The sequence below is a fragment of the Sorangium sp. So ce327 genome, from assembly GCF_051530205.1.
In the GTDB taxonomy this organism is placed as follows: Bacteria; Myxococcota_A; Polyangia; order Polyangiales; family Polyangiaceae; genus Sorangium; species Sorangium cellulosum_B.
This window is the reverse complement of the sequence record NZ_CP150330.1, coordinates 2823064-3284436: the sequence shown is the minus strand read 5'-3', so window position 1 is coordinate 3284436 and position 461373 is coordinate 2823064. Positions and strand designations below refer to the sequence as shown.

Annotated in this window: 352 protein-coding genes, 2 tRNA genes and 10 pseudogenes (2 of these 364 cut by a window edge); 198 read left to right on the top strand and 166 right to left on the bottom strand. The window is 71.2% G+C overall.

Translation table 11 applies throughout. The annotated features are described in order from the left end of the window. Positions 1–877 carry the 5' portion of a M12 family metallopeptidase gene (locus WME95_RS12545; protein ID WP_437908606.1) on the bottom strand. Its footprint begins 677 nt before the window's first position, so 877 of the gene's 1554 nt are visible here — the first part of the coding sequence; its start codon is at positions 875–877; its stop codon lies off the left edge, out of view. Between the two features lie 427 nt (positions 878–1304). Beyond that, positions 1305–2219 carry a helix-turn-helix domain-containing protein gene (locus WME95_RS12540; protein ID WP_437908605.1) on the bottom strand — a complete coding sequence of 305 codons (915 nt, stop codon included), beginning with the start codon at positions 2217–2219 and terminating at the stop codon, positions 1305–1307. A gap of 123 nt (positions 2220–2342) precedes the next feature. On the opposite strand from WME95_RS12540, the gene WME95_RS12535 reads away from it, so the two are divergent. Beyond that, a complete protein-coding gene (locus WME95_RS12535) occupies positions 2343–2948 on the top strand; it encodes an ATP-dependent Clp protease proteolytic subunit (protein ID WP_437908604.1) in 606 nt (201 codons plus the stop codon). A gap of 53 nt (positions 2949–3001) precedes the next feature. Here the strand turns inward: WME95_RS12535 and WME95_RS12530 are convergent, their stop codons facing one another. The 3 genes from WME95_RS12530 to WME95_RS12520 form a co-directional block, all read right to left on the bottom strand. After that, positions 3002–3424: a hypothetical protein gene (locus WME95_RS12530; protein ID WP_437908603.1), complete on the bottom strand. Its 423-nt coding sequence runs from the start codon at positions 3422–3424 to the stop codon at positions 3002–3004. A 406-nt stretch (positions 3425–3830) separates the two neighbouring features. Continuing rightward, entirely contained in the window at positions 3831–7229 is a 3399-nt protein-coding gene (locus tag WME95_RS12525) for a DUF7452 domain-containing protein (protein ID WP_437908602.1), read from the bottom strand. Between the two features lie 11 nt (positions 7230–7240). Beyond that, entirely contained in the window at positions 7241–8680 is a 1440-nt protein-coding gene (locus WME95_RS12520; RefSeq protein WP_437908601.1) for a DUF1501 domain-containing protein, read from the bottom strand. 642 nt (positions 8681–9322) lie between these two features. Between WME95_RS12520 and WME95_RS12515 the strand changes: the two genes are divergently transcribed. After that, positions 9323–10237 carry a nuclear transport factor 2 family protein gene (locus WME95_RS12515; RefSeq protein WP_437908600.1) on the top strand — a complete coding sequence of 305 codons (915 nt, stop codon included), beginning with the start codon at positions 9323–9325 and terminating at the stop codon, positions 10235–10237. A gap of 159 nt (positions 10238–10396) precedes the next feature. On the opposite strand, the gene WME95_RS12510 is transcribed toward WME95_RS12515, so the two are convergent. Together WME95_RS12510 and WME95_RS12505 are read right to left on the bottom strand one after the other, a co-directional pair. Further along, positions 10397–12430: a bifunctional serine/threonine-protein kinase/formylglycine-generating enzyme family protein gene (locus tag WME95_RS12510; RefSeq protein ID WP_437908599.1), complete on the bottom strand. Its 2034-nt coding sequence runs from the start codon at positions 12428–12430 to the stop codon at positions 10397–10399. Between the two features lie 75 nt (positions 12431–12505). After that, the gene (locus WME95_RS12505; RefSeq protein WP_437908598.1) at positions 12506–14878 is read right to left on the bottom strand and encodes a glycoside hydrolase family 9 protein; all 2373 of its coding nucleotides are present in this window, start codon (positions 14876–14878) and stop codon (positions 12506–12508) included. A 314-nt stretch (positions 14879–15192) separates the two neighbouring features. Between WME95_RS12505 and WME95_RS12500 the strand changes: the two genes are divergently transcribed. The 3 genes from WME95_RS12500 (at position 15193) to WME95_RS12490 (ending at position 23401) form a co-directional block, all read left to right on the top strand. Next, positions 15193–15459, top strand: a complete 267-nt coding sequence (locus WME95_RS12500; RefSeq protein ID WP_437552019.1) for a hypothetical protein — start codon at positions 15193–15195, stop codon at positions 15457–15459. Positions 15460–15678: 219 nt separating this feature from the next. Next, positions 15679–21552 (top strand): AAA family ATPase, encoded by a 5874-nt coding sequence (locus tag WME95_RS12495; protein WP_437908597.1) that lies wholly within the window; start codon positions 15679–15681, stop codon positions 21550–21552. Between the two features lie 7 nt (positions 21553–21559). Beyond that, positions 21560–23401, top strand: coding sequence for an ATP-binding protein (locus WME95_RS12490; protein ID WP_437908596.1), 1842 nt, complete (start codon positions 21560–21562; stop codon positions 23399–23401). A gap of 34 nt (positions 23402–23435) precedes the next feature. Here the strand turns inward: WME95_RS12490 and WME95_RS12485 are convergent, their stop codons facing one another. Beyond that, complete coding sequence (locus WME95_RS12485; RefSeq protein WP_437908595.1) at positions 23436–24650, bottom strand: metallophosphoesterase; 1215 nt, start codon at positions 24648–24650, stop codon at positions 23436–23438. Positions 24651–24928: 278 nt separating this feature from the next. Here WME95_RS12485 and WME95_RS12480 point away from each other — a divergent pair, with 278 nt between their 5' ends. The 3 genes from WME95_RS12480 to galK all read left to right on the top strand — a co-directional run bounded on the left by WME95_RS12480 (position 24929) and on the right by galK (position 28029). After that, entirely contained in the window at positions 24929–25831 is a 903-nt protein-coding gene (locus WME95_RS12480; protein WP_437908594.1) for a bestrophin family protein, read from the top strand. A 131-nt stretch (positions 25832–25962) separates the two neighbouring features. Beyond that, entirely contained in the window at positions 25963–26787 is an 825-nt protein-coding gene (aroE, locus tag WME95_RS12475) for a shikimate dehydrogenase (RefSeq protein ID WP_437552014.1), read from the top strand. Positions 26788–26916: 129 nt separating this feature from the next. Then, a complete protein-coding gene (gene galK / locus WME95_RS12470) occupies positions 26917–28029 on the top strand; it encodes a galactokinase (protein WP_437908593.1) in 1113 nt (370 codons plus the stop codon). A 70-nt stretch (positions 28030–28099) separates the two neighbouring features. Here galK and WME95_RS12465 read toward each other — a convergent pair whose 3' ends face one another. From WME95_RS12465 to WME95_RS12445, 5 genes are all read right to left on the bottom strand, one after another. Then, entirely contained in the window at positions 28100–29092 is a 993-nt protein-coding gene (locus tag WME95_RS12465) for an NAD-dependent epimerase/dehydratase family protein (RefSeq protein WP_437552012.1), read from the bottom strand. Between the two features lie 24 nt (positions 29093–29116). Then, complete coding sequence (locus WME95_RS12460; RefSeq protein WP_437908592.1) at positions 29117–30121, bottom strand: ABC transporter permease subunit; 1005 nt, start codon at positions 30119–30121, stop codon at positions 29117–29119. Between the two features lie 2 nt (positions 30122–30123). Further along, complete coding sequence (locus WME95_RS12455) at positions 30124–31206, bottom strand: ABC transporter permease (RefSeq protein ID WP_437552010.1); 1083 nt, start codon at positions 31204–31206, stop codon at positions 30124–30126. After that, the gene (locus WME95_RS12450) at positions 31199–32737 is read right to left on the bottom strand and encodes a sugar ABC transporter ATP-binding protein (RefSeq protein WP_437908591.1); all 1539 of its coding nucleotides are present in this window, start codon (positions 32735–32737) and stop codon (positions 31199–31201) included. The genes WME95_RS12455 and WME95_RS12450 overlap by 8 nt, the downstream gene beginning before the upstream one ends. A 97-nt stretch (positions 32738–32834) precedes the next feature. Beyond that, positions 32835–33863, bottom strand: coding sequence for an ABC transporter substrate-binding protein (locus WME95_RS12445; RefSeq protein ID WP_437552008.1), 1029 nt, complete (start codon positions 33861–33863; stop codon positions 32835–32837). A gap of 1237 nt (positions 33864–35100) precedes the next feature. On the opposite strand from WME95_RS12445, the gene WME95_RS12440 reads away from it, so the two are divergent. Next, complete coding sequence (locus WME95_RS12440) at positions 35101–36306, top strand: vWA domain-containing protein (RefSeq protein ID WP_437908590.1); 1206 nt, start codon at positions 35101–35103, stop codon at positions 36304–36306. 44 nt (positions 36307–36350) lie between these two features. On the opposite strand, the gene WME95_RS12435 is transcribed toward WME95_RS12440, so the two are convergent. Continuing rightward, entirely contained in the window at positions 36351–38876 is a 2526-nt protein-coding gene (locus WME95_RS12435; RefSeq protein WP_437908589.1) for a DUF3656 domain-containing U32 family peptidase, read from the bottom strand. Between the two features lie 322 nt (positions 38877–39198). Between WME95_RS12435 and WME95_RS12430 the strand changes: the two genes are divergently transcribed. Together WME95_RS12430 and WME95_RS12425 are read left to right on the top strand one after the other, a co-directional pair. Beyond that, positions 39199–41976, top strand: a complete 2778-nt coding sequence (locus tag WME95_RS12430) for an MXAN_6577-like cysteine-rich protein (protein ID WP_437908588.1) — start codon at positions 39199–39201, stop codon at positions 41974–41976. A 72-nt stretch (positions 41977–42048) separates the two neighbouring features. Then, positions 42049–42927: an alpha/beta fold hydrolase gene (locus tag WME95_RS12425; protein WP_437908587.1), complete on the top strand. Its 879-nt coding sequence runs from the start codon at positions 42049–42051 to the stop codon at positions 42925–42927. Between the two features lie 81 nt (positions 42928–43008). Here WME95_RS12425 and WME95_RS12420 read toward each other — a convergent pair whose 3' ends face one another. Then, positions 43009–46920 carry a thrombospondin type 3 repeat-containing protein gene (locus WME95_RS12420; protein ID WP_437908586.1) on the bottom strand — a complete coding sequence of 1304 codons (3912 nt, stop codon included), beginning with the start codon at positions 46918–46920 and terminating at the stop codon, positions 43009–43011. A gap of 499 nt (positions 46921–47419) precedes the next feature. Here WME95_RS12420 and WME95_RS12415 point away from each other — a divergent pair, with 499 nt between their 5' ends. Beyond that, the gene (locus WME95_RS12415) at positions 47420–48232 is read left to right on the top strand and encodes a CPBP family intramembrane glutamic endopeptidase (RefSeq protein WP_437908585.1); all 813 of its coding nucleotides are present in this window, start codon (positions 47420–47422) and stop codon (positions 48230–48232) included. Here WME95_RS12415 and WME95_RS12410 read toward each other — a convergent pair. From WME95_RS12410 to WME95_RS12400, 3 genes are all read right to left on the bottom strand, one after another. Continuing rightward, positions 48208–49701, bottom strand: coding sequence for a vWA domain-containing protein (locus WME95_RS12410; RefSeq protein ID WP_437908584.1), 1494 nt, complete (start codon positions 49699–49701; stop codon positions 48208–48210). The two genes, WME95_RS12415 and WME95_RS12410, sit on opposite strands and share 25 nt — an antisense overlap. 376 nt (positions 49702–50077) lie before the next feature. Further along, positions 50078–50782, bottom strand: a complete 705-nt coding sequence (locus tag WME95_RS12405; protein WP_437908583.1) for a glutathione S-transferase family protein — start codon at positions 50780–50782, stop codon at positions 50078–50080. Further along, complete coding sequence (locus WME95_RS12400; protein ID WP_437908582.1) at positions 50779–52296, bottom strand: isochorismatase family protein; 1518 nt, start codon at positions 52294–52296, stop codon at positions 50779–50781. Before WME95_RS12400 ends, WME95_RS12405 begins: the two co-directional genes overlap by 4 nt. A 394-nt stretch (positions 52297–52690) precedes the next feature. On the opposite strand from WME95_RS12400, the gene WME95_RS12395 reads away from it, so the two are divergent. The 9 genes from WME95_RS12395 (at position 52691) to WME95_RS12355 (ending at position 62355) form a co-directional block, all read left to right on the top strand. After that, positions 52691–54280: an IS1182 family transposase gene (locus tag WME95_RS12395; protein WP_437905279.1), complete on the top strand. Its 1590-nt coding sequence runs from the start codon at positions 52691–52693 to the stop codon at positions 54278–54280. 528 nt (positions 54281–54808) lie between these two features. Continuing rightward, positions 54809–55477, top strand: coding sequence for a hypothetical protein (locus WME95_RS12390; RefSeq protein WP_437908581.1), 669 nt, complete (start codon positions 54809–54811; stop codon positions 55475–55477). Next, positions 55474–56958: a hypothetical protein gene (locus WME95_RS12385; protein WP_437908580.1), complete on the top strand. Its 1485-nt coding sequence runs from the start codon at positions 55474–55476 to the stop codon at positions 56956–56958. Before WME95_RS12390 ends, WME95_RS12385 begins: the two co-directional genes overlap by 4 nt. After that, the gene (locus WME95_RS12380) at positions 56955–58958 is read left to right on the top strand and encodes a hypothetical protein (protein WP_437908579.1); all 2004 of its coding nucleotides are present in this window, start codon (positions 56955–56957) and stop codon (positions 58956–58958) included. Before WME95_RS12385 ends, WME95_RS12380 begins: the two co-directional genes overlap by 4 nt. 610 nt (positions 58959–59568) lie before the next feature. Then, positions 59569–59937, top strand: coding sequence for a response regulator (locus tag WME95_RS12375; RefSeq protein WP_437299247.1), 369 nt, complete (start codon positions 59569–59571; stop codon positions 59935–59937). An 85-nt stretch (positions 59938–60022) separates the two neighbouring features. Beyond that, the gene (locus tag WME95_RS12370; RefSeq protein ID WP_437908578.1) at positions 60023–60700 is read left to right on the top strand and encodes a GAF domain-containing protein; all 678 of its coding nucleotides are present in this window, start codon (positions 60023–60025) and stop codon (positions 60698–60700) included. Further along, complete coding sequence (locus WME95_RS12365; protein WP_437908577.1) at positions 60697–61221, top strand: chemotaxis protein CheD; 525 nt, start codon at positions 60697–60699, stop codon at positions 61219–61221. The genes WME95_RS12370 and WME95_RS12365 overlap by 4 nt, the downstream gene beginning before the upstream one ends. A 160-nt stretch (positions 61222–61381) precedes the next feature. Beyond that, complete coding sequence (locus tag WME95_RS12360; protein WP_437908576.1) at positions 61382–62221, top strand: methyl-accepting chemotaxis protein; 840 nt, start codon at positions 61382–61384, stop codon at positions 62219–62221. Continuing rightward, the gene (locus tag WME95_RS12355; protein ID WP_437908575.1) at positions 62218–62355 is read left to right on the top strand and encodes a hypothetical protein; all 138 of its coding nucleotides are present in this window, start codon (positions 62218–62220) and stop codon (positions 62353–62355) included. Before WME95_RS12360 ends, WME95_RS12355 begins: the two co-directional genes overlap by 4 nt. 92 nt (positions 62356–62447) lie before the next feature. Here the strand turns inward: WME95_RS12355 and WME95_RS12350 are convergent, their stop codons facing one another. From WME95_RS12350 to WME95_RS12325, 6 genes are all read right to left on the bottom strand, one after another. Further along, entirely contained in the window at positions 62448–63002 is a 555-nt protein-coding gene (locus WME95_RS12350) for a hypothetical protein (RefSeq protein ID WP_437908574.1), read from the bottom strand. 115 nt (positions 63003–63117) lie between these two features. Continuing rightward, a complete protein-coding gene (locus WME95_RS12345) occupies positions 63118–63699 on the bottom strand; it encodes a hypothetical protein (RefSeq protein WP_437908573.1) in 582 nt (193 codons plus the stop codon). An 81-nt stretch (positions 63700–63780) separates the two neighbouring features. Then, the gene (locus tag WME95_RS12340; protein ID WP_437908572.1) at positions 63781–64158 is read right to left on the bottom strand and encodes a hypothetical protein; all 378 of its coding nucleotides are present in this window, start codon (positions 64156–64158) and stop codon (positions 63781–63783) included. 301 nt (positions 64159–64459) lie between these two features. Then, positions 64460–64819, bottom strand: coding sequence for an immunity 8 family protein (locus tag WME95_RS12335; protein ID WP_012234832.1), 360 nt, complete (start codon positions 64817–64819; stop codon positions 64460–64462). 127 nt (positions 64820–64946) lie between these two features. After that, entirely contained in the window at positions 64947–65297 is a 351-nt protein-coding gene (locus WME95_RS12330) for a hypothetical protein (RefSeq protein ID WP_437908571.1), read from the bottom strand. Positions 65298–65649: 352 nt separating this feature from the next. Beyond that, positions 65650–66159 carry a hypothetical protein gene (locus WME95_RS12325; protein WP_437908570.1) on the bottom strand — a complete coding sequence of 170 codons (510 nt, stop codon included), beginning with the start codon at positions 66157–66159 and terminating at the stop codon, positions 65650–65652. A gap of 574 nt (positions 66160–66733) precedes the next feature. On the opposite strand from WME95_RS12325, the gene WME95_RS12320 reads away from it, so the two are divergent. The 4 genes from WME95_RS12320 (at position 66734) to WME95_RS12305 (ending at position 73255) form a co-directional block, all read left to right on the top strand. Then, the gene (locus WME95_RS12320) at positions 66734–67354 is read left to right on the top strand and encodes a glutathione S-transferase family protein (protein WP_437908569.1); all 621 of its coding nucleotides are present in this window, start codon (positions 66734–66736) and stop codon (positions 67352–67354) included. A 65-nt stretch (positions 67355–67419) separates the two neighbouring features. Continuing rightward, positions 67420–70767 carry a DNA methyltransferase gene (locus WME95_RS12315; RefSeq protein ID WP_437908568.1) on the top strand — a complete coding sequence of 1116 codons (3348 nt, stop codon included), beginning with the start codon at positions 67420–67422 and terminating at the stop codon, positions 70765–70767. Then, the gene (locus WME95_RS12310; RefSeq protein WP_437908567.1) at positions 70764–71426 is read left to right on the top strand and encodes a hypothetical protein; all 663 of its coding nucleotides are present in this window, start codon (positions 70764–70766) and stop codon (positions 71424–71426) included. Before WME95_RS12315 ends, WME95_RS12310 begins: the two co-directional genes overlap by 4 nt. A gap of 704 nt (positions 71427–72130) precedes the next feature. Next, entirely contained in the window at positions 72131–73255 is a 1125-nt protein-coding gene (locus tag WME95_RS12305; RefSeq protein ID WP_437908566.1) for a hypothetical protein, read from the top strand. A gap of 197 nt (positions 73256–73452) precedes the next feature. Here the strand turns inward: WME95_RS12305 and WME95_RS12300 are convergent, their stop codons facing one another. Continuing rightward, positions 73453–74151: an alpha/beta hydrolase family protein gene (locus WME95_RS12300; protein WP_437908565.1), complete on the bottom strand. Its 699-nt coding sequence runs from the start codon at positions 74149–74151 to the stop codon at positions 73453–73455. Between the two features lie 222 nt (positions 74152–74373). On the opposite strand from WME95_RS12300, the gene WME95_RS12295 reads away from it, so the two are divergent. Next, positions 74374–75510: an L-type lectin-domain containing protein gene (locus tag WME95_RS12295; protein ID WP_437908564.1), complete on the top strand. Its 1137-nt coding sequence runs from the start codon at positions 74374–74376 to the stop codon at positions 75508–75510. A gap of 380 nt (positions 75511–75890) precedes the next feature. Beyond that, a complete protein-coding gene (locus WME95_RS12290) occupies positions 75891–77234 on the top strand; it encodes an endo-1,4-beta-xylanase (protein ID WP_437908563.1) in 1344 nt (447 codons plus the stop codon). Between the two features lie 164 nt (positions 77235–77398). Here the strand turns inward: WME95_RS12290 and WME95_RS12285 are convergent, their stop codons facing one another. Further along, on the bottom strand, positions 77399–77929 hold the full coding sequence (locus tag WME95_RS12285; protein WP_437908562.1) for a YkgB family protein: 531 nt from the start codon (positions 77927–77929) through the stop codon (positions 77399–77401). 126 nt (positions 77930–78055) lie between these two features. Here WME95_RS12285 and WME95_RS12280 point away from each other — a divergent pair, with 126 nt between their 5' ends. Continuing rightward, the gene (locus tag WME95_RS12280) at positions 78056–78697 is read left to right on the top strand and encodes a sigma-70 family RNA polymerase sigma factor (protein WP_437908561.1); all 642 of its coding nucleotides are present in this window, start codon (positions 78056–78058) and stop codon (positions 78695–78697) included. After that, positions 78694–78927 carry a hypothetical protein gene (locus WME95_RS12275; protein ID WP_437908560.1) on the top strand — a complete coding sequence of 78 codons (234 nt, stop codon included), beginning with the start codon at positions 78694–78696 and terminating at the stop codon, positions 78925–78927. Before WME95_RS12280 ends, WME95_RS12275 begins: the two co-directional genes overlap by 4 nt. A 150-nt stretch (positions 78928–79077) precedes the next feature. On the opposite strand, the gene WME95_RS12270 is transcribed toward WME95_RS12275, so the two are convergent. The 11 genes from WME95_RS12270 to WME95_RS12220 all read right to left on the bottom strand — a co-directional run bounded on the left by WME95_RS12270 (position 79078) and on the right by WME95_RS12220 (position 91798). Next, the gene (locus WME95_RS12270) at positions 79078–80232 is read right to left on the bottom strand and encodes a hypothetical protein (RefSeq protein WP_437908559.1); all 1155 of its coding nucleotides are present in this window, start codon (positions 80230–80232) and stop codon (positions 79078–79080) included. Between the two features lie 156 nt (positions 80233–80388). Further along, positions 80389–81630 carry a FecR domain-containing protein gene (locus WME95_RS12265; RefSeq protein WP_437908558.1) on the bottom strand — a complete coding sequence of 414 codons (1242 nt, stop codon included), beginning with the start codon at positions 81628–81630 and terminating at the stop codon, positions 80389–80391. Then, positions 81627–82319, bottom strand: a complete 693-nt coding sequence (locus WME95_RS12260) for an RNA polymerase sigma factor (protein ID WP_437908557.1) — start codon at positions 82317–82319, stop codon at positions 81627–81629. Before WME95_RS12260 ends, WME95_RS12265 begins: the two co-directional genes overlap by 4 nt. An 88-nt stretch (positions 82320–82407) precedes the next feature. Continuing rightward, positions 82408–83529: a hypothetical protein gene (locus tag WME95_RS12255; RefSeq protein WP_437908556.1), complete on the bottom strand. Its 1122-nt coding sequence runs from the start codon at positions 83527–83529 to the stop codon at positions 82408–82410. A 52-nt stretch (positions 83530–83581) separates the two neighbouring features. Beyond that, complete coding sequence (locus WME95_RS12250) at positions 83582–85150, bottom strand: serine/threonine-protein kinase (RefSeq protein WP_437908555.1); 1569 nt, start codon at positions 85148–85150, stop codon at positions 83582–83584. A 111-nt stretch (positions 85151–85261) separates the two neighbouring features. After that, positions 85262–86623, bottom strand: coding sequence for a formylglycine-generating enzyme family protein (locus tag WME95_RS12245; protein ID WP_437908554.1), 1362 nt, complete (start codon positions 86621–86623; stop codon positions 85262–85264). A gap of 210 nt (positions 86624–86833) precedes the next feature. Then, complete coding sequence (locus WME95_RS12240; RefSeq protein WP_437908553.1) at positions 86834–87997, bottom strand: NAD(P)/FAD-dependent oxidoreductase; 1164 nt, start codon at positions 87995–87997, stop codon at positions 86834–86836. Then, positions 87994–88728 (bottom strand): methyltransferase domain-containing protein, encoded by a 735-nt coding sequence (locus tag WME95_RS12235; RefSeq protein WP_437908552.1) that lies wholly within the window; start codon positions 88726–88728, stop codon positions 87994–87996. The genes WME95_RS12240 and WME95_RS12235 overlap by 4 nt, the downstream gene beginning before the upstream one ends. Positions 88729–88732: 4 nt before the next feature. Next, entirely contained in the window at positions 88733–89848 is a 1116-nt protein-coding gene (locus tag WME95_RS12230; protein ID WP_437908551.1) for a type III polyketide synthase, read from the bottom strand. A gap of 217 nt (positions 89849–90065) precedes the next feature. Continuing rightward, positions 90066–90458, bottom strand: coding sequence for a hypothetical protein (locus WME95_RS12225; protein WP_437908550.1), 393 nt, complete (start codon positions 90456–90458; stop codon positions 90066–90068). Between the two features lie 158 nt (positions 90459–90616). Then, positions 90617–91798 (bottom strand): hypothetical protein, encoded by a 1182-nt coding sequence (locus tag WME95_RS12220; protein WP_437908549.1) that lies wholly within the window; start codon positions 91796–91798, stop codon positions 90617–90619. 683 nt (positions 91799–92481) lie between these two features. On the opposite strand from WME95_RS12220, the gene WME95_RS12215 reads away from it, so the two are divergent. The 4 genes from WME95_RS12215 (at position 92482) to WME95_RS12200 (ending at position 95861) form a co-directional block, all read left to right on the top strand. Then, positions 92482–93957, top strand: coding sequence for a basic secretory protein-like protein (locus WME95_RS12215; protein ID WP_437908548.1), 1476 nt, complete (start codon positions 92482–92484; stop codon positions 93955–93957). Positions 93958–94294: 337 nt separating this feature from the next. Continuing rightward, positions 94295–94489, top strand: a complete 195-nt coding sequence (locus WME95_RS12210; protein WP_437908547.1) for a hypothetical protein — start codon at positions 94295–94297, stop codon at positions 94487–94489. 581 nt (positions 94490–95070) lie between these two features. Next, positions 95071–95373 carry an RNA recognition motif domain-containing protein gene (locus tag WME95_RS12205; protein ID WP_437908546.1) on the top strand — a complete coding sequence of 101 codons (303 nt, stop codon included), beginning with the start codon at positions 95071–95073 and terminating at the stop codon, positions 95371–95373. 305 nt (positions 95374–95678) lie between these two features. Further along, entirely contained in the window at positions 95679–95861 is a 183-nt protein-coding gene (locus tag WME95_RS12200; RefSeq protein WP_437908545.1) for a hypothetical protein, read from the top strand. A gap of 148 nt (positions 95862–96009) precedes the next feature. On the opposite strand, the gene WME95_RS12195 is transcribed toward WME95_RS12200, so the two are convergent. Then, the gene (locus WME95_RS12195) at positions 96010–96669 is read right to left on the bottom strand and encodes a glutathione S-transferase family protein (protein ID WP_437908544.1); all 660 of its coding nucleotides are present in this window, start codon (positions 96667–96669) and stop codon (positions 96010–96012) included. 313 nt (positions 96670–96982) lie between these two features. After that, a pseudogene (locus WME95_RS12190) lies at positions 96983–99012 on the bottom strand (penicillin acylase family protein). Between the two features lie 599 nt (positions 99013–99611). Here WME95_RS12190 and WME95_RS12185 point away from each other — a divergent pair. Next, a complete protein-coding gene (locus WME95_RS12185; RefSeq protein WP_437908543.1) occupies positions 99612–101108 on the top strand; it encodes a hypothetical protein in 1497 nt (498 codons plus the stop codon). A gap of 120 nt (positions 101109–101228) precedes the next feature. Here WME95_RS12185 and WME95_RS12180 read toward each other — a convergent pair whose 3' ends face one another. Both WME95_RS12180 and WME95_RS12175 read right to left on the bottom strand, forming a co-directional pair. Continuing rightward, positions 101229–102089: a hypothetical protein gene (locus tag WME95_RS12180; protein WP_437908542.1), complete on the bottom strand. Its 861-nt coding sequence runs from the start codon at positions 102087–102089 to the stop codon at positions 101229–101231. A 302-nt stretch (positions 102090–102391) separates the two neighbouring features. Further along, positions 102392–103114, bottom strand: a complete 723-nt coding sequence (locus WME95_RS12175) for an SAM-dependent methyltransferase (RefSeq protein WP_437908541.1) — start codon at positions 103112–103114, stop codon at positions 102392–102394. Positions 103115–103313: 199 nt separating this feature from the next. Here WME95_RS12175 and WME95_RS12170 point away from each other — a divergent pair, with 199 nt between their 5' ends. Both WME95_RS12170 and WME95_RS12165 read left to right on the top strand, forming a co-directional pair. Beyond that, complete coding sequence (locus tag WME95_RS12170; RefSeq protein WP_437908540.1) at positions 103314–103994, top strand: hypothetical protein; 681 nt, start codon at positions 103314–103316, stop codon at positions 103992–103994. Positions 103995–104118: 124 nt separating this feature from the next. Further along, positions 104119–105438 (top strand): hypothetical protein, encoded by a 1320-nt coding sequence (locus tag WME95_RS12165; RefSeq protein WP_437908539.1) that lies wholly within the window; start codon positions 104119–104121, stop codon positions 105436–105438. Positions 105439–105527: 89 nt separating this feature from the next. Here WME95_RS12165 and WME95_RS12160 read toward each other — a convergent pair whose 3' ends face one another. After that, on the bottom strand, positions 105528–106619 hold the full coding sequence (locus WME95_RS12160; RefSeq protein ID WP_437908538.1) for an SDR family oxidoreductase: 1092 nt from the start codon (positions 106617–106619) through the stop codon (positions 105528–105530). A gap of 41 nt (positions 106620–106660) precedes the next feature. Between WME95_RS12160 and WME95_RS12155 the strand changes: the two genes are divergently transcribed. After that, positions 106661–107632, top strand: coding sequence for a LysR family transcriptional regulator (locus WME95_RS12155; protein ID WP_437908537.1), 972 nt, complete (start codon positions 106661–106663; stop codon positions 107630–107632). An 88-nt stretch (positions 107633–107720) separates the two neighbouring features. On the opposite strand, the gene WME95_RS12150 is transcribed toward WME95_RS12155, so the two are convergent. Beyond that, positions 107721–108305, bottom strand: coding sequence for a malonic semialdehyde reductase (locus WME95_RS12150; RefSeq protein WP_437551946.1), 585 nt, complete (start codon positions 108303–108305; stop codon positions 107721–107723). Positions 108306–108511: 206 nt separating this feature from the next. Here WME95_RS12150 and WME95_RS12145 point away from each other — a divergent pair, with 206 nt between their 5' ends. Then, the gene (locus tag WME95_RS12145) at positions 108512–109498 is read left to right on the top strand and encodes a LysR family transcriptional regulator (protein ID WP_437908536.1); all 987 of its coding nucleotides are present in this window, start codon (positions 108512–108514) and stop codon (positions 109496–109498) included. A 96-nt stretch (positions 109499–109594) separates the two neighbouring features. On the opposite strand, the gene WME95_RS12140 is transcribed toward WME95_RS12145, so the two are convergent. Both WME95_RS12140 and WME95_RS12135 read right to left on the bottom strand, forming a co-directional pair. Continuing rightward, on the bottom strand, positions 109595–111127 hold the full coding sequence (locus WME95_RS12140) for a hypothetical protein (protein ID WP_437908535.1): 1533 nt from the start codon (positions 111125–111127) through the stop codon (positions 109595–109597). A 102-nt stretch (positions 111128–111229) separates the two neighbouring features. After that, positions 111230–111397, bottom strand: coding sequence for a hypothetical protein (locus WME95_RS12135; RefSeq protein ID WP_437908534.1), 168 nt, complete (start codon positions 111395–111397; stop codon positions 111230–111232). A 205-nt stretch (positions 111398–111602) separates the two neighbouring features. Here WME95_RS12135 and WME95_RS12130 point away from each other — a divergent pair, with 205 nt between their 5' ends. From WME95_RS12130 to WME95_RS12120, 3 genes are read left to right on the top strand one after another with little or no spacing between them, the layout of a single operon-like run. Continuing rightward, entirely contained in the window at positions 111603–112433 is an 831-nt protein-coding gene (locus WME95_RS12130) for an HlyD family efflux transporter periplasmic adaptor subunit (RefSeq protein ID WP_437908533.1), read from the top strand. Then, entirely contained in the window at positions 112430–113374 is a 945-nt protein-coding gene (locus WME95_RS12125; RefSeq protein WP_437908532.1) for an efflux RND transporter periplasmic adaptor subunit, read from the top strand. Before WME95_RS12130 ends, WME95_RS12125 begins: the two co-directional genes overlap by 4 nt. Beyond that, the gene (locus WME95_RS12120) at positions 113371–115587 is read left to right on the top strand and encodes a peptidase domain-containing ABC transporter (protein WP_437908531.1); all 2217 of its coding nucleotides are present in this window, start codon (positions 113371–113373) and stop codon (positions 115585–115587) included. Before WME95_RS12125 ends, WME95_RS12120 begins: the two co-directional genes overlap by 4 nt. A 217-nt stretch (positions 115588–115804) precedes the next feature. Here the strand turns inward: WME95_RS12120 and WME95_RS12115 are convergent, their stop codons facing one another. Both WME95_RS12115 and WME95_RS12110 read right to left on the bottom strand, forming a co-directional pair. Then, a complete protein-coding gene (locus WME95_RS12115) occupies positions 115805–116206 on the bottom strand; it encodes a TIGR03067 domain-containing protein (protein ID WP_437908530.1) in 402 nt (133 codons plus the stop codon). 447 nt (positions 116207–116653) lie between these two features. Continuing rightward, complete coding sequence (locus tag WME95_RS12110) at positions 116654–117595, bottom strand: hypothetical protein (RefSeq protein ID WP_437908529.1); 942 nt, start codon at positions 117593–117595, stop codon at positions 116654–116656. A gap of 527 nt (positions 117596–118122) precedes the next feature. Here WME95_RS12110 and hflX point away from each other — a divergent pair. From hflX to WME95_RS12095, 3 genes are all read left to right on the top strand, one after another. After that, positions 118123–119460 (top strand): GTPase HflX, encoded by a 1338-nt coding sequence (gene hflX, locus WME95_RS12105; protein WP_437908528.1) that lies wholly within the window; start codon positions 118123–118125, stop codon positions 119458–119460. 356 nt (positions 119461–119816) lie between these two features. After that, on the top strand, positions 119817–120185 hold the full coding sequence (locus WME95_RS12100) for a DUF705 domain-containing protein (RefSeq protein ID WP_437908527.1): 369 nt from the start codon (positions 119817–119819) through the stop codon (positions 120183–120185). A 188-nt stretch (positions 120186–120373) separates the two neighbouring features. Then, positions 120374–120994 (top strand): Uma2 family endonuclease, encoded by a 621-nt coding sequence (locus WME95_RS12095; RefSeq protein WP_437908526.1) that lies wholly within the window; start codon positions 120374–120376, stop codon positions 120992–120994. 116 nt (positions 120995–121110) lie between these two features. On the opposite strand, the gene WME95_RS12090 is transcribed toward WME95_RS12095, so the two are convergent. The 11 genes from WME95_RS12090 to WME95_RS12040 form a co-directional block, all read right to left on the bottom strand. After that, on the bottom strand, positions 121111–121662 hold the full coding sequence (locus tag WME95_RS12090) for a Uma2 family endonuclease (protein ID WP_437908525.1): 552 nt from the start codon (positions 121660–121662) through the stop codon (positions 121111–121113). Positions 121663–121861: 199 nt separating this feature from the next. Next, positions 121862–123628 (bottom strand): cytochrome c/ABC transporter substrate-binding protein, encoded by a 1767-nt coding sequence (locus tag WME95_RS12085; RefSeq protein WP_437908524.1) that lies wholly within the window; start codon positions 123626–123628, stop codon positions 121862–121864. Beyond that, positions 123621–124343, bottom strand: coding sequence for an SCO family protein (locus WME95_RS12080; RefSeq protein WP_437908523.1), 723 nt, complete (start codon positions 124341–124343; stop codon positions 123621–123623). Before WME95_RS12080 ends, WME95_RS12085 begins: the two co-directional genes overlap by 8 nt. A 7-nt stretch (positions 124344–124350) precedes the next feature. Beyond that, positions 124351–124968 carry an SCO family protein gene (locus tag WME95_RS12075; RefSeq protein WP_437908522.1) on the bottom strand — a complete coding sequence of 206 codons (618 nt, stop codon included), beginning with the start codon at positions 124966–124968 and terminating at the stop codon, positions 124351–124353. After that, a complete protein-coding gene (locus WME95_RS12070; RefSeq protein WP_437908521.1) occupies positions 124965–127154 on the bottom strand; it encodes a YncE family protein in 2190 nt (729 codons plus the stop codon). The genes WME95_RS12075 and WME95_RS12070 overlap by 4 nt, the downstream gene beginning before the upstream one ends. A 19-nt stretch (positions 127155–127173) precedes the next feature. After that, positions 127174–131916 (bottom strand): copper oxidase, encoded by a 4743-nt coding sequence (locus WME95_RS12065; protein ID WP_437910976.1) that lies wholly within the window; start codon positions 131914–131916, stop codon positions 127174–127176. 302 nt (positions 131917–132218) lie between these two features. Next, positions 132219–132677, bottom strand: coding sequence for a DUF3574 domain-containing protein (locus tag WME95_RS12060; RefSeq protein WP_437908520.1), 459 nt, complete (start codon positions 132675–132677; stop codon positions 132219–132221). A 133-nt stretch (positions 132678–132810) separates the two neighbouring features. Continuing rightward, positions 132811–133182, bottom strand: a complete 372-nt coding sequence (locus WME95_RS12055; RefSeq protein ID WP_437908519.1) for a DMT family transporter — start codon at positions 133180–133182, stop codon at positions 132811–132813. Positions 133183–133328: 146 nt separating this feature from the next. Further along, the gene (locus WME95_RS12050; RefSeq protein ID WP_437745550.1) at positions 133329–133763 is read right to left on the bottom strand and encodes a nuclear transport factor 2 family protein; all 435 of its coding nucleotides are present in this window, start codon (positions 133761–133763) and stop codon (positions 133329–133331) included. Then, on the bottom strand, positions 133760–134722 hold the full coding sequence (locus WME95_RS12045) for an aldo/keto reductase (protein WP_437908518.1): 963 nt from the start codon (positions 134720–134722) through the stop codon (positions 133760–133762). Before WME95_RS12045 ends, WME95_RS12050 begins: the two co-directional genes overlap by 4 nt. 56 nt (positions 134723–134778) lie before the next feature. Further along, positions 134779–135870 (bottom strand): type III polyketide synthase, encoded by a 1092-nt coding sequence (locus WME95_RS12040; protein WP_437908517.1) that lies wholly within the window; start codon positions 135868–135870, stop codon positions 134779–134781. Positions 135871–136683: 813 nt separating this feature from the next. On the opposite strand from WME95_RS12040, the gene WME95_RS12035 reads away from it, so the two are divergent. Next, the gene (locus WME95_RS12035; RefSeq protein WP_437908516.1) at positions 136684–137094 is read left to right on the top strand and encodes a hypothetical protein; all 411 of its coding nucleotides are present in this window, start codon (positions 136684–136686) and stop codon (positions 137092–137094) included. A 241-nt stretch (positions 137095–137335) separates the two neighbouring features. After that, positions 137336–138325, top strand: a complete 990-nt coding sequence (locus tag WME95_RS12030; RefSeq protein WP_437908515.1) for an OmpA/MotB family protein — start codon at positions 137336–137338, stop codon at positions 138323–138325. A 45-nt stretch (positions 138326–138370) separates the two neighbouring features. Here the strand turns inward: WME95_RS12030 and WME95_RS12025 are convergent, their stop codons facing one another. The 4 genes from WME95_RS12025 to WME95_RS12010 all read right to left on the bottom strand — a co-directional run bounded on the left by WME95_RS12025 (position 138371) and on the right by WME95_RS12010 (position 144509). Beyond that, positions 138371–140986, bottom strand: a complete 2616-nt coding sequence (locus tag WME95_RS12025; protein ID WP_437908514.1) for a VIT domain-containing protein — start codon at positions 140984–140986, stop codon at positions 138371–138373. Then, a complete protein-coding gene (locus tag WME95_RS12020) occupies positions 140983–141447 on the bottom strand; it encodes a helix-turn-helix domain-containing protein (protein ID WP_437908513.1) in 465 nt (154 codons plus the stop codon). Before WME95_RS12020 ends, WME95_RS12025 begins: the two co-directional genes overlap by 4 nt. Positions 141448–141637: 190 nt before the next feature. After that, positions 141638–143620: a hypothetical protein gene (locus WME95_RS12015; protein ID WP_437908512.1), complete on the bottom strand. Its 1983-nt coding sequence runs from the start codon at positions 143618–143620 to the stop codon at positions 141638–141640. Between the two features lie 4 nt (positions 143621–143624). Then, positions 143625–144509: a LysR family transcriptional regulator gene (locus tag WME95_RS12010; protein ID WP_437908511.1), complete on the bottom strand. Its 885-nt coding sequence runs from the start codon at positions 144507–144509 to the stop codon at positions 143625–143627. Positions 144510–144607: 98 nt separating this feature from the next. Here WME95_RS12010 and WME95_RS12005 point away from each other — a divergent pair, with 98 nt between their 5' ends. Then, positions 144608–146563: a multicopper oxidase family protein gene (locus WME95_RS12005; RefSeq protein ID WP_437908510.1), complete on the top strand. Its 1956-nt coding sequence runs from the start codon at positions 144608–144610 to the stop codon at positions 146561–146563. A gap of 38 nt (positions 146564–146601) precedes the next feature. On the opposite strand, the gene WME95_RS12000 is transcribed toward WME95_RS12005, so the two are convergent. After that, complete coding sequence (locus WME95_RS12000) at positions 146602–149121, bottom strand: catalase (RefSeq protein WP_437908509.1); 2520 nt, start codon at positions 149119–149121, stop codon at positions 146602–146604. Between the two features lie 276 nt (positions 149122–149397). On the opposite strand from WME95_RS12000, the gene WME95_RS11995 reads away from it, so the two are divergent. Both WME95_RS11995 and WME95_RS11990 read left to right on the top strand, forming a co-directional pair. Next, positions 149398–149835 (top strand): hypothetical protein, encoded by a 438-nt coding sequence (locus WME95_RS11995; RefSeq protein ID WP_437908508.1) that lies wholly within the window; start codon positions 149398–149400, stop codon positions 149833–149835. 10 nt (positions 149836–149845) lie between these two features. Next, entirely contained in the window at positions 149846–150121 is a 276-nt protein-coding gene (locus WME95_RS11990; RefSeq protein WP_437908507.1) for a hypothetical protein, read from the top strand. Positions 150122–150176: 55 nt separating this feature from the next. Here the strand turns inward: WME95_RS11990 and WME95_RS11985 are convergent, their stop codons facing one another. Next, positions 150177–150974, bottom strand: coding sequence for a hypothetical protein (locus WME95_RS11985; protein ID WP_437908506.1), 798 nt, complete (start codon positions 150972–150974; stop codon positions 150177–150179). A 226-nt stretch (positions 150975–151200) separates the two neighbouring features. After that, the gene (locus WME95_RS11980) at positions 151201–151476 is read right to left on the bottom strand and encodes a hypothetical protein (protein WP_437908505.1); all 276 of its coding nucleotides are present in this window, start codon (positions 151474–151476) and stop codon (positions 151201–151203) included. A gap of 72 nt (positions 151477–151548) precedes the next feature. Here WME95_RS11980 and WME95_RS11975 point away from each other — a divergent pair. The 4 genes and pseudogenes from WME95_RS11975 to WME95_RS11960 form a co-directional block, all read left to right on the top strand. Then, positions 151549–152094: pseudogene (locus WME95_RS11975) on the top strand (IS66 family transposase); the annotation flags it as partial. Positions 152095–152159: 65 nt separating this feature from the next. After that, positions 152160–152450, top strand: a complete 291-nt coding sequence (locus WME95_RS11970) for an IS66 family transposase (protein WP_437908504.1) — start codon at positions 152160–152162, stop codon at positions 152448–152450. A gap of 615 nt (positions 152451–153065) precedes the next feature. Then, a complete protein-coding gene (locus WME95_RS11965) occupies positions 153066–153467 on the top strand; it encodes a DUF6968 family protein (RefSeq protein WP_437908503.1) in 402 nt (133 codons plus the stop codon). A gap of 560 nt (positions 153468–154027) precedes the next feature. Further along, positions 154028–155617 carry an IS1182 family transposase gene (locus WME95_RS11960; protein WP_437905279.1) on the top strand — a complete coding sequence of 530 codons (1590 nt, stop codon included), beginning with the start codon at positions 154028–154030 and terminating at the stop codon, positions 155615–155617. A 42-nt stretch (positions 155618–155659) separates the two neighbouring features. Here WME95_RS11960 and WME95_RS11955 read toward each other — a convergent pair. The 3 genes from WME95_RS11955 to WME95_RS11945 all read right to left on the bottom strand — a co-directional run bounded on the left by WME95_RS11955 (position 155660) and on the right by WME95_RS11945 (position 157488). Beyond that, positions 155660–155732 (bottom strand) — tRNA-Arg (locus WME95_RS11955). Between the two features lie 177 nt (positions 155733–155909). Then, entirely contained in the window at positions 155910–156923 is a 1014-nt protein-coding gene (locus tag WME95_RS11950) for a hypothetical protein (RefSeq protein WP_437908502.1), read from the bottom strand. Between the two features lie 157 nt (positions 156924–157080). Further along, positions 157081–157488 carry a VOC family protein gene (locus tag WME95_RS11945; RefSeq protein WP_437908501.1) on the bottom strand — a complete coding sequence of 136 codons (408 nt, stop codon included), beginning with the start codon at positions 157486–157488 and terminating at the stop codon, positions 157081–157083. Between the two features lie 197 nt (positions 157489–157685). Between WME95_RS11945 and WME95_RS11940 the strand changes: the two genes are divergently transcribed. Continuing rightward, positions 157686–157759: transfer RNA gene (locus WME95_RS11940), tRNA-Pro, on the top strand. A gap of 166 nt (positions 157760–157925) precedes the next feature. Further along, positions 157926–158516 carry a serine protease gene (locus WME95_RS11935; protein ID WP_437908500.1) on the top strand — a complete coding sequence of 197 codons (591 nt, stop codon included), beginning with the start codon at positions 157926–157928 and terminating at the stop codon, positions 158514–158516. Between the two features lie 49 nt (positions 158517–158565). On the opposite strand, the gene WME95_RS11930 is transcribed toward WME95_RS11935, so the two are convergent. Genes WME95_RS11930 through WME95_RS11920 form a run of 3 tightly spaced genes read right to left on the bottom strand, consistent with a single transcriptional unit; the run spans position 158566 to position 160856 of the window. Next, a complete protein-coding gene (locus WME95_RS11930) occupies positions 158566–159360 on the bottom strand; it encodes an MXAN_2562 family outer membrane beta-barrel protein (protein ID WP_437908499.1) in 795 nt (264 codons plus the stop codon). After that, the gene (locus WME95_RS11925) at positions 159357–160574 is read right to left on the bottom strand and encodes a hypothetical protein (protein WP_437908498.1); all 1218 of its coding nucleotides are present in this window, start codon (positions 160572–160574) and stop codon (positions 159357–159359) included. Before WME95_RS11925 ends, WME95_RS11930 begins: the two co-directional genes overlap by 4 nt. A gap of 12 nt (positions 160575–160586) precedes the next feature. After that, entirely contained in the window at positions 160587–160856 is a 270-nt protein-coding gene (locus WME95_RS11920) for a hypothetical protein (RefSeq protein ID WP_437908497.1), read from the bottom strand. 68 nt (positions 160857–160924) lie between these two features. On the opposite strand from WME95_RS11920, the gene WME95_RS11915 reads away from it, so the two are divergent. The 5 genes from WME95_RS11915 (at position 160925) to WME95_RS11895 (ending at position 169380) form a co-directional block, all read left to right on the top strand. Continuing rightward, positions 160925–164455, top strand: a complete 3531-nt coding sequence (locus tag WME95_RS11915; protein ID WP_437908496.1) for a HEAT repeat domain-containing protein — start codon at positions 160925–160927, stop codon at positions 164453–164455. Between the two features lie 200 nt (positions 164456–164655). Continuing rightward, complete coding sequence (locus WME95_RS11910; RefSeq protein WP_437908495.1) at positions 164656–166176, top strand: DUF6600 domain-containing protein; 1521 nt, start codon at positions 164656–164658, stop codon at positions 166174–166176. Positions 166177–166221: 45 nt separating this feature from the next. Next, positions 166222–166857, top strand: a complete 636-nt coding sequence (locus WME95_RS11905; RefSeq protein ID WP_437908494.1) for a hypothetical protein — start codon at positions 166222–166224, stop codon at positions 166855–166857. A 431-nt stretch (positions 166858–167288) separates the two neighbouring features. Then, entirely contained in the window at positions 167289–168707 is a 1419-nt protein-coding gene (locus WME95_RS11900) for a DUF6600 domain-containing protein (RefSeq protein WP_437908493.1), read from the top strand. A 67-nt stretch (positions 168708–168774) separates the two neighbouring features. Continuing rightward, entirely contained in the window at positions 168775–169380 is a 606-nt protein-coding gene (locus WME95_RS11895; protein ID WP_437908492.1) for a hypothetical protein, read from the top strand. Between the two features lie 73 nt (positions 169381–169453). Here WME95_RS11895 and WME95_RS11890 read toward each other — a convergent pair whose 3' ends face one another. Continuing rightward, positions 169454–170992 carry a M16 family metallopeptidase gene (locus tag WME95_RS11890; protein WP_437908491.1) on the bottom strand — a complete coding sequence of 513 codons (1539 nt, stop codon included), beginning with the start codon at positions 170990–170992 and terminating at the stop codon, positions 169454–169456. Continuing rightward, positions 170989–172533, bottom strand: coding sequence for a M16 family metallopeptidase (locus tag WME95_RS11885; RefSeq protein ID WP_437908490.1), 1545 nt, complete (start codon positions 172531–172533; stop codon positions 170989–170991). Before WME95_RS11885 ends, WME95_RS11890 begins: the two co-directional genes overlap by 4 nt. 197 nt (positions 172534–172730) lie before the next feature. Here WME95_RS11885 and WME95_RS11880 point away from each other — a divergent pair, with 197 nt between their 5' ends. The 3 genes from WME95_RS11880 (at position 172731) to WME95_RS11870 (ending at position 175610) form a co-directional block, all read left to right on the top strand. Continuing rightward, positions 172731–172889, top strand: coding sequence for a hypothetical protein (locus WME95_RS11880; protein ID WP_437908489.1), 159 nt, complete (start codon positions 172731–172733; stop codon positions 172887–172889). 475 nt (positions 172890–173364) lie between these two features. Further along, on the top strand, positions 173365–174576 hold the full coding sequence (locus WME95_RS11875) for a hypothetical protein (protein WP_437908488.1): 1212 nt from the start codon (positions 173365–173367) through the stop codon (positions 174574–174576). Then, positions 174573–175610, top strand: coding sequence for a hypothetical protein (locus WME95_RS11870; protein WP_437908487.1), 1038 nt, complete (start codon positions 174573–174575; stop codon positions 175608–175610). Before WME95_RS11875 ends, WME95_RS11870 begins: the two co-directional genes overlap by 4 nt. A gap of 103 nt (positions 175611–175713) precedes the next feature. On the opposite strand, the gene WME95_RS11865 is transcribed toward WME95_RS11870, so the two are convergent. Continuing rightward, positions 175714–176289, bottom strand: coding sequence for a hypothetical protein (locus WME95_RS11865; protein ID WP_437908486.1), 576 nt, complete (start codon positions 176287–176289; stop codon positions 175714–175716). A 292-nt stretch (positions 176290–176581) separates the two neighbouring features. Between WME95_RS11865 and WME95_RS11860 the strand changes: the two genes are divergently transcribed. Further along, a complete protein-coding gene (locus tag WME95_RS11860; RefSeq protein WP_437908485.1) occupies positions 176582–180052 on the top strand; it encodes an RHS repeat-associated core domain-containing protein in 3471 nt (1156 codons plus the stop codon). Positions 180053–180609: 557 nt separating this feature from the next. Here WME95_RS11860 and WME95_RS11855 read toward each other — a convergent pair. Beyond that, complete coding sequence (locus WME95_RS11855) at positions 180610–180921, bottom strand: hypothetical protein (RefSeq protein ID WP_437908484.1); 312 nt, start codon at positions 180919–180921, stop codon at positions 180610–180612. 288 nt (positions 180922–181209) lie between these two features. On the opposite strand from WME95_RS11855, the gene WME95_RS11850 reads away from it, so the two are divergent. The 7 genes from WME95_RS11850 to WME95_RS11820 all read left to right on the top strand — a co-directional run bounded on the left by WME95_RS11850 (position 181210) and on the right by WME95_RS11820 (position 190704). Next, entirely contained in the window at positions 181210–182655 is a 1446-nt protein-coding gene (locus WME95_RS11850; RefSeq protein WP_437908483.1) for a hypothetical protein, read from the top strand. A 329-nt stretch (positions 182656–182984) separates the two neighbouring features. Further along, entirely contained in the window at positions 182985–183203 is a 219-nt protein-coding gene (locus WME95_RS11845) for a hypothetical protein (protein ID WP_437908482.1), read from the top strand. 118 nt (positions 183204–183321) lie between these two features. Next, on the top strand, positions 183322–183942 hold the full coding sequence (locus WME95_RS11840; protein WP_437908481.1) for a LysE family transporter: 621 nt from the start codon (positions 183322–183324) through the stop codon (positions 183940–183942). A gap of 89 nt (positions 183943–184031) precedes the next feature. Then, positions 184032–186311 carry an iron-containing redox enzyme family protein gene (locus tag WME95_RS11835; protein WP_437908480.1) on the top strand — a complete coding sequence of 760 codons (2280 nt, stop codon included), beginning with the start codon at positions 184032–184034 and terminating at the stop codon, positions 186309–186311. Positions 186312–186320: 9 nt separating this feature from the next. Continuing rightward, positions 186321–188327, top strand: coding sequence for an asparagine synthase (glutamine-hydrolyzing) (gene asnB, locus WME95_RS11830; RefSeq protein WP_437908479.1), 2007 nt, complete (start codon positions 186321–186323; stop codon positions 188325–188327). Then, positions 188324–189289, top strand: a complete 966-nt coding sequence (locus WME95_RS11825; RefSeq protein ID WP_437908478.1) for a diiron oxygenase — start codon at positions 188324–188326, stop codon at positions 189287–189289. The genes asnB and WME95_RS11825 overlap by 4 nt, the downstream gene beginning before the upstream one ends. Beyond that, positions 189286–190704 (top strand): phospholipase D-like domain-containing protein, encoded by a 1419-nt coding sequence (locus WME95_RS11820; protein ID WP_437908477.1) that lies wholly within the window; start codon positions 189286–189288, stop codon positions 190702–190704. Before WME95_RS11825 ends, WME95_RS11820 begins: the two co-directional genes overlap by 4 nt. A 5-nt stretch (positions 190705–190709) precedes the next feature. Here WME95_RS11820 and WME95_RS11815 read toward each other — a convergent pair whose 3' ends face one another. Both WME95_RS11815 and WME95_RS11810 read right to left on the bottom strand, forming a co-directional pair. Further along, positions 190710–191498: a CPBP family glutamic-type intramembrane protease gene (locus WME95_RS11815; protein ID WP_437908476.1), complete on the bottom strand. Its 789-nt coding sequence runs from the start codon at positions 191496–191498 to the stop codon at positions 190710–190712. A gap of 207 nt (positions 191499–191705) precedes the next feature. Then, entirely contained in the window at positions 191706–193031 is a 1326-nt protein-coding gene (locus WME95_RS11810; protein WP_437908475.1) for an MFS transporter, read from the bottom strand. Positions 193032–193395: 364 nt separating this feature from the next. Between WME95_RS11810 and WME95_RS11805 the strand changes: the two genes are divergently transcribed. The 6 genes from WME95_RS11805 (at position 193396) to WME95_RS11780 (ending at position 202536) form a co-directional block, all read left to right on the top strand. Further along, the gene (locus WME95_RS11805) at positions 193396–194679 is read left to right on the top strand and encodes a hypothetical protein (RefSeq protein ID WP_437551883.1); all 1284 of its coding nucleotides are present in this window, start codon (positions 193396–193398) and stop codon (positions 194677–194679) included. A 157-nt stretch (positions 194680–194836) separates the two neighbouring features. Next, positions 194837–196057, top strand: a complete 1221-nt coding sequence (locus tag WME95_RS11800; protein WP_437908474.1) for a hypothetical protein — start codon at positions 194837–194839, stop codon at positions 196055–196057. Continuing rightward, positions 196058–197089 (top strand): diacylglycerol/lipid kinase family protein, encoded by a 1032-nt coding sequence (locus WME95_RS11795; protein WP_437908473.1) that lies wholly within the window; start codon positions 196058–196060, stop codon positions 197087–197089. 140 nt (positions 197090–197229) lie between these two features. Next, positions 197230–198900, top strand: coding sequence for a protein kinase domain-containing protein (locus tag WME95_RS11790; protein WP_437908472.1), 1671 nt, complete (start codon positions 197230–197232; stop codon positions 198898–198900). Between the two features lie 7 nt (positions 198901–198907). Next, positions 198908–201526: a Kelch repeat-containing protein gene (locus WME95_RS11785; RefSeq protein ID WP_437908471.1), complete on the top strand. Its 2619-nt coding sequence runs from the start codon at positions 198908–198910 to the stop codon at positions 201524–201526. Continuing rightward, positions 201523–202536 (top strand): hypothetical protein, encoded by a 1014-nt coding sequence (locus tag WME95_RS11780; protein ID WP_437908470.1) that lies wholly within the window; start codon positions 201523–201525, stop codon positions 202534–202536. The genes WME95_RS11785 and WME95_RS11780 overlap by 4 nt, the downstream gene beginning before the upstream one ends. Positions 202537–202551: 15 nt before the next feature. Here the strand turns inward: WME95_RS11780 and WME95_RS11775 are convergent, their stop codons facing one another. The 8 genes from WME95_RS11775 to WME95_RS11740 all read right to left on the bottom strand — a co-directional run bounded on the left by WME95_RS11775 (position 202552) and on the right by WME95_RS11740 (position 209921). Continuing rightward, a complete protein-coding gene (locus tag WME95_RS11775) occupies positions 202552–203028 on the bottom strand; it encodes a hypothetical protein (RefSeq protein WP_437716943.1) in 477 nt (158 codons plus the stop codon). A 369-nt stretch (positions 203029–203397) separates the two neighbouring features. Further along, the gene (locus WME95_RS11770; RefSeq protein ID WP_437908469.1) at positions 203398–204540 is read right to left on the bottom strand and encodes a hypothetical protein; all 1143 of its coding nucleotides are present in this window, start codon (positions 204538–204540) and stop codon (positions 203398–203400) included. A gap of 115 nt (positions 204541–204655) precedes the next feature. Next, on the bottom strand, positions 204656–205030 hold the full coding sequence (locus tag WME95_RS11765; protein ID WP_437908468.1) for a response regulator: 375 nt from the start codon (positions 205028–205030) through the stop codon (positions 204656–204658). A gap of 55 nt (positions 205031–205085) precedes the next feature. After that, positions 205086–206531 (bottom strand): ATP-binding protein, encoded by a 1446-nt coding sequence (locus WME95_RS11760; protein WP_437908467.1) that lies wholly within the window; start codon positions 206529–206531, stop codon positions 205086–205088. Next, positions 206528–207214 (bottom strand): response regulator, encoded by a 687-nt coding sequence (locus WME95_RS11755; protein WP_437551874.1) that lies wholly within the window; start codon positions 207212–207214, stop codon positions 206528–206530. Before WME95_RS11755 ends, WME95_RS11760 begins: the two co-directional genes overlap by 4 nt. 58 nt (positions 207215–207272) lie before the next feature. Further along, on the bottom strand, positions 207273–207509 hold the full coding sequence (locus WME95_RS11750; protein ID WP_437908466.1) for a hypothetical protein: 237 nt from the start codon (positions 207507–207509) through the stop codon (positions 207273–207275). A gap of 16 nt (positions 207510–207525) precedes the next feature. After that, complete coding sequence (locus WME95_RS11745) at positions 207526–208023, bottom strand: Spy/CpxP family protein refolding chaperone (protein ID WP_437908465.1); 498 nt, start codon at positions 208021–208023, stop codon at positions 207526–207528. A 320-nt stretch (positions 208024–208343) separates the two neighbouring features. Beyond that, positions 208344–209921 carry a hypothetical protein gene (locus WME95_RS11740; protein WP_437908464.1) on the bottom strand — a complete coding sequence of 526 codons (1578 nt, stop codon included), beginning with the start codon at positions 209919–209921 and terminating at the stop codon, positions 208344–208346. Positions 209922–210200: 279 nt separating this feature from the next. Between WME95_RS11740 and WME95_RS11735 the strand changes: the two genes are divergently transcribed. From WME95_RS11735 to WME95_RS11720, 4 genes are read left to right on the top strand one after another with little or no spacing between them, the layout of a single operon-like run. Further along, entirely contained in the window at positions 210201–210722 is a 522-nt protein-coding gene (locus tag WME95_RS11735) for a hypothetical protein (RefSeq protein WP_437908463.1), read from the top strand. Beyond that, entirely contained in the window at positions 210719–212293 is a 1575-nt protein-coding gene (locus WME95_RS11730) for a GMC family oxidoreductase N-terminal domain-containing protein (RefSeq protein ID WP_437908462.1), read from the top strand. Before WME95_RS11735 ends, WME95_RS11730 begins: the two co-directional genes overlap by 4 nt. A 59-nt stretch (positions 212294–212352) precedes the next feature. After that, positions 212353–213456 carry a low-specificity L-threonine aldolase gene (ltaE, locus tag WME95_RS11725; protein ID WP_437908461.1) on the top strand — a complete coding sequence of 368 codons (1104 nt, stop codon included), beginning with the start codon at positions 212353–212355 and terminating at the stop codon, positions 213454–213456. Continuing rightward, entirely contained in the window at positions 213453–214568 is a 1116-nt protein-coding gene (locus WME95_RS11720) for a tetratricopeptide repeat protein (RefSeq protein WP_437908460.1), read from the top strand. Before ltaE ends, WME95_RS11720 begins: the two co-directional genes overlap by 4 nt. 48 nt (positions 214569–214616) lie before the next feature. On the opposite strand, the gene WME95_RS11715 is transcribed toward WME95_RS11720, so the two are convergent. Then, positions 214617–215150 carry a hypothetical protein gene (locus WME95_RS11715; RefSeq protein WP_437908459.1) on the bottom strand — a complete coding sequence of 178 codons (534 nt, stop codon included), beginning with the start codon at positions 215148–215150 and terminating at the stop codon, positions 214617–214619. A gap of 128 nt (positions 215151–215278) precedes the next feature. Here WME95_RS11715 and WME95_RS11710 point away from each other — a divergent pair, with 128 nt between their 5' ends. The 8 genes from WME95_RS11710 to trxA all read left to right on the top strand — a co-directional run bounded on the left by WME95_RS11710 (position 215279) and on the right by trxA (position 226025). Further along, positions 215279–216121, top strand: a complete 843-nt coding sequence (locus tag WME95_RS11710; RefSeq protein ID WP_437908458.1) for a hypothetical protein — start codon at positions 215279–215281, stop codon at positions 216119–216121. A 38-nt stretch (positions 216122–216159) separates the two neighbouring features. Further along, a complete protein-coding gene (locus WME95_RS11705; protein WP_437908457.1) occupies positions 216160–218157 on the top strand; it encodes an FHA domain-containing protein in 1998 nt (665 codons plus the stop codon). After that, entirely contained in the window at positions 218154–219956 is a 1803-nt protein-coding gene (locus tag WME95_RS11700; RefSeq protein ID WP_437908456.1) for a Stp1/IreP family PP2C-type Ser/Thr phosphatase, read from the top strand. The genes WME95_RS11705 and WME95_RS11700 overlap by 4 nt, the downstream gene beginning before the upstream one ends. 16 nt (positions 219957–219972) lie before the next feature. Beyond that, a complete protein-coding gene (locus tag WME95_RS11695) occupies positions 219973–221067 on the top strand; it encodes a S1 family peptidase (RefSeq protein WP_437908455.1) in 1095 nt (364 codons plus the stop codon). Between the two features lie 41 nt (positions 221068–221108). Next, a complete protein-coding gene (locus tag WME95_RS11690; protein WP_437908454.1) occupies positions 221109–222686 on the top strand; it encodes an FHA domain-containing protein in 1578 nt (525 codons plus the stop codon). A 16-nt stretch (positions 222687–222702) separates the two neighbouring features. After that, a complete protein-coding gene (locus WME95_RS11685) occupies positions 222703–224232 on the top strand; it encodes an ABC transporter permease subunit (RefSeq protein WP_437908453.1) in 1530 nt (509 codons plus the stop codon). Further along, the gene (locus tag WME95_RS11680) at positions 224229–225221 is read left to right on the top strand and encodes an ABC transporter permease (RefSeq protein ID WP_437551859.1); all 993 of its coding nucleotides are present in this window, start codon (positions 224229–224231) and stop codon (positions 225219–225221) included. Before WME95_RS11685 ends, WME95_RS11680 begins: the two co-directional genes overlap by 4 nt. Before the next feature lie 162 nt (positions 225222–225383). Beyond that, a complete protein-coding gene (gene trxA, locus WME95_RS11675; RefSeq protein WP_044964524.1) occupies positions 225384–226025 on the top strand; it encodes a thioredoxin in 642 nt (213 codons plus the stop codon). A gap of 73 nt (positions 226026–226098) precedes the next feature. On the opposite strand, the gene larC is transcribed toward trxA, so the two are convergent. Both larC and larB read right to left on the bottom strand, forming a co-directional pair. After that, a complete protein-coding gene (larC, locus tag WME95_RS11670; protein ID WP_437908452.1) occupies positions 226099–227517 on the bottom strand; it encodes a nickel pincer cofactor biosynthesis protein LarC in 1419 nt (472 codons plus the stop codon). Positions 227518–227584: 67 nt separating this feature from the next. Further along, positions 227585–228337, bottom strand: coding sequence for a nickel pincer cofactor biosynthesis protein LarB (larB, locus tag WME95_RS11665; protein ID WP_437551855.1), 753 nt, complete (start codon positions 228335–228337; stop codon positions 227585–227587). A 165-nt stretch (positions 228338–228502) separates the two neighbouring features. Here larB and WME95_RS11660 point away from each other — a divergent pair, with 165 nt between their 5' ends. Both WME95_RS11660 and WME95_RS11655 read left to right on the top strand, forming a co-directional pair. Continuing rightward, entirely contained in the window at positions 228503–229255 is a 753-nt protein-coding gene (locus WME95_RS11660) for a hypothetical protein (protein ID WP_437551853.1), read from the top strand. Positions 229256–229361: 106 nt separating this feature from the next. Continuing rightward, positions 229362–230744, top strand: coding sequence for a TldD/PmbA family protein (locus WME95_RS11655; RefSeq protein WP_437908451.1), 1383 nt, complete (start codon positions 229362–229364; stop codon positions 230742–230744). 241 nt (positions 230745–230985) lie between these two features. Here the strand turns inward: WME95_RS11655 and WME95_RS11650 are convergent, their stop codons facing one another. Further along, positions 230986–231615, bottom strand: a complete 630-nt coding sequence (locus WME95_RS11650) for a helix-turn-helix domain-containing protein (protein ID WP_437551849.1) — start codon at positions 231613–231615, stop codon at positions 230986–230988. Positions 231616–231814: 199 nt separating this feature from the next. Beyond that, complete coding sequence (locus WME95_RS11645; RefSeq protein WP_437908450.1) at positions 231815–233425, bottom strand: lamin tail domain-containing protein; 1611 nt, start codon at positions 233423–233425, stop codon at positions 231815–231817. 78 nt (positions 233426–233503) lie between these two features. Between WME95_RS11645 and WME95_RS11640 the strand changes: the two genes are divergently transcribed. Next, positions 233504–233848 carry a helix-turn-helix domain-containing protein gene (locus WME95_RS11640; RefSeq protein WP_437908449.1) on the top strand — a complete coding sequence of 115 codons (345 nt, stop codon included), beginning with the start codon at positions 233504–233506 and terminating at the stop codon, positions 233846–233848. 42 nt (positions 233849–233890) lie between these two features. Here the strand turns inward: WME95_RS11640 and scpB are convergent, their stop codons facing one another. Both scpB and WME95_RS11630 read right to left on the bottom strand, forming a co-directional pair. Beyond that, entirely contained in the window at positions 233891–234913 is a 1023-nt protein-coding gene (gene scpB, locus WME95_RS11635) for an SMC-Scp complex subunit ScpB (protein WP_437910975.1), read from the bottom strand. A gap of 547 nt (positions 234914–235460) precedes the next feature. Further along, a complete protein-coding gene (locus WME95_RS11630; RefSeq protein WP_437908448.1) occupies positions 235461–237479 on the bottom strand; it encodes a segregation/condensation protein A in 2019 nt (672 codons plus the stop codon). A gap of 125 nt (positions 237480–237604) precedes the next feature. On the opposite strand from WME95_RS11630, the gene WME95_RS11625 reads away from it, so the two are divergent. From WME95_RS11625 to WME95_RS11610, 4 genes are all read left to right on the top strand, one after another. Continuing rightward, positions 237605–239968 (top strand): serine/threonine-protein kinase, encoded by a 2364-nt coding sequence (locus WME95_RS11625; protein ID WP_437908447.1) that lies wholly within the window; start codon positions 237605–237607, stop codon positions 239966–239968. 10 nt (positions 239969–239978) lie between these two features. Next, the gene (locus WME95_RS11620; protein ID WP_437908446.1) at positions 239979–240821 is read left to right on the top strand and encodes a hypothetical protein; all 843 of its coding nucleotides are present in this window, start codon (positions 239979–239981) and stop codon (positions 240819–240821) included. 129 nt (positions 240822–240950) lie between these two features. After that, on the top strand, positions 240951–241799 hold the full coding sequence (locus WME95_RS11615) for a MaoC/PaaZ C-terminal domain-containing protein (protein ID WP_437908445.1): 849 nt from the start codon (positions 240951–240953) through the stop codon (positions 241797–241799). A 51-nt stretch (positions 241800–241850) separates the two neighbouring features. Continuing rightward, positions 241851–242573 carry a peptidylprolyl isomerase gene (locus tag WME95_RS11610; RefSeq protein WP_437908444.1) on the top strand — a complete coding sequence of 241 codons (723 nt, stop codon included), beginning with the start codon at positions 241851–241853 and terminating at the stop codon, positions 242571–242573. A 71-nt stretch (positions 242574–242644) separates the two neighbouring features. Here WME95_RS11610 and WME95_RS11605 read toward each other — a convergent pair whose 3' ends face one another. Beyond that, entirely contained in the window at positions 242645–243751 is a 1107-nt protein-coding gene (locus tag WME95_RS11605; RefSeq protein WP_437908443.1) for a DUF6599 family protein, read from the bottom strand. Positions 243752–243816: 65 nt separating this feature from the next. On the opposite strand from WME95_RS11605, the gene WME95_RS11600 reads away from it, so the two are divergent. From WME95_RS11600 to WME95_RS11550, 11 genes are all read left to right on the top strand, one after another. Then, positions 243817–244653 carry a pilus assembly FimT family protein gene (locus WME95_RS11600; RefSeq protein ID WP_437908442.1) on the top strand — a complete coding sequence of 279 codons (837 nt, stop codon included), beginning with the start codon at positions 243817–243819 and terminating at the stop codon, positions 244651–244653. Then, positions 244650–245255, top strand: coding sequence for a type IV pilus modification PilV family protein (locus WME95_RS11595; protein ID WP_437908441.1), 606 nt, complete (start codon positions 244650–244652; stop codon positions 245253–245255). Before WME95_RS11600 ends, WME95_RS11595 begins: the two co-directional genes overlap by 4 nt. Next, positions 245252–246592, top strand: a complete 1341-nt coding sequence (locus WME95_RS11590; protein ID WP_437908440.1) for a PilW family protein — start codon at positions 245252–245254, stop codon at positions 246590–246592. Before WME95_RS11595 ends, WME95_RS11590 begins: the two co-directional genes overlap by 4 nt. Further along, complete coding sequence (locus WME95_RS11585) at positions 246586–247185, top strand: hypothetical protein (protein ID WP_437908439.1); 600 nt, start codon at positions 246586–246588, stop codon at positions 247183–247185. The genes WME95_RS11590 and WME95_RS11585 overlap by 7 nt, the downstream gene beginning before the upstream one ends. Before the next feature lie 16 nt (positions 247186–247201). Next, positions 247202–250831 (top strand): hypothetical protein, encoded by a 3630-nt coding sequence (locus WME95_RS11580; RefSeq protein ID WP_437908438.1) that lies wholly within the window; start codon positions 247202–247204, stop codon positions 250829–250831. Further along, positions 250828–251370 carry a hypothetical protein gene (locus WME95_RS11575; RefSeq protein WP_437908437.1) on the top strand — a complete coding sequence of 181 codons (543 nt, stop codon included), beginning with the start codon at positions 250828–250830 and terminating at the stop codon, positions 251368–251370. The genes WME95_RS11580 and WME95_RS11575 overlap by 4 nt, the downstream gene beginning before the upstream one ends. Before the next feature lie 116 nt (positions 251371–251486). Next, entirely contained in the window at positions 251487–252608 is a 1122-nt protein-coding gene (gcvT, locus tag WME95_RS11570; RefSeq protein ID WP_437908436.1) for a glycine cleavage system aminomethyltransferase GcvT, read from the top strand. A gap of 88 nt (positions 252609–252696) precedes the next feature. Continuing rightward, positions 252697–253098: a glycine cleavage system protein GcvH gene (gene gcvH, locus WME95_RS11565; RefSeq protein WP_437551815.1), complete on the top strand. Its 402-nt coding sequence runs from the start codon at positions 252697–252699 to the stop codon at positions 253096–253098. A gap of 56 nt (positions 253099–253154) precedes the next feature. Beyond that, positions 253155–254519, top strand: coding sequence for an aminomethyl-transferring glycine dehydrogenase subunit GcvPA (gcvPA, locus tag WME95_RS11560; RefSeq protein WP_437551813.1), 1365 nt, complete (start codon positions 253155–253157; stop codon positions 254517–254519). Between the two features lie 98 nt (positions 254520–254617). Further along, the gene (locus tag WME95_RS11555; protein WP_437908435.1) at positions 254618–258577 is read left to right on the top strand and encodes a protein kinase domain-containing protein; all 3960 of its coding nucleotides are present in this window, start codon (positions 254618–254620) and stop codon (positions 258575–258577) included. Positions 258578–258591: 14 nt separating this feature from the next. Next, positions 258592–258816 (top strand): hypothetical protein, encoded by a 225-nt coding sequence (locus tag WME95_RS11550; RefSeq protein ID WP_437908434.1) that lies wholly within the window; start codon positions 258592–258594, stop codon positions 258814–258816. A 773-nt stretch (positions 258817–259589) separates the two neighbouring features. Here the strand turns inward: WME95_RS11550 and WME95_RS11545 are convergent. Further along, positions 259590–259759: pseudogene (locus WME95_RS11545) on the bottom strand (adenylosuccinate synthase); the annotation flags it as partial. 364 nt (positions 259760–260123) lie between these two features. Here WME95_RS11545 and WME95_RS11540 point away from each other — a divergent pair. Both WME95_RS11540 and WME95_RS11535 read left to right on the top strand, forming a co-directional pair. Further along, entirely contained in the window at positions 260124–266864 is a 6741-nt protein-coding gene (locus tag WME95_RS11540; RefSeq protein WP_437908433.1) for a DNRLRE domain-containing protein, read from the top strand. A gap of 16 nt (positions 266865–266880) precedes the next feature. Continuing rightward, a complete protein-coding gene (locus WME95_RS11535) occupies positions 266881–267288 on the top strand; it encodes a hypothetical protein (RefSeq protein WP_437908432.1) in 408 nt (135 codons plus the stop codon). Positions 267289–267439: 151 nt separating this feature from the next. Here the strand turns inward: WME95_RS11535 and WME95_RS11530 are convergent. From WME95_RS11530 to WME95_RS11515, 4 genes and pseudogenes are all read right to left on the bottom strand, one after another. After that, positions 267440–267634: pseudogene (locus WME95_RS11530) on the bottom strand (adenylosuccinate synthetase); the annotation flags it as partial. A gap of 233 nt (positions 267635–267867) precedes the next feature. Further along, a complete protein-coding gene (locus WME95_RS11525; protein WP_437908431.1) occupies positions 267868–268434 on the bottom strand; it encodes a hypothetical protein in 567 nt (188 codons plus the stop codon). Positions 268435–268471: 37 nt separating this feature from the next. Continuing rightward, complete coding sequence (locus tag WME95_RS11520) at positions 268472–269245, bottom strand: esterase/lipase family protein (RefSeq protein WP_437551807.1); 774 nt, start codon at positions 269243–269245, stop codon at positions 268472–268474. A 107-nt stretch (positions 269246–269352) separates the two neighbouring features. Further along, complete coding sequence (locus WME95_RS11515) at positions 269353–271392, bottom strand: hypothetical protein (RefSeq protein ID WP_437908430.1); 2040 nt, start codon at positions 271390–271392, stop codon at positions 269353–269355. 92 nt (positions 271393–271484) lie between these two features. Here WME95_RS11515 and WME95_RS11510 point away from each other — a divergent pair, with 92 nt between their 5' ends. The 3 genes from WME95_RS11510 to WME95_RS11500 all read left to right on the top strand — a co-directional run bounded on the left by WME95_RS11510 (position 271485) and on the right by WME95_RS11500 (position 274266). Further along, positions 271485–272012, top strand: coding sequence for a tetratricopeptide repeat protein (locus WME95_RS11510; RefSeq protein ID WP_437551803.1), 528 nt, complete (start codon positions 271485–271487; stop codon positions 272010–272012). 50 nt (positions 272013–272062) lie between these two features. After that, positions 272063–273460: a Si-specific NAD(P)(+) transhydrogenase gene (gene sthA / locus WME95_RS11505; protein WP_437551801.1), complete on the top strand. Its 1398-nt coding sequence runs from the start codon at positions 272063–272065 to the stop codon at positions 273458–273460. 161 nt (positions 273461–273621) lie between these two features. Then, positions 273622–274266 carry a Uma2 family endonuclease gene (locus WME95_RS11500; protein WP_437908429.1) on the top strand — a complete coding sequence of 215 codons (645 nt, stop codon included), beginning with the start codon at positions 273622–273624 and terminating at the stop codon, positions 274264–274266. Positions 274267–274322: 56 nt separating this feature from the next. Here the strand turns inward: WME95_RS11500 and WME95_RS11495 are convergent, their stop codons facing one another. Continuing rightward, positions 274323–275111 carry a hypothetical protein gene (locus tag WME95_RS11495; protein WP_437908428.1) on the bottom strand — a complete coding sequence of 263 codons (789 nt, stop codon included), beginning with the start codon at positions 275109–275111 and terminating at the stop codon, positions 274323–274325. 530 nt (positions 275112–275641) lie between these two features. Between WME95_RS11495 and WME95_RS11490 the strand changes: the two genes are divergently transcribed. The 13 genes and pseudogenes from WME95_RS11490 to WME95_RS11430 all read left to right on the top strand — a co-directional run bounded on the left by WME95_RS11490 (position 275642) and on the right by WME95_RS11430 (position 295027). Further along, positions 275642–276403, top strand: coding sequence for an SDR family NAD(P)-dependent oxidoreductase (locus tag WME95_RS11490; RefSeq protein ID WP_437908427.1), 762 nt, complete (start codon positions 275642–275644; stop codon positions 276401–276403). Next, complete coding sequence (locus tag WME95_RS11485) at positions 276400–276831, top strand: RidA family protein (RefSeq protein WP_437908426.1); 432 nt, start codon at positions 276400–276402, stop codon at positions 276829–276831. Before WME95_RS11490 ends, WME95_RS11485 begins: the two co-directional genes overlap by 4 nt. A gap of 32 nt (positions 276832–276863) precedes the next feature. Continuing rightward, positions 276864–277406, top strand: a complete 543-nt coding sequence (locus WME95_RS11480; RefSeq protein WP_012234634.1) for a MarR family winged helix-turn-helix transcriptional regulator — start codon at positions 276864–276866, stop codon at positions 277404–277406. Next, positions 277360–278334 (top strand): annotated as a pseudogene (locus WME95_RS11475) (enoyl-CoA hydratase family protein); the annotation flags it as partial. The gene WME95_RS11480 and the pseudogene WME95_RS11475, both read left to right, overlap by 47 nt. Then, the gene (locus WME95_RS11470) at positions 278331–279608 is read left to right on the top strand and encodes an acyl-CoA dehydrogenase family protein (RefSeq protein WP_437908425.1); all 1278 of its coding nucleotides are present in this window, start codon (positions 278331–278333) and stop codon (positions 279606–279608) included. The pseudogene WME95_RS11475 and the gene WME95_RS11470, both read left to right, overlap by 4 nt. Positions 279609–279610: 2 nt before the next feature. Continuing rightward, positions 279611–281110 carry an NADH:flavin oxidoreductase gene (locus WME95_RS11465; protein WP_437908424.1) on the top strand — a complete coding sequence of 500 codons (1500 nt, stop codon included), beginning with the start codon at positions 279611–279613 and terminating at the stop codon, positions 281108–281110. Beyond that, positions 281088–282791 (top strand): benzoate-CoA ligase family protein, encoded by a 1704-nt coding sequence (locus tag WME95_RS11460; protein WP_437908423.1) that lies wholly within the window; start codon positions 281088–281090, stop codon positions 282789–282791. The genes WME95_RS11465 and WME95_RS11460 overlap by 23 nt, the downstream gene beginning before the upstream one ends. Before the next feature lie 3 nt (positions 282792–282794). Next, positions 282795–283589 carry a creatininase family protein gene (locus WME95_RS11455; protein WP_437908422.1) on the top strand — a complete coding sequence of 265 codons (795 nt, stop codon included), beginning with the start codon at positions 282795–282797 and terminating at the stop codon, positions 283587–283589. Between the two features lie 572 nt (positions 283590–284161). Beyond that, positions 284162–286036 (top strand): DNRLRE domain-containing protein, encoded by a 1875-nt coding sequence (locus tag WME95_RS11450; protein ID WP_437908421.1) that lies wholly within the window; start codon positions 284162–284164, stop codon positions 286034–286036. A 216-nt stretch (positions 286037–286252) separates the two neighbouring features. Continuing rightward, entirely contained in the window at positions 286253–288202 is a 1950-nt protein-coding gene (locus WME95_RS11445) for a L,D-transpeptidase family protein (RefSeq protein ID WP_437908420.1), read from the top strand. Positions 288203–288264: 62 nt separating this feature from the next. Then, the gene (locus WME95_RS11440) at positions 288265–289449 is read left to right on the top strand and encodes an acyl-CoA dehydrogenase family protein (RefSeq protein WP_437908419.1); all 1185 of its coding nucleotides are present in this window, start codon (positions 288265–288267) and stop codon (positions 289447–289449) included. A 132-nt stretch (positions 289450–289581) separates the two neighbouring features. After that, positions 289582–294090 (top strand): HipA N-terminal domain-containing protein, encoded by a 4509-nt coding sequence (locus WME95_RS11435; RefSeq protein ID WP_437908418.1) that lies wholly within the window; start codon positions 289582–289584, stop codon positions 294088–294090. Between the two features lie 4 nt (positions 294091–294094). Then, positions 294095–295027 carry a type II toxin-antitoxin system HipA family toxin gene (locus tag WME95_RS11430; RefSeq protein WP_437908417.1) on the top strand — a complete coding sequence of 311 codons (933 nt, stop codon included), beginning with the start codon at positions 294095–294097 and terminating at the stop codon, positions 295025–295027. 48 nt (positions 295028–295075) lie between these two features. Here WME95_RS11430 and WME95_RS11425 read toward each other — a convergent pair whose 3' ends face one another. Both WME95_RS11425 and rplC read right to left on the bottom strand, forming a co-directional pair. Beyond that, entirely contained in the window at positions 295076–295693 is a 618-nt protein-coding gene (locus tag WME95_RS11425) for an SAM-dependent methyltransferase (protein ID WP_437908416.1), read from the bottom strand. Between the two features lie 69 nt (positions 295694–295762). Beyond that, the gene (gene rplC / locus WME95_RS11420) at positions 295763–296461 is read right to left on the bottom strand and encodes a 50S ribosomal protein L3 (RefSeq protein WP_437908415.1); all 699 of its coding nucleotides are present in this window, start codon (positions 296459–296461) and stop codon (positions 295763–295765) included. Between the two features lie 337 nt (positions 296462–296798). Here rplC and WME95_RS11415 point away from each other — a divergent pair, with 337 nt between their 5' ends. Then, complete coding sequence (locus tag WME95_RS11415; RefSeq protein ID WP_437908414.1) at positions 296799–297308, top strand: hypothetical protein; 510 nt, start codon at positions 296799–296801, stop codon at positions 297306–297308. Positions 297309–297345: 37 nt separating this feature from the next. Here the strand turns inward: WME95_RS11415 and WME95_RS11410 are convergent, their stop codons facing one another. Together WME95_RS11410 and WME95_RS11405 are read right to left on the bottom strand one after the other, a co-directional pair. Next, entirely contained in the window at positions 297346–297741 is a 396-nt protein-coding gene (locus WME95_RS11410; protein ID WP_437908413.1) for a cupredoxin domain-containing protein, read from the bottom strand. A gap of 130 nt (positions 297742–297871) precedes the next feature. Next, positions 297872–298618, bottom strand: a complete 747-nt coding sequence (locus WME95_RS11405; protein WP_437908412.1) for a Bax inhibitor-1/YccA family protein — start codon at positions 298616–298618, stop codon at positions 297872–297874. A 640-nt stretch (positions 298619–299258) separates the two neighbouring features. On the opposite strand from WME95_RS11405, the gene WME95_RS11400 reads away from it, so the two are divergent. The 7 genes from WME95_RS11400 (at position 299259) to WME95_RS11370 (ending at position 308928) form a co-directional block, all read left to right on the top strand. After that, positions 299259–300380, top strand: coding sequence for a DUF4419 domain-containing protein (locus WME95_RS11400; protein WP_437551773.1), 1122 nt, complete (start codon positions 299259–299261; stop codon positions 300378–300380). A 144-nt stretch (positions 300381–300524) separates the two neighbouring features. Beyond that, positions 300525–301778: a hypothetical protein gene (locus WME95_RS11395; RefSeq protein ID WP_437908411.1), complete on the top strand. Its 1254-nt coding sequence runs from the start codon at positions 300525–300527 to the stop codon at positions 301776–301778. Positions 301779–301823: 45 nt separating this feature from the next. Beyond that, positions 301824–302942: a hypothetical protein gene (locus WME95_RS11390; protein WP_437908410.1), complete on the top strand. Its 1119-nt coding sequence runs from the start codon at positions 301824–301826 to the stop codon at positions 302940–302942. Between the two features lie 25 nt (positions 302943–302967). After that, complete coding sequence (locus WME95_RS11385; RefSeq protein WP_437908409.1) at positions 302968–305403, top strand: DUF2169 family type VI secretion system accessory protein; 2436 nt, start codon at positions 302968–302970, stop codon at positions 305401–305403. Then, positions 305400–307139 carry a pentapeptide repeat-containing protein gene (locus tag WME95_RS11380; RefSeq protein WP_437908408.1) on the top strand — a complete coding sequence of 580 codons (1740 nt, stop codon included), beginning with the start codon at positions 305400–305402 and terminating at the stop codon, positions 307137–307139. Before WME95_RS11385 ends, WME95_RS11380 begins: the two co-directional genes overlap by 4 nt. 10 nt (positions 307140–307149) lie before the next feature. Next, entirely contained in the window at positions 307150–307848 is a 699-nt protein-coding gene (locus WME95_RS11375) for a DUF3540 domain-containing protein (RefSeq protein WP_437908407.1), read from the top strand. A gap of 12 nt (positions 307849–307860) precedes the next feature. Beyond that, complete coding sequence (locus WME95_RS11370; protein ID WP_437908406.1) at positions 307861–308928, top strand: S41 family peptidase; 1068 nt, start codon at positions 307861–307863, stop codon at positions 308926–308928. 19 nt (positions 308929–308947) lie between these two features. Here WME95_RS11370 and WME95_RS11365 read toward each other — a convergent pair whose 3' ends face one another. Further along, positions 308948–310969 carry a hypothetical protein gene (locus WME95_RS11365; protein WP_437908405.1) on the bottom strand — a complete coding sequence of 674 codons (2022 nt, stop codon included), beginning with the start codon at positions 310967–310969 and terminating at the stop codon, positions 308948–308950. Between the two features lie 480 nt (positions 310970–311449). Between WME95_RS11365 and WME95_RS11360 the strand changes: the two genes are divergently transcribed. Next, a complete protein-coding gene (locus tag WME95_RS11360) occupies positions 311450–311878 on the top strand; it encodes a hypothetical protein (RefSeq protein WP_437908404.1) in 429 nt (142 codons plus the stop codon). A 118-nt stretch (positions 311879–311996) separates the two neighbouring features. Here the strand turns inward: WME95_RS11360 and WME95_RS11355 are convergent, their stop codons facing one another. Next, positions 311997–314060: a hypothetical protein gene (locus tag WME95_RS11355; RefSeq protein ID WP_437908403.1), complete on the bottom strand. Its 2064-nt coding sequence runs from the start codon at positions 314058–314060 to the stop codon at positions 311997–311999. A 141-nt stretch (positions 314061–314201) separates the two neighbouring features. On the opposite strand from WME95_RS11355, the gene WME95_RS11350 reads away from it, so the two are divergent. Beyond that, positions 314202–314996 (top strand): sulfite exporter TauE/SafE family protein, encoded by a 795-nt coding sequence (locus WME95_RS11350; protein ID WP_437908402.1) that lies wholly within the window; start codon positions 314202–314204, stop codon positions 314994–314996. A gap of 33 nt (positions 314997–315029) precedes the next feature. On the opposite strand, the gene WME95_RS11345 is transcribed toward WME95_RS11350, so the two are convergent. Further along, on the bottom strand, positions 315030–315650 hold the full coding sequence (locus WME95_RS11345) for an SAM-dependent methyltransferase (protein WP_437908401.1): 621 nt from the start codon (positions 315648–315650) through the stop codon (positions 315030–315032). A gap of 15 nt (positions 315651–315665) precedes the next feature. Continuing rightward, complete coding sequence (locus WME95_RS11340; RefSeq protein ID WP_437908400.1) at positions 315666–316799, bottom strand: lysylphosphatidylglycerol synthase transmembrane domain-containing protein; 1134 nt, start codon at positions 316797–316799, stop codon at positions 315666–315668. A gap of 113 nt (positions 316800–316912) precedes the next feature. Here WME95_RS11340 and rfbF point away from each other — a divergent pair, with 113 nt between their 5' ends. The 4 genes from rfbF to WME95_RS11320 are packed head-to-tail and all read left to right on the top strand — an operon-like array spanning position 316913 to position 320749. Then, entirely contained in the window at positions 316913–317683 is a 771-nt protein-coding gene (gene rfbF / locus WME95_RS11335) for a glucose-1-phosphate cytidylyltransferase (protein ID WP_437719520.1), read from the top strand. Then, on the top strand, positions 317680–318756 hold the full coding sequence (gene rfbG, locus WME95_RS11330; protein WP_437908399.1) for a CDP-glucose 4,6-dehydratase: 1077 nt from the start codon (positions 317680–317682) through the stop codon (positions 318754–318756). The genes rfbF and rfbG overlap by 4 nt, the downstream gene beginning before the upstream one ends. Continuing rightward, positions 318753–319715, top strand: a complete 963-nt coding sequence (locus tag WME95_RS11325; RefSeq protein WP_437908398.1) for an NAD-dependent epimerase/dehydratase family protein — start codon at positions 318753–318755, stop codon at positions 319713–319715. Before rfbG ends, WME95_RS11325 begins: the two co-directional genes overlap by 4 nt. Next, positions 319712–320749, top strand: a complete 1038-nt coding sequence (locus WME95_RS11320; RefSeq protein ID WP_437908397.1) for a glycosyltransferase family 2 protein — start codon at positions 319712–319714, stop codon at positions 320747–320749. The genes WME95_RS11325 and WME95_RS11320 overlap by 4 nt, the downstream gene beginning before the upstream one ends. Here the strand turns inward: WME95_RS11320 and WME95_RS11315 are convergent. Next, entirely contained in the window at positions 320707–322440 is a 1734-nt protein-coding gene (locus WME95_RS11315; protein WP_437908396.1) for a DUF6798 domain-containing protein, read from the bottom strand. The genes WME95_RS11320 and WME95_RS11315 overlap by 43 nt on opposite strands. On the opposite strand from WME95_RS11315, the gene WME95_RS11310 reads away from it, so the two are divergent. Next, positions 322439–322600, top strand: a complete 162-nt coding sequence (locus WME95_RS11310) for a hypothetical protein (protein WP_437908395.1) — start codon at positions 322439–322441, stop codon at positions 322598–322600. The two genes, WME95_RS11315 and WME95_RS11310, sit on opposite strands and share 2 nt — an antisense overlap. Here the strand turns inward: WME95_RS11310 and aqpZ are convergent. From aqpZ to WME95_RS11295, 3 genes are all read right to left on the bottom strand, one after another. Continuing rightward, the gene (gene aqpZ, locus WME95_RS11305; protein WP_437908394.1) at positions 322578–323309 is read right to left on the bottom strand and encodes an aquaporin Z; all 732 of its coding nucleotides are present in this window, start codon (positions 323307–323309) and stop codon (positions 322578–322580) included. The two genes, WME95_RS11310 and aqpZ, sit on opposite strands and share 23 nt — an antisense overlap. 350 nt (positions 323310–323659) lie before the next feature. After that, positions 323660–324049: a DUF4156 domain-containing protein gene (locus WME95_RS11300; protein WP_437908393.1), complete on the bottom strand. Its 390-nt coding sequence runs from the start codon at positions 324047–324049 to the stop codon at positions 323660–323662. A 143-nt stretch (positions 324050–324192) separates the two neighbouring features. Further along, entirely contained in the window at positions 324193–326118 is a 1926-nt protein-coding gene (locus WME95_RS11295; RefSeq protein ID WP_437908392.1) for a GNAT family N-acetyltransferase, read from the bottom strand. Positions 326119–326409: 291 nt separating this feature from the next. Here WME95_RS11295 and WME95_RS11290 point away from each other — a divergent pair. Next, a pseudogene (locus tag WME95_RS11290) lies at positions 326410–326511 on the top strand (DUF433 domain-containing protein); the annotation flags it as partial. Between the two features lie 29 nt (positions 326512–326540). Here the strand turns inward: WME95_RS11290 and WME95_RS11285 are convergent. After that, on the bottom strand, positions 326541–327344 hold the full coding sequence (locus WME95_RS11285; RefSeq protein ID WP_437908391.1) for a class I SAM-dependent methyltransferase: 804 nt from the start codon (positions 327342–327344) through the stop codon (positions 326541–326543). Between the two features lie 287 nt (positions 327345–327631). On the opposite strand from WME95_RS11285, the gene WME95_RS11280 reads away from it, so the two are divergent. Further along, positions 327632–328174: a DinB family protein gene (locus WME95_RS11280; protein ID WP_437908390.1), complete on the top strand. Its 543-nt coding sequence runs from the start codon at positions 327632–327634 to the stop codon at positions 328172–328174. Between the two features lie 88 nt (positions 328175–328262). On the opposite strand, the gene WME95_RS11275 is transcribed toward WME95_RS11280, so the two are convergent. After that, entirely contained in the window at positions 328263–329780 is a 1518-nt protein-coding gene (locus tag WME95_RS11275; protein ID WP_437908389.1) for a hypothetical protein, read from the bottom strand. 598 nt (positions 329781–330378) lie between these two features. On the opposite strand from WME95_RS11275, the gene WME95_RS11270 reads away from it, so the two are divergent. Then, entirely contained in the window at positions 330379–330720 is a 342-nt protein-coding gene (locus tag WME95_RS11270; protein ID WP_437908388.1) for a hypothetical protein, read from the top strand. A 69-nt stretch (positions 330721–330789) separates the two neighbouring features. Here the strand turns inward: WME95_RS11270 and WME95_RS11265 are convergent, their stop codons facing one another. Continuing rightward, positions 330790–331746 carry a LysR family transcriptional regulator gene (locus WME95_RS11265; protein ID WP_437908387.1) on the bottom strand — a complete coding sequence of 319 codons (957 nt, stop codon included), beginning with the start codon at positions 331744–331746 and terminating at the stop codon, positions 330790–330792. A 209-nt stretch (positions 331747–331955) separates the two neighbouring features. On the opposite strand from WME95_RS11265, the gene WME95_RS11260 reads away from it, so the two are divergent. Further along, positions 331956–332579, top strand: coding sequence for an RNA 2'-phosphotransferase (locus WME95_RS11260; protein WP_437908386.1), 624 nt, complete (start codon positions 331956–331958; stop codon positions 332577–332579). Positions 332580–332813: 234 nt separating this feature from the next. On the opposite strand, the gene WME95_RS11255 is transcribed toward WME95_RS11260, so the two are convergent. The 3 genes from WME95_RS11255 to WME95_RS11245 all read right to left on the bottom strand — a co-directional run bounded on the left by WME95_RS11255 (position 332814) and on the right by WME95_RS11245 (position 335433). Next, positions 332814–333866 (bottom strand): LacI family DNA-binding transcriptional regulator, encoded by a 1053-nt coding sequence (locus WME95_RS11255; protein WP_437908385.1) that lies wholly within the window; start codon positions 333864–333866, stop codon positions 332814–332816. Positions 333867–334185: 319 nt separating this feature from the next. Beyond that, on the bottom strand, positions 334186–334563 hold the full coding sequence (locus WME95_RS11250) for a hypothetical protein (protein ID WP_437908384.1): 378 nt from the start codon (positions 334561–334563) through the stop codon (positions 334186–334188). A gap of 450 nt (positions 334564–335013) precedes the next feature. After that, positions 335014–335433 carry a hypothetical protein gene (locus WME95_RS11245; protein WP_437908383.1) on the bottom strand — a complete coding sequence of 140 codons (420 nt, stop codon included), beginning with the start codon at positions 335431–335433 and terminating at the stop codon, positions 335014–335016. A 582-nt stretch (positions 335434–336015) separates the two neighbouring features. On the opposite strand from WME95_RS11245, the gene WME95_RS11240 reads away from it, so the two are divergent. The 6 genes from WME95_RS11240 to WME95_RS11215 all read left to right on the top strand — a co-directional run bounded on the left by WME95_RS11240 (position 336016) and on the right by WME95_RS11215 (position 342829). After that, positions 336016–337677 (top strand): glycoside hydrolase family 43 protein, encoded by a 1662-nt coding sequence (locus WME95_RS11240; RefSeq protein WP_437551714.1) that lies wholly within the window; start codon positions 336016–336018, stop codon positions 337675–337677. Positions 337678–338089: 412 nt separating this feature from the next. Next, positions 338090–338992: a haloalkane dehalogenase gene (locus WME95_RS11235; protein ID WP_437908382.1), complete on the top strand. Its 903-nt coding sequence runs from the start codon at positions 338090–338092 to the stop codon at positions 338990–338992. Beyond that, a complete protein-coding gene (locus tag WME95_RS11230) occupies positions 338989–339828 on the top strand; it encodes an RNA polymerase sigma factor (RefSeq protein ID WP_437908381.1) in 840 nt (279 codons plus the stop codon). Before WME95_RS11235 ends, WME95_RS11230 begins: the two co-directional genes overlap by 4 nt. 173 nt (positions 339829–340001) lie before the next feature. After that, positions 340002–341057, top strand: a complete 1056-nt coding sequence (locus WME95_RS11225; protein ID WP_437908380.1) for an AraC family transcriptional regulator — start codon at positions 340002–340004, stop codon at positions 341055–341057. Positions 341058–341132: 75 nt separating this feature from the next. After that, the gene (locus tag WME95_RS11220) at positions 341133–342116 is read left to right on the top strand and encodes an alpha/beta fold hydrolase (protein WP_437908379.1); all 984 of its coding nucleotides are present in this window, start codon (positions 341133–341135) and stop codon (positions 342114–342116) included. Positions 342117–342214: 98 nt separating this feature from the next. Next, on the top strand, positions 342215–342829 hold the full coding sequence (locus WME95_RS11215; RefSeq protein WP_437908378.1) for a hypothetical protein: 615 nt from the start codon (positions 342215–342217) through the stop codon (positions 342827–342829). Positions 342830–342897: 68 nt separating this feature from the next. On the opposite strand, the gene WME95_RS11210 is transcribed toward WME95_RS11215, so the two are convergent. From WME95_RS11210 to WME95_RS11195, 4 genes are all read right to left on the bottom strand, one after another. Then, positions 342898–344310, bottom strand: coding sequence for a c-type cytochrome (locus WME95_RS11210; protein ID WP_437908377.1), 1413 nt, complete (start codon positions 344308–344310; stop codon positions 342898–342900). Then, positions 344307–346661 carry a PKD domain-containing protein gene (locus WME95_RS11205; protein WP_437908376.1) on the bottom strand — a complete coding sequence of 785 codons (2355 nt, stop codon included), beginning with the start codon at positions 346659–346661 and terminating at the stop codon, positions 344307–344309. The genes WME95_RS11210 and WME95_RS11205 overlap by 4 nt, the downstream gene beginning before the upstream one ends. 2 nt (positions 346662–346663) lie before the next feature. Then, the gene (locus tag WME95_RS11200) at positions 346664–348361 is read right to left on the bottom strand and encodes an Ig-like domain-containing protein (RefSeq protein WP_437908375.1); all 1698 of its coding nucleotides are present in this window, start codon (positions 348359–348361) and stop codon (positions 346664–346666) included. 704 nt (positions 348362–349065) lie between these two features. Further along, positions 349066–349284 carry a hypothetical protein gene (locus WME95_RS11195; protein WP_437911137.1) on the bottom strand — a complete coding sequence of 73 codons (219 nt, stop codon included), beginning with the start codon at positions 349282–349284 and terminating at the stop codon, positions 349066–349068. A gap of 106 nt (positions 349285–349390) precedes the next feature. Here WME95_RS11195 and WME95_RS11190 point away from each other — a divergent pair, with 106 nt between their 5' ends. Next, positions 349391–350473, top strand: coding sequence for a transaldolase family protein (locus WME95_RS11190; protein WP_437908374.1), 1083 nt, complete (start codon positions 349391–349393; stop codon positions 350471–350473). Between the two features lie 125 nt (positions 350474–350598). Here WME95_RS11190 and WME95_RS11185 read toward each other — a convergent pair whose 3' ends face one another. The 11 genes from WME95_RS11185 to WME95_RS11135 all read right to left on the bottom strand — a co-directional run bounded on the left by WME95_RS11185 (position 350599) and on the right by WME95_RS11135 (position 360767). After that, positions 350599–351483, bottom strand: a complete 885-nt coding sequence (locus WME95_RS11185) for a MurR/RpiR family transcriptional regulator (RefSeq protein ID WP_437908373.1) — start codon at positions 351481–351483, stop codon at positions 350599–350601. Beyond that, positions 351484–352983, bottom strand: a complete 1500-nt coding sequence (locus WME95_RS11180) for a CoA-acylating methylmalonate-semialdehyde dehydrogenase (protein WP_437908372.1) — start codon at positions 352981–352983, stop codon at positions 351484–351486. It abuts the gene before it with no gap. A gap of 31 nt (positions 352984–353014) precedes the next feature. Beyond that, positions 353015–353731, bottom strand: coding sequence for an SDR family NAD(P)-dependent oxidoreductase (locus WME95_RS11175; RefSeq protein ID WP_437908371.1), 717 nt, complete (start codon positions 353729–353731; stop codon positions 353015–353017). A 79-nt stretch (positions 353732–353810) separates the two neighbouring features. Beyond that, entirely contained in the window at positions 353811–354584 is a 774-nt protein-coding gene (locus WME95_RS11170; protein WP_437716847.1) for an SDR family NAD(P)-dependent oxidoreductase, read from the bottom strand. Positions 354585–354593: 9 nt separating this feature from the next. After that, on the bottom strand, positions 354594–355211 hold the full coding sequence (locus tag WME95_RS11165; protein WP_437908370.1) for an ATP-binding cassette domain-containing protein: 618 nt from the start codon (positions 355209–355211) through the stop codon (positions 354594–354596). After that, a complete protein-coding gene (locus WME95_RS11160) occupies positions 355208–355897 on the bottom strand; it encodes an ABC transporter ATP-binding protein (RefSeq protein WP_437551688.1) in 690 nt (229 codons plus the stop codon). Before WME95_RS11160 ends, WME95_RS11165 begins: the two co-directional genes overlap by 4 nt. Further along, positions 355890–356639: an ABC transporter ATP-binding protein gene (locus tag WME95_RS11155; RefSeq protein WP_437551686.1), complete on the bottom strand. Its 750-nt coding sequence runs from the start codon at positions 356637–356639 to the stop codon at positions 355890–355892. Before WME95_RS11155 ends, WME95_RS11160 begins: the two co-directional genes overlap by 8 nt. Further along, complete coding sequence (locus WME95_RS11150; protein WP_437908369.1) at positions 356626–357603, bottom strand: branched-chain amino acid ABC transporter permease; 978 nt, start codon at positions 357601–357603, stop codon at positions 356626–356628. The genes WME95_RS11155 and WME95_RS11150 overlap by 14 nt, the downstream gene beginning before the upstream one ends. Positions 357604–357675: 72 nt before the next feature. Continuing rightward, positions 357676–358581: a branched-chain amino acid ABC transporter permease gene (locus tag WME95_RS11145; RefSeq protein ID WP_437908368.1), complete on the bottom strand. Its 906-nt coding sequence runs from the start codon at positions 358579–358581 to the stop codon at positions 357676–357678. Between the two features lie 3 nt (positions 358582–358584). Further along, complete coding sequence (locus WME95_RS11140) at positions 358585–359871, bottom strand: ABC transporter substrate-binding protein (RefSeq protein ID WP_437908367.1); 1287 nt, start codon at positions 359869–359871, stop codon at positions 358585–358587. Further along, a complete protein-coding gene (locus WME95_RS11135) occupies positions 359868–360767 on the bottom strand; it encodes an NAD(P)-dependent oxidoreductase (protein ID WP_437716843.1) in 900 nt (299 codons plus the stop codon). Before WME95_RS11135 ends, WME95_RS11140 begins: the two co-directional genes overlap by 4 nt. A gap of 607 nt (positions 360768–361374) precedes the next feature. On the opposite strand from WME95_RS11135, the gene WME95_RS11130 reads away from it, so the two are divergent. Next, on the top strand, positions 361375–362751 hold the full coding sequence (locus tag WME95_RS11130) for a porin (RefSeq protein WP_437908366.1): 1377 nt from the start codon (positions 361375–361377) through the stop codon (positions 362749–362751). Positions 362752–362911: 160 nt separating this feature from the next. Here the strand turns inward: WME95_RS11130 and WME95_RS11125 are convergent, their stop codons facing one another. The 6 genes from WME95_RS11125 to WME95_RS11100 all read right to left on the bottom strand — a co-directional run bounded on the left by WME95_RS11125 (position 362912) and on the right by WME95_RS11100 (position 370021). Then, the gene (locus WME95_RS11125; protein WP_437908365.1) at positions 362912–364474 is read right to left on the bottom strand and encodes an RtcB family protein; all 1563 of its coding nucleotides are present in this window, start codon (positions 364472–364474) and stop codon (positions 362912–362914) included. 364 nt (positions 364475–364838) lie between these two features. After that, positions 364839–364976 carry a hypothetical protein gene (locus WME95_RS11120; protein WP_437908364.1) on the bottom strand — a complete coding sequence of 46 codons (138 nt, stop codon included), beginning with the start codon at positions 364974–364976 and terminating at the stop codon, positions 364839–364841. Between the two features lie 302 nt (positions 364977–365278). Beyond that, on the bottom strand, positions 365279–365464 hold the full coding sequence (locus tag WME95_RS11115; RefSeq protein WP_437908363.1) for a hypothetical protein: 186 nt from the start codon (positions 365462–365464) through the stop codon (positions 365279–365281). A 67-nt stretch (positions 365465–365531) separates the two neighbouring features. Further along, on the bottom strand, positions 365532–366110 hold the full coding sequence (locus tag WME95_RS11110; protein WP_437908362.1) for a protein kinase domain-containing protein: 579 nt from the start codon (positions 366108–366110) through the stop codon (positions 365532–365534). A 33-nt stretch (positions 366111–366143) separates the two neighbouring features. Then, the gene (locus WME95_RS11105) at positions 366144–367484 is read right to left on the bottom strand and encodes a sigma 54-interacting transcriptional regulator (RefSeq protein WP_437908361.1); all 1341 of its coding nucleotides are present in this window, start codon (positions 367482–367484) and stop codon (positions 366144–366146) included. 206 nt (positions 367485–367690) lie between these two features. Continuing rightward, positions 367691–370021, bottom strand: coding sequence for a 2OG-Fe(II) oxygenase (locus WME95_RS11100; RefSeq protein ID WP_437908360.1), 2331 nt, complete (start codon positions 370019–370021; stop codon positions 367691–367693). Positions 370022–370562: 541 nt separating this feature from the next. Here WME95_RS11100 and WME95_RS11095 point away from each other — a divergent pair. The 4 genes from WME95_RS11095 (at position 370563) to WME95_RS11080 (ending at position 374354) form a co-directional block, all read left to right on the top strand. Next, complete coding sequence (locus WME95_RS11095; RefSeq protein WP_437908359.1) at positions 370563–371819, top strand: hypothetical protein; 1257 nt, start codon at positions 370563–370565, stop codon at positions 371817–371819. 118 nt (positions 371820–371937) lie between these two features. Continuing rightward, positions 371938–372969 (top strand): AraC family transcriptional regulator, encoded by a 1032-nt coding sequence (locus WME95_RS11090; RefSeq protein ID WP_437908358.1) that lies wholly within the window; start codon positions 371938–371940, stop codon positions 372967–372969. A gap of 757 nt (positions 372970–373726) precedes the next feature. Continuing rightward, positions 373727–373987: an AbrB/MazE/SpoVT family DNA-binding domain-containing protein gene (locus WME95_RS11085; protein ID WP_437908357.1), complete on the top strand. Its 261-nt coding sequence runs from the start codon at positions 373727–373729 to the stop codon at positions 373985–373987. Further along, entirely contained in the window at positions 373974–374354 is a 381-nt protein-coding gene (locus WME95_RS11080; RefSeq protein ID WP_437908356.1) for a PIN domain-containing protein, read from the top strand. The genes WME95_RS11085 and WME95_RS11080 overlap by 14 nt, the downstream gene beginning before the upstream one ends. 126 nt (positions 374355–374480) lie before the next feature. Here WME95_RS11080 and WME95_RS11075 read toward each other — a convergent pair whose 3' ends face one another. After that, positions 374481–375920 (bottom strand): DUF2252 domain-containing protein, encoded by a 1440-nt coding sequence (locus WME95_RS11075; protein WP_437908355.1) that lies wholly within the window; start codon positions 375918–375920, stop codon positions 374481–374483. 97 nt (positions 375921–376017) lie between these two features. Next, complete coding sequence (locus WME95_RS11070; protein WP_437908354.1) at positions 376018–376797, bottom strand: hypothetical protein; 780 nt, start codon at positions 376795–376797, stop codon at positions 376018–376020. Between the two features lie 341 nt (positions 376798–377138). Here WME95_RS11070 and WME95_RS11065 point away from each other — a divergent pair, with 341 nt between their 5' ends. Next, positions 377139–378290, top strand: a complete 1152-nt coding sequence (locus WME95_RS11065) for a hypothetical protein (protein WP_437908353.1) — start codon at positions 377139–377141, stop codon at positions 378288–378290. A 43-nt stretch (positions 378291–378333) separates the two neighbouring features. Further along, positions 378334–378900, top strand: a complete 567-nt coding sequence (locus WME95_RS11060) for a hypothetical protein (RefSeq protein ID WP_437908352.1) — start codon at positions 378334–378336, stop codon at positions 378898–378900. Between the two features lie 98 nt (positions 378901–378998). Here WME95_RS11060 and WME95_RS11055 read toward each other — a convergent pair whose 3' ends face one another. After that, complete coding sequence (locus WME95_RS11055; RefSeq protein WP_437908351.1) at positions 378999–381803, bottom strand: hypothetical protein; 2805 nt, start codon at positions 381801–381803, stop codon at positions 378999–379001. Positions 381804–382247: 444 nt separating this feature from the next. On the opposite strand from WME95_RS11055, the gene WME95_RS11050 reads away from it, so the two are divergent. The 3 genes from WME95_RS11050 to WME95_RS11040 all read left to right on the top strand — a co-directional run bounded on the left by WME95_RS11050 (position 382248) and on the right by WME95_RS11040 (position 387892). Next, on the top strand, positions 382248–383264 hold the full coding sequence (locus WME95_RS11050) for an ABC transporter substrate-binding protein (RefSeq protein ID WP_437908350.1): 1017 nt from the start codon (positions 382248–382250) through the stop codon (positions 383262–383264). Positions 383265–383320: 56 nt separating this feature from the next. Further along, positions 383321–386140, top strand: a complete 2820-nt coding sequence (locus WME95_RS11045) for an ATP-binding protein (RefSeq protein ID WP_437908349.1) — start codon at positions 383321–383323, stop codon at positions 386138–386140. Positions 386141–386206: 66 nt separating this feature from the next. Further along, positions 386207–387892 carry a response regulator gene (locus WME95_RS11040; RefSeq protein ID WP_437908348.1) on the top strand — a complete coding sequence of 562 codons (1686 nt, stop codon included), beginning with the start codon at positions 386207–386209 and terminating at the stop codon, positions 387890–387892. 3 nt (positions 387893–387895) lie between these two features. Here the strand turns inward: WME95_RS11040 and WME95_RS11035 are convergent, their stop codons facing one another. After that, positions 387896–389659, bottom strand: coding sequence for a hypothetical protein (locus WME95_RS11035; protein WP_437908347.1), 1764 nt, complete (start codon positions 389657–389659; stop codon positions 387896–387898). 211 nt (positions 389660–389870) lie between these two features. Here WME95_RS11035 and WME95_RS11030 point away from each other — a divergent pair, with 211 nt between their 5' ends. From WME95_RS11030 to WME95_RS10970, 13 genes are all read left to right on the top strand, one after another. Beyond that, on the top strand, positions 389871–392159 hold the full coding sequence (locus WME95_RS11030; protein WP_437908346.1) for a putative monovalent cation/H+ antiporter subunit A: 2289 nt from the start codon (positions 389871–389873) through the stop codon (positions 392157–392159). A 3-nt stretch (positions 392160–392162) separates the two neighbouring features. Further along, the gene (locus WME95_RS11025) at positions 392163–392582 is read left to right on the top strand and encodes a Na+/H+ antiporter subunit B (RefSeq protein ID WP_437908345.1); all 420 of its coding nucleotides are present in this window, start codon (positions 392163–392165) and stop codon (positions 392580–392582) included. Next, positions 392579–392926 (top strand): Na+/H+ antiporter subunit C, encoded by a 348-nt coding sequence (locus WME95_RS11020; protein WP_272101619.1) that lies wholly within the window; start codon positions 392579–392581, stop codon positions 392924–392926. The genes WME95_RS11025 and WME95_RS11020 overlap by 4 nt, the downstream gene beginning before the upstream one ends. Then, positions 392923–394434: a proton-conducting transporter transmembrane domain-containing protein gene (locus WME95_RS11015; RefSeq protein WP_437908344.1), complete on the top strand. Its 1512-nt coding sequence runs from the start codon at positions 392923–392925 to the stop codon at positions 394432–394434. Before WME95_RS11020 ends, WME95_RS11015 begins: the two co-directional genes overlap by 4 nt. Further along, the gene (locus WME95_RS11010; RefSeq protein ID WP_437551647.1) at positions 394431–394904 is read left to right on the top strand and encodes a Na+/H+ antiporter subunit E; all 474 of its coding nucleotides are present in this window, start codon (positions 394431–394433) and stop codon (positions 394902–394904) included. The genes WME95_RS11015 and WME95_RS11010 overlap by 4 nt, the downstream gene beginning before the upstream one ends. After that, the gene (locus WME95_RS11005; RefSeq protein ID WP_437551645.1) at positions 394901–395167 is read left to right on the top strand and encodes a monovalent cation/H+ antiporter complex subunit F; all 267 of its coding nucleotides are present in this window, start codon (positions 394901–394903) and stop codon (positions 395165–395167) included. Before WME95_RS11010 ends, WME95_RS11005 begins: the two co-directional genes overlap by 4 nt. Next, the gene (gene mnhG, locus WME95_RS11000) at positions 395164–395739 is read left to right on the top strand and encodes a monovalent cation/H(+) antiporter subunit G (RefSeq protein ID WP_437908343.1); all 576 of its coding nucleotides are present in this window, start codon (positions 395164–395166) and stop codon (positions 395737–395739) included. Before WME95_RS11005 ends, mnhG begins: the two co-directional genes overlap by 4 nt. A 476-nt stretch (positions 395740–396215) precedes the next feature. Continuing rightward, positions 396216–396866 carry a superoxide dismutase family protein gene (locus WME95_RS10995; RefSeq protein WP_437908342.1) on the top strand — a complete coding sequence of 217 codons (651 nt, stop codon included), beginning with the start codon at positions 396216–396218 and terminating at the stop codon, positions 396864–396866. Positions 396867–396985: 119 nt separating this feature from the next. Beyond that, positions 396986–397249, top strand: coding sequence for a monovalent cation/H(+) antiporter subunit G (locus WME95_RS10990; RefSeq protein WP_437908341.1), 264 nt, complete (start codon positions 396986–396988; stop codon positions 397247–397249). Between the two features lie 136 nt (positions 397250–397385). Beyond that, the gene (locus WME95_RS10985) at positions 397386–398642 is read left to right on the top strand and encodes a trypsin-like serine peptidase (RefSeq protein WP_437908340.1); all 1257 of its coding nucleotides are present in this window, start codon (positions 397386–397388) and stop codon (positions 398640–398642) included. Positions 398643–398786: 144 nt separating this feature from the next. After that, positions 398787–401228 carry a hypothetical protein gene (locus WME95_RS10980; RefSeq protein ID WP_437908339.1) on the top strand — a complete coding sequence of 814 codons (2442 nt, stop codon included), beginning with the start codon at positions 398787–398789 and terminating at the stop codon, positions 401226–401228. A gap of 26 nt (positions 401229–401254) precedes the next feature. Then, the gene (locus tag WME95_RS10975; protein WP_437908338.1) at positions 401255–401800 is read left to right on the top strand and encodes a hypothetical protein; all 546 of its coding nucleotides are present in this window, start codon (positions 401255–401257) and stop codon (positions 401798–401800) included. Beyond that, the gene (locus tag WME95_RS10970) at positions 401797–402708 is read left to right on the top strand and encodes an HTTM domain-containing protein (RefSeq protein WP_437908337.1); all 912 of its coding nucleotides are present in this window, start codon (positions 401797–401799) and stop codon (positions 402706–402708) included. Before WME95_RS10975 ends, WME95_RS10970 begins: the two co-directional genes overlap by 4 nt. Positions 402709–402762: 54 nt before the next feature. Here WME95_RS10970 and WME95_RS10965 read toward each other — a convergent pair whose 3' ends face one another. Then, positions 402763–402984 carry a hypothetical protein gene (locus WME95_RS10965; RefSeq protein WP_437745380.1) on the bottom strand — a complete coding sequence of 74 codons (222 nt, stop codon included), beginning with the start codon at positions 402982–402984 and terminating at the stop codon, positions 402763–402765. A gap of 371 nt (positions 402985–403355) precedes the next feature. On the opposite strand from WME95_RS10965, the gene WME95_RS10960 reads away from it, so the two are divergent. Both WME95_RS10960 and WME95_RS10955 read left to right on the top strand, forming a co-directional pair. Then, complete coding sequence (locus WME95_RS10960) at positions 403356–403721, top strand: hypothetical protein (protein ID WP_437908336.1); 366 nt, start codon at positions 403356–403358, stop codon at positions 403719–403721. 127 nt (positions 403722–403848) lie between these two features. Next, a complete protein-coding gene (locus WME95_RS10955) occupies positions 403849–404262 on the top strand; it encodes a hypothetical protein (RefSeq protein ID WP_437908335.1) in 414 nt (137 codons plus the stop codon). A 108-nt stretch (positions 404263–404370) separates the two neighbouring features. On the opposite strand, the gene fbaA is transcribed toward WME95_RS10955, so the two are convergent. Beyond that, on the bottom strand, positions 404371–405444 hold the full coding sequence (fbaA, locus tag WME95_RS10950) for a class II fructose-bisphosphate aldolase (RefSeq protein ID WP_437551623.1): 1074 nt from the start codon (positions 405442–405444) through the stop codon (positions 404371–404373). 209 nt (positions 405445–405653) lie between these two features. Between fbaA and WME95_RS10945 the strand changes: the two genes are divergently transcribed. Next, positions 405654–406064 carry a nuclease A inhibitor family protein gene (locus WME95_RS10945; RefSeq protein WP_437908334.1) on the top strand — a complete coding sequence of 137 codons (411 nt, stop codon included), beginning with the start codon at positions 405654–405656 and terminating at the stop codon, positions 406062–406064. A 9-nt stretch (positions 406065–406073) separates the two neighbouring features. On the opposite strand, the gene WME95_RS10940 is transcribed toward WME95_RS10945, so the two are convergent. Further along, positions 406074–407096: a DNA/RNA non-specific endonuclease gene (locus WME95_RS10940; RefSeq protein WP_437908333.1), complete on the bottom strand. Its 1023-nt coding sequence runs from the start codon at positions 407094–407096 to the stop codon at positions 406074–406076. A gap of 145 nt (positions 407097–407241) precedes the next feature. Between WME95_RS10940 and WME95_RS10935 the strand changes: the two genes are divergently transcribed. The 8 genes from WME95_RS10935 to WME95_RS10900 all read left to right on the top strand — a co-directional run bounded on the left by WME95_RS10935 (position 407242) and on the right by WME95_RS10900 (position 426396). Continuing rightward, positions 407242–409713: a TonB-dependent receptor plug domain-containing protein gene (locus WME95_RS10935; protein WP_437908332.1), complete on the top strand. Its 2472-nt coding sequence runs from the start codon at positions 407242–407244 to the stop codon at positions 409711–409713. A 622-nt stretch (positions 409714–410335) separates the two neighbouring features. Further along, a complete protein-coding gene (locus WME95_RS10930; protein WP_437908331.1) occupies positions 410336–411337 on the top strand; it encodes an alpha/beta hydrolase in 1002 nt (333 codons plus the stop codon). A 125-nt stretch (positions 411338–411462) separates the two neighbouring features. Continuing rightward, complete coding sequence (locus WME95_RS10925; RefSeq protein ID WP_437908330.1) at positions 411463–411759, top strand: DUF2288 domain-containing protein; 297 nt, start codon at positions 411463–411465, stop codon at positions 411757–411759. A 36-nt stretch (positions 411760–411795) separates the two neighbouring features. Further along, entirely contained in the window at positions 411796–412698 is a 903-nt protein-coding gene (locus tag WME95_RS10920) for a WGR domain-containing protein (RefSeq protein ID WP_437908329.1), read from the top strand. Between the two features lie 237 nt (positions 412699–412935). Continuing rightward, a complete protein-coding gene (locus tag WME95_RS10915) occupies positions 412936–415761 on the top strand; it encodes a hypothetical protein (protein ID WP_437908328.1) in 2826 nt (941 codons plus the stop codon). After that, on the top strand, positions 415758–422621 hold the full coding sequence (locus tag WME95_RS10910) for a HEAT repeat domain-containing protein (protein ID WP_437908327.1): 6864 nt from the start codon (positions 415758–415760) through the stop codon (positions 422619–422621). The genes WME95_RS10915 and WME95_RS10910 overlap by 4 nt, the downstream gene beginning before the upstream one ends. After that, positions 422618–424507 carry an SWIM zinc finger family protein gene (locus WME95_RS10905; RefSeq protein ID WP_437716797.1) on the top strand — a complete coding sequence of 630 codons (1890 nt, stop codon included), beginning with the start codon at positions 422618–422620 and terminating at the stop codon, positions 424505–424507. The genes WME95_RS10910 and WME95_RS10905 overlap by 4 nt, the downstream gene beginning before the upstream one ends. Before the next feature lie 386 nt (positions 424508–424893). Further along, complete coding sequence (locus WME95_RS10900) at positions 424894–426396, top strand: reverse transcriptase family protein (protein WP_437908326.1); 1503 nt, start codon at positions 424894–424896, stop codon at positions 426394–426396. A gap of 6 nt (positions 426397–426402) precedes the next feature. On the opposite strand, the gene WME95_RS10895 is transcribed toward WME95_RS10900, so the two are convergent. Next, complete coding sequence (locus tag WME95_RS10895; protein WP_437908325.1) at positions 426403–427053, bottom strand: helix-turn-helix transcriptional regulator; 651 nt, start codon at positions 427051–427053, stop codon at positions 426403–426405. Between the two features lie 135 nt (positions 427054–427188). Here WME95_RS10895 and WME95_RS10890 point away from each other — a divergent pair, with 135 nt between their 5' ends. Next, positions 427189–427749 (top strand): MBL fold metallo-hydrolase, encoded by a 561-nt coding sequence (locus tag WME95_RS10890; RefSeq protein ID WP_437908324.1) that lies wholly within the window; start codon positions 427189–427191, stop codon positions 427747–427749. A 77-nt stretch (positions 427750–427826) separates the two neighbouring features. Then, entirely contained in the window at positions 427827–428564 is a 738-nt protein-coding gene (locus tag WME95_RS10885; protein ID WP_437908323.1) for a hypothetical protein, read from the top strand. A gap of 13 nt (positions 428565–428577) precedes the next feature. On the opposite strand, the pseudogene WME95_RS10880 reads toward WME95_RS10885, so the two are convergent. Next, positions 428578–428838 (bottom strand): annotated as a pseudogene (locus tag WME95_RS10880) (STAS domain-containing protein); the annotation flags it as partial. 12 nt (positions 428839–428850) lie between these two features. Between WME95_RS10880 and WME95_RS10875 the strand changes: the two are divergent. After that, positions 428851–429111: a hypothetical protein gene (locus tag WME95_RS10875; RefSeq protein WP_437908322.1), complete on the top strand. Its 261-nt coding sequence runs from the start codon at positions 428851–428853 to the stop codon at positions 429109–429111. Here the strand turns inward: WME95_RS10875 and WME95_RS10870 are convergent, their stop codons facing one another. Further along, positions 429112–430605 carry a hypothetical protein gene (locus WME95_RS10870; RefSeq protein ID WP_437908321.1) on the bottom strand — a complete coding sequence of 498 codons (1494 nt, stop codon included), beginning with the start codon at positions 430603–430605 and terminating at the stop codon, positions 429112–429114. Between the two features lie 57 nt (positions 430606–430662). Further along, a complete protein-coding gene (locus WME95_RS10865; protein ID WP_437908320.1) occupies positions 430663–432219 on the bottom strand; it encodes a hypothetical protein in 1557 nt (518 codons plus the stop codon). Positions 432220–432863: 644 nt separating this feature from the next. Between WME95_RS10865 and WME95_RS10860 the strand changes: the two genes are divergently transcribed. After that, complete coding sequence (locus WME95_RS10860; protein ID WP_437908319.1) at positions 432864–433187, top strand: H-type lectin domain-containing protein; 324 nt, start codon at positions 432864–432866, stop codon at positions 433185–433187. Between the two features lie 213 nt (positions 433188–433400). On the opposite strand, the pseudogene WME95_RS10855 reads toward WME95_RS10860, so the two are convergent. Together WME95_RS10855 and WME95_RS10850 are read right to left on the bottom strand one after the other, a co-directional pair. Next, positions 433401–435641, bottom strand: a pseudogene (locus WME95_RS10855) (WD40 repeat domain-containing protein); the annotation flags it as partial. A 542-nt stretch (positions 435642–436183) separates the two neighbouring features. Then, positions 436184–436579 (bottom strand): annotated as a pseudogene (locus WME95_RS10850) (helix-turn-helix domain-containing protein); the annotation flags it as partial. A gap of 73 nt (positions 436580–436652) precedes the next feature. On the opposite strand from WME95_RS10850, the gene WME95_RS10845 reads away from it, so the two are divergent. After that, positions 436653–437498 (top strand): class I SAM-dependent methyltransferase, encoded by an 846-nt coding sequence (locus WME95_RS10845; protein WP_437908318.1) that lies wholly within the window; start codon positions 436653–436655, stop codon positions 437496–437498. Between the two features lie 109 nt (positions 437499–437607). On the opposite strand, the gene WME95_RS10840 is transcribed toward WME95_RS10845, so the two are convergent. From WME95_RS10840 to WME95_RS10820, 5 genes are all read right to left on the bottom strand, one after another. Then, the gene (locus tag WME95_RS10840) at positions 437608–438147 is read right to left on the bottom strand and encodes a hypothetical protein (RefSeq protein WP_437908317.1); all 540 of its coding nucleotides are present in this window, start codon (positions 438145–438147) and stop codon (positions 437608–437610) included. A 138-nt stretch (positions 438148–438285) separates the two neighbouring features. Continuing rightward, positions 438286–439548: a kynureninase gene (gene kynU, locus WME95_RS10835; protein WP_437910974.1), complete on the bottom strand. Its 1263-nt coding sequence runs from the start codon at positions 439546–439548 to the stop codon at positions 438286–438288. A 150-nt stretch (positions 439549–439698) separates the two neighbouring features. Next, a complete protein-coding gene (locus WME95_RS10830) occupies positions 439699–440883 on the bottom strand; it encodes an ARPP-2 domain-containing protein (protein WP_437908316.1) in 1185 nt (394 codons plus the stop codon). Beyond that, positions 440883–442514: a hypothetical protein gene (locus WME95_RS10825; RefSeq protein ID WP_437908315.1), complete on the bottom strand. Its 1632-nt coding sequence runs from the start codon at positions 442512–442514 to the stop codon at positions 440883–440885. The genes WME95_RS10830 and WME95_RS10825 overlap by 1 nt, the downstream gene beginning before the upstream one ends. Positions 442515–442546: 32 nt before the next feature. Continuing rightward, a complete protein-coding gene (locus WME95_RS10820) occupies positions 442547–442762 on the bottom strand; it encodes a hypothetical protein (protein ID WP_437908314.1) in 216 nt (71 codons plus the stop codon). 416 nt (positions 442763–443178) lie between these two features. Between WME95_RS10820 and WME95_RS10815 the strand changes: the two genes are divergently transcribed. The 3 genes from WME95_RS10815 (at position 443179) to WME95_RS10805 (ending at position 445356) form a co-directional block, all read left to right on the top strand. Then, positions 443179–443442: a hypothetical protein gene (locus WME95_RS10815; protein ID WP_157906582.1), complete on the top strand. Its 264-nt coding sequence runs from the start codon at positions 443179–443181 to the stop codon at positions 443440–443442. 454 nt (positions 443443–443896) lie between these two features. Beyond that, positions 443897–444115, top strand: coding sequence for a hypothetical protein (locus WME95_RS10810; protein WP_437908313.1), 219 nt, complete (start codon positions 443897–443899; stop codon positions 444113–444115). Next, positions 444115–445356, top strand: a complete 1242-nt coding sequence (locus WME95_RS10805) for a DDE-type integrase/transposase/recombinase (protein ID WP_437908312.1) — start codon at positions 444115–444117, stop codon at positions 445354–445356. The genes WME95_RS10810 and WME95_RS10805 overlap by 1 nt, the downstream gene beginning before the upstream one ends. Positions 445357–446289: 933 nt before the next feature. Here WME95_RS10805 and WME95_RS10800 read toward each other — a convergent pair. Continuing rightward, complete coding sequence (locus WME95_RS10800) at positions 446290–446445, bottom strand: recombinase family protein (RefSeq protein WP_437637178.1); 156 nt, start codon at positions 446443–446445, stop codon at positions 446290–446292. A gap of 118 nt (positions 446446–446563) precedes the next feature. Here WME95_RS10800 and WME95_RS10795 point away from each other — a divergent pair, with 118 nt between their 5' ends. Further along, entirely contained in the window at positions 446564–447778 is a 1215-nt protein-coding gene (locus WME95_RS10795) for an alpha/beta hydrolase family esterase (RefSeq protein WP_437908311.1), read from the top strand. 523 nt (positions 447779–448301) lie between these two features. Here WME95_RS10795 and WME95_RS10790 read toward each other — a convergent pair. Continuing rightward, on the bottom strand, positions 448302–448850 hold the full coding sequence (locus WME95_RS10790; RefSeq protein WP_437910973.1) for a JAB domain-containing protein: 549 nt from the start codon (positions 448848–448850) through the stop codon (positions 448302–448304). A 178-nt stretch (positions 448851–449028) separates the two neighbouring features. Here WME95_RS10790 and WME95_RS10785 point away from each other — a divergent pair, with 178 nt between their 5' ends. Continuing rightward, positions 449029–449583 (top strand): hypothetical protein, encoded by a 555-nt coding sequence (locus WME95_RS10785; RefSeq protein ID WP_437908310.1) that lies wholly within the window; start codon positions 449029–449031, stop codon positions 449581–449583. A 233-nt stretch (positions 449584–449816) separates the two neighbouring features. Here the strand turns inward: WME95_RS10785 and WME95_RS10780 are convergent, their stop codons facing one another. The 7 genes and pseudogenes from WME95_RS10780 to WME95_RS10750 all read right to left on the bottom strand — a co-directional run bounded on the left by WME95_RS10780 (position 449817) and on the right by WME95_RS10750 (position 457198). After that, positions 449817–450428, bottom strand: coding sequence for a hypothetical protein (locus tag WME95_RS10780; protein ID WP_437908309.1), 612 nt, complete (start codon positions 450426–450428; stop codon positions 449817–449819). Between the two features lie 112 nt (positions 450429–450540). Next, entirely contained in the window at positions 450541–451002 is a 462-nt protein-coding gene (locus WME95_RS10775) for a DUF6036 family nucleotidyltransferase (protein ID WP_437908308.1), read from the bottom strand. A 365-nt stretch (positions 451003–451367) separates the two neighbouring features. Beyond that, positions 451368–452390 carry a TauD/TfdA family dioxygenase gene (locus tag WME95_RS10770; protein ID WP_437908307.1) on the bottom strand — a complete coding sequence of 341 codons (1023 nt, stop codon included), beginning with the start codon at positions 452388–452390 and terminating at the stop codon, positions 451368–451370. Positions 452391–452477: 87 nt separating this feature from the next. After that, complete coding sequence (locus WME95_RS10765; protein WP_437908306.1) at positions 452478–453974, bottom strand: hypothetical protein; 1497 nt, start codon at positions 453972–453974, stop codon at positions 452478–452480. Further along, positions 453913–454953: a hypothetical protein gene (locus WME95_RS10760; RefSeq protein ID WP_437908305.1), complete on the bottom strand. Its 1041-nt coding sequence runs from the start codon at positions 454951–454953 to the stop codon at positions 453913–453915. Before WME95_RS10760 ends, WME95_RS10765 begins: the two co-directional genes overlap by 62 nt. Positions 454954–455461: 508 nt before the next feature. Beyond that, positions 455462–455698 (bottom strand): annotated as a pseudogene (locus tag WME95_RS10755) (nucleotidyltransferase domain-containing protein); the annotation flags it as partial. 3 nt (positions 455699–455701) lie between these two features. Further along, positions 455702–457198 (bottom strand): DUF692 domain-containing protein, encoded by a 1497-nt coding sequence (locus WME95_RS10750; RefSeq protein WP_437908304.1) that lies wholly within the window; start codon positions 457196–457198, stop codon positions 455702–455704. A 318-nt stretch (positions 457199–457516) separates the two neighbouring features. Here WME95_RS10750 and WME95_RS10745 point away from each other — a divergent pair, with 318 nt between their 5' ends. Together WME95_RS10745 and WME95_RS10740 are read left to right on the top strand one after the other, a co-directional pair. Further along, positions 457517–459127 carry an SAM-dependent methyltransferase gene (locus WME95_RS10745; RefSeq protein WP_437908303.1) on the top strand — a complete coding sequence of 537 codons (1611 nt, stop codon included), beginning with the start codon at positions 457517–457519 and terminating at the stop codon, positions 459125–459127. Beyond that, positions 459124–460158 (top strand): hypothetical protein, encoded by a 1035-nt coding sequence (locus tag WME95_RS10740; RefSeq protein ID WP_437908302.1) that lies wholly within the window; start codon positions 459124–459126, stop codon positions 460156–460158. Before WME95_RS10745 ends, WME95_RS10740 begins: the two co-directional genes overlap by 4 nt. A gap of 124 nt (positions 460159–460282) precedes the next feature. Here WME95_RS10740 and WME95_RS10735 read toward each other — a convergent pair whose 3' ends face one another. Then, positions 460283–460516: a multinuclear nonheme iron-dependent oxidase gene (locus WME95_RS10735; protein ID WP_437908301.1), complete on the bottom strand. Its 234-nt coding sequence runs from the start codon at positions 460514–460516 to the stop codon at positions 460283–460285. Between the two features lie 101 nt (positions 460517–460617). Between WME95_RS10735 and WME95_RS10730 the strand changes: the two genes are divergently transcribed. Then, positions 460618–461373, top strand: the 5' portion of a protein-coding gene (locus tag WME95_RS10730; RefSeq protein ID WP_437908300.1) for a D-2-hydroxyacid dehydrogenase family protein. The gene runs 222 nt beyond the window's last position; 756 of the gene's 978 nt are visible here — the first part of the coding sequence; its start codon is at positions 460618–460620; its stop codon lies beyond the right edge, outside the window.

Here is a 461373-nt window from a genome sequence, read left to right as displayed (position 1 = left end):
GCTTCGACCAGGTGTCGTTGGGGGCGTCCATGCACTGCCACGCGACGATGTCCTTGCCCCACTCGGTCGTGCCACCATCGATGTTCAGACAGCGGCCTCCGAGCCCCACGATCGAGCCGCCGTGCTTGCGCCCATAGACGTTCTGTGCGCCGATGACGTCCCAGGGAGACAGCGTGCGATTCGTGTCGGCCAGGTTGCTGCAGTAAGTGGCCGCCATGATCGAGTCGGTGTCGGCCACCGGCGTCGCGTCGCTGGCCCCCGGGTGGGCCACGCCGCAGTAGCCGCTCGGCAGGCAGACCTTGCCGTCTCCGCTCGCGCACTGGGCATTGGACGTGCATTTCATGCATTGCCCCGTCCAGTCGTCGCGGTCGAACTCGTGCGAGAACCCGAGCGCGTGCCCGAACTCGTGCATGGCGACGACCTCGACGCGGCCGTCGGTGGTGTCGAGCGTCATGTGCTGCGCGCCGCTGGGCCCCGGATAGCCGAACCCGCTGTGGCTGCCGCCTCCCGCGGTGAGGTGGACGATGAGATAGCCGTTCGTGTTCGAGCCGCAGGGGCCCCAGTCTTCGAGCTTGATGTCTGCCGCGCGCTGCCACGAGTTGTCGACAGCGTCGCGGGCCCGGGCGAAGTACTCGAAGCGCCGCTGCCGCTCGGCGCTGGATACCGGATCGTCGATGCGATAACACACCGGCATCCAGCCGCCGGGCCAGGGGGTGCCGACCAGCTGGAGCGCGTCGTGGGTCGACGCGATCAGCTCCTCGTTCGCGGCCGCTTCGTCGCCCGGCTCGCTCGTCCCGCAGCCGGCTATGGCGGCGGAGACCACGGCGATGGAGACAGCGGAGTGGCGCAGGACGAGCGATGAGAGTCTTCGTTTCATCGAATAGGCTCCTTCGTTCCAGGTCGAGTTGAATCGCACGGACCAGCGAGCGCCCGGATGCGCTGCGCGCCGCGAGCGCCTCGCCGTCGTCGAGAGAGGCTTATGCGCGCCGCCCGCCGCGGCTGACATCACGTGTCGTCTCGCGCATCGCTCGCTCCCCGGCGGCCGCGCCGCCGCAGGCCCGAGGCGCCCCGTCCGAAGAGGGGTATCCCCGGTGGGGTTGCGCTCGCAGGTCCCCTCACGGCCCCCGGACGCGCGGCTGCCGCAGGCCCCCGGCTCGCGGGTCGCAGCCAGCGCGCTCCGCGCTCCGCCGCCGCGTGGATTCGTGCCGCCGGCTCAGCGATCCCTGGCGGGACGGTTCAGCGGCGTAAGTAAGGCGGCCTTCCCTGCACAGCCCGCGGGCTCCCGCTCCGTCCAGGCGAAACGCTCACGCCGCGGCGCGGACCGGCGGCAGGCGGAACGCGGCGCCCTCGGAGCGGCTGCGCCTGCGGAACGCGCCCGGCGCCTCGCCCGTGTGCCGCTTGAACGCGCGGCTGAACGCGAACTCCGAGTCGTACCCGACCTCGGCCGCCACGGCGGCCAGCGAGCCGTCGCCCTCGGCGAGCAGCTCGGCCGCCCGCTGCATGCGGAGCTCGGCGAGGTAGCGGAGCGGCGGGACCCCCAGCTCGGCGAGGAACCGCCGCGCCAGCGCGGCGCGGGACAGGCCCGCCGCCTTCGCGAGCGCCTCGACGCTCCAGCGCTCGGCCGGCTTCTCCTGCATGAGCCGGAGCACGCGCGCGACCCGACGGTCGAAGGCGCGCGCCCCTCGCCGGTCGAGCGCGCGCGACGCGCGCCCCTCGCGCGCATGCTCGTGGCAGTGCAGCGCGTAGGCGAGCAGCGGCTCGAGCAGCGAGCGCGCCAGCTGGGCCTGCCCCGGGGAAGCCTCCGCGAGCGCGGCGCGCAGCAGGCCCACGACCGCAGAGAGCCCCGGCGCGCGCCGCACCTCGCCCGCAGGCAGGTGGACCACCGGCGCGAGCGCGGCGAGCCCCCCGCCGGGCGCGGCGGCGTAGGTCGCCGAGATCAGCTCCGCCTCGGCGGGAGCGCGCCCGGGCGGCGGCGCGACGCAGCGGAGGCTCTGCTCGCGGGGCCCCGCGCCGCGCGGGCCGAACCCGAGGAGCACGACGTCGCCGGCGTCGAGCTCCAGCGCGCACACGCCGTCCTGCGAGAGGCGAAAGGCGCCCTGCACGACGACGTGGAGGCTCGGCGGATCACCCGCGCCCGCGCGCCAGGGCGCGCCTGGGTGGCCGAGATGCCGGGAGACCACCACGCCGCGGGGAAGCCGCCCCTCCGTCTCGTCCGCCATGCCCCATGGTTGCCCCCGCCGAGGCCGCTCGTCCAGCGCTCGTTCGCGGATCGAGACGCGCGAGCATGACTCCGCGCCTCGCGGTCATGGCGCGCGGGCGAGGGCCGCCGGAAGCTCGGGGCCATGACGCGCCTCGATTCCACGCCGGATTCCACGCCGAACGAAGAAGCGCTCCCCCGCGCGCTGCCCGACAAGATCCAGAGCAGCCTGCTGAGGAGCCGGACCGTCCTGATCTTCGGGGAGATCACCAGCGAGCTGGCGCAGGCGACCACCGCGCAGCTCCTCGCCCTCGCGAGCGATGACGGCGAAAAGCCCATCCGGATCCTGATCCACTCCCCGGGCGGGCACGTGGAGTCGGGGGACACGATCCACGACGTGATTCGCTTCATCCGGCCCGAGGTCAAGGTGATCGGCACCGGCTGGGTCGCCAGCGCGGGCGCGCTGATCTTCGTCGCCGCGCGGCGGGAGAACCGGTTCGCGCTCCCGAACACGCGCTTCCTCCTGCACCAGCCGCTCGGCGGCGTGCGCGGCCCCGCGTCGGACATCGAGATCGAGGCGGCCCAGATCCTGGCCGCGCGCGAGCGGCTCAACCGCATCTTCGCGGCGGCGACGGGGCAGGCGCCCGCCAAGATCGCGCAGGAGACCGAGCGCAACCTGTGGATGACGGCGCGCGAGGCCCAGGAGTACGGCCTCGTGCATCGCATCGTCGAGAGCGCGCTGGAGGTCTGAGCGCGCCGGGGCGGCCCGCGCCGGCGCGATGACGCCGGGTCGCGCGACGTCCCCTACAGAGGGGCGAACGTGCACGCACCGGCGGCGCAGACGGGCCTGGACGCGAGGCACGCAGGCGTGCCGTAGGGGCAGCCCATCCTCCGATGCTCGCGACATACGGTCGCGTCGAGGTGGACGATGAGGCGCCTCATCTGGTGGACGCCCGCCCGGTTGACCACCTCACCACAGGTGCCGCCGCACTCGGTGCTCGTATCGACCATGACGCAATCGTTGTCGGAAGCGCATGCCCGGTAAGCGGCCCGGACACGCTCCACCTGGCCGGAGGCGCGGGCATGCAGCTGCTGGCAGGCCCTCCAGTCCACGTCTCTCTCGTCCTCCGTGCGTTCCGTCGTGTCGGTGAAGCCCGCGATCGCGAGCCCGAATGAAGCCATGGCAAAGAGCGCAGAGATCCCCAGGCGAGTCCGGTTCGTTTTCATGCTGCCTCCATCGCGCGTGCTCGTGCTCGCCGGCGACGCGGGCGCACCGCGCGGCGACTCGCCTGTCATGAGGCTCCCCCCGCGGGAACGGAAGGTGCTCGACGGCGCGTGCCACGGCGCGACCTGGGCGGTACGGAACGCAACGGTTCGCCTGCGCCGCGGCGCAAGGGCGAAGCGAGCCAGCACCGGTGCGAGCTCCGCCGCTTGCTGGACGAGGAGATCCGGGATCGGAGCGATGGCGTTGCTATGAAACGGCCCCATGCGCTCGCCCGGCGTGAGCGTGCCGGCGGGGCGCCCTCAGGTGGTCGGCCCACAGCAGCGGCACCGACTCGGCCTGCTGCAGGGCGCATGGAGGTGCCCTGCAGCAGGCCCTCTTCGCCGCGGAAAGGACCTACGGGAAGGGCCGTCAGTAGCCGCGGTGCACGTGGAAGACCAGGTTGTTCGCGACGGTGGTGCCGTCGCGGTTGATGATCGTCCACTTCTGGAGCGTCGTGTCGTAGCGCAGCGCGCTCCGCTTCGTGTGCAGGGTGCCCGTGCCGCTGAAGCTGTGCGTGAAGAAGAGGCGAGCGTCGGGCACACCGTTGATGTTCGGCTCGTCGATGACGAGGGCGTTACCGACCCGTGTCGCCGGGCTCGATGTCACCTTGAAGTCGCCGCCCAGCTTGACCGCGAACAACGCTCCGGGCGGAAGCGTGCCCTGGTCCTCGTTGTAGACGACCCACTTCTGCACGCTCGTATCATACCGGACACCCACAGGATGGTTGTTGTAAAGGCCCGGTGATCCCGGCAGGTTCCAGAGGCGGCTCACCTGCACGGCGATGGACGAGCGCCCGTTGAGCGCTGGATGATCGATGGTCGAGCTCGAGCCCGTGGGCTTGTTGGCAACCGTGACCTCATGGATGAAGACGCTGTCGCTGGGCGACATCGCGCGGACCGAGAAGCGCACGCCCAGCGGCATCGCGGCGAGGTCCTCGTTGTAGACGGCCCACCGCTGCAACAGTGTGTCGTACCAGACGCCCACGTGGTGGTCGTTGCTGACGGTGCCGGCGACGGGTGCCACGAGGAGGATGAGATTCGGCTTCCCGTTGAGCGCCGGATGGTCGATGTGGCTCATGCTACCCGTCGTGGACGTCACGTCGTGGAACAACGAGACGGACCCCGCCTCCTCGTTGCGCGCCGCCTGGCGCATCGCCTCCTTGATGGTGCTCGCCGTGTTCATGTCGACGGTCGTCGGCGTCATCTCCGTGGGATCGGGCAGGCCGTTCGGGCCGGTGGCCATGAACAGATAGGTCTGCGCGCTCTGATTGGCGGGCATGCCTCCCGTGGGGTTCTCGAATACCTGCCCGTTGGGCGCCACGACCTTGAATTTATCTCCTGCCCACAGCTCCAGGCTGTCGCCGAGCTGGAGCACCATGCCCGGCGCAGCCGGCGTGCTCTGCCCCTGCGCGTAGACGAACCGCGCCTGTCCGCTCACTTGCACGATGGTCGCCCCCTCGGCCCAGGCCAGGAAGACGCCGCCGCGCGCCGGCGTCATCGGCATCGGCAGGTCAGTCACCACACGCGGATCCACCGGCGGCGGGAGCGTCGTGAACCAGTCCGAGTCGAACGAGCAGCTGAGGCAGGGCCACGGCCGCGGCAGATCGGGCAGGACCGCTTCTCGGTAGACGCACCCCCCGGAGGGGCAGATCTTCGACCAGTCGATGTTCTGAGGGAACGACTCGTCCGCGCAGTTGACCGAGATGCCATCGAACGCCGTCTGCGGATCGACCCAGCTCTCGCAGGCATCGGAGGGCGTGTCATCGGCGAGCGTGCCGTCGTTCTGCATGTCTCCCACCTGGAGCTGCGGGGGCGAATCGAAGTCGGTCTCGGAGACCCCGACGCCGTGGGGGACGCCCTCCAGCATGAACTGCGGCGTCTTGACGAACACCTCGCAGAGATCTCTCAGGGCGGCATTCCCCAGCGCCGCCGTGGTGTACGCGCTCGCAAACGTCGCGGTCATCGATTTCCCGAGGAACGTGCTGAGGGCCGTCGCCTCGCCGGAACCGGCCGAGAGGCCGCGCCCGAGGAGGCGGAAGCGCAGCGCCTCGACGGCGCCGCGCACGGTGACCCCTCCGGTCATGGCGCGGTCGGTGAGCGCGTCGATCCAGTCGCGCGAGATCGCCGCCGGTCGATCGCAGCGGCCCGCGGAGGCCTCCCACCCGAGCATGGAGTGTTGCGATGACGTCGGGTTCGCCGTGCTCAGGCGCGAGAGATGAAGGCCCATCGCCTCTGCCTGGGAGGGCGTCGGGTACGTGGTCGATTGGGGGAAGTGAGTGACCCAGAGCTTGCCGCCGACCTTCCACTGGAGCGCCGACGCCTTCATCCGAAAGAGCAGATCCGCGGAGCGTCGATGAACGGCGTCGCCCACGTAGTCCTGGGCCGGCGTATCGATGAACGGCTCGAAGACCTTGGGCATCGTCCCCGAGGATTCAGGCAAGCGGTTGAAGTAGGGCGACGTGACGATCTCGGTGAGCAACCCCTTGAGCGACCAGCCCCGCCCGGCGACGTGGTTCTCGGCGAGGTTCCAGAGCAGTTTGTGCTCGTCCGTAGTGCGGGAGGTGAAGTTCGGGATGGTCAGCGGAGCGCCGAAGAACTCCCTCCAGACGTCGTTGGCGAAGGCGGCCGCGAGCCAGAAAGCGCCGAGCGTCCGGCCTTGATTCGCATGGTTCGCCCCCGTGTCGAGATCACCGGAGTCGTACGATTTACGAAGCGCGAGGAACCCCTCCTTCAGCCGATCATCGAGCGCCCACACCGTCGTGCTGCTCGCGTCAGGGAGCAGGAGGCCGGTCCCGCTCGGTGTCTGGGTCGACGTGTCGTTCGAGAAGCTGCCGCAGCTCGCCCCGTCCCAGCCGGCGAAGGGGACGTTCGTCCCCTGGGACCGACGGAAGGAACCTACCCAGTCGGCGTCCGTCGGCGTCTGGAACGAACCGGCGGTCGCCCATGCCGAGAGGCCCGAGAAGACGCGCCCCTCCTGCCCCATCGCCCAGTCGGAACCGGGAGTGAAATAGGACGCCGACGACGACGACACCGAGCTGAAGTGCGTGCGATGGCACTGCAGGCACTCCATCGATTTGTTCGCATAGACCTGCGTGAAATGCTCCGCGATCTGGCGCTGCTTGACGTACGTCTCTGCATCATCGGTTCCATACTGGCGTACCAGCGCGAAGACGAACCCGCGGTAGGCCGGAAAGACGTTGTCCATGAGGAGCGACCCGCGCACGACATCGGCCATGTTGTACGTGCCCGGGGACGCCGGAACAGGAGGCTCGTCCACGGCATCCGACAGGGAGGTGGCGTTCCCGAGGCGCCGCGTGTAGAGGACGACCTTCGCCGCCCTGATCTTGTCGTTATCGCTCGACAGCAGCGGCTGGGAGAAGCAGTCCGACTGGCTGCGCGCTCCCTCCCGATCCACGCGCATGCGGTCGAGCAGCACGCCGGTCCAGCGATCGACGAAGGCCGGATGCTCCATGAGCGCCTCGGCCATGCGGGCGCGGCCGACGCGCGCGGTCATGACGGTGAGGAACTTGAGCTCGCCGAAGCTGCGCACAGGCCTGCCGAGCAGCGCCGGTACGACCTGCTCGACCCAGGCCGCGTTGCCCGCGTCCACTCCACCAGGAGACGTAGGCTCCGGCGCGAGCGCCGCTTGGCTCACGCCGGGAGGGGCTTCTTGCGGCTGCGGCTCGGTCGTGCTGCAGCCCGCCAGCAAACCACCGGCGAGCAGCACGGCGAGCGCTCCCCGCACCGACTCCAACCTCTTGAATTTCATACGATCTCCTCTCACGCCTGGAAGAACGGCTGCTCGTACGACGACGGCATCCCCGGCGGCAGCTCTTGGAACGCAAAGTTGTCCGTGACGTGCGGATCGATACCGGCCGCGGTCAGCGCCACGCACGCGAGGTTGGCCGGCGTATACCTGCCGGCCGGAGAACCCGCCGTCCAGTCGATGGAGCCGATCAGCTTCGGCTCCCCCGAGGCCGTGGGCTGGATGGGACCACCGATGAGCACGACCACGTAGCCTCGACCGTAGTGGTTGCGGCCAGTGGTTCCTTGCGGGTCCGGGGTGCGGCCGAACTCCGTGTTGAGGATGATCAGCGTGTCGTCGATGCTGACGCGGCTTGCCGCCGGCGTGGCCGTGCTCGTCACCCGAGACAGCTCCTTGAGGAGAAGAAACAGGTTGCCGAACGTCACGCCGGCGGTATGCCCGTGGCCGTCGTACGCCGCAGCGGTGTCAGTTCCGATGCCGACATCGACCATGCCCACGTAACGCGTGCCCTTCGTGTTGAAGAGCCAGGCCGCCATATCGAGGCATGCCGCCGTGGTGTTGCGCGGCGTTCCAGCGGAGCTCACGTTCGTCGAGCAATGCGCGAGCGACGCGCCCTCGCCGCGGAGGCTCGAGTTGAATACGCCCGTGAGGCTCGGGCTCCCGGGCAGGCTGTCGAGCGCGGCCCTGTAAGCGTCGTACCCGCGAGATCGAGATCCGTCGAGGTTGGTCTCATAGAGGTCGGCGTAGTAGCTCGTCAGCGCATCGGCTCCCGCGTTGACGCCGGTCCGCGAGGCCCAGTCGGCCATCTCGCTCACGCCGGAGCTCATGGGGACGAGCACGGGCCGCGCCGCGGAGCCGTGCCCGCCGACCGAGAGCCACGCGGAGAACGCGTCGTCGTCTCCGGGGAAGAAGCGCCCGTTATCGGGCATCAGGACGTAGGACGTGTGCTGTTCCGGGTAGCGGCGCTTGATCGCGGCGCCGAGGCTCGCCGCGCGCCCATCGCCCAGACGACGTCCCGTGAGCGCGAGCGGGATCGCCACAGGATGCGCGTTGAACTCGTGCGTCATCGTGACGACGCGCGTACGGGCCAGGAGGTCGGGCCGGCTCCACAGGGGGGACGTCGCGACGCTCCATTTCATCCCCCCGAGCGTCTGCACGGTCGCTCCAGTTTGGGTACTTCCGCAGTGCGTCAGCAGCGCCGTCGAATTGAATGCGCTGAGCAGGTTGGCTTTGAACAGGGTATCTCGCAGATCGACATGGAACGACTCCCACGCGGAGAGCCCCCCGTAGAGGAAGATCTCGAGGATCTTCTTCGGCCCACCCCACGTGGCCACGCTCGGATACGGGGCCCAGGACTCCCCCACCGGGCCATCTGCCCAGGCGGGCCGGCCGGGCAACGCCGCTGCGGCGGCGAGCGCGCCGGCGCCCGTCAACAGTTTTCGTCGAGAAATCATGCTCTTCTCCTGCGTCTCAACACGGGACTGAAAGAAGCGCCGCGCCCGGCCGCAATCGCGATCGACGTGCCGGGCTGCGCAGCGGACAACGCGCTCGCGGAGTTGCGAGCGCAGCGAGGCCCAGAGCAAGTTCCATTCCTGGTGGGTGAGCTCGGGACGCGGGGTGGCGATCGCTCAACGAGGGCGCGCGAGCGTGGCTCGTGCTTCGACGACGCCGCGGACGCGAGGGCACGTGCGCACGCGCACGCCGGACGAGAGATGAAGACGGGAGGAGGAGGCGTGATATGTCACGGATCGAGCGTGACATGTCACGGGGCGAGCGTGACATGTCACGGAGCGAGCGTGACATGTCACGGAGCGAGCGTGCCCCCATGGGGACGAGCGGAGCCCTGGTAACACTTCAGACCGGGAGCCCCGCCGGATGCGGCGGGGAGGACGGCGCAGGCGGCAGTGCGGCGGGGGCGGATCGATGCATTGGCGGTCGCGCTGCCGCCTCTGGCCCACAGGCGAGCGAGGGCGCAGCAAAACAGCGCGCGACGCGCCGCGGAGGCCGCCCGTGGGCTGGCGCGGCGAGGGCGAGATCGATTCGAGGTCCGCGCGCCGCGGATTGCCTCCCGGCGCGCGATGCGATACGCGGTATCAATGCATTTCGCTCCTTGGCTCGGACTGGCAGCAATCTGCTTCTTCGTGGCGTGCTCCGGGGAGCGGGACGACCCTCCGGACGGACGCGGCGGCGCCGCCAGTGACACGATGATGGCGGGGAGCGGCGGCGCGGGCGGCGGCAGCCCAGCCGGCGTCGGTGGGGGCGGTGCGGGGGGAAGCGGCTGTGATCCGGAGCTCGCGCGCGCGAACAAGGCCCTCGTCGGGCAGGCCCTCGACGAGCTGCTCGTCGACAAGGATGTCACGGCGGTCGATCGCTACTGGGCCGACCCGTACCTCCGGCACCATCCGGGGGCGCCGAGCGACCTCGCGGCGTTCAGGACCCTGATGAGCTATGAAGTCGCGTCGCTGGGGTTCGGCTACGAGCGCCTGCGCACGCTGGCCGAGTGCGACCTGGTGGTCGTGCATGGCCGCTACTCGGACGCCGGCGTGATCTTCGACATGTACCGTGTCAAAGACGATAAGATCGTGGAGCACTGGGACTCCAACACGGCCGAGGCTTCGGATGCCGCCGGCCCGACGGAGATCGAGGACGAGGCGCTCACGGCGCAGAACAGAGAGCTCGCGCTGAGCTTCATCGACGCCGTGCTCGTCGACGGGGAGCACGCGCGCGTCTCCGAGTTCCTTGACGCGAGCTACGTCGAGCACCGCTATGCCACGGCGACCGGCCCCGCCGCGCTCATCGAGTACGTGGAGAGGGACTACCTCACCTACTACAAGGTGCATCACGTCGTCGCCGATGGAAACTTCGTATTCACCCTCTCCGAAGTGTCGCGCGGCGGAGGCGCCTACGGTATATATGACCTGTTCCGCGTCGACGACGGCGCCATCGTCGAGCACTGGGACTCACGGCGCATCGTGCCCGCCTCGACCGACAGCGAACTCCCGATCTTCTAGAGCGCTTTTCAGCCGAGCCCAGTACGAGCGTCGCAGAGCGGCGGTCACCCGCACAGGAGACGGGTCCAGATCGGCGTTTTCGGCGCGGAAGCGCACTCCGGTGCGCTGAGCACCGAAAACGTCGAGATGGGCCCGTATCCGAAGCGGGTGACCGCCGCTCTAGGGGTCCTTGGCGCAGCGGAAGCCGATGCTCCAGCCGCGCGCCGTCGAAGCGCTCGGGCGGCGGTGCGCGGAGCGCACATACTGGCTCTCGACCGTATCCCACCCGCCGCCGCGGAGCACACGGCGGGAGTCGTCGCAATCGTCCCTGTCGTAAGGGCAATAATGGCTCTCGGTCCACTCCCAGACGTTGCCGGCCAGGTCCAGGGCGCCGGCGGGCGATCTCCCGGCCGGCGATCGTCCGACGGGGGCGGTCGCCGGGGCCGCGTCGCCGTCGTTGTACATGCGAGGCCACGGCCCCTTCCCTACCTTCTCCAGCCGCTCCGTCAGCATCCGGCTGCACTCGGGCCCGCAGGCGTTGAGGCGCTCGCCCGAGGGCGGCGCGTGGCCCCAGGGGTAGGTCCGGGCGTCCTCGCCGCGCGCCGCGAGCTCCCACTCCGCCTCGGTGGGCAGCCGCTTGCCGGAGGCGGCGCAATACGCCTTCGCCTGGTACCAGTCGACGCAGTTGATGGGGTGGTCCAGCGCCTCGGGGCCGTTGCAGAACTGGCTCCAGAAGGAGCGGCCGCTGGGCGTCAGCCCCTCCGACTCGACGGTCTTCTGCGGGCGAGCGCAGGCCTCGCAGTCCGAGTAGGCCTTCACCGTCACCTCGGTGACGTCGAGGCAGAACCGACCCACGGTCACGCCATGTCGCGGCGTCTCGTCGCTGGGCGTCTCCGCGTCCGCGTCGGAGCCCATCTGGAACTCGGTGCCTTCGACGAGCACCATGCCGGCCGGGCAGCCGCCCGATCCGGCCGACGGCTCGCGCAGGAAGAGGTACCCCCCCGCGCACGCGGCGCACGCGGCGGCGGCGAGCGGCGCGGCGCGGCGGAGGCGCCTCTCGCGCGCGCGCTCGCCGCCTCCGCGGCCCCGCGCCGCGGGCCGCGGGGGCGGCTCGCGCGCGCGCTGGTGGAGCACGGTGTGGCCAGCCGCGGTGTCAGGGACAGGGGCCGCCGTCACAGGGTCGCCCGCGAGCGCGCCTGAGCTCGCGAGCGTGCCCGAGGTGACAGGCTCTCTCGCGAGCTCGTCGGCGCCGTGGGGCGCGCCCAGAAGAGCGACCGGCGCGGCCACGGTCGTGGCGAACGCGGCCGGGTGATGGCGGCCCGCGGGCGCGTCGACCTCCGCCGTCCGGACCTCCAGGCTCGGAAACGCATCGACCATCTCGCGCGCCGACTGGAATCGGCAGGTCGGATCGACGGAGAGCGCCTTGGAGAACCAGTCGTCGATCGACGCCGGCAGGCCCGGCCTCTGCTCGCTTGCGGGGCGGAATCTCCCCTTCAGGACCGCCGCGCCGACGGAGACGAACGAGCTGCCCTGGAACGGCTGCGCGCCGGTCAGCGCCTCGTAGAGGATGACGCCGAGCGACCAGAGATCGGAGCGGAGATCGACGTCCTTGCTCCCCTCGAGCTGCTCGGGGCTCATGTACGGGGCCGATCCGATCACCATCCCGGTCTCGGTGAGCGCGGGGTTCGCCGCCGGCGCCGCCGCGTCGCCCGCCACCTTCGCGACGCCGAAGTCGAGCACCTTGACGAAGAGCGGGTATCCCTGGCCCCCCTCCGTGATGAAGACGTTGTGGGGCTTGATGTCGCGGTGCACGATGCCGAGCTCGTGGGCGCTCTCGAGCGCGCTCCCCACCTGCCGCGCGAGCGACCTCGCGGTGGCGAAGCTGAGGCGGCCGCCGCGCTCGAGGAGCTCGGCCAGCGAGAAGCCGCGCAGGAGCTCCATCACGAGGTACGGCACGGCGCCGTCGACGACGCCGTAGTCCATGACCTGCACCACGTGCGGGTGCGCGATCCGCGCCGTGGCCCTCGCCTCGCGCTGGAAGCGCGCGACGAGGGCAGGACGCTCCGCCGCCCGCTCGGGGCGGATGAACTTCACCGCGACGTCGGTGTCGAGGGCGAGGTGCCGCGCCGCCCACACGACGCCCATCCCGCCCTGCCCGAGAGGCCTCAGCAGGTGCAGCTTGTCCGCGATGACGGCGTCGGGTCGGAGCTCCACGAGGACGAGGCGGATGGTACCACCGGCGCGCCGGCGGCCGCACCGTGGCCGGCGGGAGCCCTCAGGCCAACGTGGCTACGGCTTCGCCTTCTCGTCGAGGAAGCCGGTCACCCACGCGAGCGGCGCGTTCCAGTTGATCGTGATCTCGTTCACGCTCCAGGCCTCGATGTTGTCCACGAAGCACCGCTGCGCGACGCACCCCTTGAGGCCGGCGCTCTGGACGTAAGGATCCTGGAGCGAGGAGTTCGGGCCGCCGGAGACCGCGCCGGGCGGCGCCTTCGGGTACTTGCTGTTCGCCTGGTGCGCCCAGAACCGGTGGTGCGGGTTCTCGAGCGGCTTGTCGCCGTAGCCGGTCACGTACGACTGCCCGAGCGGGTTGCGCCCGAGGATGTAGTCCATGCCCAGCACCACGCCGTCGAGGTACTTCGGCTGCTTGGTGAAGTCGTGGGCGAGCGCCACCACGAGCATGTTGTTCAGCACGGCCGAGTTCGAGCCCCAGTCGTACTTGCCTTCAGGCGTCCGAGCGACGAGCGTCCGGTACCCCTCCTTGTCCGCGATGGCGAGGTACTGGTCGGCCGCCTTCGCGATGCGGCCGCGGATCTGCTGCTGCCACGCCGCGTCCACGTGGCCGGGCACGATCGCCATCGAGATCTGGCCGAGCCCGTCCGTGACCCCCCAGTAGATCTCCATCGGGAACCGCGCGTTGAGCGGCGAGGCCTGCAGGAACTGCTTATATTCCGGCTTCCCCGTCGTGACGAAGAGCTCCGCCGCGGCCCAGTAGAACTCGTCCTTGGCGTCCTTGTCGTCGTAGGGCCCGCCGCCCTTGTCGCCGCCGGGCGGCGCGTAGAGGGCCGGGTTCTGCTTCGCCGCCGCCCAGGCGCGCTCGGCGGCCTTCAGGCACTTGGCCGAGAACGCCGCGTCCACCGTCTTCCAGATGCGCGCGCACTGCGCCCCCGTGGCCGCGACGTTGAGCGTCGCCGCGGTGCTCGGCTTGTGGAGGAAGCGCGCCTGCTTGTCCTCGTGCGGCGCGAGGCCGAGGCCCGTCCACGACTCGTCGTGCATCTTGTGGTGGACCATGCCGGCGAGCGGCTTGCCTTCCGGCACCTGCATGCCCAGCAGGAACTCGAGCTCCCAGCGCGCCTCGTCGAGGATGTCGGGCACACCGTTCTTGCCCTCGGGGATGTTGAGCTTGCCGTCCGCGAAGTCGGCGCTCGAGGCGCCGATGTGCTTCGTGCGCTCGTACCAGTTGAGCAGCGTCCACACCGAGATGCCGCCGTTGACGACGTACTTGCCGTGGTCGCCGGCGTCGTACCAGCCGCGGGACGCGTCGAGCGAATAGTCGCAGCCGCTGTCCTTCAGGCAGGGCGTGCTCTTGTCGTGGAGGTGCCCCGCCGGGCGCGCCAGCTCGGGCTTGCCGGCGAACGGCATCTTGATCTCGATGCCGCTCCGGTTGTGGTAGAAGTACGCGAGCGCGTCGTACTTGAGCTTCTGGTAAAGGCCAGTTCCGATGTCGAATGGAAAGCTCTTGTCCTCACCCACCTTGAGCACGTAGCCCTGGCCAGGCGCCTTGACGGCCGTGAAGTCGACGAGGTGGACGTGATCGCCGGAGGCGCCGTCCTTTCCGAAGACCTTGGTCTGGCCGTGGGCGACCGACTTGCCGGAGGCGTCGAGCAGCTCCCACGCGACCGGCGCGGTCGCCGCGCTGTTCACGGTGGCGATCTTGATGGCGCCGGGCAGATACCCGACCTGGTTCACGGCGACCTTCGGCGCCGCCGCCTCGGCCACGGGCGCGGCGGCCTTGAACTGGGGGTCGTCCAGGCGGATGTCGTCGATGCAGACCTCGAACGGCTCCTTGGCCGACGCCATGGCGCCGCCGATGTGGAACGCGAGCTCCGCCGTGGCGTCATCGGCCTTCCCCATCGTGAACTTGCCGGAGAAGGTCTTCGGCTCGGTCCCGAGGATCACGGTGTCCGACCAGTACTCCTCGTAAGGCGGCCCCGACATGCCGACCTTCGGCCGCGCCTTCGTGGGCGAGGACGCCCAGGCCTTGTACTCGAGGGTGTAGCTGTGCCCCTTCTGGATCACCATCTCCCGGTGGCGGAACTGGGCGTCCCAGTTGTTTGACCCCTTGTTCGTCACCGTGACGCAATAGGCCCCCTTCTTCACCTCGGCGCTGCCCGCGCCTGGCGCGGTGAACGAGGTGGTCCAGGGCAGGCTCTTGTTGTCGTCGAAGTTGGATGCCTTGAGCAGGTTGGTCTGCGCGGGCGTGGAGCCGCCCGCGGCGCTCGCGTCACCGCCCGCGCCGGGGCCCGCGCCGCCAGGAGGGGCGGCCCCCGCGCCGGGGCCCTGCGTGACCACGCATCCAGCGCTCAGCCCGAGCGCGAGCGCGAGCGCGGACACCCGCCCCGCTCGGCGGAGGATCGACTGCTTGAGAAAAAGGTCCTTCATAAGTCCTCGGTTCACGACTGGGAGCAATCGGCGCATAGAAAGCGGCGATTCCGCCCGTCTTGTCAAGCGCAATCCTTCCCGACGCGCGGGTTCGAGGCGTCGCGGCGGCCGTCCCGTCGACCTTCGCCAGCCGGCGGCGCGCGGCCTGCCATCACCCGCCATCCCGCGCGGCCCTGCGGCGCGCAGCGATCCCGCGCGATCTGCTGCGCGCGGAAGGCCCAGCAAGTTCGCGCTGGTACCCGTGGCGAGGCCGCACTAACCTCCGCCGCACTCGCGCCGTACCAGGATGGCGATCGAGCACCCCAGGAGACGACATGGCAAAGCACAGCTTCTCAGTCCCCTTCAGCGGATCCTCTCAAGACATCGTCGCGAAGGCCAAGACGGCGATCGAGAAGGCCGGCGGCAAGTTCACGGGCAACGAGGGCAAGGGCGACTTCTCGGTGCCGACGCCGGCGGGGACGGTGAAGGGGACGTATGCCGTCTCGGCTCAGAGCTTCTCCGTGGATATCACGGACAAGCCCTTCATCGTGCCCGGCAGCGCGATCGAGTCCCAGGTGCGCAAGTTCCTCGAGACGGCCTGAGCCCTCTCGGAGCGCCCGGCGTCCTTGGCGCGCCTGGCGGCTCATCATCCCGGCAGGGTGGGGGATTTCCTTCACCCCCCCTGCTGATGGACTCGCTGGCCGGCACAACTCTCTTGTGCGGCGCGGCCATTCCCGACCAGACCCTCGACACCAGCGCGTGCGATCGAGCTCATTCACGATAACGAGTGACAAGCGCCCTCGCGTCGTCGAGAATTCGACATGGACTACGTTACGGGGGAGGTCCTGCACACGGATACGTGCGTCGCGCGAGCGGCCGAGTCCAAGAGCGGCGCGCCAGCGATGCCGAAAGCTCCCTGCGGCGAGCCGCCGATTCCGCGCTCGCTCGCGAAGCCGGTCCCCGTGCTGGAGCCCTGGGTCGATGCCTCGCTGGCGCGCGTGCTCGACCAGGGCCCGCTGCCGGTGGGGGGCGCGCTGCGCCTGGGCGCCGCGGTTGCGCGCAGCCTGGGCGAGGTGCACCGGCGCGGCGTCCTCCACCGCGACATCAAGCCGGACAACATCCTGGTCGACGCCGAGCGGACGCGCGCCTGCTTGATCGGCTTCGGGCTCGCGACCTGGTGGACGCCCCAGCTCGCCGCGCAGAGGTCGCCGGAGGCGGTCTCCGGAACGCTGGCGTACATGGCGCCCGAGCAGACGGGCCGAATGAACCGAGCGCCGGACGCCCGGGCGGACCTGTACGCGCTGGGCGCCACGCTCTACCAGCTGCTGACCGGCGCGCTGCCCTTCGACGCGACCGACGCGCTGGAGCTGATCCACGCGCACATCGCCCGGGCGCCGGTGCCCCCGCACGAGCGGGCGCAGGAGCGGAGCATCCCCGAGGCCGTGAGCGCGATCGTGCTCAAGCTGATGGCCAAGAGGCCCGAGGACCGCTACCAGACGGCGAGCGGCGCGGCCTGGGATCTGGAGCGGGCCGCGCGGGCCTGGGTCGAGACGGGGACCGTGGCGCCGTTTCCGCTGGCGAAGCGCGACTGGGACGATCGGGTCCGAGCCCCCTCGCGCCTGTTCGGCCGGGAGCGCGAGAGCGCCGCGCTCGCGGCGCTGTTCGACCAGGCGTGCGGCGGCGCGACGGTCCTGGCGCTGGTGGCAGGGCCGTCGGGCGTGGGCAAGTCGGCGCTCGTGCAGGCGCTGCAGGGCCAGGTGCGCGCGCGGCGGGGGATCTTCGCCGCCGGCAAGTTCGACCAGCTGCAGCGCAGCACGCCGTACGCGGCGCTGGCGCAGGCGCTGCGGTCGGTGGTGCGGCGGCGGCTGGCGGACCCGGCCGAGGTGCTGGAGCGCTGGAGGCAAGCCTTTCAGGAAGCCGCAGGGCCGAACGGGCAGATCCTCGTCGAGCTCATGCCCGAGCTCGTGCACATCCTGGGCGAGCCGAAGCCGCTGGTCGAGCTCGGGCCGATGGAGGCCAAGCTCCGCTTCCAGACGACGGTGCTGCGCTTCGTGCGGACGCTGGCCACGGCCGAGCACCCGCTGGCGCTGTTCATCGATGACCTGCAGTGGGCGGATGATGCGTCGCTGGCGCTCCTCAGCGAGCTGCTGAAGGAGCCCGCGGGCCAGCACCTGCTCGTGGTGGGGGCCTACCGGGACGAGGCGGTGAGCCCGGAGCACCCGTTGAAGGCGCTGCTCTCGGCCTCCGCGGCCCCGGGCGCCGTGACCGGACGGATCGCGCTTTCGCCGCTCGGCGCGGAAGCGGTCGCGGCGATGGTGGCGGACATGCTCGATCGGCCCGAGGCCGAGGTGGAGGAGCTCTCGCGGCTGGTCAAGGACAAGACGGACGGCAGCCCGTTCTTCGTCGGGCAGTCTCTGCAGCTCTTGCACGAGCGGAAGCTGCTCTCGCGCGACGCGGAGACGGGGCGGTGGCACTGGCAGCGAGAGGCGATCGAGCGGGCGGGGATCACGGACAACGTCGTCGCGCTGCTGACCCGCAGGCTGGAGCGGCTGTCGCCCGAGCTGCAGCGGGCGCTGCAGACGGCGGCGTGCGCCGGCGACCGGTTCGACGCGGAGCTCCTGGCGCACCTTTTGGGGCAAGAGGCGGAGGCGGTCAGCGCCCTCCTGGCGGAGGCGGCGCGCGAGGGGCTCCTGGTGCACGAGGCCGATCGGGGGCACGAGGCCTACGCCTTCGTGCACGACCGGGTCCAGCAGGCCGCCTACGAGGCGCTCACGGCAGAGCAGCGGCTGTCGCTGCACCTGTGGATCGGCCGAGCGCTGCGGGCTCGGTACGGCGTCGCGTGCGCCGATGGGGAGCTGTTCGCGACGCTCTACCACCGCAACCGGGCCGCCGAGCGGCTGACGGACGCCCAGGAGAAGCGCGATCTTTCGGAGCAGAACCTGCGCGCGGGGCAGCGGGCCAAGGCCAGCGCGGCCCACGCGCAGGCCGTGGCGTTCCTCGGGACAGCCGCGTCGCAGCTGGGCGAGGAGGGGTGGACGGAGGCCCCGGAGACGACCTTCGAGGTGCACCTGGCCATGGCCGAGGCGCTCTGGCTCGCGGAGCGGGTCGACGAAGCGGAGCGGCTCTTTCAGCGCTGCCTGGAGCGATCGCGGGACGCGCTCGAGCGCGCGCGCGTGGCCAGCGTCCTGATCGTGTTTCTCCATGTCACCGGCCGCTTCGCGCAGGGCATCGAGCTCGGCCTCTCGGCGATGGCGTGGCTCGGGCGGCCGCTGCCGAGGACCCCGGAGGAGCATCAGGCGCTGTTCGACGCGCTCATCACCGAGATCGAGCCCGCCCTGCAGCGCATGACCGTCGAGGACTGGAAGGCGCTGCCGATGAGCACCGACCGCGCCCACGCGCTGCGGTGCAGGATCCTGGAGGTGCTGGGGCCCTGCGCCGCCTTCTGGATGCCCTCGCTGAGCCGGTGCTGCTCGCCGATGCTCGCGCTGGAGACGCTGCGGTACGGGCTGACGAAGAGCTCGTTCGCGGGCTGCGTGTGCACGGCGTTGCTCCTGGCCTACCTCCTGGGGAAGCTGCCTTTGGGGCGCCGGCTGAGCGAGCCCATGCTCGCGCTCGTCGATCGGTACGACGTCGCGCGCGCCACGGCGCGCTTCAACGCCACGGTGGCCGCCATGTACTGGACGCCGCCTCCGGAGATGAGGGAGCTGTACGCGCGCGCGGCGCGCACCGCCGCCGAGGAGCGCGACCTCGTCGCCGAGGCCTTCAGCGAGATCCAGGGGGCGATGTTCGAGCTGATCGCCGGAGATGACCTCGATCGCGTCACGCGCGACCTCGACCGCATGGCCTACCGCGACCCGATGGCCATGGACTTCCGGAACGTCCTTGCCCGCTCGGTCGGCACGCTCACGCAGGCCCAGGCCGCGCGCGCCTTGGAGCAGGCGCTCGAGGAGATCGCGCGACCCGCGCGGGACGCGAAATCGATGGCGCTCCTGACCGCCTCGATGGCCATCGCGGGGTGGACCGGGGTCCATTTCGGCGCTGACGCGTGGGCGGTCGAGGCGGTCCTCGTCGTCGAGCCGGAGTGGCAGGTCTCGTGGGGCACTCCCATGCTCATCGCCCTGACGTTCGCGCTCTGCGTCGCCGGAGCGCACGCCCTCCCCACCGCCAGCGCCGAGCGGCGCGCGCTGCTCGAGGATCGGCTGGCCTTTCACGGCGCGCGCCTCGCCCTCTGGGCCCAGGGCTGCCCCGAGAGCTTCGAGGCCGTGCGCCTGCTGATGGAGGCGGGCCGCGCTCGCGCCCGGGAAGAGCACGAGGAGGCCGGGCGGCTGTACGACCAGGCCATCGAGCAGGCCCGCGACCAGGATCGGGTCAACACGGAGGCGCTCGGCCTGCGCCTGGCCGGCGAGCACCGCCTCGCCCGCGGGCACCGCGCCCTGGCCCGCGCCTATCTCTCGGCCGCGCACGACGCCTACCTGCGCTGGGGGGCGCGCGCGGCGGCCGCGCGGCTCGCCCAGCGCTACCCGGACAGCATCGCGGCCTCGGGCCACCCGGCGCTCGCGGGGGACGAGCCGCCGGACGGGGCGCCCGTGCCGACGAGCACGACCATCACCGACCGCACGCTCCACGCGTACCTGGAGATCGCCTCGGCGCTGCGCGCCGCGCAGGCGCTCTCCGGCGACCGCAACCTCGGCTCGCTCGTCAGCCACATGCTCCGCCTGCTCGCCGAGTACTCCGGCGCCGAGCGCGCCGTGCTCGCCCTCACGCGGGGCGGCGAGCTCGTCATCGCGGCGCTGCTCACCGTCAATCCCCAGCAGGTCGAGCTGGCGCTCGACGAGCCCGTCGCCGGCTCGACGCGGCTGCCGGCGACGCTCGTGCAGTACGTCGCGCGCGGCAAGGAGCCGGTGGTGCTCGGGCAGGCCGCGTGCGACAGCCGCTTCGACGAGGACCCTTACCTGCTCGCCCGCCGGCCCGGCTCGGTGCTCGCCGTGCCGCTCGTGCACCAGGGGCGCCTCTCCGGGGTGATGTACCTGGAGCACCCGAGCGTGGAGGACGCCTTCCCCCAGGCCCGCGTCGAGCTGGTGACGCTCCTCGGCGCGCTGGCGGCGACGGCGGTGGAGAACGCCACGTTCTCTACCGAGCTCTCGGCCTACAGCGAGCGGCTGGCGCGCGAGGTGGAGCAGCGCACCGCCGAGCTGGAAGCCGCGAAGCAGGCGGCAGACCTCGCCAGCCGCGCCAAGAGCGAGTTCCTGTCCAGCATGAGCCACGAGCTGCGCACGCCGCTCAACAGCGTCCTCGGCTATGCGCAGGTGCTCGGCCGGCTGCCCGACCTGCCCCCCAAAGCCGCCGACGCGGCCCGCGTCATCCACACCGCCGGCACGCACCTGCTCGGCCTCATCAATGACGTGCTCGATCTGGCCAAGATCGAGGCCGGCAAGATGGACGTGCGCCCGACCGCGGTGGACCTGCCCACGCTCGTCCGGACCGTGGCCAACCTCTGCCGGGTGCGCGCCGTGGAGAAGGGTCTCTCGTTCGCTTACGAGCGTGTCGGCCCCGAGCGGCTGGGGGTGCGCGCCGACGAGAAGCGGCTGACGCAGGTGCTGCTCAACCTGCTGGGCAATGCCATCAAGTTCACCGAGCAGGGCGGGGTGACATTGCGCGTCGAGGTGCTGGAGCCGCCGGAGGACCGATGGCGCACGGTGCGCTTCCAGATCGAGGACACCGGCCCCGGCATCGCCCCCGAGCACCTCGGGCGCATCTTCGAGGCCTTCGAGCAGGTCGGCGACGAGGAGCGGCGCGCCGAGGGCACAGGGCTGGGGCTGGCGATCACGAAGAAGCTCATCGAGCGACTGGGCGGCAGCATCGAGGTCGACAGCCAGCCCGGCCGAGGCACGGTCTTCACGGCGACGCTCCGGCTGCTCGAGGCGACCGCGCCCGAGGGGCGCGCGGGGCTGTCGTGGGAGGCGATCACCGGGTACGAGGGCGAGCGCCGCACGATCCTCGTGGTGGACGACAACGCCGAGAACCGCGCGCTGCTGCGCGACTTGCTGGAGCCGCTCGGCTTCGAGCTGCTGGAGGCCGACGGCGGCGAGCGCGCGCTCGCGCTGGCCCTCGACCGGACGCCGGACGTCATCGTGATGGACCTGGCCATGCCGGGCATGGACGGATACGAGGCGACACGGCGCTTGCGGCAAAGGCCCGAGCTCGCCCGAACGGCGATCATCGCCTCGTCTGCCAGCATTTCGGAGGTCGAGCGGCACAAGAGCCTGAGCGCGGGATGTGACGACTTTCTGTCCAAGCCGGTACAGGCCGGCGCGTTTCTGGAGCTGCTCCGAGGCACGCTCCAGCTCGAGTGGCGGCGCCGAGCGGGGCAGGGCGCGGCCGTGCTCACGCCCGCCATGGCCGATGCGGAGCTCTGCGCGCTCCCCGCCCCACCGGCCCAGGAGCTGGCTCGGCTCGTCGAGCTGGCCGACAGAGGGCTCGTCACCCAGGTGCTGAACGAGCTCGATCGGCTCGAGGAGGCCGACCCGCAGCTCGGAGCGTGGAGCGGGCAGGTGCGCGCGGTGGCGCGAAGCTTCCAGATCAAGCGGCTCCGCGGTATGCTCCAGGCGCAGCTCCGGTACGGCATCACGACAGCTCCCCCGACCGCGCAGCCCGAACGACGGCCATGGCGGGCGCGCCCAGGCGAAGAGCCCTAGCGGGCGGATGTGTCAGAAGGTTGTCGCGACCGGTTCACGCTGGCGCTACGTTGCCATCGTCTCCAATGAACACAACCTCAGAGCCTGGTGCCCCGTGCATACCATCCTGATGGTCGACGATGTGCCGGAGAGCATGGCCGCGACAGCCGCTCAGCTCGAGGAGCGAGGCTTTCGGGTGGCGGTCGCTCAAGATGGTGAAGATGCGCTGGAGCGGGCCGCGCTCCTTTCTCCCGATTTGATCCTGCTCGATGTGTTGATGCCGGGAATGGACGGCTTCGAGACGTGCCGGCGCCTGAAAGCGTCTGAAAGCACCAGGGGCATTCCGGTGATCTTCATGACCGCGCTGGAAGAGACGGCCCACAAGGTGGCCGGGTTCGAGGCCGGCGGCGTCGATTACGTCATCAAGCCTCTGGAGCTCGACGAGGTCCTGGTGCGGATCAAGACACACCTGGAGCTGTATACGATGCGCGCGGAGCTCGAGGCGCAGAACGTGCAGTTGCGGCGGGAAATCGAGGAGCGCCAGCGATTGGAGGCCGCGCTGCGAGGCGCCCACGACAAGCTGGAGCGGAGAGTGGAGGAGCGCACGGCCGAGCTTGCGGCGGCCAACGATCTCCTGAAACAGGAGAACTGCGAGCGAAAGCGGGCCGAGGAGACATTGCGCGAAAGCCAGGCCATGCTGCAGGCCATCATCGACAATTCGGCGGCCATGGTCTACGTGAAGGACCTGCAGGGCCGATACCTGCTGAGCAACCGCCGTTTCAGGCAGCTGTTCCACGCGGCGCTGGGGTCGAACGAGTCGGTCAAGTCGATCGTCGGCATGACCGACCACGATCTCTTCCCCCCGGAGCAGGCCGAGCTATTCCGCTCTTTCGACAGGCGGGTGCTGGAGGCCCAGGAGCCCCTGGAGACCGAGGAGGTGGTGCCGCAGGGCGACGGGATGCACACCTATATCTCGGTCAAGTGCCCCCTGTTCGACGCGGAAGGCAAGCCCTATGCGGTGTGCGCCATCTCCACGGACATCACCGAACGCAAGCGGGCGGAGGAAGAGCGGGAGAAGCTGCTGGCCAGCGAGCAGGCGGCGCGTTCCAGGGCCGAGGCCGCCGACCGGATGAAGGACGAGTTCCTCTGCACGCTCGGCCATGAGCTGCGAACGCCTTTGACCTCTATCCTCGGCTGGGCGCATATTCTTCTCCGCACGGACAAGCCCGACGCAGCCAGGGTGCAGCGCGGCCTCGAGGTGATCGAGCGCAACGGCATGGCCGAGCTGAAGCTCGTCGAGACGCTGCTCGACGTCTCCGCCATCCTCTGCGGCAAGGTGGAGCTGAAGCGGCAGCCGGTCAGCATGGCCGAGGTCGTCCAGGCGATCATCGACTCTGTAACTCCAGCCTCGGAGGCGAAGGACGTCTGCATTTCGCTGTCGCTCCGCTCGACGACCGGCCGGGTCTGGGGCGATCGCGGTCGCCTGGAGCAGATCGTGAGCAATCTGCTGAGCAACGCCGTCAAATTCACGCCCGCTGGCGGGCGCGTGACCGTGTCGCTGGAGGAGATGGGAGCGAAGACCCAACTCCGCATCAGCGATACCGGCGAGGGGATAAGCGCGAATTTTCTCCCCCATGTGTTCGACAAATTTCGCCGTGCAAACAGCTCGACCACCCGGTGGCACAGCGGGCTCGGCCTGGGGCTCTCGATCGTGCAGGATCTGGTGAGAATGCACGGCGGAGAGGTTCGCGCCGAGAGCGCCGGTGAGGGTCGGGGCGCGATGTTCATCGTGGACTTGCCCCTGATGCCGGTGGTCGACGAGGCCGCCGCTCCGGCTCCGGCCGACGCAGGGGAAGCGCGCTCGGTCTAGCGCTGCTGCGGGGAGGCGGACGGCGCCTGGCCCGTCAGACGCCGTCGCCGGCGAGGTGGACCTTGAGGACGCTCTCTTCCGCCGGCACGCCGAGCCGAAGGGGAAACCCGTAGTGTCCTGTCCCCCGGTGGACGTAGAGCCGATCGGGGCCGCGGGCCCACAGGCCATGATCCGGCATCTTCACGAAGAGCTGGAGGGCGGTCCAGGAGCCTCCGAGGCTGACCAGGCCGAGCTGCCCGCCGTGGGTGTGGCCCGAGAGCACGAGATCGCCCTCCCCCTCGCCGAGGTGGCGGAACGCGCCCGGATCGTGGAGCAGGACGAGCCGGAGCGCGCCCTTCCTGCGCGGGTGGCGGGCGCAGACCGCCGCCATGCGCTCGGCGCGATCGCGGTAATGGAAGTCCATCCCCAGGACCTGGACCGGCCCGGCGGCGGTCTCGACGAGCGCCGCGTCGTCCACGAGCAGGCGCGCCCCAGCGCGCTCCAGCGCGGTCGCGACGTGGCGGGGCGACTCGTGATCATGGTTGCCGTGGCACGCGAACACACGCCCCTCCAGGGCGCGGAGCGGGGAAAGGGCCTCGGCGAGGTGATCCGCGGTGTCCTGCGATTCCATCGTCAGGTAATCGCCGGTGAGCACGACGAGATCGGGATCGCGCTCCACCGCGCGCTCGCAGATGCCGCGGAGCCGAGCGACCGACATGAACGGACCGAGGTGAGGATCGGTGATCTGGACGATGCGGAGGGCCCGGCGCGCGCCGGGCGCCCCGTCGCGCGGCAGCGGGTGGCGGCGCAGCCCGTCGACCGGGGCGCGGTCGACGACGAGCTCGATCTCCTCGCGGCGGGCGGTGAGCGACTGGAGGATACCGACGACGGCGAGCGCGAAGGGCACCCAGAGGCCGTACGGCGTGGCCCCGAGCCCGCTCGCGATGGCCCACGGGAACGACAGGAAGATGGCCGCCACGAAGTAGGACGCGGGGATGCTCACGAGCGCGCGGTAGGCGAGCGGCCGCATCCGGGGGCGCGAGAGCAGGAGGAAGTGCAGGTACACCGCGCCCTGGAGGTACGCGAACCCCGGCGCGAGCGGGCCGACATGGCGGAAGAGCGCGCACGAGATCAGGGTGTGGATGCCGAGCAGCACGCCGACGAACCGCGCGTAGAGCCCGCCCCGGCGGCGCCTCGCCGCTGCTACGACGACGAGCCAGGCCAGGGCGGAGGCCGCCCAGAACAGGACGATGGGGGACGGGAAACTCAAGCGGCAGCTCCAGGCGACTCAGGCGTGCAGAGCCACCGCGGTCTGCCTGCCTGGTCGGACGTCGAGTCTCCCGCGTCCCGCGCGTCCGCGCCAGACGGCAGCGGACCGCTCGATGCACGGATGAGCCGGCTGGAACGGGGCGGCCGCGCGGTCCGGCCGGCGTTGCGGGACAGGCACCTTGCTGATACGGAGGAGGCGCTCGCTGGGGTCGCCGCCCGTGGACGGTACGGCGATGCGGCCTCTCTCCACCATGGCTCCTGCCACGAGGGTCGCGCCCGATGATCCCCTACGCGAGACGCGATTGGCTCCACCTGCTGGTCTCCCCGCGCGGCTCCCTCTCGCCGGGCGTGATGCGGCGCGTGCTGATCTTCGGGGCCATCGCGACGGCGCTGTGGCTCACGGACAGGTATATCCCTCGCGTGGGCCTCTCGATCGGCCTGTACGAGGTCGCGGGCGCGGTGATCGCGCTCATCCTCGCGTTCCGCACGAACACGTCCTATAACCGCTTCTGGGAGGGCCGGACGCTCTGGGGCTCGATCGTGAACGCGAGCCGCAACGTCACGCGCATCGTGAACGCGCATGCGGCGGTGGCCCCGTCGGCGGCGCGCGAGCTCGCCGTCTGGGTGGTGGTCTTCGCCCACGCCACGCGGCGGTCGCTGCGCGGGCAAGCCGAGCGCCCGGAAATCCAGCGGCTCCTGTCCGCGGAGCAAGCCGAGGCGATGGCGGCGCACGTCCACCCGCCGCTCTACGCCGCGCAGCAGGTCTCGGATCGGATCGCGGCGTTCGCGCGGGCCGGGAGCCTCGAGCGCAACATGGCGGTGTGCGCCGAGGAGGAGCTGAACATCCTGGTCAACTGCCTCGGGGGCTGCGAGCGCATCCTCAAGACGCCGACGCCCCTCGGCTACGTGCTGCTCTTGCAGCGCGGCGTGGTGCTCTACCTGGCCACGCTGCCCCTCGCGCTCATCGACGCGATCGGCGCCATGACGCCCATCGTGACGATGATGGTCGCCTACCCCGTCCTGATGATCGAGGCGATCGGCGGCGAGCTCGACGACCCGTTCGGCCACGAACCGAACGACCTGCCCCTCACGCGCATCTGCGACACCATCGAGCGCAACCTCCTCGGGTCGTCGCCGCTCAATCTGGTGATGGCGTCGAAGCCCGAGAGCCACCAGGACTGAGCGCAGCGCGGCGATGGGGGCGCCTTTGGATCCGCGGAGGCGCCGCGCGCTCTTGGCAAGTCGCTGGACAGTATCGTAGATCTGCGGCGCTCGCGGGCGTGGCCCCGCGTCGCTCAGGCCTGGACGCACCCATGACCGACCGCTACGCCATCATCGGCAATCCCATCTCCCAGACCAAGTCGCCGGCGCTGCAGACCGCCTTTGCCAGGCAGTGCGGGCAGGACATGGTGTACGGCGCGATCCTCGGCGAGCTGGATGGCTTCGCCGCCGCCGTGCGCGAGTTCCACGAGAGCGGCGGCAAGGGCATGAACATCACCATGCCCTTCAAGCTCGAGGCCTTTGCGCTGGCCGACGAGCTGACGCCGCGCGGCCGCGCCGCCGGGGCGATCAACATGTTCACCTTGCGCGCGGACGGCACCATCCTCGGCGACAACACCGACGGCTTCGGCATCCTGCGCGACATCACCCACAACCTCGGCCGCGAGCTCAAGGGCGCGCGCGTGCTGCTCCTCGGCGCGGGCGGCGCGGTGCGCGGCACCTTGCTGCCGCTCTTCGATGAGCAGCCGGCCGAGATCTTCATCGCCAACCGCACCGCCAGCAAGGCCGTGGCGCTCGCCGCCGAGCTCGGCCCGCATGCCGGCGCCATCCAGCTCGCCGGCGGCGGCTTCGCCGACATCGCCGGGCGCTTCGACGTGATCATCAACGGCTCCGCCTCCTCCATGACCAACGAGGTGCCGCCCCTGCCCGCCGGCGTGTGGAGCGAGCGATCGCTGGCCTACGACATGGCCTACAAGAAGGAGCCGACCGCGTTCGTGCAGGCCGCACGCGCGGCCGGCGTGGGTCAGACAGCCGACGGCCTCGGCATGGTGGTCGAGCAGGGCGCCGAGTGCTTCACGCTGTGGCGCGGCATGCGGCCCGACACAGCGCCTGTGATCGCTGCGCTGCGGGGAGCCTGAGCGGCGCGCCCGGCATGGAAGAGCGATGAGCGATCGAGCGCAACCCAGGACGGCGTCCTCCCGCAGTTGTGGCTTGACGTCTACGAAGCAATTGGGTTCCCTGCTCCCCGTGAACATGGGTGAGCCGCGATGACGGTGAAGGGCAATGGCTTCGAGGTCGTCTTCGGCCGTCCGGCGAAGGTCCTGGCAGAGGCGCCGGGGCGCGTGAACCTGATCGGCGAACACACCGATTATAGCGGCGGGTACGTGCTGCCGACGGCGATCCCGCAGAAGACGCGCGTCGAGCTCGCGCCCCGGGAAGACAGGCTCATCCAGGTCGCGACGACGAACGTGCACGGCGGCGCCCAGCTCTCGTTCCGCGCCGGCGAGGAGGCGCGCCGCGGGCTGTGGCTCGACTACATTCAGGGCATCACCGCGGTCCTCCGCGGCCGGGGCGCATCGATCCCCGGCTTCGACGCGAGGATCGAGTCGACAGTACCGCTCGGAAGCGGCCTGTCGTCGAGCGCCTCGCTGCTCGTAGCGCTCGCCCGCGCCCTGCGGTCGATGCTCGGCCTCGCCATCGACGACGTGGAGATCGCCCAGATCGCGCACGCCGCGGAGCACGACTTCGTGGGCGCGCCGGTCGGGACGATGGATCAGATGGCCGCGAGCCTCGCCGACGAGAGCACGGCGCTCTTCATCGACACGAGGACGCTCGCGTTCGAGCGCATCCCGCTGCCCGCGGAGGCCGAGCTGCTCGTCGTCGACTCCGGGGTAACTCACCAGCACGCCAGCGGCGACTACAAGACGCGGCGCGCGGAGTGCGAGCGCGCGGCCGCGGCGCTCGGCGTCCCGGAGCTCCGGGACGTCGACGCGATCGTGGAGCCGCGCATCGCCTCGCTGCCGGCGCCGCTCGATCGGCGCGCGCGCCACGTCGTGACCGAGAACGCCCGGGTGCTCGCCGCCGTGGCCGCGCTCCGCGCCGGGGATCTGGGCCGCCTTGGCGAGCTCTTCGACGCGTCTCACCGGTCGATGCGCGACGATTTCGAGGTGTCCGTGCCGGCGGTCGACGAGCTGGTGGAGAGCGCTCGGGCGCAGCCGGACGTCTTCGGCGCCCGGCTGACCGGCGGCGGCTTCGGCGGCGCGATCGTGGCCCTTGTGAAGCGCGGGCGCGCGGCGAGCGTTGGGCGGGCCGTCGTGGAGGCCTACGCGCGCACGCCGGGCCGCCGGGCGAAGGTGCTTGTAGGCGGGCCCGTCCCCTAGCGGCGAAGCTCGGTGTCGGCGTGAGGCTCGTCCACCACGGGGAGGGGCCTCCGCGGGGAGGCAGGGCCCATCAACCGGGGTACCACGTGACGCGCGGGTCATCGGGCGCGCGCACGTGGTCGAAGGCGGCGTCCGTGAGCCGCGCCAGGTCGTACTGCGGCCGCCAGCCGAGCAGAAATTTCGCCTTCGAGTTGTCCAGCCAAGTCGAATGGAAGGGCGTCTTCACCCTCACGCTCGGCAGGCCCCGCGTCGCCTCCAGGTAACGCGCCAGCTCCCCGTAGTCCACCGGCTCGTCCATGCAGATGTTGAAGGTCTGCTGGCGAGCCTTCTCATGATTGATGGCCTTGAGGATCGCGGCGACCAGATCGTCCACATGCACGAAGTTACGCTTCACCGGCTCGCCGCGGCGGTCGAGCATCACCGGCACGGCGCCCGAGCGGACGTACCCCTCCGCCGCCTCGGCGCCGACCAGATCGCGCCACCTCGGCCCTCCGAACACGTCGTCACCGAAGGATAGCTGCGCCTTGAAGTCGTCCTTCTCCATGATCCACGGCGCGCGCAGGCAGCATCCGTTGAGCTCATATTGAATATAGTACTGCTCGAGCATGACCTCCTCGAGCACCTTGGACAGCGCGTAACAGCCCGGGTAGGCGCTGTGCCGCTGCGCCTCCGTGACGGGGACGGGGTGCGGATAGAAGAAGTGGCCCATCCCGGCGTCGCCCCCGACCAGGATGAATTGCTCGAACGCAGGGCTGACGCGGCAGGCCTCCAGCAGCCAGAACATGCCTTTGACGGCCACGTCCATGATGCTCTCGGGGGTCTCCTTGCTGGTCGCCAGGTGCAGCACGTGGCTCACCCCCTCGGTCGCCTCGTTGACGACGGTCCTGTCCTCGATGGCCCCACGCAGCACCTCCACGCGCGCCGACCGCTCCAGCATGCGGTTATGGCACAGCGCACGGACCTTCCACCCCTCGAACGCGGGGTTCGACAGGAACTTGCGGATGAACGCCTGGCCGACCTTGCCCGCCGCCCCGGTGACCAGAATTCGCTTGGCCTCGATCATTCTATCGCTCCTCGTTCTCGAGCATCATCCACGACGACCGTACTCTACCCCCCTGGCTGCGGGGGCCGAGCGGATCAGGACCTCTTGCATGACGATGAAGACGAGCAACAGCAGCCCGATGCTGATGTGGTGCCAGGGCGACGGCAGCCGTCCATCCAGGTTGATCACCGCCCGCACCATGCCCGTGATCATCACGCCCATCACGGTGCCGACGACGCTGCCAGCCCCCCCGGTCAGCAGCGTTCCGCCGATCACCACCGAGGCGATGGCCTCGAGCTCCAGGCCGGCGCCGATGTTCGGCTTTCCGGCGCTGTCGATCAGCGCCGTCGTGACCCCGCCGAGGCCCGCGCACAGGCCGCACAGCGCGTACAGACACACCGTCGTGGCGCCCAGCGGCACCCCCATGAGCAGCGCCGCGTGCCTGTCCCCGCCGATGGCCAGGACGTTCCGGCCGAAGCTCGTGCTGCGGCCGACAACCACGCCGAGCGCGAGGACGACCAGGAACAGGAGCGCCGTCGCCGGGACCCAGGTCCGGTCCAGGCCCGGGATCGCCAGCGCGAAGCCGAGCTCATCGACGATCCAGTCCAGCGCAGGGTGATCGATGCCGATGGGCTGCATGCTGACGAGGAACGCCGCGCCGCGGGCGAAGAACATGCCCGCGAGCGTCACGAGGAACGGGGGCAGGGAGAAACGATGGATGAGGTGCCCCGTCATCGCGCCGAACGCGACCGACACCGCGAGGGCGATACAGAACGCCAGCAGCGGGTGGCAACCACCGGCCACCAGCGTGCCGACGAGGACCGTCGTGAGCGCGACGACGGAGCCGACCGAGAGGTCGATCCCCCCCGACAGGATGACGAAGGTCATGCCCACCGCGCAGAGGCCCATCGCCGCGTTCCCCTTGATCAGGTCGACAAGGAAACGCAGGCTCCGCGCCGCGTCGTAACAGACCAGCACCCCCGCGTAGAGCGCGATCAGGAGGACCGCGGTCACCACGAGCGGCAGATCCCGCCGATCCCAGCTGAGCATCGCTACTGCCCCCGCTTGAGCCCGAGCAGCTCGACGAGCCGCCGGCGCGACTCCTCCGAGACCAGCAGGCAGCTGAGCAGCATCACGCCGGCCTTGGGCATCGGCTCGATCTCGGAGGGGACATGCTGGATGTACATCGTTGTGGAGAGCGTTTGTATCAACAACGCGCCTATCAGGGTGCCACCCAGATAGAAGCGCCCGCCGGTGAGCGCCGTACCGCCGATCACCGCGGCGAAGATGGCATCCAGCTCCCGCAGGCGCCCCACGCGATCGGGATCGGCCGTGGAGATGTAGGAGGCGGCCACGAGCCCGGCGATGCCGGCGCACAGGCCGGAGAAGCCGTACAACCAGAGCTTGATGCGGCGGTCGCCGACGCCAGCGAGCCGGCTCGCCCGCTCGTTGTCGCCGATCGCTTCCATGAACAGACCGAGCGCCGTCCTCCGGCAGAGCAGCGCGGCGACGACGAACACGGCGGCCACCAGCACCATGGAGAACGGCAAGCCGCCGACATGACCGTTGCCGATGAACGCAAACGTCGCGTCCGTGTGCGTCACGGGCTCGGCGCGGGTGATGAGCATGGCGACGCCGCGGACACCGACCATGCTGATCAAGGTCACGATGATGGGCTGGATGTTCAGCCCCGTCACCAGCGCGCCGTTGAACAGACCGACGCCGGCGGCGACGGCCAGGGACAGGAACGCAGCCAGGAGCGGCCCGAAGTGGGCCTCCTTCATCAGGATCACGCAGGTGGCGCCGGACAGCGCCATGACCGAGCCGACCGACAGGTCGATGCCCCTGACGGCGATCACCAGGGTCAGGCCGATCGCGAGGAGCATCACCTCCGAGCCCTGGTTGAGCAGGTTGATGGGCGTCCCGTAATAAGCCCCGTCGCGCTCGACGATGGAGAAGAAGTTCTTGGACAGGACGGAGTTGAACAGAAGGAGCGCCAGGAGGCCGAGCAAAGGCCAGGCCTCGCGGCGCCTGCGCAGGAGCAGCAGGGCGCCCGCGCACGCGGTGAAGAGGAGGATCCCGATGCCCGTGGGGTTGGCGTTGGTGGGCGCCGCTTCCGTGATCTTCTCAAGCATCGGGCGGCGCCTCCTTCTGATGGGCGATGGCCTGGATGATGGACGAAGGCGTCACGGACTCTCCCACGAGCTCGCCCTGCTGCTTGCGGTCTCTCAGGACCACCACCCTGTAGCAGTTGCGCGCGACCTCCTCGAGCTCCGACGAGATCAAGACCGTGGCGACCCCCTTCTCGCTGAGCGACTTCACCAGCGCCTCGATCTCCAGCTTGGCGCCGATGTCCACGCCGCGCGTGGGCTCGTCGAGCAGCAGGATCCGCGGCTGCATGGCCATCCAACGCGCGAGCAGCACCTTCTGCTGGTTGCCGCCCGAGAGCAGCTTGACGGGCGTCTCCGGGGACGGCGTCTTGATGCTCAGGGTCTTGATGTAGTGCTGGACCAGACGCTCCCGCTCGTGGCGCGGGAGCACCCGCAGCGCCCCCTGGGAGGCCTGCAAGGCGAGCAGGAGGTTCTCTCGCACGGAGAGGTTCGGGATGATGCCATCCACCTTGCGGTCTTCCGGGCAGTATGCGAGGCCGGCCCGGATCGCGTGCCGTGGCGTCTTGATCTCGGTCGCACGCCCGTTCACCGCGAGCTCGCCGCGATCGGCGGGCTCGATCCCGAAGAGCATCCTGGCGGTCTCGCTTCGACCAGAGCCGAGCAGCCCCGCCAGCCCCACCACCTCGCCGGGCCGCAGCGCGAGCTCGATGGGTCCGATGACCCCCTTTCTCTCGAGGCCGCGCGCGGCGAGCGCCGGCTCCGCGGCGCTCGCCCCCCCTCCCGGACCGGCAGGGCCGGCCGGCGCGGCCCTGTCTTTCGCGCCGAGCTTGACGCCCAGCATCGCCTGGACGAGCTCCAGGCGAGGCAGCGCGCTGCTCGCGTACTGCCCCACCAGGCAGCCATTCCTGAGCACCGTGATCGTATCGCTGACCGCGTAGACCTGATCCAGGAAGTGAGTCACGAAGAGGATCGCCAACCCCTGCGCCTTCAGCCCCCGCATGACGTCGAAGAGCCGCAGCGTCTCCGCTTCATCCAGGCTGGAGGTGGGCTCATCCAGGATCAGGATCCGCGCGTCCACGGCGAGCGCACGGGCGATCGCGACCATCTGCTGCAGCGCGGTGGGCAGCGCCGCCACCGATCGTGACACGTCGAGGTCCAGCGAGAGGCGCGCGAGGGCCTCACGCGCCTTCGCGCGGACGGCGCGCCCGTCGATCAGGCCGAAGCGCCGAGGCTGCCGGCCCAGCATGATGTTGTCCGCGATGGAGAGGTGCGGGATCAGGCTGATTTCCTGGTGCACCGCGCTGATCCCCAGCGATTCTGCGTGGCGGGGAGAGGTCGGCCGGATCACCGTACCGCCGAGGCGCAAGGTCCCGGCGTCGGGAGAATAGACGCCGGTGAGCAGCTTGATCAGCGTCGACTTGCCGGCCCCGTTCTCCCCCATCAACGCCTGGATCTCGCCGGCGCGCGCCTCGACGTGCACGTCGTGCAGAGCGCGAACTCCGGGGAAGGATTTGCTGAGGCCCTCGACAGAGAGCAAGGCTTTCGAGACAGGCATGCGGCTGCTGCTCCGTACGTGAGCGCCGCGGACGAGCGAGCTCACGAGCGTGATGGCGCCCGCGCCGCCCCAGCGGGGCGCCGGCGCCGATCTCTCCTCAGTAGGGCCGCGAGCCGATGGCCGCCGCCGCCTGCTCGCGTTCGAAGATCTGGCCAGGGACGATCGTGCGCTTCGGCACCTTCTCGCCACGCACGATCTTGTCGATCGTGTCGAAGAGCAGGGGGCCGTGCAGGGGGTTGCACTCGACCGTCGCGTTGAGCTTCCCCTCCATCATGGCCTCGAATGCCGGCTTCACAGCGTCGATCGATATCACCTGGATATCCTGCCCGGGCTTCAACCCTGCCGCCTGGATCGCCTGGATCGCCCCGAGCGCCATGTCGTCGTTGTGAGCGTAGACGGCGTTGATCTCGCCCTTGTGGGCCGAGAGCAGCGTCTCCATCACGGCCTTTCCCTTGGTGCGCGTGAAGTCACCGCTCTGGCTCGCGATGATCTTCATGTCCGGATGCTTCGCGATGGCCTCGGCGAAGCCGGTCTTGCGCATCACCGCCACGTCCGCCGCCGGCGTGCCCACGAGCTCGATGATCCGCGCCTTGCCGTTCGTCTGCTTTGCGAGCCACTCCCCTGCCCGCCGCCCCTCCCAGACGAAATCCGCGACCATCACCGTCTCGTACAGATCTTCCTCGGCGTCCACGCCCCGGCTCGTGAGCACCACCGGGATCCCGGCGCGCTTGGCCTCCTTCAACGTCGGCTTCCAGCCCACGGATTCTTGCGGCGCGATGACGATGACGTCGACGCCCTTGGTGATGAACCCGTTGACGGCGTTCACCTGGTTGTTGTGCACGTTCTGACCGTCTGCGAAGAGGAGCTGCACGTGGCGCTTCTCCGCTTCCCCCTGGATCGACTTGCTGTGCGCGATCCTCCAGGAGCTCTCGGCGCCCGTCTGCGAGAAGCCGACGACGATCTCGGTCAGCGCCTTCGGCTTCCGCCGCGCGGTCTCGGCGCCCGGCGCCGGCGTCTGGCCGGCGCGCGCGGCGTCGCTCTCCTCGCGGGAGCAGCCGGCGGCGACGGACGCCGAGCCCAGGATGGCCAGGAACATCCTCCGTGACACGTGGTTCTGTGGGTTCATGTTCTTCAACATAGATCACGCCGCCCCAACGGTTGTCCACCGGCAGCGTCGCCAGCGCCGCCGGATCTTTGAAGGAATCATCTCCGGTGAACAGCACTCGAGATGTCACGACAGCCGCCGAACAAGCGCGGATGCGGTGTTCTCTGGTGGAGCACCCTCGGCTCGATGCCAATCCCCACCGTTCGGCGATCGCCTCCGCGACGACCGACCCAACGGAGTTGGTGCAAAAATCGATCAGACGACGAATGCCTCGGTACGCGTGGAAGCCCGAGCAAGGCACAGCAACAAGGATGCTCCTCGGCAGCAATGTGAACGATCACATGGGCAGCGTCAATTCCAATCGACCGGTCTGCAACGAGCCCGAGCCCGAGGGAGCGCGAGGCTGGCGGGGCTCCTCCGGAGCGCCGCGGCGAGAGGCGCGGGCGCGTTACCGCCGGCCCGATCGAGGAGCGCGAAACCGATCAGCGCATCGGCGGCGGGCGCGCGACGCGGGGTGTGGCGTCCGCATCGCCAGCTCGACGTCGCCGCGCGCCGGAGGTGGCGCTCCAGCGCCTGTGTGACCGAGGCCCGATGCCCGCCCCTCTTGACGCGGCGCTCCGGAGGAGACCTGTCTGCCATCGGGGCGCGAGGACGGTCGCTGGCGGTCGTTTCAAGTTGACATCGAGAATGTGAACGTTCACATGCCGTCTCCGGCGCCCCGCCTCGACCCGCTCGGCCACGGGCCGGACGACAAGGCGAGAGGAGGAGAGTACTCCACACGCCAAACGATCGGCGCCTCCGAAGAGCTGAACGCTGAACCCCGAGGTCGGCCCCGAGCGTGGTGTTCTCCAAGGCGTTGTTCGATCTGCAGCTCTCGTTCGCGGAGAAGGTGCGAGCCCTGTCGGGGATGTCCCTGGCAAACGCCCTCTTCGAGTACACGAACCTCTATGTCCGGTTCGGCCTCGGGCGCGAGCTCGACGCGCAAGACGAGGCGTGGCAGACCCATGTAGCCGGCCTGCCCGGCGCAGGAGGCGGGGAAGCGGGCCGCGATTACCCACAACCTCGGCGGCGATCCCAGGGGCACGCGCCTGCTGCTCCTCGGCGCGCTCCGGCGCGCCTTGGCACAGAACGCACCACGCGCAGCCACGTAAGCACATGAAATCACTCGTCTCTAGCCCCGGTACGCGCCGTGCATCGCGGCATCCCCGGCCGCGTCCGACGTCGGCGCGTGACGACCCTGGCGGCCGAGGAGATCCACATGCACACCCGTTTCCGCTTCGCTTTCATGGTGGGAGGCCTTCTCGCGCTGGGAGCGTGCTCGGGCGGATCGAGCTCAGCAGAAGGCGGTGACGGGGAGATCCCCGGGAGGGGCACCGGCGCCGACCCCGACGCCGGTCCCGATACGGGCTTCGGCACAGGCGCCGCGGTCGGCTCAGCCGCTTCGGGAGGTGTGTCGGATGGAAGCGGTCCTCCGAGCGAAGGCTCCCCCGGCGGAAGCCTGGGCACAGGAGGAGGCGGCGGCGCAGGCGGCGCAGGCGGCGCAGGCGGCGCAGGCGGCGGAGCCAGCATCGAGCCTGGCACGCTCACCGCCGGCGTCTGGGACGACAATCGCAACTTCGACTTCTTCCTCTCGTACCGGAGCACGCTCTATTCGCAGCAGCTCCCGGGCCTCTTGCCCTTCACGGAGGCCGATCACCAGGCCGCGCACAGCCTCTTCGCGGCGCCTCCAGGAAAAAAGGAGACGCTCGACGTCTCGCTCGTCATCGACACGACCGGCAGCATGAGCGACGAGATCACGTATCTCCAGACGGAGTTCATCGCGCTCTCCGACTCCATCTTCGCCAGGTACCCGAACGCCCAGCAGCGCTGGTCGCTCGTCCTGTACAAGGACACCGAGGACGACTACATCGTCCGGTGGTTCGACTTCCGCTCCGATCCCGACGAGTTCCAGGAGAAGCTCGCCGAGCAGGCAGCCGGCGGCGGCGGCGACTTCCCGGAGGCGCCGGACATGGCGCTCTCCAAGGCGGCCGACCTCTCCTGGCGCACGGGCGGCGACACCGCGCGGCTCGCCTTCTGGGTCGCGGACGCGCCCCACCACGAGGAGAACGCCGCGGCGATGGCGAGCGGGATACGAGCCCTGAAGGACCTCGGGGTGGCTGTCTATCCCGTCGCGTCGAGCGGCGTGGATGAGCTCACCGAGCTCAGCATGCGCTCTGCCGCGCAGGTCACGGGCGGCCGATACCTCTTCCTGACGGACGACTCGGGGGTTGGCGGGGCGCACAAGGAGCCGACGATCCCCTGCTATTTCGTCACCAAGCTCGATCGCGCGATCCTGCGCATGGTCGACATCGCGCTCTCGGGCGTGTACCGCGAGCCGGAGCCGTCCGAGATCCTCCGCACCGGCGGTGATCCCCAGGACGGCGCGTGCCAGCTCGCGTCAGGCGGCGAGGTGCTCGTGTTCTGATCGGACCGCCGCTCGTCGCCCCCGCTGGCCCATGGCCGTTCCTCTCACGCCTGCAGCACGCGCAGCGACCCGCGCACCACCCCGTAGCTGCCCTCGGCCCGCAGCCCGCGCGCGACCTCGGCCGGCGCCACCTCCCCGGCGAGCAGCCGCCGGTACGCCTCCACCACCCGCCGCGCCCCCTCGGCGTCCTCCCGCACCAGCTCGATCCGGAACCGCCGCACGCCGCAGCTCGCGAGCCTCGGCACGAGGTGCGCCGCGCTCTGCGGCGCCGCGTGGAACACCGTGTTCCGACACCCCACGTCCGCCTCGAGCGGGTGATCCATGCCCGCCCGGTCCCGCAGCGACAGCGCGTGATGGTCGCACGGGCGGCCGCAGGTGCGGTGATCCTTGCCCTCGGACAGCGTCGCCGCGATCACGCAGTGCTCCATGTGGAAGAGCGGCATCGGGTGGTGCACAACCACCTCGGCGAACGGCCCGAACGGCGAGTCCAGCAGCGACTCGAGCTGGGCGGCGTCGAGGTCGAACGACGGCGTGAACGCGGCGAGCCCCCGCGAGAGCACCTCGCGCGCGGCCAGCTTGTTCGTGACGTTCAGCGAGAAATCGCCGATCCGGGGCACGCCCGGCGTCTCGTCGAGCAGCGCGCCGAGGCCGCGGACCAGGATCGCCGCCGGCCCGAGCGAGAGCAGGTAGCGGTCGATCTTCTCCTCGCCCGGCTTGCGGATCCGCGGGGGCGCCACCCCGACGGAGGCCCCGGCCGCCATCAGCTCGCGCGCCGCGGCGCCGAGGCCGACCATCTCCAGGAAATCGAGGTAGACGCCGCTCGCGCCGGCGTCGAGCGCCGCCCGCGCCTGCGCCACGTTGCGGCACAGCACGAAGAGGCCCGGCGCCGGCGGCGGCGCGTCCGGCGGAGCGACGCCCGCGACGAGCGCCTCGGCCGAGAGCGGCGCCGACGGATGGGGGCGGTGCGACGCCTCGATCAGCGCCGCGACGAGCGCCCGGCGGGCGCGGTTGAGCGCCGACGGCGGCACGAGCGCGGGCCCGTCGAGCGACAGGCCGACGCCGCGCAGGGAAAACGGCGTGTCGCCCAGCCGATCCAGCTGCTTCCGCAGCGTGGCCTCGTCGAGCGGCGTTCGATCGGCGCGGCCGAGCGGGGTGTCGACCTCGACCGACGCCGACGCCCCGCCCTCCGTCGCCGCCGAGAGCCGCGGGCGCTCGCCGAGGCGGCCCTCGAGGCGGACGTCGATCGCCACCCGGCGCTGGGCGCGGTCGAGGGCATCGCGGACCGCGCGCGTGGCGACGGGGTCGCTCGTGCGAAAGACCCGGCGCCCGTGCAGCCCCCGCGCGCCGCTCAGCACGTCCTCCGGCAGCGGCCGGTCCGGGCCGAGCCAGACCTCGACGTCGCCCCCCGCGGGCGCGCGCTCGACCTCGCGGCCATCCGCCCACAGGCCCCAGATGCGGCCGCCGATCTCGCCCTCGCCGGCGAACCCGCCCTCCACGAGGATCCCCTCGCCGCGCGCGAGCGGCCTGGCGGCGCGGACGACCAGCACCTCGTGGCCGCGCCGGCGCGCGGCGCCGCGCGCCTCGCCGACCTCGATGCCGCGGTGATCGCAGGTGCGGCCATCGACGAGGCGCTGGTGGTCGACGCCGCGCAGGAAGCCGGGGCCCGAGCCCCGCGAGAACGCCTGGAGCGCCGCCTCGCGCTCCGCGGGCCCCGGACCCGCCCCCTCGCCCAGCGCCGCGTCGATCGCGGCGCGGTAGAGCCGCGCGGTGGCGCCGACGTACTCCGGGCCCTTGAGGCGCCCCTCGATCTTCACCGAGGCGACGCCCAGCGCGACGAGGTCGGGGATGACGTCGGTGGCGTCGAGATCCTCCGGCGACAGGAGGTAGGCCGCGTCGCCGAGGTCGCGCAGCGCGCCGTCGACGACGAGGCGGTACGGCAGGCGGCAGGCCTGGGCGCAGGCGCCGCGGTTGGCGCTGCGGCCGCCGATGGCCTCGCTCGTCAGGCACTGCCCCGAGTAGGCGATGCAGAGCGCGCCGTGGACGAAGACCTCGAGCTCGACGTCGGTCGCCCGGCGGATGGCGGCGATGTCGTCGAGCGAGAGCTCCCGGGCGAGGATGACGCGCGCGGCGCCGAGCGATCGCGCGAGCTCGACGCCGGCCGCGTCGGTGCAGGTCATCTGCGTGGAGGCGTGGATCGGGAGCCCGGGCGCGATCGCCCGCGCGAGGCGCATCACCCCGAGGTCCTGGACGATGACCGCGTCGACGCCGGCCGCGGCGCACGCCTCGATCGCGCCGCGGACCGCCGGGAGCTCGTCGTCGAACACCAGCGTGTTCAGGGTGACGTAGCCCTTCACGCCGTGGGCGTGGAGGAAGCGCACCGCCTCCTCGAGCTCCGCCGCGTCGAAGTTCGCGGCCCGCGCGCGGGCGTTGAAGGGCGACGCCGCGCCGCCGCCCGCGGCGCCCCCCCGGAGGCCGAAGTAGACGGCATCGGCCCCGCCGCGCACGGCGGCTTCCATGGCGGCGCGATCACCGGCGGGAGCGAGGACTTCAGGGCGCGCGGGCCGCGACATGCGGGCGGTTCTAGCAAGGGGTGGCGCGGTTGTCGCTCTTGTCGCTCCCTGGCGCGGGCCAGCCCTACCGAAGAGCCCGCCGGACGGCGCGCCTTGACCTCGCTTCGCGACGTGAGGCACGATCGTGAAGCGGCCTACCCGGCCGAGGTGCCGTCGGGTCGCCGGCCGGCGCAGCGAGGCCTCGACGACAGGGTCGGATGAGCGGAGCGGCCACGTCAGCCATCAACCACCAGCGCGGAGCCCGGGAGCCGAACGTCGGAGAGGCGCGCGCGTTCTCCGCCGGCTCGCGCGCGTCGACGGCGCGTGCCGCAGGGGGATCTCGATGAACAGACACGGATTTCGCTTCGGACGCGCGCTCTCGAGGGCCGCGCTCTGGCTGCCTGCCGCGATCCTCGCGGCGGCGTCCGCGTGCGGCGGCGACGACGCCCCGGCGCCGCGCTGCGAGGCTCCCTACTCGGTCTGCGGCGGGGCCTGCGTGGCGCTGCACGCCGATCCGGAGCACTGCGGCGCGTGCGGCCAGGAATGTCGGGCCGGGGAGGCGTGCGTGAAGGGCGCCTGCGAGCCGCTGGGGACCGGCGGCGGCGGCGGCGGCGGCGACGGAGGTGGCGGAGGTGGCGGAGGTGGCGGTGGCGGCGGTGGCGGCGGCGGGCCATCCGAGTGCCGCGAAGGCCGCTACGTGAAGCTCTGCGGCGACGAGTGCGTCGACACGCGCACCGACCCGGACCATTGCGGCAAGTGCGGCGCGGCGTGCGCGCCGGGGCGCGCGTGCTCCGGATCCGTCTGCCGGCAGACCTGCCTCCCGGGCCTCACCGACTGCGCTGGCAGCTGCGTGGACCTCGCCGCAGATCCGCAGCACTGCGGCCGGTGCGATCGCGCCTGCGACCCCGGGCGCCCCTGCGAGGGCGGCACCTGCGCGTGCAGCGCGGAGCCCTCCCAGGACATCGGCTCCGCCGTCCCGCAGCGGGTGAGCGGCACGACGATCGGCGCCGACGACGGCCGCTGGCTGACCTGCTCGGGGCCTGGCGCGGCCGATCAGGCGTTCCTGTTCACGGCGCCTCACGCGGGGACGTACCTGTTCGACACCTTCGAGGCCCCGTACGACACGGCGCTCGGCGCGCTGCGGGCGGACACGTGCGAGGAGCTGGCCTGCAACGACAACGCGGGGAGCGTCCAGTCGCAGATCGCCGTCGATCTCGCCGAGGGCGAGCGCATCCTCGTGGTGGTGAGCGGCGCGCGCGACGCGCAGGGCGACTTCACGCTCCGCGTGGCCGAGCTCGGGCCGGTCCAGTGCGCGCCGACCGCCCTCGATCCCGTCGTCCCGCAGACGGTGACGGGCACGACCGTCCTGCGCGAGGACACGGTGGTCGCCGAATGCGACATCAGCGCGACCCCGGACGCCACGTACACGTTCACGGCCCCGTCGGACGGCACGTACGTGTTCAGCGGGCGCGCCCCGTCGGACCTGATCGTCGAGGTCCGCGAGGGCGGCACGTGCACGGGCCGCTCGCTCCGCTGCCGCTACGGCTCCGGCGTGTCGAACGCGTCCGCGACGCTCGAGGCCGGTCAGACGGTGCTCGTCGCGGTGGCGGATCCGGCCGGCCCGCTGGCGAGCTTCACGCTGGAGATCGTCGAGGGCCCTCCGTGCCCGGCCGTCCAGATCGGCGCCACCCTGCCGCAGACGGTGACCGGGAACAACGAGCACCTCCGCGACGTGATCTCGGCCTGCGCGACCTTCTCGACCGGGGGCGAGGCGACCCACGGCTTCACCGCGCCGCGCGAGGGCATCTACACGTTCGACGCGAGCGGCTCGAGCTTCCCCGTCCTCATGGAGGCGCGCCGCGCCTCGTGCGACGGCGATCTCATCGCGTGCGCCGACGGCCTGTTCGAGCCGGCGCGCATCACGCTCTCGCTCGCGGCCGGCGAGACGGTCATCCTCGTGGTGGACACCGCGGGCCCGACGGGCGACTACCGGCTCGAGGTCGACGAGGTGCCGTGCCCGCTCATCGATCTCGGCCGGATGGTGCCGCAGACGGTCACGGGCACGACCGCGGATCTCGCCGATCACCTCGCGCCGGACTGCGCCTCTCGCGGGGCCCCCGAGGCGACCTATCGCTTCACCGCCCCGGCCGACGCGCTGTACATCTTCGACACGGAGGGCTCGGCGCTCGATACGGTCCTGGACGTGCTGAAGGGCTCGTGCTCTGGCCCCTCGCTCAGGTGCAATGACAACGTGGACCCCGCGGGGGTCGTCACCCACTCGCGGGCGAGCCTGTTCCTCTCCGCCGGCCAGACGGTGATCGTCTCCGTGGACAGCGTGTCGGCGAGCGGCGATTACACGCTCAACATCACCCAGCGGGAGGCGCCGCCGTGCCCTCTCTTCGCGCTCGACGCCGTGGTCCCGCAGACGGTCACGGGCAGCACCGAGGGCTATCCCGATCTCCTGGCGCCCTCCTGCGCCACCGTGCCCGGCGGCGAGGCGACGTACAGCTTCACCGCGCCTGTAGATGGCTTCTACCGCATGAACACCGTGGGTTCCACGGTCGATACAATCCTGTCCGTGCGCGACGGCGGGTGCAAAGGCGACGAGATGGCCTGCGTCAACGACAGCAGGGACTCGAGCAAGCTCGTGTGGCTCGACGCCGGCCAGACCGCCCTGATCAGCGTCGACAGCCACGGCGCGGAGGGCGACTACATGCTCAACGTGGACCTCTTCGACGGCACCGGCACGTGCGATAAGCCCATCGAGCTCGCGCCCCTCGCCTCCCAGACCGCGACGGGGACGACCAAGGGGAGCCTCGCCAAGGTGGACGCGAGCTGCGGCGGCATCGACGCGCCTGAGGTGGTCTATCTGTTCACCGCGCCGGAGGCGGGGACGTACACGATCGACACGGCCGGCTCCGACTACGACACCGTGCTCGCCGTCTTCAACGGGAACTGCTACGGCGAGGAGATCGCGTGCAGCGACGACGTGCACGGGGAGGACCTGCACCTGTTCACGTCGGAGGTCACGGTGTCGCTCGACGCAGGGCAGACCATCGTCATCGCGGTCGACGGCGCGTTCGAGGCATCCGGCGTTTACGAGCTCAACATCCATCCGTGACTGCGCACCGCCGCCGTCGAGCGGCGCGGAGCGCCTGGCATCCTCGGTGCAGGTCAACTACCTTGGGGCCCTATGATCAACGGCGTGGTGGAGCCCGTCCGGCTCGGGAAGACGGCGCTTCCAGACGGCCGGCGGCTGGGCTGGGCGGAGTGGGGACCGGAGGACGGCATCCCCGTGCTGCTCTGCCCCGGCGGCGCCACGGGCCGGTCGATGGGGTTCGGGGGTGACGTCGTCGATGGGCTCGGCGTGCGGCTGATCTCCGTGGATCGCCCGGGGCTCGGGGCGTCGGACCAGGCCCCGGGCCGCACGCTCGGCGACTGGGCGCAGGACATACGGCGCTTCCTCGAGGCGCGGCAGCTGTCCGGCGTGGCGGCCGTCGGGTTCTCGGCGGGCGCGCCGTTCGCCCTGGCCTGCGCCGCGGCCGGCGTCGTGGATGGCGTGGCCGTGGTCGCGGGGACCGATGAGCTGGCGAATCCGGTGTTCGCCGATGCGCTGGCGCCGGACGTGCGGCGGCTCGTGGAGCTGGTGGCGACCGACGCTGGGCGCGCGGAGGCGTTCTTCGGCGGGTTCAGCGCCGAGGCGATGTGGAGCTTCGTCATCTCGACGCTCCCGGACGTCGACCGCGCGGTGTACACCGCCCCGGTGTTCGAGCGCGCCTACCGGCGCGCGATGGATGAGGCGTTCTCGCAGGGGCCGGCCGGCTACGCGCGCGACACGGTGCTCACGATGAGCCCGTGGCCGTTCGATCCGGCGAGCATCCGCGCGCCGGTCGATCTGTGGTACGGCGCGCGGGACACGAGCGCTGTGCACTCGCCGGACTTCGGGGCGTCGCTCGCGGGGCGGCTGCGCGCGGCAGAGCGGCGCGTGCTCCCGGAGGCGGGAGGGTCGCTGCTGTGGACGCATGCGGAGGAGATCCTGCGTTCGCTGCTCGGGCGCACGCGCGGGCGGTGAGCCCCTGGCGACGATCGGAGATGACCCTGGCCGCCGTGGCGGTCGCTGCCGGCGGCGGAAGCGGCCAGGGTCAGAGGGCGGTCAGTAGAAGCACACCTCGAGCGAGGGGCGGTTGGTGAGAATGCCGTGCTCGCTCGAACGGTAGCTGGTGAGCGCCGTCAGGTCCTCCTCCAGGAGCAGACCGTGGTTCGGGTGCACGCCGTCGACCCACGCCTGGACGAGCGCTGTCAGGTCGACGGTCGCGACGCCCGACGACGCCCCGACGAACGTCGCCTCGACGGCCGGCTCGAAGCCGTCGGCGAAGCTGCTCCAGGTGACCGTGGACTCCTCCCAGGCGCTGCTGATGCGGTGCACCCGGATCTCGCCCGTGCCGGAGCTGTAGAGCGTCGTGCTGAACGTGGCCGACTCGACCGTGGCGCCGTACGGGATGGAGTCGAGCGCGAAGCGATACAGCGCGTTCTTCTCCGCGCCGCTGCTCAGCCCCGTGTGGAGGTAGGGTGAGCTGCCCTCGTTGTAGCTCGGGTACAGCGCCCAGATCGTCGAGTCCGCCACCTGGCCGTGGACGCCCCGCCGGATCGTCACGCAGGTGACGTCGCAATAGCCGTCGCCGTCCGCGTCGGGGCAGCCGACGGTGCAGTCGGCGTCGCAGCCGTCGCCGCCGTCGGTGTTGCCGTCGTCGCACTCCTCGCCGTCGTCGACGATGCCGTCGCCGCAGACAGGCGCGTCGGCGACGCTCGCATAAGCGAAGACGAACGTGTTCGGCTCCCCGAGCTCCGGTCCGCCGGCGGTGTTCGGCTGGCCGAACGAGTAGGCCTCGGCCGCGACGGCGGCCAGGGCGCTCCGGGCGTCGTCCTCGGTGCCGGCGGCGCCGTAGAACGTCTTGAAGACCTTGCTCTCGCCGGGCGCGAGCTCGCCGAAGTCAAAGTCGAAGAGCGCGCCGTGATCGGTCGGGCCCGCGTCGGTCACCGGGCCAGGCTGAAAGCTGCTGAACGAGAACGGGTTGGCGCTGTTGAATCCATTGGTGTCCGTGCGGAACAGCTCCGGGGCCGTCCCCATATCGATGGTCACGTACTCGTCGAACGGCGTGGGATAGGTGTCCCAGTCCATGACGCGCCGGTAACGCAGATCCACCGGATCCGGGCTGATGTTGTCGATGGTCACGACCACCTCGTAGAGCCAGGGGGTCAGCGCCGACGGGCGGTAGTCGTGGGTGACGATGAACGTCGAGCCCACCTGGACCGTGGAGACCGCGGTGCTCCCCGTGGACGAGAAGCTCAGGACCGTCATGTTCACGGCGCCGCCGTCCTGGGACACGTTCGCGTAACCGGTCACCCCGGAGGTGGCGTCGCCGACGCCCCACCCTTCGGCCTGCGCGCCCGGCTCGACCGACGGGTTGGTCGTGGGCAGGTAACGCAGCCCCAGGTACCCGAGGCCCAGAGGATCCCCGGGGAACGGGTGGTTCAGGTGGCCCTCGCAGTTGACGCCGAGCTGGACGTTGCCGTTGTCGATGATCGCGCCGCAGGGATCGCAGGCGTCGCCGTGGCCGTCACCGTCGCGGTCCGCCTGGTCGGGGTTGTAGCTGAACGGGCAGCTGTCATTCCCGTCGCAGAGCCCATCTCCATCGCTGTCGTACGCCCCCGATCCTGCGCAGGAGTCGCAGGCGTCGCCCACGCCGTCGCCGTCGCTGTCCGCCTGGTCGGGGTTGGTGTTGTCCACGCAGTTGTCCGCCGAGTCGCAGGTCCCGTCGGAGTCCCAGTCGGATTCCCCGGCGGCGTAGCAGGCGTCGCACGCGTCGCCTCGGCCGTTCCAGTCGCTGTCTTCCTGGCCGGGGTTCGGCGTCTCCGCGCAGTTGTCGCAGACGTCGCCCACGCCGTCCTCGTCGGCGTCGCTCTGATCCGGGTTGAAGAAGTAATAGCAGTTGTCCGCGCCGTCGCAGAGCCCATCGCCGTCGCTGTCGTACAATCCCGATCCTGCGCAGTAGTCGCAGACGTCGCCGATGCCATCGCTGTCCGCGTCGCTCTGGTCCGGGTTGTAATAGTAGTGGCAGTTGTCTGTCCCATCGCAGGAGCCATCACCGTCGCTGTCGTACGACCCCGATCCTGCGCAGGAGTCGCAGACGTCGCCGCGCCCGTCGCCGTCGCTGTCCGCCTGGTCGGGGTTGGTGTAGCCCGCGCAGTTGTCCACCGTGTCGCAGACCCCGTCGGCATCCCAGTCGGGATCTCCGGAGGCGTAGCAGGCGTCGCACGCGTCGCCTCGGCCGTTCCAGTCGCTGTCTTCCTGGCCGGGGTTCGGCGTCGCCGCGCAGTTGTCGCAGGCGTCGCCCAGGCCGTCGCCGTCGGCGTCGCTCTGGTCAGGGTTGGCGGCATAGTAGCAGTTGTCCGCCGAGTCGCAGGCCCCATCGCCGTCCGAGTCGGTGCTCCCGGCGGCGTAGCAGGCGTCGCACGCGTCGCCTCGGCCGTTCCAGTCGCTGTCTTCCTGGCGGGGGTTCGGCGTCTCCGCGCAGTTGTCGCAGGCGTCGCCCAGGCCGTCGCCGTCGGCGTCGCTCTGGTCGGGGTTGGAGACGTAATAGCAGTTGTCCGCCTCTTCGCAGAGCCCATCGCCGTCGCTGTCGTACACCCCCGGGCCCGCACAGTAGTCGCAGGCGTCCCCGATCCCGTCGCCGTCCGCGTCGCTCTGGTCAGGGTTGTAATAATAACAGTTGTCTGCCCCATCGCAGGACCCATCGCCGTCGCTGTCGTACGACCCCGATCCTGCGCAGTAGTCGCAGGCGTCCCCGATCCCGTCGCCGTCCGCGTCGCTCTGGTCAGGGTTGTAATAATAGCAGTTGTCCGCACCATCGCAGGCGCCATCGCCGTCGCTGTCGTACGCCCCTGATCCTGCGCAGTAATCGCAGACGTCGCCGATGCCATCGCTGTCCGTGTCGCTCTGGTCAGGGTTGTAATAGGTGAAGCAGTTGTCTGCGCCATCGCAGGCGCCATCACCATCGCTGTCGAACCACCCCGATCCCGCGCAGGAATCGCAGACGTCGCCGGCCCCGTCGCCGTCGCTGTCCGCCTGGTCGGGGTTGAAGTTGAAATAGCAATTGTCCACCGTGTCGCAGGCCCCGTCGCCATCCGAGTCGAAAACCCGGGAGGCGTAGCAGGCGTCGCACGCGTCGCCTCGGCCGTTCCAGTCGCTGTCTTCCTGGCCGGGGTTCGGCGCCTCCGCGCAGTTGTCGCAGACGTCGCCCACCTGGTCGCCGTCGCCGTCGCGCTGGTCCGGGTTGTAGGCGTAGTAGCAGTTGTCCGCGCCATCGCAGAGCCCATCGCCGTCGCTGTCAGACACCCCCGACCCCGCGCAGGCGTCGCAGACATCGCCGACGCCATCGCCGTCGGCGTCGCTCTGGTCCGGGTTGTAGTCGTAGTAGCAGTTGTCGCTCCCATTGCAGAGCCCATCGCCGTCGCTGTCAGACACCCCCGGCCCCGCGCAGTCGTCGCAGGCGTCGCCGAACCCGTCGCCATCCACATCGCCCTGATCCGGGTTGGCGGTCGCGCCGCAGTTGTCGCATCCCTGGCCCGCGCCCACCGCGAGGCCGTCGCCATCCACGTCCGCGCTCCCCACGGAGCCGACGTCGAACGTGTAGCTGCCGCAGAGCTCCCGATCGGCGCAGCTCGGGCGGGTGTTGGCCGGGTCGCCGTCGAACAGGCACGCTGACGCCGCCCCCTCGTCCGACGCGACGTCGACGCGCACGTGGCCCCACGCAACGGCATCGTCACCGACCGTCTCGACCTGGAAGTCGTTACAGCTCGCGGGGTTGTAGAGCTCGAGCAACGCCGGATCGGTGATGCTCACCTGGAGCGGCGTGCTGTTGCAGAAGCAGTCGTTCGAGCTGGGTACGGTGTCGAGCAGCGCGCCGTTCATGTACAGCGCGAAGCTGTTCACGCCGCAGTCCGCGTGGCCAATGGTGTACGTGATCGCGGTGGTGGCCGCGTGCGCCGCATCGGGCAGCAGCACGCAGCCGAGTAACAAGCCAAGCGTACGGAATAACAAGAAGCCAATTTTGCCGCGACGGCGCATGGTTCCTCCTGGGTCTCGGGGCGCTCGCACCGGAGCGCACGGGGGCAAGGTGCAGATCCGATCGCCCGGCAAACACGCCTATCACAGGTGCCGTCACAGCGACGATGACAAACGATTACAGCCGTCGACGACGCCAGCGGGTCGCAAAGGCGCCTTGACGGCCGTCCCGCACATTCGTGACCACGGCGCACCCTGGGCACCGCGGCCGGCGCATCACCTCCTCCAGGGACCTACGCAGACACGGGCGATATCGACTTCGTGCTGCGGGATTGACAGCGGACTACACATGCGGCGGCGCGAGGCCCGCGCTCGGGACGGGAGCTCCGAGCGGAGCCCGGCCCCCGACCCGATCCCGGCCTTCGTGTCGAGCGGGGCGACTTTCTCCGTCGCGAGTCTCGCGCGGAACATCCTGCGCGCGCCGCTGTCCCGCCGGTCCATGCCTCGTTCCGTGGCCCGGTTCTTCGTCCTCACGTACGCCATCACATGGCTCTGCCAGCTGCCCCTGCTGCTCCAGCAGTGGGGCGCCGGCATCCCTCCCGGCGTCGCCATGGCGCCGCTCGTGCTCGGCGCTGTCGGCCCCTCGCTCGCGGCCATGGTGTGCGCCTGGAAGGAGGGAGGTCGAGCGGGGCTCTCGGGGCTCCTGTCACCCCACCCCGCCCCGGCGGGCTGGGGCTACGCGCCGCTCGCGCTGTGCATGCCGGCGGCGCTGCACCTCCTCGGCCTCGCGCTGCTGGCGCTCGCCGGCGGGAGCCTTCCGGCGACGCTCCTATATACGCCTGTCACACCGGAACACCGCGGTATCGCCGTGCTCGCCCCGCTGGGGGAGGAGCTGGGATGGCGCGGCTATGCCCTCCGGCGGCTCCTTCCGGCGCAGGGACCCGTGCGCGCCAGCCTCGTCCTCGGCGTCGCGTGGACCTTCTGGCACCTGCCCGCCCTGTGCCTGCCGGGCGTCCCCTGGTGGTCGTGGGCGCTCAGCCTCGTGTTCATCACGTCGCTCAGCGTGCTGATGACGGCGCTGCACCTCCGATCCGGCGGCAGCGTGCTCGTCGCGTGGGCGGCGCACCTCGGCATCCACCTCGACAACGTCTCTCGCGCGCACATGTCCGGCGACGGCGCCGCGCCGCTCCTGGTCACGACGATCGCCGCGCTCGTGGCCGCGGTCATCACCGCTCGGTGGATGCAGATGCAGGCACGAGGCGCCGTATCGCGAGCCGACGGAGAGCGTCAGTTGTCGCTGAAATCACCATAAAGATCTCCTCGAGGGGCGTCCGCCTTCATGAGGTCCAGGAGCGCGGGCCAGAACGCCGCCTCCGCGTCGATGCCGGCGTCTCCGATCGCCGCCGCGTCGGCCGCGAAGCGCTCGAGCGCGGGCTCCAGGGTGGCAATCGCCGCGGCGGGGTCCGAGCCGTACGCTTGCGCCGCGTCGTGCATCGCTTGCACGAGGAGCGCGAGCGCCACCGTCTTGTCGACGCTCGCCTGCGGCATCACCACGCCGCGCTCGTCGAGCGCCTCGCCGTCATAACGCGCCGAGAGGGAGCTCGTGACCGGCTCTCCCGAGCGGTCGACGTAACTGAGCGCGACCTCCACCTCCGACCCGGCGATCTCCTCTGGCGACGCCGGCGTGAGGGACAGGAGCAGCGCCCCCTTGCGCTTGCTGAGGAACACGCTCGCCACGTCGAGCGAGGCGATCGACGTCGCGCCGGCCTCCCCTGTGGGGAAGCCATACGCGTGAGAGAGAGAGAGGCCCGGCGAAGGGGTCGCGACGAGGCTGAGATCATGGGCGATCGGCGTCGCCATCCACGGCCAGTTGTCTTCCATGAAGGGCCCTACCTCGTCGGCGTCCATCAGGCTGAAGGCGTTGGCTCCGCGCAGGTGCGACATCCGGTTCATGACCTCGACGCCCAGCCCCAGGCCCAGGCCGAAGACGGTGATCCCGATGCCGTCTTCCGCGCCCTCCGCGACCAGGCGCTCGAACTCGCTGCCGTCGATGGCTCCCACGTTCGGCTGAACGTCGGTGAAGAGCATGACGCGGACCTCGTCGGCCGTGCCCTTCGCCTCGCGCGCGAGCTCGTACGCCTGAATGAGGCCTGCCTCCATGTTGGTGGAGCCGTTCTCCGAGAGCTCGTCGATGGTCTCCTTGATCTCGGGGTCGTCCCCTTGCGTCCAGTCGAGCGGCGTGCTCACCGACGAGCCATACGTGACGAGCGCGAAGCGGTCGTCCGCGTCGAGGCTGCTCGCCACATTCCCGAGGAGCGAGCGGGCGATCGCCGCGGGCATCCCGCCTTCGCCATCGCCGTAGCCCCACGACATCGAGCCGGATACGTCGACCGTCGCGACGATCGCCATCGACGGCCGCTTGAACGTCTCGGGATCGATCGTCGACGACATGCCGACCTGCACCCACGCGGCGCTCTCGCCCTGCGCGTCCGGGGCAATCCCCATCGCCGCGCGCACGCAGAGGAGCGTCGCGCACGGCGCGCCCTCGAGCGGCAAATCGTGCTCCGAGAACATCGCCTCGACGACGAACGCCTCGGCCGGCGGCACCCTGCCGTTCTCGACGAGGCCCCGTGCGAGGCCCATATCCTTCACACCCCCCGGCGTCGCGCCGAACTCGCCGGAGCCGCCGAAAGAGGCCATGTCGCTCCCGCCGATTTCTGCGCAGCCGACCATCACGATGCCCGACGCGACCGTCATGATGAAGCCAAAGAATCGGTTCATGCCATCCCTCCTTCGAACGCCGGGCGCTCAGGTTCGCGCAGGATCGCGACACGTCCTCGCCCCGCGTCCTGCCGCGCGGCGTGCAGCTTCAGTGCCAACGCCGCGACGCACGCTTCGTCTGGTTCGGGCGCCCATCGACGCGCCATTCCGGCACGATGCATGACAGCGGCGTCAGAGCGCAGGCGCGCTCCGGTGAGCCACCCCTCGCGACGACCGCGCCGGCTCAAGCACCCTGAATCCATCGGACTCACGCGTTTGCGGAGCCGGGCGCCGCCCAGGTCGGGCTGTGGGTGACTTCAGATTATCTGAGGCTATCGCCGACCTGCCCGCGCATCGAGCGGGCCGCCTTCAGCCGACGATCAGCGGGGCGGCCGCGCTACGTCGCGGCGGCGAGCGCCCGCGCCTGGGCGAACAGGTCGGGGCGCGCCCGGTCGTGGGACCAGCCCTCGGGGTACGAGGCAACCGCCGAGGGGCGATCCCGCACGCGGCGCTCGTAGGCGTCGAGCGCCGGATGACCGGCGAGCGACAGCCCGCGCCGCTGCATGTAGGCGAGCACCGGGTAGAACGCGCAGTCGGCGAGCGTGAAGGCGTCCGACGCGATGAACCGTGTCTTCTGGGCCCGCGCGTCCCACAGCGCGAGCTCCCGCTCCACCCCCGAGAGCGCGCCCAGGATGGCTGCTCGCCGGTCCGGCGACACGGCCTCCGGGCCAGCCTCGAAGAGGCCCTCCAGCGGGTCGTAGACACACGCCGTGGCCTCGGACTCCTGAGCGAAGGCGAGCGCGCGGGCGAGCGCCCCGGGCTCGGCGAGCGGCGGGAGGAGCGGCGGGTCGGGATACCGCAGCTCGAGGTACGTCAGGATCGCCAGCGACTCGTTCATGGCGGTGCCGTCGGGCTCCACGAGCACCGGGGCCTGGCCCCGCGGGTTGAGGGCCAGGAACTCCGGGGTGCGCGTCTCGCGGGGCTCCCGCATCACGCGGAGGCGGCGCGCCTCGAAGGCGAGGCCCTTCTCGTGAGCCGCCATCAGGACGCGCCAGCTCGAGATCGAGCCGTTCACGAAGTACACCGTGCGCTGAGCGCTCATCGGTCGCCCCCGGGCTCGTGCGACGCGCGGAGCGTGCGAAAATTGAGCGCCTCGAAGCCCGGGCGGTACGCGGCGACATCGAAGGTGGGGTCGACGTTCTCGGCGCGGAAGAGCTGCAACATCCGCTCTGCCTCGCCGCGCTCCGCCGCCTCGCGCTCCGGCTCGGGGACCGCGGCTCGGGCTCGGGCGCGCGCCTCGGCCTCGGGGCGATCGGACGCGGGCGCGCCGACGCCCCAGACAGCGCCGGTCGCCGGATCGTGAAACGTGCCGATGTGCCGGAACGTGAGCGAGATGCGCGATGGCGACACATGGCCGTCGCCCTCACCCTCCGTGTCCCCCTCCTGGCGAATGGCGTGATAGAAACGGCGGTTCGTCCCCAGGTCCATGACGAGCAGCGAGCCGTGCGGCAGAGGGACCTTCTGGACAGCATTCCCGTCCTCGGCGCGCTTGGGCCGGAGCACCATGGTGCGCTGTCGTCCGAGCGAGACATTGACGATGAACGACGGGCGCACGAGGTCGAGCGTCTTGTCGGAGTGCTCGCTGATCCAGTCGCGTCCCGTGCGGTAGAGCTGGAGCAGGCAATGGTTGAGCGGGTGTCCGACGCGGCGCTCGACCTCCCTGCGAATGCGGTCGACGGCGGGGGTGAAGGGGCAGAGCTCGGGCTGCTCGTCGACCGGGTGGCGATAGAGCGGCATGGCGCCGTCGGGCGAGCGCTCGCCCTGGATCGCGACCAGGCGGGGCACCTCCCCTCCGCGGTGGCGCATCGTCGTCCAGGCGACCTCGCGCTCGACAGCGGCGAAGGCGCCGGCGTCCCCGGCGAGGCGCTCGTCGAGGGCGCCGCACCACAGCGCCGTCTCGCCCGCGCCGATGCCGGCGATGTGCACCGGCCCGGGTCCGTCGGAGAGCAGGTCGGCCCAGCTGCGGCGCCGGCCGCCGAGGCCCTCGATCTCGCGCAGCGCGACGGCGTGTTTGCCCGCGGTCCCCGCCGCGGTCGCGTCCCCGAGGATGTCGACGTCATAGCCGAGCCGGCGCGCGTCGCGGGCGGCGGCGAGGACACACACGTTGGTCGCGACGCCGCACAGGACCACGCCGGTCACGCCCGCCTCCGCCAGCCGGGCGTGCAGCTCGGTCTCACGGAACGCCGAATACCAGCGCTTCTCGACGTGCCATTCCGCGGTCCCCGCGGGGCGCTCGGCGCGCACCGGGACGAGCGCCGGGAACAGCTCGGCGCCCCACGTGCCGCGGGCGCAGCACGCGCTGCCGGTGTGCGTCTGCCCGCGGAGCGCGTCCGGCGCCGCGTCGATCTCGCCGTAGACCGACGTCACCCACACCACGACCCGCCCCTGCGCGCGCGCCGCGCGCGCGAGCCAGGCCACGGTCTGCGCGAGCTGGTGCGGATCGCAGTGGCGCTTCGAGAACGCGCCTCCCTCCGCGAGGAAGTCGTTCTGCATGTCGATGATCAGCAGCGCCGTGCGCGCAGGATCCTGGGAGGGCGCCCCAGCTCTCACGTCCATCGTGTCCTGGTACCACCGGCCGGCTGCTCGGCCAAGCTCCGCGGCCGCGACGCGGGGCACACAGCAGAGAGCGCCAGGCCGAGCTCACCCAGGATCAACGAGGCTCCAGCGTCGAACACGGTAGCGTGGGCCTCCATGACGATCGAAGAGGTCGAAGCTGGGACTCGACAGCTCGTCGAGAGGGCCAACGACACGGATGTCGTGGTCTTCGCGAGGCACGCGGCGGGTTTTGCAGCAGATGCAGCGGATACGACGCTGGCTTGGCCCTTGCTTCAGCTCGCGCCCGAGCTCTAGAGGACCGATCAGTTTGATTTTGTGATAATCCCGAGCGTTTCGATGGAAGGCTCGACGGTCTCGCCGAGCCATGATCTCGTCCGCGCCCGGAGGTGCACGGATGGAACGATGGTCGCCGCCGGTGGAGCTGTCGCGGCAGGAACAGGCGCTCATGAAACGGTTGACCCGGGTGCGAGCCCTGTTCGGCTTTCTCAGGCTGCACCGGCACGAGCTATTCGACGAGACGTTCCAGGAGCAGCTGGAGAGCATGTACCGGACCACGGGAGCAGGTGAGCCGCCGCATCCGCCGGCGCTGATGTGCATGGTCACGCTGCTCCAGGGATACGTCGGCGCATCGGATGCCGAGGCGGTGGAGCTGTCGATCGTCGACCTTCGCTGGCAGATGGTGCTCGGCTGCCTGGGGGCGGCCACGCCCGCGTTTTCGCAGGGCGCGCTGCAGGCGTTCCGAGAGCGGATGGTCGAGCATGAGATGGACCGGGTGCTGCTGGAGCGGACCGTGGCGCTCGTTCGGTCGGGCGCGATGACGGAGAGCGAGAGGCGTGCGGTGTCCAAAGCGCTGCGCGTGGCCATCGATAGCCGCCCTTTAGCGGGAGCCGGGCGGGTTGAGGACACGATCAACCTGCTCGGCCATGCAGCACGCACCATCGTCCGCGTCGTGTCGAAGATCACGGAGCGCCCGCCCGAGGAGATCTGTCGCAAGGCGGGCATCCCGCTACTTCTGGCTCCCAGCATCAAGGCCGGGCTCGACCTCGATTGGAGCGACCCGAAACAGAAGGCGGCGGCGATTCAGATCCTGGAACGGCAGGTCTCGTCCCTGCAGCAGTGGGTGGACCGCCATCTGGACGACGTCGTCGAGCAGCCGCTCCGCTTCTATATGGATGCGGTCACACAGGTTCGGGACCAAGACCTGGAAACGGCTGAGGATGGGACCGTTCGCATCCGTCAAGGTGTTGCACCTGACCGCCGTGTCTCCATTGAGGACGCTGAGATGCGCCACGGAAGAAAGAGCCGCTCGAAGAGGTTTGATGGCTACAAGGAACACATCGCACGCGACCTGGACCTTCCCGTCATCGTCGCCTGTGCGGTCACGCCAGCGAATCGCCCCGAAGAAGAGGGGGCCGCACCGATCGCCAAGGACATCCAACGTCAACGGCTGCGCCTCGGCGAGCTCCACATCGATCGCGCCTATGTGAACAGTCCCGTCGTTGACGACGTGATCCGCGACGGTGGCCAGGTGTTCTCGAAGCCTTGGGGACAGCGTGCTCGCAGCCCCAACCTGTTCAGCAAGCGCGACTTCAAGATCGACCTGCGCGCCAAGACGATCACCTGTCCGGCAGGACAGGTCGAGGTATTCGAGCCCGGCGACACGGTCGAGTTTGATCCTGAGGATTGCGGCGCGTGCCCCCTCCGAGCCAGGTGCACCCAAGCCGCCTCGGGACGGGGGCGGACCGTGTCCATTGCGGAGGACGAGGCTCTGCAGCGCAAATTCCGGAAGCTGCAGCAGACGGGGGCAGGTCGCGCCGTGCTCCGCCAGCGGGTGGCTGTAGAGCATGCGCTCGCCCACATCGCGGCACGGAAGGGCCACACTGCACGCTACATCGGCGCCAGGAGAAATCTGTTCGACCTCCGGCGCGCAGCAGCGATCCAGAATCTCGAGGCAGCCCAACGCCTGCTGCAGCAGGCAGCGTAAGCTGCCGGAATTAAATGGTTTTCAATATGTTTGTCACTCTAGGATGAGGAGGTGGTGAAAACCCGACGGCGGCGCACCTCGCGAAGGGGGGTCTTCTGGCACGTGCAGTGCCTCGGCTTGATCATGAGCGCGCGGGCATTCGCTCAGGCGCCCGACTCGAGCGCCTTTGAGCCCGCCCCCGCGCCCCCTGCACCGACACAGCCAGCGCCGGCTCCGCCTCCTCCGCCACAGCTCGCGCCCGTGGAAGCTCCGCCGCCCGCCCCTGCACAGCCTGAACCGGAGCAGCCCGCGCCGCCTCCTCCGAGCGCCGCCCAGCCGTATCCATACCCGTATCCGTATCCATACCCGTATCCGTATCCGTATCGAACCCCGTATCCGTATACCTATCCATCGCAGCCTTACCCGCCTGGGCCTCCACCGTTCATGCCCCCGCCGGCCCCTGAGCCTCCACCGTCCATTCCCCCGCCGGCCCCCACCGCTGACGCGCCGTCGAAGCCAGCGCCTCCGGCCAAGAGGAAGCCGCGGAGCGTGCCCTTGTCCGTGTTTCGCTTCGGCTACGGCGCCTACGCGAGCGGCACGCTGAATTTTCAGGGCCAGTGCGCCGGCAGCTGCCCGCTGTCCTTGCGCTCCGGGAGGGAGGACGTCGACGATCACACGCCGGTGCTGCTCGGCTTCGATCTGATGTTCGGGCCCGAGCCCGTGAGCCTCGGGTTTGGCTTCTGGTTCACCACGGGCACGACCCTCGAAGGACGAGAGCCCAGCGTGCCGGAGCGGGGCATCGGCTGGGAGTTCGCGACCCCCTTCATGCTCGGCGTCGCGGTCCCCGCGACGGAGTCCCTCGCGCTCCGACTGGGCGCCTTCGCCGGTCCGGAGTTCCTGTTCGCGCACGACGGCAGCGCGCAAGGCAGGGACGGCGAGGCCTACGAGAGCTTGTGTGACGACTTGCGGGCCCGCGGGCAAGTCAGCGAGTGCGACGTGACCTATCCGACCCGCTTCAGCTGGATCTACGGGTTCCAGGTCGGCCCTGTCTTCCGCACGTCGCGCCTCAACACCATCGGCGCCGAGCTCCTCGTCCAGCACGTCGATTATCGCCTGTTCGGGGTCGACGCGGAGGGACCGAGCTGGCGAGCCAAGCAGACGTACGACTACAGCGCGTGGAGGTTCTGGCTCATGGTCACCGTCGGGATAGGGAAATGACGTTGCGCTACGGGCTCTCGGCGATGGCCCTTTCGCTGGTCGTCGGGTGTGCAGACGACGGCGACAAGGCCCCGCCGCCCGACTGCGGCGAAGGCCGCGTCTGCACCTGCGCGCCGGGAGACGACCGGCCTGGATGCAATCCGTGCCGGGAGGGATACCGGCCCGCGCTGATCGGGTCCGACTGTGTCCCGACCTGCAACGCCCCCGACGTCGACTGCGGCGAGGCGGGAGTCTGCGAGGAGACGGCGAGCGGGGCCGCGTGTCGCTGCGATCCGGGGCACGCGGGCGAAAGCTGCGAGCGCTGCGAGTCAGGGCTCACGCAGAACGACGCCGGCCAGTGCGTGGCCGCGCTCTCGGCACCATCGCTGCTGACGCTGTCCATCGTCGGCTCCGAGCGCGTCCTCGGCGCGCTCGTCCCGCCCGGCTGGTCGTTCCGCCCTCTGGCGAGCGTGCCGAGCACCGTGACCGACGTCGCCTATGACGCGGGCTCCGGTCGCGTGTTCGCGCTGAACGGCGGGCGCCTGGCGACCCTCGATCTCGCTTCCGGTGCGGTCATGGATCTCACGAGCGCCGACGTCGATCTCGGGAGCGCGCTGTCGCTGGATCCAGCCGGAAACAGGGCGCTCTCCGCCTCGGCGGACGCCATTTACGAGATCGATCTCGACACGTTCCAGGCCGAGGAGCTCTCCGCTGTGGGCGCTCGCGCGCTCGAGTACGACCCGGGCCGCGCGAGGATCCTCGGGCTGGACGAGGCGGGCGCGACCTTCGAGCTCGCTGATTCCACGCCGGAGCTCGTCGGCCAGGCGCAGGGCTCCGACTGGCTCGCCATGGCCTTCGATCCCGGAAGCGCGCGCGCCTATTTGCTCCGCAGCGACGCGGAGAGCCGTGAGGACCGACTCCTGCGTTATTGCGCCGGGGCCCTCGCGCGCTTCGGCGCCGTCCCGGCGTGGCATGCGAACCGCGTCGTCGACGCCGGCGGCGGGAGCACGGCGCCGCTCACGCTGGCGTACGAGGGCGCGGATCCGGCGCTGATCGTGGCCGATCTGGGCACCCAGCCGATCGACGCGGTGACCATCGCGGTCGACCACCCCGACGCGGCCGTGTGTGTCGTCGACGACGGCGGCGGCGGGGCGGCCGAGCTCGAGATCGCGCTGTCCCCGAGCCTCCGGGCCGGCTTCCTCCTGGTCGCCGCGCCGGGCCGAGCGGTGAGCGTCGACGCGACGGCGCGCCCCGCCGACGCCAGCTACAGCTTCATCGTCCACACCAATGAGGGCCTCAGCGTCTCGGGGCCGCTCGAAGGCATCACCGGGCACGACACGGCCTCGTGGGAAGCGCTGGCCCTCGACAGCATCACGAACTTCCCCGAACGGCGCGCCGCCACCCTCGCGCTGATGGACTGGGCGTCTCAGGCCACCCTCGAGGTTCGCCTCGCGCACGAGCCTGCGGGCAACGCGCTTGCGTGGGTAGCGGAGGTGCCATGAGGGTCCTGCGCGTCTCCTGGCCGCTCCTGCTGCTCTCCCTTCCGGGGTGCGAGGACTCGGTCTCTGGCTTTCTGAGCTGCGGCGTCGAGATGTGCAGCGCCCGGCAGGAGTGCGTCAGCGCGGCGCTGGGCCCGACCTGCGTGTGCACCGAGGGGTTCGTCGGCACCGAGTGCGCGACGTGCGCGTCCGGTTACAAGCTGGTCGACAACCGCTGCGCGCTCATCCCGCTCGACTGCGCTGTCAACCCGGAGCGGTGCGGTCCGCACGGCACGTGCGTCGCGACGGCCGGCGCGGACGAATGCGCGTGCGAGGCGCTGTACGAAGGTCGGCTGTGCGATCAATGCCAGAGCGGCTACCAGGACAACGACGCGAACGGCGACTGCCGCCCCACCTGCGCGGAGGCCCAGCTCGACTGCAAGGCGCCGAGCCGCTGCTCGGACGCGGGCGGCGCGGCGCTGTGCGAATGTCCGACGGGGTACACCGGCGACGACTGCTCGCGCTGCGCGCTCGGCTATCGGGACAGCGGGACGGGCTGCGTGCCCACGTGCGCCGCCTCCGGCTTCACCTGCAGCACGAACCAGATCTGCGTCGACACGGACACGGGCGCCCGCTGCGGGTGCGCCGAGGGGTACGGCGGGATCGGCTGCGCGAGCTGCGCCGAAGGCTACCAGCAGGATTCGACGACGGGCGCTTGCCTGCCCTCCTGCGACGGGGCCGGCGTCCGCTGCGGCGAGCACGGCAGCTGCGACGATTCGATCGGCTTCGCGCGCTGCGTCTGCGTCCTCGGATACACGGGGGAGCGCTGTGACCTCTGCGCCGCGAACTTCGAGCAGGGCGCCGGCGGGACGTGCGGCCGTACGCCCACGGCGAGCGAAACGCTGGTGATGGCGGGCTCCTTCGAGGGGCGTCCGGTCCTCGCCACGCTCGATCCGGGCTCGGGCAGCGCGCTGCCGCTGGCGGAGCTCGAGGTCACGGGGCTGTCGGGCGGCGCGACCCCGCGGGCGCTCTTCGTCAACCGCGCCGGGTCGATCTCGTCCTACTCGCTCGCGACCGGCGCCGTCGAGGACGCCGTGGATGGCAGCGGCGCCGTGGGTCCGCTCACCTGGGATGAGGCGACGAACCGGCTCTACGCGCTCGGTGGACCGAGGTCGTTCTCCCTGCTCAGCATCGATCCCGCCGCGAAGACGGTGGTGCCGCTATTCGACACGGAGCTGGCCGGGGCGGTGGATCTCGCGTTCGACGCCGCCAACCAGCGGGTGCTCGTGCTGCGCGACACGTTGTTCGCGGTGAGCCTCGCCGACGGCGCGGTGACCGAGCTCGCGCCGCTGCCCCCGGCCACGCTGGGCATCGAGATCGGCGCCGACGGCGCGCTCCTCGCGCTGTCGGCGACCGACGCGGACGAGGCCGCCGCCCGCGTGCAGGCCTGTCGCTCGACCGCGGCCGCGCTCGGTCTCGACGGCTACGCGGGCGCGACCGGCCGCTTCGTACAGCCGGACTCCGACGTGGACCAGGTGACCCTCGCGGCCGCGACGCCGGACAAGCTGGAGGTGCAAAGCTATCTGGGCCGAGGCGGCGACAGCGCCCCGCGGACCGTGCAGATCACCGCGGACAACCCCGACGCGTTCCTCTGCCTGGCCCTCGAGGAGGCGACCCTGGTCGGCGTGGCGGCCGGGGCGCGCTTTCGAGCGCTCGTCATCTACGCGGCGGACGACCCGATCGAGCTGCAGATCGAGGACGGATTCGCGGGCGGCGCGGCGCCCCTGATCCATCTGGGCGGCTACGCTCCCGCCTTCACGCGCCCGGATCGAGACGACATCGTTGTCTACACACCAGCGGAGTGGGCCGCGCGCGGGCTGGCCGTCGATCCGCGCTTCCACCGCCCGGGGCCCGGCGTCCTTCACACGCTGGACGGCGCGTTCGCCGTGAGATCGAGCGTGCCCCTCTCGGGAGGCGTCATTCCCGGAGGGCCGCTGGCCCGCTGGGAGCCGGTCGCGCCATGAAGCGGGCTCATTCATGACGATCGAAGACGTCGGCGCTGCGACTCGACATCTCGTCGAGAGAGCCAACGCTGCCAGGCCACTGCCCTGAGGCGACGCAAGGCGCGCCTGCTCCATCACCTCCGCCCCTGACGGCTCGCAGCGCTTCGATCTGACCACGGCGCACGTGCGCCGCGCGGGCACGTCCACGTCGAACGCTTCAACTGAGCGCCTGCGCTCACCAGAGAACACCGTCTCCCGACCCAGGGGAGCCCGGAGCTCTGCCCTGTCCGCCCACATCGTGAGCGGCCGTACAACACGATGGCTTTGTTGCGTCCTCTTCCAAAGGGTCTTTGCGCCTCCGCCAGACACCGACGCTCTCGCGGTGGCGTCCGGCCCTCGCACCCGCGCTGTCGAGGAGGTCGGGGCCGGCGCGCCGACCCGCCGGCCCGCCAGCCCGTCAGCTCAATAGAAAGATGCTGTATGTCCGAGTGTTCTTGCCTCGATTGATGTTTACTTGAGGCGTGACCCGATCGTACCTTGGGCAAAGGCGACGCCCCTTGGGGAGAGGGGGCGTGCGAGCCGCGCGGGCGAGCGCTCGAGTGGCCTTCGTTGCCTGCGAGGGGAGGCGGTGGTGTCTCGAAAGAAAATCCTGCTGGTGGACGACTCGGAGACCGTCCTGATGATGGAGCAGATGATCCTCCGGAAGAGCTATGACGTGGTCACTGCCAAGGACGGCAGCGCGGCGGTGGCCAGGGCGCTCGCCGAGCGACCTGATCTGATCCTGCTCGACGTGATCATGCCGGCCATGGATGGATTCGAGGCCTGCCGGAGGCTGCGATCGGAGGAGGCGACGCGGGAGACGCCCATTGTCCTCGTCACGAGCCGAGGCGAGGTCTCGCACAGGGAAGAGGGGTTTCGCTGTGGCTGCTCCGACTACATCACGAAGCCCATCGACTCCCTCGAGCTCCTCGAGAAGGTCAAGAGCTGTCTAGGCGAATGAGGTGAAGACCGACATGTCGCGTGATGGACAAGCGGAACGCGGGGTGGAGCAGGCGGTGCGCCGCGAGCGATCGTCACGAGCGCACGTGAGCGCGCTCGAAGGGCAGAAGAAGCGGCTCGCGCGGCGCGCCCGCGCGCTCGGCCGGCTGCTCGGCCGGGTCCGGAGGGCCCGCGGGCGCCTCGAGGCCCGCGCCGTCCGCGCCGAGGCGGCGCTCGCGCTCGCCGCCGATCGATGCGCCGAGGAGGAACAGCAGCGCTCGCAGCTCGCGAACCTCTATGTCGCGAGCCGCCGGCTCCTGCCGCTCCGGACCCGGGAGGAGGCGTGCCGCGCCCTCCAGGACATCATCGCGAACCTCGTCGGCTCCGAGGAGATCGCCGTCTTCGAGATCGACAACAGCGGGGCGGCGAGGGTCGTCGCGGCCTACGGCGTCGCGCCGTCGTCCGCCGTCCTGATAGCGCCGGAAGAGGGCATCGTGGGGCGCGTGGCGCGGCGGATCGAGCCGTATTTCCGGCAGGGCGCCGCGCTCGGCACCGACCCGGCCGCCCCCCAGGCCCCCTGCGCGCGCGGCGAGGGCGACGTCATGGCCTGTGTCCCGCTCACGGTGGACGAGCGCGTGGTCGGCGTCATCGCCGTCTTCCGCCTGCTCTCGCAGAAACCCGAGCTCGGGCCGATCGACAAGGGTCTCCTCGAAGCGCTCGGCACGCTGGCGGCCGGGCCGTTCTGCGCGGGGCGGGAGCGCTGCGGCGCCCTGGAGATGCGATGACGATGCTCAAGCCCCCGTCGCAGCGGTACGGCGCTGGACGAGCGCGGCTGAGCGCGCCCCCCCCGAGCAGCCCGCAGCCCCACTACCTCACGCCGGGCAACGTCTTCGCGTCGGGCGAGCCGACGATCATCACCACGATCGTCGGCTCGTGCGTCGCGATCTGCCTCTGGGAGCCGGCGCTCGGCGTGGGCGGCATGAACCACTACGTGCTCCCCAGCTGCCCCAACCTCACGCTGCCGCTCGGGCGCTTCGGAGACACCGCCTTTCAGCAGCTCCTCGATCGTCTGGCGGCCCTCGGCGCCACGCCCCGCTCGCTCCAGGCCCGGATCGTCGGCGGCGCCTGCATGATCTCCGCCTTCCGGGAGCGGGACTCGCACCTCGGACACCAGAACGTGGCGGTCGGGGTCATGGTGCTGCGCGCCGCCGGGATCCGGGTCGTCCAGCAGGACACGGGCGGCAGCCAGGGCCGGAAGCTGATCTTCCGCACGGACGACGGCAGCGCGGCCATCCAGCCCCTGTGATCGCGATGGATGCCGAGCGGGCCGCGCTCATGCAGATGTTCGCCGCGGCCTGCGCCGGCCCGCGAGAGCGTGGTCGTGGTGGCCCACGAGGGGGGGCCAGGCCGGCCTCGTCGTCGACTCGCTCGACGGCGAGGGCAGGGCGGTCATCAAGCCGCTCGAGGTGAGCGGCTCGATCCAGAAGAACGCCAAGAGCAGCCAGCAGACCGGCGAGCTCGCCACCGGCGCCGCGGCCGCCGCGGAGCAGAGCCTCGCCGCGGTCCAGCGCACCGTGGCCGCGATGCGCGACATCGCCGAGAAGGTCTCGATCGTGCAGGAGATCGCGTACCAGACCAACCTGCTCGCGCTGAACGCGTCGATCGAGGCGGCCCGGGCCGGCGAGCACGGCCGCGGCTTCGCCGTGGTCGCGAGCGAGGTCCGCCGCCTCGCGGAGCGGAGCCAGGCCGCCGCCAAGGAGATCGGCGCGCTCGCGTCGGCGAGCGTGCAGGTCGCCGATCGCTCGGGGCAGCTGATCGAGGAGATGGCGCCCTCGATCCGGCGGACCTCGGCGCTCACGCAGGAGGTAGCGATCGCTTCGCTCAACCAGGCCGACGCGGTCGGCCAGGTGAACAGCACCATGCGCCGCGTCGACGAGGTGACGCAGCGCAACGCCGCGATCAGCGAGGAGCTCGCCAGCACGGCCGAGGAGCTCGCGGCGCAGGCGGACGCGCTCTCGGGCATGCTGCGCTTCTTCCAGGTGGGCGACGAGCTCGCGTTCCCCGAGCGCCCCCGCGTGCCGCGCGCCCCCGGCGCGGGCGCGCGGCGCCTCCCGCCGCCTTCCCGGGAGGGCTCCGCGGCCTCGCCGGGCGCCTCGAACGGCGCCGCCGTGCTCGCGACGCTCGCCCGGGCCAGGACGAACGGGGCCCTGCGCTCCCCCGCGGCGCTGCACGAGGACGCCGAGCTCGAGCGCTCTCGGCCGCGGGGCGCGGATCGGGCCGCCTCCGCGCGCGCGGAGGTCCCGTGAGCGCCGCGCCGGAGCCTCGATCGTCGCAGTACATCTCGTTCTTCGTGGGCGGCGACGAGCTCGCGTCGCAGGGCGAGCCCGCGGGGGCCGGCGCGCTCGGCGCCGGCGAGGGCAGGCCGCGGCCTTCCCCGTAGCCGTCCGCGGCCAGGGGGGAGAGCAGCCGCAGCTGCTCACTTCACGACGCGGTGGCACGCGCGCCGCTCATCGCGAGCGACAACGTTCGCGCTCAGCGGCGAGGGCGGTGCAGAGCCCCGGCCTCGTCCGCCGCAGCGGGTTGTCCGGCCACGCCGGCCGCCGCGGCGCGCAGCTCGGACATCGCTTCGTTGTAGGCGGGGCTACCTGGGGCGCAGGGCGCTACATTCCGCGGCCCCGACAACGGATTGCTCTCCAGCGCGCGGATGGCGCTGTCGATCGTCTCGAAGTGAGCGAACCACCGCCGTGCGGCTGCCACGACCCGAGGGGCGAGCAGCCGAAGGACCTCGACCTGCTCCGATTCCGACAGGCGAAACGACCAGGGGATCTCCTCCCAGTTGAACGAATGCCCCGGCTGCGCGCGGAACTGGCAATGCCACGGAGCCGGATTGTTCCGGACGGCTTTGCGCAGCCCACAGCCAAACTCGACCTGGAAGATGCCGGCGCGAGGGCAATGAAACCAGACGACGTCGACGAAGTACGGGCGAAGCCGCCACATGGCACGGCCCGGGTTGTGGAACCCGAGATCGACCAGCCGCGGGCCGACGATCTGCGAGATCAGCCGCTTCACTTCAGCCCAAGAAAGCATCGCCTCCCCTTCCCTGCCGAACGGGGCCTCTGCCGCGAGCGGGGACGCGCGCTCACCCTCTCATCGGCAGCAGGCCCAGGTCGGCCAGCGTCGGCGACACCGAGAGCCACCGCGATCACGGGTCGTCTCCGGGCTGGAGCGGAAACTCGAGCCAATCGAAGCGATCGAGCAGCGCTGCCTCCGCGTCGTCATACTCGAGATTGAAGCAGTGATGGTGCGGGACAGGGATCTCGATCGCGCGCCGCGCCAGGCCGCGCGCCTCAGCATGGCCGACAAACTGCTCGAGCGGGCCGTACGCGTAGACAAGGTTGTGGTTGTCGTAAACGATCGTGCTCTGCGAGGGCAACGACGTGACCCAGACGTGATGGCGGCCATCGCGCTCGAAGAACTCTTCGAATTCGCGAAGAAAGCCGGCCACGTCTCGCAACTGCATCGGGGCTGGTTCCTGCCGCCGCGCAGCCGCGTTGCCGCAGCGGGACACCACGAGCACGTGGAGAACACCGAACGGCGCCGGCAACGGTCGCAGGAGATCGAGGATGAGGTCGATCTGGCGTTCGGCCGGCGCGAGCACCAGGCGATCGGGGCCCGTGGTGCGCTGGAGATCCCACGCGTCCGGGTATCGATGCTCGACCCAGCGGTCATCGGGTGCCAGCGAACCGAGCTTGTAGGGTTGTACCTTCATGGCGAACGGCCTCAATCGAGCACCGCCGGGGCGCTCACGTGGACGTGCTCGACCGGGATCCCGCCGACAGCATGCCGTCGTCAGGCGCTCGACCCGTCAAGTCTGTGGCTTCTGGCATCGCGGATCCCATCTTCGATCCTCTCTCCCGTCGAGGTCCGCTCTGACCTCTCCGGACTCGTCGAATTGCCAGGCTGAATATCCATAGAAGAACCACTTCTTGATCGGGATCGGTCGCATCCCGCGGAGCTCCTCCGGCGTGTGATGCCAGTGGGGTGGAATGGCCGAGAAGAAGAGGTCGTTCGCGATTCGCCTCGCTCGAAGGGACATCGACAAGAAACAGTGCTTGAACGTCCCTCGCGGCGCGACCTCATCACAGTCCGGATGAGAGTAGAAGTACCGGACGCCCTGCATCACTTGCCCGATGTTGAGCGCCGTGTGCTTCGCGTACTCCTCCAGAAAGATTGTCAGCCTCATTTCTCTGCCCTCGGACAAGCGGCGCAAAGGTCAGCAGATTCGACCGAAGCCGCGGCACCAGCGCTGTCCAGTTCGTCACCTCTTGGGACCTCGCTCACACAAAATCTCACAGACCGGCTCTGCGCCGCAAGGCGCAAATGGTGTCCAGCGCGGTGGCGTAGGTGCGCCTGACACGGGCGGCGATCGCTGCCTCTCCGGGGGCCGCGAGCGCCGGCAGGGCGGCCGGGCCGGAGGAGCCGCCGCGCGCCGAGCGCCGGCGCTGCGGCGCGCAGCGGGGGCGAACAGGGGAGCGCGCGCCGTGTCAGGGCTCCCGGTAGCTCTCGTACTCCCAGGCGAAGTAGCGCCGGAGGTTCTCGACGCAGGCGGGCCAGGTCTCGGCCTCGCAGGACGCGACGGTCTGCTCGAGCCAGCGCCAGAGATCGTCGAAGTCGTACCGGCGCATCACGAGCAGGGGGCGGGTGGCCAGGATGCCATCGCGAGCCTCCAGCCGATCCAGCCCGGCGGGCGTGGCCACCCTGAGGGTGAAGGAGTCCGCGCCCGCCCCCTTTCTGGGCCCGATGTCCAGCATCACGAGCTCGGCGAACGCGTCGGGATCGTCGGGCGCCCATGTCCGGAGATTGGGATGCCCCCAGACGCCAGCGGAGCGGATGACGAGCTTCATGGTCGGGGAAAACGAAGAGCAAACCGGTTCTCTGGTCAAGGGCGTCAAGGGCGTCACGCGTGTTTCGCCGGTGAGGCGCTCGGCTCGACCCGCGCGCGAGGCGTGGAGCGCGGCGCCACTCCGGGCGTCAGCCAGCATCGATCCACCCGCGCGCGTCGCACTCGTTGCAGGGGAGCTCGATTCCGAATCCGGGGGCCGGTTCAGCGATGCGTTTGCCGTCGCACGTCGAGCAGACCGACGACCCCGGAGGTGGCTGCGGGATCAGCTCGAGGAGCTCGACGATGCCCGTCTTCCGGGCGCCGGCGATCAGCGCGGAATGTGCGTGCAAACCGCCGACCTCGACGATCTCATCGCCGTCCCAGCCACGGAGGTCCTCGAGGACGCGGCCGTCGGAGGTCAGGTAGGTCATCGGTCCCATGCCGGGGTCGAGCAGGAACGCGTCGTACTTGTCTTCAACCTCGTCCTGCCAAGAGTTCATGGCCGCGACGTACCGTCCGGCCGCCTGATCGACGGAAGAAGCTCCGGAGAAGAGGCGTCGAATGGAATCGATGAAGTTGCCGCCCGCCTGCGCGCGCGGCGCGCCGGCAGCACTGCGGGTCGCCCGCAGCTGACGTTGCTCAAGACGTCGAGCGCGCAGGCGTTCGAGCAGGGGCGGAGGGATTTCGAAGGGCATGCGGGGACCTCCTGCGGGGTTGCCGTGTCTGCCTGGCGACTGGCGTTCTTCTGCGTGGTCCCGAGCGGAGCGAGGGCCACATCAGCAGCAACGACCTGGTCAGCCGGCTTCTCGCCGTCCGACTTCGCGCGTCGGCTGCAGCGCGTTGTTTGGTCGATCAGCGGCTGCCCAACCATTCCATGAACTCGTTTGCCGTTTCCGGGGACAGTTCGAGCACCGCTTCCGCGACGGCCGGCTGGTTCTTCGAAGCGGCGAGGGCGCTCAATGCACACAAAAGGAAGTTAGCGTCCCAAGGTCTTGATGCCGCCGCCGCGACAAGAGATGGCAACTGTGACAACGCGTCGAAGTAAGCCGGGGCAAGATCCTCTGGAACTGCGATACTCTTCTTAGCTCGACAGATCTCCACCCAAGCCGGAAACTGAAAGTACGTGAAATCGGCAGAGGCCGGAGCGGACGCCAGCGCTTTCACCACGTAGGGGACTGCAGCAAAAGAAGCCGAGTAAACGTCCCCTTGGTGCGCCAGGGAGCTCCAGAGTGAGAACCAGGGTTCTTGCTCTCCCTCCGCAGCGGGCAAGCCATCGAGTTTGCGCAACAACTCTGGAACATCTGAAGCAGCACCGTATGCGTGCTCCAGCTCTGACCATCGAGCACTCGTGAGACTCAGCATCTTCGCTCTCGAACGGTCAAAAGGAGCATTCCGGTGGAGATGGTCATGTTGCTCTGGCGCGGCCGTCTTGCCTGCCCAACTATCCGTCGATCGGTCAACCGAAGCCGCGGAACCAGGTCTGTCTAGCGCGTCGCCTTTTGAGGCGTCCCCCACGAAAAATCTCACAGACCGGCTCTGCGCCGCAAGGCCCAAATGCTGTGCGGCGCCGCAGGGTAGATCCGTCTGACACCGGGCGCAGTCGCCGCCTTTCCGGCGGGCCGGGGGCGCCCGGAGGGCGCCCGGCGGGCGCGCAGCCGGAGGCATCGCGCCAGGCTGATACCGCAGCCGCCTCATCAGGAGTTTCCGGACACCTGGTCCTGGGCGTCGGCGAGGGCCACCCAGACGGCGCCAGCCGCGACATCGGCGGCGTGCTGGGCGCGCACGGCGCCTCGCTCGCGCGAGTTCGTTCGGGTGAAATCGACGTGCTGCGCGCGGACCGTTCAGCCCTCGCTTGACCTTCGCGGGTCACCCGGGGAGCATCCCCGCAGCACCCGGGACGGGTGCCGGGGGCCCCGCGGATGGGAGGGAGTACCAGATGATCGACCTGTACACGTGGACCACGCCGAACGGCTACAAGCCCGTCATCCTCCTCGAGGAGCTCGGGCTCGCTTACCAGATCAAGCCCATCGACATCGGGTCCGGCGCGCAGAAAACGCCGGAGTACCTGCGCATCAACCCCAACGGGAAGATCCCCGCGCTGCAGGATCACGACCACCCGAACGGGCCAGTCACCGTCTTCGAGTCGGGCGCGATCCTCATCTACCTCGCCGAGAAGACGGGCAAGCTCTTGCCCGCGAGCGAGCCGGGCCGGTCGCGCGTCATCGAGTGGCTGATGTTCCAGATGGGCGCGGTAGGGCCGATGCTCGGCCAGCTCGGCCATTTTCGCAGCGCCGCGCCAGAGAAGATCCCTTACGCGATCGAGCGCTATCAGAACGAGCAGGACCGCATCTACAAGGTGCTCGACGGCCGTCTCGCCGAGTCCGAGTACCTCGCTGACGAGTACTCGATCGCGGACATCGCCACGTTTCCGTGGATCTCCGGGGCCGCGCGCATGGGGGTCGCGCTCGAGCCCTATCCGAACCTCGCGCGCTGGGAGCAGGCGATCAAGGCGAGGCCGGCGGTCGCACGAGCGCTCGCGGCGAAGATCAAGCCCTGAAGGCCGCGCGCAGGTAGAACCTGCAGCAAAGCGCCCGGCGCTCGCGTACACTCCGGGCGCTCGGCATGGATCAGCCCGTCCCCGGGGACAGCAGGGCGCAGCAGGCAGACGTCGCGGGCGCGCTCGCGGAGCGGGCCTTCGACGCGCTCGGCGTCCTGCTCCGCGGCTTCGAGGACGCGGCCGAGCGCGACGGGGCGGGTGCGATCGAGGACGCGCTCGCCCGCGGCCCGGAGCACCTCCACGGCGGCCTGCTCACCGCGATCCTCCGGCTCGTGTTCGTGCTGCACGCGGAGGACCGCGGGCTCCTGCCGGCCTCGGACCCGTACTACGCGGCGCACCTCGGCGTGCGCCCGCTGTTCCAGCAGCTCGCGGCGGAGCGCGGCGCGCGCCAGGGCGCGCTGCGGCGGCGCTTCGGGGCGTGGCCACGGCTCGTCGCGCTGTTCCGCGCCATCTTCCACGGGCTCCGCCGCCCCGAGCTGACCCTGCCGGCGCGGGGAGGCCAGCTCTTCGACCCCGAGCGATACCCGTTCCTGGAGCACGCGGCCCTGGACGACGCCGCGGCGCCACGCGCGCCGCGCGCGCCGTCGGTGGACGACGGCACGGTGCACGCGGTGCTCGAGCGGCTCCTCGTGCTGGACGGGCGCCCGCTGTCGTACCGGGCGATCGACGTCGAGCAGCTCGGCGGCCTCTACGAGGCGCTCATGGGCTACCGGGTCGAGCGCGCGGCCGGGCCGACGGTGTGCCTCCGGCCCGACAGGGTCTGGGTGGGCGCGGCCGAGGCGCTCGCGCAGCCGACGGCGCGGCGGGCGGCGTGGCTCGCGGAGCGGGCGGGCATCTCGCGGCGGGAGGCGGCGAGGCTCGGGGGGGCGCTCGTCGCCGCCGAGACCGCGGCCAGCGTCCTCGAGGCGCTCGGACCGCTGCGCGCCAGGGAGACCGACGTGCTCGGGGCGGGGCGGCTGTTCCTCCAGCCGATCGCCGAGCGGCGGCGGACGAGCTCGCATTACACCCCGAGGAGCCTGTCCGCGCCGATCGTCGCGCGGACGCTCGAGCCGCTGCTCCGGCAGCTGGGCGAGGAGCCCGCGTCCGAGGCGCTCCTCCGGCTCGCGATCTGCGATCCGGCGATGGGCTCCGGCGCGTTCCTCATGGAGGCGTGCCGGTACCTGGCCGACCAGGTGGTGGCCGCCTGGACGCGCGAGGCCGCGCGCGGCGACGGGGCGGCGGCGGCGCGGCTCGCCCTGCCGGGCGAGGGCGCCGTGAGCCACGCGCGGCGGCTCGTGGCGCGGCGCTGCCTCTACGGCGCCGACAAGAACCCCTTCGCGGTGAGCCTGGCGAGGCTGTCGCTCTGGCTCGTGACGCGCGCGCAGGACGAGCCGTTCACGTTCGTCGATCACGCCCTCCGGCACGGCGACTCGCTCGTCGGCCTCGACCTCGCCCAGCTGCGCGGCTTCCACTGGAAGCCCGCGGCGCCGGCGCCGCCGTTGTGCGAGGCGATCGACGCCGCGGTGGCGCGGGCGCTCGAGCTGCGGCGGCGGCTCGCCGAGGAGGCAGAGCATCCGGCGAGCCTGCGAGACCCGGGAGGGAGGGACGTCCCGGAAGGCGGCGGCGCGCAGCTCCCGGCGAGCCTGCGAAACCCCGGTGGGCCGGGCGTCCCGGAAGGCTACGACAGCGACGCTGCGCGCCGGCGAGCGCGGCTCGCCGAGGCGGCGGACGAGGCGATCGCCCGGGCGCGGCTGCTCGGCGACCTCGTCGTGGGGGCGTTCTTCGCGCACGAGAAGGACCGTGACCGGCTGAAGGAGCGCGACCGGCGGGCCGAGCTCGCGATCGCGTGGCTCCGAGGCGGCGGTCCGCCTTCGGAAGAGCTCCTGTCGATGCAGCGGGCGCTCCGCGAGGGGGCGCCCGGGGGGCCGCCGCCATTGCCTGCGTTCCACTGGCCGCTGGAGCTCCCGGAGGTGTTCCAGGGGCCGCGTCCGGACGAGCCCGGCAGCACCCGCAATCCGCGGCCGGCGCGGCTCGGCGCGTTCGTCGGGAACCCGCCGTTCCTGGGCGGGAAGCGGATCTCGACGGATCACGGCGAGCTCTACGCCGCGTGGCTCGAGCAGCTGCACGGCGCCACGAAGAACACCGATCTGGCGGCCCACTTCTTCCGCCGCGCGGCCGCGCTGCTCGGGCGCCGCGGGACGGTGGGGCTCATCGCCACGAACACGATAGCTCAGGGCGACACCCGGCGTTCGGGCCTCAGGCCGCTCGTCGAGGCGGGGGGCGCGGTCATCTACCACGCCGTGCGCAGCGTCCCGTGGCCAGGAGACGCCGCGGTCCACGTCGCCGTCGTCCACCTCGCGCTGGGCATGTCGCCGGGCGACGGCCTGCCGCCGCCGCGGCTCGACGGCGTGCCCGTGAGCCACATCAACTCGCACCTGCGCGCGATGCCCGAGCGCCCCGACCCGCGCCCGCTCGGGGCCAGCCGGGATCTGTGCTTCATCGGCTGCTTCCTCCGGGGCGACGGCTTCGTCCTGACCGACGGCGAGGCGCGGGCGCTCCTCGCGGGCGATCCTGCGGCCGGCGAGGTGCTCCGCCCGTTCCTCGGCGGCGAGGAGGTCAACTCGTCCCCTTCGCACAGCCCGCACCGTCACGTGATCGACTTCGGCGAGCGCGGGCTCGAGGAGGCCGGCCGGTGGCCCGCGCTGCTCTCGATCGTGCGGACCCGGGTGAAGCCGGCGCGGGATCGCCTGAAGGGCACCGGCATCGACGCGGGCCACCGGGCGCGCTGGTGGCAGTTCGCCAACACGCGGCCCGAGCTCCGGCGCAAGATCGCGCCGCTCGAGCGGTGCCTCGTCGCGGCGCGGGTGACGAAGCACCTGTGCTTCGCCTTCCAGCCCGCGGGCCGGACGTTCTCGGACCAGCTGTGTGTGTTCGCGATCGACGACCATGCGCGCTTCGCCGTCCTCCAGTCGCGCGCGCACGAGACGTGGGCGCGGCTGCTCTCCTCGACGATGGGAGAGGGCCTCCGGTACGCGCCGTCGGACTGCGTGGAGACGTTCCCCTTCCCTCGCCCCGACCACCTCGCCGAGGGCGGCCGCGTCGAGGCCGCCGGCGAGCGCCTCTATGAGGCCCGCGCGCGGTGGATGCTGGCGTCGTGGCTGGGGCTGACGGAGACGTACAACCTCATCAAGGACCCAAGATGCAAGGAGCCGAGCATCGTCGAGCTGCGCGCCCTCCACGAGGAGATGGACCGGGCCGTCCTGGCGGCCTACGGCTTCGACGACGTGGAGGTCCCCCCGTGCGCGGAGCCCGCGACCCCGGGAGAGCGGCAGGCGCGGAGCGCGTTCGAGGACGCATTGATCGACCGGCTGTTCGCGCTGAATGAGGCGCGCGCCATGGAGGAGAAGCAGGCTGGAGCAGAGGGCCGGTCGTGACGGAGAACGCCAAGAAAACGGGGAATGCCATTCGTGTTCTCGGAGCGACGCTCCTGCTCGTCCCTGCCTTTGGCGCTGGCGTACTGGTCGGCAGGTCCCTCCTGGACGGGAAGCCGCCATCGAAGGAGAAGGGAGCGGATCCTGCTTCGGATCCCGGGCTGCGGAGAGACCGGAGAGAGCTCGCTGCATGTCGAGAAGAACTGGCAGCCCGTTCGGAGCCGCGAGCGACCGCCTCGGCGGCCGAGGCTCCTCCGGGGGAAGAGAGACGGGACACTCCCGAACGAGCGGCCACCGTGGATGAGCTCGAGGTGGAGCTGAAACGGTGCAGAAAAAGCGAAATCCTTGTCGACGCTGAGCTTTGCATCGCCGCGGCTCGCCAGTTCAAAGCGCTGATGGCTTTACCCAAGGATGGATTGATGTGCGGGCCGGAGTCCAGGTCTGCCGATCTCATCGAGAAGAACTTCGAGAGCTGCGCCGCGCTTTCGGACGTTCCCGCGGATTATCGCTCGAACGATCTCACCAAGGAAGAATCGAGCCTCATCGCGGACGCGATCCGGGTTCGTGAGACGCTCACCGAAGATGATCTGCTCCGCAGCCTGAAAGAGTTCGTCTGGACGCCATCAGACGCCCAAAGACGCCATAAGACGCCAAAAATTTAATAATCTTGGCGTCTTTTGGCGTCTGATGGCGTCTTTGGGCGGCTCCATCATTCCGGCAGCCTGGGGTAAGTACTCCACCACCACGCTCTCGGCAGCGCCGCCCTACTCGCAGCCTGTGAAGCGCAGACGGGGGTTGAGCATCACAGCCGCTCGTCTCAGAAATTTCGCCCAGATGGAATCCTGCATTGCGCATTCCGGTGTATCCGGCCGCCCGTTCCGACCTGGCCCGGCCACCCCCTCGTCGACCCCCTCCAGATCGAAGTTCAACTCTCCGGCAAGGAGTCGACCCCCTCCGGGGAGAGCTTCAATCCTCCCGCCAGACCCGGCGCGTCGAAGTCTGACGCTGTGTGCCAAATGCAAGCCCTTCGAGAGCTCACGAAACCGCGTAGCACGCTTCCGGCGCCCGCACTCCCGACCGTTCCGCTATCACCTCCTTCTTTCGCCCACACCACACGCACCCGCAGCCACACGTGCGCATGGCTGCGCCCAAGACACCGCGAGGGTCGATCACCACGCTCGTAGCTCGTATCGTTGCTCGCGCCTGTCCGGCCGGTTGAGCATGGGGCGACGCTCACGCCGGAGCTGTCGCGCAGGGAGGTCGCGCGGGTGGCGCTGGAAATCAAGCAGCCTGTAGCGCTTCGGGTGGAGAGCCTCCCCCATTTTGGCTCTCCGGCCAGGCGCGGGGAGTGGTAGTCTCAGGGATCATGACAAGACTTCATTTCGCGACGCGTTGCTGCGCTGTGCTCGCAGCGCTCTGGCTGCCCGTCATCGCCTGTTCATCGGGCGGCAACGGCAACACCACGGGGAATGGCGCGGTCGCCCAGGGCGGCGGCGGCGCCGGCAGCGTCAGCAGCGTCATCAGCACCAGCACCGGCGACGATATCGGCGGCGAGATCGGGCTGACGAGCACGGGGCCGGGCGGCGACCCGCCGCCCGACGCCGGTCACCAGACGACCTGCGACGACGCCGGCAACTGCACCTGCATCAACATCGCGTCGATCGGCCGCGAAGGCGTCTGGGGCCCGTGCAGCAGCGACAGCACCACGGCGCTCCAGGATTGGCTCAACACGCAGAGCACGGCCCAGGTCGACAACTACAACCGGGAGAAGCCCACGCTCACGGCGGAGTTTCTCGCCAAGTACGACGTGATCCTCCTCCAGTGGATGGTGACGAAGGGCGCCCAGAACGACGACGGGGAACCGTGGCAGTTCTCGCCGGACGAGGTGAACGCGCTCAAGGACTGGGTCAACAACGGCGGCGGCCTCATCGCGCTGAGCGGTTATCAGTGCAATGGACAGGGATGCACCATCCACGACATCACGGCGACCAACCAGCTCCTCTCGTTCACCGACATCCAGTTCAATGCCGACGGTCTGATCGACCCTGCGCAGAGCGGCTGCGCGAACTGCAACTGCTGGGGCGGCTCGCTGCCGCTCGGAGGCGATCTCCCCGTAGCCGTGGGCACCTGGAACCAGGACACGCCGCTCGGCAGGAACATCCAGAGCGTGGGCGCCTACATCGCGCGCTCGATCAAATCGACGACCGCGACCGTCGACAGCACCGATGGCAGGAACAACTTCGCGGTGCACGAGGAGATCGGCAAGGGCCATGTCGTCGCGTTCGGCGACGAGTGGGTGACCTACTCGGGCCAGTGGCGCGGGACGGCCGCGTGCCTCAATCCGCAGATGTACACGGACCCGAACAGCCCCTGCTACGAGAGATCCGCGGCGCAGGTCTTCCAGATCTCGCAGTTCTGGTACAACGCGATCAAGTACGCGGCGTCGTCGGTCGAGTGCTTCACGATCGAGGACCCGGCGATCATCAATTGACGCCGCGCCGCGCGCGCGACGACGGCGGCTCATCGAGCGCGCCGCTCGTCGCGGACGGCCCGATCACACGGCGTGGAGCGTCCTCTTGAGCCCACGGCGCGGCCACCATAGGCGTTCACCACGCTTCTGGCCGCGTTCTCCTGCATCCGAACGTTTACGTGGTCGTGGCCGGCGCGCCGTGCGACGGGCCCTCGCCGTCACGGCGCCTTCGGGCGCGCGGCGAGGACCCGCGCCTTCAGCCAACCGTCGATCGCCAGGTCGATCTCCTCGAGCACGCTCTCCCTGGTCCGCCCCGCGGACTTGAGGAGATCGAGCGAGTGGTCGCCGCCCTCGATGACGTGCAGGCTGGCCCGCTGCCCGAGGCGCTTCAGGACAGGCCGGAGGAGCGCGAGATCACACAGCGGGTCGCGCGTGCCCTGAAGGAACAGGAGCGGCGCGGGGATCGCGGGCAGGTGCGCGTCCCGGAGCGGGGAGCGCTTGCCCGCGGGGTGGAGCGGATAGCCGAGGAACAGCAGCCCGTCCGCGCGGACGCCGCGGGCCGCGAGGAGCGACGCGATCCGCCCGCCCATCGATTTGCCGCCGATCACGAGGCGCTCCGGCCCGTCCTCGAGCACCCTCTCGATCGCCGCCTCGAACGCCTTCTCGAGGAGCGGCTGCCGATCGGGCGCCTTCCGGCCGAGCTCCTTGTAGACGAAATTGAAGCGGAGCACGGTGTGCCCGCGCGCCAGAAGCCGCCCGGCGACGTCGATGACGAGCGGCGCGTTCATGTCGTTGCCGGCGCCGTGGCCAAGGACGACGGCCACGCCGGAGCGCTTCGCCCGCGTCCTCGGGACGTGGATCACGCCCGAGACAGGGCTGCTATCGACGATCGGGATCGAGATGGAGCGCTCGGCCATGAGGCCCATCCATGCCATGGACCGGCACCGCTCGTCGAGGTGCACGCCGGTCGGACGCCGGGAGAGGGCGCGGCCGCGCCGTGTTCGGCAAGATCCCGACCTTCACCCCCGGGTTCCTGGAGGTGCGCTCGCCTCGATCTGGTAGGCTGCCGCGCAGGCGTGCTGGCGCGCGGGTGTTGCATCATCCACGCGCTCCGTGGCCGCGCCGAGGATCGAGAGCACATGCAATCTTCACAGCCACTCCGCGCTTCACACGCGGCGGCAGGCGCAGGCCGGCGAGCGCGCGCAAAGGCCCTCTTCCTGCTCCCGGCGCTCGCCGCCGCCGTGTCCATGTGCGGCGGCCGGAGCGACATCCTCCTGGAGCCCGGCCCCGACGAGCCAGGCCCGGAAGCGCCAGGCCCGGAAGCGCCAGGCCCGGACGAGCCTGGCCCGGGGTGCGTCCCGGCGCCGGAGGTGTGCGACGGCCTCGACAACGACTGCGATCGGATCGTCGATGAAGGCTGCCTTTGCGCGGAGGGGGAAGCACGGAGCTGCTACTCGGGCCCTTCGGGCACCCAGGGCGTCGGGGCATGCAAGGCTGGCGTTCAGGTCTGCTCCGGCAATGCCTGGGGTCCGTGCACCGGCGAGGTCGTGCCGGTGCACGAGGGCGCGTGCGACTTCGCCGACAACGATTGTGATGGGCAGACCGACGAGCACGCGTGCCCCGCTGGAACCGCCTGCGGCGTGAGCCTCGCAGCGGACATGGCCTCGCCGCCGGAGGGGTGGTCCTTCAATGGAGACGCCTTCTGGGATGCCGACACACTGGCTGGCGTGCTGACCGAGGACAGGCACGGGCAGGCCGGCACCATCATCTACCGGAATCCCATCGCCGCCGACGCCTTCACCGCAACGTTCGAGTTCCGCCTCGGCGAGGGCGACGGCATGGGGTTCATGCTCCAGACGACAGGAGAGACGGCCGTGGGTGAGCCCGGCGGCGGCCTTGGTATGGCCCGGCTCGCCGGCTACGGCGTCGAGCTCGACACCTACTACAACCTCAATTGCACAGATGCCTACAGGAACCACGTGGCCGTGGACAATCTCGCGGAGCCTTGCAGCGATGGCGTCCTCGGCTCGGTATCCCAGGCAGCGAGCAGCATCGCGCTCGGCGACGCCGCGTTCCATACGGCGCAGATCGAGCTCGACGAGGGCGTGGTGAGCGTGAGCATCGACGGCGTGCGGCTGATCCAGGGGTTCGAGATCCGCCGTTTCCCTGTCGGTTCGAAGTTCTTTTATGGCTTCGCCGCGGGCACGGGAGACGCCACCGCGCGCCAGGAGATCCGGAATGTGAAGATCACGTTCCCCTCTCCCCGCTGCCTCTGAACGCCGGCGCCAGAGGACGTTTCGCCGCGCGATCGTCGAGGTCTGCGGCGACCTCCTGCTCGTTCCGGGGAGCAGGTGCGCCCCAGCAGCAGGTGCACCCCAGGAGCACGGCGAGCCGCGTGTGGGGCGCCCTACCGACTCGGTCTCGGGCGCACATTATCCCCATGTCAAAATTCTGGAACGGCTCTGGAATTCCCTTCCGGAGCCCCTTATCCTTCGGGTCCGCCTCGTGAAGCTGTATGCTTGGGAGACAGCGGCCCGATATACTGCCGGTTCGGCACCACCTCGGGTGCCGCCCGCGCGCGACCGTGGACCCGCGGATGATCAAGGCACCAGGTCGCGTGAGTTAGTAAATACATTTTACTTTGGAGCATGCGAGCATGAGATCAGCACCCTTTACACTTCTCCTCTCGGCGTTCCTGTGTGCAGCCGGCTGCTCGGACAGCGGTGAGGGCAATGGAGACGAGACGAGCGGCAGCGGCGGCGCGACCGGCGCCACCAGCGGCGGCACGACGAGCGGCACCCCCAGCGGCGCGACGACCGGCACCGGCGAGACGACGAGCGCCAGCAGCGGCGCGACGACCGGCAGCGGCGACACGACGAGCGCCAGCAACGGCGCGACGAGCGGCACCGGCGGCGGCGCGACAACCGGCGGCGGCGCCGGCGGCGAGGGCACGGGCGGCAGCGATGGTACGGGCGGCGGCGCCAGCGCCAGAGTCCCCGCGGCGAGCGCCAGCACGCTGAGGGAGGCCGGTGAGAAGGCGAACCCCCCGCTGCTGATCGGAGCGGCCATCTCCGGCGGTGGTCTCGGTAACAACGACTACAAGCGCGTCGCCGCCGCCGAGCACAACTACGTGACGGCGGAGAACGAGATGAAGTGGGACGCGCTCGAGCCCAGCGCGGGGAATTTCAGCTGGGGCTCCGCGGACAACATCGTGAACTGGGCGCGCCAGAACAACATGAAGGTCAAGGGCCACACCCTGGTGTGGCACAGCCAGCTGCCTGGCTGGATGAGCTCGATGACCGGGAAGGCCAACGTCGAGGCTGCCATGCGCAGGCACATCGTCCAGGTGATGGGGCACTTCAAGGACCGGCTCGACCACTGGGACGTCGTCAACGAGGCCGTCCAGACCGACAGCGACACCGGGGTCGGCAATCCTCGCATGAGGCCCACGGTGTTCTACAACCAGATCGGGGCGGACTACATCGACCTCGCCTTCCGGATCGCGAGAGAGCAGGATCCGAAGGCCAAGCTCTATTACAACGATTACAGCATCGACGCGCGCAACGACAAGGTCGAGTTCGTCTACAACATGATCAAGGGCATGGTCGATCGGGGGGTCCCGATCGATGGCGTCGGGTTCCAGATGCACATCGGTCCGCCGAACAACGAGGCCACTGGCGCGGATGTGGCGGCGAACTTTAAGCGCTTCACCGACCTGGGCCTGGAGGTGCTGATCTCCGAGATGGACATCAACCGCTGCGGCGGCGTGGTCACGGCGGAGGAGCAGCTCACGTACTACCACGACATCGTCGCGGTCTGCTTCAAGGAGCCCAAGTGCACCGCCGTCACCTTCTGGGGGATCAACGACGGCAGGTCGTGGCTCAACAGCTGGAGCGGGGCGCTGTGCAACGGGCAAAGCTCGCAGTCGCTGCTCTTCAACGACCAGTACGGGAAGAAGGAGACCTACAACAGGGTGATGAACGCCCTGCTGGGCAAGTAGCGTCCTCCGCGAGCGCGGCGGCCACGGCGCCGGGGGGCCACCAGGTCACATTGTCAGAGAAAAATTGAACAGGGAGGCGGGGAGACGGGGAGATTGATGGGATTTTACTCCCCGTCTCCCCGCCTCCCTGTGAATCTCCCCGAACAACTCGGGGGGATCGAGCCCTACGCCTCGCGACCTGCAGCGCGCAGCGCCTCCCCGAGGGACCAGACCGAGATCGCCAGCAAGGCCACGTCCTTGATCAGGAACTGACCGAGCGCGCCGATCGCGGGGAACCCGCCGAGCTCATCCGCCCACACCCCGGGCGTCGTGATCAGGAAGCTCAGCGTGCTCAGGAACGTGAGCACACCCAGCAGGCTGCCGGCGGCCGCGATCCGGGCGAACCACGGCCGGGACAGGATCGCGAGCCCGATCGCGATCTCCGTGACGCCGAGCAGGTTGGACATCCCCTGGACACCCAGCACAGGATACGTCCACGAGAACAGCGGGCTGTTCTCGATGAACGGGCGGATCGCCTGCGCCTCGATCCCCGTGAACTTCATGCCCCCGATCCACAGCAGCGTGAGCGCCAGACCCGCGCGGAGCAGGCGGCCGCCGACGGCCTCGATCCGGACGCCCCACTCGGCTAGGCTGGGCTCGGTGCGGTTCGTAACCTGGATGTCGGCGAGCTGGACGGTACGATCGGTGGTCGACATGGTGGCCTCTCCCTCGTGGATTCGGTCGCTCGGGGCTGCCTCGTCGGCGGCCCCGTCTCCGTCCCTGAGACGCCACGGGGGCTCCGGCTCTTACCTCCGGAGGGAGAACCTTCTCGAGGCGGCCGGATGAACGAGCGGGAGAACGAGGAGTGGTTGCGGCTCCTCCGCGAACCTGGCGCGCAGGCGAGCGCCGCCATCGCCGATCTGCGACACGTCGTGCGGGGAGGCCTGCAGCGGGCGCTGGCTGGACGCGCCGGCGTGGGGGACGCCCAGATCGACGACCTGACCCAGGACGCCACGCTGAAGGTGCTCGCCACGCTCGATTCCTTCCGCGGCGCCAGCCGCTTCACCACGTGGGCGATCACCATCTCGATCCGCGTGGCGCTCACCGACCTGCGGCGAGCTCGCTGGAAGGACGTGTCGCTGGATCAGCTCACCGAGAGCGCGGGCGAGCCGAGCGCTGCCGCGACGCCCGACGCGAACGCCCATGTGGCCAGGGAACGGATGATCGCCGCCCTGTACCAGGTGCTCGATACCGAGCTGACCGAGCGGCAGCGCCGGGCGTTGATCGCCGAGCTCAAGGGCATGCCCCAGACCGAGGTCGCCGCGCAGCTCGGGATGAACCGGAATGCCCTGTACAAGTTGACCCACGACGCTCGCCGCAAGCTGCGACAAGGCCTCGCCGCGGGCGGCTTCAGCGAGGACGACGTGAGAGAAGCGTTCGAACTCCCCTCCCAGGAAGGGATGCCCCCGAGAGGAGCGCCATGAAGCGCCTGTCCCAGGAAGAGATCCGCGATCTGGCCTCGGCCGTCCTCGCGACGAAGCCCGACGAGCTGACCTGCGACGAATGGCTGGAACACGCGCCGCGCTACGCCGAGCTCGTCGCGGAGGGCGCGCCGGTGCCGGAGGCGCTGCGCAAGGCCGCGCAGCACCTCGACCTGTGCCCCGAGTGCGCCGAGGAGCTGCGCGCCTGCCTGCTCGCGCTGGCCGCGCGCTGACCTGGAGCGCCTCACGCCTCAACCCGTCACGGGAGCAGCCCGAGCCTCTCGTGCTGCGGGCTCCCCTCCGGCGGGCGGAACCGAGGACCATGGCCTCGCTCGTCAGCACCTCCCTGGCGCCGGCGCGCCGGCGCCAGGGACATCACCGGCTCACTGCGGGATAAAGATCGGCTTGCACACCCCGCTATCGCAGACGTCGCTGTCCGAGCAGCAATCCGTGTTGGCCTTGCACGCCGCACCCGACTCCTTGCATTCCTCGCCTCCACCCGGATCCTCACCTGCATCGCTGCCCCCGCCGCCGGCGGGCGGGTCGTCTCCCTCACACGTCGTGTCGCACGGCCCCCGCGTCACGGTGACCGTGTCCGACGGGTACTTGCTCGGAGAGGCGTGCACGTAGCTGATGGTCGCGTCGCCGAAGCCCGCCGCGCCGAACGCCGAGGCGCTCACCCACACGTCGTAGACAACGCGGTAATCCCAGTTCGGCGTCTCCGAATTGGGGGTGTAGTTCTCGTCCGTCTCCGGGGAGTCTTCAAGGTACGCGCCGTACCCGCACGCGTTGAGATCGCGGTCGAGCGAGGTGGTCGCCGCGACGACGGCGCCGGCGTCTCCGAGGAGCATCTTGCCCTCTCCGCCGACCACGCCGAGCGACGCATAACCGGAGGGGCTCGCCTCGTCGACCGAGATGTAGTCGACGTAGAAGTCGAGCACGAGCTCTCCCTCCCCGTTCGTCAGCTGGAACTGGGCCTTGTCGCTGCCCACGAGATCCTTGAACGTGTGGCCCCCGTGCCCCTTCGGCTTCGGCGCGTCACCGGGCTTCGGCGCGTCACCGGGCTTCGGGCCGCCAGGCTGCGCGCCGCCGGGCTCCTCGCCGTCGCCCCACCCGATGGCCGTCTCGCCATACGTGTTGTCGACGAACGCGGGGTTGAGCGTCAGCCGCACGTGCACGAGCTCCTCGCTCTCGGCGATCTCGACGACCCGCTCGACGAAGGCAATCGGGGTCGTCGGGTTGTTGTTCGTGTAATAACAGTCGACCTGGGCGGTCCCGTCCACGGGGACGCCCCGCGCGCTCGCGCCGCACGACAGCGGATCGAGGTCCGCGGTGATGGAATCGCCGGCGCCCGACATGCCGGATCCCGGGAAGCTCGGCGCCGGCGCGCTGCCCTCGCCGTCCGAAGGGACGCAGTCTTCCCCGGAGATGATGCGGCCGTCCGCGTCTCCTGTGCCCGATAGGGAACAGCCCGCGCCGAAGGCCGCGAGCGACAACAGCCCACCACAGAACCACCCTGTCAACGCGAATGAACGCATCGGGATCCTCCCAATTGGAAAGAAAGCACGACCTGGAGCGCAGCCGGCGAACCCGATCGCCGGCGCGATGATCTCCTCGATGAAGTGAAGGTCGCCGGAGGCGCCGGGAGCAGGCAGGGTTTCGTCAAAAATCGACACCGCCCCGCGCGCGGGCGCTCAGGGGCGAGCGCCGCCGGGGCGGGAGGAGGACGTGGCCTCCTCGCGCCCGAAGCCCTGCGGGTAGTCCTTGAGGTACCGGCGCGCCTCGGCCGCCGTCCGGTCCTTGTCGCCGAGCATCTCGATCGCGCGCAGGCGTTCCACGCGGGCGATCTCGGCCAGCGGCGAGTCCGGGTAGCGGCCGAGGAGGAGATCGAGCCGCTCGATCGCCCGCCTCGGCTGCCCGCGCCGCCGCGCCGCCATCGCGCCCTGGAGCAGCTCGTTCTCGGCCGTGAGCGAGGCGCGCGACGGGGCCTGGCGCGCGTCGCGCGGCGCGCGCGGCTCCCCCGCGCCGCCCTCGCCTGCCCCGTCGCCCCTGCCGCCCTCGCCGGCGGCGCTGTCCTGTCCGGGGTCGCGAGGCGGCGCCGGCGCGTCGCCCGGGCGTCCCTCGGCGGCCCGGTCCGACCGGCGCTGCTCGTCGCGGGACGACCACGTCTCGCCTGGGCTCAGGAAGCGCTCGACCTCGCCGCGGTGCACGGCGACCCGCCCTTCCACGACCGACACGCGCGTCTCGGCCGGCTCTCCCGCGGTATCGGGCCGCCGCTCGACGGAGAAGCGCGTCCCGTGCACCGTGACCACGGCGTCCGACGTGCGCACCGACAGGCTCGTGCCTGCCGGGAGCGGCGGGACGTCGACGGCGATCCTGCCCTGCTCGAGGGCGACGACGTCACCTGCGCGGTCGCGCCCGGCGCCCACCGGCGCGAACCTCACGCGCGTCGAGGGCCCGACCTCGACGGTGGCGCCCGTCGCGAGCGACGCCTTCGCCCGCGCGCCCTCGCCGGTCCGGAGCTCCTCGTCGCTCGCGAGCGGCACGAGGGCGAGCGACGGCGGCGAGCGGGTCGCGCCCCCGGCCGCGATCTCGACCGAGCCCTGGAGCGCCGTCACCTGCGCCGCGGCGGGCGGGGCGTCGCGCGGCCGGACCACGACGAAGACGCCGGCGGCCGCCGCGGTCAGGGCGGCCGCCAGCGCCGCCGCGCCCAGGGCGGCCCGCTTCCGCCGGGCGGCGCGGGCGCGCTGCTCCGCCGCGTCGGCGACGAGCTGGTCGATGCGGCCGGCGATCCGCTGCTGGAGGTACCTCGCCTGGATCCTGGGCAGCGGCGGCACCGGCTGCTCGACCAGCGCCCGCAGCGAGGCCTCCACGCCGTCCACGCCAGCCGCCGCGGCGCGATCCTCCGGGGTGGTGTCAACGTCGTCCTGCTTCATCGTGGCTCCTCGGGTCCAGCGGGGTCGCGTCGCGCCGCCGCCTCGGGTTCAAAGCGCGCCTGGAGCTCCCGCCGCCCCCGCGACAGCCGCGACTGGGCCGCGGCCACGGAAACACCGGTCAAGTCAGCGATTTCCTTGAGAGAATAGCCCATGGCGTGGAGCAGCAGCGCGGTCGCGCGGTCGCCGTCCATCGCGGCGAGGTGCCGGCGCAGGGCCTCGAGATCGCGCTGCGCGCTCACCTCGCGCTCGGGATCGGCGCCCTGCGAGGGCGGCTCGGGCCCGGCGCCAGGCTCCGGCGACCCCGGCGTGCGATCGATGACCTTCCGCTCGCGCCGGCGGGCGCGCAGCGCGCTCAGCCCGACGTGGCAGGCGATGACGGACGCCCAGCCCGCCAGGCTGCACTCCCCCGCGAACCGCTGTTTGGTAAGTGTGCTCACGATCTGCTCGAACGCGCCCTGCACGAGGTCGGCGTGGTCCTGCTCGCGGCAACCCAGGATCCGGTACAGGGTCCGGTCGACGGCCGGCAGCAGGTGCTCGTAGAGCCGCAGGCCGATCCCTCGTTCCCCGCGCTGGAAGGCGAGCAGGATCTCCTCGTCGCTGGCGGGCGCGGGCGAGGGCTCGCCCCCGGCGCCCTGGCTGGAGACGAGCCTGAGCCGGCGGCTGGGGGGGTGGGGCTCGGCGGTTCCCATGCTCAAGGACAGTAGCCGGTCCGCCCGAAAGCAGGCTGAACGGCGGAGGATCTTCCTCGATCCCGCCGCGGAGGCGCTGCGGCCAGCGTCAGAAGCCCCCTCTCGCGCCGAGGACTGCCCCCGCCGGCCCTGCCTCCAGCACCCCTGCGCTGACCCACGTCCGGCGCCCGCTGGACGCCGCGCCGGTGTGCTTCGGCTCGGTCAAGTACAGCACCGCCGCCGCCCCGAGCCCGGCCAGCCCCACCCCGAAGGCGACGGTGCTGACCTGGGCCATCGTGATCGCGCTGTTCCCGGCGTCGACCCCTGCCGCGTCGCAGTCGCCCGGGTCCTTGAACCCGATTTTGCTGCCACAGTGCTCGGCGATCACACCTTTCTCGCCGAACACGAGCGCGCCCATGACGCCGCCGAGCACGAGCCCCGCCGCCCCGAGCCCGCCCGCCACGTAGACGGCCGTCCGGCGGGCTGCCGGGGCCGCCGGCACGTCCGGCCCGACCGGGGCAGGCGCCGGCGCGATCCTGGCCATGGCAGGCGCCGGCGCGGCTCGGGGCGCGGCCGGCGGCGGGGCGGCCGTCGGCGGCGCGGGGGCGCCGGGAGCCGGCGTTCCGTTCAGCTCCAGCGTCAGCTTCCTTGTCTCGCCCTCGGCGATCGTGATGCGTCGTTCCCGGGCGGGCCCTCCCGGGGCCTCGATCGACAGCACATGCTCTCCCGGGTCCACGGGCAAGGGAATGCCGAGCGCGGCCTCGCCAAGCACGAGGCCGTCGCGCCTCACCACGGTCCCGGCCGGTGCTCCCGGCGGCAGCGAGAGCGCGAGCCGCGGGACGCGCGGCGACAGCTGGTCGCGCCGCCGTCTGGCGAGCTTCGGCCGCTCGCCCTGACGGGCCCCCTGCGCGGGCGTCATCCGCTCGAACAGCGCGAGGTACTCCCCGAAGCGCGTCACCGCGGTGGCGATGCGGCCCCAGTCGGCCTCGCACGCCGCCAGCGTGAAGAGCGTGCCTGGCTGAGGATCGAGGCGCTCGCTCTCGGCCAGGGCCCCGCAGCCCGTCTCGTAGCGGCCTGCCTGCATGTCGGCCAGCCCTCGATTGAAGAGCTCCTCGGCGGCCGCGATGTCCCGCGCCGCTGCGGAGATGTCCTGCGCCGTCGCGGGAACAGAGAGGGAGAGCAGGCCGATGACGGCGAGGAGATGCGTTGAGCGGCGGAACCAACGGGACATGCTCTGACACTCGGCAGGTAAGGAGACCTAGAGGTGCGGGCGGAGATGCAGGTCAATACCGCCCGTAGGGGGAAGTCGATGCCGGCTTCGACGGGGGCTGCTTCTTGTCGCTCGGAGATGGCCTGGCTCCGGTCGGCGCCTTCGGGCGGAGCGCGGTGGGAGCGGGGGTCGTGGAGGCCGGCACAACCGCCGGAGGCGGCACACGCGGGGCAGCGGCGCTCGGTGCCGCCGCCGCGGAGGGCGGCGCCGGTGCCGTGGCGCTCGACGCCGGCACGGCGGCGCTCGGGTCCGGCGCGGCAGCGCTGGATGCCGGCGTGGCGGGGGTCGGCGCTGCTGATGCCTTCTTTTCCGGCGTCGCCCGTCCTGGCTCAGGCGCTGCCGCGTTCGCGCTCGCGGAGGCGGCGTCCGTCGCCGCCGCCGGCTCGTCCCCGCGGCCGGCGCGCAGCGCGAGCCCGGCGCCCAGCACGCCGAGCCCCAGCACGCCGAGCCCCAGCACGGTGAGCGGCCCGCGGCCGGGTCGTTGCGGTCGTGCCGGCGCGGCGGCCACCGCGGCGCCGGTCGACGTCCCCGCGAGCCCCAGGCCGGAGGAGCGCGCGTCAGGCTCCTGGCCCGGGCTCCTCGCCGGCGCAGGCTCGGTCGTCATCAGGGCGGCGATGGGAGGCATCGGCACGGTGGTGGCGGGGTAGACACCCGGCGAGGACGGCGCGCTCGGGAAGGTCCCCCGGTTCCCGGCCGCCGGAACGCCGAGCACCTCGCCGAGGGCCTGCACCGCCTCCATGGCCCGGCCGAACCGGGCCGCCGGATCGGGCGCCGTGGCGCGGGCGAACCACGCGTCGAAGCCCGGCGGCAACACAACGCCTTGCGAGCGCGCCCGCTGCACCGCCGGCTCCTGCGGGCCGCGGGCGGCCACCATCGCGAACGCGAACACGCCGTCGGCGCTGCTCGCCTCCGGCGTCCAGTACGGGGTGCCCACGAGCAGCGTGTAGGCGATCATGCCGAGCGCAAAGATGTCCGCGGCGGCGGTGAGCTTCGTATCGCCGTGGAACTGCTCGGGAGCCATGTAGATCGGCGTGCCGATGCTGCCGGTGGCGCCGGCCCTTGTCGCGCCGTCGGCGACGAGCTTGGCGATGCCGAAGTCGAGGATCTTCACGCGGACCGAGCCGTCCTCCCGCTGCGTCAGGAAGAGGTTCGCGGGCTTGAGGTCGCGGTGCACGATGGACGCGGCGTGCGTGCGCTCGAGGGCCAGCGCCGTCTGGTAGACGTAGGTCATCACCTCGGCGGGCGGCAGGCGACCGGCGCGCGTGAGGCGCTCACCGAGCTCTTCGCCGCGGAGCAGCTCCATGACCAGGAACGGCATCCCGGTCGCCTCGTCGACGCCCGCGTCGAAGACGTCGACGATGTACTCGCTCTCGACCTTCGCCGTGATGCGCGCCTCGCGCTTGAAGCGCTCGCGCATCTCCTCGCTCTGGAAGAGGTGCGGGTGCATGACCTTGAGCGCCCGGTGGCGATCGGTCTCGAGGTGAATCACCTCGTGGACGGCCCCCATTCCGCCGGCGGCGATGAGTCGCACGACGCGGTAGCGGCGCGCGAAGACGGTCCCCTCCGCAAGTATGACCGACACGGCGGGAGGCTCTCGCGCCGGCCGGGCGGCGTCAAGGAGCCAGGCGGCGCGGGCGCCTCCGCCAGCGAGCCGCCATGCTCGCTGTCAAGGCAGGCGTGGAGGAGGCGATCGCTACCGCGTCTTCACGCACCGGGCCCCGACTACGTAGTGGCGTTCGGACGGGTACCCGCGGATGCGGCTCCAAGAGGGCAGGAACGTCGCCTCATCGAAATAGCCCCCGCCCCGGACCGCACGGGTCGAGGCGTCGGCCAAACTGGCACAATCATCGCATGGGTTGGGATAAGGTGCGTGCGAGTCCAGTACCCACTCCCACAGGTTTCCGCTCAGGTCCGCCTGCCCCCACTTCCCATCTCCCGCCGGCGACCGCGACCCGGCCGGCTGGATATCGCCGGGCTTACAATCGCCGGGCGCTGACCCGTCCCCAGTGCAGTGATACACCGCATGGCTCGGATCGGGCAGCGTCGAGCTTGCCGGCGTCGACCACGGGTACAGCCGCTGCTCGATCCCTCCGGCCGCCGCGTAGTTCCACTCCGCCTCTGTCGGCAGCCGGCCCCCATCCCACGCGCAGAACGCGAACGCCTCGTACCAGCTCAGGCAGTTCATCGGCAGGTGCTCGTTCCCGCCGGGCTCATCCGTCCAGGTCTGGTCGGACGACTTGCACCCCGCGACGGCGGCCTTCAACGCCGTCGCATCTGCAGGCAGATTGCTGTCCCAACCCGCATCCCAGCCGGTCCCCTCGATAAGCGGGTGCACCCCCTCTCCCGCCACAGGACGGCTCCCGGGATACGCCTCCACGAACCTCCGGAAACGCCCCACCGTCACCTCGAACCGATCCAGCGAGAACCCGCTCACCGTCGCTCGATACGCCGGATTGTTGTCCCGGTTGAAGGTGCCACCAGGCACCGCCTCGCTCGCGCAGCAGTCCTCGTCGCCCGCTGGCCCGCACGTCGTCGCCATCCCGACACAGCTCGGCGGTGTCGTCCTGCACGTCCCTCTGCTGCAAAGGGGCGCTGCCTCTTGGCACGGCGCCGCGTCCTCCCACTGCCCGCGCACATCGCACCGCTGCGGCCGGTTCCCCCAGCAGCGAACGACCTCCGGGCGGCACTCCCCGACGCACGTCCCCTCCACGCATGCCTGCCCATCGCACTCCGTCCCGCCCGGCGTGCACGCTGCGCCGCCTCCGTCTCCCCCGCGCCCGCCGGCGCCCGCGCCGCTGCCGGTCCCGCCGCCCCCCTCCCCGCCGGTCCCGCCGCCCGCGCCGCTGCCGGTCCCGCCGCCCGCGCCGCTGCCGGTCGTGCCGCCCCCCTCCCCGCCGGTTCCGCCGCCCGCCGCCCCGCCGGTCCCGCTCCCACCACTACCTCCTTCCGGCACACGATAGCTGTCCTCCAGCCCCGCCAACGTGGCACACCCGCCCGCCGTGAGCGCCCACGCCGCCCACAGCCATCTCGCGCGCTCGCTCTTCCTCTTCTCCATATCTTCCCCTAAGCCGCCGCGCAGCCGCTGTCCACCGCCGCGCGTGATCGGCTTTGCCCTGCTCCGCGAGCCGGCCTGCATGCGCTTCGCAGCGTGCGCGCTCCCCGCGCAGCGTCGATTGATCGAATGCACTGCTCGCGGAGCGCTCATGTCACTCGCGCCCGACCCCGACGTCGCCGCCTGGTGCGCAGCGCGATCGAGACCGGCTTCCTAGCGTGTCGCGCAGAGCGGCCCGAGCCCGCCCTGCAACGCGGCGACCGGCAGCCCTCCGCGCACGAGCGCCGCCTCGGACACGCGCGTGCACCCGGCCACGGCCGCCATGAGGGCCGGGCAGAGGCGCGCCGCCGCGCCGAGCGCCGCCTGGCCGGGCCGCCGCACGAGGCCGTGAGAGAGGCCGGTCGCGAGCAGCACCTGCGCGAGCACGTCGCGCGAGAGCCGGCGCTGGAACGCCTCCGCGCTCGCCCCTTCGAGGTACGCCGTGGCCGCGAGCCGCGCGCTGTGCAGCGCGATCGACATGCCGTCTCCAGAGAAGGAGGGGATGACCGCCGCCTGATCGCCGAGGCGCCAACTCCCGTCCGCGCGGCGCTGGACATGGCCGTACGGGATCGCCGAGAGCGCGAGCGGCCGCTCCCGGCACGGCTCCGCGCCCGCGAGCCGCGCGTCGAGGTGCGGCGACCCCTCGCGCATCGCGCGAAGGAGGCGGTCCCAGCGCCGCCCGAGCGCGGCGAAGCGGCTCTTGCGGACGAGGAGACAGAGGTTCGCCCGGCCCCCCTCGACCGGCTGCAGACCGGCATAACCGCCTTCGAACAGCACGAGCTCCACGTGCCTGTCGAGCTCCGCCGCCTGCCGCGGCGACAGCCGCCAGTGCAGCTTGAAGGCGACGAGATCGTCCTGCAGCCCGGAAGGCCGCCTCAGGCCCCGGACGTCGTGCTTGCCGGTCGCGAGGAACGCGGCGCGCGCCTCGATCGCGCTGCCGTCCTCGAGCCGCGCGCCCCAGCCCGCGCCCGCCCGCGTGAGCGCCTGGACCCGGACGCCCCGCCGGATCGACGCGCCCGCCGCCGCGGCGCGCGCGAGCAGCGCCTCGTCGAGCACGCGGCGCGACAGGCTGAGCGCGGAGAACGGCAGCGCGGCGGCCGCGACCCGATCGCGCTCGACCAGGCGCACGGCCTCGATAGGCACCGCGCCGAGCGCCCGCAGATCGAGCCCGAACGAGGCAAGGTAGAGCGCGGCCTCGCGCGACAGGAACTCGCCGCAGACCTTGTCCGCCGGGCTGGCCTCGCGCTCGATCAGCGCGACCTCGCGCCCCGCCTGCGAGAGGAGCAGCGCGACCGCCGCCCCGGCCAGGCCTCCTCCGACGACGACAGCGTCGTTCACGGAACCTTGAGCCTCCCGACGGTGAGCCGGAACGGCATCCACCATCGAACCTCGACGGCGCGCGGATCGAGCCCGGCCTCGGCGATGAGACGCCGCCAGTCGCTCGCCGAGAAGGCGCGGGCGATCGACACAGGGCCATCGTGCTGCACGAAGCGGTGCCAGCCCGCGAGGCGCGAGAGGTGGCGGAAGAAATGATACGGCAGCGGGTGGCGGTGCAGATCGTTGACGAACCAGCCGAGCCGCGCCTTTGCCTCCATCCAGGCGAGGAAACGGACGACCCCCGGATCGGGGAGATGATGCGTGAAGAGCGAGCTCAACACGACATCGATGCCGCCGGGCGGCTCGTACGCGAAGGCGTCGGCGGTGACCCAGGTGATCGGGCGGCCCGGCGGAGTCGCCTCGGCGGCCGACCGCCGCGACCACGGGTTGAGGTCGACGCCGGTGAGCGAGACGGCGATGCCGCGCTCTCTGGCCCACGCGTCGATCCGCCGCAGCATGTCGCCGTGGCCGCTGCCGACGTCGATCACCTCCAGCGGCCGGTTCTCGGGCAGACCGCGCAGGCCGCGCGCGACGAGGCGCTCGAGGAACGCAAACGTCGGCCGGTAAGCGAGCGTCAGCCGGTTGACCTGCGCCAGATCGACGAGGCAAGCGCGGAATTCCTCGAAGCCCACGGCCTGGGTATCCATCAGCTCGTCGAGCGTGGATCGACGCGAGAAGTCGAGGGCGCTCATCGGTCTAGGCCGTATGGAACAGCATCGTCTCGGCGGTCAAACCCGGACCGAACGACATGGCGCATCCGCGCATGCCCGGCCGCGCGTGAGCGACGATCGACTGGAGCACGAACATGAGGGTCGCCGAGGACATGTTGCCGAAGCGCGCGAGCACGTCGCGCGACGCCGCGAGCGCGACCGGCCCGAGCTCGAGCGCGTGCTCGACCGCGTCGAGCACCGACCGCCCGCCGGGGTGCACCGCCCAGAGGTCGATCTCGCCCGGCGCGGCGCCGTCGAGGATCGCACCCGCGGCGGCCTTGAGCCCCCGGTCGATCGCGCCCGGCACGCGGCCGGACAGGAACATCTCGAAGCCGAGGTCGCGGATGTTCCACGTGATGAGCTCGCGCGTCCCGGGCACCACGACGGCGTGGAGCCGGTCGAGCGCGAGCCCTGTAGGCTCGGCGCTGACCACGGCCGCGGCGCAGCCATCGCCGAACAGGAGGAACGACAGCACCTGATCCATGGCGATGGCCTCCTGCAGGTGCAGCGTGCACAGCTCGACGTTCACCACGAGCACGCGCGCCTCGGGCGCCGACCGCACGATATGCCGCGCGAGCTTCAGCGCGTTGATCGCCGCATAACACCCCATGAAGCCGATCATCGTGCGCTCGACCGATGGATCGAGGCCGAAGCGCTCGACGAGATCGAGGTCGATGCCCGGCGCGGAAAAGCCGGTGCACGACGTCACGATGACATGGGTGATCCGGCGCGCCGTGCTCCCGAGGTCGAGTCCGGAGACGGCCTGCGCGGCGAGCTCCGGCGCGTGCTTCTCGTACAAACGCATGCGGTCCGCGGTCGTCGGGAAGCTGCCGCGCAGGTAGAACCGCCCCGCGTCGATCGAGGCGCCGCCCACCTCGACGCTCGGGGCCAGCACGGAGAACCGGTGTGAAATCTGCGCCTTGTCCGCCATCCGCCCGAACAGCACGCGGCTGCGCTCGTCGCTGAACAGCGTGCTCGCGAAGCGGACAAAAGAGGAGTGCACGTCATGCGGCGGCACGGCCGTGGCAATGCGGTTGATGTAGGCGGTTGCCGGCGACCGTCCCTTTGCGGCCGAGCCTCGGCCGGCATCCTCGCCGTGCACCAGGCCTCCTCGTGAGTCGTTAAAATTGGTCACGCTCGCAAGGAGCAGGCATCGAGTATGCCACCTGCGGTGTTGCGCTGCCGACCGACGGAGGGGGAACGTGGCGTCCGCGACGTCGACCCTGCGTGGCCGACGGAGACGTCGGCCGCTGTCATGGCGGCGCCGTCGTGAGCCGGTCTGCCGCCGTTCACGACGCCATGGTGCGCCCCGCTGCCTGTCAGCTCCCGAAGGCCGCGAACCGCCCCGTCCGCGCCTGGATCACCTCGTCGAGCCAGCGCAGCAGACCCGCCAGCGGCGGCTGCTCCTGCGCCTCCCGGTGCCATCGTTGGATCTCGCGGCGCCCGGAAGGCGTCTCGATGTCGAAACCAACCTGCGTCTCCCCGGGGACGCCCATTCGCTTCGGCGCCGCGTCCACCGTCGCGGCAGAGGCCAGCAATCCATCGAGCGCCGCCAGCTCCGACTCCGACAGGGGCTCCGGTCCCCGGTGGATCTCCTCCCCGAGCGCCTGGCCCGCGAGCGTCACGCTCCCCCCGGCGTCGACGCTCACCACCCACGCGCCGAACCGCCCGTTCGGGCCGTACGCCGCGCCGCCTCGGAAGACCATCCTCATGACGAGCATTGTGCCCCGTCGAGCCGAAGCTGAACAGCGTGGAGTCGACGGCGTCCCGGCGCCCCACGGCCAGTACCGGAGAGCACGTCGGCCTGATGGATCCGAGTCCTGCGTCCGCTCTCCCGGAGGCGGCCGCGGGACGGCCGCCTCCGGGCAGGTCAGCAGGCGTGGAACAGGTTCGCGAAGTAGGTCTGCGTGAACTGCGTGTCCACGAGAGACCCGCTCGCGTTGAAGCACCGGACACCGACGTCGAGCAGGTCCGGATCCGAGGCGGGAGTGCTCCAGCCGGTCACGTTGCAGTATTCGGGACCCGTGCCGTACGCGGTGGCCAGGGCCGCCCCGCTCGGGACCGCCGTGCCGCTGCCCATCTCCGGATACTTGATCAAGTAGCGCCCGGTCGAGAGCCGCTGCGCGGTGAGGATCTCCGTGATGTCGTTGCACTCGGACGTGATGCGGTGGTGCTGGAACGTGAGCGAGGGTGTGTAGCTCGCCGCGGTCGGGTCGTGCGCCCACACGAAGCCGCCGCTCTCGGTCGCTGCGTCACGCACGTCGCGGATGTACCTGAGCGAGAAGCGCGAGTCCGCCGGCGCGCCGCCCGGACCGAAGCAGCGCACCTCGACGTCCGTGTCCGTCCCCACCCGCTGCCATTCCGCCGTCTTGCAGTACTCGGCCCCGGTCCCATACGCCGTCACGAGCATGGAGCCGCCGTCCGACGCCTGCCCGGCGAGCGTGACGATGTAGCGGCCCGTGCGGGTCCGGTTGACGGTCGACGGCGCGCCCCACTGATACGTCGGCGAGGGGGTGAACACATCGGTGCTGGGCCGGTCTACCCACACATAGGCTCCGTCGCTTGAGACCGCCGTGCCCCCCGCGAAGCGAGCATACGAGACGATGAAGGGAGAGTTCGCCGCCTGGCCAGCCGCCGCGTGGCAACGGATGTTGACCTGGAGCGCCGCCCCGGCGGTCCCCCACGAGGCCACCTTGCACCGCTGGCCGTCTCCCCCCGCCGCGTTCACCTGGACGTTGCCGCCGCTTCCGCTCAGGCCATCGAACGTGGCCGTGTACACCCCGACGCCGGAGCTCACGACACGCGTCGCGCCCCCGGACGAGTTGAACGATCGCACCGGGACGAGCCCGGATCCGTTGTAGAAAGCCCAGCCGGCGGCGTCGCCCGAGCGCAGCGCTTCTTCGCTCGCATCAACGCTCTCGTCCGCGGGATCTTCCACCATGGGCTCCTCCGCCGGCGCGGCGGCGCACGCCGGCACGGCCGCCACGAGGAGCAGCGCGAGAACGGACCGGGGACCACGGCGGAGCGACTCGATCTTGAGATTCGTCTTCATGTGTTTCTCCATGGCTGCCATCGCGGCCTTCTCTGGCCGCACGACCCGAGGGCGGAGCTCCGCTGTCCAGACGACAGCTGCTCTGCCCTCCTCTACGTCGGGCGCCGTCCCCACCATTAGCAACGGGTGTACCAGCGCGATCGGGCCGAAAAGCCGGGGCATCGCGCCAGCCGTGAAGCGCCGTTGCGCGCGCCGCTGCGCAATTGCGCGGGCGCTCGCTCAACGCGCTCCATGTCGTTGCTCTCCCCGCCGCCCTGGCTGCCTGCAGCTACGTCGAGATCCCCCGCACGACCCTGCAGACGTCACGTTCGTAGGATGCTTTCCCCCCTTCGAGCCGCTTCCCGCGTTCTGCCCAGAACGAGCAACTCTTGCAGCCCGCCTCCCACGCCGCTGCGGTTCGTGATTTCGTGCTGAGCCATGGGTGCCTTCCTTTCGCCGAGCCTCGGGCTCGCCGGGAACGTAGGCTTCGTCGCAGCGCCGCGGGAGTAACAAAGCTGTCGCGATTCGCGATGCGCGCGATGTGAAGTAATGTAAAGGGTGCTTGAATCGATGGACCCCGGAAGCATTGATGGGCTGGCGGGAGCCTATCGCGATGGCTCCCGTCCTGGCGTGCTCGCGGCGAGCGCATGAATCCGACGACTCGCTCGCGTGGGTACGCCCTCTAGACGCGCACAACGAGGAACATGACACGATCGATTCATCACAGTACACGCAAGCTGCTGAGCCGAGCGAGTCTGCTGCTGACGTGCTGGGCGCTGAGCGCCTGCGCCGTCGCCGGGGAGCCCCATGAAGAGGCCCCGGTCGAGACAGCCGAGCTCGCGCTGACGCAGCAGGACTCGGTCTTCGGGTTCGAGAACGTGGCCGACTGGACGGCCTCGGACGGGATCCTAGAATCCTCGACGCACCACACGGAGGGCGCGGCCGCGCTCGGGCTGCGCGACTTCTCGTACGCGGAGCTGACCTCTTCGGCGCTCTCCACCCTGTCGGGCGTCACGGACGAGCTCGCGCTCGACATCCGGGTCCCCGTGAGCTCGGTCTGGGGTCAGGTGCACATGTACGTGAGCAGCCCGACGCTCGGCTTGAACAGGGCCTGGGTGGGCCTGGCCTCGCTGGAGAACGTGCCGGTAAACACGTGGAGCACGCTCTCGTTTGCGGTGCCGGCTCACCTCGAGAGCGCGTTTCAGCAGCAAGTTTCGGATCTCCGGATCACGCTGGCGCTGAACGTGCCGCGCTCCAGCACGGCCACCGTGCTCGACAACCTCCGCTTCGAGGGGGGCACGCCAACTCCGGCTTGCGGCGACGGCAGCCCCTACACCCTCAACGTCACCACCGTCCCAAACTTCAATGACGTCATCCTCGAGGACATGATTTGCACGTTCTACACCGTGTACCCGCAGCTCGTGCAACGCTTCAACCCGGCCGCGGCCACCACGGTGGGGCTGCACATCACCGACCAGCCCGGCATCGCCTGGGCGAGCGGCACCAACACCTTCTACAACAGGCAGTTCATGCTCGACAACCCGCTGGGCGCGGACGTGGTCGTGCACGAGACGATGCACGTCGTCCAGCTCGGGTACTGGGGCGAGGTCCCCGGCTGGATCATCGAGGGGGGCGCCGACTATGTGCGTGACGCCTACGGCCTCAAGAACGAGGAGGCCGGCTGGTCCATCCCGAGCGGGTGGACGTACGGGTCGCATTACCTCTTCGGCTACGGTGATGCGGCCGCCTTCTTCAAATGGATGGACGCGACGTACCGCGTGGGCCTGCCGCCAGTGGTCGACGCGCTCGACGACATCCTGCGTCAAGGGGAGTACTCGAGCGAGACGTGGGTCGACTTGACGGGCTACGATCTGGAGACCCTGTGGCAACAGTACTCGAACTACAACGCCCCGCCGCCTGCCACCTCGGGAATCACCGTGTACGAGCACGACGCCTTCGGCGGCAGGGCGGTCGTGCTCGACCGCGGGCAGTACGACGTTCTCGACATCCGCGCTCGCGCGATCGCAAACGACTGGATCTCCTCGATCCAGGTGCCCCCCGGCTACACGGTCACGGCGTACTACGACGCAGGGTATACCGGCACCTCGGTGCAGTACACCTCCGATGCCCCAACCCTGGGCGCCATGAACGACAAGATCTCCTCCATCGTCGTCGAGTGATGGCCTCGGGCGTTATCGCCGAAGCGCTCTCCTGAGGCTCCCCCCAGGGCTACCCCTCCACCTCGGCCGCCGCCCCCGAGCGCGCCTCGGAGCATCGAGGACGCGCGGCTCGGGGGAGTCGGCGATCCGGATCTGAAGGCCACCGCACGCGGCGAGCTGGAAATAGGGCTTGATGGAGTAGCCCGAGCGGACACGCTGCGCCTCTCCTTCGTCACCGCTTCGGTGGAGCAGAACGACGCTGGGATCGCGGCGTTCGCCGCTAACATCCGCGAGAACCTCGCGAGGACCACGCCATGCTCAAGATCGGGGCCGCACCTCCTCTATCAACGCGCGTAAGGTGGTGTTCACCGCGCAGCCGCTGCATCTGCCCTTCGAATGCATCGACGCCGGCGCAACCTTCAGGATCACGAGGACGCCGGAGTACCTGGCGCGCAACCCGAACGCGCTGGTGCCCACGCTGGAGGACGACTACTTCCGTTTCCAGCAGGTCGACTTCTTCACCGAAGTGCCCGGGCCTACACGCGCTTCTTGATTGACATGATGGCGCGGCCTGCGCGGAATGACGCCCGCGCCCGAGTGCGCCTCGTCGAGGGGTGCGCGCATTTCTTCGAGCCTACGCACCCAGCCGCCCAGGCCAGCCTCGACCCCTCGCGTAGCGCATGATCGTGAGCTCACCGGTTCATGGCAGCGCACCGGACACCTTGACGAGGTCTTGGCTGGGTACAGGGGAGTACTTCTGGAGCCCGGCCACGGCGGCGGGCTCATCACTGGCGGCTCGGCGCCGACTTCTGCAAGAGCTGTCCGCGCCTTTGCCTTGACTTCTCGCAGATCGTCCGGGACGCGCCGCGCATCGAAGAAGCCAGCACGGTACCGCTTGCGCACCACGCCGTGTTGGAGTACCCTGCCCTCCTCACGACGTCACTGGCTCTCTACACGATGCTTTCTCTCCCTCTTCGCGGGGAGACGTTGCTCGCGCGGATGACTGGACGACGCACCGTGTGCCTGCGCGAGATTCGTCGCGCGGCACGTCATCGTTCGATCCGCAACGGCTTCATCGAATGACGGGCGAAGAGCGCTCACGAGCGCAACTGCAGGCCGTGAAAGCAACGTTCCATGGGTAATCGTCTTTACGTCGGCAATCTCTCGTACAACACCACGCGCGAGTCCCTCGAGAGCGCGTTCGCCGGCAGCGGCGAGGTCCGCGAGATCTCGATGCCGACCGATCGCGAGACCGGCCAGCTGCGCGGGTTTGCGTTCGTCACGATGGGCTCGGCCCAGGATGTGAACAGCGCGATCTCGCAGCTCAACGGCTTGATGCTCGACGGGCGCGCGCTCAAGGTCAACGAGGCGCAGGAGCGCCCGGCCGGCGGCGGCGGGCGCGGCGGCTTCGGCGGCGGCGGGCGCGGTCGTTACTGATCGCGCGGCTCGTCCAGTCGAAACAGGGCGGCGGACCCGAAGGTCCGCCGCTTTTTTTGCCACCCCGGGAACCTGCACGCGAGCCAGCCGAGCTCGAGCGGGCCAGCGAGCCGCGGGAGAGGGCCTCTCCGCGTGCTCGTCTCGTCGAACTTGCCAGAGAAACCAGGCTGCTCGTATAAAGTGTGGGCACACGCTCCGGCACGACCGCAACCACATGTCGGTCTGTCCGGGCGTGCGCCCACAGATCTCACCGAGAAGCCTATTTCAGGACGCTCGATCAAGGGCGTCCTGAGGCTGGAGTCATCATGCAACGACAGACCGCGTTGAAGCGCCAGAAAGAGCGCGCCCGTATCGAGAAGCAGCGCGAGAAGACGGCGAGCCGCCTCCAGCGCCGCAATGACAAGGGATCGAGCGGCGGCCTGGCGCCGGGTGAAGATCCGGATATCGCGGGCATCGTCCCAGGACCGCAGCTGCCCGCCGTCGATTGAGCCCGGTCACCGCGCCGCGCTGCTCCGCGCGGCGCAGGTCGCGAGCCGGATGAACTCGGGTTTGACCACACTTTCCAGCTACGGGCCTGCCGTCGCCAATTGTTCCTCCCGAGGAGTTTGGCTTTGAAGGCCTTGACCATTCACAGCTTCAGGCTGCGACTGGAGCGTTTCGAGCGTAGTCCGCCATTTGGTCGCGCAAGGCCTTTTGGAAGGCTGGCCGCGCCTCACAGCGCTTGACGTAGGCGTCGAGCACGGGAAACTCGGTCACCAGGTCTGTGTGCCGAAGGAACCTCAGCACGGTCGTCATCAGGACGTCCGCCGCGGTGAAGCGATCGACCAGATAGTCGCGCCCGTCGAGCCAAGCGGAGAGCGCGCCCAGCCGAACTTTCACCGCATCCACAGCCGCGGGACGCCGCAGCTTCGCCCACTGTTCCTCGCTGTGCTGCAGGTCCATCGCGAAGAGGTTCTGGATCGGCAGCTCAACCGTGTTGAGCGCGGCGAACATCCAGGCGACCGTGTTGGCGCGGTCGTGCCGATCGGGGGGCATCAGAGCCTCGGAGTCCGCAGCGATGTGATGCACGACGGCGCCCGATTCAAACAGCCCCCGACCATCCGCCTCGAAGGCCGGCACCATTCCGAAGGGGTGCTTCTGACGGTATGCGTGCGAGCTCCGCTCCCCGCCATCGATCAGTCTGACCTCATAGGGAAGCCCGGCCTCCTCGAGCGCCCAGCGCACGCGCAAGTCGCGAACAAGCCCCTGCGCGAACGGCGGAGCCCAGGGCAATCCCGTAACGGTGATCTTATCCATTTGAATTCTTTGCCTCTGTGGAGCTGTATTCCTTGGAGATGGCGCCGATCCTCGGACGATCTTCGCTCATGCTCTCGAGCGAAACATCGTTCTTCGTCGTGCAGAAACCGGCATGCATCAGGCGAATCCGGATGCCGTCGTGGACTTTGGTGAGCGTCCACGTGACGACGGTCTCTCGAACAAATCGCGGAGCGACGCGCGGCCGCTCGGCCCACGAAGACGTACTCCTTGTCGATCTTCATCCAGGGGAGTTCGTGCCGCTCCGCGGAGAGCGCGTCGCGTGCTCACGCGCCGCCCGCCGGCAACGAAAGGTTTAGCGCAGGGGCAGCGCCCCGGGGAGCAACAAATCTGTCGCGAATCCGGTCAGCGGCGGCGCGAGCACGACGACCTCGTACGAGGCGAACGACGCCGGGCGCGGAGATGGGAGCGGCCTGCATTGTTGCAGGTCCCGCCGCGCGGATGAGCAACATTTCCCGCTGTAGCGCCCGCGCCCTACCTCAGGCTCGAGCCCTGGCCTTGCCGATCCGCTGCCGCGCGGGCGGTGACGCCTGCGCGGGGGCCGCGGCCCAGCGGCCGCGGGTCCGGCGGCAGGGATAAGCCGGGCGGTATGCGCCTTCGCTGCGGCCGGGCGAGCGGGGAGCTGCTGCGCCGCCGCCGTGCTCGACCGCTTACCGTCGATCTGCGTCGGGTACACGGCCGGCGGGAAGTCGAACGAGAGGGCGTTGCAGGTCAGCACGTCGACCGGCGCGCGCAGGGACGACCGGCCGGCCACGACGCCGACGTTCGCGCGCGCGACGCTCGCGGTGGCCGTCGAGCTCTCGCCGCCGATCACACGACGAAACGGTGGCTGGTATGCCGCTATGGCTGCGAGCACCGTGTCAATCCCGCCGATGACGAGGTGCGTCTGGTTCTTTCGCCAGAGCTCCGCCTGATCGCGGAAATGTGGGCTCTCGGCGTCCCAGACATTGCCTCCGGGAATGGCGTTCCACGCCTTCGGCCCCGCCGGGTCGAGCTCCACGACGAGCCGTTGCGACGGGCCGTGGACATACCGGAAATCCGGTAACTCGTCGAGCGCCCACGAGAGGCGGTAATCCGAGGAGTCCACCGCGAACTCGTCGCCGCCGCGCGGAAAGCCGCCGCTCCAGAGGGGATCGCTCGGCGGAGGGATGCTGAGGCTGCTGGAGAGGGGGACGAGCGCGTCGAAGGTGACCGTGTGAAGGCGCCCCAGCGGGGCGCCGCAGCCCCGGAGCCGCCCTGTCGATCGAGCCAGGCGAGGGCGTCGAGCAGGGCGCGCAGCACGCGCTCGTCCCTGGACTCGACCGCTGGCGTGCCCATGTCGTCCCACAGCGCGCTGTCCTGCACGGCCGGATCAAAGGTGGCGAGCTGCTCCCGATCGGCGGAGAACAGGTGGAGCAGCGCCTTCGCCGACAGCTCCCGGGAGAACGACGAGAAGCCCATCTGGCCGAGCTCGTCGCCCAGCACCCGGCGCACCACCCGGACGAGCCAGAGGTTGAAGACCAAGGTCGCCTCCGAGGCGCGGGCGTCGATCGCGCCGGGGCCATCGCCCTCGTCCGCGAGCGGCATGGCGGTATCGAGATCGATGCCGGCGGCCGCCTTGTAGTCCGCCTCCTTGCCCCAGCCGTCGAGGAGCGCCCGCAGGGCGGCGAGGCGCTGCGGGACGTATGTGGCGTCCGCGACGATCACGGTCAGATCGGGGTGAGTACCGGGCGTCGCGCGCTCCTCGTCGGCGCGGTCCATGGCGCCGAGGAGGTGAGGCACGAGCCTCGCGCCGAGCGCCGACTTGATGTCGCCCTGGATCGCCGCGCAATCCTCCGGCGACAGAGGTCCCTCGTGGGCATCGATCCGCTCCTGGATGCGGCCCTCGCGAAACCCGATGTCGAAGCTGCAACCCAGGTACATGGGGGTGCCGTCGGGGAGCGCGCCGTTCGATGGATCGTTGTCCAGGGAGTCCCCGATGGGGTCGTTGTTCGCCGTGGCGATGTATCCCGCCGGCGGGTTCTTCGCCCGGGGGATGAGGTGCTCGGGGAGCGTCCCGGTCCACTCCGCGGTCCCGTCGCCAGGGAGCACCATGCAGGGGAGGACGCCCGTATAGGTGGCCGCGTCCCAGGCGAACGCCTCGCGAGACCGCGTCGGGATCGCCGCGTGCGTCGTCCAGAGGATGTCGCCCGCGGCGTCGCCCATCACCCAGTTCTGCGCGCCGACGCTGAATTTCGAGAGCGACTCCTGCGCATCATCGACCGAGCGAGCGCGCAGCAGGCCGAAGATGGCCTCCAGCTCCTTCGTCGGCGTGAGCCCCGTCCAGCGGACGCTGAGCGCCCCCACGGCGGGGTCCGGCTCCACCACCGCGTGGTCGACGATGGTCGGGTCCGGGCGGCGTCGAAGAACTGCTGCATGGTGATGTCCAGCTCGGCGTCGAACGACAGGAGGTAGCTCTGGAAGCGGCTGATCACGAGCGAGGCGTCCACGAGGTTCTCGGCATAGATATGGGGCCTACCGTCCCTGTCCTGGACGACATCGACGGCAGAGAGCAGGCCGTCGACGGTGAGCCGCCCGTCGACGGGCAGATCCGGCCGATCGCCGAGCGGACCGAACGTCGCGGAGGAGGGCGGGCTGCCGTCGGGCGCGCCCGCGTCGGGATCGCTGGGCGCGCCAAGCTGTCTAAATCTTACCTTGGTCCCCCGGGTCGCCGAGGAAGCCAGCGACTGCGGTCGCGCTGCGGCTGATTCATGAGCGCGACCAGATCGACCATGGCTCCGTGGAGCTCGCGGAGCTTCTCTGTTTTGTAATCTGTGTATTTTGCACAAAGTTTCTTGACGCCTCACGGGGGACGATTATATGTACAATACACATATCCAAAACGCCGTCGAACAAACCGTGGCTCCTTACCAAGCGACCGGCCCCTTCGCTCGTGAAGGATCCGGATGCCCGGAGGTCTTATGCCTGCTTCACTGCGTTCGCGTTCCGTCGCCCGAGTCTCGCTGTCCGCCCTCACCCTCGCCCTCGCCCTGCCAGCCGCCGCCGCGTTCACCGGCTGCTCCGGGGGCGACGAGCCCACGGAGCCCCAGGCTACCGGGAGTAGCCCCACGTTCCACAAGGACGTCGAGCCCATCCTGCAGAAGAGCTGCATGGGCTGCCACTCCGCGGGCAATATCGCGCCCTTCAGCCTTACCGCGTACGACGACGCCAGGGCTGTCGCGGCGCTCATGGTCCAGACGACCAAGGCGGGCACGATGCCGCCCTTCGCCGTACGTGACACGGACGAGTGCTCGACCCGTCACGCGTGGAAGGGCGACATCCGCCTCTCCGACGCGGAGATCAGCACGCTGGAGGCCTGGAGCAAGGCCGGCACCCCCAAGGGTGATCCGAAGGACGCGCCCGCCTCGTTCGTGCCGAAGAGCCCCGGCCTGCCAGGCATGACCCTCGAGGTTCATCCGAACGAGCCCTACGTCACCTCCGGTGAGCAGGACGAGTTCCGCTGCTTCATCATCGATCCCGGGCTCACCGAGGACCAGTACCTCAATGGTCTACAGATGGTGCCCGGCAACCACAAGGTCGTTCACCATGGGATAATCTCCATCGATCCGGAGGGGAAGTCCGCGAGCCTGGCCGGCCCCGACGGGAGCTTTCCGTGTGGCGCCGGCGAGGTCCCGAATGGCGTGGAGATTGGATCGCTCCAGATGCTCACAGCCTGGGCTCCCGGCGCCGACCCGGTCGATCTGCCCGAGGGGGTGGGTCAGCTGATCCCGAAGGGGTCGCTCATCATGATGCAGATCCACTACCACCCCGCCGGCACGACGGCCGACCCGGACCTGACGCGCGTCCAGCTCAGGCTCACCAAAGAGAAGCCGAAGTACGGCTTCCTGTACCACCTGATCGGCAACTTCGATGATCCGGTCGGTCAGTTTGGCTTCGGGCTGCTACCGGGTCCGGGCGACAAGAACGGCGTCGAGTTCCTGATCCCCGCGGACAGCAAGAACCACGTGGAGACGGAGCAGTTCACGGTCCCGGCCCCGGGCTCGCCCGGATCGCAAGAGATGCCGTTCCCGCCGGGCACGCGCATCTATGGCGACTTTCTGCACATGCACTACCTGGGCTTCGACGAGAAGGTGACGGTCACGCGGGCGAACGGCTCACCCGAGCAACCCAAGGAGGAGTGCCTGGCGCACGCGCCGAAGTGGGAGTTCGGCTGGCAGCGTTCGTACTCGTACGACGCGCCCATCGAGACGCTCCCGACGCTCGAGCCGGGCGATGTGCTCCAGATCCGGTGCACGTACAATAACTCGACGGAGAACCCGTACGTGGTCAAGGCGCTCAAGGAGGCGAAGATGATCTCGACGATCGACGTGGCCTACGGCGAGGGGAGTACGTTCGACGAGATGTGCGTCGCCGGGCTCTCGCTCGTGTACCCGATGCCCTGACGGGAGCGGACGCGGAAGGAGTACAAGGCATGGCATGAGGCCGCGGATCGGGTGACGCTCTGCCGCCAGAAGATCCATGCCGGGTTGTGACGGGCGAAGGCGCGCCAGAACGCCTCCGCCTCATTCGGTGGTGCAGTCGGGCGCCGAGCTCGGGTCGGCCACCCACGCCGCGAGGCGCGCGGTCCCGGCGTCGCCCCACGCCTCGTGCGCGAGCTGATTGAGCCGGCACCACTCATGACGCGTCTGCTGGATGGCGAGCGACTTCGCCGCGAGGTGCTGCTCGACGCGATCGGTCAAGGAGGTCTTGTCCTTGCTGAGCTCGTCGTGGGTCATCGCCACCGGGGGCGGACAGTAGTCGCCTGGCTCGTAGTCGACCGTGCCCGAGACGAGGCCATGGGCGGTCGTCCGCCGCTGGCGGAAGGTCACGATCGCGTACTCCGGGTACGGCGCATCGTCGTCGCGAGTCACCGCCGCCCCCCTCGGCTGTCGGCCCTGCACGACGATGAAGCCCGTCGACGGCACCGTGGAGTACGGCGCGAGCGCGGGGAACGCCGTGAGCGACTGGTCCACGAGGACGTCGCCGCCGAGCTCGACCCAGTTCGTGTGTGCGTAGAAGTCCTGCATCGCGTGAAGCGAACGGGAGAACGCCAGCAATGCCAGCGCATCGCCACTCAGCTGCGCGATGCCCGGGCCCAGCGCCGCCACCGCCTCGGCTTGCTTCTCGGCGATGAAGGCGGCTCCTCCGCTGAAGTTGCAGTCATCGAAGTGCGCAGCATTGCTGAAGTGGAGCTCGGCGTCCGTCGACACATTGCCGATCTTCAGCGCGCTGATCACCGCAGGCTTCAGGAACGACAGCGCGGTGCTGGTGATCTCTTCGTGGTTCGGCTCACCCGGCGCCGTTGAAAACGCGTCGCGGCTCTCCTGGAGCGCCTCTTCCGTCCCAGGCTCGCCGGCGCAGCCGAGCGTCAGCGAGAACCCCATGACTCCAACGATGAACGCAGCGTGCTGATGTATGTCTTGCAGCATGCCTTGTATAACTGCAAAGCGCGGTCCAGGCGTGCGGGCTGAGCGTTCATTGAGAGACACGCGGAAGGAGCTTGCGTGAACGCGCTCGCGCCCGATGAGCGCACCTCATCGCCTGCCATTCCCTTCCACGCGCGAACCGCACGCGTGCCTCACTGCGGCATTCCGCCACACGCCTCCCCTTCTCCCTTACCGCAGCGTCGAGCCCGGGTTGACCAGGAGCAACATCGGGCGGAGCCGCGGCCCCGCCTGTCGCCACGTCACGCGCCGAGCGTGGACGGGTCGTAGCGCGTCACCCAGGTCTTGATTTGCAGCTCGCAGAAGATCAGGCGAGGCGCAATGAAGCCTGCCTGGGCCAGGAGCGCGAAGACCTCGGCGTCCGAGGCCGGCATCTTCAACGACGCCATGGCCTTCCGTCGTTGCTCCGCCGCCTCGGGTGGCCGCCCCTCCGCGAGGGCCCGCCGGTCCTCGACGGCGCTCAGCAGCGGATCGTCTCCCGTCCGACAGCCGATCACGAAGGGCGCCCCCGGCTTCAGACGCCCGGCGACCTCCCGCAGGAGCTCGAGGCGCGCCTCATCGCCCGGGACGTGGTGCAGGACGCCGATCATCTGGGCGCCGTCGAACAAGGGCCCGCGCGCGAGATCGCGCAGCTCGCAGGCATGCAGGCTCGTCCGCTCGAGGAGGCCTTCCGCCGCGAGCTTCTCGCTCGCGACGGCGACCATCTCCGGCGAGGGGTCGACGCCCGTGAAACGAACGCCGGCCCCCGCGTAGCGCGCGAGCGGCTTCACCTCGCTCCCGGTCCCGACGCCGACGATCAGCAGCGACGCGGCCTCCTCGTCGGGGAGCGCAGCGGCGATCACCTCGGCGATGACCTGCTGCATGACGCCATAACCCGGCCAGAAGCGGCGCACCTGGTCGTCGTAGCTCAAGGCTCGCTCGCGCCCGAAGCTCACTGCGTGTTTCCCGTGCTCGTCCGTCTTCATCACGCCTTCTCCTCGGCGGACGGTCGCCCGGACCGCCCTCAGAAGGGGAGTATCACCCCTCGTGCAGCCTCGACATGGCGGGGGTTTCGATCCGATTGGCAGGGCTTTCTGTCGCACCCCCCGCGGCCTTGAGCCCACCCGTGCCGGCGCGAAGGTTCTCGCCCTGGCCAGGCGGGGCCCTCTGAGCGATCATGCCCTCGTGGAAGCCCTGCTCCTCTCCGCGCTGGGTGTCGCGCTGACGCTCTGCCTCGGCGGGGTCGGGCTTCGATGGGCGCTGGGGCGCGCCGAGCGAGAGCGCCTGCGCCGGGCGCGGGTCGAATCGATCGCGCAGCTGCGGCCAGCCCGCTTTGCCGCCGCGAGGGGCCGAGCGGTGCCCGTCGGCGAGCCGCTCGTTTCGCCCTTCAGGGGGCGCCCGTGCGTCGCGTTCCGGGTCGTGCGCTGGCGGCAGGAGCGCAAGGGCGGCTTCGGCCCCAACGGCATGGGCTTCGTCTGGGTCGTCGACGACGACGCCGAGTGGGCCCCCGACTTCGCCCTCGACGACGGCACGGGCCAGGCGCTCGTCCGCCCGAGCGGCCACGTGCGCTTCGACCTCGCGGACGCCGAACCGCCCCCGGACGCCGCCGACCACGTCGACACCTTTCGCAAGCGCTACGGCCACGAGCGCGCGTCGTTCTTCGCCGGCTTTCACGGCGCGGTTCGCTATCGGGAGACGGTCGTCGAGGTGGGGCAGCCCGTGCTCGTCGCGGGCACCGCCGCCGTGTCGAGCGGGCTCGACGCGAACGACGAGCGGGACGGCCATCGCGCGTCGCCGCGGCCGATCGAGCTTCGGCCCGGCGACGAGCCGCTCTACATCGGCGACGGCCGACGACCGGACGCGTGATCCCCTGTGCCGGGAGGCAAGCGCGGCGGCGTGCGCAGGCGACGCCCCTCTCGCCGCGATGCTGCATGGCGACGCCATGGCGAACCTGCGGACGTGAGGCACGAGGTCCGGTAGGATGAAAGCGATGCATCTTCGCCGAGGCCTTCCCACGCTGCACGCCGCAGTCACCGCGCTTGTCTTCTCCGTCCCCTCCGCGAGCGCCGTCGCGGCCCCGCTCACGGAGGGGAACCTGCTCGTATCGCAGGACAACATGATCCTCGAGTGCACCACGGCAGGTGACGTGGTTCAAACGTTCGCGGTGCCCTACGGCGGCGGCGGCGCACGGCCGGGAACCGAGTGGGTCCGCGATCTCGTGGTGGACGCGACCGGGCTGGTCCACACCTATGATGGGACGTTCGATCCGTTCCTGAGCATCCTCGACCCCGTGGGCGCGACCTGGTCCGCATTGACCGACCCGGAGTGGAGCACGGCCAACAATGTCTCCTACGGCGGAATCGCCACCTTCCGCGGCTACACCTTCGTCACCAACATGGCGACGGCGGGGGATCCCGCAACAGGGGTCGTCCGGTTCGAGCTGGCCACCGGGACCGCAACCACGTTCGCGACCGGGAGCGCACCCATCGATCTGACGCTCGGGCTGGACGGCCTGCTGTACGTCCTCGCGGGGGAGCGCAGGGTCGAGGTCTATGCGCCGTCCACGCTCATGCGCGTGCGGACCTTCGACCTGGCCTTCCCCTGCCGCGGGATCGCCGTCAACGCCACCGGAGACGTCTTCGGCGCCTCCTGGGACGGGAGCATTTATCATTTCGATCCGGAGGGGGCGCTGGTGGCCAGCATCATCGCGGACCTCGGGAGCCTCTCGGATCTCGATCTCAACGATGACGGGAAGATCGTCGTGGGCAGCCGATTCAGCGGTGTCATTCAGACCGACGAGACGCTGAGCAGCGTGACCACGTTCTCCTTGGGGCGCTCGCAGACGTTCGTGACGTTTGTCAAAAGCAGCGACGGAGGCGCGGGCGGCGACGGCGGCGCGGGCGGCGACGGCGGCGCGGGCGGCGACGGCGACGGCGGCGCGGGCGGCGACGGCGGCGGCGACGGCGGCGCGGGCGGCGACGGCGGCGGCGGCGGCGACGGCGGCGCGGGCGGCGACGGCGGCGCGGGCGGCGACGGCGGCGGCGGCGGCGACGGCGGCGCGGGCGGCGACGGCGGCGCCGGAGGACTGGATGGCGCTGGTGGTGAGGGCATGGGCGGCTCCGCCGGCCAGGGATCAGGCGGTGAGACGAGCGCATCCAGCGACGGTGCCGGTGCCGGCGGCGCTGGCACGCCCGAGGAGGACGGTGGGTGCGAATGCTCGATGCCGGGTGGCCAGGCACCTGGGCGCCCAGGTCTACTCCTCATGACGGCCGCGGGCGGACTCGCCTTCAGGCGACGCAAGCGCGCTTGATCGGCGTCCCGAGCGCGGGCGCGCTCGGCGTTGTTGAGGCGGCCGGGCGCGAGCGGCGCCGAGACGCCGGCGGCGGCCCCGATCGCGGATCAGGCGACGGAGGACGCCGGCCGGCGGTCGGGCGCATTCGCGGGTGTGGCGCCGAAGCGCGTCGCCACCAGGTAGTCGCACCAGCGCTCCACGCTGGTGTGGAACGGCGGCATCACCAGACCGACCGCGCGGGCGTGGGCGTCGGCCGCGCTCGTGTCATACGCATCCTCGGCGAGGAACGACAGGCTCTCTCGCGTCACCCCGGTGAGCGCCTCCGGCAGCAGGCGCACCAGGCCGAGGGGCAGCATCCACGCCGGGGGGCTGCGCCTCAGGTGGGCGGCGATGCCGCGGACCAGCGCGGGCAGCCGCGGAGTCGCCTGGTCGAGGACGCACAGGTCCTGTTCCGCGGTCTCCGGGCGCTCGGGCACGCTCGCGAGGAAGCGCGCCAGGTAGTCGACCGTCACCAGCGGCAGGAAGGTGCGCTCGCTGCCGACAAGGGCCGGCAGGCGGCCCCGCCAGAGCTGCTCGACCATCTCGCCGACGCCCGTGAGCTGCGTGGTCTCGCCGGTGCGCGAGTCGCCGATGACGCTGCTCGGATGCACGGCCGTCCAGCGCAGCCCGCGCTCGGCCGCGAAGCGGCGTACGGCGAGGAACGACTCGTGCTTCGACCCCTCGTACGCGCCGTGCTGGCGGTAGAGCCGGTCCCGCGCTCGCTCGGTCAGCACGCTCTCCGCGCCCGGCCGGGCGCTCGCGTGCATCATGCGGTAGCCGCCGAGATAGACGAAGCGCCGCAGGTGGGGCCGCCCGAGCGCCCACTCGGCCGCATGCAGCGAGCCCTCGACATTGCAGCGCCGCGCCTCCTGCACGCCGAGCCCGAAGGCGAAGCGCGCCGCCAGGTGATAGACGTCGCGCACCTGCTCGAAGCGCTCCGACAGACCGAGCGACGCCGCCTCGACATCGCCCTCGACCACCAGGAGCCGCCGCGAATCGCCGCCGTGCGCGTCGACGAACGCGGAAAGCTCGGCGGCCCGCTGCCGCGCCCGGCGCACCGGCGCCGCCACGGCCTTCGTCCGGGTCAGCTCGGCCAGCAGCCAGCGCCCGATGAACCCCGTACCCCCCGTCACCATGACCTCGACATCGCACGCTCTCATAGGCGCCCAGCATGCGCCGCTGGACCCATGAGGAAAATGGGATGTATCTCATGCCAGGCATGAGCGAGATCGATGTCCGGAGCATCAACCTGAACCTCCTCCCCGCCCTCGAGGCGCTGCTCGTCGAGGGCAGCGTCAGCGCCGCGGCGCGCCGCGCCCACGTCAGCCAGTCGGCGATGAGCCACTCCCTCGCGCGGCTGCGCGAGCTCTTCGGCGATCCCCTCCTCGTCCCGCTAGGCCGCGGTCTCACCCCCACGCCGCGCGCGCTCCAGCTCCGCGCGGCCCTGCCCGCCGCCTTCGAGCAGCTCCGCCGCGCCCTCGCTTCCCCCGAGCCCTTCGATCCGCGCACCTCGGCGCGCACCTTCCGCGTCGCCACCGTCGACTACTTCGAGCTCACGACGCTGCCCGACGTGCTCGACCACCTGGGCGAACACGCCCCCTTCGTCCGCCTGGAGATCGAGCGCTTCTCCCCTGACGTCACCCCCGCGCTGGTCCTCGGCGACATCGATCTGGCCCTGTTCGGCGCCTCGCAGCCGGTGCCGGCCGCCGGCCTCCGCCGCGCCCCGCTCTACCAGGATCCCTTCGCCGTCATGGCCCGTAAAGGCCACCCGGCGATCAAGCGCCGCCTCGATCTCGACACCTATGTCGCCCTCGGCCACGTCCTCGTCAGCGTCGAGGGCCACCGCGACGGCGCCGTCGACCGCGCCCTGGCCCGCCTCGGCAAGACCAGGCGCGTGGCCCTGCGCCTGCCTCACTTCATGTCCGCGCCCCTCGCCGTGCGCAGCTCCGACCTCCTCTGCACGATCCCGAGCAGCGTCGCCCACCGCGCCCGCGAGCTCTTCGGGCTTCGGGTGTTCGCGCCCCCCTTCGAGCTGCCCGCCGCCCAGGTCGTCGCCGTGTGGTCGCAGCGCCACGACGACGACCCGGCGCAGCGCTGGTTCCGCGACCTCTTCTTCTCGGGCCGCGCCCTCTCGCCGCGCCTGCGGGCCCTGGTCCGGAGGGGCGCGGCTTGATCCGGGGATGTGCCGGCCTCCGTCTGCTTGAATGCGCCGAGCTCCGCGTGAAGGACCTCGACCCCGAGCGCCGCGAGATCCTCGGCGACTACGCGATACGGCAGGCCTCTTCGAAATCGAGGCGGGGGTTGCGCGGGTAGAGCTTCGCCGGGTCGCCGTGGCCCAGGTTGATGAGGAGGATCGATCTCCACGGCACGTCGGCGAAGAACGCGGCGTCGACCTTCTCCCGGTCGAAGCCGCCCATCGGCCCGCAGTCGAGCCCGAGCGCGCGGGCCGCGAGGATCAGGTAGCCGGCCTGGAGCGAGGCGTTCTGGAGGAGAAAGAAGTCGCGCTGCTCCGGCGGCATCCCGGCGAGGGCCTCGCCCATCGTCGGGCGCGCCGGGAAGAGCTTCGGCATCTTCTCGTGAAAGCGCGTGTCGTAGGCGATGATCGCGGTGACGGGCGCGCTCATGGTCTTCTCGACGTTGCCCTCCGCGAGGCAGGGGCGCAGGCGCTCCTTGGCCTCAGGGCTCTTCACGAAGACGAGCCGCGCCGGCACGCTGTTGGCCGCGGTCGGGCCGAGGCGCAGGGCCTCGTAGAGGCGGTGCAGGGTCGCGTCGTCGATGGACTCGGCGAGCCAGCCATTGTGCGTGCGGGCTTCGAGGAGGACTTGCTGGAGGAGTTGGTCGCTCATGATGCTCTCTCGGTGGTACGTGGGTGAGGTGGGGCGAAACGTGCCGTGAGATCCCGCCTCAGGTCGCGAGCGCGTGCTCGCCGACGCCGGCTGATCCAGTTAGCCGATGGTGCGTGCCTTGTCGTTCATGAGCGAACATTCTGAGGCCTGGACACGCCTGCAACAATGCATCAACAATTGGAAGCACCTGCCAGGATTTGATCCAGATGGACGAACCCCTCGAGACCTCCGAGCTCCTCGCCTTCTCGAAGACCGTGGAGGCCGGATCCCTGTCCCGCGCCGCCGCCGAGCTCGGCGTCCCTCGCGCCACCATCAGCCGCCGCCTCGCGCGGCTGGAGGAGCGGCTCGGCGTGCGCTTGCTCCGCCGGACGACGCGCAGCCTCGCCCCCACCGACGCGGGCGAGGCGCTCTACCGCCACGCCCGCGTCGTGCTCGACGCCGTCCACCACGCCGAGGCGAGCGTGCGCAAGGCCGACGGCGCCGTGCGCGGCGAGCTGCGCGTCTCGGTGCCGCCGATGGTGGACACGAGCTTCAGCGCGATGCTCTGCGATTTTGCGCGGCGCTACCCCGATGTCCGCCTGCACGTCCACAGCACGACCCAGCACGTCGACCTCCAGCGCGGCGGCTACGACGTCGCGCTCCGCGCGAGCAGCGCGCTCGAGCCCGGCCTCGTCGCCCGGACGCTGGCGCGCATGCCGCTCCTCGCGGTCGCCTCGCCCGCGTACCTCGAGGCCCGCGGCACGCCGCGCACGCGCCGTGATCTGCGGAGCCACCGCTGCATGATGGGCTTCGCCCGGGGGGAGCTGCCGCAGACGCACTGGCCGTCCTCCGGCGGCAAGTTCCAGGTCGAGGGCGCGCTCTTCACGAACGACCTCCTCCTGCTCTGCGACGCCGCGCTCCAGGGCCTCGGCATCGCGCTCTTGCCGGAGCAGGTCGTGCGCCCTCACCTCGAGAGCGGCGCCCTCGTGCACGTGCTGCCAGGCGCGATCCAGGCGGACTCGCACATCGCGGTGGTCTACGTGGAGCGGGAGTTCATGCCGCCGCAGCTCCGCGCCTTCATCGACGCGGTGATGGCGTGGGGAGGGGAGAACCTCCTCCCGCGGGCGGACGCGCCGAAGCCGAAGCGGGCGGCGAAGGGCGGCCCGCGCCCGCGCTCGAGATCGCCCGGCGGCGCCCGGCGCGCCTCCGGATAGCCTCGCCCCGCAGGCTGTGGAGGGAACGCGGTCCTTCGATATAGCCCCTCCGGACGCGGCCATTGGGATGGGCGCTCGGGTGGCTCCTCCTCGCTGTCATCGCGCGGCGAGCGCGGCGAAGAGCGCGCGAACGTCGCCGCCGGAGCCGTCGAGCAGCTCGCGGACGAGCGCCGCAGCCTTTCCCCAGCCTGCGCGCGCGGGGGCGCCCGCCCCGGTGAACGCTGGCCGGAGCTGCGCCGTCACCCACGCGCGCGTCGCCCACAACCGCGCCGCCGGAGGGAGGTTTTCTTCGGGAACGCGAGGCCGGACAGGCGGCTCCTCGCCGAGCGCCGCGAGCACCTCCCGCGCCTTCGCCACGTCCCGCACCGTGATGGCGTCCACGAGTCGAGCGACGGAGGGCGGCGGGGCTCCCCGTGCGGCGAGCTCATTCCGGAGGCTCGCGGCCTCTCGGTCGTACAGATCGAGCAGAAGGTGGGCATCGGAGTCCTCCGGCGCAGGGCATGGATCGAACGCGTCCAGGGTCTGCCTCAGCCATGCGACGAACCTCTTCCCTGCAGCGCCGAGCTCGCCCTCGTGCCGCTCGAGCTCGCGGCCGAGGAAGCGGGCCCTGTCGAACGAGCGCCGCGCCTCGAGCACGGGATCGAGGCCGCCGAGCGGGCCGAATGCGCCCTCGAGCTCCGCGGCGCGCTGCTCCACGGCGCGGAAGAAGAGCGCCAGCGCCGTGTAGACGTGCATGACCGTGAGGCACCGGTGCACGCGCCAGTCATGCAACCCGTCCGGCTCGATCCGGTGCCAGGCGGGGCGGATGATCGGAGAGCTGTCGACTCGGTAGCCTGGCCGCAGCATCGAGTGCGTCTGCTCGATGTCCATAAACTTCAGGTGCAAGGACTCGTGAAGAAGGTATTCGGCAACCGACCAGGCCGTCTTCAGGGTTCGCGGAGAAAGACAGATGACCCCGAAGATGCCAGGAGCCGTCATCGAGGAGAAACCGGCCGACCAAGGCACGGAGGACTGCAGCGCATCGGCCACCACGACCCAGTGGGTATGCGCGAGCGCGCTGCGCGCGAGCCGCGGCAGGAGCGCTTCGAGGAGCCTCACGCCGTCCCGCAGGGCGAGCTGCTCCCGCTCGGTAGGCTCCTTGGGCACGACGTCCGTACGTGCGCTCTCCCAGAGCGCGGTGAAGCTCCGAGTCATGCTCGTGTCCTCGAGCTTCCCGCCGTGAATCCAGCCATGGTGATGCGCCTCGCCGAGCCGCCTGGCGCCGCGGTCGGCAGCGCCGAACGGCGTGTCGCCCCGCTGCACGGCGAGGAACGGGAGGGCGTCGCGGAACACCGCATCGAGATCGTCTGCGCGAGGATGTTCGATATCGAGCTTGTAGTGAGCGAGCGCGCCGTGGACGGCGCCGCGGACCGCCGCGTCGCCGAGCACGCGGTACCGGCGCTCCAGGCTCGCGCCGCGGACGGCGTCGAGCAGCGCCCCGGCCGACGGAACCTGCTCCTTCAACATCTCGATCCGGCGCTCGAGATGGCGCCACGTGCACCGATGGATATAGTCGCAATCACCGAAGGGGCGGCTCTCGGCCAGCGTTCCCTCGATGTCCTCCAGCGACACTGGGTTGTCCTTCTGCATGGGCAATCTCCTGAGTGCGATGTGCCGTTCGACCAGCAGGGTCGTTCCAGCTCCCAGCGCCGCCAGGCCCGGGAGAGCCTGGCGGCGCCGGGATACCGCGTTTCACCGGGGTTTGAAGCCGTAGACGCTAAGATAGCATCTGGAGCATCTCGGCGGCCGCGCCCCGCCGGCCACGACGTCGAGATCGTCGAGCTCGAGCTGGAGCTCCACGACGTCCTCTTCAGCTTCCATCACAGCCTCTTCGGCCGCTCCAATCGACTTGTCCATCATGGTTGTTCCCTTTCTGCCGGGTCACCTCGACCCGGCGGCGGCGCCCCTAGCGAGCCGTGTGCCAGCGATCGAAGCTCGCGCCGCGCGCCGCAGATCCCCGTATTCGCAGGGTCCAGCAGGCCGGCTTACACCCGCGGGCGCTCTGGCCGACCGAGCGCGGCGTCATCCGTGAACGTGAGCAACCCGTTGCGCAATTGAGCAACTCATGAGCTCAGCGCCCTCCACGACTGGCGCTCTCCAGCGCGCGCACGCCGGCACATGCGTTGCAGCCGCGGCCACGATGCTCTGGCCCTACAGGAAACAGCAGCTCCTCATCGCCGGCGCTGCCCTCTCGGTCCCGCTCGCCGGCGCGCTCGCCCTGGCCGGCCTGCGCGCGCCGGACGTCGCAGCCCTCCAGCCGCATCTCGGCGCCTTCCGCGCAGCGGCCCTGCCGGCCACCCCGGCCAGCACCGTATCTCCCCGGGATACCAGCGAGAGGCCGCGGCTCGCTCATCGCGGCTTCGTCGGCGTCCTCCTCTCGCATCGATCGGTCAACCTCGCCGCGCGCAACGACGGACGCCTCCGCGCCGTGCACGTGCGCCTCGGCGATCGGGTCGCCGCCGGGGATCTCCTCGCGACCCTCGATCTCCGGACCCTCCGCTCCGACACCGCCGTCGCCGCAGCGGCCCTCCGGGGCGCGGAGGCAGACGCGGAGATCCGCGCCCCCTTCGCCGGCCGGGTCGTGGCCCGCTACGCCGAGCCGGGCGAGAGCGTCAACACCACGATGCCCATCCTGCGGCTCATCAGCGACGACGGGCTGCTCGTCCGCTTCGCCGTCCCGGAGGAGCACCGGGGCGAGGTGGACGAGGGCGCCAGCGTCCGCGTCCGCGCCGGCGGCCTCGAGCTCCGCGGCACCGTCGAGACGATGGCTCCGGAGATCGACGCCGTGTCGCGGGCCCTCGTGGTCGAGGCGCGCATCGAGCCCGGCGACGCGCCGCGCGAGCTGCTCGTGGCCGGCGAGATGACGCGCGTCTGGCCAGCCGAGGACGCGCCGTGAGCCGCGCCGCCAGGATCTTCCGCCCCGAGGCGCTCGAGTTCATCGCGGCCGGCAGGAGCGCCGAGGGCGAGGTGCTCGCCCTCGCCTCCCCCTGGACCGGCTGGGCGTACTGGCTCGTGCTGCTCGCCTTCGCCGCCGCGCTCCTGCTCTGCGCCGCCGCCCAGGTCCACCAGATCGCGAGCGGGCCCGCCGTCGTCCAGATCGCCGGCCGGAGCGATGTGACCGCCGCCGTGGCCGGCTCGGTGAGCGCGATCGAGGTCCGCGCCGGACAGCGCGTCGAGGCAGGACAGCCGCTCGTCCGCCTCGAGGCCGCGCGCGAGTCGGCCGAGCTCGACCGTCTCCAGCGCGAGCTCGACCTCCAGCTCGTCAAGCTGCTCCGCGACCCGGCCGACCAGGCCGCCCGGCAGGCGTTCGCGTCGCTGCGCCCGGAGCGAGAGCTCGCCGCCGTGAAGCTCGAGGAGAAGACGATCCGCGCGCCGCACGCGGGGCGCGCCGGCGATCTCCGCATCCGCAGCGGACAGCGCCTCGAGGCGGGGGAGGTGGTGCTCACGCTGCTCGGGGACGACGCGCGCGGCTCGGTCGTGGCCATGCTGCCGGGCCAGTACCGCCCGCAGCTCCGCCCGGGGATGCCGCTCCGCTTCGAGGTGACCGGGTACAGCTACGCCTACCTCGATCTCGAGATTGCGTCCGTGGGCACCGAGCTCATCGGCCCGGGCGAGGTGCGCCGGTCGCTGCGCCAGCCCATCGCCGATACGGTGAAGACCGACGGCCCCGTCGTGCTCGTCGAGGCGTGCCTCCCCTCCGGCAGCTTCCGTGTGGACCGGCGGTCGCTCGACTTCTATCCAGGGATGAGCGGCGTCGCCGAGGCGAAGGTGCGCTCCGAGAGCCTCCTCGTCGCGCTGATCCCCGGGCTCCGCCTGCTCGACGGAGGCGGCCGATGAGCACTGCCGGCGACGCCGGCGGGCTCGTGGCCCGGCTGCCGGCCTTCAAGCGGCTCCGGATGACCGCGCGACCCAGGCGGATCCCGTTCGTGCAGCAGCTGACCGACACCGAGTGCGGTGTGGCCTGCCTCGCGATGGTGCTCGCCTATCTCGGAAAGAGCGTGGCCCGCGACGATGTGCGAGGGGTCCTCGCGGCCGGGCGCGACGGCACGACCGCGCGGAAGATGATCCTGGCCGCGCAGCACTTCGGGCTCCGCGCCCGCGCGGTGAAGCTGAAGCTCGAGGCGCTCGCGCACCTCGCCCCGGGGGCGATCCTGCACTGGGGCTTCAACCACTTCGTCGTGTTCGAGCGGGTCGGCGGGCGCGGCGTGGACATCGTGGATCCCGCGGTGGGCGGCCGCCGGGTGCCGCTCGAGGAGGTGAGCCGCCTCTTCACCGGCGTCGCGCTCGTCTTCGAGCCTTCGGAGCGGTTCGAGCCGGGCGCCGCGGCGAAGGGCCGCCGCCCGGTCCACCAGGTGCTCCTCGCCTCCGGCAGCTGGGCGCGCATCTTCACCACCTCCTTTTTCCTCCAGCTGCTCGCGCTCGCCTTTCCCCTGCTCACCGGCGCCGTCGTCGACCGCGTCGTGCCCCGGGCCGATCGCCACCTGCTGCTCGTCGTATCCGCTGGGCTGGCCTCGATCGTTTGCTTTCATTTCCTCGCGTCGATGGTCCGCTCGCACCTGCTCCTGAAGCTCCGCGCGGTCTTCGACGCGAGGATGACCGCGAGCTTCCTCGACCACCTCATCTCGCTCCCCTACGCCTTCTTTCAGCGAAGATCCGCGGGCGATCTCATGATGCGGTTGAACAGCAACACGACCATCCGCGAGATCCTCACCGCCGGCGTCCTCTCGGCGCTGCTCGATGGAGCGATGGTCCTCCTGTACCTGGTCCTCTTGCTCCTGGTGAGCGCCACGCTGGGCGCCGTCGTGATCGCGCTCGGCGCGCTCCAGATCGCGGCCGTGCTGCTGGTGCGCCCGAAGCAGAAGGAGATCAACGCCACCTTGCTCACGAAGCAGGCGCGCCTCCAGGGCTATCAGATCGAGATGCTCGCGGGGATGGAGACGCTCAAGGGCATGGGATGCGAGCAGCGGGCCGAGGTCCACTGGTCGGACCTCTTCGTCGAGGTCCTCAACACCTCTTTGCGGAGCGGCCGGCTCAGCGCCCTGTCCGAGTCGGTGAGCGCCACGGTGAGCATGGGCGCGCCGCTCATCGTCCTTTTGATCGGCGCCAGCCAGGTCCTGAGCGGCGCGCTCTCGCTCGGATCGATGCTGGCCCTCAACACCTTCGCCGTCGGCCTGCTCAACCCGCTGTCGAGCCTCGTCGCCACCGCCGCACAACTCCAGCTCCTGGATGGCTACGCTGAGCGCATCGACGAGGTGATCCGGGCGCCGGTCGAGCAGGAGCCGACCGCCGCGCGCGCGCCACACCAGCTCCGCGGCGCCATCGAGCTCGATCGGGTGTCGTTCCGCTACGGGCCGCTCGAGCCGCTCGTCGTCGACGACGTCTCGGTGCGCGTGGCCCCCGGCCAGCTCGTCGCCATCGTGGGGCGCTCCGGGTCGGGCAAATCGACGCTGGCGAGCCTCCTCCTGGGCCTCTACGTGCCCTCCTCGGGCCGGGTCCTCTACGACGGCGCCAACCTGCGCGAGCTCGAGCTGCGCTCGGTCCGGCGGCAGCTCGGCATCGTCTCCCAGCGCCCTTATCTGTTCGGCACCTCGATCAGGGACAACATCGCCTTCTCCGATCCGGACCTGCCCTTCGAGGCGGTCCAGCGCGCGGCGGAGCGGGCGCAGATCCACGACGAGATCGCGGAGATGCCGATGGGTTACGAGACGCTCCTGCTCGACGGGGGCGGGTCGCTCTCCGGCGGCCAGCGGCAGCGCGTCGCGCTCGCGCGCGCGCTCGTCCGCGAGCCGGCCATCCTGCTGCTCGACGAGGCCACGAGCGCGCTCGACGCAATCACCGAGCGCAAGGTGCAAGAGCAGCTCGCGAGCCTCCGCTGCACGCGCATCGTCATCGCCCATCGGCTGAGCACGATCCGGGACGCGGACGTCATCCTGGTCATGGACCAGGGCAGGCTCGTCGAGCGGGGGACACACGCCGAGCTGCTCGCGCAGCAGGGCCTGTATGCGGAGCTCATCGCGGGCCAGCTCGCCGCGCACGAAGAGGTGATCTGAGCCGCCCGGCCTCCCCAGGGCTCTTTGAGCAGCTGGCGCCCTCGTGCTCCGCCGCAGACTGCGCCATGCGCATCGCGGAGGGCGCCCCGAAGTGCGCCGTCTCCGCCTCCGGAAAGGTCTCCTGCTGGTGGGGCAGAGCCCTGCTGAACGAACGCCTGGCCGCCGCCGGCCCGGTCGAGGGGGCATCGACGATGTCGTCGCTGCGTCTGGCTCGTCCTTATTCGCTCGGTTCGCGTTGGAACACGCGGAGGACCTGGCCCGGGCGGGTGCGGAATTCGGTCGGCCGCTCCAAGCCTGGATACGCGGCACAAAATGTCAGGCGGTGGTCCTGCAGGGAGTAGATCGCGAGCAAGGTTTTTCCGGCGTCCTCCCCGATCGTGTCGGTCCAATCGACGGTCTTCGGATTCTGCGAGGGGTCGATCTTGTAGGTACCTCTAATCGGGACGCTCCCGTCAGCCAGGGTCACGATGAACTCGGTGTCGGTGAACGTCGTGGTGGGTTCCCAACCCTGCTCATCGAGCGGCTCCTTCACGCCGTCTCGCTCGTACGCGATTTGCTTCCAGACGCCCCGAAATCTTCGGAGCTCCTCGATGATGGACGCCTTCGGATCGAGACTCATCGAGCACACTCTTTCGTTCGTGTCCACGCAACGTCAAGCCGTTCTGCGAGCAGGGACGCAGCGCACCTCTCTGCTGGGGGTTTTCGGTTTGGAACTGCGCGAGGCGCTCGCCCCGGTCCACCCTCCACCCTTCCCGGCTCCGGCGCGGCGTCCGTGGGTCGGTGGCCTTGCCGTCGGGCTCAGCGCAGCAGCGGAGGCTCAGGAAGTAATAGTAGAGCCCTCGTCGTGCGTGTCGATCTTCGGGCGGCGCTGGTTGCGAGGTGGATACCGTTGCACTTCGTTGCATCGCGGGAGTACCCGGAGGGGAACGGCTTGAGCTCGGGGCCCTCGCAGGCCAGCGTCCACTCCGACTCGGTGCAGATGCGCTCGCCCACGGCGGCGCGCTTGAGTTTTCGGCGACCGCTCGCCATCCGCCGGTTTCTCTGGCGAGGTCTCCGACACGCGGAATCAGCGCAGGCGCAGCTGCACCCCCAGCATCCCCGTGACGCCGCCCTTCGGCAGCGCCGCCTCGGGCTTCGGGCGGACGCGGAGGTCGGTCTGATGGATCCGCACGAACGCCTCGGCGCTCCCGAAGAGGGCCACGCTGCCCTCGGCCGGCCATACGAGGTCGATCGCCGTGCGCGTCCCGAGGGTCCACGCGTGCCCTGTCTCTTCCGGCTTCTTCGGGTCGACCGGGGAGGCGATCACCCAGTCGGCGGCGGCCTCGATCCTCGCCCGGACGAGCGCGTCGAGCGGCACGATGGGCGCGGCGATGCCGCCGCCGCCCCCGAGCGCGAGCCACTGGACGGACAGCCCCGGGGCCGGCTCGCGCAGGGTCGTGGCATAGGACGCCGAGAGGGTCCCGAAGAACCCCGAGCGCCGGTCGAGCGCCGTGGCCATGACCCAGGCGCCGGCGCGGGCGGGGCCCGCGGCGCCGGCGGGGCCGCTATCGAGCCCGTTGCCGACGAGCCCGCCGGCGGCGAGGAACCAGCCCAGCGGGCGCGGCGGCGGCGCGGCGGCGACCGCCGGCTCGATGCCGGCCGCCGCCGCGCCGGTCGGCTCGGGCGGCGCCGGGGCGCCGGCGCGCTCCGACGCCAGGGCCGCGACCAGGAGCCCCGCGGTGCGGTAGCGGTCGGGCAGCGGATCCTCCTCGCGGAACTCGATCTCGCGCGACGACAGCGTGCCTTCCGGGGCGCCGACGGAGGCGACGTCGACCCGCAGGCGGCGGTAGTCCGGGCCGTCCAGCCAGACGACGGCGAGCGCCCGGACCGGGGTCCCGGCGCGCGTCGGGTCGCCGAGCGCGCACCCGCCGCCGCCGGCGGCGCGGGAGCACGCCTCGACGAGGAGCGCCGGGAGCTCGCCATGCACGGCAGGGCCCGACGCGATGTCGACGACGATCGGGGCCGGCACCAAAATCTACCCGGGACCGACGCTACCGAGCGGGAGGGGCGAAGGCAAGCCGGAGGCGGCCGCCGCCGGGGTGACCGACCCCACGTCGACGCGCAGGTCGAGGAAGACCCGGCGATCGTCGCGGGTTTGCTCGAGCGCATCCAGGCGGCGATCGAGGAGCTGAAGCGCGACCTCCAGACCAGGACCGGAACGGCGCTGTTCGACTTCATCGTGGAGGACAATCCGAGCTGGTGCGGCGGGCGCGCTCGCCGGTTGTCCCTGGTCACCGGATACGATAGGTTCAGCTCATGGCCACCGCCTCCCTCCGGCTGCGCTGAGCAGGACAGCGCGTCCAACCCCGCGCCCCGCGCGTTCCGCGCAGGCGCGGTGATCTGCCGCGCTGTCGACCCGTCCCTGAACCCTTGTCGGAGGTCGGGGGCGTGATGCGCGCGCAGACGCGGGGGAGCGCCATCGGGTAGCCCTCGCCGCCATCTGCTCCTGCTCAGCGCTCGACGACCTCCTCGGACGTGTTCGCCGGAGGTCGTGTCATGCCTGCATCGAAGCGCTCAACCCGCGCGTGCCGCAATTCCCCTGTTCACAAGGCGATCGTCATCGCCGTTCAGCTCCCGGAGGCCGCAGAGGCCGATACTCATCGATCGCTCGCCGAGCTCAAGCAGCTGCTGCTCGGCCTCGACATCACCGCCGTCGCGGAGGTCGTCCAGAAGAGGAGCGTGCGCTCGTCCCCCGCGTATCTCGGCGAGGGGAAGCTCCGCGAGCTCGCCGCCCTCACGGGCGGCACAGGCGAGGTACCGAGGGGACCGGACGCGCGCCGGGCCGACCGCGCGGCGTCCCAGCCGGCGGAGCGCCTCGTCGTCGTCGCCGACGACGAGCTCAGCCCCGGCCAGCTGCGGAACCTGCAGGCGGCGCTCGGCGTCGACGTGCTCGATCGGACCGCCGTCATCCTGCGCGTGTTCGAGTCGAGGGCCCGCACCCGCGAGGCGAGGCTCGAGATCGAGCTCGCCCGGATCGAGTACGAGCTCCCGCGGATCCGCGACGATCACACGCTCGGCGATCGCGAAGGCGGCGGCGGCCGCGCCTCCCGCGGCCACACGAACGTCGAGCTCGCCAAGCAGCGCGCCCGGGACCGGATGGCCGCGGCGCGCAGGGAGCTCGAGCAGCTCAAGGCGAGCGCCGAGCAGCGCCGCCTCGCCCGCGCAGACAGCTTCCGGGTGGCGCTCGTCGGCTACACCAACGCGGGCAAATCGTCGATCATGCGCCAGCTGACGGGCAGCGACGTCCTCGTCGAGGACAGGCCCTTCGCCACGCTCGGGACGACGGTGCGTCAGCTCTCGCCGCCGGCGACGCCGGCCGTGCTCGTCGCCGACACGGTGGGGTTCATCCACCGGCTGCCCCATGCGCTGGTCGCCTCGTTCCACTCCACGCTCTCCGAGGCGCGGGAAGCGTGGCTCCTGCTCCACGTGGTCGACGCCGCCGATCCAGCGTTCCGCTCGCAGATCCGCGTGACGGAGCAGGTCCTCGCGGACATCGGCGCCGCGGAGACGCCGGCGCTGCTCCTGCTCAACAAGGCGGACCGCCTGGGGCGCGAGGAGCGCGACGCGCTCGCCCGCGAGCACCCGGGCGCGCTCCTGATGAGCGCCCTCGATCACCGGGACGGCGACGCGCTCCGGGCGCGGATCGAGGCCTTCTTCGCGCAGCACCTCGTCGAGCAGACCGTCTCGATTCCCTACGATCGTCACGGCGTGCTCGCCGAGCTGCGCGATCGGCTCCAGGTGGTCCGGGAGGAGTACGGCGACGCGGTCTCCGTCACGGTCCGCGGCACCCCGGAGGCGCTGGGCAAGCTCGCGGCGCGGCTCTCCGGCGGATGACAGCGCGATCCTGCCAGTCCTGACGAGCGACCCTGGTGAGCTCGAAGCGCTGGGGGCACCTGCCGGGAGGCGGGGAGGTGGGGGATGGGGCTCAGTCCTTCGAACCATCAGGTTGATGGTCTCCACCTCTCGCCTCTCCACCTTGGTCTGGATACATCCCTCGCCTTCCCGTCCCCCTGAGTACTCTCTCTCCTCCCCGCCTCCTCGCCTCCCTGTGTACTCTCTCTCTTGCTCTGCCTCAGACCGCCCTTCGCACGGCCGAAGCCTGGGCCGTTAGACGAGCTCACGCATGTTCTGGCCGTTCCAGGGAAGCACCTTGACGCTCGCGTGCGTCACGGGCTAGACGGAAGGTTGTCATGAACGCAAAACACCTCGTGGCCTATGTCGACGTCGACGATACGCTCGTCCGTTCCTTCGGTTCGAAACGGATCCCGATGCCGGCGGTCGTCGAACACGTGCGCCAGCTCCATGAAGAAGGATTCATGCTGTATTGCTGGAGCACGGGTGGCGCCGACTACGCCGAAAACTCCGCGCGTGAACTTGGCATCGAGCGTTGCTTCATGGGCTTCCTGCCCAAGCCCAACATCCTCATCGACGATCAGGCGCCCGCCGACTGGCGCGGGCTCGTATGCGTGCATCCGAACGAAGCGGTATCGAAGAGCGCCCATGACTACGCCGTCCTCGTCGCCGCCGGCCGAAGCGGAGCGATGCGGTGCTCGACGTGACCGGCGCTCGGCCGCGCTCCTTCGCCGAGTTCGCGCGCGAGCACGCGTCGAGCTGGCTCCCGTAGGACTGCGGCGAGCTTCCCCGGCAAGCTCGTCAGGGGCGGGCACCCTCGCCTCCTGGTCGGCCGCAGTGACGCGTCGCCGACGCCTGTGGTGCCCTCGAGAGCCGCCAGCGCTATCCTGCGGGCATGTCCGGAGCCACTTCCTCCCGTCGCCTCGCCACCTCGGACGATCTGTTGGCCATCCCCGAGCGCGAGCGTTTCCACGAGGTCATCGGTGGCGAGCTCGTTCGCAAGGCCATGTCGAGCGGCCCGCATGGGCGCGCCCAGCTCCGGATCGGGAGCCGGATCAGCGGACCCTATGACCGGCGGCCCGGCGGCCGCTGGCCCGGAGGCTTATGGTTCGCGACCGAGGTCGAGGTCGAGATGGAAACCCACGAGGTCTATCGTCCCGATGTGACGGGGTGGCTGCGCGAGCGCTTGCCGGAGCTGCCTCGCGAGGTGCCCATCCGGGTACGGCCGGACTGGGTATGTGAGGTGCTATCGCCGTCGAACAGCCGCAACGATCTGTTCAAGAAGCTTCGAACGTACCAGCGCTGCAAGGTGCCCCACTACTGGATCGTCGACCCCGAGACGGAGACGCTCATGGTCTACCGGTGGACGACAGAGGGATATCTGCTGGTGCTGGCGGCCGAGCGGGAGGATCGGGTCAGGCCCGAGCCTTTCGATGCGATCGTCCTGAAGGTAGGCACGCTGTTCGACGAGGACGACGAGGACGAGGACGAGGACGAGAAGGAGCGGCAGCGGTGACGGACCGCGGCCCCGGGACGCGGAGACAAAGGCACCGCGAGAGCGCCGATCACGTTGGAGTCCGCTACCGATAGGCCGGCCTCGTGGCGAATATCGGCGCGCGGCCTCCGCCCACGTCAGTCGCCGGCGAGCTCGAACGCGCCTTCGTACACCGCGTCGATCGAGATGGTAGCGCCGTTCGCCAGCGTCAGTGTGTCGCCGGCCTCCAGCACCCGGTAGCGCCAGGAGCCATCCGCCTCGCGACGATAGTGCTCGACCCGCGCAGACGTCTGCGAAACGAGCACGTAGTCGGTCAGCGAGGCGAGGCGCTGGTACGCCGCCCACTTCTTGCCGCGGTCGTAGGGCTCGGTGCTCTGCGAGAGGACCTCGACAAGGATGCACGGGTTCGTGAGGACATCGCTCGTGCCAGGTTCCGTGTCCATGGGGCCGCACACCACGACCGAGTCCGCATAGACGTAGCGCTGCCCTTGCTCGGCCGAGATCCGCTGATCGGACGTCAGCACGTGGCACCCCTTGCCGCGAACGGCCGCTCGAAGCTCCGCGATCATGGCGCCTGACAGCAAGTTATGCCGAGGGCTGCCACCCGCCATCGCGAACACCTCGCCGAGATGGTACTCGTGCTTCGCAGGCTGGCTCCGCTCCCACGCCAGGTACTCCGCGGCGCTCATGTTCCGCATCGTGGCGGATCACCCATGGCGCCGAGCCTAGCGCGACCCCGCATGGGGAACCAGCCCGGGGAGGCCCCCATCACTTTGGGTCGCTTAGCTCATCGGCTCGAGCGAGGACGCGCGCGCGATGGCTGCACTCGCCCTGGTCACGAGAGCACGGTGCGTGGGCAGGGAGGACCGAGGTCGGAATGGCCCCGCCCTACGGGACCACCTCGATCCACTCCGACGCTCGCACGGCGGTGTCGGACGTCGGATCCATCCGGAAGACGCTCGCTCCGAGGACGCCGGTCCGGCGGTTCCGGGCGAAGGTCACGGGCGGCGCCGGGCCCGCGTCGAAGTCTCGCAGCCGCTCGAGCGCCGCGATCAGCCCCTCTCGTGTCGCGTGGGCGCCGGCGCGCTTCAGCGCCTCGATCGCGATCTGCGCCGCGACGTAGGCGCTCGCCTGGACCCCGAGCGGCCCCGGCGCCACGCCCGCCCGGCGCAGGAACGCCTCCAGCGCGTCCTCTGATGCCCGCTCCCGCTCGCCCAGGGAGCCTGGGTACAGGAACAGCGCGCGGCCGGCGAGCTCGCGGGACGGCGCCCTGGTGCTCCCGGCGATCGATCCCAGCGAGGCGTAGATCGGCGCGGCCGATCCCGCGTCTTCCAGCGCCGCCTTGACGCTCGCGAGGTCCGCGCCGGGGCCCCAGAAGAGCACCGCCCGCGCCCCGTGCGCCCGCACCGCGCCGGCCACGTCGCGCGGCGAGAGGTGGCCTGGCTCGAAGGAGAGCACTGGCGGCGCAGGAAGATCGCGGTGAGCAGCTTCCGCGCGCGCGCCTGACGCCCAGGCCTCGCCGGCGCGGTCGCGCGTGTGCACGACCAGCGTGAGCGCCCCCGCGTTCGCGGGAGCGCCGGCTAGGTGCTTGACCGCCACGCGGGCCAGCACGTCGGACCCCGGCAGCACTCGGAACACCATGTCGTCGGCCCCTGCCGCGACATCCCGCGCGCGGCCAGGGGCGCCGCCGGCCAACCCGGGTGCGCCCGCCCCGCCAGCCAACCCGGGTGCGCCCGCGCCGCCGGCCAACCCGGGTGCGCCCGCCAGCGCCAAGGGCCCCACGAGCGGCGCCCGCTCCTCCGAGAGGCGCGCCCGCAGCGCCGGATCCCCGTCGAAGGCGCTCCCCACCAGCGCCAGCACGCCCCGAGCCAGGAGGCGCGCCGTCGCCTCGGCATCGCCCGCCGGCCCGGCGCTGTCCTCCACGCGCAGCTCGAGCCTCCGCCGGTAGAGGCCGCCCCGCGCGTTCACCTCAGCGAAGGCCGCCATCAGCACGTCGCGCGCGGCCGCGCCCACCGGCGCATCCGGCCCGGTCAGCGGCAGCGCGGCGCCCAAGGCCACTGAGCCCGCCGTGACGCCAGGGTCCAGATCCCGGCCGACACAACCCAGATAGTCAACAAGATCCGACAGATCCGCGTCCGCCAGGCGGTACCGCGGCATCACCGGGCTCAGCCGCTGCCCCGCGGGCCCTCGCCCCTCGCGGATCGCCGTCACCAGCGCGGCGGCGGTCATCGCCCCCTCGCCTGTCCCGCTCCCCCGCCCTGCTCCCCCACCCCGCTCGCCGCTGGCCGCCAGGCGCCGCTCGGCCGCGAGCGGCGGTGCCGTGACGCCCCCCTCGGTCGTCCCCTCCCCGCTGGGGCCGTGGCAGCCCGCGCAGGCGGCCTCTCGGCCGGAGAGCGCCGCGGCGCCGCCGGCGATCGCGCCCTCGATGGCCCGGCCGTCCTCGGTCGCGCCGCGCTGGTAGATGCGCTTGCCGCGCCGGGCGGCCGGCGAGAGATCCTCGCACGACGCCACCTCGCCCGCCGCAGGCGCGTACGCCCGGGGCGCTCCCTCATCACGGCCGAGCGCCCACGCCGCGACCGCGCAGAGCGCCACCGCCGGCACCGCCGCCAGGAGGCCGAGCCGCCCCCTGCCAGAACGGGCCCTCGCCCTAGCCACCGCCCGCGCTCCGCGCCGCAGCCCCTCGCGGCGAAAGGAACGCCCGGACCTCGTCCGCGAGGCGCCCCGGCGGCGCGATGCCCTCGACCCGCGTCCAGCGGCCCTCCGCCTCGCGCCCGATGAGCGTGATCGGCGCGTGCCGCTCCTTGATCGGCGCGCGCCCTCCGAGCGCGTCCAGCACGCGGTTCACGCGCTCGCGCCGCCCCGTCAGGAACGACCAGCCCTTCCGCCGGCCGAACTTCTCGGCGTACGCGTTCAGCCGCTCCGGCGTGTCCATCGCGGGGTCCAGCGAGATCGAGACGAGCCGCACGTCCCGGTCCAGCGCGCCGCCGAGCTCGGCCTGGAGCCGGCCGAAGATGGCCGTCATCGGCGAGCAGATCGTCGTGCAGGTCGTGAAGATGAAATTGACGGCGAGCACCCGGTCCCTGGCGAGCTCGCGCAGACGGACGGGGCGGCCGTCCTGATCCACGAGCTCCTCGTCCAGCACCTCGACGCCCGTCGCCGGCGAGGCGCGCACCTCCGCCGCGCCGTCCGCGGAGAGCCCAGGCGGCCCCGCGGCCGCGGAGACGTCCAGAGCATGCCCAAGCGGCCCCGCGGGAGCGGGGGCGGCGTGCTCGCCGGGAGGCGCGCTCCCGCGGCCGCACGAGGCCGCGGCGAGCGCGCCGGCGAGGAGAACGACCAGCGCTTTCAATGCACCGAGCGACAGGAAACGCATGTCGGCCTCACCGTGGGTCGTTGAGGTGCCGGACGGCGCGCGCGAGCGCCTCGGGCTCCTCGGTGGCGAACGCCTTCAGCCACATGCCGGTCGACGTGTCGCCGACGAGCAGCGTCATCGTGTGCTCGTCGGGCCGCTTCACCTGGCCTCCGAGGCGCTTCAGCACCGTGGCGACGTTCTCGGGCGTGCCGGTCAGGAAGTACCAGCCCTCGCCCGCCTTGAACTTCGCGGCGTACTCCTTCAGCGCGGCCGGCGTGTCGTTCTCCGGGTCGACCGTGATCGTCAGCATCGTCACCGCCTGCCCGCGCGCCCGCAGCAGCGCCTGCACGCGCGCGAGGTTCGCCGTCATCGTGGGGCAGACGCCCTTGCACGAGGTGAAGGCGAAGTTGATGAGCACCTTCCGGCCCCGCAGCAGCCCGTCGTAGAAGCGGTGCGCGCGGCCGTGCTGGTCGACGAGCTCGGTGTTGGTGAAGTACCGCGCCGCGGCGGCGTCGTCCTCCCGGGAGACGCCGCCGATCTTCATCCGCTCCACGCGCGGCGCCTTGCCCTCCGCGGGCGTGAAGCGCGCGGCCGAGCAGATCGCGAGCGCGAGGGCCGCCGCGGCGAGGGCCGCCCCGGGCCTCATCGCGCACCTCCGCGCTGCGCGCCGGCGCCGCGCGCGGAGACCCGCAGCGGGACGAACGGGAGCGCGCCGACAGGCGCCCCGCGCCCAGGGACGGCGGCGAGGAAGCGGTACTGGCCCGGCGCGGGCGGGGTGAACGCGACGGAGAACGTGCCGTCCCCCTCGGCCCGCGGCGCGCCGCGGAAGCGGTACCCGGCCGGGAACCGGACGACCATCACCTCGATGTCTTCCGCGTCGAGCGCGTCGAGCGGAGGGCCCCCTTCGCCTGCGGTCGCGCGGAAGCGCAGCGTCGCGGGCTCGCCCGCCGCGAGCCGCAGGTCGGGCTCGAAGAGCGGCGCGATCGCGATGTCCTTCACGGGATCGCCCCCGCAGCCGGACGCGTCGGCCTCGCCGTCGTCCGGGGCGCAGCGCGCGGGCGCCACGGTCGCCTCGAGGCACACCCCCGTCCGCGGGCGGTCGAGGAGGAGCTCGACGTCATAGAGCCCCCCCTCGCCGAGGCGCACCGTGGTCGCATACACGCCCGGGCGCACCTCCTTGAGCGACCTGTCCTCGACGAGGATCGATCGCGGCTCGCGGCCGTAGCTCGGCAAGGTGCCGATCGGGGCCATCATGCCCTCCACGTAGACGTAGAGCGCCTTGTCGGCCGGGCTCGCGACGAGGGCGCCGTTGCCCTCGGGCAGGGGCGCGATGGGCGTGGCGAGCGCGGCCGGCCCTGGCGGCGCCGCGGCGGCGAGAGGCGGGCCCTGGCCGACCGCGATGTCGACGAGGGGCGGGGTCGCCGGGCCGCCGAGGGCCGACCGGTCGACGAGCGAGACCCGCGCGGCGCCCCGGTTGCGGATGTAGGCGAAGGCCCCGGTGAAGGTGACAGCGTCCGGCGCGGCCAGCCCGGTGAGCGTGTGCGCCACCGCGCCCGTCGCGCCGTCGAGCACGGCGACCTCGTTCGCGGACGGGTTCAGCGCGAACGAGAACCGCCCGCGCGGGTCGAACTGGAGCGCGCCGAGCCCGGGCTTCAGGGCGACGCGCCCGGCGACGGCCCGGCGCGCGACGTCGAGGATCACGACCTCGCCGCGCGCGGCGTTCGCCGCGTGGACCACGCCCGCTTCATCGCTCGCCGCGATGGAGACGACCCCCTCGCCCACCGCGATCTCGCCGAGCGGCTCGAGCGTCTCGCCGTCCACCACGGCCACCGACTCCCCCTGCTGGCTCGTGATCCACGCGGCGCGGCCGCCGCCGGTGAAGGCGATCTCGTGGTGGCCAGGGCCCACCGGGAGCGTCCTTAGGACGTCCGTCGAGCGGGCGTCGATCACGCTCACCGTCCCGTCGCCGTCGTTGCCCACCCAGACCGTGCGCCCGTCGGGGGCGACCACGACGCGCGACGGATCCTGGCCGACGGGGACGTTCGTCCGGACGAGCCCCCGCCGCGTGTCGACAACGGCGAGGCCCTGCCCGCCCCGGAGCGTGACGTAGAGGCTCTCCCGGTCGGGGTGCATGACGAACGAGACGCCGCGGCCCGCGAGGCTGACCACGCTCCGGAGCTGCGTCCTGGCGAGGGCGACCTGCGGGTTGATGGCCGAGAGGGAGTTGTCCTGGTTCAGCGTCCAGAGGAGGTAGGCGTTCATGTCGACCTCGGGGCGCACGGACAGGAGGCCCGCCATGAAGCTCTTGATCTTCCCCCGGCACGCCGCCTCGTCCGGCGCGGCGTCGACCGCGCCGCTGGCGAGGCTCGCCGCGGGCGCGCCGCCGGAGAAGCTCGCCGCGGCGGCGCCGTCCGCCCCGGCGCGGCGCGACATCCAGCCGAGGGGCGTGAGGCCACGGACCGGCGCGCCCGTGGACGCGTCGGTGATGGTGAACTCGGCCACGACGTCGGAGCCCGCCACCGCCGCGGCCGGCGCCGCCCCGGGGCCGGCCCCCCCGCCCTGCTGGCCGCGATCCAGCGGCCGCAGGGCGAACGCGATGGAGAGCCCATCGCGCTCGACCCGGCTCTCCTGCAGGGGAGCCGCCGGCTCCTCGGGCTGCGCCGGCGGCGCGAGCTGCGCCGGCTGCGCCGGCCGCTCGGCCCCCGGGTCCTGCGAGGCAGGGAGCGCCTCTCTCCGGCCGCAGCCGAGCGCCGCAGAGGCGCTGAGCCAGGCCAGCGAGAGCCAGAGTCCGCGCGCGCCCATCGAGGCGCCGTCCATCGAGATCCGTCGCATCACAGGCCCCTCCTCCCGCTCACGGCGTGACCCGCCAGATGCCCCAGAGCCCGCCGGTGAGCATCGCGTTCGACTGGTCCATGTAGAGGCGATCGCCGGGGACCTCGAACATGCCGCCCGACCTGAAGTAGGGAGTCACCGTCCACGCGGTCATGGGGCCGATGCCGCTGTGCGCGCTCACGGCGAAGCTCTTGCTGTTCCGGCCCTGGTACCGGGATCCCGAGCCTTGCGCCCACGGGTTGTACGCCCACTCCGTGTTCGAGAGCCCGAACGAGTGCTGGCGCCGGTGCCCCGAGGCCTGCAGCACCCGGAAGCGCACGCGGTCATAACGCCCCGCCGTGAAGACCGGCGTCGCCGGATCGCCGCGCCCCGCCGAGCTGAAGACGCCGCTGACGTCGAGGCCCTGGCGGGCGCCGAGAGGCGCGTCCGGCCCCGCGCCGAGCCGCGCCCAGATGGGCTCGGCGCGGTAGTTGAACGCCTTGTGGCCCGTGAAGTCGGGATCGGGAGGGCCAGCGACGTTCGCGAGGGTGTGGCCGCAGCCCAGCGCCCGGTTGAGGCAGTGGAAAGCCTCCTGATCCGACTGCAAGGGCACCTCGTCCTGGTAGAGGAGCACGAACTCGCGGAACCAGATCTCGGAGCCGTTCTCGTCCCTGTACTTCACCTGGGCGGCCGCGCGGGAATTCCGGCTCGGGTACCAGACGGCGCCCTCCGGCTCGACGATCAGCGCGCCGATCCCGCCGTGCATCGGGTGGTTCACCACGTCCGCCATGTCCTTGAGGTTCACGGCGCCGAGCTCGATGGGCTGCCAGCGGACATCGCCCCGCGCCGTCACGGAGATGTCGCCGGCATACCAGGTGTACGTCCGCTGCTTCCCGCGCTCGACCGTCTGATCGGGGTTCTGGCCCACGCTCGCGCCGTCGCTCGCCGTCACGTCATACGCCACGAGCTGCGGGTGCAGCGAGACGCGGTTCGACGGCTTCACCTGGTTGACGTTGAACCCGTCGACGATGGGAGCGTTGTAGTTCCAGTGAGGCGACTTCGGCAGCTCCTCGGGCAGGTCGTTGACGAGCGTGACCTCGACGCACTCGCCGGCCGCCGCGCGCAGGACGAGCGGCTCGGGCGGGCGCGCGCCCGAGCGCAGGGCGGCCAGATCCTCCTCGAGGACGAACAGGATGGCGTTGGGATCGTGGAGCCCGTACGTCGTGTTGTACGTGAGGCGATCGCCCGGCAGGTTGCCCTTCGCGGTGATCGCGTGGACGACATACGGCCTCTTCTGCGCCTCCGGCGGGCACACCTCGACCTCCCGGCGCCTGCCCCTCGGCAGCGACGCGCCCGAGAGCGGCAGGAGATCCGCCTGCCGCTCGCCGTGGACGCGCAGGATGCCCCACCGCCCCTCCCAGAGATCGTCCGTCGGCGCCCCCGCATAGAGGTAGTCCGCGCCGCCCGCCGCGTTCTTCCGGAAGAGGGGCGCCGCGTCGAGCGCGAGATCCGCCTGCTCCGAGACGCCGATGACCTGCCCGTTGGCGTAGCCGCTGTCGGGATCGGTCGACTCGTTCAGCCACTTCTTCCCGTGCACGGTGAACACGTGCTGCTCCGCCTGCGCGCCCTGGGTGAGGCGGATCAGCGTGCGATCGCCCTCGTACGCGCGGAGCAGCGGCGTCGCGGGATCCCCGTGGACACGCGAGCTGAAGACGTTGTGCATGGCGCCGGCGTCGCCGCTCTTCTGGACGACCGCGCGCGTGCTGCAGTTGCGCTCTGCGATCCGGAGCGGGATCGGCTCGTTCCGGTAATTGATGAGCCCGACGCCCGAGTCACGCCACGAGATGGCGTCGGGGGTGGAGGGCCCATGGGTGATGGCCACCGGCAGCGGCGCGGGCGCCTGCGACGACGGGTTCACCGGCCGGCCGCACTCGTCGTAGACGGGGCCATAATCGGCGATGCTCAGGTTGAACTCGCGGAACGGGCTCCGGGGGTCGCCCGGCGGAAACAGGATGTCGGCGCGGTAGCTCGTCGGCCCGCCGTCGCTGCGATCGCCGAAGAGCGCTCCGGTCTCGGGATCGCGCCAGATCGAGCCGGCCGGCTCGACGACGAGGCCCCCGTAGAGCCCGTGGTGCTGGTGCGATGAGGCCGAGAAGTGATCGTGGGTGAAGGCCGTGCTCAGCGCGCGGTCCTGGCCGGCCTCGCTCATGATCGGATCGGCAAACCAGCGCTGTGTCGTGGTCTGCGCCCCGAGCGACGCCGTGGTCATGCGCGGGTGGCGCGTCGGGTCCTCGAGCCGCACGCGCGCCCCGGGCTCGCCGCTCCTGACGCCGGCGGCGAGGGCCCCGCCGAGCGCGTTGGCCGCCTGGATGCGCGCCGCCACCTCCTCCATCGCGAGGGCCCCGTCCTCGTAGTTGAAGCCGTTCGCGCCGCCGTCCGAGGAGGTGACGTCGAACTTCACGAGGTGGATGTGCTGGCCGATGACGTCGGTGGGCGAGAAGACCTGGAAGTCGTCCGCCGCGAGCGCCGCCGGGATGAGGTTCGTCGCGTGGAACACCACGCACTCGCCGGATTGCGCGCGGATGAACAGCGGCTCCGGCGCCCTCGTGCCGTCGAGGGTGGCCTCGACGTCCTTCTCGAGGACGATCATGCGCGCCTGCGCGTCGTGCCAGCCGGCCCGGTTCACCGGGGCGTTGGTCTGGACGTAGGCCGCGCGGTAGGTGCGCACCGGCGCGTTTGGCGGGCACGGGTCCGCGAAGGGGGCGCCCGCGGCCGGCGGCTGGCCGTTCACGAGGAAGAGCGCCGGCTTGCCGTCCGCCGTGAAGGCGGGGTAACCCTTGACGGGGAAGCCGTAGCGCTCCGGCGCGCGCACGGCGCCCGGGAACGCGCCCGCGTGGAAGTTGGCGGCCGCCACCTCCGACGCGGTGCCGTCCTTCGGCAAGAGCTGCACGTCGGCCTTGGAGAGCTGCACGTCGAAGAGGCCGCGGCCGCCGACCGCCGCGCCTCCCGGCGGCACGTTCGCGATGTAGTGGCGCGGGAGCCCGCCGTCGTGCTCCATGTCGCGGGGCGGCTGCGACGGCCGGTGCCCCGCGACCGCGGCGACGTAGAACGGATAACCCGGCATCGGGTCGCGCTCCACGGTCTTCCCGTCGGCCATCCTGACCGGCGTCCGCTCGTAGGTCGGCATCGGCGCCAGCGCGACGCCGGGGATCGGCACGACCGCGGGCGTGGGCGTCCCTGCCTCGAGCTCGCCGTCCGGGAGCGAGCGGTCCGGCGTGCCCGCCTCGAAGACGTCGTGCGTGCGCCAGAGCCCCCACATGCCCTGCGCGAAATGGGCATACAGGTGGCAGTGGTAGATGGCGTCTCCCACGGAGAGGTTGCGGTTGCCGCCTCCGCCATAGGTGATGTCATACGTGTAGGCGGCCCTCGGGCCGATGGTCTGCGAGTCGATGTACGCGCTCTTCTCGTTGCCCGGCGACCGCAGCCACTGGTGGCCGTGGAGGTGGAAGACGTGCGTCTCGCTGGGGCCGGCGTGGAGGTTCCTGACGCGGACGGGATCCCCGAGGTAACCGTGGGATACGTTCGAGGGGTCGTCCGGATAGAGCGCCTCTGTCGCGTTGCCGGCGTCGTCCCGATCGATGTTCAGCGCCGGATCCCCGTTGACCCACGAGCTCAGGAAGAACTCCTCGAACTTGCACTCCTCGCAGCGCTTGCTCGGGCCGATCTTCCGCTTGTTGGCGAAGACGGCGCTGCCCAGGCTGGCGGCGCCGTAGTTGATGCCGAAGCCGGTGCGCACGCCGTTGTAACGCGGGTCTGCCTGGTACTCCGCGATGGGCTGCACGACGCTCAGGATGTCGTGGAAGAGCACCGTGAACTCGCGGAAATAGCCCATGTTCTCGGAGGCAGGGGACCCGGCCTCCGTCTCGTCAAAGCCAGCGATGATGGCGTTGACGTCGCCGTGCACGATCTCGCCGGCGTCGTCGATCATCTTCAGGATCGGCTGACCGGACGCGTCGACCGCGTTGTAGTCGATGCGCGGCGTGCCGTCCGGGTTCGACGGGTTCAGGGAGGCGGCCGAGAGCTCGGCGGCCGTCACCTGCGAGCGGTACGCGACCGCGCCCGGCGGCTCGACGGTGACGGCGCCGTACAGCGTCTGGGAGATCCGCCGCCCCGGCCCGGGCTCCGAGCCGACCATGGCGCCGCCGCTGTGCATGAGGAACGTTCCCTCGCGGCCGGCGAAGAGCTCGTACGTGCGCGTCTCGCCCGGCGCGGCCAGGGAGCTCTCGTTCTTCCCGACGTCGCCCGCCAGCGCGTCGAGGTTCCGGATCTGGAGCCCGACCACCTGGATCGAGGCGTCACGGGTCGACGCGGAGGTGCTCGGCAGCGGGCCGGTCGCGGGCGTGAGCCAGTTGGTGAACGAGATGGAGAGCCTGTCGCCGGCGTTGACCCGCAGGACGAGGGGCCTCGGGCGCTTGCCCGGACGCAGCGTCGCGTTGCCAGGACCGATGGACTTCGACGGATCGGCGGCCACCACGTCCCGGCGGAGCGCATACACCATGCCCCCGGGGTTGAACGCGCCGAGGCGATCGTAGACGAACATCTGATCGATGGCCACGACGTCCGCGAACACCGTCCTTCCAGACGCGGGTGCATGGAAGTCGTAGCGCACCTCATCTTGGCTCTCCAGGACGCTCTCCTCCTCCGGAGGAGGCCCTTCGGAGCCGGAGCACCCAAGGACAGCCACCATCGTCATGGCCCATCCGGGCCGCCAGGGAAGCCTCATCAGCACGGGGATCTCCTTGCTCCGGGTGGAGCCGAGCAGGAGCGCTCGCGTCGAACGCTTTTTGTATGAACGCCAGGCACGAGCACGCCGACGGATGCGCGCAATGCAATGCGCGGCCATGCGCCGACCGAAGCCTGGCAGTTGTAATAAAACTCTGTCTCCCAGCCCCCCTCGGGTCAAGAATCTTCGCGATCAGGGGCTCGTCGAGCCGAGAGAACAGGCGCTGTTCCGAACAGACACGCGCGGGACATGCGCTGTCCCCGCGGCGGGCGGAGCGCTGCCTTCAGCGGCGGTTCCAGGCGTCAGAAGCCGACGCAGACGGGCTCGTCGATGCGCAGCACGGATTCCTGGTTGAAGCGAACCTTGTATTCCTTGCGGATCGCGTCGATGGCGTCCGAGGCGACCTGGCCGCCGTCGTGGAGGAGCATGATCAGCCGGCTGTCCTCGCGGATGAGCTTCCCCGTCGTCGCGAGGTACTGGCCGTCGACATCGAACTGGGTCAGCCCGTCCTTGAAGCGCGGGGTGATCGCCGTGTCGACGAACCCCTGCCACTCCGCCTGCGTCACGGGGGGCAGCTCGAACCGGTCCAGGCCGAAGAAGAGCTCGGTCCGCGTCATCGGGTCGCCGCGCCCGCAGGCGGCGCCGGCCCGGCCGGGCGAGGGGTGCGCGGCGTCCTGGGGCGCGCCATGGCACGCGGTCGTCGCGAGAGGCGTCGCGAGGAGCACGGCGAGCAAGGCACGCGGGAGCGTTCGGCTGCGCATGGCGGCGGTCTCCGGGGTGAGGGCGTTCGGGCGCGAGGCGCGCGCCACCGTACCACGGCCCCACGCCGAGGGCGGGCGGACCGGCAGGCCGGTTTGGCAGTCCGGCGTCGCGCCGCGGAGGCCGGCCGGAGGCCTAGGCGATGTTGTACGCGAGCAGCGCGATCCCCGCCGCGATCAGGACGATGCCGCCGATCTGCAGCGCCGTCAGCGTCTCGTGCAGGACGTAGACGGAGAAGACCGAGATGAGCAGGAAGCCGCCCGACGACATGATCGGATAGGCGATCGACAGGTTGATGCGCTTGAGCGCCAGGACGTAGAACAGGATGTTCGACGCGAAGAGCACGAGCCCCAGCACGAGGTGGTAGTTCGTGACGAGCGCGAGGCACTTCTCGACGAGGGACAGCCCCTCCATCGAGGGGACGCGCCGCGACGCCAGCTTCATCAGGATGTTCGCTGTCGCGTTGAAGACGAGGGCGATGATGAGGAAGAGGTAACCTTGAGCCATGGCTGACGTGCGGCGAGCGCGCTCCCCGGGGGAGCTCGCCGTGCCCGGGAGGGCACCGGCGCGGCGCGCAGCAGTAGCAGATCCGGGAGGGTGGCGGGAACGACAAAGGGTGGGGCGAGGCCGTCGTGGCGCGGCCCCTCGGCGCCTCAGGCGGGCGGGGCGCCGCTCTCGTCGCCGAGGAACGCCATCACGGAGGCCACGTCGTACGCGTTCTCCCAGTGCTCCGTGATCAGGCCCCCGCGGAAGCGCCAGACCCCGCAGAACGGCATCGCCAGGCTCGCGCCGCCGAGGTGGGCGCGCAGCACGCCGAACGCGGCGCCGAAGTGATCGTTGGCGAAGATGTGCTGCACGTCCATCAGCAGCGTGCCGCCGGTCATGCGGATCAGCTCGCGCTCATGGGTGGTGGCGGCCGCCTTGCCGACGACGCGGCCGGCAGCCCTGTCGCGGCAGAGCTCCCGGTGCGCTGTGTGCAGGACCATGTCGTCGGCGACGAACTCCCCGATGCGCGACAGATCGGCGTAGAGGGTGCGCAGCTTCTGGACGTTCGGGTGGGCGGCGCTGGTTTGCAGCTGGGTGCTCATGGCATCTCCTCCGTGTGGGCGGACCCCGATTCCGACGCCGATGGACGCCACGTCTTCGCGGCGGCGGCGGCGTCCTCGATGGCGGCCAGCTCGCTCTCGTCGAGCTTCATGTCCGCCGCGCGGCAGTTCTCTTCCAGGTGCTTGATGGACGAGGTGCCGGGGATGGCGAGGATGGACGGCGACCTGTGCAGCAACCAGGCGAGGGCCAGCTGGGCGGGCGTCGCGCCGCGCTCCTTGGCGAGCCCGGAGAGGACGCTGCCGGGCTTGGCGAGATCGCCGTGTCCCATGGGGAACCACGGGATGAACGCCATGCCGTGCTGCTCGGCGTACCGAAGGGCCTTCTCCCCGGATCGGTCCGCGACGTTGTACAGGTTCTCCACGGCGGCGATCTCGGTGATCTCGCGCGCCTTGGCGAGCTGCTCCACGGTGACCTCGGGCTGCCCGGAGAGGCCGATATGGTGGATCTTGCCCTGCTCCTTGAGCCGCGCGAGCTCGCCGAGCTGATCGGCCAGCGGTACGGCCGGGTCGATGCGGTGGAGCTGATAGAGCTCGATGCGCTCGAGCCCGAGGTTTCGCAGGCTCATCTCCACCTGCTGGCGGAGGTACGCCGGACGCCCGCACGGGACGATGTACGGGCGCCCCTGGACGGTCCAGTCCTCCGGTCCGGAGCGCAGCAGCCCGCCCTTGGTGGTGATCACGAGCCCCGCCGGGTACGGATGGAGAGCGCGGCGGATGATCTGCTCGTTGGTGTCCGGGCCGTAGGCGTCGGCGGTGTCGATGAAGTTCACCCCGAGGTCGACGGCGCGACGCAGGAGCCGGACGGCCGCGTCCGGGTCGGCCGGCGGCCCCCAGTAGCCCGGCCCGGTCAGGTACATGGCACCATAACCCATGCGGCATACGGGACGGTCGCCTCCGAGCATGAACCTCAGCGACGGCGTCTTGAGCGATGCGTTGGTCATCAGCCTTCCCTTCCTCTTCTCACACGATTTTCATGGCAGGAGCGACAGGGCCGCTGTCACGCGGCGGAGGACGAACGCGCTCCGCCCCTGCTCTGGCCGTGATCGTTCACCCAGGAACCGACGGCCATCTCCGCCGTGATCCCCGGGCCGAACCCCGCGATCACGCCGCGCGCGCCGTCGGGCATCGGCCTGTCCGCGAACAGGCGTCCTAGAGAGTCGAGCACCACCGCGCTCGCGATGTTGCCGTATTCCGTCAGCGTGGCCCTGCTGTACCGGAACGCCTCCTGCGGCACCTCCAGGTACCTGCACAGATCGTTGAGGATGCGCGGACCGCCGGCGTGGACGATGTAGAAGTCGAGGTTACCCACGTCCCAGCCGTGGCTCGAGACGAGCCGGCGCATCACGGGGGCGAGGGGCTTCATAGTCCCGGGGACCCGCTTGTCGAGCCGGAAGTGAAAGCCGGTGTCCTTGACGGCGTACGAGATCCACTCCTCGGTGTCCGGGATGAGATACGCCTCGTTCCGCTCCAGCCGGATGCCGGTGCCCCCGCTGCCCCGGACGACGACCGCGCCCACCGCGTCCCCGAAGAGGCCGTCGGACAGGAGCGATCCGACGTCATCGTCCGTCGGCTGGTAGCAGAGAGAGCAGAACTCGCAGGCCACGATGAGCACGTTGGCCTTCGCGTGAGCCGCGCAGAAGTCGTGCGCGCGGCTGATGGCCGCCGCCCCGGCCGCGCAGCCGAGCTGCGCCATGGGGATCTGGCGCGTATCGTGCCGGAAGCCCATGGCGTTGATCAGATAGGCCGTCATAGACGGCATCATGAAGCCGGTGCACGAGACGAAGATGATGGCGTCGATGTCCCGCGCCGTGAGCTCGGCGTTCTCCAGCGCCTGCCGTATCACTGGCGGCACCCGTCGCTTGGCCTCCCGTTCGTAAATTCTATTTCTGATCTCGAAACCAGGGTGAGCGAGCGCCTGCTCCAGCGGCTGCACGATGTGCCGCTTCTGCACCCCGGTGCCGTTGATGAGCCGCAGTACGAGCTTCAGCTGCGGGTTTCTCGCGTGCAGCCGCTCCGCCAGCTTCAGCGTGTCTTCCCGCGTGATGATGAACTCCGGAACCGCGACCTCCGGCCTGCACAGTGTGGCCATACTTCCCCCCTACACATGATGAACTCGGAACGTCCGGCGTCGGCCGAGCCGCAGCGAACGGCGCCATGGAGCGGCACACGGAAGCAAGGACGTCGCGTCGATCGACCGCCTACCGCGCCGCCGGCTCTACAAAGCCCGGAATCCCCTCCGGACGCCCATGGCGCCGCAGCGTCGGGCCGCCAACGATTCCATCGAATACCGCAGGAAACACACATCGTCAATGGAAGGCGTGCGATTCCTAACAAGCCCTGTCCGACCAGCGAACATCCGACTCGCCATCCGTGCTCAACGTCGATTGTCCCTCATCCGCGCGCGCGTGCGTCCGCGCTCCCCGGCGGAGCGCAGCGCGGGCGGCGGCGCCCCGCGCCCCGCGGCGCGAGCGCGCCAGACGCACCGGGGTCTGCCCAGGGCAAGCCACCTCTCGCGCTCGCACCGCGGACGGCGCCCCCCGCGGGCGGAGCATTGGCGCGCACACTCAGAGTTGCAGTCTCGCGAGAGCGCCCCCTCGGCGTCGACCGGCGGCGCGCGCGAACATGGGTGTTCGCGCGCGAACGACCGATGAAGTGATGCCCTTTATCGGAGCCCTGCTATCGTGGGGTCAGGGGCCGATGTGGTCCGCCTCCACACTCCCCTGGCAGGTGCCATTCCTGCTTTTTTGCCGTCAACTTCGTCTCGCGACGTATATCCACCGATGCCTGCCGCGGCGACGCGCGGCATGAGCTCGAGATGAACAGCACCTCTCGCGCGGGAACGAAGGACGAAGGCGAGAAAACCGTTAAACGACGACGGGGATCCACCGTGAGTGCGCACAACATGACATCGCTGCATACGGACAGCACGACGAGCACGACGACGCCCGCATCGGCCGAAAACCACGAAAGCCACGCGATCGATCGGCCATCGCTCCGGAGCGCAGCGCCTCCGGAGCGCGAGGCGACGCTGCACCGAGCGCCCGAGGACGGCCAGGGGCGAGGCGCCGACCCCCGGATGACCGCGAGCCTCTTCTCGACGTCGACATCGAAGACGCCGGGAGAGATCGACTCGGCGATGAAGATCCTGGCCAAGTCGGTCGCGCGGGAGCTGAGCAAGCATGGATATGGCCCTCGGGAGGCGATCGTCCTCTCGACGGAGCTCGTGCGGCTCATCTCTGCCGAGCTCGAGCACCGCAGGAAGGTGCATCAGGCCTCGCCGCCGAACGGCGCAGGCCACGAGCGGCTGTCGTAGGCAGGCTCACCCGCATCGCGAGCGAGCGCGGGACCGCGCGCGGGCGGATCGATCCCGGAGCGGATCGGTCCCTCAGCCCGGTCCCTCAGCCCGGTCCCCTGCCCAGGTCTTGGAGGCCGGGGCTCGCCCCGGCCCGGCCGCGCCTTGTGGGATCACGGCCGCTCGGATAGGCTCCCGCCCGCTCAGCGCACCGGCGCGAGAAGGATGGATCCGGATGATCCGGCGAGAAGGAGCCTGCAAAGTGCAATTGCCTGTTTCGGGTGTCGCAGAGGTGAGCGCGAAGAGGCGCGCCGAGGCCTCCCCTCCCCGCGCCCTCCGGGCCGCTTTGGCCGGGCGCGGCCTGGCCGCGCTGGTCGCGTCTGCGCTCCTCGCCGGGTGCGGTTACACCGAGTTCGAATGGCAAGCTCAGCTCGACCGGTCCGAGCGCCTCCAGCGCGAGCTCGCGACCAGCCAGGCGCGCGTCCGCCAGCTGGAAGAGCAGGGCCCGCGCGGCGGCGCCGCGGCCGATCCACACTGGGCGAACGATCCGATCTCGGGCCTCGACGTCGGGCTGGGCGCGACGCCGCCGCGCGGCGAGCCGGCCGGGGCCCGCCCGGCGTCGGAGCGTGACAGCGACGTCCTCAGGGCGTTCTTGCCGGTCGCCGCCGGAGACGTCACGGTCGCGCCGCGCGACGGCCGCGTGGTCATCTCGATCCCGAGCCGGGTCCTGTTCAAGGGGAACCGCGACGCGCTCTCCCCGGCGGGGGAGAAGGTGCTGAGGGACATCGCCGCGATCATCCGCAGCAACGAGCCGCTCAAGGGCCTCGGCTACCAGGTCGTCGGCCACACGGCGAGCGGCACGCCCGGCGTGGCGTGGCGCAACGGCTGGGACGTGACGGTCGCCCAGGCGCGCGCCGTGCTGCTCTTCCTGGCGCAGCCCAAGGAGGCCGGCGTGCCGCTCGCGCGGCTCAGCCTGGCGAGCTTCGCCGATCTGCCGGCTGCCGACGCAAGCGGCGGCGCCCCGGCGCAACCGGCGGAGCCGCGCGTGGAGATCGTCATCGAGGGGACAGCGCAGCTCCCGGAGGGCCCTGCTCGCCCGGCTGGCGCGGCACCGGCTGGCGCGGCACCGGTTGGCGCGGCCCCCGCTGGCGCAGCCCCGGCTGGCGAGACCCGCCCGGGCGGTGCGTCCCGCCCGGCTGGCGAGACCCGCCCGGGAGCCGGCACGAAGGGCGGGGACGACACGTACCCGTGAGGGCGGCGCGAGGGCTGCCGCGGCCGTCCGGCCGCGGCGAGCCTGTCATGCGCCGCGCAGCTCCTCGACCCTTCGCCTGAGCACCTCGGCGTCCCCGAGCTCGCCCAGCAGCGCGCGCACCGCCTCGGGCGCGGCGGCCGCCACGGCGTCGCGGACCTGCGCCCGCAGCCGCCGGCCGCTCGCGACGAGGTAGGCCGCTGCGAGCGCGGCGGCCACCGCCCCGTCGGCGCCGCCTCGCTGAAGGAGCGACTCGGCCAACGCGCAGAGCGCCTCGATCGCCTTGGCCACCTGAGCGCCGTAGATGGGGTGGGCCGAGTCGACGCCCTCGTCATGGCACGTCGCGAGGCACAGGGCCGTGCTGGAGAGCCGGCCGAGATCGGTCGAGTCTCCGCGCTCCCAGAGCCCGGACGCGAGCTGCTCCTCGAAGAGGAGCCCCAGGCCGCCGCCCTTGGAGGAGACCCCGCCAGGAACGGCGCTCGGCGCCGGCGCAGCGGCCGCAGGCGGCGGCCCGTGGTGCAGCGACGCGGGTCCGCCCGGCGCGGGGGCGCTGGGGGGCGCAAAGGAGCCCGCCGACCTGTCGGCCGAAGCGGGCGCGGCCACGGCCGCTGCGCTCGGCTGGAAGAGTTGCTTGGCGCGCGCCAGCAGACCGCCCGCGGCCGGCGCCGGCTTGGGCGGGCTGGGCGGGGCGGCGGCCGCCATAGGAGCGGGCGCAGAGACCAAGGATCTCATGACATCGGGCCCGCCTCGCCTCCGGCCGCCCCCGCCCACCGGCATCGCGGCGAACGCGGCCTCGGGCGCCGCCAGGAGGTCGAGGCTCGACGTCCCCCACCCCGCCGGCGCGCTCACCGGCACGGGCCGCGCCTCGGGCTGCCCGTGGGCCCGCCGGTCGCCCGTGCGCCGCTCGATCACCACGAACGACGCGTGCTTCGACGCCACCCGGTGCCGGACCGCGAGGTCCACGATGCGCTTTCGCATCGCCTCCGCGCGCTTGGCGCCCAGCCCGCGCTCCGACTCCTCGAGCTCCCGCACCCGCGCGCCCGCCCACAGCGCCTCGAGGCCGGGCCGCGACGCCTCCGCCGCGAGCTCGACCGGCACCTCGAGATGGAAGCGCTCTCCGCGCAGGGTTCCGCGGAGCGAGAGGCGCCCCATCCCCGGCTGCCCGTAGCGGCCATAGAGCACCCACGGCTCGCCGTCGACGAGCGCGGGGCGCTCGGCCGGCGCGAGCTCGCCGACGTCGATCCCCTCGAAGCGCGCCTCCAGCCCGGTAACCCGGACCGCCGTCGCCCGCGCGAACTGCGCTGTGACCTTCTCGTCGATGCGCTCGCCGGGGTGGATGAACTCTGCGGCGCCCTCCGTCCTGCGCGCGAGATCGTTCACAAGCACATCGCTCACGTTCGTGCCGATACCGAACGTGTAGATCCGCGCCCCCTTGCCCTGCTTGACGACGCGATCGACGATCTGCGCCTCGTTGCCCACCTGGCCGTCCGTCAGCAGCACGACCACGCGGTCTCGCTCCGCATCGCCGAGCATGCCCACGGCCGCGAGCAGCGGCTCCAGCATCTCCGTTCCGCCGTCCGCGCGGAGGCCCTCGACGAACGCATCCGCGGCCTTCAGGGTCGTCTGCGTGAAGGGGGTGATCGCCTTCTCCAGCGCCTCGAAATCGCTGGAGAACGCGATCACGCCGAACCGATCCCCCTCGGCGAGGTGGCGGAGGCACAGCCGGAGCGCGCGCTTCGCCTGGTCGAGCGACTCGCCCTGCATCGATCCCGACACGTCGACGACGAACACGACGTCGCGCCGGGAGGACGCCCGCTTCGCGTGCACATCGAAGAGGTCCGGCACCACGGTGAGGGCGAAGGTCCCCTCCTGGCCTTTGGTCCTGTCGCACACCACGCCTGCCTGCACGCCCGGCGCGCCCGCCGCGAGCAGCACGATGTCCCGATCGAGCGCGGCCTTGTCGTTCCGGAGCGAGACCCGCTGGCGATACCCCTCTTCGCGGCGCACCGAGAGCGCGTGCGACGGGCTCTCGATCGCGACGTCGCGCCCGAGGTCGAAGACGATATCCACGGTGATCCCGTAGTCGACCCGCGCGATCTCGGGGGAGATGCGGTCGGCGTCGGGCACGTCGCCCGTGGGCTCCTGGACGCCGTGCGCGGTCCGGTCGCCCCCGGCCGCGCCCGGGATGTAGCGGGGCGCGACGAGGGTCGGGATCATGAGCCGCAGCGCCCCCTCGTCGGCCGTGAGCGCCTGCACGAACGTGACCTCGACGACCGTCTCCTCCCCCGGCAGGAGGTTGCCGACGCTCGCCGTGAACACGTTGCGCCGCTCCTCGTCGAGCAGCGCCGCGCCGTGGCCGGTGGCGATGGCCTCGTCGTAGGCCTGGAACGCAGCTTCGCGCTCCTTGACCTCCCCCTCGAGCCTGCGGCCGGCGCACTCCATGGCGAAGCCGGCGATGCTCGCCTCGCCCGGGAGCGGGAAGGTGTAGATCGCCTCGATCGGCCGGCGCTCCTCGTTCCGGTAGCGCTGCCGCACGACGAGCCGCGCCGCGCCGCCGAGGACTTCGCCCGAGAGGGAGACGCCGAGCAGCGGCACGGGGTGGCCCTCGGAGGTGCGGAGACACGACATCGGCGACGGGTGCGAAGGATCGTGGGAGGGGTTCATCGCGAGCCTTTCGGGGCAAGGGTTGTGTAACGAGACTCGATATCGAGGGCGATGCGCCGCGAGCTCTCCGGGGCGTCGGTCCGCACGTGGAGCTCCACCCCGTCGGCGATCTCGACCCGCTCCCAGCGCGCGCCGCGCGGCGCGGCGGCGGGCGGGCTCGCCGCCGGGGCCTCCTCGGGGCCGGCGCAGCGCGCCTCAAGAGCGCGCGGCGGCGCGCCCGCGGCGATGCGCTCGATCTCGTCGAGGCCCGCGCCCGCGAGGCGCGCCTGGATCTCCTCGAGCGGCAAGTGCGCCTGCTGGAGGACCTTGATGGCGCGCAGCCGCGCGAGGTGCTCTCGCCCGTACGAGGTGTCCTTCCCGCGGAACTCCGGCGCCGGGAGGAGGCCGCGCTGCACGTAGTACCGCACCGTGCGCGGTGCCACCCCCGCCTCGCCCGCGAGCTCGTCGAGCTTGTACGTCATCACGAGGGGCATCCTGCATCGAGACACCATAACTGTCAAGTATACAGTCATAGTTCCTCCGCGCACCGGCATCTCGAGCGGAAAATTGAACAGGGAGGCGGGGAGACGGGGAGACGGGGAGATCTGGGATTTTACTCCCCGTCTCCCCGCCTCCCTGTTCAATTTTCCCGAATAAATTCGAGGGGATGCTTCAGAGAAGGTACTTGACCCCGAAGCCGAATTCGATGAACCCGAGCCCAGCCGGGTCCGAGAGGACATCGTCCTTCTTGTTCCAGAGGAACTTGTAGCGATAGCAGGTGCCGTCGCACCCCTCCTGATCCTTCTTCTTGAAGGGCGCCGAAAGGCGCAGGGAAGCGCCGCCGGAGACGACGAGGTGCTTCGAGAGGGCGGGCACGCCGACCATCACCTCGATCCGAGGGGTCACGGCGTTCAGGAGGACACGGCCCGAATCCTCGTACTCGACCGCCTCCGAGCGCCGGAGCGCGAGCTCGCTCAGCGGGGCGAGGAGGTCGATGAAGGAGGGTTGGATGGCGAAATAATAGGCGTCCGTATAACGCACGACGCCGCGCAGGTTGATGGTGTTCGCGGAGGGCACGATCCTCGGCGATCCGCCCTCGCCGTCGACGTAGCTCGGGCTCCACGACACGCGCAGCGCCATGTCGGGCCTGTAGAAGGCGTGACCCCACGGTCGATCCATGCCGCCCCCCGTGCCCAGCTCCCGGAGCACCTCGACGGACGCCTCCCGGAACGCGGCCCGGTCGGCGTCCGAAGGGTTCTTGTCGTTGACCGTCGCGAGGACATAGACGATGACCGCCTCGGCGAAGCGCCGGTAGATCTCGACCTGATCCCCCTCGCCTCCGGGCCGCGAGGAGAAGAACGTCCTGATCGCGCGGCTCGCTGCCTCCCCGTATTCTCCCTGGCTGGCGAGCCGGATCGCCGGCCAGAGGTCCGCCTGGAGGTCGCCGATCTTCGTCAGCGCCGACGACTGTCGCTCGATCTGGGCGCAGATCTGGCCGATCAGGTCCTTGTCACAGAGATCGCGGAGGGCGCCGCCGGCGGCGCCGATGACGTTCACGAAGCTCACGAGATCGAGGTTGTTCGCGCCGCCCCGCGTGCCGATGTTCCACTGGACCCGGAGGCGCTCGAGGTTGCTCAACCTCGAGCGCAGCTCCCGGGCACGAGCGGCTGCGTCTGCCCCGGCGGTGCCTGGCGCGGCGGGCGCGGCGGGCGCGGCAGACAAGAGGACAGGGATGATCTCGTCGAGCTTCTTGCCGCCGCGCAGGACGTCTCTCGTGACCAGGACCGCCTCGTCCAGGAGTGTTCTCCTCACGGCGTCGTCCGTCACCTCGAGGGCCTTCGCGGCGGTCGCGCCGACCACGACGGCGGCTGCCCTGATGAAGTGCTCCTCCGCCAGGGCGTCTTTCCTCTGGAGAATGGCGCGAACGGCGAACGCGAGCTCACACGCGTAGCTGGTCCCTGACGCTGCGCTCGCGCCGCAGTCCTTCTCGAGCGGCGACGGCGCGCCTGCGTCCGTGACGCCCGAAGCGAGATGCTCCTTGAGCACGGAGACACAGGTGTTCAGCGACCGCGGGTCGAGCCTGGTCCACGTCAGCTTGCTGGGCGCCGCGCGCTCGGCGCGAGCGTCGTCGGCGCTCGCGAACTTGTGCAGGAGCTCGATGCTCTGCGTCCCCTGCGGCTTTCTTATCTGGCCCTCGCTCGACGTCAGCCCGACGTAGACCATGTGCCCCGCGAAGCCCGCGGCCTCGTCCGTGACGCTCGTCCGGATCGCGTTGAACTGCCGCCGGAAGACCCGCTGGAGCGTGAGAGGGAAATAGGTGAGGATCGGGAACCCGCTCTTTATGCTGAGCCTCAGCTCGCCGCGCTTCTTCTCCAGCGCCTCCTTCGCAGGACCGTCGGCGGCATCTCCGAGCTGGTCGACGATCCCCACATAGTCGTTGAGTTGCTGCTCCGTGCTCGCCCGGCGCGCCGTCTGGCACACCAGGTTGGGGACGACCGCCTCGGCGACCTCCCGCTGGATGAGATCCTCGATGATATCCCTCACGTCCTCGTAGACGGCGTCCGCGATCTGAGCGCTCGCCGTTCCAGCGAAGCTCGTCACCGCCATCGCGGCGGCCGCGCACAGGGTCGCGATTCTCCGGGGGTATCTCGCCATGGCGCTACATCTTCCCGAGCGACGCGCGCACGTGCCCGATGAACACCTTGATCTTCGGTATCTCCGACAGCGCCCCGGGGACGCTGAGCCGCACGGGCCGCTCCTGCCCGACCACGTCGGGCAGCACGGGCACGAGCACGTCCGGCCCCACGTCGGGGTCGGGCACGAGCGCGTCGGGGACGAGGCCGATGCCCAGGCCGGAGATGCAGCAGTGCCGGATGAAGTGGATGTCCGTCGCGATGAGGGCCGGCTCCACGGTGAAGGGCGCGCCCCGCCATGTCCGCCAGGTGCGCGCGTCCTCGCCCGGGGCCTGCCACGCGAACAGCTCATGGTGCTTCAGATCGTCGATCGTCTGCGGCGTGCCGCGCCGCTCCAGGTACGCGCGGCTGGCGATGAGCCACTCGCGGACGCGCAGGACGACGTGCGATATCCAGTGTCCGCTCGGCGCGTCCTCGCCGAAGTGGACAGCGATGTCGATGTCCGTGAGCGCCTCCCCCAGCGGATCGTTGCTGAAGCGGCAGTGGACGTGGAGCCTCGGATACGCGCTGCGAACGGCGGCGAAGAGCGGCGTCATCATGTGCGGCGGCAGCCCCACGGGCAGGATGACCCGCAGGGTGCCCGAGGGCGCGTCGCCCACCTCCCGGATCGAGGCCAGGAGCGCGGCGGCCTCCTGCACCATGCCGCGCCCCTTCCGGGCGAGCACCTGCCCGGCCTCGGTCGGCACGACGCCGTTCCGCACGCTCTCGAGCAGGAGGACGCCGGCGCGCGCCTCCAGCGACGCGACCTGACGCCGGAGCGTCGTGCGCGACGAGCCGAGCGCGCGCGCCGCGCCCAGGAAGGAGCCGGCCTCGACCACGGCGAGGAAGGCGCGAAGCTCTTCGAGGTCCATACACCCTGCCACTGTCCGCATTCTAGCCAGGGGTGACCGTCTTCGGCCATCCACATGCGGCGCCGCTCGATAGTGTCGCGAAAGGAGGAGACAAGTTGATGGCACGAGACGATTCGCACGCGCTCAGGCGCACAGGCTCGCTCGCGGCGCTGGCCCTCTCCCTCGCGGCGCCCGCGGGCTGCGGCGGAGGCGAGGAGACGAGCACGACGAGCACGACGCCGCAGACGACGTCCACGTACGAGGACCCCCCCGAGCTCCAGCCGGGCGCGGACGGAGCGTACGAGCTGCGTTTCGGCCCGAGCGAGGTCGAGATCGACGGGCGGCGGTTCTGTCTCCGTGCGTACAACGGAATGACGAGCGGCCCCACGATCCGCATTCCGAAGGGCGAGGATCGCAAGGTCCACGTGACCCTGCATAACGACTTCACGAAGAGCGACTTCCGCGAGATCGCGAGCATGATGGGCCATGGCAACAGGTCGTGCCACGACTTCAACCTGACGAACTTGCACGGCCACGGCCTGCACGTGCAGCCCAACTTCGCGACGGACGATCCCGCGGACCCGTGCGAGGGGGACGGCTGCGCGCCCGAGGGGAGGTATTTCGGCGACCACGTGCTGCACGCGGTGGGGCCGGGCGAGAGCGCCCGGTACCGCTGGGACCTGGACGAGGACGGGATCCACCACGAGGGCACGGACTGGTACCACCCTCACATCCACGGCTCCACGGCCATCCAGGTCATGGATGGGGCCGCCGGGGCGCTCCTCATCGAGGGCGCGCTCGACGAGCTGCCCGGCATCGCCAGGGCCAGAGAGCGGGTGATGGTCATGACGCAGGTGGCCATCGATCACCAGAACACGGTGCCCTTGAAGGAGGGAGAGGCCTGCACCGAGGACAACCTGTCGGTCACCGACTTCCTCGCTGTCGAGTCGCTCCGGGCCACGCTGATCAACGGCAAGCTCAGGCCGCGGCTCACGACGCCGCCCGGGCAGGTGGAGCGCTGGCGCATGGTCTACGCGGGCAGCCCGGACGAGATGGGGATGAAGCTCCACGTCGCGAAGGACGCTTCGTGCTCCGACTTCGACAAGGCGCCCATCGAGACGACGCAGATCGCGCGCGACGGGCTGACGCTCCCGCAGCTCTACAGGAGCGACACGGTGTGGGTCTCCCCCGGCTACCGCGCCGACGTGATGGTGAAGATGCCTGAAGGCAAGCAGACGCTCTGCCTCGTCGGTCGCCGGCCGAACGATCTCCTGGGGAGCGTGATCGCGATCGTCGACGTGGACCCGAGCGCGGGCGAGCCCACCGAGGTGAACCTGCCCGCGGAGGCGGACGTGGCCGCGCTCGCGCCGCCCACCTCGTGGACCGGCGCGGTCGACGGGAAGGAGATGGAGGTGAGCTGCGATTCGGTCGAGGCCGTGCACCAGAAGGTGGTGCTCCTCGTGCCCACGCCGGGGAGCAACCCGCCCGACCTCAGCAGCGATGTGGCGCTCATGTCCTGTGACCCGGGAGACCACCCGCACGAGGTCGATCCGGACGCGCCGGTGTGCATCTGCCCGGATCCGAACATCAGCTGCCGCAAGTTCGACGAGCGGCGCGCCCGCGGCTACCGGAGCGATCGGGTCATGACCGTCGGCAGCGCGGAGCGGTGGGAGATCCGCGCGTTCGACGGGCACCCTTTCCATATCCACATCAACCCGTTCCTCGTGTGCCCCAACAAATCGAACAAGGAGCCCAACTTCGCCCACTGGCGAGACACGATGTGGGTCCAGGTCGAGGACGGGCCGCGCGACGTGATCATGAACCCCCGGAAGTTCACGGGCCAGTTCGTGGCGCACTGCCACAAGCTGAACCACGAGGACGAAGGGATGATGGAGCTCGTGGAGATCTGCGACCCGGGAGATGAAGAGTGCCTGTGTCAGGGGACGGACGAGAGCGGCGCGTGCATCTCCCAGGCGGGGTGTCAGCCGGACGATCTCGCGTGTCAGTTCGCGAAGACGGCGACCGACGCGTACCCGGCGCCGCCGCCGCCGAACCTGGAGCTCTGCGGGCCGTGATGGCGCCCGTCGCGTCGACCCGCTGACGGGAGGCCGGATCAGACCGCCGGCGGCTCGGTCTGGCGCTGCCACGCGCGGTGCATGGCGATCGCCTTGACGAACGCCGGCGCCGCGGCGGCCACCGCGTCGTCCGGCAGGACGAGCAGGCCCGGGTCGGCCCCCGCGGCCGCCTTGATGCCAGCGGCCTCGGCGAGCGGCGCCGCCGACGCTGGCACGAGCAGCGGCTTGCAGTGGCGGTACTGGAGCTGGACGAACTCGACAGCGAGCCCGTCGCGCGCCAGCGCCGCCGCGCCCTTGCCGGGCAGCAGCGCCGCGGCGTCGAAGAGGACGCTCGGGGCCGCCTCGATCGTCACCTCGACCGGCAGCTCGTCGCCCTCGGCCGTGCGCACCACCCCGAGGCGCGCGCCGACGTAGCGGGGCACCGCGCCCGCCAGCAGCAGCGCCTCGTAGAGCGCGCCCGCCTCCGCCCCGCTCACGCCGTCGGCGACGACGAGCGCGACGCGGCGGCCGAGGATGCGGCCATCGCCGGGCCGGGCGAACAGCGACAGGGCCGGCGACACAGCGACCTCCGGGTCCTTGACGGGCGGCGCCACGATCGAGAGCGGCTCGGGGAGCGGCATGCCGAGGTCGGCCGCGACCTGCGCGGCCAGCCCCTCGTCGACGTTCCGCAGCATCCGGACCATGCGCTCGCGGATCGCCTGCGTCTGCACCCGCGTCAGCTCGAAGCGGAAGGCGCGGGCGATGTGCGCGCGCTCGACGGGCGTCTGGCTCGCCCAGAAGAGGCGCGCCTGCGTGTAGTGGTCCGCGAACTTCTCGGGCTTCGCGCGCAGCTTGCTCGGCTCGGTCGCGGCCTGCTGCGCCAGGAGCCGCTCGGCGACCGAGGCGAAGCCGCGCGCGCCGGCCTGGAAGGGGCAGCCACCGGCGAGCGAGTTGGGCTCATAGTTCACGCGGCCCCGGTTGATCGCCTGGCGGTGGAACCCGTCACGCTGGTTGTTGTGCACCTCGGCGACAGGCGCGTTGATGGGGATCTCGTGGAAGTTCGGCCCGCCGAGGCGCGTGAGCTGCGTGTCGAGGTACGAGAAGTTGCGCCCCTGGAGCAGCGGGTCGTTCGTGAAGTCGATGCCAGGCACGATGTGCTGCGTGCAGAACGCGACCTGCTCCGTCTCGGCGAAGAAGTTGTCGGGGTTGCGGTTCAAGACGAGCCGGCCGACCGTGCGCAGGGGCGCGAGCTCCTCCGGCACGATCTTGGTCGCGTCGAGCACATCGAAGCTCCACCGCTCGGCCTCGGCCTCCGTGAACGTCTGGATCTGCAAGAGGTACTCGGGGAACGCGCCGCCCTCGATGGCCTCCCAGAGATCGCGGCGGTGGAAGTCGGGGTCGGCGCCCGCGATCTTCACCGCCTCGTCCCAGTCGAGCGAGTGCGTGCCGAGCACGGGAGTCCAGTGGAACTTCACGAGCGTCGCTTCGCCGGCCGCGTTGACGAGCCGGAAGGTGTGCACGCCGAAGCCCTGCATCGTCCGGAAGCTGCGCGGGATCGCCCGGTCGCTCATCTGCCACATGACCATGTGCATCGACTCGGGCATGAGCGAGATGAAGTCCCAGAAGGTGTCGTGCGCGCTCGACGCCTGCGGCATCTGGTGGTGCGGCTCGGGTTTGACGGCGTGCACCACGTCGGGGAACTTCATCGCGTCCTGGATGAAGAAGACAGGGATGTTGTTGCCGACGAGATCCCAGTTGCCCTCTTCGGTGTAGAACTTCACGGCGAAGCCGCGCACGTCGCGCACCGTATCGGCGCTGCCGCGCTCGCCCGCCACGGTCGAGAAGCGCACGAAGACAGGCGTCCGCTTGCCGACCTTGGCGAAGGGCGCGGCCTTGGTGACCGAGGTGATGTCCTCGGTGCACTCGAAGTAACCGTGCGCGCCCGAGCCGCGCGCGTGCACCACGCGCTCGGGGATGCGCTCGTGATCGAAGTGCGTGATCTTCTCGCGCAGGATGAAGTCCTCGAGCAGCGTCGGGCCGCGCAGCCCCGCGCGCAGCGAGTTCTGGTTGTCCCCGACGGGCACGCCCTGGTTCGTCGTGAGCGCCCGACCGAGCGAGTCGACCCGATGCTTCTGCAGAGGCCCCTGGTTCGGATTTTCGCCCGGCGCCGCCTTGGCGCCGTTCTTCTCGGACTCGTTGCTCTCGGTGATCGTGCTCGCGGTCGCGTCGAGGTTCTCGGGCTTCGCCGTGGCACCTTGCGGCGGCTGTGGCATTTTGCCGCGTAGCGCGTACTCGGCGCCTTTGTTCACGTTCTCGGGGATCGCGGCGACGAGCGCTTCCGTGGCGTCGATCTTCGCGTCGAGGCGGTCGGCTGCTGCCACGTGGCGCACCCGGGCGTCCTCACTGCTCGTCCCGCTGCCGAGCGCGGTCGCCGCGCGCTCGAGGAGGCTGCGTTTCGTCCGTGCCGCCCGCGGCTTCGCCGACGGGCCACCCATCGATTGCTTCGCGCTGCCCGCGCCCTTCTCGGTCGGCGCCGGCACACTGGACGACGGCTTCGCGGGGTCTTTGCGTTCGGTCATGAGATGTCCTCCGGGGAGCCGGGGTTTCAGCAAAGGGCGCACCAACGCGCGGGGCGACTTTCAGGCAAGCCCGGGCGGCCGGCGCGCGGCCGAGCCCGTTATGGCGCCTCGGTCGGCCCGCCGCGTCCTGGCGGGGCGTCGCCGTGCCGCCGGCCGCGGGCGCAGACGGGGCGCGCGTGAGCCCGAGCTCCTCCGACCGGAAGGCGCGCCGGAGAGACTGCGGAGTTTCCACCCCACCGCATGGTGCCCGCACCCGCATCCATGCGTTGTCACACCATGGATGACGACAACCTGCGCCGATGGTTGTGGACCGACGCGACCGCGAGCGCGTCGGACGATCCGGCAGGGGTCCTCTTGTCCGTGGAGCGGGACCACGTGGACTCGGTCTGGAGAGAGCACAGCCAGACCAATGTTCGCGTCCTGATCCGGAACGAGCAGCGCCCGGTGGACATGGATGTCTTGCCGCGCCGGGTCGATGCGCCGTCGCGATGCACCGTGCCCGAGCGCCTCGCCCGCCACGAGCGCGTGCTCGTCGTCGGCGGGCGAGGCTCGGGAAAGACGGCGCTCATCGCGCGGCTCGCCGCGCAGGCCGCAGCAGACCAGCTCGTCGAGCTCCCCGTGGAGCCGCTGGCCGCGCTCCTGCGGCAGCAGCTGGACGGCGCTCGCTGGGTCGAGGGGCCGCGCCTCGTCCTCCGCAGGGCGGACGAAGAATGACGAAGAACACATGGATGAGGATGAACACGGCGACAGCGACCGCGATCCCCGGGACGGCCCGCTCGATCGCGAAGCGGCCGGCGACGCCCGTGAGCTCGGAGAGCTCGCGCAGGACATCGACGGGATGGTCGAGCGCGTCGTCGAAGAGATCCGCCGGCACCAGGGATCGCTGCTCGAGCCACGCCCCGGGTTCTTTTCGTTCGCGGACCTCTCCTACCAGGCGTACCTGAACGCGCTCGAGCACGTCAGAATCGGCGCGCTGCGACCGAAAGGCCGACGACGGTAGGGTTTGGAGCGCCCGCCGAGGAGCTCGAGGCGGTGGTCCGCCGCATCGGCGAGAGCTACTTGGATTCGAGGTACGTTCGGTAGTGGTCCGGTTCGAGGATGGGGATCGCGTCGTTCTTCGTGACGCACGACATCCAGTACGGACCGGCGAGCCTCATGAACGCCTCGAACTGGGCCTCGGGCGTCGTCTCCTCGATGAAGTAGAAGAGCTTGTCGCGCACCATGTTCTCGATCTGGCTCTTCATCTCCTTGGGAAAACCCTTCGGGTCGCCCCAGAGGAAGACCTGTTCGCCGTGGCGGATGGCGCGCGTCAGGAGGATCTCGCCCTTGCTGTAGGCATCGACCGACGGGAATGCCGAGATGGTCCGGCCCGAGATCAGCTCGCGGAAGTTCGCGACGGTCTTCGTCCGTCCGGCGTCCTGGTAGAGGCCGAGACGGCTCTTGCGCGCCTCGTCGATGAAGCGCAAAAACCCCGGCCCCGCCTCGGTCCCCTTGACGAACTCCTCGAAGTAGTCGAGCGCAGTCTGGCGCTCGGGGCCGAAGGGGAAGTCCATCAGCGCCCAGCTCTGGACGAAGACGCCGTCCTCGAAGGCCGGGTCGCTCATGAAGAGCCTCTCCAAGTCCTTCCAGCAGCGGGTCAGCGCCGGGTACTTGTTCTCCGCGACGCACGCGATGCCGAAGAAAAGGAGAAAGCGGTACGCACGCATGTAGTCGGCGAAACCAGGCGGACCCTCGATCCTCTCGGTAAGGAAGGCGTGAGCTGCCTTGACGTTCCGAAGCTGGTCGAGCGTGAAGCGCGACGGATCCAGATTGCCCGGTAGAATCGAGAGCCATGCAGGCTTCTTCTTCGCCATCGGGCCAGCGATAGCAGGCGGCGCGGCGGGCTTCCATCCCCAGCGCGGCGGAAAGTTCAGCGGTCCAGCCGCCGGGAGGGCCGCTGAACGCGCAGCCGGTCGTTCGGACCGAGCCGAGTAGCCGACCCCGAGGAGAGCGAGGAGAAGGGGCGGAGCAAGAGACTTCCGTCGGCAGCGGGTCACAGCCAGCGACGCCGCGGTGGCGGGGTCCAGTCGACGAGCCACGTCATCGAGGACGAGAGGCCGTGCGCCCGCGGGCGCGCACGATCTCCTCGTACTCCGCCAAGGCGCCCTCGGCTTCCGCTCGCCGCCGGATCTCGGCCATCACCTCCTCGTGCGGGATGAAGGGCCCCGCCGCACCGGCCGCGACCGCCTCGCGCTCCTCGTCCGAGATCTTCTCGTCGGAGACCATGGGCGCGAGGCGGAACGCCCGCAGGACCGGGGCCTTCTCGTCGAGATCGGGAGCCATGGCGGGCGCGGCGCTGTCTCGTCGGGGGCTCATGCCGGAAGGCTACTACGGGCCCCTCGTCGGATCGACGGTGCAGGATGTGGAGAATGCAGACCGCGGACGGCAATGCGCGTCGTCAGCGGAGCCGCTCCCGTTCCCAGCGCTCCTGCTCGGCGATCGACGCTTCGGCCACGCGCACGCCGTCGACGAAGAGCTCCGCGTCCGCGTTGCTGCCTGTGGTGGTCGCCCCGTCGAGCGCTGCGGCGTGCTCGCTCGTGCGCCGAGGTGCTTGGGTATCTGGTCGCCGCCATGGCCAAAGACGCGCTCTCGGCCCATTGCCTCGTCGTCGACGCCACCGGAGTGCTCGTCCAGGCCAAGGACAAGTGCCGGCGTGGACACTTCTGGGTGCTCGTGGCCGATCGGGACCACGTGCTCTTCCGCTTCACGCCGCGTCACAACCAGGATGGCCCCAAGGAGTTTCTCCGCGGATACAAGGGCTACGTCCAGGCCGACGCATCGAGCGTCCACGAGGAGCTGTTCCGGACCGAACAGGTCACCGAAGCCGGCTGCTGGGCCCATTTCCGCCGGCGCTTCTTTGAAACGATGTCGTCGGACCGGGAGCGTGCGACGACGGCGCTCGGCTTCATTCACCAGCTCTTCGCCATCGACGAGGCGACCAAGGACCTGGCTCCCGGTCGCCGCACCGAGCAGCGCCGAAGCCATGCCATGCCCAGCCCGTGCTCGATGCCTTCCGCGCATGGCTCGACAGCGAGGAGCTGCTCGTGCTGCCCAGGAGCCCCGTCGCTGGCGCCATCGGGGATGCGCGCAACCAGTGGCCCGCGCTCATCCGCTTTCTTGAAGATGGGTGGCTCCGCCTGGACAGAGAGCTCGATCTGCTTGGTGGTGAGGGGGCGCGCTTCGAAGCTCGCGTGACCGGAACATCGTCCGCTTCACCCTCGTACTGCGAGATCGGAGCGACCTTGGCCCTGGGTATGCAATGCTTCTTGTGGTTCCACACCAGCATGTGATCGGAAATGCAGAATTTCCGAGCAGTACCCCGGAGGGAGAGCTCGTTCGTTCGGAGGATCCTCTCGATCTCCGCACGAGCCACATGTCTACAAACCGCACAAACCATCATACGTCTGGAAGCATGACGTACGTAATCAAACAAACAAGCAATTACGGCTTTCCTACATCAATATTTCACGCTGAAGAGACGAGAAGAATGGCGTTGAACAGCCTGGCAGGCTCGTCCTTGACGTGGCCAGGGGCCAGGCTCCACGTGCTCCTCGGGGGAAGCACATGAGACGGCTGCTGTGCGTGCTGGGTCTTCTCGGAGCCACAGGCCTGGCGACGATGGTAGGATGTGGAGCATCGCCAGAGGTGGACGAACCTGAAGCGGCCAGCGGCGAGGTCGAACTGCCTGACTCCCTGGACGAGTGCAACCGGGCATGTCGGAACGGACAGCAGGCGATGGAGCAGTTTTGCGCCCAGCTACCACCGGACCCTCGCTTGAAGGCGGGTTGCTGGGCGGCGGCGAAGGGTAGCTTGGTCGCGTGCCTCGGCTGGTGTTACTGGCACTACGGTACGTGAAGAGGACGTCCGCTTGACACCCTGCGGGAAGGGGCCGCAAGGTGCGTCCTATGCAGGACGACACCCCGCTCGAACCCATCGCAGAACGCCGCCTTTCGGTCGTGGGCGAGCCCGGTCGGGTGGTGACTGTGACTATCGGCAAGCCGGTGCAGAAGGCGTCCGGCGACTGGGCGTGCCCGGTCGATATTCAGGGACTTGGGGAGGCGGTGCGAGATTCCGCCTACGGTGTGGACGCCGTGCAAGCTCTACAGCTCGCCTTCGAGACGGCTCGTCAGTCCCTCAAGAACTCTGGGCTTCCGGTCACCTGGTGCGACGGAGAGCCCGGAGAGACGGGATTCCCCGTCGCCGTGCCGTACATCTTTGGACGCACCTTCGAGGACAGGATGGAGCGGCTGATCGAGGATGAGATCGAGAAGGCCGTGGAGGCGAAGAAGAAGGGTGCGCCCGGCTGAAGCCGCCTCCCTGCGCACCTGCTCCGAGAGGGGGCGTGACCGCGGGTGTCTCGATCGCCTGGTCTTAGGACGGGGCTACACCGGGTCGTCCTCGTCCGGGGAGGCGAGCATGTGGGCCATGTCCTCAAGCGCGGGGCCATCCCGCCGGAGCTCGTCGAGCGGGCCCGCGAGATCGGCCTGATCCCTCTCAACGCCGCTGGGCGATCCGCTTGTTGAGAATCTCCAAGAGATGGCCGAGCCGGACCCCGCGGAGGAGGGGGTCTTCCTCCACTCGTACTGCTGCGAGAAGCTCCAGCAGCTCGTCCACGCCGAGAAAGCTCACTCGGGCTAGCCGTGGCCGTGCCCCCGATCCCGTTGCCTCACCGTTGCCACGTCGGGTGGGTCGTAGCGTCCCGTCCTGTCGCGTCCCGTCCGGTAGCCGATGGGGGCTAACCCTGCGGAATGACCTAGATTTACCTAGAGGACCGATCAGTTTGATTTTGTGATAATCCCGAGCGTTTCGATGGAAGGCTCGACGGTCTCGCCGAGCCATGATCTCGTCCGCGCCCGGAGGTGCACGGATGGAACGATGGTCGCCGCCGGTGGAGCTGTCGCGGCAGGAACAGGCGCTCATGAAACGGTTGACCCGGGTGCGAGCCCTGTTCGGCTTTCTCAGGCTGCACCGGCACGAGCTATTCGACGAGACGTTCCAGGAGCAGCTGGAGAGCATGTACCGGACCACGGGAGCAGGTGAGCCGCCGCATCCGCCGGCGCTGATGTGCATGGTCACGCTGCTCCAGGGATACGTCGGCGCATCGGATGCCGAGGCGGTGGAGCTGTCGATCGTCGACCTTCGCTGGCAGATGGTGCTCGGCTGCCTGGGGGCGGCCACGCCCGCGTTTTCGCAGGGCGCGCTGCAGGCGTTCCGAGAGCGGATGGTCGAGCATGAGATGGACCGGGTGCTGCTGGAGCGGACCGTGGCGCTCGTTCGGTCGGGCGCGATGACGGAGAGCGAGAGGCGTGCGGTGTCCAAAGCGCTGCGCGTGGCCATCGATAGCCGCCCTTTAGCGGGAGCCGGGCGGGTTGAGGACACGATCAACCTGCTCGGCCATGCAGCACGCACCATCGTCCGCGTCGTGTCGAAGATCACGGAGCGCCCGCCCGAGGAGATCTGTCGCAAGGCGGGCATCCCGCTACTTCTGGCTCCCAGCATCAAGGCCGGGCTCGACCTCGATTGGAGCGACCCGAAACAGAAGGCGGCGGCGATTCAGATCCTGGAACGGCAGGTCTCGTCCCTGCAGCAGTGGGTGGACCGCCATCTGGACGACGTCGTCGAGCAGCCGCTCCGCTTCTATATGGATGCGGTCACACAGGTTCGGGACCAAGACCTGGAAACGGCTGAGGATGGGACCGTTCGCATCCGTCAAGGTGTTGCACCTGACCGCCGTGTCTCCATTGAGGACGCTGAGATGCGCCACGGAAGAAAGAGCCGCTCGAAGAGGTTTGATGGCTACAAGGAACACATCGCACGCGACCTGGACCTTCCCGTCATCGTCGCCTGTGCGGTCACGCCAGCGAATCGCCCCGAAGAAGAGGGGGCCGCACCGATCGCCAAGGACATCCAACGTCAACGGCTGCGCCTCGGCGAGCTCCACATCGATCGCGCCTATGTGAACAGTCCCGTCGTTGACGACGTGATCCGCGACGGTGGCCAGGTGTTCTCGAAGCCTTGGGGACAGCGTGCTCGCAGCCCCAACCTGTTCAGCAAGCGCGACTTCAAGATCGACCTGCGCGCCAAGACGATCACCTGTCCGGCAGGACAGGTCGAGGTATTCGAGCCCGGCGACACGGTCGAGTTTGATCCTGAGGATTGCGGCGCGTGCCCCCTCCGAGCCAGGTGCACCCAAGCCGCCTCGGGACGGGGGCGGACCGTGTCCATTGCGGAGGACGAGGCTCTGCAGCGCAAATTCCGGAAGCTGCAGCAGACGGGGGCAGGTCGCGCCGTGCTCCGCCAGCGGGTGGCTGTAGAGCATGCGCTCGCCCACATCGCGGCACGGAAGGGCCACACTGCACGCTACATCGGCGCCAGGAGAAATCTGTTCGACCTCCGGCGCGCAGCAGCGATCCAGAATCTCGAGGCAGCCCAACGCCTGCTGCAGCAGGCAGCGTAAGCTGCCGGAATTAAATGGTTTTCAATATGTTTGTCACTCTAGCACCCCCGGCAAGAATTGAACTTGCGACCTTCGGTTTAGGAAACCGCTGCTCTATCCACTGAGCTACGGGGGCAGGGGCGACAGCCGCTACGGGCGCCGGACCCTGGCACACCTCGCCTCACGCATCAAGCCAGATCCCGAGCCGCGCCCTCGTCCAGCCCGCTCTTCCGCCGCGCCTCACCGTCCCGCGCTCCTCCGCCGGCCGCCAGCCCGCGCTCTCTCGCCGGCCACCGCCCTCCGCGCGCCTCGATCACTTCCACACCTCGCCCCAGAGCGCCGCCCCGATCGCCAGCGCGCCCGCTCCCCGCATCAGTCCTGCCCTCAGCGCCGCCACGGCGCGCTCGCGGTTCCCCCTCACGACCCGGGCGATCTGCTGCGCCCCCCGGTAGGCGTGGGTCGGCCTCACCACCTCGACCTGCACCTCGTCCCCGAGGCCGAGATCGATCCTCTCCCCCGTCCCCTTCCCCCCGGCCCACGCATCGCTCCCCGCTGCGCCGTCGTCTCCCGCCGCCATCACCCCCATCGCCCCCGCCTCGATCTCCGCTGCGATCCGCTCCGCGACCTCGTCCCCCGCCCCGCTCCGCTCCCGCGGCAGCTTCAGCACCCTCGCGATATCCATCGCGTCCAGCGCGCACATTCCCCCCACCACGCCGAACCCCATCGCCGCCACGAGGCGCCCCAGGTCGGGCGCCGCCGCCCCCGCCAGCCCCGACCCCAGCTGCAGCGCCACCGCGATCACCGCCGCCGTGGCCGCCCACACCGCCCGCCGATCCGAGAGCGCCACGATCGAGCCGGCGCGCGCCCGCCCGACGCGGTTCGCGGCGCTCAGCACCACCGCGAGCGCCGGGACGAACGGCAGCGCGATCACCGCGCCGGCCGCCGCGCCGAAGATCATCGCTGCCGGCCCCGCGACGAGCCCGATGATCAGCCCGTTCACGGCGCCGGCCGCCACGATGGCCCACAGCGCCGGCACGCCCTCCACGAACGGCCCCCGCCGGGTCCATTTCCCCGGCGCGTCGACCCACGGCAGACCGTCCGCCGGCGCATCGCCCGCGCCGAACGCCATCGATCCATCACCCCGGACGCCTCCGCTCCGCGGCGTCAGGTAGTAACCCAGCAGCGCCGCGACGATCGGGGTCACACCCGCGAGCCAGAAGCGGAGCGCGTGCTCGTCCGTCGCGAGGACGTCGGCCGCGAGCCAGCCGCCCACGAGCCCGATCGCCCCGCAGGGGAGCACGAGCGACACGGGCGCATCAGGTGACATGGAATCGGGCGTTGAACGCGGCATCTCGAAGCCCTCCGGCTCGTTCGTTCCCCTTCGACGCGCAGGCCCTCGAGCAGCTTCCAGGTCCCTGGCGCGCCGCCCGACCTTCCATCATCTCACCACGGCGCTCCATGCGCACTGCACACGGTCCGCGCCATCAGCCCGGCCCTGCCCGCGGGTGCGGGTAGTGGCTGAGCGCCACCAGGTTCCCGTCGGGATCGCGCGCGTACATCGTGTAGGCGCTCTCCCGCTCGACGATCACGCCGCCCGCGGCCAGCCGGCGGCGCCACGCCTCCCGCTCGGACGGCGTGATCCCGAGGGCGACGCAGTGCCAGCCAGGCGCCTCGTCCGCACGCATCGGCCCGGCGGCGCCCGCCCGCTCCACGGCCAGAAAGGCGCCGCCCCCGAGCTCCAGCCATACCGATCGAGGCGCTCCGGCCTCGTCCGTCCAGCGCCGCACCACCGGCAATCCGAGGACGCCCGCGTAGAACGCCTCGGCCCGCACCAGATCGCGCACGACCACGGCCAGGTGATGGACCGACAGCGGCGCGACTGTCCCGCTCATGCTGCGCCCTCATTTCAGCGCCTTTCTCGCGGCGACGCACCTGAAAAGCCACACGGGCGCCGCGCGGCCGACGCCTCGCCGACGCCGGGCGCTCGATCGGCCGGCGCCAGGCGCTCGACGCGCTCGACGCTCGGCGCGACCTGTCTTGCCCCGGCAGGGCGCCTCGTCTATGGTCCCGCTCGCGGACGCGCTCTGCCCGGGGAGTCGCACAGTCCGGTAGTGCACGAGCTTTGGGTGCTCGTTGTCGCGGGTTCAAATCCCGCCTCCCCGACCCTCTCCGACGATCCTCGCCCCTCGCGGGCCCTGCGGCCTCGAAGCCCGGTGGCCCCGGCCTTGCGGCTCAGCTGGCTCGCCGCTCGCGTCCCCGTCGCATCCGTCATCGCACCCGCCGCGCATCGAACTTGGCCTCCTCGGGTCCGCTGCGCATAGTCCCGCCGATGTCGACGCCCGTAAGACTCCTGCTCGGCGCATGTCTCTCCCTGTCCGTCGTCGCAGGGTGCGGCGGGCCGCAGACGGCCGCCCCGGCAGCGGCTCCGGCGCCGCGCGCGCAGAGCGCAACGCCGCCCAAGCAGGCGGTGCCCGCCGGGCAGCTCGCCCGCGCCGACGTCGACCGGGTGCTGCTGCAGGGGCCGCCCTGGATCCTGCGGCGCGTGCCGGTCGAGGAGGTCGTCCGGGCGGGCGCGTTCATCGGCTGGAAGATCCTCGCGCTGCCCGCGGACTGGAGCAGCATCGAGCTCAAGACCGGCGACGTCGTCACCCAGGTCAACGGCACGACCCTGGAGCGCCCGGACGACCTGTTCGCGGCCTATCGCGCCCTGGCCAGCGCCAGCGAGCTCAAGATCACGTACGAGCGCGAGGGCGCCGCGCGCGAGCTCGTCGTGCCCATCGTCGGAGCCCCGTCCAAGGAGACCGTCGAGACCTTCGCGAGCGACAGCCCCCCGCGCCGCGCGACGACCGCCCGGCCGCGGGGAACGACGGTGATCGAGGAAGACGACGGCGGCGCGCCGCTCGAAGGCAGCGCGCCGTGAAGCGCGTACCGGCGCCGCGCGCCGCGCACCCATTGCGCGGCGCCGCGCCTCACATGTCGAAGGCGAGCCCCAGGACCCACGTCGAGGTGCCGACGTGCATCTGCGGGCGCGAGCCCAGCCCGTCGAGGTTCGCGAACATCCACTCGCCGAACAGGTACGTGTGGTTGATGCCCGTCGTCTCATCGAGCTGGGAGGCCGAGCGGCGGTCCAGCCAGTTGAGCGCGAGCATCCCGCCGAACGCGAGGTGCGTGCCCCACGTGATGCCCTCGCCCCGGACGCCATCGGGCTTCGGCGTGCCAGGGCCCGACGTCGTGGTCCATAACCCCATCCCCAGGCCCACCTTCGCGTAAGGCACGATCGGGACGCCCGTCTTGCGCATCAGCTCGTCGGCGCGCAGGACGGCGGACAGGTGCATCGGCATGATGGTGAGCGAGGTCTCCTCTGCCTCGGCCCTCTGGTCGCTGCCCGCCACGAAGGCGCTCGCCGACGCCGACGTGTACCCCCAGCCGAGCCCTGGGCCGATCGCGCCGACGTACGGGATCCGGAGCGGCAGCCAGTCGACCTCGACCCCGAAATAGAACTCCTGGCCGTCGCCGAAGGTCTTCCCGTAGGGGCCCGCGCCGGAGAACTCCTCGTCGACCTGGGGAGAGTACGGGGCGAAGCGGAGCTCGAACGCGAAGCTCTGAGGAGACGCATAGCGCTCCTCTCGCTGGATCCTCGAGCGATCGTGCTGCCGCCAGTCACCCATCCCGGGGCTCGTTTGGGCGCCGGCGACGGAGGCGGCGAGGAGCGCCGCGCTGCCGGCGAGGCAGGCGGCCGCCTGATGACGGAGATGACAGCTCATTCGCTCTCCTGCGTGAAGGAACGCGCGTGCGTGTGCGCGTGGCGTCGACGACGGCGCCTGCGCAGCAACCCGAGCGCCGCGCCGGCCGCGACGGCGGCGAGCGGCGCAGCGGCCCACCGGCCCGCCCCCACCGGCCCTTCGATGCTGCAGAAGCCCCCACCGGCTTGCCCGCCGGCGTCCCGGTACTGCTCGAAGAACCCGTCGACGTCGGTCGCGGTCGCACAGGAGATCGCCGACAGCGGCCCGGCATTGCCCACCTGGTCATAGGCCGCGACGCCGACGACATACGACCTGCCGTTGACGATGTTCTTCGTGGCCTCGCCACGGCTGCCCCTCCCCACGCTGCCGCACTGCTGCGCGGAGTCCGGGATCTCCCCCGGCACCAGGAGCGACGAATGGCAGCCGGAGCTGCCGCCGCTCGTCGTTCCCCCGCCGGTTCCCGCCGCGCCGTCGCCTCCGCCGGCTGCCCCGCCGCCGGCTCCCGCCGCGCCGTCGCCTCCGCCGGCTGCCCCTGCCCCGCTCGAGGCAGGCGAGGACTGCCCGCCGTCGTCGCAGTAGAGATAGTAGCCGAGCACTTCATCGGCCTCGTTCTGCGTGTAATCGACGAGGATACGCCCATCGCCGGAGTGCGCTTGCACGTCCGTCGGCGGCTTCGGGCCCTGGAGGTCCACCTTGGTCTGCTCCCATTTCGCGAACTCCGGCTCGCTGTCGTCCGCGCTGGAGAGCCGCAGGAAGTAAACGACCATCTTGACCGCCTCGGTGCTCCCCCGCGACGTGTCCTCGCAGTCGTCGGCGCCGAGCAGCTGCTTCGCGATCTCCTTGGCCGGCAGCGTGACGACCACCGTCTCATCCACGCCGGGCGTCACCGGGAGCCGCTTGCAGTAATCGCCGGGCTGGCGATTCTCGGCCTGGGTGCAATCCGTCGACTCGGTGACCCACACCTCGAGGCTATCGCTGCTCGTCGGGTTGGTCAGCGTGAGCGTGAGCTCCAGATCGTTGCCGGTGACGCAGTCCTCATGGCTGATCCAGAGGGGGTTCTGCGCGTCCGGGCGAGTGACCTTGGTGCGCACCACCTGGCTGCTGATGTTCACCGTCGCGCCGGCCTGTCGCGCGCCTCCGGCGAGCGCCGCCGCCGCGAGGGCCACCGCGCACAGCCGGGGGAGATGCCGCCGCCCTCGCGGCCGGAGCCGGACGGGATACCTTGTCGTGTCCATGGGCGCGTCCTTTCAGCACAGCTCGTACCACGCCGCAAATGCCCCGCACAGCCCTTCGAACGGCGCGGAAATCGTTCGTGCGCCCGCGCCGGATGCCGCGTCGAACGCGCCCTCGGAGGCCCCTGCGGTCCCGTCGGAGGCGTCCTTGGAGGCGTCCTCGACGCCCCACCTCGGAGGCTCGGAGGCGCGCCGCATGACGAGCTGGCCATGGTCACCGTCCATTCCTGACAAGTTGGCATCGGTGCCGCGGAGCAGGGTGAGCGGACCGCCGCGCAGCGCCATGGGCCGACGGACGGGCTGCGTGGCCCGAAACACGCGCTCTTCGAGAGAGCTCGGCTAGCTTGAGGCAGGTGGATTCGACCGACGCCGCTCCCCCGCAGCCGGGCTCGAAGGCAGGGCCGAGCGCGAAGGAGCGCGCCGCGGCGCCGGAGACGGTGCGCCCGACCTCGAGCCGGCCCAGCCGGCTGGCGCCGAGCGGCGCCGCCCCTGACGCCCACACGGCCGTCCTCGGCGTCCCCCTCGACCGCGTCGAGCTGCACCGGACCGCGCTGCTCTTCTGCCTGCTCTTCCTCGCCGCCCTCCTCTTCGTCGTCGGCCGCTCCGCGCGCGACGCGCTCTTCCTCACCAGGTTCCCCGTCACCTGGATCGCGCCGATGTGGATCGTCTACGGCGTCGCCTCCGCCGTCGCCGCGCTCGCGTACGACCGCGTCGCCCGCCGCCTGCCGCGCGCCCAGCTCTGCGTCGCCTTCGCCCTCTTCGGCGCAGCCACGTTCGCGCTGCTGCGCGTCCTCATCGGCCAGGAGGTGCGCGCCGCGTACCTGGTCTTCTACATCTGGTCCGAGATCATCGCGAACTTCACCGCCGTCCTCGTCTGGGCCGTCGCCCAGGACCTGCACGACCCGCGCAGCGCCAAGCGCCTCTTCGGCCTGATCGGCAGCGGGCGCGTCGTCGGCACCGTCGCCTGCGGCTTCGCGACGGGCGCCGTCGTCCGGTGGATCGGCACCGAGAACCTCCTGTTCGTGCTCATCGCGGCGCTCCTCGCCATGGCCGCGCTCACGAGCGCGCTCGCGCGGCGCTACCCGCTCGGGCGCCCCCCGTCCGGCGACGAAGAGCTCCTCCAGGCCCGCCTTCCGCGCATGGACGTGTGGCGATCGCGCTACGCCCTCACCGTCGCGCTGCTGACCTTCCTCCTCTTCACGGTCCTCACGATCGGCGACTACCAGTTCAAGGCGATCGCCCTCACGGCCTACCCCCACGTCGACGACCTCACCCGGTTCATGGGGTTCCTCTACGGCGCCGTCGGCGTGGTCGGCCTCCTCGTGCAGCTCGTCGCGACCCCCCGGGTCCTCCGGCGCCACGGCGTGCTCGGCGGGCTGCTCGCCATGCCGGCCGCGTTCACCGCGAGCACCGTCGCGCTGCTCGCGGCGCCGTCGCTCGCCTGGGGCGCGATCCTCAAGCTGAGCGACAACGCGCTGCAGCTCACGATCTACGACGCGACGATGCAGCTCTTGTTCTTCCCGTTCCCGCCGGCGCTGCGGGAGCGGGTGCGGACGCTCGTCTCCACGATCGCCAAGCCCCTCGGCTACGGGCTCGGCGCGCTGATCCTGCTCGTCGTGGCGCCCACCGCCGCGACGGGCCCCGCGCTCGTCGAGGAGGCCGCGTGGATCGGCGTCTACTCCCTCCCGCTCTGCGCCGCCGCCATCGCCCTCCTCCCGCTCGTGCGGCGCGGCTACTTCGACGCCATGCGCCGGACGTTGATGCGCCGCCAGATCGAGCCGGACAGCGTCGCGTACGGCCCCCAGACGCGCGCGATCCTCAAGGAGGCGCTCTACAGCCGCGCCATGGTGCAGGTGCTCTTCGCGGTCGAACAGCTCCAGCAGCTCGACCCGACCCTCGTGCGCGAGGCCGTGCCCGCGCTCGCGCGCCACGGCTCGGCCAGGGTGCGCGCGCTCGCGGTGCGCCTCGCGGCCGAGCTCGAGCACGAGGAGGGCGCGAGCATCGCGCGCGCGGCGATCCACGACCGGAACACCGACGTCCGCGTCGCCGCCGTCGCCGCGCTCGCCGCGCTGCTGCGGGAGGACGCCCACGACGAGCTGCTCGCGCTCACGCGGGCGGGCGCCGCGCCCCGCGCCGCCGCGGACGCGCCCGGCGGCGAGGCGCTCCGGGCCGCCGCGATCGCCGCGCTCCTGCGCTACTGCGGCCTCGACGGCATGCTCGAGGGCGCGCCGCGGCTGCGCGCGCTGCTCGACAGCCCGTCGCCCCGCGATCGCGTCGCCGCCGCCAGGATCCTCGGCCTGGTCGGCCACGCGTCGCTCCAGCGCGCGCTCGCGCGGCTCATCGGCGATCCCGATCCCGCGGTGCGGCGCGCGGCCGTGCGCTCCTCGTCGAGCGTCGCCGACCCGCGCCTGCTCCCCCTGCTCGCGGACGCGCTCGCCGAGCGCGCCCTCGCGCCGGCCGCGGCCCGGGCCATCGAGGCGCTCGGCGACGACGCCATCCCGGAGCTCGCGGCGCGCCTCGACGACGACGACACCCCGCGGGCCGTGCGGCTCGCGATCCCGCGGGTGCTCGCGCGGCTCTGCAGCCACGACGCGCTCGACGTGCTGCTCGCCCGGATCGACGACCCGAACGAGGCCCTCCGCCAGAAGGTGCTCGCGTCGGCGTCGCGCCTGCGCCTCGCGCTGCGCGCGCCGCCGGCGCCTCTCCGCGTGATCCGCGCCTGCATCGACGACGAGACGCTGGAGCACGTCCGCACGCGCGAGGCGTACATCGCGGTGCGCCCCCGCGTCGTCGGCGCGCTGCTCGATCAGCACCTGCTCCGCCGGCTGCGGAAGGGGCTCATCCGCGTGCTCCGGCTGTGCGAGCTCGCCTACCCGCGCGAGGTCGTCGCCCTGGTGCGAACCCACGTCTTCGGCCCGGATCCCGCGCTGCGGGCCAACGCGTTCGAGGTGCTCGAGTCGCTGCTCGACCGCCCGCTGCGCGAGCGCCTCGTCTCCCTCGTCGAGCGGCTGCTCGAGCTGTCCGCGGCGTTCCCCCGGAGGCCCCTGCCGCCGGAGGCCGGGGTCATCTCCTGGATCCGCCACGAGATCGTGCGCGGCGACCCCTACAGCGCCGCGCTCGCGCTCGATGCCGTCGCCCGGAGCTCCATCTCCGGCGCCGCCGGGGACGCGCTCGCCGCGACCTACGATCCGGACCCGCTGGTCCGCGAGGCGGCCGCCATCGCGGTCGCCGTCACGTCGCCGCCGGGCGCCCGCGAGCGGCTGGACGCGCTGCGGGCCGATGAGGATCCCGCGGTGGCCCGTTACGCACGATACTGGGCGGTCACCGGCGGCACCGGCATCGACCCCGAGGACGAGATGTACACGACGATCGAGAAGGTCCTGTTCCTCCAGCGCGTTCCGCTCTTCTCCCGCGTGGCCGGCGACGATCTGGTGGCGCTGGCGCGCGGCTCGCTCGTCGTGTCGCTGGCCCGGGGCGACGTCATCTTCCGCCAGGGTGAGCCTGGCGGCGCGCTCTACTCGATCATCTCGGGCGAGGTGAGCCTCACGCTGGACGGCCGCGAGATCGCGCGCCTCGGCGCGAACGACGTGTTCGGCGAGATGTCGCTCTTCGACAGCGAGCCGAGGGCCTCGACCGCGGTGGTGACCGAGGACGCGGAGCTGCTCCGGGTCTCCGCCGAGGATTTCCACGAGGCGGTGCGGGAGACGGCCGAGATCGCGGACGCCGTGATCCGGGTGCTGAACCGGCGCCTGCGCGAGGCCGACCGCAAGCTGGCCGACGCGCACGCGCGGCTGTCGCTCCTTCCGAGGCCGCCGGCGCTGCCCGGCAGAGCGCCGCCTCCGGGGGACGAGACGCCGGCGCTCGACGACAGCGATCTGGACTGAGGAGCGCCGCGCGCTCGCTCGATCGAGCGAGCGCTGCCGGTCCACGCCGCCTGGTGCGCGGCGCGGGCGATGTGGACCGTTGCTTGCAGTGCAGCTGCAATATTCGAGCGCTCAGGGACGTCCAAGGGCGGCCGAAGAGGTCTCGGGACCCCCGAGGCCAGCCTGACCTCTCCCTCGCACGTCTCTCCGGAAGGACCCGCATGGTATCGATGTATTTCCCGCTGTTCGCTTCCCTTTCGCGCCCTTCGGCCGCGGCGCCGCGCCGCTTCGGGGCGCGGCTCCGCCGGCTCGGGGGCGCGCTGCCGCTGGCCGCCGCGCTCATGGCCGCGCCCGCATGCGCCGCCGCCGAGGGGTATCCGCAGGGCGCGAGCTACGCCCCGTACGGCGCTGACGAGACCTTTCCTTCACAGCCCGCCGCGACCCGGCCGGTCCAGATCGAGGTCCGCGTGAGCGCGCAGACGCAGCTCGAGGCGGACGAGTACGAGGACACGGATCCGAGCGCCCTGATCGAGTTCTACCGGCCGCTCGCCCCTTACGGCACCTGGGTCGACGACCCGAGCTACGGCAGGGTCTGGGTGCCTTCCTGGTCCGAGGTTGGCCTCAATTTCGCGCCCTACCAGACCGACGGGCGCTGGGCGCTGACCGACGAAGGCGAGTGGCTCTGGGTCAGCGACTACGCGTGGGGTCACATCCCCTTCCACTATGGCCGCTGGATCCGGACGACCGGCCACGGCTGGGCGTGGATCCCGGGGCGCGCGTACGCGCCGGCGTGGGTCGTCTGGCGCGTCGGCGATGACGGCTATGTCGGCTGGAGCGCGATGCCGCCCACCTACTCCTGGCGCGACGGCGTCGCGGTCCCGCTGGGGACCGTTCCCCCTGAGGCGTATGTCTTCTGCCCGACGACGCACGTGTTCCACGATCACGTCGACATGCATGTCGTCCGCGATCGCGATGAGATCCGGCGCATCACCAGGCGCTCGCGCACCTACAGGCCGGCGCTGCCGACCGCGGGCAGGCCCCAGCGCAGCTGGGCCCGCCCGGATGGCGCGGAGCGATCGAGCCCGTCCGGCCGGAGCCGTGCTGGCGGCTATCGCCCGGCGTCGCCCTCGCTCGTGGAGGTCGGCATTCCGTCGTCGGACGCGCCGAGGTTCCGCGGCAGGCCGGACCCGCGCGCTCTTGCCTATTCGCGCAAAGCGGCGACGCCGAGCGCGCACGTCGCGCCGGCGCCGGTGCCGCGTCTCTCGGCGCCCCCTGCTCCCTCGGGCGGCGACCGGCCCCAGGCGCGCGTGCTGCACGCCCCGAGGACACCCGCTTACCCTGCCCCGACCCCGGAGCCGCGCGTCAGCGCCACGCCGCACGTCGTCGCCACGCCGCCTGCTACCGCCGCGCCGCGCGTCGGCGCCACGCCGCGGGTCGGTGCCACGCCGCCTGCTACCGCCGCGCCGCGGGTCGGCGCCACGCCGCGCGTCGGTGCCACGCCGCGCGTCGGCGCCCCGCCGACCACGTCACACGCGGTCCCGCACCACGCGCCGTCGGTCTCGGCGCCTCGACCGATGCGACCGGCGACACCGGCACCGTACGCGGGCGCGACGGTCGCGAGGCCGCCTGCGAGCCCGAGCGCGCCGCCGTCCCCGGCGCGCCCGAGGATTCGCATCCCGTCAAGCCCGGCTGCGGAGGAGGCGGCGCCGGCGCCTGCATCCGGTCGCCCGCAGTCGAGGTGACGCATGGTCCACGTATTGCGACATCCGCGCGCAGGAGAAGAACCGATGACTGCTCCCGCCGACTTTATGAAGCGTCGTTCCGTGGGGATATGGTCGTTCCTGCTCGTCGCTGCGCCCCTCGGCTTGGGCGGCTGCGTTCTCGCCGACGACGAGGATGCCCGCCGCGATGAACCCCCGGTGCACAACGGCGACGAGGACGAGGGGGACAGCCGCGTCCCTCCGCCACGTGCCCCCGCGGGCGACCCCCGGCTCGTCGCCATCGATACGGGCGCGGTCCTGAGCAGCCCGCCGGGCGAGGGCATCGGCATCTTCATCGAGTACGCCCCCGGCGGGACGTGGAAGCTCTGGACGACCTGCGACAGCAACACCTCCAAGGTCATCTGCAGCTTCGATCTCTATGTCTCGGTGGACACGTCGTCCCAGCTGTTCGACGTCGTGGGGATCGAGCTCGAGACGAAGGACTCGACGCGCCTCGTGAGCGATGGCGTCGCGCATCTCCACGCAGAGACCGGCTCGGACATCGACGCGATGGAGTTCACCACGACCCAGGGCGCCATCATCCGGCTGGAGGCCTACGTCGACGGGGTCCTGCAGCCTCGCTTCGTCTACTGGTTCGGCGACGGCGTCCTGCACCAGGGCGCGCCCAGCAACCCCCTCGACTTCAAGCCGACCGCGCCCTGAGGGCGATCCCGCCGCTCCTCCCGCTGCCAGCGCTGCGGGAGGAGCCCCCGGCGAGGGCGCGCGCCGCTGCCTCAACCTCGGTCGGGCGCCGACACCTCAACCTCGGTCGGGCGCCGACACCTCAACCTCGGTCGGGTGCCGCTGCTGCCTCAACCGCGGTCGGGTGCCGCTGCCTCAACCTCGGTCGGGTGCCGCTGCCTCAACCTCGGTCGGGCGCCGCCGGGTGCCGACACCTCAACCTCGGTCGGGCGCCGCCGGGTGCCGACACCTCAACCTCGGTCGGGTGCCTCGGCGCATGGCACGTAAGCGCGGCGCTCCGGATGGTGGCCTGCAATGTGCAATGTCGGGCGCGCAGGGACGTCTGAAGAGATCTGAGGGCGCCCGAGGCCAGCCCGACCTCTCCCTGGCACCCCCCTCCAGAAGGACCCATCATGCTGCCGATGCCTTTCCCGCTGTCCGCTTCCCCCTTGCGCCCTGCACCCGCGGCGCCGGGCATCCCCGGGGCCCGGCTCCGCGGGCTCGGCGGCGCCCTGCCGCTGCTCGCCGCGCTGATCGCCGCGCCCGCGAGCGCCTCCGCCCAGCCCGCCGAGCCCCCGTCGGTTCAGGTCGACGTCCGCGTGAACGCCGAGATCGCGGCGGACGAGTACGAAGACACCGACCCGAGCGCCCTGGTCGAGTTCCAGCAGCCGCTCGCCGCGTACGGCACCTGGATCGACACCCCGGGCTACGGCACGGTCTGGGTGCCCTCCGCGGTCGTGGTCGGCCCGGATTTCGCGCCCTACCAGACAGCGGGCCACTGGGCGCTGACCGACGACGGCGACTGGCTCTGGGTCAGCGACTACGCGTGGGGCCACATCCCCTTCCACTATGGCCGCTGGGTCTGGATCTCCTCCCACGGCTGGGCCTGGATCCCGGGGCGCACGTACGCCCCGGCGTGGGTCGTCTGGCGCGTCGGTGACGCCGGCTACGTCGGCTGGGCCCCGATGCCGCCCACCTACTACTGGAGCAGCGGCGTCGCGGTCTCGCTGTGGACCGTTCCCCCGGCGGCGTACGTCTTCTGCCCGACGACGCACGTGTTCCATCGCCACGTCCACACGCACGTCGTCCGCGATCGCGCGGTCGTCCGGCGCATCGCCGCGCACTCGCACACCTACAGGCCGGCGCGGCCGACCGCTGGCAGGCCCGGGCACGCCGACGTCCGCCCGCGCGGCGATGGTGGCGCGGGCCGCCCGAGCCCGCCCCACGGCATCCGCCCTGGCGGCTACCGCCCGGCGTCGCCGTCGCTCGCGGAGGCCGGCGTTCCCTCCTCGGCCGCCCCGAGGCACCGCGACAGGCCGGATCCTCGCGCCCTCGCTTACGCGCGCAGGAGCACGACGCCGAGCGCACGCCTCGCGCCCCCTCCGGCGCGCCGTCCGGCGTCGCCTGCAGGCGACGACCGTCGCGCGGCGCCCGCGCTGCGCACGCCGCTGCACCCGCGGGGGACGCCCGGCGGCGACGCTCCGGCCCCGATCGCCAGGCCCGGCCTCCCCGCGCGGGGCGTCTCCGACGCGGGCGCGCTGCCCCGCACCGGCGCGAGCCCATCGCACCGGCCCTCGCGGCCCACGGTCACGCCGCCGTCGCCCGTACCCGCCCCGGAGCCGCCGGCCGCCACGCGTGCCCTCCCGCACCGATCGCCGTCGGCCACGGCGCCGCGGCCGCTGCCGCAAGCGACGCCGGCGCCGCAGCCGAGCGCGAAGCCGCGCGCGCTCCCGAGCGCGCCGTCGTCCCCGCCGCGCCCCAGGATCCACCTTCCGTCAGGCCCGGCTCCGGGGAAGACGGCGCCGGCGTCCGGTCGCCCACGGTCGAGGTAGCGCTTTGGTCCACGTCTTGCGACGTCCACGAGCAGGAGCAGATCCGATGACTCTTTTCGCTGACTTTGTGAAGCGTCGTTCACTGGGGCTGTGGTCGTTCCTTCTCGTCGCTGCGCCCCTCGCCTCGGCCGGCTGCATCATCGTCGACGAGGACCGCGACCACGATGGCCATCACGTCCACGACGACTGGGACGACGGCGACGACGACACCGTTCCCCCGCCGCCCGCGGACGACGTGCGGCGCGTCGCCATCGACACGGACGCCACCCTGAGCACCGAGCCGGGCGAGGGCGTCGGCGTCTTCGTCGAGTACACGGAGGGCGGGACGTGGACGCTCTGGACGACCTGCGACACCAACATCTCGAAGGTCGTCTGCAGCTTCGATCTCTATGCCTCGGTCGACACGGCGTCCGAGCTCATCGACCTGGCGGGGATCGAGATCGAGAAGACGGACGAGACGCGCCTCGTCGACATCGGCGTCGCGTATTTCCACGCCGAGACCGGCTCGGACATCGACGCGATGACGTTCGCCACCACCCCGGGCGCCATCGTCCGGCTGGAGGCCCACCTCGACGGGGCGGAGGAGCCCCGCTTCGTCTACTGGTTCGGCGACGGCGTCCTCCACGAGGGCGCGCCCAGCAGCCCGATCGACTTCGAGCCGACCGCGCCCTGAGGGCGCGCTCGTGCCGCCCGCTCCTCCCGCTGCCCGCGCGGCGGGAGGAGCCCCCGGCCAGGACGCACGCCGCTCAGGGCTCTTTCTTCGGCTGGATCGGCTGCCCCTCGACGTCCCACGCCTCCGGCTCGCCGAGGCCGATCCCCTGGAGCTGCGGCAGGATCTCCTGCCGCGGTCCCACCACCACGACGGTCGCCGTCTTCGGATCCACGGCCCTCGCGAGCTCCGCGAGGCTCGCCAGCGTCGCGCTCTGCCGCGCCTTGCTCGCGTCGCCGTCGAACGTCTCCGGCAGCTTCAGCCGCGCCAGCGTACCGAGACGCTGGGCGGTGCGGTTCACGGTCTCGTAGGCGGAGACGAGATCCGCGCGATCCTGCGCCTGCACCTTCGCCAGCTCGTCCCGGGTCAGCCCGGAGTCGGCCATCTTGGCGAGCTCGGCGAGCATCTCCTTCAGGGCGGGTCCGGTCGCCTCGGTGACGACGGAGGCCCGCGCAACGAACGCGCCTGGCAGCCTCGTCTCGGTGAACGTCGAGCCGGCGCCGTAGGACCAGCCGTGATCCTCGCGCAGGTTCTGGTTCAGGCGCGACGTGAACGAGCCGCCGAGCGCGGAGTTGATCAGCTGGAGCAGCGGCCGCCGAGGATCGCTCGCCGCGACCCCCTCCCGCACGGCCGCGATCACCGACTGCGGCGCCCCCGGGCGGTCGACGAGCACGAGCCGCGGCGGCTTCCACGCCGGCGCGGCGGCCGCCGCGCCCTTCGCGGCCGGCGCGGCGCTCGCCGTGGCGCCCTTCGCCGACCACGTCCCGAGATCGCGCGAGAGCGCCTGCTGCAGCTCGTCCCGGGTGATGTCGCCGACCACGGTGATCACCGCGTGGTCCGGGCGCCACGCCGCCTTGTAGAACGCCTTCACGGCCGGCAGCCCGATCGACCTGGCGTCCGCGACCAGGCCGTCGACGGGGTGCCCGTACGGCGTGCCCGGCCCGTAGAGCGCGGCCATCGAGACCAGCCCCGAGACCCGCGTCGCGTCGTCTCCGCGCTTCCTGAGGTCGTTCTGCCAGAGCTCGCTGACGCGCTTCCACTCCTTCGCCTCGAACCGCGGGCGCGCGACGACGTCGGCGAGCAGCGAGAACGCCTTGTCGAAGTTCTTCTTCAGCACGGAGAGCGTCGCGACGCTGCCGTCGGCGCGCGCCCCGACCGAGAGCGTGGCGCCGAGGTCGTTGATCGCGCTGGACAGCTCCACCGCGCTCCGCGTCCCCGCGCCCTCGTCGAGCATGTCCGCGGTGATGTGCGCGAGCCCCGCCGCGCCCTTCGGATCGTCCGCCGCTCCCGACGCGACGCCGATGGCCACGGACACGATCGGCAGCGTGTGGCGCTCGAGCAGCCACACCTTCGCGCCGTTCGGCCCGTCGAGCACCACCGGCGCCGGCGGCGTGAACGGCTGCGGCTTCGGCAGCTCCGGCCTGGGCCCGAGCGGGTCCGCGGGCTTCGCGGCCGCCGGCGGGGCGCTCGGACGCGGCGCCTCCGCCCGGGCAGCGGACTGCGCCGGCGTCCTCGGCTCGCAGCCGAGGGCCGCGGCGACCAGCGCGATCATCGCGCCTGCGTGTCTCGCTCTCATTTCGTCACCGCCTTCTTCGCCTCTTCGCTGCCCTTCGGCACGACCCGCAGGATCACCCGGGCGTTCGGGTCCAGGGTGCTCTTCGCGTACGCCTGCAGCGACTCCGCCGTCGCGTCGCGGTAGCGCTTCAGATCCTGCTCCACGAACCCGGGCTGGCCCTTCGCCGTCTCGTACTGGTTGAGCATCGAGGCCCGGCCGGCGACCGACTCGAGCGCCGTCACGAAGGCGGTCTCGTACTGGTTCTTGGCCCGATCGAGCTCCTCGCGGCTCAGCTTCGCGTCCCGCACCTTGGCGAGCTCGGCGTCGATCGCGGCCTCGACCTTCTCGAGCGGCACGCCCGGCCGCGCGATCGCCTCGACGGTGAACGTCGAGCCGAGATCGCCGGAGCGCTGCACGGCGCTCACCTCCTGGGCGAGCTGCTTGTCGTAGACGAGGGCCTTGTAGAGGCGGCTCGCCTTCCCCTGCTCGAGCGCCGTGGCGAGGAGGTCGAGCTCGGCGTCGCCCGGCGCGAAGTGCGCGGGGCTGTGCCAGGCCATGATCACCTTGGGGAGGTTCACGTTGTCCTCGATCGTCTTGCGCACGACGCCGCTCAGCTTCACGGGCGAGGGCGTTGTCGCCGCGGGGACGGGCCGCTCCGGGATGCCGCCGAAGAGCCGCTCGATGAGATCGCGCGTCTTCTGCGCATCGAAGTCGCCGGCCACGACGAGGGAGACGTTGTTCGGCACGTACCACCGCCGGAAGAACGTCGTGACGTCGTCGACGGTCGCGGCCTGGAGATCCTCGTGCGAGCCGATCACGGGGTGGTGGTAGGGGTGCCCCTGCGGGTACATGAGCGAGGGCATGAGGAGGTCGACCTTGCCGTAGGGCTCGTTCTCGCTCGTCTGGCGGCGCTCGTTCCGCACGACGTCGCGCTGCGCGTTGAGCTTCGGGAGGTCCATGCTGTCCGCGAGCGACGAGAACCGATCGGCCTCGAGCCAGAGCAGGAGCGGCAGCGCGTGGGCCGGCGCCACCTCGTGGTAGGCGGTCCGGTCCTCGCTGGTCCACGCGTTGTTCCAGCCGCCCTCGGCCTCCATCCAGGCGTCGAACTGCTTCGTGGGGACGCGGCGCGTGCCCATGAACATGAGGTGCTCGAACAGGTGCGCGAAGCCGGTGCGCCCCGGCTCCTCGAACCGCGAGCCGACCTTGACCATGAGGTTCAGGGCGACCATCGGCAGCGCGCGGTCCTCGTGGAGGATCACGGTAAGGCCGTTCTTGAGGCTGTACTTGGTGAACGGGATGTCGAGCTTCGGCGCCTGGGAGGCCGCGGCCTGAGCCACCGCGGCGGGCGCGGATGCCGGGGCCGCGGCCGGCGCGGCCGCCGGGGCTGAAGCTGGCGCAGCCTTCGGAGCCGCGGCCGGCGCGGACTTCGGTGGCGAGGACGTGGCCTCGGGCGGAGCTGCCGGGGCAAGCTTCGGCCCGGACAGAGAGAGGGCCGCGGCCACGGCGACCAGGATCGGCCCGGTGGAGCGCGGGAGCGGCGGGTGACGCGCGCGGGTCTGCATGAGCCCGAGGGTTGCGCCGGTCGCGGGCGGGGCGCAAGCGGGCGGGAGCACGGATTGCGGAGACGCGCCCGGCCAACGGGTGCGGTTGTCAAGTTGTCACGGAGGAGGGACGCACGGCAGAACGGAAGGAGCGCGCGGCGCGGGCGGGACGGCGGAGCTTGCGAGGGCTGAGCGCCGGCCGAGGTCGCGAGCCCCGCGTGATCGCGGAGCCCCTGGGAGAGGGCGCTGGAGCGCTGGCCGTCCTGCGCGCGGAACTCCTTGATGCGCGCGAGCTGCGCATCGGCGGGCTCGTCGACGTCATCGTCGAGCAGGAACTCGAGCGCCGACTCGAGCTCATCGACATGAGTTCGCTCTGACGGAGTGGAGTAACAACCTCGTCTACAACCGGGCGTTGCACTGCGGATACCCCCCGGAGAATCAGAGGTTCCACTCGAACCTGCGCGGCCAGTACGACGTCGCCGGTCCCTCGACGCCGGTGGCTCGACCCGAACGACGCGAGCCGCGACCGCCGATGGCGAGGCGCCGACAACCTGCTGTGAAGAACCCTGCGCACCTGGGTAATGCATTGCTCCTCATTCAGGGGTCGCCGCGCTGACCACTTCGCACCTCGCCCCCGCGAAGCAGTCGGCACATTCTGAATTATCGGAATTTTTGGCATGCGCGGCGCGCGCCCCGACACCGTCTGGCAGGGCACGACGCGTGCTTTGTCGCCTCCGGCGCCCGCGAAGCGCCTGATGAATCGCTCGCGTACAGCGCGGGCGGCTTTGCCGCCGTGGAGCTCCTTTGCCTCGTGAGGGTGCTTTGAGACGACGTCTGCCTTGGATTCACGCGTTGCTCGCCCCCCTGTCGGCGGCGATGCTCTGGTCCGCGCCTGCTCGCCCCGGCGAGCCGCCGCAGCTCTCCTGGGACAAGCCGGTTCGCTGCATCCGGTCGCCAAAGGGCGGCGCGGTGCGCGTTCAATGCGAGCCAGGCCCGGAGGGCGAGCGCTGCCTCGTCGCGCCCGATCACCTGGCCCACGACGGCGGCGCGCTCGACAAGGTGCAGCCGTGCAACGTGGTTGAAGACACCGAGGCTTACCGGGCCCTGACCGCGCGCGGCGCCCGCCTCGTCGCCGCGATCCCCGAGGCGCCGCCGGGCTACGCGCGCTCGGCCGAGGGCAAGGCCTTTCAGGTCAAGTTCGATCTCCTGAACCGGCTTTACCTGGGCGCGTCCTGGCTGCCCACGTTCCATGGAAACAACGGGCTCCCCGTGCCCGCGAGCTTCCCCCTGGGCCGCGGGAGGGCCGAGGCCGGTATCCACGTGAGCGTGCTCTCGACGCGCTCCCGCGCCCGCCATGACATGCGCATCCTCGAGGGGGCGGCCACGTTCGACGATCTCGAGCTCTCCGGGGTGCTCTTCAGCTACGATTACCAGCACCTGCACCGGCGGCCGGCCCACTGGATCAGCACCTTCGTTGGCAAGCCGCGGCTTCACGCGATCTCGCCGCGGATGGGCTGGGGCTTCCGGGTTGTGTCGGTGAACGACCGCCCTCCCGCGCGCCGCGACACGCTCGACGTGGAGTTCGGCGAGGTCCACCTCGCGTGGAGTCCGTGGCAGTCGAACGACATGTACAGCCACATCCGGCTCGAGGCGGGCGCCGATCTGGGGGAGTACTGGGAGCGCCGATCGGAGATCGACGACGGCCTGGATACAGGCGCTCTGTACGTCGGCCCGACGGGCGCCCTCAAATCGCGCTTCAGCCTCGGCGAGGGCGGCCTCCACGCGCTCTCGACCGCGTTCACCTACCGGCGCCCGAGCATCGCGGCCGGGAGCGGGAGGGGAGAGGCGATGAACCGACTCGAGGCCACCATCGCCTACGAGGGGATCCTCCTCGCGATCAACGATCAGCCCATCTCGCTGCGGCTCGCCGCGATGGGGGTGAGCCGCAACGACCTCGACAGCGACATTCGCGACGTGGAGGTCAAGGCCGCCGCGGGCCTGCGGGTGTCGTTCTGGGCTCCCCCACGGGTGTTCGAGCCGATGCCCGCCTTCGAGGACCCGTGACGGCTCGGCGCCTCGCCGCGCTGCTCGTCATGGCGGCGGCCGCGGCGCTCTCCCCGCGCGCCGGCCGCGCCGAGCCGGCGCGCGAGGAGAGCGAGGAGAGCGAGCACGCGGACGGCGGCGATACCGCCGTTTCCGAGGAGGGCCGGCGCTTCCGCGTGCGCTTCGACCCGGCGAGCCGGGTGTGGCTCGGCGTCGCGTCCGCGCTGCACCGGGGCGCGGGCGGGGCGATCGAGATCGAGCCCGAGATCGACGCGGGCCTGTCCTACCGCGCGCGCAGCGTGACGGGCTCCGGGCCTGGCCGCGTGGTCTGGCAGGCGGATCACCGCGTCCTCGCCGGCCGGGTGTCTCCGGCGGGGCAGGCGCTCGACGGCGTGCCCGCGCTCGACGCGGCGCTGTACGGCGCGTCGTTCTTGCGGCACGACGAATCGCCGCGGGTGGTCTTGCCGATGTCGCCGCCGATCGCGGTCCCCTTCCCCTTCGACATCGGCGCGGAAGCCGAGGTGGGCCGGGTGAGCATCCCCTCGATCCCGCGGCGCCAGGGCGACGGATCGCCGGCGCCGCTGATCCGGCTCGGCGTGGCGCGCGCCACGGCGATCCTCGATCCGTGGCGCACGGGCGAGGCGGGCCGCAGCTTCGAGATCGGGCTCGGGGTCCGTTACGACATCGACGCTTACGCGGAGTCCCCCTCTCCCCGGGCCGCGCCCGCGCGCCGCACGCTCGGTGAGCCCAGGGTCGTTCACCGGATCGCACCCATGACCGCGGGCTCGCTGCGGCTGCGGCTCCAGAGCGGCGACGGGCTGACGGTCTTCGATGGTCGAGGCGACGTCGTCCCGCACTGGACGAGCGAAGAGCGCTGGCGAGTCCTCGTGCGCTCGGCCGCGCACGTCGAGAGGATCCTGGCCGCGATCGACGATCAACCCATCGCCGCGGTGATCGAGGGCGAGTACCGGCTGCTGCCGCCCGCCCTCGATGTGCAGGCGGTCCATGATCTGCGCGTGAGCCTCGGGCTCGCGTTCACGCTGGCGCTGCGTTAAGGCGACGACCGGGTTGAAACCGCCTGACGACCGCGTCTCGCCCCCGTGCCGTCGGCGACGTGTCCGGATGGCCGGGCTGGGCGCTGCTCAGAAAAGCGATGGGCTAGTTCAACCGCACGAGTCGCCCCACGAGGCGGAAGAGCCCCCGTGACACCGCGTTGATGGTGCCGCCGACCAGCTCGATATCGCCGCTCTCGTGGATTCGGAGCGCGCCGAAACCCGAGCGAAGCATCACTTCCTTGCTGCCCTCGATCGAGATCTTCTCCCCGCGGAGGCGGAGCTCGCGCGGCCTCCGCGTCCTGAGCGCGGCGATGATCAGCGGCGGCTCACCCTCGCAGGTCTCGACCAGAACGGCGTCGCCGTTCGCGCGGGCGTCCTCGATCACCTCGAGATCGACATCGGGTGCGATCTCGGCAAGTACGGGCACATTGGCGCTCCGGGCGAGGATCGACGCTCTCCGCGTCTTGCCCTCCATCGATACGACACGCGCCGTGCACATTGCGACGGCAGCGATCGGCGGCGCCTGTCGTTCCGGGAGCACCGCCGCCGTCGTCTCGACGATCTCGTCCAGCGTCACGCCGGTCGTCGCGAGCTCCCCGACCGCTTCCGGCTTGCCCTCGGTCTCCGCAGCGCCCGGCGAGACCTGCTCCGTCTCGGAGCGAATGTTCCAGGTGCTCATTCCCCTACAAGGCACGCATCAGAAGCTCCAGTTTCGACGCGGCAACGCCTGCGCCAGCGTACAGGGCCGTACCGCTGCCGGCCACGACCGCCTCGCTCCTGCCGCATCGAACCACAACCTCTACCGTTGTCCAGCCGTTTGGGTCGCCGTGCCACCGGTGTGCTTGACAGCTCGGAGGAGCTCGGGCCTGCTCCGAGCTCCTTACCAGAGGTGCTCCCTTGGCGCGAACCGCTCCCGTACCCAACATCCCCGCGATTCCCGGCACGGCTGGACGCACACGTTCGCGTGGGAGGTGGAGCTGAGCCGCGGCGGGAACGCCAAAGTCTGGACGGAGGACGGGCTCGACGTGCCGTTCGGCATCGTCGAGCGGGATACGGGCGTGATGGGGCCGCACGGATGGGTGCTCCACCGGCACGAGGAGGGGTTCGCGCTCGACATGCCCGACGGCACGCGGCGGATCTTCGAGCCGAACCTGGGCGACCCGGCGCGCCGGCGCCTCCGCCTCACGGCGGTCGAGGATCGCGCCCGGAACCGGATCCAGCTCCACTACAGCGGGGCATCGCTGTCGCGCATCGTGGACTGCGTAGGCCGGACGATCCGTGTCCTGACGACCCGCGAGGGGCGGATGGCGGCGCTCGAGGTCGTGTGCGCCTCCGGGCGCGTCGTTCGCTTCGCGACGTACGAACACGATCCCGCAGGAAACCTCGCCAAGGTGACCGACGCGGACGGACACCCGATGGTGTACATGTACGATGGCGACCATCGCCTCGTCTCCTATCGCTTGCCGACTGGCCAGGTCTTCTTCTTCCGCTACGACGACGAGGGCCGCGGCGTCGAGTCGTGGGGCGAGCATGAAAGCGGCATCGACCCCTGCCTCGCGGACGACCTGCCCGAGCTCCTCGCCGACCGGCGCACCAGGGCCAAGGGCATCCACCACGTCAAGGTCGAGTATGGCCCTCACGGCTACAGCGAGGTCGCCGACACGGCGTGCACATTCCGGTACGTCGGCAACGAGCACGGCAAGGCCGACAAGGCTGTAGCGAACGGGCGCGTCTTCGGCCGGACCTACGATGCACGCGGCCACCTGACCTCGTACACGGACGCGATGGGCGCGACCACGCGCTGGGAACGCGATCTGTTCGGCAACGAGACGCGTGTCGTCGACGCGCTCGGGCACGTGACGTGCATCGAGCGCTTGCCGAACGGCGACATCACCCGGATCCTCGATCCGGACGGCGGCGAGACGGTCGTCGAGTACCTGAAAGACGCGCTGCTCATCAAGGAACCGACGGGCGCGCTGTTCGAGGTGCGCTACGACAAGCGCGGGTTGCCCATCGAGACGTTCGCGCCGAACGGGCGAGGGCGGCGCTATCGGTACGACGACCACGGCAACGCCGTTGAGGCCTCGGACGAGCGCGGCGTGGTGCTCTGGCAGGCGACATACGACGAGCTCAGCCGATGCACGTCGGTGCGCGATGAGGCGGGCGCGGTCACCCGCTACCGGTACAGCGAGAAGGGGATGCTCCTCTCGGTGGAAGAGCCTGGGGGCCTCATGTGGCGGTTGAAGCACGACGGTCTGGGCAACATGATCGAGGAGGTCGATCCCAGCGGGCGGCAGACGGTCCTCGTGCGGGGAGGCACGGGCTCGCTCGCCGAGGCGCGGCTGCCCGACGGGAGCACCGTCCGGCTGCGCTACGACCGCAAGGAGCGGCTCGTCCGCATCGTCAACGCGCACGGAGAAACGTGTGCGTTCGAGCTGGGGCCGACCGGCCTGAAGCTGGGCGAGCGCACGTTCGACGGGCGCGAGATGCGCTACGATCACGACCTGGCGGGCCGCGTGGTGCGCGTGTCGTTCGCGAACGGTCACGAGGTGTTCCTCGAGCGCGACCTCCTCGGGCGGATCGTGAAGCGGACGCGAGCCGACGGCAGCGAGGAGGCGTTCGAGTACGACTTCCGTGATGACGTGCTAGCCGCCGAGAATGCGTCCGGGAGGGTGGAGTTCGTGCGCGACGCCGGGGGCGCGATCGTCAAGGAGCGGCAGATCGTCGACGGCCAGGGGTTCGAGGTCCACGTCGAGAACGACGCCATCGGCCTCCCGGTGCGCCTACGGACGTCGCTCGGCCACAGCGCGGAATGGCGGCGGGACTACGCAGGGCGTCGCTTCACGGTGCGGCTCGACGGGACCGAAGAGATGGCGGTGCGGCTCGACCTCGCAGGGCGGGAGATCGAGCGCGCGCTCTCGCGCGGCGGGCGTGTGCTGCTGCGCTACGATCTCGCGGGCAGGCTCGCCGAGCGGTGCGTAACGTCGCCGGCGCTGGAGCAGCGCACGCGCCCAGGGGAGCCTGCGTGGATGGGCGCGCTTGAGGCCGGGGCGACCATCCATCAGCGCATGGAGTACAACGGGTCGTCCGAGCTCACAGCCCTGTGGGACGCGCGTTTCGGATTGACCCGCTACCAGCACGACGCGCTCGGACAACTCCTCGCCGCGGTCCCGGACGGCGCGCGCGGCGAGCTCTTCGCATACGACCCAGCGGGCAACTTGCACGACGCGAGCGGGACTGACGCGGGACGGGAATACCACGGCGGAGACGTGCTCGTACGCGCGGACGCGACGGCGCTTCTTTGGGATGAGTTCGGAAGGCTCGTCGAACGGCGCACCCAGACCAGCGCGGGCGAGCGCGTCACATCCTACAGGTGGGCGGAGGCGGGCACGCTGTCCGAGGTGATCCTGCCCGACGGGAGCGTGGTCAAGTCGACCTACGACGCGTTCGCGCGGCGGCTCAAGAAGGAGGTGTACCGGAGAGCGGTCGACGGTCGCTGGGCGCTGCTCCGACGCACACGCTTCTACTGGCACGGAAACACGCTGCTGCACGAGATCGTCAAGACCGACACGGTGAGCTTCGAGCGGCGCTACAACTTCGGTCCGGACGGCGAGCCGTGGGCGCACCGGGAGATCGTGCGGCGCGGCGGCGAGGTCCACGAGGGGGCGTGGGTCTACTACGTGAACGATCTGGCGGGTTTCCCGGAGCGGCTCGTCGACGGAGACGGCCAGATCCTGGCCGAAATCGCAAGGACGGCGTGGGGAGCAGCCGCGATGCGGGAGGGGGCGCAGGCGGCGACGCCGCTGCGGTTCCTGGGGCAGTACGCCGACGCAGAGACGGGGCTCCACTACAACCGCTACAGGTACTACGATCCCGCGCTCGGCCGGTACATCTCGCCGGATCCGGCGGGACCGCAAGGCGGGCTCAACGCGTTCGCGTACGCCAGGAACAACCCCTTCGATTACGGGGACCCGTGGGGGCTCGTCTATACGCGCATCGTCGACAACAGCACGCGGCCGGCGACCGTGCTGTACGAGGGGTACAACATCGACGAAGCAAGGCACAAACGACCTGAGGCGGGCGGACAGATCCCGCACGACTACCACAAGAACTCGTGCGCAGAGACCCAGGCGCTCCAGCGCATGAAGAACGACATCAAAGCTGAGGTCGAAAGCGAGCAGAACGCGGCGAAAAAGAAGGGAAGCAGGAAGAGCCCGTTCACGCCGATGACCCCTGAGGAAAGAGAAGCAGAAGTGAACCGCCGGCTCAAAGCGAAATTCGACAACCCCAACATAGCGATCGAAACGTTTCAAACAAAAGGGGGAAATCGCGTCAACCCCTGCGACCTCTGCCAACAAATGTTCGCGAACCTCGAGATCAGCCATGCGGTCGTCGGCGAGGAGGGGAAGCGCGGCAAATTCGGCAAGTACAGACGAAGATGACGATGCATCTTTCTCATGCTGAGGGGAGCCCGATGGTGGGACGGTTCTTGGGAGAAGGCCAGTCCAGAGCGCTGAGCGCCCTCCGTTCCTGGCACGAGGCAGGGCGTCCGGCGGCGTGCGTCGTCCACGGCCCACCCGGCGCGGGAAAGAGCACGATCATTGAGCGCTTCTTTGGCTCGATCACGGATCCTGGGACGTTGAAGCTCCTCGTGCACGCCGGACGCGCGTTTGGCGCTGCCTTCGAGGAAGAGGCGCTCGCGCGGCTCTCGGCCGGCCCCTGGCCCGAAGGAACAGGGTTTGACGATTTTCACTTCGGCGTTCGATCGAGCCTCAGAAATCGGATCGTGAACTGGGATTGCGACGACGGCCAGCCGCAGCTCCTGATAGGTCTCATCTCCCCCGACGCTTGCGTGGACTGGCCGGATGACGCCCGCTACTCGGTGCTTGGCGAATTGGGGCCCGCCGCCCGTGTCGTGGTGGCGGTCTCTGGCGCGCGAGACGTCGCTGAGCGGTGGGCAGAGCGGTTCGGTTTCCACCCCGAGAGCGTGGCGTATGTCTCAGTCGACGGGTTCCGCATGGACGAGATCGACCCGCCTCTCCGCAGCGAACTCGCCTGGGCGGCGATCGATGGGCCAGGTCCAAGCGCCTATGGGGACACAGTGGCGACGTCGCTCGGCGACCGCGGCGCCGAGCGGCTGGCGACGCTCGTATCGCTGGTCGCGTGCGCGTTCGCACCGCTCGACATCGCCGAACTTGCGTCGCTCCTCGACGTACAGGCAGACGAGGTAGCCAGATGGCTCGACGCGCACCGCGACATCATCGGCTCGGTGCTCCAACGGCGCACGGAGGATCACCGGCTCCGCTTCCATCACGAAGCGTTGCGCGCCGGCTGGGTGGCAGCGAGACCGGAACAAGCCGCGTTCGCCGCGCGGCGGTTCGCAGAAGCTGCCCGAGCGTTCGTCGGCGCGTGGGAGGACATCGGGTCACCCGAGATCGGCGCGGCCACCTATCTCCGCCGTTACGCCGGCGACCACCTCGTCAGATCGAGCGCGCGGGGCGCCGATCCCCTCTCGCTCTGCGATCCGCGGTGGGCCTGGCCGCGCTCACGAGAAGATCTCGCTGCGCGCCGTACGGAGCTTATGCACGTACGACGCTCGATGGCGGCGCAGCTTCACGCGTCGGACGCGCTGACGTTCCCGCCCGAAGCGGTGACCAGCGTCGTGAGGCTCGCGATCGCGCAGGGCGCGCTCGCGACCCTGCATTACGCGTGGCCCCCTGGAGCGGACCAGCCCGCCAACGAGGCGTGGAACGACACGCAGCGAGCGCTCGCCGTCGCGCTCTTCGGGCTCGCGGAGCACGCTTCTCCGCCGATCCGCGAGCGCATCACAGGACGCGCGCTGGGCGTGGTGCGGCGAAGCGGCGCGTCGTGGTGCGGTGATGGATGGGAAGATGCGTCCGCATTGCTCGCTGCGGCGCGCGCCGCATCGGGCAACGAGGCGGCGATGTGCGCGCGGTGGGCAGTCTCGGCCACCTGGCGCGCAGAGAAAGGGCCCGACATCTACTTGGATGCGTGGCTCACCGCCGCCAACATCCTGCCTCGATCCGAGGCCGAAGCCCTCGTCCAGCAAGCCATCGAGCGCGCGCTGTCGAGCGTGAAGCCAGGGCACGCGCTCGCGCGCCTCGCCGCAGCGGAGTGGCTCGACCAGGACCAGGCGCTCACCCTCTTTCGCGCGGCGCTGCCTCTTCCACCGACATCGCGAGCGAACGCGCTGGCGCCGCTTTTGCGAGTACTTCCCAACGAGGAGCGAGTCCTCTCGGTCTCGATGTCGCTCGATGCGTTCTTCGTCGACTACGAAGAGGACGCCGAGAGGCACGATACCGACGCGTGCACCGCGGCGCTGCTTCCGTACCTCGGGCTCGCCGAGCTTTCCAGGCTGCTGGAGGAGGCCTCCCCCCTCCCCAGCGCCGTGGCCATGCGCTTCGCCGAGCTCGGCGCCACGGAGCGCGCGCTCGACGTCATCCAACAGCTCTGTGGCGGCGGCATCCACGGCGCTCGCCCGCTGCTCTGCGCGGCGGCGACCGAGGGCGGCCGCTCCCTCGTGCAAGCCGCGCGCAAGGCGGTGGCTGCGCTCGATCCTGCATGGGTCGCCGCGAAGGTCGTCCGCGAACACCCAGCCGAAGCCATCCAGGTGCTCGGCCTCGATGCTGCGGTCGAAATCGCCGAACGGGCAGGCGGAGGTGGCTCCGAGGCTGCGCGCATCATGGCTCTCGCGGCGCTCTGTCGCGCCGCCCCCGAGCCATCACGCCCCGCGCTCGCCACGCGTGCCGTCGCTGCCTACCACGACGATCGAGATACCGACGGGCTGGAGAGCGTGGTGCGCTGCGCACCCTGGATGTCACTGGCGGACGCAGCGAAGCTGTTCTCCGTGAGCCTCGGGGACGCAGCCGAGCAGGTCACGCTCGTCGCGACCCTGAGCCGCTGGGGCGGCGTGGAACAGCTCGCGCCCCTCATCGCGCGCATCGGCGGGGACGACGCGCTCGCCGCCGTCGCCGACGTCCTGCCCGAGGCCCTCCGGTGGATCTCGCGGGCGGAGGCCGGCTAGCACTACTGCGGGAAGTTGCCCCGGATCGGCAGAAAAACCGCCATGGCGCTCGGGTAGCCCTGGGGGATTGCTCCCCCAGGGCCCCCACAGATCCGGACGTGCGGGGCTACCGCATCCGGCTCGTCGCAACATGGATTCGCTACGCGGGAGAGTACGGCCTCGCGACCCGGGCAGGTGGGAGGGGTAGCGTTTCAGCAGCATATGCCTGCGGTCCCAGTTGATCCGCGCTCTCTGGGAGCGACGACCGAGCCACTTGCACCAGATGCCGATGACCAGCTCACGGAAGCGGCTGATCGCCTCGGAGTTCCCGTGATGCCGAAGTACCCGAAGTGACCTCGCAGCTTCTGCGCGAGCGCTCGCTGCTGCTCTCCGATCGTCTGGTGTCGATGCTGCCGACACCACTCCGCGACCCGCTTCAGCGCGCGGCGGAAGCGACCGGAGGCGGTCTTCTGCTTGACCACCCACCTGCCTCGACGAGACAAGCCCCGCAGGCGGTCCATGATCTGCGCGTGAGCCTCGGGCTCGCGTTCACGCTGGCGCTGCGTTAAGGCGACGACCGGGTTGAAACCGCCTGACGACCGCGTCTCGCCCCCGCGCCCGTCCCCCGCGGCGCGCCGCGGGCGATCTTTTGCAGCTCACCGCCGCACACCTCGCTCCGGATGAACCATGGCGCTCGCGCTCGTCGTGGGGTTCCTGCTCGGTTATCTCGGCTCGATCCCGGCGGCGGGGCCGCTGGCCGTGCTGCTCGTGGCCGCCGCGCTCGCGGGGCAGCCCCGGCGCGTCTTGATGCTCGCCGTCGGAGGAGCCCTCGCGGAGGGGCTCTGGGCGCTCGCCGCGGCGCGCGGGCTCGGGTGGGTCCTCGAGGCGCACCCCGCGATCGATCGCGCCCTGCGGACGGGCGGCGCCGCGCTCGTCGTGGCGATGGGTCTCGCCCTGGCGCTCGCGCCTCGGCGCGCCTCGGAGGCGCCCTCCTCCGGACGCGCGACATCGGCGCTCCTGACCGGGTTCGTCCTCGTCGCGCTCAACCCGTCGTTCCTGGCGTCGTGGATCGCCTCGTGCGCCGTGCTCCGCGCGTACCCTGCCCTCGCGCCCGCCGTCGCGCCGGCCCACGCGGTCGCGCTCGCAGTGGGCGCGGCCGCGGGTGTGGTGAGCTGGTTCACGACGCTCGGGCGCTTGCTGGCGCGCTACCGCGAGCGGCTCGGCGCATGGCACGGGCGGCTGGTGCGCGGCCTCGGGTGGGTGCTCGTGGCGCTGGGGCTCGCGGGGCTCCTGCAGCGGCTCACGTGAGATCCGTGCCCTGTGTGGACGCCGATCGCGCGCCCGCATAACGTCGTTCGGATGCGGGTAGGCGCCGGCAGCCTGCGTCGTCCGGTCGTATGAACGCCCTTCATACCCCGGCATCAGACCGCGCGGCGAGCCCTGGATCGCGCGCTCCGGACGCATGGCCGCGCGCGATCTACCGCAGGCTGCGGGCCGGCGAGCCTGCCCCGGAGGATCTCGCGGACGAGCCCGCGCCGGAAGCCGCGGCCCCCGACTGCATCGAGGCGTTCTTTGCGGCCCTGACCGCGCTCCGCGACGAGGACGAGCGATGCGGCGCGCCCGGCGACGAGGGCGTCGACCCGGCGCGGGTCCTGCTCGGCTACGCGCCGACCGCGATGCTCGACGGGTGCTGGCTCGCCGCGGCGGTGCGCGTGCGCCACGCGGACGGAGCGCTCGGTGCGGCCTGCCTTGACGCGTTCTATCTCGAGTGCGGCGAGGGCGACCCCGCGCGGCACCACGGCGCCCTGTACGGCGCCGCGCTGGCCGCCGCGGGGCTCGCGCTGCCCGATCTCGGGAGCCCCACCTTCGAGCGCTCCGTCTGCCTCGCCGACGCGGACTTCGCGCTCGCGATCCCGGGACTCCGCGCCGCGCAGCTCGGGGCCGCGAGGCTGCCCGAGGCGCTGGGCCACCACGCGGCGGCCACGGTGCTGGGCCCGCCCGCAGCGGTGCGCCGGGCCGCGTCGCGCGCGCGCTGCGACGGCCTGTATTTCGCCGAGCACGCGGAGGGCGCGGAGACGGCCCGCCGGGCCCGCGATCTCGCGCGGCGGTGCCTCGAGGCGCACGCCGCGGGCGGGGCGCCGGACTGGTCGCGCGTGTGGCGCGGCGCGTGGTCGCTCTGGGCCGCGCGGCGCGCGTGGCTGGCGTCGCTCCGGCGCGCCGCCCCGCCGTCCGCGTGGGAGGCGATGCTGGCGCTCGTCGAGGCGAAGGCGCGCCACGCGTTCGGATTTCACGGCCGCGTCCGGATCGACGGACAGGCGCTCGACGACGCGTTCGATCCGGCGCGGCTCGACGCGCGCCGCGTCCTCCTGCGCCTCGCGCGCTCGCCCTGGATCGTGCCGGGGAGGCCCGACGAGAGCCCGCTGGTCACGCGCTCCGTGCAGTTCGGCGGGCCGATGTTCGGCGTGTTCACCGACGCCGAGGTCGACGTGATGCGCGCCTGGATCCGCGCGCTGATCGAGGCGCCGGAACCTCCGGCCGCCCTCCGCGCGGCGCGCGTCGCAGAGGAGCGTGAGGGCTCGCCGCGCGTCGATCACGAGGGACCCTCGATCGACGTGAATCGCCGAGGCGGATCCACGCCTCGCGCGCAGGTGCGCGCAGGGCTCCCCCTGCCGGAGCTGTACTACCGGCTGCTCTGCGCCCGCGGGCCCGGGGACGTGGACCGCGAGGCGGGCGCGCTCGCGCGGGCACACGTCGAAGCGATGCTCCGTGAGGTGCACACCGAGGTGTCCCCCGCCCGGCTCGCCGCGGATGGGCGCTGGCCCTGGTCCGCCGCGGGGCTCTCGCGCTGGGTCGACGCGCAGCTGCGCGAGCAGATCTTCGAGGAAGGGCACCCCCACGCGCGGTCCACGGTGGGACCGCATGCGGCCCCACACCCCGCGCGTGACCCCATGCAGCCCCCGGACGACGCGGGCATCGCGCGCGAGATCACGCGTGACGAGGCCGTCTGGCTGCTCACCCAGCTCGCGCCGGCGGCCGTGATCGACGGCGCCTGGCTCCAGGGCATGACGGCCCCCGGCGCGCTCCACACGCCGGTCGCGCCGCTCCTGCTCCGGATCTACCGCGACGAGCTCGGTGCGGGCGTGCCCGCCCAGCACCACGGCAACGTGCTGCGCAGGGCGCTCGCGGAGCAGGGCGTGACGCTGCCGCCGTGCGACGCGCGCGCGTTCATCGAACGGCCCGACTTCCTCCCACAGGCGTTCTCGATGCCCGTGCTCTGGCTCGCGTTCGCGCAAGGGTCCACCGACCTCTTGCCCGAGCTGCTCGGCCTCAACCTGGCGATCGAGATGGCCGGCATCGGGCGCGGGTACGCGATGGCCGCCGCGATCCTGCGGCGCCACCGGATCGACCCGTACTTCTTCGACCTGCACAACACGATCGACAACGCCGCGTCGGGCCACACCGCGTGGTCGATCGAGGCCATCCGCCGGCTCATGGACGCCTGCGCGGCGCCCGGCGACGCGCTCGCGATCGAGCGCGCAACGCTGCGGATCTGGCGCGGATACGCCGCGTACGCGCGCGCGAGCCGGCCGCTCGTGCGCGCCGTCGCGGTGCGCCTCGGTCCCCGCCTCGGCTGGCGCTGGCTCCGGCGGCATCTGCTCGGGGACACGGGGAGGTAACGCTCGATCATGTGCGGCATCGTCGGAGCGCTGGACCTCGCCGGGCGACGCACGTTCGATCCGGCGCGCCTCGACCGCATGGCGGCGAGCGTGCGGCACCGCGGCCCGGACGACGGCGCCTCCTTTTCAGCGCCAGGGATCGCCATGGCCACGCGGCGCCTCGCCATCGTCGACGTCGCAGGCGGCCGCCAGCCGATGGCCGACGCGGGCGGCCGCGTGTGGGCCTCGTACAACGGCGAGCTGTTCAACCACGCCGAGCTGCGCCGCGAGCTCGCTACACGTGGGCACACGCTGCGCACGCGGTGCGACACCGAGCTGTGGCCCGGGCTCTACCTCGACGCGGGCGAGGGCGCGTTCTCCCGCGCGCGCGGGCAGTTCGCCGTGGCGCTCTGGGATCGCGAGGCGCGCACGCTGCTGCTCGGCCGCGACCGGATCGGGATCTGCCCGCTCCACTACGCGGAGGCGGACGGCTGGCTCCTCTGGGCCTCGGAGATCAAGGCGATCCTGGCGAGCGGGCTCGTACGCCCCGAGGCCGATCCGGCGGGCATCGACCACGTCTTCTCGCTGTTCGCCGCGGGCACGCAGCGGACGTGCTTCCGCGGCGTGCGCTCGATCTGGCCCGGGCACTACCTCCGCGCGCAGGGCGGCGCGGTGGAGCAGCGGCGCTACTGGGACCTGGATTTCCCGGCCCAGGGCGAGGAGCGGCGCGTGGCCTCGCTCGACGCGCTGATCGAGGAGACGCGCGCCTGCCTGCGCGACGCCGTGCAGCGCCGCCTCGTCTCCGACGGCCCGGTGGCGACGTACCTGAGCGGCGGGCTCGACTCGACGCTGGTGCTCGGCCTCGCCCGGGAGGCCCGCGGCGACGCGCCCATCGCGTCGTTCACCGTCGGCTTCGACGGCGCCGGGCCCGACGAGCGCCGCCGCGCGACCCGCAGCGCGGCGCGCCTGGGCGCGCGGCTCGAGACCCTGGTGCCCTCGCCGACGGAGATCCTCGAGGCCCTCCCGCGCGTGGTGGAGGCCGCCGAGGGCCCCGTGATGGACACGGCCGACGGGTGCGTGCTCCTCCTGGCCGAGCGCGCCGCGCGCCGGGGGTTCAAGGTCGCGCTCACGGGCGAGGGCGCGGACGAGGCGATGGGCGGCTACGTCTGGCACAAGACCCACCGCGCCATGGAGCGCCTCGCCCGCGTCCACCCCGCCCTGCCACGCGCGATCCGCACCACGCTGGCCGAGCTCGCGGCGCCCGGCACACCCGCGCCCACGTTCCAGGCCCACTTCGGCGACGTTCGCCCGAGCCTCCTCGACCTGTACGAGCCGCTCTCCCGCGCGCGCTGGCTGTTCTATTCGGATACGATGGCCGAGCGCGTCGCGGGCCACGACCCGTTCTCCGAGCTCGACATCGCGCCAGCGCGGATGCGCCGCTGGGATCCGCTGAATCGGTCGCTCTACGTGGAGTACAAGCTGATGCTGGCCGGACACCTCTTGGTGGGCAAGGGCGACCGCGCGGCGATGCGCTCGGGCGTGGAGCACCGCTACCCCTTCCTCGACGAGACCTTCATCGACCTCTCCAGCGGCCTCTCGCCGGCGTACAAGCTCCGCGGGCTGCGGGAAAAGTGGCTCCTGCGCGAGGTGGCGCGGCGGGTGCTCCCGCGCGACATCGCCGACCCGCCCAAGGGCATGTTCAAGGCCCACGCGCTCTGCGCGCTCGGGCCCCAGCCCCGCTGGATCGCGCAGCTCGTGAGCCCCGAGTCGCTGCGCAAGACGGGCTATTTCTCGCCCGCGAAGGTCGCGCGCGAGCAGCGCTTCCAGCGGATCCTGCCCGCGCTCGCCCCGCGGCGGATCGTCGCCGACGGGAGCTACACCGCCGTGGTCACCACGCAGCTGTGGCACCACCTCTTCCTCGGCGGCGGGCTGTGCGAGCTGCCCACGTGGTCGCCGCCAGCGCCCGCGGCCGGCCCAGCGCCCGCGGCCGCAGACGAGCGCGCGGTCGCGTCGATCGAGAGGATGGTCCCATCGTGAGCCTCCAGATCTCCGCCGATCCCGCGCTCTCCGGCCACGAAGGCAGCCCTCGGACGCCGCCCCACGACGGAGAGGCCGCCGCGAGGGAGGACAGGGTCCACGCGGCGGTGCGCCGGCGCTGGGACCGCATCGACTGGACGCGCCCGATCCCGCCCGGAACGCTGGTGATCCCCGAGGCGCACTACATGGACGTCGCGGGCCTCGGGCTCACCGAGCGCCAGCGCGTCGCGATCAACCGGCTGTTCGCGTGCTTCACGTGCGAGCTGTTCATCCACTTCGAGGGCTACGTGATCCGGTACCTCGATCGGTCGGCCCACCGCGCGCCGTACCTGTCCGCGCCCGTCGTCGCCCGCTTCGTCGCCGAGGAGCGCACGCACGCGGAGATGTTCGGCCGGCTCCTGCACAGGCTCCGGCCGGATCTCTACCCGACCGACGCGGCCCCGCCGCGCTTCCTGCGCTGGAGCCGCGGTGACGACGCGGCGCTGCGCCTCGCCCCGGCGGGCACGTTCTTCCTGCTCGCGTGGTACTTCGAGGAGATCACGCTCTTCGTGCCGCGGGCGATCGAGGCCCGGCCCGATCAGAGCGCGGCGCTCGTCGCCGAGATCATGGCCCTGCACGCGCGCGAGGAGGCGCCGCACGTCGCCATCGACGAGCGCGTGCTCCTGCACCTGAACGAGCGCTGTCCGCGCTGGCTCGCCGCGATCCAGACGGCCCTCGCGCTGCCCTTCCTCGTGTACGTCGACGGCGTGGTCGGCGACGCCTGGCGCCGCCTGGTGGCCTCGGCCTGCAGCGAGCTGGGCCTCGACGCCGCGCAGCGGCGGCGGCTCGGCGCGCGCGCCCCGACGCAGTCCGATCGCTGGGGCACCGAGAGCTTCACGCGCAAGCTGGAGGGCCGCGGGCTCGCGGGAGCGCGGCCCCTCTGCTGGGCGCTGCGGCGCGCCCTGCGCACGGATCCCGCGTGAGCTCCGGGCTCGCGTACATCGGCGACAGCCACGGCATCCTCTCCGCGTGCCGCGACCTCATCGAGGCCGCCGAGCGCAGCGTCGTCCTGCAGATGTACCTCTTCGCGGCGAACGGCGACCAGACAACGCTGCTGCCGCGCCCGGGCGCGTTCCCCTACGCCGACACGGTCGCCAACTGGCTGATCGTCAAGAAGCGCGCGCGGCCCGACGTGACCATCGTCGTGATCCTGGACAGCAACACGCCCGCGAACCCCGCCCTGACGCGCCGCCGCGGCGCGCTGGTGCGGAGGCGCCTCGCGGACGCGGGCGTCCTCGTGCTGAACGCCTGCCTGTTCGGCGCGCGGTTCGAGCGGCGCCGCCGGCTCCTGCCCCGGATGAACTTCCACCTCGACCACGCGCGCGTGCCGATCGAGGACTGGGTCGAGCACCAGAACCGCTGGCAGGTGCTGCACAACGTCGAGGATCACCGGAAGAACCTGGTGATCGACGGCGGGCGCGCCGGCGCGATCACGTCGCACAACTTCATCGACGCGGCGTTCGACTGGCACGAGAACCTGTTCTGGCTGACGGGCGCCGTGGCCCGCCGGCTCTGGCGCGTCGCGATGGCGGCGATCGGCGAGGCGCTCACCATTCCGCAGGCGATCGGCGCCGAGGGCCGCGCCGCGCTCCACGCACTCGTCGCAGACGCCGCGCGCGCCGCGGCCGGGCCCGACGATCTCCGGACCGAGCGCGCCTCCCCGGCGCCCACACTCGCGCCGGTGCCGGGGTACGCCGGCGGCCTGCGCGTCCCTCTCCCGCCGCCCGGCGCGCTCACCGCAACGGGCGACGAGACGTGCGCGCTCGTCGAGCACGAGGCGATCCGCGAGCGCCTCACGGACCTGTTCGACGGCGCGGAGGCGGGCGACGAGCTCCTCGTCGCGACCACGTACCTCTCGGACCTGCCGATGCTCGAGGCGCTCGAGCGCGCGGCGGCGCGCGGCGCCCGGGTGCGTGTGCTCATCGACTCCATCGACGCGCTGCCGCTGCCGCCCGCGGCGGCGTGGCTCATCCGCAACCTGGTCAATCACCACGGGATCACCCGCGCGCTCGAGGCCGAAGCGCGGTGGCCCGACCGCTTCGCGCTGCGCGTGCACGACTCGCGCGGCGGGGCGATGATGCACCTCAAGACCGCGGCGCGGCTGGGGGCTCGGCCGATGCTCGTGGGCGGCCAGGCCAACTTCACGCCCAACTCGTTCTCGCGCGCGTGGCTCGAGACCGACCTCGAGACCCGCGATCCGGCCTTCGTCGCCGCGTTCGCGGCGCACTTCGAGCGGCTCTGGGATCTGCCCGCCTCGCGGCGCGCGTCGAGCGGCCGGGGGTCCTGGACGCGCTCGGCGCTGCTGGGCGCGTTCGATCTGCTCGGCCTCCGGCCCTGACGCGCTCAGCGGAGCATGCCGATCACCAGGGCGGCGATCGTCGCGTCCGCGACGATGTGCGCGAGCACGGGCGCAAGGAGCCCGCGGGAGCGCTGCCGCAACAGGCCCAGCATCACGGCCCAGCTGCCCGCCAGGAAGACGCCCAGCAGCCCCCGCGGGAACCCGTGCGCGTGCTGCGCGCCGAACGAGGCGGCCTGCAGGACCACCGCGACGCGCGCGCCCCACGCCGCCGCGAGGCTGGGTTGGAGCACGCCGCGCCAGATCACCTCCTCCAGCGTGGCGTTCAGCACGGCGAAGACCGCGCCTCCCGCGATGAGCAACGGCGTCGACACCTGGAGCAGCTCCGAGCCGGTGATGTCGCGGAGGTCGGGCCGGGCGAGCGCGAGCCACCCGACGAGCGCGACAGGCGTGACGCCGCCGACGAGCGCCGTCCAGCGCTTCGGGAGCCCGCCGGCCGCGCGCCAGCCCTCGGGCGGACGCAGCGCGGGCGCGAGCCGCGCGAGGCCGCCGTAGGCCGCGAGCGCCAGGATCATGGCGAGCTGCCAGACGACGCCGAGCCGCATCGCCACCACGATGCACGCCACGAGCGCCGCGACGGCGCGCGACGGCCCCTGCGCCACGCGGACCGCGAGCAGCGCCACCAGGGCCGCGACCACGGCGACGGCGAGCGTCGCGCGCGGGAACGCGGGTGCGTCGAGCGCGGCCTGGAGCGCCAGGAGGCCGAGGGAGACCAGGCTCAGCGCGCGATCGGCGCGCGCCTTCGGCTCGGAGAGGGCGGACGTGGGCTCTTGCATCGGGATCGCGCGGACGAGTCCAATCTACCTGGTTCCACTCGCCAGAAGGCCGACCAGGGATCCGGAGGGAGAATTCAACGCAAAGGCGCAAAGGCGCAGGAAAGACAAATGTCCTGCATTTTTGCGTCTTTGCGCCTTGGCGCCTTTGCGTTGGGCTCTCTATCCGCTCGCGACGCAGATCCCTCGCGGCATTCCGACCCGCGGTAACTACTCGCGCGGCACCAGGCGCGACAGGACGACCCCGGGGATCGACGCCGCGAACGCGATCGCGAAGAAGGCCGTGAACCCCGCGCTGGCGGCCAGGTAGCCGCTCGCGCTGCCGGCGAACGTCGCGGAGACCGACATGAGCGCCGACCCGATCGCGAAGTGCGACGACTTGTACCCGTCCACGCAGCGCCGCATCAGGAACACCGCGAGCACCGCCGTCCCGACGCCGGCGGCGAGCTGCTCGAGCGTGACGAGCGCGACGACCCACGGGAGCGCCGGCCGCGCCCACGCGAGCGCCACGTACAGCAGGATCGCCAGGCTCTGCACGAGCGCGATCGGGAAGATGGTCCGCGCGAGCCCCCACCGCTTGATGATCACCCCGCCGAGGATCGAGCCGGCGATCGAGGCGACCGTCCCGACCCCGCCCACGTTGCCTCGCGCCGCCGTGTCGAGGCCGAGGCTCTTCAGCAGCGGCGACGACATCGCGAACATGAGCGCGTCCCCTGCCCGGTAGCAGAGGATGAACGCCAGGCTCGATGCGATCTGCGGCTGCCGCAGGTACACACGGAACGGCTCGATGTAGCGCCGCAGCCCGGTCGCTCCGGGCGCGGCGCCGGCCCCGGGCGTCGCGGCCGGGCGCGGCAGCCCAGCGGCGTGCGCGATCGCGAGCAGCGCGAGCCCGCCTGCCGCGACCGCGAACGCCGCGCCAAAGGACGCCCAGCCCGCGAACGCGACAAGCAGCGCGCCCGCGAGCAGCGCGAGCCGGTACGCGCCGACCCGCAGCCCGGAGAACGCCGCCTGCGCGTCCTTGTCGAGCGCCTGCAGGTAGAAGCCGTCGACCGCGATGTCGTGCGTCGCCGCGGCGACCGCGACCGCCCCGAACAGCGCGGCCACGAGCCATATCGCGCCGCTGTCCGCCGCCGCGGCGAGCCCGAGGACGATCGCGACAAGCGCGATCTCGACCGCCACGAGCCAGCGCCGCGGGCTGCCGTGGAGGTCGACCAGCGGGCTCCAGAGGAACTTGAGGTTCCACGGGAGCCCGTAGAGCGACGTCAGCCCGATGATCTCCAGGCTCGCCCCCGCCGCCGTGAAGAACTCCCCCGCCACCTTGTGCGCGATCGCGTAGGGCAGGCCCTCGGCAAAGTAGGTCGACGAGATCCACAGGCCCCGGGGCGCCCCTCCCGCGACCGCGCCGGGCGACGCCGCCTCACCGGGCGCCTCCGAGGAGGCGTCACGCCTCGGCGCCTCCGCTCCCGGCTCGGGCAGCGCGGTGCGCGCCGGGGCCGCGGGCTCAACGGGCTTGTGGGATGTAACGGCAGCCTCCACGCCTTCTCCGCACCCTTACACGATGCGTCCCGGGACGGAGCAAGTTCCAGGACGCCCGACCGCCGCGCCCGACCATGGAAGCAAACACGACGCCGTGAGGCCGCGGCGCCGTGAGGCCGTGAGGCGGCGAGGACGCAGCGGACGCCATCGCGAGCGACGCTGTGGTATCGGTCCGGCATCTGGTTTAAACGGTGAACTGCATGCGACGGGCTCACGCTCCCTCGGTGTCCCCCTGCCGTCACGGCGGCGACGCCGATCGTGGCGCTTCGTGCCGCTCCGGCCGTGCGGCTGCGCTCACGCGCGCCGACCTCGCGCCGACGCGGCCGGCGCCTTGCTCATCTCCGGTCTTTCCGAGGGAGCCAGCGTGAACGAGTACACCCGGCGCGAGGAGGTCCGCGCCACCTTCATCGCCTCGGCCATCCTCGTGCTGTGCATCGCCGTGGCGGTCCTCCGGCTCGTCACCGTGGAGGGCAGGCTCGTCCCCGACCCGGGCGCGCGGCGCCAGGCCGAGGAGTCCGAGGCCCGCGTCGCGCCCGCGCGGGCGTGCGCCCTCGCCGGCGAGAAGCTGATCGTCGAGATCGACCTGTTCAAGGCGGCCGCGAAATCGGCGCGTATGCCCGACCCGGGCGAGGCGCCCCCCGCGCCGCCGCCGCCGCCGGCGACCAGCACGAAGGGGCGCGCGCCCCGCAACGCGCCGCCGCCGCCGAAGCCCAAGGAGCCGGACAAGCAGGGCGCGTGGGCCTCCGCCCAGCCGCTCTACAAGCAGATCAAGACCCTGTCGGGCTGCCGCGAGGCGACCGAGGCGCTCCTCGGGGCTCGGGTGAACGCCATCCCCGCCTGGGAGGCCATCGCCAAGGCGGCCGCGATCACGCCGCCGGGCGCCGCGGAGGCCGAGCAGTTCGAGGCGGCGAAGCAGCTGCTCTCGCTCGTCGCCGACATCCCGGCCGACAAGGTCGCGCAGGCCACGAAGGACGCCGAGGCGGCGTTCAAGGCGAACGCGGAGCGCGACCGGGATCGCGCGCTCACCGCGATGGTCCGCGAGCCGCTGCCGCAGGGCGTCTTCTCGCGGCGCGTGGCCGTGAGCGTCGGCGTCGGGCTGACGGTCTGCGCTCTCTTCATCAGCTACCTGGGCGTGCGGGCCGCCTCGATGCGCCGCCTCGCGACGCTGCTCCCGCTGCGCGACGCGGTCCGCAGCGGGCGCCCGGGCATGCAGGCCGCGGAGATCCTGAAGACCGCCGCGACGCACAACAGCGGCGAGCCCGGCCTCGTGATCGGCGCCGCCATCGGCGGGTTCTCCGCGGCCCTCCTCGCCCCGAGGGACGCCGACCTGTTCGTCGCGGGCGTCATGGCGGGCCTCCTCATCGGCCTCGGCGCGCAGTGGGCCTTCCGCCTCGCCCTCGGCGCGGGCCGCTGGCGCGCCCGCACCACGGAGCTCGCCGAGGTCGAGAAGCCGGCCATCCCCATCGTGCTCGTCCTGAGCGGCGTGAAGCCCGGCCTCGAGCTCGAGTTCATCCAGTTCCTCCGCTCGCTGCCCCCCGCCGACGCCGCCGCGGCGGTCGAGAAGCTCGCCTCCCAGGCCGAGGAGCGCATCCTCGCCGCCGCCGACGCGGGCGCCGCCCTCACCCACGGGAAGCCGCCGCCAGGGTGACGCCCGCAGCGTGACGCCGGCCGGCGCAAGGGGGCGCGCCTCCCCCCCGCACGACCACAGAACTCCCGCGGGGTGTCCCCGCGAACACAGCGCGGCGGCGGCCCTGCACCGAGCGCTCGATCCGCACGCCGTTCCATGGAATGGAGGCGCTCCCGACATGAGACACCCCCTGCAGGCCCGCCGGCCGTCCGGGCGATGGGCGCTCCTCTCGCTGCTCGCCGCCACCTGGTGGCTCGCCGCGCCCCCTGCAGCGGCGCAGGACACGGCCACTCCGAAGGCCGCCGCGCCGCAGGCCGACAACGCTCCGCCCGCGACGCACGCCGCCTCGCTGCAGGCCGACGGCCCTCCGGCCGCCGCGCAGGCCGCCGCGCCGCAGGCCGACAGCCCTCCGGCGGAGGGCGGCGCGCCCTCGACGGACGGGGCCGGCGCGCCGTCGGGCGGCGCGGGCGGCGCCGGCGGCGCGGCCTCGGACGCGCGGGATCCGGCCGAGCGCAGCGCGGCGCGGCGCGACAGGCCCGGGGCGACGAGCAGCCGCGCCACCCCCTCCAAGAAGCGCCGCGGGGACATCAACCCCTGCATGACGCCCGATCCGGGCTGGGGCGTGTACGACCGGTGGTCCCGCGCGCCCTCGATCGGGCAGATGATCATGCCCCACCGGGGCGGGGTCACGAAGCGCGGCGGCTTCGACGTCATCATCCACTTCCACGGCCACGAGGCGCTCCGCAAGGAGTTCGTGAAGACCGCCGAGGGCGCCGTCCTCGTCGGCATCGATCTGGGCATCGGTTCCGGCGCGTACTCGAGCGCGTTCTCGGCGCCGTACGTCTTCGAGAACCTGCTCGACAGCATCGAGCGCGCCGTCGCGAAGAAGACCGGCAAGAAGAAGGCCTACATCCGCAAGCTGGGCCTCTCGTCGTGGAGCGCGGGCTACGGCGCCGTCGAGCAGATCCTGCGGCAGCCGGCCGGCAAGCGGGTCGACGCCCTCGTGCTGCTCGACTCGCTCCACGCCGGGTACGCCGACGAGCAGCAGCACAAGCTCAAGGTCGCGCAGATCGAGCCGTTCATCGCGTTCGCGAGGCGCGCCGCGGCGGGCGAGGCGTTCATGTTCATGAGCCACTCCTCCATCCTGCCGCCCGGCTACGCGTCGACGGCGGAGACGGCGGACTTCATCGTGCGGCAGCTGCGGGGCAAGCCGAGGGGCTCCTCCCGCGCCGACGTGCTCGGCCTCGACATGATCCAGCGCTTCGACCGCGGCGACTTCCACGTCCGCGGGTACACCGGCGACGACAAGCCCGATCACTGCGCCCACCTCGGCCTGATGGCAGACGTCGTGCGGGTCCACCTCAACCCGCGGTGGAAGTCGCCGCGAGGCCGGCGCTAGATGGGCGGCATCGGCGTCATCATCAACCCCCGCTCGCGGCAGAACCTGAGCGATCCCCGCGCCGCGGTCCGGCTCGCGCGCGCGCTCGGCGACCACGGCGTCGTCCGCGCCGCGCGCTCCCGCGAGGATCTCGCCCGGATCGCGGAGGACTTCAGGAAGCTCTCCATCGACGTGCTCGGCATCTCCGGGGGCGACGGCACGAACCACGTGACCATCACCGGCTTCCTCGACGTCTACGAGAACGAGCCGCTGCCGCCGATCGCCTTCCTGCGCGGCGGGACGATGAACACCGTGGCCAACGCCGTGGGCGTCCCCCGCGGGCGCCCCGACGGCCTGCTCGCGGGGCTCATCGCCCGCTACACCGACCGCGGCCGGCACCCGCTGCGCTGGATCGAGCGCCACGTGATGCAGATCGGCGCCCACTACGGCTTCATCTTCGGCACCGGCTGCGTCCACGGCTTCATCGCCGAGTACAACCGCAGCGAGGAGCGGAGCGCGCTCTGGGCCGCCAAGGTCCTCGCCCGCGCGAGCGCCGCCGTGCTCCTCAACACGGGCACCCAGGTCGCCGCGCGCTGGCAGGGCCGCGTCCACTTCGAGGACGGCTCCGCGTTCCCGGACCGCGACTACCTCGCCGTCGCCGCCGGCACGGTGGACCAGATCGGCCTCGGGTTCCGCCCGTTCCACCGCCACGACGAGCGCCCGGAGAGCTTCCACATGCTGGGCATCCACACCTCCGCGCTCGGCTTCGTCAGGAAGCTGCCCGATATCTGGCGGGCGCGGCCGATGGGCGAGGCGCACACGTTCGAGAAGATCGCCCGGCGCGCGGTGCTCGAGGCCAGGTCGGGCGTGGTCCACTACGTCTGCGACGGCGACGTGCACGAGCACGCGGGCCCGCTCACCGTGCGCATCGGCCCGCGGGTGAAGATCCTCGTGGAGCACAAGTCCGGCCATCGCCCCGCCGGCGCACGGCGCACGTCGCACGATGTGTGCGCACGCGCCGAGCGCTCGCATCCCTGCGGAATCGTACGCTGATCATGCATGGATCACGCGCTGACCATGCGCCGACGGCGCGCCGGCGCGCGGGCAGGCAGCGGCGCGCGGGCAGGCAGCGACGTACAGGTGCGCGAGACCATGGCTGTGCGAGGCCAGCAAAGTTAGACTGCGTTCGCTCCATGCCGCCGCGCTCCTCCTCCGCGCCCGCCTCGTCGACGGACTCGACCCCGCGGCCCGAGAGCGCGAACCGCTCGTTCGCCTCGTCTGCGGCGTTCCCGCGCGCCAGCGCTCCGGACTCGCTCGACCCGGAGCTCATCGATCCGTCCCTCGTGACACCGCCTCCGGAGGCCGGCACGCCGTCGCCCGCTCCGGGGAAGGCGGCGCGGCGCATCTACCGCGAGGGCGACGTGATCGGCGGCAAGTACCGCCTGCGCTACGTCCTCGGCGAGGGCGGCATGGGGATGGTGTGGCTGGCCCACAACGACGTCCTCAACATCGACGTCGCCATCAAGTTCATCCGGCGCGAGGTCAACTCGACCGAGGCGACGGTGCGCCTCCACCAGGAGGCGCGCGCCGCCGCGCGGATCGATCACCCCTCGATTGTCCGCGTGATCGACTTCGGGGAGTCCGAGCACCGCGACCCGTACATCGTGATGGAGGTGCTCCGGGGAGAGCAGCTGGTCGAGGCGATCGAGCGCAGGAAGCGCTTCTCGCCCACGGCGGCGCTCCGCATCCTCCTGCCCATCGCGAGCGCCGTCGCCGCTGCGCACGACCGGAGGATCGTCCACCGCGATCTCAAGCCCGAGAACATCTTCCTCGTGAAGAACGATCGCGGCGACATCACCCCGAAGATCGTGGACTTCGGCATCGCCAAGGTGTGGAGCGAGACGGCGAGCGGCGAGATGACCAAGGCGGGCACGGTGCTCGGCAGCCCCGATTACATGTCGCCCGAGCAGGCGCGCGGCATCACCGACGTCGACGGGCAGACCGACGTCTGGGCGTTCGCCGTGGTGCTCTACGAGACGATCACCGGCCAGAAGCCGTTCCAGGGCGGCAACTACCACGACCTCGTGGCGGCGATCCTCGTCAAGGATCCGACGCCGATCACCGCCCTCGGCGTGGGCGACGAGGCGCTGTGGGCCATCATCGCGCGCGGCCTCGGGAAGGAGCGCTTCAACAGGTGGCGGACCATGCGCGAGATGGGCGTCGCGCTCGCGCGCTGGGCGACCGAGAACGGCGTCGTGGAGGACGTGACCGGGACCTCGCTCGCCGTGCACTGGCTGAGCGACGGCGAGCAGCGGCCCCTCTCCGAGCGCCCGGCGCTGCGGGCGCAGCAGCGGCGCATCTCCGAGCGGCCGGCGGTGCGGGCGCAGAGGAGCAGCGAGGACCACCAGGAGGTCGCTGTACACCCTGTCCACCAGGAGGCCGCTCGCCCGACCGGGGACCGGCGGCGCGTCGCCGTCGTCGCGGCGGCGGGGCTGGCGACGCTCGTGATCCTCGGCGCCGCGCTGTTCTCCCTGCGCGCCATGACCGCGCGGGACGGCAGCGCCGAGCCCGCGCCTGCGGCGCCGCCCGCTGCGTCGCAGGTCCAGCCGCAGGCCGCCGCCGCACCATCGACCGCACAGGGCCCCGCGCCCGAGAGCCGCCCCGAGCCAGCCCGCACGGCCGAGCCGCAGCCCTCGGCCGGCGCGGCCCGCCTCGGACCGGCCGAGAGCCCCACCGCGAGCGCCCACGCGCGGGAGCCCGCGCCGGCGCCCCGGAGCGCCGGCTCGCGACGGACCGCGCCCTCACGGGCGGGCGCGAAGACCTCTGGCGCTGCCTTGCCGGTCCCGGCCCGGCCGAACTTCTAGCGTCGCGATGTCTTCCCAGGAAAGCCCCGCGCGCGAGACGCGACATCGAAGGCCGACGACCGGCGCGCGCTGGCCGCTGCTGCTCGCGCTGGCCGTGCTCACCGGCGCCTGCTCGCTGCTCGCGGAGAGCGCCCTCTCCGACAAACCTTCCGAGGGCGGCCAGCAGGCGACCTCGACGGGCGGCGGCTGCGCGCCCGACTGCCCGGACGGCGCCTGCTGCGGCGGTACGTGCGTCGCGCTGGGCGAGAACCGGGAGCACTGCGGCGCCTGCGGCAACGCGTGCGGCGACGGGGAGTCGTGCTGCGGCGGGTCGTGCACCAACGTGCTGAACGACCCGTCGCACTGCGGCGCGTGCGGCGTGCCGTGCCCGCACACCCTCTGCGTGGGCGGCCACTGCTCGTCCGAGTGCGTCTTCGGCTTCGACAACTGCGACGGGAACGTCGTCACCAACGGCTGCGAGGTCGATCTCAAGAGCGATCCCGAGCGCTGCGGCGGTTGCTCGCTCCGTTGCCCCTCGGGCGCGATCTGCGACGCGGGGCAGTGCGCGTGCGCGCCGCCGCTCCTCGACTGCGACAACCTCCACGACACCGGGTGCGAGATCGACGGCTCCTCGGATCGCGCGAACTGCGGCGCCTGCGGCGTCACCTGCGGGCCGAACATGGAGTGCCGGGCCGGCGTGTGCGGGTGCGCTCCGGGGTACGCCGACTGCAACGGCTCGCCCGACGACGGCTGCGAGGCCCCGCTCGGGACAGAGGCGGACTGCCGGGCCTGCGGGGATGCCTGCGCGAGCGGCATGATCTGCGATGGAAGCAGCGGCTGCGCCTGCGCGAGCGGGCGCCTCGACTGCGACGGCGCGCCCGGCTGCGAGGCGATCGCCATCGACCCGACGACCTGCGGCGCGTGCGACGTGCGGTGCTCGCCGGAGGCGGCCTACTGCGACGGCGTGGCGTGCGCCGCCGGCTGCGCCCCCGGCCTCGCCGTGTGCGACTCCTCGTGCGTCGACACGCAGCTCAGCCCGTTCCACTGCGGCGCGTGCGGCGTCGCCGCGGGGCCGCACCAGCGCTGCGACCGAGGCGAGCTGGTGTGCGACGAGGGCTTCGCGGACTGCGACCCGATCGCCCCGGGCTGCGAGTCCGATCTCACAAGGGATCCGCGGCACTGCGGCGCGTGCAGCACCGCATGCAAGCCGGGCGCCGTGTGCGTGTCCGGCGCGTGCGCGTGCGGGGCGCTCACGCCGCACGACTGCGGCACGGCCTGCCGCGCCTGCTGCTCGGACGAGGACTGCTCGGACGGCGACGGCTGCACCGCCGACGTGTGCGAAGACGGCGGCGCGAGGTGCAAGAGCACGGGCTGCGCCGACGGAGAGCAGTGCTGCAGCCTCGTCGCGTGCCGCCAGTGCTGCACCAGCGCGGACTGCAGCGGGGGCGAGATCTGCTCCGGCGGCGCCTGCATCCCGCCCTGCGGAGGCGGCCTCGTGGCCTGCGACGGCAAGTGCGTCAGCCTGGGCTCGGCCGAGCACTGCGGCGCGTGCGGGAACGCCTGCCTGAGCGGGCGCGAGTGCCGCACCGGCCAGTGCACCCCCGCGTGGGCCCCGATGACGAGGGCCGGCGCGCCCGCGCCGCGGCAGATGGCCGCGGCGACCTGGATCGGGAACGCGCTCTTCCTGTGGGGCGGCCGCACGTCGGTCGGGGACGTGGGCGACGGGGCGCTCTACGATCCCGCGCGCGACACCTGGTCGACGCTGGGCAACGAGGGCGCCCCCTCGCCGCGCGTGCTCGCGGCCGCGGCGTGGACGGGCTCCCGGGTGCTCGTCTGGGGCGGCGGCTCGTTCGCGAGCCCCTTCGGCCTGTCCACCGGCGGCGTGTACGACCCGGCGACGCGGACCTGGCGCGCGATGAGCACCACCAACGCCCCCGCGGCGCGGCGGATGCCGATCGGCGTGTGGACCGGCACGCGCCTCCTGATCTGGGGCGGCAACGAGGGCGGCGCCCCGGTCGCCGGCGGCGGGCTCTACAACCCGGTCGCCGACGCATGGACGCCGGCCTCCAGCGCCGGCGCGGCACCCGCGCGCGAAGGCGTCGCGTGGGCCTGGTCGGGCACGGAGCTCTACCTGTTCGGCGGGGAGGCCGGCGAGGCGACAACGAACGAGGGGTACGCCTACAACCCCACCACCGACGTGTGGCGGTCGCTGCCCAGCGCCGACGCGCCGAGCCCGAGGACCGAAGCGTTCGCGGTCTGGATGGGCGATCGGCTCCTCGTCTGGGGCGGGCAGGACCAGGAGGGCGGCGCCCGCAGGGGCGGCGCTATCTACGATCCGGTGGCCGACGCGTGGCGCGGGATCGACGACAAGGGGGCTCCCTCGGAGCGCAGCCGCGTCGAGCGGCGCACCGGCTGGACCGGGTGGACCGGCGCGCACGCGCTCGTCGCCGGCGGGCGGAGCGGCCTGACGCTCAGGCGAGACGGGAAGCTGTACGATCCGATGACGATGGCGTGGGGAGCGAACATGTCGGCCGCGGGCAAACAGCACACCTACGGCGTGGGCGTGTGGACGGGGACCGAGCTCATCTTGTGGTCCGGGCTCGAGGGGTTCTCGCTGGTGCCCGACGGGGAGCGGTTCAGGCCGTGACGCCGCGGCGGACGCGCCCGCTCTCGGGCGCCCTGGCGCTCCTCGTCGCGGCGGCGATGCTCGCCGCCCCCGCGCCCGCCGCGGCCCAGAGCGCGGCCGACGTCGCCGTCGCGCGCGAGATCTTCATCGAGGCCTCCGAGCTCGCGAGGCAGGGGCGCTGGGAGCAGGCGCGGGAGCGGTACGAGCGCTCGCTCGCGATCAAGCGCGCGCCGATCACGCTCTACAGCCTCGGGGTGGCCCAGCAGCAGACGGGGCAGCTCGTCGAGGCGCTGGAGAACTTCCGCGCGTTCCTTGTCGAGCCGTCCGCGCCTGCGACAAAAGGGTACGAGAAGCTCGCGCGGCAGGCGATCCAGGAGCTCGAGCACAAGGTCTCGGCGCTCGAGCTGCGGCTCTCCCCGGGCGACGCCGTCGGCCTCGAGGTGAAGATCGACGGCGTCGTTGTGCCCGCGGCGGCGCTCGATCGCCCGCGCCCGGTCAACCCGGGGGATCACACGGTGACCGCGAGCGCGCCGGGCTACCGCGAGGCCGAGCGGAGCGTCGCAGCGGCGCCGGGGAGCCGCGCCGTCGTCGTGCTGAGCCTCGAGCGCGAGGTCGTCGCGCCGGCAGCGCCCGCCGGGCCGAGGGTGTCCTCGACGAGCGCTCCAGCGAGCGTCGCTCCGGCCAGACCGGTCCTGCGCGGCGCCGCGCCGAGCTCCGCGCCCGACGCTGCGCCGAGCCGCGTGGTGCCGATCGTGCTGGTCGCCGGCGGTCTGACCACCGTGGCGGCCGGCGCGGCCATCGGGCTGCTCGGGGTCGCGAGCGCGTCGGACGCACCGACGCGGGACGGGGATGCGGCCGACGCCGCGCGCGCCCAGGCGCTCGCGGGCGACATCGTCGCCGGCGCCGGCCTCCTCGCGGCGGGCGTCGGCGTGCTCGTGATGGTCTTCGACCGCGATCCCGCCGGCGCCCCGCGCAAGCAGCCCCCGCCGCGCGCCGCCCTCGACCCGTTCCGCCTCACCGTGCGCTTCTGACCTCCGACGCGGGAGCTAGGCCTTCGGCATCTCCCTGCGGTCGAGGTTCACCACCACGAACGCGCCGTAATTCAGGACCGTGAGCGAGTCCTCGTCCACGATGAGCACGCGGACGCACTGGGGCGGAGACGGCGCGAGCAGGTCGACGTACGGATCGAACGGCGCCTCGTCCACGGGCGGCAGCACGGCGTGCAGGAACTCGTGGAGCCGCGCGCGGTGGTCGACGATGACGCCCGCGCCCGGCGCCTCCGCGCTGCCCCGCGCGTCGATCCGGAAAAACGCTCGGCGCGCCGCCGGGGACACGACGAGGATGGCCGCGTCCGTCACCTCGATCTCGCTGGACGTGCACAGCCGCTCCACGCGACGGCTCACGGCCTCCTCCACCGTCTGGAACAGCCGCAGCCGCCGGCGCTGCCCTTCCGTGAGGCCCGGCTCCTCGATGTACGCCTCGAGGCTGCACCCGCGCATGTTCCGCTCGCACCCGTACGTCATGCGTCTGCACCGTGGCTCGGTCTGCTCACCCGCCTCTGGCAGCCGGGTCGGACAGCCGTCACGCCTCCCCGCACGGGCGCTCATGCACGGGATTAGCCAACACCCCCGGCACCTCGGCGGCGCTCCAGGGTTGGTCGCGGCTGCCATGGTTTCCATGGCTCGCGGGCAGCGACCGGGACGCACGCCTGCGTCCTGGAAGGCAGCACGGCCGCGGGGCGGGAGATGCATGCGCGAACGCCCGCACGGAAGTGCACAGCCGCCAGGGCGATGCGCTCACACCGCCCGATGCGCGAGAGCCGCTCCGTGTGCCCCGGGCGGCAGGGCGTGGCCCCGGCGAGAGCTGCCGCGCCCCCGCCCGGCGGACCGGCGCTACTGCGCTGCCGGCGCCGCGAACTTCGCGGTGAGCTCCACCTGGGCGACGCTGCGCTGAGCGGCGGCCTGCTGGGCGGTGGCGCCGGGCGGCACAAGCAACGCCTGGAGCCGCTGCGAGGCGTCGGCCACGCCGGGCACGAAGCTCGACGGCGACCAGGTGAGCGTGCCCTTGCCCGAGGAGTCGAGCCGGTCGATGGTCATCGTGACCTCCCCGTTCGGGCTCGGCAGCTTGAGGTCGGCCCCTTCCGCGTACTGCCGCGTGTCCACGCTGAGCGAGACGACACCTCCCTCCACCTTCTCGATCTTGAAGACCCGGTACCGCAGCACCGGCAGCTGCGCGCCCGACGCCACCACGCGATCGGTGACCATCCAGTAGGCGCCTGCGCCGACGGGCTTGTCCGGGAGCGGCGGCGTGAGGAGCGTGATGGCCTCCCCGAGCGCGCCGATCAGCGGCTGGAGACCTGGATCGGCGTCCTTGGAGAGCTCGAACTGGAGGTTGCTGACCGCGTTCGCCGGCGAGAGCTCGTACCGCAGCGCGCTCCCCTTCAGCTTCGCGAGCGCGTCGGCGAGCTGCTTCGGCGGGCCGCCGATCGACATCGAGGCGAGCATCGCCGACGTGATCTTCGCGATCACCCTCGTCGGAGCCGCGCTCGCCGTCGACGCCACGCGCGCGGCCGCGCCCTCCTTGGGCGCGTCCGCCGGCTTCTCCGCCTTGAAGCTCACGCCGAGCTCCAGGTTCGGCAGCCCCTGCGGCCCGCCCATGCGCAGCCCGAGCGTGATGTCGAGCTTCTGCTCGGATTTCGGGTCGATCTTCGGGGCGAGCCTGGCCCGCGGCTCGCTGCCGTCGCCGATGACCTCGATCTTGTAAGGCACGTCCTTCGGCAGCGCGGCGGCCGCTTCGGACGCCGAGAACACGCCGCTCTCCGGCGGCCCACCCGCCGTGCCGCCCGCCGCGGGCCCCTTCTTCTCGGTGCTGCCCGACGCCGCCTCCGCGAGCTCCGCGCCCAGCTTGCCGCCGACGACGGGCAGCGCCGGCCCGGCGTCGAGCGCGCCGGCGTCGGCGGCGACCTGCGCCTTGCTCTTTTCCCCCTCGCAGCCCGCGAGCCCCGAGAGGGCGACCGCCGCGAGCGTCGAAGCCATGACCCAGCGCCACCGAGTGTGCATGACGGCCGGGTGTAGCCAAATCGGGCGCCATGTTCCAGCGCTCCGTTGCGTTGTGCCGGACGGACGGCTCCCGCCGGGGCGGGGCCCCGCTTCAGGCCCGCCGCGTGGCCTTGAGCCCGCCGATGTGCTCCAGGAGCTCTAGGGGCCGGAACGGCTTGGCGTAGTAGGCGGTCGCGCCGAGCTTCAAGGCGCGGGCGCGCGCCTCGTGATCGTCGAGGGCGCTGATCACGAGGATCGGCAGGCTGGAGGTGCCCGGGTGCGCGCGGAGGCGCTCGCAGACCTCGAAGCCATCCATGCTCCCGGGCAGCATCAGGTCGAGCAGCAGCACGTCGAAGGGCTCGGTCAGGGCGCGCTCCACCGCCTCGCGGCCGGTGCCCACGCCGATCACCTCGTGACCACTCGCTCCGACCAGCGCCTCGATCATGCGCCGGATCGCGTCCTGATCTTCGCAGAGGAGGATTCGCATGGTCGCGAGCACCGGGAGCGTCGCACCCGCCCCATCGCCCGGTCAAGCGGGAACGCTACGCGCGGCGAGGGCGGGCCGCTCTGTCTGCTCTGTCTGCTCTGTCTGCTCTGTCTGCTCTGTTTGCTCTGTCTGCTTCCCTGTCGCGTCCCTGTGGACGCGCGGCGCTGGTTGGCGGACGCAGCGCGAGCTCGATGCCGACGCGCGCCCCGCCGCCCTCGCGGCGCTCGGCGAACGCTCGGCCCCCGTGCGCCTCGGCGATGCGCTTGCACAGCGCCAGGCCGAGGCCGAGCGAGCCGCGCTCGGCGCCGCTCTCGCCGCCCTGCCCCCGCTCGCGCCGGAAGAACGCCTCGAAGATGCGCGTCTCCTCCCCGTCCGCGAACCCGGGCCCGCGATCCTCGACCTCGAAGACGACGTTGCGCTGGCCGCCGGGACGGACCCGCAGCCGCTCGGCCCCGCCAGCGTGCGCGCGCGCGTTCTCCAGCAGGTTGGCGAGGGCGCGCGCCAGCAGCGTCGCGTCCGCCTGGAGCGACGGCGTCCCCTCGACGACCTCCAGCAGCGTCGGATCCAGCCCTGCGCGCTCCAGGGCGCGGATCCCGGCCTCGGCCGGGTCGAGGCGGGCCACGGTGAGGGCCGCGAAGTCGAGGCGCGAGCTGGCCAGGAGGTCGCCGACGAGCGCGTCGATCTCCATGACCTCGCGGTCGAGGTCGTCGAGCACGCAGGCGCTCGGCCCGCCGCCCTCGCGGGCCATCTCCGTCAGCAGGCGGATGCGGGCGAGCGGCGTGCGGAGCTCGTGCGACACGGCGGCGAGGAGCTCTCTCTGGTCGGCGATCTGGCGCTCGATGCGCGCGGCCATGTCGTTGACCGCCTCGGCGACGATGCCGACCTCGCCCTGCTGTCCGTGGCAGTCGAGCCGGACGCGGCTCGACAGCTTGCCGGCCCCGATCTCGTGCGCGACGTGGGCGAGATCGACGAGCGGGCGGGCGAGGCGGCGCGCGATGAGGCCCGAGGCTCCCCACATGACGATGGCCACCGCGAGCAGCGGCAGGGCGAACCGGAGCGATCCGCCGGAGCGGCCGCGGGCGGGGCAGAGGAGCACGGTGCCGAGCGGCCCCCCTTCGTCGCGGACCGGGGCGACCAGGGTCTGCGCCCGGCAGGGCTGGCCGTACCTCGCGAGCCGCCGCCCGGCCACGTCGACGAGCTCCAGATCAATCTCGAGATCCTCGGCGAACGCGCGGGCGAGGGCGTCGCGGGCCGCGGGATCGCCCCATACGCGCTCGAACTCGTGGGCCACGAACGACTGGGCGCGGGCGTGCTCGCGCCGCCAGCCGGAGTTGCCGACGCGATCGATGGCCCCGATCGTGGCGACGGCGGCGAGCGCGGTGATCAGGATGGTCGCGCCGAACCACATGAAGATCCGGCGGTGCAGCCGCGCGCTCAGGAAGCGGCCGATCGAGACCTTGCGCCCGTTCTCGTAGAGCCAGGACCGGTACCGCCTCCTCACACGCGGTCCTTGGCGAGCACGTAGCCGACGCCGCGCACCGTCTTGATGAGCCTCGGCGACCTCGGGTCGTCGGACAGCTTCTGCCGCAGGTGCGAGATGTGCACGTCGACCGTCCGCCCGCCGACGTTGACGTCGCCGCGGCCGGCCTCCTCGAGGAGCGCGTCCCGGGCGACGACGCGGCCGGCGCGCCGCGCGAGGGCGACGAGGATGTCGAACTCGATGCCGGTGAGATCGGCGGGCTTGCCCGACACGGTGACGACGCGGCCGGGCACGTCGATGGCGATGTCGCCGGCCACGATCCGCTCGCCGGCGGCGTCGGGCGTGGCCCGCCGCAGCACCGCGCGGAGGCGCGCGAGCAGCTCGCGCGGGCTGAAGGGCTTCGCGATGTAGTCGTCGGCGCCGATCTCGAGGCCGACCACGCGATCGGCCTCGTCGCCGCGGGCGGTGAGCATGAGGATCGGCATCGAGCTCTTCTGCCGGATGCGGCGGACGACCTCGATGCCGTCCATGCCCGGCATCATCACGTCGAGCAGGACGGCGTCGAAGGTGCCCGCGGCGAGCGCCGAAAGGCCGCGCGCGCCGTCGCACGCGACGGTCACCGCGAACCCGTTCTGCTCGAGGTAGCTCGCGAGCAAGGCGTGGAGCCGTGTGTCGTCGTCGATGAGCAGGAGCCGCAGCGCCATGGAAGGACCCGGGGGGCAGGTGCGGCGGCGACCGGCCGCCGCTCACCCCTTGTATAGCTCAGGGGCCCGCGCCGGTGTCGGCGTCGGCCGCCGCGGGCGCGTGGACCGCGCGCGGGGCGCCCCGCGGCCAGGAGCGATCGGCCTCCCGCGCGGCGTCCACGCAGATGGAGGCGACGTGGCGCTGGAAGGCGTCGCGGCGGGCCTCCGCCCGGCAGCGCAGCGAGGAGAAGCCGGAGGCGAAGCCGGCGACGGCGCCGAGCGCGAGCAGCGCGATGGTGATCTGGCGTCGCATCATGGTCTCATCCCCTCCTTCACGCCCACCGGCCGTGGGTCCTGTAGGGATCGTCGCCGCGCCACCCGGCCCGGCCGGACCACATGTCGCGGAACGCGGCCGGCCCGATCTCGATGAGATCGGCGAGCTGCTCGCGCTGGCGGTCCTCGAGCACGGCGTGGACCTTCCCGAGCGCGCCGACCGCGGCCCTGCGCAGCGACTCGATGGCCGTGTCGTGGCGCGCGAAGAGCTCGCCGAGGCGCGTCTCGTCGAAGCTCGGGCTCCGCATCGCCGCCGCGACGTCCGCGCGCGTGCTGCGGATCTCGCTCCGCTGCGCCTCAGCGGCGGAGCGGAGCTCGTCGATGGCCGCGACGATGACCTTCTCCTGCGTCGGCGAGGTGCCGAGCCGATCGAAGAGGAAGGACAGGAAGAAGCGACGGCGGAAGCCGTGCCCCCCGAAGCCACGCCGCCCGAAGAAGCGCGGCCCAGCGCCCCAGGGCGCACCGCAGTCGTACCAGCAGCCGCGCTTCAACGTCATGACGAGGCCTATCAGACAGGCCGTTCCAACCACGAATCCCAGCATGATGCGTACCCTCCGTGAGCGTCTCCGCCGTCGATCCGTGCACGGGGCGTGTGCGCGCGGCTTCGGTTCGTCCGAACGCGGGCGCCGCCCCGGGCAGCAACGACCGGAGCCGCAGACGCGCGGCTCCGGGACACCTCGAAGCTGCGCAGCGCGTGTGAAGGATGTTCAGGAGGGCGTGTGAAGAAACATGAAGATCGCCGCGGGCAGCGCGGCGCGGCGCCATGACGGAGCGGCGCGCCATCCGCTCGCGGACGGCGCTCCGCGCCCCGGCGGCGCTACTTCACCGACTCGACATCGCCGATGTCGTCGAGGTCGTCCTTGGGTTTCCCGTCGCCCGAGGTCGCCCACGGATTCGTGCGCTCGCTCTCGGGCGCGCCGCGGTCGCCGTCTTCGTCGTCGTCCTCCTCTTCGAGGTCGTCGAGCGACTCGACCTTGGCCCCGTCCGGCGAGGCGCTCGGCGCAGGCGGCGTCGACGCGCGCGACGCCGGGGGCGCGGGCGGCGTCGATGCGCGCGGCGCAGGAGGCGTCGACGGGCGCACCGCCGGAGGGGGCGGCGTCGATGCGCGCGCCGACGAGGTGCCAGGGTCGCTCGGGAGCCTGTTGCGCGACGGCTCACCCCCCTGCGGTGAGACCGCCGCCGCGGCGCCCGCCGCTGCGAGCGGCCTCGCGGCGATCGCGCTCGGCGGCGTGATGCCGCCGGCGGCCTTCGGCCCCGCGGGGGAGCCGGCCGGCGGGCTGCTCACCGACGCCGCGAGGCCCCCCGGCGGCGAGCCGGCCGCCCCGAAGAGCGCGGCGCTCACGCCGGCCTTGCCGGCCTGGCCCGCGTCGGGCGCGCCGCCGGACGAGCCGGAGGCCGGCGCCGACACGGGCCCGCCGCCGGACGACACAGGCGCTGACGCCGCCGGGCCCGACACGGGCCCGCCGGACGCCGACGCCGCCGGCTTCGACACGGGGGCGGAGGCCCCCGGCGCCGATGCAGGCGCTGCCGCTCCGGCCGGCGGAGCGGCAGCGGGCGCGCCGCCGCGGCCGGACGACAGCTCCACCGGCGCCGCCGCCTTCGGCGTGGCGGCCCGCGGCCCGTCGAAGCGCATCGCCTTCTGCGCGAGCTGCACCACGGGGAGGATGTCGCGCGGCGGGATGTTCGCGGCGATGACGTCCGGCCCGGCGATCGCGAGCTCGCCGTCGGCGTGGAACGGCACGCCCGGGCGCTCGCGCTCCTGCTTGAGCCGCGCGTTGTCGATGGCGACGCGGATCTCGAGCGGGATGCGGGTCTGCCACAGCCGGCCGTCGATCGCCGTGCGCACGTCCCACGGCGTCAGGATCGGCGTCCTGCCGATGCCCTCGAACGGGCTGCGATCCGCGAGCAGCGCCTTGAGCAGCCAGGCGACGATCTCCTGGAGCTGCGGCGTGTCCTGATCCCACGGCATCGAGTCCCGGAAGAACTGCCAGTAGCCGCCGGCGGGGCCGTACACGGCGAGATCGCGCGGGTCGAACGCGTCCTCGAACGCGCGCGGGGTGATGTCGCCCTCGTCGATGACGGAGTCGATGAGCGCGCCCTGGAAGTCGGGCGTCTTGCGGCGGGCGGCCTTGGGCGAGAGGCCGGTGAGGGACGTCGTGATCTGCTGGCGCACGTCGCTCCGCTCGCGGAACCAGCCCATCCGCTCGACCGCGCCGAACTGATCGCGCAGCTTGACCGGCGTCCACCACGGCAGATCGAGCTCGCGCAGCCGCGCGATCAGCTCGGCCACGAGCTGCAGCGCCGGCTCGCTCGCGAGGTGCACGCGCGCCTCTCTCCTCAGCGTCTCGTCGTCCTTGCTATCGGGATCCCGGTGCTGCAGCGATCGCTCCGCCATCGTTCCTCCGTGCTCCCCCGGCCGCACTGCTCAATACCAGAACCGGATCCGCGGCGGACAGCCAGCCCGCGCGCGGCCGCGAAGAGCGATCCGCGCGCCGCGGCGCAGCGCTCGACGCGGCACGGCGCGCGCCTTCAGCGGACCGTCAGGATGTCGTTCTGCAATGGCACGCGAACAGCCCGTCCGCGTGGCCGAGCCAAGCGCCCGGGATCACCCGACCCCGTCGCGCGCCGCCTTCGACCTCGGCGCTGCGTCGATCCGGGCTAGGCTCTCGCGGCCATGCAAATGGATGGGGGAGGAAGCGCGCCCGGGCGCGCCGCGCGAGGGTTTGAGCGGTGGGAGCGCGCCGGGCGCGGGCTCTCGCCGTGGGCGCGGCGCGTCGCGTGGGCCGCCGCCGAGGCGATGCTCTGCGACGAGGACGAGCGCGGGGAGCTCGCCCCGCCGGGCGCCGAGGTGTGCGAGCGCGCGGTCGCGGCGCTGGATCTCGCGCTCCGGCAGGGCAGCCCCGAGACCCGGCGCAGCTTCGCGCTGCTGGCCGCCTGCCTCGAGCTGCTGCCGCCCTTCGTGATCGGCGCCTTCGGCCGGATGAGCCGGCTCTCTCTCGGCCGGCGGCTCGCGTACCTGGAGGCGCTCGAGTCGAGCCGCTCCGGGCTCCTCGCCATGCTGCTCCTCGCCTTCAAGGTGCCGATGTGCATCGCCGCCTTCGAGCAGGGCGCGGAGCTCGCGCTGACGGGCTTCGACCGCGAGAGCACCGCGGCGCGGCGCAGGCTGCCCGGGCTCGGCGCCGGGGGCGGCGCGTGAACGGCGGCATCGCGTCGAGCGAGCCGATCGTCCGCGGGCGCGACCTGCCCGCGGGGTTCGACGAGGCGTGCGACGTCGTCGTGGTCGGCTCCGGCGCCGGCGGCGCGGTCGTCGCCGCGCTGCTCGCCGAGGCGGGGCGGCGCGTGATCGTGCTGGAGGAGGGCCCCTACGTTCGCCCTGACGACTACCAGCGCTGGAAGCCCAGCGAGTCGGTGCGGCGGCTGTTCCGCGAGGCCGGCCTGTTCACGGCGTTCGGCGTGGGCCAGACGCCGATGATCTCGCTCACCCTGGGGCGCGCCGTCGGCGGATCGTCGGTCGTGACCGGCGGGGTGTGCTTCCGCATCCCGGGCAGCGTCCACGCGCGGTGGACCCGCGACCTCGGCCTCGACGAGCTGTCGGAGCGCGCCCTCGAGGCGGCGTACGACAGCGTCGAGCATCGGCTAGAGGTCCGCGAGGTCCCCGAGGCGCTGCGCTCCGCCTCGACGGCGCGGCTCGTCGAGGGGGCGAGCCGGCTCGGCATCCCGATGCGCCCGCTCCGCCGCAACACCGGCGACGCGTGCGAGGGCAACGGCCGGTGCAACTTCACCTGCCCCGCCGGGGCGAAGCGCTCGGTCGACGTCGCCTACCTGCCGTCGGCGACCGCGCGTGGCGCGCGCGTGGTCGCCGACGCGCTGGTCGAGCGGATCGCCGTGAAGCGCGGGCGCGCCGTCGGCGTCGAGGGGAGGCTGCTCGGCGGCGAGCCGGGGGCCCCGCCGCGCCGGTTCCGGGTGCGCGCGAAGGCCGTCGTCGCCGCGTGCGGCACGCTGCACACGCCGCTGCTCCTCCGCGCGACGGGCGCGTTCGGTGCGAGCTCCGGGCTCGGCGACGGCGTGACGCTGCACCCCGCGGTGCGCGTGGTCGCCCGGTTCGACGACGCGCTCAACGGCTGGGACGGCGCGCTCCAGAGCGTCTACTCCGACCACTTCGACGCCGAGGGGATCAAGCTCGTGGGCGTCTACTCGGCGGTGAACGTGCTCGCGGCGGGCCTGCCCGGCGTCGGGCCAGCCCTGCGGCGTCGGGCCGCCGCGCTGTCGCGCTGCGCCGTCTTCGGCGCCATGATCCACGACGAGGGCGGCGGCCGCGTCCGCCCCGGCCCCGGCCGGGAGCCGCTCGTCTCGTACGCGATGGCGCCGCGGGACCTCGCGCGGCTCCGCCGGTCCATCACGATCCTCAGCGAGATGGCGCTCGCCGCCGGCGCGCGCGAGGTCTACACCGCGCTGCTCGGCGCGCCGCCGGTCACGTCGATGGACGCCGCGCGCGCGGCCGAGCGCGCGGCCATCGACGCGCGCCGCATCGAGTGCATGGCGTTCCACCCGCTCGGGAGCGCGCGGGTGGCGAACGATCCGCGGCGCGGGATCGTCGATCAGAGCGGCGAGTGCTTCGCGCTGCCGGGGCTCTTCGTCGCCGACGGCTCGATCCTCCCCACGAGCATCGGCGTGAACTCTCAGGTGCCGATCATGGCGATGGCGACGCGCATCGCATGGCGGATGGCCGAGCGATTCCCGCGGCTCGCGGCGGCGAGCCCCGCGTAGCGGGCGCGGCGCCACGCGGTGCTACAACGTCGGCCGACGCCGACAGCCGAGGTTCCAGGATGCAAGCGACGATCGATCTCCGCTCCGACACCGTCACCCGACCGACCGCGGCCATGCGCGCCGCCATGGCCGCGGCCGAGGTCGGCGACGACGTGTACCGGGAGGACCCCACCGTGCGGGCGCTCGAGGAGCGCGTCGCGGAGCTCACGGGCAAGGAGGCGGCGCTCTTCGTGCCGAGCGGCACGATGGGCAACCAGATCGCGCTCCTCTGCCACACGCAGCGCGGCGACGAGGTGATCGCGGGCGAGGGCGCGCACTGCGCGTTCTACGAGAGCGGCGCCGCGCCCGCCTGGAGCGGCGTGCAGTTCGTCTTCGCCGGGCGCGGCGGCCTGTTCAAGGCGGCCGACGTCGAGGACGCGATCAAGCCGCCGCAGTACTACCTCCCGCGCACGCGCCTCGTCGCGATAGAGAACACCCACAACCGCGCGGGCGGCCGCGTCTTCCCGCAGGAGGACGTGCTCGCCATCGCGTCGGTCGCGCGCGCGCACGGGCTCGCGCTGCACCTCGACGGGGCGCGCCTCTGGAACGCGGCGGTCGCCACCGGTCGAACGCCCGCCGAGCTGGCCGCGCCGTTCGACACGGTGAGCGTCTGCTTCTCGAAGGGCCTGGGCGCGCCCGTCGGCTCTGCGCTGTGCGGCAGCGCCGACGTGGTCCGCGCCGCGCTGCGCTTCCGGAAGATGCTCGGCGGCGGCATGCGGCAGGCCGGCGTGCTCGCGGCCGCCGCCCTGTACGCGCTCGCGCACCACCAGGGCCGCATCGCCGAGGACCACGAGGCCGCGCGCGCCATCGCGCGGGCGATGCGCGCGGCGGCCCTTCGCGCGGTGGCGCGGTCCGCGACGGGCGCGCCGCCCGCGACGATCGAGGAGCCCGAGACGAACATCCTCTACATCGAGACGCCCGGCATCCCGGCCGAGCGGCTCGTCGAGGCCGCCCGGCGGCGCGGCGTGCTCGTGGGGGCGACGGGCCGGAGCGCCGTCCGCGCCGTAACCCACCTCGATCTCGCGCCGGAGCAGGTCGCGCCCGCGGCGAGCGCCCTCGCCGAGGCGCTCGCCGAGGTGCTGGCGCTGCCGCGCGATCGCGGCGCCGAGGGCGCGCGCGCATGAGCCGCCGCCCCAGGAACGCCCCCGCGCCGGCGCTCGCCCTCGCGATCGCGATCGCCGCGCTGCTCGGCCCCGCGTGCGCGCCGGTGCGCGGCGACGCCTACCTCACCGCGATGACCGCCGGCGAGCGCGCCTACCACGCGGGGCGCTACCGCGAGGCGGCCCGCTCGTTCGACGACGCCGCGTCGCAGGCGCTGCGCGTGAAGGACCGCGACGAGGCGCGCCTCATGCAAGCGCGCTCGTTCGAGCGCGCGGAGTCCTGGGGCGAGGCGCGCGCGTCGTACGAGCGGCTGCTCGCCGACTCGCCGCGCGGACCGCGCTCGGAGCGCGCGGAGTTCGAGCTCGCCGATCTCGCGATCGAGCACGGCGACGCGGACGCGGGCTACGCGATGCTGCTGGCGGCGACGCTGCGCCGCCCGTCGCACGGGCTCGCGCGCAACGCGCTGAAGCGGCTCATCCAGCGCGAAGAAGACCGTGCCGGCGCGGCGGGCGCGCTCGCGTGGCTGCGGCAGCACGGCCCCGCGCTCCGCGGGACGGAGCTCGATCAGGACGTCGCCTACCACACAGCGCTCGTCCTTGAGCGGAGCGGCGATCGAGAGGCCGCGCTGCGCGCGCTCGTCGCCGCCGCGCGCGCGCACCCGTATCCGGTCGGCAGCTTGACGGACGACGCCCTGTTCCACGCGGCGGAGCTCGCCGCGTCCCTCGGGCGCCCCGAGGAGGCCATCGGCTACCTGAGGGAGATGCTCTCGGCGCGCGAGCCGGCCGTCACCGGCAGCTACGACCGCGAGAAGTTCGACGACGCGCAGCTCGAGATCGCGCGCCTCTACCGCGACGCGCTCGGCGATCGCGCGGCCGCGCGCCGCGAGCTGCGCAAGCTCTACACGGACCACCCCGCGTCCATCCTGCGCGACGACGCGCTCTGGGCCGAGGCGAAGCTGTGGCGCGAGGAGGGTCGGAACGACGAGGCGTGCGCCACCGCGGCCCGGATTGCCCGGGAGCTCCCCGACTCGCGCTACGCGCGCTGCGCGCACGCGATATGTCCGTCGCTCCCTGCGGCGCCTCGCCCGTGCGCGGACTACATCCTCCGCGAGCTCGACGGCGGCAAGGACCCCTGACGCGGGGACGCCGCGCGGCGCGCCGCCGCGGCGGCGGGCCGACCGCGCTCAGTCGTCCTCGTCGTCCTCGGGCTCCAGCTCGGCGTCGTCGTCGCCGTCCTCGTCCTCGTCGTCGTCGGCAAGGTCATCGTCGTCGGCCTCGTCGAGGTCGTCGTCGTCCTCGCGCGGCTCGTACTTCAGATCGATGCCGATGTCGCCGAGCTGGGTCTCGAGGAGCTCGAAGAGCTCGTCCACGTCGTCGCCCCCCCACTCGTCGAGCACGTCGGTCAAGAACTCAAAAAAATCACCGCTGTCCAGACGACGCTCGATCTCTTCGACCTGCTCCTCCGAGAACGCCTCGAGGACGTCCTCGCGCAGCGCTTCGGTGTCGCCTTCCTCAACGGCATCCGCCGCAGAGAGGCGGATCTGCTTTACGGCACGCTTGTCGAGGTGAATCTCCATGAAGGTGGCTTCGTTTAGGCGACCCTCGCAGCTGCCGTCAAGCGGCGTATGGTGTCGAGCTTCAAGAGACCGCTCGCCTCCCCCTTCCGTCGCGTCTTTTCCTGGGGGGCGCGCGAGACGCGAAGGAGGCGCGGCGGGCACGTAGAGGCGCGGAGGTGCCCCAGGCGGCCGCGCGCGCCCACGTCGGAGGTCGGCGCGGGCGCGCTCCCGCGCCCGCGCGACGGAGGAGCGTTGCCGGCGGCAGATCTCTCGCGTATCTCAAACGACTCGTGCGTTTGCGATCTCCGCCCGGCGCGCTCTCGGCCGCGATCATCGCGGCCGGCGCCCTGCTGTCCTTGACAGCGCGGGCCGCGCCTCCGTACCCCCGGGCCGAGGGCGCCCTCCACGACGCCGCGCCAGGCGCTCCCCCCGGCGGCCGGACGGGAGGAGGCCCCGGCGAAGGGGCCGAGGACGGCCGCGCCACGCCCGACGGGAGCGCTCGGCTCGACGCGGCACGGGGCGAGGCCGCCGCCGAGCACGAGCCAGCGCCTGCCGTCAAGCCGCGCGTCGAGCTCGCCTCCCGACCGCCGCCGCTGCACGTCGAGTACGTGCAGTACGGCGTCGCCCTCGTGGCCGAGATGAGCCTCGATCCTGGCGCTGCCTGCCCGCGCTCCGGGCCCCTCTACGCGTGCATCCTGGGCAGCGGAGGCGGGCTCGCGATCCGCGGCGGATACCGCTCGCCGGGCCCCTGGTACTTCGGCGGCGCGTACCAGTTCACCAAGATGGACTCGAGCAACCTCTACCGGCTTGGAATCTTCCAGCAGCTCCGGGCCGAGATGAGGTACCTGCCAGACATCGGCTACCGGGCGGCTCCCTACTTTTCCGCCGGCATCGGCGGCGTCGCCTACGGGAACGAGTGGGGCGTCGAGACGGGCGGCGCGCTCATCTTCGGCGGCGTCGGGGTCGAGCTGGAGGTCTCGCGCCGCGCGGTGCTCGGCGTCAGCTGCGTGTACCGGCCGGTGCTCCTCGCTGGCTGGAGGGACACGGCCAACTACGAGCGGGCCACCGCCATCGCGCAATTCGTCGGCTTCGAGCTCCTTCTCGAGGTGCGGACCGAGGTCGGCCGGCGCTGAGCGGTTCCCCTGTCCGCTCGAGAGAACGCACCGGCTACTTGACTCGACCGTCGCTCCGCGGTCCCCTCGGCAGCGTGATCTGCGATGTGTGCGGCCGCGACAACGCTGGCGATCTGACGTTCTGTCAGGATTGCGGCCGACGGCTGAAGGCTCGAGAGGCGCGGGTCGTCCCGCCGACGCCGCCGAGCGGCTTGCCGCAGGTGTCGCTCCCGGCCCTGCCCGCGCCCGCGCAGGCCGAGGCGCCGCCGGCGAACGACGCCCGCGCGGCCGCCAGGGCGCCGGGGCCTCGCGGCGCGCCGGGGCGCCTTCGCCCGGAGGCGCCCGTGTTCTCCTTCAGCCCGCTCAGCGCGGCGAGGACGGAGCCAGCGATGCCGGCGGTGCACGGCCGCGCCGAGGGCGCCACGCGCCCGGCGCGCGAGGGCGCCGCGACGCCGGCTGCTGGCGCGCTGGACAGCGCGATCCAGATGGTGCCAGCCCTGCAAGGGCCGAGGGTCACCGAGCGGGGTGACGCGCCAGCGCCGCCCGCGACGCCCTCGATCACCGACGCGATCCTGGGGCTCTCCTGCGCGAACTGTAACGGGGAGAACCCTCCGGGCTACCGCTTCTGCGTTACGTGCGGCGCGGCGCTGAACAGGAGAGAAGGCGGAGCGCCGGCGGGCGCCCCGCAGCCGGCGAGCCAGGTGTCGAAGCGCGCCAGGGGAGAGCGCGGCGAGCCAGGCACCGCGCTCTCCCCTGGCGCGCCGTACATGGCGCCCCCGCCCCACGAGGAGATCGGGACGACCGCGCGAGGTCTCCACGACGTCACGCCCGCCGCGCCCCGGCACGCGCCGCCTGCGGAGGCCGCGCCGCCGCCCGCGGCGCGCGACGAGCGCTCCGGCGCCGTAGACGCGCATCAACGGGCCGGCGCGCCGGCCAGGCCGGCTCCGCCCCCGCTGCCCCCGGTCGCCCTGCCCCCAGCGCGCCTGCCCCCGCCCGCGGCCAGCGGGAGCAACGCGGACAAGATCGTCGGTTCGCCGGTTGTCGACATCGCGTCGTCGCAGCGGGCTCCCGTCCCGCCGGTCGAGTGCGCGCGCTGTCGCGGTCAGTGCCTGGCGGGCACGCGGTTCTGCAAGTATTGCGGTGCGCCCCTCGAGGGCGAGCGGCCCGCCTCCGAGCGCCCCTCCAGGGCCGCCTCCGAACGCCCGCAGCCCGCGCCCGCGCTCGCCCCGGACGCCCGGCGCGACCCGCAGCGGCCCCCGCAGACTGCCGAGCCCGCCGGGCCGATCTCGAATGAGGCGAGCAGCGCGCCGCCGGCCTCCCAGCGGCCGCTCGCGCCGCTGCGCGCGTCCCTCTCGGTTCGCCCGCCGGCGTGGGTTCCGGCTGACACCCAGCCGACCCGAGCGCCCGAGGGCAAGCTCATCGTGATCGTCGAAGACGGGACCGAGGGGAAGAGCTTCCCCCTGGCGGGGCCGCAGATCGACATCGGCCGCACCGAGGGGGATATCCTCCTCGAGGACGACCAGTACGTCTCGCCGCGGCACGCGCGGATCATCCCGCAGGAAGGGTCCTGGGTTCTCCGTGACCTGGGCAGCGTCAACCGCATCTACCTCCGCATCCGTAAGACGCACCCCCTCCGAGATGGCGACTTGCTCCTCCTGGGCCTCGAGGTGTTACAGTTTCAGACCGTGAACGACGGCGAGCGAGGCCTCGGCCATGCCATCCAGCATGGAACGTTGCTGTTTGGCTCGCCCGCCATCCACCGCCGGGCGAGACTCTGCCAGCGGACGGTGGAGGGCGTGACGCGGGACGTGTACCACCTCTACCGGGATGAGACGGTGATCGGACGGGAGACGGGAGACATCGTATTCACGGCCGATCCGTTCCTCTCGCGACGCCACGCCGCCATCCGGAGGAACCCGGCCACGGGGGAGTTCACGCTCAGCGACCTGGACTCGTCGAACGGGACCTACGTCGCCATCCGCGAGGACGTCGGCCTCCTCGATCGCGATTTCGTGCGCATCGGGCAGCACCTGTTCCGCGTGGATCTCCCCCGATGAGCGACCAGACCGTCCGCGAAACGCCGACCGAGGCGCTGGAAGTCGAGGGGCTCCCCGGCGCGACGTCCGCAGGAACCGACTCGAGCAGCCACGCCGGCAAGGCGCTTCATGACTCCCCGCACGGCGCCGCGTCGCTCGAGCCCGGCAAGGCGGGGTCTGTGGAAGCAGGCAAGCCCGTGAACTGGAAGCCCCCGCCGCCCAAGACGCGTCCGGCCGCGAACGCCGCGCACAAGGCTGGCATCGCCGTGAAGCCCGTGAAGGCGCCCAGCACATCGAGCCCGGAGAAGGTCGGGCGGAAGCTCCCTCCGCCGCCGCGGGTGCGGCTCACCGCAGGCGGGTCGCGCGAGGAGGAAACGGATGGAAGCGCCGCACGGTCGGACGACCTCGGAGACGCAGTGACCCCCGATGCTCCGCCGGCCGCCGCTCAGGCGCACGCCTCGCTCGCGGCCGCCTCGTACGATGGCGCGCTCGACGAGACCCCTGCTGCGGAGGCCGCCCACGGCGGGCGCTTCGCGGGCGAGGCGCCGGGGGGTGGCGAGCCTGACGAGGGCGGGCAGCGCCCCGACGGCATGGACGGCGCGGCGACACCGCCCGACGAGCCGCGTCGCCCCGAGGTCGTGCTGCGGCTGTTCGGCCGGACCGACGTGGGCCAGGTCCGCGAGCACAACGAGGACAACTTCATCGTCGCGGATCTCACGAAGGCGAGCCGCGGCCTGATGGAGATGGATCGCTACCAGGTCGTCGGCGAGCGGGGCGCCCTGCTCGGCGTGTGCGACGGCATGGGCGGCGCCGCGGCCGGCGAGGTCGCGAGCCAGCTCGCGGTCGACATCATCTACCAGCGGATGAGCGTCGCCGGTCCCCCGGAGAACCACGACGAGCTCGCGGCGCGGCTGGTGCAGGCGATCGAGGCGGCGGGCCTCCGGATCTTCAGCGAGGCGAAGCTCGATCGGACCCGGCGGGGGATGGGGACCACCTCGACCATCGCCGCGCTGATGGACGATCACCTGTTCCTCGGCCAGGTCGGCGACAGCCGCGCGTACGTCCTCCGCGGCGATCGGCTCGTGCAGGTGACGCGCGACCAGTCGCTCGTGAACCAGCTCATCGAGGCGGGCCAGCTCACCGAGGAGGAGGCCGAGACCTTCGAGCACAACAACATCATCCTCCAGGCGCTCGGCACCGCGGACTCGGTGCAGGTCGACCTCACCTTCGTGGAGCTCAAGCGGGGCGACACGCTGATGCTCTGTTCCGACGGGCTCTCGGGCATGGTGCGGAACGAGGAGATCCGCGAGGTGCTGCGGAGCGTCGACGATCCGATCGAGGCCTGCAAGGTGCTGACGGATCGGGCCAACCAGGCCGGCGGGCACGACAACATCACGGTGGTGGTCGCGAAGTTCGACGGCGACGGGCTCGCCGTGCCGGAGCTCGAGGACATCGAGGACCTCCGCTACCAGAAGTACGCGCTGCCCGAGCACCTCCTGGCCCAGAACGCCGCCGCGTCCGAGCCGGCGCGCAAGGTGAAGGAGCTCGACGAGAAGAAGATCTCGCAGCGCCCCCCCTCGCCGAAATCGTGGCTGAGCAGCGCGGACAGCGACATGGACGACGACGGGGACGACTACGACCACGTCGCCTCGCCCCTGCCGCCCGACGACGCGCTGGACGAGCGCAACGCCCGCGCGCCCGTCCAGGGCGACGAGCCGATCATGATCCCGACCGACGGCGCGCCGCAGTGGCTGGTGATCTTGATGATCGTGAGCGCCGTCGCGTGCGTTACCATCGCCGGCTACTACCTGCTTCGTTAGGGTGCGCGTAGCGCACGTGCGCGCGCCCCCCACCGCGATGCTGCGCAGCAACGACAAGCGTGGCCGGCAGACCCCGGCCGCCCCGCAGGAAGAGTGGCCCCCCGGGCGCCCCGACGCGGACGGCCGCGTCGACGTCGAGACCGCGCAGCGCATCGTCAAGGATGCCGTCGTGCAGGCGATGCGGCGCGAGGAGAAGGCGCTCGCGCTCGTGCGCGCCAAGGCGGACGAGGCGAGGCGCAAGGTGTCGCGCCACAACCTGCTCCTCGGGCTAGGCGTCGCCGCGGCGCTCGTCGCCGTGGCCGTGGCGTTCGTGGTCACGTACCGGTCGCGCCAGGCGGCCGACGCGCTGGCGCGCGAGGTCGGCCTGGGGATCGCGCCCGCGGCGCGCCCGTCGGGCGCGATCCCGGAGCAGGTGCTCTCGGGGCGCGCCATCTTCGAGCAGAACAGGCTGGCGCTCTACGTGATGGGCTACAAGGTGGACAACCGCATCGGCGGTTGCTGCTCGGCGTTCGCCATCGCGCCCGATCTGCTCGCGACGAACGCTCACTGCGTCCGCGACTGCCGCGCCCGCGGCGGCACCTCGATCGTCACGCAGAACGACTCGATGGGGAAGATCCGCTTCCCCATCGTCGCGATGTCGGCCCACCCGGCGTACAAGCCGGGGCAGGCGGGCGCCGGCTCGCCGGACGTCGCCCTGCTCCGGATCGCCGGCAAGGCGACGCGCACGGTGAAGCTCGCGAACGACGCCGAGCTGCGGGCCATCGGGCCGGGCGACGACGCCTACGTCATCGGCTTCCCCGGTCGCCTGATGGACCCGCTGAGCCCCTCGGCGACGTTCCTGGAGGGCCGCATCGGGCGCGTGACCGGCATCGACGAGGAGGCGACGACGCCGGACCGAGCGGTCCTGATCCAGCACGACGCCGTCACGCGCGGGGGCAACAGCGGGAGCCCCATCTTCAACCAGTACGGGCACGTCATCGGCATCCACGCGGCGCACATCGACGACGAGGACAACGTCACGATCGACGGCCGGAAGGCGACGGTGACGCAGAGCTCGCCGTTCCGCATCGGGATGCGGATCGATCTGCTGCAGGGGGTCCCGGCGCCGTGATGTTACGCGTCGTACATACCTTCGGGCGCAACGCCGGTTCTGTGGAGATCCATGACCGGCGCGCGGTGCGCTTCGGTCGAGCGCCGGACAACGACGTCGTCTTCGACCCGAACCACGATCGCGACGCGAGCAGCCACCACGCCGAGGCGCGCCTCGAGGCGGCGGGCTGGGTGCTCTACGACCTCGACAGCCGCAACGGGACCTACGCGGGCGGGCAGCGGATCAAGCGGCACCCGATCGCGTCGGGCGACGAGATCACGTTCGGCGCCAAGGGCCCGCGGGTGCGGCTCGAGCTCGTCGAGCGCCGCACGTCGGGTCCGCCGCAGGCGCACGCTGTGGCCCATCACCCCTCTCCTGCGGCCGCTTACCCTGCGCCAGTGACGGGCCATCCCGCGCCCGCCGCGTACCCCGTGCCCACTGCGGGCTACTCCGCGCCCGCTGGATACCCGGCGCCCGCTGGATACCCGGCGCCCGCTGCGTACCCCGCGCCCGCTGGATACCCGGCGCCCGCTGCGTACCCCGCGCCCGCTGGATACCCGGCGCCCGCTGCGTACCCCGCGCCCGCGGCCGCCCCCCCTGGGCATGTCCCGGCGGCGCCGCCCGCCGGAGCTCGGCGGGTCGGCGAGCGGACGATCGCCATGATGATCTCCTCGGCCGTCGCGGCTGCCACGGGGCGCGCGAAGCCCCGCGGCACCGTCGAGATCAACGCCATGCTCCACAAGGAGGTGCACGCCGCGACGGCAGGCCAGCGCCGCACGACCTACATCCTCGCCGCGCTCCTCGTGATCGCGCTCGCCAGCCTCGCCGCGCTCATCGTCTACAACCGCTCCTCCCACGACGAGATCAGCCAGCTGCGGGGGGAGCTCGCGGGCCTCTCGCCGGAGGACCCCCGGCGCAAGGAGATCGAGCGCCGCCTCGGGACGCTCCACCCCTCGAACGCAAACTTCGGTCGCAACCTCCACGACCGCTCCAGGAAGGGGATCTTCATGCTCGCCGCCGGGCGCGAGGGGTTCTGCACGGCGTTCGCGGTGCGGCCCTCCGTCCTCGTGACGAACGCCCACTGCATCACCGCGGCCAAGCGCCGCGGCGGCGCGATCGCGGCGCTCGAGAACGAGGGCCGGGGCCAGATAAGCTTCGCCGTGACCGGCATGCGGACGCACCCGCAGTACCGCGACAGCGCGGATCAGCTCACCCCGGACATCGGCACCGTGACGATCGCGGGGCGCGCGGCCGCCGTGCTCGAGCTCGCGACGCGGGAAGAGCTCGCCGCGGCCGGCGCCGGCGACGACGTGTACCTGATCGGCTTCCCGGAGCGGCTCACGGACACCGCGAACCCCGTCGCAACGTTCCTCGCCGCCAACATCGGCCGGATCACGGGCGCGAACGGCCGGCCCGCGCCCGCGGCGGAGGCCTGGCTGATCCAGCACGACGCCCGCAGCACGAGCGGCATGAACGGGAGCCCCATCTTCAACGGCCAGGGCAAGGTCATCGGCATCAACGCCGGCGGGTACCTCGAGGGCAACGACGAGACGATCTCTGGCCAGAAGATGGAGGTGGTAAAGGCCTCCCCCTACAAGTTCGGGATGCGCATCGACCTGGTCGACGCCATCCTGCGCTGACTCCGGGCCGAGAGAGATGCTCCGCCACGCGCTCCGCAGGCTCCTCTGGACGCTGCCGACCCTCGTCGGCGTCTCGCTGCTGACCTTCTTCGTGCTCTCCTTCGTCCCGGATCCGACGGACGATCCGCTGCTCGCCAGCTCGCTCTCCAGCGCGGAGCTCGCGCGGCTCCGCCGGGAGCGCTTCCTCGACCTGCCGCGCTTCATCAACCTGGCGCCGCGCGACGTGCGCCTGCGCGCCCTCGCGGCCGCGCAGGCCATCGCGGCCGGCGGCGACGACGCGGCGGCCGCCGCCGACGAGCTGCGGCGCCTCGGCGGCGCCGCGCTGCCGCACATCCTGCCGCTCGACGCGCTCGCGCCCGAGCCGCGCACCCGCGTCGCGCTCGCGCTCGCGCCGGTCGCGGAGCGGATGGGCCTGCCGCGGGCCGACGACGCCGCGGACCCGGCGCACGCGGTCGCGTTCTGGACGCGCTTCTGGGACGACCGCGGCATCGAGTTCCGGAGCGCGTCGGTCCGGAGCGCCGTGCGGCGCCTGGTCCGCTACGGCTCCGCGTCGCGCGCCGCCGAGCTGCTGGAGCTCGACACGTTCGCCCTCCAGGCGGTGATCGCCGCGCTGCCGCCGCCGCGCGACGCCGCCACGCTCGAGCAAGCGCGCGCCCTCGTCGACGTCGCGGCCCACATCGCGGAGATCGACGACCGGATCGCCCCGGGCGACGACCTCGCGGAGGCCCGCGCGTGCGTCACGCGGTGGAGGTCGTTCTGGAACGTGTACCGCAGCGACTTCGAGGTGTTCACCGGCCCGGCGCAGCTCGCGGCGACCGTGCTCGAGACCCGCTACGGCAAGTGGGCGCTCGGCGCGGTCACCCACCGGCTCGGCGTCGCGGCGACCGGAGAGCCGGTGCTCGACGAGCTCGCGCGGCGCGCGCCCGTCACCCTCGCGCTCGTCTTCGGGGCGATCGCGCTGGCCTACGCCGTAGCGATCCCGCTCGGCGCGCTCAGCGCGGCCTCGCAGGGCCGGCGGAGCGACTCCGCGATCGCGGCCGCCGTGCTCACCGCCGCCGTCCTCCCGACCGCCGTCGTGGCCGTGGCCGCCGCGCTCCTCTCGGGCGGCGCGCGGACCCTGCTCCTGCCGACGTGCATGATCGCGCTCTCGCTCGTCGCCGCGCCGACGCGGCAGCAGCGCGCCGCGCTCGTCGCGGTCCTCGCGCAGGACTTCGTCCGGGCCGCGCGGGCGCGCGGCGCCGGCCCCGCGCGCGCCATCGCCGTCCACGGGCTCCGCAACGCCGTGCTCCCGGTCGTGACGCTCGCCATGCTCGAGCCGCCGATGGCGCTCGGCGGCGCCTTCGTCGTCGAGCGCGTCTTCGAGCTCCACGGGCTCGGCGAGCTCACGCTCCTCGCCGTCCAGGCGCGCGACGTGAGCTGGCTCATGGCCATCTCGATCGGCGCCGCGGCCATCGCCGCGCTCGGCGTGATCGCGACCGATCTCGCCTATGTGCTCGTCGATCCGCGGCTCGGCCCGGCGGTGCTCTCGCGGAGGAGCGAGGCGTGACCCACGCGACCGCGTTCCTCCGCCGGATGGTGGGCAGCAAGCGCGTCGCCATCGGCGCCGTGCTGCTCGGCGTCCTCGCCCTGCTCGCCATCTTCGCCGAGCTCCTCGCCGCCCCCGCGCCCATCGCCTGCTTCGGGCCGGGCCGCGCGGAGATCCTGCCCGCGGTCACCGAGGGCGCCGCGCTCGAGTCGCTCACCGAGGCCGAGCTCAGGGTGCGCTTCGAGGGCTTCGCGATCTGGCCGCCCATCCGCTACGGCCCGGAGCAGCGCACCGACGCCGGCCCGAACGCGTCGCCGTCCCTCGACCACCCGCTCGGCACGGACTTCGAGAGCCGCGATCTCGCCGCGCGGCTGATCTACGGCGCGCGCACGGCGCTCGGCCTGTCGCTCAGCGCGGTGCTCGTGGGCATGTTCCTCGGCGTCGTGCTCGGCGGGCTCGCGGGCACGCTGCGCGGCGTCTGGAACGACGGCCTCGTCCGCCTCGTCGAGACGGTCGACACCTTCCCGGCGATCCTCGTCGTGGCCATCGTGCGGGCGATCGAGCGCGAGCCCTCCGCGCTGTCGCTGGTGCTCGCGGTCGCCTTCGTCCGCTGGGCGGAGATCGCGCGCCTCGTGCGCGCCGAGGTGCTGCGCGCGTCGAGCGAGGAGTACGTGGCGGCCGCGCACGCGCTCGGCAGCACCCGGCTGCGCGTCTTCTACCGCCACATCCTCCCGAACGCGCTCGGCCCCGTGATCGTGAGCTCGGTGCTCGGCGTCGCGTCCGTCGTCCTGCTCGAGGCGGCGATCTCCTTCCTCGGGATGGGCGCGCCCGCGCGCGTGGCCTCGTGGGGGGAGACGCTGGGCCAGGCGGCGCGGCACCCGAGCGAGATCCGGCTGCTCGTCTTCCCTTTCGTGCTGCTCCTGGCGACGGTCGGCGGCTCTTACCTGATCGCCGACGCCCTGCGCGACTCCATCGATACACGCACCGTGCGCGCGCGCGTCCCGCGCTGACGGGGCGGGGCGCGGGGGCCGCACGTCCGCAGGCGCCGCCGGCCGTGCAGCGCTCTCGCGCGCCGAAATTGCGCTGAAATCGCGTTCATCTCCGCGATCTCGGCGGCGGAGCCCTCGCGCCGCTCGATCTCGCAGGAAAGGCCCGCTATGAATTCGCCCGCCATGGCCGTTCCCGAGATCAACGAGCAGGAGTTCGAGCGCGAGGTGCTCCGCAGCGAGTTGCCCGTGCTCATCGATTTCACCGCCACCTGGTGCGGACCGTGCAAGACGGTCGCGCCGGAGGTCGACGCCATCGCGCGCGAGCTCGAAGGCAAGGCCAAGGTGGTCAAGGTCGACATCGACCGGTCGAAGCGCATCGCCACCACGCTGCGCATCCAGGCCGTCCCGACGTTCATGGTCTTTCATCGAGGCCGCCCGGTGGCCGCCGAGCAGGGCGTCCTCAACCGGAAGCAGCTCCGCGAGCTGCTCGATCCGTTCCTCCCGCGCGCCGAGGGCGCCATCCGGGCGGCCGAGCTGGCGCAGCTGATCCGGGAGGGTCAAGTGGTCCCCGTGGACACGCGCGAGACCCCCGCCTACGGCCGCGCCCACATCCCGGGCGCTGTGCACATCCCGATCGAGGAGATCGAGGGCCGGCTCGCCGAGCTCCACATGCTGGCCGGCGCGCCCGTCCTCTATTGCCGCTCCGGCGACAAGTCGAAGGACGTCGCCGCGAAGCTCGCCGAGGAGGGCGTGCCCGTCGCGTTCCTCGAGGGCGGCTTCCTCTCGTGGGAGGCCGAGGCGCTCCCGATCCAGCGCCCCGACTGACCGCTACGGCAGGGTGACGCAGCGCCGCTCGGCGAGCTCGGCGCCGCGCGGCAGCACCCTGCGCGGCGCGGCGTCACCCCTTGGCGGCCGACAGCGCAGCCGAGACGACCTCGCGCACCGGCACGCCGTGCGTCCTCGCCGCCGCGGCGCAATCGTCGAACTCCGGCTTGATCTGCGGCGGCCCGAACGGCCCCTCGCTGATCTTCACCCGGATGGCTCCGTACGCCGTCTGCACCGTGATGATCCGCCGCGGCCGCTCGGTGCGCGCGACCGGGATCTTCCGTAGCCCGATGCTGGTCGTCTCGCGGAGCAGCGCCGTCGCGACGGCGTCGGCCTGGGGGGCGGCCGCGAGCGCCGCGATCGTCAGGGCGGGGCGCCCTTTCTTCATGGTGATCGGCGCCGCCCAGGCGTCGAGCGCGCCCGCCGCGAACAGCGCCTCGATCGCGTGCCCTGCCACCTCGCCCGTCAGATCGTCGACGTTCGCCTCGACGATCACGTGCGACGCGCTGCCGAGGCTCTCGCCTCCACCCGTGCGCGTCCCGAGCACGACCCGCAGCAGGTTGGGGCGGTCCGGCAGCTCGCGCTGACCGGCGCCGAAGCCGATCCGATCGGGGGCGAACGTCGGCCAGCGCTCGAACCGGGTCGCCAGCGTGGCGATGATGGCAGCGCCGGTGGGCGTGACCAGCTCGGCGTCGAGCTCGACGCCGTAGGTCGGGACGCCGCGGAGGCACGCGACCGCCGCGGGCGGCGGCAGCGGGAGGATCCCGTGCCGCGCCTTCACGAACCCGCGCCCCATGGGCAGCGGCGATCCGACGACCTCCGCTCCGATGTGCACGATCGCGGCGGCGGCGCCCACGATGTCCACGATCGCGTCGACGGCGCCGACCTCGTGGAAGTGCACGTCTTCCAGGCGGATCCGGTGCACGGCGGCCTCCGCCTCGCCGAGGCGCCGGAAGATCCGGCGCGCCAGCGCGGCGACCGGTGGATCGAGCGGCGCGGCGGCGAGCATGGCGTCGATGGATCCGTAGGTGCGCTCCGGCTGCGGCGCCTCGACGTGCACGTCGAACGAGGTCGCCACGATGCCGCTCCGATGGGCGTGCCCGCGGTGCAGGTGGAACCCATCGAGCGGCAGCGCGGCGACGGCGCGCTCGATGACGAGGAGGGGCACCCCGAGATCGAGCAGCGCGGCGATGGTCATGTCGCCCGCGATCCCGCTGAAGGCGTCGAAGAACAGGACCTTGCCCGTGCCCGCGCCCTCCTCGAGGAGCGGCGCCCGCGGATGGTCGTGCGCGTGCCCGTGGTCGTGATGGCCCCCGTGCGCGTGCACGTGATGGCCCTCGTGCGCGAGCCCGTGATCGTGATGGCCCCCGTGCGCGTGCCCGTGATCGTGATGGCCCTCGTGCCCGTGTCCGTGGTCGTGATGGCCCCCGTGGTGGAGCTCGTCTCCGTGCGCATCCCCGTGCGCGTGGTCGTGATCGTGCCCGTGTCCCATCTCTCGCCTTCTCCGTTCCCCGGGCGCCTTCGCGGCGCGGCGCTCCCGCGGTCGCGCTCGCTCCGAGCTACTCCTTCGGCAACATGCGATGCGCCACCATCGCCGCGCCGAAGCCGCTGTCGATGTTGACCACGGCGACTCCGGAGGCACACGACGTGAGCATGGCGAAGAGCGGGGTGAAGCCGCCCAGGGCCGTGCCGTAGCCGACCGACGTCGGCACCGCGATCACCGGCGCCGCCACGAGCCCGCCGACCACGCTGGGCAACGCGCCTTCCATGCCCGCGACCACGATCACGGCCGACGCCTTGCGCAGCTCCTCGACGCGATGGAGAAAGCGGTGCAGCCCCGCGACCCCCACGTCGTACAGCCGCTTCGCCTCGAGGCCCACGGCGCGCAGCGTCTCGATGGCCTCCTCGGCGACCGGCAGATCGCTCGTGCCCGCGGTCACGACGGCGACCGCCCCGGCGGTGCGCTTCGGCGGCGGCGCGACCTCGATGCTGCCGGTCCGCGCGAGGGGCACATAACGGAACGCGGGCAAGAGCGCCGAGACCGCCGCGCCCTTCGCGGCGTCGACCCGGGTCACGAGCACGTTCTGCCCCGCCCCCGAGATCTCCCCGGCGATCAGGGCGATCTGCTCGGGTGTCTTCCCTTCGCCGAAGATCACCTCGGGGACGCCCTGCCTGAGCGCGCGGTGGTGATCGACGGTCGCGACGCCCAGGTCCCGGAAAGGCAGCCCTCGGAGGGCATCGAGCGCCTCCTCGACGGCAAGCTCGCCGGCCCGAACGCGCTCAAGCATCTCCCGGACGAGGCGCGGCTCCATGCGCGCAGCCGCTTAGCGCGGCGGCGTCCCCAGAGCAAACGTTCCGCCCCGCCTGCCCAGCGGCGCCCGGAAGAGCCCTTGTGTGGGCCGCTGGAGCCGTCCTGGTCAGGAAAAGGTCCAGGCACTTTGCTCAGGAGGGGGCGACAGGACTACTTTCGGCGCCGCGTGCCCGCCTTCGTCGCTCCCCTCGTCGGCTTTGCTCTCGGTGCGCTGCTCGCCTGGTTCAGCGCTGCAGCCCCTCACCGCCTGGGCGCGCTGCGCGCGTCGGAGCCTCGGCTGGCGCCGGGCGCGCGCGCTCGGCCGCTCGCGCTCGTCTCCTTGTTCGCCTGCCTCGTCTTCGCGCCGGTTTGCGCGTACTTCCTGGTGTTCGCCCCTGATTGGAGCTTCGCGTACCTCGTCGACACGCGTCGCATCCCGTCCGCCGTCGACCTCGTGCTCGTCCTCGTCAACGCCGCCTCGGTGCCCGCCGGGTTCGCCGCCGCGAATCGCTTCGCCGGGAGCGCTGGCGGCAGGTGGACCGCGCAGCGCGCGGTCCATGCGCTCGCCGTCCTCGCCGGCGCGCCGCTGTCGATCGCCTTGTTCGCCGTCCTGGCCCTGTCCCGGCGGCTCGCGCTCGACGGCACCTACCGGCAGGTCGAGGGCGACTTCGGCGTCCACCCGGTCGCCGGCGGTCCGCTCGGGTATGCGCTCCTCTGGATGTACACCATGCTGGCCGGCGGCTTCGCTGTCACCGTGAGCGCCCTGCTCCGGCGCGAGCCCCCGGGCGGCGCGCCGAAGGTCGAGCCCTCCCCCGGCGCGCGCCCCCGCGCCGTCCCGAGTGAGCCAGCGCCTGAGGTCGTTCCCCCCCGGCCCGCCTCGACACGCCCTCAGCGTCGGCTCGGCGTCGGCAGCGGCGGGCGCTCGAACCGGCCGGGCTGAGACGCCCCTGGTGCGCGCGGGGCTGACGCCCCTGGTGCGCGCGCGCGCGGAGGCGACCGCGTCACCGCGTTGACGGAGCCAGCCCGCTCCACCACCCTGTCGCCCCATGTCCGAACGAGCCCGCGTGGAGCAGCAGGTCGAGGAACTCATGGAGCTCGCCGAGCAGGTGGTGACGCGCGCCAGGAAGGGCGGCGCCGACGTCGCGGAGGCGATCGCCCGCTCCGGCTCCGAGCTCACCACCAAGGTGCGCCTCGGCGAGCCCGAGCTCGTCGAGGAGGCCGTCCACAAGGGCCTCGGAATGCGGATCATCAAGAAGCAGCGCGTCGCGCTGACCTCGACGTCCGACCTCACGCCCCGCGGCATCGATCGCTTCGTGGCGGACGCGCTCGAGCTCGCCGACATCTCCCAGGAGGACGCGTTCGCCGGCCCCGCCGATCCGGAGCTCATCGCCAACGGGCCGTTCCCCGCGCTCGATCTCTACGATCCCTCGGGCGGCGAGGTCACGGCCGCGCAGGCGATCGACATCGCGCGCCGAGGCGAGCAGGCCGCGCGCGACGCCGACCCGCGGATCACGAACAGCGAAGGCGCGACGTTCTCGCGGAGCGCGGGCGCCTTCGCCCTCGTCCTGTCCGGCGGGTTCCGCGGCGGCTTCGCCGGCTCGTACGCGCAGCTCGTGGTCTCCCCGATCGCCGATGACAGCGGCGACAAGAAGCGCCGCGGCTTCTACTTCACCGGCCGGCGCCACCTCGCCGACCTGGACGCCCCGGACGCCGTGGGCCGCGAGGCGGCGCGCCGGACGCTGCGCAAGCTCGGCGCCCGCAAGGTGGCGACCTGCGAGGCGCCCGTCGTCTTCGACCCGGACGTCGCCCGGTCGATGCTCGGGTTGCTCGGCTCCTGCATCATGGGCAGCTCGATCTGGCGCAAGTCGAGCTACCTCGTCGGCCGCGAGGGGACGCGCATCGCCAGCGATCTCATCACGGTCGTCGACGACCCGCTGATCCCGCGCGCGCCCGGCTCGCGTCCGTTCGACGGCGAGGGCCTCCTCGCTCGGCGCAACGTCGTGGTCGAGCAAGGCATCCTGAAGACGTACCTGTGCGACAGCTACAGCGGCCGGAAGCTCAAGCGCCCGCCGACCGCCAGCGCCTCGCGCGGCGCTGGCGGCGGCGTCGGGCCGTCCACGTCGAACTTCCTCCTCCAGCCCACGTCCACGCCGGCGGCGGAGATCGTCCGTTCCACGCCGCGCGGGCTGTACGTCACCGAGATGATGGGCTTCGGCTTCAACGCCGTGACCGGCGACTTTTCCCGGGGTGCGTCCGGCTTCTGGATCGAGAATGGAGAGCTCGCCTATCCGGTGAGCGAGGTAACCATCTCGCTCAACCTTGACGAGCTCTTGCAGCGGATCGACGCCGTCGGGGACGATCTGGATCTCCGGACGTCGACGTGCTCACCGACGTTCCGGGTCTCCTCCATGACCATCGCTGGAAGCTGAAGCGCCTCCGTCCGAGGAGCCGTGCTCCTCGGGCGCGTCTTTCTCCAGGAGACTCCGAAGCGGACTCGACAGCAGGGTTGCGAGCGACCCATCAACCGGCCCCTGGTTGTGCTGCAGGAGGGGGTCCTGACCTCAGCGGCTCGCTCTACAGTGCTCCGGCTCCTGGCGGAGCCTCCTCGGGCGCGACCGGCCGTCCTAGCCCAGCCTCTTCTGCTGGGCGTAGGACGGCCGGGGCCCTGGCTCAGCGCGAGGACCCGCCTGCGGCGAGGCTCCGCGGCGGCTCTTCCGACGCCGGACCGCTCGCCGCCTGGAGGGGCGCCGCCGTCTGCGCGGCCGCTTCGGGCACGAGGAAGCCCTTCAGCTGCTGCGCGTCGCTCCGGCCGATCCGGCCGACGAACGACGGCAGGCTGATCGGCTCATCTGATAAGGCGACGAAGGTCCCCTGCGAGTTCGCTCGGTGGAGCGCCTCGAAGAGAGAGGGGACGTCCACGTCGCTGGACACCGCCCGCACGTCGACGATGTACACGTCCGCGGGGTCCGCCCCCGCGAAGATCAGCGCGTCATACGGGTGGCTCGCGTGCCGGATGGGCACGCCTTCCCCGAGGGCTCGCGCCACGTGGGCCATCGTATCCTTGGTGCCGATGGCCATCATCGACTTGGAGGTCGCCTTGGCGAGCTCCCTGGGCACCGAATAGCCCCATGCACGGAGGAACTCGGCCACGTCCGCCGCCTTGAAGCGCAAGTGTCTCCCCGGCGTACGGAAATGGGCAATCCTCCCCCGATCTACCCAGTTATGGATTGTCTTCAAGTCGACCTCGCACAAGGCTGCGAGGTCCGATGCCGTCAACAGCTTTTCACGAACACCAGCCATCGCCGAACTCCACGCGAAAGGCACCTGCCGCACAGCTCGCGTTCACAGCGCGGCAGCGTCTCCTCAGGTGGCGGCCCCCCCACCCGTCTGTCTACTCGATTGAAACCTAGCTCTCATAGACGGGTCCGTCACCCGCTTTGCTCGAATTTTCTCGGCCCCATGGCGAGTTCGCCCCGCGCGGAGGCAAACTCCCCATCCTTCAGGGGATCTCCTTGTTCATTATGTTCACGCGACCGGGCGTCGGCCAGCTGGTCGCGAAGGAGCCAGCCGAGCCGTCTGGAGCGCGCGGAGCGACGCGGGCCAGGCTCATTCCCGGCTTTGGCACGGGCGCGGCGGGCGACCTGGACAAGACAACACCTCCTCGATCCTTCAATTTGAGCGGTTCTCCCGAGTTCGACAGCCCGTGGCTGCCAAGTTTGGGAACGCGGAGAAGAAGCGTCTCGGGAGGAGGCGGAGGGTCGAGCTCATCATCAGAAACGTAGTCCTCGTTGACGACCAGAGCGTACGCGCCGGGCATGAACGAAATAGGGGGCAATTCGGTCTCACCACCCACATCGGCGAGTACAACCCCTGTGAGCTCAGCAGGGACGTCTCCGTCATTGTAGAGCTCGACCCACTCCTGCCCTGGCTCTGGCCCGGCGGGGTTCGCCAGCACCTCGTTGATGATCACATGGGGCATGGGCGCGAGCGTCATGGCCGAGAACGTCCGGCGCTCCACGACCCCGGCGTTGTCGACGGTCGCAATGGCGAGCTCCACGGGGCTCGAGGGCGGCAGGGGAGCGAGGACGAACGGCTCGCCCGGCGGTACCGCGAGGACCTCGTCGAACCCCGCGCCCGCGATCGCCCAGAGCAGCGGCGCATCCGCCGAACGAACGAGGATCCGATCGTCGGCGACCCGAGCACAGCCCGGCCCGAGCGCGAGCTCGTCCGGCGCACACGCCGCCGCGATGGCGGGAAGCGGATCAGATTCCAGCATGAACGGACGCGGGTCGAGGCTCACTGCCGCCGGCTCGCCCGGTAGCGCGACGGGAGGCCCCACGAGGCGCACGCCGTCGGCCTCGGGCGGCGCCGTGGCGGTTGGCTCCCCTTCGAAGCGCAGGCAGCGCGCGCCGATGTCGTCGACAGCGCCGCGGCGCAGCTCGCCCGCCGGTCCGCCAGGCGCGAGTGTCGCTGCGGCGACCACCTCCGGGAGGGGCGCGTCGCCGCACCACACCCCCAGACCGAGGGTCGCGCCGGCGTCGGGCGGTGGCCAGAGCCGTGAGAGCACGGGCGGTGAGCCCTCCGTGGCGATCTGGATGTGGTGCGAGAACACAGGGCTGCCGCTCGCGATGGCGTAGGTCTCCCCGGCAGCGAGCGGGGCGAGCGGCGCCACGGTCAGCGAGAGGTCGCCAGGGGGAGTCCCGTTCAGCCAGGCGATCGAGGGGACGACGCGCTCCGACAGCGCCGTCGACAGCTCGCCTCGCTCTATCTGCCGGAGGTGCGCCGCGCTGAGCTTGCCGCGGACGACCAGCGCACGGGCGGGATCGACGCTCCCGAGAGCGGCGCCGGGGAGGAGCACCCGCGCCCGCAGCACCGGAGGCGCGGCGTCCAGCGGCGCGGCGGGCTCGATCTGGAGCTCGGGGCCCGCGTCTGCGGGGCCGGCGACCTCGGCGTCCTCTTCGTCACCGCCTTCATCGAGTTGCGGGGGAACGACGAGCTCCGGCGCGCAGGACAGGGGTGAGGCCGCGAGCGGCGTGAGCGCGAGCGCAAGCGGCAGCGCGCGGAGCGTGCGGGGAGTCCACGAGGGGCGAATCGGGCAACGATGGGTCATGACGCGGAGTTCGGCGGGAGCTCGCTGCCGGTTGCTCGACGTCGCTTTCTTTTTTCGAGGCCGCTACCCTCGCCCCGCATGGCCCCCGAGGACATCAAGAAGCTCCGGCAGGAGCTCGGCTGCACGGCCCGCGAGCTCGCCGGAGCGCTGGGCATCGAGCAGGAGACCGTGCTCGCGTGGGAGCACGGAGATCTCTTTCCCACGAAGCGCTTCGTGGGAATGATGGAGGAGCTGCGACGAAAAGGTCCGGAGGCGATTCCCCGCAAGAAGAGGAAACAGGTCGCTGCCTCGCCGCTCCAGCTGCTCGCCGATCCCGAGCTCTGGCGGCTCTTCCGCAAGCTTCTCGCCCACCCCGAGCTGAGGAGCGCCGCAACGAAGCTGGCCGAGGCCTATCCGGATCCGACGGATGCTCCACCGCCGTGAGCGACGGGGCGACGCGCTGGACGTTCAGACAAGGGTGAACGTTCAGTCCTCGTCATCTTCGTCGTCCTCCTCGTCTTCGTCGTCCTCATCCTCGTCGTCCTCGTCTTCGTCGTCCTCGTCCTCGTCTTCGTCGTCCCCGTCGTCTTCGTCTTCGTCGTCCTCGTCTTCGTCGTCCTCGTCCTCGTCGTCCTCGTCGTCCTCGTCCTCGTCGTCCTCGTCGTCCTCGTCGTCTTCGTCGTCTTCGTCGTCTTCGTCGTCCTCGTCGTGCGGTTCCTCCGCGACGTCGTTGGCGTGCTGGAAAGCGTCCTTTTCAGCAGGCTCACCAAGCGCTGCGTCCGCTCCCACGACAGAGATCTCCTCAGACATTTCGTCTTCCCTTGCTTCCATCGCGACCTCTCCCTCCCGCGGCGCAGCAGACGACGCGCCGACGTCTTCCGATAGGTTCTCGCTCGCACTGGCGACGCTCGTCCGGAGCGATCCCTCCGCGCCGGCGAAGCTCTCCTGTCCCGGCGTCACCCCCCCCGTCTCGGGCGGCTCTTCGCCGAGCTCACGCTCATAGGCACGGCGCGACTCCTCGGTCAGCTCGGTGAACTCACGCAGGGTGGGCAGCTCGCCGAGCGCCTTCAGGCCGAAGAACTCGAGGAACTGCGCCGTCGTGCCGTACAGCATCGGGCGCCCAGGCTCGTCCTTCTTGCCCAGGATCCTCACGAGATCACGCTCCAGGAGCGACTTGAGCGCCGCGCCGGAATCCACACCGCGGATCTCGTCGATCTCGGGCCTCGTGATCGGTTGCCGGTACGCGACGATCGCGAGCGTCTCGGTCTGGGCGCGAGACATCTTGACCGGCTTCTGCTCTGTCACCTCGCGAACGAAGGGCGCAAATGCGGGGCTCGTTCGAAAGACGTACCCTCCGGCGACCTCGTCCAGCCGAAATCCTCGTCCGTCGTACTCTGCGACGAGCTCGGCCAGCAACTCTCGCACGACGCGGTGCTCTGCGTTCGCCGAACGCGCGAGATCACGCGCCGGCACCGGTCGCTCCGCCACGAAGATGAGCGCTTCCAACACTCCCTTCAGGTGCTTGCGCGCGACGGCAGAGAGCCCGGGCGCCGTGGTTGCGCTCCGGACAGGAACGTCGGCGCGGCGCGCCGGATGACCGAGCTGGTCCCATGCGCCAGCGCGGAAGCGAGCGACCGGATCTTGCCGTGTCCCTTTCGGTGCACGCGGCTCCTTCTTCCCGCCCCTCGGCCGCTTCGTTCCGCCGAGCCATGCGTGCGCCGCCGCCCTCAGCCGCGCCGGCGTGGCCTGCGCGCTCGCCTTGGCCGGCGTGCCCTGCCCTGCCGTCTTCGGTGCACGCGGCTCCTTCTTCCCGCCCCTCGGCCGCTTCGTTCCGCCGAGCCATGCGTGCGCCGCCGCCCTCAGCCGCGCCGGCGTCGCCTGTGCGCTCGCCTTGGCCTGCGTGCCCTGCCCTGCCGTCTTCGGTGCACGCGGCTCCTTCTTCCCGCCCCTCGGCCGCTTCGTTCCGCCGAGCCATGCGTGCGCCGCCGCCCTCAGCCGCGCCGAAGCGCCCTGACCTGTCGTCGTCTTTGCTATGCGCCGCCGCTTCGCCGCGGCATCAGCCACCGTCACGGCCACTCCCCGCGTCTACCTCATCCACCTCTGTCGGCGGCGCTGCGAAGTCCTCAGCGGTCGAGTGCGCGTTCGGGCCCACCACCGCATCGCGCTCCGCCTCATCCGGAGCCGGACCGGCATCGGCTTCCGCCGCGTCCACCGCAGGCTCGCCCCCGGCGACGTCGTGCGCACGACTCGCCTCGTCCGCCATCCCGGGAAGCTCCGTCCCCGATACTTCGCCGCTCGACTCCTCAGCTGGCTCGGCCAGCTCCGGGCCCGTCGGTTCGCCGGTCGGTGACTCCGCGGCCTCTGCCAGGTCCGCGTCACCCGCCTCGACGTTCCTCTCTTCCACGGGCTCCACCAGCTCCGACCACGCCGGTTCGCTGCTCGACGCCTCCGCAGCCTCCGGTTCTATCTCCGCGACGCTGACGTCCTCCACCTGCTCCACAGGCTCGGCCGGCTCCGACCACGCCGGTTCACTGCTCGACGCCTCCGCTGCTTCCGCGGGCTCCGGTTCTACCTCCGCGAGGCTGACGTCCTCCACCCGCTCCACAGGCTCGATCAGCTCCGACCACGCCGGTTCGCTGCTCGACGCCGCCGCAGCCTCCGGTTCTATCTCCGCGACGCTGACGTCCTCCACCTGCTCCACAGGCTCGATCAGCTCCGACCACGCCGGTTCGCTGCTCGACGCCTCCGCTGCTTCCGCAGGCTCCGGTTCTGCCTCCGCGACGCTGGTGTCCTCCACCTGCTCCACAGGCTCGGCCGGCTCCGACCACGCCGGTTCGCTGCTCGACGCCTCGGCAGGCTCCGGTTCTGCCTCCGCGACGCTGGTGTCCTCCATGTGATCCGCGGGCTCGACCGGCTCCAGGCTCTCCGGTGCGCCGCTCGGCGCCCCCGCGAGCTCCGATTCCGACAGTTCACCGCGCGCCTGCTCGATCGGCTCGACGAGCTCCGGACCAGGCGGCTCGCTTCGCCCTACCTCGACCGCCTCCGCAACCTCGCTCTCGGCGGCAGAAGGCGGCGCTCCTGCCTCCTCGCTCCCCGCCGTCTCGATCCGCTCCGCCGCCGGCGCGACGTCCTCGAATCCGTCATCCGCCACCGGCGCGCCATCGGCTACCGCGAGCTGGATGTGAATGGGCGCCAGCGAGTCCGTCTGATGGACCCGGATGAGCCTCAGCTTGCACATCTCGAGCACGGCCAGGAACGTGATGACGACCTCGAAGCGAGGGATCACTCCCCCCTTCGAGACGCTGTCGAGCAGCAGATCCTCGAACCGCATGGCGCGCCGCGCCGAGAGCTTCTCCGTGAGCTCGACGATGCGATCCGTGATGCTGATGCGATCGAAGACGACCTCATGATCAATCTGGACGTTCGTCCGCTTCAGCACGCGCTCGAAGGCGTCCAGCAGGCTGAAGATGGCCGTCTGCGCGAACGGAGCCGGGCCCTTCGGCACCTCGCTCTCGCTCATGCCGCGCGTGAACACGTCGCGCCCGAGCGTCCCGCGCTCGGCCAGGTCGGCCGCGGCGACCTTGTACTTCTGGTACTCCAGGAGCCGCCGGACGAGCTCCTCCCGTGGATCCTCCTCCTCACCCGGCATCCCGTCGTCGTCCTGCCCCGCAGGCACGCTCGGCAGGAGCATCTTCGACTTGATGTGCGTCAGCGTCGCCGCCATCACGAGGTACTCGCTCGCGAGGTCGATCGAGAGCGAGCGCATGATCTTCAGGTACTCGAGGTACTTTTCCGTGACGAAGCTCACGGGGATGTCGAGGATGTCGAGCTCGTGCTGCTGGATGAGGTGCAGCAGCAGGTCGAGCGGCCCCTCGAACGTGGGGAGCGTGACGACGTACTCGCCCTCGCGCGGCCCTGCATCGGCCCCCGGCGAGGCGACCTCCCGGGGCGGCGAGGCGGCCTCCCGGGCCAGCGAGGCGGCGGCCTGGCGCGCGGCGGGCGCAGGGGCGGCGCCCGCGTTGCCGCGCCCCTTGCCGCTGCGCGCCCGTGCTGCACCCGCCTTGGAACCGCTCACGCCGCGACCGTAGTCGCAAGGCGCCGGTCGGTCCACGTCCGAGCGTCCTCGGGCGCCGCGGCGCGCCGAAACGCCGCTCCGTCCGAGAATTTATGGCGGGAGCGGTGCTAGGATCAGCGCCGTCGATGGAGCCGTCCCCCGCGAAGAGCTGCCCCTCGTGCGGCGAGCGCTACGACGCGGGCGTTCTCTACTGCCCGCGCGACGGCACCCCGCTCGCGAGCTCGCGCAAGAGCCCCAGCTTCGGCGCCGCGGAGCGCGACCCGTACGTGGGCATCACGCTCGGGGGGCAGATCCAGACCCGCCACCTCATCGGCATCGGCTCGATGGGCCGCGTCTACCGCGCTTTCCAGGCCGGGATCGAGCGCGACGTGGCCGTGAAGATCCTCCACCGCGAGCTCAGCAGCAATGCCGAGCTCGTGAGCCGCTTCCACCGCGAGGCCAAGATCTCGAGCCGGCTCGTCCACCCGAACGTCGTCCAGGTCCTCATGACCGGGAGCGTGCCCCCCACGGCCGACCCCCGGATCGGCGGGGAGCTCTACCTCGTCATGGAGCACCTCGACGGCATCTCGCTGCTCTCCGCGCTCGCCGCGGCAGGGGCAGGCGGCGAGAGCGAGGCGCTGCCGCTCCCGAGGGCGCTCCACATCGCCCTCCAGGTGTGCGACGCGGTCGGCGAGGCGCACGCGCAGGGCATCGTCCACCGGGATCTCAAGCCCGAGAACATCATGCTCGTCCGCCGCGGCGAGGACCCGGATTACGTGAAGGTGCTCGACTTCGGCATCGCCCGCCTCGACTGGGCCGACAAGGCGATGACCACCCAGGCGGGGCTCATCTTCGGGACCGCCAAGTACATCTCGCCCGAAGGCGCCGAAGGGCAGCGGGTCGGTCCGCCGGCGGACGTCTACTCCATCGCGACGATCCTGTACCAGTGCCTCGCGGGGCGCGCCCCGTTCGAGGGCGACTCGCCCGTCGCGCTCCTGGTCCAGCACACGCACGCCCCGCCGGCGGACCTGCGCAGCATCGCGCGCTCCAGCTACGTGCCCGAGCCGATCGCGCGGATCGTGATGCAGAACCTCGCCAAGAAGCCGTCGGACCGGGCCCCCGACGCGCGCGCCCTCGGCCGCGACCTCGCCCTCGCCGTCCGGGCGAGCGGGCTCGACCCCGATGAGATCGCCGCCCAGCCCGGGCTCCTGCGCGCCAGCGCGGTCATGAAGCTGGCCTCGAAGTCGCGCACCAAATCGCTCGACCTCTCCCCCGCGCTCGCGGCCCAGATCGGCGGCATCGCCGCGCCGACGCTCGAGAGCGCCCACATCGGCGACCTCGATCCCCGCCTCCCGGGGGGCGAGGCAGCGCGCTACAGCGACCCCGCGTCGCACCGCCGCGAGAGCGACCCCACGTTGCACCGCCGCGAGAGCGACCCCACGTCGCACCGCCGCGAGGAGGAGCGCTCCTCCTCCAGCGGCGTCGAGCGTGCTTCGTCCAGCTCGATGAGCTCGGCGCCCTCCTGGACAACGCCGCTCGCAGCGTCGTCCCAGGCCGAGCGGCCGTCGAGCGGCGCGCGGTTCGGCGGCGCGCTCGCCGAACCGATGGAGCGGCTCGACGCCGGAGCGCGCGCATCGTGGAGCGCCGCTCACCACGTCGGCGCGGCGGACGAGCCCGCGCGCACGGCGATCGGCCTCGGCATCGATCCCATGCGCGACGCCGCGCCCGTCCCGTCGACCATGCAAGGCGTCGAGTCCGCGGCGCGGCCGCTCCCCCGTCGAGCGATGATCGCGCGCGCGACCGCCCTGCTCGCGTGCGCCAGCGCGGTGGGGTTCGTCGTGTTCCTCGGCGGGCGGCACCTCGGCGCCTTCGGGGGGCCGGCCGCGCGCGACACCCTCGAAGCACACATCGAGCGCGCGCGCGACTGCATGGGCAGGCACGCCTGGGACACCCCGCCCCGCGAGAACGTCAAGGAGATCGTCTCGCAGGCGCTCGCGCGGTGGCCGGGAGACGCGCGCCTCGCCGAGCTCCGCCGCGAGTCGTCCGAGCGCATCGTCGCCGACGCCCTCGGGCGGAAATACGCCGGCGACAAGGCCGGCGCCATCCGGCTGGCGAAGCTCGCGCTCGAGCTGCAGCCGGCCCTCACCACCGCCCAGCACCTCGTCGCCGAGCTCTCCGGCGGCCCACCGGGCGCCGCCCCGGCGCCGCCACCCCAGGTCGCTCCACAGAGCTCGGGGCCGCAGGCCGCAGGCGCCGACCGCAGGCCTGCGCCGCGCCGCCCCGCGGCGGCCGAGGTCCGCGGCGCTCCCCAGGGCCAGCCGCCGGCGCCCGTCCCCCGGGGCGCGCCGGCCCCGTCCCCGACGCCGGGCGGCACGGATTCGCCCCACAGCACAGGCGCCGCCTCGCCGCCGGCCAGCGCCGCACCTGCGCCGGTCCTTCCGCCCTCGCCGCCGCCGCTGCCCACGGACGCCGCCTCGCCGCTCCCCTCGTCGACCGGTCCTTGGTTATAATCCAGAGAAGGTGAGTCCAGGCGGCCGGTACCCGACGTCGCAAGCGCCCGCCAACGCCCGCGCCGGGCAGGGCGGCCGAGCAGCGCTGGTGGGGCGTGGCAGCGCGCGAGCGCCGAGCGTGCGCTCGCGCGGCGCCGCGTGCGCCGCCGCGCTCGCCGCGCTCCTGATCTCCGCCCCCGGCCGGGCCGACGAGAGCAGGGCCGCCCGCCGCGCCGTCGCCGCGCGCGAGCGCGGTTTCCCCTACACCATGGTGGAGGTGAGCAGCGGCGTGATGACGCTCCCGGGCGCCGACGTCTGCCCCGTCTCGCTGTCTCCGGGCGCCTGCGAGCAGGGCGAGACGAGCGTCTCCCTCGGCATCCACAACCTCTACCGCTTTCGCGACATCGGCTTCGGCGCAGGCATCTTCTGGGCGGCGACGCTGACCTCCGACGCCGCGCGCGGCGCGCGCGGCCTCGAGCGCGATCACGCGCGCAGCTACTTCATGCTCGACGGGCTGTTTCGCTACTACGCCCTCCGCATCCGCAGCTCGGAGTGGTGGGCCGGCGTGACGGTCGGCGGCGTCGTCGTCAACGACTCGTGGTCGGTCGAGGCCGATCGCAACCCGTACTCGGACACGGCGTACGTCGGGCCCAGGGCGGCGACGATCGGCACCGAAGGTGTCGCCGCGGGGCTCGCGATCGGCGGCGACTGGGCCTTCGCCGACAACTGGAGCGTCGGGAGCCACATCCGCTACTCGAGCTGGTTCCTCCCCGAGCAGCGCAAGGTCTCCCCGACCGGCGATCTCGCCTCGCTCTCCGAGCGCGTCGACATGTTCAACATCGGCGTCCTGATCGCGTACCGCCTCGCGCTCTGACGCCGCGCCAGGCGCCGCCTGCGGCGCCTCACGCCCTGACGCCGCGCTCCGCTCGGCGGGCGGCAGTTGACGCGACATCGCCAGGTCGGTACGCCTGCGCGGCCGTTTCCATCCTGCGAGGAGCCCCCGATGCCGCTGAATCTCTCGAAGGTCGGCTACACGACCCAGCCCAGCGCGTTCACCTTCAACTGGAAGACCCTGGCCACCTACGCGCTCGGGATCGGCGCCAAGCGCGAGGAGCTCGAGTACCTGTACGAGGGCGCGCCGGGAGGCATGAAGGTCTACCCCACGTTCGGCGTGATCCCCTCCCAGGGGACCGTGTTCGAGGCGCTCGAGGTGGCCGGGGCCGAGCTGGCGCTCATCGTCCACGGAGGGCAGACGCTCCGGGTGCACCGCCCGCTCCCGACGAGCGGGACGCTGTTCACGACCGCGACGCTGGCGGCCATCTACGACCTCAAGAAGTTCGCGCAGGTGATCGTCGAGACGAAGACCACGCTCAACGACGAGCCGCTCTTCGACACGGTGTGGTCGATCATCGTGCGCGGCGTCGGTGGCTTCGGCGGGCCGCGCCCGCCGCACGCCGAGTCGGAGGCCCCCGTGCCGAAGGACCGCGAGCCCGACTGGGTCGTCGAGCAGGCGACGGCGCCCGAGCAGGCGCTTCTGTACCGGCTCTCGGGCGACGAGAACCCGCTGCACGCCGATCCGGAGGTCGCGGCGAAGGCGAGCTTCACGCAGGGCCCCATCCTGCACGGCCTCTGCACATACGGCTTCGCGGCGCGCGCGATCATCCAGAAGGCGGCGGGCGGCGACGCGAGCCGGCTGCGGGCGTACGGCGCGCAGTTCCGCAAGCCGGTGTGGCCAGGCGACACCCTCATCACGCGGGGCTGGGCGCTGGCCGGCGGCAAGGTCGCGGTGGTCACCTCTGTCAAGGAACGCCCCGATCCGGTGCTCACGAGCGCGTGGGCGGAGATCGGCTGACGGCCGGCGTGGTCGCGTGCTAAGGGCCGAGGCCCGGATCGGGGAAGCGTTATGAGCAAGACGAGCGAGAAGGACAGGGCCAAGGACGACGAGGACCTCGACGACGAGGCCGGGTCGACCGACGAAGGCAACGACGACGGCGAGGAGGAAGAGGCGAAGGCCACCGCGGCCCGCGCCCGTGGACACGGCCACGCGCACGACGACGACGACGACGCGGAGGACGACGGCGCCGAGCCGGAAGATCCGTACTGGTGGGCGCCGCACGCCGTGCTCAGCGCGCTCGTGCTGATCGGGCTCCTCGGCTTCTTCGGCATGTTCAACAAGACGCCGCTCGCCCGCCTCGCGGCCCCCGTCGCCCCGGCGCCCGACGAGCACGAGCACGCCACCGCCGCCGCTCCGCCGCCCGCTCCCACGCCCCGCCCGGCGCAGTCGGCGCAGGCGCCGAGGGAGATGTTCGGCGCGAAGCACCTGCTCGTCATGTACAAGGGGAGCCGCCGAGCGCCCCCGACCATCGAGCGCACGAAGGACGAAGCCAAGGCCCGCGCGACCGAGGCCATGACGAAGGCCAAGGCCGATCCGAGCAAGTTCGCGGACGTCGTGAAGGAGTACTCGGACGAGCCGGGGGCGGACAAGCGCGGCGGGGACCTCGGCAAGTTCCCGAAGGGCGCGATGGTCCCGGAGTTCCAGGCGGGCCTCGAGAAGATCAAGGTCGGCCAGGTGAGCGACCTCGTCGAGACGGCGTTCGGCTACCACGTCATCCTCCGCACGCAGTGAGCGCGCGGCGCCGCCGGGGCCGCGGCGCCGCAGCGTCGCGAGCCCCGGTCGGCTCGACCCCTCCCGCCGTGTCAGCGCGCCGGAGCGCTGACGAGCTTCTTCAGCCTCGCCGTCTTCTCTTCCTTGGTCAGCGTCAGCTTGGCGTGCTCGTCGGCCGTCATGCCGTTGCGGAGCACGCGGGCCTCGTCGCCGATGCCGTAGACGGTCTTGTCGGCGCGCGCGAACACCCACTCGGTCGCGGAGCCCTCGCCGTCCTTGTTCATGAGGCGCACCGAGCCGTCGCCGATGCCCTTCTCCCTGGCCGCGCCCGGCAGCTTCGCCAGCGTCGACACCACGTCCTTGGCCTGGTCGACGTCGTCGCGCACGATCGCGACCACCCGGTAGCGTTTGTCGACCTCCTTGTAGTAGCCGAACGCGCCGGGCCCAGCGCCGTCCACCCCGAGCACGTCCTTGGTCTCGTAGCGGATCCCGAGCTGGATCATGTTGTCCCTGGGCAGCGCCGCCGCGGCAGGCGGCAGCGACGGCTCGCCGGGCAGCTTCGCGCCCATCTCCTTCACGAGCCCAGGCAGGACCTTCTCGCTCGACGACTTGAGCGCCGCCTCGGCCAGCGCCTCGTCGTTGTAGGTGATCTCGGCGAGGTACTGCCCGCGCCAGAGGTACGCGTTCCCGACCCCCATCGCGGCCGCGCCGCCCCCCTCGATCGCGCGGGGCGTCGCCTCGTCGGCGGGGTCACCGTCGCCCACGGTGCGCTTCGTGAACATCCCGTAAGCGCCCTCCGTGGATCCGAATTTCGAGAGGTGGACGTCGACGGTCGCGGAGCCGCCCTCGCCGCTCACGTACCGCGCCTCGACCACCCGCCGCACGCCGAATCCCTTGTAGATCTCGCACTCCCCGTCGAACATGTCGCAGATGCTGTCGAGCGGCAGGGGCGCCGATTCGCCGAACGTCTTCTCCCCGCCGTTCGGGTCGAGGCAGAACCCGCCCGTCGTGCGCGGGAAGAACGGCGCGCTCGCCGCGTCGCTGATCGTCCCCCCGCCGCCAGCGCAGGCGGCCGGCTTCGCGGCCGGCGGAGGCGGCGGCGGCGCGCCGAGGGGCTCTTCCTTCTTGCTGCAGCCCGAAGACAGCGCGGCCACGAGCGCGCCGGCGAGCAGCGCGCAGCTCCACGCACGGGAACGCAACGACCTCCCGGGGCACGCGCGCGTCGCGCGAGTCGCGCGACGCGCAGCTGACACGCTGTGGTCCAATGGGCCTCTCGGTGAACACCTTTCGGGCGGGAATCGCATGGCATGTTCGCCTTGCACCTTTTTTCATAGCGCCGCAATCGTTAGCGCCCGCAGCGATTCGCTTTGAGAGATTCACCATGAAGTTCAATGACTTAGCGCCGCCCGTCGAGGGCATACAGCTTGCCTTTGCCGATCCTTTGGTGCGTCCTCCCTCCTGTTCGCGACCTCCTCCTCGTGATTCCGATCGACCGCGGGCCTGCGCTCCGGCGCAGCGCGCGCTGCGCCGCCGTGGCGAGCGCGGCTTCACCCTGCCGGAGCTGCTCGCGGTGGTGGTCCTCATCGGCATCCTGGCCGCCGCGGCGTCGCCGAGCTTCGTGAGCGGCATGCGCGATCGCCGCGTGAACCGCACCGCGATGGAGATCAGCGGCATCTACCGGCTCGCGCGCTACCAGGCGATCGGGCGCGGGACGGCGGTCCTCGTGCGGTGGACCGCCTCGACAGGCGCGTTCCAGGTGCAGCAGGCGCTGGTCGATAGCACCCCCGCCGGCCCGCTGATCGCGAAGAGCTGCCTCAGCGTCGTCGACTGGATGAACCCGGCCGAGACCGAGCCGGTCACGACGTTCCACACCCAGGGCGTCGATCTGGCGGCGATGCAGCTGCTCGATCCCACCGGCGTGGCGCGCGCAAACGCCGACGTCTGCTTCACGCCGCGGGGGCGGACGTTCGTCCGCTACGACACCGCCGCCGGGTTCGCGCCGCTGCTCGGCGCGCTCCGGGTCGATGTGACCAACACAAGGACCGGCCTCCTGCGCTCGGTCTTCGTCCCGCCGAACGGCGTCGCGAGGCTCGGGCTGTGAGCGCGGCGCGTGCGAGGAGGGCGGCGAGCCGCGGCTACACGCTCATCGAGGTCATGGCGGCGCTCGGCGTGCTCGCGATCGGCGCCACCGGCGTGCTCGCGCTGCAGAAGGCGACGCTCATCAGCAACACGAACGCGCGCAACCTCGCGATCGCCAACAGCATCGCCATGACCTGGGCAGAGCGGCTGCGGGTGGACGCGCTCCAGTGGAACGATCCCATGCGGGTCCCCGACATCAACAGCGACACCGACTGGCTCGCCCTCAGCACCACCTCCCCGTTCCCCGCGAGGGTGACCCCCACGGAGATCCCCGCGCTCGGGTCGCCGAGCGCCGACGTGCTCGGGGCCGACATCTACGCGGGCGACACATCGCCGTCCGCGTTCTGCACGCACGTCCGCTTCCGCCAGTTCACCGATCCCGTGTCGGGCGCGCTGATCTGGGACAGCCTCCTCCGCGCCGAGATCCGCGTCATCTGGGAGCGCAACGGGGACCCGATCAACTGCGGGATCGCCCCGCTCGCCGTCGACGCGGATCCGGGGCGCTTCGGCGCGGTCTACCTGACGACCGGCGTGCTCCGGAACACGAGCGAGGACAGGCGATGACGACGAGCCGACGCACCACCCGCACGCGCGCGCGCGCCTCAGGACAGCGAGCCTTCACGCTCGTGGAGCTGCTCGTGGCGATGGCGGCCGGCCTCATTGTGTCGCTGGCGGCCTTCCTGCTCTCGAAGAACGCGACGCGCTTCTTCCAGAACGAGTCGAGGGCCTCCGCCTCGCACCTCGCGGCGACGATCGGGATGAACCGGCTGACCGCGGACCTGCAGCGCGCGGGCTATCTCTCGTCGCCCAACATCCTCCAGGACCCGGAGGTCTGTCAGGTCCCGGCCTCGCCGGTCGGCCTGCGGCGCCTCGCCGGGATCTCGATCCTGCCTCAAGGGTCGGTGGGCCTCCACGGGTCGGAGCTCGACCAGAGCGTCGCCAACGGGCTGAATCCGGACTCCATCATCATCGGCGGCAGCTTGAACAGCACCGAGCTGTTCGAGTTCAGGAAGATCAGCGATGAGTCGGGCGACTGGGTCGTCGAGCTCAACCCGAACAGCTCCGCCGTGCAGCGGACGCTGGAGCGCTCGCGGGGCGGCGGGCAGAGCCTGACCCAGATCTTCGCTCCTCACCGCTTCCTGCGCATCATGGTCCGCGGTCAGGAGAAGTTCCTGTATGGCGTCATCGATCAGGTCAACGTGATCGGTACTCCGCCCATCCAGATCTCCATCACGCTGAAGGCGGATCCCGGCCTGCCGACGCTGGTCGGGCTCGCCGATTGCGGCGTGACCCCCGGCGGCGCCACCGGCGACGGAGGATGGGTGAACGTCGTCTCCCGCGTCCGCTACGACATCCGGAGCCTCGTCGGCAACACGACGGCCTACGCCCCTCTCGTAGCGCCCGTCACGCCGGCGCTCACCGGCGACAACGGCCGCACCGAGCTCGTGCGGGTCGAGCTCGACGAAGAGGATCAGGAGCTCCCGGACACGCTCGAGCTCATCGCGGAGTACACCGTCGATCTGAAGTTCGGGATCTCCACCGCAACGGCGGGCACCGTGCCCGGGGTGACCAACCCGCAGATCACGCGGTTTCCGATCACCGCGATCGACAACGCGTCCGTGTACACCAACGCCGCCGCGAACGACCAGCCAGGGGCCATGCCGCAGCGCGTGCGGTCGGTCCAGGTCCGGCTCTCGACCCGCACCCGCGCGCCTGATCGCGACGTCGGCTTCCCCCTGGGCGCCGACGGCCGCAGGCTCAGGTTCCTGATCCCCGGCATCTCCGCCAGCGCCAACACCTTCGGGGACACGGCGCCCTCGGGATCGCCGCCGGTCTATGCCCGGATGCGCACGCTCTACGCCGACATCGCGCTCCCCAACCAGGCCTACGTCCAATGGTGAACGCAAGCATCGCCCGGTCCCGCCGGCGCTCCCGCGAGCGGGGCGCCGCCGTCTTCATCGTCGTGCTGGTCATCACGATGCTCACCGCCATCGGCCTGTTCGCGGCCCACGCGGCGACGCTGTCGACCATCGCCAGCGGCCACGAGCGCCGGATGACGCAGACCCACTATCTCACCGAGTACGCGATGCAGCTCGCGATCGCCGAGATCGAGCAGAAGGGAGGCCTGGAGATGATCCCCAGGTCGACGAGCTGCTCGGTCATCACCGACGAGTGCTGGTCGCTCCTGCCGCACAGGTTCAACGCGACAGAAGCTCTCCTGGAGCCGCCCGCGGCCGGCCCGCCGGAGACGCCCGGGAGCCTTGGTCGCGCCCCCGTCCAGTGGATCGCCAAGGTGGAGATCACTGATAAGATAAGGCCTGCGATAGGGAACCGCGCCGGCAGCGACATGGGCGGGCCGAACCCGGTGAGCGTCGATTACTGCACGGTCACCATGAACGCGCGGCTCATCGCCTGGCCCGGCGGCTCCGCCATCGCGACGGCGGGCAGCCAGGAATCCATGTCCGTCGTTGCCGATATCCTTTGCTCGAAGTGACGAACCGGAGCGCACGATGCGAAACCTGACGAAGGTCCTTGTCACCATGAGCTCCGCGGCGACGCTCGGCCTCGTCGCGGGGCGCGCACGCGCGCAGGCCATGGATGTGGAGCCGCCGCTGCCCAACGTGCTCTTGCTCGTCGACACGTCGGGCTCGATGGAGAAGACGGTGGCGGGCGGGGAGCCGGACTGCAACCCAGGCACTCCCCCCGCCTCCGAGGCCCTGAAGAGCCGCTGGACGAAGCTCGTCGAGTCGCTCACGGGCCCGATCCAGGACTTCAGCTGCGTCGCGCAGCCCCGCACGGGCACCGCGTTCGTCAACGAGTTCAGCCTCGCGGGAGAGCCGCCCTACGACAGGAACTACTACATCCCGTTCCATCGCATGATCTCGGGCCACTGCACGAAGGGCCCGGGGGCGACCTACGATCTGCTGGGAGAGCATCGCTGGGACAACGCGGCCACTCCTTGTACGACGCCGTTCACGCAGCTCAACGCCGGCCTGCTCGACGTCTATCAGGATCGGATCCGGTTCTCGCTCATGACGTTCGACACGCTCCCCGACGCGAGCACCGGGCTCCTCTCCGGCGTCCCCGATCCCGTGGGTGGCATCGAGGGGATGTGGAGCTACTTCCTCGGGTTCGAGACCGGCGCAGGATACCCGGCGCGGGGCAACCCGCCCGCCTGCGCTCCCGCGGACATGGAGGTCGGCGCCAGGAACCCGTCCGCGCCGCTCTGGGAAGGGCCGCTCATCCCCTTCCCGACCTACACGGCGGACACCACCGAGATCCGCAGCGTGAACGAGAGCATCCAGAACGCGCTCATCGCAACGCGCCCCTACGGCGCGACGCCGCTCGCCGGGATGCTGTCCGACGCGCGCGACTACATCCTCGACGACGCCTCGACATGGGCGGGTCGGCCGCTCGGGCCGCGCGACGATCCGTTCATCAGCGGCGGCTGCCGCAAGACCTCGATCGTGCTCATCTCCGACGGCGAGCCGAACCTCGACCTGCGCCCGACCTGCGCGAACGGCGCCGGCCCCGGCCGCGATGGAACGGGCTGTCCCTACGAGGAGCCTCAGGTCATCGCCCACTCGCTCAACACACACGTCAACCCGAACCGGCGCGTGCCGACCTATACCGTCGGGTTCGGCCTCTCGACGGAGGCGGGCATCGACTGCTCGACGATCTCCTCCGCCGATTTCCTGGCCGGCGGGCGCTGCGACGGCGCGTCCGGCGCGCTCAAGGCGTGCTGCACGCTCTCGCGCATCGCCATCGAGGGCGGGACCGACCGCGGCTATTTTCCGAACGACGCCAACGAGCTCTCCGCGGTGATGTCGCGGATCTTCGCGCAGATCGCTGCGAACTCGACGAGCCGCACCCTCCCCGTCTTCGCCAACGCGACCGCGACCGCGAACAACGGCAGCACCGACGAGGGGGTCGCCTACCAGTTCGGCTCCTCGTTCAGCCCGCCGCCGGACGGCTCGCTCTGGAGCGGCAACCTCGAGCGCAAGCGCTTCGTCTGCGAGCCCGTGAGCGGCGTCATGACGACGCAGCTGAAGGACATCGACCCCGGCAAGGGCGATGACTTCGCGGCCAACGTCAACTCGAACGCCGGGCAGCCGCGGCGGTTCTTCACCGTGATCGGCGAGCTGGACACCACCGCGCAGCGCATCTGGTCGAGCCGGAGCATCCGCCCCGCGGCCGCGGCCGCGAACGCGGACAATCTCAGCGACTACACCGGCACGGTGACCGGCAGCGGCGCGCCCGCCCAGGCGACGGCGTTCGCGACCGAGCTCTCCAGCGCGTCCCGCGCGCTCGATCTCGATCCCAGCGCGCCCGTCCCGCCGCAGTGCTCGGGCGGGCTGCAGGCGACCAACGCCGCGGACTGCGCCCGGCGCCTCATCGAGTGGGAGGTCGGCCAGCCGATGCCCTCGGGCGTCGCCTCCCGCGACGGCAACGAGCTCGGCAGCATCTATCACTCCACGCCGGTCGTCGTGGGGCCGCCGAACGACTACATCCCCGACGAGTCCTACCGGGCCTTCGCGGAGCACCCCGATCAGGCGGCCCGGCCGCTCGTGCTCTACACGGCGACGACCGACGGGCAGTTGCACGCGTTCCAGGTGACCGCGGCGAACGCGGCGGACCCGCTCAAGGTGGACAAGGTCGAGAACAACGAGCTCTGGTCGTTCCTGCCGCCTCACGTGCTCCCCCGGCTGCTCGCGACGTTCAACCAGCAATCGCTGCTGCTCGACGGCGCGCCCGTCGTGAAGAACGTCGTCTTCGAGCGCACGTCGGCGCAGGTGAGCAGCGCCAACGCGACCTGGAACACCGTGCTCCTCGCCAGCGGCGGCGCGGGCGGCAGCTTCTACTACGCGCTCGACGTGACGAACCCCCGTGATCCGCGGTTCCTCTGGCAGCTCTCCACGGACAGCAGCGGCACCCCGCTGTTCGGCGACGCGACGCCGACGCCGGCGATCGGCATGGTGGAGATGGAGTCCGGCGGCGCGATCAAGGAGATCGCGGTCGCCATCCTGCCCGGCGGCTCCGCCCCGCTCGATACGAGCCAGCCCGCGTGCAACCGGAAGAACACGGCGCACCCGCTCTTCTATCCGACGGGCACCCTGGCGGTCCGCGACTCGGTCCGGTGCTGGGGCAGCGCGGGCACCGGCGGCCCCGTCGGCCCGTCGCGCTCGCTCACGATCGTCCGGCTCGACACGGGCGAGATCATCCGCACGTTCCGCGGCCTGCCCTCGGAGGCCCCGGCCGGGATCGCCTCGCGGACCACGGAGGTCGACTTCGACTCGCCGATCACCGGCGTCCCCGTGCCGTTCCCGGCGGGCGTCGGCGAGGTCGCCGAGCGCATCTACGTCGGCGACGCCGACGGGACGCTCTGGCGCGTCAGCCTGACGAGCACCAACCCGGAGCTCTGGACCGTGGACCTCGCCTGGGACGCGTACTCGTTCCCGACCGACAGCGCGGCGAAGAGCCAGCCGATCCAGACGACGCCGATCGTGAGCACCGATCCGCTCGGCAACAAGGTCATCCTGTTCTCCACCGGCGATCAGGAGGCGTTCACGGCGAGCGCCGCCATCGAGACGCGGGTCTGGTCGATCACCGAGCGACCGCACAACACCAGCCTCCGCTTCAGCGAGAACTGGGTCGTCCCCTTCACGGGCGGCCAGCGCGTGACCGGGCCCATCTCCCTCTTCAACGGCTGCGCGTACTTCGCGACGTTCACGCCCGTCGCGCCCGGGACCTACGCGTGCGCGGACGGGCGCGGCGCGATCTGGGGCGTCGACTACCTGCTCGGCAACACGGACACGCCGGCGTACCCGCAGGCTTGCCTCGTCGTCGATCCGGCCGCTCCTCCGGAGCACTTCGAGCTGCAGTCGCCAGGCACGATCGTCTTCGGCGTGGCCGTGACCCAGAAGCCGACGTGCGTGGATACGACGGAGTACACCGATGCGGTCTTCGGCCAGCAGACGATCGTCCAGCAGTCCACCCCGCCCGAGTACCAGCTCGTGTTCCACACCGGCGCCGCCGGCGACGCGGACGCCCAGGGGGGCGCGACGCGAACGAGCACGAGGACGCTGCAGCGGCCGCGCAAGGTCGTTAAGATCGACTCGTGGGCCACCCTCATCGAATGACGCGAGCCAGCCTGTCGCGCGCCGCCGGCGCGCTCGCCGCGCTCGTCGCGTGCGCTTCGGCCGCGCCCGCCTGCCGCAGCGACGCCAGCGCGCCGGCGCCGGCGCCGCAGGCGAGCGAGGCCGCGGCCCCGAAGCCGCCGGTCGACCAGGCGCTGCCGGGCGAGCTCGCCGAGGGGGCCGAGCAGGCGTTCGGCCTGCCCATCCCGCGCCGCATGAAGGTGCGCGCGCGCTTCCCCGATGCCGTCTTCGCTGTCGGGGAAATCCCTGCCGAGCGGGTGGCGAACTACGTGCGCACGCGCGTCCTCGCAGGAAATGTCGAGACCGGGCCTGCGAAGACGATCTTCTCGCGCGCCACCGTGAAGAGCGCGCCGCAGCGGATGATCCGGATCGAGGTCGTCTCTCGCGCGCACATCTCGGAGCTCGTCGTCCGCGACGAGACCCGGGCGCCCGCGGAGCAGGGGCTGTCGGTCGAGGAGCGCTGGCGCCGCAGCGGGCTCACGCCGGACGGCAAGGTGATCGATCCCACCCGCCTCGAGTGAGCGCGGCGGCGGCGGCCTCGACCTCCAGCGCCGCGGGGGCCGCTGCGCCAGTCGGCGTCAGTCGGCGCCAGTCGGCGCCAGTCGACATCTCCGACCTTTCGAAGTAGATCGCGGCCGTGTCGACCAAGCCGCTCCCCACCGCTCCGCTCCGAAGGACGCCGCTCTACGACGAGCACATCAAGCTCGGCGGCCGCATGGTCCCGTTCGCCGGCTGGGAGATGCCGGTCCAGTACAAAGGCGTCACCGAAGAGCACAAGGCGGTGCGCACCGCCGCCGGGCTGTTCGACGTCTCGCACATGGGCGAGATCATCCTGAGCGGCGAGCACTCCGGACAGGTGGTCGACTACCTCGTCACGAACGACGTGAAGAAGCTGGAGGACGGACACGCGCTCTACACGTGCGCGTGCAACGAGGCCGGAACGATCCTCGACGACCTCATCGTGTACCGGATCGACGCGCGGCAGTGGCTCATCGTCTGCAACGCGTCGAACCGCGACAAGATCGCCGCCCACATCCGGGGCGCGGCGCAGGGCCACTGCAGCTTCGAGGACGCGTCGGATCGCACGGCGATGATGGCGCTCCAGGGGCCGAAGGCGCTCGACATCGTCGCGCTCGCGGGCGGCGACGGCCCCGCGCTGCGCGAGCTCGCGCCGTTCCACTTCCGCGATGCGACGCTCGCCAACGTGCGCTGCACCGTCGCCCGCACCGGCTACACCGGCGAGGACGGCATCGAGATCTTCTGCTCGCCGTCCGACGCGCAGCGGCTCTGGCGCGCGCTCGTCGAGCTCGGCGGTCCGCTCGGGCTCGAGGCGACGGGCCTCGGCGCGCGCGACACGCTCCGCCTGGAGGCGCGCCTGTCGCTGTACGGCAACGACATCGACGAGACGACGAACCCCATCGAGGCGGGCCTCGGCTGGGTGGTGAAGCTCGACAAGGGCGATTTCGTGGGGCGCGCCGCGCTCCAGCGCATCAAGGACGAGGGCCCCGCGCGCAAGCTGGTCGGCTTCGAGATGACGGGGCGCGGCATCGCGCGCCACGGCTACCCGCTGCTCGACCCGAGCGGCGCGAAGGTCGGCGTCTGCACGAGCGGCAGCCCGGGGCCGACCGTCGGCAAGAACATCGGCCTCGGCTACCTGCCCGCGCCGATGGCGGCGGTAGGGACCGCCTTCCAGGTGGACTGCCGCGGGCGCTCGGTCGAGGCGGTCGTGGTCAAGACCCCGTTCTACAAGCGGGCCTGACCCGCGCCGAGGCGCGCCGCGGCGAGCCGATCCGAGCGACCGCACGCGGCGACCAGAGATCCAGGTTGGCAAAGGGAGAAGAAGTCACATGGCGAGCGACAATGTCCGAACGGACCGGCGGTACACGAAGGACCACGAGTGGGCCAAGCAGGAGAACGATCTCGTCGTGATCGGGATCACCGCCTTCGCGGTCGAGCAGCTCGGCGACATCACGCTGGTCAACCTCGACGTGAAGCCGGGCGACACGATCACCGCGGGCACGGCGTTCGGCACGATCGAGAGCGTGAAGACGCTGAGCGATCTGTTCGCGCCGGTGAGCGGCAAGATCCAGCGCGTGAACGCGGATCTCGAGAGCCGCCCCGAGCTGGTCAATGACGACTGCTACGGCAAGGCGTGGATGATCGAGGTCGTCCCCTCGGACCAGGGCGAGCTCGGCACGCTCATGGATCCCGACGCGTACAGCGAGCTCCTGAAGACCGCGGCGCACTGAGCGCCGCTCCCCTCCGCGTTCCGCATCACCCTTCCCGTTTCCCGCTGCACAAGACCATGCGCTACCTGCCCCACACGCCCGAGGAAATCAGCGAGATGCTGCAGGCCGTCGGCCTGTCGTCGCTCGAGGAGCTCTACAGCGCGATCCCGAAGGAGGCGCGCCTCACGCGCCCGCTCTCGATGGAGCCTTCGCTCGACGAGGCCTCGCTCATGCGGCACCTCGAGGAGCTCGCCCAGAAGAACCGCGCAGGGCGCATGCTCTCGTTCCTGGGGGCGGGCGCCTACGAGCACCATTTCCCGCCGGCCGCCGATCAGCTGCTGCTCCGCAGCGAGTTCTACACGGCCTACACGCCGTACCAGCCCGAGGTCTCCCAGGGCACGCTCCAGGTGATCTTCGAGTTCCAGACGATCGTGAGCGAGATCCTCGGGCTGCCGATCGCCAACGCGTCGATGTACGACGGCGCGAGCGCGCTCGCGGAGGCCGTGCTGATGGCCCGCCGGCTGACGGGGCGCGAGCGCACCGTCCTGTCCGGGGGCGTGCACCCCGACTACATCGGCACCGTCGAGACGTACGTGCACGGCATCGGGGCCGGCAAGGCGTCGCTGGTCGGGGTCGACGTCGGCCGCGACGGCACGGCGGACGTCGAGGCGCTGACGCGGGCGATCGACGAGACGACCGCCTGCGTTGTGGTCGGGTATCCGAACTTCTTCGGCGTCGTGGGTGACATCCGGAAGGTGGCCGAGGTGTGCCACCAGAAGGGCGCGCTGCTGATCACGGTCACCCTGGACCCGTACGCGCTCGCGCTGCTCGAGTCGCCGGGCGCGCTCGGCGCCGACATCGCGGTGGCGGAGGGCCAGCCGCTCGGGCTGCCGCCGCAGTACGGCGGCCCCAACGTCGGGCTGTTCGCGTGCCGGAACGACCGCAAGTACCTCCAGCAGGTGCCCGGCCGGCTGGTCGGCGAGACGGTCGACAAGCACGGGACCCGCGGGTACGTGCTGACGCTCGCGACGCGCGAGCAGCACATCCGCCGCGAGCGGGCGACGAGCAACATCTGCACGAACAGCGGCCTCTGCGCGACGGCGGTCACGATGCGGATGTGCATGCTCGGCAAGCGCGGCTTCGTGGAGGCGGCGAAGCAGTGCCTCGCGAAGGCCGAGCACCTGAAGCGGGAGATCGCGCGGCTCGACGGCTACTCGCTGCCGATGTCGGCGCCGACGTTCCACGAGTTCGTCGTGAAGGTCCGCGGCGGGGACGCGGGGAGGCTCACGCGGGCGCTGGCCGAGCAGGGGATCATCGCGGGGCTCGATCTCGGGCGGATCGACGCGCGGCGGCGGGACGAGCTGCTCGTCGCCGTGACCGAGCGGCACAGCCGCGCGGATCTCGATCGGCTCGTCGAGGGGCTCGCGGGGTTCACGGGCTGACGCGGGCGCGGGCCCCCACAAGCTGGCCGGCTGATGCCTAGACGGCCGAGATTTCCTCTGATGCAAGTATTCCTCGATCCGGGGGATACTGCGCCCCCATGCGGGGGGGAGAGGTAATCGCCGGGCGATTCGAAATCGAAAAGCTCGGGGGAATCGGCGGCATGGGGGAAGTCTACCAGGCTCGCGATCGAGCCTCGGGCGAGCCCGTCGCCGTCAAGCTATTGCAGCAGCTCGACCCGAGGAACGTCGAGCGCCTGATGCACGAAGCCGCTCTGCTCGCCGAGCTCGAGCACCCGGGCATCTGCCGCTATGTGGCGCACGGGGTGACGGCGCAGGGAGTGCCCTACCTCGCCATGGAGTGGCTCGAGGGCGAGGATCTCTGCGCGAGGCTCGGGCGTAGAGGGCTCAGCGTGGACGAGACGGTCACGCTCGTGACGCGCGCCGCCGAGGCGCTCGCGGTCGTGCACGCGCACCGGATAGTGCACCGCGATCTCAAGCCTTCCAATCTGTTCCTCGTGGAGCGCGACGTCGCGCGGGTGAAGCTGCTCGACTTCGGGATCGCCCGGTTCTCCGACGCGTCACGAATGACCCAGCCGGGGATGATCGTCGGGACTCCCGCCTACGTCGCGCCCGAGCAGGCCCGGAGCAGGGCGGCGGTCGACGCGCGCGCCGATGTATTCGCGCTCGGCTGCGTGCTGTTCGAATGCCTGACCGGCGTACAGGCCTTCAGGGGCGACAGCTTCATGTCCATCCTGCTGAAGATCGTGCTGGAGGACGTCCAGCGGGCGAGCGAGCTGCGGGCCGATGTGCCGCCGTCCCTCGACGTGCTGTGCACCCGGATGCTCGCCAAGGACCCGGCGGAGCGCCCGTGCGACGGCGCCGCGGTGGCCGCGGCGCTCAATGCGGTGAGCCTGGGAGCGACGCTCCCCATTGCGGAGGTGTCGACCCCGGTGGCCTCGGTCCGCTCGCCGCCGTCCTCCCCCTCGCCATCGCTGACCCACAAGGAACGAAGGGTGACGTGCGTGCTGCTGATGGCCCCGGAGCCACCCATGGCCGGCGGCGCGGGGCGATCGGACGCGGAGACCGAGATCGCGTCCGCCGCGGAAGAGATGACCCGGGAGGTCGCTGCGCTCGGCGTTCAGCTCGACCTCTTGATGGACAGCTCGATCCTCATGACGTTCACCGGGACTGGCCTGGCGACCGATCAGGCCGTGCGAGCGGCCCGCTGCGCGCTCTCGCTGCGCAAGCACGCCGGCGGCCGTCAGCTGGCGCTCGCGACGGGCACCGCAGAGCTGTCGGGGAGGCTGCCTGCCAGCGAGCTGATCGACCGCGCGACACGGACGCTGGCGCAGTCCGCGCCCTCGGCCGGCGCCGCGCACGCGGCAGGCCAGGCGCGGCCGATCGCGATCGACGAGGTGACCGCCGGGCTGCTCGACGCCCGCTTCGATGTCTTCGAGACGGAGAGCGGCCTGTGGCTCCAGGGCGAACAGGCGCTCGCGAAGGGCGCGCGAACGCTGCTCGGCAGGCCGACCGCATGTGTCGGGCGCGACTGGGTGATCGCGGCCATCGAGGCGCTGCGCACCCAATGCATCGAGGAGTCGAGGGCGCGCGCGGTGCTCGTGACGGGGCCGGCCGGCATGGGTAAATCGCGCGTCGCCTACGAGCTGCTGCTCCGCCTCCGCCAGCGCGACCCCCCCTTCGCCTTGTGGGTCGGCCGAGGGGACCCGCTGCGCACGGGCGCCGCGCTCGGTCTGCTCGGTCAGGCGCTGCGGCAGGCCTGCGGCGGCATCCAGGGCGGAGAGCCGCTGGAGGAGCGCCGCGAGAAGCTCCGCGCCCACGTGAACAAGCATTTCGACGGGGCCGACGCGCGGCGCGTCTCGGAGTTCCTCGGAGAGCTCCTGAATACGCCGTTTCCCGACGAGGACAGCATTCAGCTGCACGCCGCGCGCCGGGACGTCCGGCTCCTCGGCGATCAGATGCAGCGCGCCTGGGTGGATTTCCTCGAGGCGGTGTCCGGGGAGCGCCCTTTGCTCCTGGTGATAGAGGACCTGCACTGGAGCGACGCGCCGACGGTTCAATACCTCGACGAGGCGCTGCGCCGCGTCCGCGATCGGCCATGGATGCTGCTGGCGCTGGCGCGCCCGGACGTCCACGAGGTGTTCCCCCGGTTGTGGGCCGAGCGGCAGCTCCAGGAGATTCGCCTCGAGCCGCTGACCTCCAGGGCGAGCGCGCGGCTCGTGAGGCAAGTGCTCGGCGACCAGGTGAGCGAAGCGACCCTGGAGCGCATCGTGACGCAGGCCGAAGGCAACGCGTTCTACCTGGAAGAGCTGATCCGCGCGACCTACGAAGGGAACAAGCAGAGCACGCCGGAGACCGTGCTGGCCATGGTGCGGTCCCGCCTCGAAGGGCTGGACGACATGGCGCGCCGGCTGCTGCGCGCCGGGAGCGTGTTCGGCGACGTCTTCTGGCGAGGCGCGATCGACTCGCTGCTGGGTGGCATGGACGACGGGTCGATCGACGATCACCTCGCCCGGCTGGAGGGCCTGGAGTGGATCATCACGCGTTCTGCTTCGAGGTTCCAAGGCGAGCGGGAGATCGCGTTCCGGCACGCGCTCGTGCGCGAGGCGGCCTACGGGATGCTCACCGAGGAGGATCGCGCGCTCGGGCATCGGCTGGCGGGGGCGTGGCTCGAGCGCGCCGCCGAGCCGTCGGCGGCGGTGATCGCCGAGCATTTCGATCGCGCCGGCGAGCTCGCGCGCGCCGCCGAGCTCTACATGGCGGCCGCCGCGCAGGCGTTCGCCGCGAACGACTTCGCCGCGGTGCTGCGGTGGGCCGAGCGCGCCCTCTCCCTCGGGGTCAGCGGCGCGGCGCGGGAGGAGCTGCTCTTGCTGCGCACCGAGGCGCGCCGGTGGCGCGGGGACATCGCGGAGTTCGGTCGGTGCGCCCACGTGGCCTTGCGCGTGCTGCCGAAGGGCACTGCGCCCTGGTATGTAGCGCTGGCCGAGGCCGGGCGGGCGGCGAGGCACCTCGGGCAGCCGGAGGACCTCCTCCTGCTCGACACGATGCTCGCGGACGCCTGGCGGCCCGACGGGCAGGCGACCGCTCCGGCGGTGACGACGGCCGCGTCGATCGCGCTGGACCTCCTGCTCGCGGGTCTCCACGAGCGGGCCGAGGCGATCGATGCGCGCATCAGGTCGGTCGCGGAGCGCTTTCGCGACGACCCGAGCGTGAGCGGGCCGATCTACCGACAGCGCGGGATGCGTGAGCTCTTCGCCGGCCATCTCGAAGAGAGCTGCGCGTTCGCCGCGCGCGCGCTCCGTTGCTACGAGGAGGTGGGCGACCTACGGAGGGCGTGCGTCGAGCGATGCAACCTCGGATTCCGGGAATCCCTGCTCGGCGCGTACGCGGAAGCGAGGACGCGCCTGCGCGCCGCGGTCGCTGAAGCCGAGCAGATGGGGCTGGACTACGTCCTCGGCTTCACGTTGCACGACCTGGGTCGTGTCCTCGGCCGTACTGGCGCCCTCGAGGAGGCGTGCGTGGTGGAGGCGAAGGCCGCCGCCCTGTGCGCCGCGCAGGGCAGCCGGCGGGGCGAGGGCTGGTCTCGCACCTACCTGGCGGGGATCCTGCGAAGCGCGGGCCGGCTCGACGAGGCGGAGGGCGAGGCCCGCCGCGCGGTGGCGCTGCTGGAGACCGCGCAGCAAGCCCAGGTCGCGGCTCGAGCGACGCTGGCTTCTGTGCTGCTCGCACGCGGCCGGTCGGCCGAGGCGCTCGCGGAGAGCCGCGCGGCCATGGCGCTGCTGGCCACGGTGGAGAAGGTCGAGGAGGGAGAGGCGCTCGCACGCCTCGTGCACGCCGAGGCGCTCTTTGCGGCGGGCGAGCGCGGCGCGGCCCGCGCTGCGATAGCCGACGCGCGCGACCGGCTCCTCGCTGTCGCCATGCAGATCGCAGACCTGCGGACGCGCGACAGCTTCCTCCGCAATGTCGAGGAGAATGCCCGCACGCTCGAGCTCTCGCGGGCGTGGGTGGAGCACGGCCCAGGTGGACAGCCGGCCGGGTAAGGCCAGGGTACGCGTTGCCGCTGTCAGCGCCGACGTTCCACGAGTCCGTCGTGAAGGTCCCCGGCGGGGACGCGGGGAGGCTCACGCGGGCGCTGGCCGAGCAGGGGATCATCGCGGGGCTCGATCTCGGGCGGATCGACACGCGGCGGCGGGACGAGCTGCTCGTCGCCGTGACCGAGCGGCACAGCCGCGCGGATCTCGATCGGCTCGTCGATGGGCTCGCGGGGTTCACGGGCTGAAGCGGCAGGCGGGGCAGGTCGGGGAGCGCCGAGCTGCCCGGCCCCGGCCGAGCCCGGAACGCACCGGCGTCGCTGCGTTCAGAGCACGTCGGGCGCAGGCGGTGCGGCGGGGCCCGGCTTGACCTTCGCCTTCGTCTTGCGGTGCGCCACGCCGAGCCGGACCAGGAAGTCGCGCCGGGGGCGGGAGCGCCTCACCGGGCCGAGGCGCCGGGGATCCGTCCGGCTCGCTCCACTCGGTCACCTGCTCGAGCACCGGCTTCGCCGTCGCGATCTCGTCGACTCCGGCGCCGACGCACGCGCCGCCCGCGATCGCCGAGGACGACGTCACGAACGGGGACGTGCCGTGATCGAGGCGATGGCTCGGACGCGGCGCGCCTGCGGATGCGCTGAAATCGTGCTGGGGAGCGGGCGGATCTGGCAGCTTTTGTGGCGGGGTCGCGCTGTCTGTTATCGGTTGTAATTGCTATTTACTCGTCGCACTGGTCCCTTCGCGCCCGCGGAGGAGAGCAATGATGCCGGGATGGGTGAAGCGGAGCGCGCTCGCGTGCTGCGCTCAGGTGCTCCTCGTGGGGGGGCATGTAGCTCCGGATCGTGACGATGAGGGGCTGCGCGGTACGGCGAAGCTCGCGGCGGGCGCCGAGGACACGACCTGCGTGACGATCCAGCGCGGTACGGCCGGCGCGGTGGAGGACGGGACGATCTGGGAGACGTTCACGGCATGGATCGACTCGACCGTGCTCCTCCGGACGGGCGCGCTAGCCGGCTTTGGCGTGCGGCACGCCCGTCTCCTTCTCGACCAGCTCCACATCGTGCCGCGCCGCCGCGGGCAGCTCCATCACGGAGCGGGCGCTGTCGATCGGCTCGCTCCACTCGGCCACAATTCCAGCGCCGGCTTTACGATCGTGATCTCGTCGCTCTGGAGCTCCCGTGCGCGCCCCGACGGCGGGATCACGCGCGCGCGTGGATGCGGCGCCAAGACACTCGGATTCGCTTCGCATGACAAAACGTGGAGTTCAGTTTTTTGAATGTGGAGCTCCCAGGTGGCCCTAAGGTGCGCCATCAGTCCTGCTCTGCGCAATGGCGTTCAGTGCAAAAATCAATGACAAGGCACAGGGCGACAGCGTCTGGTCGTTAATGTTTAATGCTTTGCGGTTCAACGCGTCCGCCATCCAGCGGTGACGCGCAGCAGTCCGCTTTTCTCTTCGTCAATAAGGAGCTATTGAGTGAGACATCACGAACCATCATCCCTTCGACCAATAGGATCCATCAGGGTCTTACGCAACGCTTGGCGGAAATACTCCCTGCTGATGGGGGGTGTCCTGTTCAGCGCAACTGCGACCGGCTCCGCATGCAGCTCGAGCTCACCGGAGGAGGAGCTGCACGGCACCGCGAAGCTCGCGGCGGGCACCGAGGACCCGACGTGCGTGACAATCCAGCGCGGGACGCTCGGCGCGGTTGAGGACGCAACGATCTGGGAGACGTACCCGACCTGGACCGACTCGACCGTGCTGCTCCGCACAGGCACGCTGGCCGGCTTCGGTGTGCGGCACGCCGTCCTGCGCTTCGACCTCTCGCCGGTGCCCACCGAGGCGCAGGTCGTCTCCGCCACGCTGCGCCTCCGGCAGATCTACCGGGACGATACCAGCACCAGCACCATCAACATCCATCGGATCCTCTCGCCGTGGACCGAGTCGACAGTGACCTGGCAGAGCCTGGCGAACGGCACCGATTTCGACTCGGCGATCGCGGCGTCATTTCAGTCGCTGCCCGGCGTCGGGATGCGTTCGGCCGATCTGACCGCGCTCACCGCGGCGTGGCTCGCGGGAACCACGCCGAATCACGGCGTGTTGATGGAAGAGGAGCCGGTCCTCACCACCTCCTTCCGGAGCAGTGAGGAGCCAAATGTGGCCGAGCGGCCGAGCCTCGAGGTCTGTTACACGACCGCGCCGGCTTGCACCGGCACGCTCGACGACGGCGACGCGTGCACGACCGATACCTGCGACCCGGTGCTGGGCATCCTGCATACGCCGATCGCGACCGACGACAGCGACCCGAGCACGATCGACACGTGCGACCCGGCGACCGGCGCGGTGACACACGTCGCCTGTCCGGCGCTGAACCCGACCGTGGCCACGCGGGTCATCGACGCCGTGAGCTGCATCTACCAGGGGCCGAACGCGCCGCAGACGGGCGTGACGGCGACGATCGCCCCGGCCTCTGTGGCGGTCGTCAAGGGCAAGGTCGCGACCCGGGCGGGCGTCCCGATCTCGGGCGTGAAGGTGAGCGTGCTTCACCACGGCGCGGGCAACGCGGAGAGCTTCGGGCAGGTCCTCACGCGCGCGGACGGGGCCTTCGAGCTGGTCGTGCGGGGAGGACAGCCGCTCACGATGAAGTACGAGAAGACCGGCTACCTGCCGGTGCAACGGCAGGTGGACACCCAGTGGCAGCGCTGGTCCGAAGCGCCCGACGTGGTGATGATCGGGAGCGATCCGGTGGTGACGCCCGTCGCGCTGGGGGGCTCGGCAGGAGCACAGGTGGCGCGCGGGAGCGTCCAGTCGGACGCGAGCGGCACGCGCCAGGCGACGTTGCTCGTCCCCTCGGGTACGACGGGGATGATGACCGTGCCGAACCCCAGCGGTCCGCCGGGGACCACGACCACGGTGGCGCTGCCGGCCGAGGTGCACGTGCGCGCGACGGAGTACACGGTCGGGCCGAACGGTCCCGAGGCGATGCCGGCGACCTTGCCGCCGACCAGCGGGTACACGTACGCGGTTGAGCTCGGGCTCGACGAGGCGGTCGCCGCCGGGGCGACGAAGGTCGAGTTCAACCAGCCCATTCCGTTCTATGTCGAGAACTTCCTCGATTTCCCGGTCGGGATGCACGTACCGCTCGGGTATTACGACGCGCAGAAGGCGGCGTGGGTGCCGGCGGACGACGGGCGCGTCATCGAGATCCTCGCCGTGAGCGGCGGGGTAGCGTCGGTCGATATCGATGGCGACGGCGTGGCCGACGGCGCGAGCGAGCTCGACGAGCTCGGGATCAGCGCCGAGGAGCTCGCGCAGCTGGCCACGGTGTATGCGGCGGGCACGAGCCTCTGGCGGGTCGAGGTCACACACTTCACCCCGTGGGACTGCAACTGGCCGGCCGGCCCGGGTCCCGGCGCCGGGCCGCCGCCAATCGGTCCTGGCGACGACGACGATGGGGGCGGCGACGGCGATGGGGGCGGCGACGGCGACGGCGACGGCGATGGGGGCGGCGACGGCGACGGCGACGGCGACGGCGACGATTCGGACCTGGACGAGCCCAGCCGCGAGTGTGGATCCATCATCGAATGCGAAACGCAGACGCTCGGGGAGCGGTTGCCCATCGTCGGGACGCCGTTCGGCCTTCACTACAAGAGCGATCGAACCGAGGGGCGCACCCGGGAGCTCCGTCGTCTCGTGATCCCCCTGACGGCGTCGACCGTGCCCCCCGACATCAAGCGGATCGAGCTCAAGGTGACCGTGGCGGGGAGGACGTTCGGGTCGACCATCGACTGCCCCTGCGGGCCGGACCAGCAGTACACGTTCGAGTGGGACGGCAGAGACGCGTTCGGGCGCCTGACCGTTGGAGGGCAGACGGCTACGGTGGACATCGATTACGTGTACGAAGCATTTTATTACGAGCCGGCCGCACTGGCATCGTCGAACCGGTCCTTCGGTTTTCCCTCCGATGTGATCCTCGCCGGGTATCGCGCGCGGAATGAGATCACCGTGGGCCGACGCTGGGAGAGCAAGCTCGGCGGATGGACCAACGACTCTCTCTCGCTCGGCGGCCTCAGCCTGAGCCATCACCACGTCTTCGATCCCAGCGTCTCCACGCTCTACCGTGGCGACGGCGGGCGCCGCACGGGCCGGAACATGGTCCCCATGGTCCGGCGCATCGCCGGCAATCCATCTCCTCCCATCGGTGGCTTGGACACCAATGGAATCCGCGCCGATTCGGTGTATGTTCAACGCCCCTTCGGAGTCGCGGTAGGACCGGACGGCAGCATCTACTATTCCGAGGATTCAACCCCCCGCGTCCGAAGAATCACACCCAACGGGATCGTCGCCACGATCGCCGGTGGCGTATCCGGTGGATTTAACGGTGATAATCAACCGGCGACGCAGGCGTGGCTGAGCGGTCCCAGGCAAGTTGCGATTGGGCCTGACGGTAGCATCTATATCGTTGAACAGCTGCGCGTCCGCGTGATTTTGCCCAATGGGATCATTGCCACCATCGCAGGAAATGGCTCCACAGGGACCCCGCCGCCCAATGGTGCGCTTGCCACTTCAGGTCCGCTGGCCGCTACTGCCGGCGGAGTGGTCGGCATTGCCGTGTCCAGTGACGGCAGCCTGTTCCTGGCATTCAACAGGGCAATTCGCAGGGTGGCAGCTGACGGGACCATCACGACCATTGCAGGTACGTTGGACAGCGTGCCTGCTGGGAGTTCCGGCGACGGCGGGCCCGCTGTCCAGGCTCGGTTCACCCTGATTCAGGGTCTGGCGCTCGGGCCGGATGGGTCGATCTACCTCTCGGATGCATCTGCAGGAGGAGTGGTCAACAACCGGATCCGACGAATCGATCGCAACGGCATCATCACCACGTTCGCGGGCAACGGCGGGACGAGCATCTCGGACGACGGCGTGTCCGCCGAATCGGCTCCGATCGGTGTTCCCGGCCCGTTGGCCGTTGGACCGGACGGCAGCGTGTACTTCGTCGCAGACCACACCAGCAATGTGGGCACTCCGACGGCCAAGTTCATCCGGCGCATCTCGCCTGCTGGGCTCCACCTCACCACGGTCGCTGGCAACCGAGCTACTCCTCCACTTCAGCAGTGCGGCGCCTCGCCCTGCGGTCTCGGCGGCCCACCGCTCGGGATCTGGTTCCGGGTGCCGACGGCGCTGGCGCTCGCTCCGGATGGCAGCTTGGTGTACACGGACGTCCGCCTCAACGGCATCTTCTACGGTGACATCATCGGCCGTGTCGAGAGGTCGCTCCCAGACGTCAAGGCGACCGACATCTCCGTCGCGAACGAAGACGGGACTGAGGTGTACACCTTCGACCAGCAAGGCAGGCACCTCACCACCCGCGACGCGCTCCTCGGCACCGTGCGCTATGCGTTCGGCTACGACGTCGCGGGCCGGCTGGTGACCATCACCGACGTCGACGCGCAGGTCACGACCATCCAGCGCAATGCGAACGGCGACCCGGTGGCCATCGTTGCGCCGACCTTACAGAGCACCTCGCTTACACTCGATGCCGAGGGCAACCTCTGGACGGTTACGAATCCGGCGAACGAGACGACGACACTCTTGTATTACCCGAACAGCGGCCTGCTCCAGTCGCTCGAGGACCCGCTCGGACGCCTGCACGGGTTCGAGTTCGACGGGAACGGACGCCTCATCAGGGACGAGGATCCGGCGGACGGCTACAAGCAGCTCACCCGGACCGAGACGGCCTCGGGCCAACGCGTGACGATCACGACCGCGATGGGGTTGACCCGCGGGTACGAGGTCGCAACGCTCCCGGACGGAAGCAAGCAACGCATCCGCACGGGATCGGACGGGCTCTCGACCGTCGAGCAAATCAGCACGAGCGGAGCAAAGACGACCACGGGGACGGACGGAACCCTGACCTCCGTCATCGTGCAAGGTGACCCGCGCTTCGGCATGCAGTCGCCGTTCGTCAGCAGCGAGATTACGACGACCCCCCTTGGACGAACAAAGCAGGTCACCCGGTCGCGCTCGGCGACCTTCTCGAATCCGAACGACGCGCTGACCATGAGCTCGTTCACCGAGATCATGTCGATCAACGGGCGAGCGTCCTCTCTCGTGTTCAACAAGGCCACGAGGGCGACCGTCCACACATCCCCTGCGGGGCGCCAGTCCACGGTCACCCTCACACCCGAGGGGCGCACCCAGCGCATCGCGGTGCCCGCGATCCTGCCAATGGATTTCACGTACTATCCAGATGGTCGCTTGAGCGCGCGAACCCAGGGAGCCAGGACGTGGACGTACACGTACGAAGATAACGGCTGGCTCACGACGGCAACCGATCCACTGCTCAACACCGTCTCTTTCCTTCACGATGCGGTCGGCCGCTCCACGCAGGTGACGAGGGCCGACGACGAGGTGATCGGAACGAGCTACTATCCCGGCGGGCTCGTCCACACGGTGACGCCGCCGGACCGGCCGGCGCACACATTCGGTTATACGCCGGCAGATCTCCTGGAGGAATACCTGGCTCCGGCCGTCGGCGGTGCTCCCGGAAATACCTCGTGGTCCTACGATCTGGACGGCATGCTCACGAGCTCGGCGCGGCCGGGTGAGTCCGCGACAGGCTACACGCGGGACCCGTCTACGGGTCGCCTCAGCCAGGTGGCGCTGCCGATGGGGATGGGCACCATCAGCTACGCCTATCATCCGTCGACTGGAAGACTCACGACCATCGCCGGTCCTTCAGGTGTCTCGCTCAATTTTGCCTACGATGGCATGCTCTTGACCGGCCTGACGTGGACAGGAGCCGGGTTCGGGGGCAATTCCTCGAGTGTGCAGTGGGTCTACGACAACGACTTCCGCATCGATACGGAGACCGTGGGCAGCGGTGCGACCATCAATTTCGACTACGACGCAGACGGCCTCCTCACCCAAGCGGGCGGGCTCACGCTCTCCCGGCATCCCAACAACGGGACGTACACCGGGAGCACGATCGGCGTCGTGAGCGATACAATCACCCGCGACGCCTACGGCGCAGTGGCGACGTACGTCGCGCAGGCGAGCGGCTCGACGCTGTACGAGGTGGCAACTACGCCCGACGCTCTAGGGCGCATCCAGAGCATGATGGAGACGATACAAGGGCAGACCGCGACATACGAGTATGTTCGCGACCTCGCCGGCCGTCTTACCGACGTGTATCGCGATGGCGTGATCGCGGCGCACTACGATTACAACGCGAACGGGAATCGCCTGTCGCGAACGTCGCCCGCGGGGACGGAGAGCGGTACGTATGATGACCAGGATCGGCTCCTGAGCTATGCGCTCAAGACCTACGGGGTGAGCTCGGCGGGCGACCTTACGAGCATCACCGATACGGTCACGGGAGCGACGACGACGCTCACGTACGACGCACGCGGTAACCTCCGCCAGGCAGTTCTGGGCACCGGTGACGTGATCGAGTACCTGGTGGATGGGGGGGACCGCCGGATCTGGAAGAAGAAGAACGGCGCGGTGGTGCAGGGGTTCATCTACCGCGACGACCTGCGACCCGCGGCGGAGCTCAATGCCGCGGGCGCGGTGGTGGCGCAGTTCGTCTACGGTCAGGGTCGCAACGTCCCTGATCTCATCCTGAAGGGTGCGGCGACCTACCGGATTCTGACGGACCATCGGGACAGCCCGCGCCTGGTCGTCAACATCGCGACCGGAGCGATAGCGCAACGCCTCGACTATGATGAGTTCGGCCGCCTTCTCCAGGACACGAACCCGGGCTTCCAGCCGTTCGGCTTCGCCGGCGGGCTATACGACGCCGACACGAAGCTGGTGCGCTTTGGAGCGCGCGATTATGACGCGGAGGTGGGGCGGTGGACGGCGAAGGATCCGATTCGGTTTGACGGCGGGGACACGAACCTGTACGGGTACGTGCTCAACGATCCGATCAGCTTCACGGATCCGAACGGCCTCGGCCCCGTCGGGTTGTTGGATTGCCTTCTGAGCGGACGTAGCTTGACGGATTGCTTGGGGGAAGAGAAGGCCAAGTTCGGTTCTAATTCTGGATCCGATTCTGAGCCTGGGTCCGATTCTGGGCCGGGATCGCATCCTGGGGAAAGGCCGAAACCGAAGAATGGATTTGGGATGTGTCCCGCGAACCCATACCGGGATCCGCCGGAGCCCGATTGGAAGAAGAAGATGAAGAGCTGCAGCGGGACGTCCGGTAGTGCACGCGTCAAGTGCTGCGCGGACGTGTGCGACGCGCGCGATCTTGGCGCGGTCGCCAGTGGCATGTGCTTTGGTCAATGCCTGCTGCAATGAACGCTGCGAGCGAGAGATGAACAAGTCGATCGACGAGATTCTTGTCGAATTCACCAGTGGGTATGGCCCAGAGGAATTCTGGATTCTCTCGCTGAGCGACGCTGAGATTGTCGAGCGACTGCGGGCTATCGGGAATCATCCATGCTCCGCCTTGGCCGAATACCTTGAATCGTTGCTCGTTCGGGTCCAAGTTGATCCAGCGTCGATCAAGCGCGAGCTAGAGGAGTCAGCGGGTTCCGTATCTGGTGGCTTTACGAGTTGGCTAGATCCCAATGAGAAAACGGCCGACGGCCTCGACGCATGGGTCGCCTATCATCTGGCCAATTGTCGGGCCATCGCCCGAAGCTTGATCCTGAATTGGGTCAAGCAGGAATCCTACTTGTCGAGCGTGCCCCCCTCCTCCACCCCCTCCGATCCGGAATGATCTACCGCGGGCTGCGGCTGCGTTAAGCCGTCATCGACGGACGAGCGCCGGCCGCGTGCCCGCGGGCGCCCCACACCCGACCGCGCCGCCGCCAGCGACGGACTCCTCGGCGAGGCGCCCACGCAGGCGGCGCGCCCTTAGCCCAGCCGCATCACGCGAACGCGTTGTGCCGCACGATGGTCGCCTCGCGATCCGCGCCGACCGACACGCCGGTCTCCTTCTCGACCAGCTCCACATAGTGCCGCGCCGCTGCCGGCAGCTCCGTCATGGAGCGGGCGCCGTCGATCGGCTCGCTCCACTCGGCCACCGACTCCAGCACCGACTTCGCCGTCGCGATCTCGTCGACCCTCCGCGCGTGACATCCGATCCGGCGAGGCGCAACGTGAATGAACGCGATGAGGAGGATGGCGAGCGCGGCGACGTCATCCCTGACGCCCCCCTGGCCGCACCCTGCCGGGGCACGACTTCGCGGGTCAACCGGCGTCGGCGGCGCCAATGCACGTCGCGCACCCGATCCTCGACTGCCCCTTCCCGGCTTGATGGCTCCCCATCATGTCCGGAAAGACGCTCGCGCGCCCTTCAGCGCGAGGCGACGTCCTGCCCGCGCTGCTGCGCGGGGAACGGGTTCGGCCACAGCGGCAGGAGCGACTGCCGGTAGACGGTGAGGCGCAGCAGGTCGATGCCCGCGATGGCGGCGAACGCCATGGCCTTGTCGGTCCCGTAGCTCCCCTGGAGCGAGAGGCTGATGCCGAGCGGCGCCCCCAGCGTGAGCGCGCCGGCCACGCCCGTGGAACCTGCGCCCCAGAAGCGGCGGTAGCCGCCCGCGTCGAGGGCGAGGCCCAGCTGGCCTGCCTGGAAGCCGCGCGTCGCGACCCGGGCGAGCAGCGCGAGATCGATGCCGCTGTCGAGGATCGGCGTCGCGCGCATCAGGCCGCCGACGATGACGGGCGCGTCGGGCGTGGTCCCGACGCCGACGTCGCACGACAGCGCGCCGTCGAAGACGAGATCGCTTTCGCCCTGCTTCCAGCCGATCGCGCCGGCGCCCACGAAGGTCCACGCGGAGGCGTCCGCGCGCGACGGCGAGGACCAGGCGAGCGGGGCGAGCAAGGCCCCGAGGGCGGCGAGGCAGGCGATGGGCGAGCGCACGCGAGCGAGCTACCACGAAGCGCCGAGCGGGGATAGGTCACCGCGCGGGGCCGCGCCGCTCGACGATGCGCCGCGCCACGAGCGCGGCCACCTCGGGATCGAAGAGGAGCGTGTTGTGCCCCCGCCCCTCCATCACCCGCACCTCGCCGCCCGGCAGCGCGTGCGCGATGGGCGAGCGGACCAGCGTGTCGGCCCCCGCGACGATCGACAGGTGCGGGATGCTCGACCGCGCCGTCCCGAGGAGGACGCGCCGGAGGACCGGGCTCGACGCGTCGAGATCGCGCGCGCCGCCGAAGCCGAGCAGCCCTGCGCGCGGGATGCCGCCGAACGGGCTCGCCATGGAGATGGTCTGCACGACGCGCGGATCGCCGACCTCCTGCGCGAAGAAGCGGCACACGATGCCGCCCATGCTGTGGCCGACGAGGTGCAAGCGCGCCCCGTCCGGGAGCGCCGCGACGAGCGCCGCGAGGCGCGCCGACAGCGCCTCGACGCCGGGCCCCGGCGCGTAGGACATCGTCGCCGTGTGGACCGACCACGACGGCTCGGCGCGCGCCGGGTCCGTCCGACCGCGCGCCCGCGAGGCGCGAGACATCGCGGCGTGGCGCTCGATCGCCGTGCGCAACGGCCGGAGGACGCCGGCGGAGGCGAAGAGCCCGTGAAGGATGACCACCACCTCGTCGCCGTCGCGCGCCCCGTCAGGGATCACCGGCGCGAGGGTGTCGTACGGCAGGAGGACCGCCTGCCTCGCGAACGAGGCCACCTCCCTGCCAGCTGTCGCCGCGAAGGCCGACGCACGGAACCACCTCGCCACGTGGTGGCTCTTACCATGGATCCGTCGCGCGACGTCCTCGTGGCTCGCGACGCGCTGTGTCGCGGGCGCGCGCCGCGAGGACGCCGCGCGGGCCGCACGGAGGCCGATCACGGCCGCAGCAGCCAGACATGGAAGCTGCGGAACGTCCCCCGGAGCGCGCGGATCCGGACAAGGTCCCCCGGCGCGACGTCGCGCAGCGGCACCCGGATCTCGGACCAGCGGTCCAGAGGGCGCTCTGGCACCTCGACGCGCGCCTCGTCCGCGGCGCGCTCGACCGCCACGCCGATCGCGATCGGGCCGCCCCCGTCGGTGCGCAGCGCGAGCACGGCGGGCCCGAGGGCGCTCGCGGCGGCCGCGGCGGCCGCGGCGGTCGCTCCGATTGCGAACGACTGCTCGCGCCCCTCGGGGATGATCCTGCCGGCGTCGAACCGCGGCGCGCCGCCGCCGTCGCTCCCGTCGCGCAGCACGGCGCCGACGACCCAGCCGCCGCGCGGCGACGGGAACGCGTAGCCGTGCGCGCGCTCGTCGACCAGGTCGGCGATGTCCACCTCGTCGATGGCCCCGTCGCGGCGCTCCCCCGGCGGCGCGAGCGCCGACCAGTCCGCCTCGTAGATCACCTTCTCGTCCGCGGCGCACATCACGTTGTCCTCGATCTTCACCGCGTCGACGCGCCGGCCGAAGACGTCCGCGAGCCCGCCCCACCACGAGGGGTACAGGGCGAAGACGTCGGGCCGCTCGGCGGCGTCGAGCCGCTCGATGAGCTCGACGACGGCCGGCACCCCGTGCACCGAGGCCCGCGCGAACGGCATCCCCCGGTACCCGCCGAGCCCGAGCCCGTCGATGGCGGGGATCCCCGACAGGTACGGGATCGCGCCCGCGTCGCCGACCAGCACCCGCCGCGGCGCTCGGTGTTGGCGCGCGCGCGCGGCCAGGCGCCGCGCGACCTCGACCTGCTGCCCGGCGATGTTGGCCGAGGAGCGGGCGAAGTGGTCGATCTGCCGCGCGAACCACGCCGAGGGCGCCGCGAGCGCCGCGAGCGCGAGCGCCGCGGCGACGCCGGCCGCGAGCCGCCCCCGCCGCGCGAGCGCCTCGGTCCCGAGGGCCGCGGCGACGAGCAGCATCGCGAGCGCCGGGGCGGCGTAGCGGAGGTTCTGGTAGCGCGCCGTCGCGTTGAGCGCGACGAGGAGCAGCGAGCCGTAGGCGCCGATCAGGAGCGGCACGGCGAGGCGCCGCGTCCGCCGGTCGAGCGCCGCGATCGCGCCGAGCAGCGGCAAGAGGAAGGCGTAGGACGGGCCGCCGAGCGCGCTGTCCAGCGCCTGCACCCGCAGCGCGGCGAGGTTCTTGATCACCTCCAGCGCCTTCTCGAGCGGCGCCGGGTACGGGTTCGAGAGGATGAGCTTGCGCACCGCCCCCGCGGCGCTCCACTCCCCCGTGAGCGCGCGGTTCGCGGCGGCCTGCGCGCCGAGGAGCAGCGCGGTCGGCAGGGACGCGCGCGCGAGCGACGCCGCCGCGCCCAGCGAGCCCGCCGCGTGGGCCACGGCGACCGCGAGCGGCGCCGCGAGCGCGACGGCCTCGGGCCGGGTCGCGACGAGCAGCGCGGCGAGGAGCCCTGCCCGGAGCTGCTCGGCCGGGCGCTGCGCCGGCGGGGCGAGCTCGGCGCGCCGCACCGCGACGAGCGCCCGGCCCATCACCGCGCCGAGCAGCGCGACCTCCATCCCGGAGAACCAGCTCCAGTCGAGCAGCGGCACGGCCACGACGAAGAGCGGCGCGGCCCAGGCGACCCAGCGGGAGGAGGCGGCGCCCGGCCCGCCGCGCGGATCGAGGAGCCACCGGAGCGATCGGCAGAGGTCGAGCAGCGCGGCGCACGCGAGGAGCGCGGCGAAGAGGCCGAGCCACGCGCCGCGAAACCCGAGCAGGTACCCGGGCGCCAGGGCGAGAGGGTACGCCAGGCTGGTCCCGCCCGAGGAGTAGCCGTTGCCCGGGATCCACGAGAACGGGTGGCCCAGGGCCGCGGCGCGGGCGAACCCGAAGTGGATGTAGACGTCGTCGAGGGGCGCCGGCCAGACGCCGCCCGTCCTCGCGAGCGCGGGCCCGTAGAACGCCGCGGCGGCGCCGAGCACCGGGATCGCGGCGCTCGCGTGCCACAAGAGCGGCCGGATCCGCGGCGGGCGCCTCACCGCCCGGCCGGTACCACGAAGGAGCCCAGGACGGCGCGCCGATTCTGGCTAGACTGCGCGCCATGGTGCTCAGAGCCGTGGTGGACGAATCGATCGACGCCGCCCACTGGGAGGCCGTCGAGGAGGCGGCCGAGCTCCTGCAAGAGGAGCAAGTCCAGGAGGCGCTCGTCGCGCTGCGCGACGTGATCAAGGCCTCCCCGTCGAACCCGTACGCGTACAACCTGCTCGGGCACGCGCTCTACGAGCTCGGCCAGCTCGAGCCGGCGCGCGACGCTTACCGCGCCGCCGTGCGGCTCGCGCCGAGCTTCCTCGGGGCGCGGGTCGCCCTGTCGCACGCGCTCCGTCGCCTCGGCGACACGGACGGCGCGACCGCGCAGGCGAAGGAGGCGCTCCGCCGGTTCCCGAAGGACGGCGAGGCGATGCACGCGATGGGGCTGGCGTACGCGGCCCGCGGCAACCGCGCGCTCGCGCGGAAGCACCTCCAGGGCTTCCTGGACGCGGGCCCGGAGGTCGAGGCCGCGATGGAGGTGCGGCAGATCCTCGAGATGCTCGGCGTCGGGGGCGACGACGAGCCGCTCCAGTTCGAGTAGCCTTCTCCCGGCGCACGCGCGCGCTCGGCGCGCCGGAGGCAAGGAACTCGATGGTGACCACCCCGCACTTCGATCTCATCATCCTCGGCACGGGGCCGGGCGGCGAAGGCGCCGCCATGACGGCCGCGAAGCACGGCAAATCGGTCGCGGCGATCGAGCGCTACGCGCGGGTCGGCGGGGGCTGCACCCACTGGGGGACGATCCCCAGCAAGGCGCTGCGCCGCGCGATTTACCACATGAACCTGATCAACCAGAGCCCCATCTACAAGCGGATGGATGTGGTTCCGGAGTACCCGTTCGCCGAGCTCCTCGCGACCGCGAACCGCGTCATCGACGAGCAGGTCGACCTGCGGGAGAGCTTCTACGACCGGAACCGCGTCCAGCTCGTTCCGGGGCAGGCCAGGTTCGTCGATCCGCACACGATCGAGGTGGAGAGCGACGGCGGCCAGCGCCGGCGGTACACGGCCGACAGCTTCGTCATCGCGACCGGCTCGCGCCCGTACCGGCCGGCCGACATCGACTTCAGCCACCCGCGCGTCTTCGACAGCGACACGCTGCTGCGCATGGATCACACCCCCCGGAGCATCACCATCTTCGGGGCCGGCGTCATCGGCTGCGAGTACGCGTCGATGCTGCGCAACATGCAGGTCGCCGTGAACCTCGTGAACACGCGCTCCCATCTCCTGGAGTTCCTCGACGACGAGATCACCGACGCGCTCGGCTACCACTTCTGCGACAAGGGGATCCGCGTGCTGAACGGCGAGGAGCACGAGGCGGTCGAGGCGACGAAGGAGGGCGTCGTGCTCTCCCTGAAGAGCGGGAAGAAGCTCCGGAGCGAGGTCTTCCTCTGGGCCAACGGGAGGTCGGGCAACACGGCCGATCTCGGCCTGGAGAGCGTCGGCATCACGCCGAACAAGCGCGGTCAGCTCGAGGTGAGCGAGACCTTCCAGACGAGCCAGCCGCACATCTACGCGGTCGGCGACGTGGTCGGCTTCCCGGCGCTCGCGAGCGCGAGCTACGACCAGGGCCGGTACGCGGCCAGCCACCTCTGCGGCCACGCCGACGACAAGCTGGTCCGGGACATCCCCACGGGCATCTACACGACGCCGGAGATCTCGTCGCTGGGCAAGAGCGAGCGGGAGCTCACGGCGGAGAAGGTGCCCTACGAGGTGGGGAAGTCGACGTTCAAGACGCTCGCGCGCGCGCAGATCACGGGCCAGCAGGTCGGGATGCTGAAGCTGATCTTCCACCGCGAGACGCTCGCGCTGCTCGGCATCCACTGCTTCGGCGAGAACGCCGCGGAGATCATCCACATCGGGCAGGCGATCATGTCGCAACCTGCGCCGCACAACACGATCCGGTACTTCGTGAACACGACGTTCAACTACCCCACCATGGCCGAGGCGTACCGCGTCGCGGCGCTCGACGGGCTGGGGCGCGTGTTCTGAAGGCGCGGCTCCCGGGCGCACCCGGGCCCGCCCCTGGCAGCGTCCGGCGAGGCCGTGGCGCGCGTCAGGACGGTCGAGCGGGGCAGCCGTGCGCGGGCGCTCGGATCGGCGGTTGCCAGGGTGCGGCCCGGCGGCGATACTCTCCGAAGGAGCACGCTGTCATGGCCGCCGCTGCACCCCTCCTCGCCCCCGCTGCCGGCGCCGCCGACGCTGTCGCGGCGGACGGCTCGGAAGACCAGCTCTTCGTCGTTCATGACGTCTCGTGGGAGCAGTACGAGGCCATCCTGGCCGCCCTCGGCGACCGGGCTGGCGTGCGGGTGACGTACTGCGAGGGAGTGCTGGAGCTGATGAGCCCGGGCGGACCGCACGAGGGGCGGAAGACGATCCTGGCCCGCCTCGTCGAGGCCTACGCGGAGGAGGCGGAGCTGCCGCTCAGCGGGTACGGCAGCATGACCGTCCGCAAGAAGCTCGCGCAGCGGGGGGTCGAGCCGGATGAGTGCTATGTGCTCGGGACGGTCGAGGACGGGGAGATCCCGGAGCTCGCGATCGAGATCATCGAGAAGAGCGGGACGATCAACAAGCTCTCCGTCTATGCGGGTCTCGGCGTTCCCGAGGTCTGGTTTTTGAAGAAGGGAGAGCTCTCCATCCACCTCCTCGGCCCGGACGGCTACGCGGAGGCGGGGCAGAGCCGGCTCCTGCCGGGGCTCGACGTCGCGGGGCTGACGGAGTTCATGCTGCGCAAGGGCGATCAGACGACCGTGGTGCGCGCGTGGCGCGCGAGGCTCCGGGAGCGGGGCGAAAGGTGAGCTCGGTCCGCTGAGCGACGAAGCGCCGTCTACCGAGGCGCTTCGAGGCCAGCCCCCTACCCCCTGCCGCTCGCCCGCGCCGCGCACGCCGCGGCGATCGCTTCAGCCCCCGCCTCCCGCGCCGCGATCTCGCATGCGCGCCACGCCGCGAGCCGCTCCGGCCCCGCGGCGCCCCGCGGCGCCGCCGCGATCCGCGCCTCGACCGAGCGCGCGAAGGCGTCCAGCGCCGCCTCGTCCCCGCGCTCCGACAGGAGCCCGCCCAGCGTGAGCGCCGCGTGCGCGACCTGCCGCTCCGCGCCCGGGTACATCTCCTCCGCGAGCGCCTCGACGAGCGCCGGGACGTCGCGGCGCGCCGCGGCCTCGCGCGCCCGCACCTCGGGCGCCGCGGCCTCGGCCCCTGCGACGCCGAGGCGCCGCTCCAGGTAGCCGACCACCGAGCGGGCGACGCGCTGGAACGAGGCGAGGCCGTCGGTCGGCGCCTCGAGCACGCCGCCCCCGGCGCGCGCGCCCGCGACGTCGAGGTCGAGCACGATGACGAGATCCTCCCGCTCCCCGATGACCAGGAGGTCGCGCGCCCAGTCGAGCGAGCGCTCCTCCGCGAGCCACGCCGTCGCCCGCGCGACGTCGCCACGCGGCAGGATGAGCGTGCCGTCCGGGAGCGCGATGCCGTCCGCCGCCGCGTAGAGCGCCGCGAGATCCGGCGGCTCGGCCAGCGCGAGGGACCACGCGCCCGCCCCTGCCGCCGGGGGCCGCGCCTCGACGCCGGCGCATGCGAGCAGCGCGGCGATGCGCGACGCGAGCACGCCGGCCGCGCTCACGGCGCCCGCCGGCAGCTGCAGCGGCAAGCCCCTCGCCAGGGCATGCATCTCGGTGCCGCGGGGCGGCGCGAACGTGTCGCCGGTGCCAACCGGTTGATGCTCTCGGTCATGTAGATGCTCTTCGGCGCGACGCCGTCGTGGGGCGCGACGAACAGGCGCGCAGCGTAGTGGATCGGTTCGACCACGTCGACGATCGACTGCGCGAGCGAATCGCTGGGTGGAGCTCGTGCTCCGCGCTCCGGTGAGCCCGGAGCAGCCGTCGAGCCGGACCAGGCCGCCCTCGCGGCGCAGGCTGTTCGGCCATGGCCGCTCTGTTCTTCGTCCATGCTCTCACCCACTACGTTCCAGACGACGACGCGCAGCGTACGCCGCGCGCGGCGAGCGCCAGACGAGCGCCAGACGGGCGAGGAGAGCAAGGAGAGCGAGGAAAGCGAGGCCGATCCGCGCGTTCCGTCGCGACGTGGCCGACTCCGACCTCGGCGAGCGGGCGCCGCAGCGCGCGCCGACCGGGGTGACTTCGGCTTGTGCTTCATATATATATGATTTAGGTGCTCCGGATGTCCCTGGAAGGCAGGATCGCGCTCGTCACGGGTGGGGGTCGCGGCATCGGCCGGGCGATCGCCGAGCGGCTCGCGCAGGGCGGCGCGCGCGTGGCCGTCGCAGGCCGCACGCAGGCCGAGATCGAGGAGACGGCGGCGGCCATCGGGGGCGTCGCCGTCCGGCTCGACGTCGGCGATCGCGAGGGCGCGCCGCCGGCGATCGCCGCGCTCGAAGCCCAGCTCGGGCGCATCGACGTGCTCGTCAACAACGCGGGCGTCGCCGAGAGCGCGCCGTTCGACAGGACGAGCGACGCGCTCTGGGACCGCATGCTCGCGGTCAACGTGACCGGCGCCTTCGCGCTCTGCCGCGCCCTGATCCCGAAGATGATCGCGCGCGGGTTCGGGCGCGTCGTCAATGTCGCCTCGACCGCCGGGCTCGTCGGGTGCGCCTACTCGACCGCGTACTGCGCGTCGAAGCACGCCATGATCGGAATGACCCGCGCCATCGCGCTGGAGATCGCCCGGACGCCGGTGACCATCAACTGCGTCTGCCCCGGGTGGGTGAACACGAGGATGGCGGACGAGGCGATCTCCCGCATCGCGGAGAAGACCGGGCGGGGCGAGGACGCGGCGCGGCGGTCGCTCGAGTCGATGTCGCCTCAGGGCCGGATGGTCGAGCCCGGCGAGGTCGCGCTCGTCGTGGCGATGCTCTGCAGCGACGAGGCGCGCAGCATTCATGGCCAGGCGATCCCGGTCGACGGGGGGCAGGTGATGCGATGAACGGCGATCTCGAGATCGTGCAGCCGACCGGGTGGCCTGCGCCGCGAGGCTACGCCAACGGCGTCGTGACGAGCGGCAGGACGCTGCACATCGCGGGGCAGATCGGGTGGGACCCGGCGTCCGGGCGGTTCCGGAGCGACGATCTGGCCGAGCAGTTCGCCCAGGCGCTCGACAACGTGCTCGCGGTCGTCGCGGCCGCCGGCGGGGAGCCGGGCGACGTCGCCCGCATGACCGTCTACGTGACCGATCTCGAGGCGTACAGGGGCTCGCTCCGCGCGATCGGCGCCGCGTGGCGGGCGCGGTTCGGCAAGCACTTCCCGGCGATGGCCCTCCTCGGCGTCGCGGGGCTCGTCGAGCGGCGCGCGCTCGTGGAGATCGAGGCCGTCGCGGCGCTCGACGCGCGCCGCGGGGGCGAGGGCGGCCCGTGAGGCGCGGGGCGCCGGCGAGGCGGCCGCTCGCCGTGGTCCCCCCGCCGGAGAGCGCGCGCGGCGACCAGGCCGCCGTGCGCGCCTGGGTGCGCATCCTCGCGGTCCACAAGCGCGCGCTCGCGGCCATCCGGGAGGACCTGGAGCACGAGATGACCCTCCCGCGCTTCGACCTCCTGGCGAACCTCGTGCGCAGCGACGGGCAGACGCTCGCGTCGCTCTCCCGCAGCATGCTCGTCACGGCGGGCAACCTCACCGGGCTCGTCGATCGCGCGGCGCGCGACGGCATGGTCGAGCGGCGGGCCGACCCGAGCGACCGCCGCGCGTGGCGGGTGCACCTGACCGCCAAGGGGCAGCGCGCGTTCCGCGACGCCGAGCGGCGGCACGCCGCGCGCGTGGCGAAGGTGTTCTCGGGGCTGAGCCCGGCCGAGCTCTCCACGCTGACGCGGCTGCTCGACAAGCTGCGCACCACGCTCCGCGAGCCGGACATGCCCGTCCCGTCGCGCCCCGGCAGCGCCCGCGCGCACGCCGAGCGGAGCGCGCGGAGCCCCCCGCGGCGCACGCGGACGAAGCCCTGATCGCGCGAGGCTCGCGTCCGGCGCCCGCCGGACCCAGGAGATGCCCATGACCCTCACACCCCGCTCCTTCCATCTCGAGCTCAGCCGCGGCGTCGCGGAGATCACGCTGAGCCGCCCCGACCGCCTGAACGCGCTCACCTTCGAGGTCTACGGCGAGCTCACGGCCACGTTCCGCTCGCTCGAGCGCTCGGCCGCGCGCGCGGTCGTGCTCACGGGAGCGGGGCGCGGCTTCTGCTCGGGCGGCGACGTGGAGGGGATCATCGCCGAGCTGTTCGCGCGCGACGCGCGGGGGCTGCTCGAGTTCACCCGCGCGACCGGCGCGCTGATCCAGAGCATCTGCGAGCTCCGGCGCCCCGTCATCGCCGCCGTCAACGGGGTCGCCGTCGGCGCGGGCGCGGTGATCGCCGCCGCCTGCGACCTGCGCATCGCCGCGGCGAGCGCCCGCTTCGGGTTCATCTTCCCCAAGGTCGGCCTGTCCGGCGCCGACATGGGCGCCTCGTACCTCCTGCCGCGCATCGTCGGCCAGGGGCGCGCCGCCGAGCTGCTCTTCTTCGGCGATCTCATCGGCGCCGACGAGGCGCTCCGCATCGGCCTCGTGAACCGCGTCGTCGCCGACAGCGACGCGCTGGGCGTGGCGCGCGGCTGGGCCGAGCGCCTCGCGCGCGGGCCGGCGTTCGCGCACGCGATCACCAAGCAGATGCTCGAGAGCGAGCGCACGATGCCCCTCGCCGCCGCGATCGAGGCCGAGGCGCAGGCGCAGGCCATCTGCATGGCCCACCCCGACTTCCGCGAGGCCCACGAGGCGACCAGGGCGAAGCGCCCGCCGCGCTTCGAGGGCGCTGACCACGGCGACGCGCCGGCCGCGCCCGGCGACGCCGACGCCCCCCCCACCCCGCGGTCCACCGGCCAGGAGACGCCCCGCGTATGAGCGGGCTCGCGCTCTCCTCCGCCGAGCTCCCCGTCTTCTTCGAGGAGCGCCACGCCGCGCTCGCCGCGCGGCTGACGCCCGAGGCGCTCGCGCCGCTCGCGCGGCTCGCCAGGACGCACGACGCCGCCGCCGTCGCGCGCAGCATGGGCGAGCCGCTCGGGCTCTACGCGCACCTCGTCCCCGAGGCGCTCGGCGGCGCGCCGAGCGGCGGCGGCCTCCCCGCGGACGCGACCGCCGTCGACGTGCGCTCGCTGGTCCTCATCCGCGAGGCGCTCGGCCAGGTCGCCCCGCTCGCCGACGCGATCTTCGCGGTGCAGGGGCTCGGCTCGTACCCGATCGTGCTGGCCGGCTGCGACGCGCAGCGCCGCGCAATCCTGCCCGACGTGATCTCGGGGAGGCGCATCGGGGCCTTCGCGCTCACCGAGCCCGAGGCGGGCAGCGACGTCGCCTCGCTGAGGACCGAGGCCCGCCGCGAGGGCGACGGGTGGGTCCTCGACGGCGAGAAGGTGCTGATCTCGAACGTGCCGCTCGCGCACCACCTCGTGGTCTTCGCCCGCACGGGCGCGCCGCCGCGCGACGGCGGCGCGGCGGGCGAGCGCGGCGGCGGGCGCGCCGCGATCACGGCGTTCCTCGTCGACAGCGGCGCGCAGGGCGTCACCTCCGAGCCGCTCCCGATGTCGGTCCCGCACCCGATCGGCCGGCTCCGCTTCGAGCGCTGCCGCGTGCCGGACAGCGCACGGCTCGGCGAGGTGGGCGGCGGCTTCAAGCTCGCGATGCAGACGCTCGACGCCTTCCGGATCTCGGTCGGCGCGGCGGCGAACGGGATGGCGGCGCGCGCGCTCCGCGAGGCGATCGCGCACGTCACGCGGCGGAGGCAGTTCGGGGCGCCTCTGTCCGAGCAGCAGATGGTGCGCGCCTACCTCGCCGAGATGGCGACCGAGCTCGACGCGGCCCGCCTGCTCGTCGCCCGCGCGGCCCACAAGCGCGACACGGCTGCAGCCGGGGCGGCGGCGCGCGTCTCGACCGAGGCGGCCATGGCGAAGATGTTCGCTACCGAGGCGGCGCAGCGGATCATCGACCGCGCCGTCCAGCTCCACGGCGGCATGGGGGTCATCGAGGGGACCGAGGTCGAGCGGCTGTACCGCGAGATCCGGCCGCTGCGCATCTACGAGGGGACGACGGAGATCCAGAAGCTCATCATCGCGAAGGGCATCCTCGAGCGCGCCGCCGCGGAGCCCCCGGTCGACGAGCGCGCTCGCGACGAGGCGCGGTAGCCATGTGGAGGCCGCCGGAGAGGATCCGCCACGCGCTGCCCCGCGAGGAGCCTCCCACCGCGGGCGAGGCGGCGCGCGCGCGCCTCTTCTCGCCCCTCCGCCTCGCCTCGGGCCTCGAGCTCGCCGAGCGCTCGTGGGTGCCCGCGATGGTCCCGTGGCGCGCGACCGAGGAGGGCGTCGTCACGCAGGACGTGCTCGACTGGTACGGCCGCTTCGCCGAAGGCCAGCCCGGCGCCCTCGTTGTCGAGGCGACCGGGATCCGCGACGTGCCGAGCGGCCCGCTGCTCCGCGCCGGACACGATCGGTTCGTCCCGGGGCTCCGGGAGCTCGTCCGGACGGTCCGCGCGCGGAGCGCCGGCAGGACGCGCGTGTTCCTGCAGCTCATCGACTTCCTCCGCATCCGCAGGCGCCCGGCGAAGGACAGGTTCCTGCGGGAGTTCCTCGAGATCACCAGCGCGCACCGGCGCGCCCTGTCCGAGGCGCTCGGGGAGCCGCCGCTCCGGGACGCGCCGGAGCGCGAGGTGCGCGAGCGGCTCATCGCGCTCGACGACGCGCGGCTCGAGGCCGTGCTCGCACCCCGTGAGCTCGAGGCGCTGCGCTTCGGCGAGCGCGAGCGCGTCACCGACGTCGCGCTCCCTCACATCCGCGATCTGCCGCGGACGCTGCCAGGCCTCTTCGCCGAGGCCGCCGTCAGGGCGCGCGAGGCGGGCTTCGACGGCGTCGAGCTCCACTACGCGCACGCCTACACCATGGCCTCGTTCCTGTCCGCGCTGAACACCCGCCCGGACGGCTACGGCGGCGATCGCGAGCGCCGCGCGCGCCTCCCGCTCGAGGTCTACGCGGCGGTGCGCGCCGCCGTCTCCGCTCGCTTCACGGTGGGCTGCCGCTTCCTCTGCGACGACGTCATCGCGGGGGGCAGCCGGGTCGACGACGCGACGTTCTTCGCGCTCGCGTTCGCGCGCGCCGGCATGGACTTCCTCTCGCTGTCGACGGGCGGCAAGTTCGAGGACGCGAAGCAGCCCAAGGTCGGCGAGGCCGCGTACCCCTACACCGGCCCGAGCGGGTACGAGTGCATGCCGACCGCGCTCTCGGACGCGGCGGGGCCGTTCGGGCGGCAGGTGCCGAAGCAGGCGCAGATCCGGCGCGCCCTGCGCGAGGCCGGCCTCGGCACGCCGGTCGTCGTGGCGGGGGGGATCTGCACGTTCGCCCAGGCCGAGGCGATCCTCGCGCGCGGCGAGGCCGATCTCATCGGGGCGGCACGGCAGACGCTCGCGGATCCCGACTGGTTCCTGAAGGTGCGGCTCGGGCGCAGCGGGGAGGTCCGACGTTGCATCTATTCCAATTACTGCGAGGCGCTCGATCAGCGCCACCGACCGGTGACGTGCCAGCTCTGGGATCGCGAGGGGCTCGACGAGCCGGGGGTCGCGACCACGGAGGGCGGAAAGCGGCGGCTCACGGCGCCGCGATGGAGGCGTGACGATGACGGCACCGACGTTCCCTGACGAGCTCAACCTCGCCGACTACTTCCTGTTCGATCGGCTGCGCGAGGGGCTCGGAGACAAGGTCGCGCTGCTCTTCGGTGATCAGCGGCACACCTACGCCGACGTCGCCGAGAAGGTCCGGATGCTCCAGGCGCACCTCGCCGTCGAGGGCGTCGCGATCGAGCAGCGGGTGCTCATCGTCCTGCACGACTCGCCGGCGTTCGTCTGGGCCTTCTTCGCGGCGCTGAGCCACGGCGCCGTCGTTGCGATGGGCAACCCCGAGGCGCCCGCGCCCGACCTCGCGCACCTCGTCGAGTACACGCGGGCCGCCGCGGTCGTCACGATCCCGCGCGTGGCCGAGGCGCTCGCGCTTCAAGGCGCGCTCGCGGCCACGGACGTCCGCACCGTCGTGCTGGTGCCCGAGGTCCCGACCGGCGGCGATCTCGAGGCCGATCTCCCGGTCTCGCCGGCCCTCGCGGCGCTGCGGGGCACCTCGCTCCGCGGCGCCCTCGCGCAGGGGCGCGCGGCGCTCGCGGCGAAGCGCGCCCCGGCGGGCCCCCGCCCCACCCGGCGCGACGACATCGCCATCTGGCTCTTCACGTCCGGCTCCACCGGCAGGAGCAAGGCGGCCATGCACACGCACCGCGACTTCGCCTTCAACACCGAGCGCTACGCCAAGGCGACCGTGGGCTACCGCGAGGACGACATCACCGTCTCGGTGCCGCGCCTCTTCTTCGGCTACGCCACGGGCACCAACCTGATGTTCCCCTTCGCCGTCGGCGCGACGTCGGGCCTCTTCGTCGAGCGGCCGACGCCGGAGTCGCTCGCGCGGTACATCGAGCGTTATCGCCCGACGGTGGTCACCAACGTCCCGACGATGATGGGCAAGCTGCTCGATGACGACGACGCCCGCGCGGCGCGCGGCGCCCCGCGCCTCGACCTCTCCAGCGTCCGCTTCCACCTGTCCGCGGGCGAGGCGCTGCCGCCGGCGCTCCTCGAGCGCTTCCGCGCGCGGTTCCACGCCGACGTCTATGACGGCATCGGCTCCGCGGAGATGTTCCACATTTACTGCACGAACCGCCCTGGCGACGTGCGCCCGGGGTCGCTCGGCCGCGTCGTGGAGGGGTACACGATCAAGATCCTCCCCTCGGACGCGGCCGGGGCGGGCGCGCCCGAGCTCCCGCCCGGCGAGACCGGCGTCATGTGGGTGAAGGGCGACTCGGTCGCGCTCGGCTACTTCCAGGATCGCGAGAAGAGCTGGGGCACCTTCCATGGCCACTGGTGCCGCACCGGAGATCTCTTCCGCATGGATGCCGAGGGCTACCTCTGGTTCAGCGGGCGCGCCGACGAGCTGCTCAAGGTGGGCGGCGTCTGGGTCGCGCCGGTCGAGGTGGAGGAGTGCCTGACCGAGCACCCGGCCGTCAGCCTCGCCGCCGTGATCGGCGCCGAGGAGGCGGGCCTCGTGAAGCCGAAGGCGTTCATCGTGGTCCGCGACGACGCGCGCGGCCGCGTCGCCACCGACGAGGGGAGGGCCGAGCTCGCCCAGGAGCTCAAGGTCTTCGTGAAGGACCGGCTGAGCAAGCACAAGTACCCGCGCTGGGTCGCCTTCGTCGATGACGTCCCCAGGAACGATCGCGGCAAGGTCGATCGCAAGGCGCTCCGGCAGCGCGAGGCCGCCGGCGAGAACCCGGCGGGCCTGTAGCCCATGCAGGCCGCGCCGCGCCTCGCGGAGCTCACGACGGAGGAGCTCGCCGCGCTCCTGGCGGGTGGCGCGCCGTGCGTCGCGCTCGTGCCGGTCGGGTCGGTCGAGCCGCACGGCCCGCACCTGCCGCTCGGTACGGACACGCTCATCGGCGAGGCCGCGGCCGAGCAGGCCGGCCGCCGGCTGTGGGCGCGCGGCGTCGCCGCGCTCCTCGCCCCGCCCGTCGGGTATGGCGTGACCGACTTCGCGGCGGGCTTCGCCGGCGCGATCTCGATCCCGGCGCCCGCGCTCACCGCCTTTCTGCGCGCCGTCGCCGAGGCCTACCTGTCGGCCGGCCTGTCGCATGTCTGCTTCATCAACAACCACCTCGAGCCGGAGCACGACAGCGCCGTGCGCGCCGCCACCAGCGGCCTGCCCCTGGGCCGCGCCTCGGTCGCGTGCCCGCTCGCGCGCCGCTGGGCGCGGACGCTCTCCGCGGAGTTCCGGAGCGGCGCCTGCCACGCGGGCCGTTACGAGACCTCGCTCGTCCTCGCCGCGGCCTCCGCGCTCGTCCGGAAAGACATCGCCCAGGCCCTGCCGGACCTCGGCCTGAGCCTGTCCGAGGGCATCAAGGCAGGAGCGAAGAGCTTCCGCGCGCTGGGCATGGACGCCGCCTACACTGGATCTCCGCGCGAGGCGTCCGAGGACGAAGGCCGCGCATTGCTCGATCTGCTCGCGACGATGATTGTCACCGAGGTCGAAGAAGGCCTCTCCAGCGCTTCCGGCCACGAGCCCCCGCCAGGAAAAAGCAGCAGGTAGGCCAACGAGCGTTCAGGTAGACAAACGCAGGCATTTCTACTCCAGCACCACCCCCCGCACGCTCGACTGAACGGCAGAATCCGCCATCGACTCACGCGCCCCGGCAAGCTGATCAGGCTGCTCAGGCTGATGGGGCTGCTCATGTCGCGCGGCACGCGCAGAACGTGAGCAAGACGTGAGCAAGACGTGAGCAAGACGTGAGCAAGACGTGAGCTGCATCACAAATGCGCCTCACGGTGCTCGACAATCACCAAGGACTCGATCAATAATGATTAGTTTTGCTCTGACATCACAATCAACATCAACAGATTTTTGGCAACAAACCTCGCTTCCCAATTGACGTATTCAATTAGAAGCCGTAAAACGGTATCGTTTTCCTCGCGCGCTGTTTGACGCCAGAACGATCCGACGGCTGACCTGATGAAGGTGATGCTTTACGGCGCGCAGGCAGATGGTGGGGTTTTGGCGGGGGCGCTCTCTGGCGTTCCTGCGCGACGGCATCACACGCAGCCTCGCGGGCGGAGCTGGCCCGACGACGCGGATCGGAGAGCATCATGAGGAATCGAACGATCATGAGAGGGTCTCGGCATCTGCTCCTGGCGTCTCTCGCCGCCGCCTCCGGCGCGGCGCTCGCCGGGTGCGTCGGCGTACAAGACGAAGGTGACGAGCTGCTCGGTGAGGCGCAGCAGGCCGCGACGGTCTGTGTGACTCTCCAGCGCACCGGCACGACGGGCGTGGTCAAGGATGCCCTCATCAATTCGACCTACCCCACCTACACCCCCACCGGAGCCGACATGTATGCTGGCGAGAGCTCCGGCTCCCAGCTGCGTGGGCTGATCGCGTTCGATCTCTCGTCGATCCCTGCCAACGCCTCCATCATCTCGGCGGATCTCTACCTCTACCTCGGCGCCGTGACCCCCGACGTGATGCGCGTGCACCGGGTCACGACGGCCTGGGACGAGAACACCGTGACGTGGAACTCGCACTCGAGCGCCTGGGATCCCACCGTCCTGGGGACCTTCACGGCGAGCTCGGGATACACGTATACTTACCACACGCTCAGCCTCACCAGCACCGTACAGAGCTGGGTGAACCGCACCGTCGCGAACAACGGTGTGTTCTTCGAGCAAAGCCTGAATCGCACCCACATCCGAACGAGCGAGGCCTCGCTGGATCGGCGGCCGTATCTCCGCGTCTGCTACGACAGCGAGACAGGGGGCACGACGGCGACGTCGAGCTCCAGCGCCTCGACGACCTCCTCCACGACGTCGAGCTCCAGCGCCTCGACGACCTCCTCCACGACGTCGAGCTCCAGCGCCTCGACGACCTCCTCCACGACGTCGAGCTCCAGCGCCTCGACGACCTCCTCCACGACGTCGAGCTCCAGCGGCGCGGGCGGCGCGGGGGGTGCCGGCGGCGCGGGTGGCTCGGGGGGCGCGGGCGGCGGAGGCGGGGGCGGCGTGCCTGGCCTGCCGATCAGCTGCAACAGCAGCACGCCTGGCGCAGGTGCCAATTGCGGCGTCGAGGGGGGCGATAACTGCTGCTCGACCCTTCCGGTCCCGGGCGGCACGTTCAACCGGCTCAACAATGCGGGTCTGCCCGCGACGGTCAGCAGCTTCTACCTCGACAAGTACTCGATCACGGTGGGGCGCTTCCGGCGGTACCTCGAGCAGACCGGCGGCCCGACCCAGGCCAACCCGCCGGCCGCAGGCGCGGGTGCGCACCCGAAGATCGCGAACAGCGGCTGGGACCCGTCGTGGAACACGTATCTCGCGGCCAACACGGGCGCGCTCAAGACGGCGCTCATCTGCGATCCCTATGGATGGCCGTCCTGGAGCGACACGCCAGGAGCCAAGGAGAAGAAGCCGATCGTCTGCGCGACGTGGTACGAGCTGTTCGCGTTCTGCGCGTGGGACGGCGGCCGGCTGCCGACCCAGGCGGAGATGAACTACGCCTCTGCCGGCGGCAACGAGCAGCGCATCTTCCCGTGGGGCGGCTCGAACGTCGAGAGCATCATCGGCGTCAACCAGGACGGCTCCACGGATGTCACACGGTATGCCTCCTGGTGCTGCCAGGGCGACGGCACGGTCGCGGGGGATGGAACGAACCGCTGCCTGGGTGAGCCGTACCCGAGCAACTATCCCTGCGCGCACTCGGATCTCACGGACGTCGGCAAGTTCCCCCAGGGCGCCGGGCGGTGGGGGCAGCTCGACCTGGCTGGCAACGCGTACAAGGCCACCCGTGACGGTTCGGATAACTATCAGCTGCTGATGCCCTGCAACGACTGCTCGCGGCTCGACAACAGCTCGAGCGGGCGCTTCATGCACGGCGGCAGCTTCCTGGCCGCCGGGTACAAGCAGACGACGGACTTTCGGGCTTCCTACGCGGGCACCTCGCGGCGCTACTACGTCACGGCGACGTGCGCGCGCGATCTCCCCACGCCGTGACGCCGCTCCGGCCGGCGGCCCGGCGAGGCGAATGCGCGCCGCGCTGATGAAGCCGGCGGGCGCGGGTCCGCCGCGCACCTCGTGCCAAGGCGCCCGCCGGCCCCGCCGGGCCTCCCGCGCCTCCTGCCGGCGAGCCGCTCGCTCCCTGCCTTCCCGCTCTCCTGGGTGCCCCCCTTGAACTTGGCCCTCGCGGGCGCCCCCTGATACGCGCGCTCCATGCGCGTGAGAGGCACTTTCCTCCTGCCGGCGATGGCGCTCGCGACGCTGAGCGTGAGCTGCCCGCGCCCTGCCTCCGAGCCCTCCGCGACGTCCCCGGCCCCTGCGCCCGCCTCCGCCGTCACCGCGCCGCTCGCCGCAGCCGCGCCGGCCGTCGCTGCCCCGGCGCCCTCCGCCGCCCGCGCGGAGGACGCCGCGCCGCCCGGCGAGGAGGCCGCGGCGGCGCCGGGCGCGCTCGCCGCGGCGCCGGGGGGCGACCCGCTCGCGTTGCCGGCGCTGCCGCCGGAGCTCGTCGATGACGGGTCCGACAAGCTGCCCGAGATCGATCCTCCCCCGGCCACCTCGCCGACGGCGGCCGAGGAGGAGGTCCACGAGCTCGCGAGCATCGCCAGGGAGACGTGGGTTTTCGCCGAACCGCGCTGGACCAGCCGGCGCATCGGGTACCTGCGCGCCGGCGCCGTGGTCGCGCGCAGGCCGGAGCCGTCCGGCAGGACGTCGTGCGCCGACGGCTGGTACCACATCGAGCCGAACGGCTACGTCTGCATCGGCGCCAGCGCGACGCTCAACATTCACGACCTCGCGGTCGAGGCATCGTCGCGCCGCCCTGTCCGCCGGTTCGCTTCGCCCACCTTGCCGGTCGCTCGTGGCGAGGCCGCGCCTGCCACGACACAGGCCGGCGAGGCCACACTTGCCGCGGCGCAGGCGGGCGAGGCCACACTTGCTGCAACGCAGCCAGGCGAGACCGCACTTGCCGCGACGCAGCCGGGCGCAAACGCACTTGCCGCGACGCAGCCGGGTGCAAACGCACTTGCCGCAACGCAGCCCGGCGCAAACGCACTTGCCGCGACGCAGGCAGGCGACGCGACAGCCCTGCTCGGCGGCCTGCCCTACACGTACGTGATGTCTCGCTCCCCCACCCCGCCGCTCTATGCGCGCCTTCCGGACGGGGACGAGCAGCGCGGCGCCGAGCCCGACCTCACCGGGCACCTGCTCCGCGCCGCGGCCGCCGCGCGCGCGCCCGACTTCGTCGCGCCGCCGCCTCCGGACGCGACCCCCTCGGTCCTGCTCTACGGGCGGCCGGCGCCCGGGCTCGCCGGCGATCGCCGCTCGCCGGACGCGCTCGTCCTGGGCCGCGCCCGGACGCGCTCCGGCTTCGCCCTGCTCTCGACGTTCGATCATGACGGGCGCCGCTTCGGCCTGACGACCGACCTCGCCGTCCTGCCGCTCGACCGGACCCGCGTCATCCGGCCGAGCGCCTTCGCCGGGCTGGCGCTCCCTGAGGGCGTCACGTTGCCCGTGGCCTTCGCCAGGCGCCGCCACGCCGCGCGCCTCGTCCCGGGCGAGCGCGGCGGCGCCACCCGCGCTCCGCTCCGCTTCCGCGAGGCGATCCCGCTGTCCGGCGCCTCGCGGCGCCTCGGCGGCATCGACTACCTCGAGGCGCGGGACGGCTCGCTCGTCCGCTCGGACGAGGTCGTGCGCGTCGACCCGCTCCCCAGGACGCCCGCGTGGGCGGTGCGCGGGCGGAAGTGGATCGACGTCTCGATCGACAAGCAGAGCCTCGTCGCTTACGAGGGCACCCGGCCGGTCTACGTGACGCTCGTCTCGACGGGGGCGGATGGCCTCGGCGATCCCAAGACGACGCGCTCCACCATCCAGGGGCTGTTCCGCATCCACACGAAGCACGTCACGGTCACGATGGACGGCGACGAGGAGGACGAGGATCCGTTCGACTTCCGCGACGTGCCTTTCGTCCAGTACTTCACGGAGGGCTTCGCGTTCCACGCGGCCTACTGGCACGACGATTTCGGCACCCCGCGCAGCCACGGCTGTGTGAACCTCTCTCCGCTCGACGCCGCCTGGCTGTTCGAGTGGACGACCCCCGAGGTCCCGGCCGAGTGGCACGGCGCGCTCTCGCTACGGAAGGGCACGCTCGTCTCCATCCGCCCCTGAGCCGGCGGCCCGCCGGCGCTGCCCCTTCCGCGCCGCGCGCAGGCACGCTACACGCTCGCTCCATGGCCATCCAGGAGCCCCTCTCGCTCGATCAGCTCATGGCGATCGATCCGCTGCTCTCCGAGGAAGAGCGCATGATCCGCGATGCCGTCCGTCGCTTCGTGCGCGAGCGGTACCTGCCGCGCGCCGCGGACCTGTTCGCGCGCGAGGAGTTCGCGACCGACCTGATCCCCGAGATCGCCGCGCTCGGCCTGCTCGGCGGCTCGCTGACCGGCTACGGCTGCGCCGGCATGAACTCGGTCGCTTACGGCCTCGCGCTGCAGGAGCTCGAGTATGGCGACAGCGGCCTGCGCAGCTTCGTGAGCGTCCAGGGCTCGCTGGCGATGTATCCGATCTGGAAGTACGGCTCCGAGGCGCAGAAGCAGCGCTGGCTGCCGAAGATGGCCGCCGCCGAGCTGATCGGGTGTTTCGGCCTGACGGAGCCCGACAGCGGGTCGGATCCGAGCTCGATGAAGACCCGCGCCCGGAAGGACGGGGGCGCGTACGTGCTGACGGGCACGAAGATGTGGATCACGAGCGCGCCCATCGCGGACCTCTGCGTTGTGTGGGCCAAGGTCGATGACGGAGGGGCCGAGTCCATCCGCGGCTTCGTGGTGGAGCGCGGGATGAAGGGGCTGGAGACCCCGCTCATCCACGGCAAGATGAGCCTGCGCGCCAGCCCGACCGGGGAGATCGTGCTCAACGAGGTGCGCGTGCCGGAGGAGAACGTGCTCCCCGGCGTGGTCGGCCTGAAGGGCCCGCTCGGCTGCCTGACCCAGGCGCGCTTCGGCATCGCGTGGGGCGCGCTGGGCGCCGCGCGCGCCTGCTACGAGACGGCGGTCTCCTACGCGCGCGAGCGCATCCAGTTCGGCCAGCCGATCGCGTCGCGGCAGCTCATCCAGTCGGAGCTCGTCGAGATGGCGATGGAGATCGCGAAGGGGCAGCTCATGGCGCTGCACTTCGGGCGGCTGAAGGACACGACCGGCATCAGCCCGGTGCAGGTCTCGCTGTGCAAGCGGAACAACGTGGGCTGGGCGCTCAAGATCGCGCGGACCGCGCGGGGCGTGCTCGGCGCGAACGGCATCCTGCTCGATTACCCCGTCATCCGGCACATGCTCAACCTGGAGAGCGTGTACACGTACGAGGGCACCGACGAGGTGCATTGCCTGATCCTCGGCAACGCGATCACGGGACACAGCGCGTTCTGAGGGGATGCCGGCGGGTGGCCCGCGCTGGTGGGCTGCTGCGCGCGACCCGCCGCGCACCGAGGTAGGGCTCGCCTGCCGGCCAGGCGAGCGAGAGGAGTCGTGGTACGCTCGCGGCCTGGAGGCTAGCGGAGCGTGGTCCATCGGAAGCCTGTCACCCTGCTGCACCTGTCCGATCTGCAGTTCGGCCCGCACCATCGCTTCGAAGGACCGAGCTCGCCCGGCAGTCTTCTCCAGCGCCTCCGCGACGACCTCGATCGGCTGCGCGAGGAGGAAGGAACGCGTCCGGACCTCGTTCTCCTCACCGGCGACCTCACCGAGTACGGCATGAAGTCGCAGTTCGATCAGCTCCTCTCGTTCGCCCACGGGCTCACCGAGGTCACGGAGCTCGCGCCGCGCCGGGTGGTCGTCGTGCCCGGAAACCACGACGTCAACTGGAAGCTCTGCCAGGCGTACTTCGCGGAGCGCGAGGGCAACGAGGAGCGGCCGTCGCTGCCGTACTGGCCGAAGCTGCGGCCCTACGCGGAGTTCTTCGCCCGCTTCTACGAGGGGCAGCCCGGGATTCAGTTCACCGAGGAGGAGCCCTGGAGCCTGTTCGAGTACCCCGACCTCCGGGTGGTGGTCGCCGGCGTGAACTCGGCAATCGCCGAGAGCCATCGGCCCGAGGACCACTACGGCTTCATCGGCGAGCAGCAGCTCCGGTTCTTCGCGGGCAAGCTGCGGCCTTACAAGGAGCAGCGGTTTCTCAGGATCGCGGCGGTCCATCACGATCCGCTTCACCCGGGCGAGAGCGACGCGGCGAAGCAGGACGCGAAGGACCTGAAGGGGATGCTCCGGCCCTACCTGAACCTCGTGATGCACGGACACCTCCACGAGGAACAGCTCGGGTGGCTCGACAACGACGTGCCGGTCCTCGGGATCGGCAGCGCGGGCGTGAAGGTGCCGGAGCGGCCGCCGGAGGTGCCGAATCAGTACCAGATCGTGCAGGTCTTCCCGGACCGGCTGGCGTATGGCACGCGGGCCTATGTCCCGGACCAGAAGCGGTGGATTGGGTGCCTGCGATCCGACCCGGAGGGGCGCGCGTGGCGCATTGAAAAGAGGGTGGGGTTCGAGCGGGTCGAGGGCACTTTCTCCGGCAGCGCTGAAGCAGTTGCATCCCCGCTCGCCGATCTCGCCCAGATGGTCGATGCGTACCGCCGCCACTGGGCAAACGCGTACCGGCGCGAGGCGCTGTTCGACCTGGCGACGATGGGCGAGGACGCGGACATCCCGGCGGGACTCGACCTGCTGCACGTCTTTCTCCCGCAGACCGCGCGGCGCGAGCCGCCGCAGCTGGATCTGCCGCGCGATCTAGGCGGCGACTTGGTCGAGGAAGAGAGCTTCGTCGGCATCCCGCGACGGGATCGCTCAGAGGATGCGATGGCTCGCATCGCCCTCACCGGTCCACCACGGCCGATCGATCAGGTCGTGACCTCGCCGGGAGAGCCCTGGGTCCTGCTCTTGGGCGCGCCAGGGGCGGGCAAGAGCGCGCTCACGCGCTGGCTCGTCCTCAGGCTGTCTGCTCCAGGCGAGTCGCTCGGCGACCTGCCCGCCGATCTCGTACCCGTGCGCATTGAGCTCCGCCGGTTTGATCTTCATTACCGTTCGTGCCGACAGGCGGGCCGCTCGTGCGACTTCTTCGATTACCTCGACGTGGTCCATCGGGAGCGCAACCTCTCGCTCCGCGGAGAGCCGTTGCGTCGGCTCGCAGATGCAGGGCGCCTCCTGTGGCTCTTCGATGGGCTCGACGAGGTGGCTGCCCCGCACGCCCGGCGGGACTACGCTGCCATGATCGTGGGTTTGCGTGACCGCTACACGGGGCGGGGCGTCGTGACGAGCCGGATCGTCGGCGCTCGCCCGGCACAGCCGCTCTTCCAGCAAGCCGGATTCGTGGCCTACACACTGCAGGAATTCGATGAGCAGCAGATCGATGCCTTCCTGGAGCGCTGGCATAGCCTCGCCTTCCCCGGAGCGCCCGAGGCCGCGGCGCGGAGGCTGGAGCGCCTTCGCCAGACGCTCAAGGAGAGCAGGCCCGTGCGCGAGCTGTGCAGCAACCCTCTGCTGCTCACGCTCATCGCGCTGCTCAACCGCGGCGCGGAGCTGCCCCGGCAGCGGCACCGGCTCTACGAGCGCGCCGTGGACCTCATGGCCGAGCAGTGGGAAGCGAACAAGCTCCTGGCCGCAGCCGGCGCGGTCCAGTTCGATCTGGCCAGCAAGAAGCGATTCTTGCGGAAGCTCGCCTTCCTGATGATGACGGAGCTCGCGGGCGGCAGCGGCAACGCCGTCCGGCAGCGGGACCTGAGCGCCTTCGCCGCGTCCTTCTGCGCCGAGGCATACGGCATCATGGCCGAGGAGGCGCAGGCGAGGGCAGAGCAGCTCATTCAGCACCTGCGGGAGAGGAACTACATCCTCGCCTTGATCGGCGGGCAGACCTTCGGGTTCGTGCACAAGACCTTCCTGGAATACCTCGCCGCGGAGGAGATCCATGCTCGGTTCCGGACCCATGAATGGGGGCTCGACGAGATCAAGGCGGTCTTCAGGACGAACTGGCAAGACCAGGCGTGGGCGGAAACGCTGACCCTGATCTGCGGGATGATCGAGGAGGAGCGTCCGCAGCAGGTGATCGAGCTGCTGCAGTCTGTGCTAGAGGACGTGGACCCCTTCAACGAATATAGAGTATTCCACTTCGTATCGTTCGCAATCCGATGCATGTCCGAGATCCGCCTGCTTGATCAAGAGCCCATTCGCTCTTTCGCGCGCAAGCTCACCGATTGCATCCTCGGATATCGCTTTACCCCCTGGTTTCCCACGAACGATCTCCCTTCGGCGCTCCGACTGCGCGGACCGGAATGGCCCGACACCGCACGCATCGTCGCCGCCGCTATCGAAGCAAACCCACGCCACAACGACCAGAACACTTTCTTCATACTGAACCAATGCGCATTTGCGGTTACCACAAAACAAGAACGTGTCACACGATTAACGGAAATCACATTCAACCAGACAAATGATTCTCATCTCAGCAATGGAATCACGGAAGCAGGGCGCTTGGGAGAATGGACATCAGACGAGACATTATTGCTGCACGACGCCATAGAGAAGCTCAAGGAACCGGCAAAGACCAGGGCGTGGATCGCGTTCCTCAACAGTGGCATGACCTGGGCAGCGAGACTCGTCGCCGCGGCTATGCGTGGCCACGATGATCCGCGCTTGCGCTACTCTGCGGCGCTCGCGCTGCTACGTATCCCCGAGTGGCGAAGCGAAGCGGTGAGTACCGTGGTAGATGTGCTCCGCTCCGGGAACAACCAAGTATCGAGCGAGAATCTCGAACTTTTGCTGGAGGCTGCGGAGGAGCCGCCCCTTCGCGAGCGAGTGCGTTCTTTACTCCACGTCGATAGCGATCACGTGAGGGAGCGGGTCGCCCGAGAGATCGCTTTGCATTGGCACGACGAGGAAGCCCTCTCGATCTGGATGGAAGCACTCTTCAGCGAAGGAGACGAATCGTTATTCAGAGGCGTTGACATCGCCACACTAGAAAGACTGACTCGCGAGCACACTAGGGCACAGCAAGCCCTGTCGCGCGCGCTAGAGGACCTCACCAAGGTTAAGAGGCTTTATGCGAGGATAGTCATCGCGCAGTGGATGGGCACGCGGAATGACCCTCGTGGCATAGAAGTATTGCGCGAGATGGCGTTCTCTGACTCGTTACTCGTCCAGCTCCGCCGGTCGGCAGCGGAAGCCCTGCTCGATATCCATTCAGGACGCCGACTCGGCGTGGACGCACTCATTCTACTCATCCACGAGGGAACAGGACTCGAAGCAGATTTTGCATTCTATCATCTGCTCCAGCGCGCGCACAGTATGCCGGAGGCACGCGCTGGGCTTTGGCGTCTCATCGAGGGCGAGTTCCATGACAATCTCCGGCTGACGGCGTGTCGAACGCTGCCCTCTCTCGACAGCGAATATACAACCGAAGCCCTCCGTCATATTCGCCAACTCGCTGCAACTTCGGACGATGAGGCCGTCCGCGTTCACGCCGCCGCGTATCTCCGTGACACAGGCCTTCCCGATCCAGAATGGCGCCCCGCCCTCGTTCGTCTCGCCCGGCACGCCAAGCGCAGCTCTACCCGTCTCCTCGCCGCGAAAGCGTTCCGCGACGAGGCGCGCATCGCCCGCCTCGCCGCACGCTCCAGGAGCGCCAAGGTTCGCCAGAACGCCACCGCCGCCCTCGAGCAGCTACGCATCTACCGCGCCCTCCTCGAGGTCGGTCGCCCCCGCCGCGGCATCGTCTCCATCGACGGAACACGCGCCGGCGTCATCGAGGAGATCCCCGGTGGCTCCCGCTTCATCTACGACCGCGCCTACCTCGCCCGTCCCGACGCCGTCCCCCTCTCCCCGACCCTCCCTCTCCGCCCCGAGCCCTACGAGAGCCGCGGCCTTCACCCCTTCTTCGAGAACCTCCTCCCCGAGGGCTGGCTCCTCGACCAGACCTGCCGCAAGCTCGGCCTCGACCGCACCGACGCTTTCGGCCTGATGCTCGCCACGTGCGCCGACTGTGCCGGCGCCGTGGAGATCGTGCCGGAGAAGCTCTCGGTGGCCGCGTAGCCGCATGGGCGCCTGCCTGATCTGCCTGGGCGAGAGCCCTCCCGACGACTCCGGAGGCCGCTATCACCGCGCGTGCCTGCGCCAGCTCTTCGGCGTCGAGGAGGCTCCGCGGATCGACCTGGACCTGCTCCACCTCCCAGCCCGGATCGAGCCCGAGATCGGCAAGATGTCGATCTCCGGGATGCAGCGGAAAGCGCTGATGCGGCTGTCGAGAGACAGGAGCTGCCTGCAGGTCGCCGACGCGAACAGCCGTTACATCCTCAAGCCGCAGCTCGAGACGTACTCGCATGTACCCGAGAACGAGCACGCCAGCATGCGCATCGCCGCCCTCACTGGCATGCAGGTGCCGCACCTCGGCCTCTTTCACTTGGCGGACGGGAGCCTCGCCTACGTCATCCAGCGCTACGATCGCACCCACCACAAGAAGCGATCGAAGCTGCACCAGGAGGACTTCTGCCAGCTCGCCGGCCGGCCGGCTCACGAGCGCGGCCAGGGAACCGCAGCGGAGTGCGCAGCGCTCGTTGCGCGGTACTGCGGCGAGCCCGACGTCGAGCTACGCCGGCTCTATCAGCACCTGCTCGTCACCTACTGGATCGGCAACGGCGACCTGCATCTGAAGAACCTATCGCTCCTGCGCGGCGAGGACGGCGTCTACCGCCTGGCGCCGGCCTATGACCTGATCTGCACCTGGGTCTACGGCGACAAGACGCTCGCCCTGCCCCTCGGCATCCGCAACCGAGATCTGCGCCGTCATCACTGGCTCGATTTCGCCGAGCAGCACGCGCGTCTTCCACGCGCCGAAGCCGCGGCGATCCTCGACGCCATGCTCGGCTGCACCAGCGAAGCGCTGACCCTGCTGAAGCGCTCGCCGATACCGGAAGAGCTGCGGAAGAGCTACGCGCGCCTGCTCAAGAAGCGGGGCCGCGCGCTCGAGTGACGCCACCGTCTCCGTTCCGAGCAGCCCTGCGGCCAACTCGCCCCGCCCCTACCCCGTCTTCCCCGCCGCCTTCCGCTTCAGCCCCACCAGGAAGATCTCCACGCTGCTCGCCCGAGTCCCCTCGGGCCGGACGCTCCGGACCTCCTCGCAGAGGTTCCTCAGCGCGTCCCGGGCCTTCACGAAGTCCTCGCTCATGAAGATCTTGCCGACGAACGCCCCGCCCGGCGCGAGCAGCGCCTCGGCCACGGCCACGGCGCGCATGAACAGCTCGTAGCTCCGCGCCTGGTCGGCGATCTTGCTGCCGCTCGTCGCGGGCGCCATGTCCGACAGCACCACGTCGTACGGCGCGAACTGCGCGAGCGCCTCGTTCGTCAGCGACAGCGCGTCCCCCTGCACCACCGTCGCCTGCGGCCCGAACGCCGCCGTGATCGGCGACAGATCCACCGCGAGCAGCTTGCCCCCCGCGCCGATCCGCTGCGCCGCATACATCGACCACGACCCCGGCGCGGCGCCCAGGTCGAGCACCCGCTGGCCGGGGCGGAGCAGCCGCACCCGACGATCGATCTCCTCGAGCTTGAAGACGCTGCGCGCAGGATAGCCCTGCGCCTTCGCCGCCTTCGTGAAGGCGTCAGGGCGCTTGTACGGGTTCTTCGGCTTCTGCGACACGGAGGGACGCTCGGCGGGCACGACCGGCGGGGCGCTCGCTCATGGGAGCTGCCCCGCCGGCGGCCGGGATCAGCCGCCCTTCTTCTTGGTCGGCTGCTGCACCGGCACGATCCCCTTGCCGCCGCGCTTCTTCACGGCGCCGCGGATCGTCACCAGCTGGTTCTTCGGGCCAGGGACCGGGCCCTCGATGAGGATCAGGTTGTCCTCGGGGAGGAGCTTCACGATCTTGAGGTTGAGCGCGCTCACCGTCTCGTCGCCGTAGTGGCCGGGCATCTTCAGGCCGGGCAGCGTGCGGCCGGGGGTCATGTTCGTACCGATCGAGCCGCCGTGGCGGAAGTACTCGTGCGTACCGTGCGAGCTGACCGCGCCGGCGAAGCTCCACCGGCGGATGACGCCGCTGAAGCCGCGGCCGCGCGAGCGGCCCTGCGCGTCCACCCGCTGGCCCACCTCGAAGATCTCGTCGACCTTGAGCGTGCTCCCGATCTCGTACTTCGCCGCGTGCTCGGGGCTGCAGCGCAGCTCGCGCACGATCCGCTTCGGCGTCTGCCCCGACTTCTTGTACGCGCCGGCGACCGGCTTCGTCGTGTGCTTCTCCGCCCGCTCGCCGAGGCCGAGGATGAGGGCGCTGTAGCCGTCCTTCTCGAGCGTGCGCTTGCCGATGACGACGCAGCCCGCCTGCACGACCGTGCAGCGCAGGACCTCGCCCGTCTCGTTGAAGATCTGCGTCATGCCGATCTTCTTGCCGATGATGCCGGGATGCTGATTCATGATGGGATTGCCTTTCGCTCCGTCTGGGGTGGCTGAAACTGGCTCCGCGCGGCGCACCGCGAGAGCGATCCCCTCGGCGCGCCTCGTCACGAGCCGGTTCGGAGCGAAGAACCGGGGCGGCTTCCCGCCGGGCACGTTGGGGGGCGCAGAGCTTACTCACGGGGCCCCCAAAGGGAAGCGAAAACCACCACCACAAAGGTAATACAGACCACACCAAACTGAGACGCGCCGCGTCGCGACCGCTCGGACATTGTCCTTCTGCGCGGACATTTCCTGTCTCTCCCTGGCATCGAAGTTCGGAGGAGCGGGCCTCACATTGGGTCGTCGGAGGTCAGGGATGACAGACATCATCGCTCACGGTGAGCCGCGCGACGTCGAGCGCCTCATGGATCGTTACTGGTTCCTGTTGAGAGGCGAGGCGCACGGCGCCGGCGAGGACAGCGCGAGCGCGGCCCGGACCCGGGTGGTCCGCGACGGCGAGTACGTCGTGGTGAGCATCGAGGCGTCGGCGCTCGGGTGGCCCGAGGGCACGCTGCTCTTCAGGTTCCGATCGGAGGTGGCCCCCTGCGCCGAGTGCGTCGAGCGCGCGGCCGCGATCGCGCGCCACCGGACGCGCGGCATGCTCCGCTCGGGCGACGTGCAGGAGATGCTCGGCTTCGCCGTCGCCCGCTGCGCCGCCTCCGGCATCGACCTGGCCCACGCCGGCGCGCGCGTTCGAGGCGACGGGGCGCGCCGGGACGACGCGCCGGACAGCGCGGGGGAGCCCGCCTCCGGGAGGCGCCGCGCGGCGCAGGACGCGGGCGGCGGCGCGAAGCGCTACAACGCCGAGCTCTGGCTCATGCTCTGACGGCGCGCGCGCGCTTCTCGCGACGGGCGCGGCCGCGTCACGAGCCGACCACGTTGATGGTCGCCTTGACCATCGCCATCCAGCACTGAAGCACCATCTTCCCCTCCTTCTGCGGGGTGACGGCCACCTCGACCTGCGTGTTCAGCGGCAGGTCCTTCTCGATCTTCAGATCGGGAATCGCGATCGCCTTCAGACACTCGCTCTTCGTCGTCCGCGTGAAGCGCAGCACCACGGGCTCTCCCTTCTTCAGCTCGATCGTCGACGGGGAGAAGCCGCTGTCGTTCACCGCGATGTCGATGCGCTTGACGTTCGCCGGCGCGGCGAGCTCGGCGGCCGCCACCACCGGCGCCTCCTCGGCGGGCTTGTTACAAGCGAGCGATGAGAGCGATGAGAGGGAGAGGGCAAGCGCGGTGACGAGGAGCTGCAGGCTCATGGTCACCGCGTTCTTACCCGGCGCAAATCGCGCGTCAAGCCGCCCTCCAGCCGTCCGCCCCGGGCGAGAGACCGCGGGACGGTCGGGCGCAGACGGGCGCGCGCCGCGACGTGAACGCAGCGCGGCCGGCTCAAACGTGGCGGCCCGAGAGGATCTGCAGAATCGCCGAGAAGAGGTTGATGAAGTTGAGGTAGAGGTCGAGCGCGCCGCCGACCGGGTCCTCTTCGTTCGAGTGGAGCAGGCGCGACGTGTTGTAGAGGACGTATCCCCCGAACACGAGGACGGACACGCTGGCGATCGCGAGGCCGAGGAGCGTGCTCCCGAGCAGGATGTTCAGCAGCATCGCGCCGAGGACGACCATGGCGCCCATCACCAGCCCGCTGGCCATGAACGACAGGTCCTCCCGCGAGAGGAAGACCCCCAGCGTGAGGCTCCCGAACGTGAGGACGGTCAGGATGAAGGTGTCCCGCACCGGGGCCGACGACAGGGTGCCGCCGAGGCCCGCCGCCGCCTGGGCCATGTAGAGCGCAGGCGCCGCGGTGACGCCCAGGATGGCCGCCATCCCGAAGAGCGCGAGGACGTTGACCCCGGGGATCTTGCGCACCGCCCGCGCGCCGAACATCACGCCGAACACGACGCCGATCGAGAGGATCGGGTGCTGCGCGAAGAGCTCGACCAGCGGCGGCATCTCGCGCCCCAGCGTCCCCTCCTCCACGTCCGGCGCCCCGATGTACAGCGCGCACATGGCGCCCAGGGAGGAGACCACCAGGCTCGCCGTGAAGAGCCCGTACACCTTCTTGAGAAAGTCGATCCGCAGCGCCAGCTTCGGGCTGGCCGATACGCTCGCCCCGAGGGGACTCGCCTGGCGTGAGTTCATCTGCTGCGCTCCTCCTTCAGGGCGATTCGCCGCGGCTGCACGAGCGCCTAGTCGTGCACCATTCACCACGGACATGCAACACCGCCAGGCGAAGCCCTCGGGCATCCGCTGTCCACAAAAAAATCACGCTCCAGCGGCATCGTGCGCGCGCGGAGGAACCGGCGCGGCGTGAACGGCGCGCCGACATCGCGCAGCATCCGGCGAAGAGCAGCCCGGATCCAGAGAAAAATGCTCGGCTCCGACGACAATCCGCTCGGCTCTCCGCTCGGCTCTCCGCTCGGCGGCAACGCCGGCGCCGAGCGACAGCGCCGTCGACCTGGCTGCGCGCGCCGTGGGAAGGAGGAGAACGAACTCCTGTCTTCCGAGGTCCGGAAGAACGGCCGCGCACGCCTCCCAGCGGACCCGGAGCACGACCGATCACGACCCATCACCAATCGATGCCTCGGAACAAGCACCTTGCCGGGCCCCAGCGCTCACGCCGGACAGCAGAAATGGGCCGCGCCCGGGCGCGCTCCGCCCCATGCGACGACGCCGCGGTGGGCGCCTGCGCGCGGCCCGTTGTCGCGCGCCGCACGCTCGTGTACGAAGGACAGCGAAGGATCACGAGCTCGCCGCGCAGCCTTGGGGAGGACGAGGTTTCATGAACGTCACGACGATCGCCGTTGCCGACGTCGAGCCCGCAACGGCGCCGTTGCCGGGGTTCGATAGCGAAGCTGCGGTGCAGAGCCTGCTCGTCTCGAAGATCGAGGCCTCCTACCGCCACCGCCTGCCCCTCGTGGGACGCACGGACCTCCACCCGCTCGTCCAGGCCGCCTATACCGCCTTCACCCAGCGCTATCCCCTCGTGCTCTCGCCCGACGTGGTCTGGCTCTGCCTGGCGCGCGGCTTCACGTTCCACCTCGCCGCGAACGACGAGCATCGACGCCGCTTCCTCCCCGACGATCACGAGTTCTCGCTCGTCGTCGATCGCCCGGACTTCACCCTCGGCGAGGTGAACCCGTGGCCAGCTTTGTTTCCGGACTTTTCCAGGCAGGTTTCGGCGCGGGTCGGCTCGCTGCGGGACCTCGTGACCTCCAATTTCTCCACAACGGGGCCTGTCGAGCGGGTGTCGTCGGAGCTCACGGTCGCGACCCCGCTCGCGCCGCACTACGCGTGGGAGCCGCCGTTCCCGGGCGACATGGTGTTCCCGCAGCGCGGGATCCCGCGCGTGTACCTGCTCGGCACGTCCGACGACTGGCGCTGGGTGCGCCAGCGCGTGGCGATGCTCGGCTCCGTCGGGCAAGATCGGTGGACCCGCGCGCTCCTGCCCGTGCTCGACCAGATCGCCGCCTCGGCGGAGGGGCGCGCCGACACGATGTTCTGGCGCGCGTTCTTCAGGTACGAGAGCTCGGCCGACGAGCTGACCGGGTGGATCCACGTGCTGTTTCCCTACCTGCGCGCGTGGCCCAACGACTACTTCGCCCCGAATCCCTATCTCGAGAGCTGGCACGAGCGATGGTTGACGGCGGAGGCCCGGAGCGACGCGCTCGGGGGCCTCGGCAACCCGCAGGGACCAGGGCTCTCCGAGATGCCGCCCGGCCTGACCAGCGCCCAGCTGCGCTTCATCGACGGGAGCAGGCGCGAGCACCCGATGGAGTTCATCAGCGGTCTCATCGGCGTGACGCAGGATCCGCACTCCCTCGCGCTGCTGCCGGAGTTCGTCTGGGCCATCGCGCACCAAGCCCCCGAGTCGGCGGCGCAGCGCCCCGCCGAGGCCTCGTGAGCCACGCGGCCCCGTGAGCCGCGCGCTCGATCACGGCGATCACGGCGAGCGGTTCGGCGTGGACGGGCGGCTCACGCTGACATAGGATTGTGCGGTCCGCGACACGGCGACGCCTTGCGTCGTCCATCACGCTCGGAGGCTCCAGTGTCCGGAGGCAAGTTTGCGCTCCTCGAAGTACCGGATCTGAATGGTGGGGAACCGTCCTACCTGCGCCTCGGGGCCGCCGCGCCGCTCGGCGAGAGCGCGGGCGACGATCTCGCCGAGCGGATTCAGACGTTCACCGACGACGACCGAAAGCGGGACGGCTCGCCCAATTTCGTGCCTGTGGGCGAGCGAAAGGCCGAGACCGCGAAGCTGCACACGAAGGGCGGCTGGCGCGATCACACCGACGGCAACCGCATCTCGACCACCAAGGGCGACAAGGTCGAGGTGATCGGGGGGAACTACCGCCTGCTCATCCTCGGCCGCGGGGAGCACCAGGCGGGCTGGGACGTGTCGGGAGGGCACGTCACCGAGGTCAGCGAGACCTTCGGCGGCGGCACCACGATCGAGTGGGTGCAGAACTACGGCGGGACGTGGAAGGTCGTCGAGACGACCATCAAGGGCGAGGTGCACACCCTCTACCACGGCGACGTCTACGACTATTACTTCGGGAAGGTCAAGGAGAGCCAGACCGGCACGGACACGTTCCCCACGCTGAATGTCACCGACGACTTCATCGATGACAAGAACCCGCCCTCGCCCCAGGCGATCCCGACGGACAACCCCACGATCGTCGACAGGACGTGGGCCAAGAGCATCTCGTCCTATACCGGCTCGGAGAAGCTGCCGGTGCCGTCGATCTCGGACGAGACCTGGGCGGAAGTGATGGTGACGAAGACGAACGCCACCTCGATGACCGACGAGACGACGGTCAAGGCGGAGTCGAAGTCCACGATGAAGGCCGCGTCGATCACGTCCTCCACCAAGGTCGACGGGACCATGGATGACCACACCGAGGCCGACATCATCAAGAGTTATACGAAGGCGAGCAAGATCATCTCCGAGACCCACGCCGACACCGAGGACGATATGTACGGCGACGCGGACTCCTACACGCAGGGCAACAGCAAGACCGTCGTCGAGGGGATCGAGACGACGATCAACCTCGGCATGGTCAACGAGGTCGTCCTGGGGGGGATGATCGAGGCGACGCTCGGCGCGGAGGTGACCTTCACGGCCGGCGGCATCGTCGACGTGACCGTCGGGCTCAAGGCGGATTTCAGCTTGACCGGGAGCATCGAAGTCTCCGCCGGCCCCACGCACAAGATCAGCCCGGCGGACGTCGAGCTCCACATGAGCAAGACGGAGATCGCGCTCGCCAACAAGATCGTCTCGGCGTTCAACCTCTTCGTTTGAGGGCGCGGGCACAACGCTCCACGCGCCACCGGATACGGAGCTCCCATGGCCGGCGATGGCAAGTACGGTATCCTCCATGTGCCTGATTTCGGCGACGGCATGTCGTCGTACCTGCGCATCGGCGCGGCCGAGGGCGACGAGTACACCTGGCGAGATCACACCGACGGCAACCGGGTCATCACCACGCGGGGCGACAAGGTCGAGGTCATCGGGGGCACGTACAAGATGACCGTCCTCGGCCGCCGCGAGTTCGAGGGCGGCTGGAAGGCGGAGGACGGGCAGATCAACGAGAAGAGCATCACCTTCTACGGGTCGGGCGAGTTCGACTTCATCCAGGGCCCCCGCGGCGAGAAGCGCCTGCGCGAGAAGACCGTGAAAGGCGAGGTGCACACCACCTACCACGGCGATGCCTTCGAGTTCCATTACGGCAGCAAGCTGGAGAGCGTCACCGGACACGACAGCCCGCCGCGCAACCTGGACGAGATCACGGACCCCTGGGGGCTCCCGTCGTCAGGCGTCCTCGGGGAGAACCCCACGATCGTCGACAGGACGTGGGCCAAGAGCATCTCGTCCTATACCGGCTCGGCGAAGCTGCGGGTGCCCTCGATCTCCAACGAGACCTGGGCGGATACGATGGTGTCGAAGACCCACGCCACGTCGATGACCGACGAGACGACCATCGACGGACCGTCGAAGTCGACGATGAAGGCAGGGTCGATCACGACCTCAACAACGGTCACCGGGACCATCGATGACCACACCGAGGCCGACATCATCAAGAGCACCACGAAGGCGAGCAAGATCATCTCCGAGACCCACGCCGATACCGAGGACGACAAGTACGGCGACGCGGACTCCTACACGCAGGGCAACAGCAAGACCGTCGTCGAGGGGATCGAGACGACGATCAACATCGGCATGGTCAACGAGGTCGTCCTGGGGGGGATGATCGAGGCGACGCTCGGCGCCGAGGTGAGCTTCACGGGCGGCATCTCGGCGAGCGCCACGATCGGCCTGGAGGCGTCCGTCACCGTCGCCGCGTCGCTCGAGGCCAGCATCGGGCCCACGCTCTCGATGGGGCCGGAGAAAGTGAAGGTCACCCTGGACCGGGGCAAGTTCGTGCCCGTCCGCACGAACATCGCGGCAGTCCACCTCATGACGTGACGCGCAAGCGCGACGACCCTCACGGATGGCGAACAAGAATCTCACCCCGTTCCTCTTCGGCAGCAAGGTCACCTCGCGGAGGCCGCCCCAGCCGGAGATGACCCTGATCGTCCGGGCGAAGTTCATCCTCACGCCCGGAGCGCCGCTCTCCCTGCCCGAGGGCCACCCGGCGCTCGCGCAGGAGACGCTGCGCGGCGACGTGTTCCACGACGACGATCACGAGCAGACCGGCGAGTGCCTGTACCCGAGCGATCTGGCGGACTTCAAGCCCCACGCCGACGTGCTCCTGCTCGGCACGTGCCACACGCCGGGCAAGGCGCGCATGACCGAGTGTCCGGTGCGGTTCGGCGTCGGGTCCTGGTCGAAGATCCTGCGCGTGGTCGGCGAGCGCGTGTGGATGGATGGCCTGATCGGGCCCGCCATGAGCGATCCCGTGCCGTTCGACCGGATGCCGCTCGGCGATCGGCGCAGCTTCGGAGGGCCGGGGCACCCGCTCAACCCGGAGGGCAGAGGCCACGGGACGCGCGAGCTCCCCAACGTCGAGGGCGCGGACGATCTGCTGCTGTCGCGCTCGGATCGGCCGGCGCCCGCGGGGTTCGGGCCCCTGTCGCCGAACCGGCCCGATCGGCGCGCCCGGGTCGGGAAGAACTACGGCAAGGCGTACCGCGAGAAGCGAGCGCCGTATTTCGCCGACGACTTCGACTGGACCTATTTCAACTCGGCCCGGCCCGATCAGTGGCTCCCGTACCTGCGCGGCGACGAGGAGCTGCTGTTCCAGAACCTCCACCCGGACGCGGAGGTCTTCCGATCGCGGCTGCCGGGCCTCCGGATCCGCCTCTTCGCGAACGACGCGGAGCGCGGGTTCCGGGAGGTGCCGATGCACCTCGACACGCTGCTCGCCAACCTGGACGAGGGGGCCCTGTTCCTCACGTGGCGCGGCCTCACGGAGGTGACCGACGACGACCTCTCGCGCGTCACCACGCTCGTCGCCTCCGAGCCGCTCGACGGGCCGGCGCTGCCCGAGGAGCATTACCGGGAGATCCTCACGCGCTTCGAGGCCGATCCGCTCGAGATCGAGGAGCAGCTCGCCCCGGAGCTCAAGGAGGAGTGGGGGGCGCTGCAGGCGCTGCAGAAGAAGGGCGACGGCGCGGCGCCGCGCGACGGCGGCGACGCGGCGGCGCTCGACCCGCTGTCGACGCTGCTCAAGGCGCGGCTCGGCGACGTCGCCAAGCCGCAGCAGGAGAGGATCGGCCGGGCGATGGCGGGGCTCGCGGGCGTCGCGCTGCCGGGGGGCAAGGTCCTCGGCAGCGTCATCGCGGAGGCGCTGCGCAACCTGCCGAAGGCCTCGCAGGCCCTGCCGCCGATGAGCTCAGGCGCGTCCCCCGTGCTGATGGACGCGGCGCTCCGGACGGCCTTCCGGCGCGTCGCGCGGGCGGTGGAGGAGGCGAAGGCGCTCGCGGCCGCGCGCGGGACCCAGGTCCCGGCGCTCGCGGCGTGGGACAAGCTCGCCGGCGATCCGAAGCTCGCGTCGATGGGCCTCTCCATGGCCCCGCCGCGGCCGCCCGGGCAGATCGGGCCCGGGAGCGACCTCCGCGACCAGGACCTGAGCGAGCAGGACCTGAGCGGCCGCGACCTGACCGGCGCGGACCTCACAGGCGCCATTCTCACGGGCGCAAACCTCCGGGGCACCAGGCTCACGCGCGCCATCCTCAAGCAGGCCGTGCTGTTCGACGCCGACGTGAGGGAGGCCGATTTCACGGGCGCGGACCTGAGCCTCGCCACCCTGCAGAGCGCCTGGGCAGAGCGCGCCGTCTTCCGCGGCGCCACGCTGGAGGGCACCACGTTCGACGGCGCGCGGCTCATGGAGGCCGATCTCTCGGGCACGCAAGGGTCGCAGCTCGTCTTCTCGAGGGCGGACATGACGGGGGCCGTCGCGCGCGGGGCGGCGTGGGCCGTGGCCTTCCTGGAGGACACCGTGCTCGAGCGCGCGGACCTGTCGCAGGCCTCGCTCACGCGGTGCTTCGTGTCCAAGGTCAAGGGCGCCTCCGCCACGTTCGCGGGCGCCACCCTCACCGGCTCGAGCTTCTCCGGCTCCGACCTCACCGGCGCGGTCTTCACGGGCGCGCGGGGCGACGGGAGCGTGTGGATGGGCGCGACCCTCACCGGCGCGGATCTCGGCCTCGCCGTGCTGACGGACGCCCTCTTCAGCGAGGCCACGGCCGAAGGCGCGAGCTTCTTCGGGGCCAACGTGCGAGGCGCCCGGTTCGACCGGGCAAACCTCACGCGCGCCGACTTCACGCGGGCGAACCTCTTCGAGGCGGACCTGCTCAGGGCGCGGGTCCCGGAGGCGAAGTTCGTCGACGCGAACCTCTACGATGCAAAATTCTACGAAACCTCGGGATCCGGCTGTGATTTCAGGGGGGCGAACCTGAAGAAGTCGACGCTGGAGCGAGATCGATGACCCCGGACGAGCTGAGGGCGCTGCTCCAGGCGGGCGAGGCGCTCGAGGGCAGGACGCTCGGCGACATGGATCTGCGGGGGGCCGATCTCCGCAAGGCGCGGCTGCGCGGCGTGAAGCTCGGGCGGGTGCAGCTGGAGGGCGCGGACCTCTCGGGGGCCGATCTCCGCGGCATCAAGATGGCCTGGTGCGCGCTCCGCGGCGCGGACCTGTCGGGCGCTGATCTCCAGGGCGCGGCCGTCGCCCAGAGCGACCTCTCGGGCGCGAACCTCGCCGGGGCGAACCTGACGGGGGCGAGCCTGGTCCGCGGGCAGCTGACCGGGGCGAACCTCCGCGGCGCGCGGCTCCAGGAGGCGAACCTGGCCGAGTCGAAGCTCGCGGGGGCGGAGCTGTCCGGGGCGACCCTGAAGGGCACGCGGCTCGACCTTGCCGACCTGTCGGGCGCGGCGCTCGACGGGGTGACCGTCTCGCAGTCGTCGTTCACGCGGGCGGATCTCTCGGGCGCCTCGCTGTCGCAGGCGCGGATCGAGGGCTCGTCATTCACCGAGGCGAACCTGACGCGGGCCGATCTGTCGGGCGCAGAGCTCGATACGGTGGTGTTCCTGAAGGCCGATCTCCGGGAGGCCGTGCTCCCGAAGAAGCTCACGAAGACGGTGTTCGACGGCGCGCGCCTCGGCCGGCTCGACCTCTCCGGGGCGGATCTCGCGGGCTCGGCGCTGGAGGGGATGGACTTCGCGGGGGTGAGCTTCGAGAACGCGAACCTCACGCTGTCGTCGCTCCAGGGCACGGACCTCCGGGGCGCGAGCTTCCGGGGCGCGACGCTCGACCAGACGGTGCTCGCGGGCTGCGATCTCACCGGCGCGGACTTCCGGGGCGCGACGCTGAGGTCGTGCATGCTGTACCGGGCGCGGCTGCCGGGCGCGGATCTCTCGGGCAAGGACCTCGAGATGGTGGTCTTCAAGGAGGCCGATCTCTCGGGCGCCGACCTGTCCGGATCGCGGCTCGTGCGCTGCGTGCTGGAGGGGGCCAACCTGACGGGCGCGAACCTGACGCGCGCGCTCGTCTCGCAGACCACGCTGCGGACCGCGGTCGTGGAGGGAATCACCTTCGAGAAGGCGATCTTCGACTGCGTGGACTTCTCCGGCGTGGACCTGACGCGGGCGTCGCTCTCCGGGCTGACCATCTCGCGGTGCTTCTTCGTGCTCGGGAACCTCTCGGGGATGGACCTCTCGGGGTGCAACCTGTCGAACAGCGACTTCACCTCGTGCAACCTGGAGCGGACGCGCCTCGACGGCGCCATCCTGGCGAACGCGAACTTCAAGGGGGCGAACCTGCGGCAGGCCTCGCTGGCGGGCGCGATGGCGAAGGCCGCCTTCTTCGGCGACGGCGTGCTCGCCGGCGCCGGGCTGACGCAGGCGATGCTCCGCAATGCGATCTTCGTGAAGGCCGATCTCTCGGGGGCGAACCTCGCGGGGGCCGACATCCGGGAGACGGTGATGCACGAGGTCCGCGCGGCCGGGGCGCTGTTCGTGGGGGTCAAGGCGCACCACGCCGATCTGTCGCACGCGGACATCTCGGGCGCCGACTTCACCGGCGCGGACCTGCACTGGGCGAACCTGCACCACGTCCGCGACGAGAAGACACGTTATCTCGATGCCAACCTCGCCACGGCGAGGCGCACGGACGTCGATCGGCTCGAGGCCGAAGCATGGATGCCGCCCGAGCGGCGCTCGCAATGAAGGAGGAGCGATGTCGATGGGAGCCATGAAGGAGAGCGATCGCGCGGCGGCCGTGCGGGTGGACGCGGCGGCGGGCGAGGAGCACGCGCCTCGGGCGTACGGCGCGCACGGCTCGCGCGGCGCGGACGTGCTTCGGATCGGCCTCCCGCGGGCCGGGGGCGGGGGGGCCGGCGACCCGGGCCAGGAGGGCGCCGCGGCGCTCCCGAGGGAGTACCTGGGCCCGGGCCAGGTCACGGCGGCGGAGGGGGGCGCGATCGCGGTGGAGCTGCCGGGCGGCCAGCCGGTCGCCGTCGAGATGGCGCTCGCGCTGCCCTACGAGCCCGCCGTGGGCGACACGCTGCTCGTCATCGGCAGGGAGGAGCGCTACTACGCCATCGGCGTGCTCCACGGCGCGGGTCGGACGGTGCTGTCGCTCCAGGGGGACGTGGCGGTGCACGCGAGGGATGGAGAGCTCTCGCTGTCCGGGGACAAGGGCGTCGCGATCCGGGGGCCGGAGCTCGAGGTGCAGGCGGGCAAGATCCGGATGGTGGCCGACGCCGTGGTCCAGAGGTTCACCTCGATGGTCCAGCGGGTGAGCGCGCTGCTGAGCGTGCAGGCGAGCGAGTCGCACACGATCGTGGAGAAGACGGCGTTCACGAAGGCGAAGAACGCGACGATCCTGACCGAGGAGACGGTCACGGTGAACGGCAAGCAGATCCTCTTGGGATAGGAGGCCGGCGCGATGCTCCCTGCGAACAACAAGTGTACCGGCATGAGCGCCGGGTACCCCGACGTGTGCCTGTCGCCTGCGCTCGGCCCGTTCCCGTTCCCCAATTTCGACCCGAACGCGGTGAAGTTCCCGTTCTCGTTCAACGTGTGGTTCTCGATGGGGCCTGCGCTGAGCCTCCTGGCGCGCGCGATCCTCACGATGGGCGACTGGCTGGGCACGCTGCACTGGACCTTCATGGGATCAGGCCAGTACACGTTCGGCAACGTGCGGGTCTTCGTCAACTATGCCCCCGCCACGTCGCTGCTCTCTCCGAGGGCCGGCAACAATTACAACTGCTTCATCGGCGTCCAGGTGTTGCCGAGCGTGACCAACGTCTTCATCACGTACAACGGGGGCAGCGCCGGGGGCGCGCGGCCCGCCGGCGCCCCGATGCTGGCCGATCTGGACGCGCTTGTCGCGTCGCTCCACCCGTGCGGCGGCGCGTCGCCTGTCGAGAGCGTCCAGCTCGAGCCGGGGGTCGGGTACGTGAAGATCCGCACCTTCTCGCTGGACGTGCCCGCCCGGGTCCACACGGCGGTGAGGGCGCTCGAGGCCGAAGGGCTGGAGACGCTCGTGCTGGATCTGCGCGACAACCCCGGTGGGGACCTGAGGGCGTTCCTCGAGCTCGCGGGCGACTTCCTGGAGCCGGGGAGCGTCCTCGGGAGGGCGATCGACGCGGACGGCGACGAGATCGTGTACCGGTCGAGCCACCGGGATCCGTGCCGCGCGCCGCTGTGGATCCTGGTGAATGGCGGGACGGCGTCGGCGGCGGAGCTCTTCGCCGGCTGCCTCCAGTGGCACGGGAGGGCGGTCGTGGCGGGGGAGCGCACGTACGGGAAGGGGACGGCGCTGAAGGTCGCGGCGGATCCGGAGGATCACGCGCCGGTGCTCGCGGCGGCCGCGAGGATGGTCCTGCCGGGGGGAGAGGCGATCCAGGGGACGGGGATCCGGCCGGATGTCGAGCTGGGGGCGATTGAAGGGGCCGATCGTGGCGGGGAGCGGCGATCGCTGATGGACTTGATCGCCGGCGCGAAGGCCTGAGCGCTGGCCGCCGCTCGGCTCAGGGGCGTACCGCGAGGTACACGGTGCTCCATAGCTGCACCGCGTTCGACTCGTCGTGATGCAATCGCTCCGCGCCGAAGGGGACCAGCTTGTAACAGCCGCCCTCGAAGGCCCAGCTCCAGAGCTCCCGCGTGCTCGCCTCGCGCGTCGCCGCGATGACCTCCCAGAGCGCGCTCCGCGCCCGCTCCAGCGCGCCCCGCGCGCGCGCCGGCAGATCGCCGCGGCCGAGCTGCCGCTCGAGGCCCGCGGCCAGCATCGCCTGCTGCCACGACCACGTGACGGTCCCGTGGTAATGGGCCGCCGTGAAATCCCTCTGGATCGCCGGATCCTGCGCGAACGCGGGGTTCGCGACCAGGATCCCCACCGGCGTCCGCAGGCCGGCCGGGAACGGGCGGATCAGGCGGCCCGCGATCTCCTCCAGCGCAGCGGGCGGCGGCTCCGTGAACAGGAGGACGAAGCTGTCGTCGGAGTGCATGATGGGAATCGGCTTCCCCTCGCTGTCGAGCGCGACGGCAGGAAACGAGAGCATCCCCGAGAGCGACGCGAGCGCCGGCGCCGCGTCCAGGCCCAGCGACGCCGCATAGGACGACACCCGCCGCCTGGCCTCGTCCTCCGGCAGCTCCACACGGAAGAACACGCCGGCGTCCTTCCACGCGCGCGCGAGCCGCTCCGCCCGGCCGGCGCGCTCCGCGTCCGCGCCGAGCAGCGGGCTCGCGAGCAGCCGCGCCGACGCGCGGAGCGCGGCCGGAACCAGCGCGGCGTTCACGTCGTAGGGGATCCGGCCGCCCGCCAGGCCCTCCTGGCTGTCACGCCACTCGCCCACCTTCGTGCCCGCCTTGAGCCCGATCAACATCATCGGATCCCCCGTCTCGGCGAACGGGGCGGCGAGGTGGAGCACGAGCGCCACGTTCCGCGCGAGCGCCTCCGCATACGTGTCGCCCCCCGGCGTCCGGCGCGACAGGAACTCGGCGGCGCGCTCCCGACCGGCCGCGCTGCCGAGGAGATACTCGGCGGCGACCGGCGCGAGGAGGAAGTCGTCGTCGATCATCTTGTAATCGTAGATGGGCTCGCGCAGCGCCCCGGGGATGCCCGAATCGAGGTGCATGAGCGCCGCGTACTCGCCGATCGCCTCCTCGTGCGCGACCTCACCGGCCAGGCTCAGCCGATCGAGGACCGAGCCGAGGCCCGCCTCGACCACCGCCGGCTCGAGGACGGGCAGGAGCATCCTCACCGCGAGCAACGTGTCCCGGCCGAAGTACGTAAGGAAACGCCAGGACCCGGCCAGCAGCTTCTCCCGGTACGCGAGGAAGCCGAGCGCCTGGCGGTGGCGCGGATCGTCGCTGGCGCGCTCCGTCACGAGCTCCTTGAGGGGCACCGGCGTGAGCGGCGCCTCGTCCGAGAGCGCCGTCACCCGGATACGGAGGCCGCTCGGCCCTGCCAACAGCTCGATCCGGCCGTCGTCCCCGAGCGCGGCCGTCGTGCCGTCCTGCGGCTCGATGAGCAGCTCGAGGTGATGATCGCCGTCCAGCATCGTCCGCCGCACGGCGATCGCCGCGCCCCGCTGCGAGGCGATCGCCTCGACGTCGTTCCCGAGCCAGGCCGGAACCTCGGCGTCGCGCCCCACGTCGCGGAGCGTACGGACACTCCCTAGGAGCACCCGATGGACACGCAGCACCGGCGCATCGCTCGCGAGGAGCGCCGACACGCCGCGCATGACGCCGGGCCGCTCCACGCGCTCCACGTCAGAGACGTCCCCCTCCACCGAGAGATCGACCGGCGCGGGCAGAGCATCGAACCACACCGCGATTCCCATGTTGCCTGCCGGAAAAGCGACGATGAGCCGCGGCGACACGCCCGAAGTCGTCAAGAGATGGGCGGCGATATGACCACGACGGAAGAAATGGTTGTCTATCTGGCCTTCTTGCAGATCGAAGGCCAAGAGCTCAGCAGGTGGCGGCGCGGAGGGCGCCTCGCCGTGCGGTGCGCCGGAGACGCAGGAGGCGGCAAGCAGCGTGGACAAGGTGGCTCCCCTCAGGAATCGCTCGATCTTCGTGGGCCTCGTGGGCACCGCGGGACCGTACCCAGCCGGAGCGCGCCTGCCAAGGACCAAGGGTCTTCGGTGGCCGCCAGCTTACGTCTCCGACGCGCTGGCCGTTTATCGCGAGTTTTCAGCGAAATTTACCGAGGCAGGGCGGATTCGGCAGGACGCCTGGGAGGGCGTCGCCACGGCCTCACTCCGCGCGGCACGTCTGGCTCCGGGTACGGACGCAACGGACGCAACGGACGCAACGGACGCAACGAACGCGACGGACGCAAGATGCAACGAAGCAACGGACGCGACCGACCAGAGCACCAGAGGGCACGATCGCGATGACGAGATGACGAAGAAAGAGTTCACGCCTTTGTTGCCCTGTGATAACCCATCCGAGAACTCAGTTGTTGATAGTGGGTTCGCAGCAGGCGAATGGCCTGCGCGCCATTTTGAGGAAGGGGGTTCGAGATGGACGAGAGCATCTCCGGCCAGGCCGCGGCCGGCAGCAATGGTTCCGAACGCGCGAAGCTCAGCGTTCCGCAAGAGGGCCTGATCACCACCTGGGTTGATGGCAGCCTCGGCGTCGTCGAAGAGGTCGTGCGCGCGGGGTTCGGCTTCCTCGAGGACGTGCGCGTCGAGACGCAGGAGCGGCTCGGCGCCACGCTCGACCTGCTCGAGGGGATCGATCGCAGCATGTTCCGGGTCGCGCGCAAGACGCTGGCCCGCGTGGACGGAATCAGCGAGCGCGCCATTTCGAACAGCCAGCTCGGCTGGTTAGCGCTGCTCGGCACGATCCGCCGCACGTCGCAGGGCGCCGCGGGACTCGCCTCCGAGACGGTGGTCGCCGTCGTGGGCGAGCGCAAGGCGACTCAGCAGCTCATCATGCGATCATCGTGAGCCCGACGGGCCCACAACGCCGTTCCATCCGCCGGCAATAGAACCGCTCTTCATAGCGGGGTGCAGGTTCGTGGGATATGGGCGCAGCCGCCAGGCACGCAAGCGAGGCGTACGCCGGTCAGCGCCCCTCGGCCCCCCGCCCTGGCTTCCGCCGGCGGTAGAGCCCGATGACCAGCGCCAGCACGGCGGCGCCCAGCCCGGCGACGGCGATGAGCCGCGCCGTCGTGCTCCACCGGCCGAACGGCCACCGGCTGGCCTGTCCCGCGCTGTCCGCCTCGCCGCCCGCGCGGGGGAGCGGGACGAGCGCGCGGCGGGCCGCCGCCGCCTCGGCGAGCGCGCGGCGGACGCCGGCGGCGTCGAGCGAGGCGCCCGCCGGGATCAGGGCGCGCAGCGCGGAGCGCGCCCTGAAGAACGGGGCGCCGTCGCTGCTCCACGCGGCGGGCGCGCTGTCGAGCGCCTCGTCGAGCGCGGCCGGGATCACCTCCTTGACGATCGCGTCCACCGCGCCGGGCGACGCCGACCTCGCGAGCGCGATGTAGCCGGCGTCCTGGATCCCGCGGCGAAGGCTCTTCAGGCGCATCGAGGGGAGCACGCCGGGAAAGCCGATGGATCGGGAGGAGAACGCGCCCCGCTGCGTCCCGGGATAGAGCAGCATGCCGTCGCCGAGGCACGCGTCGCCGTCGCGGTTGTGGAAGTTCTCGGCGACCGTGAACGGGTCGATGGGCCCTTTGCCGCCGCGGTTGCCGTCGTGCCAGAACGCCGTCTCCCACAGGAACCAGCGGTCCACCTCGTGGGAGGCGGCAATCCAGCCGTCGGCCATGAGCCCGGTGAGCGGCGCGTCGATCATGAACGTGCCGGTCCGCGGCAGCGCGCCGTTGTACACCCAGAGCCGCTGGCCCGCCTCGCGCGCAGCCCGCGCCCACGTGGAGTCGAAGCGGTTCGCCGGCGTGAGCACGAGGTCGACGTCCTGCTCCACCGGAGGGACCTCGCCGCACGAGTGCCCCACGAGGACGCGCGACGACACGCGCGAGCCGCGGATCAGCCGGCGCCAGCCGGGCCCGCGGGGGCTCTCGCACTGCTCGTCGATCGCATAGAGCATCACGTCGTCGACCGCCGGCGGGAGGAGGTCCGCGACCGCCTCGACGCGGTGGAGGGTCGCTTCCGCCGGATCGCCGAAGCCGCCATAGGCGCCGAGCGCCACCGCCCCGGGCGGCACGCCCGCGCCAGGCCCCCGGTAGCCGCGCGCCTCCGTGAAGAGCGAGCCGTCGATCGCCGCGCGCAGCCGCTCGACCTCGGCGGGGCTCCGGACCGACGCGAAGCCGTCGACGTGGTGCTCGTGGAGCAGCTGCCAGAGCTGCTGCTCGACGGCGGGCCCGTCGCCGACCCGCTCGGCGACGCGATCGGCCTCGTAGAACGCGATGAAGTCGACAGCGCCGTACGGCAGCGTCGCCGGGGCGACGTCGAGCTTCAGCTCGAGCGACGCGAGCTCGCCGTGCGACGCCGATCCGACCACCACCCTTCCCTCGTAAGCGCCGGGGAGGGCGCCCTCCGGGACGTGGAGATCGATCCAGACCGCCCGGGTCTCGCGGGCGCCGACCTCGAGCGGGTACGGCGCCCAGGGGGGCGCGAGCTCGACCGGGATGAGCGCGTCGGGGAGGAACCCGAGGTGAACGTCGTCGGGCGGCCGCGCCGCAGGGCTCCACCCGAGCGACTCCCGGGGGCGCTGCTCGTTGCGCGAGCGCTGCGTGATCTCGACGTAGTGCTCGACGAAGCGGCGGATCGAGATCGTCTCCGCGGGCGCGGCGCCCTGCCCCTGCGCGGGCTGCTGCGGCGCCGGCGGCGCCTTGGCCGGCGCGCCCGGGCCGGCCGCGGGGCCGAGCGCGGAGAGCTCGACCGTGACGCCGCGCACGGGCTCGGCGCCGGACTCGACGACGACCTGGAAGGCGACGACCTCCGCGCGGAGCGCGCCGAGCCGGATCGGCTCGCCGGGCCGGAAGACCGCGTTTCCTTCGCCGCGCGAGAGCGGCAGGCCGACGTCCTCCCGGCGGACGCGCGTGCCGTCGTCGGCCACCCAGACGCGCGCGCGCTCGGGCTGCCCCTCGCCGGCGGCCGCCGGAGCGAGCGCGCCGCACGCCAGGGCGGAGAGCAGCGCGGCGGGGAGGTGCGGGAAGGATCGCGGCATGTCGCTCGGCTCTCCGAGAAGGAGCGACCGCCAGGATCGGCCGCCGTTCCATCCTAGGGGCGCCGCGCCCGCTCCCTCAAGCGCAGCGTGGCCAGCGGCGCGCCGGTTGACAGGCCGGCGGGGCTCGGGCGATCTCGCGCCGTGGATCTGACCAGAGCGGCACTCCTCGCCGGCGGCGCCGCCGTGGCCGGCGCCATCAACGCGGTGGCCGGGGGCGGCACGCTTGTGTCGTTCCCCGCGGCGATCGCGGCGGGGCTGCCCCCGCTCGCGGCGAACGCGACGAACGCCGTGGCGCTCACGCCGGCGTCGCTCGCGTCGGCGTGGGCGTATCGCCGCGAGCTCTCCCGGGACTACCGGGTCCTCCGCGTCCTGTTCCTGCCCTCGCTGCTCGGCGGCGTCGTGGGCTCGGCGCTCCTGCTCGTGACGCCGCAGCGCGTGTTCGACGCCGCGGTGCCGGGGCTCGTGCTCGTCGCGACGCTGCTCCTGCTCTGGCAGAACCTGCGCCCGGCGAAGCCCTCCGCGAACGGCGGCGCTGCGGATCCCGGCGCGGAGCGCTTCGCGCTGCCCTCCCGGCCGTGGCTCGTGTTCCTGCTCCAGTTCCTCGTGAGCGTGTACGGCGGCTACTTCGGCGCGGGCATCGGCATCATGATGCTCGCGCTGCTCTCCTCGTTCGCGGGCGACGTGGACATCCACCGGCTGAACGGGATCAAGACGGTGCTCGCGAGCCTGATCAACGGCGTGGCGGCGCTCGCGTTCCTGTTCGCGGGCGCGGTCGACGCGGTCGCCACGCCGATCATGATGGCGGCGGCGGTGGTCGGCTCGCTCGCCGGCGCCGTGGTCGCCCGCCGCATCGAGCCCAGGAAGGTGCGGTGGTTCGTCGTCGCGCTCGGCCTCACGCTCACGGCCAAGCTCGCGTGGAACCAGTTCGGCAGCTAGCTCGGCGGCTAGCTCGGCGGCTCGCCCGGAACGCTACGCGACCCGCGGCGCCTCGAGGCTCATCATGAAATGGGAGGCGGGCATCCTGAGGGTGTCGCCGACGAAGCGCTCTTCGATCCGGGCGAAGGACCGGTCGGCGAGCCGCCGGAACGCCTGCGGGGTGCGGATGTAGTCGCCGCGATCGTTCTTCGCGATGAGCCGCGCCAGCGACGACTGGCCCTCCCAGAAGGCGGTGTCGAGCGTGATCACGCGGCCCGAGGGGCGGATCGAGCGCGCGACCAGCGAGAGCAGCGAGCTCGCCACCTCGTCGTCCACGTGGTGCAGGAGGCCCAGCATCAGGACCCGGTCGAAGGGGGCCAGCGCGCGCGCGTGCAGCTCGCCGAACGGCTCGTCGTAGAACCTGGCCCGATCCCCGTGGCGCGCGCGGGCCGCCGCGATGTGGCGGCGGTCGGTGTCGAACCCGTGGTAGTCGACCGCCGGCAGGCGATCGAAGTAGTACGCAGGGCCGCAGCCGATATCGAGCACGCGATCGCCGGGGCGCAGATCGAGCGCCTCGAGGCACGCGCGCCGGGCCAGGTCGGCCCCGACGAGGCGCTGGGAGAGGACGTACAGGGCGGCATGGCCGCGATCGAGCAGGTGGGAGGAGAGCGCCATGAAAGGGCGGCGAGCCTAGCTCGCGCCCGGCGGCGAGGGTAGCCCCTGCGGCCTCACGTCCTCGGCCGGATTTTCCTCGAACGCCTGGCTGAGCGGCGCGCCCTCCACCGCGAGCGCGATCGCGCCGAGCAGCACCACGAGCCCGACCTGCAGCGAGTAGGTCGAGAAGACGAGCGCCGAGCCGGGGCCCATCACGACCTCCGGCGCGAGGTAGAGCGAGAGCCCCGCATAGACCGCCATCTGGAACGTGCCGAAATACCCCGGCGCGTTCGGGAGGAGGACGCCGAGGTGGAGCACGCCGACGAGGACGGCCGCCCGCGGGAAGTCGATGGGCAGAAGGCCGCACCCGAAGGCCACGACCTGCATCGCCCACACGTTCAGGAGGAAGTACCCCGCCGTCGCCAGGAGGAACGGGGCCGTGTACCGGAGCCGGGGCAGGAAGCCGAGGCCCGAGGCGACCCGCTCCACGGCGTCGGCCAGGCGGCCCGCGAGCTTCGGCGAGACGAGCCCGACCACGCGCTCGGTCGCGCGCCGCGCCCAGGCCCTGCGGAAATAGAAGACGCCGATCGCGACGAACGCCGCGCCGAAGACGGCGAGCGCCAGGTAGGCGGCGCGCGGGACGGCGGCGGCGGGGACCGCGAGATCGCCGATCCGATCCGGGAGCGGCTCGCGGGGGCGCGCGAGCGCGAGCCCGGCGAGGAGCAGCGCGCTGAGGAACAGGCCGTCGATGATCCGCTCGGCGGCCACCGTGCCCGCCGCCGCCCACGCGGACAGGCCGCGGCGGCGGATGAGCAGCGGGCGCACCGCCTCCCCGGTGCGGAACGGCATCAGCACGAGCGCGCCATAACCAATGAAGGAGACGGCGACGACGCGCCGGAGCGGCACGGGCTCGATGGGCGCGAGCAACCACGTCCAGCGGTGGGATCGAAGGTAGAGCGCGGCGACATAGAGCGCGCCGTGCAGCGCCAGCGCCCACCACGAAACGCCCGCGAACGCGGCCCTGTCCGGCACGACGGGCAGCCCCCCGACGCGCAGCACCCACGCGCAGCCGAGCGCGACGAGGAGCGACGCCGCGATCGCGAGGCGATGCCTTTGCAGGCTCCGGGACCGGAAGAGGCCTCGCAGCGACGCCGGCTTCGCCATGCTCATGCGGCCGCGTCTACCACGGCCCCGCTGCCCGAGGTAGCGAAGCACCATCGCGCACGGTTCGCGCCGTGTAAGTTCTTTCGTTCTGATCTATCCTCCGGCGCCCCATGGAACCCATGAAGGTCGTCCTGCTCGCCGGAGGCTTCGGAAGCCGGCTCGCCGAGCACACCGAGGCTCGCCCGAAGCCGATGATCGAGATCGGCCCGTATCCGATCCTCTGGCACATCATGCAGATCTACGCGGACCACGGGTTCAACGATTTCGTCGTGGCCTGTGGCTACAAGGGCGAGGTCATCAAGGATTACTTCCACAACTTCTACGTTCGCAGCGCGGACTACGTGGTGAATCTGCGAGACGGCGCCCAGCGCTTCGTCCGGAGCGCCGCGCCGGACTGGACCGTGGCCCTCGTGGACACCGGGCTCAACACGATGACGGGCGGCCGGCTCCGGCGGCTCGACGCGTGGCTCGACGGCCCGCGCTTCATGTGCACCTACGGCGACGGCGTGGGCGACGTGGATATCCGCCGCCTCGTCGAGTTCCACAAGTCCCACGGCAAGCTCGCGACGGTCACGGCCGTCCGCCCGCCGGCGCGCTTCGGCGGGCTCTCTCTCGAGGGCAACCTCGTCCGCGAGTTCTCGGAGAAGCCCCAGTCCGGCGAGGGCTGGATCAACGGCGGCTTCTTCGTGTTCGAGCGGCGCGCGCTCGAGTACATGACCGACGACACCACCGTGCTCGAGCGCGAGCCGCTCGAGCGGCTCGCCTCGGAGGGCCAGCTCGCGGCGTACCGGCACGACGGCTTCTGGCAGCCGATGGACACGCTGCGGGAGAAGCGGCTCCTCGAGTCGCTGTGGGAGTCCGGCAAGGCGCCGTGGAAGACCTGGGCATGACCGGTCGCGGCGCCTCGTTCTTCGCCGGGCGCGCGGTGCTCGTCACCGGGCACACGGGCTTCAAGGGCAGCTGGCTCTCGCGCTGGCTGACGCTCATGGGCGCGCGCGTGGTGGGCTTCTCGCTGCCGCCGGAGGGGCGGCCGAACCTGTTCGAGCTCGCGGGCATCGCGGGCGACGTCACGTCCGTGACCGGCGACGTGCGGGATCTGCCGGCGCTGCTCTCCGTGGTCGAGGAGCACCGGCCGGAGATCGTGCTGCACCTCGCGGCCCAGCCGCTCGTCCGGCGCTCGTACCGCGAGCCCGCGGAGACGTTCGCGACCAACGTGATGGGGACGGTGAACGTGCTCGAGGCGTGCCGGCGCGTGGGCTCCGCGCGCGCCATCGTCGTCGTGACCTCGGACAAGTGTTACGAAAACCGCGAGTGGGTCTGGGGCTACCGCGAGGACGAGCCCATGGGCGGGCACGACCCGTACAGCAGCAGCAAGGGCTGCGCCGAGCTCGTCACGGCGGCCTACCGGCGCTCGTTCTTCTCCGGCAGCGGCGCGGCGGTGGCGTCCGCGCGGGCGGGGAACGTCATCGGCGGGGGCGACTTCTCCGAGGATCGGCTGGTGCCCGACATCGTGCGCGGCGTCGCCGCCGGGGAGCCGATCGTCATCCGCAACCCGCTCGCGACCCGGCCCTGGCAGCACGTGCTCGAGCCGCTCGGGGGCTACCTCCTGCTCGCGCGGCGGCTGTGCGAGGCGCCCGCGGCCCACGAGGGCGGGTGGAACTTCGGGCCGCGCGACGGCGACACGTGCGCGGTCGGCGGCGTCGCCGAGCGGCTCATCCAGCAGCTCGGGCGCGGCGAGCTCAGGCTCGTGCCGCCCGAGCACCGCTCCGGCCCGCACGAGGCGCAGCTGCTGCACCTCGACATCAGCAAGGCGCGCGCCCGGCTCGGCTGGACGCCGCGGCTCACGCTCGACGAGACCGTCGCGCTGACGGCGCGCTGGTACCGCGCGTACCTCGACGACCCCGCGTCGAGCCGCGCCGAGCTCGACGCGCAGATCCGCGCGTACGGGGTCGATTTCGCATGAGCGCCGGGCTCGGTGCGGTCCTCGTCACCGGCGCCACGGGGTTCATCGGCGCGGCGCTGGCGGCGCGGCTCGCGGCGACGGGCGCGCGGACGGCGTGCATCGTCCGCGCGGAGAGCCCCCGCCGGGCGCGGCTCGCGGACATCGCCGGGGTGGAGGTCCTGCCCGTCGCGTCGTTCTCGACGCCGGAGCTCGCGCGGGCCGTCGCGGCGATCCGGCCCGAGGTGGTCTTTCACCTGGCCGCGTCCGGGGTGAGCCCGAGCGAGCGGGATCCGGAGCTCGTTGTGGACGGGAACGTGGGGTTGACGACGCGCCTGCTCGCGGCGCTCGCGGAGATCGAGCCGCACCGGCCGGCGCGCTTCCTCCACGCGGGCTCGTGCTCCGAGTACGCCCCGGCCCAGGAGCCCGCGCGCCTCCGCGAGGATCACCCGCTCGATCCGGCGTGCGTCTACGGCGCGGCCAAGGCGGCCGCCTACCTCTGCGGCAAGGCCGTCGCGGCGCGGCTCCGGATCCCCTTCGTCGCGCTGCGGCTCTTCGGCGTCTACGGCCCGGGCGAGGGCCCCTCGCGCCTCATCCCTCACCTCATCGCGCGCTTCCGGGCGGGCGAGGCGCCGGCCCTGACGCCGGGCGCGCAGGCGCGCGACCTGACCTACGTCGACGACGTGGTCGAGGCGCTGATCGCCGCCGCGACGTCGAGAGGCCTCGAGTCCGGCCGCGCGTACAACGTGTGCTCGGGCGCGCCGGTGCGCGTCCGCGAGGTGGCCGAGCGCGTCGCGCGCGCGGCTGGCTGGCCCGGCGACGACCTGGGCCTCGGGCGCCTCCCCTACCGGGACGGCGAGCCCATGTGGATCGTCGGTGATCCATCCCACTTCGCGGAGGCGACCGGGTGGCGGCCCCGGATCGCGCTCGACGAGGGGGTGCGGCGCATGATCGAGGCCGCCGATGCGGAGAGGGCGCCGTGAGCGACGCGGAGAGCGGGCGCAGGCTGATCTCGATCGTCGTGCCGGTCTACAACGAGGAGCGCAACGTGGCCCCGCTGTACGAGGCGGTCGCCGCGGTGATGCGCCGCATCGCGGATCGGTACGACTTCGAGCTCGTCTTCACCGACAACCGGAGCACCGACGGGACCTTCGACGAGCTCGTGAAGCTGGCGGCGCGGGACGAGCGGGTCCGCGTCTTCCGCTTCTCTCGCAACTTCGGCTTCCAGCGCTCCATCTACACGGGGTACATGAAGGCGCGCGGAGACGCGGCCGTGCAGATCGACTGCGACCTGCAGGACCCGCCGGAGCTCATCCTCGATTTCGTGAAGGAATGGGAGGCGGGCGCCCAGGTGGTTTACGGGATCCGCCGCAGCCGCAAGGAGGGTTATCGGATCACCCTGCTCCGGCGGGTGTTCTACCGCCTGATCGATTTCCTCAGCGAGGATCACCTGCCCCACGACGCGGGCGACTTCCGGCTGGTGGATCGCCGGGTGCTCGAGGTGCTGCGCCAGGTCGACGACACGAAGCCCTACCTGCGCGGGATGCTGGCCACGCTCGGGTTCAAGCAGACGGGCATCGCCTACGATCGGGCCGCGCGGGAGCGGGGCGAGAGCAAGTTCCGGATGAAGGATCTCGTCGGGCTGGCGCTCGACGGCATCCTCAGCCACTCGACCGTGCCGCTCCGGGTCGCGACCTACACGGGGCTCGTGGTCTCGGCGCTGACGCTCCTCGCGATCGCGGGCTACGCCGTCGGCAGGGTCATCTATGGCGCGGACTGGCCTGCGGGCTTCGCGACGACGACGCTGCTCATCCTGCTCTCGCTGAGCATCAACGCCCTGTTCCTGGGGGTCATCGGCGAGTACGTGGGCCGCATCTACCAGCAGGTGCGCAGGCGCCCGCTCACGATCATCGACCAGAGCGTGGACCGGGCGCCGCCGCGCGAGGCGGGCGCGGCGCCCCAGGCCGAGATCCGCTATTCGCGGACGTCGAGCACGGTGAACCCGCTGTTGGAATAGACGGTCTTGTAGCGGTCTATCGCCTTGTTCTGGCCGCGGCGCAAGACGACGTAATCCACGCCATAACGCTCCCGCAGCGTCCGGACGCGGGCCTCGTCGAGGCTGTCATAGCCGTCCAGATCCTTCTGGCCGCGGACCTTGCGCCCGGTGACGGCCTCGAGCCGGCGGAGCCACTCGAGCACGTCGGCCGGGACGATGGGGTTCGACTTCCAGTCGACGACGATCGGCCGCTGCCCGTGGAAGCGCATCTTCTCGCTCTCCGGCGGCGTCAGGAAGATCGCGTCGACAGGGGTGCTTGCCTGCATCCAGGCGTACAGGGCGCGCTCGTCGGCGCGCAGGCCGGAGAGGACGCTGGAGTGCCGGCGGATCTCCTTGAGCTTCGGCACGAGAAAGACGAGCAGGACGGCGAGCGCGCCGGCGAGCCCCACGAGCGCGCCGCCGCGCTGCCAGAGCGCGCGGGCGCGCGCGAGGCCGGGTTCGGGCGCGAAGCGCCGGGCGGACTCCGAGGCGAGCCGGGACAGCGCGGCGGCGGCCACGACGCCGACGGCCAGCGCCGGGACACGCGCGGACTTCTCGACGCTGCCGTACAGGGCGAGGACCCCGAGGCCGCCGACGATCAGGGCCATCGCGGTGACGCCGTAGCGACGCCCGGCGGAGGGCTCCAGGAGGACGCGCACCGCTCCCGCGCACCCCAGCGCCGTGAGGAGCAGCTCCGCGTGCGGGGCGACGCGCCACGCGAAGAGCTGCGTGACGGGGCGCAGCCCCGCGAGGGCCGAGAGGCCGACGCACGTCCAGATCACGAGGACGAGCGCGAGGATCAGGGTGACCAGCCTCGCCGCAGGGCTCTTGCGGTTCCTTGTGAGCGGCAGGGCCGCGCCCAGCCCGAGCAGGTGCCACGCGATGAAGCCGAAAAACTCGCGCTCGCGGCCCTGGATGACGAAATGATGAGGGGCCCGGATGGTGGTGTAGATCTCCTGCGCGAGCCTCGCGTCCTTCGCCCCGGCGGTGGCGAGGATCATCGGCGCAAAGAGCGCGAGGACGGCGAGCGGCGGCAGGAGCTGCCGCGAGGCGCGGTGAAAGAGCTCTCTCCGGTCGCGCACGCCGAGCCCGAGGTGCGCGAGCGCGTAGGCGCCGAAGAAGAGGATCAGGTAGTTGGCGTGGAAGAGGCCGCTCGCAGCGAGCGCGATGCCGGAGGCGAGCCACTGGCCCCGCACGAAGAGGGGCACCGAGATCAAGAACGCCGCGGAGCCCAGCGACGAGGGCTGGAGGATGAAATCGAAGACGTAGGTATCGCAGGGACCCCAGGTGCGCGTGAGCGTGGCGAACGCGACGAGCAGGAGGAAGCTGGGCAGCGCGTGGCGGCGATCGACGAGGGCGCGCAGCAGGAAGTAGACGGCTGTCGTGCCGACGCCGATGACCACGGTCTGGGCGATGCCGACGCCCCACCCCTTCTCATTGAGCGCGAGGAGCCCGGCAGCCAGGTACTTGAACGCGGGGTGATAGTGGGTCGTGCTGGTCGCAAACCAGTCCCGCGCGAGGATGTCGGGGTGCACGAGCCGCAGCGACCCGAGCATGTACACGACCTGATTGTTGACGCCGCAATTCCACCCGAACGAGGCCCCGAACAGCAGCGATACCACCGCCGCCAGCGTGACCTCAGCGCGATCCCAGATGCGTTCCAGCACGGACATGGCGGCGCGAGACTACCGCGCGGCCGAGCGCACCGCCAAGGGGCAGCTCGCTCGCTCGCGCGGCGTATCCGCCGGCGCCTTCGTCGGCCTCGTCTGGCTGGTCTGCTTCGTCTGCCTGGTCTGCTTCGTCTGCTTCGTCAGATTGCGGGCGGCGACGTGACGACGGCCCGGCCCGGCCTCGGACCCACGAGCACCGGATAGAGGGCGCCCGCGAGCACGCCGCCGGCGAGCGGGGCGAGCCAGAAGAGCCAGAGCTGAGACAGCGCCCCTCCGCCGACGAACAGGGCAGGACCGGTGGAGCGCGCCGGGTTCACCGACATGTTCGTGACCGGGATCCCGATGAGGTGAACCAGCGTGAGCGCGAGCCCGATGGCGATCGGCGCGAACCCGCGCGGCGCGCCGTGATCGGTCGCGCCGAGGACCACCATCACGAAGCCGAACGTGAGGACGATCTCGGTCAGGAGGCTCGCGAAGAGCGAGTATCCGCCGGGCGAGCGCCCGCCATAGCCGTTCGACGCGAAGCCCGCGTGCACGGCGAACCCGGCGGCGCCGCTGGCGATCGCATAGAGGATCCCGGCGGCGACGATGGCGCCGGCGATCTGGGCGAGGACGTACGGCAGGAGGTCCCGCGCGGGGAAGCGCCCGCCCGCGATCAGGCCGAGCGTCACGGCGGGGTTGAAGTGCGCGCCCGAGATGTGGCCCACCGCGTAGGCCATCGTCAGGACGGAGAGCCCGAACGCGAGCGCCACGCCGAGGAAGCCGATCCCCAGCCTGGGATACGCCGCGGAGAGCACGGCGCTCCCGCAGCCGCCGAGCACGAGCCAGAACGTTCCGAGAAACTCTGCGGCCGTACGCCTGGACAACGACATCTCCATCTCTTCATCTCCCCCTGCGGCAGGCCCCTCGGCGCGGATCGACGCGCGGCAGCGGCCGCGCCCGACCGTGGAGCCATCCCGACGGCTGGCGCAGGCCGTACGGTCGACCGGCGGGCACCCCGCCGAGGCGACGCTCCGCCAGCCCTTCGTCGACATTGGATGAGCCCCGGCCCGCCGCGTTGCGGTCGGACCGCTCCGGATCGGTTCACCTGATCGAGAGCGCCTCCCCGGCGGCGGCCGGACGGGCCGCGCGGCCCAGAGGCCATGAGGCCCCCGCCGGCGGCGCCTTCGGGAGCCTCGCGCCGCGGACCATCGCCGCGGCGACCTCGCGAGATCGGAGCGCCTTACAGGCCGACGAGCTGCGGCGGGCAGCTGTACGCGTTGCCCATGTGGGTGACGTCGGTCTGCTGGCCAGAGATGCTGTCTCGGTCGCCGGAGAGGGTGGTCCCTGCGTTCGTGTTCTCCAGGACCACGTAGTTGCCGCCCAGGTCATGGGCCTTGTTCTTCATGTCGTTGACCGCGCCCTCCTGCAGGTTCGCATTGCTGGTGAACGCTCCAGACACGGAGCCGCCCTGCTCGCCGATCACCGTCCCCAGGAACCGGCACCCCTGCGGGGCCGACTGCTTGGTGACGATGACCTTCTCGGCGCCGGGGTTGAGCCCGACGGCGGCACACGCGGGGAGGGTCAGGCAACACAGGAGGAGAGCAAACGCACCGTGGATCGATGTCTTCATGGCAAGCACCTTGTGTCGATTGCTACGTGCGCGCGCGAGCGCTTCTTCCTCGCTGGACCGCCGGGCCGGCAGGATTCCGACAGGCCTCGTCCTCGGTCGGCCTTGTGTCGTTCTCCCGCGTGACGTCGCGGTACGAGCGCGCCTCACCGGTGGTCGTTCTTCCGCAGCCGGTACGCCCGCGCGTCCCACAGCGAGAACGCCCGCTCGCCGCTCGCGAGGACGTCGAACCCGTGGCGGGCCCCGAGCCGCGCGACGTCGGCCGCGTCGCGCGCGGGGTCGCCGCGGTACGAGTAGCCGAGGACGACGAGCTCCCCGCCCGGCCGCAGCGCCCGGCGCGCCTCCGCGACGAGCCGATCCACGACCTCCGCGCCCGCGGCGACGGCGTACGGGAACGAGTCGACCGCGTACACGAGATCGAAGCGGGCCGACGGAGCGTCGCCCAGATCGACGCCCGACGAGACCGCGAGCACGACGTTCGAGCGCCCCGCGCAGCGACGCCGCGCGGCCTCGATCATGCGCGGCGAGACGTCGAGCCCCCACGCCTCGCGCACCCTCGGCGCGAGCGCCGCCTCGAAGCGGCCGATCCCGCAGCCGATCTGCAGGATCGCGCGGTCTTCCCCGATCGCGCCCCACCGCTCGAGGAGCTCGACCACCTCCCGCGTCGCGCGCTCGAGGATCTCCGGATCGCCGAGCGAGTACGCGGCGACGCTCGCCTCCTCGGAGCGCTCGCAGAGCTCGTCGAACAGCCGCGCGGCGGAGTGGCAGGCCCCCCGCGCGTCCTCCCCGGCGAGGCGCGCGTCCCGGTGCGCGCCCAGCATCGCCGCCACGGTCGCGCACGCGGCGCGCCGCTCGTCCAGGCAGCGGCGCAGCGCCTCGAGGCGCGCCGCCCGCTCCCCCGCCGCCGGCCGCGCGGCGTGCGCGGCGTCGATCGCGCGCGCCGCGGCCGCGAGGTCCCCCGCGGCGCCGAGCAGCCGCACCAGGCCGACCTCCGGCGACGCCTCGCCGGACATCACGGCCTGCACCGCGCCCTCGCCCTCGCCCTCCCCGACCTCTCGCCCGGGCCCGCGCGCGCCCCGGCGCCGCAGCCGCCGGCGGAACGTCCAGTGGTCGACGGCGCCCCAGTCGTACTTGTACGGCTCGCGGCCGCGGAGGAAGTCCACGGTCCGCGCGCCCTCGCGCGCCGCGTGCTCGATCGCGCTGGCGAGCATCACGAGCCCCGGGCTGTACCACGCGAGCTCCGGATCGAAGCCGGTGATGTACGACGCGAGCCCGCCGCGCTCGGCGAACCCGTAGAGCGACGCGATGATCCGCCCGTCGAGCCGCAGGCCGAAGAGCCGCAGCGCGCCCCGCGCGCACAGCGCGCGCGCGGCCTCGCGGTGGAACGGCCGGAGCGCCTCGTCGAGCACGCCCCCCTCGCCGCGCGAGCGCCAGCGCGCCTTGTGGTTCGCGAACAGCGCGTCGAGCAGCTCGTCCACGCTCGCCGCGTCGGCCACGTCGAGGCGCAGGTCCCCGGCCCGCGCGAGCCGCTTCCGCGCGCGGGCGACGCGCGCGCGCATCCCCGGCGGAAACAGCTCGTCCGGCGCGGCGCCCTCGGGGATCATCACCGCCGGACACGCCTCGTGCTTCTCGACCTCGTCCGACCAGCCGGGGGGCGCCTCGGCGAGGAGCAGCGGCGACGACGCGCGCAGGTCGTGGAGATCGGCGACGTCCCACGCGCCGGCGCGCTCTTCGAGGCAAGCGAGCGCCGCGCCCGCGACCGCGCGCTCGTAGCCGGACGCGGCCAGGACATCGTTGTAATCGGTGATCCCGGCGCCGAGCAGCGCGACGACGCGCTCGTCGCCGATGCGGTGAACCGCGAGGGGCGCGAGGCCGACGAGCCCCTCGTCCGACCGGAAGACCAGGGCGAGCACCTCCTCGGGCCCGAGCGCGCGGCACCACGGGATCAGCCACTCCGGCCGCTGGAACGCCGTCGCCGCCGGGCAGCGCTGCCACAGCGCGCTCCACGGCTCCCGCAGCGCCTCGAGCTCCTCGCGGCGGCTCAGCACCTCTACGTCGAGTCGTTCGCTCACCTGCCCTCCGAGCGGCGGGCTCGGCGCTCCTCGGCGCTCCTCGGCGCGCATCGGTCCTCGTCGAGCGCGCGCGGTCGCTCACCGGGCTCCCCTCCCCTGCCGGCGCCGTATCCTCGCAGAGGCGCGCGACCACGCAACCGGCGTGCGCTACCTCGGAGAGGGCTCTGGAGAGCTCGCGCCTGCCGGCCCGTCGCCTCTGGCCGCTGGTTGCCGAGCTTGCCAGCCTCCGCCGGCTCAGGCGAGGACGGCGCGTCCCGGCCGGTGTATCCTCCCGCGGGAGATCCTCAGACCATGCGAAATTTTGACCGGATCACCGCGCACCCTGGCCGCATGAACGGGCAGCCGTGCATCAGGGACCTCCGCCTGACGGTGAAGCGGGTGCTGGAAGTGCTGAGATCATCGAACAGGCCCGGCAATCGAAGTCAGCCTTTCGCGCGCGCCACGGCGAAGATCAGGTGACGTTGCAGCCGGATCCCCTCCGGCGCGCGGCGGCGCTCGAGCTCGGCCGCGAGCGCTGCCTTGACCCGCGCGGCCTCCGCCCGATCGAGGTTGGACAGGAAGTTGCCGAACGAGCTGGCCAGGTAGAACGCGATCACATCGTCCGTGTCCGCGAAATGGTCCGTGAAGCTGCGGATCTGGAGCCTCGGATCCTCGAAGCCGGCCAGCAGGAGGGTGCTGGTCAGGTCGTCCGAGGTCACCTTGTAGGTCGTGCTGCCGAGCGTCTCCGCGGTGCCGGTCAGGCCGAGAGACGACAGCACACCCTCGATCACCCGCTCGAACTCGTGCGGGCGCTCCCTGGCGGCCGAGCTGATGCCGAGGCGCCCTCCCCGCCTGAGCACCCGGCGCGCCTCGCGCAGCGGGCCGAGCTTCTCGGGCAGCCAGTGGAGCACGCTGTTCAGGAACACGACATCGAAGCTCCCGGCGGCGAACTGTGAGAGATCCTCGGCCTGGCCGACGCTGGCGCGGAAGTTCGGCCGGCGCTTCCCGTTCGCCAGCTCGACCCGGAGCGGCAGCGGATCGACGCCGGCCACCGCGCCGGAGGCGCCGACCCGATCGGCGACGTAAGCCCCGAGCCGGCCCGTCCCACACCCGACGTCGAGGACCCGCTCGCCCGGGGAAATCTGGAGATCTTCGACGAGCAGCTTTCCGTGGTTGAACTGCCGATCGCTGACGCGATCGTACGTCTCGGCCAGGACAGCTGAATCGAGCGAAAGGCTGACCATCATGGCTCCTTGGGAGAGGAGGTGGAGATCGGCGAAAGACGGGTCCGACTGGAGGGTCTCTCCCGAGCACCACGCGTCTGTTATCGAGGACAATAGTCCGCCATAACGGACCGAGCAAGCGCGATCTCGACGGCTGCGCGCGATGGCGGCGATGCGCCCGAGGCGCGCGGTCCCGGGGGTGGCGCGCCGGCCGTGACGCCGCGGTGATAGCGGCCGTGCTGGCCGGGTTTCGCCGTCGGGAGCGGGCGTGGTAGCGTTCGCGCCTGCTCTCGAACCACGAGGAGTCGCTCATGAGCTGGATCGACCAGTACCGCGCCTTGGCTCGCTACAACCGGTGGATGAACGACAAGCTCTTTGCGCTGGTCGGCAAGCTCGACGACGCGGAGCGCAAGCGCGATCGCGGGGCCTTCTTCCGGTCGATCCACGGCACGTTGAACCATATCCTGCTCGCCGACCGCACGTGGATGGGGCGCTTCACCGGCGGCGCGGAGCGGTTCACCTCCCGCGATCCGAGCGGGAAGGCCATCGAGATCACCGCGCTCTCGCAGGAGCTCTACGCGGACTTCGGCGATCTCTCCCGCGAGCGCGCCAGGACGGACGCAGACATCCTCGCCTGGGTGCACGAGATCGATGACCGGGCGCTCGCGGGCGACCTGACGTACACGCGGAGCGGGACGGTCTACACCTCTCCGCTCTGGTGGTCCCTGGGGCACCTCTTCAATCATCAGACCCATCACCGCGGTCAGGTGACCACCCTGCTCACACAGATGGGAATCGACCCTGGCGCGACCGATCTGATCGCGATGCTGCGGGACGAGAGCCGCGCGTCATGACGCGCGCACGCGCGCCTCGCCCCGCGGCGAGCGCGGCTGTCCGGTGGTCCGATAGCACCTTCGGCAGGCGGGCGAGGCCAACCCGGGATCACCGGGCGGCGCGCCGCCGCCCGTCCTGTCGCGCCTGGCTCGCCGCCCTGACCTCGACGAGCGGATTGCGCGCCTCGGCGGCGCGCAGCCGCTCGAAGCGCTCGATCCGCGCGCGGTTGCCGCTCTGCCGCAGCGTCCGCGCGAGCACAACGCTCTTGGCGAGCCGGATGAACCGCAGGCGGTGGGCCGAGTCCACGTCCTCGACGTCTCTCCTGCCCGCCCGGGGCCCGAACTCGCGATCGTAGGCGGCCCGGAGGCGGTGCTCTCCATGGAGGCCCAGCGCGTCCGAGAGCCCCTCGAGCGCGGCCCGCTCCGCCGGGGTCGACCACGAGAGGACCCTGGAATAGGGCGTCGCCATGGTCTCGTGATCGGGCTTGTTGACGAAGCGGCGCAGGAACACATCGGACGTCGCGACCGGCACATCGCCCGTCTCCTGGTGGAGGAGGGCGTACGCGAACGCCTCGTTCATGCCCACGAGCTGGTTCCGGTCGTAATCGGCGCCGTCGACGCGCTTCCCGAGGCGATCGACGCCCGAGAGGGCTGCAAAGAAGAAGCTGCTGAAATCGGTGTAATCCGCCTCGTCGATCTCGGGCGTGCAGCCCGACGCCGGGCGGTCCCGGGTCGCCGCGAAGAAGCCGACGATGTCGCGCTCGACCAGCTCGCCGTCGGGCCTGCCGCCCTCGAAGAGGAGGTTCGCGAACGAGCCGGAGTAGCACTGGGCCATGACGAGGACGACGGGAGTGCCGGCGGGCAGCTCCTTCATGCGGGCAGCGAGGTCGCGCACGGACAGCGCTCCGCCGCCCCAGAGGTCGAATACGTTGTTGTCGAGATCGTTCCCGGGATCCGGGCTCCCATGGCCGGCGAAATACAGCAGCAACGGGTCGGCGGGGCGCGCGTGGACGAACCTGCGCCAGATCGCGTCGAACCCGGGGCGTGTGGTCGCCCCGTCGATGCGCGGCAGCCTGGGCGCGCGGTAGCGGGTCTGGTCGCCGTCGAGGAACTGCACGCTCCGCGTGCCCCGGCGCCCGTCGGCGAAGAGGACGCGCCGCTCCGCCCTGGCCGGGAGCAGCGACTGGAAGTACCGGATGTGCCCTTCGATGGCCACCTGGTTCATGGGCGGCCTCGGGCCGCCACCCACGACGAGCGCGCGCCAGGCCGCGGGCTCGGGAGAAGCCGCGGCAGGCAGGGCAGGCGGGGCGGGCGAAGCCGGGGGCGCCTGCGGGGCGGCCGGCGCGGGCAAGAGGGCCTGCGGGGCGGCCGGCGCAGGGCGCGGCGGGCGCCCCGGCGAGGGGGAAGGCGCACGGCGCGGCGGGCGCACTGGCGAGGCCGCCGGCGCAAGGCGCGGCGGGTGGACCTGCGGGGCGGCCGGCGCGGGGCGCGTCGGCCGCGCGCCCGCCGTCGCGGCGGTCGCCGTGGCGACGGCGATCACAGCGACCCGGAGGAGCAGATGGTGCGCGGCGGTCACGTCCTCGGCCTCGGCAGCGCGCGCATCGCGGCGCTCGATTCTAGGTAGCACGACCGGCTCCCCCGCGTCGACACGCGCTCTCTCGATCTCTCGGCCGCCCAACCGGGTTGGCCCGGCCCACGTGGGTACCATCGAGCGCGAGCTACACTGGGGACGCCTGGTTCCGTGGCGAGCGCCACCGGGGTGCCCTCACGGCGTACACGTGTGCCTCCATGAGGGCGCCGCGCGTCGCGTGTCGGTCTGTTTCTGTTAGTTAGGCAGTCTATCTGTCAGCACTCAAGCAGGCAGTCTTTCGGCCTGTCTGCTTCAGATTCAAGCGGCTCCAGGGGAACGCGATCTCCGACGACGGCCTGCGCCAGCCGGCAGCATTCCGCCGCAGGCGGGGCAAATTGCATCGCCGAGCCCATCCTCGACCACAGCAGAGATCCCCTGCTTTCACCACGGACTCGGCCTGGTGACCTCGACGCGCCGCATGCACGAAGGCACGGTGGTTCGGCAGCGCGACGGGCTCCGCGGCGCGCCGCGCTCGGCCCAGGGAGCCGCGGTATGGCCGAGGTCGGCCATCGCGTGCCCGGATCTTCTCATCGGCCTCTGGCATGCAGATTGCCGTTCCCCGCGCCATCGATGCACGAGCACAGGAGGGAAGACCATGTCGGCCAGCTCATCGAAGACGACCATCGTTCATGACGAGATCCGCCAGTGGGCCGAATCGCGCGGAGGCCGCCCGGCGACGGTGAAGAGCACCGAGGAGGGCGGTGAGCCTGGTATCCTCCGCATCGATTTCCCAGGGTACAGCGGGGAAGACACGCTGGAGGAGATCTCGTGGGAGGACTTCTTCGACAAGTTCGAGGAGTCGAACCTCGCCTTCGTGTACCAGGAGAAGACGGCGGACGGGCAGCCGAGCAACTTCTCCAAGCTGGTGAGCCGCCCGGACGACGCCGGCGGCAAGAAGGCGAAGCAGGGCAAGCAGAAGTCGAGAAAGGCGGCCTGAGCCCGGAAGCCAGAGTGCGGGGGGAGACCGGCAGAGACTGGCAGGCTCCAGGAAGTGCGATGGCGGGGCTCAGCGCCGGCGCGCGGGCGCCGTCGGGGCGGCGTCGGGCGCGCCTGACGCGCCCGACGCGCCCGACGCGTCCGACGCATGGTTTCCCTGCCACGCCGCGGCGTGCGCGAGCAGCGCGCCCCGGAGCTCCGCGGCCGCGCCCTGGAGCTCGCCGCCGCGCCGACGGACGAGATAGAAGACCTTGCGCGGCAGCTCGGGCAGCGGGCGCGCGACGAGGCCGCGGGGGAGGCGGCAGCAGGCGTTGACCACCGCGATGCCGACGCCGAGCTGGACGAAGTGGAGCATCAGCTCCCAGCCGTTCGCCTCGACCGCCGGCTCCCAGCGGACACCGGCCGAGAGCAGCGCCTGAGCGAGCAGGGCCCGGTGGGGCCGCGACGGGCCGGGGACGACGAGCCGCGCCCCCTCGAGGTCGCGCAGCCGGATGTGGCGCTTCCGGGCGAGCGGGTCGCCGTCGGGGACGACCAGGACCTGCGCCACCTCGGTGAGACGATCGGCGGCGAGCCCGTCCGGCGCCCCCTCGAGCGGCGCGACGCCGAGGTGCGCCTCGCCCGCCGCGACGGCCTCGAGCGTGCCCTCGCGGTCGCGCGTGAGCAGCCGGAGCGGGGCGGCGGCGCGCGCGGAGAAGGCGCGGATCCCCTCGCCGAGCAGGTAGAGGTACGAGCCCTCCCCGGCGCAGAGCACCACCGGCTCCCGGCTCTCGCCGTGGCGGAGCACGTCGAGGAAAGAGCGCGTCCGCTCGCCGACCTCGCGCCCGAACGCGGCGACGCGCTTGCCGTCGGCCGTGAGCTCCAGCCGCTGCCCGCGCCGCTTGTAGAGCGTGACGCCGAGCGCCTCGCCCAGCTTGCCGATCTGGGCGTGGAGCGCCGGCTGCGAGACGTGGAGCGCCTGCGCCGCGCGCGTGAAGTTGAGGTGCTCGGTGAAGACCACGAAGGCGCTAAGCCAGTCGAGGTTGAGCATGGCGGCAAGCTATCGCGAAACGCGATAGCGGCTCCAGAAATACTTCTTCCGGATGATAGCCGGGCGTCTATTCTTTCCTCGTGCCGATTCCCTTCACGGTTTCGGTCCCGGTCCCTGCACCGTCCAGGGACCTCCCGGAGGCGCCTCTGCGTGCCCGCGCGGATCGCGGGCCGCGGCTCCGGCTCACGAGACGAGAATGGAGCTTGACGATGGGCCGCGATCGCTTGACCGACACGAGCAAGAAGCTCTCCTGGCTGCTCCGCCACGCGGCGCCCTCGCAGGGCGTCGCCATGGACGACGCCGGCTGGGTGGCCGTGGACGACGTCCTCAAGGCGCTCCGGATCTCCCGGCCGGTGCTCGACGAGGTGGTGGAGAAGAACACGAAGAACCGCCTCGAGATCCGCGGCGACCGGGTGCGCGCCTCGCAAGGGCACTCGCGCGACGGGATGCCGGTGACGCTCGCGGGCCTCGAGGCGTCGTGGGAGGAGATCCACGGCGACGCCTCGATCTGGCACGGCACCAGCGTGGACGCCGTGAGGGGCATCGCGCGCGACGGGATCCGGCCGGCGGCGCGCACGCATGTCCACTGCACCGACGCGCTGGGCAGCGCGGTGGGCAAGCGCGCGAAGGTCGACGTGATGCTCGAGATCAGCCCGGCGAGGCTCCGGGCGCGCGGCGTGCGCGTGTTCCGCAGCCAGAACGGGGTGATCCTGGTGCGGGAGGTGCCGGTCGACTGCCTCGTGGGGCTGATGCCCATCGTGGCGCGGGCGCAGCGGGAGGCCGAGGCGCTGCGGGCGATGCTCTTCGGCGACGGGTCGCGCGGGGCGGCGTGATGGCCTTCACCGGATACTCGCGCTCGCGACCTGTCCCGCGCGGTTCATCGCCGACAATCCGTCGCCACGTGGATGGGTTCCCGAGGCGGACAACGACAAGGCCAAAAGCCCTCTATACCCCGACGAGGACAAGCGCCTCACGGCTGCGGTGGATATCCACCGTCTCATCGGATCGATTGCGGGTTTCTGATCCGTGAGGGGATGCGCGCAGACGAAGCTTGCAGGCTGGAGCGCTCATCGGCTCCGGGCGACGGCGGCGGTGCTCTTGCGCAAGACCAGCTCGGCCTCGACAACGACGCGCGAGCAGGAGCGGCGGCCGCTCTCGATCTGCCCGAGCAGCAAGTGGAGGCACCTGCGCCCCAGCTCGGAGAAGTCCTGGCGGACGGTGGTGAGCGGAGGCGTGAAGTAGGCCGCCTCCGGGATGTCGTCGAAGCCGACGATGCTGATGTCCCGCGGCACCGCGCGTCCGATCTCGTGGAGGTAGCGGAGCACGCCCAGCGCCATCTGGTCGTTGGCCACGAACAGGGCGGTGACGCCTGGCGTGCGCGCCAGCTGCGGGGCGAGCTCGTAGCCCGAGCGTGCGCTCCAGTCGCCGCGCAGGAGAGGCGGCGGCTCGACGCCCGCGGCCTCCAGCGTCGAACGCCAGCCGTCGATGCGCTGCTCGGCCTCGAGCGACTCGATCGAACCGGCGATGTGCCACACCGTCCGGTGACCCAGGTCGAGGAGATGGCGCGTGGCGGCCGTCGCGCCGCCGTGCTGGTCGACGGCGACCACCGGGACCGAATCGTCCGGCCCCCCCTCGACGGCGACCACCGGCACGTCGGAGGTGACGTGGCGGAGCGCGTCCACCGCCGACCGCAGCGGGGCGACGACCATGATGCCGTCGACACCCTGATCGCACAGCCCCTTCACCGCATCCACCACCGGCGCGCGGCTGAGCGATTTCAGGCTGACGACGCTGACGCCGTACCCGGCGTCGTGCGCCGCCGTCTCGAGCCCGTGGAGCGTCGACGCCGGGCCGTAGTGCGTCGTGTTGAAGCTGACCACCCCGAACGTCCGCGAGCGCCCGGTGACGAGCGCCTGCGCCACCGAGCTCGGGCGGTAGTCGAGCTGGCGGATCGCGTCGAGCACGCGCTCCCGCGTGTCCCGGTGCACGTTGGGGCTGTCGTGCAGGACCCGAGAGACCGTCTGGTACGAGACGCCGGCGAGCTTGGCCACGTCGACCATGACCGCGGCCCGGCGCCCGCCTCTCTTGACGCGCCGCTCGGGAGGAGAGTTTTCGTCCATCGGCGCCAAGCTTAGTCGGGCGCGGGGGGAATGGTATCGACATCCACCACGACCGCGCCCCGGCGCCCGCCTCTCTCGATGCGCCGCTCGATCGGCGCCTCGCCATTGGCCGGGCCCGATCTCGGCGGCGGAGGGGCGGACCGGCGTGAGCGCCCCCGGTCAAGCCTCGTCCTCCGGCTTTGCCCTGAGTGGGTCGTCAGCCGCCGGTGGTCGCGCCGCTCGCCTCGAGCCGGACACGATCAGCCCCCGCACGCATCGGCGACCCGACTCGCACCTGCCTTTCGCGCGCGCCGCTGCGCCACGACCGCGCCCAGGGCACTCACGGACTGATCGCAGCCCCGACCGTCCCGCTCCCGACGACCCCGGTCGTCGTCTTGACGCCAGGGTGTTGCCGCACGAGCTTCCAGTGGCAATAGCACAGGTACGGCGGATTGATGCGACACTCGAACCTGTCGATGCAGTACTGAGAGAGCCCCCAGCAATCTGACGACAGCGTTCCCCCCTCGCACGTGCAGGTCCCGTCGTCGCCGCACCACCAACCGAGCGAACCAGCGCCGCCTCCGTTGTTCACGAGCGCCTCTGCCACGGCGGTCGTCTCATCCGGAGTGGTCGTTTCGTCGGGGGCCACGACGCAGCCGGCCAGGAGGCCGGAGGCAAGAGACAGGATGGCGAGCGCGGCGCGAATGGTGTTCTTCATCTGAGCAGCTCCTCGTGAAGGTTCGCTGCTCCCTCAGAGCAAGGCCGGTGCCCGCGCATCAACCCCCCGCGTCTTCGGGCCATTCCCGGCGGGCCGGGGCCGCCGGACGCCTGCCGGTGCTTCGGTGCCTCGTGGGAACGATACGACGGCCCTCGGAGGTGCGCGTGGGCATGTTGAGCGAAACCTCGCTCACCTGCGCGCGTAGTTGAGCGAAACCTCGCTCACTTTCGCGCATGGTTGCGCATCGCCGGCGCTCCGCCGGTCCCGGGCTGCGGTCGCGAGCTCAGGCCCCGCGGCATGCGCGTTGTTTGAAGGACCGCGAGCTTCGGAGGGTCAGCACGAGCGTGCCCGCCTCGTGCTGCGCGCGTTCGAGCGCTGGCTCAGGGTGCAAGATCGCGGGAGAGCGAGTGTTGCTGTCGCTCGACAAAGGCGAGAGCAGAGCGCTGCGCCTCAGAAGGCGGCGTCACGGAGCTTCGCCTTGTACTCCGCCTTGTACAGATCATGGCAGACCTTGCAGCTCGCCTTGGCGCCGTCGATATCGCCCTTCTTGGCCTTCTCCGCGCCCTCCTTCGATATCGCGACCCACTTCGACATCCCGGGCGGCGGCTTCGATGCGACATAGTCCAGCGCCGACGCGATCTTCGCGCCGTCGCCGCTCGTGGTCGCCGACTGCATCACCGTCTTCATCCAGCCCTGCATCGGACAGGCCTTCTGTCCTTTTGCGCCGCAGCCGAAATCCTTCCCCTCGGCGACGGACGCGGGGACATCCGCCTTCTCGCTCGCGGCCCACGCCGCGCCCGCAAAACCGCCGGCAGAGCCGATGCCGACGCTCATGATCATGGCCCCCATCAGCTTCCTGCTTATCGACATCTGGCGTCTCCTGATCCGGTGAAAGGGCAAGCTCGACAACCCCATCGCAGCTCGAAATGTGACCGTTCACATCGACAACGTCAATCCAAATCGGCCGATGATGGCGCCAGTGATTGGCCGGAGCGCGCGCTCGAGTCGTCGCGCACAAGAGGCGATACCCAGGGAGCCGACCGCCTGCGGCATCGAGCGCCGGCCGTCCGTGCGCAGGCCGCCATCGAGCGCCAGCCGTCCGTGCGCAGGTCGGCATCGAGCGCATCGAGCCTGCGATCACCGCGGTCCGGCGCCCGCCGGCCCCCCGTGACGCGGCGCGCCGGATGAGCCCGCCAGCGATGTCCTCCCTTCGGGATCGAGGATGCCGCCGGGCCGGTCGATTGGGTTTGACACCAGGAATGTGATCGTTCACATTTCGAAAGGGTATACTTGTTCTTTGCCCTGGAGGGTCGTCCTGCGTGCCTTTGCGCGGGCCATCCTCTCATTGATGGCGCCTCCGTCGAGTCAGCACCAGGGGTGCGGGGCGCCGGCAATTCGCTCGCGAGAGGATTCAACGTGCGCTTAAATACAACGTTCTACCGAGCAAGAAGAATGACCCTGTCGGCGATGGCGCTGGGCCTCGTCGCCGCGATCCCCTCCCCCGCTCGGGCGGACAACCCGATCGTACAGACCTTCTACACGGCCGACCCCGCGCCCATGGTGCACGAAGGCAGGTTGTACCTCTACACGTCCCACGACGAGGACGTCACGGTGAACAACTTCTACACCATGAACGACTGGAGGTTGTACTCCACCACGGACATGGTCAACTGGAGGGACCACGGCTCGGTGGCGGGCTACAAGAGCTTCAAGTGGGGAACCGACAATGCGTGGGCGCCGCAGGGTATCGCCAGGAACGGCAAGTACTATCTGTACGTGCCGCTGAACAACAACAGCGGCGCGAAGATCGGCGTTGGCGTATCGGACAATGTGGCAGGCCCGTTCATGGACCCGCTGGGAAAGGAGCTGGCCGTGGCGCCCGGAGGCGGCAACATCGACCCGACGGTGTTCGTCGACGACGATGGACAGGCCCACATGTACTGGGGGAATGCCAAGCTCCGGCACGTGAAGCTGAACTCGGACATGATCAGCACCTCGGGAAGCATCACCGAGGTGCCGTTGAACGGCTTCACCGAGGGGCCGTGGCTCCACAAGCGAGGGTCGCTGTACTACCTCGTCTACGCCGCCATCGCCGGGACCGAGAAGATCAGCTACGCGACCAGCAACAGCCCGACCGGGCCCTGGACCGTCCGCGGCGACATCATGGGCGCTGGCCGGACCTACACCAACCACGCCGGCATCGTCGACTACAAGGGGCACTCGTACTTCTTCTATCACAACAGCGCATTGCCGGGCGGCAGTGACTTCAAGCGCTCGGTCTGCGTGGAGGAGTTCACCTACGGCGCCGACGGCAGCATTCCGAAGATCATGATGTCCACGAACGGACCGTCCGCCGTCGACACGCTGAATCCGTTCGAGCAAGTCGAGGCCGAGACCATCGCCTTCTCGTCCGGGCTCAAGACCGAGGTGTGCACCGACACCGGCGCCGGCATGAACGTCACGTCCATCAGCAATGGCGACTACATCAAGGTGAAGGACGTCGATTTCCTGGACGGGGTGACCTCTTTCGAGGCGCGGGTATCGTCCGCAGCCGGCGACGCGAAGATCGAGCTCCACCTCGACAGTCAGAACGGCACGCTCCTCGGGACGTGCGACGTCTCGGGCGCGTCGGCCTGGACCACCAAGACCTGCGCGGTCAGCGGGGGCAGCGGGAAACACGACCTGTTCCTGAAGTTCGTCGGTGGCGGCGGCGACCTCTTCAAGTTCAACTGGTGGCGGTTTACCGGACCCACCATGCCGGGTGACGGGGGCGACGGAGGCGGAGGCGGTGCCGGCGGCTCGGACCCGGGAACGGGCGGCAGCGATGCCGCCGGCGCCGGGGGCGCGACCTCGGGCACCGGTGGCAGCGACGCCGCCGGGGGCACGACCTCGGCCAGCGGCGGCTCGGTCACCGCAGGCACCGGCGGAACGACCGGCTCCGCCGTCGCGGGCAGCAGCGGCAGCGCCGGACCCACCGGTGGGAACGACGCGACCGGCGACGACTCAGACGGCTCGTGCGCTTGCCGGGCGGGCGCGAGCACCGGGGGCGGCGGACTCGCCGCCGCTCTCTGGCTGGCCGCTTCTGCGCTCGTTCTTGGGCGTCGGCGCCGGTAGGCGCTCGCGATCCGGTTTACTGATCGCTGCGAACGGCCGGTATCGTTTGCCACGTTGGCGATAACCGTCGCTTCGCCTTGCCCCTGCGGGGCCGAAAACCCAGGAAAAATCGAGGGCGGGGCGATCATCGGTGTACGAGAGCGCTCCGCCCCGCCGTCGGGTCCCCCGGCGGGCGTCGCGCCCTTGCGGTGCAGGTAGCGCAGTTCGTCCTCGTCGGGCTCCCAGATGAGGTTGTGCGGCGCATCGTGCACGAGCGTGCTCGCGACCTCGCGGCCAAGAACCTCCCGCATCGCAGGTCCCGCCCTTCCGCTGCGCCGAGGTCGATTTCCGGTCACACGGACCGGGCTCCCCGTCTCGAACCCGAGTGAAAGGCTGAACGTCGCGTGCGTACGGCCGGGAAGGACGGGGTCCTGTGGGTACCAGCTCGAAGAAGAGAGTTTGCATCGAGGGCCACGAGATGGCCTATGTCGACCAGGGGATGGGCGCGCCGGTGGTGTTCCTCCACGGGAACCCGACGTCGTCGTACCTGTGGCGGAACCTCCTTGGGCCAACCTCGGCGCGGCATCGCTGCCTCGCGCCGGACCTCATCGGCATGGGCGACTCGGACAAGCTGCCGGAGATGGGCAGGGAAGCCTACGGGTACGCCACACATGCGAGGTTCCTCGAGGCCTGGTTCGACGCGGTCGTGCCAGAGGAGCCCGTCGTGCTCGTCGTACACGACTGGGGCTCGGCGCTGGGCTTCGACTGGGCCCGGCGGCATCCCGATCGCGTGCGCGGCGTCGCTTACATGGAGGCGATCGTCGGATCGATGCCGCTCGGGAAATGGCCCGCGCCGGCGAGGGAGTTCTTCGAGGCGATCCGCTCCGACGCGGGCGAGAGGCTCGTCCTCGAGCAGAATGTCTTCCTGGAGCGGACCCTCTCCGAGGGCAGCATGCTGCGTCCGCTCTCTGACGAAGAGCGCGCCGAGTACCGTCGTCCGTTCCTCGTGCCGGGCGAGGGGCGGCGGCCGACGCTCTCGTGGCCGCGACTGCTGCCCCTCGACGGAGAGCCAAAGGCGATCTGCGCGCTCGCCGACGCTTACGTCGCTTGGCTCACGGCATCGAGCGTGCCCAAGCTGTTCGTGAACGCGGAGCCGGGCCGCATCCTCACGGGGGAGCTCCGCGATATCTGTCGCAGGTTCCCGAACCAGCGGGAGGTCACGGTGCGCGGTCTGCACTATCCTCAGGAGGACTCGCCGATGGAGATCGCCGACGCGCTTGCAGGCTGGCTCGATACCCTCGCTCCGCCGACGCACGCGCGACCGGTGGCGTCATGAGCGAGGCGGGCCTCGACGCGCTGGCGACCCGCGCCTGCGCGGGCGACCGAGAGGCGCTCGAAGCGCTCGTGCGAGGACTGCAGGATCCGCTGTTCCGCCTCGCGCGCAGGTTCCTCGGCCACCCCGAGAACGCGCGCGACGCGACGCAGGAAATCCTCATCCTCATCGTGACAAAGCTCTCCACGTTCCGAGGCGAGAGCTCGATCTCGACGTGGGCGTATCGCGTCGCGTGCCGACACCTCCTCCGCGCACGCGCGACGTACCGCCGCCTGACCTTCGAGCAGCTCGTCGACGAGGATCTCGCCAGGGCGCCGAACGCCATCGGCGCGGAGGTGCTCGTGAGCGCCGAGGCGCGTCTGCTCGAGGAAGAGGTCTTCCTCTCTTGCACCCAGGCGATGCTCCAGGCGCTCGACAGGCCGCTGCGGATCGCCTACGTGCTCGGCGGCATCTGCGAGCTCGAGTCGACCGACGCGGCCTACGCGCTCGGCATCACGGAAGCTGCCTTCCGCAAACGACTCTCCCGGGCGCGCGCGGCGCTCGACGCGTTCGTGTCGAAGCACTGCGGTGTCGCGAATCCAGCGAATCCGTGTCGCTGTGGGTTCCAGGTGAACCACAACGTGGCGCTCGGGCGCCTGAACCCGCGCGGCCTGGTTCACGCGAAGCCCACGGAGCGGACCTCTCTCGAGGCGCTGCAGGCCCTCGGCGAGATCCGCGCCGTGCGCCGCTCGCTCGAGCTCTACCGCGCGCAGCCCGCGTTCACCTCCCCCGAGGACCTCGCCGCGCGGGTGCGGTCCATGATCGCAATCGGTCCCGGGAGCAGGCTCTTCGATGCGTGAAGGCGGCTGACGTAAACGGACGCAAACGGACGCAAACGGACGCAAACGGACGCAAGCGGAGGTGAACGGACGCAAACGGACGTGGACTGACATGGAGGCGGGCAGCACGGGCGAGCAGTTGACGTCGCTCACAGGCCGTGCGACCTTCGGCAGTGTCGCGCAGACCTCGCCCCGTGAGCTCTCGTCCGGGGATCGGCCCGCTCGTGAAGCCGGAAGGCGAGCGCACGCTGAGCGTCGGCGTGAAGGCGTTGCGGAGTGTGCTCGGAGCCGCAGAGGCCGTTGGGCTCGACGCAAGCGCGCTCGCTCGAGCGCACGGGCTCGCGCCGGAGGAGCTGCGCGACCCGGACTTCCGACTCTCCTATCGCCGGTGGATCGCGCTCTGGGACGACGTCGTCGAGAGGGCCGGCGATCCGGGCGTCGGGCTCCGTGCCGCAGAGGCGCTCACGATCGGACACTGGGATGTGATGGACTACGTCGTCGCGTCGAGCGACACGGTGGGTGACGCCTTCCACAGGTTCTCGCGGCACTTCGCCGTCATCAGCACAGCCGTGCGCCATGTCCTCCAGGTCGACGAGAAAGAGGCCCGGATCGTCCGGGAGCACGTGCCGGGCGCGGCCCCACACCGGGTCGCGACGGAGTTCGGCTTCGCGAACATCGTCCTTCGCTTCCGCACGCTCGCCGCCACACCGTGGTCTCCTTCCGCGATCCAGTTCCGTCACCCGTGCTGCGCCGAGATCGAGGCATACACCCGGATCTTCGCCTGTCCGATCCAATTTCGAGCGCCCCACGACGCGATCGTCCTCCCGCGGGCGGTGCTCGCGACGCCGATGAGAGGGGCCGCCCCCGAGCTCTGCGCCGTACTCGAGCGCCACGCCGCCCTCATCGCGCAAAAACTCCCCCCCGCCCAGGCGAGCCTCGTGGAGCGCACGCGGCACGCGCTCGCCCTCGAGCTGCACGGCGGTGCTCCCAAGCTGGCGGCGGTCGCGAAGCGCCTCGGGCTGAGCGCGCGCACGCTGCAACGGCGGCTTTCGGAGGACGGCTTCCCCTTTCGAGATCTCCTCGAGAAGACACGCGAAGAGCTCGCCCTCCGCTATCTGGAGGATCCCGCCATCGGGCTCGCCGAGGTCAGCTCCCTGGTGGGCTTCTCTGATGTGAGCGCGTTCTACAAGGCGTTCCGGCGGTGGACAGGGAGCACGCCGGGCCAGCTCCGCGAGCGCTCCGTGTCGTAGCCGCGGGCACCGGCGGACAATCGATTGGCGTGGCGGCACAATGCCGAGGGCGGCCCGGATCCGTACGCTTCGGGCATGAATTGCTTCGCCCGCGGATCTCTTCTCACGTGCCTCTTGCTCGGTTCGGGCTGCCTGGACCCGAGCGAGCCGGGAAACCTCGTCCCGAAGACGGTCGCGGAGGACGACACGCTGCCTCGCTACACCCTCCGCGACGGCGCCCGCATTCACCTTCGCACGCAAGGGGATCCGAAGAACCCGAGCCTCATCACGCTTCACGGCGGCCCTGGCGGCGACATGCGCGGCATGCTCGGCCTCGGCGCGCTATCCGAGCGGTACTTCGTCGTCTACTGGGATCAGCGGGGCACCGGCCTCTCGGAGCGTGTCCCCTCATCGGACTTCACCGTCGAGACGTACGCGGAGGATCTCCACGAGCTCGTCCAGCGCTTCTCGCCCGACGCGCCGGTCACGCTGTTCGGGCACTCGTGGGGCGCCATGTACGCGGCGCTCTACATTCAGAGGCATCCCGACCGTGTGGGAGAGGCCGTCCTTAGCGAGCCGGGCTTCCTGAACGCGGCGATCGCGAACGAGACCGAGCTCTTCACGTTCGGCCTCACCGACGAGGGGCTGAGCGATCTCGGTTGGTCGGAAGGCGCCATGAGCCCCGACGGAGACGCGCGCGCAGACTTCCTCCTCTCCCTGGGACAAGGCTGGTCGCAGCCAGGTTATTACGAGGATCCGGACGACCCCGACAACTTCAAGGCCTTCCGTCTGGGCGCGCGCGCCATGCGGGATCTGCAGAGCTCGGCGAAGGCGGACGGAAAGTGGAGATTCGATTTCTCTTCCGGCCTCGATCGCTTCTGCGAGCCGGTGACGCTGATCGGGACCACGATCAACACCGTCATCGGATTCGAGCACCAAGCGAGCCGCCACGCCCCTCTCTTCTGCGACGTCGAGCTCGTCCGCGTCGAAGGCGAAGACCACGGCTGGGTGAACAGACACCCCGAGCGTGTCATCGAGGTCCTTCGCGCTCATCTCGGCGCGTACAGGGGGGCGAGGTGAGAGCCGCCGCGATCGCGGCCGCGATCGCCGCCACGGCGGTCCCAGCGGTCGCCTCGGCTGCTCCGATCAGCGGGTATCAAGGCGAGCAAGAGAACGCGATGCGCGCCAATATTGGCTGGAACTCCGCGCCCGATCTGGAGCTCACCTACGGACGAACGATTCCGACGGAGCGCTTCGTGCGCCGCCTCGACGTCGAGCTCGGACTGACGCTGCCGGTCTTCCTCGTGAAGGACCTGGACTCCTTCCGCCTGGAGCCGGCGGTGCGCGCGATGCTCTTGCAGCGCGGCGGCTGGGGGCTCGCCGGGCGGCTCGGGCTGCCGCTGCAGGCGGGTGACAACCAGACGTTTCACTTCGTGAGCATGGGCGCGCACCCCGGGCTCGCCGGCGGCTACTGGAAGCGCGGCGGGTTCATCGCGCTGGAGGTGGAGTATACGGCGATCCTGAGCACGTACATCGCCGCGAGCGATCGCGCGCGCGCGATCTACGACGGGATCCGCGACGGCTTTTATGCGCCGATGGGGGGCTACCTCGACGCGAACCTCGCGTTCGCGTTCTCGATCGGGTCGAGCTTCGAGATCGGACTGCGCGCGGGCTACCGGTCCACCCACGGCTTACAGCCACCTCCGCTCGTCCCCTTCCGCGCCGAAGTGGGCCTGTCCTACGCGTTTCCGCTGGAGCCGGAGGTCGCGCGGGTCGTCGACTCAGCACAATAGGCGCTCTGGCACTCGAGCCACGCCGACCAGAAGCGCAGACGGCGCCCGTCAATCGGAAGGAGGCAGTGCTACTTGCGCAGCTCTTCGATGGCCGCAGCGAGCTCCGCGGGGGGCAGACTGTCGGCGGCGCGCCAGGGCGGCATGCGCAGCGGCGAGGTCGCGGGCTCCTGCAGCCGAAGGATGGCCGCGTCCTTCACTTCTCGCGGCATGGTGTCCAGGTTCTTCACGTTGAACGCGGAGCGCCTCAGCGCCGGGTTCGAGCGGCCGTCATGGCATCGCGAGCAGAGCTGTGTGAGCACGGCGCGCCCGCTCGCTCCCGGCGGCGGCACCAGGCCGAGCTTCACCTTCGCGTCTGCGGAGAAGAGGTCGCGCAGATCGAGCAGGGACTGTCGCGGGGCCGCGCCCGTCACCACGTCGAGGTAGGACCTCGTCCGCTCCGCACGGAGCGCGGGATCCGTCACGTCCACGAGCGGGTAAGGCACCGAAATCGAATCACCCGCCAGCGACACGGTGAACTGCTTCTCCCAGATCGGGCTCGACGGGCCGGCCTTGGCCTCGGCCTCAATGCGCGGGTCGAACGCGTTCGGCTGCGCCGCCTGGCCTTCGGCCACGAGCAACGCCTCGAGCTGCGCCCCGCTGCCCTCGTCGATCGCATTCTGGATGGTCGCGATGGGGATGCCGCCGTACTGCGCGTCGTGCGCGTGGGCTTCCAGGAACTGCGCCGTGAGCACCCGATCGGAGTCCGTGCGCTGCACGAAGCGCTGCGGGAACCAGTGCGTCCAGGGGAACTCCAGCTCCTGCATGCGCAAGATCTTCTTCGCGCCGTAGCCGTCGGGCTGGTGGCACGAGCGACAGTCGAACGAGGTGTTCTCGACGTCTTCCTCGCCGTAAATGCTGAACGCGGTCCAGCCGTGCTCTATCTCCTCGGTGAGCAGGCTCGCCAGATCGCAGCTGCCGTCGTAATCACACTGCCGCTCGAACGTGAACAGGTAGAAATTGTAGTCACCGGTCGAGAGGTCGCGGCTCACGATCTCGACGAAGGGCTCGCCGCGAACGAAGCCGAGCGCTGTCATTTCAGCCGGCCTCTCGCGCATCTCGGTCACGCGCGGAAAGACGATGAGGCGCGGATTGACCGCAGAGACAGCGCCCTTCACGAGCGAGGTGGAGTTGCCGGTGAGCGCGAAGGCGCGATCCTCGTCGAGCTTCGCAACGCGGAGCAAGCTGGCGAAGTCGGTGATGCTCGGTCGCGGCGTGGCGCACACCGCCTGGAAGAAGCTGTCGCCGCGCGGCGCGGCGCAGAACGCGCTGTACTGCGCCTCGCGCGTGGGTAGGGCCGACAGCTCCGGGTCGGGAGCGCTCACGGGCGGCAGCGTGCCCCAGTCGGTCGTCGCCTCGTCCGTGGCAATCACCTCGCCGATGTCGCCGACGACGCATGCCGGTAGCAGCAGCGAAACCAGGCACAGGCTCGGAAGGTGCTTCATGACGGCCTCCTGCGGCGAGCGCCGAACGTCATCAAACTGGCCACGAGCGCGAACGCCAGGAGCGGCGCGCGACGGTCCGAACGCCCGCCCGTCACGCTGCAGCCTAAGCCTAAGAAGCCTCCGTCCTCGCTCGGCGCCTCCGCATCGTCCTCGCTCGGCGGCTCCGCGTCGACGGTGCCGTCCAGCTGCTGCACGTAGGCGATGAGCTGCCCGAGCTCGGCCTCGCTGAGCGCGCTGGTGAAGGCGTGACGATCTTCGGGGTTGGCCGTGACGAGGACATCGCGCAGCGTCGGCGCGGAGCCGTCGTGCAGGTACGGCGCCGCCTCCCAGACGCCGTTCAAGGTCGGCGTGTCGATGCCGAACAGCGGCTCACCGGCGCGCATCCCGGAGGACGGCTTCACGGTGCCGACGTCGTGCAGCTTGCCACCCGCGCTGTCGGTCCCGTCGGCCCCCGTGTGGCAGAAGCCACAACCCAGGCGCTTGAAGATGGCGCGACCCGCGACGCCGTCCTGGGTGAGCGAGCCGTCGGGGTTGCGAAAGGGGCTCGGCCGGTACGTGTCGAGCGAGCCGAGGAACGCCGCCAGCGCGTCGAGCTCGGGGCTCAGGCCGGCCTTCTTGTCTCCGCGCGGCGTGCCGACCGTCCCCACAGCGAGCTGCTCGGCGGTCAGGAAGCCCTTCCCGCCGAACAGGTGGCGGATGTTGTCGTCCGAGTCCTGGATCTCGTCGAAGCTGCCGCTCCAGTTGACGTTGCCGTGGCCCGTGCCGCGCCGCCCCAGCAGCGAGACGGTGTTGCGGAGCCCCTCCCCCGCGCTGCCGAAATCCCAGACTCGCCCGTCCTCCGCGCCGTCGAAGTGACACGACGCGCAGCTGATGTAGCCCTGGTCGCTCATGCGGATATCGGCCGAGTTGAAGAACAGCTGCTTGCCGCGCAGGACCTGCGGGTCGAGCTTCTCCACGGCGACCGTCGGGATCTCCGTCAGCTTCTTGGTGATGAGGTCGTGCGAGCTGACGATGTCGGCGACGTCGTAGACCGTCACCGTGCGGCTGAGCGACGCGTGCACGAACAGCTTGTTGGTCTCGGTCAGCGCCAGGCCGCGCGGCGCGAAGCCCGCCTCTTTCAGCGCGGTCACGAACTCGCCCGTGTAGGCGTCGCGGACCTCCACCAGGGCCGAGCCGGCGACGCTGATGAACGCGTAGTCGCCGAGCGGCGTGAACACGACCTGGTTCGGCAGGTTGCGATCGTCCAGATCGATGCGCCGCGCGACGTCCTCGGCGCCCTCCGCGAGGTTCAGCAGCGCCACGAGCGGACGTACCGTGTTGTCGTCGGTGAGGTCGAGCCCATCGCGAAATGGACCGCGAAAGATGTTGTCCTTCTTGCCCGGCACCCACGCGAACGAGCCGTCGGGCGAGAGCCCCACCGAGAACAGGTAGTTCGGCAGGCCGCGCCCTTGTTGGTCCGTGTCCTCCGTCGTGGTGTCCGCGGCGAGCGCGAAGCGCGTGCTCACCTGGAAGGTCGCCGCGTCGATGCGCGCCACCTCGCCGTGGCTGTCCTCGGAGAGGAAGCGCGTGACGTAGATCTGCGAGCCGTCGTGCGACACCGAGACGCCCCGCGGCGTACCGCCGAGCCAAAGCTCGGCCACGACGGCGCCGCTCGCCACGTCGAGCTTCAGCACCTTGCCGACCGCCATCAGCGTCACGTACGCTGCGTCCCCGGTCGGGCTGATCGCGAGGCCCATCGGTTGCGACGCGTACGGCAGCGCGATCTCGCGCTCCACCGAGAGCGACGCGGTGTCGAGGATGGAGACGGAGTGCGCATCCCGGTGCAGCACCCACAGCGTGCCTTGCGCGGTGAGCGCGAGCCCGACCGGGCCGCGCGCCACCGGCACCTCCGCGACCTTGGTCAGCGCGCTCGCGTCGAGCACGCTCACGCTGTCGTTCTCGTAATTGGCCGTGTAGACCTTCGCGTTCGGCGGGTCGTACACGAGGTCGGTCGAGCCCGCAGCGCTGCCCGTGACGAGCGGCCGGTGCGCCGTGTGCACGAAGGCGACGCTGGTGAACCCGACATCGTCTTTGACCGTCACGAGCACCGGGTAGTGGCCGGGAGCGGCGTAGGTGTGGACCTGCTGCACGTCGTCGACCATGAACTCGGTGCGCGTCTCGTCTCCCATGTCCCAGCGCACCTGAACGGGGCCGACCGCGTCGCCGATCGTCAGGTCGAACGTGACGGCCTCGCCGGCGAGCGAGGGCGCGCGCACGGGGACGCTGGCCGTGACGGCGCGCGCCTCGGCCGGCCAAGCCGCCGCCGCGCAGAGGCCTCCGAGCAGGCCGAGGAGCTTCGGGAGCGAGCGCATGCTCAGGGACCGGTCGTGAACGTCGACTTGAACTCAGCCGCCATGCCGTTGCCGACCAGATCCTTCATGCCGTCCTTCGGCAGGACGATCTCGTAGGTCGTGTTCGGCATCAGGTCCTCGTCGGGATCGAAGCTGACGATGCCCATGTACAGGCCGAAGCTCCCCTTCAACGGCTGCCCGCCCACCGGCCTTACGATGAAGCTGCCGTGGTGAACCGTGGCGATCTCGACGTTGTCGGTGAGGCTGAGGCCGATGCGCGACTTCCTGGACAGCCCCGTCGCTCCGTTCTTCGGCAGCACCGTGTCGACCGCCGGAGGCGTGGTGTCCGGCTCGGTCGAGTGCGCGGCGATGACCATGCCGCGGTAGGGCAGCTCGTCGTCGGCCAGCACCAGCAGGCTGCCGACCGGGATCGAGAACTGGTCGTCGCCGTTCGTGAACTCGAGCCGCCCCCAGACCCGGCTCTTGATCGACATCTTGTGGATGTCGCGCACGTCGATCTTGGAGACGCCGGCGTCCGGCCGCAGGTGACCGAGGAACAGGGTGCCGTCGGAGAAGCTCATGTACTCGGACCCGGCGGGGTAGCCCATGGCCCTGAACGCCGAGTCGGGCAGCGTGGCGATGGGTGAGTTGGCCGAGCCGATGTCGGTGGGGTCGGTCAGCACGTCCCACACGCGCAGCGGCGACTGCACGTAGATGTGCTTGCCGTACAGACCGCAGATGTAGCTCTTGCTCGGGGTGATGAAGTCGAGCGCGACCGGGTTCATCGGATCGCTGATGTCCATCGTCGCGATGCCGCCGTTGTCCTTGGGCGTGGTGATGACCAGCGTATTGCCCACGGCCCACAGCGGACCGGCGCTCACGCCGCCGAACTGCGAGATCGGGATCTTCTTGACGAACTTCACGTCCTCGGGATCCGCGGCGTCCAGGATATGCAGGCCCGTGTTGGTGCCGCCGACGTAGATGACGCTGCCCTGCCAGTACATTCCCCAGACGGAGTCGGTGAAGTCCCCGTAGTTGATGCCGTCGAGCTTGACGAGCCTCACGTGACGAGGCGCGCGGGCGTCGGTGACGTCCCAGATGTCGACGCCGGTGCCCGAGGTGGTGACCTGGTAAAACTTGTCGCCATAGCGGCCGAGCGAGGTCTGATGCGACTCCGCCTCGCCGACGCCCTTGGGCCCTCCCTTGGGATCGAAGCCAGGGCTCTGGATGCGCGACAGCATTTTCGGGTTGGTCGGATCGGCGATGTCGTAGAAGACGATCTCGGCGTTGCCGGCGCCCTGAACGTAGCCGTTGATGACGATCGGCTGGTTCTGGTGATGGCCCGCCTCGAGCGTCGGCGACACCAGGCCGTCTCGCCAGCTGTTGCGCGGCAAGTTGATCTTGTTCGCCGGCATGGGCATGTTCGGGATCTTGCCTTCCGGGGCGGTGATCATTTCCGAGCCGATGGGCTCGGAGCCGCCGCTGCCGGTCGTGGCGCCTCCGCCCGAGCCGCTCGTGGAGCTGGAGCTGGAGCTGGAGCTGGAGTTGCCGGTCGTGGCTCCTGTCACAGGCATCGGCGCCCCGCCGCCAGAGCCCGTCACCACGGATGTGGTGACGCCGGAGCTGCCGCCGTCGTTATCTTCCGGCGTCGGGCCGAGCTCGGCGCCGCCGGAACACGCCGCGAGCAGAGCGGCGAACGAAGGAAAGCCCACCCAACGCATCCTTATCGTCTTCGAATGCATTCCTATCCTCTTCTGTAGGCGGAAATCATGACAGATGGTCACCCCGCGGTAGCTTGAAGCCGACAGTGTCCGCCCGCTGCCGCGCGGCCCCACCGACGCGCGGACTCACCGACGCACGGACTCGCCGACGCACGGACACACGGACTCGCCGACGCACGGACTCGCCGACGCGCGGACTCACCGACGCACGGACTCGCCGACGCACGGACTCGCCGACGCACGGACACACGGACTCGCCGACGCACGGACACACGGACTCGCCGACGCACGGACACACGGACTCGCCGACGCACGGACACACGGACTCGCCGACGCACGGACACACGGACACACGGACTCGCCGACGCACGGACGCGCGAGGTGACCTGTTGAGGAGCGATTGTGAACGTTCACGTATTGTTCGTCAAGCTCAATCACCGCTCGAGTTCTCGAGAACTTATGCCGTGTGAAGGCGGCGTGACCGTTCACAACAACGCGGGCCAGCATGCCCTCGCCCCGCGGGGGATGACGCACCCCTCATCGCGTTCGCGATGCGTGCCTTCAGGCTGGCCAGCGCCGCTGGCAAGGCAATGCACGGCGCGTGCGGTGCCGAGCGACGAGAGTCCGCGCCCGCGCGACGGATTGCCTGGATCGTCGGGGACACGGAACCACGAGACCGGCCCTTGTCGGATCGATCTCCGTGATCAGGTTGATGCCGAAATCATTGGGATGGTCGACGTCCCATTGCACAGGCCGTTTTTGATGAGCATGTAAGTCTTGCAGCTGTCGGGATCGACGAAGACCTGGTTGTCAAAGCCGGTCCCTCGCTCGTACGACATGTCGCTGCCGGGCGGCGTGTAGGGGAAAACATCGACCTTCTTGGGCTCTGACCACGGGCCGTCGAGGCTCGAGTCCCGCTCCATCCGAGGAAGTTATAACCCGGGGCGGGCGCCGCGGTCACGGTGACCGAGCTGCGAAATTCCTATTCCAAGTCTTGCCAATTCATAAAAAATATGTTCCAATATCAAAATGTCCACCGCATTCCTCAGCCCCCTGCACGAAATGGCCTCCACCACCCCCACGGACTTTTGGAGCGACTCGTGCGCGGTAGGCGAGCTCAAGTATGCCATCGAGCACGGCGCGGTCGGCGCCACCAGCAATCCCACCATCATCGCCAGCGTGCTCAAGACCGAGTTCGGCGACTGGAAGGCACGCGTCGAGGAGCTGTTTCAAGCGCAGCCCACGTGGACGGAGGCGCAGATCGCCTGGAAGCTGATGGAACAGATGTCCGTGAAGGCTGCCGGCCTGCTCATGCCCGTGTTCGAGCGGACGGGAGGCAAGAAGGGCTGGTTGTCGATCCAGACCAATGCGGAATTTCACAAGAGCCCGGATGCGCTCGTGAGCCAGGCGCTGCATTTCGCGTCGCTCGCCCCCAACCTGCAGGTGAAGATTCCGGCGACCGCGGCCGGCATCCAGGCTATCGAGGAAGTGACGGCGCAGGGCGTCAACGTCAACGCCACTGTCTCGTTCACGGCGCCGCAGGCCGTCGCCGTCGCCGAAGCCGTCGAACGAGGGCTCAAGCGCCGTGAGGCAGCGGGTCATTCCACGGCCAACATGGTCCCGGTCTGCACCATCATGGTCGGCCGCCTCGACGACTGGCTCAAGGTCGTGTGCGAACAACAGGGCAAGGTGCCGACTCCCGGCACGTTGGATTGGGCCGGCGTCGCGGTGTTTAAGAACGCGCTCAAGACCTTCAAGCAGTCCGGTTACCGCACGCGCCTGCTCGCCGCCGCCTACCGCCATCACCTGCACTGGTCGGAGCTGGTCGGCGGGGACGTCATCCTCACGATTCCTCCGGAGTGGCAGCGCAAGTTCAACGCCTCCACCGTCCCGGTCATCCCGCGCATCGACAACCCGGTTCCGCCGCAAGCCATGACCGAACTTTCCGAGCAGTTCGAGGACTTCCGGCGCGCCTACGATCCCAAGGGCATGAAGGTGGCCGAGTTCGACGGCTTCGCCGCCACCCGCCGCGCGCTGCGCGCCTTCCTCGATGCGTATTACGGGCTGCTCAGCTTCATCCGCGACCTGCGTATTCCGAATCCAGACAAGTGAGCTGACCAGCGCCGGCCGGCGGCTGGGGCCCGGGGGGCTGCCGCGTCGCAGCCCGCCCCCGCGTCGTCGCACCTCTCCGCGACCGCTTGCCTGACGCCTGACCACGCCTGAAGCCTTCAGGACAATCATTTCGACTTCTTGCCGTTACTGTGGCTGCGCTTGGCCTCCACGGCGCGGCCGACGCCGACGATGAGCGTGACGGCCAACGTAATGGTGACGGCGAGCGAGCGGAACATGCCGACCGAGGCTTGCTGTACTTCCAGGCTGACGTCGGCGTGCTCGGCGAGCGGGCTGAGCGGGCTGTCGGTCATGGCGATGATCTTGACGCCACGCTGCTTGGCTTCACGCACGACCTGCGCCACGTCCGGCGAATACGCCTTGGAGCTGATGGCGAGGATGACGTCGCGATTCGTGGCGTGGCCGACCTGCTGCATGAACATGCCGCCCACGCCGTCCACCAGCACGTTTCGCACGTTCATCTGGCTGAAGGCGTAGGCCAGGTAGCAGGCGATCGGGAAGGAGCGGCGGTGCGCCACCAGGTACACGATCTCCGAGTCCGTGATCAGCTGGTAGGCTCGCTCCAGCAGCGGCCCCATCCGCTTTTGCTGCTGCAACCGGCGCAGGCCGTCGATGTCCGCTTCGATGAACTGGTCGAGCAGCGCGCTGGCGTCGTCCTTGGCTTCTTCGCTCGGGGCGCCATCGGTGCCGTTGAGGGAGCGCAGGCGCTCCTTATAGTCCGGCATGGCGTCGGTCAGCCGCGTGCGGAACACGCGCTGCATGTCGCTGTAACCGGAGAAGCCGAATTCCTTGGCGAAGCGGATGAGGCTGCTGGGTTGCACACCGGCGCGCTGCGAGACCTGCGCGATGGTATCGAGCGCGAGCTCACTGGGGTTGTCGAGAGCGTGGCTGGCGATCTGCTGGAGACGCTTGCTCAGGCTGGGGAATTGCTTGATGATCGCTTTTTCCAGCTGATCGTACGTCTCCGGATGCGGAGGTTCGCGCGGTCTCATTTATTTCACCGTCGGCATGGCGAAGCTCGCCCCGACGCTGGCGCCTCGCGGCCAGCGTGACGTGACGGTCTTCATGCGCGTGAAGAAGCGGACGCCTTCCGGACCGTGCATGTAGTGATCGCCGAACAGCGAGGCCTTCCAGCCGCCGAAGCTGTGGAACGCCATCGGCACGGGGATGGGCACGTTCACGCCCACCATGCCGATCTGGATGCGCTTGGTGAACTCGTCCGCAGCGTCGCCGCTGCTGGTGAAGATGGCGCCGCCGTTGCCATAGCGGTGGGCGTTCACCAGCTGGATGGCGGCGTCGAGCGTCGGCACGCGGACGACGGCGAGCACCGGGCCGAAGATCTCTTCCTGGTAGATCGTCATGGCCGAGTTGACGTGGTCGAACAGGCAGCCACCCAGGAAGAAGCCGTTTTCAGATCCCGGAATCTTGAGGCCGCGCCCGTCGACCAGCAGCTTGGCGCCTTCCTTGACGCCGAGGTCCACGTAGCCGGAAACCTTCTCGAGGTGTTGCTTGGTGACCAGCGGCCCCATGTCCATCCCCGGCTGGTTGCCGGGCCCGATCTTGAGCGCCTTGACCCTGGGGATGAGCGCCTCGACCAGGCGGTCGCCCGTTTCCGGGCCGACCGCGACGGCCACCGAGATGGCCATGCAGCGCTCACCGGCCGAGCCGTAGGCGGCGCCCATCAGCGCGTCGACCGTGTGGCTCAGGTCGGCGTCGGGCATGACGATCATGTGGTTCTTGGCGCCGCCCAGGGCCTGCACCCGCTTACCGGCTCGCGTCGCGCGCTGGTAGACGTTCTCGGCCACGGGCGTGGAGCCGACCAAGCTGATCGCCGCGACGTCTGGATGCTCGATGAAGGCGTCGACGACTTCCTTGTCGCCGCTCACGACGTTGAACACGCCCGGCGGCAGCCCTGCCTGCGCCCACAGCTCCGCGAGGCGCAGCGACAGCGACGGCACCTTCTCCGACGGCTTCATGACGAAGGTGTTGCCGCAGGCGATGGCGATCGGCGCCATCCAAAGCGGGATCATGGCCGGGAAGTTGAACGGCCCGATGCCGGCGCAAACGCCGAGCGGCTGGCGAAAGGACCAGCTGTCGACGCCGCGCGCCACGCCCTCCGAGTACTCACCCTTGAGCAGCTGCGGAATACCGGCGGCGAATTCCACGACCTCCATGCCGCGCGTCACGGAGCCGCGCGCGTCCTCCAGCACCTTGCCGTGCTCGGCGGTGACGAGCCCCGCCAGCTCGTCCATGTGCTGGTCGATCAGGCCCTTGAGCTCGAACATGACGCGCGCGCGCCGCACCGGTGGCGTCGCCGACCAGCTCTCGAATGCCTGCTTGGCGACGGCCACGGCGCTCGACACCTCGGCGGCCGTCGACATCGGCACCTTGCTCGTGACGGCGCCGAGCGCCGGGTTGAAGACGTCGCCCCAGCGCTGAGTGGAGCTGTCCGTCATCTTGCCGCCCACGTGGTTCTGCAATTTCTTGATCATGTCTTCGTTACCTATCGAGGCTCGGGCCGCGCTACTGGCAGGCCGTCAGGCCTCCGTCGACGTACAGGATTTGCCCGGTCACGAAGTCGCTGCCTGGGCCGCAGAAGAACAGCGTCGGTCCGACGACGTCCTCCGGCTCCGCGGCGCGACCGAGCGGGATGCGCTCGAGCAGCTTGGCTCGTTGCTCGAGGTTCTTGAGGACGTGTTGCGCCATTTCGCTCTGCACGAAGGTCGGCGCCACGCCGTTCACGTTGATGCGATGCGGCGCGAGCTCCACCGCGTGCTGTCTGACGATCATGGCCAGGCCGCCCTTGCTCGAGGTGTAGGCCGAATAGCCTTTACCCCGCAGGGCCAGCGAGGCGCGCACGGACAGGATCTGCACCTGGCGTCCGCCTTGCCCTTGCTGCACCTGACGCCGCGCGACGGCCTGCCCCAGGAACATGGCCGCCTTCAGGTTGAGGTCGAGCACGCTGTCGAAGCTCTCCTCGGTCGCCTCGAGCACGCTCTGCTCGCGATGAATGCCGACGGCGTTGACGAGGATGTCGCAGCGCCCGAAGTAGTCGCAGACCGCGTCGACCGAGCGCCCGATGTCCTTCACCGAGCGGGCGTCGAAGGCGACGGCCTTGGCTTCCGCCCCGGTAGCGAGCACCGAGTCCGTCACCGCGCGCAGCTTGAGCTCGTCGGTGCCGCCCACCACCACCTTGGCGCCGGCTTGGCCCAGGCCGCGCGCGATCGCCGCGCCGAGCACGCCGGTGCCGCCCGGTACGTACGCGACCTTGTCGGGCAAGGTTCTTGAGATGCTGGGCGCGGTGGTCCTCATGATGGCCTCAATCCAGGTGCAAACCGCCGTTGATGTCGAGCAGCTCACCGGTGATGAAGCCGGCCAGGGGCGAGGACAGGAACACCACGGCGTGCGCGATCTCCTCCGGCTCGCAGAAGCGGCCGACGGGGATCTGCTTCAGCGTCTGCTGCCGCTGCTCCTCCGTGAGCTGCTCGGTGATCATCCTGGTCTTCACGTAGGCCGGCGCGATGGCGTTCACGGTCACGCCATGCGGCGCCAGCTCTCGCGCCAGCGAGAACGTGAGCCCGCCGAGCGCGCCTTTGGACGCCGTGTAGGCGGTGCCGGCCGTGAGCCCGCCGGTCTTCATGGCCACCGAGCACATGTTGATGATGCGGCCCCACTTGCGCTCGCGCATATAAGGCACCCACTCGCGGCTCAGGTGGTACGGTCCGTCCAGGTTGACGGCCATGATCTTGCGCCACTCCTCCGGAGTGGTCTCCGCCAGCTTGTGGTTGGAGAGCACGCCCGCGTTGTTGACCAGGATCTCCACCGCCCCGACGCGCTCGCGCACGTCGGCGCACGCGGCCTCGATCTGCGCCGGGTCGCTCAGATCGAACAGGAGCGGGTAGGAGCCTTCGCCAAGGGAGGCCGTCACCGCATCGAGCGCCGCGCGATCTGCGTCGGCCAGCACCACGCGGTGGCCTTCGGCGTGCAAGAAGCGCGCGATCGCCGCGCCCATGGCGCCGCCGGCGCCCGTCACCATCGCGACGCGGCTCGGGTTGTTGCTCTTGTTCTTCGTTTCGATTCTAGGCGGAGTCATTTTCGTTGCTCAGCAATCTGCGAGCGCGCCCAGGTAGTCGCGCACGCCCGTATGGTCCAGCAGCCTGCCGTACGTCGGCAGCTCCGCGACCTGACCACCGGCCACGAACAGGAAGCGCTCGCAGTGGTCACGCATGATGTCGATGTGAAACGGCTCGTAGGGGTGAACGCACAGCATGACCACGCGGCCGCTCGCGCGGAGCTCCTTGAAGAAGCTCAGCATGAAGCCGATGTAACCGTCTTGCGTGCTGAACTGCGGCTCGTCGAAGATGTGCACCAGCGGGTAGTCGGACCCCGCCGGCTGCAGCATGAAATTGGGCTTGGTCTTCTTGACCGAGCGCACCTGATACGACTGGTGATAGTGAATCACCATGCGGTCACGCTCGCGGTACTTCACTGATTGAATGTCGCGCCCGCCGCACAGGATCTGCCCGCTGGTCGGCACGTTGCTGCCCGACAGCATCTCGAACAAGGTCGTCTTGCCGGCGCCGTTCGGCCCCATCACGCCTATGATCTCCGGCCCTTCGATGGTGAACGAGGCGCTGAGGCTGAACGTCTGCTTCCTGGTGAACAGGCCGCGCGAGTACGTCTTCTTCAGGTTCCGCACCTCGAGGATCGGCGCCGTCATGACAGCTCTCCCAGCAGGTGTTCGTCCTGCAGCAACGCCCTGGCCGGCCCGTGGTGCACGACCCGGCCGCTGCGGATGACGTACGCGCGATCGCACACCGCCAGCACGCTACGCACGTTTTGTTCCACCACCAGCACGCTGATGCCCTCGTCACGCAGGCGCGCGATGGTCTTCATGACGTCCTGCACCAGCTTGGGCGCGAGGCCTTGCGAGGGCTCGTCCAGCAGCACCAGGCCGGGACCGCCCAGCAGCGCCCGGCCGATGGCGACCATCTGCATCTCGCCGCCGGAGAGGTTCTCGCTGTCGCGATCGAGAAGGTACTCCAGCGCGGGGAACAGGCCGAACACGTCCTTCTCGCTCCAGCTGCGGAACGCCGTCTTCTTCTTGCCCAGCTGAAGGTTTGTCCTCACCTTGAGCGCGGGGAAGATGCGGCGATCATCCGGCACCCAGCCGATGCCGGCGCAGGCGATGTCGCTCGTGGCCGCGCGCGTGATCTCGCTGCCGCGGAAGCGGATGGCCCCGCGGCGAGCCGGCGTGAGACCGAGGATGGAGCGCAAGACGGTCGTCTTGCCCGCTCCGTTCGGTCCCAGGAGTGCCACGGCCTCGCCCTTGCCGACGCTCAGATCGACGCCGAACAGCGCCTGCGTCTCGCCGTAGAAGGTCTCGATCCCCCGGATCTCAAGCATCGGCCGGCGCTCCCAGCTTCGCTCGGCGCACCCAGGGATCCGAGCGCAGCTCGTCCGGCGTGCCCTGCGCGATCACCTGGCCCCAGTGGATCACCGACACGCGATCGGCCAGGCGGAACAAGAAGTCCATGTCGTGCTCGATCATGACGATGGTGAAGCGGCGCTTGAGCGTGAGGATCAGCTCCAGCAGCCGGTCGCGCCCTTCGGCGCCCATGCCTTGCGTGGGCTCGTCCAAGAAGAGCACGCGCGGCTCCGCCGCGAGCGCCACGGCGATCTCGAGCGCGCGGCGCTGGCCGTAGGACAGGTTGATCGATCTGCTGTCCAGGTGCTGGCCGAGCCCCACCTGCTCGACGATGCGGATCGCCTTGTCCATCGCGGCGGAGTCGGCGGCGACGCTCTTGAACGGGTTCATGCCGGAGCGGCGCATCTCCGGCACGGCGAACAGCACGTTCTCCAGCACCGTGAACCCGTCGAACAAGCTCATGATCTGGAACGAGCGCGCCACACCCCTCTGCGCGATCTGCCGCGGCGACAGGCCGGTGATGTCCTGTCCATCCAGCAGCACCTGCCCGCGATCCGGCGGAAAGTGACCGGTGAGCACGTTGAAGCAGGTCGACTTGCCGGCGCCGTTCGGGCCCATGATGCCCGACAGCTGGCCCTCTTCGAACGACAGCGTGATGTCCTCCAGGACCACCCGATCGCCGAAGCGCTTGCTCAGGTGAATGGCCTCAAACAGAGCCATTTTCCGCCTCCGTGGGCAGCTGCTCGGGTCCGGCCGCGCGAGATCGGCCCAAGAGCTTGGCGCGGTGATGTTGAAACGCGCCGGCGATGCCTTCGGGCTGGAACAGCACCACCGCCATGAAGAGCAGGCCGTACCAGAGCAGCCAGGTCTCGGTCGCGGCGCCGAGCAGGTCGCGCGCGACGATGAACACCAGCGCGCCCAGCACCGGCCCCCAGAAGCTCACGGTGCCGCCGCCGATCAGCACCGCCATGACGATGAAGCCGGAGCTGTGCACGCTCATCACGTCCGGATAGGCGCTCTCTTGTGACACGGCCAGGAGCCCGCCGGCCAGCCCAGCGAACACGCCGGACAGCGCTATCACGGCCCACTTCGTGAGCCACACGTTGTAACCGACGAAGCGCGCGCGAGACTCGTTCATGCGGATGGCTTGCAGCGCCTTGCCGAACGGCGAGTGCACCAGGCGCCACAGCGCCACGATCGCGAGCGCCAGGATGGCGAGCACCACGTAGTAGAGCGTGACGTTGTCCCCCAGATCGAGCCCAGCCAGCGCCGGCCGGCGAACGTTGAGCAAGCCGTCTTCCCCGCCCGTGATCGAGTGCGCCTTCATGGCCACGAACCAGAACACCTGCCCGCAGGCGATCGTGAGGAGGGCAAAGTAGATGCCGCGCCGGTGCGCCACGAGCGCCCCGACCAGCGCGGCGCCGACGCCGCCCGCGACCGCGCCGAGCGCCAGGCAAAACAGCGGATTTTGCGACCAGTTCAGGTAACACAGGCCGTAGACGTAGGCGCCGACGCCCAGGAACGCGCCCTGGCCGAACGCGGGCAGGCCCGTGTAGCCCATGAGCAAGTTGTAGCCGAGCGCGTACAGCGTCCAGATCGCGACCTCGATGCCGAGGTACTGATAGAGCCCGACGTGCTCGGCCCAGAGCGGGAAGCTCGCCATCAAGGCCAGCGTGATCAGCATGGGCCTCGTGACCCAGGCTTGGCCGCGAGCCTGACTGTCTCTGGCGGTGATGGGTGTGTAAAGCGACATCGATCAGGCCTCGAGCGCGCTCTTCTTACCCATCAGCCCGCGCGCGCGGACGCTGAGCACCAGGATGAGCAAGAGGTACATGGACATGACCGACCACTCGGCGGCGTATCCACCGGTGATGCCGACCGTGATGCCGACGAGCATCCCGGCGAGCACGGCGCCCCAGAAGCTGCCGACCCCGCCCAGCACGATGATGAGAAACGACGGAATCACCGCGTCGACGCCCACGTGCGGGCGCAGGCCCCAGATCGGCGTCAGGATGATGCCGGCCAGCGCCGCCAGGCCGGCGCCGATGGCGAACACGAACAGCCGCAGCCGACCGATGTTGATCCCGAGCGCGCGCACCATCTCGGCGTCGTGCGCGCCGGCCTTCACGCGGGCTCCGTAGGGCGTCTTCTCCAGGAAGAGCCACACCAGCGCCATCAGCACGATGCCCAGAAAAGCGGCGAAGAACCGGTACTTGGAATAGAGGAGGTCACCGGCCATGAACGCGCCGTTCACGGCCTCCGGCACCGGCAGGTTCTTCTCGCCCGGGCCCCACGCGATGCGAATGCCTTCTTCGAGCACCAGGGAGGCGCCGAAGGTGAGCAGGAGGCCGTACTCGGCCTTCTTGCCGTAGGTGCGGCGGACGCAGCGCTCGAGGCCCATGCCCACGACCCCGAGCACCAGGGGCGCCACGATCAGCGCCAGCGCGTACCTGAGCGCCAGCGGCAGCTCCAGGTACGTGCTGGCCGCCTCACCCATGAACCCGGGATTGATGATCTCCACCGCCAGGTAGGCGCCGAGCGCGAACAGCGAGCCGTGCGCCAGGTTGATCACCTCCATGACGCCGACGATGAGCATGAAGCCGAGCGCCAGCAGCCCGAACAGAATGCCGAGCGAGACGCCGTTGATCAGGTGGGGCAGCACGGCTCACGGCTCGTAGACGGGCGTCGACTCGATCGGCTCCAGCTTGCACTTGGCGTCCGCGTCCCTGTCGACGACCTGGCTGGGGTCGGCGTGGCTGAGGATCTTGAACAGCTCGTCGGGGTTCTGCGACTCGAGGTCGGCGGTGGCCAGGTAGATGGTCTGCTGCAGCTGGTGCGTCGCCGGGTTCATGTAGGCGTCGTGGTGCTGCATGCGGTCTTTGGCTGGAATTTTCAGGCCTTCCAGCTCCTTGATCACCGCGTGGTTCTTGGTGGTCTTGGCGCGCTCGACCGCCTCCAGCAGCGAGCGGGTCGCCCAGTAGCCGTTGTAGAACACGTTGCCCGGCGTCTTGATCTTGGAGTCGGGGTTGGCCTTCGCGTACCTGGCGTTGAACTCCTTGACCCCAGGCAAGTCGAGCCCCTGGTACCAGGTCGTGCCGAACACGCCGAACAGGTCCGTGCGCGGCAAGCCGTAGATGTCCGGCCAGTCTTGCTGGTTGTTGATCCAGGCGTACTTGTCGCCCAGCTTTATCTGCGCGACCTGCGCGCGCAGGGCCTTCAAGTCGTCGCCGCCGACGGCGGCGGCGATAACGCTCGGTGCCTTCTGCTGCACTTTGAGCAGGATGGCGCTGAAGTCACGCGTGCCTTGCGGCACCAGGATCTCGTCGATGATCTCGCCGCCGTTGTCCATGACCACCTTCTTGGTAGCCTTGGCGGTGTCGTGACCCCACACGTAGTCGTTGGTGAGCAAGAGCCACTTCTTGCCGAACTTCTCGATCGCGCCCTTGGTGGAAGCCTGGGTGAAGTTGCTGCCGTTGGCGTCCCACACGAACTTCACGCGGTGGCAGTTCTCGCCGGCTTCCGTGGCGGAGCTGCTGTTGGTGTTGAGGTAGATGACACCGTACTTCTGCGCCACCTGGGATATGGCGTTGGCCACACCGGAGCTGACGCCGCCGACGAGAAAGGCGACCTTGTCCTGCTTGATCATGCGCTCGGCGACGCGCGACCCCGTGGCGGGCGTCGTCTCGGTATCCATGTGAACCCACTTCACGGGGCGACCGAGCACGCCGCCCCTGGCGTTGGCCTCTTCGATGGCCATGATGATGCCGCGCTTGTCGGAATCGCCGCTGTTCGCGTACTGGCCGCTGGCGTCCGCCGTGATGCCGATCAGGATCGGCGGCTTGCCTGACTCCGCTTGCGAGGAAGCTCCCGCGGCGCCAGCCTTCTTGTCGCACGCCGCGGCGAGCGCGCACAGCACGCCCACCCCCACGAGGCTCAGGATGCGAGAGGTCATTTCCTGAGCTCGATGCCGTTTTGCTTGCAGTGGGAGGCGACCATGTGTCCGACCAGCCCGTCGGAGAAGCCGGAGTTGAGCGCGGACACGAGCGAGTTGAGCACCGCCGGCCCCATCGGCGCCGTGAGCGGCACGTCCGCCACCATGCGGTTGTAGTAACGGAGATCTTTCGCGGCGTTGGCGAGCGTGAAGTTGAGCCCGCTGAAGTCTCCGCTCTCCAGGATCTTCGGCACGATGAGCTGGAAGATGCCGCTGTTGGCGCCGCCGCCGCCCACCACCTTGGCGAACTTGCCGAGGTCGACGCCGGTGGCCGCGCACGCGCACAGCGCCTCCGCGATCAGCGCCGCGTGCCCCATCGTGATGAGGTTGTAGATGAGCTTGGTGCGGGCGCCGGCGCCGACGCCGCCCATGTAGAAGACGTTCTCACAGAACGCTTCCAGCACCGGCCGCACCTCACCGAACGTCTGCTCGTCGGCGCCGACCATGGTGTTCAGCCTGCCCGCCTCGGCGTCCTTGGGGCTGCGCGCCAGCGGTGCGTCGGCGTAGGACGCGCCGAGCGCCGCCAGGTCCTTCGCGACGCGCTCGCTCATGGCCGGCTCGCCCGTGGAGCAGTCGAGCAAGATCATGCCCTTCTTGACGGCGCCCAGGATTCCGTTGTCTCCGTACACGACCTGTTCGATTTGCGGGGCGCCGGTCACGCACAGGATGACGACGTCGGAGGCTTCGGCGATGGCGCGCGGCGTCTTGGCTTCGCTCGCGCCTTGCGCGAGCAGGTCCTCGATCGGCTTGCGATTCCTGTGGGCCATCACGGTGACGGGGAAGCCTTTGGCCAGGAGGTTCTTGGCCATGCCGTGCCCCATCAAACCCACGCCGATGAACCCGATCTTCGTTGCCATGATGGACTCCTACCAGGGCGCCGATCGCAGGATCTTCGCCTCCACGCGCTCTGATTTGCTCTCGCCAGCAGCTCCGGCTCAGGAACCCCCTTCGTAGAATATTTGTTCCATTTTGTCAACCGATAGAATTCGGTTCCAGAGCGGCCCGCAGGCGAGCCTGGAACGCCCGAGCTCGCCACACAGAGCTCGTGACACAGGATGTGCTTTGGGGGGCACGCAGGGCCCTACAGCCTCAGGACGAGCGCATCAGGACCTCTAACTATCCGACAATACTACTGATCTTTGTCGCGGATCACGCTGGTCAGACTGCAGTGACGCTGCATGTTTGCATGGTTTGATGCGCTCGCCCCGCCTATGACCGCGACCTGCACCAGCGAATCGTCGAGGCTCACGCCAACGGCGAGGGGAGCCTCCGGGAACTGGCCGAGCGCATCGCCGTCGCTCCGAGCACCGTGCGGTAGGACTTTTAGAATTTCTATTTCAAAATTTGTTCGCTTGGACTATTCGTTCTGATCGCTGCATGTGTCGCCGGCTTGCGGTCCAGGCCGGCCTTCGTTCGAGATCCAGGCAGAGGAGGTCGGCAAACGTGCTTCGTTCAATGAGAGTCGTGCGAGCCCTCGTGGTCTGCGCGGGCGCCCTGGCCGCACTGCTGTCCTCGTCGTCGGCGCGAGCCGAGATCTTCCTGCTCAAGAAGGAGAAGGTGGACGACTGGGAGGTCTCGACCAACGGCCGCGTCGACGCCTACCTCAACTGGATCGGTGGTGAGACGATCAACGCGGACAACATGGGCAACAAGGTCGACCCCGATGACCCTGCCTCGACCGATCGGTACATCTTGGTAGGACCGCAGATCGCCATCCGCGGCAACCCGACGCCCGCTGGCGCCGTCGGCAACACCGTCACCGACACGGATCTGAATACGTTCCGCATCCGTGGCGGCTTCGCCAGCACGATCCTGGCGTTCAACGTCTACAAGCAAGTTTTGCCGGACGTGAAGCTCACCATCAAGCTGGCGTTGTGGGCCGGCATTCAGAACGCCCAGACCAACAACGTGCGCCAGTTCAACGATGCGGCCTCGGTGGACTTCCGCGAGCAGTATGTGGACCTGTCCGGCAGCTGGGGCGCAGCGTGGGGCGGTCGCCGCCTCGGCTTGTTCAATCGCGGCGGCATGAGGATGAACTGGGCTCTGATCCACCAGCACGGCGTGGGTCATCCGTGCAACGTGGACTCGTCAGGGGCGGCCACCTGCGGCCACACCGGCGTGGGCTCGATGTTTCCGTCGCGTCACGCGCAGCTCGGCTACGCCACGCCGGAGCTCGCCGGCGTGCAGCTCTCGTTGGCGGCGCTCGACCCGGCCATGATCGACAGCTCCTGGAATCGCACCGTCGCGCCGCGCTTCGAGGGCGAGCTCACCTTTCGCAAGGTGTTGAACGACAAGCCCGTCGTGAAGGACGAGGTCAACGCCTGGGTCAACGGCTTGACGCAGATGGTCGGCCGCACCACGGCGTCACCGTCCGACCCCGCCACGCAGGATCCCGGCATTCCGGCGGACGCGGAGCGCAACGTTTGGGGCGTCGGCGTCGGCGCTTGGGGTCGCTACGCCGGCTTCGGCATCGGCGCCACGGGTTGGCTCGGCCAGGGCCTCGGCACCGCGTGGGCGCTCGGCAACACGGCCATCGACAGCATCGGCGAGCTGCGCACGCACCACGGCTACCTGGCAGCCGCGAACTACCGCGCGGGTGATTTCGAGGTCGCAGTCTCCTATGGCTCCACCAACGTGACGGAGACGGATTGGGACAAGGCCGCATCGAACCCGGTCAAGATCAGCGTGATCAAGGAGGTGCGCGGGATCGGCGGTAAGATCGCCTACTATATGACCCCTGTGGTGTTCTCGATCGACGGCATGAATCTGAAGCACACCTGGCATCGCGGTGAGACGCAGGACGCCAACGTCGTCAGCGCCGGCGTGCTCGCAGAGTGGTAGCTGGAAGCATTGCCGCGCCTCCGCACACCAGCGTGCGGGGCCTCATGAGGCGCTCGGCGTAGCGCATCAACCGGAAGCCAGCGCGGGGAGGATCTCGGCGAGGCGATCGAACGTCTCGCGAGGGCCGCTCGCGGGAGGAGCGCTCGTCCGGGTCGTGCTCCTATCCCTTGAGCGTGACGAGCGGCCAGAGTCGCGCCACGCGCCGCGCGATCCCCGCCTCCTCGACGGAGCGCACCACCGGCGTGATGGGCTTGTAGGCATACGGCGCCTCCTCCTTCATCCGCTGGTGGTACTTCGCGAGGATGTCGCGCCGCCGCCGCACGTGGGGCGCGTCGGGGTCGAGCGGCGTCACGACGTGCAGCTTCTCGACCGCGCGCCGGTAGACGTCCTCGTCGGCGTGCGCGGAGCGGCCGCGCGTGAGGCTGCGACCCGCGCCGTGGCACGCGCTCGCGAGCAGCCCCGCGTGCCCTGCGCCCGCCAGCACCCAGCTCGAGTCGCCCATCGAGCCGGGGATGATCACCGGGTCACCCGTGTACGAGAACGCCCCGCCCTCGCCATCCGGCCCCCCGGCGGGCGTCGCGCCCTTGCGGTGCAGGTAGCGCGGCTCGGCCCCATCGGGCTCCCAGATGAGGTTGTGCGGCGCGTCGTACACGAGCGTGCTCGCGACCTCGCGGCCAAGGACTTCCCGCATCGCGCGCACCACCATGAGGCCCAGGAAGAGGCGGTTCGCGAACGCGAAGTTCGCGGCGTTCCGCATCGCGTCGAGGTAGACGGAGGCCTCGTGGGCGTGGGGGCCCACCGCCGGCAGCACATAGAAGCCGTGCGCCGGATGGGGCACCCCCGCGGGGTACAGCGCGCGGGCGCGCTCGTTGAAATAGCCGCCGACCGCGTGTCCGAGCCCGACGGAGCCCGCATGGGCCATGATCGTGACAGCGTTCTTCGAGAGCCCGAACGAGCGCGCCGTCGCGCCGTCGACCAGCTCGTCGACGGCCTGTATCTCGACGAAATGGTTGCCGCCGCCGACCGTGCCGATCTGGATGTCACGCCCGTCCGCCCGGCCCGACGCCTGGATGTACGCGTCGAACGCGAACGTCCCACGCGCGGGGAGCCCGCCGTGGAAGTGCACGCGATCGAGATCCGCGCGCTGGGCCCGAGGATCGTAGTGGGCCCACAGGCCGGTGCGGGCGTTGTCCGCCGCCGTCTCGTGCAGCCCGGACAGGCCATCACGGAGCATCGCCGCGCGCTGGCGCGGCGACATGGGGATATCGCGCTGGCCCTGGAAGAAGATCGCGCGGAGCCGCTGCTTCAAGGCGCCGATGTGCGGCGCGAGCTCGTCCCGGTCCACGTCCGTCGCGAGCAGGCGCATGCCGCAACAGACGTCGTTGCCGACGGCCTGCGGCACCACGAACCCGCGGGCATCCACGACGGTGCCCACGGGGATGCCCGCGCCCTTGTGAAAGTCGGGCGTGAGCACGATGGAGCGGATCTCGCCGGCTGAGCCGCCCCAGAACGGGGCAATCCTGCCGGCCTTTTCCCAGGTCTGAAGATCGCGGAGCGTGCCTTCAAGCGAGGCGAACCGGAGGAGCTCCTCGATGCCGTCGGCCTCGACGACGACATCTTCCCTCGCCACGAGGGTGATCGGAATACCGAACGGATTGTCGATGCGGGCCGTCGCGCCATCCAGGCGACGCACCACCGCATCGAGATGCAATTTGCCAACCATGCTGCTGTCCAATCCACGAAGACGCACGCGGCCGGCGCGATCACGCGACGGGGCCGCGGCTCACTCTCCCCCGATTTGGACCCGGTGCGCGAACGAGGGGATCGCACACCGCAGCAGCGGGGCTCACTATAAACCAGGAGCGCCGGTCGTCAAGCGGCTCGGGCTGGCTCGGCCTGCCCGCAAGGGCCAGCAGGGCGCCCACCTCTACGAGCCGGAGAGAACTCGGGCGACTGAGACATCTGGGGAGCCACACCCAGCCTCTCGGGTGGGGCCCGGCCCCCTCGACCTTCGCCTCTTCGCGGCCTACCGCAGACGGAGGGACTCGAGGGGGTCGTCGAGTTCCCGGCCCGGGTGCCGCTCGGCGTCACCGGGGGCCCTCGTCCGCGGGACGGTAGTTCCCGACCCATGTCTCGAGCGGCTGGTTGAAATGACGGCGATAGGCGCACGGAGGGTCGTCACGGACAAGCCAGTCATGCTCGGTGGGGAAGACCTCCAGGAGCATGGCATCCTCTTCGGCCACACAACCGTCGAAGATGCAGGTGTCAAAGCGGTGCTCCTTGCGAGGGGCTGAGACATCAACAAGACTGCGCGGCAATAATAGCAAACGCAACGAGCCGCAGCGCTTCTCGGCTTCGGCGCACGATCCCGAATCTCACCCGTCTTCGCCTGCCGAACCATCAGTCGTTCGCTCAACCGAAGCCGCCGGACCAGATCTGTCTTCGCCTTCTGCAGCCTCCCCCCACGGAAAGTCTCATGGATCGGCTCTACGTCGCAAGGTCCATATGCTGTCCAGCGCCATGAGGGTCACTCACCCCCAGGTGCAACATGTGCCGTGCGGGTCTCCGCGCCCACGAGTCCCACGGCTCTCTTGAGAACCGCGGCGCGCGTGGCGCCATCGGGCAGCGTCGCAGCGACCCCGAGCAGGGTCTGCGCGACCACGACATGGAGCTCCGGGCGCTCCGGCGTCAGCCTCTCAAGCAGTTGGTGCACGCGCCGCTCGTTCGCCGTGGAGACATGCCGCTTGGTCTCTTCATGGGTGATCAGCGCGAAAGTCGACTCAAGATACGCCGCGCTCTCCAGCGCGCGGAGCGAGCGCTTCCACGGCGGCGCCCGCGGTCGGGAAGCGCTGGCTCGGCGCGAGCGCCGTCGCGCGGGCGAACCACGCGTCGAACGCGGGCGGCAACGTCACGCCGTACCGCGCGGCGCGCTCGCGCGCAGGCTCCTTGGGGCCCTGCAGCGCGACGAGCGCGAACGCGACGGGGCTGTCGCCAATGCCCGCTTCGTCCTCCCAGTAGGGTTTGCCGACCAGCAGCGTGAACGCGATCATGCCGAGCGCGTGGATATCGGCGGAACGTGTGATCCTGCCGCTCTGGAACTGCTCCGGCGCCATGTAGATCGGCGTCCCGGCCGCGCCGGTCGAGCCGCGGGTCGCGCCCTCGCGCAGCACCTTCGCCACACCGAAATCGAGGATCTTGAGGCGCGGGGCGCCGTGCTCTCGCTGCTCCAGAAACAGGTTGCTCGGCTTCAGGTCGCGGTGGACGATGCCGAGCTGGTGCATCTTGTCGATGGCCGGCGCGCCCGCGCCCAGGCGACGCAGGATGCGATAGCGAGCCGCGATGACCGTCTCCAGCGTCATGCCCGCCTCATCCCACGAGCGTGGCGCAGCACCTCACTGGCGGAAGTCATCGGCGTCGATCTCGTAGCGCTTCAACCAGCGATGGATCTGCATCCTGGCTTTGCCCGTGGCGGGCGCCACGCCAGCGATGTTGCCGCCGTGCACGCGCAGGAGCGTCGTGAGCTCCTCGGGCCGGGTAGGATCGTCTCCCTGGTCCGTGGCATCGGCGCCGTTGCGCCTCAGCGCGCTGTTCAGGTGATCGAGCTCGATCGTGCCCCGCTGCGCCAGCACCACCGCGGTCGTGATGCACTGCTCGAGCTCGCGCACGTTGAGCGGCCAGCCGTACGTGACGAGGGCGCGCGCCGCGCGAGGGTGCAGCTGGATGTGCTCGGCGCGCTCTCCACCGACGCGCCGGAGGATCGTGCCGAGGATGAGGCCGAGGTCCTCCCGGCGAGCCCGGAGTGGCGAGAGCTCGACGGCGTGACCGGAGAGCCGCGCGAGCAGGTCGGAGCGGAAGTCGCCCGACGCCGCCATCCGCTCGATCGGCCGGTGTGTGGCCGCAACGACGCGAAGGTCCACGGGGATCGAGCGCGTGCCGCCCACGGGGCGAACCTCCCGCTCCTGGAGCACGCGGAGCAAGGCCACCTGGGCGGACAAGGGCAGGTCGCCGATCTCGTCGAGGAAGAGCGTCCCGCGATCGGCGCTGCGCACGAGCCCGGGGCGATCCTCGGTGGCCCCGGAGAAGGCGCCCTTCCTGTGCCCGAAGAGCTCGCCCTCGACGAGATCCCGCGGCAGCGCGCCGCAGTTGATCGCCACGAACGCGCCCGGCCTGCCCGAGAGCGAATGGATGGCGCGCGCCATGACCTCCTTGCCGGTGCCCGTTTCGCCCTGGATCAGCACGGGGATGGTGGAGGCCGCCACCACCCTGAGCTGCTCGAACATCTCGAGCTGCGACGGGATGAGGGAGAGCAGCCCAGGGACGTGCGCCGCGAGGCTCGACGCTTCCAGCAGAGTGACCTGCTCGGCGCCGCGAGGAATCGCCGCGCGGTAGAGGAAGAAGGTGCGGCCCAGCTCGAGCACGTCGCCCTCCGCGAGCTCGGCGTGCTTCCTCGGGGCCCCATTGAGGATGCTGCCGTTCTTGGAGCCGCAATCCCCGAAGCACCACCGGCCGAGCACCCGCATGATCCGCGCGTGCCTCGACGAGAGCCATGGGTCGTCGAGGCGGATCTCGACGCGCCGGCGTGAGCCGCCGTCCGCGACCTCCAGCCTCCGGACATTGCCGCGGCCGATAACGACCTCCTCCACGTCATCGAGGGCGATGCGCGCCGACGACGCGAGCGGCCGATGGCTGTCCTCGATCAGAAACAAGAAGCTGCCGTTGCCTGATTTGTCCACATACCGCTGTCCGCCCGTGGCGGATAGCGTTCGTTGTTCAGGTTCACCAGGCACGAACCCAGTCGTACCCAGTCGGGCAGACGCGGTCAATATGCCAGGGGCGGCATTGCGAGCGGCTGCCGCGCGGGTTGCTGGTCCTCCACGGGCGTGCGCTGCGCCTGGTCGTCCATGTGGTCGCGTGCCGCCGTCATTGCAGGCTCGATCGGTTAACCGAACGCGCTGCGCTCCTTCTTGAGCCAGGTAAGCAGCGCCTTCTGTTGCGCCCGCAGCGCTGCTTCGCGCTCGAAGAGAGCCTTCTCTTTCGTCAAGACGAGCGTCTGGGGGCTTCCGCGGCGAAGCGTGGTGTGGGTGACGGGCAGGCGGTGAGCATCGATCACACCGTGGATGTGCCGCCGCCGTTCCTTGGCCAGAGGCCACGCGAGCTGGACCTGGGCTCGATCGACGAGGAACGCCGCGAGCACCTTGCACAGCGCACAGGAGCACCCGGGCGGGGGCTCGATCGACCAGTCGTCCGCGCTGCGCGCGTTCGCCGCGACGGCTCGTTCGAGCAAGGCCTCGACGCGGCGGACCAGCGCCTGCAGCCCGAGGGCCCGCACCGCGGCGGGCTTGCGCCCTTCCCGGCACCTCTTCAACAGCGCGCCGGCGGTCATGAGCGGCAGCGCCGACTCGGGCGCCGTGAGGGAGGCGATGAGGTCGTCGCGGATGGAGGGCGCCCGGATCGCGGCGGCGGTCTCCAGCAACGAGAGCAGATCGTCGAGGAGTCGATCGGTGCTGGCCTCCCTGACGGCTTCCGGCAACAGGAGCGCGCCCTTGCAGCCTTCTACGAGCGAGGCCACCTCGCGCGCGAGGACCCACGCGGCGAGCGCCTTGCCGTGCTCTCCGCCGGCCCGGAGCGCCTCGCCGAGGCGGGGGAGCAACGAGAGCCAGGGCGGAGTATTGTAGAGCGCGCGCTCGGCCCACGCGGAGAAGACCCGTTTCGACCACGAGAAGCCGTAGCGTTCGACGAGGGCCACGAAGGCGGGCACCACGCCGGGACTCAACCGATGCGGCCCCGAGGGCGAGACGAGCCCGAGGGCCAGATCGGCGTCGCCGAGCGCCGCCGATACCTCGACCAGCCGCTTGAAGGACGCCTCGCTCAGCTCGTCCGACGCGGCCGGATGCCAGGAGGACAGGAGCCTCTTCGCCTTGTCGCGGGCCTCGTCCGCCCTGCCCGCCTCGACGTGGGAGGCGAGCTCGTCAACGGCCCATGACGGCGAGAGCTTCGCGCGCACCTCGAAGGCCAGATCCCGCGGCCACATCACGACGGCGGCCCGATGATACCAGCGGTCCACGGTGTTGCCGTAGTTGCCCATGTACCCCTCGTGCTCGGACTTGAACGGCGCCATCTCGGTCGAGGCCCTCGTGAAGCAGACATCGTCGCCCGCCCGCATGGTCGCGATGCCCGGCGCGCTCCGCCCATCCGGGCCGACCCAGTGGCGAAGCACGACATCCGTATCGAGGAGATCGATGAGGTCGTGCTCGTCCGCGTCGCTGGCCCCCTCGGGATCGTCGTCGTGACCGCGATCGCCGCGCCAGCGACCACCGTAGTCATCCCAAGCGCCCTCGCACGACCAGCTCTCGTGCACGTCGGCGAGGGCGAGGTACACCTCGCAATCGAGGCGCTCGGCGGCCTCTTGCAGCGCCGAGGCGCGCAGCCGATCCGCATTCTTGAGATGGCCCCATCCGAGGCTCTTCTGCGTGTACTCGTGGTCCAGGAGGTAGATCAAGCGGTCCGGCCGCCGTGGGGGAGACTGCGCGTACGGCCGCGAGATCGGCGTCGAAAGGTAGGCTTTGATGCCCGCCTCGATGCGCTCGATCGCGGCGCGGCAGAGCGGCGCGCGAGCCTCCGCTGCCCCGCGGTAGAGGAGGTGGTACGTGAGGGAGATCCGGTGGCCTGCGTCGACCGGCCTCACCTCGTGGCGACAATCCGCGTAGAAGGCGAGCAGCGATAGATCTTTCGGATCCCGCGCGGCCCCGCGGAAGACCTTCTTCTTCCCGTCGTGCTCGACGACGATGGATCCGCCCTCGTGCCTGGACGGCAGCTCCACCACGAGGGTCCCCACCATGTCGTCGGCGCGCTCCGAGTCCTGGTGCGGCGCGAAGAACTGGCCGGGCCCGTACACGAGCATCTTGTCGAGCTCGGCGTGGAGCTCACCGCCCTCGGGCAGCCCGAGGCGCTGACGGACGAGCGCCAGCTTCGGAGCGAGGGTGCGCCGCCACCGCTGCGTGTCGATCTTGAGCTGGCGCCGGCCGATCTCCCAGCTGTCGCGCACGCTCGTATCGAGCAAGGTCTTGTCGCGCCGGCCGAACGGGGCCGGACGGGCGACGGAGCACAGCTTTCGCGCGGTGGCGGCGGAGATCGGGAAGCGGATGGGGCCGACCCCCTCGACCTCGATGTGCAGATCCTCGCCGCTGCACCCGAGCTCCGTTGCGAACGTGCCTTCCGGCTCGACGGCGGCGAGCGCCGCGGCGATCTCCTTCAACAGACCAGCTTGCAAGTGGGTGTCTCCTGCCAAGGACGCATACCACGGCCCCAGACGCATCGGATATCCAATTGGGCCGTTCACCGGCGCAATGGGGCGCTGAACCAGAGAAAACGGAGCGAGCGGGCCGCGCGGATTCGCTGAATGACGTCAAAAAGCGATCTTTCTTTCGTCGGCATGAGAATTTGCAGCACCCGAAGACAATGCGCTCGGAGCAACGAGGAGGCGCTCGTCATCGCGTATCGCTCCGCGGGCGTCCTCGTCCTGTCCGCGTTCCGGACGCCGGACGCGCTGGCCCCCTCGAGGACGTCGAGGGAGGGCGCAGCGGCGGGGCCTCTCGCGAAGTCGCCGTCGAGAGCCGGAGGGCGTCGCGAGCCGATTCGTTGGCCGATTCGACCAACTCCCTGGCCGGCGCGACCAAGCAGCCCATCAGGCCGTTCGCTACATCTGCCTCATGTCCAGCCGCGGAGGCGCGCGTCGCGCCTCGCCGGACGCGTGGAGGCTCAAAGCCATGATCGGTCGAATGGAACTCTCGCGAAATTCAAGGAGGGGCTCAATGGCCCTCGCGCTCGCCACCACCCTCGCGGTCGCAGGGGGCTGCCCCATGTCGAATGATGATGATGGCGCCGGCGGCAGCTCGACGAGCGCTGGGCACGGCGGCTCGTCGGCCTCCGGTGAGGGCGGCTCGTCGAGCTCCGGTGAAGGCGGCTCATCGAGCTCCGGTGAGGGCGGCTCGGTCCGCTGCCCGGTCGCGACGCACAACGGGATCATCTCGATCCAGGATGTATCGATTCAAGGCGCGCCGCAGGCGGGCCACGGCCTCACGGTGCAAGTCCTGTTCACCCCCTCCAGGCCTCCCGCTTACGAGCAGATGCCCGGGGAGATCGAAGGGTGCAAGGCGTGGGTCTACGACACGCAGGACAATCCGCCGCCTGCGCTGACGGATCAGGGGGTGATCACGATTGCCGGCCTCGAAGGCGGGCCCCTCGCGTGCCGCTTTGCTGGCTCGGGTTATGTGTGCCCGACGTCGACGGGGGCCGGACAGGCGAGCGTCGCTCCGGGGCAGACGGGGACCGCGGCCTACACGATCGAGGGCGCGACCTTCTCCGCAGCAGATGTCGGCCGTTACCTGCGCGTCACCGGCGCGGCGAACGCGAAGAACCAGGGCGCGTTCCCCATCGTCGCCGTGGAGTCGAGCACGACGGCGATCGTGGTCAACCAGGGCGCGGCGGAGGACGCCTTCGCGGCCGAGTACACCGTGCTCGCCGGGGCGGGGCCCGTTCCGAACAACCCCGTCGACCCGATCGAGGGCGGCGACGAGGTCGTCGTGGGCATCTCGCCCGGCGGCGAGATGGCCTTCGACTTCCCCGACAGCGCGCCGATCGTAGCCGGCGAGGCATTCACCCCCGACACGGCGTCGGCGGCCGCCCTCGTCGCGGTGCCGCTCGACGGCAGCCCATTGACGCTCGGCTGCGGCGGCCCGGGCGGCAGCTGCGGGCCGGCGCAGGCCACGCTCGTGCGCCTCACCAGCACGGACGGCGACGTCGAGGGCGCGTCGCCGTTCGCGATGCCCCCGCCCGCGCGCAAGCAGGTCGAGATTCAATGCGTCGCGCTGGGGGGTGATGGCACGCTGACCATCCCGGCCGAGGCGATGAAGCTGCTCCAGGAGGCCCACCAGGTCTCCCCGATCTCGCGCATCCGGACGGCGCTGATGCGCGAAGGATGGGCGGGCCCCACGAACGCCCCCTCCCTGCCTCCGAACATCACGACCATCCTCGTCGGCCACGGGCTCCTCGGCTTCACCAGCCCCTGACGCCGCGGTGCGTGCGCCCTGATCGGCGCGTCAGAGCGCGCTCGCCCCACCGCGCTCTCGCGCCGCGGCGAGCACCGGCGAGCGACCGCCGGTGCGGATCCTGCATAATCGCGGGCGCATGCACCGCCCGCTGCCCACCGTGATGACGTCCGTGGCCAGGCTGGTCGTCGACCTCGGGCTCCGCGACGGCATCCGGCTGGGCGCGATGGAGCGCGCCGCGCGCCTGCCGTCGCTCGCCGCCGATCCCGACCGGCGCATCGAGATCGACCGGCTGCTCGATCTGTGGACCTATCTGGGTCAGACGCTGGACGACCCGTCGCTGCCGATCCGCGTCGCGCAGCGGGCGACGGTGGAGGACCTGCACGTGCTCGGCTTCGCCATCATGAGCGCGCCCTCCATCCGCCATGCGTTCGACACCGCGGCGCGGTACAGCGCGCTCCTGACCGACTCGGGCCGATGGGAGGCGATCGAGAGCGGGAAGCGCGCCGAGGTGCGGTGGCATCGCCTGCGGCCGCTCACGCTGGGGCACCGCCTCTCCAACGAGACAGCGCTGGCGCAGAACCTCGGCTGTCTGCGGCAGATGGCGGGCGACGACCTCACGCCGCTGGAGGTGAGCTTCCGCCACGCGGCCCCGCCGCGCCGGACTGCGCACGTGGAGTTCTTCCGTTGCCCCGTGCGGTTCGACGCGCCCTGGGACGGGATGGTGTTCCGCCGCGAGGTCCTCGACATGGTGCCTGTGGGCGCGAACCAGAGGTTATGGGAGTACCTGTGTCGCAGCGTGAGCGCCCTCTGCGAGCAGCTCGCGCCGCCGTCGATCGCGGACGGCGTGCGGCACCAGCTCGTCCGCGCGCTCGCGAGCGCCGAGGGCGGGATCCCGACGCTGGACGACGTGGCCCGCTCCCTCGGCACGACGGAGCGGACGCTGCGCCGGCGCCTGGAGGTCGAGCGGACGAGCTTCCGGAAGCTGGTCGAGGAGGTGCGCCGCGACCGCGCGGCCGACCTGCTGGCGAGGAGCAGCGTCACCGAGACGGCGCTCCGGCTCGGCTTCTCCGACACGACCGCGTTCAGCCACGCGTTCCGGCGCTGGTTCGGCTGCCCTCCGCGCGAGCTCCGGGGCGCGAGGGGGGCTGCGGGCAATCAAGGGACGTGAGCGGGGGCAAGGCTGGGACGGCGGCCACGGCTGCCTCGCGAGCCACGATGCGACGTGCGTGAACCGCCGCGTCGCCGGGCCGACTCGCAGTTGTCGCTAACGCGCTCGCGTCCGCGAGCTTCGAAGGCTGTGTGGCGATGCCCGCCGCCGGGTAGACGGTCGGCCCGGACCATGGGTTCAGTCTCGTGAACGACCGTGGGGCCACCCCGACCTCGGTCGGGTCGTCCAACCTGGGCCGGGTCACCAACCCGCGTCGAATCACGGCCTGACGTGCTCGCCACGGGGTCGCAGGGAAAAATGTCACCGGCGCCCCGCAGCGGCGCACCAGCCGGATGCAACCTTCGAGTTGTTCGTCGCACCGTTCGAGATCACCGGCCCCCTGATCTCATCGCAGTCAGGAAGCGTTGGATGGGCACCGATACAACCGACATCCACATGGTTAGTGTGCTCCCCGGTCCGCCGATCGCAGTGCGCGTGACACCCCGGCACGTCGTGGTCTCGCGGACGCCACCCGCCACCCCGCTCCCGCGTCCCCCCGACACCGCGGAAGGGCTGCTGTCAGCCGAAGACGGCCGCAGCTGAGCCTCAGCACGTTGGGCCGGCGGAGGCCCTGGGGCGGTACGATCGGGGCATCCTAGGAGGCATACCGTCTGCGATGTTCTGTGGGGCGGATGTGGATCGTCGCCTCCGGCTGGGCTCATCGGCGGGCCGAGCGACCTTCCTTGCCTGGGATTCATTACCGTGGTACTGTGCCAGCATGAAGCTCGCGCAATCCAGGGTAACGGCTCAGGGGCAGATCTCGGTTCCCGCCGAGGTGCGCAAGCGCCTCGAACTGGTGCCAGGATCGATCTTGGAATGGGATGCCGAAGGTGATCGAATCACCGTGCGGCGCGTTGGTCGGCACAGTTTCGAAGACCTTCACCGGGCGCTGTTCTCGCAGGAACCCCAGCCGCGAAGCCTTGAGGATCTCAAGGAAGGCATCAGGCAGCGCATGAGGGCCCGCCATGCGCGCCGTTGACACGAATGTCCTCGTTCGCTTGCTGGCGCGCGACGACGCAAAGCAACTCGCTGCGGCCGAGGCCTTCGTGCAAGCAGGAGCATGGATCTCCCATCTCGTGCTCATGGAGGCCGTTTGGGTCCTGGACTCGGTGTACGGCGTCGCGCCGGAGCAGATCGGGGACGGAGTGGAAATGCTGTTGGACCACAACTGCATGGTGGTCCAGGACGCCGACGTGGTAAGGGCGGCAGTCGCGCAGTTCCGCGAGCACCCCGGCCTGGGATTCTCCGATTGTTTGATCCTCGAAGTCGCGCGCGCAGCGGGCCACGTTCCACTTGGAACGTTCGATCGTGGACTCGGGAAACTGCAAGGCGCTCAAAAGCTATGACCAGGTCGCCCATTGGCGAGAACGGGGTAGTCCAACAAGCTGCGGCGAGCGGCGGCGCTTCGCGTCGCGTCAGACCGGCAGGTCGTTGGGCAGACCGGCTGTGGGCGATTGATGAAAACGGATGCTTCACTCGCGTTCACCCCCGGCCTGAATGCGCCCGCTCCTCACCGCGGCCGCCAGCGCCTGGTGGTCGCGCTCCGTCTGATCGGCGTAGGCGTTCGCGAACGCCGCCACCGCCTTGTCGAACGTGTCCGCCTTCCCGAGGTAAGCCGCGATAGCGATCCGATCGCCCGACCTCGCGTGTGCGCGCGCCAGGGTCCAGCCGCAGAGGCCGCCGTACGTCGTCAAGAGGACCCGATCCAGCGCGGCGATGTCCACCGAGAACTTCCAGTCGCGCAGCTGGCGCACGTAGAAGTCGCGCTCGATCCCGTCGGCGCCCTTCACGCGCTGCCAGCCGAGGAAGATGTCGCTCGCTGCCTGCATCAGCCGCTGGCCCGCCACCACGCGCTGGCCGCTGTTGGGGTACTCGCTCTTGCCGAGGAACCGCTCGAGGACCGACGCTTGCGCCTCCTTTGCCTGCAGGAAGAGAGGGTCCTCCTCGTCACGGCCGAACAGCAGAAGGATCCAGGCGCGCGCGCCGACGCTCCCGACCCCGACGACCTTATGGGCCATGTCCGCGAAGTTGTACCCCTCCAGCACGTGCCGCCGATCGGGCTGGAGCGTAGCGCGATAGCCGCGCAGGATCTCGCGCACCTGCTGCTCGAGCTGCTCGCGGTCCACCCCCTTCACGAAATCCTCCATCGGGACGATCAGGGGAGGATCGCTGATGATTCGCCGCCGGCCGCCCACCTCGCGGGTCAGCTTCTCGTAGGCCTGAAGGCTGTCCTTCGTCCGCACCTTCGCGACGTTGCGCTCGGTGACGTTCAGGCGCTCGCGGCCCACCTGCGAGCGGAACCGGTCGAGGATCTGCTGGATGTCGAGGCTCGCGTACCAGACGTCGAGGTTCCGGAGCGCCGCGAAGCTCCGCATCGCCTCGCGGTACGCGCGGACCGTCGTCAGGACGATGTCGGACCGCGCCGCCTTCGAGAAGCCGTTGTCGCGCCCGGCGAGCTCCAGGCTGGCGGCCAGCCGCTTGACGTCCCAGTCCCACGGTCCAGGGAGCGTCTCGTCGAAGTCGTTGATGTCGAACACCATGCGGCGCTCGGGGGATCCGAACACCCCGAAGTTCGAGAGGTGCGCGTCGCCGCAGAGCTGCACCCTCAGGCCCGAGCGCGCCGTGGCGGCCAGATCGGAGGCCATCACGCACGCTGCGCCCCGGTAAAACGTGAACGGGGAGACCAGCATCCGGCCGTATCGGATCGGCACGAGCTCTGGCACGCGGGTCTTCGCTTGCTCCTCCAGAAGTGCGATCGGATCGGGCCGGCCGGGCAGCGCCTCCCAGATCGCATGCGCGGCACGTGGGATCTCCGCGCGCTCGGCCTTGCCGCGAGCCGCGTGCTCCTCGGCGGAGAGGTGCGGCATCGCCCACTCCCCCGTGACCGTGGATGATCCTTCGACTGTGGCCATCTCCGTCTTCCGTCCCTCCCTCGGTGTTCGACGTCCCGCGGCCGTGCGGGACGCGCCGTTCAGATCCTCGCACGTCCGCCAGACGCACGAGGGATGCTCAATCACCGATCTTACGCCGCAGATCGTTCATCGCCTGCTGGCTCACCTGCAAAGCCCCCTCCTGCGGGCGGTCGAGATCGGCGGTCAACAGCATGACGACCGAGAGGCTCGTGACCAGCGTCGCGACTGCGGGGGACCGGCGCGTCTTGACCAGACCGGCATGATAACCGACCGCCATCAGGTTCAGGATCGCGACCGCGAAGAGCGCTGCCCACAGGACCCCTGGAATACCGCTCCGGACGGCCACCTTGACGCGCGTCGTGTGGAGTTCGATCGTCCGGTTCAGCGACTCGATGAAGAGCGCCACGACGGGCGAGCTGGGGTGCTCTCGTCCGGCGGTCTCCGCCTCTTTCCAGAGCTCCCGGTGCAGCTCCTCCGAGCGCCGCACCGCGTGGTCGACGTTGTCGGGCCTCACCCCCTCCAGACGCGACGCCACGTAGTCGCGCAGCAGCGCGCGGACCTTCGCGCCGCGGTCGCCGGGGAGCAGGGCGGCGCGCAGGTAGGTCGTCTCGATGGCGTTGGCCTCGTCGACGACCATGTGTTTCCTCGCCTCGAAGCGGGTCGCCGCAAAGCCGAACGTGAACGCCAGGACGAGCGCCAGCAGGCCCATCGTGGTTGTGACCAGGGCGAGCACGTGGGCACCGCCCTCCCCTCCGGAGCGGCGCAGCCGGTATCCTCCCAGCCGATAACCGCCCTCGACGGCGAGCACCAGGACCACGATCATGATCCCCAGGAGCAACCAGAGCGGAATTCGATCGAGCAGTCCAGGCACGGGCATCGACGCACCTCGCTTCAATCACGGCGCTTCGCCGTCGCGAAGACGGCGCATGTCGCCGCGGCGCCGGCCTGGGCGGTCGCCTTCAGTCCGACAGCCCGGCTGGCGCTGACGTCATGGTCGCGATTCCTGGCGGAAGGTCAACCAACACGACATCGTTCTGTCAAGCGCTTTCAGCGCGAACGCAGGGCTGCAAGATCCGGAGTTTCTCCGATCGCAGCAGGGGCGGCCTGCTCCCGAGCGCGGCTCACCGGACAGCGAACCTACACCGCCCGCCACCGGGTCTTCCGCATTTTTTGCTCGGACGCTCGCGCAGGCGGCGGAGCTGCGGATAGCGTGGAAGGATGAAGAATCCTCTGCAGTTTCCCCTGGTGATCGCGCTGTTCCTCGCCGCCTGCGACTCCACGCCGGGCTCCGGCGGCGACGGCGGCTCAGGGCCTGACGTGCCCTCGCCGCACCCCGCCGGCGGCGGAACGAGCGATGGCGGCGGCGGCGGCGGAACGAGCGATGGCGGCGGTGGCGGCGGCGACACGTCGCCGTCCGGCACGCTGAGCGAGCGCTACCCGGACGACGTGGGGCTCGCCGGCGACCCGGCCGTGCTCTTCCACGACGACTTCGAGCAGGGCTGGGGGCGCTGGGACGGGCCAACCGCCGACACGCGCTACCTTCATATCGAGACCGACCCGGCCACAGCCAACGCCGGGCAGGGCTACCTCCGCTCGACCGTGACGACCGCCGATCTCGCGGAAGAGACGTACATCTCGTCGTCCACGTGGGTCACCCATGAGCGCGTCGACGCGCTCTACTGGCGCTTCCATGTGCGCTTCCCCGAGCTCGCCCCGAACCCGCACCACTGGGTGCGCATGGCGGCGGGCACCGAGAGCTGGGACAGCAGCGGCCTCGCGAACACGGTGCCGTCCGGAGACGACGGCTTCTGGTTCGACTTCGACACGACGACCGACGACGTCTTCAACTTCTACGCCTACTGGTACAAGATGCGCTCCGGGCGCTGCAACGACGGGACCGCCACCCCTGGCTGCGCCGGCGATCAAGGCACGACGTACTACTACGGAAACGTCTTCCAGCCGCCGGATCAAGCGTCGTTCCCGCGCGATCGATGGTTCTGCGTCGAGATGCACGCTCGCGCCAACACGGTCGGCCAGAGCGACGGCGCCCTCGCGTTCTGGATCGACGGCGTGGCGATCGGCGACTACCGCCCCGGCTACCCCGACGGCACCTGGCTCCGCGCCCAGTTCCACACGGGAGGGTGCGACTTCAGCGCGTGCACCCAGCCCGAGCCGTTCGGTGGCTTCGACTTCCGATCGAGCGATGACGTGCGCTTCAAGAAATTCATGCTCGACGCCTATTACGAGCGCGACTCCGACGCTCGCCGGCGGGCGGAGATGGAAGAGCTCGGCATGACCGTCTCCGACACACACACCATCCTCTACGACGATGTCGTCGTCGCGACCGAGCGCATCGGCTGCCGCCGCTGAAGCACGCTCCGCGCTCGGCCCTCTCCATGGTACCCTCCCGCGCATGGGTACCGCGAACGCCCCCGCCCCCCGACGGCGCTCGGCCCTGCGCTGCGCCGCATGCGCGGCCCTCCTGCTGGCCGGGTGCGGCCCCGCGCCCACGCTGGCCGAGCCGCGCGCGCCGGAGCCGCCGCCCGCCGCCGAGACGGTCTACATCGTCCTCCAGGATCCGCCCCCGGCGGCGGCGATAACGGCGGCCGACGGCTGGGTGCCGGAGGAATTCCCAGGCGACAACCCGTTCGAGCGGACACGGACCTGGATCGGCGATTACGACTGCCCGCAGGGCACGACCGAGATGACGTTCCGGATCCTGGAGGTCAAGGGCGACAGGATCAAGGCCGTGTTCGGCTTTCATCATGCCGACTCCGGCGCCGCCGGCAAATACCTCATGAGCGGCCGCTACGACGCCGAGACGCGGACGGCATCGTTCTCGCCCGGCGCCTGGCTCGAGCGCCCGCCCAACTACGTCACCGTGGGCATGAAGGGCGACCTCGCGTTCGACGGCTCGCTCTTCGCCGGACGCATCGAACATCCCGACTGCGGCGCATTCCGGCTCCGGCCGGCGGGGTAGCGCCGCCCCTCGCGCGGCTCGTCGCCGGGCCACGCCGAGCGACGAGCAGCGCTTCCGTCATGTGGGCAGTCGCGCGAGCGAGGGGCGCGGCGCGACCTTCAGGGCGTGCTCGACGGGTCTGCCGGGTCGCTGCCCTCGTCTTCCTCGTCGCCGTCGCGGAATCCATCGCCGTCGCGATCCAGCCCGATCCGCACCCCCGAGCCCGGCGGCGCGCACGTGTACGTGAGCTCGCCCCGATTGCGCGAGGCCCGGTGCCGCAGCGCCGCGTCGCGGATCGGCGCGTCGCAGAGCCGGTCGCCGACGAACAGGCCCGCGCCGACGTAGAGGAACCCCGCCGCCTCGTGGTCGTGTGATCCCTTGACCACCAGATCACACTCCCCTGCATCAGCCCGCGCGCGGAGCAGATCGATCCTCGGCCCGACCGCGGCCGCGTTGTGGCGGGTGAGCGTCACCTGCTGCCCGACGATCGGCGCCAGGTTGCTGTCGAACGCGAGCAGGAACTGCTCCAGTTCGCGCCGCATCACGTCCCCCTCCGGCCCCGGCGGGAACCCGCCCGGGGTGAGCGGCGACTGGTTGAACCCCATGTCGGGGGTCGCCGAGCTCACGAAGCGGAAGAGCGTCGGGACGCCCCCTTCGTTGTTGAAGCCGAAGCCGCGGACCTGGTCGCCCAGGTGCGCGTCGCTGCCCGGGAAGAGATCGTTGTTCGCCATCCCGAACATGCCGACCTTCTGGTACAGATTGCGGAAGTGCGGCGATTTGAAGGCCTCGGTCTCCAGGTCGAACGTGTACCGGCCATCGCCGCCGAAGAAGCCCGGCGCATCGACGCCGAACTCCTCGTTCGCGTGGCGGTCGAGCACATGGCACGAGACGCAGGTGCCCTCCTCGCTGAAGTCGGACACGTTGTTGAAGAAGAAGCTGCGGCCGGCCTGCTGCGCCGGGGTGAGCGAGTTGTCGAGCGCCCGGTTCGGGTTGGGCGGATAGGTGACCTGCAGGATGAAATCGGCGAACGCCCGCATGTCGGCCTCGGGGATGAGCTCGCTCCTCCCCAGGAGATCCGGGAACGCGGCCTGGAACTCCAGGAACGCCGTCACCTCGTCGAACGTCCCGCTGTCCGGGTGCGCGCTCGGCTCGTCGTCCCCCCCGGTGCGATCGCCGCGCCAGTGCATGGGTCCGTGGTTCGCCATCCCGCGGAGGCTCTGCGTCGTCATCGGCCCCTTCATCGGGTGGTGGGTGTCGGGTATCCCGAAATCGAGGGGGTGTGACTCGAACGGCCCAGGGATGTCGGCGACCACCCCGTCCGGATTGCCGAGATCCCAGGACAGGCTGTCGAAATCGCCGTAGACATGGCAGCTCGCGCACGACGAGTCGCCGTGGCTCGACTCGAACGACGCGTCGTAGAGGAACCGGCGGCCGGCGACAACGCTCGGCGGCTCCGGGTTGTGCATCGGCACGTGCGCGATCTCGGACCTGGTCGTCGTGCTGAGGATCGAGATCGCGTTGTCGAAGCGCGTGATCGTGTAGAGGCGCCGCCGCGCCTCGTCGAGCAAAAGCCCCGTCGGGCCGCCGCCGGGCACCGGGATCTGCCTGGAGGCGCTCGGCACGAAGGTGTCGTTCTCCAGGGCGGCGGTGCTGAACACCCCGATCTTGGACGAGCCTATCGTCGCCACGTACAGCGTCTTGCCGTCGCTCGTGACGGCCATCTGCTGCGGGAGGGCGAGGCTCTTCTGGTTCTCGGCGTTCGGGACCGGGGCGCAGCAGGCGTCATAATCGATGTGTTTGTTGAGGTGCCTCGGCCTGACGCTGCCCGCCGGGCCGAGGACGGTGATCCTGCTCTCGTGCAGGTGGCCTCGTACCGTCTGGCCGGCGAAGATCCCGGGCCCCTCGAAGCGCTTCTCGTTCCCCGCCTCGGTGTTCGACACGTACACCTTCCCGCTGACCGGGTTCACCACCATGTTGTAGAGGATGGTGCCGACGCCGGTGTAGAACCCGGCGGACCCGGGCAGCTGCCTCGGCGGGCTCGCGTTCGCGTCGATGACGAACACGTCCTTGTCGGGCAGCGAGAGCCGGACGGAGCTGTCCCAGACGCGGTTCAGCTCGTCGACCCAGTGGGAACCATTGAACTTGACGATGAGCCCCGTCTCCGGGTGCGGGATCCCCTCCGCGTTGGTGGCCGGCCCGGGCACGCCCCCCGCCGCCTCTCCGCCGTTCGGGATCAAGCCCTCGTGGATCGCGGTTGTGCGGTTCCCGGAGTGGAAGGCCGCCGCATACACCTTGCTGCCGTCCGGCGTCACCGCCAGCGCCCTCGGGGTATCGCTGAACAGCGTGACGATGGTGAGGGGCACGCCTGCGAGCGTCGGCCCGAGGCGATCGGCGTCGAAGACCCATACGTCGGCCCGGCCCACGCCGGGGGTCGTGAGCTGGGGATCGAACGGGATGTTCTGTCCGCGGTGCGCCGTCGTGATGAACGCGCGGCGCCTTCCAGGACCCGCGAACACGATATCCCGCGGCTCGTCGCCCACGAGCAGCGTCCGCACGACCCGGCCCGAGCGCGCCCCCTGGGTCAGCTCGACGACGCTCACGCTGTCCGACAGGTGGTTGACGACCCAGACCTCGGTATCGCTCCGCGCCGCCACGGCCACCGGCTCGAGGCCGACGGGGATGGAGGCGCGGTGCTCGATACCCTGATCCTTGACCCGATACACCTCGAGGTGGTTGTCGGGCGTGTTCACGGCGAATAGCAGCTTTCCGTCGGGCGAGAGCGCGAGCGGACGCACATGGCCGCTCTCGAAGAGGGTGAAAGACGACGCCGCCTCGGCGGATCGGCCGGCCGCGAGGGCGACGAGCAGCGCCGACGCCGCCACGAGACGGGAGAGGACATCGCGCACGACAAAGTACGAGGCCATGAGTCACCTCCGATGAGTGGGGTTCTCTTCAACTGATTTCGAATGGCAAGCAGACGATAAGGCGCGAAGGTTGAGTTGGAAGGTAGTCGTGGCCGGCTCGCATTGCAATATCGCAATGGGTTTGCTTCAGCAATCGATGCCTTCGGCACACCTGCGCCGAGCTACCTACCGAGGTGTCGCGACGGTGCGAGGCAGTCCAGTCGGGCAGACGGCGCCGGCGACCTCGAGACGGCCCCCCGGATCGCCGTGATCCGGTCGCAGAGCATCGCGGCGCCGCGGCGGTTCATGGTAGGCTGCGCAACATGCAGGGGGCCTCGCAGTCGGGCCGTCGTCTCGGCGCCGGGAGCGCGGCGCGCGGCGATCGGCGCGCATCGCGCGCTGTCGCGCCGCCGGGTGGCGCGCGCTGCCCGCACGACACGCCCCGGGAAGGAGCCCCGAGAGACCATGAAGACATCGGCTGTGCGGCGCACCATCGCCGGGCTCACGGTCGCCGTGTTGTCCGTCCTCGCCTCGGCGTGCCAGCCGGATCCCTCGCCCGGTGACCGGGGCAAGGAGGCGCGGCCGCCTCTCCGCTTCAGCCACGGCTACTGGCTCGGGTATTTCCCGCTGTCGATCGCCGAGGAGAAGGGCTTCTTCGACCAGCAGGGCGTCGACGTGGAGCTCGTCTTCAACCCGGATCTCTACGGCATGATCTCCGATTTCACCGCGGGCAAGGTCGACGGCTTGCCGTGGACCATGGAGGTCGTCGTGCGCATCCTCGCGAGGGAGCCCGATGCGCGGGTCGTCCTCTACTCCGGCCAGACGGCGGGCGCCGACGTCATCATGGCGCGGCCGGAGATCCAGACGATCTCCGATCTCAAGGGGAAGAAGATCGCGGCCAAGACCGGCGCCATGGGCGAGATGCTGGTCAGCGAGATGCTGGAGAGGAACGGGCTCGCCATCGACGACGTGACGCTTGTCAACGTGGGCGAGACGGACGTCGCCCAGCTCCTGGCGAACAATACGATCCAGGCTGGGCACACCTGGGAGCCCTATGTCACGCAGGCGGCGAAGTCCGGCGCCAAGGCGATCTTCTCGAGCAAGGAGACGCCCGCGCTGTTCGCCGACTTCACGCTCTTCCGCAGCACGGTGCTGCGCGACCGGCCCGACGATGTCCGCGCCTTCATCCGGGCGTGGTTCCAGGCCGTCGAGTTCTGGAAGGCCCACCCGCTGGAGGGCAACGAGATCATCGCGAAGGCGCTCAAGATCCCGGCCTCGGACATCAGCACGGACGGATACGAGCTCTTCTCGCTGGAGGAGGTCCGGCGGCGGTTCGCCCCGAACAACGACCCGACGTCGCTGGCCCCGCTCGTCAACAAGCACATCGACTTTCTCGTCCAGGACGGGCAGCTGGGGCGCCGCCCGGACCTCGACAGCATCTTCGATTCGTCCTTCCTGCCGCCCGCCACGAGCCGCGAGTGACCGCCGCGGCCCGCGGAGCGCCTGGAGAGCATCGCCACGGAGGTTCGACGAACGCCATGAGTCGCGCAATGCAGCAGCAGGCCCCGCTCATCACCCTCCGCATGAAGCTGATCGTGGCGCTCTTGACGGTCGCGCTCGCGCCGCTCTCGATCCTCACGCTCCTGAACAAGCGGACGAACGAGATGGTGTTGACCGAGAGCGCCAACCAGGCGCTCGCCGCGGCCGCGTCGCAGGCCACGACAAGCGTCGACGACTTCATCGAGAGCAACCTGGACGCGGTCCGCGTCGAGGCCCGCCTGCCCGGGCTCACCAGCTACCTGAGCCTCGACGACGAGGCCCGGAGGAGCGGGAGCGAGGCGCACGCGTTCGCGTCGAGGACGCTGCACGGCCTCATCCGGAAGGACACGATCAACATCCTCTCCTATGCGCTGCTCGACGAGCGCGGGCACAACGTCCTCGACACGGTGCAGACGCCCGCGGAGAGGGACGAATCGAGGAGGGACTACTTCGTCCGCGCGACGGAGACGGGCCTGCCGTACGCGTCGTCGGTCGTGTTCGCCGGCGAGGTGCCCCAGCTCGTCTTCAGCAGCCCCGTCCGCGACGCGCTGAACAAGAAGAAGACGATCGGCGTGCTCCGGTGCACCTACAACCTGTCGGCCGTCCAGCGGATCATCCTCTCCCAGACGCGCCTCCTGGAGGCGTCGGACGCGTTCGCGATCCTCCTCGACGAGCACCACGTCCGCCTGGCGCACGGCCGCTCCCCGGAGCTCGTGTTCAAGTCGCTGGTGCCGCTCGCCCCGGAGCTCGAAGGCCGGCTCAAGGCGGAGCGGCGGCTGCCGGACAGGCCGGCCGCGGAGCTGTCGACCGACGCGCAGGCCTTCGACGAGGGGCTGCGCCGGTTCGAGCGCGACAAGGACCCCGCCTCGGCGGCGAGCCGCTTCCTGCGGGCCCGCATGGCCGCGCGGGACGCCCCCATGAGCGCGGTGGCCCTCGCGCGCGTGAGCGCCTTCGACGGCATGAAGAAGCCGCCGTGGACCGTGGCGTTCGTGCGGCCGGAGGCGGCGTTCCTCGAGCCCATCGAGGAGAAGACGACGCGCGACGCGCTGCTGCTCGCCTCGCTGATCGCCGCGATCGTCACGGCGGTCGCCGTCCTGATGGCGCAGGTCCTGACGAGGCCGATCACCCGCCTCGCCCAGGCGGCGTCGCAGCTGGCGAGCGGGAAGCTCGACACCGCGGTCGAGGTGCGATCCCACGACGAGATGGGCACGCTGGCGGAGTCGTTCAACCGGATGGCGCGCCAGCTCCAGGGGTCGTTCGAGGAGCTCGAGCACCGCGTCGAGCAGCGCACGGCCGAGCTGAAGGAGGCGAAGGTCGCCGCGGACGCCGCCAACAAGGCGAAGAGCGACTTCCTCGCCAACATGAGCCACGAGCTCAGGACGCCGCTCAACGGCATCCTCGGCTACGCGCAGATCCTCCGGCGCTCGCGGGGGCTGAGCGAGCAGGACCTGCGCGGGATCGACGTCATCCATCGCTCCGGCGCCCACCTGCTCACGCTGATCAACGACGTCCTCGATCTGGCGAAGATCGAGGCGCAGGCGATGGAGGCCCACGCGAACGATTTCCACCTGCCCTCGTTCCTGCGCTCGACGGCCGAGATCTGCCGCATCCGCGCCGAGGAGAAGGGCATCACGCTCGTGTATACGCCCGATCCCGAGCTCCCCACCGACGTGGTCGCCGACGAGCGGCGGCTGCGGCAGGTGCTGATCAACCTGCTCGGCAACGCCGTGAAGTTCACCGAGAAGGGCAGCGTCTCCTTCACGATCAAGCGGCTGGGCGACGGGCCGCGCCCGCCGCACGGCTCCGCGCCGGACTCCGCCGCGATCCAGAGCGCGCCGCGCAGGACGCACCGGGTGCGCTTCGAGATCGAGGACACCGGGACGGGCATCAGCCCGGATCAGCTCGACCAGATCTTCCTCCCGTTCAAGCAAGCCAGCGACGGCAAGCGCCGCGTCGACGGGACGGGGCTCGGGCTCGCGATCAGCCAGCGCATCATGAAGCTGCTCGGCAGCTCCATCGAGGTGAGGAGCGAGCCCGGCAAGGGGAGCGTGTTCTGGATGGACGTGATCCTCGCCGAGTCGCCCCGGCGAACCCAGCCCACGGCGCTCCGGCCCGCCTCGGCGGTCGTCGATTACGAGGGCAGGCGGCGCCACGTCCTCGTTGTCGACGACCAGCCCGAGAACCGCGCGGTGCTCGTGAACATGCTGCAGTCCGTCGGGTTCGAGACGTCCGAGGCCACGGACGGCAAGGAGGGCCTCGCGGCGGCGTCGGAGCGCGAGTTCGACCTGGTGATCACGGACCTCGCGATGCCGGAGATCGACGGCTGGGAGATGATCCGGCTGCTCCGGAAGGCGCCGGATCGAGCAGGATTGAAGATCTTTGCGTCGTCCGCGAGCGTCTTCCTCTCCGATCAGGACAAGAGCCTGGCCGCGGGCGCCGACGATTTCCTCCCAAAGCCGCTGCAGCTGGAGGAGCTCTTCGACAAGATCCAGCGGCACCTCGGGCTCTCGTGGATCTACGAGCAGCAGGGCGATCCTGGCGCAATGGGCGAGGCGCCCGCCGTCGCCCACCGCGACCCGAGCTCACCCGCGCTCCCCGGCGGCGCAGATCTCCCGATGACCGCCCCCGCCGCCGAGGATCTGCGGCTCCTCTTCGATCTCGCGCACCGGGGGCTCTCCCACCAGCTCCAGAAGCACCTCGACAGGCTCGATCGCGCCGATCCGAAGCTCGCGCCGTTTTGCAGGCACCTGCGCCGCCTGATGCAGGATTTCAAGATGGAAGCCGTTGAAGATTTCATCAAGATGCACCTGAGCGATTGACGTTGCTTGGACGGCGTGCGCCTTGGTCGTGGCAATGGGAGCGCGCGCTTCCTGGAGGCTAGAACGATGGATGCCAGTGAAGCCGGAACGATACTCATCGTGGACGACAACCCGAGGAACCTCGGTCTCTTGTCCGATACCCTGACGGGCTCAGGCTTCGAGGTCGCGGTGGCGGTGGACGGCGCGCGCGCCCTCCGGCTCGCCAGGGAGGGGATGCCGGATCTCATCCTGCTCGACGTGAAGATGGATGGGATGGATGGGTTCGAGACGTGCCGCCGGCTGAAGGGAGACCCGGCCACGGCCGCGATCCCCGTCATTTTCATGACGGCGAGCACGGACCTGTCCGCGGACCGGGTGAAGGGCCTGAACCTGGGCGCCGTCGATTACCTCGCCAAGCCGTTCCTGGACGAGGAGCTGCTCGCGCGCGTCCGGGTGCACACAAAGCTCAGGAAGCTGACGATGCGCCTCGCCGCGCAGGTGGAGGAGCGGATCGCGGCGGAGGCGGCCTTGCAGCGGCTCACGCAGGAGCTGGAGAGGCGCGTGGGAGAGCGCACAGTGGCGCTGGAGCGCGCGCTCGAGGGGCTCACGCAGGCGCAGGCGCAGATGGCGACGGTCATCCGCGCGGCGCAGGCGGTCTCGGGCGAGATCGTCCTCGACGACGTGCTCGACCGGCTGATGCGGCTCACGCTGGAGCACGCCGGCGCGCGGAAGTGCGTCCTCGTCCTCTCGCGCGAGTCCGGGCTGGTGATCGAGGCGTCGATCACGAGCGATCCGGACACGGTGGTGCTCGGGCTCTCGACGCCGGTGGGCCCGGGCGCCGATCTCGCGGTGTCGCTCGTGGAGGAGGTCGCGAGCAGCCGTCAATCGGTCTTCGTCTGGGACACGAGCCGCGACGCTCGCCCGGAGGACGCGCGGTACCTCGCCGGGAAGGGGCCGAGGTCGATCCTCTGCCTGGCCATGATGTGCCAGGGCGAGCTGATCGGCGTCCTCTACATCGAGGGCGACGCGGCGCCCGAGCCGCTGCTCGCGACGCAGCTGGAGACGCTCGGGCTCCTGGCCTCCCAGGCGGCGGTGGCCGTGAAGAACGCCCTGCTGTACGGGCACCTGGCGGACATGACGTCCGAGCTCCGCCGCTCGAACGAGCGCCTGGAGACCGAGGTGGCGCGCCAGACGGAGGAGCTCCGCCAGACGAACGAGCGTTTGCAGCGGGAGCTCGTGGAGCGCGCCCGGGCCGAGGAGGAGCGCGCGCGGGCCGAGGAGGAGCGCGCCGCGCTGCAGGCGGAGGTCATCGACGCGCAGAGCGCCCGGCTCGCCGAGCTCTCGACGCCGCTCATCCCGATCACCGATCACATCATGGTGATGCCGCTCATCGGGACGATCGACTCCGCGCGAGCGGAGCAGGCGCTCGAGGCGGCGCTGAACGGCGTCCAGGCGAACCGGGCGAAGGTCGTCATCATCGACGTCACCGGCGTGACGGTGCTCGACTCGGCGGTCGCGAGCACGCTGATGAGCACGGCGACGGCGCTGCGGCTGCTCGGGTCGAAGACGGTGATCACCGGCATCCGCGCCGAGCTGGCGCAGACGCTCATCGATCTGGGCGTCGATCTCGGCGCCGTGGTGACCAAGGGGACGCTCCAGAGCGGCATCGGTTATGCGCTCCGGCAGGCCGGCGACGGCGTGGCGGGCCTGCACGTCAACGGCAACAGCGCCCGCAACGGCGGCGCGGCCGGGCGCAGGAACGGCCATTATTAACGATTAACGACCGGCAGATCGCTGCCATTCACTCGCCGCGCCGGGGAGCGCCGCCCGGTACCCCAGGTAGCGCCCGAACGCGCGCATCGCCTGGTTCCAGTGCTTGGGCTCCTTCACCAGCATCTCCTTCACGCCGACGTCGGCCAGCGCGTCGCCCACCTCGATCCACCGCGGCTCGCGCGTCAGCGCGTAGGCGGCGCCGAACACGGGCACGATCAGCAGGTTGAGGTCGGCGGTCCCGCTGTCGTCGTACGCGTCGGTCTCGCAGCCCCACAGGTACCGGAACGCGCGCCCGTCCGAGGTGATGGCGCGCTCGGCGAGCCAGCCTGCCGCGCGCGCGACCACCTCGCGGACGCGCGGATCGCCGGTGAGCGCGTGGTAGTCCATGAGCGCGTCGACGAGCAGCGCGGTCATGAACGGGGAGCCGCCGCGCGGGCCGCGCTCGCACTCCGACGGATCGGCGCGGGTCAGGTCGTGCTCGAACGCGCCCGACGCGCCCTGCCGCTGCCACGCGACCGTGCGGTCCGCCAGCCCGCGCAGCGTCGACAGGAGCTCGGGCCGCGGGTCGAGCGCGTAGTAGCTCGACAGGGTCATCATCACCCAGGCCATGTTGCGCTCGGTCACGCGCAGCACGTCTTCCCTTCCGCCCGTGAGCGCGGCCTGGTTCTGCCGGAGGGCCTCGCCCATGGCGAGGACCGCCTCCCTGGCCGCCGGATCGCCGGTGAGCAGGTAGTCGTCGACCATCCCCTGACCGAGCATGCGCCGGAGGACCGGCCAGGAGAGGGGCGCCGCCGGGCTCCAGTCGTCGCGCTCGCAGACGTGGACAGCGAGGCGGCGATCGGGCGAGAACCTGAGCTCGTGCTGCCGGTACCAGACGGCCTCGGCGCGCGCGCGCCGGTAGCGCGCGGCGTCGCCGTTGCGGAGGAAGCGCTGGTAGAGCGCGTGCGGACCGTCGTAGTACGTGCGGTACGGGGCCGAGCAGGTGACGCCGTACGCGTCGTAGGCGGGCGTCATGCGGGCGAGCGCGCCCTCGATGCGGGCCTCGAAGCCGGGGAAGCGGCGATCGTCCATGGCCGGCAGCTGCGGCCCGGACACCAGGCTCGCCGCGTACCACGACGGCGGCAGCACCGCCGCGATCGGGCCGTCCGGGTTCGGCAGGAGCGCCTCGTCGAGCACGGCCGCCGGAGGGACCTGGAAGGGCTGCGGGACCTGGGCGAGCCCGGGGGCCGGGGCGGCCGGGAGGGCTGGGCGGTCGGCGCGCTGCGAAGGTGACGATGGCGAAGGGACGCTGAAATCCAGCGTGTAGATCGCTCGTTCTCCGGGCGCGAGCGCGGCGCCGAAGACGAGGAGCGCGCTGCGGATCGAGCGGTCCCTGGGCCAGACGGCGAGCGGCTTCGCGCGGAGCGGGACCGCCGCGCCGCGCGCGTCGCGCAGGCGGATGAACCGGACGTCGCGCAGCGCGCCCGGCGCGAACGGCACGGCCGCCGACACGACGGCTTCCGGCGCCGGCAGCGCGGCTCCCGGCGGGCGCTTTGCGGGCGCGCTCGGCGCGGCGTCGGCGACGAGCAGCAGCGGGACCGAGTCCGCGGGCGGCGGCGCCGGCAGCGCAGGCGCGCCGTGGGCCTCCAGGACGGCCCGCACGCGCGGCTCCACCCGGCGGGCGGCGGGCGCCCGGCCGCAGCTCGACAGGAGGAGCGGCGCTGCGAGGAGCAGCGCCGCGAGCGGGCGGCAGGCGGCGGGACTCGCCTTGGCGCGCTGCGCATCCATGCCGCATCCGATGCTCCGCGCCCGCCGCGCATCGCGGCAGCGCCATCGAGCGCGCGGCCGCGACGAGGCGGGCCGCTCGGCACGGCGCGCTCGCCCGATCGCGCTCGCCGGCGCCGCGGGAACGAGGGCCAACGGCGCGTCGAGCCCGCTCGGCAGGCCATCGGCCCGAACACCTCGGCCCCTCGCCGGCATCGAAGGGGAACCTGCCGCGATGCTGTGGGCTGTCCTGAGCGTGTTCGTCGGAGCGCTGCTGGCGCCGGCCCTCTACCGCGGGCTCGGGCGCCCGGCCGGCTGGCTCTTCGCGGCGCTCCCGCTCGCGGTGCTCGTGTTCGCCGCGCAGCTCGTCCCGAGGCCCTTCGCCGAGGGGGAGAGCCATCACGCGTCGCTGCCGTGGATCCCGTCGCTCGGCGTGGAGCTCGCGGTGAGGCTGGATGGGCTCTCGCTCGTGTTCCTCGGGCTCATCTGCGGCATCGGCGCGCTGATCTTCGTGTACGCGAGCGAATACCTGCGCTCGCACCCGCGGCTCGGGCGGTTTTACGCCTACCTGCTCCTGTTCACGGGATCCATGGCGGGCCTCGTGCTCGCCGACGACGTCATTCTCCTCTTCGTGTGCTGGGAGCTCACGAGCGTGAGCTCGTATCTGCTCATCGGGTGGGACCACGAGCGGCCGGAGGCGCGCAAAGCCGCCTTGACGGCGCTCCTCGTGACGGGCGGCGGCGGGCTCGCCATGCTCGCGGGCCTCGTCCTCCTCGTCGTGGTCACGGGAGAGACGCAGATCTCGCGGTTCTCGGGCGGCGTCGTCCGCGAAGGCCCCCTCTACCTGCCGATCCTGCTCCTCGTGCTCTCGGGGGCTTTCACGAAGTCAGCGCAGGTGCCCTTTCATTTCTGGCTCCCTCGGGCGATGGAGGCGCCAACGCCGGTCAGCGCCTACCTGCATTCGGCCACGATGGTGAAGGCCGGTGTCTATCTGCTCGCGCGCCTGCATCCAACGCTGGGCGCGACGCGACAATGGTACCTCGTCGTGACGGGCTTCGGCGCCGCCACGATGGTGGCGGGCGCGGCGCTCGCGGTGACGCAGAAGGACCTCAAGCGGATCCTCGCCTATTCGACCGTGAGCGTGCTCGGCCTGCTCACGATGCTCCTCGGCATCGGGACCCGGGCGGCCGTCTCCGCGGCGGTGGTCTATCTGGTCGCGCATTCGCTGTACAAGGGCGCGCTCTTCATGACCGCGGGGACCCTGGACCACGAGACCGGGACCCGCGACGTCACCCGCTTGCGGGGCCTCGCGCGGCTCATGCCGATCACCGCGACGGCGGCCGTGCTGGCGGCGATCTCGAGCGCTGGGGCGCCGCCCCTCCTCGGTTTCCTGTCGAAAGAGCTCTTCTACGAGGCCGTCCTCGGGCCGCCCTCGATGACGGAGGTCCTCGCCGGGGCCGCGGTCCTGTCGAGCGCCCTCCTGGTCGTGGTGAGCCTGGTCGTCGGCCATCGCCCCTTCTTCGGGGGTCCTCCGGCGGCGCCCGCGCTCCCCCACGAAGCGCCGCTGTCCTTGTGGCTCGGGCCTGCCGCGCTCGCGGCGGCGAGCCTCGTCTTCGGGGCGGCGCCGGCGCTCCTCGGTGACCTCCCGAGCGCGGCGGCGACAGCGATCCTCGGCCGGCCCGCGCCGCTCGAACTGCACCTGTGGCACGGCCTGACCCCCGTGCTCGGGCTCAGCGTCGCGACCCTCCTCGCCGGCCTCGGGCTCTTCCGTGCTCTCTCCGGCCGCGAAGGGCGCCTCCTCGACGCCGCCGCGCGCCTCGGGGCCTGGGGCCCCGCGCGCGTGTACGACGCTGCCTTCGCGGGGCTCCTCCGGTTCGCGGAGTGGCTGACCGCGCGGCTCCAGACGGGGCATTTGCGCCGTTACCTGCTCATCACGGCCCTGACGACGGTCGTGCTCGTCGGGACGCCTCTGCTCCGGAGCCTCCCTTTCACGATCCCGTCGCTCACGGTGGAGCTCCCGGAGCTCGTGCTCGCGGGCGTGATCCTCGCGTCCGCGGCCATGGCGACGCGCACGCAATCGCGCCTCGCCGTCGTCGCCGCGCTCGGCGCGATCGGCCTCTGCGTCATGCTCGTCTACGTGATCTTCAGCGCGCTCGATCTCGCGCTGACGCAGATCATGGTCGAGGTGCTGACGGTCGTCATCTTCGTCCTCGTCCTGCACCACCTTCCGCGCTTCGTGCCCCGATCCCCCGCGCGCGTGTGGATCCCGGACGCGATCGTCTCCGTGATCTTCGGGGCCACGGTGACCCTGTTGATCCTCATGTCGTCGACGCTCTCCCCGGAGCCGATCCTGCGCGAGTTCTTCGTGGCGAAGGGATACCCGGAGGCCCACGGTCGGGACATCGTCAACGTGATCCTCGTGGATTTCCGGGCGATGGACACGCTGGGGGAGTCCACCGTCCTCTGCGTGGCCGGGATCGGGGTCTATGCCCTGCTCGCGACCCGCACGCGGAAGGGGGCCTGAGCCATGCCCTCCGTCATCCTGCGCGCCGCAACGCCGGTCCTGATGGTGCTCCTCATCATCGTCTCGATCTATGCGCTCCTCCGCGGTCACAACGAGCCCGGGGGCGGCTTCCTCGGCGGGCTCATCATCGCAGCGGCGTTCTCGCTCCACATCCTCGCTCACGACGTCCCCTCGACGCGGAAGCTGCTCCGCGTCGCGCCTCAGACGCTCATGGGGCTCGGGCTCTCGACGAGCCTGCTCTCGGGCGTCATCGGGCTCGTGGCCGGCGGATCCTTCCTGCAAGGCGTGTGGGCGACCGTCCCTGTGCCGGGGCTCGGCGACGTCGCGGTGGGGACGCCGGTGCTGTTCGACGTCGGCGTGTATGCCGCCGTGATGGGCATGGTGCTCATGATCCTCCTTATGGCCGCGGAGATGAGCTCATGACGGTCCTCCTCGCGATCGTCGTCGGCGGGCTCTATGCGTCGGGGCTGTTTCTCATGCTCCGGCGCAGCATCGTGAAGCTCGCCTTCGGCCTCGTGCTGCTCGGGCACGGGACGAACCTCCTCATTCTCACGGCGGCCGGCGTCGTCCGCGGCCGTCCCCCGCTGATCCCCAAGGGCGAGGGGGCCTTCCACGCGCCGCCGGCCGATCCCGTGGCCCAGGCGCTGATCTTGACGGCGATCGTCATCAGCTTCGCGGTCGTCGCGTTCGCCGTCGTCCTCCTGCATCGCGTTCATCGGACGATGGGCAGCGACGACATCGACTCTCTCGAATCGACCCGCCCATGAAGGTGCTCCTCGTCCTGCCCGTCCTCGTCCCCCTGGCCACGGCGGCCCTCTCGCTCCTCTCCTTCCGGCGCGTGGGGAGGCAGCGCGCGCTCGGGCTCGTCGGGAGCGTCCTTCAGCTCACCGTCGGGTTCGCCTTGCTCCGCGCCGTGCACCGGGGAGGCATTCAATCGACCCAGCTCGGGGGCTGGCCCGCGCCGTATGGCATCACCTTCGTGGCCGACCTCTTCTCCGCGCTGATGGTCCTGCTCTCGGGCGTCATCGCGGTCGTCACGTCGATCTACTCCCTGTCGGACATCGACCGCGGACGGCGGGCGCACGGGTTCTACCCGCTCATGCACGTGCTCCTCATGGGGACGAACGGGGTCTTCGTCACAGGCGACCTCTTCAATCTGTACGTCTGGTTCGAGGTGACGCTGATCGCGTCCTTCGTCCTCCTGGTGCTCGGCAACGAGCGGCCGCAGATGCAGGGCGCGATCAAGTACGTCGCGATGAACCTGATCTCGAGCGCCCTGTTCCTCACCGGCCTCGGCATCCTCTACGGGTCCGTGCACGCCCTCAACATGGCCGATCTCTCGCTCAAGCTGCCGAGCCTCGCGCCGCCGATCCGGTTCACCCTCGCGATGATCTTCCTCGTCGCGTTCGGCATCAAGGCCGCTGTCTTCCCCCTCTTCTTCTGGCTGCCGGACTCGTATCACACGCCCCCCGTGACGGTCACCGCGCTGTTCGCGGGGCTCTTGACGAAGGTGGGTGTCTACGCCCTCGTGCGCAGCTTCACCCTCCTCTTCGTGGGCGACAGGGAGGCCACGAACGCGCTCCTCCTCGGGATCGCGGCCTTCACCATGGCCGTCGGCGTGCTCGGCGCGGTGTCCCACCAGGAGGTCCGGCGCATCCTCGCGTTTCACAGCGTGAGCCAGGTCGGCTACATGGTCATGGGCCTCGGCCTGTTCACGCTGTCGTCCCTCGCGGGGGCGATCTTCTTCGTCCTGCACCACGCCATCATCAAGTCGAACCTCTTTCTCATCAGCGGGATCATGCGATCCGGCGGGAAAGACGCTTCCCTCGACCTTCAGGGCGGGCTCCTCGCGCGGAGCCCCGGGCTCTCCGCCTGCTTCCTCGTCACGGCCCTCTCCCTCGCCGGCATACCGCCCCTGTCGGGGTTCTGGGCCAAGCTCATCCTGGTGCGGTCGGGGCTCGAGGTCGGCTCGCGGGGGGCCGCGGCCGTCGTCGCCACGAGCCTCGCCGTCGGCCTCGTCACCCTCATCTCGATGACGAAGATATGGAATGAGGCCTTCTGGAAGCCCGCGCCCGCCGAGGCCGACCTCGCCCCGCGCGAGAGCGGGGCGCGGCGTCGCGCGCTCCTGTACGTGCCGGTCGTCATCTTGACCGCGCTGGGCGTCACGCTCGGAATGGCGCCCGAGCCGCTCCTCGCCGTCGTCCGGCGGGCCGCCGCGCAGCTCGCCGATCCGACCGACTACGTGCGCGCCGTGCTGGGGGAGGGTCGCCCATGAGAGCCCTCGTCCTCAATCTGTTCCTGGCGATCGTCTGGGTGGGCCTGACCGGCCGCGCCACGGCAGGGGGCCTCGTCTTCGGCTTCCTCCTCGGGTACCTCTTGCTCCTCTGGCTCCGGCGCCTGCTCGGCCCCACGACCTATTTCGAGAAGCTGCCAGGGGTGCTGTCGTTCATGCTCTTCTTCGCGAAAGAGATGGTGCGGGCGAACCTCAGGGTCGCCCGCGACGTCATTTCGATCAGGCGAAAGAGCCGCCCCGGCATCGTCGCGGTCCCCCTGGATCTGACGACCGATCTCGAGATCACCGTGCTGACGATCCTCCTCGCCCTGACGCCAGGCACCTTTGGCCTCGACGTCTCGGGCGACCGTACGGTCCTCTTCGTCCATGCGATGTTCGTGGACAGCGCCGACGCGCTGCGCGCGACCATCAAGAGCGACCTCGAGCGCCGCGTGAAGGAGCTCTTCCGATGACCCCGCTCCTGCTCGTCGCGATCGCCGTCGTCACGGTGGCGTTCGTCGTCGCGTTCATCCGCCTCCTGCTCGGGCCGAGCCTCCCCGACCGCGTTGTCGCCATGGACCTCATGGCGACGGTCGGCAGCGGGGGCATCGCCCTCTACGCGATGGTGACCGATCACGGCGTCCTCCTCGATGCGGTCATGGTGCTGTCGCTCATCTTCTTCCTCGGCACCATCGCGTTCGCGTACTACCTCGAGCGGCAGGGGGAGACGTCGTGATCCTCGAGTTCGTCGAGGGCGCGCTCCTCATCGTCGGATGCCTCTTCATGCTGCTCGCGGCCGTGGGCATCCTGCGCATGCCGGACCTGTTCACGCGACTCCAGGTGACATCGAAGGCCTCGGTGTTCGGGATGACGTGCATCATCGCGGCCTCCGCCCTTCATTTCTACGACCCGGCCGTCACCACCCGGGCCATCGTCATCATCGCGTTCGTTGCGCTGACGATGCCCGTGGCGACGCACTTGCTCGCTCGCGCCGGCTACACGACGAGCACGCCCCTCTCGCCGGAGACCGTGGTGAACGAGCTCGCCGCGCATTACGATCCGGCGACCCACACCCTCGCCGGCACGGAGCCGAGGACCCGCACGTTCGAGCTCGCGCCCGGGGCCTCCGTCATCGGCAAGCGTATCGCCGAGCTCGGCCTGCCTGCCGGCGTGCTCATTCGCGCCGTTCACCGCGAGGGCGGGACGGTCGTGCCCCGAGGCCAGACGATCCTCGAGGCCGGCGACAGGCTCGACGTGCTCGTGGAGCCGGCGGAGCTCGGCCGCGTGCGCGACATCTTCGAGGCCTAGCTCGATCCCTGATGAACCGGCTCCGTATCCTCACGCTCAATCTCTGGAACCGCAAGGGCCCCTGGGACGCGCGCCTCTCGCTCATCCGCGAGGGCCTGGGGAGCTGGGATCTCGAGCTCGCCGATCGCATCCGTGCAGGCTGGCCAGACGGCCCTCCCAGGAACCAGGACTTTCTCGCTTGGCTCGGTCGAGACTACGATCGTCTCGCTGCCAGGACAGCCACAGCCTCCTCCACGCGAGCGCTCAGGGCTGGATAGAGCCCACCGTGCACGCCGGAGCGCCGAAGCAGGGCAGCGGGGCCACATCTTTCTACGATCAACGGAATTCCGTCGCCGGATAGGCGACCGATGCATGATTTTTGTGACGGAACTGCTTGGACGCTCGCCGTGTTTGGACATACTCGTGCCCTCGATGGCTTGATCGCGTCCGGGGGGCAACTGCCTGCCTGTTCGGGTCACGCCGAGAAAAGGAGACTTATGTCACGGTGGTTGAAGCTCTCGTTGCTCGCCCTTGGGGCCAGCACTCTCTTGGCCGCGTGCGGGGATGACGGGGAATCGCCCGCTGGCACCAGCAGCACGTCGTCCACGGCCGGCTCGGGCGGGGGCGACGCCTCGACGAGCACATCCGCGTCGGGGAGCGGCGGCGGTGACGGCGGAAACGGCGGCGGTGACGGCGGAAACGGCGGCGGTGACGGCGGAAACGGCGGCGGTGACGGCGGAAGCGGCGGCGGCGCGTCCCTGCGGGCCGAGGCGGAGATCCAGGGGCTGAACGCGAGCGGCCTGACCGGGACCGCGGCTTTCGCGCAGACCGGAGAGGAGGTGACGCTCACCATCATGCTGTCAGGCTGCCCTGAAGGCGAGCACTCCGCTCACATCCACGAGAACAAGAGCTGCGGCAGCAACGGTAATGATGCGGGCGCCCACTGGGTGCCCAACGGCGAAGGACTCGGCAGCTTCACGTGCGATGCGAGCGGCAAGGGCACGCACACGGTCAAGCGCGGGACCGACGTCTGGACCGTCGGCGACGACGCGGACACCGACGTGACGAAGTACGCGATCGTCGTGCACGCCGCGGCAGACCCCGACGCGGGCGGCCGCATCGGCTGCGGCCTCATCGAGCAGGAGTAACCCTCCGCGGAGCTCGTCCGTCCGGGCCTCCGGGGGGCGTATCGGCCCCCCGGCTACCATCCCGCGGCGGGTGGCCAGCTAGCGAGACTCGGAAACTTTCTTCGAAGGCATCACTGCGCATGCCGGACCTGTTCACGCGCCTCCAGGTGACATCGAAGGCCTCGGTGTTCGGGATGACGTGCATCATCTCGGCCTCCGCCCTCCATTTCTACGACCCGGCCGTCACCACCCGGGCCATCGTCATCATCGCATTCGTTGCGCTGACGATGCCCGTGGCGACGCACTTGCCGCGAGGCCAGACGATCCTCGAGGCCGGCGACAGGCTCGACGTGCTCGTGGAGCCGGCGGAGCTCGGCCGCGTGCGCGAGATCTTCGAGGCCTAGCACCAGAGCCGCACCTCGACGCCCCCGGCGCTCGGCGAGAAGGCGTGTTTGCCAGCCTCGTCACCCTATCCTATCCTATGCGGTTCGTCCGCTTGCGCCGCTTCCATGGGGCGAGCCGGGACGAAGGGGGGTTGTAATGAACAGAATGATGCTGGTCGCTGGGTCGCTCCTCGCTCTCACGGGGTGTGCTGGGAACGTGGACGCTCCCGGCGCAGGCGGAACCGACGACGCAGACGGGTTCGAGACGGCGCCCGGGCCGCTCCGGGCGGGTGACGTCATCGCGTATGCGGCCGAGACGTCCCACCCGTACGCCGGTGGCTGGAAGCAGGCGATCACCTCGCCGGGCGCCACGTTCGTGCGCGTGCACTTCAACGACTTCTCTCTCGCGAAGGGTGATTATGTCACCGTCTCGAGCCCCGACGGCGCGCAGTCGTTCCGGTACGAGGATCGCGGCCCGAACGGGGACGGCGACGTCTGGGCGTTCGCCATCGACGGCGAGACGGCGATCGTCGAGCTGCACAGCCGCACCGGCGGTGGCCACGGGTTCTCGATCGCGGACATCGGCCACGGGACGCTCGCGCTCGACCCGGATCCTGTGACGTCGGGCGAGGCGACGCCGCACAGCGTCTCCCTCGAGAGGAGGCCCGGCGGAGGCACGCCCGATATCGTGTGCGCCACGGAGGGCCGCGAAGCCATCGCGTGCCACGAGCTCAACGCCCAGCAGAGACCTGTGGCGCGGCTGAGCTTCGTGAGAGACGGGGGCATGTACCTGTGCACGGGGTGGCTGATCGCCGGGAAAAACCGCAACACGCTCATCACCAACAACCATTGCATCAGCACCCAGACAGAGGCGACCAGCGTCGAGGCCCGCTTCGGTTACCAGTATATGGACTGCCTTCGCTCGACCATGGCAACCGATCAGCGCTTCGCTGGCAGCACCCTCCTCAAGACGAATAGCCGGACCCGCACCCGTTCCAGAGGTGGCCTCGATTACACGCTGATCCAGCTATCGGGCGACCCCCAGACGACCTGGGGCGTGCTCACTCCGACGACGAAGGCACCCAGCGTCGGCAACCTCATCAACTTCATCCAGCACCCGGGCGGGCGCCCGAAAGAGATCGGCTTCTGGAGGGATGACGCGCATACCCTCCGCTGCCAGATCGACGCGATCGATCAGACCTACTCCGGCACGCTCTCTGGATCGCAGATCGGCTACTCGTGCGACAGCGAAGGCGGATCGAGCGGGTCGCCGATCATCGACGCCGGCACGGGCAGGGCGTTCGGCCTCCACCATCTCGCCAACGTCGCCTGGTTCTCCTGCAGGAACGGAGGAACAGAGATGTCCGCGATCTGCGCGGACGCCGGCGACCTCATCAGCTGCGTCAACAATTGAGTCGGACACAGTTGTGTCGCGCCTCCGCTGCTCCAGGCCAACGGCGCCGGTGTCGAGCGCCTTGAGCCCGCCCGCCCCTCGCGCCGCGATCGGGTAACAGCGGCGATCGTGCGCGCCAGGCGCCGTGTTAAGCGTCGCCGCACCATGCAGGCGCCCGACACCGATCCCCCCCCGCCCTCGGAGCCGCTCCAGGACAGCGCCCCCCCGGCCGAATCCCCCACGCTCGCCAGCCGCGGCGCCGCCTCCCGGCGCCCGCCCGGGCGCCGCTGGGCCGTCGGGCTGCTCAGCGCCCTGCACGCCCCCGTCTTCGCCTGGGCCGCGCTCTCCCTCCCCTTCCGGCCGTGGACGCTCTTCGCCGTGGCCACCGCCGCGCTCGCGCTGCTCCACGCCGCGACCGCCGTCCTCTCGCTCCTCCCCCACCCGCTCGCGCCGCGCGCCTTCCGCGCGACGTCGTTCTGCTCGCTCGGCTACCTCGCCTTCCTGAGCTTCGGGCTCCTCTCCTCCGCCGTCTACGTCGCCTCGCTGAACCGCGGCCTCGGCACCGGCATCGCGGCGGCGCTGCTCGCGGTCTGGGCGGTCGTCGCGCTGCTCACGCTGCCGTTCGCGTGCTGGGGCGTCGCCTCGACCGGCGGCCTCCGCCTGCTCCGCGCGAAGCGCCGGCCCTCGCGCGCGCTCGCCGCGCTCGCCGCGCTGGTCGTCCTGGCCGCCCTCTCGCTGCTCTTCCGCCACCGCGTCGCCAAGGCCGACGTCGTGCCCGTGCCGGGCGGCGCGCCGTCGCGCACCGGGGCGGCGCTGCGCGAGGCGCTCGCTTCCTTCGACGCGCTCCCGCCGCCGCCGGCCAAGGCGCCCTCGCTCATGACCACGGCGCCGGCCGCGTGCGCCGCGCCCCCGGAGCCCGGCCGCCCCACCCTCGTCGTCACCCACCTCACCGGCGGCCGCGACCCCGAGCGCGCCGCCGTCGCGAGCCGCTGCCTCCAGCCCGCGCCGGGCGAGGACGCCGCGGCGGCGCTGCGCGGCGCGCTCGCCGAGGCCCTGCGCGGCCCGCTCAAGATCGACGTCGTCTCGGCCACGCAGCCGCTCGCCTCCCCCGGCCCGGGCCTCGACGGGCTGTCGCTGCGCCCCGGGCTCGACGGCCTCTGCCTCGCGGAGCGGTGCCTCATGCCGTGGCAGCTCATCGCGCTCGACGCGTTCAACACGAACGCGCCGCTGGCCGGCGTCCCCGACTTCCGCTTCGGCGTGGATCTCGCGGTCCTGCGCCGCGCCCTCGGCGAGCCCGAGCCGCCCGGCGGCCCCACCGCCGGCGGCGCCGCGCTGCGGGACGGCCTCGTGCGGATCGAGACGCTCAGCTACGCCGTCGACGCCGACGGCGGGCTCCACCTCCTGTCGCGGATCGGAGAGCCGTCGGTCCCGCTCACCGAGGCGACCGCGCAGCAGGCGGCGGCCGCGGCCCAGCGCTACATCCTCGGGGCGCAGCGGAAGGACGGCATGTTCCGCTACATCGTCGACCCCTTCACCGGGCGCGCCTCGTTCGACGGGTTCTCGATCGCGCGGCAGGCCGGCACGACGCTCGCCCTGTGCGAGCTGGGGGTCGGCGCCGAGGGCGTGCCTGCGTCGCCGGAGCTCGCGAAGGTGGTGCAGCGCTCGCTCGGGCTGCTCACGAAGCTCGAGCGCCGGGCCGGCGAAGGCGACTCCGTCGGCGCGCTCTTCTACCCCAAGGACAGCCCCGGGACGATCGCGGGCCTCAACCCCACGGCGCTGAGCCTTGTCACGTTCCTCTCGTGCCGCGACGCGCACGGAACGCACGACGCGCTCATCGGGCGGCTCGCCCGCATGGTGCTCGCCACGCAGCGGGACGACGGCGGCTTCGCGCCGCAGCTCGACCTCGTGCGCGTCGCGCCCGTCCTCGGCCCGACGCAGCTCTACGAGGGAGGCCAGTCGGTGCTCGCGCTGACGCTGCTCGAGGCGCTCGCCGCCCGCGAGCCGAGCCCCGAGTACCCGCCCGCGACCGCCGTGCGCGCCGCCGTCGATCGCGCCATGGACTACTACGCGAACCGCTACTGGGACCATTTCGCCAGTGATTTCGTGTACATGGAGGAGAACTGGCACTGCCTCGCGGCGCGCGCGGCGCTCGGGCACCACCGCCGCGACGACTACGAGCGGTTCTGCCTCGACTACGTGGCGTTCAAGTCGCGGCTCGTGCTCGACGAGGACAGCAAGGTGACGCCCGATCTCGTGGGCGGGTACGGGTTCGGCAACGTGCTGCCGCCGCACAACACGGCGACGGCGGGGTTCGGCGAGGCGCTGGCCGCGGCGATGGCGGTCAAGGAGGCGCGCGGCGAGGACCTCGCGCCCGACCAGGCGCTGATGCGGCGGGTGCTCGGGTTCCTCGTGCGGCAGCAGTGGTCGCCCGCGACCTGCTTCGCCTGCAGCCGCGACGTGATCATCGAGGGGGGCTTCAGCGAAAGCATGGCGTCTCCGCGGATCCGCATCGACTACGTGCAGCACGCCTGGGCCGCGCTCGGCCACGGGGGCCGGATGCTCGGGCTCGTGCCAGGGCGGAGCGCGCCGGCGGCGGGGCCTCTGTGAGCGCGGGCGGCGAGGGAGAGGCCGTCGTGAGCGCTGGCGCCGGCGGTGGACCGAGCCCGCAGGGCGGCGCCGTGAGCGCCGGAGCCGGCGGTGGATCGAGCCCGCGCGGGGCCGCTCGCTTCGGCGAGCGCCGGGCGTACGCGTACGGCGTGACCGCCGCGTTCCTGCTCCTCATGCTCGCCCCGCTGTTCCGCCGCCCTCCGGTCGACAGCTTTCCGCTGTCGACCTACCCGATGTTCTCGTGGGGCCGCCACGACGCGCGGACCGCCGTGGAGCGCGCCGTCGGCGTGGACTCCCGGGGCGGGCGGCGGCCGATCCCGCCGCGCCTCGTGGGCAGCGAGGAGGTGCTGCAGGCCAAGGCCACGCTGGCGCAGAGCATCCGCCAGGGCGCCCGCGCGGCCCGCGCGCTCTGCCGCGGCATCGCGTCGCGCGTAGCGGCGCAGGACGGCTACGCGGATGTCGTCGCGGTCGAGATCCGGACCGACACCTTCGATGCCGTCGCGTTCTTCGAGGGGCAGGAGGCCCCGATCGACGCCAAGCTCCACGCGACGTGCAAGGTGGGCGCGCGATGAGGCGGCTTTTTGCGCGGTTCGACCGCGCCTTCTTCGCGGAGGCGCCCGCCGAGCGGCTCGCGCTCTTGCGGCTCCTGGTCGGCGGCTTCGCCCTCGTGTACCTCTGCGTCCGCGCGGTGCACTTCCAGCGGGTCAGCCACCTGCCGCCGGAGAGCTTCAGGCCCGTCGGCGTGGTCGCGGTGCTGTCCGCGCCGCTCCCCCTCTGGGCGGTACAGAGCCTCCTTGGCGCGGCGATCGCCGCCGGCGCGGCGTTCGTGGCGGGCTACCGGTTCCGCGTCGCCGGGCCCGTCTTCGGCGCGCTCCTGCTCTGGGTGCTGAGCTACCGGAGCTCCTGGGGCATGGTGTTCCACACCGAGAACCTCCTCGCGCTCCACGTCATCGCGCTCGGCCTCGGGGCCGCGGCGGACGCGCACTCGCTCGACGCGCGCGCCGCGCGCGCGTCGTCGGAGCGTGCCCCCGCGCCGGCGCCGGACGGCCGCTATGGCTGGCCGATCCGGCTATTCTGCGCGATCACGGTGATGTCGTATTTCATCGCCGGGGTCACGAAGCTCCGGAACAGCGGCCTCGACTGGGCGACGAGCGACATCCTCCGCAACTACATCGCTTACGACAACGTCCGGAAGATCGCGCTCGGCGACACGCACTCGCCGCTCGGCGGCGCGCTCGTCCGCTATCCGTTCCTGTTCCCGCCGCTCGCGCTCGCCAGCCTGGCCATGGAGCTCGGCGCGCCGCTCGCCCTGTTCAGCCGGCGCGTCGCTGTCGTCTTCTGCGGCGCCGCGTGGCTCTTCCACCTCGGCGTGCTGCTCACGATGGCGATCCTGTTCCCGTACCCGCTGCTCGGCGTGGCGTTCGCGGGGTTCTTCGAGCTGGAGAAGCTGCGCGATCTGAGGCGCCCGCGCCGCGCGTGAGCGCAGCCATCGGGGACGGGAGGTCGTGAGGGGCGCTCCCGGGCTCGCGCGCCGCTACGAGGGCTCGATCGGCTCCTCGTCGAACGGCTCGCAGACGAGATAGACCTTCTTCCCGCTCGGATGGATCGCGAGCGTCGCGTAGCGCGGGCAGGCGAAGCACTCCCGCGCGTCCACCGTCGCCGCCCGCCGCGGGCAGCGCACCCGCCGTGGCTCGGTGCCTCCCCCCTCGACCTCGATCCACACCAGCTTGTCCGATTCCTCCAGATGACAGGCCATGGCGCCCTCCTCCCGCGGCATCCGCCGATGAAAGGAGGTTTGCAATCATCGAGCCGGAAGATGTCGACCCGCGGCGCCGCCATGGCGAGCCGCCAGGACCGCACCCGGCTCGCGCCTGTTGCCGTCGATTCCCATGCTTCTTCACGGCTCCTCACGTCGCCGCTCGGCGGCGGGGCGGGCTGCTGCGCCTCGCCCCGGGCTCCGGGGCGCACGCCCTGCGCCGAGAGGCGCGCGGAATGCATTTACGATGCACGAGGGACGGGCCCTGCCGCGCCGGCCGGGCCCACGCCTCGGCGAAGCGCGTGGCGCACCCCTTGCTGCGTCGTACCTGCTGCGGTGGACGCCGCAGCGCTCTTCACAGGGGGGTCGCGATGGCAGACTGGCTCGTCGTGCTGCTGGCGGCTGCTGGAGGCGTCGTGGGGTTGATCGTCGGGACGAGAAGCCTGCTCGCCCGGCGGCATTACCACACCTCGGAGACCACCCTGGTCTGTCCACGGACCGGGGCTCCCGTGCGGTGCCGACTCGTCGTCGACGGCCGCTCCGAGGAGTCCGTCGAGGTCGCACACTGCTCGCTTCTCCCCGGCGGGCGGCCCACGTGCGAGCAGGACTGTGTGAAGCTCCTCAACCTGGGCATCCGGCTCGCGCCCCTCGAGCCGGCGCGTCCACAACGAACGCACGAGCGCCCTGACGCGGGCGAGCCCGGCGCGGGCGAGGAGCCCGGCCCGCCCTCGCCCTGATGGGACCGGGGGCTCGTGGCGCGCAAGGCGTGCGCCGCCCCGCACTCCCTGCATCACGCAACGCGCCGGCCGCCCGCGGCCGCCTGGGAGCCGTGATGGCACATCGCGTGCTGTCGTGGCCGGAACCATGGCTTTCCAGATACCGAAGATGGCGACCCGCTCCTCGGCCAACCTGCCGATCGCGATGGTCCTCCTGGCGACTGGCTCCCTGCTGTGGATCCGCGCCGCGCTGCGCACGCCGGGCGCGCTGGACATGACCCCCAGCGTCGACGGCTGCCTCACGGTGGGGATCGTCGGCGTGCTGCTCGCGTTGCTTCACGGCGTCACGTACCCGACAGCGCTCCTGTCGATCGCGGCCCCGATCGCCCTCGTGCAGTTCCTTGCCACCGGGGGTTCGGGGTTCGCTTTCCTGCCCGTGCTGGGGATCGAGCTCACCGCGTTCGGCCTCTTCGGCCTGCCGCTCTCCCGGCTGCCTCGCCGCCGCCCTGCCGTCGCGGCGCCGGCGCGCTCGCTGAGCGCGGCGCACCCGTCGCCCTCGTGAGCAGCCAGCCGTTTGCGGGTCGAGCGACGCGCCGCGGTGTCGCCGCGGCGCGGTTCTACAGGCGTCGCTCCGGCCCCGCGCGAGCGGGGCCTTCGCTTTCGCCGCGGATCAGAACTCGAACTTGTCGAACGAGTTCAGGTCCTTGCACGCGTCGACGAGGCGCGCCGCCACGCCCTTCTCGCCGAGGTGGAGCCAGCCGCGCGGGTCGATGTACTTCTTGTTGGGCTTGTCCTCGCCCTCGGGGTTGCCGAGCTGCGACTTCAGGTAGGCGCCCTTGTCGTCCATGTACTTCTTGATGGGCTGCGTGAAGGCCCACTGCGTGTCCGTGTCGATGTTCATCTTGATGACGCCGTAGGACACCGCCTCGCGGATCTCCTCGCGCGACGAGCCGGAGCCGCCGTGGAACACGAAGTCGACAGGCTTCGGGCCCGTCTTGCGCTCCTTCTGGATCGCGTCCTGGGAGTTCTTCAGGATGGGCGGCCGGAGCTGCACGTTGCCCGGCTTGTAGACGCCGTGCGTGTTGCCGAACGACGCGGCGATCGTGAAGTTGCCGATCGGCTTCAGCGCGTCGTACGCGGCGAGCACCTCCGCGGGCTGGGTGTACAGCTTGGAGTTGTCGATGCCGCTGTTGTCGACGCCGTCCTCCTCGCCGCCCGTGACGCCGAGCTCGATCTCGAGCGTCATCTTGAGCGCCGCCATCTGCCGCAGGTACTTCTGGCAGATCTCGAGGTTCTCGTGGAGCGGCTCCTCGGACAGATCGAGCATGTGAGAGGAGAACAGGGGCTCTCCGTTCTTCTCGAAGAACTTCTTGCCGTGCTCCAGCAGGCCGTCGATCCACGGCAGGAGCTTCTTCGCGGCGTGATCGGTGTGCAGGATGACCGGCACGCCGTAGGCCTCGGCCAGGTTCCGCACGTAGTGCGCGCCCGCGACGGCGCCCGCGATGGCGGCTTTCTCACCCTTGTTGTCCAGGAACTTGCCGCCGAAGAAGTGGGCGCCGCCGTTCGAGAACTGGATGATGATGGGGCACTTGGCCTCTCGGGCCGCCTGGAGCGCGGCGGTCGTGCTGTGCGAGCCGATCACGTTCACGGCCGGCAGCGCACACTCGACGCTCTTCATGTACTCGAACAGCTCCTGAAGAGCGGAGCCAGTGATCACGCCGGGCTTGAGCTTCATCTTGGACATGGCACTTGAATCCTTGTTCGTTGCTCGGGTCTCGCCCGAGCATGCAACGCGGCGAAGGAAAGAGGAAGGGTGGATCGGATCCGCAGGGCGGGCGGGTCCGGGTACCATCGCCAAAGCCCAGGGAGCAAGCGGATTCTCCGCTGGCTCCACGGTGGAATGATCACCCCACGGCGAGCTTGCCCTCGCCGAGCAGCCGCCCGGAGATCCGCATGCAGGCCTCATCCATCTCGCCCGAAGAGCTCCTCGCGTCCCTCGCGGAGGCCGCGCAGGGCCTGCTGTTCCCCAGCGAGTCCGATCACGAGCTGCGCCCGTTCCGGTCGCGCGGGGACGCGTCCTCGCCGGCCGCGCTGCTCGCGGCCGAGGGCCTCGGCGCGGCGACGCCGGTCGAGGTCACGACGGCGGGCGATTTCTTCGCGCCTGTGATCGACGTGCCCGGGGACACCGGCGACGCGGCGCTGGCCGAGGCGGGGCGGTACCGGCGGCTCGTGGACCTGCTGGAGCGCCACCTGACCGACGTCCGGGTCTACCGCGTCGGGCGCGTCGCGATCGATGTCTACGTCGTCGGCCGCCATCCGTCCGGCGCGTGGCTCGGCCTCGTGACGAAGGTCGTCGAGACCTGAGCGCGCCGCTCAGCGACCGCCGGCGGGCCCGTCGTCGACGCGCGCCTCGAGCGTCCGCTGCACGGCCTCGGGGAGGGCGGTCATGAGGTCGTAGCCCGCGCGCCGCTCGATCTCGTCCACCGTCGTCCGGTACTGCCCCCAGCCCTGATCGAGGATGCCCGTCTCGTTCGGCATCACCACCGCGATGACCCGCGTCGCCGGGCCGACGTCGCCGGGCCCCTGCCCCGGCTCGAGGACCACGGCGACCTTGAAGAACGCGTCCGGCACGGCGACGTCCTTGCCGATGGTGGCGGCCGGTCGCTCGCGCTCGTCGAAGAGGCCGCCGGCGATCAGGAACAGCGCCCGCCGCTCCTTCTGCGCGAGCTCCTGGCACGCCTCCTCGAGCCTCAGCCACGGACCGGCGTTGAGCTCGTGCCGCTGCGGCAGGATGTTCGTGAGGAGGAACGTCGCCTTGTTGTCGTCGGGGTTCCGCGTCCGCTCCTCGGAGCGGACCATGTGGCCTCGATCGAAGCCGGAGCCGGTGTAGTCGTCGTGCTGCACGCGGTACCAGCCGTCCGGCAGCGCGCTGTCGGCCAGGAATTTGCCCCGATGGCGGGGCGCGTCCCCGAACGACGCGGCGTCGAGCCTCCAGCCGACCCAGTTCGCCACGTTCCTGGAGCGGTTGTAGGAGAGGGCGTACTGGGGCTTGATCATCAGGTGATCGTCGGACGCGTCGGCCCGCGCGGCGCGCGCTCCCGTGCGGGCCGGGACGCCGAGCTCGAGATGCGGGCTCGGCGCGGGCGGGCGCGAGGAGGGCGCGTCCTTCGGCGGAGCGCCCTTCGGCGGAGCGCCCTTCGGCGGCGAGGCGCTGCCGGATCGGCCGGGCGTCGGCGATGGCCTGGAGGGGCGGTCGCCGCCGAGGTCGAGGCCGAGCTCCTCGAGCACGCGATCGAGGCCGCACTTGACCCCCACCGCGCTGAGCCCGGTCACGAGGAGCGCGACGAGCACGCGCGAACCCCAGGACTTCTGTTGTCGCTTCCTGTTCGAGCCCACGTCGACGCTGCCAGCTATCTACGGCAGGGACGGCGCGGTCGTCCAGCGCGACCTCGGCGAGGCGAGCAGCGCTCGGCCTGAAAGGCGCGCCGGTACGTTTTGCTTGAGCGTGCCGCCGCGACTCTCCATGGTTTCCGGAGCGCCGATGGAGGAGCCGGAGCCCAGCGATCTGCGACGCCGGAGGACGCGCGGCTCCGCGGCCGTCGCGGTGGCCGCGGCGACCGGCGCCCTCGTGGCCTTCACCGACGGCGAGGCCACGGCGTCTCCCGCGCAGGAGCAGGCCCCTGCGGCGCCCGCGGCGGCCACGCAGGGCGCCCGGGTCACGATGCCGTCGCCGCTCGGCCCCACCGAACCGCCTTACCCGCCCGGCGGCGTCGGCGATGCGACCGTGGTCGCCCGCATCACGGTGTACGCGGACGGTACCGTGGGCGCGGTCGAGGTGGAGGGCGAGGAGCCGTTCGCGAGCGCGGCCGCGCGCGCGGCGCCGTCGTGGCGGTTCGAGCCCGCCCGGCGCGACGGGCGGCCCATCGGCGCGCGCATCCTGTTCCCCGTGAGGTTCCGCGATCCTCGCGCCGCGGCGCCGGCCGCGCCTCCTGCGGCGCCCGCCGGGCCCGCGCGGCCCCTCGGGAGCGTCGCGACGGTGCCGCCCTCGCCGCCGGCTGCCGCGCAGGCCATCGACGTGGTGGTGGTGGGCGAACGCGGGGCGCCGATGACGACCTCGATGACGCGCGAGGAGGTTCGCCAGGTGCCCGGCGCGTTCGGCGATCCTTTCCGCGCGATCGAGGCGATGCCCGGCGTGACGCCCATCGCGTCCGGCGTGCCGTACTTCTTCGTGCGCGGCGCGCCGCCGGGCAACGTCGGCTACTTCATCGACGGCGTGCGCGTCCCGCTGCTCTATCACGTGGCGCTCGGCCCCAGCGTGATCCACCCGGCGCTCGTCGAGCGGGTCGATCTCTACCCCGGCGGCTTCCCGGCGCGCTTCGGGCGCTACACCGGCGGCGTCATCGCCGGCGAGACCCGGGAGCCGGCGCGCCTGCTCCACGGCGAGGCCAACCTCCGGCTCTTCGACGCCGGCGCCCTTGTCGAGGCGCCCTGGGCCGACGGCCGCGGCACCGCGCTCGTCGGCGGGCGCTACGCGTACCCGGGCGCGCTGCTCGCGCTCTTCTCGCCCGGCATCGAGCTCGGCTACTGGGACTACCAGGCGCGCGTCACCTACGACGCCTCGCCGTACGACCGGGTCGGCCTCTTCGCCTTCGGGTCGCACGACTACCTCGCCCAGATCGAGGACGACGGCGACAAGGACGTGGTGCTCGCCGGCGACTTCCACCGGCTCGACCTCCGCTACGACAGGTTCTTCGCGCGCGGCGGCCGCCTCCGGCACGCCATCACGCTCGGCCACGAGGAGAGCGAGAACCAGGACGGGGAGCGGGCCGGGCGCGCCCGCCTCGTCGGCGCGCGCGTGGAGCTGTCCGCGCCGGTCTCCGAGCGGCTGACGGCGCGCGCCGGCGCCGACGCACAGCTGGAGCGGTTCGACATCGACATCCGCGAGAACGACGGCGACTTCCCGACCCGGAACGACAGGGCGCTCGCGCGCCTCTTCACGAGCCGGGAGGACCTCGCCGCGGGGCTCTGGGCCGACGTCGTCGTCCGCGTCGCGCCCGGGTTCGAGGTGGTCCCGGGCCTGCGCGGCGACCTCTTCGCGTCCGGCGGCGCGACGAGGGCCACGGTGGATCCGCGGCTCGCGACGCGGCTGCAAGCGACCCCGCGCGTCGCCCTGCTGAGCGCCTTCGGCGTGACCCACCAGCCGCCGAGCTTCCTCGGCGCGGTGCCCGGCATGCAGGTGGGCGGCCTGCGCGGCGGCGTGCAGACGGGGCTCCTGGCGAGCGCCGGCGTCGAGCTCCGCCTCCCCGGGGAGATCAAGGCCACGATCACCGGGTTCCGGAGCGGCTTCCTCGACCTGAGCGACGCTCTCGGCAACCGGCCTCCCGGCACCGACGCTGGCCTCGCGCAGCGGGCCGAGCTGCGCGGCGACGGCAGCGCCCACGGGCTGGAGATCCACGCGCATCGCAGCCTGTCGAAGCGCATCGGAGGGTTCGTGTCCTACACCCTCTCCCGCTCCGTCCGCCATGTCGGCCGGGAGAGCTTCGACTCGGCGTTCGACCGCCGCCATGTGCTCAACATGGCGGGCGCTGTCGACGTGGGCCGCGGCTGGAAGCTCGGGGGCAGGGCGGTGTTCTACAGCGGCATTCCCATGACGGTCGATTACGACCTCTGGGACAACGACGGCGTCGATGGGCAGCGCCCGGATGGCAACGACGACCGCCCCGACACGGAGCAGGACATCCGGCGCCGCGAGCAGCTGCGCGAGCGGATCGCCCAGGTGGTCCGCCGGCTGAGCCTGCCAGAGCGGCTGCCGGCGTTCTTCCGGCTGGACGTGCGGCTCGAGAAGCGGTGGATTCTCCGCGAAGGACGGACCCTCTCGCTCACGGTCGAGGTGCTCAACGCCACCGCTGGAAAAGAGACGCTGCAATACGAGTGCTCGCTCCTGCGCGGATGCGAGCCGGAGACGCTCGGACCCATCATCCTGCCGAGCATCGGCGCCGAAGCGACCTTCTGAGCGGCATTGACGTCATCGCGCCGCGGGCAGCGCTCGCGCTCACCAGGAGCGCCGCGGCTGCGCGCCCGCGCCGCGCCGAGGATCGCCGGGATCACCCGCGGGGGCGCGATCGCCCGTGCCCCCGCGAGCGCAATGCAGCGGAGCCACAAAAATCCCATATCGATTCACCCAACGACTTCCGTGCCGCGATGGCGTCTCCTGGCCATGACATCCGGCAAGAGCGATAAAGCAGGGAGAGATTTGTTCGCCAGCACAGAAGTCGTCGTGATGACGCCTTCCCTGGCACATGTGCCGGGACCGGCAGCCGGCGTCACCCCCGTGCAAATCATTGCGGCATCCCGCAAAGCCTCGTGCAGCGTCCACTCCTCACGACGGGCCGCGAGGGCCCGGCGAGCCCGCGGTCAACGCGCTGGAGACCAAACAGCGCTCCGAAATGGCGGCAGATGGCGGCAAACGCCGGCGCGGGCGGAGATCGTGCGCTATCCTGTTGACGTAGACGCTTTCTGGTCCAATGTTTGCGAACATGGCGTGGCGGCGCTGGAGCTGAGAGACCACGGGCTATCGCACCGCGATAGACGTTGCCTCACCTCCAATCACCTGCCGTAACCATGAGGGTCAATTCATGAACTTGTATTATCGCGCACTCAGCACGGTACTCTTCTCGGCGACGCTCGCGGCCGCCGCGCTCTCTCCGGTCGATGCCGAGGCGTCGTCGTCGAGGCAGCCCACCAAGGTCGAGCGCCTCGTGTTCCCGGTGACCCTCTCCGACGGCAACACGTACGACGTCGTCGGATACCTCTACTATCAGGGTCACGCCAAGTACCGCCCCCTTCAGGTGCTCGTCCACGGCCTGACCTACACGCACGAGTACTGGGATCTCCCGTCGTTCGGCGGACACGATTACTCCTATGCCCGGCACATGGCGAAGGAGGGATACGCCGTCCTGGCGCTCGATATGCTCGGGGCCGGAGAGAGCAGCCGGCCCGACGGCGACTCCCTCGACCTGGCCAAGACCGCCGACAGCGTCCATCAGATCATCACCGAGATGCGCACGCCGGGCGGCGTCTACAAGACGCCCTTCACGAAGGTCGCGCTCGTCGGTCACTCGAACGGCGCCATCATCAACACGTTCGTTCAGAGCACCTACAATGACGCCGACGTCCTCGTGAACACCGGCCTCGCCTTCACGCCGCACCCGATCCCCGTCCCCCCGGAGGCGATCTCCGCGCTGCTGCAGACGCCCTATATCGCGATCCCGCCGGACATGCGCACCGCCATCTTCTACGACACCGCGAACGCGAACCCGGCGCTCATCGATTTTGACAACGCCACCGTCGCCGACACGTTCACGCGCGGGCAGTTCCTGAGCCTCCTCGCCGTCTCCGAGGACCCGACGCTCGCCGGCATCGACGAGGTGACGAGCCCGGTGTTCATCCAGTTCGGGGAGACCGACGCGCTGCAGCCGGCGTCGTACGCGGACTCCGACGCGGCGCTCTATGCCAGCGCCGAGAGCGTCACGACCGCGGTCGTCCCCGACACGGGCCATATCCTGAACGCCCATTACCGCGCGCGGGTCGGCTGGGAGCAGATCGACTGCTGGGTCCACCACAACATGGGCTGGTAGGGCGCGATCGGCGCCTCGGGCAGCGCCGCCTGCCCGGACCGCCGCGGCCGGCGGCCGCCGCCCTCCCCCGCCCGGGCGGCGGCGCGCAGGCTTGGCGGCCGCTGTCCGGGGCCTATGCTGCCCCCATGCGCGAACAGCTCGCCAAGACGCTCGGGGAGGTCTTCTGGACCGATCTCCGCACCCATACAGCGCGCGACGCGGTCATCGTGGTCGCCGCCGATCTCGACCTCCTGGACGTCGGCGAGGCCATGGCCGCGAACGACACGGCCGCGGTGGAGGCGTGGATCGCGGCCGGCAAGCTGACCAAGCCGACGGCCGCCGATCTCGCGCGCTGGCCGCAGCAGCACGATCTGCGCTTCCTGTCGGTCGTGGTCGCGCCGTTCGTGCTGATCCGCCAGCCGCCCTCGCCGCCGCCCTCTTGAGGCGCGCCGACGGCGCGACGTGATATCGTCGCCCGCATGCGCCGGTTCGAGTTCGTGCAGGGGACGAGCGCCAAGTTCTGGATGGCCGACGTGGACGACACGACCTTCATCGTCGTCTACGGGCGGCTGGGGACCGCCGGGCAACGCAAGGAGAAGGCGTTCCCCACGGCGGAGGCCGCGCAGCGCGAGTGCGACAAGAAGATCGCGGAGAAGCTCAGGGAGGGCTACCAGGAAGTGGCCGCCGCCGGGGGCGGCGCGCCCGCCGGCGGCGCCCCCGCAGCCACCCCCGGAGCGGCCGCGCCCCCGCAGCCGCCGAAGCTCGATCTGCCGCCGCGCGTCCAGCCGGGCGAGGCCACCGAGGCGCGGCGCAAGGCGGCCGTCCACGCGCTCGCCGCCGTCTCGGCCGCGCGCGGCCGGCGGAGCTGGGTGCTCGGGCGCGCCGTCCGACGCGCCCGCCGGGCGCTCGAGTCGCTCGGCGGGCTCGATCCCGCGACCGACGGGGCGCTGTCCGCCGCCCTGGACGCGCTCCTCGACCGCGTCGTCGCGCCGAGCGCGCGCGATCGCCTGCCGCTCGTGCGCGCGATCGAGCTGCTCTCGGAGCTCGACGCCGCGGCGTTCGCGCGCGCGGTGCGCGACACCTGGAAGGCCCCACCGGCGACCTCTCCTGCCGCTGGAGCGCTCGCCCTCCTGAAGCGGCAGCTCGAGGAGCTCGACGATCCCGAGCTCGGCCTCCGGCTCGGCGCCCTGCTCGTCGATCGGCCACACAACGGCTCGATGAGCGCCGAGGCCGGGTGGGCGCGGCGCTGGAAGGCGCTCTCGCCGCACCTCGAGGCGCACCTCGCCCACCGCGGGCGCTCGCTGAAGGACCTCCTCGCGAGCATCGACGCGGGCGGCGACCCGCACGTCGCCGAGCGGGTCGCGCGGATGCGCGCGGCGTGAGCTGCTCGGCCTGAGCTGCGCCGAGTGAGCTTCGCGGCCCGAGCTGCGCGTCCGGCGCGCGCCTCGAGGCGACGCTCCGGGCGCCGCGCGGCACCCCGGCATCGGCGACCACGCCCCACCCACAGGCGCACACCGGGGGGAAGCGACGACGCTTCCGTCATCGTCAGATCGACTCTGGCTTGACCTGCACCGCGGGGCTCGCGATTCTCCCAGGCCATCCCGCCGCGGGAGGGCGCCTTGACGAGCTCACCGAACCCGATCGACATCGCGAACGTCAAGCAGCTCGCCACGAGCGGCTCACCCACCCTGGCCGAGGTCGTCGAGGCGTACCTCGAGCAGCCCGATCCAAAACCGGAGACGCCGCCGCGCGAGGGGGCGCTCACCTTCGCGGCGTTCCTGCAGCTGCTCTCGCGCGCGCAGGGCATGCGCTCCCCCGAGCAGCGGCGAGAGCAGTCGACCGACGCGTGGAAGCGCTTCCTCGCGCAGGTCGACGCCGCGCCGCCGCCGCGGCTCGAGCTCGCGGACCTGCTCGTGCGCATCTACGACGAGGGCACGGACGCGGGGCGCAGCGCGCTGCGCGACATCGCCACGAGCGCGCCGCTGGTCTTCGGCGCGTGGGGCGGGCTCAAGCGCATCTACAAGCTGGCCGAGGCGCGGCTCGACGCGGAGCTCTTCGGCGCGCTCGCCTTCCGCTTCGACGTCGAGCTCTCCCGCAGCCGGCGGCGCGAGGTCTCCAGGGGGACGTTGATCTACATGCGCCGCCGCGCGTGGCGCTTCCTGCGCGAGCTCGGCCGGAGCACGCCGGAGCTCTACCCGCAGTTCGCGGTCGAGGTCCTCCGCCACTACGCGCCGGGCACGAGCTTCAGCGACCTCTGGGTCGCGAACCACGTCTGGGCGCACGGCACGGGCAAGTACGACGGGCGCTCGTTCCACGGCAACGTCCCGCCGAACGACATGGTGAAGCACCGCGCCTTCGACGAGGCGTGGAAGCGATCGCCCGATCCGCTGATGCTCCTGCTCTCGGCCTGCCAGGCCGATCCGCCGGCCAAGTTCGCGATCCAGGGGCTCAAGAAGGACTTCGCCGACACCCTGCGGAGCGTCACGCCCGCGTGGCTTTCGCGCCTCGCGTACCGGCCGCTCGCGAGCGCGCACGAGTTCTTGATCGAGACGCTGCTCGGCTCGCCGGAGCTCCACCAGAGCAAGCTGCGGGGCCTCGGGCTGCACGACGCGGCGCTCGCGCTGCTCGGCTCCCCGAGCCCGAAGGCGCGCACGTTCGCGATCGAGTACGCCCGCGCGCACGCGACGGACCTCGACCCGGAGCGCCTCGCCGCGCTGCTCGACTCCGAGCACAAGGACACGCGCGCCTTCGCGGCGTCGGCGCTCCAGGGCAAGAGCCCGCGCGCGCTCGGCCACGCGTTCCTGGGGCGGCTGCTCACGCACAGCGAGACCGAGGCGTGGGCCAGCAAGGCCCTGAGCGAGAGCTTCGACCGCGCCGAGCTGCCCGAGGGCTTCCTCATCGACATGCTCTACGGCGAGTCCGAGCAGAAGAAGTGGGCCGCCGCGTACTTCAAGGCCAAGTACCGGCCCGGCGAGCCGGGGGCGGGCTTCTGGGTGCGCGTGCTCGACGACCCGCGCCACGAGGACGACTACCAGGCGACGAAGTCCGCGCTCGACGCGCTCGGCAAGTACCCGATCGCGGCGATCGGGACGCCGTGGCTGCTCGGCGCGCTCACGCGCAAGCGCCTCGGGTCCACGGTCGCGACCTGGCTCCAGAAGGCCGACGCCCTGCCCGACCTGACGGCCGAGGGCGTCGAGCGCCTGAAGGGGCTCGTCTTCAGCGCCGAGACGCGCGCGGTCGCGCTGGAGGTGCTCGGCAACCCGAAGATCGTGTCGCCGCGGCAGCTCACGCTGCCCTGGCTGCTCGCGCTCGCGCGGCGCGCCGATCCGACGCTCAACGGCTTCGCGCGCCGCTACCTCCTCTCGCACATGAAGCCGCAGGACTTCGACGCGGGGCAGGACGCGAGCGGCCGCGGCGACCGCGAGGCGGGCACGGCGAGGCTGTTCGCGCTCGCGCTCGGCGAGAAGGAGCCCGAGCCGATGCGCGCGTTCGCGCAGACGTACCTGCGCTGCCACCACCCCGTCCTCGGGCCCGAGCAGAGCGAGGCCAAGGAGCTCGAGCTGAAGCCTTCGCTCAAGCGAGGCGCGTTCACCGCCGAGCGCATCTGGCCCGCGCTCTCCGACAAGCGGGACGACGTCCGGCGCTTCGCCGCGCTCATCACGCGCGCCGAGCTCCGGGCGTGGGGCTACCAGACGCGCGTTTACGAGCTCGCGCACAGCGACGCGAAGGAGGTGCGCAACATCGCCTTCGACGCGCTCCGCAAGGTCGGCGATCCGTCGGCCGATCCGGCGATCGCGCTCACGCCGGAGGAGCTCGATCCGGCGCAGGTCTTCGCGCTCACGGAGAGCCTGAAGAAGAGCGCGCGCGAGCTCGGCCTCTCGCTCATCCTGAAGCACTACGCGCGGCTCGGCGGCCCGGAGCGCCTCGGCTGGCTGATGCAGAGCGCCGACCGCGAGGTGCGCCTCTTCGCCGTGCGGATGCTCTGGGAGAAGCACCGGCCGCGCCATCTGCCGCCGGGCTGGCGGCCGCGCGGGGCGCGCGGAGACGACGCGCGCCCCGCGGCGGAGCTGCCCGAGGACGCCGGGCGGTTCGCGGACGTCGAGGCGCTCCGGCGCTTCCTGCGGTACGTGCTGTCCGGGATCCCCGCGGGGCGGTCGCCGGAGCCGGGCGACGACGCGGGCTCGCGCAGGCGCCTCTCGGCGAGCGAGGCCAAGCGGCACGTGATCGAGGTCGTGCGCGATCTCGCGGTCGAGGACGCGGCGTTCGCGGCGCTCGTCGCCCCCGTCATCGCCGAGTTCACCGGGTCGATCGCGAAGGGCGAGTGGCAGGCGTGCCTGGCGGCGCTCCTGCGGCTCAAACACGCGCACCCGGGGCTCGAGATCGAAGGCCTGGGAGCCGTCGGCGAAGGCCGGGCGCTCCCCGGCGTCGGACAGGAGACCGCATGAGCCACGCGATCGGCCATTACGAGAAGGTCCGCGCGCTCGCGATCGGCCCGCGGCTCCTCGCGGTCGGCGGCGTGCGCGCGCCGGTGCCGGGCGAGACGCACGGGACGCGCGAGACGCAGACCACGCCATCCCCCGCCAGCGCGAGCCAGGTGACGCTGTTCGATCACGTGGCGAACAAGCCGGTGCGCTCGATCGACGTGCCCGCGCACGTGCTGGGCCTCGCCTTCGCGGGCGACCTGCTCGCGGCGGCGTGCTCCGACGGGGCGCTTCGCCTCGTCGCGGGCGGCGGGACCGACGTGCGGGCGATCGACGCGCACCCGGGCGGCGCCACGGCGATCGCCGCGGGCGTGTCGCAGAACGCCGGCGCGCGCCTCGCGACCGTGGGGGTCGACGGCGCGCTGCGGGTGTTCCGCGTCGGCGAGGCCGCCGGCTCCCCTGCCCCGCAGCCCGGCGCCGCGGTCGAGATCGCGTCGTTCGCGCTCTCGGCCGCTCCGCTCCGCGCCGTCGCCTTCGATCCTGCCGGCGAGCTCTGCGCGGCGGCAGGCGACGACGGCGTCGTCCGCGTGGTCACGCTGGCGACGGGCGCCGTCCGCGCCATGCCGGGCCACGACGGGCCGGTCACGGCGCTCGCGTTCACGCCGCGCGACGGGCGGCTGGCGTCGGGCGGCGACGACGGCACCGTGCGCCTCTGGTACCTCGTCGGCGACGTCGAGTGCGAGGTGCGCGGCGCGGACGGGAGCGGTCACGCGGGCGGCGTCCGCGCGCTCCTGTGCCTGCCCACCCCGCCGCCGCAGGAAGACGGCAAGGAGAGCGGCGACCGCCTGCTGTCCGCAGGCGCGGACGGCGCGATCCGCATCCACCGGCTCGAGGACAAACGCAAGCCGCGCACGCTGGAGACGAGCGCGCTGGCGCTCCACGCGCTGGCGCTCGCGCCGGCCGCCGCGCGCAAAGGCGCGCGCGGGCAGGCCGCCCGCGGCGGCGCGGACGCGAAGGACGGGCTCGGCGCCGTCTTCGCCGCGGGGGACCGGCGCACGGTATGGCGCTTCCCGATCGACGCCGCCGGCGCGCCCGCGGACGGCACCGCCGAGCTCGCGCACGGCTTCGATGTGCTCGCCCAGGCGCTCTCGGGCGCCCGGCCGGCGCGCGAGAGCGCCGTCAAGACGCTCGCCTCGCTCGACGAGCCCGAGGCGCTCGAGGCCGCGCTTCCCGTGCTCCGCTCGGACCGCGACGCCGAGGTGCGCGCGCTCGCCGCCCGCGAGCTCGGGGCGAAGGGGCGCCGGGGCGCGCGCGCGAAGCTGCGCGAGGCGCTCGACGACGAGAGCCCGAACGTCCGCATGGCCGCGCTCGAGGCGCTCCGCGCGATCGAGCGCGACACGCCGCTCGCCCCGCTCCGGGCGGCGCTCGATGCCCGCGCCGCGGACGTCCAGCGCCGGGCGCTCCTCGAGCTCCGGAAGCTCTACGGCAGCTCGCCGCTCATCCCGGGGCTCATCGCCGAGAAGCTCGCCGGCCGCGACGCCTCCGTGCGGCTCACGGCGCTCGACCAGCTCCAGCAGATCTACCCGGACGGCCCGCAGCCGCTCCGCGCCGCCTTCGAGCGCGGCCCGGCCGACCTCCGGGTCGAGGCGCTCATCCGGGCGGCGCTCGCCGGCTGGCTCTCGGCGCCGGAGTTCGCGCCGATCGCGGCGCGCGCGCTCGACGACGAGGACGCCGAGGTGCGCCGCATCGCGTTCGCGGCGAAGGTGATCGAGCGGCGCGCGCTCGCCCACGCGCTCGAGGCGCGCGACGAGGATCTCGGCCGCGCGGCGATCGACATCGCGCGGCGCGCGGCCGAGGTCCTGCGGCGCGCCGGCGCGGGCGGCGCGGGCGGCGCGGAGAAACCCGCGGCGAACGCGAAGGAGGGGGCGAAGGACGCCGCGAAGGCGGCCGACGAGGCGGCCATCAAGGCGGCGCGCGCCCGGATCCCCGGCGTGGGCAGCCCGGGGGCCGAGCCCGCCGAGGCCGACCTCGAGCCGCTGCTCACCGCGATGGCGTGCCGCACGCCGGACACGGCGGTGCGTGGGGCGCGCGGCCTCGCGCAGCTCGGCGACACGCGCGCCCTCGGCGCGCTGCTGCAGCTCACGCGCGAGCAGGACCCGTCGCTGCGACGGCAGGCGGCGACCGCGCTCGCCGAGCTCCGGGACACCCGCGCCGAGAAGCGCCTCATCTGGATGCTCGACGACGCGGACGGTGCGGTGCGCGCCGCGGCGCACGACGCCTACGCGCGGCTCCAGCCGTCGGCCCCGCTCACCGTGGCCGAGGCGTCGCTCCGGTCGTCGCAGGAGGACATCCGCGTCCGCGGGCTCGACCGGCTCGTGGCGCTCGCCGGCGAGGGCAAGGGACCGAGGCCGCCCGAGGCCGAGGCGCTGCTCGCCGACGCGATCGAGGACGAGTCGCCCAAGGTCCGCCGCGAGGCGTTCCGGACGCTCTGGTCGTGGCACGCCTCGGATCCGCAGACGGCGCTCGACCGCGCCCAGCTCGCGCGCTTCCCCGACCTGCGCCTGCGCGCCGTCGAGGAGCTCAAGGCGCACGGCGAGCAACCGTGGGCTGCGGAGCGGCTGCACGCGGCCATCGGCGACCGCGACCCGAGCGTGGCCCAGGCCGCGTACGACGCCGTCGTCAAGCTGCGCGGCAAGGAGGCCGCGGAGCCGCACCTCGCCGCCATGGCGTCGATCCACCCCTCGGTCCGGGAGAGCGGCGCGCGCGGGGCCGCGGGCATGCCGGCGGGCGACGACACGCGCAACTCCCTGCTCCGGCTGCTCGCCACGCGCGTGCCGGTGGGCGAGGCCGCGCGCAGCGCCCTGAGCAAGCTGCTCGAGGACGAGCACGCGGGGCCGCGCATCGCCGCGATCGAGGCGCTCGACAAGCTCCTGCCGGGCGAGGCGGGGCCGCTCCACATCGGCCTCCAGTCGAGCCACCTCGACCTCCGGGTGCGGGCGGCCGAGCTCTGCGCCGTCCGGCGCGACGAGCAGCTGATCAACCCGATGCGGGCGCTCCTCGCCGATCAGTCCCTCTTCAAGCAGCTGCCGATCCAGGTCCTCGGCCCGCTGCGCGCCCGCGCCGCGACCGCGCTGGCGACGCTGGGATCGCCGCGCCTCGTCAAGTACTTCGCCACCGAGCTGCTCAAGGACGAGTACCCCGACGTGCGCGAGCAGGCCGCGCGCGGGCTCGCGATGGCCGCCCGCCGCGGCGAGGAGGGCTACCTGCTCGACGCCATGGGCCACGCCGACGTCGCGGTGCGGTCGTGGGCCGCCGACGGGCTCGCGCGGCTCGGCGACGTGCGGGCGCTGCCGGTGCTCACGGGCACGCTGCGCCACGAGCACCCGCCCATCCGCGTCGCGACGATCATGTCGTTCGCGGCGCTCGGGCCCGAGGGCTACGGCGGCATGCTGCAGGGCCTCGAGGACAGCTCGCGCGAGGTGCAGGAGATCGTCTTCGCGATCGTGCTCGCGCGCGACCTCAGGGCCTTCCGCCGCGGCGACCCGCCGGACCTCCTGACGAGCGCGCTCTCGTCGCAGCGCTCCGACGTGCGCTTCGCCGCGGCGCGCGCGCTGGAGCTCCGCACCGATCCGGAGCTGTACCTCGCCCACCTCATCGAGGCGCTGATGCCCCCGCGCCCCGACACGGCGGAGCAGGGCCGCGCGGCCGACGGCGAGAAGCCCGCCGGCACGAAGGACTGGCCGCCCGAGGTCGCGCGCGGGCGCATCCTCGTCGGCCTCGCCGAGGCGCTCGCCAGCGACGACCCGCAGCAGCGCTACGCGGCCGCGCAGGTGCTCCGCATCCGGCGCAAGCCGGTCGAGTACTTCCGCGAGGCGAAGCGCGTGGCCGCGCTGCGCCCCGCGGGCGCCCACGTCGTGGCGGACACGACCCCGCGCGCCGCGGAGGAGACCGACACGAAGCCCGCGAAGGGGTGGCTCCGCCGCCTCTTCGCGCAGCCCGAGCCGAGCGGGCAGAGCGGCCAGAAGCAGAGCGACAAGCCGGCCGGCGACGCGGTCCCGGAGGGCGAGCAGCGGCGGCTGCGCTGGCTCGCGTTCGGCGCGTACATGGGCCTCCTCCGGCAGGTCTCGGCGGGCGACGACGAGGCGCACCGCACGCGCCGCGACGCCATCGATCGCATCGTCGACGTCTGCGCCAAGGGGCACGTCAGCAGCACGGCCGCCGTCCCGCCGCTCGTCCGGGCGCTCGACGACCCGCACCACCTCGTGCGCAAGGCGGCGTTCGCGGGGCTCAAGGCGCTCTTCCCGGCGGGGGCGGGCGAGCCGCTCGCGCTCGGGCTCGCCTCGGCGTCGGCCGACGTGGCGCGGACCGCGCTCGACGAGATCGCCGCGCGCGGCGGCGACGCCCGCCCGGAGATCGTGCGCGCGCTCAGCTCCGCGCTGCCCGACGTGCGCCGCTACGCCTTCGAGCTCCTGGAGCGGCTCTCTCCGAAGGGCAGCCTCGACCCGCTCCTCGCGGCGCTCGGCAGCGAGCACGCCGACCTCCGCCTCGGCGTGCTCGAGCGCCTCGCGTCGTCGAGCGATCCGCGCATCGTGCCCGCCCTGTGCCGCGCGATGGAGAGCGATCACGACGACCTGCGCCTGCGCGCCGCGGAGCTCCTCGCCCGCAGCCGCGACGATCGCGCGGTCGACGTGCTCTCGGCGTTCCTGCGCGAGGGCGCGGCCGCGCCGGCGGCGCGCGCCCGCAAGGCGCTCGTCGCGCTCGCGAGCGACGCGGCGGTGCGGGCGCTCGCGGCGCGCATGGATGAGGCCACCACGCCGGCGGACCGCGCCGCGCTGGCGAGCGCGCTCGGGAGCACGCGGAACCCCGCGGCCACCGCCCCGCTCGCGGCGCGCTTCGACGACGAGGCGGCCGAGGTCCGGAGCGCCGCGCTCAAGGCGTGCCTCGAGATCGTCGACAAGGGGCGCGAGCGCGAGAAGCGCGAGACGGCGCTCGCGCTCGCCTTCCTCGCCGCCGCCACGCGCGCGAAGGACCCGGCGCTGCGCCTCGCCGCGGCGCGCGAGCTCGATCTCGGCGACGATCCCGCGCAGAACGACCTCCTTGTCGCGCTCTTCGCGGATCGCGATCTCCCCACGCGCGTCGCGGCCGTGACCTCGTACGCGAAGCGCGTCAAGGGCGATCGACAGGAGCGCGCGCCCTCGGGGCCGCTCGAGGCCGTGCTGCGCGCGGGCGCGCGCGAGCTCGTGCTGCCCGCCGCGGAGGGGGTGGCCGAGCGGGGCCTCGCGTCAGCGCTCCGGCCGCTCCTCCTCGTCGTGCGCGCGGGCGAGCCCGGGGAGCGGGAGCGCGCGCTGCTCGCGCTAGGCACGCTCGGCGACGCCCGCGCCCTGGAGGAGCTCGAGGCGGTGGCCGCCGGCGGCACCAAGGAAGCGCCCATCGAGCCGAGCATGCAGGCCGCCGCCACGGAGGCGCTCGGCCGCATGGCCCCGAAGCTCGGGAGCGCCGAGCTCCGCAAGCGCGCCTCGGAGCGCGTCGAGCAGGCGCTCCACGCGGACTCCATCGATCTCCGCGAGTCGGCGGCGAAGGGCGTGCGCTGGATCGGCGGCGAGCGCGCCCGCGTGCTGCTCGAGGAGCTCGTGCGCGCCGGCGACACGCCCGACAGGCTCCGCGTCGTCGCGGTGAACGAGCTCGGCCTGCTCGGCGACGGCGCGGCCGAGCCCGCGCTCGCCCGCGCGCTCGACTCGCGGAGCAGCGAGGTCCGCAAGAACGCGCGCAAGGCGCTGGAGAAGCTCTTCCCTGGCGAGCGGACGCGCGTCGAGCTCCTCGCGGTCGGGAGCGAGTACGACGACATCGCGGGCCCGGCGGCGAGCTACCTCGCCGCGGAGGCCGACCCGGCCGAGCTCTTGCCGCGGCTCGCGGCGCTCAAGGACGAGGACCTGCGGCAGCGCCTCGCCATGGGCCTGCTCCGCCGCGGCGCGCTGCCTGTGGCCGCGCTGCTGCGCATGCTCGAGGACGAGCGCGCCCCGGCGCGGCAGGAGGCCGCGCGGCTCATCGCCGCAGGCACCGTGGCCGGCGATCGCTCGGCCCTCGCGGGCGCGCTCGCCGCAGCGGCGCAGCGCACCGCGGAGCGCTGGTCGGCCGCGCACGGCGACGAGCGCAGCGCCGAGGCCGCGGCGTGGCGCGAGCTCCTCTGGGCCGCGGGGCGCGCCGGCGCGACCGCGACGGCGCCCGCGCTGCGCGCGCTCCTCTCGAACGACAGCGCCCCCGGCGAGGTCCGCCGCGAGGCCGCGCGCGCCCTCGGCGCGCTCGAGTCGGCCGCGAGGTCCGCAGGGGCCGCGCCGCCCGCGGGCGCCGTGGAGGCGCTCACGGCGGCCCTCAAGGACATGGACGCCGGCGTCCGGGCCTCGGCGTCGGCCGCGCTCGCCGCGCTCGCGCCGGACGGCTCGGCCGCGATCGCCGTGGCGGTGAGGCCGTTCGACCCGGTCGCCTTCGGGCCGACCGCGCGCGTCGCCTCGCCCGAGGCGCTCGCGGCGCTCGCCGCGACCGAGCCGGGCCGGCGCCTCGCGCTGCCGTCGATCCTCGCGCGCCATGACGTCGCCGCGCTCGCCCCGCTGATCTCGCTCGCGCAGGGCAGCGGCGGCGACGCCTCCGCGCGCCTCGACGCCATCGCGGCGCTCGGCCGCGCAGGCGGCGAGCGCGCGCTCGAGGCGCTCGCCGCGCTCGCCTTCGACAAGGAGAAGGCCAAAGAGAAGGCCGACGTCGCCGTCCGCAAGGCCGCGTACCGAGCGTACCGCCGCGCGAAGCGCAAGGCGGCGGATCCCCGCGCGGCGCGGCTCGCGACCGCGCCCTCCCCCGCATCGCCCGAGACCCCCGAAGGAGTCAACGCATGACGGCCGCACTCGCCCGCCCGATCCTCCTCCGGTACGCCGCCCCGAGCGAGCTCGCCGCCGCCCCGCTCCACTCGAGCGTGCGCCTCTCCCTCGACGGCGCCCGCGGCCCGGTCGGCGTGCGCGGCACCGTCCGCGACGCGGCGCTCTTCCGCGACGCGATGGCCGCGCTGGCGACCATCCTGGAGAGCGATCTCCGGTACAAGGGCCGGGATCGGACCGCGTACCTCGCCTACCTGATGAAGCAGGGCAAGAAGGCGACGGCGGCCATCTGGGAGGCGCAGAAGGCGTTCCTGGAGGGCGCCTTCCCCGACGACGCGGCGACCCAGGGCGACGGCTCCGCCGCGAAGCCGCGGGCCTCCGGCGCGCTCGATCCCGTGCTCACGGTGCACCCGGACGAGGTCTCGATCGAGGTCTTCTCGCGCGACGAGAGCGCCTACGCCCGGCTCGCCTTCTCCAGCGACCTCTTCGAGGGCCGCGAGGCGGCCCACGGCACCGCCTTCGTCGATCTCTCGCCGCGCATCGTCGAGCAGATCGATCGCCTGCGCGCCTACGCCAAGGTGGAGCTCGACGCAGGCGTGGCGCGCGGCGACGCCGCGGCAGCCCGCGCGACGCCGATCGAGCGCTCGCTCGAGGTCCCGACGACCTGGCTCCGCGGCTTCCTGCAGGTGCAGTCGGCGGCGACGCTGCCCGCGGTCTCCTGCGAACTCGCGCCGATCGATCTCTACAACGCGCTGTTCGTGCTCCGCACCCGCAAGGCGAAGAAGCCGCCCCGCGGCCTGCGCTTCGAGCTCGTCCCCGGCAAGCCGCCGCGCCTCATCCTGGAGCCCTGGGAGATCTTGATCGAGGGCCACGGCCCTCCGTACGAGGGCCCGGCGCGCGTGGTCCGGACCTTCGGCCGGCAGCGGCTGCTCGCGCTGTCGCGGCTCCTGCCGCACGTGCAGCGCGTGCGCGCCGAGCTCCGGGGCCCCGGGCTGCCGGTCTTCTGGGTGCTCGATCTGGGCCGCGCGACGCTGACGATCGCGCTCACGGGCTGGACCGACAGCAGCTGGGCCAGCGCCGCCTCGTTCGACGCCCTGATGCCTCGCGAGGGGAAAGGCGGCGACAAGGCGCGCGCGGCGCTCGACGCGCTCGCGGGCAGGCAGATCGCCCTCCTCCGCGAGCGCGGGCCGCTCCCGCTCGCGGCGCTCGCGGCCGGCGGCGGCGCCGAGGACGCCCGCGCGGCGCTCCAGCTCGAGTGCCTGCGCGGCCGGGTGCTCTACGACGTCGCGCGCCGCGTCTACCGCCCGCGCGAGCTGTTCGCCGATCCGGTGGACGAGCGCGACATCCGCTACAGCTCGCCCCGCGAGGCCGCGGCCCACCGCCTGCTCGGCGCGCCCGGCGCGGTGAGGCCGACCAAGGTGCACGAGATCGCCGGCGAGGGCACCGAGATCCACGGAGAGGTCGCGGACCGGGAGGCGCACCGCGACTTCGCGCCGCGGTTCACGATGGATCTCGAGGGCCGCGTCTCCGACGCGTGGTGCAGCTGCCCCACGTTCCGCCGGAGCGGCCTCCGCGAAGGTCCGTGCGAGCACATGATCGCGCTCCGCGTCGCCTACGCCCGCGAGCGCGCCGAGCGGGACGCCCTGCGCCAGACGGCCGAGGGGCGGTCGCTCATCCGCGCCGAGACCCGCACGTACGTGCGGCGCGAGGCCTCGGGCGCGGAGGTCGTCTACCGTGTCTCCCTGGACGACCGCGTAGTACACCTGTCGTGGGGGGCGCGCGCCGAAGCGCCTCGACACCAGCGCATTTGGTTTGACACGGACGGCGAAGCGCGCGACGCGTATTTCAAGAGACTGGATGCATTGACGTCCTCCGGGTTCGTGGACGCCGACGCGTCGTCAGCATGAGAGAGGAAAGGAGGTCAAGAAAAAGAGATTGTTCGTGTTGCCAGGAGAGGTTCTGAACGCACCAGCCTCCACGCCTCGAGCGTAGGAGCGGCGTCGCGCCGCTCTGGAGGAACCGCCAGTCACTCTCCGCAAGGTAGCCTGTTCTTGGTTCTCTTCGGCTAGACGAGCCCTACGGCGTCGGGAGAGCTGAGACAACCTCGCGAACGCCGTTTCTCCCGACGCCGTAGGGCTCGTCTAGCCGGAGAACCGGTGAGGCTACCGTGCACCAAGCGATGAAGGTGATGCGCTTGGAGCCTCTCTTGGCGACATGAGACAGCGATCGACGGTCCGGTGTCCCGAGGACAGATCGCTTCCATCGTGACTCACCACCACGCTCCCACCGAGACATGACCGCGAAGATCGACGCGACCGTTCAAGCCCGAGCCCCCGTCGTTCTCCCCATCACGACGCCGCCTGCCCCCGGCGGCGCGGCGGCGCGCTTCCACGCCGCCGCAGGCGCAGAAGCGCGCCGGCTCGCCCACGAGGAGCGCGTCGCCCGCTGGAAGGCGATCGACGAGGCGGGCGGGATCGACGCGTGGGTGAGCGCGGAGCTCACGTCGAAGGGCGCCCTCGCGACCGGCGATCCCAAGGCGATGTCCGACCGGGAGCGCGCGCAGTGGAAGGAGCGCAAGAAGGTCGAGGCCCGGGAGCGCCGCTCGCTGCGCCGCCTGGCCTGGGAGGCCTACGTCGCCACGCACGTCAACCACCTCGGCGCGGGCGTGCACTGGAGCGACCGTGGCGGGCCGGACAGGCTCGATGTGCCCGGGCTGAGCGAGCGCGCGCGGGCGCACGGCCTCCCCGACCTGCCGGGCGCGGCCGAGCTCGCGAGCGCGCTGGGGCTGTCGATCCCGCGGCTCCGCTGGCTCGCGTACCACCGCGAGGTCGACACGGGCACCCATTACCGGCGGTGGCACATCCCGAAGCGCGACGGCAGCGCGCGCACCATCTCGTCGCCGAAGCGCGATCTGAAGCGCGCGCAGCGCTGGGCGCTCCGCAACCTGTTCGAGAAGCTGCCGGTCCACGCCGCGGCGCACGGCTTCCTGGCGAGCCGATCCATCGTCACGAACGCCGCCGCACACGCGGGCGCCGACACGATCGTCAAGGTGGACATCAAGGACTTCTTCCCGACGATCACGTGGCGCCGGGTGCGCGGCCTGCTCCGCAAGGCGGGCGTGGCCGAGGGTCCCGCGACGCTCGTTGCGCTCCTCTCGACGGAGGCGCCGCGGGACGTCGTGCAGTTCCGAGGGCAGACGCTCTACGTGGCGACGGGCCCGCGCGTGCTCCCGCAGGGCGCGCCCACCTCCCCGGCGATCACGAACGCGATCTGCCTGCGGCTCGATCGGCGCGCGTCCGGCCTCGCGCGCAAGCTGGGGCTTCGTTACACGCGGTATGCCGACGATCTCACGTTCTCCTTCCGCGCGCCCGAGGCGCCGGGCGTCGCCGGCGCCGCGCGGCCGCGCGCGCCGGTGGGCGCGCTGCTCCGCGGGCTCCGGGAGATCCTGAGCTCGGAGGGCTTCCGGCTGCATCCGAGCAAGACCGTGGTGATGCGCAAGGGCAGCCGGCAGAAGGTGACAGGCCTCGTCGTCAACCAGGCGAGCGAGGGGGCGCCGGAGGCGCGGGTCCCGCGCGAGCGGGTGCGCGCGCTGCGGGCGGCGATCCGCAACCGGGAGCTCGGGAGGCCGGGCAAGGGCGAGACGCTCGCGCAGCTCAAGGGGCTCGCGGCGTTCGTGTACATGACGGATCCGGCCAAGGGGCGCGCGTTCCTCGGGCGCATCGAGGCGCTGGAGCGCAGTCAGCCGGCGCCTGCCGGCGAGGCGGGCCCCCACGACGCGCGCCCCGTGCCGACGTAGGGCGGGCTACTCCGCGGCCGACGAGCCCCGGGCCAGCGACGCGGCGCCGGCCGTGCGCCCGCCGCCCCCGCACGTGCGCGTATTCGTGTGATCGCGCGCCGCGCGCCGGTAGGCCGCGGGCGTCGTCGCGAAGTGGCCCCGGAACAGGCGCGTGAAGTGGCTCGTGTCGCGGAAGCCCCAGCGCGCGGCGACCTCGGACACGGCCTCCAGCGGGCGGAGCGAGAGCTCGCTCGCCGCCCGTTCGAGCCGGCGCCGCCGGATGTGCGCGGCCAGCGAGCAGCCCAGCTGCTCGGCCATCACGCCGTCGAGGTAACGGCGGCTCACCCCCTGCGCCCGCGCGATGTCCGCCGGCTGGAGCGTCGGATCGCCGAGGCGAACCTCGATATCGGCCAGCGCCCGCTCGACCCTCGCCTGCGGAAGCTCGGGCGCGCGGCCGCACATCCCGATCGCCTCGAGCACCACGCCGACGGCCGCCACGCAATCGCGCTCCGACAGCGACGAGCTCTCGCACAGGATCTGCCGCAAGAGCCCCGCCACGACCCGCTCGCCCGCGTGCTCTTCGCCGCGCGTGACGGCCGTCCGCAGGTCGACAGGGCCGGTCCGCACCGCGCGCTCGAGCATCGACTCCGGAGGTGTCGCCACGTGGGTCAGTTCCATCGTGGACCATCCGCCGCGTCGAATCGGGCCAGGCGAGGGCCGCCTCGACACACCACCTTGGGGCCAGGCGTTCGACCCCGGAGGAACATCATGTCTGCCGCCCAGATCATTCGCGTGCCCATTCTACGCTTTCGCATGCTCAACGCCCACCTGCTCGTCGGCGCCACGGGTTGCGTGCTTGTCGATGCCGGCGTGACGGACGCGACGCCCAGGGTGGGCGAGGCGCTGGCGCGCGCGGGCCGTGGCTGGTCCGACTTGAAGGCGATCGTGGTCACTCACGCCCACGTCGACCATGCCGGGAGCGCCGCCGAGCTGCGCGAGCGCTCTGGAGCGCTCGTCGTCGCCCACGAGGCCGAGGTCGAGCACCACAACGGGCGTGCTCCGATGACGTTCTGTCCGACGGGTTGGTTCGGCCGCTTGTTCGTCCGGGCCCCTCTCGTGCACGAGCGCTACGCGCCCGTCGCGCCCGACATCGTGCTGTCCGGCAACGAGACGCTCGACATGCTGGGCGAAGGAAGGAGCGTGGGGCCGCCGACGTATACGCTCCATGGCCAGGTCCCAACAAGGGAGTGGCGAGTCGACCGATCACGGCCGTTGCCTGTTGAAGCAACAGCGCTCCCACGCTGCACGAGGACACTCCCCGACAGCGTCGAGCGGGCGTCCCGCTTGCGTGGTTCAAGCGTGAACCCCGCGTGAGGTCATGCCGCTGCGATGCTGCTTTCTCCGCGAGGTGCCTGGACATCGCGAGTGTGGAATGGATAGGATGGTCGGCTATGCGAAAGCCATCTGCTCGTCTCCTTGCGCTTCCGGCCGTCCTGCTCTTCGGCGCCCTGCTCTCGGGCTGCCCCAACCCGAACACCTACGGAACCCCGCGGACCGTGGCGCCCGGCAAGGTCGCGCATTCGGTGTCACTCGAGAGCTTAGGCTACATCGGCGAGAGCACCGAGGACGAGGTGAATCCAGAGACCGGCCAGGCGGAGGCGAGGAGGAGGACGACCAGCGGGTTCGTGCCGACGCTGCCCTCGTATCAGCTCCGTTCCGGCTTGACCGACATCCTCGACGTCGGCGCCCACGTCCATAACCTCAGCTCGTTCGGCGTCGATCTCAAGGTGAACCCGGTCCGCGGCGTCTTTGATCTCGCCGTCGATCCAGGGGTTCAGTACTTCTACCTCGCGTCCGACGAGGCATCGGTCCACATCGTCTACCTTCACGCGCCGGTGATGCTCGGCGTGAACCCGACGGACTGGTTCTCGATCGTGCTGACCCCTGGCGTCACCTACGGCCTCGCCTCGGGCAATATCGTGGACGACGGTGAGGCCGCTGCGACCGCGGATGGCCTCCTCCTCCGAGGCAGCGTCGGGTTCCAGTTCCGGACCTCCGACAACTTCGCGATCCACCCGGAGCTCACGATGATGAAGAGCCTCGAGGGGCCGGGGCTCGTCTACAACTTCGGCATCGGGTTCAACTTCGGCGCGCTGCCGAGCTACAAGGACCTTCAAGAGCCGATGTGACGAGCCCGCCGAACTAGCGGGCTGGGCTGGTCGTCGAGAAGAGGCGGATCGCGTCCTTCGGGGTGCGCATCGTGACCATGCTCGACAGATCGATGCCCAGCGAGGTCATCGTGTGCGCGACCGCCGGCTGGATCCCCGTGATCGCCGCGCGCGCGCCGAGCAGGCCTATTGCGCGGACGATGCCGACCAGCCGGTCGGCGGTGCGCGTGTCGATCGTCTCGAGCGCCGAGAGGTCGAGCACGACGCTGCGCACCTGCCGCGTCGCGATGATGTTGAGAAGCGCTCGGTGAGCGTCGCCGTCCGCTCCTCATCCATGGCGCCGATGAGCGGCACGCCGACGACGCCATCTGCGACCTCCAGGATGGGCGCGGAGAGCGCCAGGATCTGCCGGTGCTGCGCCTGGATGACGGCGAGCCTCCGGTCGAGCTCCGCCGCGAGCGCCGACTTCTCGTCCGCCTCGCGCCGGGCCGCCGCGGCCATGGCCTCGAGCTCGCGCGCCGAGCTCTGGAGCGCGTCCTGCGCCCGCTGGCGCTCGGTGGATGGCTGACTACGGCGCTGTCGGGTGGGGGGCCTGGCTCCCCTTCAGGGGCAGCCGCGCCGCGGGATCGCCGAGGAGCACATAACCCCGCAGATCGTTGCGCAGCATGAACGCGCTGCCGCGCTGCATGGGATCGACCGGGGAGGGCCGTTTCCACACGCGCGCGTCCTCCTCGGCGTGGTAGCCGGCGAGCAGCTCATCGTTGACCTCGCGGTAGGAGCGCATCAGCGCGTCGAGCGCCACGCCGGCGCGGCTGCCGCGGGCCATGGCCTGGATGCTGCTAAAGATCCGGGAGGCGCGGCTCTGGGTCATCCTGCTGGGATCGACGAAGCCAAAGGTCCAGGCCAGATCCAGATGCGCTATCACCGAGAGCGGCCCCTCTGGATTCCGGAGCGCGGCCTGCGGCAGCGCGGCGAGGAACGGGCGCTCGCCGCCCTGAGGCAAGCTCGCCAGCACCCGCTGGACCTGGCCGCCGTAGCCGCCCTCGCGCGCGAGGAGCGAGAGCCAGGGATAGAACGCGCTCTCCTTCGGCGTCCCGGCCCCGAAGCAGGCCAGACAGAACCACAGGCCACCTGGGAGGAAGGGCGCGTGTTGCAGCATGTCCGCCGTGAGCAGCGGCGCGGAGCTGCCGTGTGCTCCGATGCACAGCGCCCCCTGGAGAGCGTGCTGCTGATCGACGGAGGCCCACCCGCCTCGGGGCCGGCCGAGCCCGTGGCTCACGGACAGGAGCACGGAAGGTCTCGGCGTGCTCCCCGCGCGGAGGAGATCGTCTGCGCTGCCGGCGCCTGGGATCTCGATGACGTTCGCGGCCGGGAACGGTCGCCTGCCTTGCCTCTGCGCCATCGCGACGCAAGGCCCGATGAGCAGGCTGCGGCCGAGCTGGGTAGCGGCGGTGCCGTCGTCCGCGACGAAGAACAGCGCGTCGGGCCGGTCGTGTCCAGAAGGCTCCTTGGCCCAGCGCACCACCTTGTCTGCGTACGCGGCATAGCCGCTGGGATCCGGCTTGCCGTCGGCGCCCGCGATGTGGAGGCGGCCGACGAACGCGCCGTTCGCGAGGACGTGCTGGAGCTCGGCGGAGACGGCGTCGAGATCCCCGAGGAGGAGCAGATACCGGGGCCTCTCCTCCTCCGGAATCGACTCGTCGCGCAGCACATCGGTCTTCCAACGGAGGGCTTCCGCCACGCCCATTCCGGGCTCGACGCGGTAGGGTGTCACTGGCGCGCCTTGCTCCGCCTCCCTGAGCCGGAGGAGCGGCGCGATCGCCTCGAGCGCCTCGTCGCCCAGCGCGCCTTCGGGCGCGATCACCGACCAGCGCTGGAGAGCGAGATCGTTGGGATCTGCGTCGGGCATCTCGCGCACGAGCGCGTCCACGCGACGAGACGTCTTGTCCGGCCGCGGCGCAATGCCCGCCGCGACCTCGGGCAGGCCCGCCGCGAGGGTGGGGCGGAGCTCGGTGGCGTCCGCGAGCAGGAGCTCCAGGGTGCTGGGGAGGACAGCGTTCATGGAGGCGACAGGGTGCCAGCGGTATTCGGGTGGGTCAATGCGCGGTGGGGGTGTGGTTCAACCTCTCTCTTCGCGCCACGCTCCCCCCTGCATCGCGCTCTGCTCGGTGTGCTCGGGGGCCAGGCGAACGGCCTGGATCTCATGCCGTGCGATCGCGAACGCCGCTCGCCCTTCCCCCTCGGCGACGAGGACATCGTTGAAGCGGAGCTCGAGGATGCGGACGCGCTGCGCTCGCGACCAGGGCTCGGCCCAGCCAGGCGCCACGCCGATCACCAGATCGATGGGCGTGCCCGTCTCGCTGGCGCTCTTCAGCTGCCGGTAGAGGCTCACGTCGCCGGGCAGCGCCCACTCGGTGGTCAAGCCCTCGTCGATGAAGCCCCAGCGGAGCCGGACGAAGCCTTGGATGACACCGTAATGGTAGAATGCATAAAGCGCCTTGACGTCGCTCTTGAGCCGGCGCGCGAGCTTCGAATGGTCTCCTTCGACCAGGTAGCCCGCCATCTTCTCGAGGTCGCCGAGCGGGCGGCTGATTCCGGTGGTGCCGGCGATGAGGAGCTCCGGCGTGATCTCCAGCGTGCGGCCCGCGCGGTTCAGCCGTCTCGACTTCTTCGGCGGCCTGATGTCCACGACGCGGCGCCGGTCGGCGTCGAGCCCGAGCGCGCGCAGCGTGTCTCGGATGTGGAGGCCGGCGATCACGTCGAACCGATCGAGCACGCCGGCGAGCTCTGCCATGTCGCGGCCAACGAAGACTCGGATCGATCGCTGGCCGACGTCGAGCACCGCCGCGGCCTGCGGTTCCTCCGCGAAAGGCACCACGCGAACGATGGCACGGCGCGCCCTTCGCGCGATCTCGGCGTCGCGTCGTGCCTCCGCGTCGAGCTCCGCCCGGCGGACCGCGAGGCGCTCCGCGGACGCCGCGCGCTCCGCCCGCCGGACGAGCTCCGGCCGCGACAGCTTGCGGATCGCCCGCCGCATCGCGGTGAGGCCGGGCGCGAGCGGGTCGAGCGTGAGCCGCCCGCCGTCACCGAAGAGGAATAGGTCGCTCTTCTCTGGCCCGTTGGTTTCGCGGAGCGGCGTTCGGTACCTCGTGAGCGCTGCGAGGAAGGCCTCGATCTCCTCCGCCGTCATCGCCGTCTGCCGTGCGTCGAGCACGGCCGCGGCCTGGCGGACCCATGAGAGGCTCGTGATGGACCGATCGCGGAATGCCGCGTCGAGCTCCTCGGCGGACAGCGGGACGTCGTCGCCAGGCGCGGGAGGTGTCGGCGCGGGAGGCGGAGGCGCCGCGCGCGTCTCGCAGAGGCCGGTGACCTGCATGATCATGCGAAGCGCGAAGGCGTCGAGGTCGAGGCCGAAGTTGCCCGTCGCGTCGCGGTACACCGGCGCCATGCCGTGCCACGCCTTCTTGAGCGAATAGGCGAGATCGCCGGTCTCCGCGACCACGCCCGCCGATTCGAGGCGCTCCGCGATCTCGTCGAGGGTCATGGGGGCGCCGCGCTCGAGGAGGGCGACGATCATGAGGTGGAAGAGCTTCGCCGCGCCCCGCGCTGCGACGTCCTCGACGCGGGGAACGGCGATGCCCAGGCGCTCGCAATACCTGTTCTGCGCCGGGGTCATGGAGCCCTCGGGATGAGCTGGACGCTGCGTATTTCCCGAGGGATGGGGCGGGCCTCGTAGCTTTCCGTGGTTCTCGTGGTTCGGGGCGTCGGCTTCGGCATGCGCGCGCAGGCTACCGCAGGATCCACGCTGAGTGACCGGCTCCCGGCGTGAGAAAAATAGGAGCGCAAATGCAATGCATGTTGAATGCGCCTGCGGCATTCCGGCGAGCCGTATCGATTTTCCGCGCGATCGACGTTCATGCGGGGGAAACGGGGCGAGCGCCGGCGAACGGCCGTTCGCACGTCAGCCCGACGACGTCGCTGAGCAGGTAGGGAGTCCAGAGAGGGTTGGCCGATCCAGGGCCATCTCGCCCCACCATGCGGGTTGACATCGTCAGCCGCCATGCGCCCAGCGACACGCCGGACCCCCTGCGCAAGGAGATCGAGCAGCGCCTCGGCGCGAGCGCTCGATCGCGAGCATGGGCAGGCGCTCATCGCTCGCCGAGCATCCACCGCGGAGCACGACCTGACAGCGCGCCGAGAGCGCTCACGAGGCGCTCCGGTGATCTCCCGAGTTTCCGTCGCGTGTCGTCCACCGGCTCGGGAGGGGCCTCGTGCAAAGTCGATTGACCCGGCTCGGCGCCTCGACTCCGATGCGCCGCCATGACTACCGCCGTGACCCCTCTGCAGATGCTCGCCGGCACGAACCACTTTGGCAAGGCGCAGCCGCACTGGAACCTCCTCGGACCGCCCAGCGAGGGGATCGATCGGGAGTTCTCGGCACGCGTCGACTTCGAGCGCGAGTTCAATAGCCCGCCGGTCGTGCACATCGGCATCGCCGGTCTGGACGTGGAAGGCAGCGACGCGGTGCGCGTGCGCGTGCGCGCGCGCCACATCGATCGCGCCGGCTTCACGGTGCTGCTCAGCACCTGGTTCGGCAGCCAGGTGCACGGCGTCGACGTCAACTGGATCGCGCTCGGCACCTGAGCCGATGCCCCTCCTCTGGACCGCACGATGTGGCGCGCTCTCCCAGGGGCTGTCACCGACGCGAGCGCGCTGTAGAAGATGGCATCCCGTCGTAGGCGTGCTTCCCGACGAGCCCGTCCCCGCGTCCTTCTACGACCGGCGAGCCCCGCAGCTGCCCGATTCGCTGCCGGGCGGCCGGCCGGTCGTTCGATGTCGAGCAGGCACCTTTGCGGCTCACGGCAGGTCAACGTCTGCGTAGAACGGGACCCGACCGTACGAGCGCTCGCAGGACTCGTAGCCCCGGCGGGCGTCTTCGTCGCTCTCGTCGAGGTAGGTCCGGCGCATCTCAGGAGAGATGCAGTCGCTGGTGGCGGCGCGAAGGGCCTGCCGAAGCGCGTCGGTAGAGATGGCCCACACCCGCGCCGTCTTGTCCGACGTGGTGACCACGCGCTGCCCGTCGGCGCTGAACGCAGCGGACAGAAGCGATCCTTCATGGCCCCCGAGCACGATGGGCATGCCGCTGCCATCCGCGTTCCATACACGCGCCGTCCTGTCGTGCGAGGCCGTCACCACCCGCTGCCCGTCAGCGCTGAACGCCGCGAAGCTGACCCCTGCCTCGTGGCCGCGGAGCACGACGGGCGCGCCGCTGCCGTCCGCGTTCCACACACGCGCCGTCTTGTCGTGCGAGGCCGTCACCACCCGCTGCCCATCGGCGCTGAACGCCGCGGAGAGCAGCGAGCTCTCATGGCCCCGGAGCACGACGGGCACGCCGCTGCCATCTGCGTTCCACACCCGCGCCGTCCTGTCGTGCGAGGCCGTCACCACCCGCTGCCCGTCGGCGCTGAGGGCCGCGGACCAGACCGGGGCCTCGTGCCCCCGGAGCACGACGGGCGTGCCGCTGCCATCTGCGTTCCACACACGCGCCGTCCTGTCGTGCGAGACCGTGACCACCCGCTGCCCATCGGCGCTGAACGCCGCAACTCTGACCCAGTCCTCGTGCCCCCGGAGCACGACGGGCGCGCCGCTGCCGTCTGCATTCCACACACGCGCCGTCCTGTCGTTCGAGGCCGTCACCACCCGCCGCCCATCGGCGCTGAACGCCGCGTACCCGACCCCTGCCTCGTGGCCGCGGAGCACGACGGACACGCCGCTGCCGTCCGCGCTCCAGACACGCGCCGTCCTGTCGTGCGAGGCCGTCACCACCCGCCGCCCATCGACGCTGAACGCCGCCGACCACACCGGGGCCTCATGCCCCCGGAGCACGACAGGCATGCTGCTGCCATCCGCGCTCCACACACGCGCCATCTTGTCGTTCGAGGCCGTGACCACCCGCTGCCCATCGATGCTGAACGCCGCCGACCACACCGGGGCCTCATGCCCTCGGAGCACGACAGGCATGCTGCTGCCGTCCGCGCTCCACACACGCACCGTCGTGTCGTTCGAGGCCGTGACCACGCGCCGCCCGTCAGGGCTGAACGCCGCGGAGCTCACGTCGCCCTCGTGGCCACGGAGCACGATGGGCACGCCGCTGCCGTCCGCGTTCCACACACGCGCCGTCCTGTCGAACCCGGTGGTGACTACCCGCTGCCCATCGGCGCTGAACGCCGCGGACCCGACGCCTGCCTCATGGCCGCGGAGCACGACAGGCGCGCCTCCGTCCTCCGCGTGGTCGTGGTCGCAACCGGTCTGCGCGTGCTCGGACTCATCCGCGTGAACAGGGCCATTCCGGGCACTCCCCGCGCTCCACACCCGCGCCGTCTTGTCGTTCGAGGCCGTGACAACACGCTGCCCGTCAGCGCTGAACTCCGCAGAGCTCACCTCGCCTTCGTGGCCCCTGAGCACCACCGGCGCTCCACTGCCATTGCCATCCGCGCTCCACACCCGCGCCGTCTTGTCGTTCGAGGCCGTGACCACACGCTGCCCATCAGCGCTGAACTCCGCGGAGATCACCGCAGCCGCGTGGCCCCGGAGCACCACGGCCGTGCCGCTGCCATCCGCGTTCCACACCCGCGCCGTCCTGTCGTGGGAGGCCGTGACCACACGCTTCCCATCCGCGCTGAACTCCGCGGAGCTCACCTCGCCTTCGTGGCCCCGGAGCACCACGGCCGTGCCGCTGCCATCCGCGTTCCACACGCGCGCCGTCCTGTCGTGGGAGGCCGTGACCACACGCCGCCCATCCGCGCTGAACGCCGCGAACACAACCGCGCCCTTGTGGCCCCCGAGCACCACAGCCGTGCCGCTGCCATCCGCGCTCCACACCCGCGCCGTCCCGTCGTCCGAGGCCGTGACCACACGCTGCCCATCCGCGCTGAACGCCGCGAACATGACGGCGCCCTCGTGGCCCCGGAGCACCACGGTCGTGCCGCTGCCGTCCGCGTTCCACACCCGCGCCGTCTTGTCGCCCGAGGCCGAGACGATGCGCTTCCCATCGGGGCTGAAGTCAGCACGCAGCACGTTGCCCCGATGGCCGCGCATCGTGAGCATCAAAGGAGCCGAGGCAAGCACATCACGTGTCAGCTCGGTCCAGCCACGTACGTTTTCCGCCTCTCTCACCTCGAGCAGCAGCTGCACCGCTGACTCTGGCCGATCTCGCGCCAGCAGCTCACGAGCGCCGGCCATCAGCGAGGATGCTCGCATCAGCGCCGCCTGGGTCGCCGCCTCCCGCTGCGCCTCCTCCGCCCTCCGCGCGGCAGCCTCCGCATTCCGTGCCGCGGCCCGCTGCTCCAGCGCCCGGACGACGATGACCGCCACCACCACGGCCACCGCGGCGGCAACGGCCGCACTCGCCACCAGCCTCGGTCGCGGCGCACGCTCCCGGGCCGCCCGCCGCTCCTCTTCCTCTTCCTGATTCAACGTCGCCCGCTCCCGTTCCTGCCCTCGCTCGCCTCGCGCGCGACGGTAGCAGGCCGCAACCGGGTACGTGCCCCGGTCCCGCCAGCCCGGGAGCGCGCCACGCTCCGCCGGGCAGGGTTGCCGCCCTCCTGCGCACGCGCCGCGCTGGGACCGGAAGGGGGATCGAGACGGCCGGCGGCGGCGAGCCGGACGATGCTGCGAAAGCGCGGACACTCCATGTGGCTCGGCGCGGTACACGCCGCCGCGTGGCGCAGGCCGTCGCGCAGGGCGACCAGGCGCTGGATGGTCCGGTCCAGCTCCTCGGCCTTGGCCGTCAGCCGCTCTCGCTCGATGCGCGGCCGGCCGTCGGGCGAGAACATCCGGGCGATCTCGTCCAGCGAGAACCCCGCCACCTGGCCGAGCGCGATCAGCGCCAGGCGCTCCAGCACCCCGGGGTCGAACAGGCGCCGCAAGCCCCGCCGCCCGGTGGACGCGATCAGCCCCTTCTCCTCGTAAAACCGCAGGGTCGAGGCGGGCACGCCGGAGCGCCGGGCCACCTCCGCGATGTCCAGCTGTTTCACGCTTGACCTCAAGTTGACTTGAACTTGCAGACTACGGCACATGAGTTCCGACTGCAAACCGAAGGAGACGCCGATGTCCGAAGCCCATCAACCGAATCGCGACCAGGCCACGCTGTGGAACGAGGCCAGCGGGCGCACCTGGGTGGAATTGCAGGAAGTGCTCGACGGCATGATGGCCCCGCTCGTGGCGCCGCTCATCGACGAGGGCTTCCCCGGCGAGGGCGGGCGGGTCCTCGACGTCGGCTGCGGCGCGGGCGCCACGTCCCTCGTGATGGCGCGGCGCCTCGGGCCAGCGGGCCTCTGCCTCGGCGTGGATATCTCCGGGCCGCTCGTGGCGGCCGCCAGGGCACGCGCCGCCGCCGAGGGGCTGGCGTCCGCCGCGTTCGTCCAGGCGGACGCGCAGACCCATGCGTTCGAGCAGGGCACGTTCGACGCGGTGATCTCGCGCTTCGGCGTGATGTTCTTCGACGATCCCGCGGCGGCGTTCGCCAACATCCGGCGCGCCGCCCGGCGCAAGGCGAAGCTCTCGTTCGTGGCATGGCGCAGCGCGGACGAGAATCCGTTCATGACCGAGGCCGCGCGCGCTGCGGCCCCGCTCCTGCCGAGCTTGCGCGTCCCGGACCCCGACGCACCCGGCCCATTCGCCTTCGCGGACAGAGAGCGGGTGCAGCGGATCCTGGACGCGAGCGGCTGGGCCGACGTCGACATTCGCCCGATCGACGTGCCGATCGGCGTCGCGGAGAAGGACCTGCTCGCCTACCTCACCCGGCTCGGACCGGTGGGTCAGGCGCTGCGGGACGCGGACGAGCCGACGCGCGCCCGGACGGCCCAGGCGGTTCGCGCTGCCTTCGACGCGTACGTCCAGGAGGGCGCGGCCCGCTTCACGGCCGCCTGCTGGCTCGTGAGCGCGCGCGCCTAGAGAAATCCTGCCAGAACAGCCGGTCGATGACGAGCCGTCGCCCGGCGCGCCGTGCCCGGCGCCGGGCCGAGACCGACATGCCGCGCGTCGCGAGGCGCCGGGCCGCACCTCAACCAAGGTCGCCTGTGAAGCGGATCGGCACGCGAAACGCCGCGAACATGGCCTTCACGTGCCTGGGCGAGAAGAGCGCGCCGAGCGTCGTGTCCTCGACCCCGCGGCTCCGCACCAGCTCGTGGAGCTCGAGCAGCGAGTACGCGCAGAAGAGCTCGAGGCGCTTCCCGATGTGCTTCAGGATTCTGCCGCGACTCCTGTAATACGGCGCGTAGTCGCCCTTGTACCGGAGATCGAGCGCTTCGACGCGGACCTCGTACTGCACGTAGGAGCGCTCCCCGAGCGCACGATTGCAGAGGAGCTCGGCTTCGACGTGCGCGCCTGTGTCGTCCACCACAACGCCGGGCCCATCCCCGAAGACCCAGAGCCCGTCGAAATGGGGAGCTTCGGCCTCTCGCGCCTCCTCGTGCGTCTTCGGGTGTCCGGGCGACACGGAGAAGCACGCTCGAAACTCGTCGCGTATCTCGGCTCCGCGCGCGCAGAGCGCCTCCATCTGCCGCTCTTTCGGGACCGAAAACAGTTTGGCCGTCTTGCCCATGAGCCGTGCTCCTCAGCGATGTCTCGCCCGCAGCCCGAGAGTGCCCGATTCAGAACCTCCCATGTTACCCGATCGCAGCGGGCTGCGAGCGCCGGGCCAGCGCGTCCCCGGCGGCTTCCCGTCCAGGCTACGGGCGGATCAGGTCACCGCGCCGCGCTGGTGGAATTCCGGCTTGTCCCAGGCGCCGCTCTCCAGAAGGTCGCGCAGCGCTTCCACCGCATCCCAGACGTCGACGAAGCGGGTATACAGCGGGGTGAAGCCGAAGCGCATGATGCGCGGCTCGCGGTAGTCGCCGATCACGCCACGGGCGATCAGCGCCTGAATCACCGCGTAGCCCTGCGGGTGCTCGAAGCTGACCTGGCTGCCGCGGCGGGCGGCGTCGCGCGGGGTGACCAGGATCAGCGGATGCTGGCCGCAGCGCGCTTCCACCAGCTGGATGAACAGCTCCGTCAGCGCCAGCGACTTGGCGCGCAGCGCGGCCATGTCGGTATGGCGGAAGATGGCAAGCCCGCATTCCACCAGCGAAAGCGCGGTGATCGGCTGGGTGCCGCACAGGAAGCGGCCGATGCCGTCGGCGGGGGTGTAGGCGGGTTCCATCGCGAACTGCCGGGCATGGCCGAACCAGCCCGACAGCGGCTGCCCGAAGCGGCTCTGATGACGCGGCGCCACCCACAGGAAGGCCGGCGCGCCGGGTCCGCCGTTCAGGTATTTATAGGTGCAGCCGACGGCGAAGTCGGCGCGGGCGCCGTGGAGGTCCACCGGCACGGCGCCGGCGGAATGCGCCAGGTCCCACACGGTCAGCACGCCGGCTTCGCGCGCGAGCGCCGTGACGGCGGCCATGTCGTGCATGGTGCCGGTCTTGTAGTTGACATGGGTGAGCATCAGCACCGCCACGTCGTCGCGGATCGCCTGCGGCAATTCCCTGGGCGAGTCGATCAGGCGCAACTCGTAGGCTGCGCCGCCCATCTTCAGCAGCTCGGTCAGGCCCTCGGCGATGTACAGGTCGGTGGGGAAGTTGTCGCGCTCCGACACGAGCACCCGGCGCTCGGGCGCGGTGGTCTGCTGCTGGCGCAGCGCCGTGGCCAGCACCTTGAACAGGTTGATGGACGTCGTGTCGGTGACCACCACTTCGCCGCTGCCGGCGCCGATCAGCGGCGCCAGGAGGTCGCCCAGGCGCCGGGACAGGTGCACCCAGCCGGCCGTGTTCCAGCTACGGATCAAGCCGTCGCCCCATTCCGCTTCGATCACCTCCCTGGCGCGGGCCAGCGACGCCTTGGGGAGGGCGCCCAGCGAGTTGCCGTCCAGGTAGATCACACCGTCCGGTAGCGCGAACTCGTCGCGCAGGTGGCGCAGCGGGTCGCTCGCGTCGCGGGCAAGGCAGGTGTCGCGGGTGGTCTGCAGGCTCATGTAAAGCGTCCTTCGGTTCCGCAGCGCAGGGTGCGCAGCATGGCACGGACCGGCCTCGCGCCCAGGGGGGTCGTCGTCGATGCGTACGGGAGCAGCGCGACCACAGCCGCGCGCCCGCACGTGAATGAGCCGGGAACGGCGCGCTCACCTCGTCCGCTTCAGCGCCGCCTTGAGCACGTGCTCCGCGATGAGGTAGCCGAACCCCTCGCCCTCGATCCGCCGGATCAGCTGGTCGCGCGTGGTCCGGAGCGCCGCCGCCGTGGCGTTCAGGTTCCACCCGTGCGCCGCGAGCTGCTGGAGGAGCCGGGCGCGCCTCACCTGCCCCGCCGCGAGCCGGTACGTCTTCGCGTACTCCAGCGTGCCGTCCTCGCGCACGATCGCCTCGCCGATATGGTTGTCCAGCGACGGATCGAGCTCGGTCATGAACCGCTGCAGCGAGAACGGCCCCGCCCGGTACACGCGCTCCGCCGCGATCGGCCGGCCGAAGAGCCCCGCGGCCGTGTCCACGTGCAGCGCGCCGGCCTCCGCCCGCGCACGGCCGAGCGCGGCCCGCAGGTCGTCGAGCGAGCCGATCTGCGCGGCGTCGAAGGTGTGCTCGAGCGCCTGACTGTCGCCGTTGTGGCGGGCCGCGTAGAGCAGCGTCTGCTCGTAGAAGTCCTCGATCAGCGTGCGGTGCAGCGCGCGGTAGTCGTCGGGGTGCGACACGACGAACACCGACGCGAGCAGCTCGCCGACGAAGAGCAGGACGCCGCACTGGCTCTCGTGGATCTCGAAGACGCGCAGCGCGTCCTCCAGGCTCGGGATCGCCCGGCCGGAGAGCGATACCTCGGTGCGCGGGTCGAGGCCGCGGGAGATGGCCCGCCGCGAGTACTCGGACCAGGCGATCTCGGGGGCGTTGAAGTGCAGCGCGAGGAAGCCCTCCATCGCGAGGTGCAGCGGCAGGAGGCGCAGGCGGTTCCGCTCGGCCGGGTCCTCGCCGCGCGCCTCGCGCCGGGCCATGCGGTGGAGCAGCTGGACGCCGCAGCCCCACTTGCTGAGCGGGTTCCGGACCTCCGGCCCCGCGAGCGCCGCGCCGAAGGACGCGACCGGCGAGCCGTCCTCGGTCCACCCGATCACGAGCGCGTGCGGCACGTAGGAGCAGTAGGCCGTGCCGTCGCCGAGATCGACGATCGACCAGGCGTCCTCGTGTCTGCGGCCGGCGATGCGCAGGTCGTCCCGCGGCGCGTCCCGGAGGAGCGGGACCAGGCGCACGCCCGCGAAGACCTGGGCGTGCGTCGCGGAGAGGCCCCGGAGCGAGAGCGACCGGAGCAGGGCCGGCGCCTTGGCCATCAGGGCACCTCGAGCGCCGCGGCGGGCGCCTCTTCTGCGGGCTCGGCGGCGTCAGCCGGCTCCAAGGCGTCAGCCGGCTCCATTGCGTCTGCCAGCTCCATTGCGTCAGCCGGCTCCATTGCGTCTGCCAGCTCCACGGCGTCTGCCGGCCCCGCGTCCGCAGCTGGCTCCGCGGCGCCCGGCGTCCGGGCGTGCCGCGAGAGCAGCGCGGCCGCGCGCTGCGCGAGGTAGCGCTCGAGCTCCGCGAGCGGGGCCGTGCCCTCGGCAAAGCGGGCGAAGCCGAGGACCGTCGGCAGGTCCTCGGCGTCGCGCAGGCCGACCGTCGGGATCGACGGGCCGAGCGCGCGGGGCGCGTAGCGCTCGCTGTCGAACACGGGGTTGATGTGGACGATCGACGTGCGCTGCCCCGGATCGAGCCGCGCCCGGAAGCAGCGTGCGACCTCGGCGGCGGCGCCGGGCGGGTCGTTCTCGAAGCCGTCCGAGAGGACGACCACGACGTCGGGTCGCCAGGCGAGCGCGTCGAGCAGCGGCGTCGCGAGATCGGTCTGGCCGCGCGCGCCGACGAGGATCTCGTCGGGCGTGGGCGCGGTCCAGAAGGCGCGGTACTCGCGGGCGGCGGCGCGGAGCAGGTAGCTCACGCCGAGCGCGACGGCGAGCGGGCGGCGGCGCTTCTCGCTCGATCCGGACGCCGAGTAGCTCCTGTCGAGCACGGCGGCGACGCGCCCGAGCGCGGCTGGGCTCTTCCTGAGCGCGCGGGCGGCGGCGCGCTCGAGCGCCGCGTGGAGCTCGTCGCGGCGCTCGCGCCGCACCTTTTCGGGCAGCGAGAGCGCATAGAGCGCGACGCGCGTGAGCGGGGCGCGCCCGAGGTCGACGGCGAGGTCGACGTCCTCGCGCCCGGCGGCGCGCTGGAGCCGGAGGCGCTCGCCCTCGGTCATGCGCGGCGCGGCGCGGCGCAGGAGCTCATCGCGGGAGACGCCGCGGGCGGCGGCGAGCCCCTCGGCGACGGTCAGCGGCAGGTCGAAGATCGCCTCTTTCGCATAACGCGCCTGCCGCGCGCGCTCGAGGAGCGGCGTCTCGAACGGCGCACGCCGCTTGGGCTCGAACAGGAAGGGCCCGATCTCGCCGGGCAGCTGGAGGTGGGCGTGCACCGCGAGCGCGCGGAGGTGGGCGCGGTACTTGACGGCGTCGAACGCCGGGTCGGGCCGGCCGGCGAGGTAGCCGCGGATGACGGCGCGCGCGCGGCGGTTGTTCACGCGGCGCTCCCGGAGCTCGCGCAGCGCCCGGAGCGCGCGCTGCGGGGGGAGCTCCCGGAGGGCCGCCGCGATGAGCGAGCCCTCCTCGCGCCGGTCGGGGGCGGGCGTCTCGGCGCCGGTCGCGAGGAGGTTCACGGCGATGCGCGCCTGGTTGAAGTGGTTGATGCCGGCGGCGAGCGTGCGCGCGTAGAGGCGGCGGTAATTGCCGAGGATGTACTCGTGGAGGAACTCGATGGAGACGGCCTGGCCTCCGGAGGTGCCATAGAACTCGGCCTGCCCGGTGCACGCGAAGCAGGCGTTGATGAACATGACGAGGTCCTCGCGCTCGACGCGCTCGGTGTGAAAGCGTGCGGGGGGCGCGGGAGGGACGGGGGGCATGGCAAAGAGCCGCCCGGGGAATGGTGGGGCGATCAACCTACGACAGTTTCCAGACTGGGATCGGAAATCGCCCCGAAGTCCCACGGGCGGCGACCGGCAGCATACACCTGGAGGGGCGCCTCGCGAAACGGGCCGAGCATGTTTGCTTCGCCGGCGCACCGCGGGGGATAGCTGCCTGGATCGGGGCGGCGCGAGCCCACCTGGGTGCGCTGCGCGTTGCGCGCCCGGAGACGCACCTTGTCTTTCATGCAGGACCATCCGACAACCCGTCGATCGCTCGCGGTGGGGGGCGTCGCTACTGCAGCGCGATCAGGATCGGGCACGGCATAGCCGGCGTCCACCTTGCAATAAGACTTTTGCAATAGACTTTTCCGAGAGGGCACGATGCCTGTGGTTGCGACCTTGATGTCCCGCGGACCCCTCGTCCCTTGACCGCTTTCCCCGAGGGAGGCAACGCGGCGTGTGGGGCGCGAGCCGCCCCTGGCACGCGTGCCCGCACGGATGAGTTGTTGGTACAGCGTCACTTTTCCAGGGGGAGCGGCAGGACGCGATGGGGCGGGTTTCAGCGGATTTCGAGGGGGTCGAAGCCGGCGTCGACTCGGCGATCGTGGGCGCTAACCCCGCGATCTCTGGTCGGCCGGACGATTCCGTGACGCTTCCGGCGATGCCCTCAGCGGTTGTGAAGCAGACCGCGCTGACGACCCCTCCCCGACCCGAAGCAGCCCCGATCACGCCCCCGGCGAGCAGCCCGCGCCAGGTGCTCGTCACGACCCTCACGCAGACCATCGCCGCTGCCCACGTAGCGGGCGACCTCGCGACCGCGCAGATCGCCGCTCGCACCCTCTCGGCGCTCCTCAGCGCCCCGCAGCAGCCCAACCACGTTGCGCCTGTCGTCGACCTCGCCAGCGCGCGCCGCGCGCGATCCTGAGCCCATCCTGAACGCCACCGCGGCCGGCTGAACGCCGTCGCCGTCCACCAGGCCGCAAGTCCCACGACGGGGTCTGCCGCCTGGAGGTCGCCGTTCCGCTGATCTACGTCGCCGGTCGGTAGCGGGCGCCGTCTCCCTACGGCGAGGTAGAGGTTCGCGCCATCGTGGACCTGCTCTGGGAGGTGCATCAGTGGGAGCGCTGGGTGTTGATCCTCGTCGGCGGCGGTGAGCAGGTGAGCGAGATCGCCCGGAGCCTCGGGATGCCGATCGGGACCGCCCTCTCGCAGCTCCGCCGAGGGCGCAGCCACCTTGCCGCCATGCTCAAGCAGCGGCGTCGCGTATTCGGTTACACCGCCTTGCCATCAAACGTTCGCGAGGCGGCCGCATGCACCCAGCGCGGCGATATCGAGGCGCTGCTGCGCCGCGAGGGCATCTACAGCTCCCTCCTGACGGCGTGGCGCAAGCAGCTCGCTCTCCACGGCAGCGAGGCTCTCGCGGGCGCAAGCCCGGCCGCAAGCCGAAGCAGGACGCGAAGGACCGGCGCATCGCCGAGCTCGAGAAGCGCTCGGCCCGACTCGAGGAGAAGCTCGCGCTCGCTGAGAAGCTCATCGATCTCCAAAAAAAAGTCTCTGCCATTCTGGGCATCAACCTCACGAGCGACGAAGAGCGCTGATGGACGTTATCGAAGAGCTCGATGACCCGCACGTCCCCATCGCGCAGGCGTGCGCGACACTCGGCGTCAGCCGCGCTACGCTCTACCGGCAGACCCAGCCCGCGAGGCCACCCGCGCTGCGGGGGCCCGTTCCGAGCCCACGCCGTCTCAGTGACCCCGAGCGGCAAACCGTGCTCGATGTGTTGCACAGCGACGAGTTCGTCGACCAGCCCCCGCCGGAGGTCTACGCGACGCTGCTGTCGCGCGGCGTCTACCTTGCCTCCATCCGTACGATGTACCGCCTGCTCGCGGCGTCCGGCGAGAGCGGCGAGCGACGCGCGCAGCGTGGGCCGACGAAGCATGCCAAGCCGACGCTCACCGCCACAGCCCCCAACCAGATCTGGACGTGGGATATAACCAAGCTGCGCGGGCCGCTGCCCGGGGTCTTCTACTGCCTGTACGTCGTCCTCGACCTGTTCAGTCGCATGACCGTCGGCTGGCTGCTCGCCGAGCGCGAGAGCGCGGAGCTCGCCGAGCACCTCTTCGCAGAGACGGTCGCCCGCCACGGCGTCGAGCCCGGTTCGCTCACGGTGCACGCCGACCGCGGCTCCGCGATGAGGTCGGAGGGGCTCGCTCAGCTCCTCGGCTCGCTCGGCGTCGTTCGAAGCTTCAGCCGGCCTCACGTCAGCGATGACAACGCCTTCTCCGAGTCGCAGTTCAAGACGCTCAAGTACCAGCCCGACTATCCGGACCGCTTTGCCTCGCTGGCTCATGCGCGGTTCGAGGCGAAGCGCCGTCGGCCGCTCACGGTGGAGCTCGATGGTTTCAACGTCGAGGCGGCGGTGCGCATCGAGGGCTACGACGACGAGGGGCGCGAGCGGCTCGTCCGGTATTGCGCGCGTCCCTGCTTCGCTTTGGAGCGGCTCAGCATCCTCCGCGACGGTCGGGTGGCCTATCAGGTGAAATACCCGCGGCGAAAAGGAACGCATCGGGTGATGACGCCGATTGTGTTTTTCGCGAGGCTCGCCGCGCTGGTGCCGCCGCCGCGCCATCCGCTGGTGCGCTACCACGGTGTGCTCGCGCCGCATGCGAAGCAACGCAGCCTCGTGGTGCCGAAGGCGACGGGGAAGGCGCGTAAGGGCGAGCAGCGCGCCGGAGCTGATAGCGCGGGCAGCGATGACAAGAAGAAGACGACGACGATCACGCCCTTGCCGGCGAGGCAGGCGCCGAAGGGGCCGGCGAGAGGCATGGAGACGCCGTAGCGCAGAGGAGACGAGCGAAGCGAGGCGGCGCCGTCGGCAGTGTCGGAGCGAGGCGCTCGGGACGTGGCGGTTGGGGCGCTGCTGACGATGGTGCATGGCGCGGTCGAGCGCGAGCGGGTGTCGACTGCGCTGGGCGCTGTACTGCCGTGGGCTGATGTTGGATTCGTGTCGGAGGGGATCTCGGTCCGGCATCTTGATCGGCTGCTGGATGGGCTCCTTCTGGCGACGTCGCCTCGCGTCGAATGGGCGAAGCTTTTGCGGCGGACTTACGCAGTAGATGTTCTCGCGTGCCCGCGATGCAGCGGGCGGATGCGACTCATGGCCGCGATCACGGACAAGGCGACGGCGAGGAAGATCTTGAGCCACCTCGGTCTGTTCGCCGAGCCGCTGGAGTGCCGCGCGCGGTACCCGGCGGACCCCGCGTGACGAAACTGAAAGGAGAGGGACGCTGCTCGACGACCTGGCCGGGGGGAGGTCTGCCCTGAGGTGCGTGCGCCGGCCATCACGACGCGCCGCGAAACGCGACGGCGGCCGTTTGGACGAGCTCAGTAGTGTACAGCTATACGGTAGGATGCCTTCCGCTTGGTGCCAGCAGTGTACAGCTATACGGTAGGATGCCTTCCGCTTGGTGCGACGTCGCGGTAATCGCAGGCGTTTCACGAGAAGGCCTGTCTGATCGCATAAGGCCCGTTCTGTCGATAAGCTCGTACAGTCGGACTGCACGAGCCAGGAACGGCTCCGAGAATCTTGACTTTGCGGAACGCGTTTGCTTGTCCTATCCGCACAGAGACAGCTGATGGACCTGGTGGAAGACTTCGCCGAGCCTGGGGTCTCGGTGGTCGCCGCGTGCGCCGCGCTGGGAGTGAGCCGTGCGACGTTGTACCGAGGTACGAGCCCGCCGCGGCCACCGGCGATACGAGAGCGCGTGCCGAGTTAGGATTCTCGTGACCGCTGTCTCATCCGCGTTGACAAATTCCACCTCCGTCGACCGAACGAGAATTCGCCGACGTACTTTGGGTTTCGCAGCATCTCGCGAATGGCGGAGTGCATCCAGCCCGCGCCAGCTCGGCATCGCCCACGAGCGCCCACGTGCTCACCCGCGGATCGGACCGAGGGAGCGAACAGCGAAGGAATAAATTTCTAGACCGTGACTCAGGTACTTACAAACGGTAGGTAAACCCGTACGTCCCCTTTATGGAGAGGCCTAATGAACCGCGCTTTCCTCGTCGTCATTCTCAACTCGTTCGCGTGTGCCTCGGCGCTCGTCGGTTGCTCGTCCGATTCGGGCGACACGCAGGGCTCTGGAGGTAGCGCTCCCAATGGTTCCGCAGGCACCGGTGCCGTGGGCACGGGCGGCTCGGCCACGGGCGGCTCGGCCACGGGCGGCTCGGTCACGGGCGGCTCGGCCACGGGCGGCTCGGCCACGGGCGGCTCGGGCACGGGCGGCTCGGGCACGGGCGGCTCGGCCACGGGCGGCTCGGGCACGGGCGGCTCGGACACGGGCGGGGCTGCTGGCTCAGGTGGTAGCGGAGCCGGCGGGGCCGGGTCCGGTGGTGGCGCTGGTGGAGGCTCGGACACGGGTACGTTGTCCGCCGGGTGCGGCAAAACGCCGACCATTGACGCCAGCATGTACAATAACGGCAACCCGATCTCGATTACGGCGGCGAATCGGCAACGTCGATACATCCTGAGCGTGCCGGCCAACTACGACAATAAGAAGCCGTACAGATTGGTCATCGCTTGGCATCAGCTCGATGGAAACGACAAGCAGATGTATCAGCAGAACTACTACTGGCTGAAGGACATCGCCGACGCCGCCAGCAGCACGATCTTCGTGGCTCCCAATGGGGAGAAGAACGGAACGCCGTGCACCGGGAATGGCAACGGGGAAAGCGGCTGCGGGTGGCCCGACTCAAGCGGCGCGAACGTGGCACTCGCGGACGCCGTGGTAGAGCAGGTCGAGCAAAATTTCTGTATCGACAAGAGCAAGATCTTCGCAAACGGCTGGAGTTACGGCGGCAGCATGTCCTACCGGACGGCTTGCTCGCGTCCACTCGATGGAACCGGCACTTGGGGTGTCCGCGCCGTCGCCGTCTACAACGGAATGGCGCAGCTCAGTGCCGGCAACTGCAAGCCGAGCGAAGCGGTCGCCTTCTACGCATCCCATGGCACCAACGACAACGTCCTTCAGTACAGTGCCGGTGTCTCGATGGCGCAGACGTACGCCGGGCTGAACGGTTGCACCTGGAAGGAGCCGACAAGGGCCACCGGAAACCACGTGTGCACCAACTTCATGGGCTGCACGACGGGTTATCCGGTCGAGTTCTGCTCCTTCGTGGGACCGCACACGCCTGATCCGCCGCGAGAGGGTGGTCAACGTTGGCAACCGCAAGAGGTTTGGAAGTTCTTCAGTCAGTTCTAGGCTGCCAAGAGTCGAGCCTAAAACCTCTTGAAAGGTCGGATCGAGTGTGAGCTACAGCGCTTTGTGGAAGCCAAGTTTGCCGACGTGCCCGACGCTCTGTTAGCACCGGGCTCGGAGAGCGATCTCCGGGGCCGTCGCGCTTCTCCCCCACGTTTCCGCGACCTTCGGCGCTCGGCGAGCACCACGCACGCGTAGACAGCGCTCGCGCAGAGAGCCAGTAGTGTACAGCTATACGGTAGGATGCCTTCCGCTTGGTGCGACGTCGCGGTAATCGCAGGCGTTTCACGAGTGGAAGGCCTGTCTGATCGCATAAGGCCCGTTCTGTCGATAAGCTCGTACAGTCGGACTGCACGAGCCAGGAACGGCTCCGAGAATCTTGACTTTGCGGAACGCGTTTGCTTGTCCTATCCGCCGCGTGCCGCTGCCCGAGGGCTTGAGGGGCTGCCGGCCTGGGCGGTGCGCCGGCGTCTGGATGCGCAGGGATGGGGCGCCCCGCCGCAGGGGCGCTGCGCCGCGCGGGGGCCTACTCGTGGACGGCGGCGTAGCGGCCGCTGGGCGTGACGATGACGTGGGCGGTGAGCGGGACGTGCAGTTCCTCGGAGAGGTGGCGCAGCTCCAGGGTCATGTCTTCGTCCTCGCGGGTCGGCGTCGGGTCGCCGCTGGGGTGGTTATGGGCCAGGACGAAGCTGTGGGCTGCCATGTCGAGCGCCGTGCGCCGAACGGTGGAGCGGCCGACGTAGAGGCCGTCGTCGATGCCGCGGGCGAGCATGCGCGTCTCGCGGACGCGGCCGTGGGTGTCGAGCGCGGCGATCCAGAGCTCCTCGTGGACCAGGGAGGCGAGCCTCGGGCCGAAGTAGCGCGCCACGCGGGCGGCGTCGGTGAGGAGCGCGCCCCGGCGCGCGCGGGCGGCGTGGGTGCGGCGGCCGAGCTCGAAGGCGGCGGCGAGGCGGGTCGCGTCACCGAGCGCGATCTGGGTGCGCTCGGCGAGGGCGGCGGGCGAGAGGCGACCGAGCGAGGGGAGAGCGGCCGTGCCGAGGATGCGCGGGCCGACGCCGGGCAGGCCGAGCACCATCTCGAGGAGGGCGGCCTCGGTCGCGGTCGGCAGCTCGGCCGCCGTCGGCGGGGGGCAGACCTTCAACTTCGGGTTCCCCAACACCGATGTCTTCCATTACATCGGACCGTACTCGGCTGCGCCCGATACCCAGCAGCCAAGTCAGACCATCAAGGATGCGGCTGCGGTCAAGAACAACGTGAAGCTCATCTTCATCTCTTGCGGCAGCGCAGACAACCTGATCAACAATAGCAGGAATTATCACGACTTCCTGGATCAGAACAACATCGACCATATTTACCAGATCGAGGCGAACGAAGGTCATACCAAGACCGTCTGGAACCGCAGCTTCTACAACTTCGCCCAGCGCATTTTCCTCGAGGGGAGCGCGACGAGCGGCGGTGGGGCGGGTGGAGCCGGTGGGGCGGGTGGGGCCGGTGAGACCGCGGGCAACGGCGACAGCGCAGGGGAAGGAAGCGGAAACGGCGGTAGCGCAGGGGAGGGAAGCGGAAACGGCGGGGGCGTGCCCGGAAGTGGTGCCGTCACGACAGGCGGTTCTGCGACGACTGGCGGGCAGGTTTCGAGCAGCGCGAGCGGCGGCACCGACGAGGATACGCCCGTGACGGAGGACTCTGGCTGCAGCGTCTCGGTCCCCGGGTCCGAACCCGGAACGCCGCCTTGGCGCTTCGGAATCCATCTTGCGGCGATCGGAGCCCTGCTCTTCGGAGCGCGAGCGAGACGGAATCGCGGCTGAGCGACCGAGCGTCGCCCCGAAATCCCCGCTTTTCAGGCAACTTCAACCCGTTTGTCGCTCTACAGCGGTTCCCGCCCCCTCTGCACCACGCAGAGCAGAGCGACGGTCTCCCGCACAGGAGACGGGCCCAGATCGGCGTTTTCGGCGCGGAAGCGCACTCCGGTGCGCTGAGCACCGAAAACGTCGAGGTGGGCCCGTATCCGAAGCGGGTGACCTTCGCTCCGAGCAGGCGTCTACTCGGGCCAGACCTCGATCCAGACGAACAGCACCTGTCCGGCGGCCTGGTTGTCGACCGCCACCGGATAGACCGTGCGCGCTCGGAGCGCCTCGACGAGGTGACCGTGGTGGATCGCGAACCGCCCGATGAAGTCGTCGTTCACGAGGTCCCTGTCGATGAGCTCACCGCTCAGATGGACATCCGGCGTGAGCGGCACGCGGTACCAGGTCGGCGGTCCGTTCCATCCGGGCGTGCAGGTGTCGCGTTGCCCCGGGCGATCCAGCGCGCGCCTCCCCAGCGATCGGCCGCCCACGAACAGCTCCGCCGAGCCGAAGGGCTCCGGCGGCTCGGTCCCCGCCCCCGCCGCCTCCGCCGCGAAGCCGGCCACGCTGGCGGCCGCCGCGACAGGGTGCTTCGTGCGGAGCAGGCCGCCGATGGCGGTGAGCGCCTCCGCCGGGACCGCGCCCATGCCGTCCCATTGACGGCCGTCCGCCTTCGCCGGGCTGATGACGGCGCCGTCGATGGAGATGCGGACATGCGCCGGCAGCGGCGGCGCCGCCGGCTTGCACGCCGCGCAGCCAAGGGCGATCCCGCACAGCGCGGCCGCTCCGAGAGGACGTGACGCCATGCCTCGAGAGCGTATCCCGGCGGCCGCGCCGCACCAACACCGAAGCGCGCGCGGGGGCGCGGCCTGGTGCGCTGGTCGCGCGGCGGCATCTCGCAGCAAGCCTGTCTGGACGTCAACCGCGCTGGAGCCGGAGGAGGCGCTCCAGCGCCTCGACATCAGCGCGATCCTGAGGTCGATCTGCGGCGCGCTTGTTCGCGATGAGGTCCTCGAGCGCGATGACCGGACAACGGACGTTCTCTGCAAACCCTACCTCGACGCGGCGTGGCCACGCCTCGCCAAACTCGACGCCGGAGATCTGCGTCAGGACATCGATACGTCGCGGCGGCACGCCCATCATGAACCCGATGCCCGGCGCAGCGAGCTCCTGCTCCGTCAGCTCCGAGAGCGGTGCCCCGAACCGACGCAGGGCATCCATCACCCGCGCCGCGTTCTCAGGGCTCGCTTCGACCCAGATATCGAGATCCTTGGTCGCGCGCGGGCGGCCATGCACGCCGACGGCGTAGGCCCCGATCACCAAGAACTTCGCGTCAGCGGCGCACAGGGCGGAAATCAGATCGAGGAAGTCTTCGTTCATGGGCGGATCCCGGGAAGGCCAGCTCGAACAGCTCCTGACTTAGCTTCCAGGTGGCCTCGGCACGCTGGTGGATGGGGATGGAGCTCCAGAAGAGGGCGTCCGCTTCCGCTTGCGCCTCGTCCTCTCCTGGACGAAAGACACGCATCATCCAGCCCGCGCGAGCCAACCGCCGCGCTTCCGCAGCCTCATCACCTGCGCTCATGGCCACACTGTACCATGCCGCTTGGCGGAGCCCATGGACAGGCCAACGCAGCTGCGACCGCATCGACCCGGCGGACGTCCACAGCGCCGTCCACGCAGCTTCCGCCTGATGGACACGGCCCTCTTCCGCACAGCATCCGGGTGCCGCCCGCCGCAAGCGCGGCTCACCCCCGGCTCATCCGCACGATCGCCTCGCCCAGCGCGCCGTCGTCCGCGCCCTCCGCGTCGCCCGAGAGCGCCTCCTCCGCGGCGGCGAGCGCCGCGTCGCGGAGGCGGTAGAGCTCGGGCTCGGGGATGCGCTCGCGCGCGGCGAGCACGCCCGGCGGGACGCCGCGCAGCATCTCCAGGACCAGGCCCAGGCGGCGGCGGGCCTCGGGAAGCGGCGGCGCGCCCAGGCCGAGCCGCCGCCGCGTGGCCCGCGGCGCTCCGGCGAGGCGGCGCGCGGCAGCCTCGGCGACCTCCGCGGCGAGCGCGTTGTACGCGGGCGGCGACGGGAGCCGCGCCTCCGTCCAGACGAGCAGCCGCACGAACTCGCGCGCCCCCTCGAACGCCCGCCGCCCGTGCAGCATGCGCCGGTTGTCGACGACCAGGATGTCCGCCGGGCCGAGCGACAGCTCGATCACCTCGCGTCGCGACGCCTCGATGAACCGCGCGAGGCGCGCGGCGAGCGCGTCTCCAGGCGGCACGACCGGCGCGTGCGTGAGCGCGAGCGCGCCGCCGCGGAGCGACACCGTGGGCCCGAAGAAGTCGCCGAAGACGAACGGGATGCGCCTGTACACCGTGAAGAGCGCGCGGAAGAGCCCGGGATCGGCGCGCTCGATCGCCGAGAGCAGCGGCCAGCCGTCGAGCAGGAGGCAGCCGCCGCCGCGCTCCGCCGGCCTGACGCAGGCCATGATCTGCACCGCCGGAGGCGCGCCCGCGAAGCACTGGCTGTCGGTGTGGAGCGGCGCCGCCGCGGAGCTCGCGGCGAACGACCTGCCGCCCGGCACGGCCTTGATCGGCTGCCGCTCCACAAGGAGCGGCCTTGCCCCGAGGAGCCGCTCGGCGAAGCTCCACGGCGCCCGCGCGGCCTCCTCCGGCGCCAGCGCCGCGTCGCCGCGGAGGACCGAGAAGCCGCGCGCCGCGAGCTCGTCGAAGAGCCTCGCCGGACCGCCCTCCGGCCCGGGCCAGATCCATCGCTCATTCATGGGCGCGCTCCGCGAGGGGGCTCGAAGGGGAAAATCATCCTGTTTATCCAGCACAACCAGACCCGCTGGTCGCGCCGTCCACCCCGTTCACGCATCGAGAAAGCGCGCCTCCCGGAAGCCGGCCCGGAGCAGGTCGCGCGGGATGGGCACGATCCGGAGCAACGGCGCGCCCTCGGGCACCTCGATCGGCGCCCCGAGCCGGCGCACGTGGAACACCGCCGGGGTCGCGAAGAACGCGTCGGTCGCGACCACGCCGCGCATCACGTCGTAGCCGTCGCCGTTGACGCCGTCGAGCAGGCTGGACCAGCCCGGCGGCGTCCGGGTGAAGGCCCACGGCTTCACGAAGAAGTGAGGCTCGCCCGGCGGATGCGGCGTGAAGTACTTCGTCAGGTACCAGAGCGCCCCGCGGTTCGCGGCGATGAAATCGTCGCCGAAGGCCTGCGCGAACGCGCGCTCCACCGCGGCCGCCCCGTCGGCGAGGCGCGGCGCCTCCGGCGCGACGGCCAGCGTGTGCCCGTCGAACGTCGCGCGGAACGGGACGGCGTTCCTCACCACGATCGACGCGAGCCGCCGAGCACCCCCGCGCCAGGGGACCGGATCCGGCCCGGCCGCGGTCGTGACCTCGGTCACCTCGGTGATCTCCGGCGCCGCCGGCCCGGCGACGACCAGCCGCACGCGCGCCGGCCCTGCGCTCCCCTCGCCCGTGCTCTCCCCGCCCGCGCTCCCCTCGCCCGCGCCCCCGCCCGCGCTCCCCTCGCCCGCGCTCCCCTCGCCCGCGCTCCCCTCGCCTGCGCTCGCGTTCCGCCCACCCGCCGTGCCCCCGACGAGCCGTCGGTACTTGCGGGTCACCTGGCCCTTCTTCACCGCGAAGTACTTCGCGTCGTAGAACTCCGCGTGCGCCCGCCCCACCTCGGGCGCGTCCGCGAGCGAGCACGCCTCGATCTGCACGTCGGGGAGCACGGGCGCGATGCAGCCGATCTCCCCCTCGAGCTGCAGCCGCTGCGGGGCCTCGTCGCGGACGCGCAGCTCGACCACCAGCGGGACGAACGCGCCGTCGTCGGCGAGGTACGCCTCGCTCACCTCGATGAGCGCGTTCCGGCGGTTGGCTGCCCCCGCGACGCGCAGCCACAGGCCCGGGTCGGGGCGCACCAGGAGCCCGGTCCACAGGCGCAGGCGGGGCGGCCCCAGCCCCTTCCGGCACGTCCAGGCGAGGCCGCCGCGCAGCGCCCGGTGCCATGCCCCTTCCGGCGCCAGGAACCCCTGCGAGACCAGCCGCGTCAGCGCGGCGCGGTGCGCGCGGGCGAGCGCCTCGCGGTGCTCTCCCGCCGGCTCGGCGCGGAGCGACCCGAGGCGCCGCCGCACCTCGATCGGCCGCGCCAGCGTGATCTGGAGCCCGAACGCGTTGCCCTCGAGCAGCGGCACACACGCCTTCGCCACCCGGAGCGGCACCGCGCCGTCGAGATCGCCGGTGCGCCGGGTGAGCCGGCACAGGCCGAGGGCGTCGAGCACCTCGAAGCGGGCGTCACCCGCCGCAGCCACCACCACCGCCGCAGCCGCCGCCGCCGCCGCAGCCGCCGCCGCCACCGCAGCTCGACGAGCTGCAGCTCGATCCGCCGGACGAGCCGCCCCCCGTCGAGACCGGGGGGGGCGGGGTCATCGCGTAGACCATCGGCCCGAAGAGCGGCGACATCGCGAGCGCCGCCGTGCCGCTCGCGGCGACCGTCAAGCCGATGTCCACCGCCTGCCGGCGGCGGCCGCTCGCGACGTCCGAGCGGAGCGAGACGGTCGAGTCGTCGAGCCACCTGAGGTAGTCCGACTTCATGGTGCTGTAGGCGCTCGCGGTCCGCGCGACGATCCACGTGGCGACGAGCAGCGCGATCATCTCCACCACCAGGAACGCGTAGGGTCGGTCGAGCTCCTCCGCGCGGATGGCGCGGATCAGCCCCACGCCGAGCAGGCCGACGCCGACCGCCCACACCACGGCCGAGAGGGCCGTCATCGTCCCCCGCGGGCGCAGCATCCCCGCGGCGGTGAGCTCGAGGCGGAGCTCCTGCTCGAAGCGGGCCGCGATCTGGTCGGCGGAGGCGCGCACCTGATCGAGCGAGAGCGTCACCGTCTGCTGGCCGTGCGCGCCCCTCGACGAGAGCGAGCTGAAGAACGCCGCGAGCACCCGGTCCGGCGGGGGCGAGCCGACCAGGAGGTGGAGCGCCTGCGGCGCGTCCTTCGCGTCCCCCGCGGGCACGAGCCAGCCCGCGCCCATCGCGACCGCGATCAGCGTGGCGGCGACGCCCTTGTTCCCGTCGCGGAGGTACGCGATCGCCCAGTACTCGTCCGGCTGCGGGATCCAGCCCGCCGAGAGCCGCTGCCGCCACGCCGGTGAGCGGTACGGCGCGCCCCCCGCGGGGACGCTCGCCTGCCCCGCTCGATCCAGGGAGGCGCCGACGGCGCTGCGCACCAGGATGGCGACGACGAGGCCAGAGACCGAGAGCGCCAGATAGAAGAGCAGGAACGCCGGCCCCGACGCCATGTCGAACGGGAAGAAGTCGAAGATCTCGTGGATCATCGCGCCGCCTCCGGGTGCTCCAGCCGGTCGACGTCGTCGAGACCGCGCGCGCGAGCAGCTCCGCCAGCGCCGCGTAGGCCGCGCCCGGCGCCTCGTGGACGCGCTTCAGCGGGGCCACGTCGACGCCGAGGAGCTTGCCCGCTCCGGCGAGCACCGCGCCCAGATCGTCGCCGCCCTCGATCCCGTGCAGGCCGAGCAGGGCGTGGAGCGCCCCGCGGATCTGCTTCACCTTGCGGGAGACCGCGCCCTTCAGGGCGTCGTCCGCGCCCATCCCGTCCACCACCGCGCGCCGGAGGCGGATCTGCGCCTCGCGCAGCTCCTGCTCGACCCGCAGGCGGCGGTTCTTGCCGTCGATCACGAGCGCCGAGAACGGGTCGCTGCCGGAGAGGAGCACGTGGCACCGGCGGATGTCGTCGTAGAGCAGCGGGAACACGTCCGCGGCCCGCGGGATCTCGGCGGCGGTGAGGATCATCGCCTCGATGCGGGCCGCGTAGCGCGCGATCTGGAGCGCGTTGGCGATCGCGTCGAGGCTCTGGCGGGAGGCCTCCTTGAGCACCACCATCAGATCGACGTCGCTCTGCCCGTCGCGGTAGCCGCCCCGCGCCGCGCTCCCGTACACGAGCAGGCACGAAAGCTCGTCGCCGAGCGTCCGCTCCAGGCTCTCCTTGAGCTCGACGAGCCGCGCCTGCACCGGCGCCGGCAACCTGGAGACGGCGCTCTCCGTGGCGATGGATCCCTCGTTCATGGTCTACCTTCGCGGCTCGACGAGCCGGACCTCGGCGCTCGAGCCAATCCCCTTGATCGCCCAGACTACCCGACCTCCCGGCAGCCGCTCTCGCCGAATGAACGGCAGGAGCCTGGGCCTGACGCTCCCGTCGCCCGAGGGCCCGACGAAGCGGGCGCGGAGCAGCAGGCGGTCGACGATCGCCTCGGGCGCGAGCCGGGCGTCGTCCGCCGCCGCCGCGGCGATGCGGAGCGCGTCGGCGACCGCCGTGAGGCGCGGGGCCCGCGGCGACGCCTCGACGCACCGGGCCCCGAGGCGCGCGGCCGCCTCGCGGTGAGACGAGAGCCGCGGCAAGAGCGGGAGCGCGTCGTCGACGCGCTTGCGCTGGAGGATCGCCCGCGACCGGGCGACGTCCCCGGCGTCGAACGGAGCCACGGCCTCCGGCGGCGGATCGACGGGTGAGGTGAGCAGCTCGGCCACGCGGGCCTGGACCTCGGCGAGCGCCGACGCCTCGAAGGGTGAGACGTCGGCAGAATTTTGCACCAAGGCGGCACGAGAGGCGGGCAACCCCGGTCGGGTCGGCGCCAACGTGGATGCGGCCAGCGTGGGTCGGGGCAACGTCGGTCGGGTCAACGTCGGTCGGGTCAACGTCAACGTCGGTCCGGCCAACGTCGGTCGGGACGGCGCGGACCGGGCGATCGCCCTCGCGGTCGCGATCTCGGCGGCGAGCGCGGCGAAGGGCGGGAAATCGCCGTCGCGCTCGAGGAGGATCGGGAGCGGGCCGGTGCGAGCGACGACCTGCGCCAGCAGGTCGAACACCGGCGCGGGGACCGGATGGGCATGCGTGTCGAAGTAGAAGCCGTGCTCCAGGACGCCGCCGGCGATGTGGATCATCGCCACGCGCTCGAGCGGGTAGGAACGGACGAGCTCCCCGGGATCGACGCCGGCGTTGACGGCGTTCGCGTAGACGTTGCCGACGTCGAGGAGCAGATCGCACCCGGTGCGGCCGACGACCTCGGCATAGAAGTCCCCCTCCCCGAGGGCGTCGTCCGGGAACCGCAGCGTGCACGCCGCGTTCTCGAGCAGCAGGGGGATGTCCGGGAGCGCCCGACGGGCGGCGGCGACGTTCCGCGCGACGGCGCGCGCCGCCTCGAGCGTGTACGGCAGCGCGGTGAGGTGGCCGATCTCCCGGCCGCCGCCGCGCACGAACGCGACGTGCTCGCTCACGACCGGGGCCGAGAGCTCCCGGCAGAGCGCCCCGAGGCGGCGCGCGCGCTCCATGTCGATGCCCGAGGCGCTGCCGAGCGAGAGCTTCACGCCGTGGGGCACCACCGGCCAGATGCGCGCGATGGCCGAGGCCTCGCGCCGCGCGGCCGGGCTCGCGAAGCAGGCCTCGGCGACGACCTCGACGAAATCCACGGCGCCGGGCGCAGACAGGAGATCGGCCGCGATCTCGGGGCGGAATCCAACGCCGACGACGCCGACGCCGGCGAGGGGCGAGCTGGGAGCGGGCACGAGCACGCGGGGACCTGCCTCAGTCTGCCCTCGCGGAGGGATCCGGAACAGAGGACATCACCCATCCATGGCACGGGCATCAAATCTCGCCCTGCTCGATCCGGCCCCCCACCCCGAGGTGCGCGCCCATGACGTGGGCGACGGTCGCGGTGCCGAAGAAGGATCGAGCCTGCGGCGGGAAGGCCAAGACAGGTTCGGGAGCGCATCGCTCCGCATCCTCGGGGGAGATCTGCCCCTGATAGCTCCCATAGGAGCCCTGCATTCGCGGCCCGCGCGTGCTTTCTTGGCCCACCCTCCTGCCGTGTGGTTCGGATGACCGGAACAATGGAAGCTCACCTGGACCGGCCGTCCGCCGGCCCTACCGCCGAGCCGGTGGTGATCGAGCGGGGATCACGGCTCTCCCGGTCCATCCTGTGGAAGCTCCAGCGCGACTATTTCGAGCGCGCCGGCGTGGGCGCCTGGCGCACCGGGCAAGTCCCCCACTACATCACCAGCAACCCCTTCGTGGCGGGCGCCTACGCGCGCATCGTCACGGCCTTCCTGCGCGATCTCGCGGCCGCTGGAGCGCTCGCGCCCGGCGAGCCGCTCACCGTGATCGAGCTGGGCGCGGGATCGGGGCGCTTCGCGTATCACTTTCTGCAGAAGCTCCTCGCCGAGCCACGCATCCCGCTCCTCCAGGGGGCACCCATCCGCTACGTGATGACCGACGTCTCGCCGGCGAACCTCGCCTTCTGGCGGGCCCACCCGCAACTCCGCCCCTTCTGCAACGCCGGCGTGCTCGACATAGCCCGCTTCGACGCCGAGCGCGACACGTCGTTGATGCTCGAGATCTCGGGCGTGACGCTCTCGCCCGGCGGTGCGCAGCGGCCGCTCGTGGCGATTGCCAACTATGTTTTCGATGGGTTGCCGCAGGACGCGTGGGTCCTCCGGGGTGGCGTCCTGCACGAGAGCCGCGTCACCCTCGCCGCGCCCGCCGGGACAGGCGATCTCGCCGACCCGGCCCCGCTCGATCAGCTCGACGTCGCCTACGAGCACGAGCCCGTGGATGGCGCGCCGTACGTCGATCCCGACCTCGAGTTCCTCGTCGCCGAGTACCAGCAGACCATCGGCGAGGGCGCCCTCCAGCTCCCCATTGCCGCGCTCGAGTGCGTGCGCGCGCTCTCGCGGCTCGCGGGCGGCGGCTTCCTCCTGCTCTCTGCCGACAAGGGCTATTGCCACGAGGAGGAGCTGCTCCACCGCGATGCGCCGCACATCGCGCGACACGGGAGCATCTCGCTGGACGTCGACTACCACGCCATAGGTCGCTTCGTGGAGCGCCTCGGCGGAGAAGCGCTGTTCCCCGCGCACGCTCCGCGGAGCCTCTGCTTCGGCGCCTTCTTGCTCGACGCGCCCGCGGGAGGCGCCGAGACGCGCGCCGCGTTCGCGGCGACCGAGGTCTTCGGTCCGGGCGACTGGTTCATGCTCAAGAAGGGTGTCGAGGCTGCCGCTGCCGGGATGGACTTACCCCACGTGCTCGCCGCGCTCCGCGCGGGCGGCGACGACGCGAAGCTGTTCATGGACGTCTTCGATCGGCTCCTTCCGCTCTCGCGCTCCGCCTCCCCCGCCGAGCGGCGCGCCTGCTTCAATCTCGGACGGCGGCTGTGGGAGCTGCACTACGAGATCGGGGAAGAGCGCGATCTGGCGTTCCACCTGGGCGTGTGGATGCGCGAGCTGGACTATCGCGAGGAGGCCATTCGCTACTTCGAGCGCTCGCGCGCGACGCGCGGGACGAAGGGGGTGACGGCCTTCAACCTGGCCTATTGCCACCTGGGCCAGCAGCGCGCCGCCGAGGCCCTGCGCTGCGTAGAGGAGGCGATCGCGGCCGATCCCACGCTGCCCGAGGCGCGGGCGCTGCGCACGGAGATCCGGGCCATCCTGCGCGACGAGGCGGCGTGAGTGACGAGAAGCTACCGCCGCACCCCGCGACCGTACGGGTGTCGAGACCGGCGCACCCGGCGACGGTGCAGAGGAAAGCAGCGCCGTTCTGGATGCCGAGGGCGCCGCCGCCGCACCCGGCGACGCTGCCGCGCGTGGTGGTGCAGCCGAAGGCGATCCAGCAGGGGCCGCCGCACACAGCGACGGTGCAGAGGACGGCGGCGCGAGCGCCGGCCTCGGACACGAAGGACGTGCCGGACGTCAAAGCACCGGCGGCAGCGAGCGACGTCACACAAGCTCTGCTGAAGATGCTCAAGAACGCTTACCAGATGAAGACCTTCAAGCGTCAGGGCTTCACGAAGGACCAACGCCTTGATGCCTGGCTGGCCGAAGCAAAGAAAGACGCCGAGGCGCTCAAGGCAGATTTCGACAAGAAGGCGGCACAAGAAGCGATCACGAGCATGAGCGAGACGCTCGCCGTCAAGGGGATGCACCTGCGACATGTCATCCCGTATTCCGACATCGCCGGTGTGTTCTACATCGCGACATCGGACGCATCCTTCAAGCTGCTGGGCGAAGACAAGTACAGAGAGCTTCGCCAGCTCGTCACGACGCTCGTCGACCTCCTCGGCGAGAAAGAAGATCAGGCGACGTGGAGAGGCCTCGTCAGCGCGACCGGCCTCCTGACGAAGAGCGCCACGCGATCGGCGGTGAGGGTGCTCTGCCGCAGGATCGCGAACGCCAAAAAGAACCTCTTCGAGGGCAGCGGGACGGTCAACATGGCCATCCAAAACAGGCTGGACCCCAGCGTCTACGCCGCAGCGCTCGAGAGTTCTCATCTGGAAAGCCTGTGCAAGTGGTGGTTCGACTGCTTCACTCTCTTGGGTATGAACCCGCGTCTCGAGAAGGCGCGCATCTACAGCATCACAAAGAAGACATACATCGATACCAAGGTCTACTCGCACGAGGGCTCGCGCCCCTTGGGGACTGTGTACGAGCCGGATGAGGAGCTAGAATGGTTCGATTTCGATCTCAAGGAATTTGATGCATGAGCAAGGTCATGCCCTCCGCGACGTCACGCGAGATGAGCGCGCCCACGCCCGGTAACGGCGTGTAAGTGAGGGATTTTGCGCGCTGCGAACTGAGGGAATTTTGCGGCCGACTGGGGTACCTCCCTCACTCCCCGCTGCCGAGCGAGAGCTTCACGCCGTGGGGCACCACCGGCCAGATGCGCGCGATGGCCGAGGCCTCGCGCCGCGCGGCCGGGCTCGCGAAGCAGGCCTCGGCGACGACCTCGACGAAGTCCACCGCGCCGGGCGCGGACAGCAGATCGGCCGCGAGCTCGGGGCGGAATCCAGCGCCGACGGCGCCGGCACCGGAGAGGGGCGATCTGGGGGCGGGCACGAGCACGCGGGGACCTGCCTCAGTCTGCCCTCGCGGAGGGATCCGGAACAGAGGCCATCGGGATCGGCTAGAAGTCGAGCTCACCCGAGATGCGAGAGGCAGCACCCATGCGCGTGGCGATCCTCGACGACTACCAGGGCGTGGCGCTCCGGATGGCCGACTGGCGGAGCCTCCTCCCGGCGGCCGAGGTGCAGGCCTTCACCGACCACCTCGACGACCTCGAGGCCCTGGCCGCGCGGCTGCGCCCCTTCCAGGCCGTGGTGCTGATGCGCGAGCGCACGCCGTTCCCGCGCGCGCTGTTCGAGAGGCTCGACGGCCTCCGGCTGCTGGTCACGGCGGGCATGCGCAACGCCTCGATCGACCTCGCGGCCGCGACCGAGCGCCGCGTCCAGGTCTCGGGCACCGACATGCTGCCCTACCCGACGGCGGAGCTCACCTGGGGGCTCATCCTCGCGCTCTTCCGGCACATCCCGGCCGAGGACCGCGCCGCGCGGGCGGGCCGCTGGCAGACGACGCTCGGCCTCGGCCTCAAGGGCAAGACGCTCGGGCTCGTCGGGCTCGGCAAGCTCGGCGGCCAGGTCGCGCAGGTGGGCCGCGCCTTCGGCATGGAGGTCATCGCCTGGAGCCAGAACCTCACCGCCGAGCGCGCCGCCGAGGTGGGCGCCCGCCTCGTCCCGAAGGACGACCTCTTCGCCGGCGCCGATGTCGTCAGCATCCACCTCGTGCTGAGCCCGCGCACCCGCGGGCTGGTCGGCGCGGCCGAGCTCGGGCGGATGAAGCCGACCGCGTTCCTCGTCAACACCTCGCGCGGACCCATCCTCGACGAGGCGGCGCTGCTCGCCGCCCTGCGCGCGCGTCGCATC

Excerpts from the sequence above, each read along its gene's own strand:
- WME95_RS10945 (WP_437908334.1), top strand. The coding sequence starts at position 405,654 with ATGCAGGCCTCATCCATCTCGCCCGAAGAGCTCCTCGCGTCCCTCGCG.
- WME95_RS11795 (WP_437908473.1), top strand. The coding sequence starts at position 196,058 with ATGGGCGGCATCGGCGTCATCATCAACCCCCGCTCGCGGCAGAACCTG.
- WME95_RS12385 (WP_437908580.1), top strand. The coding sequence starts at position 55,474 with ATGACGTTGCGCTACGGGCTCTCGGCGATGGCCCTTTCGCTGGTCGTC.
- WME95_RS12115 (WP_437908530.1), bottom strand. The coding sequence starts at position 116,206 with ATGAGTCTCGATCCGAAGGCGTCCATCATCGAGGAGCTCCGAAGATTT.
- WME95_RS11415 (WP_437908414.1), top strand. The coding sequence starts at position 296,799 with ATGACAGACATCATCGCTCACGGTGAGCCGCGCGACGTCGAGCGCCTC.
- WME95_RS11540 (WP_437908433.1), top strand. The coding sequence starts at position 260,124 with ATGGGGGGTGTCCTGTTCAGCGCAACTGCGACCGGCTCCGCATGCAGC.
- WME95_RS11040 (WP_437908348.1), top strand. The coding sequence starts at position 386,207 with ATGGATGCCAGTGAAGCCGGAACGATACTCATCGTGGACGACAACCCG.
- WME95_RS11190 (WP_437908374.1), top strand. The coding sequence starts at position 349,391 with ATGTCCACCGCATTCCTCAGCCCCCTGCACGAAATGGCCTCCACCACC.
- WME95_RS11930 (WP_437908499.1), bottom strand. The coding sequence starts at position 159,360 with ATGAGCTGTCATCTCCGTCATCAGGCGGCCGCCTGCCTCGCCGGCAGC.
- sthA (WP_437551801.1), top strand. The coding sequence starts at position 272,063 with ATGGTGACCACCCCGCACTTCGATCTCATCATCCTCGGCACGGGGCCG.
- WME95_RS11300 (WP_437908393.1), bottom strand. The coding sequence starts at position 324,049 with ATGAAGACATCGATCCACGGTGCGTTTGCTCTCCTCCTGTGTTGCCTG.
- WME95_RS12455 (WP_437552010.1), bottom strand. The coding sequence starts at position 31,206 with ATGCTTGAGAAGATCACGGAAGCGGCGCCCACCAACGCCAACCCCACG.
- WME95_RS12045 (WP_437908518.1), bottom strand. The coding sequence starts at position 134,722 with ATGACCAACGCATCGCTCAAGACGCCGTCGCTGAGGTTCATGCTCGGA.
- trxA (WP_044964524.1), top strand. The coding sequence starts at position 225,384 with ATGGCCGTTCCCGAGATCAACGAGCAGGAGTTCGAGCGCGAGGTGCTC.
- WME95_RS11125 (WP_437908365.1), bottom strand. The coding sequence starts at position 364,474 with ATGGTTGGCAAATTGCATCTCGATGCGGTGGTGCGTCGCCTGGATGGC.
- gcvPA (WP_437551813.1), top strand. The coding sequence starts at position 253,155 with ATGCGCTACCTGCCCCACACGCCCGAGGAAATCAGCGAGATGCTGCAG.
- WME95_RS11150 (WP_437908369.1), bottom strand. The coding sequence starts at position 357,603 with ATGCTGATCACGCTGGCCTTGATGGCGAGCTTCCCGCTCTGGGCCGAG.
- WME95_RS12265 (WP_437908558.1), bottom strand. The coding sequence starts at position 81,630 with ATGAAGCAGGACGACGTTGACACCACCCCGGAGGATCGCGCCGCGGCG.
- WME95_RS11380 (WP_437908408.1), top strand. The coding sequence starts at position 305,400 with ATGACCCCGGACGAGCTGAGGGCGCTGCTCCAGGCGGGCGAGGCGCTC.
- WME95_RS11855 (WP_437908484.1), bottom strand. The coding sequence starts at position 180,921 with ATGGAAGCGGAGCCGGTGATCCTCCGTGCGCCGTTGGAGCACCGAGCC.
- WME95_RS12040 (WP_437908517.1), bottom strand. The coding sequence starts at position 135,870 with ATGGCCACACTGTGCAGGCCGGAGGTCGCGGTTCCGGAGTTCATCATC.
- WME95_RS10865 (WP_437908320.1), bottom strand. The coding sequence starts at position 432,219 with ATGACCCCGGCGCAGAACAGGTATTGCGAGCGCCTGGGCATCGCCGTT.
- WME95_RS11230 (WP_437908381.1), top strand. The coding sequence starts at position 338,989 with ATGAGCGAGGCGGGCCTCGACGCGCTGGCGACCCGCGCCTGCGCGGGC.
- WME95_RS11645 (WP_437908450.1), bottom strand. The coding sequence starts at position 233,425 with ATGACCCATCGTTGCCCGATTCGCCCCTCGTGGACTCCCCGCACGCTC.
- WME95_RS11965 (WP_437908503.1), top strand. The coding sequence starts at position 153,066 with ATGCAGGACGACACCCCGCTCGAACCCATCGCAGAACGCCGCCTTTCG.
- WME95_RS11490 (WP_437908427.1), top strand. The coding sequence starts at position 275,642 with ATGTCCCTGGAAGGCAGGATCGCGCTCGTCACGGGTGGGGGTCGCGGC.
- WME95_RS12035 (WP_437908516.1), top strand. The coding sequence starts at position 136,684 with ATGACATCGCTGCATACGGACAGCACGACGAGCACGACGACGCCCGCA.
- WME95_RS11950 (WP_437908502.1), bottom strand. The coding sequence starts at position 156,923 with ATGTCACCTGATGCGCCCGTGTCGCTCGTGCTCCCCTGCGGGGCGATC.
- WME95_RS12465 (WP_437552012.1), bottom strand. The coding sequence starts at position 29,092 with ATGATCGAGGCCAAGCGAATTCTGGTCACCGGGGCGGCGGGCAAGGTC.
- WME95_RS11640 (WP_437908449.1), top strand. The coding sequence starts at position 233,504 with ATGGCCCCCGAGGACATCAAGAAGCTCCGGCAGGAGCTCGGCTGCACG.
- WME95_RS11935 (WP_437908500.1), top strand. The coding sequence starts at position 157,926 with ATGTCGACGCCCGTAAGACTCCTGCTCGGCGCATGTCTCTCCCTGTCC.
- WME95_RS11005 (WP_437551645.1), top strand. The coding sequence starts at position 394,901 with ATGACCCCGCTCCTGCTCGTCGCGATCGCCGTCGTCACGGTGGCGTTC.
- rplC (WP_437908415.1), bottom strand. The coding sequence starts at position 296,461 with ATGAATCAGCATCCCGGCATCATCGGCAAGAAGATCGGCATGACGCAG.
- rfbF (WP_437719520.1), top strand. The coding sequence starts at position 316,913 with ATGAAGGTCGTCCTGCTCGCCGGAGGCTTCGGAAGCCGGCTCGCCGAG.
- WME95_RS12350 (WP_437908574.1), bottom strand. The coding sequence starts at position 63,002 with ATGCTTTCTTGGGCTGAAGTGAAGCGGCTGATCTCGCAGATCGTCGGC.
- WME95_RS11600 (WP_437908442.1), top strand. The coding sequence starts at position 243,817 with ATGGGCCTCTCGGTGAACACCTTTCGGGCGGGAATCGCATGGCATGTT.
- WME95_RS12215 (WP_437908548.1), top strand. The coding sequence starts at position 92,482 with ATGACACGATCGATTCATCACAGTACACGCAAGCTGCTGAGCCGAGCG.
- WME95_RS12315 (WP_437908568.1), top strand. The coding sequence starts at position 67,420 with ATGGATCAGCCCGTCCCCGGGGACAGCAGGGCGCAGCAGGCAGACGTC.
- WME95_RS12225 (WP_437908550.1), bottom strand. The coding sequence starts at position 90,458 with ATGAGGATGGTCTTCCGAGGCGGCGCGGCGTACGGCCCGAACGGGCGG.
- WME95_RS11085 (WP_437908357.1), top strand. The coding sequence starts at position 373,727 with ATGAAGCTCGCGCAATCCAGGGTAACGGCTCAGGGGCAGATCTCGGTT.
- WME95_RS11090 (WP_437908358.1), top strand. The coding sequence starts at position 371,938 with ATGCACCGCCCGCTGCCCACCGTGATGACGTCCGTGGCCAGGCTGGTC.
- WME95_RS12280 (WP_437908561.1), top strand. The coding sequence starts at position 78,056 with ATGAACGAGCGGGAGAACGAGGAGTGGTTGCGGCTCCTCCGCGAACCT.
- WME95_RS11585 (WP_437908439.1), top strand. The coding sequence starts at position 246,586 with ATGGTGAACGCAAGCATCGCCCGGTCCCGCCGGCGCTCCCGCGAGCGG.
- WME95_RS11080 (WP_437908356.1), top strand. The coding sequence starts at position 373,974 with ATGCGCGCCGTTGACACGAATGTCCTCGTTCGCTTGCTGGCGCGCGAC.
- WME95_RS12435 (WP_437908589.1), bottom strand. The coding sequence starts at position 38,876 with ATGTCGCGGCCCGCGCGCCCTGAAGTCCTCGCTCCCGCCGGTGATCGC.
- WME95_RS12415 (WP_437908585.1), top strand. The coding sequence starts at position 47,420 with ATGCCTCGTTCCGTGGCCCGGTTCTTCGTCCTCACGTACGCCATCACA.
- WME95_RS11340 (WP_437908400.1), bottom strand. The coding sequence starts at position 316,799 with ATGAGCATGGCGAAGCCGGCGTCGCTGCGAGGCCTCTTCCGGTCCCGG.
- WME95_RS12410 (WP_437908584.1), bottom strand. The coding sequence starts at position 49,701 with ATGAACCGATTCTTTGGCTTCATCATGACGGTCGCGTCGGGCATCGTG.
- aroE (WP_437552014.1), top strand. The coding sequence starts at position 25,963 with ATGACCGACCGCTACGCCATCATCGGCAATCCCATCTCCCAGACCAAG.
- WME95_RS11745 (WP_437908465.1), bottom strand. The coding sequence starts at position 208,023 with ATGACGTTGAAGCGCGGCTGCTGGTACGACTGCGGTGCGCCCTGGGGC.
- WME95_RS12180 (WP_437908542.1), bottom strand. The coding sequence starts at position 102,089 with ATGGGGTTCTCGCTGACGCTCGGCTGCGCCGGCGAGCCTGGGACGGAA.
- WME95_RS12325 (WP_437908570.1), bottom strand. The coding sequence starts at position 66,159 with ATGCTGAGTCTCACGAGTGCTCGATGGTCAGAGCTGGAGCACGCATAC.
- WME95_RS11890 (WP_437908491.1), bottom strand. The coding sequence starts at position 170,992 with ATGAGAGCGAGACACGCAGGCGCGATGATCGCGCTGGTCGCCGCGGCC.
- WME95_RS11120 (WP_437908364.1), bottom strand. The coding sequence starts at position 364,976 with ATGCTCCTGGAGGTCTTCCCCACCGAGCATGACTGGCTTGTCCGTGAC.
- WME95_RS12060 (WP_437908520.1), bottom strand. The coding sequence starts at position 132,677 with ATGCGCAGCCGAACGCTCCCGCGTGCCTTGCTCGCCGTGCTCCTCGCG.
- WME95_RS11260 (WP_437908386.1), top strand. The coding sequence starts at position 331,956 with ATGGGCCGCGATCGCTTGACCGACACGAGCAAGAAGCTCTCCTGGCTG.
- WME95_RS12300 (WP_437908565.1), bottom strand. The coding sequence starts at position 74,151 with ATGGCCGAGCGCTCCATCTCGATCCCGATCGTCGATAGCAGCCCTGTC.
- WME95_RS11655 (WP_437908451.1), top strand. The coding sequence starts at position 229,362 with ATGTCCGAACGAGCCCGCGTGGAGCAGCAGGTCGAGGAACTCATGGAG.
- WME95_RS11900 (WP_437908493.1), top strand. The coding sequence starts at position 167,289 with ATGCTGCCGATGCCTTTCCCGCTGTCCGCTTCCCCCTTGCGCCCTGCA.
- WME95_RS11385 (WP_437908409.1), top strand. The coding sequence starts at position 302,968 with ATGGCGAACAAGAATCTCACCCCGTTCCTCTTCGGCAGCAAGGTCACC.
- WME95_RS12320 (WP_437908569.1), top strand. The coding sequence starts at position 66,734 with ATGATCGACCTGTACACGTGGACCACGCCGAACGGCTACAAGCCCGTC.
- WME95_RS12430 (WP_437908588.1), top strand. The coding sequence starts at position 39,199 with ATGAACAGACACGGATTTCGCTTCGGACGCGCGCTCTCGAGGGCCGCG.
- WME95_RS11910 (WP_437908495.1), top strand. The coding sequence starts at position 164,656 with ATGGTATCGATGTATTTCCCGCTGTTCGCTTCCCTTTCGCGCCCTTCG.
- WME95_RS11205 (WP_437908376.1), bottom strand. The coding sequence starts at position 346,661 with ATGCGCTCGCTCCCGAAGCTCCTCGGCCTGCTCGGAGGCCTCTGCGCG.
- WME95_RS10905 (WP_437716797.1), top strand. The coding sequence starts at position 422,618 with ATGACGGCCGCACTCGCCCGCCCGATCCTCCTCCGGTACGCCGCCCCG.
- WME95_RS10760 (WP_437908305.1), bottom strand. The coding sequence starts at position 454,953 with ATGATCCACGAGATCTTCGACTTCTTCCCGTTCGACATGGCGTCGGGG.
- WME95_RS11700 (WP_437908456.1), top strand. The coding sequence starts at position 218,154 with ATGAGCGACCAGACCGTCCGCGAAACGCCGACCGAGGCGCTGGAAGTC.
- WME95_RS11325 (WP_437908398.1), top strand. The coding sequence starts at position 318,753 with ATGAGCGCCGGGCTCGGTGCGGTCCTCGTCACCGGCGCCACGGGGTTC.
- WME95_RS12490 (WP_437908596.1), top strand. The coding sequence starts at position 21,560 with ATGTGTCAGAAGGTTGTCGCGACCGGTTCACGCTGGCGCTACGTTGCC.
- galK (WP_437908593.1), top strand. The coding sequence starts at position 26,917 with ATGACGGTGAAGGGCAATGGCTTCGAGGTCGTCTTCGGCCGTCCGGCG.
- WME95_RS11920 (WP_437908497.1), bottom strand. The coding sequence starts at position 160,856 with ATGGCGCTGCGCGGCGGTCCGCTCACCCTGCTCCGCGGCACCGATGCC.
- WME95_RS11465 (WP_437908424.1), top strand. The coding sequence starts at position 279,611 with ATGTGGAGGCCGCCGGAGAGGATCCGCCACGCGCTGCCCCGCGAGGAG.
- WME95_RS12425 (WP_437908587.1), top strand. The coding sequence starts at position 42,049 with ATGATCAACGGCGTGGTGGAGCCCGTCCGGCTCGGGAAGACGGCGCTT.
- WME95_RS12120 (WP_437908531.1), top strand. The coding sequence starts at position 113,371 with ATGAGCACTGCCGGCGACGCCGGCGGGCTCGTGGCCCGGCTGCCGGCC.
- WME95_RS12220 (WP_437908549.1), bottom strand. The coding sequence starts at position 91,798 with ATGAAGACGAATCTCAAGATCGAGTCGCTCCGCCGTGGTCCCCGGTCC.
- WME95_RS10890 (WP_437908324.1), top strand. The coding sequence starts at position 427,189 with ATGCTCAACGCCCACCTGCTCGTCGGCGCCACGGGTTGCGTGCTTGTC.
- WME95_RS11445 (WP_437908420.1), top strand. The coding sequence starts at position 286,253 with ATGCGCGTGAGAGGCACTTTCCTCCTGCCGGCGATGGCGCTCGCGACG.
- WME95_RS10885 (WP_437908323.1), top strand. The coding sequence starts at position 427,827 with ATGCGAAAGCCATCTGCTCGTCTCCTTGCGCTTCCGGCCGTCCTGCTC.
- WME95_RS12175 (WP_437908541.1), bottom strand. The coding sequence starts at position 103,114 with ATGAAGACGGACGAGCACGGGAAACACGCAGTGAGCTTCGGGCGCGAG.
- WME95_RS11650 (WP_437551849.1), bottom strand. The coding sequence starts at position 231,615 with ATGGCTGGTGTTCGTGAAAAGCTGTTGACGGCATCGGACCTCGCAGCC.
- WME95_RS11785 (WP_437908471.1), top strand. The coding sequence starts at position 198,908 with ATGTCTTCCCAGGAAAGCCCCGCGCGCGAGACGCGACATCGAAGGCCG.
- aqpZ (WP_437908394.1), bottom strand. The coding sequence starts at position 323,309 with ATGTCGTTGTCCAGGCGTACGGCCGCAGAGTTTCTCGGAACGTTCTGG.
- WME95_RS11985 (WP_437908506.1), bottom strand. The coding sequence starts at position 150,974 with ATGGCGAAGAAGAAGCCTGCATGGCTCTCGATTCTACCGGGCAATCTG.
- WME95_RS12185 (WP_437908543.1), top strand. The coding sequence starts at position 99,612 with ATGCCCGGAGGTCTTATGCCTGCTTCACTGCGTTCGCGTTCCGTCGCC.
- WME95_RS10990 (WP_437908341.1), top strand. The coding sequence starts at position 396,986 with ATGCCGGACCTGTTCACGCGCCTCCAGGTGACATCGAAGGCCTCGGTG.
- WME95_RS11110 (WP_437908362.1), bottom strand. The coding sequence starts at position 366,110 with ATGACGCTGGAGACGGTCATCGCGGCTCGCTATCGCATCCTGCGTCGC.
- WME95_RS11195 (WP_437911137.1), bottom strand. The coding sequence starts at position 349,284 with ATGGAGCGGGACTCGAGCCTCGACGGCCCGTGGTCAGAGCCCAAGAAG.
- WME95_RS10910 (WP_437908327.1), top strand. The coding sequence starts at position 415,758 with ATGAGCCACGCGATCGGCCATTACGAGAAGGTCCGCGCGCTCGCGATC.
- WME95_RS12525 (WP_437908602.1), bottom strand. The coding sequence starts at position 7,229 with ATGAAATTCAAGAGGTTGGAGTCGGTGCGGGGAGCGCTCGCCGTGCTG.
- WME95_RS12450 (WP_437908591.1), bottom strand. The coding sequence starts at position 32,737 with ATGCCTGTCTCGAAAGCCTTGCTCTCTGTCGAGGGCCTCAGCAAATCC.
- WME95_RS11765 (WP_437908468.1), bottom strand. The coding sequence starts at position 205,030 with ATGCGAATCCTCCTCTGCGAAGATCAGGACGCGATCCGGCGCATGATC.
- WME95_RS11390 (WP_437908410.1), top strand. The coding sequence starts at position 301,824 with ATGGCCGGCGATGGCAAGTACGGTATCCTCCATGTGCCTGATTTCGGC.
- WME95_RS11430 (WP_437908417.1), top strand. The coding sequence starts at position 294,095 with ATGGGCGCCTGCCTGATCTGCCTGGGCGAGAGCCCTCCCGACGACTCC.
- WME95_RS12335 (WP_012234832.1), bottom strand. The coding sequence starts at position 64,819 with ATGAAGCTCGTCATCCGCTCCGCTGGCGTCTGGGGGCATCCCAATCTC.
- WME95_RS12515 (WP_437908600.1), top strand. The coding sequence starts at position 9,323 with ATGCATTTCGCTCCTTGGCTCGGACTGGCAGCAATCTGCTTCTTCGTG.
- WME95_RS12495 (WP_437908597.1), top strand. The coding sequence starts at position 15,679 with ATGGACTACGTTACGGGGGAGGTCCTGCACACGGATACGTGCGTCGCG.
- WME95_RS12050 (WP_437745550.1), bottom strand. The coding sequence starts at position 133,763 with ATGAGCACCCAGCTGCAAACCAGCGCCGCCCACCCGAACGTCCAGAAG.
- WME95_RS11575 (WP_437908437.1), top strand. The coding sequence starts at position 250,828 with ATGACGCGAGCCAGCCTGTCGCGCGCCGCCGGCGCGCTCGCCGCGCTC.
- WME95_RS12380 (WP_437908579.1), top strand. The coding sequence starts at position 56,955 with ATGAGGGTCCTGCGCGTCTCCTGGCCGCTCCTGCTGCTCTCCCTTCCG.
- WME95_RS12255 (WP_437908556.1), bottom strand. The coding sequence starts at position 83,529 with ATGTCCCGTTGGTTCCGCCGCTCAACGCATCTCCTCGCCGTCATCGGC.
- WME95_RS12015 (WP_437908512.1), bottom strand. The coding sequence starts at position 143,620 with ATGGCGAGATACCCCCGGAGAATCGCGACCCTGTGCGCGGCCGCCGCG.
- WME95_RS11095 (WP_437908359.1), top strand. The coding sequence starts at position 370,563 with ATGGCCCTCGCGCTCGCCACCACCCTCGCGGTCGCAGGGGGCTGCCCC.
- WME95_RS12020 (WP_437908513.1), bottom strand. The coding sequence starts at position 141,447 with ATGACGTACAAGCTCGACGAGCTCGCGGGCGAGGCGGGGGTGGCACCG.
- WME95_RS10825 (WP_437908315.1), bottom strand. The coding sequence starts at position 442,514 with ATGCCCCCCGTCCCTCCCGCGCCCCCCGCACGCTTTCACACCGAGCGC.
- ltaE (WP_437908461.1), top strand. The coding sequence starts at position 212,353 with ATGCAAGCGACGATCGATCTCCGCTCCGACACCGTCACCCGACCGACC.
- WME95_RS11170 (WP_437716847.1), bottom strand. The coding sequence starts at position 354,584 with ATGACTCCGCCTAGAATCGAAACGAAGAACAAGAGCAACAACCCGAGC.
- WME95_RS11535 (WP_437908432.1), top strand. The coding sequence starts at position 266,881 with ATGAACAAGTCGATCGACGAGATTCTTGTCGAATTCACCAGTGGGTAT.
- WME95_RS11625 (WP_437908447.1), top strand. The coding sequence starts at position 237,605 with ATGGAGCCGTCCCCCGCGAAGAGCTGCCCCTCGTGCGGCGAGCGCTAC.
- WME95_RS11990 (WP_437908507.1), top strand. The coding sequence starts at position 149,846 with ATGGATGAGGATGAACACGGCGACAGCGACCGCGATCCCCGGGACGGC.
- asnB (WP_437908479.1), top strand. The coding sequence starts at position 186,321 with ATGTGCGGCATCGTCGGAGCGCTGGACCTCGCCGGGCGACGCACGTTC.
- WME95_RS12155 (WP_437908537.1), top strand. The coding sequence starts at position 106,661 with ATGTATCTCATGCCAGGCATGAGCGAGATCGATGTCCGGAGCATCAAC.
- WME95_RS12500 (WP_437552019.1), top strand. The coding sequence starts at position 15,193 with ATGGCAAAGCACAGCTTCTCAGTCCCCTTCAGCGGATCCTCTCAAGAC.
- WME95_RS10955 (WP_437908335.1), top strand. The coding sequence starts at position 403,849 with ATGGCTTTCCAGATACCGAAGATGGCGACCCGCTCCTCGGCCAACCTG.
- WME95_RS11245 (WP_437908383.1), bottom strand. The coding sequence starts at position 335,433 with ATGTCGATAAGCAGGAAGCTGATGGGGGCCATGATCATGAGCGTCGGC.
- WME95_RS12535 (WP_437908604.1), top strand. The coding sequence starts at position 2,343 with ATGACGCGCCTCGATTCCACGCCGGATTCCACGCCGAACGAAGAAGCG.
- WME95_RS10775 (WP_437908308.1), bottom strand. The coding sequence starts at position 451,002 with ATGAACGAAGACTTCCTCGATCTGATTTCCGCCCTGTGCGCCGCTGAC.
- WME95_RS11615 (WP_437908445.1), top strand. The coding sequence starts at position 240,951 with ATGCCGCTGAATCTCTCGAAGGTCGGCTACACGACCCAGCCCAGCGCG.
- WME95_RS11835 (WP_437908480.1), top strand. The coding sequence starts at position 184,032 with ATGAACGCCCTTCATACCCCGGCATCAGACCGCGCGGCGAGCCCTGGA.
- WME95_RS12065 (WP_437910976.1), bottom strand. The coding sequence starts at position 131,916 with ATGAGGCTTCCCTGGCGGCCCGGATGGGCCATGACGATGGTGGCTGTC.
- WME95_RS12235 (WP_437908552.1), bottom strand. The coding sequence starts at position 88,728 with ATGAGCGCCCTCGACTTCTCGCGTCGATCCACGCTCGACGAGCTGATG.
- WME95_RS11590 (WP_437908440.1), top strand. The coding sequence starts at position 245,252 with ATGACGACGAGCCGACGCACCACCCGCACGCGCGCGCGCGCCTCAGGA.
- WME95_RS11925 (WP_437908498.1), bottom strand. The coding sequence starts at position 160,574 with ATGGACACGACAAGGTATCCCGTCCGGCTCCGGCCGCGAGGGCGGCGG.
- WME95_RS11155 (WP_437551686.1), bottom strand. The coding sequence starts at position 356,639 with ATGGCTCTGTTTGAGGCCATTCACCTGAGCAAGCGCTTCGGCGATCGG.
- WME95_RS10920 (WP_437908329.1), top strand. The coding sequence starts at position 411,796 with ATGCGCCGGTTCGAGTTCGTGCAGGGGACGAGCGCCAAGTTCTGGATG.
- WME95_RS12070 (WP_437908521.1), bottom strand. The coding sequence starts at position 127,154 with ATGCGACGGATCTCGATGGACGGCGCCTCGATGGGCGCGCGCGGACTC.
- WME95_RS11775 (WP_437716943.1), bottom strand. The coding sequence starts at position 203,028 with ATGACGTACGGGTGCGAGCGGAACATGCGCGGGTGCAGCCTCGAGGCG.
- WME95_RS12140 (WP_437908535.1), bottom strand. The coding sequence starts at position 111,127 with ATGCAGAAGGACAACCCAGTGTCGCTGGAGGACATCGAGGGAACGCTG.
- rfbG (WP_437908399.1), top strand. The coding sequence starts at position 317,680 with ATGACCGGTCGCGGCGCCTCGTTCTTCGCCGGGCGCGCGGTGCTCGTC.
- WME95_RS11555 (WP_437908435.1), top strand. The coding sequence starts at position 254,618 with ATGCGGGGGGGAGAGGTAATCGCCGGGCGATTCGAAATCGAAAAGCTC.
- WME95_RS10965 (WP_437745380.1), bottom strand. The coding sequence starts at position 402,984 with ATGGCCTGTCATCTGGAGGAATCGGACAAGCTGGTGTGGATCGAGGTC.
- WME95_RS11045 (WP_437908349.1), top strand. The coding sequence starts at position 383,321 with ATGAGTCGCGCAATGCAGCAGCAGGCCCCGCTCATCACCCTCCGCATG.
- WME95_RS11815 (WP_437908476.1), bottom strand. The coding sequence starts at position 191,498 with ATGCAAGAGCCCACGTCCGCCCTCTCCGAGCCGAAGGCGCGCGCCGAT.
- WME95_RS12460 (WP_437908592.1), bottom strand. The coding sequence starts at position 30,121 with ATGCTCAGCTGGGATCGGCGGGATCTGCCGCTCGTGGTGACCGCGGTC.
- WME95_RS12405 (WP_437908583.1), bottom strand. The coding sequence starts at position 50,782 with ATGAGCGCTCAGCGCACGGTGTACTTCGTGAACGGCTCGATCTCGAGC.
- WME95_RS11450 (WP_437908421.1), top strand. The coding sequence starts at position 284,162 with ATGAGAGGGTCTCGGCATCTGCTCCTGGCGTCTCTCGCCGCCGCCTCC.
- WME95_RS12165 (WP_437908539.1), top strand. The coding sequence starts at position 104,119 with ATGCATCTTCGCCGAGGCCTTCCCACGCTGCACGCCGCAGTCACCGCG.
- WME95_RS11075 (WP_437908355.1), bottom strand. The coding sequence starts at position 375,920 with ATGGCCACAGTCGAAGGATCATCCACGGTCACGGGGGAGTGGGCGATG.
- WME95_RS11210 (WP_437908377.1), bottom strand. The coding sequence starts at position 344,310 with ATGAAGCACCTTCCGAGCCTGTGCCTGGTTTCGCTGCTGCTACCGGCA.
- WME95_RS11750 (WP_437908466.1), bottom strand. The coding sequence starts at position 207,509 with ATGATGCGACGCCAGATCACCATCGCGCTGCTCGCGCTCGGCGCCGTC.
- WME95_RS11720 (WP_437908460.1), top strand. The coding sequence starts at position 213,453 with ATGAGCCGCCGCCCCAGGAACGCCCCCGCGCCGGCGCTCGCCCTCGCG.
- WME95_RS11200 (WP_437908375.1), bottom strand. The coding sequence starts at position 348,361 with ATGCGTTGGGTGGGCTTTCCTTCGTTCGCCGCTCTGCTCGCGGCGTGT.
- fbaA (WP_437551623.1), bottom strand. The coding sequence starts at position 405,444 with ATGTCCAAGATGAAGCTCAAGCCCGGCGTGATCACTGGCTCCGCTCTT.
- WME95_RS11345 (WP_437908401.1), bottom strand. The coding sequence starts at position 315,650 with ATGGCGCTCTCCTCCCACCTGCTCGATCGCGGCCATGCCGCCCTGTAC.
- WME95_RS10980 (WP_437908339.1), top strand. The coding sequence starts at position 398,787 with ATGCAGGCGCCCGACACCGATCCCCCCCCGCCCTCGGAGCCGCTCCAG.
- WME95_RS12440 (WP_437908590.1), top strand. The coding sequence starts at position 35,101 with ATGCACACCCGTTTCCGCTTCGCTTTCATGGTGGGAGGCCTTCTCGCG.
- WME95_RS11315 (WP_437908396.1), bottom strand. The coding sequence starts at position 322,440 with ATGTCCGTGCTGGAACGCATCTGGGATCGCGCTGAGGTCACGCTGGCG.
- WME95_RS11160 (WP_437551688.1), bottom strand. The coding sequence starts at position 355,897 with ATGCTTGAGATCCGGGGGATCGAGACCTTCTACGGCGAGACGCAGGCG.
- WME95_RS12270 (WP_437908559.1), bottom strand. The coding sequence starts at position 80,232 with ATGCGTTCATTCGCGTTGACAGGGTGGTTCTGTGGTGGGCTGTTGTCG.
- WME95_RS12340 (WP_437908572.1), bottom strand. The coding sequence starts at position 64,158 with ATGAGGCTGACAATCTTTCTGGAGGAGTACGCGAAGCACACGGCGCTC.
- WME95_RS12520 (WP_437908601.1), bottom strand. The coding sequence starts at position 8,680 with ATGATTTCTCGACGAAAACTGTTGACGGGCGCCGGCGCGCTCGCCGCC.
- WME95_RS12285 (WP_437908562.1), bottom strand. The coding sequence starts at position 77,929 with ATGTCGACCACCGATCGTACCGTCCAGCTCGCCGACATCCAGGTTACG.
- WME95_RS11850 (WP_437908483.1), top strand. The coding sequence starts at position 181,210 with ATGGCGGCGCAGCTTCACGCGTCGGACGCGCTGACGTTCCCGCCCGAA.
- WME95_RS12130 (WP_437908533.1), top strand. The coding sequence starts at position 111,603 with ATGAGCTCAGCGCCCTCCACGACTGGCGCTCTCCAGCGCGCGCACGCC.
- WME95_RS10830 (WP_437908316.1), bottom strand. The coding sequence starts at position 440,883 with ATGGCCAAGGCGCCGGCCCTGCTCCGGTCGCTCTCGCTCCGGGGCCTC.
- WME95_RS12150 (WP_437551946.1), bottom strand. The coding sequence starts at position 108,305 with ATGAGCGACCAACTCCTCCAGCAAGTCCTCCTCGAAGCCCGCACGCAC.
- WME95_RS10970 (WP_437908337.1), top strand. The coding sequence starts at position 401,797 with ATGAGGCGGCTTTTTGCGCGGTTCGACCGCGCCTTCTTCGCGGAGGCG.
- WME95_RS11770 (WP_437908469.1), bottom strand. The coding sequence starts at position 204,540 with ATGGCTTCGACGCTCGCGGCGGTCGCCCTCTCGGGGCTCGCGGGCTGC.
- WME95_RS11800 (WP_437908474.1), top strand. The coding sequence starts at position 194,837 with ATGAGACACCCCCTGCAGGCCCGCCGGCCGTCCGGGCGATGGGCGCTC.
- WME95_RS10790 (WP_437910973.1), bottom strand. The coding sequence starts at position 448,850 with ATGGTGCTCGGCCTGCCCGGCGTCGGCCCGCGCATCCTCGGCACGGCC.
- WME95_RS11020 (WP_272101619.1), top strand. The coding sequence starts at position 392,579 with ATGACGGTCCTCCTCGCGATCGTCGTCGGCGGGCTCTATGCGTCGGGG.
- WME95_RS10860 (WP_437908319.1), top strand. The coding sequence starts at position 432,864 with ATGACTACCGCCGTGACCCCTCTGCAGATGCTCGCCGGCACGAACCAC.
- WME95_RS11370 (WP_437908406.1), top strand. The coding sequence starts at position 307,861 with ATGCTCCCTGCGAACAACAAGTGTACCGGCATGAGCGCCGGGTACCCC.
- WME95_RS11220 (WP_437908379.1), top strand. The coding sequence starts at position 341,133 with ATGAATTGCTTCGCCCGCGGATCTCTTCTCACGTGCCTCTTGCTCGGT.
- WME95_RS12530 (WP_437908603.1), bottom strand. The coding sequence starts at position 3,424 with ATGAAAACGAACCGGACTCGCCTGGGGATCTCTGCGCTCTTTGCCATG.
- WME95_RS11410 (WP_437908413.1), bottom strand. The coding sequence starts at position 297,741 with ATGAGCCTGCAGCTCCTCGTCACCGCGCTTGCCCTCTCCCTCTCATCG.
- WME95_RS12100 (WP_437908527.1), top strand. The coding sequence starts at position 119,817 with ATGAACGCAAAACACCTCGTGGCCTATGTCGACGTCGACGATACGCTC.
- WME95_RS11470 (WP_437908425.1), top strand. The coding sequence starts at position 278,331 with ATGAGCGGGCTCGCGCTCTCCTCCGCCGAGCTCCCCGTCTTCTTCGAG.
- WME95_RS12400 (WP_437908582.1), bottom strand. The coding sequence starts at position 52,296 with ATGGACGTGAGAGCTGGGGCGCCCTCCCAGGATCCTGCGCGCACGGCG.
- WME95_RS11580 (WP_437908438.1), top strand. The coding sequence starts at position 247,202 with ATGCGAAACCTGACGAAGGTCCTTGTCACCATGAGCTCCGCGGCGACG.
- WME95_RS11355 (WP_437908403.1), bottom strand. The coding sequence starts at position 314,060 with ATGCCGCGATCCTTCCCGCACCTCCCCGCCGCGCTGCTCTCCGCCCTG.
- WME95_RS11255 (WP_437908385.1), bottom strand. The coding sequence starts at position 333,866 with ATGGACGAAAACTCTCCTCCCGAGCGGCGCGTCAAGAGAGGCGGGCGC.
- WME95_RS11015 (WP_437908344.1), top strand. The coding sequence starts at position 392,923 with ATGAAGGTGCTCCTCGTCCTGCCCGTCCTCGTCCCCCTGGCCACGGCG.
- WME95_RS11740 (WP_437908464.1), bottom strand. The coding sequence starts at position 209,921 with ATGGCGGAGCGATCGCTGCAGCACCGGGATCCCGATAGCAAGGACGAC.
- hflX (WP_437908528.1), top strand. The coding sequence starts at position 118,123 with ATGCCTGCATCGAAGCGCTCAACCCGCGCGTGCCGCAATTCCCCTGTT.
- WME95_RS10960 (WP_437908336.1), top strand. The coding sequence starts at position 403,356 with ATGGCAGACTGGCTCGTCGTGCTGCTGGCGGCTGCTGGAGGCGTCGTG.
- WME95_RS12080 (WP_437908523.1), bottom strand. The coding sequence starts at position 124,343 with ATGCGTTTCCTGTCGCTCGGTGCATTGAAAGCGCTGGTCGTTCTCCTC.
- WME95_RS10840 (WP_437908317.1), bottom strand. The coding sequence starts at position 438,147 with ATGGGCAAGACGGCCAAACTGTTTTCGGTCCCGAAAGAGCGGCAGATG.
- WME95_RS12365 (WP_437908577.1), top strand. The coding sequence starts at position 60,697 with ATGACGATGCTCAAGCCCCCGTCGCAGCGGTACGGCGCTGGACGAGCG.
- WME95_RS11280 (WP_437908390.1), top strand. The coding sequence starts at position 327,632 with ATGAGCTGGATCGACCAGTACCGCGCCTTGGCTCGCTACAACCGGTGG.
- WME95_RS12395 (WP_437905279.1), top strand. The coding sequence starts at position 52,691 with ATGGAACGATGGTCGCCGCCGGTGGAGCTGTCGCGGCAGGAACAGGCG.
- WME95_RS12295 (WP_437908564.1), top strand. The coding sequence starts at position 74,374 with ATGCAATCTTCACAGCCACTCCGCGCTTCACACGCGGCGGCAGGCGCA.
- WME95_RS11865 (WP_437908486.1), bottom strand. The coding sequence starts at position 176,289 with ATGAGCACCTGGAACATTCGCTCCGAGACGGAGCAGGTCTCGCCGGGC.
- WME95_RS11050 (WP_437908350.1), top strand. The coding sequence starts at position 382,248 with ATGAAGACATCGGCTGTGCGGCGCACCATCGCCGGGCTCACGGTCGCC.
- WME95_RS11030 (WP_437908346.1), top strand. The coding sequence starts at position 389,871 with ATGCTGTGGGCTGTCCTGAGCGTGTTCGTCGGAGCGCTGCTGGCGCCG.
- WME95_RS12005 (WP_437908510.1), top strand. The coding sequence starts at position 144,608 with ATGGCACGAGACGATTCGCACGCGCTCAGGCGCACAGGCTCGCTCGCG.
- WME95_RS11460 (WP_437908423.1), top strand. The coding sequence starts at position 281,088 with ATGACGGCACCGACGTTCCCTGACGAGCTCAACCTCGCCGACTACTTC.
- WME95_RS12025 (WP_437908514.1), bottom strand. The coding sequence starts at position 140,986 with ATGAACCCCTCCCACGATCCTTCGCACCCGTCGCCGATGTCGTGTCTC.
- WME95_RS10985 (WP_437908340.1), top strand. The coding sequence starts at position 397,386 with ATGAACAGAATGATGCTGGTCGCTGGGTCGCTCCTCGCTCTCACGGGG.
- WME95_RS11685 (WP_437908453.1), top strand. The coding sequence starts at position 222,703 with ATGCTCCGCCACGCGCTCCGCAGGCTCCTCTGGACGCTGCCGACCCTC.
- WME95_RS11485 (WP_437908426.1), top strand. The coding sequence starts at position 276,400 with ATGAACGGCGATCTCGAGATCGTGCAGCCGACCGGGTGGCCTGCGCCG.
- WME95_RS11010 (WP_437551647.1), top strand. The coding sequence starts at position 394,431 with ATGAGAGCCCTCGTCCTCAATCTGTTCCTGGCGATCGTCTGGGTGGGC.
- WME95_RS11945 (WP_437908501.1), bottom strand. The coding sequence starts at position 157,488 with ATGAGCGGGACAGTCGCGCCGCTGTCGGTCCATCACCTGGCCGTGGTC.
- WME95_RS12445 (WP_437552008.1), bottom strand. The coding sequence starts at position 33,863 with ATGAACCCACAGAACCACGTGTCACGGAGGATGTTCCTGGCCATCCTG.
- WME95_RS10815 (WP_157906582.1), top strand. The coding sequence starts at position 443,179 with ATGCCCTCAGCGGTTGTGAAGCAGACCGCGCTGACGACCCCTCCCCGA.
- WME95_RS10770 (WP_437908307.1), bottom strand. The coding sequence starts at position 452,390 with ATGAATGAGCGATGGATCTGGCCCGGGCCGGAGGGCGGTCCGGCGAGG.
- WME95_RS12145 (WP_437908536.1), top strand. The coding sequence starts at position 108,512 with ATGGACGAACCCCTCGAGACCTCCGAGCTCCTCGCCTTCTCGAAGACC.
- WME95_RS11240 (WP_437551714.1), top strand. The coding sequence starts at position 336,016 with ATGACCCTGTCGGCGATGGCGCTGGGCCTCGTCGCCGCGATCCCCTCC.
- WME95_RS12055 (WP_437908519.1), bottom strand. The coding sequence starts at position 133,182 with ATGGCTCAAGGTTACCTCTTCCTCATCATCGCCCTCGTCTTCAACGCG.
- WME95_RS10900 (WP_437908326.1), top strand. The coding sequence starts at position 424,894 with ATGACCGCGAAGATCGACGCGACCGTTCAAGCCCGAGCCCCCGTCGTT.
- WME95_RS12000 (WP_437908509.1), bottom strand. The coding sequence starts at position 149,121 with ATGACCGAACGCAAAGACCCCGCGAAGCCGTCGTCCAGTGTGCCGGCG.
- WME95_RS11360 (WP_437908404.1), top strand. The coding sequence starts at position 311,450 with ATGGACGAGAGCATCTCCGGCCAGGCCGCGGCCGGCAGCAATGGTTCC.
- WME95_RS11060 (WP_437908352.1), top strand. The coding sequence starts at position 378,334 with ATGGGTACCGCGAACGCCCCCGCCCCCCGACGGCGCTCGGCCCTGCGC.
- WME95_RS12305 (WP_437908566.1), top strand. The coding sequence starts at position 72,131 with ATGACAAGACTTCATTTCGCGACGCGTTGCTGCGCTGTGCTCGCAGCG.
- WME95_RS12200 (WP_437908545.1), top strand. The coding sequence starts at position 95,679 with ATGCAACGACAGACCGCGTTGAAGCGCCAGAAAGAGCGCGCCCGTATC.
- WME95_RS10995 (WP_437908342.1), top strand. The coding sequence starts at position 396,216 with ATGTCACGGTGGTTGAAGCTCTCGTTGCTCGCCCTTGGGGCCAGCACT.
- WME95_RS11310 (WP_437908395.1), top strand. The coding sequence starts at position 322,439 with ATGGCGGCGCGAGACTACCGCGCGGCCGAGCGCACCGCCAAGGGGCAG.
- WME95_RS11400 (WP_437551773.1), top strand. The coding sequence starts at position 299,259 with ATGAACGTCACGACGATCGCCGTTGCCGACGTCGAGCCCGCAACGGCG.
- gcvH (WP_437551815.1), top strand. The coding sequence starts at position 252,697 with ATGGCGAGCGACAATGTCCGAACGGACCGGCGGTACACGAAGGACCAC.
- WME95_RS11840 (WP_437908481.1), top strand. The coding sequence starts at position 183,322 with ATGGCGCTCGCGCTCGTCGTGGGGTTCCTGCTCGGTTATCTCGGCTCG.
- WME95_RS11500 (WP_437908429.1), top strand. The coding sequence starts at position 273,622 with ATGGCCGCCGCTGCACCCCTCCTCGCCCCCGCTGCCGGCGCCGCCGAC.
- WME95_RS10745 (WP_437908303.1), top strand. The coding sequence starts at position 457,517 with ATGGAAGCTCACCTGGACCGGCCGTCCGCCGGCCCTACCGCCGAGCCG.
- WME95_RS10820 (WP_437908314.1), bottom strand. The coding sequence starts at position 442,762 with ATGAAAGACAAGGTGCGTCTCCGGGCGCGCAACGCGCAGCGCACCCAG.
- larB (WP_437551855.1), bottom strand. The coding sequence starts at position 228,337 with ATGGAGCCGCGCCTCGTCCGGGAGATGCTTGAGCGCGTTCGGGCCGGC.
- WME95_RS10795 (WP_437908311.1), top strand. The coding sequence starts at position 446,564 with ATGAACCGCGCTTTCCTCGTCGTCATTCTCAACTCGTTCGCGTGTGCC.
- WME95_RS11735 (WP_437908463.1), top strand. The coding sequence starts at position 210,201 with ATGCAAATGGATGGGGGAGGAAGCGCGCCCGGGCGCGCCGCGCGAGGG.
- WME95_RS12505 (WP_437908598.1), bottom strand. The coding sequence starts at position 14,878 with ATGAAGGACCTTTTTCTCAAGCAGTCGATCCTCCGCCGAGCGGGGCGG.
- WME95_RS12540 (WP_437908605.1), bottom strand. The coding sequence starts at position 2,219 with ATGGCGGACGAGACGGAGGGGCGGCTTCCCCGCGGCGTGGTGGTCTCC.
- WME95_RS11265 (WP_437908387.1), bottom strand. The coding sequence starts at position 331,746 with ATGCTCAACCTCGACTGGCTTAGCGCCTTCGTGGTCTTCACCGAGCAC.
- WME95_RS11285 (WP_437908391.1), bottom strand. The coding sequence starts at position 327,344 with ATGATGGTCAGCCTTTCGCTCGATTCAGCTGTCCTGGCCGAGACGTAC.
- WME95_RS12275 (WP_437908560.1), top strand. The coding sequence starts at position 78,694 with ATGAAGCGCCTGTCCCAGGAAGAGATCCGCGATCTGGCCTCGGCCGTC.
- WME95_RS10925 (WP_437908330.1), top strand. The coding sequence starts at position 411,463 with ATGCGCGAACAGCTCGCCAAGACGCTCGGGGAGGTCTTCTGGACCGAT.
- WME95_RS12090 (WP_437908525.1), bottom strand. The coding sequence starts at position 121,662 with ATGAGCGCCGCGGAGTACCTGGCGTGGGAGCGGAGCCAGCCTGCGAAG.
- WME95_RS12245 (WP_437908554.1), bottom strand. The coding sequence starts at position 86,623 with ATGGAGAAGAGGAAGAGCGAGCGCGCGAGATGGCTGTGGGCGGCGTGG.
- WME95_RS11055 (WP_437908351.1), bottom strand. The coding sequence starts at position 381,803 with ATGGCCTCGTACTTTGTCGTGCGCGATGTCCTCTCCCGTCTCGTGGCG.
- WME95_RS10930 (WP_437908331.1), top strand. The coding sequence starts at position 410,336 with ATGAACTTGTATTATCGCGCACTCAGCACGGTACTCTTCTCGGCGACG.
- WME95_RS12480 (WP_437908594.1), top strand. The coding sequence starts at position 24,929 with ATGATCCCCTACGCGAGACGCGATTGGCTCCACCTGCTGGTCTCCCCG.
- WME95_RS12095 (WP_437908526.1), top strand. The coding sequence starts at position 120,374 with ATGTCCGGAGCCACTTCCTCCCGTCGCCTCGCCACCTCGGACGATCTG.
- WME95_RS11165 (WP_437908370.1), bottom strand. The coding sequence starts at position 355,211 with ATGACGGCGCCGATCCTCGAGGTGCGGAACCTGAAGAAGACGTACTCG.
- WME95_RS11035 (WP_437908347.1), bottom strand. The coding sequence starts at position 389,659 with ATGGATGCGCAGCGCGCCAAGGCGAGTCCCGCCGCCTGCCGCCCGCTC.
- WME95_RS11070 (WP_437908354.1), bottom strand. The coding sequence starts at position 376,797 with ATGCCCGTGCCTGGACTGCTCGATCGAATTCCGCTCTGGTTGCTCCTG.
- WME95_RS12010 (WP_437908511.1), bottom strand. The coding sequence starts at position 144,509 with ATGGACCTCGAAGAGCTTCGCGCCTTCCTCGCCGTGGTCGAGGCCGGC.
- WME95_RS11250 (WP_437908384.1), bottom strand. The coding sequence starts at position 334,563 with ATGAAGAACACCATTCGCGCCGCGCTCGCCATCCTGTCTCTTGCCTCC.
- WME95_RS12260 (WP_437908557.1), bottom strand. The coding sequence starts at position 82,319 with ATGGGAACCGCCGAGCCCCACCCCCCCAGCCGCCGGCTCAGGCTCGTC.
- WME95_RS11215 (WP_437908378.1), top strand. The coding sequence starts at position 342,215 with ATGCGCGCCAATATTGGCTGGAACTCCGCGCCCGATCTGGAGCTCACC.
- WME95_RS11135 (WP_437716843.1), bottom strand. The coding sequence starts at position 360,767 with ATGGCAACGAAGATCGGGTTCATCGGCGTGGGTTTGATGGGGCACGGC.
- WME95_RS11980 (WP_437908505.1), bottom strand. The coding sequence starts at position 151,476 with ATGAGCCCCCGACGAGACAGCGCCGCGCCCGCCATGGCTCCCGATCTC.
- WME95_RS11025 (WP_437908345.1), top strand. The coding sequence starts at position 392,163 with ATGCCCTCCGTCATCCTGCGCGCCGCAACGCCGGTCCTGATGGTGCTC.
- WME95_RS12205 (WP_437908546.1), top strand. The coding sequence starts at position 95,071 with ATGGGTAATCGTCTTTACGTCGGCAATCTCTCGTACAACACCACGCGC.
- WME95_RS11455 (WP_437908422.1), top strand. The coding sequence starts at position 282,795 with ATGCAGGCCGCGCCGCGCCTCGCGGAGCTCACGACGGAGGAGCTCGCC.
- WME95_RS11755 (WP_437551874.1), bottom strand. The coding sequence starts at position 207,214 with ATGGCGCTGCGGCTCCTGCTCATCGACGACGACACACGGCTCCACGCC.
- WME95_RS10845 (WP_437908318.1), top strand. The coding sequence starts at position 436,653 with ATGTCCGAAGCCCATCAACCGAATCGCGACCAGGCCACGCTGTGGAAC.
- WME95_RS12330 (WP_437908571.1), bottom strand. The coding sequence starts at position 65,297 with ATGAACTCTTGGCAGGACGAGGTTGAAGACAAGTACGACGCGTTCCTG.
- WME95_RS10935 (WP_437908332.1), top strand. The coding sequence starts at position 407,242 with ATGGAGGAGCCGGAGCCCAGCGATCTGCGACGCCGGAGGACGCGCGGC.
- WME95_RS11180 (WP_437908372.1), bottom strand. The coding sequence starts at position 352,983 with ATGATCAAGAAATTGCAGAACCACGTGGGCGGCAAGATGACGGACAGC.
- WME95_RS12135 (WP_437908534.1), bottom strand. The coding sequence starts at position 111,397 with ATGATGGACAAGTCGATTGGAGCGGCCGAAGAGGCTGTGATGGAAGCT.
- WME95_RS11960 (WP_437905279.1), top strand. The coding sequence starts at position 154,028 with ATGGAACGATGGTCGCCGCCGGTGGAGCTGTCGCGGCAGGAACAGGCG.
- WME95_RS10780 (WP_437908309.1), bottom strand. The coding sequence starts at position 450,428 with ATGGCGTCACGTCCTCTCGGAGCGGCCGCGCTGTGCGGGATCGCCCTT.
- WME95_RS11440 (WP_437908419.1), top strand. The coding sequence starts at position 288,265 with ATGGCCATCCAGGAGCCCCTCTCGCTCGATCAGCTCATGGCGATCGAT.
- WME95_RS10805 (WP_437908312.1), top strand. The coding sequence starts at position 444,115 with ATGGACGTTATCGAAGAGCTCGATGACCCGCACGTCCCCATCGCGCAG.
- WME95_RS10895 (WP_437908325.1), bottom strand. The coding sequence starts at position 427,053 with ATGGAACTGACCCACGTGGCGACACCTCCGGAGTCGATGCTCGAGCGC.
- WME95_RS11270 (WP_437908388.1), top strand. The coding sequence starts at position 330,379 with ATGTCGGCCAGCTCATCGAAGACGACCATCGTTCATGACGAGATCCGC.
- WME95_RS11140 (WP_437908367.1), bottom strand. The coding sequence starts at position 359,871 with ATGACCTCTCGCATCCTGAGCCTCGTGGGGGTGGGCGTGCTGTGCGCG.
- WME95_RS11995 (WP_437908508.1), top strand. The coding sequence starts at position 149,398 with ATGGATGACGACAACCTGCGCCGATGGTTGTGGACCGACGCGACCGCG.
- WME95_RS12075 (WP_437908522.1), bottom strand. The coding sequence starts at position 124,968 with ATGAGGCCCGGGGCGGCCCTCGCCGCGGCGGCCCTCGCGCTCGCGATC.
- WME95_RS11790 (WP_437908472.1), top strand. The coding sequence starts at position 197,230 with ATGCCGCCGCGCTCCTCCTCCGCGCCCGCCTCGTCGACGGACTCGACC.
- WME95_RS11905 (WP_437908494.1), top strand. The coding sequence starts at position 166,222 with ATGACTGCTCCCGCCGACTTTATGAAGCGTCGTTCCGTGGGGATATGG.
- WME95_RS11885 (WP_437908490.1), bottom strand. The coding sequence starts at position 172,533 with ATGCAGACCCGCGCGCGTCACCCGCCGCTCCCGCGCTCCACCGGGCCG.
- WME95_RS12160 (WP_437908538.1), bottom strand. The coding sequence starts at position 106,619 with ATGAGAGCGTGCGATGTCGAGGTCATGGTGACGGGGGGTACGGGGTTC.
- WME95_RS11405 (WP_437908412.1), bottom strand. The coding sequence starts at position 298,618 with ATGAACTCACGCCAGGCGAGTCCCCTCGGGGCGAGCGTATCGGCCAGC.
- larC (WP_437908452.1), bottom strand. The coding sequence starts at position 227,517 with ATGGGACACGGGCACGATCACGACCACGCGCACGGGGATGCGCACGGA.
- WME95_RS10870 (WP_437908321.1), bottom strand. The coding sequence starts at position 430,605 with ATGAACGCTGTCCTCCCCAGCACCCTGGAGCTCCTGCTCGCGGACGCC.
- WME95_RS11185 (WP_437908373.1), bottom strand. The coding sequence starts at position 351,483 with ATGAGACCGCGCGAACCTCCGCATCCGGAGACGTACGATCAGCTGGAA.
- WME95_RS11510 (WP_437551803.1), top strand. The coding sequence starts at position 271,485 with ATGGTGCTCAGAGCCGTGGTGGACGAATCGATCGACGCCGCCCACTGG.
- WME95_RS11065 (WP_437908353.1), top strand. The coding sequence starts at position 377,139 with ATGAAGAATCCTCTGCAGTTTCCCCTGGTGATCGCGCTGTTCCTCGCC.
- WME95_RS11375 (WP_437908407.1), top strand. The coding sequence starts at position 307,150 with ATGTCGATGGGAGCCATGAAGGAGAGCGATCGCGCGGCGGCCGTGCGG.
- WME95_RS11610 (WP_437908444.1), top strand. The coding sequence starts at position 241,851 with ATGAGCAAGACGAGCGAGAAGGACAGGGCCAAGGACGACGAGGACCTC.
- WME95_RS12290 (WP_437908563.1), top strand. The coding sequence starts at position 75,891 with ATGAGATCAGCACCCTTTACACTTCTCCTCTCGGCGTTCCTGTGTGCA.
- WME95_RS12195 (WP_437908544.1), bottom strand. The coding sequence starts at position 96,669 with ATGGATAAGATCACCGTTACGGGATTGCCCTGGGCTCCGCCGTTCGCG.